The organism is Methanosarcina sp. WH1, assembly GCF_000970005.1.
GTDB lineage: Archaea > Halobacteriota > Methanosarcinia > Methanosarcinales > Methanosarcinaceae > Methanosarcina.
Genome location: NZ_CP009504.1, coordinates 1,383,639 through 1,845,011 on the forward strand (window position 1 = coordinate 1,383,639; position 461,373 = coordinate 1,845,011).

The 461,373-nt window shown below is 42.4% G+C and carries 383 protein-coding genes, 3 tRNA genes and 13 pseudogenes (2 of these 399 running past the window's edge); 205 read left to right on the forward strand and 194 right to left on the reverse strand.

Going from position 1 to position 461,373, the window contains the following annotated elements; genetic code table 11:
- The 4 genes from MSWH1_RS06195 to MSWH1_RS06210 form a co-directional block, all read left to right on the forward strand.
- Positions 1-1,060: the 3' portion of an MBL fold metallo-hydrolase gene (locus tag MSWH1_RS06195; RefSeq protein ID WP_048127013.1), read on the forward strand. It extends 386 nt beyond the left edge of the window; the window shows 1,060 of its 1,446 coding nt (coding positions 387-1,446); the start codon falls outside the window, past its left edge; the stop codon is at positions 1,058-1,060.
- A gap of 403 nt (positions 1,061-1,463) precedes the next feature.
- On the forward strand, positions 1,464-1,871 hold the full coding sequence (locus tag MSWH1_RS06200; protein WP_048127021.1) for a DUF1699 family protein: 408 nt from the start codon (positions 1,464-1,466) through the stop codon (positions 1,869-1,871).
- 535 nt (positions 1,872-2,406) lie between these two features.
- Positions 2,407-3,204: a winged helix-turn-helix domain-containing protein gene (locus MSWH1_RS06205; protein ID WP_048127022.1), complete on the forward strand. Its 798-nt coding sequence runs from the start codon at positions 2,407-2,409 to the stop codon at positions 3,202-3,204.
- Positions 3,205-3,253: 49 nt separating this feature from the next.
- Complete coding sequence (locus tag MSWH1_RS06210) at positions 3,254-3,727, forward strand: hypothetical protein (protein ID WP_048127024.1); 474 nt, start codon at positions 3,254-3,256, stop codon at positions 3,725-3,727.
- A 39-nt stretch (positions 3,728-3,766) separates the two neighbouring features.
- Here MSWH1_RS06210 and MSWH1_RS06215 read toward each other — a convergent pair whose 3' ends face one another.
- Both MSWH1_RS06215 and MSWH1_RS06220 read right to left on the reverse strand, forming a co-directional pair.
- Positions 3,767-4,216, reverse strand: a complete 450-nt coding sequence (locus tag MSWH1_RS06215) for a flavodoxin domain-containing protein (protein WP_048127026.1) — start codon at positions 4,214-4,216, stop codon at positions 3,767-3,769.
- 209 nt (positions 4,217-4,425) lie between these two features.
- Positions 4,426-6,192, reverse strand: a complete 1,767-nt coding sequence (locus MSWH1_RS06220) for a PAS domain-containing protein (RefSeq protein WP_048127028.1) — start codon at positions 6,190-6,192, stop codon at positions 4,426-4,428.
- Between the two features lie 1,623 nt (positions 6,193-7,815).
- Here MSWH1_RS06220 and ilvD point away from each other — a divergent pair.
- Positions 7,816-9,477: a dihydroxy-acid dehydratase gene (ilvD, locus tag MSWH1_RS06230; protein ID WP_048127035.1), complete on the forward strand. Its 1,662-nt coding sequence runs from the start codon at positions 7,816-7,818 to the stop codon at positions 9,475-9,477.
- A 259-nt stretch (positions 9,478-9,736) separates the two neighbouring features.
- On the forward strand, positions 9,737-9,916 hold the full coding sequence (locus MSWH1_RS06235) for a hypothetical protein (RefSeq protein WP_048127037.1): 180 nt from the start codon (positions 9,737-9,739) through the stop codon (positions 9,914-9,916).
- 126 nt (positions 9,917-10,042) lie between these two features.
- On the opposite strand, the gene MSWH1_RS06240 is transcribed toward MSWH1_RS06235, so the two are convergent.
- The 4 genes from MSWH1_RS06240 to mtxX all read right to left on the reverse strand — a co-directional run bounded on the left by MSWH1_RS06240 (position 10,043) and on the right by mtxX (position 13,687).
- A complete protein-coding gene (locus tag MSWH1_RS06240) occupies positions 10,043-10,399 on the reverse strand; it encodes a hypothetical protein (RefSeq protein ID WP_048127039.1) in 357 nt (118 codons plus the stop codon).
- An 858-nt stretch (positions 10,400-11,257) separates the two neighbouring features.
- On the reverse strand, positions 11,258-12,190 hold the full coding sequence (gene mtrH, locus MSWH1_RS06245) for a tetrahydromethanopterin S-methyltransferase subunit H (RefSeq protein ID WP_048130264.1): 933 nt from the start codon (positions 12,188-12,190) through the stop codon (positions 11,258-11,260).
- 49 nt (positions 12,191-12,239) lie between these two features.
- On the reverse strand, positions 12,240-12,833 hold the full coding sequence (locus MSWH1_RS06250) for a tetrahydromethanopterin S-methyltransferase subunit A (RefSeq protein WP_082088044.1): 594 nt from the start codon (positions 12,831-12,833) through the stop codon (positions 12,240-12,242).
- Positions 12,830-13,687: a methanogenesis marker protein Mmp4/MtxX gene (gene mtxX, locus MSWH1_RS06255; RefSeq protein WP_048127043.1), complete on the reverse strand. Its 858-nt coding sequence runs from the start codon at positions 13,685-13,687 to the stop codon at positions 12,830-12,832. The genes MSWH1_RS06250 and mtxX overlap by 4 nt, the downstream gene beginning before the upstream one ends.
- A 487-nt stretch (positions 13,688-14,174) precedes the next feature.
- Between mtxX and MSWH1_RS06260 the strand changes: the two genes are divergently transcribed.
- From MSWH1_RS06260 to MSWH1_RS06310, 11 genes are all read left to right on the forward strand, one after another.
- Positions 14,175-15,965 (forward strand): replication factor C large subunit, encoded by a 1,791-nt coding sequence (locus tag MSWH1_RS06260; RefSeq protein ID WP_048127045.1) that lies wholly within the window; start codon positions 14,175-14,177, stop codon positions 15,963-15,965.
- Positions 15,966-17,841: 1,876 nt separating this feature from the next.
- Positions 17,842-18,135, forward strand: a complete 294-nt coding sequence (locus tag MSWH1_RS20745) for a transposase (RefSeq protein ID WP_048127047.1) — start codon at positions 17,842-17,844, stop codon at positions 18,133-18,135.
- Positions 18,136-19,049: 914 nt separating this feature from the next.
- Positions 19,050-19,123: transfer RNA gene (locus tag MSWH1_RS06270), tRNA-Val, on the forward strand.
- A 287-nt stretch (positions 19,124-19,410) separates the two neighbouring features.
- Entirely contained in the window at positions 19,411-19,638 is a 228-nt protein-coding gene (locus tag MSWH1_RS06275; RefSeq protein WP_048127055.1) for a winged helix-turn-helix domain-containing protein, read from the forward strand.
- A 199-nt stretch (positions 19,639-19,837) separates the two neighbouring features.
- Positions 19,838-20,488, forward strand: coding sequence for a flavodoxin family protein (locus tag MSWH1_RS06280; RefSeq protein ID WP_048127056.1), 651 nt, complete (start codon positions 19,838-19,840; stop codon positions 20,486-20,488).
- Between the two features lie 108 nt (positions 20,489-20,596).
- On the forward strand, positions 20,597-22,891 hold the full coding sequence (locus MSWH1_RS06285; protein WP_048127061.1) for a CDC48 family AAA ATPase: 2,295 nt from the start codon (positions 20,597-20,599) through the stop codon (positions 22,889-22,891).
- Between the two features lie 275 nt (positions 22,892-23,166).
- On the forward strand, positions 23,167-23,730 hold the full coding sequence (locus MSWH1_RS06290; RefSeq protein WP_048127063.1) for a CBS domain-containing protein: 564 nt from the start codon (positions 23,167-23,169) through the stop codon (positions 23,728-23,730).
- Positions 23,731-24,108: 378 nt separating this feature from the next.
- On the forward strand, positions 24,109-25,260 hold the full coding sequence (locus MSWH1_RS06295) for an alanine--glyoxylate aminotransferase family protein (RefSeq protein ID WP_048127064.1): 1,152 nt from the start codon (positions 24,109-24,111) through the stop codon (positions 25,258-25,260).
- 90 nt (positions 25,261-25,350) lie between these two features.
- Positions 25,351-25,815 carry a riboflavin synthase gene (gene ribC / locus MSWH1_RS06300; RefSeq protein WP_048127065.1) on the forward strand — a complete coding sequence of 155 codons (465 nt, stop codon included), beginning with the start codon at positions 25,351-25,353 and terminating at the stop codon, positions 25,813-25,815.
- 40 nt (positions 25,816-25,855) lie between these two features.
- A complete protein-coding gene (gene ribH, locus MSWH1_RS06305) occupies positions 25,856-26,260 on the forward strand; it encodes a 6,7-dimethyl-8-ribityllumazine synthase (RefSeq protein WP_048127066.1) in 405 nt (134 codons plus the stop codon).
- 55 nt (positions 26,261-26,315) lie between these two features.
- Positions 26,316-27,458, forward strand: coding sequence for a pyridoxal phosphate-dependent aminotransferase (locus MSWH1_RS06310; RefSeq protein WP_048127068.1), 1,143 nt, complete (start codon positions 26,316-26,318; stop codon positions 27,456-27,458).
- A 76-nt stretch (positions 27,459-27,534) separates the two neighbouring features.
- Here MSWH1_RS06310 and MSWH1_RS06315 read toward each other — a convergent pair whose 3' ends face one another.
- The gene (locus tag MSWH1_RS06315; protein ID WP_048127069.1) at positions 27,535-27,990 is read right to left on the reverse strand and encodes an adenylyltransferase/cytidyltransferase family protein; all 456 of its coding nucleotides are present in this window, start codon (positions 27,988-27,990) and stop codon (positions 27,535-27,537) included.
- Positions 27,991-28,329: 339 nt separating this feature from the next.
- Here MSWH1_RS06315 and MSWH1_RS06320 point away from each other — a divergent pair, with 339 nt between their 5' ends.
- From MSWH1_RS06320 to MSWH1_RS06330, 3 genes are all read left to right on the forward strand, one after another.
- Positions 28,330-29,832, forward strand: a complete 1,503-nt coding sequence (locus tag MSWH1_RS06320; protein ID WP_048127070.1) for an L-aspartate semialdehyde sulfurtransferase — start codon at positions 28,330-28,332, stop codon at positions 29,830-29,832.
- A 2-nt stretch (positions 29,833-29,834) separates the two neighbouring features.
- Positions 29,835-30,221 carry a 4Fe-4S binding protein gene (locus tag MSWH1_RS06325; RefSeq protein ID WP_048127071.1) on the forward strand — a complete coding sequence of 129 codons (387 nt, stop codon included), beginning with the start codon at positions 29,835-29,837 and terminating at the stop codon, positions 30,219-30,221.
- 993 nt (positions 30,222-31,214) lie between these two features.
- Positions 31,215-32,027, forward strand: a complete 813-nt coding sequence (locus MSWH1_RS06330) for a DUF166 domain-containing protein (protein WP_048127074.1) — start codon at positions 31,215-31,217, stop codon at positions 32,025-32,027.
- Between the two features lie 59 nt (positions 32,028-32,086).
- On the opposite strand, the pseudogene MSWH1_RS06335 reads toward MSWH1_RS06330, so the two are convergent.
- A pseudogene (locus MSWH1_RS06335) lies at positions 32,087-32,794 on the reverse strand (AIM24 family protein).
- A gap of 223 nt (positions 32,795-33,017) precedes the next feature.
- Between MSWH1_RS06335 and MSWH1_RS06340 the strand changes: the two are divergent.
- Together MSWH1_RS06340 and MSWH1_RS06345 are read left to right on the forward strand one after the other, a co-directional pair.
- A complete protein-coding gene (locus tag MSWH1_RS06340; protein WP_048127076.1) occupies positions 33,018-33,380 on the forward strand; it encodes an Mth938-like domain-containing protein in 363 nt (120 codons plus the stop codon).
- A gap of 788 nt (positions 33,381-34,168) precedes the next feature.
- Positions 34,169-35,446 carry a hypothetical protein gene (locus MSWH1_RS06345; RefSeq protein ID WP_048127078.1) on the forward strand — a complete coding sequence of 426 codons (1,278 nt, stop codon included), beginning with the start codon at positions 34,169-34,171 and terminating at the stop codon, positions 35,444-35,446.
- A gap of 11 nt (positions 35,447-35,457) precedes the next feature.
- On the opposite strand, the gene MSWH1_RS06350 is transcribed toward MSWH1_RS06345, so the two are convergent.
- A complete protein-coding gene (locus tag MSWH1_RS06350; protein ID WP_231585621.1) occupies positions 35,458-39,120 on the reverse strand; it encodes a PGF-pre-PGF domain-containing protein in 3,663 nt (1,220 codons plus the stop codon).
- A 489-nt stretch (positions 39,121-39,609) separates the two neighbouring features.
- Here MSWH1_RS06350 and MSWH1_RS06355 point away from each other — a divergent pair, with 489 nt between their 5' ends.
- The 4 genes from MSWH1_RS06355 to MSWH1_RS06370 all read left to right on the forward strand — a co-directional run bounded on the left by MSWH1_RS06355 (position 39,610) and on the right by MSWH1_RS06370 (position 44,895).
- On the forward strand, positions 39,610-40,938 hold the full coding sequence (locus MSWH1_RS06355) for an APC family permease (protein ID WP_048127082.1): 1,329 nt from the start codon (positions 39,610-39,612) through the stop codon (positions 40,936-40,938).
- Between the two features lie 493 nt (positions 40,939-41,431).
- Complete coding sequence (locus tag MSWH1_RS06360) at positions 41,432-41,818, forward strand: SET domain-containing protein (protein ID WP_048127083.1); 387 nt, start codon at positions 41,432-41,434, stop codon at positions 41,816-41,818.
- A 222-nt stretch (positions 41,819-42,040) separates the two neighbouring features.
- Positions 42,041-43,471 (forward strand): IS4 family transposase, encoded by a 1,431-nt coding sequence (locus MSWH1_RS06365; protein ID WP_048130170.1) that lies wholly within the window; start codon positions 42,041-42,043, stop codon positions 43,469-43,471.
- A gap of 380 nt (positions 43,472-43,851) precedes the next feature.
- Positions 43,852-44,895, forward strand: a complete 1,044-nt coding sequence (locus tag MSWH1_RS06370) for a calcium/sodium antiporter (RefSeq protein ID WP_048127084.1) — start codon at positions 43,852-43,854, stop codon at positions 44,893-44,895.
- 852 nt (positions 44,896-45,747) lie between these two features.
- Here MSWH1_RS06370 and MSWH1_RS06380 read toward each other — a convergent pair.
- The 4 genes from MSWH1_RS06380 to alaXM form a co-directional block, all read right to left on the reverse strand.
- Positions 45,748-46,887, reverse strand: coding sequence for a hypothetical protein (locus MSWH1_RS06380; protein ID WP_231591908.1), 1,140 nt, complete (start codon positions 46,885-46,887; stop codon positions 45,748-45,750).
- Positions 46,888-47,479: 592 nt separating this feature from the next.
- The gene (locus MSWH1_RS06385) at positions 47,480-47,854 is read right to left on the reverse strand and encodes a PleD family two-component system response regulator (protein ID WP_048130265.1); all 375 of its coding nucleotides are present in this window, start codon (positions 47,852-47,854) and stop codon (positions 47,480-47,482) included.
- Positions 47,855-47,902: 48 nt separating this feature from the next.
- Positions 47,903-50,860 (reverse strand): PAS domain-containing protein, encoded by a 2,958-nt coding sequence (locus MSWH1_RS17440; RefSeq protein ID WP_052723138.1) that lies wholly within the window; start codon positions 50,858-50,860, stop codon positions 47,903-47,905.
- Positions 50,861-51,551: 691 nt separating this feature from the next.
- Positions 51,552-52,289, reverse strand: a complete 738-nt coding sequence (alaXM, locus tag MSWH1_RS06395; RefSeq protein ID WP_048127089.1) for an alanyl-tRNA editing protein AlaXM — start codon at positions 52,287-52,289, stop codon at positions 51,552-51,554.
- 122 nt (positions 52,290-52,411) lie between these two features.
- Between alaXM and MSWH1_RS18875 the strand changes: the two genes are divergently transcribed.
- The gene (locus tag MSWH1_RS18875; RefSeq protein ID WP_197074622.1) at positions 52,412-52,660 is read left to right on the forward strand and encodes a hypothetical protein; all 249 of its coding nucleotides are present in this window, start codon (positions 52,412-52,414) and stop codon (positions 52,658-52,660) included.
- On the opposite strand, the gene MSWH1_RS06405 is transcribed toward MSWH1_RS18875, so the two are convergent.
- Entirely contained in the window at positions 52,657-53,310 is a 654-nt protein-coding gene (locus tag MSWH1_RS06405) for a hypothetical protein (protein WP_048127090.1), read from the reverse strand. The genes MSWH1_RS18875 and MSWH1_RS06405 overlap by 4 nt on opposite strands.
- A gap of 483 nt (positions 53,311-53,793) precedes the next feature.
- Here MSWH1_RS06405 and MSWH1_RS06410 point away from each other — a divergent pair, with 483 nt between their 5' ends.
- Positions 53,794-54,606 carry a sulfite exporter TauE/SafE family protein gene (locus MSWH1_RS06410; RefSeq protein WP_048130268.1) on the forward strand — a complete coding sequence of 271 codons (813 nt, stop codon included), beginning with the start codon at positions 53,794-53,796 and terminating at the stop codon, positions 54,604-54,606.
- Between the two features lie 120 nt (positions 54,607-54,726).
- Here MSWH1_RS06410 and MSWH1_RS06415 read toward each other — a convergent pair whose 3' ends face one another.
- Positions 54,727-55,896 carry an ABC transporter permease gene (locus MSWH1_RS06415; protein WP_048127092.1) on the reverse strand — a complete coding sequence of 390 codons (1,170 nt, stop codon included), beginning with the start codon at positions 55,894-55,896 and terminating at the stop codon, positions 54,727-54,729.
- Positions 55,897-56,324: 428 nt separating this feature from the next.
- Between MSWH1_RS06415 and MSWH1_RS06420 the strand changes: the two genes are divergently transcribed.
- Together MSWH1_RS06420 and pepD are read left to right on the forward strand one after the other, a co-directional pair.
- On the forward strand, positions 56,325-56,741 hold the full coding sequence (locus MSWH1_RS06420; protein ID WP_082088046.1) for an NUDIX domain-containing protein: 417 nt from the start codon (positions 56,325-56,327) through the stop codon (positions 56,739-56,741).
- Positions 56,742-57,089: 348 nt separating this feature from the next.
- On the forward strand, positions 57,090-58,610 hold the full coding sequence (pepD, locus tag MSWH1_RS06425; RefSeq protein WP_048127094.1) for a beta-Ala-His dipeptidase: 1,521 nt from the start codon (positions 57,090-57,092) through the stop codon (positions 58,608-58,610).
- On the opposite strand, the gene MSWH1_RS06430 is transcribed toward pepD, so the two are convergent.
- The 3 genes from MSWH1_RS06430 to MSWH1_RS06440 all read right to left on the reverse strand — a co-directional run bounded on the left by MSWH1_RS06430 (position 58,601) and on the right by MSWH1_RS06440 (position 60,939).
- On the reverse strand, positions 58,601-59,356 hold the full coding sequence (locus MSWH1_RS06430; RefSeq protein ID WP_048127096.1) for a CPBP family intramembrane glutamic endopeptidase: 756 nt from the start codon (positions 59,354-59,356) through the stop codon (positions 58,601-58,603). The genes pepD and MSWH1_RS06430 overlap by 10 nt on opposite strands.
- A gap of 222 nt (positions 59,357-59,578) precedes the next feature.
- Positions 59,579-59,785: a hypothetical protein gene (locus tag MSWH1_RS06435; RefSeq protein ID WP_052723140.1), complete on the reverse strand. Its 207-nt coding sequence runs from the start codon at positions 59,783-59,785 to the stop codon at positions 59,579-59,581.
- A gap of 230 nt (positions 59,786-60,015) precedes the next feature.
- On the reverse strand, positions 60,016-60,939 hold the full coding sequence (locus MSWH1_RS06440) for an HAD family phosphatase (RefSeq protein WP_082088047.1): 924 nt from the start codon (positions 60,937-60,939) through the stop codon (positions 60,016-60,018).
- A 37-nt stretch (positions 60,940-60,976) separates the two neighbouring features.
- Here MSWH1_RS06440 and MSWH1_RS20485 point away from each other — a divergent pair, with 37 nt between their 5' ends.
- Complete coding sequence (locus tag MSWH1_RS20485; protein ID WP_255350489.1) at positions 60,977-61,105, forward strand: hypothetical protein; 129 nt, start codon at positions 60,977-60,979, stop codon at positions 61,103-61,105.
- Positions 61,106-61,347: 242 nt separating this feature from the next.
- On the opposite strand, the gene MSWH1_RS06445 is transcribed toward MSWH1_RS20485, so the two are convergent.
- Together MSWH1_RS06445 and MSWH1_RS06450 are read right to left on the reverse strand one after the other, a co-directional pair.
- Positions 61,348-62,838: an arylsulfatase gene (locus tag MSWH1_RS06445; protein WP_048127098.1), complete on the reverse strand. Its 1,491-nt coding sequence runs from the start codon at positions 62,836-62,838 to the stop codon at positions 61,348-61,350.
- A gap of 205 nt (positions 62,839-63,043) precedes the next feature.
- The gene (locus tag MSWH1_RS06450; protein WP_048127100.1) at positions 63,044-64,387 is read right to left on the reverse strand and encodes an anaerobic sulfatase maturase; all 1,344 of its coding nucleotides are present in this window, start codon (positions 64,385-64,387) and stop codon (positions 63,044-63,046) included.
- Between the two features lie 121 nt (positions 64,388-64,508).
- Here MSWH1_RS06450 and MSWH1_RS06455 point away from each other — a divergent pair, with 121 nt between their 5' ends.
- Positions 64,509-64,769: a hypothetical protein gene (locus MSWH1_RS06455; protein WP_048127102.1), complete on the forward strand. Its 261-nt coding sequence runs from the start codon at positions 64,509-64,511 to the stop codon at positions 64,767-64,769.
- Positions 64,770-64,840: 71 nt separating this feature from the next.
- Here the strand turns inward: MSWH1_RS06455 and MSWH1_RS06460 are convergent, their stop codons facing one another.
- The 7 genes from MSWH1_RS06460 to MSWH1_RS06490 all read right to left on the reverse strand — a co-directional run bounded on the left by MSWH1_RS06460 (position 64,841) and on the right by MSWH1_RS06490 (position 73,819).
- Complete coding sequence (locus tag MSWH1_RS06460; protein ID WP_048127104.1) at positions 64,841-67,201, reverse strand: arylsulfatase; 2,361 nt, start codon at positions 67,199-67,201, stop codon at positions 64,841-64,843.
- Between the two features lie 4 nt (positions 67,202-67,205).
- On the reverse strand, positions 67,206-67,505 hold the full coding sequence (locus MSWH1_RS06465) for a hypothetical protein (protein WP_048127105.1): 300 nt from the start codon (positions 67,503-67,505) through the stop codon (positions 67,206-67,208).
- Between the two features lie 26 nt (positions 67,506-67,531).
- Positions 67,532-68,020: a DUF1269 domain-containing protein gene (locus tag MSWH1_RS06470; RefSeq protein WP_048127112.1), complete on the reverse strand. Its 489-nt coding sequence runs from the start codon at positions 68,018-68,020 to the stop codon at positions 67,532-67,534.
- A gap of 718 nt (positions 68,021-68,738) precedes the next feature.
- Complete coding sequence (locus tag MSWH1_RS06475; RefSeq protein ID WP_048127118.1) at positions 68,739-69,830, reverse strand: mechanosensitive ion channel family protein; 1,092 nt, start codon at positions 69,828-69,830, stop codon at positions 68,739-68,741.
- A gap of 708 nt (positions 69,831-70,538) precedes the next feature.
- Positions 70,539-70,721, reverse strand: a complete 183-nt coding sequence (locus MSWH1_RS06480; protein WP_048127119.1) for a hypothetical protein — start codon at positions 70,719-70,721, stop codon at positions 70,539-70,541.
- A 40-nt stretch (positions 70,722-70,761) separates the two neighbouring features.
- On the reverse strand, positions 70,762-73,113 hold the full coding sequence (locus MSWH1_RS06485) for an arylsulfatase (RefSeq protein ID WP_048127120.1): 2,352 nt from the start codon (positions 73,111-73,113) through the stop codon (positions 70,762-70,764).
- 193 nt (positions 73,114-73,306) lie between these two features.
- A complete protein-coding gene (locus tag MSWH1_RS06490; RefSeq protein ID WP_197074036.1) occupies positions 73,307-73,819 on the reverse strand; it encodes a DUF1269 domain-containing protein in 513 nt (170 codons plus the stop codon).
- Between the two features lie 660 nt (positions 73,820-74,479).
- Here MSWH1_RS06490 and MSWH1_RS06500 point away from each other — a divergent pair.
- Positions 74,480-75,949, forward strand: a complete 1,470-nt coding sequence (locus tag MSWH1_RS06500; RefSeq protein WP_048127124.1) for a DEAD/DEAH box helicase — start codon at positions 74,480-74,482, stop codon at positions 75,947-75,949.
- Positions 75,942-77,822: a DUF790 family protein gene (locus MSWH1_RS06505; RefSeq protein ID WP_231591909.1), complete on the forward strand. Its 1,881-nt coding sequence runs from the start codon at positions 75,942-75,944 to the stop codon at positions 77,820-77,822. The genes MSWH1_RS06500 and MSWH1_RS06505 overlap by 8 nt, the downstream gene beginning before the upstream one ends.
- A gap of 248 nt (positions 77,823-78,070) precedes the next feature.
- On the opposite strand, the gene MSWH1_RS06510 is transcribed toward MSWH1_RS06505, so the two are convergent.
- Positions 78,071-78,265, reverse strand: a complete 195-nt coding sequence (locus MSWH1_RS06510) for a hypothetical protein (RefSeq protein WP_048127131.1) — start codon at positions 78,263-78,265, stop codon at positions 78,071-78,073.
- Between the two features lie 363 nt (positions 78,266-78,628).
- Positions 78,629-78,820, reverse strand: a complete 192-nt coding sequence (locus MSWH1_RS06515) for a hypothetical protein (protein ID WP_048127132.1) — start codon at positions 78,818-78,820, stop codon at positions 78,629-78,631.
- Positions 78,821-79,948: 1,128 nt separating this feature from the next.
- Here MSWH1_RS06515 and MSWH1_RS06525 point away from each other — a divergent pair.
- The gene (locus MSWH1_RS06525) at positions 79,949-80,248 is read left to right on the forward strand and encodes a hypothetical protein (RefSeq protein ID WP_052722636.1); all 300 of its coding nucleotides are present in this window, start codon (positions 79,949-79,951) and stop codon (positions 80,246-80,248) included.
- A gap of 15 nt (positions 80,249-80,263) precedes the next feature.
- Here MSWH1_RS06525 and MSWH1_RS18010 read toward each other — a convergent pair whose 3' ends face one another.
- Positions 80,264-80,377, reverse strand: a complete 114-nt coding sequence (locus MSWH1_RS18010) for an SMR family transporter (protein ID WP_082088048.1) — start codon at positions 80,375-80,377, stop codon at positions 80,264-80,266.
- A 221-nt stretch (positions 80,378-80,598) separates the two neighbouring features.
- On the opposite strand from MSWH1_RS18010, the gene MSWH1_RS06530 reads away from it, so the two are divergent.
- The 12 genes and pseudogenes from MSWH1_RS06530 (at position 80,599) to MSWH1_RS06590 (ending at position 99,052) form a co-directional block, all read left to right on the forward strand.
- Complete coding sequence (locus tag MSWH1_RS06530) at positions 80,599-81,687, forward strand: radical SAM protein (RefSeq protein WP_048127134.1); 1,089 nt, start codon at positions 80,599-80,601, stop codon at positions 81,685-81,687.
- Positions 81,688-82,243: 556 nt separating this feature from the next.
- Entirely contained in the window at positions 82,244-83,782 is a 1,539-nt protein-coding gene (locus MSWH1_RS06535; RefSeq protein WP_048127135.1) for a class I SAM-dependent DNA methyltransferase, read from the forward strand.
- Positions 83,779-84,981: a restriction endonuclease subunit S gene (locus MSWH1_RS18015; protein WP_082088049.1), complete on the forward strand. Its 1,203-nt coding sequence runs from the start codon at positions 83,779-83,781 to the stop codon at positions 84,979-84,981. Before MSWH1_RS06535 ends, MSWH1_RS18015 begins: the two co-directional genes overlap by 4 nt.
- A gap of 1 nt (position 84,982) precedes the next feature.
- On the forward strand, positions 84,983-85,786 hold the full coding sequence (locus MSWH1_RS06545) for a TIGR02391 family protein (RefSeq protein WP_048127137.1): 804 nt from the start codon (positions 84,983-84,985) through the stop codon (positions 85,784-85,786).
- Between the two features lie 5 nt (positions 85,787-85,791).
- The gene (locus MSWH1_RS06550) at positions 85,792-87,900 is read left to right on the forward strand and encodes a DUF262 domain-containing protein (protein WP_048127139.1); all 2,109 of its coding nucleotides are present in this window, start codon (positions 85,792-85,794) and stop codon (positions 87,898-87,900) included.
- Entirely contained in the window at positions 87,900-91,340 is a 3,441-nt protein-coding gene (locus MSWH1_RS06555; RefSeq protein WP_048127141.1) for a DEAD/DEAH box helicase family protein, read from the forward strand. The genes MSWH1_RS06550 and MSWH1_RS06555 overlap by 1 nt, the downstream gene beginning before the upstream one ends.
- 1,122 nt (positions 91,341-92,462) lie before the next feature.
- Complete coding sequence (locus MSWH1_RS06560; RefSeq protein WP_231591910.1) at positions 92,463-92,951, forward strand: hypothetical protein; 489 nt, start codon at positions 92,463-92,465, stop codon at positions 92,949-92,951.
- A 590-nt stretch (positions 92,952-93,541) separates the two neighbouring features.
- On the forward strand, positions 93,542-93,916 hold the full coding sequence (locus tag MSWH1_RS06565; protein ID WP_231585714.1) for a superoxide dismutase family protein: 375 nt from the start codon (positions 93,542-93,544) through the stop codon (positions 93,914-93,916).
- Positions 93,917-94,019: 103 nt separating this feature from the next.
- Positions 94,020-95,318 carry a hypothetical protein gene (locus MSWH1_RS06570; protein WP_048127143.1) on the forward strand — a complete coding sequence of 433 codons (1,299 nt, stop codon included), beginning with the start codon at positions 94,020-94,022 and terminating at the stop codon, positions 95,316-95,318.
- Positions 95,319-95,584: 266 nt separating this feature from the next.
- Positions 95,585-96,011, forward strand: a pseudogene (locus tag MSWH1_RS06575) (B12-binding domain-containing protein); the annotation flags it as partial.
- Positions 96,012-96,074: 63 nt separating this feature from the next.
- Positions 96,075-97,478 (forward strand): annotated as a pseudogene (gene mtbB / locus MSWH1_RS06580) ([dimethylamine--corrinoid protein] Co-methyltransferase).
- A gap of 41 nt (positions 97,479-97,519) precedes the next feature.
- Positions 97,520-99,052: an APC family permease gene (locus MSWH1_RS06590; RefSeq protein ID WP_231591911.1), complete on the forward strand. Its 1,533-nt coding sequence runs from the start codon at positions 97,520-97,522 to the stop codon at positions 99,050-99,052.
- 1,607 nt (positions 99,053-100,659) lie between these two features.
- Here MSWH1_RS06590 and MSWH1_RS06600 read toward each other — a convergent pair.
- Positions 100,660-101,988 (reverse strand): ATP-binding protein, encoded by a 1,329-nt coding sequence (locus MSWH1_RS06600; RefSeq protein WP_048127147.1) that lies wholly within the window; start codon positions 101,986-101,988, stop codon positions 100,660-100,662.
- A gap of 926 nt (positions 101,989-102,914) precedes the next feature.
- Entirely contained in the window at positions 102,915-103,118 is a 204-nt protein-coding gene (locus tag MSWH1_RS06605; protein WP_231585625.1) for a hypothetical protein, read from the reverse strand.
- Positions 103,119-103,600: 482 nt separating this feature from the next.
- On the opposite strand from MSWH1_RS06605, the gene MSWH1_RS06610 reads away from it, so the two are divergent.
- Complete coding sequence (locus tag MSWH1_RS06610; protein ID WP_052722640.1) at positions 103,601-103,831, forward strand: hypothetical protein; 231 nt, start codon at positions 103,601-103,603, stop codon at positions 103,829-103,831.
- 177 nt (positions 103,832-104,008) lie between these two features.
- On the opposite strand, the gene MSWH1_RS18880 is transcribed toward MSWH1_RS06610, so the two are convergent.
- The 10 genes from MSWH1_RS18880 to MSWH1_RS06640 all read right to left on the reverse strand — a co-directional run bounded on the left by MSWH1_RS18880 (position 104,009) and on the right by MSWH1_RS06640 (position 117,528).
- Complete coding sequence (locus MSWH1_RS18880; RefSeq protein WP_156148088.1) at positions 104,009-104,200, reverse strand: hypothetical protein; 192 nt, start codon at positions 104,198-104,200, stop codon at positions 104,009-104,011.
- Positions 104,201-104,279: 79 nt separating this feature from the next.
- Positions 104,280-104,471: a hypothetical protein gene (locus tag MSWH1_RS18885; RefSeq protein WP_156148088.1), complete on the reverse strand. Its 192-nt coding sequence runs from the start codon at positions 104,469-104,471 to the stop codon at positions 104,280-104,282.
- Between the two features lie 846 nt (positions 104,472-105,317).
- Positions 105,318-105,479 carry a hypothetical protein gene (locus MSWH1_RS18890; protein ID WP_156148089.1) on the reverse strand — a complete coding sequence of 54 codons (162 nt, stop codon included), beginning with the start codon at positions 105,477-105,479 and terminating at the stop codon, positions 105,318-105,320.
- A gap of 211 nt (positions 105,480-105,690) precedes the next feature.
- A complete protein-coding gene (locus MSWH1_RS18895; protein WP_156148090.1) occupies positions 105,691-105,855 on the reverse strand; it encodes a hypothetical protein in 165 nt (54 codons plus the stop codon).
- A 2,442-nt stretch (positions 105,856-108,297) separates the two neighbouring features.
- Positions 108,298-108,948 carry a 6-hydroxymethylpterin diphosphokinase MptE-like protein gene (locus MSWH1_RS06615; RefSeq protein WP_156148091.1) on the reverse strand — a complete coding sequence of 217 codons (651 nt, stop codon included), beginning with the start codon at positions 108,946-108,948 and terminating at the stop codon, positions 108,298-108,300.
- A gap of 58 nt (positions 108,949-109,006) precedes the next feature.
- Positions 109,007-112,195, reverse strand: coding sequence for an isoleucine--tRNA ligase (gene ileS, locus MSWH1_RS06620; RefSeq protein WP_048127150.1), 3,189 nt, complete (start codon positions 112,193-112,195; stop codon positions 109,007-109,009).
- A gap of 1,097 nt (positions 112,196-113,292) precedes the next feature.
- Positions 113,293-113,487, reverse strand: a complete 195-nt coding sequence (locus MSWH1_RS06625) for an MM0924 family protein (protein WP_048127151.1) — start codon at positions 113,485-113,487, stop codon at positions 113,293-113,295.
- A gap of 273 nt (positions 113,488-113,760) precedes the next feature.
- Complete coding sequence (locus MSWH1_RS06630) at positions 113,761-114,951, reverse strand: hypothetical protein (protein ID WP_048127152.1); 1,191 nt, start codon at positions 114,949-114,951, stop codon at positions 113,761-113,763.
- Positions 114,952-115,089: 138 nt separating this feature from the next.
- Entirely contained in the window at positions 115,090-115,986 is an 897-nt protein-coding gene (locus MSWH1_RS06635; RefSeq protein WP_048127153.1) for a F0F1 ATP synthase subunit gamma, read from the reverse strand.
- A gap of 9 nt (positions 115,987-115,995) precedes the next feature.
- Complete coding sequence (locus MSWH1_RS06640; protein WP_231591958.1) at positions 115,996-117,528, reverse strand: alternate F1F0 ATPase, F1 subunit alpha; 1,533 nt, start codon at positions 117,526-117,528, stop codon at positions 115,996-115,998.
- Here MSWH1_RS06640 and MSWH1_RS19935 point away from each other — a divergent pair.
- Positions 117,458-117,607, forward strand: a complete 150-nt coding sequence (locus MSWH1_RS19935) for a hypothetical protein (protein ID WP_231585759.1) — start codon at positions 117,458-117,460, stop codon at positions 117,605-117,607. The genes MSWH1_RS06640 and MSWH1_RS19935 overlap by 71 nt on opposite strands.
- Here the strand turns inward: MSWH1_RS19935 and MSWH1_RS06645 are convergent.
- The 8 genes from MSWH1_RS06645 to MSWH1_RS06680 all read right to left on the reverse strand — a co-directional run bounded on the left by MSWH1_RS06645 (position 117,599) and on the right by MSWH1_RS06680 (position 122,772).
- Positions 117,599-118,531, reverse strand: a complete 933-nt coding sequence (locus tag MSWH1_RS06645) for an ATP synthase subunit B (RefSeq protein ID WP_048127157.1) — start codon at positions 118,529-118,531, stop codon at positions 117,599-117,601. The two genes, MSWH1_RS19935 and MSWH1_RS06645, sit on opposite strands and share 9 nt — an antisense overlap.
- A 20-nt stretch (positions 118,532-118,551) precedes the next feature.
- Entirely contained in the window at positions 118,552-118,827 is a 276-nt protein-coding gene (locus MSWH1_RS06650; RefSeq protein WP_197074038.1) for a F0F1 ATP synthase subunit C, read from the reverse strand.
- A 40-nt stretch (positions 118,828-118,867) separates the two neighbouring features.
- On the reverse strand, positions 118,868-119,554 hold the full coding sequence (locus MSWH1_RS06655) for a F0F1 ATP synthase subunit A (RefSeq protein WP_048127158.1): 687 nt from the start codon (positions 119,552-119,554) through the stop codon (positions 118,868-118,870).
- On the reverse strand, positions 119,544-119,858 hold the full coding sequence (locus MSWH1_RS06660) for an ATP synthase subunit I (RefSeq protein WP_048127160.1): 315 nt from the start codon (positions 119,856-119,858) through the stop codon (positions 119,544-119,546). The genes MSWH1_RS06655 and MSWH1_RS06660 overlap by 11 nt, the downstream gene beginning before the upstream one ends.
- The gene (locus tag MSWH1_RS06665; RefSeq protein ID WP_048127166.1) at positions 119,851-120,189 is read right to left on the reverse strand and encodes an AtpZ/AtpI family protein; all 339 of its coding nucleotides are present in this window, start codon (positions 120,187-120,189) and stop codon (positions 119,851-119,853) included. The genes MSWH1_RS06660 and MSWH1_RS06665 overlap by 8 nt, the downstream gene beginning before the upstream one ends.
- Positions 120,182-120,586, reverse strand: a complete 405-nt coding sequence (locus MSWH1_RS06670) for a F0F1 ATP synthase subunit epsilon (protein ID WP_082088052.1) — start codon at positions 120,584-120,586, stop codon at positions 120,182-120,184. Before MSWH1_RS06670 ends, MSWH1_RS06665 begins: the two co-directional genes overlap by 8 nt.
- Positions 120,583-121,992 (reverse strand): F0F1 ATP synthase subunit beta, encoded by a 1,410-nt coding sequence (gene atpD, locus MSWH1_RS06675; protein ID WP_048130278.1) that lies wholly within the window; start codon positions 121,990-121,992, stop codon positions 120,583-120,585. Before atpD ends, MSWH1_RS06670 begins: the two co-directional genes overlap by 4 nt.
- Positions 121,993-122,678: 686 nt before the next feature.
- Positions 122,679-122,772: transfer RNA gene (locus MSWH1_RS06680), tRNA-Arg, on the reverse strand.
- A gap of 774 nt (positions 122,773-123,546) precedes the next feature.
- Between MSWH1_RS06680 and MSWH1_RS06685 the strand changes: the two genes are divergently transcribed.
- Complete coding sequence (locus tag MSWH1_RS06685) at positions 123,547-124,401, forward strand: response regulator (protein WP_231591912.1); 855 nt, start codon at positions 123,547-123,549, stop codon at positions 124,399-124,401.
- Positions 124,402-124,464: 63 nt separating this feature from the next.
- Here MSWH1_RS06685 and MSWH1_RS06690 read toward each other — a convergent pair whose 3' ends face one another.
- From MSWH1_RS06690 to MSWH1_RS06705, 3 genes are all read right to left on the reverse strand, one after another.
- A complete protein-coding gene (locus MSWH1_RS06690; protein ID WP_048127173.1) occupies positions 124,465-125,142 on the reverse strand; it encodes a TrkA family potassium uptake protein in 678 nt (225 codons plus the stop codon).
- 25 nt (positions 125,143-125,167) lie between these two features.
- Entirely contained in the window at positions 125,168-126,172 is a 1,005-nt protein-coding gene (locus tag MSWH1_RS06695; protein ID WP_231591915.1) for a TrkA family potassium uptake protein, read from the reverse strand.
- Positions 126,173-126,959: 787 nt separating this feature from the next.
- On the reverse strand, positions 126,960-128,780 hold the full coding sequence (locus tag MSWH1_RS06705; RefSeq protein WP_048127177.1) for a site-2 protease family protein: 1,821 nt from the start codon (positions 128,778-128,780) through the stop codon (positions 126,960-126,962).
- Positions 128,781-129,606: 826 nt separating this feature from the next.
- On the opposite strand from MSWH1_RS06705, the gene cutA reads away from it, so the two are divergent.
- The 5 genes and pseudogenes from cutA to MSWH1_RS18900 all read left to right on the forward strand — a co-directional run bounded on the left by cutA (position 129,607) and on the right by MSWH1_RS18900 (position 131,256).
- Positions 129,607-129,924: a divalent-cation tolerance protein CutA gene (cutA, locus tag MSWH1_RS06715; protein ID WP_048127180.1), complete on the forward strand. Its 318-nt coding sequence runs from the start codon at positions 129,607-129,609 to the stop codon at positions 129,922-129,924.
- A gap of 213 nt (positions 129,925-130,137) precedes the next feature.
- A tRNA-Leu gene (locus MSWH1_RS06720) sits at positions 130,138-130,220 on the forward strand.
- A 268-nt stretch (positions 130,221-130,488) separates the two neighbouring features.
- A pseudogene (locus MSWH1_RS20750) lies at positions 130,489-130,742 on the forward strand (DUF4277 domain-containing protein); the annotation flags it as partial.
- A 64-nt stretch (positions 130,743-130,806) separates the two neighbouring features.
- Positions 130,807-131,009, forward strand: a pseudogene (locus tag MSWH1_RS20755) (IS1634 family transposase); the annotation flags it as partial.
- Positions 131,010-131,106: 97 nt separating this feature from the next.
- Positions 131,107-131,256 carry a hypothetical protein gene (locus MSWH1_RS18900; RefSeq protein WP_156148093.1) on the forward strand — a complete coding sequence of 50 codons (150 nt, stop codon included), beginning with the start codon at positions 131,107-131,109 and terminating at the stop codon, positions 131,254-131,256.
- A gap of 1,535 nt (positions 131,257-132,791) precedes the next feature.
- Here MSWH1_RS18900 and MSWH1_RS06725 read toward each other — a convergent pair.
- From MSWH1_RS06725 to MSWH1_RS18915, 3 genes and pseudogenes are all read right to left on the reverse strand, one after another.
- Positions 132,792-133,022, reverse strand: a complete 231-nt coding sequence (locus MSWH1_RS06725; protein ID WP_048127183.1) for a hypothetical protein — start codon at positions 133,020-133,022, stop codon at positions 132,792-132,794.
- A gap of 112 nt (positions 133,023-133,134) precedes the next feature.
- Positions 133,135-133,227 (reverse strand): annotated as a pseudogene (locus MSWH1_RS20760) (transposase); the annotation flags it as partial.
- 34 nt (positions 133,228-133,261) lie between these two features.
- A pseudogene (locus tag MSWH1_RS18915) lies at positions 133,262-133,570 on the reverse strand (DUF6444 domain-containing protein); the annotation flags it as partial.
- Between the two features lie 291 nt (positions 133,571-133,861).
- Between MSWH1_RS18915 and MSWH1_RS06735 the strand changes: the two are divergent.
- Genes MSWH1_RS06735 through MSWH1_RS06755 form a run of 5 tightly spaced genes read left to right on the forward strand, consistent with a single transcriptional unit; the run spans position 133,862 to position 141,028 of the window.
- A complete protein-coding gene (locus MSWH1_RS06735) occupies positions 133,862-134,617 on the forward strand; it encodes a hypothetical protein (RefSeq protein WP_231585629.1) in 756 nt (251 codons plus the stop codon).
- A 17-nt stretch (positions 134,618-134,634) separates the two neighbouring features.
- Positions 134,635-135,636, forward strand: a complete 1,002-nt coding sequence (locus MSWH1_RS06740) for a MoxR family ATPase (protein WP_048127190.1) — start codon at positions 134,635-134,637, stop codon at positions 135,634-135,636.
- Between the two features lie 39 nt (positions 135,637-135,675).
- Positions 135,676-136,557 (forward strand): DUF58 domain-containing protein, encoded by an 882-nt coding sequence (locus MSWH1_RS06745; RefSeq protein ID WP_048127192.1) that lies wholly within the window; start codon positions 135,676-135,678, stop codon positions 136,555-136,557.
- Between the two features lie 8 nt (positions 136,558-136,565).
- Positions 136,566-138,452: a VWA domain-containing protein gene (locus tag MSWH1_RS06750; RefSeq protein WP_048127193.1), complete on the forward strand. Its 1,887-nt coding sequence runs from the start codon at positions 136,566-136,568 to the stop codon at positions 138,450-138,452.
- Entirely contained in the window at positions 138,449-141,028 is a 2,580-nt protein-coding gene (locus tag MSWH1_RS06755; RefSeq protein WP_048127194.1) for a vWA domain-containing protein, read from the forward strand. Before MSWH1_RS06750 ends, MSWH1_RS06755 begins: the two co-directional genes overlap by 4 nt.
- Positions 141,029-141,854: 826 nt before the next feature.
- Here MSWH1_RS06755 and MSWH1_RS06760 read toward each other — a convergent pair.
- The 6 genes from MSWH1_RS06760 to MSWH1_RS06780 form a co-directional block, all read right to left on the reverse strand.
- Complete coding sequence (locus MSWH1_RS06760) at positions 141,855-142,124, reverse strand: hypothetical protein (protein ID WP_156148095.1); 270 nt, start codon at positions 142,122-142,124, stop codon at positions 141,855-141,857.
- Between the two features lie 1,023 nt (positions 142,125-143,147).
- Entirely contained in the window at positions 143,148-143,345 is a 198-nt protein-coding gene (locus MSWH1_RS06765) for a CxxC-x17-CxxC domain-containing protein (protein ID WP_048127199.1), read from the reverse strand.
- 226 nt (positions 143,346-143,571) lie between these two features.
- Positions 143,572-144,780: an AI-2E family transporter gene (locus MSWH1_RS06770; RefSeq protein WP_048127201.1), complete on the reverse strand. Its 1,209-nt coding sequence runs from the start codon at positions 144,778-144,780 to the stop codon at positions 143,572-143,574.
- Between the two features lie 90 nt (positions 144,781-144,870).
- Entirely contained in the window at positions 144,871-145,014 is a 144-nt protein-coding gene (locus MSWH1_RS19590; RefSeq protein WP_197074638.1) for a hypothetical protein, read from the reverse strand.
- Between the two features lie 433 nt (positions 145,015-145,447).
- Positions 145,448-145,771: a hypothetical protein gene (locus tag MSWH1_RS06775; RefSeq protein ID WP_048127203.1), complete on the reverse strand. Its 324-nt coding sequence runs from the start codon at positions 145,769-145,771 to the stop codon at positions 145,448-145,450.
- Positions 145,772-145,846: 75 nt separating this feature from the next.
- Positions 145,847-148,909: a HEAT repeat domain-containing protein gene (locus tag MSWH1_RS06780; protein WP_048127205.1), complete on the reverse strand. Its 3,063-nt coding sequence runs from the start codon at positions 148,907-148,909 to the stop codon at positions 145,847-145,849.
- A gap of 748 nt (positions 148,910-149,657) precedes the next feature.
- Between MSWH1_RS06780 and MSWH1_RS06785 the strand changes: the two genes are divergently transcribed.
- The gene (locus MSWH1_RS06785; RefSeq protein WP_048127207.1) at positions 149,658-150,446 is read left to right on the forward strand and encodes a winged helix-turn-helix domain-containing protein; all 789 of its coding nucleotides are present in this window, start codon (positions 149,658-149,660) and stop codon (positions 150,444-150,446) included.
- Between the two features lie 765 nt (positions 150,447-151,211).
- Here the strand turns inward: MSWH1_RS06785 and MSWH1_RS06800 are convergent.
- The gene (locus MSWH1_RS06800; protein ID WP_048127216.1) at positions 151,212-151,541 is read right to left on the reverse strand and encodes a hypothetical protein; all 330 of its coding nucleotides are present in this window, start codon (positions 151,539-151,541) and stop codon (positions 151,212-151,214) included.
- A gap of 468 nt (positions 151,542-152,009) precedes the next feature.
- Here MSWH1_RS06800 and MSWH1_RS06805 point away from each other — a divergent pair, with 468 nt between their 5' ends.
- Positions 152,010-153,617 carry a BatD family protein gene (locus MSWH1_RS06805; RefSeq protein ID WP_048127218.1) on the forward strand — a complete coding sequence of 536 codons (1,608 nt, stop codon included), beginning with the start codon at positions 152,010-152,012 and terminating at the stop codon, positions 153,615-153,617.
- Positions 153,618-153,874: 257 nt separating this feature from the next.
- Here MSWH1_RS06805 and MSWH1_RS06815 read toward each other — a convergent pair whose 3' ends face one another.
- A complete protein-coding gene (locus tag MSWH1_RS06815; protein ID WP_048127222.1) occupies positions 153,875-154,534 on the reverse strand; it encodes a TatD family nuclease-associated radical SAM protein in 660 nt (219 codons plus the stop codon).
- A 743-nt stretch (positions 154,535-155,277) separates the two neighbouring features.
- On the opposite strand from MSWH1_RS06815, the gene rpl7ae reads away from it, so the two are divergent.
- The 6 genes from rpl7ae (at position 155,278) to MSWH1_RS06845 (ending at position 159,057) form a co-directional block, all read left to right on the forward strand.
- Positions 155,278-155,640 (forward strand): 50S ribosomal protein L7Ae, encoded by a 363-nt coding sequence (gene rpl7ae / locus MSWH1_RS06820; protein WP_048127224.1) that lies wholly within the window; start codon positions 155,278-155,280, stop codon positions 155,638-155,640.
- Between the two features lie 24 nt (positions 155,641-155,664).
- Entirely contained in the window at positions 155,665-155,886 is a 222-nt protein-coding gene (locus MSWH1_RS06825; RefSeq protein WP_048065141.1) for a 30S ribosomal protein S28e, read from the forward strand.
- 21 nt (positions 155,887-155,907) lie between these two features.
- Entirely contained in the window at positions 155,908-156,096 is a 189-nt protein-coding gene (locus MSWH1_RS06830) for a 50S ribosomal protein L24e (RefSeq protein WP_048127226.1), read from the forward strand.
- A 36-nt stretch (positions 156,097-156,132) separates the two neighbouring features.
- A complete protein-coding gene (gene ndk / locus MSWH1_RS06835) occupies positions 156,133-156,582 on the forward strand; it encodes a nucleoside-diphosphate kinase (RefSeq protein WP_048127228.1) in 450 nt (149 codons plus the stop codon).
- Between the two features lie 157 nt (positions 156,583-156,739).
- Positions 156,740-158,515, forward strand: coding sequence for a translation initiation factor IF-2 (gene infB, locus MSWH1_RS06840; RefSeq protein ID WP_048127230.1), 1,776 nt, complete (start codon positions 156,740-156,742; stop codon positions 158,513-158,515).
- Positions 158,516-158,649: 134 nt separating this feature from the next.
- The gene (locus MSWH1_RS06845; protein WP_048127231.1) at positions 158,650-159,057 is read left to right on the forward strand and encodes a 30S ribosomal protein S6e; all 408 of its coding nucleotides are present in this window, start codon (positions 158,650-158,652) and stop codon (positions 159,055-159,057) included.
- A 578-nt stretch (positions 159,058-159,635) separates the two neighbouring features.
- On the opposite strand, the gene MSWH1_RS06850 is transcribed toward MSWH1_RS06845, so the two are convergent.
- The 8 genes from MSWH1_RS06850 to pdxS form a co-directional block, all read right to left on the reverse strand.
- A complete protein-coding gene (locus MSWH1_RS06850) occupies positions 159,636-160,286 on the reverse strand; it encodes a hypothetical protein (RefSeq protein WP_048124894.1) in 651 nt (216 codons plus the stop codon).
- The gene (locus tag MSWH1_RS06855; RefSeq protein WP_048124893.1) at positions 160,283-160,951 is read right to left on the reverse strand and encodes an outer membrane lipoprotein-sorting protein; all 669 of its coding nucleotides are present in this window, start codon (positions 160,949-160,951) and stop codon (positions 160,283-160,285) included. The genes MSWH1_RS06850 and MSWH1_RS06855 overlap by 4 nt, the downstream gene beginning before the upstream one ends.
- 507 nt (positions 160,952-161,458) lie before the next feature.
- Entirely contained in the window at positions 161,459-162,193 is a 735-nt protein-coding gene (locus MSWH1_RS06860; protein WP_231591921.1) for a hypothetical protein, read from the reverse strand.
- Positions 162,194-162,939: 746 nt separating this feature from the next.
- Positions 162,940-163,620, reverse strand: coding sequence for a winged helix-turn-helix transcriptional regulator (locus tag MSWH1_RS06865; protein WP_156148096.1), 681 nt, complete (start codon positions 163,618-163,620; stop codon positions 162,940-162,942).
- Positions 163,621-163,666: 46 nt separating this feature from the next.
- A complete protein-coding gene (locus MSWH1_RS19940; RefSeq protein ID WP_231591923.1) occupies positions 163,667-163,876 on the reverse strand; it encodes a hypothetical protein in 210 nt (69 codons plus the stop codon).
- Between the two features lie 532 nt (positions 163,877-164,408).
- Entirely contained in the window at positions 164,409-164,816 is a 408-nt protein-coding gene (locus tag MSWH1_RS06875) for a pyridoxamine 5'-phosphate oxidase family protein (protein WP_048127234.1), read from the reverse strand.
- 332 nt (positions 164,817-165,148) lie between these two features.
- Entirely contained in the window at positions 165,149-165,748 is a 600-nt protein-coding gene (gene pdxT, locus MSWH1_RS06880; protein WP_048127236.1) for a pyridoxal 5'-phosphate synthase glutaminase subunit PdxT, read from the reverse strand.
- A 257-nt stretch (positions 165,749-166,005) separates the two neighbouring features.
- Positions 166,006-166,902 carry a pyridoxal 5'-phosphate synthase lyase subunit PdxS gene (pdxS, locus tag MSWH1_RS06885; protein ID WP_048127238.1) on the reverse strand — a complete coding sequence of 299 codons (897 nt, stop codon included), beginning with the start codon at positions 166,900-166,902 and terminating at the stop codon, positions 166,006-166,008.
- Positions 166,903-167,688: 786 nt separating this feature from the next.
- On the opposite strand from pdxS, the gene MSWH1_RS06890 reads away from it, so the two are divergent.
- On the forward strand, positions 167,689-169,245 hold the full coding sequence (locus tag MSWH1_RS06890) for an MAST domain-containing protein (RefSeq protein WP_048127240.1): 1,557 nt from the start codon (positions 167,689-167,691) through the stop codon (positions 169,243-169,245).
- A gap of 164 nt (positions 169,246-169,409) precedes the next feature.
- Here MSWH1_RS06890 and anfO read toward each other — a convergent pair whose 3' ends face one another.
- The 8 genes from anfO to MSWH1_RS06925 form a co-directional block, all read right to left on the reverse strand.
- A complete protein-coding gene (gene anfO, locus MSWH1_RS06895; RefSeq protein ID WP_048130279.1) occupies positions 169,410-170,039 on the reverse strand; it encodes a Fe-only nitrogenase accessory protein AnfO in 630 nt (209 codons plus the stop codon).
- A 324-nt stretch (positions 170,040-170,363) separates the two neighbouring features.
- Positions 170,364-170,645 carry a MarR family transcriptional regulator gene (locus tag MSWH1_RS06900; protein WP_048127243.1) on the reverse strand — a complete coding sequence of 94 codons (282 nt, stop codon included), beginning with the start codon at positions 170,643-170,645 and terminating at the stop codon, positions 170,364-170,366.
- A gap of 134 nt (positions 170,646-170,779) precedes the next feature.
- A complete protein-coding gene (locus MSWH1_RS19945) occupies positions 170,780-171,091 on the reverse strand; it encodes a hypothetical protein (protein WP_231585632.1) in 312 nt (103 codons plus the stop codon).
- An 826-nt stretch (positions 171,092-171,917) separates the two neighbouring features.
- Complete coding sequence (locus MSWH1_RS06910) at positions 171,918-174,350, reverse strand: plasma-membrane proton-efflux P-type ATPase (protein ID WP_048127247.1); 2,433 nt, start codon at positions 174,348-174,350, stop codon at positions 171,918-171,920.
- Between the two features lie 208 nt (positions 174,351-174,558).
- A complete protein-coding gene (locus MSWH1_RS06915) occupies positions 174,559-175,554 on the reverse strand; it encodes a glycosidase (protein WP_082088055.1) in 996 nt (331 codons plus the stop codon).
- An 875-nt stretch (positions 175,555-176,429) separates the two neighbouring features.
- The gene (locus MSWH1_RS20490; RefSeq protein WP_255350490.1) at positions 176,430-176,552 is read right to left on the reverse strand and encodes a hypothetical protein; all 123 of its coding nucleotides are present in this window, start codon (positions 176,550-176,552) and stop codon (positions 176,430-176,432) included.
- Between the two features lie 195 nt (positions 176,553-176,747).
- Positions 176,748-178,727: an amylo-alpha-1,6-glucosidase gene (locus MSWH1_RS06920; RefSeq protein ID WP_048127250.1), complete on the reverse strand. Its 1,980-nt coding sequence runs from the start codon at positions 178,725-178,727 to the stop codon at positions 176,748-176,750.
- A gap of 110 nt (positions 178,728-178,837) precedes the next feature.
- Complete coding sequence (locus tag MSWH1_RS06925) at positions 178,838-179,803, reverse strand: alpha/beta hydrolase (RefSeq protein ID WP_048127252.1); 966 nt, start codon at positions 179,801-179,803, stop codon at positions 178,838-178,840.
- A 218-nt stretch (positions 179,804-180,021) separates the two neighbouring features.
- Here MSWH1_RS06925 and MSWH1_RS06930 point away from each other — a divergent pair, with 218 nt between their 5' ends.
- From MSWH1_RS06930 to MSWH1_RS06965, 9 genes are all read left to right on the forward strand, one after another.
- Entirely contained in the window at positions 180,022-180,222 is a 201-nt protein-coding gene (locus MSWH1_RS06930) for a hypothetical protein (protein ID WP_048127254.1), read from the forward strand.
- 240 nt (positions 180,223-180,462) lie between these two features.
- A complete protein-coding gene (locus MSWH1_RS06935) occupies positions 180,463-180,990 on the forward strand; it encodes an LURP-one-related/scramblase family protein (protein WP_048127256.1) in 528 nt (175 codons plus the stop codon).
- Positions 180,991-181,089: 99 nt separating this feature from the next.
- Positions 181,090-181,305 (forward strand): hypothetical protein, encoded by a 216-nt coding sequence (locus MSWH1_RS06940; RefSeq protein ID WP_197074041.1) that lies wholly within the window; start codon positions 181,090-181,092, stop codon positions 181,303-181,305.
- Positions 181,306-181,336: 31 nt separating this feature from the next.
- Positions 181,337-181,759 carry a hypothetical protein gene (locus MSWH1_RS19595; RefSeq protein WP_197074623.1) on the forward strand — a complete coding sequence of 141 codons (423 nt, stop codon included), beginning with the start codon at positions 181,337-181,339 and terminating at the stop codon, positions 181,757-181,759.
- Positions 181,750-182,814 carry an AI-2E family transporter gene (locus MSWH1_RS06950; protein WP_048127262.1) on the forward strand — a complete coding sequence of 355 codons (1,065 nt, stop codon included), beginning with the start codon at positions 181,750-181,752 and terminating at the stop codon, positions 182,812-182,814. The genes MSWH1_RS19595 and MSWH1_RS06950 overlap by 10 nt, the downstream gene beginning before the upstream one ends.
- A 60-nt stretch (positions 182,815-182,874) precedes the next feature.
- Positions 182,875-183,066, forward strand: a complete 192-nt coding sequence (locus tag MSWH1_RS06955; RefSeq protein ID WP_048127264.1) for a hypothetical protein — start codon at positions 182,875-182,877, stop codon at positions 183,064-183,066.
- Positions 183,067-183,218: 152 nt separating this feature from the next.
- Positions 183,219-184,292 carry an AI-2E family transporter gene (locus MSWH1_RS06960; protein ID WP_048127266.1) on the forward strand — a complete coding sequence of 358 codons (1,074 nt, stop codon included), beginning with the start codon at positions 183,219-183,221 and terminating at the stop codon, positions 184,290-184,292.
- Between the two features lie 268 nt (positions 184,293-184,560).
- A complete protein-coding gene (locus MSWH1_RS20495; RefSeq protein ID WP_255350491.1) occupies positions 184,561-184,683 on the forward strand; it encodes a hypothetical protein in 123 nt (40 codons plus the stop codon).
- Complete coding sequence (locus MSWH1_RS06965) at positions 184,680-185,237, forward strand: DUF1269 domain-containing protein (RefSeq protein WP_048127268.1); 558 nt, start codon at positions 184,680-184,682, stop codon at positions 185,235-185,237. Before MSWH1_RS20495 ends, MSWH1_RS06965 begins: the two co-directional genes overlap by 4 nt.
- Before the next feature lie 465 nt (positions 185,238-185,702).
- Here MSWH1_RS06965 and MSWH1_RS06970 read toward each other — a convergent pair whose 3' ends face one another.
- The 3 genes from MSWH1_RS06970 to tnpA (MSWH1_RS19955) all read right to left on the reverse strand — a co-directional run bounded on the left by MSWH1_RS06970 (position 185,703) and on the right by tnpA (MSWH1_RS19955) (position 186,881).
- On the reverse strand, positions 185,703-185,945 hold the full coding sequence (locus MSWH1_RS06970; RefSeq protein WP_048127270.1) for a hypothetical protein: 243 nt from the start codon (positions 185,943-185,945) through the stop codon (positions 185,703-185,705).
- A gap of 622 nt (positions 185,946-186,567) precedes the next feature.
- Positions 186,568-186,669, reverse strand: coding sequence for a transposase (locus MSWH1_RS20765; protein WP_369798582.1), 102 nt, complete (start codon positions 186,667-186,669; stop codon positions 186,568-186,570).
- On the reverse strand, positions 186,636-186,881 hold the full coding sequence (gene tnpA / locus MSWH1_RS19955; protein ID WP_231585633.1) for an IS200/IS605 family transposase: 246 nt from the start codon (positions 186,879-186,881) through the stop codon (positions 186,636-186,638). Before tnpA (MSWH1_RS19955) ends, MSWH1_RS20765 begins: the two co-directional genes overlap by 34 nt.
- A gap of 368 nt (positions 186,882-187,249) precedes the next feature.
- On the opposite strand from tnpA (MSWH1_RS19955), the gene MSWH1_RS06975 reads away from it, so the two are divergent.
- From MSWH1_RS06975 to MSWH1_RS17450, 3 genes are all read left to right on the forward strand, one after another.
- Positions 187,250-188,755 carry a S9 family peptidase gene (locus tag MSWH1_RS06975; RefSeq protein WP_231585634.1) on the forward strand — a complete coding sequence of 502 codons (1,506 nt, stop codon included), beginning with the start codon at positions 187,250-187,252 and terminating at the stop codon, positions 188,753-188,755.
- Positions 188,756-188,910: 155 nt separating this feature from the next.
- Positions 188,911-189,558 (forward strand): metallophosphoesterase, encoded by a 648-nt coding sequence (locus MSWH1_RS06980; protein WP_048127274.1) that lies wholly within the window; start codon positions 188,911-188,913, stop codon positions 189,556-189,558.
- A gap of 1,057 nt (positions 189,559-190,615) precedes the next feature.
- Entirely contained in the window at positions 190,616-192,571 is a 1,956-nt protein-coding gene (locus MSWH1_RS17450) for a beta-propeller fold lactonase family protein (RefSeq protein ID WP_052723141.1), read from the forward strand.
- A 214-nt stretch (positions 192,572-192,785) separates the two neighbouring features.
- On the opposite strand, the gene MSWH1_RS06990 is transcribed toward MSWH1_RS17450, so the two are convergent.
- The 7 genes from MSWH1_RS06990 to MSWH1_RS20500 all read right to left on the reverse strand — a co-directional run bounded on the left by MSWH1_RS06990 (position 192,786) and on the right by MSWH1_RS20500 (position 197,506).
- Positions 192,786-194,006 (reverse strand): cytochrome-c peroxidase, encoded by a 1,221-nt coding sequence (locus MSWH1_RS06990; protein ID WP_231585635.1) that lies wholly within the window; start codon positions 194,004-194,006, stop codon positions 192,786-192,788.
- 322 nt (positions 194,007-194,328) lie between these two features.
- Entirely contained in the window at positions 194,329-195,219 is an 891-nt protein-coding gene (locus tag MSWH1_RS06995) for a nicotianamine synthase family protein (RefSeq protein WP_048127276.1), read from the reverse strand.
- A 90-nt stretch (positions 195,220-195,309) separates the two neighbouring features.
- Positions 195,310-195,603, reverse strand: a complete 294-nt coding sequence (locus MSWH1_RS07000; protein ID WP_048127278.1) for a helix-turn-helix domain-containing protein — start codon at positions 195,601-195,603, stop codon at positions 195,310-195,312.
- 70 nt (positions 195,604-195,673) lie between these two features.
- Positions 195,674-195,880: a hypothetical protein gene (locus tag MSWH1_RS07005; protein ID WP_369798583.1), complete on the reverse strand. Its 207-nt coding sequence runs from the start codon at positions 195,878-195,880 to the stop codon at positions 195,674-195,676.
- Between the two features lie 307 nt (positions 195,881-196,187).
- Positions 196,188-196,664, reverse strand: coding sequence for a hypothetical protein (locus MSWH1_RS07010; protein ID WP_048127282.1), 477 nt, complete (start codon positions 196,662-196,664; stop codon positions 196,188-196,190).
- A 164-nt stretch (positions 196,665-196,828) separates the two neighbouring features.
- Entirely contained in the window at positions 196,829-197,227 is a 399-nt protein-coding gene (locus MSWH1_RS19960) for a hypothetical protein (RefSeq protein WP_231585636.1), read from the reverse strand.
- Between the two features lie 150 nt (positions 197,228-197,377).
- Entirely contained in the window at positions 197,378-197,506 is a 129-nt protein-coding gene (locus tag MSWH1_RS20500; protein ID WP_255350492.1) for a hypothetical protein, read from the reverse strand.
- A 209-nt stretch (positions 197,507-197,715) separates the two neighbouring features.
- On the opposite strand from MSWH1_RS20500, the gene MSWH1_RS07020 reads away from it, so the two are divergent.
- Complete coding sequence (locus MSWH1_RS07020; RefSeq protein ID WP_048127284.1) at positions 197,716-198,531, forward strand: alkaline phosphatase family protein; 816 nt, start codon at positions 197,716-197,718, stop codon at positions 198,529-198,531.
- A gap of 201 nt (positions 198,532-198,732) precedes the next feature.
- Here MSWH1_RS07020 and MSWH1_RS07025 read toward each other — a convergent pair whose 3' ends face one another.
- On the reverse strand, positions 198,733-200,355 hold the full coding sequence (locus MSWH1_RS07025) for a PKD domain-containing protein (protein WP_231585637.1): 1,623 nt from the start codon (positions 200,353-200,355) through the stop codon (positions 198,733-198,735).
- Positions 200,356-201,116: 761 nt separating this feature from the next.
- On the opposite strand from MSWH1_RS07025, the gene MSWH1_RS07030 reads away from it, so the two are divergent.
- The 11 genes from MSWH1_RS07030 (at position 201,117) to MSWH1_RS07080 (ending at position 214,911) form a co-directional block, all read left to right on the forward strand.
- The gene (locus MSWH1_RS07030; RefSeq protein ID WP_048127290.1) at positions 201,117-201,671 is read left to right on the forward strand and encodes a helix-turn-helix domain-containing protein; all 555 of its coding nucleotides are present in this window, start codon (positions 201,117-201,119) and stop codon (positions 201,669-201,671) included.
- Between the two features lie 176 nt (positions 201,672-201,847).
- Positions 201,848-203,521: an AMP-binding protein gene (locus MSWH1_RS07035; RefSeq protein ID WP_048127293.1), complete on the forward strand. Its 1,674-nt coding sequence runs from the start codon at positions 201,848-201,850 to the stop codon at positions 203,519-203,521.
- A 499-nt stretch (positions 203,522-204,020) separates the two neighbouring features.
- Positions 204,021-204,269, forward strand: a complete 249-nt coding sequence (locus MSWH1_RS07040) for a ferredoxin family protein (RefSeq protein WP_048127294.1) — start codon at positions 204,021-204,023, stop codon at positions 204,267-204,269.
- A gap of 22 nt (positions 204,270-204,291) precedes the next feature.
- The gene (locus tag MSWH1_RS07045; protein WP_048127296.1) at positions 204,292-205,347 is read left to right on the forward strand and encodes a 3-methyl-2-oxobutanoate dehydrogenase subunit VorB; all 1,056 of its coding nucleotides are present in this window, start codon (positions 204,292-204,294) and stop codon (positions 205,345-205,347) included.
- Between the two features lie 2 nt (positions 205,348-205,349).
- A complete protein-coding gene (locus MSWH1_RS07050; RefSeq protein WP_048130282.1) occupies positions 205,350-206,795 on the forward strand; it encodes a 2-oxoacid:acceptor oxidoreductase family protein in 1,446 nt (481 codons plus the stop codon).
- Between the two features lie 1,835 nt (positions 206,796-208,630).
- Positions 208,631-209,713: a DUF5305 family protein gene (locus tag MSWH1_RS07055; protein ID WP_048127297.1), complete on the forward strand. Its 1,083-nt coding sequence runs from the start codon at positions 208,631-208,633 to the stop codon at positions 209,711-209,713.
- A 325-nt stretch (positions 209,714-210,038) separates the two neighbouring features.
- A complete protein-coding gene (locus MSWH1_RS07060; protein WP_048127299.1) occupies positions 210,039-210,659 on the forward strand; it encodes a hypothetical protein in 621 nt (206 codons plus the stop codon).
- A gap of 874 nt (positions 210,660-211,533) precedes the next feature.
- Entirely contained in the window at positions 211,534-212,169 is a 636-nt protein-coding gene (locus MSWH1_RS07065; protein WP_048127300.1) for a TasA family protein, read from the forward strand.
- A gap of 533 nt (positions 212,170-212,702) precedes the next feature.
- Positions 212,703-212,969 (forward strand): S24 family peptidase, encoded by a 267-nt coding sequence (locus MSWH1_RS20770; protein ID WP_369798584.1) that lies wholly within the window; start codon positions 212,703-212,705, stop codon positions 212,967-212,969.
- Positions 212,970-213,120: 151 nt separating this feature from the next.
- Positions 213,121-213,735 carry a hypothetical protein gene (locus tag MSWH1_RS07075; RefSeq protein ID WP_048127303.1) on the forward strand — a complete coding sequence of 205 codons (615 nt, stop codon included), beginning with the start codon at positions 213,121-213,123 and terminating at the stop codon, positions 213,733-213,735.
- 108 nt (positions 213,736-213,843) lie between these two features.
- The gene (locus MSWH1_RS07080; RefSeq protein ID WP_048127304.1) at positions 213,844-214,911 is read left to right on the forward strand and encodes a signal peptidase I; all 1,068 of its coding nucleotides are present in this window, start codon (positions 213,844-213,846) and stop codon (positions 214,909-214,911) included.
- A 421-nt stretch (positions 214,912-215,332) separates the two neighbouring features.
- Here the strand turns inward: MSWH1_RS07080 and MSWH1_RS07085 are convergent, their stop codons facing one another.
- Entirely contained in the window at positions 215,333-216,505 is a 1,173-nt protein-coding gene (locus MSWH1_RS07085) for a type III PLP-dependent enzyme (RefSeq protein WP_048127305.1), read from the reverse strand.
- 721 nt (positions 216,506-217,226) lie between these two features.
- Positions 217,227-218,504, reverse strand: a complete 1,278-nt coding sequence (locus tag MSWH1_RS07090) for an APC family permease (RefSeq protein ID WP_048127306.1) — start codon at positions 218,502-218,504, stop codon at positions 217,227-217,229.
- 165 nt (positions 218,505-218,669) lie between these two features.
- On the opposite strand from MSWH1_RS07090, the gene MSWH1_RS07095 reads away from it, so the two are divergent.
- The gene (locus MSWH1_RS07095) at positions 218,670-219,503 is read left to right on the forward strand and encodes a hypothetical protein (RefSeq protein ID WP_048127307.1); all 834 of its coding nucleotides are present in this window, start codon (positions 218,670-218,672) and stop codon (positions 219,501-219,503) included.
- Positions 219,504-219,648: 145 nt separating this feature from the next.
- On the opposite strand, the gene MSWH1_RS07100 is transcribed toward MSWH1_RS07095, so the two are convergent.
- On the reverse strand, positions 219,649-220,830 hold the full coding sequence (locus MSWH1_RS07100) for an FprA family A-type flavoprotein (protein WP_048127308.1): 1,182 nt from the start codon (positions 220,828-220,830) through the stop codon (positions 219,649-219,651).
- A 426-nt stretch (positions 220,831-221,256) separates the two neighbouring features.
- Here MSWH1_RS07100 and MSWH1_RS07105 point away from each other — a divergent pair, with 426 nt between their 5' ends.
- The gene (locus MSWH1_RS07105; protein WP_048127309.1) at positions 221,257-222,777 is read left to right on the forward strand and encodes a glutamine synthetase family protein; all 1,521 of its coding nucleotides are present in this window, start codon (positions 221,257-221,259) and stop codon (positions 222,775-222,777) included.
- Positions 222,778-223,379: 602 nt separating this feature from the next.
- Here the strand turns inward: MSWH1_RS07105 and MSWH1_RS07110 are convergent.
- Both MSWH1_RS07110 and MSWH1_RS07115 read right to left on the reverse strand, forming a co-directional pair.
- Complete coding sequence (locus MSWH1_RS07110) at positions 223,380-223,703, reverse strand: YbjQ family protein (protein WP_048127310.1); 324 nt, start codon at positions 223,701-223,703, stop codon at positions 223,380-223,382.
- 8 nt (positions 223,704-223,711) lie between these two features.
- Positions 223,712-223,933, reverse strand: coding sequence for a hypothetical protein (locus MSWH1_RS07115; RefSeq protein ID WP_048127312.1), 222 nt, complete (start codon positions 223,931-223,933; stop codon positions 223,712-223,714).
- A 332-nt stretch (positions 223,934-224,265) separates the two neighbouring features.
- Here MSWH1_RS07115 and MSWH1_RS07120 point away from each other — a divergent pair, with 332 nt between their 5' ends.
- Positions 224,266-225,105, forward strand: coding sequence for an ion transporter (locus MSWH1_RS07120; protein ID WP_048127313.1), 840 nt, complete (start codon positions 224,266-224,268; stop codon positions 225,103-225,105).
- Positions 225,106-225,382: 277 nt separating this feature from the next.
- On the opposite strand, the gene tnpB (MSWH1_RS07125) is transcribed toward MSWH1_RS07120, so the two are convergent.
- Complete coding sequence (tnpB, locus tag MSWH1_RS07125) at positions 225,383-226,495, reverse strand: IS200/IS605 family element RNA-guided endonuclease TnpB (protein ID WP_048127314.1); 1,113 nt, start codon at positions 226,493-226,495, stop codon at positions 225,383-225,385.
- Between the two features lie 46 nt (positions 226,496-226,541).
- Here tnpB (MSWH1_RS07125) and tnpA (MSWH1_RS07130) point away from each other — a divergent pair.
- The 4 genes and pseudogenes from tnpA (MSWH1_RS07130) to MSWH1_RS07145 all read left to right on the forward strand — a co-directional run bounded on the left by tnpA (MSWH1_RS07130) (position 226,542) and on the right by MSWH1_RS07145 (position 229,947).
- Positions 226,542-226,939: pseudogene (gene tnpA / locus MSWH1_RS07130) on the forward strand (IS200/IS605 family transposase).
- Positions 226,940-228,075: 1,136 nt separating this feature from the next.
- Complete coding sequence (locus MSWH1_RS07135) at positions 228,076-228,969, forward strand: D-aminoacyl-tRNA deacylase (RefSeq protein ID WP_048127315.1); 894 nt, start codon at positions 228,076-228,078, stop codon at positions 228,967-228,969.
- 95 nt (positions 228,970-229,064) lie between these two features.
- On the forward strand, positions 229,065-229,427 hold the full coding sequence (locus MSWH1_RS07140; RefSeq protein ID WP_048127316.1) for a DUF3147 family protein: 363 nt from the start codon (positions 229,065-229,067) through the stop codon (positions 229,425-229,427).
- A gap of 142 nt (positions 229,428-229,569) precedes the next feature.
- Positions 229,570-229,947 carry a DUF3147 family protein gene (locus MSWH1_RS07145; RefSeq protein WP_048130284.1) on the forward strand — a complete coding sequence of 126 codons (378 nt, stop codon included), beginning with the start codon at positions 229,570-229,572 and terminating at the stop codon, positions 229,945-229,947.
- Here the strand turns inward: MSWH1_RS07145 and MSWH1_RS07150 are convergent.
- The 4 genes from MSWH1_RS07150 to MSWH1_RS07165 form a co-directional block, all read right to left on the reverse strand.
- Positions 229,944-231,167, reverse strand: coding sequence for a digeranylgeranylglycerophospholipid reductase (locus MSWH1_RS07150; RefSeq protein ID WP_048127318.1), 1,224 nt, complete (start codon positions 231,165-231,167; stop codon positions 229,944-229,946). The two genes, MSWH1_RS07145 and MSWH1_RS07150, sit on opposite strands and share 4 nt — an antisense overlap.
- A 102-nt stretch (positions 231,168-231,269) precedes the next feature.
- Positions 231,270-231,446 (reverse strand): 4Fe-4S binding protein, encoded by a 177-nt coding sequence (locus MSWH1_RS07155; RefSeq protein WP_048127320.1) that lies wholly within the window; start codon positions 231,444-231,446, stop codon positions 231,270-231,272.
- Positions 231,447-231,536: 90 nt separating this feature from the next.
- The gene (locus MSWH1_RS07160; RefSeq protein WP_048127322.1) at positions 231,537-232,925 is read right to left on the reverse strand and encodes an MATE family efflux transporter; all 1,389 of its coding nucleotides are present in this window, start codon (positions 232,923-232,925) and stop codon (positions 231,537-231,539) included.
- A gap of 3 nt (positions 232,926-232,928) precedes the next feature.
- Positions 232,929-233,516 carry a MarR family winged helix-turn-helix transcriptional regulator gene (locus MSWH1_RS07165; protein WP_082088057.1) on the reverse strand — a complete coding sequence of 196 codons (588 nt, stop codon included), beginning with the start codon at positions 233,514-233,516 and terminating at the stop codon, positions 232,929-232,931.
- Between the two features lie 290 nt (positions 233,517-233,806).
- Between MSWH1_RS07165 and MSWH1_RS07170 the strand changes: the two genes are divergently transcribed.
- The 3 genes from MSWH1_RS07170 (at position 233,807) to MSWH1_RS07180 (ending at position 237,647) form a co-directional block, all read left to right on the forward strand.
- Positions 233,807-233,992: a hypothetical protein gene (locus MSWH1_RS07170; RefSeq protein ID WP_048127324.1), complete on the forward strand. Its 186-nt coding sequence runs from the start codon at positions 233,807-233,809 to the stop codon at positions 233,990-233,992.
- A gap of 354 nt (positions 233,993-234,346) precedes the next feature.
- A complete protein-coding gene (locus MSWH1_RS07175) occupies positions 234,347-234,829 on the forward strand; it encodes a MarR family winged helix-turn-helix transcriptional regulator (RefSeq protein ID WP_048127326.1) in 483 nt (160 codons plus the stop codon).
- Positions 234,830-235,325: 496 nt separating this feature from the next.
- Positions 235,326-237,647 (forward strand): hydrophobe/amphiphile efflux-3 (HAE3) family transporter, encoded by a 2,322-nt coding sequence (locus MSWH1_RS07180; RefSeq protein ID WP_048127328.1) that lies wholly within the window; start codon positions 235,326-235,328, stop codon positions 237,645-237,647.
- Positions 237,648-237,752: 105 nt separating this feature from the next.
- On the opposite strand, the gene MSWH1_RS07185 is transcribed toward MSWH1_RS07180, so the two are convergent.
- A complete protein-coding gene (locus MSWH1_RS07185) occupies positions 237,753-238,889 on the reverse strand; it encodes an aldo/keto reductase (RefSeq protein ID WP_048127331.1) in 1,137 nt (378 codons plus the stop codon).
- A gap of 214 nt (positions 238,890-239,103) precedes the next feature.
- Here MSWH1_RS07185 and MSWH1_RS07190 point away from each other — a divergent pair, with 214 nt between their 5' ends.
- From MSWH1_RS07190 to glgP, 3 genes are all read left to right on the forward strand, one after another.
- Positions 239,104-239,463, forward strand: a complete 360-nt coding sequence (locus MSWH1_RS07190) for a carboxymuconolactone decarboxylase family protein (protein ID WP_048130286.1) — start codon at positions 239,104-239,106, stop codon at positions 239,461-239,463.
- Positions 239,464-239,702: 239 nt separating this feature from the next.
- Complete coding sequence (locus MSWH1_RS07195; RefSeq protein ID WP_052722650.1) at positions 239,703-240,257, forward strand: DUF6141 family protein; 555 nt, start codon at positions 239,703-239,705, stop codon at positions 240,255-240,257.
- A 201-nt stretch (positions 240,258-240,458) separates the two neighbouring features.
- Positions 240,459-242,138 (forward strand): alpha-glucan family phosphorylase, encoded by a 1,680-nt coding sequence (glgP, locus tag MSWH1_RS07200; RefSeq protein WP_048130288.1) that lies wholly within the window; start codon positions 240,459-240,461, stop codon positions 242,136-242,138.
- A gap of 142 nt (positions 242,139-242,280) precedes the next feature.
- Here the strand turns inward: glgP and MSWH1_RS07205 are convergent, their stop codons facing one another.
- Positions 242,281-243,462, reverse strand: coding sequence for a tetratricopeptide repeat protein (locus MSWH1_RS07205; RefSeq protein WP_048127333.1), 1,182 nt, complete (start codon positions 243,460-243,462; stop codon positions 242,281-242,283).
- A gap of 155 nt (positions 243,463-243,617) precedes the next feature.
- Between MSWH1_RS07205 and MSWH1_RS07210 the strand changes: the two genes are divergently transcribed.
- Together MSWH1_RS07210 and MSWH1_RS18930 are read left to right on the forward strand one after the other, a co-directional pair.
- On the forward strand, positions 243,618-243,824 hold the full coding sequence (locus tag MSWH1_RS07210) for a hypothetical protein (protein WP_011021873.1): 207 nt from the start codon (positions 243,618-243,620) through the stop codon (positions 243,822-243,824).
- 122 nt (positions 243,825-243,946) lie between these two features.
- A complete protein-coding gene (locus MSWH1_RS18930) occupies positions 243,947-244,108 on the forward strand; it encodes a hypothetical protein (RefSeq protein WP_156148099.1) in 162 nt (53 codons plus the stop codon).
- A gap of 133 nt (positions 244,109-244,241) precedes the next feature.
- Here the strand turns inward: MSWH1_RS18930 and MSWH1_RS07215 are convergent, their stop codons facing one another.
- The 3 genes from MSWH1_RS07215 to MSWH1_RS18935 all read right to left on the reverse strand — a co-directional run bounded on the left by MSWH1_RS07215 (position 244,242) and on the right by MSWH1_RS18935 (position 246,473).
- A complete protein-coding gene (locus MSWH1_RS07215; protein WP_048127335.1) occupies positions 244,242-244,931 on the reverse strand; it encodes a TIGR00153 family protein in 690 nt (229 codons plus the stop codon).
- Positions 244,928-245,974 (reverse strand): inorganic phosphate transporter, encoded by a 1,047-nt coding sequence (locus MSWH1_RS07220; RefSeq protein WP_048127337.1) that lies wholly within the window; start codon positions 245,972-245,974, stop codon positions 244,928-244,930. The genes MSWH1_RS07215 and MSWH1_RS07220 overlap by 4 nt, the downstream gene beginning before the upstream one ends.
- 343 nt (positions 245,975-246,317) lie before the next feature.
- Positions 246,318-246,473, reverse strand: a complete 156-nt coding sequence (locus MSWH1_RS18935; protein WP_156148100.1) for a hypothetical protein — start codon at positions 246,471-246,473, stop codon at positions 246,318-246,320.
- A gap of 451 nt (positions 246,474-246,924) precedes the next feature.
- On the opposite strand from MSWH1_RS18935, the gene MSWH1_RS18940 reads away from it, so the two are divergent.
- From MSWH1_RS18940 to MSWH1_RS07230, 4 genes are all read left to right on the forward strand, one after another.
- Positions 246,925-247,089, forward strand: a complete 165-nt coding sequence (locus tag MSWH1_RS18940; protein WP_156148101.1) for a hypothetical protein — start codon at positions 246,925-246,927, stop codon at positions 247,087-247,089.
- An 89-nt stretch (positions 247,090-247,178) separates the two neighbouring features.
- Positions 247,179-249,530 (forward strand): DUF3160 domain-containing protein, encoded by a 2,352-nt coding sequence (locus MSWH1_RS07225; protein ID WP_048127339.1) that lies wholly within the window; start codon positions 247,179-247,181, stop codon positions 249,528-249,530.
- A 185-nt stretch (positions 249,531-249,715) separates the two neighbouring features.
- Complete coding sequence (locus MSWH1_RS19605; RefSeq protein ID WP_197074043.1) at positions 249,716-249,868, forward strand: hypothetical protein; 153 nt, start codon at positions 249,716-249,718, stop codon at positions 249,866-249,868.
- Between the two features lie 53 nt (positions 249,869-249,921).
- On the forward strand, positions 249,922-250,407 hold the full coding sequence (locus MSWH1_RS07230) for a hypothetical protein (protein WP_048127341.1): 486 nt from the start codon (positions 249,922-249,924) through the stop codon (positions 250,405-250,407).
- Positions 250,408-251,195: 788 nt separating this feature from the next.
- On the opposite strand, the gene MSWH1_RS07235 is transcribed toward MSWH1_RS07230, so the two are convergent.
- Positions 251,196-251,393, reverse strand: coding sequence for a hypothetical protein (locus MSWH1_RS07235; protein ID WP_048127343.1), 198 nt, complete (start codon positions 251,391-251,393; stop codon positions 251,196-251,198).
- A gap of 338 nt (positions 251,394-251,731) precedes the next feature.
- Between MSWH1_RS07235 and MSWH1_RS07240 the strand changes: the two genes are divergently transcribed.
- Both MSWH1_RS07240 and MSWH1_RS07245 read left to right on the forward strand, forming a co-directional pair.
- On the forward strand, positions 251,732-252,241 hold the full coding sequence (locus MSWH1_RS07240) for a nitroreductase family protein (RefSeq protein WP_048127345.1): 510 nt from the start codon (positions 251,732-251,734) through the stop codon (positions 252,239-252,241).
- Between the two features lie 247 nt (positions 252,242-252,488).
- A complete protein-coding gene (locus MSWH1_RS07245) occupies positions 252,489-253,556 on the forward strand; it encodes a hypothetical protein (protein ID WP_048130289.1) in 1,068 nt (355 codons plus the stop codon).
- An 8-nt stretch (positions 253,557-253,564) separates the two neighbouring features.
- Here MSWH1_RS07245 and MSWH1_RS07250 read toward each other — a convergent pair whose 3' ends face one another.
- The 3 genes and pseudogenes from MSWH1_RS07250 to MSWH1_RS07260 all read right to left on the reverse strand — a co-directional run bounded on the left by MSWH1_RS07250 (position 253,565) and on the right by MSWH1_RS07260 (position 257,544).
- Positions 253,565-254,425, reverse strand: coding sequence for a 4Fe-4S binding protein (locus tag MSWH1_RS07250; RefSeq protein ID WP_048127347.1), 861 nt, complete (start codon positions 254,423-254,425; stop codon positions 253,565-253,567).
- Positions 254,426-254,686: 261 nt separating this feature from the next.
- A pseudogene (locus MSWH1_RS19965) lies at positions 254,687-255,400 on the reverse strand (sensor histidine kinase); the annotation flags it as partial.
- An 899-nt stretch (positions 255,401-256,299) separates the two neighbouring features.
- Positions 256,300-257,544, reverse strand: coding sequence for an IS110 family transposase (locus tag MSWH1_RS07260; RefSeq protein ID WP_048127349.1), 1,245 nt, complete (start codon positions 257,542-257,544; stop codon positions 256,300-256,302).
- A 610-nt stretch (positions 257,545-258,154) separates the two neighbouring features.
- Between MSWH1_RS07260 and MSWH1_RS18040 the strand changes: the two genes are divergently transcribed.
- The 5 genes from MSWH1_RS18040 to MSWH1_RS18950 all read left to right on the forward strand — a co-directional run bounded on the left by MSWH1_RS18040 (position 258,155) and on the right by MSWH1_RS18950 (position 266,385).
- Complete coding sequence (locus MSWH1_RS18040; protein ID WP_082088058.1) at positions 258,155-261,211, forward strand: disaggregatase related repeat-containing protein; 3,057 nt, start codon at positions 258,155-258,157, stop codon at positions 261,209-261,211.
- A 1,651-nt stretch (positions 261,212-262,862) separates the two neighbouring features.
- Positions 262,863-265,283 carry a PAS domain-containing protein gene (locus MSWH1_RS07270; RefSeq protein WP_231591925.1) on the forward strand — a complete coding sequence of 807 codons (2,421 nt, stop codon included), beginning with the start codon at positions 262,863-262,865 and terminating at the stop codon, positions 265,281-265,283.
- Positions 265,280-265,693: a response regulator gene (locus MSWH1_RS07275; protein WP_048127351.1), complete on the forward strand. Its 414-nt coding sequence runs from the start codon at positions 265,280-265,282 to the stop codon at positions 265,691-265,693. Before MSWH1_RS07270 ends, MSWH1_RS07275 begins: the two co-directional genes overlap by 4 nt.
- Positions 265,694-265,977: 284 nt before the next feature.
- A complete protein-coding gene (locus MSWH1_RS19970) occupies positions 265,978-266,148 on the forward strand; it encodes a hypothetical protein (protein ID WP_231591927.1) in 171 nt (56 codons plus the stop codon).
- Positions 266,149-266,166: 18 nt separating this feature from the next.
- Positions 266,167-266,385 (forward strand): hypothetical protein, encoded by a 219-nt coding sequence (locus MSWH1_RS18950; RefSeq protein WP_156148102.1) that lies wholly within the window; start codon positions 266,167-266,169, stop codon positions 266,383-266,385.
- 372 nt (positions 266,386-266,757) lie between these two features.
- On the opposite strand, the gene thiI is transcribed toward MSWH1_RS18950, so the two are convergent.
- Positions 266,758-267,996, reverse strand: coding sequence for a tRNA uracil 4-sulfurtransferase ThiI (gene thiI, locus MSWH1_RS07285; protein ID WP_048130293.1), 1,239 nt, complete (start codon positions 267,994-267,996; stop codon positions 266,758-266,760).
- 411 nt (positions 267,997-268,407) lie between these two features.
- On the opposite strand from thiI, the gene MSWH1_RS07290 reads away from it, so the two are divergent.
- Positions 268,408-268,650: a hypothetical protein gene (locus MSWH1_RS07290; protein WP_197074624.1), complete on the forward strand. Its 243-nt coding sequence runs from the start codon at positions 268,408-268,410 to the stop codon at positions 268,648-268,650.
- 377 nt (positions 268,651-269,027) lie between these two features.
- Here the strand turns inward: MSWH1_RS07290 and MSWH1_RS07300 are convergent, their stop codons facing one another.
- Complete coding sequence (locus tag MSWH1_RS07300; RefSeq protein WP_048127358.1) at positions 269,028-269,474, reverse strand: hypothetical protein; 447 nt, start codon at positions 269,472-269,474, stop codon at positions 269,028-269,030.
- Positions 269,475-269,799: 325 nt separating this feature from the next.
- Between MSWH1_RS07300 and MSWH1_RS17460 the strand changes: the two genes are divergently transcribed.
- Positions 269,800-271,896, forward strand: coding sequence for a histidine kinase dimerization/phosphoacceptor domain -containing protein (locus tag MSWH1_RS17460; RefSeq protein WP_052722767.1), 2,097 nt, complete (start codon positions 269,800-269,802; stop codon positions 271,894-271,896).
- A 182-nt stretch (positions 271,897-272,078) separates the two neighbouring features.
- Entirely contained in the window at positions 272,079-272,519 is a 441-nt protein-coding gene (locus tag MSWH1_RS07310; protein WP_048127359.1) for a universal stress protein, read from the forward strand.
- A gap of 259 nt (positions 272,520-272,778) precedes the next feature.
- Here MSWH1_RS07310 and MSWH1_RS07315 read toward each other — a convergent pair whose 3' ends face one another.
- A complete protein-coding gene (locus MSWH1_RS07315; RefSeq protein WP_048127361.1) occupies positions 272,779-273,057 on the reverse strand; it encodes a hypothetical protein in 279 nt (92 codons plus the stop codon).
- A gap of 2 nt (positions 273,058-273,059) precedes the next feature.
- On the reverse strand, positions 273,060-273,818 hold the full coding sequence (locus MSWH1_RS07320; RefSeq protein ID WP_048127363.1) for a PspA/IM30 family protein: 759 nt from the start codon (positions 273,816-273,818) through the stop codon (positions 273,060-273,062).
- 407 nt (positions 273,819-274,225) lie between these two features.
- Here MSWH1_RS07320 and MSWH1_RS07325 point away from each other — a divergent pair, with 407 nt between their 5' ends.
- A complete protein-coding gene (locus MSWH1_RS07325; RefSeq protein WP_048127365.1) occupies positions 274,226-274,966 on the forward strand; it encodes a V4R domain-containing protein in 741 nt (246 codons plus the stop codon).
- A gap of 34 nt (positions 274,967-275,000) precedes the next feature.
- Here the strand turns inward: MSWH1_RS07325 and MSWH1_RS07330 are convergent, their stop codons facing one another.
- The 7 genes from MSWH1_RS07330 to MSWH1_RS07365 all read right to left on the reverse strand — a co-directional run bounded on the left by MSWH1_RS07330 (position 275,001) and on the right by MSWH1_RS07365 (position 282,032).
- Positions 275,001-275,696: a DUF2110 family protein gene (locus MSWH1_RS07330; RefSeq protein ID WP_048127367.1), complete on the reverse strand. Its 696-nt coding sequence runs from the start codon at positions 275,694-275,696 to the stop codon at positions 275,001-275,003.
- A 44-nt stretch (positions 275,697-275,740) separates the two neighbouring features.
- Positions 275,741-276,412: a hypothetical protein gene (locus MSWH1_RS07335; protein ID WP_048127369.1), complete on the reverse strand. Its 672-nt coding sequence runs from the start codon at positions 276,410-276,412 to the stop codon at positions 275,741-275,743.
- A 124-nt stretch (positions 276,413-276,536) separates the two neighbouring features.
- Positions 276,537-277,703: a tRNA (guanine(10)-N(2))-dimethyltransferase gene (locus MSWH1_RS07340; protein WP_048127371.1), complete on the reverse strand. Its 1,167-nt coding sequence runs from the start codon at positions 277,701-277,703 to the stop codon at positions 276,537-276,539.
- Positions 277,704-277,727: 24 nt separating this feature from the next.
- Complete coding sequence (locus tag MSWH1_RS07345; protein WP_048127377.1) at positions 277,728-278,369, reverse strand: cell surface lipoprotein; 642 nt, start codon at positions 278,367-278,369, stop codon at positions 277,728-277,730.
- A gap of 369 nt (positions 278,370-278,738) precedes the next feature.
- A complete protein-coding gene (locus MSWH1_RS07350; RefSeq protein WP_048127379.1) occupies positions 278,739-279,284 on the reverse strand; it encodes a hypothetical protein in 546 nt (181 codons plus the stop codon).
- 402 nt (positions 279,285-279,686) lie between these two features.
- Positions 279,687-280,928 carry an MgtC/SapB family protein gene (locus tag MSWH1_RS07360; RefSeq protein WP_048127383.1) on the reverse strand — a complete coding sequence of 414 codons (1,242 nt, stop codon included), beginning with the start codon at positions 280,926-280,928 and terminating at the stop codon, positions 279,687-279,689.
- A gap of 447 nt (positions 280,929-281,375) precedes the next feature.
- Positions 281,376-282,032: a metallophosphoesterase gene (locus tag MSWH1_RS07365; protein WP_048127385.1), complete on the reverse strand. Its 657-nt coding sequence runs from the start codon at positions 282,030-282,032 to the stop codon at positions 281,376-281,378.
- A gap of 159 nt (positions 282,033-282,191) precedes the next feature.
- On the opposite strand from MSWH1_RS07365, the gene trmY reads away from it, so the two are divergent.
- From trmY to nudC, 8 genes are all read left to right on the forward strand, one after another.
- Positions 282,192-282,827, forward strand: a complete 636-nt coding sequence (gene trmY, locus MSWH1_RS07370; RefSeq protein WP_048130295.1) for a tRNA (pseudouridine(54)-N(1))-methyltransferase TrmY — start codon at positions 282,192-282,194, stop codon at positions 282,825-282,827.
- 307 nt (positions 282,828-283,134) lie between these two features.
- The gene (locus MSWH1_RS07375) at positions 283,135-284,430 is read left to right on the forward strand and encodes a tRNA pseudouridine(54/55) synthase Pus10 (RefSeq protein ID WP_048127387.1); all 1,296 of its coding nucleotides are present in this window, start codon (positions 283,135-283,137) and stop codon (positions 284,428-284,430) included.
- Between the two features lie 320 nt (positions 284,431-284,750).
- A complete protein-coding gene (locus MSWH1_RS07380) occupies positions 284,751-285,044 on the forward strand; it encodes a 50S ribosomal protein L21e (protein WP_048127389.1) in 294 nt (97 codons plus the stop codon).
- Positions 285,045-285,449: 405 nt separating this feature from the next.
- On the forward strand, positions 285,450-285,803 hold the full coding sequence (locus tag MSWH1_RS07385; protein ID WP_048127391.1) for an RNA polymerase Rpb4 family protein: 354 nt from the start codon (positions 285,450-285,452) through the stop codon (positions 285,801-285,803).
- Positions 285,804-285,996: 193 nt separating this feature from the next.
- Entirely contained in the window at positions 285,997-286,734 is a 738-nt protein-coding gene (locus MSWH1_RS07390) for a DUF655 domain-containing protein (RefSeq protein WP_048127393.1), read from the forward strand.
- A 207-nt stretch (positions 286,735-286,941) separates the two neighbouring features.
- On the forward strand, positions 286,942-287,664 hold the full coding sequence (rsmA, locus tag MSWH1_RS07395; RefSeq protein WP_231585755.1) for a 16S rRNA (adenine(1518)-N(6)/adenine(1519)-N(6))-dimethyltransferase RsmA: 723 nt from the start codon (positions 286,942-286,944) through the stop codon (positions 287,662-287,664).
- A 3-nt stretch (positions 287,665-287,667) separates the two neighbouring features.
- Positions 287,668-288,276: a HemK2/MTQ2 family protein methyltransferase gene (locus tag MSWH1_RS07400; protein WP_048127397.1), complete on the forward strand. Its 609-nt coding sequence runs from the start codon at positions 287,668-287,670 to the stop codon at positions 288,274-288,276.
- A gap of 34 nt (positions 288,277-288,310) precedes the next feature.
- The gene (nudC, locus tag MSWH1_RS07405; protein WP_048127399.1) at positions 288,311-289,168 is read left to right on the forward strand and encodes an NAD(+) diphosphatase; all 858 of its coding nucleotides are present in this window, start codon (positions 288,311-288,313) and stop codon (positions 289,166-289,168) included.
- Between the two features lie 276 nt (positions 289,169-289,444).
- Here nudC and MSWH1_RS07410 read toward each other — a convergent pair whose 3' ends face one another.
- The 5 genes and pseudogenes from MSWH1_RS07410 to MSWH1_RS07430 all read right to left on the reverse strand — a co-directional run bounded on the left by MSWH1_RS07410 (position 289,445) and on the right by MSWH1_RS07430 (position 293,220).
- Complete coding sequence (locus tag MSWH1_RS07410) at positions 289,445-290,170, reverse strand: TetR/AcrR family transcriptional regulator (protein WP_048127401.1); 726 nt, start codon at positions 290,168-290,170, stop codon at positions 289,445-289,447.
- A gap of 151 nt (positions 290,171-290,321) precedes the next feature.
- The gene (locus MSWH1_RS07415) at positions 290,322-291,122 is read right to left on the reverse strand and encodes an EFR1 family ferrodoxin (protein WP_048127403.1); all 801 of its coding nucleotides are present in this window, start codon (positions 291,120-291,122) and stop codon (positions 290,322-290,324) included.
- Between the two features lie 702 nt (positions 291,123-291,824).
- On the reverse strand, positions 291,825-292,430 hold the full coding sequence (locus tag MSWH1_RS07420) for a pentapeptide repeat-containing protein (protein WP_048127405.1): 606 nt from the start codon (positions 292,428-292,430) through the stop codon (positions 291,825-291,827).
- A gap of 124 nt (positions 292,431-292,554) precedes the next feature.
- Positions 292,555-292,686: pseudogene (locus tag MSWH1_RS18955) on the reverse strand (IS630 family transposase); the annotation flags it as partial.
- A 321-nt stretch (positions 292,687-293,007) separates the two neighbouring features.
- Positions 293,008-293,220 (reverse strand): hypothetical protein, encoded by a 213-nt coding sequence (locus tag MSWH1_RS07430; RefSeq protein WP_197074625.1) that lies wholly within the window; start codon positions 293,218-293,220, stop codon positions 293,008-293,010.
- A gap of 71 nt (positions 293,221-293,291) precedes the next feature.
- On the opposite strand from MSWH1_RS07430, the gene rsgA reads away from it, so the two are divergent.
- From rsgA to MSWH1_RS07445, 5 genes and pseudogenes are all read left to right on the forward strand, one after another.
- Positions 293,292-293,558 (forward strand): GTPase RsgA, encoded by a 267-nt coding sequence (rsgA, locus tag MSWH1_RS19975; RefSeq protein ID WP_052722768.1) that lies wholly within the window; start codon positions 293,292-293,294, stop codon positions 293,556-293,558.
- A gap of 71 nt (positions 293,559-293,629) precedes the next feature.
- Positions 293,630-293,704, forward strand: a pseudogene (locus MSWH1_RS20775) (hypothetical protein); the annotation flags it as partial.
- Positions 293,705-293,740: 36 nt separating this feature from the next.
- Entirely contained in the window at positions 293,741-293,929 is a 189-nt protein-coding gene (locus MSWH1_RS19980; RefSeq protein WP_052722769.1) for a hypothetical protein, read from the forward strand.
- Between the two features lie 210 nt (positions 293,930-294,139).
- Positions 294,140-296,641 (forward strand): tetratricopeptide repeat protein, encoded by a 2,502-nt coding sequence (locus tag MSWH1_RS07440; RefSeq protein WP_082088061.1) that lies wholly within the window; start codon positions 294,140-294,142, stop codon positions 296,639-296,641.
- 392 nt (positions 296,642-297,033) lie between these two features.
- Complete coding sequence (locus tag MSWH1_RS07445) at positions 297,034-298,086, forward strand: DUF362 domain-containing protein (RefSeq protein ID WP_255350514.1); 1,053 nt, start codon at positions 297,034-297,036, stop codon at positions 298,084-298,086.
- 95 nt (positions 298,087-298,181) lie between these two features.
- Here MSWH1_RS07445 and MSWH1_RS07450 read toward each other — a convergent pair whose 3' ends face one another.
- The 3 genes from MSWH1_RS07450 to MSWH1_RS20785 form a co-directional block, all read right to left on the reverse strand.
- Complete coding sequence (locus MSWH1_RS07450; protein WP_231585501.1) at positions 298,182-298,724, reverse strand: Mth938-like domain-containing protein; 543 nt, start codon at positions 298,722-298,724, stop codon at positions 298,182-298,184.
- Positions 298,725-298,832: 108 nt separating this feature from the next.
- Entirely contained in the window at positions 298,833-299,180 is a 348-nt protein-coding gene (locus tag MSWH1_RS20780) for a zinc ribbon domain-containing protein (RefSeq protein ID WP_048127415.1), read from the reverse strand.
- Positions 299,177-299,572, reverse strand: a complete 396-nt coding sequence (locus tag MSWH1_RS20785) for a helix-turn-helix domain-containing protein (RefSeq protein WP_048127416.1) — start codon at positions 299,570-299,572, stop codon at positions 299,177-299,179. The genes MSWH1_RS20780 and MSWH1_RS20785 overlap by 4 nt, the downstream gene beginning before the upstream one ends.
- Positions 299,573-299,805: 233 nt before the next feature.
- Between MSWH1_RS20785 and amrS (MSWH1_RS07465) the strand changes: the two genes are divergently transcribed.
- The 9 genes from amrS (MSWH1_RS07465) to MSWH1_RS07505 all read left to right on the forward strand — a co-directional run bounded on the left by amrS (MSWH1_RS07465) (position 299,806) and on the right by MSWH1_RS07505 (position 309,286).
- Complete coding sequence (gene amrS, locus MSWH1_RS07465) at positions 299,806-300,855, forward strand: AmmeMemoRadiSam system radical SAM enzyme (RefSeq protein ID WP_048127417.1); 1,050 nt, start codon at positions 299,806-299,808, stop codon at positions 300,853-300,855.
- A 342-nt stretch (positions 300,856-301,197) separates the two neighbouring features.
- A complete protein-coding gene (locus MSWH1_RS07470; protein ID WP_369798564.1) occupies positions 301,198-301,389 on the forward strand; it encodes a hypothetical protein in 192 nt (63 codons plus the stop codon).
- Positions 301,390-302,033: 644 nt separating this feature from the next.
- Positions 302,034-303,608, forward strand: coding sequence for an ABC transporter substrate-binding protein (locus MSWH1_RS07475; RefSeq protein ID WP_048127419.1), 1,575 nt, complete (start codon positions 302,034-302,036; stop codon positions 303,606-303,608).
- Positions 303,609-303,650: 42 nt separating this feature from the next.
- Entirely contained in the window at positions 303,651-304,592 is a 942-nt protein-coding gene (gene nikB / locus MSWH1_RS07480; RefSeq protein WP_048127421.1) for a nickel ABC transporter permease, read from the forward strand.
- Entirely contained in the window at positions 304,576-305,475 is a 900-nt protein-coding gene (nikC, locus tag MSWH1_RS07485; RefSeq protein ID WP_048127424.1) for a nickel ABC transporter permease subunit NikC, read from the forward strand. The genes nikB and nikC overlap by 17 nt, the downstream gene beginning before the upstream one ends.
- Positions 305,472-306,500: an ABC transporter ATP-binding protein gene (locus tag MSWH1_RS07490; protein WP_048127426.1), complete on the forward strand. Its 1,029-nt coding sequence runs from the start codon at positions 305,472-305,474 to the stop codon at positions 306,498-306,500. The genes nikC and MSWH1_RS07490 overlap by 4 nt, the downstream gene beginning before the upstream one ends.
- Positions 306,488-307,207 carry an ATP-binding cassette domain-containing protein gene (locus tag MSWH1_RS07495; protein WP_231585502.1) on the forward strand — a complete coding sequence of 240 codons (720 nt, stop codon included), beginning with the start codon at positions 306,488-306,490 and terminating at the stop codon, positions 307,205-307,207. The genes MSWH1_RS07490 and MSWH1_RS07495 overlap by 13 nt, the downstream gene beginning before the upstream one ends.
- An 89-nt stretch (positions 307,208-307,296) precedes the next feature.
- The gene (locus MSWH1_RS07500) at positions 307,297-307,518 is read left to right on the forward strand and encodes a hypothetical protein (protein ID WP_197073981.1); all 222 of its coding nucleotides are present in this window, start codon (positions 307,297-307,299) and stop codon (positions 307,516-307,518) included.
- A gap of 571 nt (positions 307,519-308,089) precedes the next feature.
- A complete protein-coding gene (locus MSWH1_RS07505) occupies positions 308,090-309,286 on the forward strand; it encodes a methyltransferase (protein ID WP_048127431.1) in 1,197 nt (398 codons plus the stop codon).
- Positions 309,287-309,427: 141 nt separating this feature from the next.
- Here the strand turns inward: MSWH1_RS07505 and MSWH1_RS07510 are convergent, their stop codons facing one another.
- From MSWH1_RS07510 to MSWH1_RS18060, 7 genes are all read right to left on the reverse strand, one after another.
- On the reverse strand, positions 309,428-309,910 hold the full coding sequence (locus tag MSWH1_RS07510) for a metal-dependent transcriptional regulator (protein WP_048127433.1): 483 nt from the start codon (positions 309,908-309,910) through the stop codon (positions 309,428-309,430).
- Between the two features lie 611 nt (positions 309,911-310,521).
- A complete protein-coding gene (locus MSWH1_RS07515; protein WP_048127436.1) occupies positions 310,522-310,833 on the reverse strand; it encodes a FeoC-like transcriptional regulator in 312 nt (103 codons plus the stop codon).
- Complete coding sequence (locus tag MSWH1_RS07520; RefSeq protein ID WP_048127437.1) at positions 310,827-311,288, reverse strand: hypothetical protein; 462 nt, start codon at positions 311,286-311,288, stop codon at positions 310,827-310,829. The genes MSWH1_RS07515 and MSWH1_RS07520 overlap by 7 nt, the downstream gene beginning before the upstream one ends.
- Before the next feature lie 13 nt (positions 311,289-311,301).
- Positions 311,302-313,299 (reverse strand): ferrous iron transport protein B, encoded by a 1,998-nt coding sequence (feoB, locus tag MSWH1_RS07525; RefSeq protein ID WP_048127439.1) that lies wholly within the window; start codon positions 313,297-313,299, stop codon positions 311,302-311,304.
- Positions 313,292-313,534, reverse strand: a complete 243-nt coding sequence (locus tag MSWH1_RS07530; protein WP_048130298.1) for a ferrous iron transport protein A — start codon at positions 313,532-313,534, stop codon at positions 313,292-313,294. Before MSWH1_RS07530 ends, feoB begins: the two co-directional genes overlap by 8 nt.
- Positions 313,535-313,547: 13 nt before the next feature.
- A complete protein-coding gene (locus MSWH1_RS07535) occupies positions 313,548-313,796 on the reverse strand; it encodes a ferrous iron transport protein A (RefSeq protein ID WP_048127441.1) in 249 nt (82 codons plus the stop codon).
- 252 nt (positions 313,797-314,048) lie between these two features.
- The gene (locus MSWH1_RS18060; RefSeq protein ID WP_082088062.1) at positions 314,049-314,240 is read right to left on the reverse strand and encodes an MASE3 domain-containing protein; all 192 of its coding nucleotides are present in this window, start codon (positions 314,238-314,240) and stop codon (positions 314,049-314,051) included.
- A gap of 112 nt (positions 314,241-314,352) precedes the next feature.
- Between MSWH1_RS18060 and amrS (MSWH1_RS07540) the strand changes: the two genes are divergently transcribed.
- Positions 314,353-315,399 carry an AmmeMemoRadiSam system radical SAM enzyme gene (gene amrS / locus MSWH1_RS07540; RefSeq protein ID WP_231591928.1) on the forward strand — a complete coding sequence of 349 codons (1,047 nt, stop codon included), beginning with the start codon at positions 314,353-314,355 and terminating at the stop codon, positions 315,397-315,399.
- Between the two features lie 394 nt (positions 315,400-315,793).
- On the opposite strand, the gene MSWH1_RS07545 is transcribed toward amrS (MSWH1_RS07540), so the two are convergent.
- The 3 genes from MSWH1_RS07545 to MSWH1_RS07555 all read right to left on the reverse strand — a co-directional run bounded on the left by MSWH1_RS07545 (position 315,794) and on the right by MSWH1_RS07555 (position 317,583).
- Complete coding sequence (locus MSWH1_RS07545; RefSeq protein WP_231585504.1) at positions 315,794-316,315, reverse strand: Nudix hydrolase; 522 nt, start codon at positions 316,313-316,315, stop codon at positions 315,794-315,796.
- 243 nt (positions 316,316-316,558) lie between these two features.
- On the reverse strand, positions 316,559-316,873 hold the full coding sequence (locus tag MSWH1_RS07550; protein WP_231585505.1) for a twin-arginine translocase TatA/TatE family subunit: 315 nt from the start codon (positions 316,871-316,873) through the stop codon (positions 316,559-316,561).
- 359 nt (positions 316,874-317,232) lie between these two features.
- Positions 317,233-317,583 carry a twin-arginine translocase TatA/TatE family subunit gene (locus tag MSWH1_RS07555; RefSeq protein ID WP_048127444.1) on the reverse strand — a complete coding sequence of 117 codons (351 nt, stop codon included), beginning with the start codon at positions 317,581-317,583 and terminating at the stop codon, positions 317,233-317,235.
- Between the two features lie 582 nt (positions 317,584-318,165).
- On the opposite strand from MSWH1_RS07555, the pseudogene MSWH1_RS17475 reads away from it, so the two are divergent.
- The 11 genes and pseudogenes from MSWH1_RS17475 (at position 318,166) to MSWH1_RS07615 (ending at position 331,269) form a co-directional block, all read left to right on the forward strand.
- Positions 318,166-318,654, forward strand: a pseudogene (locus MSWH1_RS17475) (S-layer protein domain-containing protein).
- On the forward strand, positions 318,633-319,805 hold the full coding sequence (locus MSWH1_RS07565) for an ABC transporter substrate-binding protein (protein WP_082088063.1): 1,173 nt from the start codon (positions 318,633-318,635) through the stop codon (positions 319,803-319,805). The pseudogene MSWH1_RS17475 and the gene MSWH1_RS07565 overlap by 22 nt, the downstream one beginning before the upstream one ends.
- An 11-nt stretch (positions 319,806-319,816) precedes the next feature.
- Complete coding sequence (locus MSWH1_RS07570; RefSeq protein WP_048127448.1) at positions 319,817-320,878, forward strand: iron ABC transporter permease; 1,062 nt, start codon at positions 319,817-319,819, stop codon at positions 320,876-320,878.
- Positions 320,875-321,660, forward strand: coding sequence for an ABC transporter ATP-binding protein (locus MSWH1_RS07575; protein WP_048127450.1), 786 nt, complete (start codon positions 320,875-320,877; stop codon positions 321,658-321,660). Before MSWH1_RS07570 ends, MSWH1_RS07575 begins: the two co-directional genes overlap by 4 nt.
- Positions 321,661-322,993: 1,333 nt before the next feature.
- Positions 322,994-324,298, forward strand: coding sequence for an S-layer protein domain-containing protein (locus MSWH1_RS07585; RefSeq protein WP_048127454.1), 1,305 nt, complete (start codon positions 322,994-322,996; stop codon positions 324,296-324,298).
- A 40-nt stretch (positions 324,299-324,338) separates the two neighbouring features.
- The gene (tsaA, locus tag MSWH1_RS07590; RefSeq protein WP_231585506.1) at positions 324,339-324,776 is read left to right on the forward strand and encodes a tRNA (N6-threonylcarbamoyladenosine(37)-N6)-methyltransferase TrmO; all 438 of its coding nucleotides are present in this window, start codon (positions 324,339-324,341) and stop codon (positions 324,774-324,776) included.
- On the forward strand, positions 324,763-326,499 hold the full coding sequence (locus MSWH1_RS07595; RefSeq protein WP_052722772.1) for an ABC transporter substrate-binding protein: 1,737 nt from the start codon (positions 324,763-324,765) through the stop codon (positions 326,497-326,499). The genes tsaA and MSWH1_RS07595 overlap by 14 nt, the downstream gene beginning before the upstream one ends.
- A 131-nt stretch (positions 326,500-326,630) precedes the next feature.
- A complete protein-coding gene (locus tag MSWH1_RS07600; RefSeq protein WP_052722773.1) occupies positions 326,631-327,614 on the forward strand; it encodes an ABC transporter permease in 984 nt (327 codons plus the stop codon).
- A complete protein-coding gene (locus tag MSWH1_RS07605) occupies positions 327,607-328,506 on the forward strand; it encodes an ABC transporter permease (protein ID WP_052722774.1) in 900 nt (299 codons plus the stop codon). Before MSWH1_RS07600 ends, MSWH1_RS07605 begins: the two co-directional genes overlap by 8 nt.
- A 78-nt stretch (positions 328,507-328,584) precedes the next feature.
- A complete protein-coding gene (locus tag MSWH1_RS07610; protein WP_052722775.1) occupies positions 328,585-330,669 on the forward strand; it encodes an ABC transporter ATP-binding protein in 2,085 nt (694 codons plus the stop codon).
- A 228-nt stretch (positions 330,670-330,897) separates the two neighbouring features.
- Positions 330,898-331,269 carry a PadR family transcriptional regulator gene (locus MSWH1_RS07615; RefSeq protein WP_048127460.1) on the forward strand — a complete coding sequence of 124 codons (372 nt, stop codon included), beginning with the start codon at positions 330,898-330,900 and terminating at the stop codon, positions 331,267-331,269.
- Positions 331,270-331,551: 282 nt separating this feature from the next.
- Here MSWH1_RS07615 and tatC (MSWH1_RS07620) read toward each other — a convergent pair whose 3' ends face one another.
- Positions 331,552-332,337, reverse strand: a complete 786-nt coding sequence (tatC, locus tag MSWH1_RS07620) for a twin-arginine translocase subunit TatC (protein ID WP_048127462.1) — start codon at positions 332,335-332,337, stop codon at positions 331,552-331,554.
- Between the two features lie 447 nt (positions 332,338-332,784).
- Between tatC (MSWH1_RS07620) and tatC (MSWH1_RS07625) the strand changes: the two genes are divergently transcribed.
- The 6 genes from tatC (MSWH1_RS07625) to MSWH1_RS07655 all read left to right on the forward strand — a co-directional run bounded on the left by tatC (MSWH1_RS07625) (position 332,785) and on the right by MSWH1_RS07655 (position 345,657).
- Positions 332,785-333,564: a Sec-independent protein translocase TatC gene (gene tatC / locus MSWH1_RS07625; RefSeq protein WP_048127464.1), complete on the forward strand. Its 780-nt coding sequence runs from the start codon at positions 332,785-332,787 to the stop codon at positions 333,562-333,564.
- Positions 333,565-334,006: 442 nt separating this feature from the next.
- A complete protein-coding gene (locus tag MSWH1_RS18070; RefSeq protein WP_082088065.1) occupies positions 334,007-334,888 on the forward strand; it encodes a DMT family transporter in 882 nt (293 codons plus the stop codon).
- 1,197 nt (positions 334,889-336,085) lie between these two features.
- Positions 336,086-341,869: a DUF3320 domain-containing protein gene (locus MSWH1_RS07640; protein WP_048127468.1), complete on the forward strand. Its 5,784-nt coding sequence runs from the start codon at positions 336,086-336,088 to the stop codon at positions 341,867-341,869.
- A 275-nt stretch (positions 341,870-342,144) separates the two neighbouring features.
- Entirely contained in the window at positions 342,145-343,050 is a 906-nt protein-coding gene (locus MSWH1_RS07645) for a DMT family transporter (protein WP_231591930.1), read from the forward strand.
- A 130-nt stretch (positions 343,051-343,180) separates the two neighbouring features.
- Entirely contained in the window at positions 343,181-343,969 is a 789-nt protein-coding gene (locus tag MSWH1_RS07650; protein ID WP_048127471.1) for an HNH endonuclease, read from the forward strand.
- A gap of 527 nt (positions 343,970-344,496) precedes the next feature.
- Positions 344,497-345,657: a tetratricopeptide repeat protein gene (locus MSWH1_RS07655; RefSeq protein ID WP_048130306.1), complete on the forward strand. Its 1,161-nt coding sequence runs from the start codon at positions 344,497-344,499 to the stop codon at positions 345,655-345,657.
- A 352-nt stretch (positions 345,658-346,009) separates the two neighbouring features.
- On the opposite strand, the gene MSWH1_RS07660 is transcribed toward MSWH1_RS07655, so the two are convergent.
- The 3 genes from MSWH1_RS07660 to MSWH1_RS07670 form a co-directional block, all read right to left on the reverse strand.
- Positions 346,010-346,561, reverse strand: a complete 552-nt coding sequence (locus MSWH1_RS07660; RefSeq protein ID WP_048127473.1) for a pyruvoyl-dependent arginine decarboxylase — start codon at positions 346,559-346,561, stop codon at positions 346,010-346,012.
- A 105-nt stretch (positions 346,562-346,666) separates the two neighbouring features.
- Positions 346,667-348,718, reverse strand: coding sequence for a hydantoinase/oxoprolinase N-terminal domain-containing protein (locus tag MSWH1_RS07665; RefSeq protein ID WP_048127475.1), 2,052 nt, complete (start codon positions 348,716-348,718; stop codon positions 346,667-346,669).
- Between the two features lie 462 nt (positions 348,719-349,180).
- The gene (locus tag MSWH1_RS07670; RefSeq protein WP_048127477.1) at positions 349,181-351,103 is read right to left on the reverse strand and encodes a hydantoinase/oxoprolinase N-terminal domain-containing protein; all 1,923 of its coding nucleotides are present in this window, start codon (positions 351,101-351,103) and stop codon (positions 349,181-349,183) included.
- A 443-nt stretch (positions 351,104-351,546) separates the two neighbouring features.
- On the opposite strand from MSWH1_RS07670, the gene MSWH1_RS19610 reads away from it, so the two are divergent.
- Together MSWH1_RS19610 and MSWH1_RS07680 are read left to right on the forward strand one after the other, a co-directional pair.
- Positions 351,547-351,735, forward strand: coding sequence for a hypothetical protein (locus MSWH1_RS19610; protein ID WP_048127479.1), 189 nt, complete (start codon positions 351,547-351,549; stop codon positions 351,733-351,735).
- A gap of 12 nt (positions 351,736-351,747) precedes the next feature.
- Complete coding sequence (locus MSWH1_RS07680) at positions 351,748-352,029, forward strand: type II toxin-antitoxin system RelE/ParE family toxin (RefSeq protein ID WP_048127481.1); 282 nt, start codon at positions 351,748-351,750, stop codon at positions 352,027-352,029.
- Positions 352,030-352,347: 318 nt separating this feature from the next.
- Here MSWH1_RS07680 and MSWH1_RS07685 read toward each other — a convergent pair whose 3' ends face one another.
- Positions 352,348-353,166 (reverse strand): IS5 family transposase, encoded by an 819-nt coding sequence (locus tag MSWH1_RS07685; RefSeq protein ID WP_048127483.1) that lies wholly within the window; start codon positions 353,164-353,166, stop codon positions 352,348-352,350.
- Between the two features lie 245 nt (positions 353,167-353,411).
- Here MSWH1_RS07685 and MSWH1_RS07690 point away from each other — a divergent pair, with 245 nt between their 5' ends.
- Positions 353,412-354,149 (forward strand): M48 family metallopeptidase, encoded by a 738-nt coding sequence (locus MSWH1_RS07690; RefSeq protein ID WP_048127485.1) that lies wholly within the window; start codon positions 353,412-353,414, stop codon positions 354,147-354,149.
- Between the two features lie 829 nt (positions 354,150-354,978).
- Here MSWH1_RS07690 and MSWH1_RS07700 read toward each other — a convergent pair.
- Positions 354,979-358,320, reverse strand: a complete 3,342-nt coding sequence (locus MSWH1_RS07700; protein ID WP_048127489.1) for a tetratricopeptide repeat protein — start codon at positions 358,318-358,320, stop codon at positions 354,979-354,981.
- Between the two features lie 530 nt (positions 358,321-358,850).
- Between MSWH1_RS07700 and MSWH1_RS07705 the strand changes: the two genes are divergently transcribed.
- A complete protein-coding gene (locus MSWH1_RS07705; RefSeq protein WP_048127491.1) occupies positions 358,851-359,654 on the forward strand; it encodes an HD domain-containing protein in 804 nt (267 codons plus the stop codon).
- Positions 359,655-359,685: 31 nt separating this feature from the next.
- Here MSWH1_RS07705 and MSWH1_RS20790 read toward each other — a convergent pair whose 3' ends face one another.
- The gene (locus tag MSWH1_RS20790; RefSeq protein WP_197073898.1) at positions 359,686-359,832 is read right to left on the reverse strand and encodes a pentapeptide repeat-containing protein; all 147 of its coding nucleotides are present in this window, start codon (positions 359,830-359,832) and stop codon (positions 359,686-359,688) included.
- Entirely contained in the window at positions 359,829-360,752 is a 924-nt protein-coding gene (locus MSWH1_RS07710) for a Nif3-like dinuclear metal center hexameric protein (RefSeq protein WP_048127493.1), read from the reverse strand. The genes MSWH1_RS20790 and MSWH1_RS07710 overlap by 4 nt, the downstream gene beginning before the upstream one ends.
- Positions 360,753-361,161: 409 nt before the next feature.
- On the opposite strand from MSWH1_RS07710, the gene MSWH1_RS07715 reads away from it, so the two are divergent.
- The gene (locus MSWH1_RS07715; protein ID WP_048130307.1) at positions 361,162-362,304 is read left to right on the forward strand and encodes a hypothetical protein; all 1,143 of its coding nucleotides are present in this window, start codon (positions 361,162-361,164) and stop codon (positions 362,302-362,304) included.
- A gap of 293 nt (positions 362,305-362,597) precedes the next feature.
- On the opposite strand, the gene MSWH1_RS07720 is transcribed toward MSWH1_RS07715, so the two are convergent.
- Entirely contained in the window at positions 362,598-363,044 is a 447-nt protein-coding gene (locus MSWH1_RS07720; RefSeq protein WP_231585384.1) for an RNA-guided endonuclease TnpB family protein, read from the reverse strand.
- Between the two features lie 292 nt (positions 363,045-363,336).
- On the opposite strand from MSWH1_RS07720, the gene MSWH1_RS18080 reads away from it, so the two are divergent.
- Positions 363,337-363,675 (forward strand): hypothetical protein, encoded by a 339-nt coding sequence (locus MSWH1_RS18080; RefSeq protein WP_048127498.1) that lies wholly within the window; start codon positions 363,337-363,339, stop codon positions 363,673-363,675.
- 159 nt (positions 363,676-363,834) lie between these two features.
- On the opposite strand, the gene MSWH1_RS07730 is transcribed toward MSWH1_RS18080, so the two are convergent.
- Together MSWH1_RS07730 and MSWH1_RS07735 are read right to left on the reverse strand one after the other, a co-directional pair.
- Positions 363,835-364,053, reverse strand: a complete 219-nt coding sequence (locus tag MSWH1_RS07730) for a hypothetical protein (protein ID WP_048127499.1) — start codon at positions 364,051-364,053, stop codon at positions 363,835-363,837.
- 99 nt (positions 364,054-364,152) lie between these two features.
- A complete protein-coding gene (locus tag MSWH1_RS07735; protein ID WP_048127501.1) occupies positions 364,153-365,100 on the reverse strand; it encodes a DUF1214 domain-containing protein in 948 nt (315 codons plus the stop codon).
- A gap of 979 nt (positions 365,101-366,079) precedes the next feature.
- Between MSWH1_RS07735 and MSWH1_RS07745 the strand changes: the two genes are divergently transcribed.
- Positions 366,080-366,406 (forward strand): phasin family protein, encoded by a 327-nt coding sequence (locus MSWH1_RS07745; RefSeq protein ID WP_048127505.1) that lies wholly within the window; start codon positions 366,080-366,082, stop codon positions 366,404-366,406.
- A 129-nt stretch (positions 366,407-366,535) separates the two neighbouring features.
- Here MSWH1_RS07745 and MSWH1_RS07750 read toward each other — a convergent pair whose 3' ends face one another.
- Together MSWH1_RS07750 and MSWH1_RS07755 are read right to left on the reverse strand one after the other, a co-directional pair.
- Complete coding sequence (locus MSWH1_RS07750) at positions 366,536-366,799, reverse strand: hypothetical protein (protein ID WP_048127508.1); 264 nt, start codon at positions 366,797-366,799, stop codon at positions 366,536-366,538.
- Positions 366,800-366,910: 111 nt separating this feature from the next.
- Positions 366,911-367,987, reverse strand: coding sequence for a hypothetical protein (locus MSWH1_RS07755; protein ID WP_052722689.1), 1,077 nt, complete (start codon positions 367,985-367,987; stop codon positions 366,911-366,913).
- 290 nt (positions 367,988-368,277) lie between these two features.
- Here MSWH1_RS07755 and MSWH1_RS07760 point away from each other — a divergent pair, with 290 nt between their 5' ends.
- The 4 genes from MSWH1_RS07760 (at position 368,278) to MSWH1_RS07775 (ending at position 373,352) form a co-directional block, all read left to right on the forward strand.
- Positions 368,278-369,366, forward strand: coding sequence for a winged helix-turn-helix transcriptional regulator (locus tag MSWH1_RS07760; protein WP_231591931.1), 1,089 nt, complete (start codon positions 368,278-368,280; stop codon positions 369,364-369,366).
- A 658-nt stretch (positions 369,367-370,024) separates the two neighbouring features.
- The gene (locus tag MSWH1_RS07765; RefSeq protein WP_048127512.1) at positions 370,025-370,528 is read left to right on the forward strand and encodes an amino acid-binding protein; all 504 of its coding nucleotides are present in this window, start codon (positions 370,025-370,027) and stop codon (positions 370,526-370,528) included.
- Positions 370,529-370,551: 23 nt separating this feature from the next.
- Positions 370,552-371,550 (forward strand): homoserine dehydrogenase, encoded by a 999-nt coding sequence (locus MSWH1_RS07770; protein ID WP_048127515.1) that lies wholly within the window; start codon positions 370,552-370,554, stop codon positions 371,548-371,550.
- Positions 371,551-371,645: 95 nt separating this feature from the next.
- Entirely contained in the window at positions 371,646-373,352 is a 1,707-nt protein-coding gene (locus tag MSWH1_RS07775) for an ATP-dependent DNA ligase (RefSeq protein WP_048127517.1), read from the forward strand.
- A 148-nt stretch (positions 373,353-373,500) separates the two neighbouring features.
- Here the strand turns inward: MSWH1_RS07775 and engB are convergent, their stop codons facing one another.
- Together engB and MSWH1_RS07785 are read right to left on the reverse strand one after the other, a co-directional pair.
- A complete protein-coding gene (gene engB, locus MSWH1_RS07780) occupies positions 373,501-374,130 on the reverse strand; it encodes a GTP-binding protein EngB (RefSeq protein WP_048127519.1) in 630 nt (209 codons plus the stop codon).
- Position 374,131: 1 nt separating this feature from the next.
- Entirely contained in the window at positions 374,132-375,115 is a 984-nt protein-coding gene (locus MSWH1_RS07785; RefSeq protein WP_048127521.1) for a DHH family phosphoesterase, read from the reverse strand.
- A gap of 444 nt (positions 375,116-375,559) precedes the next feature.
- Between MSWH1_RS07785 and MSWH1_RS07790 the strand changes: the two genes are divergently transcribed.
- On the forward strand, positions 375,560-376,321 hold the full coding sequence (locus MSWH1_RS07790; protein ID WP_048127523.1) for a hypothetical protein: 762 nt from the start codon (positions 375,560-375,562) through the stop codon (positions 376,319-376,321).
- A gap of 43 nt (positions 376,322-376,364) precedes the next feature.
- On the opposite strand, the gene MSWH1_RS07795 is transcribed toward MSWH1_RS07790, so the two are convergent.
- The 8 genes from MSWH1_RS07795 to MSWH1_RS07830 all read right to left on the reverse strand — a co-directional run bounded on the left by MSWH1_RS07795 (position 376,365) and on the right by MSWH1_RS07830 (position 383,814).
- Complete coding sequence (locus tag MSWH1_RS07795; protein WP_048127525.1) at positions 376,365-376,967, reverse strand: aminodeoxychorismate/anthranilate synthase component II; 603 nt, start codon at positions 376,965-376,967, stop codon at positions 376,365-376,367.
- A complete protein-coding gene (locus tag MSWH1_RS07800) occupies positions 376,964-377,173 on the reverse strand; it encodes a hypothetical protein (RefSeq protein ID WP_048127527.1) in 210 nt (69 codons plus the stop codon). The genes MSWH1_RS07795 and MSWH1_RS07800 overlap by 4 nt, the downstream gene beginning before the upstream one ends.
- Positions 377,170-378,885, reverse strand: coding sequence for an anthranilate synthase component I (trpE, locus tag MSWH1_RS07805; protein WP_048127529.1), 1,716 nt, complete (start codon positions 378,883-378,885; stop codon positions 377,170-377,172). The genes MSWH1_RS07800 and trpE overlap by 4 nt, the downstream gene beginning before the upstream one ends.
- Entirely contained in the window at positions 378,872-379,576 is a 705-nt protein-coding gene (locus MSWH1_RS07810) for a phosphoribosylanthranilate isomerase (RefSeq protein WP_048127531.1), read from the reverse strand. Before MSWH1_RS07810 ends, trpE begins: the two co-directional genes overlap by 14 nt.
- Positions 379,573-380,685: an anthranilate phosphoribosyltransferase gene (gene trpD / locus MSWH1_RS07815; protein WP_052722800.1), complete on the reverse strand. Its 1,113-nt coding sequence runs from the start codon at positions 380,683-380,685 to the stop codon at positions 379,573-379,575. Before trpD ends, MSWH1_RS07810 begins: the two co-directional genes overlap by 4 nt.
- A gap of 46 nt (positions 380,686-380,731) precedes the next feature.
- Positions 380,732-381,547 carry a tryptophan synthase subunit alpha gene (gene trpA, locus MSWH1_RS07820; protein WP_048130310.1) on the reverse strand — a complete coding sequence of 272 codons (816 nt, stop codon included), beginning with the start codon at positions 381,545-381,547 and terminating at the stop codon, positions 380,732-380,734.
- Between the two features lie 13 nt (positions 381,548-381,560).
- On the reverse strand, positions 381,561-382,772 hold the full coding sequence (gene trpB, locus MSWH1_RS07825; RefSeq protein WP_048127534.1) for a tryptophan synthase subunit beta: 1,212 nt from the start codon (positions 382,770-382,772) through the stop codon (positions 381,561-381,563).
- A gap of 235 nt (positions 382,773-383,007) precedes the next feature.
- Positions 383,008-383,814, reverse strand: coding sequence for an indole-3-glycerol-phosphate synthase (locus MSWH1_RS07830; protein WP_048127537.1), 807 nt, complete (start codon positions 383,812-383,814; stop codon positions 383,008-383,010).
- Between the two features lie 378 nt (positions 383,815-384,192).
- Here MSWH1_RS07830 and MSWH1_RS18960 point away from each other — a divergent pair, with 378 nt between their 5' ends.
- Positions 384,193-384,333 carry a hypothetical protein gene (locus tag MSWH1_RS18960; protein WP_156148104.1) on the forward strand — a complete coding sequence of 47 codons (141 nt, stop codon included), beginning with the start codon at positions 384,193-384,195 and terminating at the stop codon, positions 384,331-384,333.
- Between the two features lie 40 nt (positions 384,334-384,373).
- On the opposite strand, the gene tnpA (MSWH1_RS07835) is transcribed toward MSWH1_RS18960, so the two are convergent.
- The gene (gene tnpA, locus MSWH1_RS07835) at positions 384,374-384,787 is read right to left on the reverse strand and encodes an IS200/IS605 family transposase (RefSeq protein ID WP_156148105.1); all 414 of its coding nucleotides are present in this window, start codon (positions 384,785-384,787) and stop codon (positions 384,374-384,376) included.
- 28 nt (positions 384,788-384,815) lie between these two features.
- On the opposite strand from tnpA (MSWH1_RS07835), the gene tnpB (MSWH1_RS07840) reads away from it, so the two are divergent.
- Positions 384,816-385,928 (forward strand): IS200/IS605 family element RNA-guided endonuclease TnpB, encoded by a 1,113-nt coding sequence (gene tnpB / locus MSWH1_RS07840; RefSeq protein WP_048127540.1) that lies wholly within the window; start codon positions 384,816-384,818, stop codon positions 385,926-385,928.
- A gap of 164 nt (positions 385,929-386,092) precedes the next feature.
- Here the strand turns inward: tnpB (MSWH1_RS07840) and MSWH1_RS07845 are convergent, their stop codons facing one another.
- From MSWH1_RS07845 to MSWH1_RS07870, 6 genes are all read right to left on the reverse strand, one after another.
- Entirely contained in the window at positions 386,093-386,821 is a 729-nt protein-coding gene (locus MSWH1_RS07845) for a M48 family metallopeptidase (protein ID WP_048127542.1), read from the reverse strand.
- 252 nt (positions 386,822-387,073) lie between these two features.
- Positions 387,074-390,160 (reverse strand): type I restriction endonuclease subunit R, encoded by a 3,087-nt coding sequence (locus MSWH1_RS07850; RefSeq protein ID WP_048127544.1) that lies wholly within the window; start codon positions 390,158-390,160, stop codon positions 387,074-387,076.
- A gap of 94 nt (positions 390,161-390,254) precedes the next feature.
- Entirely contained in the window at positions 390,255-391,535 is a 1,281-nt protein-coding gene (locus tag MSWH1_RS07855) for a restriction endonuclease subunit S (RefSeq protein WP_052723142.1), read from the reverse strand.
- Positions 391,525-392,562: a YhcG family protein gene (locus MSWH1_RS07860; protein ID WP_048127546.1), complete on the reverse strand. Its 1,038-nt coding sequence runs from the start codon at positions 392,560-392,562 to the stop codon at positions 391,525-391,527. The genes MSWH1_RS07855 and MSWH1_RS07860 overlap by 11 nt, the downstream gene beginning before the upstream one ends.
- 444 nt (positions 392,563-393,006) lie before the next feature.
- Positions 393,007-394,521, reverse strand: a complete 1,515-nt coding sequence (locus MSWH1_RS07865) for a type I restriction-modification system subunit M (protein WP_048127548.1) — start codon at positions 394,519-394,521, stop codon at positions 393,007-393,009.
- A 492-nt stretch (positions 394,522-395,013) separates the two neighbouring features.
- A complete protein-coding gene (locus tag MSWH1_RS07870; protein ID WP_048127550.1) occupies positions 395,014-395,583 on the reverse strand; it encodes a hypothetical protein in 570 nt (189 codons plus the stop codon).
- 1,215 nt (positions 395,584-396,798) lie between these two features.
- On the opposite strand from MSWH1_RS07870, the gene MSWH1_RS19985 reads away from it, so the two are divergent.
- Both MSWH1_RS19985 and MSWH1_RS07880 read left to right on the forward strand, forming a co-directional pair.
- Positions 396,799-397,038 carry a transposase gene (locus MSWH1_RS19985; protein ID WP_231591933.1) on the forward strand — a complete coding sequence of 80 codons (240 nt, stop codon included), beginning with the start codon at positions 396,799-396,801 and terminating at the stop codon, positions 397,036-397,038.
- 142 nt (positions 397,039-397,180) lie between these two features.
- A complete protein-coding gene (locus MSWH1_RS07880; protein ID WP_048127554.1) occupies positions 397,181-397,648 on the forward strand; it encodes a peptidylprolyl isomerase in 468 nt (155 codons plus the stop codon).
- A 391-nt stretch (positions 397,649-398,039) separates the two neighbouring features.
- Here the strand turns inward: MSWH1_RS07880 and MSWH1_RS07885 are convergent, their stop codons facing one another.
- Positions 398,040-401,390 (reverse strand): NosD domain-containing protein, encoded by a 3,351-nt coding sequence (locus MSWH1_RS07885; RefSeq protein WP_052723143.1) that lies wholly within the window; start codon positions 401,388-401,390, stop codon positions 398,040-398,042.
- A 297-nt stretch (positions 401,391-401,687) separates the two neighbouring features.
- Positions 401,688-402,866 (reverse strand): hypothetical protein, encoded by a 1,179-nt coding sequence (locus MSWH1_RS07890; RefSeq protein WP_231591934.1) that lies wholly within the window; start codon positions 402,864-402,866, stop codon positions 401,688-401,690.
- 337 nt (positions 402,867-403,203) lie between these two features.
- Here MSWH1_RS07890 and MSWH1_RS07895 point away from each other — a divergent pair, with 337 nt between their 5' ends.
- Positions 403,204-404,010: a hypothetical protein gene (locus MSWH1_RS07895; RefSeq protein ID WP_197074626.1), complete on the forward strand. Its 807-nt coding sequence runs from the start codon at positions 403,204-403,206 to the stop codon at positions 404,008-404,010.
- Between the two features lie 142 nt (positions 404,011-404,152).
- The gene (locus tag MSWH1_RS07900) at positions 404,153-404,671 is read left to right on the forward strand and encodes an NUDIX domain-containing protein (protein ID WP_048127556.1); all 519 of its coding nucleotides are present in this window, start codon (positions 404,153-404,155) and stop codon (positions 404,669-404,671) included.
- Positions 404,672-405,308: 637 nt separating this feature from the next.
- On the opposite strand, the gene MSWH1_RS19615 is transcribed toward MSWH1_RS07900, so the two are convergent.
- Both MSWH1_RS19615 and MSWH1_RS07915 read right to left on the reverse strand, forming a co-directional pair.
- Positions 405,309-405,482 carry a hypothetical protein gene (locus tag MSWH1_RS19615; RefSeq protein ID WP_197074627.1) on the reverse strand — a complete coding sequence of 58 codons (174 nt, stop codon included), beginning with the start codon at positions 405,480-405,482 and terminating at the stop codon, positions 405,309-405,311.
- A 603-nt stretch (positions 405,483-406,085) separates the two neighbouring features.
- Positions 406,086-406,904 (reverse strand): nitroreductase family protein, encoded by an 819-nt coding sequence (locus MSWH1_RS07915; protein WP_048127560.1) that lies wholly within the window; start codon positions 406,902-406,904, stop codon positions 406,086-406,088.
- A gap of 556 nt (positions 406,905-407,460) precedes the next feature.
- Here MSWH1_RS07915 and MSWH1_RS20505 point away from each other — a divergent pair.
- Complete coding sequence (locus MSWH1_RS20505; protein ID WP_255350493.1) at positions 407,461-407,592, forward strand: hypothetical protein; 132 nt, start codon at positions 407,461-407,463, stop codon at positions 407,590-407,592.
- Between the two features lie 95 nt (positions 407,593-407,687).
- On the opposite strand, the gene MSWH1_RS07920 is transcribed toward MSWH1_RS20505, so the two are convergent.
- The 4 genes from MSWH1_RS07920 to MSWH1_RS07935 form a co-directional block, all read right to left on the reverse strand.
- The gene (locus tag MSWH1_RS07920; protein ID WP_048127563.1) at positions 407,688-409,880 is read right to left on the reverse strand and encodes a DEAD/DEAH box helicase; all 2,193 of its coding nucleotides are present in this window, start codon (positions 409,878-409,880) and stop codon (positions 407,688-407,690) included.
- A gap of 517 nt (positions 409,881-410,397) precedes the next feature.
- Positions 410,398-412,305, reverse strand: coding sequence for a threonine--tRNA ligase (locus tag MSWH1_RS07925; RefSeq protein ID WP_048127565.1), 1,908 nt, complete (start codon positions 412,303-412,305; stop codon positions 410,398-410,400).
- Positions 412,306-412,581: 276 nt separating this feature from the next.
- Complete coding sequence (locus MSWH1_RS07930; protein WP_048127567.1) at positions 412,582-413,679, reverse strand: AI-2E family transporter; 1,098 nt, start codon at positions 413,677-413,679, stop codon at positions 412,582-412,584.
- Between the two features lie 379 nt (positions 413,680-414,058).
- A complete protein-coding gene (locus MSWH1_RS07935) occupies positions 414,059-416,332 on the reverse strand; it encodes a phosphoadenosine phosphosulfate reductase family protein (RefSeq protein WP_048127569.1) in 2,274 nt (757 codons plus the stop codon).
- Positions 416,333-416,648: 316 nt separating this feature from the next.
- Here MSWH1_RS07935 and MSWH1_RS07940 point away from each other — a divergent pair, with 316 nt between their 5' ends.
- From MSWH1_RS07940 to MSWH1_RS07950, 3 genes are all read left to right on the forward strand, one after another.
- Positions 416,649-417,914 carry an NAD(P)/FAD-dependent oxidoreductase gene (locus MSWH1_RS07940; protein ID WP_048127571.1) on the forward strand — a complete coding sequence of 422 codons (1,266 nt, stop codon included), beginning with the start codon at positions 416,649-416,651 and terminating at the stop codon, positions 417,912-417,914.
- A 273-nt stretch (positions 417,915-418,187) separates the two neighbouring features.
- Positions 418,188-419,438 carry a Glu/Leu/Phe/Val dehydrogenase gene (locus MSWH1_RS19620; RefSeq protein WP_231591936.1) on the forward strand — a complete coding sequence of 417 codons (1,251 nt, stop codon included), beginning with the start codon at positions 418,188-418,190 and terminating at the stop codon, positions 419,436-419,438.
- 95 nt (positions 419,439-419,533) lie between these two features.
- Entirely contained in the window at positions 419,534-419,686 is a 153-nt protein-coding gene (locus MSWH1_RS07950; RefSeq protein WP_048127573.1) for a rubredoxin, read from the forward strand.
- Positions 419,687-419,732: 46 nt separating this feature from the next.
- On the opposite strand, the gene MSWH1_RS07955 is transcribed toward MSWH1_RS07950, so the two are convergent.
- A complete protein-coding gene (locus MSWH1_RS07955) occupies positions 419,733-419,918 on the reverse strand; it encodes a hypothetical protein (RefSeq protein ID WP_048127575.1) in 186 nt (61 codons plus the stop codon).
- Positions 419,919-420,062: 144 nt separating this feature from the next.
- Between MSWH1_RS07955 and MSWH1_RS17485 the strand changes: the two genes are divergently transcribed.
- The 7 genes from MSWH1_RS17485 to MSWH1_RS07985 all read left to right on the forward strand — a co-directional run bounded on the left by MSWH1_RS17485 (position 420,063) and on the right by MSWH1_RS07985 (position 434,260).
- Positions 420,063-420,980 carry a helix-turn-helix domain-containing protein gene (locus MSWH1_RS17485; protein WP_052723144.1) on the forward strand — a complete coding sequence of 306 codons (918 nt, stop codon included), beginning with the start codon at positions 420,063-420,065 and terminating at the stop codon, positions 420,978-420,980.
- An 81-nt stretch (positions 420,981-421,061) separates the two neighbouring features.
- Positions 421,062-421,499: an RNA-guided endonuclease TnpB family protein gene (locus MSWH1_RS17490; RefSeq protein ID WP_052722684.1), complete on the forward strand. Its 438-nt coding sequence runs from the start codon at positions 421,062-421,064 to the stop codon at positions 421,497-421,499.
- 400 nt (positions 421,500-421,899) lie between these two features.
- On the forward strand, positions 421,900-424,584 hold the full coding sequence (locus MSWH1_RS07965; protein ID WP_048127576.1) for a PAS domain S-box protein: 2,685 nt from the start codon (positions 421,900-421,902) through the stop codon (positions 424,582-424,584).
- Positions 424,585-424,809: 225 nt separating this feature from the next.
- A complete protein-coding gene (locus tag MSWH1_RS07970; protein ID WP_048127578.1) occupies positions 424,810-426,516 on the forward strand; it encodes a hydantoinase/oxoprolinase family protein in 1,707 nt (568 codons plus the stop codon).
- A 2-nt stretch (positions 426,517-426,518) separates the two neighbouring features.
- The gene (locus MSWH1_RS07975) at positions 426,519-428,099 is read left to right on the forward strand and encodes a histone deacetylase (RefSeq protein WP_048127580.1); all 1,581 of its coding nucleotides are present in this window, start codon (positions 426,519-426,521) and stop codon (positions 428,097-428,099) included.
- A 698-nt stretch (positions 428,100-428,797) separates the two neighbouring features.
- Entirely contained in the window at positions 428,798-431,791 is a 2,994-nt protein-coding gene (locus MSWH1_RS07980) for a NosD domain-containing protein (RefSeq protein WP_231585377.1), read from the forward strand.
- Between the two features lie 492 nt (positions 431,792-432,283).
- Positions 432,284-434,260 (forward strand): nitrous oxide reductase family maturation protein NosD, encoded by a 1,977-nt coding sequence (locus MSWH1_RS07985; protein ID WP_231585376.1) that lies wholly within the window; start codon positions 432,284-432,286, stop codon positions 434,258-434,260.
- A 265-nt stretch (positions 434,261-434,525) separates the two neighbouring features.
- Here MSWH1_RS07985 and MSWH1_RS07990 read toward each other — a convergent pair whose 3' ends face one another.
- From MSWH1_RS07990 to MSWH1_RS08010, 5 genes are all read right to left on the reverse strand, one after another.
- Entirely contained in the window at positions 434,526-434,810 is a 285-nt protein-coding gene (locus MSWH1_RS07990; protein ID WP_048127587.1) for a hypothetical protein, read from the reverse strand.
- A 178-nt stretch (positions 434,811-434,988) separates the two neighbouring features.
- Positions 434,989-435,387 (reverse strand): molybdopterin dinucleotide binding domain-containing protein, encoded by a 399-nt coding sequence (locus MSWH1_RS07995; RefSeq protein ID WP_048127589.1) that lies wholly within the window; start codon positions 435,385-435,387, stop codon positions 434,989-434,991.
- Positions 435,387-436,631, reverse strand: a complete 1,245-nt coding sequence (locus tag MSWH1_RS08000) for a formylmethanofuran dehydrogenase subunit B (RefSeq protein WP_048130315.1) — start codon at positions 436,629-436,631, stop codon at positions 435,387-435,389. Before MSWH1_RS08000 ends, MSWH1_RS07995 begins: the two co-directional genes overlap by 1 nt.
- Positions 436,632-436,641: 10 nt before the next feature.
- Positions 436,642-437,106 (reverse strand): (Fe-S)-binding protein, encoded by a 465-nt coding sequence (locus MSWH1_RS08005; RefSeq protein ID WP_048127591.1) that lies wholly within the window; start codon positions 437,104-437,106, stop codon positions 436,642-436,644.
- Between the two features lie 775 nt (positions 437,107-437,881).
- Complete coding sequence (locus MSWH1_RS08010; RefSeq protein WP_048127593.1) at positions 437,882-438,163, reverse strand: ferredoxin-thioredoxin reductase catalytic domain-containing protein; 282 nt, start codon at positions 438,161-438,163, stop codon at positions 437,882-437,884.
- Between the two features lie 1,035 nt (positions 438,164-439,198).
- On the opposite strand from MSWH1_RS08010, the gene hdrA2 reads away from it, so the two are divergent.
- Entirely contained in the window at positions 439,199-441,580 is a 2,382-nt protein-coding gene (hdrA2, locus tag MSWH1_RS08015; RefSeq protein ID WP_048127595.1) for a CoB-CoM heterodisulfide reductase HdrA2, read from the forward strand.
- Positions 441,577-443,118, forward strand: coding sequence for a 4Fe-4S binding protein (locus MSWH1_RS08020; protein ID WP_048127597.1), 1,542 nt, complete (start codon positions 441,577-441,579; stop codon positions 443,116-443,118). The genes hdrA2 and MSWH1_RS08020 overlap by 4 nt, the downstream gene beginning before the upstream one ends.
- A gap of 70 nt (positions 443,119-443,188) precedes the next feature.
- Here the strand turns inward: MSWH1_RS08020 and MSWH1_RS08025 are convergent, their stop codons facing one another.
- The gene (locus MSWH1_RS08025) at positions 443,189-443,641 is read right to left on the reverse strand and encodes a universal stress protein (RefSeq protein WP_048127599.1); all 453 of its coding nucleotides are present in this window, start codon (positions 443,639-443,641) and stop codon (positions 443,189-443,191) included.
- 174 nt (positions 443,642-443,815) lie between these two features.
- On the opposite strand from MSWH1_RS08025, the gene MSWH1_RS08030 reads away from it, so the two are divergent.
- Entirely contained in the window at positions 443,816-444,472 is a 657-nt protein-coding gene (locus MSWH1_RS08030; RefSeq protein WP_048127602.1) for a DUF2284 domain-containing protein, read from the forward strand.
- A gap of 300 nt (positions 444,473-444,772) precedes the next feature.
- Here MSWH1_RS08030 and MSWH1_RS08035 read toward each other — a convergent pair whose 3' ends face one another.
- Entirely contained in the window at positions 444,773-445,066 is a 294-nt protein-coding gene (locus tag MSWH1_RS08035) for a nuclear transport factor 2 family protein (RefSeq protein WP_048127604.1), read from the reverse strand.
- Between the two features lie 243 nt (positions 445,067-445,309).
- Between MSWH1_RS08035 and tnpC the strand changes: the two are divergent.
- The 8 genes and pseudogenes from tnpC (at position 445,310) to MSWH1_RS17495 (ending at position 454,402) form a co-directional block, all read left to right on the forward strand.
- Positions 445,310-446,764: pseudogene (gene tnpC / locus MSWH1_RS08045) on the forward strand (IS66 family transposase).
- A 198-nt stretch (positions 446,765-446,962) separates the two neighbouring features.
- Positions 446,963-447,091: a hypothetical protein gene (locus MSWH1_RS20510; RefSeq protein WP_255350494.1), complete on the forward strand. Its 129-nt coding sequence runs from the start codon at positions 446,963-446,965 to the stop codon at positions 447,089-447,091.
- Positions 447,092-447,224: 133 nt separating this feature from the next.
- Positions 447,225-449,126 carry a Glu-tRNA(Gln) amidotransferase subunit GatE gene (gene gatE, locus MSWH1_RS08050; protein WP_048127605.1) on the forward strand — a complete coding sequence of 634 codons (1,902 nt, stop codon included), beginning with the start codon at positions 447,225-447,227 and terminating at the stop codon, positions 449,124-449,126.
- A gap of 603 nt (positions 449,127-449,729) precedes the next feature.
- Complete coding sequence (locus MSWH1_RS19990; RefSeq protein ID WP_231585375.1) at positions 449,730-449,882, forward strand: response regulator; 153 nt, start codon at positions 449,730-449,732, stop codon at positions 449,880-449,882.
- A complete protein-coding gene (locus tag MSWH1_RS08060) occupies positions 449,848-450,105 on the forward strand; it encodes a response regulator (RefSeq protein WP_231585374.1) in 258 nt (85 codons plus the stop codon). The genes MSWH1_RS19990 and MSWH1_RS08060 overlap by 35 nt, the downstream gene beginning before the upstream one ends.
- Positions 450,106-450,648: 543 nt before the next feature.
- Positions 450,649-452,127: an aldehyde dehydrogenase family protein gene (locus MSWH1_RS08065; protein WP_048127610.1), complete on the forward strand. Its 1,479-nt coding sequence runs from the start codon at positions 450,649-450,651 to the stop codon at positions 452,125-452,127.
- Positions 452,128-452,280: 153 nt separating this feature from the next.
- The gene (locus MSWH1_RS08070; protein ID WP_231585731.1) at positions 452,281-453,561 is read left to right on the forward strand and encodes an aminotransferase class III-fold pyridoxal phosphate-dependent enzyme; all 1,281 of its coding nucleotides are present in this window, start codon (positions 452,281-452,283) and stop codon (positions 453,559-453,561) included.
- 637 nt (positions 453,562-454,198) lie between these two features.
- Positions 454,199-454,402, forward strand: a complete 204-nt coding sequence (locus tag MSWH1_RS17495) for a hypothetical protein (protein ID WP_052722683.1) — start codon at positions 454,199-454,201, stop codon at positions 454,400-454,402.
- A 14-nt stretch (positions 454,403-454,416) separates the two neighbouring features.
- On the opposite strand, the gene MSWH1_RS17500 is transcribed toward MSWH1_RS17495, so the two are convergent.
- The 3 genes from MSWH1_RS17500 to MSWH1_RS08080 all read right to left on the reverse strand — a co-directional run bounded on the left by MSWH1_RS17500 (position 454,417) and on the right by MSWH1_RS08080 (position 456,549).
- Complete coding sequence (locus MSWH1_RS17500) at positions 454,417-454,932, reverse strand: phosphatidylserine decarboxylase (RefSeq protein WP_052722682.1); 516 nt, start codon at positions 454,930-454,932, stop codon at positions 454,417-454,419.
- Positions 454,933-455,099: 167 nt separating this feature from the next.
- Positions 455,100-455,243: a hypothetical protein gene (locus MSWH1_RS18990; protein ID WP_156148108.1), complete on the reverse strand. Its 144-nt coding sequence runs from the start codon at positions 455,241-455,243 to the stop codon at positions 455,100-455,102.
- Between the two features lie 793 nt (positions 455,244-456,036).
- Positions 456,037-456,549: a hypothetical protein gene (locus MSWH1_RS08080; RefSeq protein WP_048127614.1), complete on the reverse strand. Its 513-nt coding sequence runs from the start codon at positions 456,547-456,549 to the stop codon at positions 456,037-456,039.
- A gap of 743 nt (positions 456,550-457,292) precedes the next feature.
- Between MSWH1_RS08080 and MSWH1_RS08090 the strand changes: the two genes are divergently transcribed.
- Positions 457,293-457,481, forward strand: coding sequence for a DUF2795 domain-containing protein (locus MSWH1_RS08090; RefSeq protein WP_048127618.1), 189 nt, complete (start codon positions 457,293-457,295; stop codon positions 457,479-457,481).
- Between the two features lie 337 nt (positions 457,482-457,818).
- On the opposite strand, the gene MSWH1_RS08095 is transcribed toward MSWH1_RS08090, so the two are convergent.
- The 6 genes from MSWH1_RS08095 to MSWH1_RS08110 form a co-directional block, all read right to left on the reverse strand.
- Positions 457,819-458,145 (reverse strand): hypothetical protein, encoded by a 327-nt coding sequence (locus MSWH1_RS08095; protein WP_197073891.1) that lies wholly within the window; start codon positions 458,143-458,145, stop codon positions 457,819-457,821.
- A 32-nt stretch (positions 458,146-458,177) separates the two neighbouring features.
- Positions 458,178-458,738 carry a toll/interleukin-1 receptor domain-containing protein gene (locus MSWH1_RS08100; RefSeq protein WP_048127622.1) on the reverse strand — a complete coding sequence of 187 codons (561 nt, stop codon included), beginning with the start codon at positions 458,736-458,738 and terminating at the stop codon, positions 458,178-458,180.
- Positions 458,739-458,759: 21 nt separating this feature from the next.
- Entirely contained in the window at positions 458,760-458,894 is a 135-nt protein-coding gene (locus MSWH1_RS20515; RefSeq protein WP_255350495.1) for a hypothetical protein, read from the reverse strand.
- A gap of 244 nt (positions 458,895-459,138) precedes the next feature.
- Positions 459,139-459,348 carry a molybdopterin-binding protein gene (locus tag MSWH1_RS08105; RefSeq protein WP_048127624.1) on the reverse strand — a complete coding sequence of 70 codons (210 nt, stop codon included), beginning with the start codon at positions 459,346-459,348 and terminating at the stop codon, positions 459,139-459,141.
- A gap of 138 nt (positions 459,349-459,486) precedes the next feature.
- Positions 459,487-459,639 (reverse strand): transposase, encoded by a 153-nt coding sequence (locus tag MSWH1_RS20795; RefSeq protein ID WP_369798569.1) that lies wholly within the window; start codon positions 459,637-459,639, stop codon positions 459,487-459,489.
- A gap of 125 nt (positions 459,640-459,764) precedes the next feature.
- A complete protein-coding gene (locus MSWH1_RS08110; RefSeq protein ID WP_048127626.1) occupies positions 459,765-460,541 on the reverse strand; it encodes an exodeoxyribonuclease III in 777 nt (258 codons plus the stop codon).
- A 489-nt stretch (positions 460,542-461,030) separates the two neighbouring features.
- On the opposite strand from MSWH1_RS08110, the gene MSWH1_RS08115 reads away from it, so the two are divergent.
- Positions 461,031-461,373, forward strand: the start of a protein-coding gene (locus tag MSWH1_RS08115) for a cupin domain-containing protein (protein WP_048127628.1). 710 nt of this gene lie beyond the right edge of the window; only the first 343 of its 1,053 coding nucleotides appear in the window; the start codon lies at positions 461,031-461,033; its stop codon lies beyond the right edge, outside the window.

Here is a 461,373-nt window from a genome sequence, read left to right on the forward strand (position 1 = left end):
TGCTGTTTTTTGCGGGGATGCACTTTTTGTCGGGGATGTGGGTAGACCAGACCTGTTCCCTGGAAAAGCCAGAGAACTGGCTTCCATGCTTTACGACAGCCTGCACAAAAAACTGCTTTCCCTTCCTGATTCTTGCGAGGTCTATCCTGCGCATGGGGAAGGCTCGCTCTGCGGAAGGGCTATGGGAGCTAAACGTTCAAGTACAATCGGATATGAACGCAAATACAACTATGCTCTCCAGATCCCTGATAGGGAAGGGTTTATAGAAAACCTCACAACAAATATGCCTCCTGCACCTGATCATTTTAGCCGTTGCACCGAAATCAATCGGAAAGGTCCCACAAAACTCAAAGAAATTCCGCCACTGAAAGAGATCTCTCCCGAGGAGTTTTTCAAATTTGCCGGAAGGGAGGATACAGCAATTCTTGACAGCCGCCATTACGAAAGTTTCGGAGGAGAGCATGTTCCTGGTTCCTGGTGTATCGACCTTAGGGGTAACTTTGCTACCTATGCAGGCTGGCTCTTGCCTCCGGATAAGCAGATCCTGCTCGTTTCAGATAATGAGGAAGATGCAAGGAAATCTGCGGTTTGGATGCACAGGGTTGGGCTTGACAGTATTGTCGGTTTTCTGGTAGGGGAAATGTTTGCCTGGGTAACAGCTGGATTCAGGGCTTCCCATGTGCCACAGCTATCGATTCCTGAGCTATATGAATGGGTTAGAAGTAAAAAACCTCCTTTAGTTTTAGATGTTAGGGCTTCTTCCGAGTTTGAGAGTTTCCATATAGAACATGCAGTAAATATTCCGGTCCAGGAACTGAGGGAAAGGTACAGGGAACTTGACCCTGAAGCTGAGTATGCAGTAATTTGCAGCACAGGGCACAGGTCAGGTATGGGGTGCAGTATTCTCAAAAAACACGGATTTTTCAGGGTGAATAACGCTGCAGGTGGAATGACCGGATACAACGCAGCGGGTTTTGGACCTGAATGTCCGATGTGCGCTCTTTCCTGGGCTGGAAATGCAGGCAGAAAAGAGGTAGAGATCTTCCAGAAAATGAAATGAAGATATAAATTAAAACATGAGCGTTATTTCCTTTAATTTTTGAGGGCAGGGCAGCTGTTGAACTGTATCGTAAGTTAAAGGGCAAGCTCCTGAAAATAGTAGATTATGGGTTCCAGATTTTACCGAATGGTTTTAATTAATTATCCAATTACATTTTCTCTTATTTTTCTTCTTCGGGGAGGCTCATTAGAAGGGTTGAAGATCCCTTGATTCCGAATACTTCAGTTCTGTTTTAATTACCTTTCCGAGATTTTTCTGTCACTTTTAGGGTTATGAGACTGGACTGAAAATGCAGTAAACTATCTAAAAATTAACGGGCGTGGTAGACAAATATTTATAATAAGTATAAGTAGTTTATAATGAGGTAAAAACGTAAAAGAACTTTAAAGTGGGGGAAGACATAATGAAAATTAGAGTAGTTAGTTCCAGGGAAGAGATTTTTACACTTAACCCTAATGAACGTGTTGTTCACCTGGCCTTCAGGCCTTCGAACAAGGACATCTTTGCACTGGTAGAAACCTGTCCGAAGATTGAGGTCATTCAGTTACCTAAATCTTACAGACGCACGGTCTCAAAGTCCATAGAAATGTTCCTTGAGATGCAGAGAATCCAGCTTATTGAAGGAGATGTCTGGGGCCACAGGAAAGACATTAATGAATATTACAGTATCCCGTCCTCGGTGATTGAGAAGATCAGAGAACTGAAGATGGAGGGTACACCTGCTGAGAGAATCGAAGAAAAGGTTTCAAGGGAAAGCAAGTTGAACCCTGAAATGGTCGCTTATATCCTGACCAAGGAAGCTTCTGCCTGAAAGCTTGTCGGGACAGGATTTTCCTTATATTTTTCAATGCAGATAAGATAATGTTGAAAGATTAAAAATCTTTCAAGAACCCTTATTTGTTATAAAATCTCCAGCTTGAAACTTTAAGTTTAAGGAATCTGGAAGGTACCCTGACTTGAGATGATAATAAACACCTATCTAGCGGAAGCTATCAGGTCAGGGAAATTCCATCAGATTTTTCATGATATTAATTCTCAAAAATCTTTTTTAGTAGTTTTGTATAGTCTCCCATAATCAAGTTTATACTTCTCAAGTTTTGACTTTTTTATACTTCTCAAGTTTTGACTTTTTTATACTTCTCAAGTTTTGACTTTTTTTATACTTCTCAAGTTTAAACTTATTGTCAGGATTTAATCTGGTAATCCGGATTTATTAAAAGGCTCTGCTTTTTCTTCAGGTAAGAATAGAGGGAAAAAGTAATAACTTATATATTTTTAGCGGTTGTAATATTTTCAGTCTTATCTGTAATCTTTTTAGCCTTATAACACTTATAGGAGACTGAAGGGTGAAACTGGAACTTATAGAGCTGATTTTTCTTTCCGATAAACGAAAACAGTTATTGCTTTTTCTGAAAAGCGGGCCCAAAAATATGGATGAAATTACGGAAGCCCTTCAGGTAACTTCAACTTCTATCCTTCCCCAGATTAAAAAATTAAAAGATATGTCCCTTGTCGTTCAGGAGGACAAAACCTATATTCTTTCTCTCATCGGAAAGGTTCTCGTTGAAAAAATGAAGCCCCTTGTCAGCACTATAGAACTTTTTGAAGATAACTTTGAGTATTGGTCGGAAAAGGACCTGCAGGGGGCACCTCCCTCTTTTCGGAAGAGACTGGGAGAACTTAGAAAATGTGAACTGATTCAGCCTGACCTGGACCGCATGTTCGAAGTCGACCCTAAAGTTGTGGAAAACCTTTCAAAGTCCAGCTATGTTCTTGAAGCTATAGCCTACTTTCACCAGCCTCTGATTTCTCTTTGCCAGGAGCTTGCAATAAAGGGAGTTAAATTCTCTTTTCTAATGTCGGAGTCTGTTTTTCAGCGGTACTACCAGGACTATACGAAGGACTTCCGAATTATGATGTCTCTTGATAATGTGAAATTTTTCCGGTATTCAGGCGAACTGAAGATTGCAAATCTTGTCGTTAGTGATAAGTTTTTCCTGGTATCCCTTTTCCCGAAGAATCAGAGGCACTTTGACAGAGAGAGCCTTATAAGCTATGAGCTTTCTGCCCGGCAGCTGGGCACTGAAATATTCAATGAGCTGCTGCTGGATTCAACCCCAGTTACCGAAATTCCTCAGGAATGATTAAACCCGGAATGAAAAAATTGAAAATCCCTCAACAGGAGGTAATGCTATGATAGGCTTTTACGAACAGAAGGCAACCTACAGTAAACAAATAAGATTGCTTATGGTTACAGGTCTGCTGCTGATCCTGGCATTTTACATCTTTTCTCTTACTGAACTTTTTGGCTTTGGGACTGATCCTGAGGAAAGGTACTTTCTGCCTCTTATCCTCCTCATTTACCTTGCTGCAATGTGGAGCTTTTTTGGCATGAAATTCCTGATAACTTCCGATCGCGTGGTTGCAGTTTTTCCACCATTCAGGTACAGCATTCCCTTTTCCGATATCAGCTCGGTAGATATCATGGACGAATTTCCGTGGTATATGGGGTGGGGTGTCAGAATATGGGGCCGCAAACTAATTTTTGTGGGAAAGCACGCAAAAGCTGTGGCAATCAGAAAAGATAAGGGTTTTTTCAGGACTGTTGTCCTGGTTTCCGAAAAACCTGATGAATTCAGGAAACGAGTGGAAATGGCACTGGAATAATCCAGGCCACTCGTTTTAAAACAATCCGGGCTGCTTTTATTACTCTGCCTTTTTGCTTTTATGCTTCAGTTTTTCTGCAATGTCAATGCCGAGCCGCTTGCATTCCTGCAGGTCCTTGTCCGTGGGTTTGTGAAGAATCCGGAGTACGGGGTCCACCACGCTCATTTCCATTTCCCGCATTTTTTCGGCTATCAATATGGGTGCTTCTCCGCTCCACCCGTAAGATCCGAATGCAGCACCTATCTTGCCCTGTGGGTTTGTGGAAATAAGGGTTTCATTCATGAATTTTTCCATGGGCAGCAGCATTTTGTAGTAAAAAGTCGAAGAGCCAACTGCAATTGCTTCTGCTTCATTGAGTTCTTCGGGCTTTACATCATAGAAACTGACAACCTTTACATCCACATTCTTTGACTCGATTCCGTTTCCTATTGCCTCGGCCATAGCCTTTGTATTCCCTGAGGTACTTAGATAGACTACTATTGCTTTCAACCTGTATCCCTCTAGCGATATAATAAAGTATGATTATTCAAACCCCGGAAAAAGGAGAGCAAAAACCGGCAGTTGCATATCTAAAGCTCAGAGCTTGATGGTATAACCCTGGGGCTTTTCTCGCTCCCCAATTCAACATTATTTATAAAAATTATTTTAAATAAGGGTTTCGTCGTCCGGATATAGTTCGAGCTTCAGATTGGCTGTCTTTATAAAAGATCCGCCTCTATACGAATAGGGGCTATATAGTTGACTACCTGGAGGGCAATGCTCTCAAGGAAATCGCGGACGTTCTGGGGAATCCGGTCTACATTACGGGAAGCGAGGTTCAGGCTGCCTACTATCTCTCCTCTATGCTTCATAGGGATTACTGCAACTGCAGTGATCTTTTCTTTACTTAGCAGGTCTTTCATCTCTTCAGCATAAAAATCCAGTTTGTAAATGGGTTTCTCGGTCCAGACCTTCTTTGCTTCCGGGGAGTCCGCCCTGTATGCAGAAACACTTTTCACAAATTCGGAGGAAAGCCCTCTGTGCGCCACCAGGTTAATCTGGTCCAGAAGTTCGTCTTTCAGGTATATGCCCCCAGCATCTATATCTTTTATTTGCAGGCAGGCATCAAGGATATGGGAGAGCATGGTCTGGAGGTTCCAGGTGCCGTTCAGGAACATTCCGAGTTCCCGCTGAATCTCGAGCATTTTCTGTGCTTCTTTTCTTTCGGTAATGTCAATAACTACTCCTTGAAAGTGAGCTGGGGTGCCTTCACGATCTCGCTGGATATACGCCCTTTCTTCAACCCAGCGAATATTGCCATCTCCTGTGGAAATTCGGTATTCCATCTCAAAAGAATCATAACCCTCTCGAATGGAGCGTTTAAGGGTTTCAGAAATCGAATTGATGTCCTTTTTGTGAACTATGTCTCCGTAAAGGATTCTACCCGAAGTGAAGTCAGCTACAGTATATCCAAACTGCGTTATATTTTCTGAAACGAACTCGACAGGCCAGTTTTCCATATTTTTCCACAGGAAAACTACTGCTGAGCTATTATTGATTATCGTTTTCAGCATTTTCTGCATTTTGAGGGATTTTTTCAGGGCTTCTTCAACCTTTTTCCGGGGAGTTATGTCCAGCACTATCCCCTGAAAGCTGGTCACGTTCCCATCTCCTTCTCTCTGGATAAAGGTCCGTTCGTTTACCCAGCGCAGGTCTCCGGCTTTTGTAAAAATCCTGTATTCTGAATTGAAGCTTACTTCTCCTTTCTGAATGCGTCTCTCGAGTACTTCTTCAACCCTTTTCAGGTCATCGGGATGCATTATCTTTCCATACAGGATTTTCTGTGATGTAAAATCGTCAACTGTATATCCAAACTGTACAACATTATCTGAGACAAAAGTTGCAGGCCAGTATTTTTCATCCCTCCAAAGGAAGACCACTGCAGGGCTGTTGTTGATTATTGTGGTCAGTACCTTCTGCATCCTCAGGACTTTTTTCAGTTTTTCTTCACTTCTCTTCCGCTCGGTGATGTCGAGCACCACTCCCTGAAAATGGGTTACCTCTCCTTCCGAATCTCTCTGGATGAAGGTCCTTTCATTTACCCAGTTAATTTTACGGGCTTTTGTAAAAATCCTGTATTCCATATTGAAATCTGGAGTTCCATTCCTTATTCTTTTTTCAAGCTCCTTTTCAACCTTTCCAAGGTCATCAGGGTGTATAATGTCCCCGTAAAGTATCCTGCCTGATATAAAATCTTCTACCGTATATCCAAAGTTCACCACATTTTCGGAAACAAACTCTGCAGGCCATTTTTCTTCGTTTTTCCAGAGGAATACAACTACATGACTGTTATTGATTATAGTTTTCAGGGCTTTTTCCCTTTCCAGAACTGCATGGAGGGCTTTTCCCCTTTTGTTATCCACAGCATCTGCTACTTGAGGAAAAGTGTTTAGTTCGCCTCTGTTTTCTGAAGTCTTACTGTCCATTTTCTTCTAACCACCTGCACAGGGATGTTTCAATAGTCACTTCCGGGATAATCCTTTGGAAACTGTATATATGCCGAATCGCAAATTCTCCTGTGTGTGAATTTACCGGTCTGCATATTTGCCATCAACAGGTTTGCCTGTAATTTTCGGTTCGCTTTGTTTTATATAATTATGTTTTTATTGAATATCAGTTTTTTTGATCCCGGGATCTCTTTTCCCAATAAAGCTGAATTCCGTAGAGCCGAAAACTATTTATTGGTAAATTTTTGGGCTCTCTCATAATGGTCTATACCAGCCGTATTCTTTTTTAAAACTCAATAGATATCTATATATACAATGTAAGAGGTACTAAGATTCCGTACTCCGTATTTGTGATACGGTTCTACCAGTCAGGAGAACTCCATTATCATACCACCAAAAAAATTAGCTGGAGAACACTGTGAACCCGCATGATCTTTCATGAACTCTTCACGAACCCCAACAGAAAAATGGATCTCCAAATCTGGAAGCTAACCGACCAAATCTTAATCTAAAGCGGGTTTCAGGAAACCATGTACAGTACCTTCAAGATTCACAAATACGGAATACATAAAATGGCAAAACTAAATGGCTGAAGTCTAAAATGGCAAAACTAAATGGCTGAAGTCTAAAATGGCAAAACTAAATGGCTGAAGTCTAAAATGGCAAAACTAAATGGCTGAAGTCTAAAATGGCAAAACTAAATGGCAAAAAGCCTGAAAAATGGCAAACATCTAAAAAAGGCTAGAGTGGCAAAATAGTCCAAAAAACATAACACCTCCATTAAAGGATCTGCGGTAAGGCTTTGAGGGAAACTTTACTGCGATTCCTTTGCTTCTCAAACCATTTTGTCCGATTAGCTTACTTATTTCTGTTTTTCTCGAGGCTTCTTCTGAATTCTTTTATTTTTTCAAGTATCCTTTCATTTCCTGTGAGAATATGAATTTGTAAGAAAAAGAATTTGTAAGAAAAAGAATTTGTAAGAAAAAGAATTTGTAAGAAAAAGAATTTGTAAGAAAAAGAATTCGTAAGAAAAAGAATTTGTAAGAAAAAGAATTCGTAAGAAAAAGAATTTGTAAGAAAAAAATTTGGTGAAAGGGACAACCCTGTGATGGTTGAAATTTTTGTGGTGTGTTGCTTGGGTGTGATTTTGTAGATGTAGTCCAGGGTAGGTCCGTTCACTATGCTAAAACCAAAATCCTTGATGGGCTATATAAATATTTGGATATTATTATAATAAATTGCCTTTTTGTGATATTTGATGCTGGTATTAATGGCTCATTCGGATATTTTTTCCGGTTTTTAACCGTTGTTGTCAGAAGGCAGGTGCCATTCTTTCCAGATAATACTTTTACCGATATTTTTGACCTGCCATTTTTTTTGGTCGCTCTATTTTTTTGATCTGTACCTCTCCAGCTGCCTTTTTCTGTATCTTTTCAGCTAACCTTTCGATAAGTTTTTTTAGATTTTCAGTATTTTTCTCTGTGACTTTTTTACAGCTTTTTCTTCCCCAACCTGTTTATACTATGAAGTTTTTTCCTATCTATACATTAATAGCGAATTACACTGATAGTTTTCAATATCGAGATCATAAGGAGATTTGCAATGAGAAGCAACATCATCAAAGAGGGGCCTGAACGTGCCGCCAACCGTTCCCTCCTGAAAGCAACCGGGGTTACGGATTCGGAAATGAAGAAGCCGTTCATAGCAGTTGTCAATTCCTGGAATGACATAATCCCTGGCCATATTCACCTGAATAAACTTGCTGAGGCTGTGAAAGCCGGAATCAGGAACGCTGGGGGAGTTCCTTTTGAGTTCCATACCATAGGGGTTTGTGATGGGATTGCAATGGGGCATGAGGGCATGAAATATTCCCTCCCAAGCAGGGAGGTTATAGAGGACACGATCGAACTGATGGTCAGAGCCCACCAGTTTGATGGTATGGTCCTTATCCCTACATGTGATAAGATTGTACCTGCACACCTTATGGCAGCAGGCAGGCTTGATATCCCTGCCATTGTTGTGACAGGAGGGCCAATGCTTCCAGGCTATGTGGACGATAAATACACTGACCTTATCTCAGTCTTTGAAGGGGTCGGAGCCCACAGGGCAGGCAAAATTTCTGAAACCGAGCTTAAAAGGCTTGAAAATCTTTCCTGTGCAGGAGCAGGGTCATGTGCCGGAATGTTTACTGCAAACACAATGGCATGCATGACTGAAGCCCTCGGGCTGAGCCTTCCTGGCTGTGCAACCGCCCACGCTGTGGATGCAAAAAAGACGCGCATTGCCAAGGAATCCGGAGAGCGCATTGTGGAGCTTGTTAAAGAAAACATCACTCCAAGGCAGATTGTCACTCGCAGGTCCTTTGAGAACGCCATAATGGTCGATATGGCAGTCGGTGGAAGCACAAATACTACCCTGCACCTTCCTGCCCTTGCCCATGAATTCGGGCTTGAGCTGCCCCTTGAAGTCTTCGATGAATTGAGCAGGACAACACCCCATCTGATTTCCCTCAGACCTGGTGGCCCGAATTTTATGCTGCACTTTGATAGGGCAGGCGGAGTTGAGGCAGTTATGCAGAGGCTTGTTTCAAAACTCCACCTTGACCAGCTTACAGTTAATGGCAAAACTATCGGGGAAAACCTGAATGAGTTTGAAATAGTTAACCCGAAACTGAATAAGGAGATCATTGCAACCCTTGAAAAGCCAATCCATGCTGAAGGAGGAATTGCAGTTCTCAAAGGAAGCCTTGCCCCTGATGGCTCAGTTGTAAAGCAGGTTGCGGTTGACCCGAAAATGCGTGTCCATACAGGCCCTGCAAAGGTTTATGACTGTGAAGAAGACGCTATGCAGAGCATTCTTGCAGGAGATGTGAAGCCTGGGGACGTTGTCATTATCCGCTATGAAGGTCCCAAAGGCGGTCCGGGAATGCGTGAAATGCTTGCATCCACAGCTGCAATTGCAGGCATGGGTTTGCTCGAGTCCGTGGCTCTGATAACTGATGGGCGCTTTTCCGGAGGGACCCGCGGACCATGTATAGGACACGTCTCTCCTGAGGCCAGTGAAGGGGGGCCAATAGGCCTCGTAAAGGCTGGGGATATTATAGAAATCAACATTCCTGAAAGGGTCCTGAACCTGAAGGTTTCCGCAGAAGAGCTCCAGAAGCGGAAAGCTGCTTTTGTGCCCCTGAAAAAAGATGTCACAGGTTACCTTGCCAGGTACCAGCGTTCCGTCCATTCCGCAAACACTGGCGGGATAGTGGACTGAAACTGTTTAATACTCTATTTTCAAGGAGGTCTTTTCCTCCTTTTTCTTCTTTTTTTGGATTCGGGTATATTCTTTAAGGATTTCATTGCTTTTCCTGTATCTGACCGGCACTTGCTAGAAGAGACATTCCCGGAGGTATCCAGATACAGATTCCAGGAAATGCTTATAGTGGCACAAAACTATCTTTTATGCAGCTCTATTATTCAAAACCATTTATTCAAAACCATTTTTTATTGGGAATATTCAGGAGACCGAAATTATGGAAGTAGAGGGGTTATGTTCAATCTGCGGGCGCTCGGCTAAACTTCATACCTGTCATTTATGCGGAAAACTAGTATGCAGCCAGTGCATGGACCTTAGAAAAGGTATCTGTATCAGGTGTGCAGGTGGGAGGGAAGGTTCTGCACCCGGCTCAAGAGACTCCGGGACATTTAAGTAAAAAACCAAAAGAAAATCAAAAGTAAACCAAAAGTAAACCAGTCAAAAAACGAAAAAGATTTTAGAAATGATTAGCCTGAAATCTTGAAGTTTTTCCGGCTTACAAGCATACTCATATTATCTTTACTTACCAGCCCTGGATTTCTCCTTCAGGCTCTTCCTCATCATGGTAAAAACGGAATTCTTTTTTTTCGGTATCTTCTATAAACACAAATTTCTCGTCAATTCCTATTTTTGCAAATGTAAGCGCATCATCCCCATCTCTCACAGCCGGTAAGATGTCCAGGTCTACATGATCTCTGATATTGCTCTCTGGAAGAAAAGCCGTTATGATAAACCAGTCAATTCCCCCCGAGTGGTCCTCACTTACATATCGGCTATTGTCTGGCGGAATCTTTGTAGCTTTCTGAGGCATTTCGGACCCATCAGCTCGATAAGCTACAAACCGGATAGTATAGTCAGTTTTATTCTTTATTATAGCCATTTAGCTCATCCCTCTATCTTAATCCACTGGTAATCTCCCATTTCAAGAAATTTTATACCTAAATCTATTTCTGGAGAGTAAATACTTTTGGATTCAAAGTTTCTGAAAGGCTTCATGTGGCTTAAAAACACGCCACTATTTGATCTTGATCGCTGCTTTTATTTGATCTTGACCGCTGCTTTTTAACAATAATGGCTATTTTTTGACATCTGTATTGTGCCTCGCCCGAATTGCGTTTCGGGACCACAGGAATCAAAGATTTTCTTCTGACCTGTACAACCTTATTCGCTGTGCTGTGTCGTTTTTATCACGCTCGACGCAGGAGAACGGCTTTCAGACAAAAAAGAGATCGAAAAAAACCAATAAATAAAAGCCAGAAAGTAAAATTGAACCTGCTTTCGGCAGGTGCGACATTGAAATTTTGACTATTTTCCACGATGCTGTTTTAGAACTTTAGCTAACTATATGTTATATTAAAAACTGGTTAACGTGTGTCTCAACTCCCACGACATATATAATCAATGAACAATTTTTTTGTTAAAATATAATATGAGAGATTCTTTTTGGACCATATGTAAACCTAACAACTATACACAATTAGGGAGTATTATTTCAAAATCACCTTCAATAAAAATAATTAATAATTAAACGTCGACCTGCCGAATGTAATATTGAAGTAAAAGCCTGTGAGAATGAAATCAAAACAAAATTAAATTGTATCTGAAAATACTCCTTTCACATCTGTTTAATAATCTCTGAAGTAGAAACCTATTTTCGGGATCAAGAGAAGAATTTCTTGGGCAAGATGGATATCTTGCTATAGAATTCCTGTTCTCCTAGTAGAAGTATTCAAACAAGTTAAACCAGCAGGTTAATCGGATGTCTGTTTGCAGGTTCGATATCCAGGTCAGCCACGGCTTCGGCAATCATGATGTCGCTCATTGCAGCCATAGGGAAAACATACTGGGCATACTCTATCGGACCATAAAGGATGAAGTCTCCACATGCTGCCTGTTGTAGGCAGGTAGAGCCCACATCGCAGATTTTGTACAGGACCGGGTCTTTTTCCTTTTGCCTGTTCAGCCAGTTCCAGGCTGAGGGAGCATTATGAATTCCCGAGCCTGCAGGATGTCCCCATTTTGCTTTTGCGGTAATGGTCATTCTGAGAGCTATTCCGGCTCCGTTTCCCATAGGGGTGATGCTAGGGTCAATAAGCTTGTTAACTATTCCACACCTGTCTGCAACTGAGAGGAGACCTTCTTCTAACAGCCCTGCCCCCGTTTCGAGCAGTTCCATCCTGCCCTGGAGGGAGGAGTCCGTTGCATTGAACCCAAGGATAATAGAACTGTCAATATCGGACTGTGCAAGAGCCTCGATTTCAGACGCAGTTATGCTCATGTTTATGGAGTTATAGACTGCTCTGTCTGCAAGCCCTATTTCACTCACATATTGTGCTGCATGGGCACGCACGTTCCCTTCGGGAGAATCGATAAGAAACGGAGAATCCGAGATCTCTGCAATAAAATCAATATAATGCGTGATACTCTCGAAGGTTGTACCAAAGATATGTACTATATGGGGATTTCCGGTAGTATCCGAACCCACCTCCTGCAGGTTTACGAGTTTTTCGGCAGCGGCTCTATCAAAAAGTCCTTTTGCTGCGTCTTGTACGATTTCGTGTTTATTGTAAAAAATAGTCCCTGCAAGTACTGTAGGTAGTTCTCCAGGCTGTCCACCTACCTTTACCCCAGCAATGTTAGCAATTTCCTGTTCTTTCTGGAACTTAAACATCTTTACGCCCTCAAAATCCACACTTCTCAAAATTCACTTACTTCGATGATTAATTCGCTTCTGCCAGGTAGATAATTCCTGCCATTGAATCCATTACGAATTCTTCTGAGACTATCACATCCCCTGAAGTGGGGCCTGTAAAAGAGGACTGCCTCTTTTTCGGGGTGCAGACAACCATGGGCTCTTCAGGGTATGCTTCGCCCTTATCTTTATAAGCCTCCACAATCTTCCGGATCTCTTCAGGGTCGTTTAATCCTATTCTGTCCAAGAGTGTAACCTGCTGCTGGAAACGTTCGACTGCATCTCTGGAGATATTTTCTATGAAAGGAATTGCACCCTGAGAACCTGTAATTCTGCCTTTTTCGTCAATCCCATTTGCATGGATTGCAAGCAGGGTATGGCCTGCCAGATGACCCCTTGACTCAGTCCCACAGACCAGGATATAACGGATATTGGAGTTTGAAATTACGTTTACAATTATTTTTTCGACACCCAGGTTTTCAGTCTTTGAACTCCCCCAGATGGCGGCACCAGGGCAGGCGTCAAAGTTGCTTGCAAGGGTTACGACTGCAATCCTGGAGTCCGGTTTTTCTGTGACGTAGTCCCCTTTTACAGGGGGCCAGCTCTCTACAATTGTCTTCAGTGAATCACCTTTTTTCTTTCCTTGTGAAGGTGGGATAGTGCACTTGCAAGCATAATGGCTTTTGTGAAATGCCCACCTACCCTTGATGTGTCCACAAACACATAATCGTCCATTAATACCGGAGCTCCGAGTCCGTCGCCTCCGCCAAGGAAAGCAATGGTCCGGAATATAAGGTTACCCGAGATCCCGTCAGGGGCAACAATGAAGTTCGATTCCTTTATGGCGTCTTCAATAAGAATGGTGTAGTGCCTGGCATTAATCCCGAGTTCCAGAGCTTGTCCGGTTACAAATTCTCCATCCGCAAGGGTTCTGTCCACGCGCCTGTCCCTCCCTATATCTCCTATCCTGCCTCCGGAAAGTACTCCTACTACAGGCTCGACCCCTAACCTCTTTATATGTTCTGCACCAAGGGTAATCATACGTAGCTTATCTTTGATAGTGTTTCCTTCATCTATTCCAACAGGGGCAAGGAAGAACGGTGTTCCATCCGCCGTCAGAAGCAGGGCAAGTCTGCAAACCCTTTTCATTCCAAGGGCTTCTTTCAGATTTGAAATAGCTCCGGATGCCTTTGCAGTGCCTCTTATAACCGCATCCACCTTTCTTGAAACCAGGAGTTCTGAAAGGACTTTTTCGGGGTTATCGGTATCCACAATTTCAAGTGCTGTCCCTATCTCGTCAATTTCTTTTTTGTTCCCTACAAGGACAACATGTGCGTATCCCAGTTCCTGGGCTTTCCATGCACTTTCAAGAGTTTTGGGGTTTGGATCCCTTATTCCCATAGCCACCCTTGCCCTGTTCGACCGGGCTCGTGATTCGATAGCCTCAAGGAGGGCATACATGCCGTTATTTTCCATATCCATCCAGACTTTTATGTAAGATTTGAAGTAGTCCTAAGAAACACAAACACAATCATTAATTAATTTTGCCCCACCCGAGTTGCGCCTCGGGAGTACGCGGTCCTTTTCGCTGCGCTCAAGAGGACTACTTTATAGATTATAGTAGTAAACTTCACTAGCTCAAACAGGCTAATATTATGGGTAATTAACATTGAGCTTATCCCAAAACTCAGAATTTGCTTCTCGAATCTTATATCCCGAATAATCGACCAGGTTTCTGATCTTGAAAATAATTTTAAAAATTGTAAATGAGTATAAGTTAAATGGCTTTTGGGATAGGCTAATTGTTTAGGTAGGAGGACTGAGTTATAGTTATGTTTTATAGTTATGTTTTCTTCTAAAAAGAGGGCTGGGAAAATTGTAGAAGTACAGGCGCTGGACTGTATGAACAAATTGAAACATATAAAGTTAATAATGAGTTCCTTTTTTATTGGTATGGTTTAAGATGATGTCGGCAATCGAATGGGCTGAAAAATACCGACCCCGGACCCTCGGAGATGTCGTGGGGAACAAGAAGGCAGTGCAGGATTTCAGGGTATGGGCTGAGGAATGGCAATCCGGGATTCCTGAGAGAAGGGCAGTGATACTCTATGGGCCTGCTGGGATAGGGAAGACTTCAAGTGCTCATGCGCTTGGCAGGGATCTGGACTGGGAGGTCATTGAACTCAATGCAAGTGACCAGAGGACTGCAGGTGTTATTGAGAAGGTCGCTGGTTCTGCAGCGTCAATGAATACTTTTTTTGGTGGAAAACGTCTTATTATTCTTGATGAGGCGGACAATATCCATGGGACTTCGGATAGGGGTGGAATGAGGGCTATTGCCGGGATCATAAAAGCCACACTCCAGCCTATCGTGCTTATTGCGAATGACATTTATGGGTTAACCCCTACAATCAGGAATCTATGCCTGGAAATAAAGTTCGGGTCTTTGCAGAGCCGTTCCATGGTCCCTGCTTTGAAGAAAGTTTGTGAGGCTGAGGGAGTTTATTGCAGCCAGGAAGCTGTCCTGCAGATCGCGGAAAACGCGGGTGGAGATTTCAGGAGTGCCATGAATGACCTCCAGGCTGCAGCGAACGGGAAGCAAGCGCTCGAAGTTGAGGATATCGGGACTGCAGGCAGGGACGTCAAGGAGAATATCTTTAAGGTGATGCAGAAGATCTTTAAAAGTACTGACTGTAAAAAAGCTCTTGAATCTGCACGCGGGCTTGATGAAAGTCCTGAGGACCTCGTGCACTGGATTGATGAAAATTTGCCTATCCAGTATGCCTGCAAGGACGGGGGCCTCGAAGATATAAGGATGGGTTTTGGTTATCTTTCAAAGGCTGACCTTTATCTGGGGCGTGTAAAAAAACGCCAGAATTACAGGATGTGGAGGTATGCCAGCATGCTTATGGTCTGCGGAGCTGCTCTTTCAAAGACAAGGTCGTATCCGGGCTTTATCAAATACCAGCAGCCTTCACTCTGGAGAAGGCTCGGGCAGACACGTTCGAAGCGGGATATGCGAGACAATATCGCTTCAAAAATCGGGGAGCACAGCTTTGAGTCAATGCATTATTCGAGGAACAACCTTCTAGGGTTTTACTCGCGAATGTTGAAGGATGAGAAATCTGCAGTTGAAGTTACTGCAAACCTCGGGCTTGAGCTTGAAGAGCTAATGTACCTTACAGGAAGTGCAAAGGCAAGTAAAAAGCTGCAGAAAATTTACGACGAGGCGCAGAAACTTCTCGATGAAAGCAAGGATAAGACCGAAGAGCCGAATTTTTTTAAAGTTTCTGCCCCTGCAGTAGACAATAAACAGAGAACTCTCAGCTGCCCTGCAGTAATTCTGGAGGACGAAAAGGGGACTCAAAAGAGGGTCCAGGCCGGTAAATCTGAAGCTTCTGATTCTCAGCCTTCGGAAGCCGGGCAGAAAACCCTTCTTATGGGATTTGACACACCTTCGGAGATTCACGAAAAAAAAGAGACTTCAGGGAATATGCTGCCTGAGGGTCCGAAACCTGCAGAAAATAATTTCTTCTCTTTTTCCACTCCCCTTCCAGAAAAGAAACCTGTTTCTAAATCTGTAGAGAAGAATATCTCTTCTATATCTTCAAAAAAGAAGGCTCTAGCTAACAGTGACCCATCAAAACAAAGGATATCTGATGAAGCTTCAACCTCCGCAGGTATGCAGGATAGCACAGGAAAAGTTTTGAAAAAAGCTGAGCCTAAAAACCAGAAAACACTTTTCGACTTTTAAATATGTCTGGAGTGTTAATAGTTCACTATTTTTTTTCTGGAATCCTCAATCCAGAAAAGTTCTTCTTTATATTCCCTACACTTTTTTTACATTTATATTTCTTCAGATAGCTGGTTTATGCATGCCTCATAAACTTTCAGCAGGAACTCCCCGAATCTTTAGCTCAGGGGTAGTTGACTTTATTACTTTACTCCGGTTCAATTTTAAAAAAAGTTCATTGTCCTGATTTTTAGTGGGCTTGGCATTCCAGACATATTTGAAACCCAAATCATCTTTAACGATAAAAAATCCTAACTGCCGCAAAAAATGACCTGAAGTATTATATGAGCGGAACTGATAAAGTTGATTTTGAATTAATAAAAGTGTTGGGGTGTTTGGGAAATTTGGACTGAAATTTCAGAATGCTTCTATTATTTTGGACTAGAATTTCAGAATGTTTCTATTGTAACTGTACTCCGTACGAGGACATTTTTAATAAGTTATGGCTGTTTGGGATAAGTTAATAGAAGTTAAGAAAAGTTAAGAGGGGTTAAGAGAAGTTAAGAGGGGTTAAGAAGGGTTAAGAGAAGTTAAGAGAAGTTAAGATTAGTTGGAATACTGCAGGTGTAATTGAGATTATATAAGTAAAGTGGCTCTTCGTCATTTTCTATGGATAAGATGATTTTCAATTCAAGATCACGTTGGTTATGATAAAGCTATTCACACAAAACAACGAAGAGCTGGCAAAGTTGAGAATGGTTTGAACAAAGTTACAAAATGTTGAGATAATAATATTATTTTGAAATAAAGTTGAGAAAAAAAAGCCATGAGAATAGTTTGTGAGCGGGTTTGGGGAGTTGGGGGGAATAGTTGGGGAATAGTTGGGGGATATGGGTTTGGGGTTATACTATGGAAAAGAGACCCGCTCACTATGCATGAGTAATATTACATACTATAAATACCTTCCTATATAATTCATCACAATATATAATTACAGTTTTATAGTTACTATATTCTCAAAATGTTCTTAAAAATAATATTTTTCTGGAACACGTGCAGTCAGATAATGGATTAATAACACTGGAATAAGAACGGATAAGAAAGGATGACACTCATTTGAGTATCAGCTAACCTTTGTAGATATATAATAAGTTGTGGGCAATTAACAATGCTTTTTGAATAAGTAGTGCATAGATTCTAATATAAATTCCTAAACTAATTATATTAATCATTCAATAAATTGCCTTATGCCTTGTGTAAGCCGTCGCCCCAAATTATCATTCATTCAAAAAATTTAGATTGTCTTATCAAGCTCAACCATTCTAGAAATCAAGCAGCAAGCATTGTTGAAAGATCTTAAATCATACTTTTAAGCTATCATGGAAAAAACGACACTAAGATATCCAGAAAGTTAAAAGTAGATTACAAAACTGTAAGATAATGGATCAAAGGGGTTTTAAATTTAGGGGTTAAAGAAGGCTTAATAGATAAATCCAGAAGTGGAAGGCCTCAAAACATTAGTCCCAAATCACGGGCTGTTGTAATGTCATTTGCATGTATGAAGCTAATAAATCTTGGTTATCCTAATGAAATCTGGACGTAGAGACTTCTTGCCAAACATATCCTTAAGAACATATCCTTAAGAATTGTATCATAGAAGGACATTCTGATTTATCTTCGATAAATCAGGGGACAATTTCAAAAATTCTCAATGCAAGTAACATAAAACCACATAAGATCAGATTTTATATTGTTAAAGTTGATCCGGAGTTTGATCAAAAAGCAGCCAGGGTATTAGTTACATATAAAAGAAGCTAATGAATTAAGTGATAATATCTAAAAAAAAGAAGTTGAATCAGTGATTATTTCCTACGATGAAAAAAATATCTAAATTTTGATGGATTATCACAAAATACATACATCAATAGAAACTCGAGAATACCTGAAAACTGTTCCTGATAAATTTGAATTTGTATTCACACCCAAATATGCTTCATGGCTAAATATAATTGAAAGTTTTTTCAGTAAAATGACAAGAAGCATATTGAGAGGAATAAAAGTTGACTCAATAAAGGAGTTAGGGGGACGAATTGATCTATATATCGACCATGTTAACGAAAAGCCAGTCATTTTTACATGGAAATATAATATGGAAAAAAGGGCTGAAATGCCTGGTGGAATTATAATTTAAAAGAAAGGGGAATTAAAAAGAAAGAGGGATTAAAAAGAAAGAGAGATTAAAAAGAAAGAGGAATTAATTAGGAATTGATGCAGTAGTAATAAAATTAGTGTGAGATTTTAATAGAATTAGTATGAGCGGGTTGGGGAGTATGAATTGGGGTGTTGGGGTGTTGGGGTTATCTTACAAAAGAGAGGCCCGCTCACACATTAGATCATGTTAATCTCGTATAAATATATTTTGCTTGTATTTATCCTGATTATAATAATTGTGAAAGAATGCCCGCAAATGGCAAGTATTTTCATACTTTTAGAGTAGTAAACTTTCTATTTCTTTTCAGTTGTTTTCAGTTCTCTATCCGAAAGATACAGGTGAAAGTATGTGTTATGTGAACTATCGCTAAACTAAAGATTCAGCGGCTTCCTGAGTCATCTTTCCTTCTTCTGAGGACAAGCCATACAGACTTTACCCCGCATACCACAGGTGAAATGGAATATGCCACAGGTGAAATAGGGTATATGAGCGTGAGGTTACTTGAGATGCTTAGAATTTCCGGTCTTCTCCGGCTTAATGTTCCCGATCTCTTCAGGTATGCGATACTCTGTTATCCAACTTCCTTAGCTTGGTTTTCGCATTTTGGGTTGTGGTGACAGTATCTACTATTAAATTAACTTAATACAAAAAATAGTTTAGCAGAATCAACAATTGAAAAATATATGAAAGCTGACGCTTATATCCCGCGGAACTAAAAACTTTGGGGTTTTACGCTTCTTCCTATAAAAACCATCAGTATCAATAATATTTTAAAAAATTCTCCGAACAAAAGACATATATATAACTAGTGACATGTTGGATTTGCATTTCAAGCAATTGCTTGTAAAACAATTATATGGTAAATATGACTTATATGTGACTAATAACAAACTGGGCTCGTGGTCTAGTCGGTCATGACATCGCCTTTACACGGCGGGGATCCTGAGTTCGAATCTCAGCGGGCCCACTAATCTTTTTTGAGTTTAACCAGCGTTTAAAACTGAGTAGTTTTTTTATCTAGAAGCAATCCATATATGTATTATTGTGTATCATTGTGTATCATTGTGTATCAAGTGCAGGTTAAATTTTCCTTTTAAAACTTAATACTTTATATAATACTGATATTGTTATATAGAAAGGGGAACGATAAAGACTTAGAATCTTTGTTACCTACAAAAAGATACGCTTTAATATATTTTGAAAGCGTTGATCTTACAAAGATTATTTCAATCTACAGTGGGGGAGGAGTAAGTATTGAAAAGAAGAAGCAGGACAGATATAGCAGTAGATATTTTAAGAGTGGCGATGAACGGGGCAAAGAAAACACATATCGTTTATGAGGTAAATCTTAACTTTAACATTGCTCAGAAGTATCTGGAAATGTTGAAAGAGAAAGAGCTTATAAGGCACGAAAACGGTATTTTCATCACGACTGATAAAGGAAAAGTTTTTCAGGAAATGGCTAAAGAACTTAAACTCTAATAATTTTCCTTTTTTCATTTTAGATGTTTCTATTTTGTTTTCATCTACTCTCTTTGCATTTCTCTTTGCATTTTCTATTTTTTCGGGCTTTCCATTTTTTTATTTTCATTAAACTCATAGTGAAATTTAGTTAAGCAATAATCTTTCTGAATATTTATGCGCTCCCGTATATATAACGGTATTTAGAAACATATCTATTATGGCGATAAAGGCTCTTTTTTTGAATTGCACACTGAAAAAATCACCTCAGATATCGAACACCCGGGCTCTTATTGACAAGGCTATGATTATTTTTAGAGACCTTGGTGTTGAGAGTGAGGTCATAAGGGCGGTTGACTACAATATAGCTTTCGGGGTTTCCTCAGATGAAGGGAATGAAGACGAATGGCCCTTTATACTTGAAAAAATAAAAACCTGCGATATCCTGATAATAGCTTCTCCTATCTGGTTCGGCGTCCGCTCTTCGGTGGCCCAGATGGTCCTCGAAAGGCTGGACGGGACGTATATGGAAGGGAATCCCGTAACAGGCCAGTATCCTCTTTATGGGAAGGTAGCAGGGGTTATAGTCACCGGCAATGAAGATGGAGCACACAATGTTGCTGCAACCACGCTCTTCAACCTGACCCATCTCGGATGTACTGTGCCTCCCAATGTTGACTGTTACTGGGTTGGTGATGCAGGTCCGGGACCCAGTTACATCGAAGCCGGAGGGGAAAAGCACCTTTATACGAATCGGACAGTCAGATACATGGCACATAATCTTGTGTACTTCGCAAAGCTTCTCAAAGAAAACCCTATCCCTACAAACTTAAAAAAGCTTGATGGAGAGGCAAAGAGAGTAAGTGAGTAAAGCCAAACAAGCCCGACAAGCCACATATTGCTTTTATTTTTTCAAAAAGCTGTATACTTTTACAGAGGGGACTATTTTACTGATGGAGATGGAGATGGAGGGTGTCATTTGATTGAGGGGGATAAATCGATTGTAAAACTTAAGGTTGCAGAAGCCGATCAACGGGATGTCGGAAAAGGAATTGTCCGAATTGATGAAATATTCAGGGAGAAACTAGGTCTGAAACCCTTTGATGTTGTGGAAATCAAAGGCGGAAAATCAACTTCTGCACTTATAGGACGTCCTTATCCCAGTGATTCCGGGCTTGATATTGTCCGCATGGACGGGCTTATCCGTACCAATGCAAAGACCAGTATAGGGGAATATGTGGAGATCTGGAAAGCCGAATGGAAAGAAGCAAAGCAAGTGACCCTGTCTCCCGTTACAAAGGGCATGCAGATCTATGCTCCCAGTGAGACGCTCAGTGCGGTCTTCATGAACCGTACGGTTTCAAAAGGGGACTTTATCTCCACCACTAGCTTAAGGAAGTCCAGGGAGAGAGACAGTTCTAGCAAGGGGCTCATGTTCGATGACTTTTTCCAGGACTTTTTCGGGCAGGGTTTTGGCCCCTCCTTCGGGCTTGGGGAAATTAAGCTGCAGGTTGTTTCTACCTCCCCGTCGGGGATCGTAAAGATCACGGACATGACCGAAATTGAACTCCTCCCCAAAGCCGTGGAAATTCCTCCGGAACAGACTATTCCTACCGTTATGTACGAAGATCTGGGCGGGCTCAAGGATGCCATTACAAAAGTCAGGGAAATGATAGAACTCCCTCTGAAACACCCTGAACTTTTTGACCGGCTTGGGATTGACGCCCCGAAAGGGGTGCTGCTTCATGGGCCTCCCGGGACAGGCAAGACCATGCTTGCAAAGGCGGTTGCAAATGAGTCTGATGCCTATTTCATTTCCATCAACGGTCCGGAAATTATGTCCAAATACTATGGGGAATCTGAAAAAGCGATCCGTGATATCTTCGATGATGCCGAAAAGAATGCCCCTGCAATCATCTTTCTGGACGAGATCGATTCCATTGCCCCAAAAAGAGCGGAGGTCACAGGAGAAGTAGAGAGAAGGGTGGTCGCCCAGCTCCTTTCCCTTATGGACGGCTTAAAAAGCCGCAAGAACGTGATCGTGATAGGTGCAACAAACCGCCCCGAAGCCCTGGATCTTGCACTGCGCCGCCCGGGCCGATTTGACAGGGAAATAGAACTCCGGGTTCCAGATACAGAAGGAAGGCTTGAGATTTTCCAGATCCATACCAGGGGGATGCCTCTTACCGAGGACGTAAACCTCAGGGACCTTTCCCAGATTACCTATGGGTTTGTGGGGGCTGACATTGCGGCTCTCTGCCGGGAAGCTGCTATGAGTGCTCTTCGGCGTATCCTTCCGAAGCTCAACCTGAAAGAACCCCAGATCCCAGCAGAAATCCTGGATGCCCTGCAGGTTACAAGAGAAGACTTCGAAGAGGCCATGAAAGAAGTCCAGCCCTCAGCCGTCCGGGAAATCCTTATTGAGATCCCCAATGTCAGCTGGGACGATGTGGGCGGTCTGGAAGATGTAAAGTGCCTCCTGAAAGAAACCGTGGAATGGCCGCTTAAAAACCCCGAGTCTTACCGGGACATAGGAGTTGAAGCTCCAAAAGGTGTGCTTCTCTACGGTCCTCCTGGTACTGGAAAGACTCTTCTTGCAAAAGCCATTGCCCATGAATCCGACGCCAACTTCATCACAGCCAAAGGAAGTGACCTCCTCTCCAAGTGGTACGGGGAGTCAGAAAAAAGGATTGCTGAGGTCTTCATGCGGGCAAGGCAGGTTGCTCCTTCCATTGTATTTCTGGATGAACTTGACTCTCTTGCCCCCATCCGTGGGATCTCTGCAGGGGAGCCGCAGGTTACGGCCCGGATCCTTAATCAGCTCCTTTCCGAAATGGACGGACTCGAAGAGCTCCGGGGTGTTGTGGTGATTGGCGCAACTAACCGCCCTGACATCATTGATCCGGCTCTGATACGGCCAGGGCGCTTTGATGAGCTTATTCTGGTGCCTATCCCGGATAAAGGGGCCAGGAGAGAAATCCTCAAGGTCCACATAAAGAAAATGGCTCTTGCGGAGGATGTGAATATTGAGGAACTTGTTGACCTGACTGACCAGTATACAGGTGCAGATCTCGCAGCCATATGCAAAAAGGCAGGGAGGTATGCCCTGCGCGAAGAACTCCATGCAAAAAAGGTCAAACAGAAACATTTTCTTAAAGCGATTGAAGAGACAGGACCTTCAGTTACCCCGGATACCATGAAATATTATGAAGCTATTAAAGGCGAACTGAGGACCAAGAAGTCCAAGGAAATAGAAAACCCCTCTTATATTTAAAACCCCTTTTATATTTAATAATGAAAATATAAATTATTTTTTCTTTTTTTCGTTTTTATTTTTTTTTGTGTTTTTAATTTTTAATTTTTTTGTACTGTATCTGCATTGATCAATGTTTAAAGTTAACTATTTTTAGATTTTATTCTTTGTTGGAAAAATATTTTGCAGGTTATTTCTAATTGGGATTTCGTGTTCTTGAAAGCAATTTATATATCTACCTTTCAAATAATGTTAACCAATGACATTAAATATCATAATTACTATCGGTAATATATATGCAGCTTCCAACACCCGAAGATCTTAAAAAAAGACGGAATGAACTAGGGCTTACCCAGAGCGATCTGGCTAAAAGGGCAGGTGTAAGTCAGCCCCTTATAGCCCGTATCGAATCGGGAGATGTAGACCCCAGACTTTCGACGGTCAGGAAAATCCTTGATGCTTTTGAGGAGGCTGAGAAGGAGCAGCAGATCATCATAAGGGACCTGATGCACTCCCCTGCCATTCATGTTTCTCCTGAAGACTCGGTAGAAGAGGTGGTAAACCTTATGCACATTCATGGTTTTTCACAGATTCCCGTGCTTGATAGGGGCATTCCGGTTGGAAGTGTTTCGGAAGATATGATCGTAAAACTGATGGGTGAGAACAAGAAAAAATCCATATCTCAGTTGAAAGTTTCAGGTATAATGGGGGAGTCGTTCCCAACAGTAGCTCCCGGAATATCAATCTCAGTAGTTTCGCATATACTGGAAGGAAACCCTGCCATACTTGTTGTAGAAAAAGGAACAGTCATAGGCGTTGTAACGAAACATGACGTGATGAAGCTCCTTCAGGACCAATAACCTGAACCTTTTTTCCTTAATGCCGAAATCTGAGACTGAACATGGAAAGCACATGAATTATATACTAGGATTCAATTAAACCTGAATCCTTATTGTAAATCATAGGGTTTACATAAATTACCTTAATAAAAGAAAAAGGAACAGTCATAGACATTGTAACGAAACATGACGTGATGAAACTCCTTCAGGACAAATTACCTGAACCCTTTTTCCTTAAATGTCAAAATCTGAGACTGAACATGGAAAGCACATGAATTATATACTAGGATTCAATTAAACCTGAATCCTTATTGAAAATCATAGGGTTTACATAAATTACCTTAATAAATTAAAATGAAACCGATTAAATCTTTGAAAATGTGTGGAGTATAAACATACATGGATCTGGAAGATACCCTTCTCATGATGCCTGGCCCCGTACCTGTTGCACCCAGAGTCCTCAGAGCAATGTCAAAACCGATGATCAATCACCGGAGTGCTGAATTTGCCGAAATTTATACCGATTGCAGGGGAATTCTTGCAGATGTTTTTCAGACAAAAAATGATATATTTTTGCTCAGCGGTTCTGGGACTGCTGGAATGGAAGCCGCAGTCGGGTCTGTGGCTGGAAGAGGGGATAAAGTTATCTCTATAGAGAACGGAAAGTTCGGAGAGCGCTTCAAAGACCTTGCAACTCTCTATGCTGAAGTGGTGCCCCTGGAGTTTGGATGGGGGCTTCCTGTTGATCTTGAACAGGTAAAAGAAAAGCTCGAGGAAGGAGCAAAAGCCATTACCCTTGTTCACAACGAGACCTCTGCAGGTATCATGAATCCTGCTGCAGAAATTGGCAAACTTGCAAAAAAACACGATGCTCTTTTTATTATGGACGGCGTAACCTCCCTTGGAGGAGATGAAGTCAAAGTCGATGAATGGGGTGTTGACATTGCAATAGTGGGTTCACAAGAATGCCTTGCAGCTCCGCCAGGAATGGCAGCTGTATCCGTAAGCGAAAAAGCCTTTGAGGCCATAAACGGCATGAAGAAGGGGCCTTACTATAATGACCTTAAGGCATATAAAAAGAGCGGGGATAAACCCAGACCGGAAACACCTTACACTCCTGCTATTCCTCTATTTTATGCATTTCAGGAAGCCCTCCACATCGTTAAAGAAGAGGGCATGGATGCAAGGATCAGAAGGCACAGGGTTTTTTCCGAAGCAGTAAGGGCAGCAGCTGGCGCAATGAACATAGAAATTTTCCCTCAGCTTAACGAGTACAGCCAGTATTCCAATACCATAACTGCAATGAAATCTCCTGCAGGGATTGATGGGGAAAACATTAAAAACGATATGAAGAAAAGGAGAGTAATTATAGCTGGCGGGCAGGAACGCCTGAAGAGCAAGATTTTCAGGATTGGAAGTATGGGGAATGTAACTGCAAGAGATGTGTTCTCCACTATCCAGCAGCTGGAAATCGTGCTGAAGAAGCGGGGTTACATTGACAACGTGGGAGCAGGCACGGAAGCTGCAACACGTGTTATTGACAGGTCATGAGGGGATTTCAAAAAATCTTCATAACCAAAGTTTATAAATGTTTCAGGAAAACCAGAAGAATATTAACCTTTAAATTCCGATTGGATTCACATGCCCACAATAGGAATTGCAGATACCACGTTTGCGCGCTATAATATGGGGCGTGCAGCAATCGATGAGATACAGAAAAATGTATCCGTACAGATTAAAAGGATAACCGTGCCCGGGATAAAGGACCTTCCGGTAGCAGCCAAAAAACTGATCGAAGAAGAAGGCTGCGATATCGTAATGGCTCTTGGAATGCCCGGTGCTCAGCAAAAAGACAAAATGTGCGCTCATGAAGCTTCTCAGGGCCTTATCATGGCCCAGCTTATGACCAACACCCATATTATCGAGGTCTTTGTCCACGAGGACGAAGGAAAAGATGAGAAAGAACTTGCTTTTCTCATGGACAGACGGACTCGGGAACACGCCCTAAACGTGATAAAGCTGCTCTTTAAGCCGGAAAAACTGGTTAGGGAAGCCGGTACCGGTCAGAGGCAGGGTTTTGAGGACGCAGGTCCTTTGAGAATGTGAAGTGACTTTAAGTTAAAAACAATACTGGAGACCTTACCAAATGACTATCAGCCTAGGATTTGTTGTAGCTGAATTTAACAGGGATCTGACCTACCAGATGGAGCTGCTTGGAAGAGAGCATGCAGAATTCCTGGGGGCAACAGTTAAAGAGACCATTCTTGTACCCGGGGTCTTTGACATGCCTCTTGCAATCAAGAAGCTTTGCCAGAGAGAAGACATTGATGCAGTGGTAACCATTGGGTCGGTAATCGAAGGTGAGACCGACCACGATCAGGTGGTTATGCAGCATGCCGCAAGGAAGATCATGGATCTTTCCCTTGAGTTCGACAAGCCAGTAGCTCTCGGAATTCCGGGTCCGGGTATGACCAGGATGGCTGCTCATGAACGTGTCGACTATGCTAAAAGAGCAGTCGAAGCTGCAGTAAAGCTGGTGCGGCGGCTGTGAAGCTCCTTGAAGCTTCAATAAGCTAGTAAAAATGTAACAAACCAGGACCATCCCTATGACATCCGCAAGGCTCAAGCGTGTAGAAGAATCTGCAACGATCAGAATCTCTAACATCGCGACCAGAATGATAAAAGAGGGTACGGACGTAATCAATTTCAGCCTTGGCGAACCTGATTTCGACACCCCTAAAAACATCTGCGATGCTGCATCAAAGGCTATGTATGAGGGAAAAACCCACTACGCCCCTTCTGGAGGTGTTCCCGAGCTAAGGGCAGCCATTGCCGAAAAACTGAGGACTGAAAATCGTCTGGATGTGACTGAAAAAGATGTTCTGGTCACCCCGGGCGCAAAGCAGGGGATTTTCGAAATAATGATGGGAGCCCTCGACGACGGGGATCAGGCCCTCCTCTTTGACCCGGCCTGGGTAACTTATGACGCCTGCATCCGTTTTGCAGGAGCAGATACGGTCTGGGTACCCACAGTCCCTGAAAAAGGTTTCCTGCCTGATAATTTCGCCGATTACATAAACGATAAAACAAAGCTCATTGTTGTAAACAGCCCTGGAAATCCGACAGGCGGAGTATTCGGAAAAAAGACTCTACAGTGCATTGCCGACCTCGCAATTGACCACGACCTTCTGGTAGTTTCAGATGAGATCTATGAGAAAATCATCTATGACCGGGAACATATCAGTATTGGCAGTTTTGACGGGATGCAGGAGAGAACCATCACTGTAAATGGTTTTTCCAAGGCATACGCAATGACTGGCTGGAGGCTTGGATACCTTACCGCTCCCCCTGAGATCTTTAAGCTTCTACAGAAAATCCAGTCCCACTCCGTAAGCAGCGCCACCACCTTTGTTCAGTACGGCGGGCTCGAAGCCCTTCAGGGCCCTCAGGATGGGGTTAAGGCAATGGTTGACCGCTTTAAAATGCGCAGAGATATCCTCATCGACGGGTTGAATAAAATAGGGCTTGATTGCAAGAAGCCAGACGGGGCCTTTTATGCCTTTGCCAATGTGAGCGAGTATGGAAACGGGACCAGGGTTGCTGAAAGGCTCCTGAAGGAAGCTCATGTGGCAGTGACCCCGGGAATTGCTTTCGGGTATTCCGGAGAGGACTTTATCAGGATTTCCTATGCAACATCCGTTGATAGAATCCGGGAAGCTCTTGACAGGCTTGAAAAAGTATTTGCATAAAATACTATTCCGAAGCGATCTTTTTAAAAAGAGGTCAAAAAAGTATTTTCTTAATATAAATACGGTAGAGGTGAGTTTACCCATATCGTTTAATGACCTCTTTTATGATTGCGCCGGTACTGCAGAGGGGGCACTCCTTTGAAAATGGAACCCTAACTACTTTTGCAGGGAGCCCTCTTTTAGTAAGTTCTTTTTCCAGAGTCTCAATTTCAAAATACTGATCGTAACCCAGGGCAATGATGTCCGGTTTTATTACTTTAAGGGGTTCGAAAATGTCTATTTCACTGCCAAGAAGGGCTTTGTCTACCGTTCCAAGTGCGTTTACCATTTCAAGCCGCTGCTCCTCGGGAACTATTGGTTTTGGCTTATGAGTCACATTGGAATCCCTGGCAATAATGACGAAGAGCTCATCTCCAAGAGCTCGCGCCTGGGCCAGGAAATAAACATGTCCCGGATGCAGAATGTCAAAAGTTCCGGTAGCAAGTACACGCGTCAATAAATCACCTGGTCTCGGGTAATATCCTGTAAGCATAAGAAACTTACTGAAAAGAACCCCACTCCCTGACTTCTTAAAATTCCATGTGGCAGGACAGTATTCAACCTGTGTATTCTGTTAACAATTATTGCCAACTTAAGAAATAACCTTTGTGGAAACATGCTCTAAATTATCGCAAGTAATATATATGGTTCATAAATATGATTATAGGTCATTGATATGAAGCTCTGACAGCGGAAGTCTTAAAATAAATTATGCAAAGCCAGAAATTTTCCCTCTTCCGGAAGTGGCTGTTAACCTCGGGATTATCACAAGTAATATATAATTCTGGCAAAAATTACCATTTAGATAAATTTATGATAAGAGGAAACCCGCATGATTAAAAAATCGGTTCATGAGATAAATAAAAAAATTGAAGATGGAAGCGTCAATGTAGTCACAGCCGAGGAAATGGTCGGGATTGTTGAAAACCTTGGTGTGGAAGGTGCTGCAAGAGAAGTAGATGTGGTAACTACAGGCACTTTTGGAGCCATGTGCTCTTCAGGTTTGATGCTTAATCTGGGTCATTCGGAACCCCCAATTAAAATTCAAAAATTATGGTTCAATAATGTTGAGGCATACAGCGGGCTTGCTGCTGTTGACGCTTACCTTGGAGCTGCCCAGACATCGGACACAAGGGGGATGCAGTATGGTGGGGCACATGTTATTGAAGACCTGCTGAGAGGAAAAGAAATTAATGTGCATGCAACCTCCTATGGGACAGATTGCTATCCCAGGAAAGTGCTTGATACAGCAATTACCCTTGAAGACTTAAACGAAGCTGTCCTCCTCAACCCCAGAAACGCCTACCAGAAATATGCGGCTGCAACAAACAGTTCAAAAAGGATTCTGAATACTTATATGGGAGAGCTTCTACCCAACTTCGGAAACGTAACCTATTCCGGAGCTGGAGTGTTGTCTCCTCTCTCAAATGATCCTGGCTATGAGACTATAGGGACAGGCACAAGGATTTTTATGGGTGGAGCCCAGGGCTATATTATCGGAAACGGGACCCAGCACTCTCCCTCCAGTGGTTTTGGGACTCTCATGCTTAAAGGGAACCTGAAAGAGATGAACCCCGATTACTTAAGGGCTGCTTCTTTTACGGGCTACGGAACAACCCTTTACATGGGAATTGGAATTCCGATCCCTATTCTTAATGAAAAACTCGCAGCTTCAACTGCAGTGCGTGATGAGGACATTATGACCGATATCCTCGATTATGCGGTGGGCAGTAGGGATAAGCCAGTGATCAAGCAGGTAAACTATGCCGAACTCAAGTCAGGCTCGGTGCAGATTGAAGAAAAGGATGTTCTAACCTCCTCCCTCTCAAGCTTCAAGAACGCAAGGAAGATTGCAAATGAACTTAAGGAATGGGTAAAGCACGGGAAATTCTTTGTCAGCATGCCTGTGGAAAAACTTTGCTGTGAAGGCTCAGCAAAATCCATGAAACAGACTCAGGCAGTACCTCTTGTAAAAGACGTCATGTCTGATTTTATTGTAACAATCAAAAAGGACCAGACGGTTCAGGACGCTGCAAAGAAGATATGGGAGAACTCCTTCAACCACCTTGCTGTGATTTCGGATACAGGTGAACTGTTAGGAATCCTTACCGCTTGGGATATCTCAAAAGCCGTCGCTGAAAACATATTTGACTCCGTTGAAAGCGTCATGACGAAAAAAGTCCTTACCTGTGCCCCAAACGAACCTGTGGATCTTGCAGCTCGCAGGTTGGACCGCTACGGGGTTTCTGCAATGCCCGTTATCGATGCACAGAGACGAGTCCTTGGAATAATCACCAGTGATAACATAAGCAAACTCCTTGCAAGGAGGTACTGAGCATGAAAATAAAGATCAGCATCCCTACAGAAAGGATCCATAATCCCATTATCTCCGAGTCCATTATCGATACAGGAATCATGCTTAATATCATGGTCGCTAATATTGACTCGACTTACGGAGAACTGATCGCAGACGTGAATGATTCCAGGTTCAACGGAATTAAAAAAGCTCTCGAGTCAAGAGGAGCAATAGTTGCAATTCTGGACCGTCCCATTCACAGGGATGAGGAAGAATGTGTTGACTGCGGAGCCTGTATCTCCGTCTGCCCGATGAATGTTTACTCTTTTGATGAGACCTGGAGCCTCTGCGTGGACGAAAAGAAGTGTATCCAGTGCGGCATGTGTATCAAGATGTGCCCGCACGGGGCTTTAAAACTTGGAGAATGAAGGAAAACCGAGCCGCAGATTTTTCTTTCTTTTTCCCTTCTTTTCTCTTCTCTTCTTTTCCTATCTTTTCCCTTTTTACCTTACATTTTCTTTCTTTACATTATATTTCCCCCTTTCCCGGTACTTCAGTGGTTACTGATCAATGATTTGATCTATTTCGGCACCCGGATCTGGAAGTTTTCAGTTCTCTCTTCCTGCACCACACAGGGTCTGAACCCGTCCGCCAGCCAGAAAAAAGCGTCCGACAAAACGACACCGCAATTAAGAGAAACAATACATTGGAGAAATATTCCAGGGCTGAGAGAATTTATCCTTAACATCGAAAACCGGTATTTAATTCACAGGTAAATATAAGCGCCTCCGCCAGCTTGTCTGGCGGCCCTGGAAAAAAAGACCGAAAACAGAAGAAAAAAAAGATTAAAAAACGACATATCAAAGAATCTTTTTCAGATAAAACTTAATTCTGCTCCGTTTGGTATACTTACAGGTTTTTTGTTGCTTTCCTATGCTAGTTTTGTTGATTTTTTTGTTGATCTCTTATAGGCTTCCCCGGTCATTTTTATCTATTAGTTTCTTACAACGTTTTCAGTAGTTTTCACTTTCAGGCTCTTATTTTCTCATCTTATTTTGTCTGAAAGCCGCTCTCCTGCGTCGAGCGTGACAAAAATGGTTCTGTAGAACGGTCATAAGAGAGTATAGGTGTGGATACTGATTTCTACTATGAAACTCCCATTATTTATAGATTGAAACAAATAATTATAATGTATAGTAAGACGATTACAGGTGAAAGTCATCTGCTGTCTGAATTGTATGCTTTCTAAAGCACCTTCTATCAACTGCATTTTAAAAGCATATAAGCAATTCCCGCAAAAACAGATTCTTTCTCTGTATTTTTCATTCGGAGAGGCAAAACAGGCAGGGAAATCATTACAAAGCAAAGAAAATGAATTTGCATAGTGACTTTGGAATCCTTGAAAAAGGAGGAGCAAAAATATGAGAATCCTCGTACTTTATACAGGCGAACTCGGAAAAAAAGTTATCCAGAATCTGATAAATTCATCAAATTTCTGTGTGTCGTGCGGTGAGCTCTGCAATCACTGCCGTCAGGCAAGGAAATCTTATGCAAACCTGATTGTGGGAATTCATGAGTTTCCGGAAGACCTGCCTCCATTTATTGAAGAGCCCTCACAATTCCTGCCTCCAAAGCTGCCAGAATGTGATCTGATCCTTGCTATAGGGATCCACCCAGATCTCCTTGCAGCCATTCCCGAAGTCGTGAAGAACACAGGTGCAAAAGCCGTAATTGCACCCGTTGAAGACTCAAAGAAGACTCCTGCTGGCGTCCTTGAGCAGCTCAGAAAAGAACTCGAAACCACAGGTATTGAATTCGAGGCTCCAAAACCCTTCTGTGCCCTTGAAAAGACTGGAAAGCCAATCATAGATGCTTTCGTGGACCTTGGCTTCGGAAGACCGGTGCTCAGGGTCGAGATGAGCCCTGACGGGAAAATGTTCATAGGAGCAGGTGTAATCCGGGATGCCCCCTGCGGCTCAACCTGGTTTGTCGCAAAGAAGCTCGGCTGGACCGATCTATCGGAATACAAAGAAACCATCTCAGGAGCTCACCATTCCTACCCCTGTACCGGAAGCATGGACAAAGACCCTCAGATTGGGGATACTATCCTGCACAAAGCTGGATATATCATCAGGGAGGCTGTGGAAGACGCAATGGAATGTTCTAAAAAGGAAAAGTCCCGGTTTTCGGTAGCTTCCGGGGATGAAGGCCAGGCAATAACTTCTGAAAATTGAGTTCCTGAAAGAATTACTCCCAAAAAAGGAAGGAAAATCTTCCAAAAAAGGGCTTATTTTCAGGTCTGGGTCTGGAAATAAACCTCTTCATAGGGCTGAATTACTACAAATCCCTCTCCCTTAAAAGCCATCTGGACGGATTCTCCGCTGCTTCTTCCTACGAAGGTTTTGAGGGAAACATCGGTTTTTATCTCCGGTTCCAGGTCTCCTGACCAGGCAACAGTGGCGTTGGGGTCGGTAAAGACCGGATGTCCTGCGGTTACCCGCAGAGTCAGAGGGTCGTAGTGGGTGGTGATTGCTATCATCCCTGTCCCTTCCAGTTTTACGTTAAAAAGCCCTCCGGCCATCATGCCTGCAATTTTTTTCATCATTCTGATATCCCAGCTGATTGAGTCTTCGAATGCAAGGAGGTCGTTGCCATTTACGAAGATGGATTCGTTTTCAAGTTTCAGGACCGAGACCTTCTTGCCATCATCTGCAAGGTACAGTTTTCCCTAGCCTTCGGCTTTTGTCAGGCTTACTCCTTCTCCTGTCAGGGATTTTTTCACGAGCTTTCCAAGTCCGTGTTCCAGGACTCCTTCCCGGATAAACCTTATGTCTCCAGTGTATGCAACCATTGAGCCCCTTTTTGTCCAGACCATGCCGTTAAGATTTACCTCAAGCAAGCGGTCGCGTTCAAGTTCAAAAACCCCCTGTCCAAGGTCTTTTTCTCCTGTGTTTTTTATAAAGTCTTCTATCGAATAAAGTCCAGTTATTTCGCTGTCCATTGTGTCCCATCTCCGGTTATTTTTTTGTATTTAATCTGTTTCAAAGTTTAATTGTTTTCACTGGAATATAAATTAATACTCACATGCTCCTTATTGCCCCATAATTGTGTGGAGTTATGCATTTTCGGGAATTTTCTGTTACTTATATGAAGTATGCGTCACAATTAAAGAATATGAGATATCTTCAGTTATCTGTTTCAGTTTTTATTTCAGGAGGTAGACCATGAAACCAAAGATTGATTCCACAAGTTTTGGTTCTATAACTGTAGAAGGAGAGACTTTTGATTACGATATTCTCATCCGCCTCGACGGCAGGGTAGAAAATCGGGAAAAAATGCTTTCAAAAGAAAAATACGGGACTTCCCACAAAATATCTCTTGAAGAAGCAGAGCATATCTACGAGGAAGGGACTGAAAAAATCATCATCGGTACCGGACAGACCGGTTTTGTGCAACTTTCTGAGGAGGCGGAAGACTATTTCACGGGAAAGAAATGCGGGATCGAGCTTTTCCCGACTCCCTGGGCTGTTGAACGCTGGAATGAAATTGAAGGCAGAGTTTCTGCAATGTTCCATATAACCTGCTAAGAAGCAAAGACAGCTGGTTGACAGACAATTGACAGACAATTGACAGATAATTGACAGACAATTTATGTAAATGGGGCAGAGTTGATGAGGCAGAGCTGTCGGGATTTCTTCTTAAACAGCTCTGCTTTGCGGTTAACTCATGGAACTGTCTTTTTTCTGCATATTATCCATTTTTCTGCATTTTTCTATTTTATCCAGTTTTATTTATTCAAATTCTTTTATTCCAATCCTTTTGCCTTAATTTCCTTTACCTTTGTTTCCTTTATCTCTTGGTACATAAAAGATCAAAAAGGGCAGTGTCACAAATTTGCTGTAAATTCGAAGCCACGTTTTTGTGCAATCCCTTTGGCGGGCAGATTTAATGATGTCTGTCCGGGATTGGTAACCCAGGATTATATTGGTTAAATTGCATTCGGTATAAAATATATTAAATTAATTTTATAAGCAACTTATCGAAGGTAACTTATCGAAGGTAACTTATCGAAGGTAACTTATCGAAGGTAACTTATCGAAGATAGCTTTCTGGCCTGCCTTCTCACTCAGGAAGAGAATTACATAGAACAAACTTTAACATATGCTGAGACTAAAGGAGACTAAAGAAGTATACCTCAAAAAACAAATCAAAGGATTAACTTTACCAAATTATTTATCTTATTAGATTATTAATGGATTTAAGCGTTAAACCTGAAGGGTTAGACTCATAATAAGATTATTAATCTGTAGATTTATTGCCCCTTAGTCCTTTACCACACTATATACAGACCACAACAAATTCAGGAAGTTCTAAATTGAAGTGGATCAAAAAGCTCTTAGGAAAACAGGAAAGTTCCAGCGAGAAAACTGCTTCAAATGAAGTTGGTTTTGAGAAATTGCCCGCATGGTTGGAGGAGAATTCTCAAAAAATATCTTCCGATATAGAAAAGGATGTCTCAGGCTTTTTCAGAGAGCTTGAGGTTGCGATTTCTGAGCTTAAAGAAAGCAATTCCAGGCTTCTGGAAGCAAAAGTTGAGGGAAATTTTGACATAAGGGCTGTAAAACGGGCGAAAAGCAACCGGGAAAATGTAACAAAGCAGGTGGGAGTTTTCATAGATAAAGTCGGAGTTCTTGAGAGTACGGATTTCAGGGCCCTTAAAGTGTATCATGAATCAGCTGTGCAGAATCTGGACACCTGCCTTGAACATATGAGCCAGAGTTTCCGATACACAAGAGCGGTCTTTCCTCAAGAGTCAAAAGATGTAACTGAAAGCCTTGGAAAGTTGGGCAAGGTCCTTAATAAACTAAGGGAAACGATTAGGGGTTATAAACAGGAAATGGATGCTATTGAAGCAATTTCTACAGGTATGAATGGAATACAGGAGCTTTCTGCCTCAATAAAGGCTGAAAACCTGGAATTAGAATCTAAAAAACGAAAAATCCAGGCTTTAAGAGATGAAATTGCCAGAACAGGCCAGGCTCTTGAAGAGTTCAAAAAGGGAGAAGCCTGGCAAAATTTGCAGAACCTTCAGAGAGAAGTAGATATAGCAAGGGACAGGCTCAAAAAAGCCGAAACAGGCCTGAACTACCTTTTCCTTCCTTTATCAGGCAACCTTTCAAAGATAAAAAAACTCCATGAATGCAGTAGGTATACCTTAAAGCCAGAGGTAAAACAGCAGCTTGACACCTGCCTCGAATCCCCTGCAAATCTTGACCCTTCTTTTTTCCCGGCGCTTCAAAAGGTTTTTGAAGACCCTGCCCTTGATATACAGGCTCAGAAGAAAGAAAAAGCCCTGACACAGGTCAGATCTGCGTTTTCGGGCTTTGAAGAGAAGAAAAAAGAATATATCGAAGCTCAAAAGGCATTTGAAGCAAAAAAAGCCGAATTCTCAAGTTCAGATACTGGAAAACTTGCCGAACTTGAACATAAGGAAACAGAACTGCTGGCAAGAGCCCGCCTGCTTGAAGAAGAAGTCGAAAGTTCTGAAAAGAAACTGGCTGCTTTAAACGAAGAGCTAAGAAGTAAAGAAGTCGAACTTCAAGCCAGTGTGGCTGTAATTGACAGCAGTGTAAAAATTAATTTCCTGCCCTGAAATTACAGACTTCACTTCCTTTTAATCCACAGTGTGCCTGCGAGCAAAAGGGCGATACATATCACAAAATCGGGGGCTGGCATATCCCTGTTATCTTCGCTGTCTTCTTCTGTGGAGTTGTGAGGATTTTCGCGCGTGATCCGGATTTCCGGAGCTCCGTCCGGGCCTGTTTCAGGGGAGTTATTCTGCATGGCTGTATTGGAAGAAGACTGTAAAGATTCACTCTGCTGGCCGGCAACTGCAAAAGATTCAAACCCCGGAGTTTCGGATTCAAAATAGAAGAATGTCTCATCTTCTCCTGTAATCCCGGAAGAAAGTTCTGTCCAGTTTGAGGTAGAGTACCTGTAGAGAGAAACTGAAACCGGATCAATTCTATTTTCGGAAAGCCAGTCTTTTTCTACCCTGAAACTGATTTTAGGGCCCTGAATGTTTTCCGGGGATGCAAACCCACTGTTGCCAGCCCAGATATTGAAGTGTCTGTAAACCTCTCCTTCCGGCAGGCCTGAAACCAGAACTGATTGGTTTTTTAGCATTTCTACGGTGACTGTAACTTTTCCGGCGTTTTTCCTGGCATCAAATTCCACAGCTGTTACAGGGGTTGCGTTTCTGGTAAAACCAAACAGAATATGCCTTCCACTGGTAACAAAACTCTGCGCCAGTTCCTTGCTTTCAACATTACTTGCAGGTTCAGGGGAACCGCCAGTACCGCTTCCTCCACTTCCTTTACTTCCACTGTCTTCTGAAATCTTTACGTTCCCTCCCCCCGGACTGCCGCCCATGCTTACATTATTATCTTCATTTATGTCCTCAGGCGTGTCAGTCTCTTCTTCTACAGGATAGGGGTTCAGGTTCCAGCTGTGCTGCAGGGTTGAAGAACCGTTTGCGGCAATAACTGTCAGGGTATATTTGGCCGGGATAGGAGTGGAAGTTTTGCTCTCTGTTATCCTGCCTGCAAGTTCTTCAGTCCCAATTGAAAGAATCGCAGAAGAAGCAGATTCGTTTGTCTGCAACAGGACTCCGTTTAGCAACCAGCTGAAGGTGCAGTTTCTTGTAGATCGAATCCCAAATTCCAGGGTATCCCCGTCAATTGAAACTGAACCCCGGGCAGGAACTACATTCCCTACCTCAAAACCCCTGGAATATGCTGCCAATCTGGAAATAAGGGGCGAGGAGTCACTGCCATAAGGATTGTCTCCTATCCCACTGCCGTCTGTGTCCGGGCCCTTATAATCAGAGTAAAAGTTTCCAAATCGGCTCTCGTAAACCCCGCCATTATACAGGTAGCGTACCTCTGCAGCCGTGTTCCAGGTGTTTGAAAGTCCTGTTTCTCCTGAAGATCTTTCATTGATATTAATACTGTTCTCAAACTCGTTTTCAAGGATCCTGTTCTGGAAAGAGTCTGTTAACCTGAATCCCTCTGCATTATTCGAGATGTTGTTTCTTGTAAAGGTATTGTTAGATGACTCTTCGAGCAGGACTCCCGGACTACAGTTTGATACCTTATTGTTCGTAAGCATGCATGCAGCTGCACTTTCAAGATATACGCCAGTTCCTCCAGAGCCGCTTATGCCAAACCCGCTTATCTTTGCAGCATTTGCAGTTACATGAAAAACAGGTTCCTCGGGATTTTCAGCTTCGAGAACAGTGTCCTCGGGCTTTCCGGAAGCAGAGCTTATATTCAGATCCCAGGGTACATCCACGTTTTCCCTGTACGTTCCCGGATATACAAGAATGGAATCTCCAGGTCTGCTGTTGTTTATGGCATCCGAAATTGAGGCAAAATCCCCGCTTCCGTCTGTTTTCACAGTAAATGTGGAAGGATTTGCTGATGCCTGTTCATGCATTTTGAGGGCGTTTACAAGCCCGTATCCAAAAACAGTATCATATCCGGGTTCTCCGAGGTCGGTTGATGAAGTGTAAAGCAGCCTTCTTATGTCCATAGCCGACTTTTCCGGGGACGCACTCCAGACCAGCGCTGCAATGGCTGCAACATGAGGAGCAGAGGCGCTTGTACCGTAAAACTTTTCTGAAACCCCACCTGTACCTGTGACATTTACACCGTCAATCCCTGAGATATCTGTCTTAGGACGAATTTCCTGCGAAGGATAGTGGAGCGTAACCGGTCCAATGGAAGAGAAGTACTCTATATAATAATCTCCAGATTCCTCTGTCCCAACTGCTCCCACTGTAATCACTTCAGACAGGGCAGGGTGCCCGAAAATAGAGTCTTTGGAAACGATATTTGCAGCCTTGAGTTTTGTCCCTTTTCGGCAATAAATGTAGAGCTCGAGTTCCCTGGATTCCCCGGAGGTTTTTCGGACCTCGATAGAAGCGCTAAGGGCGTTTTTTCCACTATTTGTATACATTATATATTCAAGGGGCAGATTGTCCCCATCCTGATAAACTTTACTGGACGCAAGGGTCTCTAAAGTATTTCTGTCTTTAAGGTAAAGGTCATAGTTATTTCCCGAATGTTCCCACATGTCGTCCCACTGGAGAAAAACCCATACCTCTCCTGAGGGCTGGATCTCAAACTGCAGGTTCTCTACGTCTCCTTTTCCACTGCTGAAATCATGCCATCCACTCCCTTTGTCATAGAAAACCCCCTGGTAATGGCTGTTTCCGGAATTTCCAGCAGAGCTTACGTAAAGGATGTCGTGCTCTTTTACAACCTCTTTTACATGGTCTGCCACTATCCCGTCTTCAAAGAAAGGTTCAGCAAGCCAACCTATATCGTCACAGATAACAGTACACCCTTCGTTAACAAGGGCATCGACAGCCCCGTTGAATTCGAGCCTGTTGTTTCCGCAGTCGTGGAAATATAGTTCTGCCCCGGGAGCAATATCATGGATGATTTCAAGCATATTCGTGCCTTCATTTCCCCCGACCTTATTGCTCAGGACATGCACATCCGAAGAAATATCGCCCGTAGCCTGTGCGTCCTTAAGGCTGTCCACGCCGTCAGATATGATTCCAATTTTTATTCCTGTCCCGTTTATTCCGTAAAGTCCCCTGAGGCTGGAAGCGTTAAGAATCGAATCCCCTTTCGAAACCGTATTTCCCTGCCTGACAAAAGGAGGCAGGACAGTTTGAATATTCTTTACCTCAGAAAGGGCAGCCAGTGTCTCAAGGGATTCGAGCGGAACCCACGCTACTACAATATGATTTTCTTTGTCCCTGTCTTCAACCTCACAGTATCCGGCAAGTATGCTGCTATTTGCAAAAGGCTCAAGATAAACGTACACGTAAACTTTTTCATCCGGATAAGAAGAAGCTTTGCTGGCATTTTCCCCTGAACCCGCAGCAATTTCCGGGTTTTCTCCTGAAGGAACCGCCCTTCTCGAAACAGGCTCTGCCTGGCTCAACTGTCCCAGCTTAACCATACGGGCTCGCAGAGTTTCAGCCGACTCTTTCCCGGAAAGATAGCGCTCGTCACTCAGCTGCAGCAGGTCGCTTGAGAGCTTCTTCTGTGCAGGGCTTAAGGTCTCTCCGGATGAACTATCCTGCCATCCTGCATCTGTGGAAATACTGCTGTTTACACTGTCATTTTCAGCCTGGATGAATTCAACTGCCGAAGTTCTCTGCATGTCTGAAAAGCAGAATATCAGAGCCCCTGACAGAAAAACAGAGACCAGAAAGGCACTAACAAATAAACGCAACAATACTTTGCTCATAATGACCAGCGCATCAATTTTTTAAAATACCCGAAAAGCTCCCAGTAGCTACACAAAAAACACAGGTAGCAGGTAAACTCTCTAAAAAAGCTCCCAGCCCCTGTGAAATTTTGCTCCCCGAATAAAATTAATGAGCCGATAAGTTATAAATTCATAAGATTGACTGATTAGATTGACTGATTAGATTAACTGATAAGATTGACTGATTAGATTAACTGATTAGATTAACTGATTAGATTGACTGATTAGATTGACTGATTAGATTGACTGATTAGATTGACTGATTAGATTGACTGATTAGATTGACTGATAAGATAATCTGTTAAGGTAAACTGTTCGGTAGTCTCCCATAAGTGGTCAACGTTTTAGAAATCTTGCAGTTTAAAATACACAAAGGTTATAGGGTTAAAAGCTTTTTTTATCTCTTCACCTTTACTTTTATGAGTTGTTGGTGACCTTCGATCTGTTGAATTTAAATGGATAAAAATTATGACCGAACTTAAAAAAACAGTTACTCTGGGGCGTGGCGTTGTTCTGGGCATCCTCATGGTTATAGGTTCTGGGCTTCTCGGCCTTCCCGGGTTGGTAGCGGATGTAGGGACAGTGCAGGAAGTGGTTTTCGGCTGGCTTCTGATCATTCTGGCAGCAATTCCTCTTATTCAGATTTGCGCAAGGCTCGGAAAGAAATTCCCCTGTTCAGGAGGTCTTTTCCATTATTCCCGCGAGGCTGTGGGAGAGTGGGGAGGGTACGCAGTAACCGCCCTTGTCTGCGGGTCCTTTATTCTGGGGGAACCTGCGGTTGCCCTCATTGGTGGCGAATATTTGCAGCATCTCTTTGATCTGCCTGATTTTGGGGTTCATTTGCTGGCTATCTTTATCATCACAACCATGACCCTTATAACGGTTGCCGGGGTCAGGCTGGTCTCCTTTTTCAACTACGCAGCCGTGGCTGTATTGCTGATCCTGATTGTAGCTCTTACCTTTTATAACTTCAATTTCTTTTCTTCAGGGCTTGTGTTTTCAATACAGGCTCTTGGGAGCGGTGTATCCGCTATTCTGGGGATGGATTTTGAAGCTTTTGACCCTTATAGTATCTGGAAAATTTCTGCTCTTCTTTTCTGGGCTTTCCTGGGCTGGGAAAATATGTCCTTTGGTCTTGGAGAACTCCAGAATCCGGAAAAAAATGTCAGGAGGGTTTTCTGGCTCAGTTTCGGCCTGGTAATCTTCATTTACCTGATGCTGGCAATCACAAGTATAGGGGCCGATGCAGCTGGAGTTCCTCTCTCCGGGGCGTCCGGTCTTGTGGAACTCGTTAAGTTTACCCCTCCGGGAAATCTGCTCATCTGGCTGATGGCAGTGGTTATTGTGGCTAATGTAACCTGCTGGAACTTTGCTTCAAGCCGCCTTGTCTACTCATCCGGAAAAGAAAAAGTGCTCCCGGCTTACCTGGGGAAACTTTCAAAAAAAGGACAGCCCATTGCAAGCATCCTGAGTATATATACGGTTTTCGTACTGGTGCTCCTGGGGACTTATGTGTTTAAGGTCCCGGTTTCTTCCCTGCTCATGCTCGTAAACCAGAACTTTCTCTTCCTTTACGGTTTTATCCTGCTCTCCTACTGGAAGACCGAAACCGGCTGGAGGCGCTGGGTTTACTCAGGGCTTTCCCTCCTCTCACTCTCCTTTCTGGTTTCAGGGTTCACCTGGAAAATTCTCTATTCCATTGCCCTTATGGGGCTTGGGTATTACGGGTTTGTGAGAAAAACAAGAAAGAACAAGAAAGAGGGAAAAGCAGCTTCTTTGACTCATTCGGAGCTGTAATTTTCAGAGCTGTAATTCTCAGACATTTAATTCAGAGCTGTAATTCTCAGACATTTAATTCAGAGCTGTAATTCTCAGACATTTAATTCAGAGCTGTAATTCTCAGACATTTAATTTTCTGCTGGTCCGGGGAGAAATAACCTGGACAAACTGCTGGCATATAGATAAATATTACAAAATATATCTACTGATTTACTGATCTACTGATCTACTGATCTACTTAAGGGGAAAAATGACCGAACTTGGAAAAACAATTACCCTCAGGCGGGGGCTGGGGCTTGCAGCCTACATGCTCATAGGGACAGGAATCCTGGCACTACCGGGACTGGTACTTGATGTGGGATACTTATGAGGCAGTCCTCGGCTGATTCCTTATAGCCCTGGTCGCAGCCCATAAAAGTTTTCGGACGGAAACTTATAAATTCATTGCCTTCTCAAAATAATGCAATAGTTTTCCAGGCAATTTATAAAATAAATAAAGGAGCCTGATCAAATGTCATTGGTAAGTGTTAAAGACGCACCTGGAAAAGGTAGAGGCGTATTTGCACAGAGAAATTTCAAAAAAGATGAAGTAATAGAAACCTGCCCAGTTATCGTTCTTCCTTCGGAAGAAGTAACTACTCTTGAGCTTACCCAGCTTTATAACTACTACTTCGCATGGGGAACTGATTCAAGAGCAGCAGCGATTGCTCTGGGCTACGGGTCTCTTTACAACCACTCTTATACCCCAAATGCAAAGTACCAGAAAGACTTCGACAACGGTCTTTTAAAATACGTCTGTATAAAAGAGATCCGGAAAAATGAGGAAATCACCATAAACTATAACTGTGACCCTGAAGACAAAACCCCTGTCTGGTTTGATGTTTCGAGCCGGAGCTGATTTTCCAATTTTTAGCTTAGGGAGATAATTTTTTCTTTTTCTATGCCAATTTATTTTTTACTTTTTTTGTCTCTGAATTTGGTCTGCAATTAAAGGTTTTTTTCTTCGGTTTGTGAAACCATTTGTTTCATCCTCTGGTGTTATATAGCCCCTTTTGTTTTATTACCTGACTTTGACAGTTAGATAAAAATAAGTGCTCTTTGTTTTGTGTTATTCGGTCAAATGAACATCACAAAACAGAGAGCATTCCCTACAATTCCTAACAAGAATATATGTGTTCCTATCGGATCGATTCTTGCCGTCCAACTCTTTTATGAAAAGCTTAATTTCTGTGATATTTTTGGCAAACATAAAAACAAGGGTCTTGATCTCAATAGTTTGCTGATCGGTTTGCTAAGCTACAAGCTGACTGAAAATTTTAGTATCAAAGAAGCTGGCAAATGGTTAAATCAGGAAGAAATTCTCGAGATATTGAATCTTGAAAGGTTTCATGAAAGAGTTCTTTACAGAACTCTTGAACTCTTAGGACGTAACAGAGAGGAAATTCTCTCTGATATTCTGGATTCTCTATTTTCTGTATATGGTTTTGAAGAGACGGATATAAACCTGGATTGGACGAGTATAGTCCTTTATGGGACTAAATCCAACCTTGGTAAATACGGGTATAGCAGAGATCACAGGCCTGATAAGCTGCAGATAACTGTTGGAATTAGTGAATTAGCTAACCCCATTAACATACCTATTGGAGTTACAGTGAATAAAGGAAACGTTCTTGATCTTGAGCACTTTTCTGACACTTATAACCAGGTGAAAAGTAGACTTAAAAAAGGCTCTCTTATTGTTTTTGATAAAGGAGCTAATACCAAAGATAATATCGATATTATACAGGATGCTGAGATGGACTATCTCACTTCCATGAAACTGAATACGAGTGACGATAAAATAATTGAGAAATTTGATCTGGAAAGAGCAGAACTGATAGATTCCAAAAAAGGTATATATGGGATAAAAATAGTCAAGCCTAGCAGCATTAAATATTTCTATTTCTCTGAAGCTCTACAGAAAAGGCAATTAGAATCAAAAGCAAGAGCTGTTATGAGGAAATTAAAGGAAGCAAAAGAGATTCAGAAGGCCATCATAAACAACAAAAAGCTTCCTAAGAAATTCAGAGTAAATAATGAGTTGATCGAGATTGATTACTCTTTTAGAACTAAGCTAGAAGAGCTTAGTGACGAGGAAGCTGTAGAACTCCTAAAAGCTTCACTGATTAATGGAAGAGAAGGATTTTTCTGTCTGAAATCAAACAGGCATTTGACACTTGAAGATGCATTGATAACATACAGAAAAAAGGATTCTATTGAGAAAATATTTCATTCATTGAAAAATGAAATTCAGATTAAGCCATTAAGGGTGTGGTCGGAAGATAGCATTTATGGGGCCATTATCCTTGGGTTTATCGCCCAATTATTCATATCGCTGATGCGATATGAAGTTGAAGAGCTAAAACACACGTCTACAAAATTCATTAAAAAAAGCTTGAAGAATTTGACACTTACAATCAAGTTCAAGATAAATGGTGTCAAAAACCATATTTTTGCGAATTTTGACTGGATCAATAGCTTGATAGTAGCAAAAAGGAATGAAATTACATAGAATATATAATAAATTTTTATAAATTTATAGGACTTGTCAAGCCCGATTGAACCAAAAAAGAAGGGAAATATTCAGTACCAATTAGTGGGTACTGTCAAACTGAGGTTATTATTTGCCCGTAGATTTTGATTACGCATACTGGCTTCTTAAGGTTCACTGCCTTACAATGCCGGTGCTGAGCAGTACCAGCGCTGCCTTTACAGCCCCTTTCGGACCTATGTTCTTCTTTGTGTAATCTTTTTGTGTAACCTTCAAAAGGCTGCCTGAATAGCTATCTCTTAATATCCCTTTTTAACTGAAAGCTTTTAATAAAAGTTATTCAGATTACAGCTTGAACCGATAATGATCAAACCGAAAAAAAATAACTTAGATGTGATTTTATGATCACAGTAAATTTTTTTGTTCTTTTACTTGGCCTGGTCTTTCTGGTCAAGGGTTCAGATTACTTCGTAAAGGCTGCCTCAACGATTGCAAAAAAGCTTGGCGTTTCGGAATTTGTTATAGGGCTGACCCTTGTGGCAGTAGGGACATCAATCCCGGAACTTGCTTCTTCTATCGCCGCTTCTATCCAGCAGGCAAGTGGTATAGTTATAGGAAACATTGTAGGCTCAAACATTGTTAACATAGGCCTGATTGTCGGGGTTGCTGCATTTCTTTCCCCTATGAAAACCGAAGTTGAGATGCTTAAAAGAGATGGCTATATCATGCTCTTTTCAGCTGTGCTTTTCTTTGTTTTTGCACTCAACAGGGAACTGTCAATGATTGAGTCAGGTTTTTTTGTATTGCTGTATATCGCTTATGTATTTTTCCTGTTTGAAGAAGCGGAAAAATATGAAGGAAAACTCCATTTCAAAGAGTTTATAACATATTTTTTCAAATTTAAGTATATAAATAGTGCAAGGCAAAAACTCAATGGTGCAAACCGCAACAGAAACTCCGAATCAGGAAATGGAAATGGACGGCTGGATGGAGGCTTTGCAAAAGATATCCTTACCCTCGTGTTAAGCTGTACAGCAATTGTAATAGGGGCAAATTATTTTGTGGAAGAGTCAATCTTCTTTGCAGAACTCTTCGGGGTTCCGGATACCATTATAGGTACGACTCTGGTTGCAGTCGGGACTTCCCTCCCGGAACTTGTGGTAACGGTATCTGCAGCAAGGAAGGGTTATGGAAGTATAGCCCTTGGGAACGTGATAGGTTCGAACATCACAAACATATTTTTGATCCTTGGACTTTCCGGACTTCTCTATCCCATATCCGTTGCAGAAATAAGTCTCTTTTTCACGACCCCTGTCATGATAGTCATAAGCCTGATCCTTTTGATCTTTATCAGCACAGGCTGGGAAATCAAAAGATGGGAAGGAGTAGCGTTGATGGTATTTTATGCAGCTTTTCTTATCCTGCTCTTCTGGATGAATCGATAGCTTTCAGGCGAAAAACTTCCTTAAACGATGCCCAATGGATAAACTTCTAATCTTCCAGGGCTTCCTTACTTATTTTGCTTTTTTGGCTTACTATCATGTGTTTTATTAAACAGTAATACGTAAATCAAAGTAGGCTTAATTAGAGTTCTGTTTTTCCAGGTTTGAACATAATACAAGAGTACATTCTGTACCGGTGTAGAAGCTAACACAATTGTCCGTCATTTCAAGCATATCGACACGCTGGTAATACATCTTATCAGCTAGTTTATACTTATCTGTCCATAGAGTATTCAATAGGAATGTATATACTCCGGCAGGATCCTTATGGTTGACAAAGTAAGCTTGTACTGCATCGAAATATTCTTTTGATTGTATCCTTTGCACTGTTTATCCCTATCTGTCTAAATGTGAACTACCGCTAAACTAAAGATTTAGCGGCTTCCTGAGTCATCCTTCCCTTTACTGAGGACAAGTCATACAGGCTCTACCCCGCATACCACAGGTGAAATGGAATATATAATCGTGAGATTACTTGAGATGCTTAAAGCTTCCGGTTTTCTCCGGTTTAATGTTCCCGATCTCTTCAGGTATGTGATACCCTATTATCCAACTCCCTCATCTTGGTTTTCACATTTTGGGTTGTGGTGACAGTCTCTATTATTAAATAAACTTGATACGAAAAACAGTTTAGCAGAATCAACAATTGGAAAATGTATGAAAGTTGACGCGTATATCCCATGAAATTAAGATTTCATGGGTTTTACGCTTCTTCCTACAAATCATTTATGCAACTTGTTGTTCCGAAAGATTTTTTAAGCTCTTATAATACTTGTTAAGCTCTTATAATACTTGTTAAGCTCTTATAATACTTGTTAAGTCTACAACTGCTATCTTTTTTGAACTTTGAACATCCCATCCCCTGGCAGTTAAATTATTTGCATGTTTCATTCCTACAATTGATGGTGCAGCATTTCCAGTTAAATCTAAAGATCCGCCACTGGTATTATAAGAATCCAGTGTTTGGAGTATACCATCTACTGCTGTTTGATTTAGTGAATTATAACTTGCATTTAAATCAAGTAAACCAGGGTCATTGGAAATATCTAAACTTGTGAGGCTATTATTCCCAATATTCACAGCACATTTTTTTCCAGCAGGGAAACAACCAGAAAAATTAGCAGCATTATAATGATTATTGAATGATAGGACGCTTGTCAAATTTGTTGAAGTTAGGTGTAGAGTACCGCTTTGATTACTGTTCCATACATAATATTCTTTAAGAAGTGGGAACTGATTGACCGGGAACGTGCTGATCATCTGTGGGTTATCCCTAACACATATATGCCATATATGAGTCCCTGTAGTACCCCAATTTATTGTATATGTTGAACTTCTCTGAGATGCTCCACGAAAATCAGCCAGAAAAGGAGCTTCTGATAGATCAAGATAAGAAATCTTGCAACGTTCGAGGCAAAGCCTGTTCAGAGATGGAACGTTTTGGAGTTTGATGGTAGTCAATGATTTACACAAAAAACACTCAATAGTATGCAGTTCCTTGAAGTTACTGAAATCCAGTTCAGTTATTGGATTATAACTTGAAGCCCATACCTGGAGGTATGGTGCAACATTTTCTAAACCAGTAACAGCTACTACATTCTGTTGTTTTAAATGTTCTATTGTACTGGAACCTGGAGTTACTCCACCATCTGAACCATCATAACCTATATTGATTTTAGTTACTGCACTCCATGGTGTTACTACCAGAGTATTTGCTCTTGATCCTTCTGAACCAAAATTTACAGTAGGAGATGCAGAATCAGATGTTGAACCGTCACCAAATACCCATTGAATTTTAGGATCACCTGTAACTGTGATGATTGGTGAAAATGATGAACCAGTAGTAACAAACGTAATATTTGCTTCAGGTGTTGAAGATGTCACCTTTGCATCTGGACTGGAGCTTGAATTATTCTTATCCGAGTCTGAACTCATAAATCCCAGAGTAAAAGCAACTAAAATAATAATGGCTAATAATCTTACATATTTAATCCTAGAACTTCTATTGGGGAACCGCATAACAGATCTCCTGATAGTATTTACTTCGACAGACTGTCTCAAAACCCACTTTCTGCAGATGTATACAAAAATACCATCTCATTGGTCATCGGTTAAGGAATTTTTTGCCCGAAAGCTATTGATTTTGAACCAGAAACCTACCTTCGTTTTGGCCTATTTATATGAAATTGACACCCTGTTCCAGCCTACAATAAAATCAAATATTTGACAACTGTTGTGGAAATGGAAGCAATTTGTCACGATTCTTCACTTAACTGAAGACGCATGAATACTATCTATTTTCTCAATAGGGAAGTAGGTTAAAGCTGAACTCTCATTTAACAGGATAATTGTGGACAAATTGACAAATAAATTCTACATCTGTGTACATCTTCGGAATGTAGGTTCCAATATAGAAGATGCTCTGCTTACTGTTAAACATTATTAAATCGTAATGTCCCACCATATTGGACTTTCATATATATTAAATTTTTGAATGTTTATGTTAATATATAAAATACGTTTTAAATTAAAGCCCCAGCGTTTTCCTGGCAATTTCCAGTTTTGTTTTCAATTTCTGGTTATCAAAAGGTTTCTTGAGGTAATCATCCGCACCTGCCTTAAAGCCTGTCTCAATGTCCTCATTCAGGTCTCTACCGGTTATCAAAATTATATAAGTATGACTTATCCGGGGGTCTTTCCTTACTTTTTCACAGACCTCTATGCCTTTCATTTTTGGCATCTCCCAGTCAAGAATTACAACTTCTGGAGGATCACTTCCTTTCAAAACCTCCCAGGCTTCGCATCCATTGCGTGTGGAAATGATTTTGTAACCCCATCTGGTTAACGTATTTTTAAGCCACAAATTGGAAATCGGTTCATCTTCGGCAATCAGAACTTTCACAAGCCTTCCTCCCGTTGAAAGCCGGAAACTTAAATGCTACCAGCCGAACTAACAGATCTGGCTTTCCAGAAACCTGATAAGAACCGGCTCAAGCTCTTCAAGCCGGATTTTAATTTCTTCAAATTTTTTGTAGGCTAAATCCATTTTGTTTTCTCTTCCTATCTGCTCAAGGTAATAAGCAGCTCTGAAAACCCTTTTTGCCCCTATGCTTCCGGCTGCGCTTTTTAAATTGTGTGCACTTTGTCTGAGTTCTTCAGCCTCTCCTTTTCTTATAGCTTTATTTAGGGAATCCAGTAGCTCCGGCGACATCCCCAGGAAAATTCTAACCATTTCCCTTAAGAGTTCCTCATCCCCCTCTGTCCTTTCAAGCACTTCTTCGAGGTTAAAGATCTGGTCCTCCGGAAAATCAAAAGCCATAGTTTCCTGGTCAGGGGGTGTTGATACTCTTTCCTGAATAATTCCTTCCTGAACAATTCTGTCTTGAATGATTTTTTTCTGAGCAATTCTTTCTTTAGTAGTTTTTTCCGGAGTGTTTTTTCCGGACCTGATATCTTCCAATATATCAAAGAGTTTTTCTCTATTAAGAGGCTTTGATACATAGTAGTTCATACCTGCTTCAATACATTTTTCTTCATCTTCTTTCAGAGCCCGGGCAGTAAAGGCTATTATCGGAATGTTATGCAGCCTCACCCCGGAAGAAGGGTCCCTTATCTTTCGAGTGGCTTCCAGCCCGTCCATGCCAGGCATCTGGACGTCCATCAGCACAGCGTCAAAATTCCTTCTGGAGAGGGCGTCAAGTGCATCTCTCCCGTTAGTAACCAGGGTAAGTTTATGCCCTTTTTTCTCAAGAAGACATAAAATTAGTTTTTGATTTATCAGGTGGTCCTCGACAAGAAGTATATTCAGGCTTTTTCCGGAAGATATCCCGTTTCCATCCTGTTCTTTATTTTCCGGGTATGGTAACAGTTTTTCCTCCGGAAGGCTATTTTTTTGCTCAGAATTTTCCGCATTTGCCCCTCTTTTTACCTTGACCGTAAAATAGAAAGTGCTTCCTTTCCCAACCTCGCTCTCCACCCATATCCTGCCGCCCATAAGCTCGACAAGCTGTGAGGAAATTGCAAGCCCGAGTCCGGTTCCCCCGTACTCCCTTGTGACAGAGGCATCAGCCTGGATGAAGGCATCGAATATTTTACATAGATTTTCCGGAGGGATACCAATTCCCGTATCTTTGACTTTGAAAAGGAGTGTCAATTCTTCATTGAGACCTGACTCGCCTGATTCGCAGATTTCAACGGAAAGGATAATTTCTCCTTCTTTCGTGAACTTTATCGCATTGCCAATGAGGTTAAAAAGAACCTGTTTCAGGCGGATAGGATCGCCGATAAAGGTAGAGGGCAAACCATCTTCCAGAGAAGATACCAATTTTATTCCTCTGGAATTTGCTTTCCCGGACAGCAAATTTATAAAATGGGATATCAGGCTTTTGAGGTCGAATTCGACCTGCTCAACCTCCATTTTATTTTGTTCTATCCTTGAGAAGTCAAGGACATCGTTAATTATGGAAAGCAGGGATTCTGCAGAGATATGAGCCAGCTGGAGGTATTCCCTCTGCTCGTCATTAGGGCTGGTATCCAGCAGGAGTTCCAGCATCCCTAAAACTGCATTCATTGGGGTTCGGATTTCGTGGCTCACATTGGCCAGGAATTCACCCTTTGCCCGGTTTGCAGCTTCTGCTGCTTCTTTAGCACTACGAAACTGTTCTTCCATACGTTTTCTTTTTGTAATATCGAGAGTTGTCCCAAACATCCGGATAGGATTTCCGGCCTTATCGAGGGTAATCTCTCCCTGGTCGTGGAGGCACCGCATCGAGCCATCAGGACGAATAATGCGGTACTCAAGATTGAAGGGACGGTTCTCTTCCCGCATCAAACGTGCGGCCTCAAGGAAAAGATCCAGATCGTCGGGATGAACCCGTGAAATTACCTCTTCAAATGAAGGTTCTTCGTCAGGCCTGCACCCCCAGATAGATTTCAGCTCCTCTGACCAGGAAACCTCCCCAGTCCTGATATTCCAGGAGTAGTTCCCCAGATGTGCAATTGCCTGTGCCCGGGAAAGATTGGACTCACTTTTCCGCAGGGCATCTTCAGCAATTTTTCGATCCGTAACATCCATAGTTGTGCCAATTACACGTACCAGCTTCCCCTCCGGATTCCGGTATGCATGGCCTTTCACTGAAAAATGCCGGACAGTGCCGTCGGGACGAAGGACGTCGTGTTCAAACTCACAATTATCGGTCTTTCCATCCACAACCTGCTGTATTGCTTCCTGCATCTGTTTGTTGTCTTCAGGGGGCAGAATTTTATCGGAAAGTTCGAGTAAGCTCTCATGTGTCTGGAGAAATTCCTCCCTGGATACGCCCACCAGACGAAATAGGTTGTCGTCCCAGGTCATGGTATTTTTGAGGACATCCCAGTCCCAGGTCCCCATCCCTGTAGCCTCAAGCGCCAGGTCGAGACGTTCTTTTGCTAGCAAGAGCTCCTGAGTCCGCTGCTTCAGTTCTTCTTCTACCTGCTTGCAAGGAGTGATGTCAATACAGGAGCCAACAATCCCGAGGGGATGTCCATAATCATCCTTGATCAAATTTAACGAAGCCTGTACATAAAATAGTGTTCCATCCTTTCTTTTAGCCAGTAGTTCCCCGGTCCATTCTCCTTTTTCCCGGCATTCCTTTCCGGCTTGCAGTATCTCTGAAGGAGAATTCCAAAACTCTGAGGCATTCCTTTCCAAAAAGTCTTCAGCTTTTTCGTATCCCCACATCTTGATGCAGGAAGGATTCACATACTTCAACATACCTTTAAAATCCGTAGTAATAAAGCCAATAATTGAAGAATCAGCTGCCCAGTTAAGAATATGCAGTTTTTCCTGCAAATACAGCTTACCCTGAGCTTCAATTATTTTTTCTTCGGTTATTTTCCTTTTAGTGATATCTCCTGGATTTTTTTTCATAGTAACCAATATCGCCTTTTTTTCAAAACAGCATGCAACTTATATATTCAGGAAAGAACACATTTCATGAGAACTTGACTCTGAATTCAAGCTCCATATCATATAACATCCGATTTATAGTTCAGATTGGATATTTTATTTATAACTCAGATTGATAGTTTAGATTGATAGTTTAGATTGATAGTTTAGATTGATAGTTTAGATTGATAGTTTAGATTGATAGTTTAGATTGATAGTTTAGATTGATAGTTTAGATTGATAGTTTAGATTGACAGTTAGAATGATGTACAAAATATATGATTATTTAGTATATATAAAACTGATTTACTAATTATATAGTTTAGGAAATATTATATTTTAAATGTTATTCCTTCGAAAAGCCTGAATTAAAAAACCTACAGGTTATGAAAAGAAAAAAGGAAAGGCTTAAGCTCAAACTTCACGCGTAATTTTAATACTAAGGCGGAAAGTCCCCTTCCTCGGAGCGTAAGCGGCAGGTGGGGATGAAAGCCGTCAACTTCTACAAAACAACAGTAGCATAATTATTTATACTTATAGTTATATCAATATAGTTGTAACTATGCAGTATAAACTGGATCTTAGAATCCATTCTATGTATTCACTCCATTATTATTTCACGAAGGGAGCTCCGTCCTCGTTTTCATCAGAAAGCAGGGCGGGGTAGTTCACGTCAATCCAAAAGTGTAAAGTACATTCTCCTGTTGCTTTTCCCTTTGTTCTGAAGTTTCTCGATCTTTATCCCCTTTATTTCCCCTGTGTTTTTCAGGTGTGACCCACCACAGGCTTCAATCGTCACGCTTTCGATTTCTACAAGGCGGACTTCGCGGATCTCTTCTGAAAACCCTTTGGCAAGCGTGGTAAGCCTGGAAAGTTTTTCTTCGGCTTCTTCGCGGCTGACCAGATAGAAATTGACTGGATGGTTCTGAGCGATCACTTCATTTGCAATTTTCTCGTATTCGGAGAATTTGTCCCTGTCAAAGGCTTCAAGGCTAAAATCCACACGGCTCTGGTCAAACCCGAGCTGGTTCCCTGTGATCTGGGCTCCTGCTTCTTTTTCGATCACATTTGCGATCACGTGGGTTGCCGTATGCATTCGCATGTGCCTGTAGCGCCGGTCCCAGTCAATGACTCCTTTTACCCTGTCCCCGGCTTTCAGGCCTGAAGCTTCGGTTTCGCCTGCCGGGGCGATTTCATGACTTATGTCTCCGTTGAACTTTCCGACATAAACAACCTCAAACTCAACTCCGTCTTCTTCGCGAACAAGCTTCCCCGTATCACTGGGCTGGCCTCCGCTTTCGGGGTAGAAAGCCGTGCGGTCAAGGATGACATACTTATCATCCATCACTTTTTCAACGGTTGCTTCAAATTCTCTCAGGTAACAGTCAAGGAAGTACAGCGCTTCTGTCATTGGCAAACCTCTCATCTTAAAAATATATTATCAGGTAAATGGATATTCCTTTAAAAGAGTTTCCAAATATTGCGTTAAAGGAATTCTTATTCATCGGTTGGTATTATTCGGAATATCCGAAAATGGAACCTTTTGTTTTTCTCTTCTGCGCCGCAGAGGGGTTGGGCAGGCTCGCCATCCAGATAAAAAATAACCAGAAAAAGCAGAAAAAGCAGAAAAAGCAGAAAAAGCAGAAAAAGCAGAAAAAGCAGAAAAAGCAGAAAAAGCAGAAAAAGCAGAAAAAGCAGAAAAAGCAAAAGAAACAGGAGTTATTGGTACCCACAGTCGCTTTTACATGTACATTTGTTACAGGTGTTATGAGTCGTTTTTAACTTTTGGCTTCATCTTTTTCCACGCAGATAAGTTCTTCAGCGTACGGGAGTTCCTTTTTCATCCAGTCGCAGAAATCCCGCCACTCATCAAGCTTGTGGTGGCGGCGCTGGAAGTAGATGTTCCGGAGTTCGGCGTAGTTGGTTATGACCGTCCGTTTCTGCATGTAAGCACTCGGGAGGTCCTGGACAAGTTCCCTGAAAACGGCTTTACGGTATGCATTGTCCTCTTCATTGTCTCCTTCGCGGGATTTGTAGGCTTTGATAAGGTCATTGAGGTGCCGTATCTGGGCGTTCCTGTAGTCCGTCATCGTATCAAAGGAAAAGTCGTGAGGAGCCAGGTCCCTGCTGGTCAGCTTATGCATTGTTGAGGTTGAGTTCTTTTCCGTAAATTTGTAAGTATCAAACTCTTTCCACCAGTAGAGGGGAGCAGAGAGGTCTAAGCAGACCGTAATGAACCGCAGAAATTTACCGTGTTCGTTTCCTGCAAGGGTCAGGCGTCTGGCCAGGTTCAGGTCCTTTTCCCCGATTTTGCAGTTTCCTGCCTGATCAGGCTCGCTGCTGTCTATCAGGTGCCAGGAATTCATGGGATTCCTCATGCCTTTGATTGCGAAGTAGATGTTGTATGTGCCGTGTAACTCGATTTTGATCATGAAAACGCCTCTTTAACCCGGTTTTGGTCAATCGATTCTAAATCCGGTCTGGTGAATAGATTGTAAACCTGCTTCTGGTTAATAAATAATAACTCATTTTAAATATTTGTTGCGCAGCATTTTCACTTTTTAACTTCACAGTTACTCGATGTCTCTCTTGAATATCCAGAAGGTAAGCCTGTGAAATTCAGGCTGAGTTAAAGGAAATCAGAAAGGAAGTAAGCATTATTCTCCGGGGGGAAATTATTTAAGAAAAACCGCCACCCTCTTACACCATGATTTATCCTTTTAAGTATAACCTTTCTGCAAGTTCCGGATTTTTCTATATTACCATCAGTGGCAACCCTGCATATTTTCAGTACGATACTGTTAACTTAAATAAACACGTATTTTCATGCAGAGAACAATCAGGAATATACGTTTAAATACGGAAAAATCCGAAAAAAAAATTCAGGAAAACGAAAACAATATGCTAAAATGGAAATGACTCCTACAGACCCCTTTTATTTTGGTATCCTCGTTCTCACAGGTGCTTTTACGGGCATTATCTCAGGTCTGCTGGGTGTGGGAGGAGGCTTTATTATGTCTCCTATCCAGTACTGGCTTTTACAGGAAACCGGAATAGAGCCAGACCTGGCTATAAGGGCAGCTCTCGGGACAAGCCTCTTCGTGATCCTGATAAACGCCATATTTGTTACCCTAAAGTATCATAGAAAGCAATCAGTTCTCTGGAAACAGGCTACTATTATGGGAGTCTCCGGATTAATTGCCAGTTTCATGGGAGCAGCAGTAGCTTCTTACCTGCCTGCCTCTACTCTGAGCACAATTTTCGGGGTCGTTATCATACTGGGAGCTCTGAAAACTTATACCACGCCGGCTGTAAAGGAAAGGAATGAAATTAGCTCCAATCCGGTATCTTATATTTTTGCCGGTATCCTCATAGGCTTTTTTTCAGGGCTTCTTGGAATCGGGGGAGGAGTAATTGGAATTCCAATTATGCTTGTGTTTCTGCACTTTGATATGAGGAAAGCCGTCGGAACTTCGGCTGCAATAATGATCTTTACCTCTTTTGGAGGGTCAGTCGGATACATAATCAACGGCTGGGGACAAGCCGGGCTTCCTCCATATTCTCTTGGATATATCAATCTCCTTAACTGGATTTTGCTTGTAGTTCCCGGGTTCCTTGCAGCAAGAAAAGGAGCAGATGTTGCCCATCTGGTAAACCCGGAATATTTAAAACATTTTTTCGTATTTCTGATGATCTACGTAGGGTTGGAAATGGTAGGAGTTATTTGAAAACAGAATATTATAAACAGAATTGACCGAAAAAACTGAAATGCTGAAAGGGATTTCAGAACCTGCTAAAAATAAGAATTGTCAAAAATAATTACTATTGAATATAAGGACCCACAAAATTCAGGTGCTTTCAATAGCTGTTACAGGGTCGAGTTTTGCAGCTTTCCTTGCGGGGTAGATTCCCGAGATGATATTGACTATGAAAGCAAAAAAAGCAGCATATACAAAATTAAGGGGCTTTACCTCAAGAGGCAGGGTCTGAAGCCCGAAATACATTTCCTGAGGAACTTCGATTTTATAGCTCTGCAGGGCAACGGTTGCAATGTAACCGAGAACAGTTCCCAGAACCAGACCTATGGCTCCGAGTACCAGGGATTGGAAAAGAAAAACAATCATTATGCTTTTTTGAGAAGCCCCCATCGCTTTCAGAATGCCGATTTCCCTGGTCCTCTGGGCAACGATGGTGATAAGGGTATTTGCGATCCCGAACCCGGCAATCCCGTAGATAAGAATGTAAAAAATATTTACAAAGACCATCTGGGTATCAAGGAGGCCGAGGATTTCGGCATTTGCTTCGCTCCAGCTTACGGCATCAAGCCCGGTTTCTCCTTCAATCGAAGCGGCAATGACGTCTGCCTTGTAGGGGTCTGTAACCCGGACACCGATGGTGCTCACAACTCCGGGTTCGTTAAAAAAGTCCTGCACTGAGTCCAGCCTTGCGTAGGCTGTTACCTCGTCCGCAGCAGTGCCGGTGTGGATCAGCCCCACGACCTTAAAAGAAGTTGTTTTCGAGTCAGGGAAAACGGCATCCACCCTGTCTCCAACATGGACCTCCAGATTTTCCGCAAGCTTATCCCCGAGCAGAATCCCGTACCTTGTGTGTACAAGGGTCATAAGGTCCCCCTCTACAACGTCCTTACTCACTCTCATGACATTTTCTTCAGCCATAGGGTCAACTCCCTGTAGAGAAGCCCCTTCGGCATTGTTCCTGTATTCCAGCGCTGCCTGACCCATGTATTTAGGGGATACGGCTATAACTCCTTCTTTTTCAGCAATTCGGGCCGATGTATACCTGTAAAGATGGATGAACTCTTCCTTTTCATCTTGAGAACTAATAACAATATGGGGATTATTTTCTATGCTTGAGGTTACAAGCTCATCCTGAAAACCCGAAAGCATTGCCATCATTACCGTGATCACGGCGACAGCCAGAGCAACAGCAAGTATGGCAAAATAAGTCTGTTTTTTTCTGGATAATACCTGCCTCAAAGCGATTTTCAGTTCATACATCTGGATAAACTCCTGTACCCGCCCGGAATTTAAGAATATTCAGGCAGCCTAAAACCTTCAAAGTTTCAGGAAAGTTCAACTTGCTCAGCGTTCTAAATCTTTAAGAGATTCGAACTTCAAGGGATAAAAAATATATGGATTTTTTGCAGGGCCCCAGACAGGCTGACGTAAGTGCTTATATCTATGTGAATCGAAAATAGGTTTTCGGTTAGGAGAAGTATTCTCTCGTCTCAGGGTTCATTTCTTCAGTATATTCTCTCAATTGCGATGCTGGTTTGCAGATTATTTTTTCCTACCTGACAGACCGGCTCAGGTCCCAGGCAGCTCAGGGAGAGAAAACTAAAAGGTTTCAGCTCCGAACACCAGAACAGATCAACCATTAATCAGGGCCTACCGATGTTTTAAATAATTTCCAGAAAAATTCTATAATGCAGGAAATATCCGGGGAATATAATCCATTCAAGGGGGTGACACGTATTCCCAGCGCATATGATAATCGAAGAGGTTCGGTAATAGTTGACACTGATAAAGGAGTTTTACTTGTAAGCAGTTCGGGAAGTTACTATCGGCTTCCCGGAGGAAAACCGAAACGAGGGGAAGCAAGTATCCAGGCAGCGATCAGGGAACTGAGGGAAGAAACGGGGCTGCGGGCGTATGAGGTGAAATATTTGTTTAAATTTCACGCGTCCAAGATTTTCTGGATCAAGGCGAAGGGAAAGCCGACACCGGGGAATGAGATCCATCATTTTGCATTTTTCAAGCCGGGCAAGGATATGGAAGTAAAGGTTTCTGACAACACACTAAAAATATTGAAGATTTATTATGAATTGAATTCATTAAGTTGATTTGATCACGAATCTTAATTAATCAATTTTCAGGGGAGCACAACTTTTTAATCTTCTTTCGTGTTTTTATATCTGTTGTCTCTATCGAATGATATATGACTTATAAATGATATCTGACTGATTTATGGTCGATTTACGAATGATTTACGAATGATTTACGAATGATTTACGAATGATTTACGAATGATTTACGAATGATTTACGAATGATTTACGAATGATTTACGAATGATTGAAATTTGACTTCCTGATAAGTGCCTTGATCATTGGCTTGCGGCTGGTTTTAGTGCCGCTAATATCGCCGCTAATATCCCCGCTGATCCTCACAAAAGACCTGAGCTGATTCACCATGCACCCAAAAACCCGGCAAATCCTTGAAATTTTCGAGGAAATCAATAAAATCCCGCGCTGTTCGAAACATGAAGAAAGGCTTGCCCTCTGGCTTCAGGAATGGGCAGGAACCAGCGGCTTTGAGGCAAAAACCGATTCAGTAAACAATGTCCTCATCAAGGTCCCGGCTACTTCCGGGTATGAGAATTCTCCTGTTTTTGTGCTGCAGGGGCACATGGACATGGTCTGCGAGAAGAGTAAGGGCTCCAGCCATGACTTTTCCAGGGACCCTATCAGATGTGTGTATGACGGGGACTGGTTGAGGGGAGATGGGACCTCAATCGGAGCGGACAACGGGATTGCACTTGCAATCGGGCTCGTGCTGGCAGAAGCTGGAAAAAAAGGAGAAATCGGGCACCCACCTCTTGAACTGCTCTTTACGGTTGATGAGGAAACCGGGCTGACAGGAGCAAACGGACTTGAAAAAGGTTTCTTTGAAGGCAGAATTCTGCTGAATCTGGATTCGGAAGATGAAGGAGTATTTATCGTCGGGTGTGCAGGGGGAAAGAATACGCGGGTTACCCTGCCTGTAGATTGGGAGCTTTTTGACTATGGGAAAAAAGGTGGCTTCGGGCTCTTCAGGCTCTCGGTTGAGGGACTTGAAGGAGGACATTCGGGGGTCGAGATACACAGGCAGAGGGCAAATGGAATCCAGTTGCTCGCCAGGTTGCTGGCAGGCTTGAGGGAGAAAATCGGAGCAGAAAACCTCAGGCTTGTCTTTTTAAGTGGTGGCAGTGTCCACAATGCGATTCCAAACCGTGCAGAGGCGTTTATTGCACTGAACAGGAGTAAAGGGTGGCAGGCAGAAGATTTTGTTTCCGGGTTTCTGCAAACACTCAGGGAAGAATATGCAAAATCAGATCCTGAAATTGTCCTTGATCTTAAAGAAGTTGAGAACAGGATTCTCTTTGAGACCTCCGAAGGTAAAGTCACCAGAAAAGAAGTGCCTTCAGATCGGGTCTTTTCGGCAGGGACGGAAGAGAGGCTTCTCGGGCTGCTCCTCGGATTTCCCCACGGGGTCTACAGGCTATCGGACAGGATCCCGGGACTTGTGGAGACTTCAAATAACCTTGCAATCGTGCGGACCGGGGAAACCGGGATAAATATCCTCTCAAGCCAGCGCAGTTCTGTCATGTCCAGGCTGGTTGAAATTTCCGGGAAAGTGGAAGCTGTGGCAAAGCTCGCCGGAGCCAGGGTCGAACACGAAGCCGGGTACCCTGCCTGGGAGCCTGACCTTGAATCAGTGCTGCTTTCGAAATGCAGGCAGGTTTACCTCTGGACCTTCGAAAAAGAGCCTGAGATTGAGGTCGTGCACGCCGGGCTAGAATGTGGGGTAATTGGCTCGAAATGTGAAAGCATGGAGATGATCTCTCTTGGGCCAACTATCAAAGAGCCTCATTCTCCGGCAGAAAGGATCTTTATCCCCTCGATTGAAAAAGTCTGGATTTTTCTGGAAAACCTGCTGAAGAGTTATCGCTGATCAAATTGAAACCGATTCCCCTGCAGGTTGACTTTGCCGTGCCGGTATTTTCGCAATAACCAGAGACCGTAAATGAATAGTACCAGAGCAAGGGAAAAAACAACCCCACCGGACGAGCCTGTCAGAAATATCAGGCAATCCCATAGCCAATGGATGACGATTACAGGAATAATCGTATCGAGGCGGGCCCGCAAAACCGCTGTCCAGACCCCAAACATACCTGCAAAAAGAGCCTGAACTTCGCTCGCTCTGAAGTCTCCGGTGATTAAGCCGTTTAATATATGGACCGAACCGAAAAGAATCGCTGTGATCCACACTGCCCGCCAGGTCCCGAATGATGACGAAGCCCCGTGGAACAATATACCCCGAAACATCAACTCCTCGCTGATGCCTACCATCAGGGTATTGATGATCACAAGCATAAGCATCCGGGTTGGCGGCAGGCCTGTAGATAGAAAAATCAGCAGCAGGATTAGAAGTGCCAGGGCCGGTGGCAACAACAAACGCAAATCCTGTAAATTATCCGGGTTTTTCAACCCGACCTGAGTCCACCATTTCAAATAGGTAATAACCCCGGGCAAAAAGATCACTGCAACCAGCACCCCTAAGTCGATCCGGCTTTTAATCAATTTCTCAAGTTGCGTGGGCTGCCCCTCAACCTGCAACAACCCTACTCCCACTACGATAATCACCCAGATTGTAAATATTACCAGTGAAGTAGGCCAGGGTTTTCGTAATGCGTTCATCTTTGTCTTCTCCAATTCGATTCGACAATAAAAGATCCAGGTTCCTGGGCAGAAAGAACCCTCCTTCTTCTTATAGAAAATCTCTGGATTTTCCGGGGAAATCCGATGAAAAATTCCCGATAATTTAATACAGTATTGAATGGGAAGAGCAAGCAGCAAAGAAGAGAAGTGGGATAATCAATGAATCCAGTTTCAATCTCCCTTTTCGTTTGATAGCCAGCTTTATTTGCTGTTTGTGGAATCCGCTTCGCTATTGTCTTTCAGATTTCCTCTCTGACCATCCTTTACGTATAAACGTACCTTAATAAAGTAAGCAAGGGCTGCGATGGGTAAAGAATAACCTATTCCATAGACAGCCAGGTTTGTTTCCGAGGGTTTAAAGATTACACTCAGGAAGTTAACCCCCGGCACGACAACTGTAAGCCCCACCAGGTTCAGCTCCAGTTCCTCAATGTCATTTATCTCCAGTCAACCAGGTAAAGCACAGTGTAGGAACGATCCGCCAGCAGGGCTTGATCTTAGGGAAGTTTTTAAGGTCCCGCCTGATGTCTGTTACCGCATGCTCAGCCGGTGAATGCATCATTCCGAAAGCTCAGAGGGCTCATTATTTGTTTCCCTTTGGTTTTACTTATATGTCTTCTTGAAGGGCATCCTTCGACTCAGTCCTTGAAGACGGCTTTCCAATCATCCTTCATGCTGACCATGATCCAGCCACGTTCCTTTGCCATCTGCAGCGCCTTCTCGCTTCCCCCGTTGTAGGCGTACTCGCGCTCTGCATCATCATGGCGGAGCAGCAACGATAGAGAGCGATAACCACTTTTCTGTGCCAGCCACAGCATATGCAGATCCCCATCCGAATTGCCGGCGGCCAGGATGGGCTTGCGGCCTATATGCAGCTCGATATTGACCGGCTTGCCTGCTCCGTCGTCGATGGGATCGACCAGACCTCTCCTGCGGAAAACCACTGGCCCTTCATCAGTCATCCGGGTTTCAAATGCAACGTTGCTGCCGATAACCCGCTCCCTGGGGATCTTATAGATCTCCTCCGAGACCGTACGTATAAAACTCATGCCACCGCCGGACGCCAGGAAGACCTTAACGCCGTTATCGCCAAGATAGTGCACAAGCTCAACCATCGGCTTATATGTCAGGTCCCTGTACAGCATGCCAAAACGGGGATGTTTGGCAGTATCAAGGAACTCTTTTGCCATAAGCATGAAATCGTCCTGAGACATGCCGGCGTGAGAATCAAAGACGATCTTCATCAGCTTTTTAACATCGCCGCCAGCATGGGGATCAAGCCTGGAAAAGTAGGTAAAGTCACCCATTGCCGCTGCCTTAAAGTGTGGCTGGCTCAGGAGCGTAGGGTCTGCCTCTGCCATCTGTTTCAGCCGGTCTATGATAAAGAAAACCTGAACATAGACTGGCTTCTCAACCCACATGGTTCCATCGTTGTCTAGGATGGCAATTCGCTCGGTCTCTGGCACAAAATTAGCGCTTTCAGGATTTGTGATGGAGTTTACGTAATCAATGATTGTTTTCTTAGCTGATGTTTCATTCCATAACGTAAGAATTTCGGACATTGTCAATTCCTCTGACTTTACCGTCTGGACGCCTGCGATGCGATTGACTGTCCAGAGTCCTGTACAGGCTCCGCTAATAACTAATTGCATCAATCCACAGGTCCTGCGTCCCATCACCGGGCCGCTGGTCGAGTACCTGCAAAGCAGCAACGTTCCCCTTGACTAATAACCCAGTCCGTCTATGCAGAGACCGGAACAAGGCTCAAATGATGGGGCCTTCCAGGAATTCGGATAGGCACTATCCAGTTTGAATTTCATCCTGAAAATTTGTTTTTGGTTCCATATAAGAACAGTTTACTCATGTTCCATATAAGAACAGTTTACTCATGTTCCATATAAGAACAGTTTACTCATATTACTGAGCATCACCTTGAAGGAGTAGAATATTCCAGACAGAGGACTTCAGCTTCAAGTGCTTCCGATTCCCTGTAAAAGCTTATCCATCACCTGATCGACGGTAAAACTTGCTGCTTTCTGGCGCGGAGGAAACTCTTTAAACGTTGCCAGAAATTCTCCCACTACACCCTGGGCAGGCACCAGCAGGAAGGCGTGGTCCAGCATCCAATCGTAGTAGGTGTTTGAGGTCTGATCAGCCCTTTCATAAGGATCGGTACGCAGGTTGAATATTTTTGGTATGCGTAGAGAGACGAAAGGTTCAGCCCAGACCTGTAATGTACCGATAGCGCGCTGCTCCATAAAGACCATTTTCCAGTTGTCGTACCTTAGAGCTACCAGGTCTCCGTCGTCGGAGAAGTAAAAGAACCCAATCCGGGGGGATTTCTTCTCTTTTCCGGTCAGGTAGGGAAGAAGGTTATAGCCATCAAGCTGCACCTTGAAAGTTTTGTCTCCTGCCTTGTGACTGTTTTTGAGCTTTTCCTTAATATCCGGCTCTCCGGCTGCTGCAAGCAAAGTGGGCAGCCAGTCAAGGTGGCTTACTATTTCGTTAGAAATTGTGCCTGCCGGGATCTCGCCAGGCCAGCGCACTAACTCAGGAACACGGAAAGCTCCTTCCCAGCAGGAGTTTTTCTCGTTGCGGAACGGAGTCATGGCTGCATCGGGCCAGGTATTCATATGGGGGCCGTTGTCCGTGCTGTAGATGACAATTGTGTTTTCTGTAATTCCAAGTTCGTCCAGCAAATTCAGAAGCAATCCCACATGCCGGTCGTGCTCGATCATAGCATCGTGGTACTCCGACTGCCAGCGTCCCGACTGTCCTCTTATCCTGTCAGGAACATGGACTCTGAAGTGCATCCAGGTGGTGTTGAACCAGACGAAGAAAGGCTTGCCGGTCTCATGCTGATGTTTGATAAAATCGGTAGCCGCTTCGAGAAACTCCAGATCTATGGTCTCCATGCGTTTCCTGGTCAGCGGGCCTGTGTCCTCTATGCGGCCGTCGGCGTAGCTGTGAATTACACCCCTTGGACCATAGTTTTTCCGGAAATTGGGAAAGTCCTCTTTCGGTGGATAGTCGCGGTTTTCCGGTTCTTCCTCAGCATTAAGGTGATAGAGGTTGCCGTAGAACTCGTCAAAACCGTGGTTTGTGGGCAGGTGTTCATCCCGGTCGCCAAGATGGTTCTTTCCAAACTGGCCCGTAGCATAACCCAGTGGTTTCAGCAGTTCGGCTATTGTTGGATCCTCTGACCTGATTCCCACCTTAGCCCCAGGCATGCCTACCTTGCTCATCCCGGTTCGGAAGGCGCTCTGCCCCGTGATAAAAGATGCCCTGCCGGCTGTGCAGCTCTGCTCTCCATAAGAGTCTGTAAACCTTATGCCTTCGTTAGCGATCCGGTCAATGTTTGGTGTTCTGTAGCCCATCAAGCCGTCGCTGTAGCAACTGAGGTTGCTAAGGCCAATGTCATCTCCCCAGATGACCAGTATATTCGGTTTCTTTTCTGCCATTCTTAACCCCCTATGGTTATTGCTTGCTTTATTGGTTGTTTTATTGGTTGTTTTATTGCTTGCTTTATTGGTTGTTTTATTGGTTGTTTTATTGGTTGATATTTTGAATTAGCACTTTCAAGCAGCTTTCAGATGCTGGATAAAACAAAATATGGATTTTTCTTCTCTACTCCCCACTTTACTTTTTTCAAAATCGCACAACAGGTCAAGACTTAAGTTGAGCCCTGTGTTTTATCTGCTTCCGGTCCTTCCTTTCAGGTCCGTTTTTCTTGAGACCGTGACAGCGTTTGAACTTGAGCCCGCTGCCGCAGGGACAGGGGTCGTTTCGTCCGGCCCTTGCAAAAGCATCTTCCAGAGCCAGGACCCGCATCACCTCTGGTGCCGGATAGCCCCTGCGTATCAGGCCCGCCATGATCTGCATCGGAAAGTCTATGTGCCGGAAGAAAGCTTTCCAGCCTTCACAGAGGTAGTTCAGTCCCTGTTCCCCGTCTCTGGTTGTCAGGAAGCGGTTTTTAGGGCATTCTCCCTGGCAGGCGAAGAGTACCTCACATTCCCGGCATGCCTGCGGGAGAGTTTCGCGTTTGTCCTGCCCGAACCTGTACTGTTTTTCCGAAGTGGCAAGCTCTACGATCTCTTTTTCCATGATATTGCCCAGAAGGTAGTCCGGCTCCACAAAATGGTCGCATGAGTAGAGGTCCCCATTATGCTCCAGAGCAAGCCCTATGCCGCATGTTTCCTCAAAAACACACATTCCAGAAGGCAGACCCAGCCATCTGCGCGCAGAAGCCTCAAAGGTCTGCACGAATACCCTCCCCACATCATTTCTTACCCACTCGTCGAAAATGCGGCTCAGGAAACTTCCAAACTGTTCTGGTTTCACCGAACGGTCCGAGACCTTGTCTCCCTTCTGGTAAAGGGTATGACCCCCCTCATTGATCCTCTCTACAACCGGAATAAACTGAATCCAGTCTGTCTTTGCTTCATCCCGAAGGAAGTGATAAACTTCCAGCGGATGATCGGCATTGGCCCTGTTTACTGTTGTCAGGACGTTATATTCCACGCCGTGTTTTTGCAGGAGGCGCAGTCCCCCCATTACCCGGTCGAAGCTTCCATTCCCCTTTTTATCCACCCGGTAAGCGTCGTGCAGTTCACGGGGGCCATCGATGCTGATCCCGATGAGAAAGTTGTTTTCCTTAAAGAACCGGCACCATTCATCGTCCAAAAGCGTGCCGTTGGTCTGCATCGTATTTTCAAACGTCATTCCCGGTTTTTTGTACTTTTCCTGCAGTTCGATGGCGCGCCGATAAAAGTCGATTCCCATCAGGGTAGGTTCCCCCCCCTGCCAGGCAACAGTCACCTGCGGGATCCGGTGAGCTTCGATAAGCTGCCGGATGTAGTTCTCCAGCACTTCGTCTGACATGCGAAATCTGCTGCCGGGATAAAGCAGTTCCTTGTCCAAAAAGAAGCAGTAGGAGCAAGCCAGGTTGCAGATTGCCCCGGTAGGCTTGGCCAGCACATGGATTCTGGGAGGTAGATTGTGTTGCGTCATTTAGAAGCTCCTCCCTACTCCGGGATTCTCCGGTTTGGATTTGAGCTCTATGGTTCGGTCTATGATCAGTATTTCGTAAAGTGTGCCAGTATTTTCTGTCATCTGAAATCCTCCTTACAGCATGTCTACCAGTGGCCGAAAGGCAATTCCTATCACTACCCGCAAAGAGCAGCAGGACGGTGATACTTCTCACTGTTGCAATGATGTTGAGGACTGTACTGGCGGCAAGCACGATGCCCAGGAAGAGCCAGCTAACCACACCTGTGCAGCGCAGCCAGTACGGTGCATTTCTGGAAAAGTTGCTTCGAAGTTGTTTGTCCGTAATGGTCCTCCCCCTGGGATAGGACCGGAACATCAGGGATGGATCGCCAGGTTGTCGTAATCAAGCATATTGTCCAGATCCCAACTGAAGCCCAGGAGCCGTGAGGACCTCAGTTCCAGTTGTGCAACAGGTTATTGCCGGGCCATCAGTATCTGCACTTCGGCTTCTTCGTCTTCTATTAATTCTCCGGAAAGGTCTACGGTGACCTGGTGAATCTTACCGGTGAAGGTAAAGGGGGCATGGTACTCGTGGGATACCACTTCACCGAAGTCATAGCCACAGCTCAATCCCTCTATGCCAAACGTAATTGGCACAGTTGTCGGAAACTCGGTATTGCCGACCAGTTTACCATCAATGTAAAGCTGGCCGCGTCCGGGAGCGCCACGCCCGTTACGTAGGTCAGGCTTTCCGGTAGGTTCGAATTCGTAGCGTAGTGTGACCGCTCCATCAGGAACATCTACTGTGGAGCTAACTTTCAGCTCTTCCAGCCCCAGGTAGTTGTGTATGTAGTGGAGTTTCCCACCCTTTAAGTAAAACACAAAGCCTCCAGCGATTCCGCCCTGTGCCAGCAGGACTCCCTCTGCACCGCCTGTGGGAATTTCAACCTCGGCAGTGATGCTGTGCGGCCGGTTGAACAGCATCGGTGTATTCCCAATTGGCACCACCGACAGGTTAGGGTAGAAGGTATAGTGGTTTTGAGTTTTGGAGAGACGTGGTCTTTCTGCGACAAGCCGTTGCATAACGGTGCCGTCAAGCGGCAGGACCTGGTATTTGCCGGCTTCCACATACCAGCGTGCAATCATTTCCTTCAGTTTTGCCGGATACCGGTCGGCCAGGTTATGACATTCGGCAGGGTCTTTTGCAATATGGTATAACTCCCAGCCGCTGGCATCCAGTTCATCCAGAATTTCAGGCGTGATTTCATCGCCGAATTTGTGCCCCTTTTCGGCTCCCTCGGTATAGCTAGGGCCAGGAAAACCGCACACTGCTCGCCAACCGTCGTGGTCAATAGCCCGGCAGGCAAACATTTCAAAGTACTGGGTATAATGATTGGTGGGCGCTTCGGCATCATCAAAGGTGTGGGCAAAACTGACCCCTTCGATGGGCGATTGGGTCACGCCCCGGATACTCTCCGGCGGCTCAATACCCAGTGCGTCCAGAACAGTAGGAAGCATATCTATGGCATGGGCATACTGGAAGCGGTTCTCCCCCCTGGCTTTGATTCCCCTGGGCCAGGAAACAATTAAATTATCAGTGCTTCCACCCCTGTAAACCTCTTTTTTCCAGCGGCGGAAGGGAGTATTGCCGGCCCAGGACCAACCCCATGGATAGTGGTTATAAGACATGGGACCGCCTAATTCCTCCATCCTTGGCAGGATCTCTTCTAGTTTTTCATAATAGTAATTAAAACTGCTCATTTCATTGAAAGCACCATTGACCCCACCCTCAGAGCTGGCTCCGTTATCGGGAATGAGCATAATTAAGGTGTTGTCCAGTTCGCCGATATCTTCCAGTGCCTTCAGGATACGCCCTAATTGATAGTCGCAATGCTCCAGGAACCCGGCAAAGACTTCCATAAAGCGGGAATAGAGCATCTTTTGCTCATCACTCAGGCTGTCCCATTCGGGTACGTCGGGGTCGTGGGGTGATAGTTCTGCGTCGGGAGGAAATATGCCAAGCTCTTTCTGGCGGGCGAAAACGATCTCGCGGTATTTATCCCAGCCCATATCAAATTTACCTTTATACTTATCGCTCCACTCCTTGCTCACCTGATGAGGTGCGTGGGCACAGCCGGGGGCATGGTAGAGAAAAAAGGGCTTTTCCGGCGCGTTAACGTGGGCATCCAGAATAAACTGGATGGCATGGTCGGCCAGGTCTTTATCCAGATGGTAGCCTTCCTCCAGGGACCCGGGCTGGGGTACCGAGTGGTTATCGTAAGTTAAATCAGGGAACCACTGGTTGGTCTCGCCGCCAAGGAAACCGTAAAAACGTTCAAAGCCCCGGCCCAGCGGCCAGCGGTGGAAGGGGCCTGCAGGGGTGCTTTCCTCGGCAGGTGAAAGGTGCCACTTGCCGGTGCAGAAGGTATTGTAACCGTGTGCCAGTAGCATTTCTGGCAGCATGCCGTTTTCAAAGGGCATACGCCCGTCATAACCTGGAAAACCGGTGGCTGTCTCCATAATAGCGGCCACGCCGTTGGAGTGATGGTTTCTGCCGGTCAGGATGCACGAGCGCGTGGGTGAGCACAGTGCCGTGGTGTGCATATTGGTGTAACGCAGGCCGTTTTTGGCCAGTCGTTCTATATTGGGTGTGTTTACCAGCCCGCCAAAGGCCGACATCTGGCCGTAGCCCACGTCGTCCAACACAAAGAAGATAACGTTGGGAGCATCGGCTCTGGCGCGCGTAGGTTCGGGCCAGGATGAGGAGGATTCGGATACTGTCCGGCCAATCACGCCAGGGAACGATGTTCCTGGTTTGTATTCTTTTAATGACATTGTATCACTCTTTTCTGTCTACATATTTTCTTGCTATTTTGTGTTTAGGCAAGTTCGCCTTTCCGTGCATCCTGCAAATTTTTGCAGTCATACCAAGCCATGAAACCATATAGACTGATGTCGTATTCGGTGTCAGCCACAATGCCTTTGAGTCCATAAGGGTTTCGAACAGAAGCGCCGTCGTGTTAGTCGGACCGAACTCGAGAATCCCCTTACGCATCCCATACATCGATGCGATCTGGATACTGTTAAGATAGGCCTGTACCCCGCGCTGGAAATCAAGGTTATCATAGACCTTCTGCACGGTTTCTTGATTTATCCACTGGAGTTTTATTCTTCGCCAAAGGCTTCCCGAAGCTTGTCTTCTTCTTCTTTGGACAGGTTGGTAGCAATGATTTCAAACTTGAACTGTTTCATGGCTTCGATTACCCTATCCTCCACGGCACCACTTGTCATCAAAAAGAGGGCTGATGTACCTTCGGTTACTTTGCTGCGGACCGACTTTATGAAATCTTCATCAATACCCATATGGGTCATGGAACCGGTCAGTGCGCCCAACGTGGCTCCAACAACCATGCCAAATATAGGAACAAAGAAGAGCAGGCCAAATAGCATTCCCCAAAAAGCACCGCTCAACGTACCTGCACCGGTTAAATCAGTCAAATGCTTTGTTTTTGGCTTCTTTTTTCCCTCAGGCCAGGTGACTATGGCTGCATCGTACAGGTTAATCATTTGTTTCTTGCTTAAACCCTCGATCACTTCAAGTACATTTTCTGCACCCTGAGCGGTTTCAAACTTCAGAACTGTCAAAGTTGCCATTACTCAAACTCCTTTTCTACTTTCTGATTTTTTTTTGGTTGATTTATTCTCGGTTGATTTATTCTCGGTTTATCGTACCAGCTCGCCGGTCAAGACAGAACTTTCCTGTAACTAGCATTTTGAAATTTTCAACCGGAAAGCTGTGACAATGCGGAAGGAGCCAAAATAAGTCGCCTCATCAGCTGGCAACACAGATTTTTGCTTACCAAAAATAGCAGCATGGATCCTTGTTTACCAAAAATTTTTGTAGCTATTTTTCAACAGACCATTCTGGAGTATTCTGGAGTAGCGTGCTTCAGATCCGGTATGCTTCAGATCCGGTATGCTTCAGATCCGGTATGCTTCAGATCCGGTATGCTTCAGATCCGGTATGCTTCAGATCCGGTATGCTTCAGATCTAGTGTGCTTCAGATCTAGTGTGTTTCAGATCTAGTGTGCTTCAGGTCCACAGACTTTTTGCGGCAGGTAGCCTGGAGCTAATTTTTTTGTGACTGAAAAATGATATTCCAGGTTTGTACCTGATGATTTTTTATTTATTGGCCCTTCCTATTCCTTATTGAACTGCGATCTCTACCCCCGGAGTTCACAGTCCGATAATTGTAATAATATATTGTTATTTGTTATATATTATATTATACATATTATCCAATTTTATCTGGTTTCTTATATAGAGTTTATAGAGTTCATTGAAGCGGAATTATCTTTCTTGAAACCCTCCTTATCCTCTGGGAAATATTGACTCATTTTCCCGGTCAGCAAAATGAATTACATTATGTAAAGACGGTACCACGATACCTTCATTTGTCAGGGCTTTGTAAATTGCCGTGTTGAGCCGGTCCTCCGAAACTCTGGTTTCTACGAAGTTTTCTATCCAGCATCTGACTTTGAACTTCACCCCGAATTCTGTAAAATCGAATAAGAGTGCCTGTATTGGTTTATCATGCATGATCCAGTCTTCGTGCGCCAGAGACTCAAGAATCAGATCTCGCACATATTCGATATCAGGGCCGTAGGATACAGTGACAAAGGTCTCAATACGAAATATCCTGTCGGGTATGGAATAATTCGTGATGAGTTCCTTTCCGATTACAGAATTGGGAATTGCCACCTCACGGTTATCCCTGGTAAGAATACGAGTTGACCGCCAGCTTATCTCTATCACGTCCCCCCAGGTACCGAGCTTTTCTATTAGTATACGGTCTCCGGCCCTGAAGGGGCGATCTATGGATATTGCAATTCCGGTAATGATGTCAGCAAGCGTATTCTGGGCTGCAAGGCCAATTATAATGCCTCCGATACCGAGAGCAGTAAGTGATTGATGAAACACAGCTGTTGTGATCCCAAACCGATCAAGAAGTATGATTACGGCAAGAAAACTGAAAACCAGTTGAGAAGTATATTGTAAGGAACGAATTGCTCTATAGTCTATTTCTTCCCTATCCTTCAGGGGCACCCTGGATAGGTACCAATCTGAAACGATGGAAATCAAGCTAAGAACAATGTACGTTCCTATACCCCAGTAGAGAAGGAAAAAGAAATTATCTATAAGTTCTGCATAGAAACTGAAATATTTACTGAACAGCCTTACTGCGGCTTGTGTACCCTGCAGAATGATGATGCTCAACAGGATACTTTCTAAAAGGAGGAAAATCTTATCTGCAGTTTTTGTTTCTTTTTTTTTGATTATCGGCCAGATCCAGCGCTTCAAAATTGAGCGGCTGATTATTATGGTCCCGATCATAACTAACAGAATAATGACCAGCCTCAAGAGAACTATGCTTGTTGACAGCGTCCGTTCAATATAGACCACTTATATCCCCCGAGCTTTGGATCTGTCGATTCCACAAAATCATCAGGAATGCCCTTCTTACCTTCCCCTTTATAGACCAAACTCGCCTATCATTCGAAACTATACGGTCAAAAAAACAGTCACTTTGGATAAACCGGTATGAAGACATAAACAGGATTTATCGGCTCTTTCATCTATCCTGCTCCAGAGTACTTTCCTGCCCTTTCAGATAACCATTTTATTCTCTCTGCCTTCAGCTCCTGCACCCATTATCCTGGGAATTATGATAATTAAAGCAAATACAAAAATTACCGGAAGGACGTTCGGTCTATGGGGAATTCTTTTGCACTTGAACCGCCCGGTGATCGGTCCGATACCCGCGATTTCTGAATATTACCACCGGTTTCCATATCCTGTCCATCCGATACATCTAACTATCTGTAAATTGGAAGCATTCCTGTTCATCCCGCAGGAAAATACAAATAAGCCTTCTGAATTTTCTCTATCACCCCAAATAGGCTCACAACTATTCCACATTGGCATTCAACCAGAAAGAGTCTATAGAAGCCGTCCCGGAAAGGGAGTATTTACCCTAAACAAGACCGTTCTTTATTTCGAATCCCTCCAGAATGCTAAAAAATCTAGCCACAGACGACTTTTTACTCAGAGAACCGTTCCACCCCTCCCATTGGCGACGTCGCATACAAAACGGTACGCTCCAGGCCCTGTTCACGGTCCACATGTGCTTTTACGTGCTTCAAGTATCTTTGAGACGTTTTCCACGTAGTGATCGTATGCCCTGGTTCCTTCTTTACCCTTGAATTTTAGCAGGTTCAGCATAACGACTTTGCCCTCATCTGGATTAGATACCAGGGCGCGCAATGCTTCATCATTTGGTAAAATCGAACTCATACAGGACTCCTCAAATCAATACTTCCTCAAATCAATACTTTTACTGCCGTGCCATGACCATACGCACTTCAGCTTCCTTATCCTCGATCAGCTCCCCGCTTACATCTACGGCCACGCGATATAACTTGCCGGTAAACTCAAAAGGCGGCTGGTATTCAGGCACAACTGGCGCTCCATGAGCTGCGCCGCAGCTTAACCCGGTTATCCCCCATGAAAGCGGAGTCGTCACAGGTACCTCAATTTGGCCGACCAGCTTTCCATCTATATAGAGTTGAGCTATTCCCGGTGCACCTTTGCCTTTAGCAGGATCTGGCTTACCTGTCACCTTGAACTCGAAACCGAGTTGATGTCGACCTTCTGGAACATTCTCAACGGACTCTACATGATAGAAAGCCTTGGTCACGTAGTTGTGTACCCAGTGCAGCTTTCCGTCTTTTACATAGAATATATAGCCAGCCTCAATATCACCTTGAGAGAGCAAGACCCCTTCCGCACCTCCTGCAGGGATTTCGACGTCAGCTATGATACTATGCGGGCGGTTGAGAACCCTGACTGCTGCGTTTGCAGGAATCGGCTGAGTTCCAGGATAATAAACGTAGTTAGTCCGATCGGCTGTAATCTGCGGCCTTTCATCGGCAAAGCGCATGACTCCTCGAGAATCTATGGGTAGCACATTATATTTTCCGGCTTCTGCATACCAGGCGGAAATCATCGCTATCAGTATGGATCGATTATCTGCAGCCACATTATAGTTCTCTGCCCAATCCTTCTCTACGTGATAAAGCTCCCAGCCTTTTGCATCCAGCTCGGTCAACACATCTGCCGTGATCGGTGCCCCGAAGAATTTTCCTGATTCTGTGAACGAAGGACCAGGCCACGGACATACGGCACGCCAGCCTTCGTGATACAGGGAGCGGTGCCCCATCATCTCGAAATACTGGGTGCGGTGCCTGGTAGGTGCACTGGCATTGTCCAGAGTATGTGCAAAGCTTACGCCTTCAATAGGTGATTGGGTTACACCTTTGATAGCAGTCGGAGGTTCAATTCCAAGGCAGTCCAGAACCGTAGGAACCATATCGATAATGTGGGCATACTGAGTTCTGATTTCGCCTCTGGCTTTTATTCCTTTGGGCCAGTGGACTATAAATGGGTCGCTGACACCGCCACGGTAGGTTTCACGTTTCCAGCGGCGGAAGGGTGTGTTTCCAGCAAAGGTCCAGCCCCAGGCATAATGGTTGAAAGTCTCAGGACCCCCGAGTTTATCCAGAGCTGCGAGATTTTCCTCCACAGATTCAGACACATTATTGAAAAACCTCATCTCGTTAGTCGATCCCGTAGGCCCGCCTTCTGAGCTTGCTCCGTTATCGGAAATCACCATAATCAACGTGTTTTCAAATTCACCAATATCTTTGAGGAACTGTAACAACCTGCCAATGTGGTAGTCGGTATGCTCCAGGAACCCGGCAAAGACCTCCATCATACGGGAATATACTTTTTTCTCCTCTGGAGAGCACTGGTCCCAGGGCTTGACATCCGGATCATGGCGAGATAGCTCGGTGTCTTTTGGGGAAATGCCCAGTTCTTTCTGTCGGGCTAATGTTTTCTCCCGGTAAACGTCCCAACCGTCATCGAATTTGCCTTTGTATTTGTCTACCCATTCTTTAGGAACATGATGAGGTGCATGCATGGCTCCTGGGCAGAAGTACATGAAAAAGGGCTTGTTGGGTGCTATCTGCTTGGAGTCGGCAATGAACTGGACGGCTCTGTCTACTATATCCTCATTCAAGGTGTAGCCTTCCTCGGGAGTTTTTGGAGGAGCTACTGAATGATTGTCATAGATCAGCTCAGGGTAATACTGGTTTGTGTCGCCTCCTAAAAAGCCATAGAAACGCTCAAAGCCCCGTCCCAGAGGCCAGCGGTCATACGGTCCGGCTGATGATGTCTGTTCTGCAGGTGTCAGGTGCCATTTGCCGATTGCATATGTGCTGTAACCATGCTGCAGAAGTATCTCTGAAAGAAAGCCGTTCTCAAAAGGTATATCACCGCTATAACCCGGATAACCGGTTGAGCCTTCAGTGATGCAGGCCATATTGTTCGAATGGTGATTTCGGCCGGTAATTATACATGAGCGGCTAGGAGAACACAGTGCAGTTGTATGCATGTTGTTGTAAGCAAGTCCTCCCGCAGCCAGGCTATCCAGGTTAGGTGTTTGTATAGGGCTGCCATAACACCCGAGTTGTCCAAATCCTGTGTCGTCAAGTACAATGAAAAGTATATTGGGAGCGCCTTCTTTGGCGCGCACCGGTTCTGGCCAGGCTGGTTCAGACTTGTCAAAAGTGCGCCCGATCACTCCTGGGAACGATGTTCCTAGTTTGTATTCATTTAATGACATTTAACCTCCCCTCAGTGTTGGGATTTTCTGATAAATTCACAAAAATAAAGTGGGGAAAGGAACTTACTTTTCGCTCCTCTCCATCAATTTTTTTATTCAAAAATGGGGGTTCCTGCTTTTCCAGCAATTTCCGGGAATATTTCAATTTCCGGGAATATTTTCATTTTTGGAAAGGCAGTTTTCCAGTAATAATTCAGTGTGCAGGAACTGCTTCTTCTTCGGCGAACATCTCACGCATCTTTTCTTCTTCTTCTTTGGAAAGGTTGGAAGCAATAAGTTCAAACTTCAGTTCCCTAGCAGCTTCTGCTACCTTATCCTGCACGGCACCGCTGGTAAGCAAAAAGAGTGCAGAAGTACCTTCGGTCACTTTACTGCGTATCGACTTGATGAAATCGTCATTTATCCCCACGTCGGCAAAAGAGCCTGACAGCGCACCCGCAGCTGCTCCGACTATCATCCCGAAAATCGGAACCAGGAAAATAAGGCCGAACAGCATGCCCCAGAATGCACCGCTCAGTGCACCTACCCCGGTCATGCTGGCTAATTGTTTCGTTTTTGGCTTCTTTTTTCCCATAGGCCAGGAAACGATTGCTGCGTCCTGCAGGGTGATCAGCTGCTTCTTGCTCAAATCCTCTATCACTTCAAGTGCATGTTCTGCACCGCTAGCAGTGTCAAATTTTAAAACGGTTAGAGTTGCTATAATCATGACCTCCTTTTATGTCACAGTATGTCACAGATTTTGCTGGTTCTTGTGTTTTGATGTCAGTTCACCAGTAGAAGTGAAACCATCATCTCCATTACCGTTTTGCGCCGGGGGTCGAGGTAGTATAGCTTCTGACAGAATCTGACTTCTGACAGGGATATCTACAGTATACTTTTTTTTATCTGAAGGCTTGAGATTCGTCAGGTGTCTTTTATTATTCCTGAAAACCGCTTGCCAGGTATCTACCGTAAATTTTGATGTTGTTAACCCCCATGGAACCTTCGAGACCACTTCCCCCAAGCTCGATGTTCTATTTTCTGCTTTATATAATTCTTCTTTTATACATATTATCCTATGCATGTTGATTTATTTTATCGGGTCTGCTGAAATCTTTAAATACCAGTTTTCAAGGTTAAGAAAAGTATTTTCTCGGTTGGGGGACATTTTTTAAGTGTATTGTCTCTCTCAATTGTGATGGTGGCTTGAAGATTGTTTTTTCTTACATGACAGACCGGCCCAGGTCTCATACGGTGCAGGGAGTGAAAACTGAAAAGTTCCTTCATCGAGCGGAATAGATAAAAAAATTAACTCATGCAATAAACTCCAGCCTGAGCCTGCTGACAACTGAATTATTATATATCATGTCCCGGCTCTTAGTAAACAATGATCAAAATCAGCTTCAAGCAGGGAACTATTCTCATAAAGGGAAATGTAAGGGTCCCGAACTCCATATGGGATGAAAGGAGTGGAAGCTTCAGGGCTCCTGCAATGTATTACAGGGAAATTATCAACTACATGAGAGAGTCCAGAATTGATTTTGAAGATAGCGTCCTTGACTTCCTTCCCTGTCCTGATCTTGCAGCAGCTTATGAGGCATCGGGAAAGAAGTTGGAGTTGAGGGACTATCAGGCTGAAGCTCTTGTTTCCTGGGGTGAGAATGATAAATGGGGAGTTCTGGTCCTGCCTACAGGAAGTGGAAAGACCCTTGTTGGAATCAGGGCAATTGCCGGATGCAATACCCCTGCCCTTGTAGTTGTCCCGACCCTTGACCTGCTTGAACAATGGAAAAAGCAGCTTGAAGAAGCCTTTTCCATGGAAATCGGAAAGCTTGGGGGAGGTGAGAAGAAAATCCTTCCCATAACCGTTTCCACATATGACTCTGCCTATATTCATGCCGAAATCCTGGGTAACAGGTTCGGACTCCTTATTTTTGACGAAGTTCACCATCTACCTGCAGTAGGGTACAGGAGCATTGCCGAATTTTTCGCAGCCCCATGCAGGCTCGGGCTGACTGCCACATACGAAAGGGAAGACGGGCTGCATACGGAACTCAACCGGCTTGCAGGGGGAAAAGTCTACGAGAAAAAGGTCTCGGAACTTGCAGGAGGGCACCTTGCCCCTTATACGATAAAACGGACTTCTGTGACGCTCACTGCTGGGGAGCAGAGAGAATACGACCGGAATTATTCTGTATTCCTTAACTATCTCAAAAAAACCGGGTTGATAATGAGAGGACCGCAGGACTTCCGGAAATTGGTCATGAAAAGCGGCAGAGACCCTGAAGCCAGAAAAGCTCTCCTCGCAAGAAATGCAGCAAGAGACCTTGCCTTCAACAGTGATTCAAAAATTGAAAAACTGAGGGAGATCCTGGAGGAGCACAGAGAGGACAGGGTGTTTATCTTCACGGAACATAACCGGCTTGTGCACCGGATTTCAAATACCTTCTTTATCCCTGCTATCACCTACAGGACCCCTTCAAAAGAAAGGAACTCCATTCTCGAAAAGTTCAGGATAGGCAGCTACAGGGCTGTGGTCACCTCAAAAGTGCTCGATGAGGGAATCGACGTCCCCGAGGCAAACGTAGGGGTCATCGTAAGTGGGACCGGGAGCAAGCGGGCATATGTCCAGCGTCTTGGCAGGATCCTCAGGAAAAAAGAAGGAAAAAAAGCTGTGCTCTACGAAATCATAGCCTCGGAAACCTCGGAGACCGGAACTGCACAAAGGAGAAAAGAAGCCCTGGACAATGCAGGAAGCCAGTTAAAGAGCCAGTCAAAGAGCCAGTCAAAGAGCCAGTCAAAGAGCCGGTCAAAGATTCAATCAAAAGATCAGTCAAAGTCCAGGGGAGGTGAATGACCTGCTAACATCCGATCTCCTTGTAACCCGCATCACCCACGGAAAAATCAAACCCGCATACGCTTCTTTTAATACCGAAAACCTTGAGCTTGCAGGGCTCCTTATTGAAACCTTCGAGCAGCATGTAGGAAAAACCTACGGCGACCTCCTGGCAGAACTTGAAGGATATGAAGAGATGAATTACCGCTTTATCCGGGGGCTTTCCCAGCTCCTTGGCAGGCGGGCTGTGGTTGAAACATCTTCAGCTGTTGACCCTTCTAAAGCCAGAGAAGCGGTTTTTGAAGCCTGTGCCGGAATGGCGCTTTCTCCTGCCGAAAGAAAAGAGGCGCTTCAAAAAGCGGCAAAAAATCTCTCCATTTCAGTCCATGAACTCGAAAAATCTCTCTGGGCTGACCTTGAGGAAAACCAGATCCTTAAAGAATTCAATCCTCTTTCTCCTGCAGAACTCCTCAGGCAATATAATATCTCCCTGACCCAGACCCTCCTTTTCCGCGCTGTTGACCTGGATATCTGGATAGCAGGCGATTTTCAGAAAATCCTCTGGAAGATTCTCAGATCCGGGCTTATGTATTCCCTGGAAGACACTGAAGAGAAATCAGGCGAAAAAGAAGAAACTGAAAGGTTGAAAAGCGTTCACCTCCACCTTGATGGGCCTGCATCCCTTTTCAGGATGTCGGAACGATATGGTAACTCTTTTGCAAAACTTTTCCCTACCCTTCTGAAATCAAAGGGCTGGAGCCTGAAGGCAGGAATTCTCTATAAAAGTTACCAGGGGAAACGCATCCTTGATTTTGCCCTTGACAGCTCGGAAGAGGCTTTCAGGCTCATGCCGGAAGCAGTCGGATATCCTGAAAGAGTACCAGAAAGAGTTTCTCATGACTTGCAGTTTGCGGAAGGACAGGAAGGATACGGAACAGGAATCGAGAATGAGAACAGGCTTAAGGGAGAAAAAGCCGGATTTCAGGAGGCTGGAACTCAGGGGGCTGGAACTCAGGAGGCTGGAACCCAGGAAGCTGGAACTCAGGAAGCTGGAACCCAGGAAGCTAGAACTCAGGAAGCAGAAACAGATACTGAAAGTGAAGCCTATGACAGCACTTATGAACAGCAGTTTGCCAGCTTAAGTTTAGGGGGTTGGAAAGCAAAAAGGGAACCAACGATTCTGAAAGCAGGCAGGTACGCATTTGTTCCGGATTTTTCCCTTCAGAGAGACGGGATGAAAGTGTATGTCGAGGTTGTCGGTTTCTGGACACCTGAATATCTTAAAAAGAAGACCGAGAAACTGAAGGAAGTAAAGGAACCCGTTATTCTCCTGATTAACAGGAAACTCAAGTGCTCAGAAAAAGACTTTCCTGCACAGGACGTGATTTTCTTTGACAGGAAGATTCCGGCAAATGAAGTAACGCAGGTGCTTAGAAAATATGAGAGAAGAAGGCTTGAAAAAGACCTGTCAAAACTACAGGAAACGGAGCTTCCTCTTTCCGGGGAACTGATCAGCCTTGAAGAAATCGCAACTGAGAAGGAAGTAGTGCTTGATGCTTTAAAAAAAGAAATTGCAGGCAGGCTTACAAAATCAGGGGAAACCGAAGAATCCGGAGAATCTGAAGAATCTGAAGAATTCGGAGAATTCGAGAACTACAGAAACTATGTGCTCCTTGAGAATTATGTGCTCCACAGGCAGTTCCTTGAGAGGATCGACCTTGAACTTGAAAAACCAGGAATTGCAGAGACATATGCAGATGCAGTAAAGGTGTTTGAAGGCTTTGGGCTTGACAGCAGCCTCTATTACCCTGTACTCGAACACCTTGGGTATAAGGTTAGCTGGACCGGGCTCAGTGAAGAGAACGCAAAGGTTAAAAAAATGCGCTTTGCCTAAAATATATTTTTGCCAAAAAAATACTTCTATGCCCAGCAAATATTCGTTTTTGGTCGATTTTTCAGGCAAAGCGTTCTGGTAGAAATTTTATAGGAGGATATTGGTTTCTTGTTTCCATCGCTCGGAAGTTCAGACTTAAAATATGCAGTGAAATAACACAGGCAAAATTTAGGAATAATTAAATAACTTTCAATATCAAAATGACTGATTTAGCTTCAAATTAATTATTCTTTGCCGAAGTTATTTCGTTACAAATACTTAGAGTCTGTCCCAAGAGTTTTCGATTCTACATATCTTTTGTAATATCTTTTGTATATGCCCGGATCTGTAATCGTGAGCCCGAGCAGAACTACCCAACCCACAGGAAACATTATTAACAGCAGGCAATAAACTGCGATGGCTGCCATCACAGATTCACCTACAAACTTTTTCATAGTTTTCATTGGTATTCCACCCTCTGATGTGGTTGTCTGGTTTTGCTTGCGTTATTTTTACAATTTGACAATTATACCAGTCTGACCAATGTTTTTGAGATTGTGTATATTACACAATAGCATACAGTATTATGCATTCAATAACTTATATAGCTATTCTGAAAATTCGCTTTGCCTGCAAAAAGATTTTTCTTTAAAATACACTGTGAACCTGAAAAATAAGAGGTATACCTGAAAAATAAGAGGTATACCTGAAAAATCCCTATTATATCCAAAGAATACACATTTGAGCCATAAAATAGGTGCCTATTAAGGTACATATTAATAAAATCAGGAAGGTCATAAACCTTCCATATCTACAATTAAATAACTTTATACTTCAATTCCATCCATTTTTACTACAAAGTTTATCTCAACTTTCGAAACATTAAGGTTAGATTCAAGGTCCTTCTCATATTCTGCAAGTAAATTTTTAATGACTACTTCTAAAGAATGTTTGAAATCAGAAATGGTTTCATCCTTTAATATTGTTTTTTCAGCCTCAGTCAGGTTCGAAAGAATCATTTAGCACCACTCCCCAAAAATATATTTTTTTAGACTTATTTCAACGTTGTCTTAATCTCAACATTATTTTTCAACACAATTCCATAGCTATTTTTGTTTTAATTTAGACCTTATTTTTTATAAATTTGCGAGAATGTTCAAATATTTATTCCAATCATGAACAGGTATGAATTTTTTTGACCCGTTACATGTGTCCTCTTCTTCCCATCCCACCGTATCCAGTACTTGCTTCGAAAGCTGTACTATCAATTGAAGTTTTCTTTCGATTCTAAATGTCATATTACCCCATAATAACCCTTGTTCCATTTTTCCAATGGTATTATATTTTGTCAATAGTATAACCGATATAATTGTATAAATAATTAATCTGTCTAAAAAAGTAATCAAAAGCCATTATTTAAAGAGAATTTGTGGCATATGTTTATATAGTAGTATTTTTTTGATTTTTATAATGTAATAAAAAATATAGATTAGTAAAAAGGATAACTATTTTAAAAAAATATGAATACAAAATATGAATACAAAATATGAATACAAAATATGAATACAAAATATGAATAAAAAATGGAAAATGGTTATCGTGAACTACCCCACCCTGCTTTTTAATGAAAGCGAGGATGGAGCTTCCTTCGAGTGATTATGTCACCTGGATATTTGCATAATGCAAGTATCCATCTGTAATCCTGTTTGTCGAAGATTATCAGAATATTTCTGATAGCCTATCCACAAAGTATTTTGTGATAAGAATCGCTTCATGATGTTGATAGCACTGTTTCTATCTCTATCTTTCTTAAAATAACATTTCCACAATCACATTTCATAATTCTTTCCCAAAGAGGCATGTAGTGTCTTTTTTCATAGCTTTCAGCCCTGCCATGCGCTTCATCAAGACTCTTTTAAGCTGTGACTGTGGGTAAATAACGGTGTAGAGAAAGAAAACCACGAAAAAAAGAAAAGCAATATCTCATAGACTGATTGTTGTGCTGTCAACGGTAGCCAGAAAAACTTCCCCCTTTAACTTCCCGCGGGCACCGTCAAAGATAACCAGAATGTGTGATTTAAACCCCCAGGTTTAATCCCTTTATTGTTTAATCTCTTTATTAGCATTGTTCTGCCAGCTATTAATTGTTGGCTATCCGTACTGCAGAAAAAAGCGATTTTATAAGGAAATTGCAAAAATCCCGAAGAAAAAGGAGACGAAAAAAGGGGAAAGAGAAAGAAAAAGGAGACGAAAAAAGGAGAAAGAGAAAGAGAAAGAGAAAGGAGACGAAAAAAGGGGAAAGAGAAAGAAAAAGAAGACGAAAAAAGGAGAAAGAGAAAGAGAAAGGAGACGAAAAAAGAGAAAGAAAAAGAAAAAGGAGACGAAAAAAGGAGAAAGAAAAAGAAAAAGGAGACGAAAAAAGAGAAAGAAAAAGAGAATGGATTTGAGAACTTTATATGGTTTCATGGAGAATTCAGCTTGAGCCCCGCTATCCCTGAGAAACCTTCCGTATATTTCAGCCCGATTGCCCAGACTGTCTCAAAAAGACCAGCGATGAAAAGAAAGATCCATTCCATTTTTGTTCTACAATCTGCTTATGGAACTTTTATGGGGCTACAGTGAAAATATCAATTGAAAAATATTCTAAAGCCTCTTTCTTCTTATAAGCTTGCCTGAAAGAATCCATGGAAGAGCCTGTTAAATTTCTCAAAGGTAAAATCTCGAATATTTGAATCAGAGATAATAATCGGAAGAAACAAACAATAAGCCTTTAACTCTTGCAGGAGAATATTTCAATATGGCAGCCCCGAAGTATCTGAAACGCTACCTTGATGTGCAGAGAAACGAGATGCCAGCCTTTTTTAAGATAACCGAGAGAATTCCTGCAGGGTTTAAACCAGGAATGGAGCTTGAAGAACTCCGGAAAATCCATTCTGAGAGCATCAAAGAGTACCGAAAACTCCGGGAAGACCTCGAAACCGAAGCCATTAGAGTTCTTGTATATCCTGACGTCTCGGACAAGCTGAAACTGTTTACTGAAAGCTTTCTGGATATTCCAAAAGCCAACCCCTCCCTCCTTGACCTCAAGGTTGCAATTGTGGACAGGATGCTTGAAAACTGCCACTGCTGTGAGCGCCGATGCGGGATCAACCGAAAAGAAGGCGAGGAAGGTTTCTGCAAGCTGACCGATGTCTCACTCTATGCCTCGGAGTTCCTGCACATGGGAGAAGAGCCCGAACTCATCCCTTCCCACACGATCTTTTTTACGGGCTGTGTCTTTGCCTGCGTCTACTGCCAGAACTGGGACATTTCCATCTGCCCGGAATGCGGGACTGAAGTCGACCCCCGGAAACTTGCAAAGCTTGTCGATATCAGAAGGCTCCACGGAGCAAAGAACGTAAATTTCGTAACTCCTACTCCACACCCGCACACCGTTCTGAAAATCGTGCGGGAAATGTCGGCAAATACCCCTGTGGTCTGGAATTCAAACATGTACCATTCAAAAGAAATCGCCGAAATCCTGGAAGGCGTTGTTGACGTCTACCTCGGGGATTTCAAGTACGGAAATAATGAATGTGCCCTCAAGTACTCCAAAGTGGAAAACTACCTGGAAGTCGTCCAGCACAATTTTGAATTTGCTTACGAGACCGCCGAAATCCTCCTCCGTCACCTCGTCCTCCCCGGCCACCTTGAGTGCTGCACAAGGCCGATTGCCGAATGGGTTGCAGAACACACCCCGCAGATCAGGTTCAACCTTATGTTCCAGTACAGGCCCTGCTACCGGGCGATGGAACACCCTGACCTCGACAGGCACCTGACCCTGGAAGAGCAGACGGATGCGATAGATATTGTGAGAGGGGCGGGGATAGAGGACGTGCTGATCTAACTGTGAAGGTAAACGAAAACAGTTTCACTTTGAGAATAGACCAAGATCTCTTTTTTGATTCCATCTGCTGATTTTCCGGCAATCGTTTTGTTTTTTACTTTATAGAAACCGGGGCTTCAACCGGGTGCGAAGCAGCCGGCCTTCCCAAAATGAAAAAGAAAAGGAGTATAGAGACCGAGCCAGAAAGACCGAGCCGTTAAGCTTCAGGTCTCAGAAGATAATCTCCCGGATGCAGCTTAAATTTTAAAAAGCTGTTATTGCCATTTTCGATATTTCACCTCAGAAAGGAAACTGAAAAGAAAAAGATGATTTATGGTAGTGGAATGTATCCTTCAATTTGAAAAAATTGTGAAAAAGAGCAAGAGTTAAAAAGATTCGCGGATATACCTGAACAGAAAATCCTTAAAGAAGAACAATCGAAGCTAATCGAAACCCTTATTATTGATACTAATTGAGAACAGATGTCGGGCTAAAAAATGAATGAAAATAACGTTAATCGAACCGTAATTGATGAGCAGTATACGAGACTGCAAACTGGGATTATAGGGGAATAAAAATGATTAATGGTGAACTGAAAAACAAAATCGATGGCATCTGGAACGTTTTCTGGTCTGGAGGAATCTCTAACCCTCTCGAAGTTATCGAGCAAATTACCTACCTGTTGTTTTTAAGGCGATTGGATGACCTGCACACACTGGAAGAGAACAAATCCGCACGGCTCAAGCGCCCTATGGAACGCCGTGTTTTCCCCGAGGGCAACGACCCTAAAGGCCGCCCCTACGAGGATCTGCGCTGGTCTCACTTCAAACATTTTGCCCCTGCCGAGATGTTCACAGTTGTGGATGAGCACGTATTTCCCTTTCTACGCACCCTGGGAGGCGATGATTCCACCTACGCAAAGCACATGGAAGGTGCCCGTTTCACCATTCCCACGCCTTCGATGCTGTCCAAAGCAGTTGACCTTCTGGACAGCGTGCCCATGGAGAACCGCGATACCAAGGGCGACCTTTACGAATATATGCTTGGCAAGATCGCCAGCGCCGGCCAGAACGGCCAGTTCCGTACTCCGCGCCACATTATCCGCCTGATGGTGGAACTAACTTCCCCACAGCCAACAGACATTATATGCGACCCAGCATGCGGTACTGCAGGATTTCTCGTAGCTGCAGGCGAATACCTGCGAGAGTACCATCCGAACATCCTGCACGATGAGAGGCTGAGACAGCACTTCCATCACGGGATGTTCCACGGTTTTGATTTTGATAACGTCATGCTCCGCATAGGCAGCATGAACATGCTCCTGCACGGCGTGGAAAACCCCGATATCCGCTACCGCGACTCCCTGGCTCAGGAAAACTCCAGTGACGAAGAAGCCTATACTCTGGTGCTGGCTAATCCTCCGTTTGCCGGCTCGCTGGACTACGAAAATACTGCAAAAGACCTGTTGCAGATCGTCAAGACCAAGAAAACCGAGCTGCTCTTCGTAGCCCTTTTTATGCGCCTGTTGAAGCCAGGCGGCCGGGCTGCTGTAATCGTTCCGGACGGCGTTCTCTTCGGCTCCAGCAAAGCCCATAAGAAACTTCGTCGCATGCTTGTTGAGGAACAGAAGCTTGATGCCATTGTTTCCCTTCCAGGCGGCGTTTTCAAGCCCTATGCAGGCGTTTCAACCGCGATCCTCCTTTTCACCAAAACAAATTCAGGAGGCACTGACAACGTCTGGTTCTATGACATGCAGGCCGACGGCTGGAGCCTTGACGACAAGCGCAGCCCGCTCCTGGACGAGGAAAAACTTGGTCCTGTGCCTTCGACCGAGCTTACCGAGGAAGAGCACGCCAAAAACAACCTGCCTGATGTCCTGGCCCGCTGGCAGGAACGCAATAACAGCGAACTTAAACGCCCCCGAACCGAACAGAGCTTCTGCGTGCCAAAAGCCGACATCGCCGCTCAGGGTTACGACCTTTCCCTCAACCGCTACAAGGAAGTCGTGCATGAAGAAGTGGAATACAGAGCCCCGAAAGAGATACTCGAAAGCCTCGCAAAGCTGGAAGCCGAGATTCAGCAGGGGATGAAGGAACTGGAAGGGATGCTGGAATGAATAATGTTCTCCTTGAAACTGTAATTCTTTCATTAGAAAGTGGTGCTCGCCCAAAGGGCGGAGTATCTGCTGATTCAGGTGAAATTCCAAGCATAGGAGGCGAACATCTTACTGACGATGGAAACTTTGATTTTTCCAACATCAAACGCATTCCTACTTCTTTTTTCAAGAAGATGAAGAGCGGCCATGTTTGTCCACTCGATATTCTTATCGTCAAGGACGGTGCAACCACGGGTAAAACAAGCTTTGTTCATCCTGATTTTCCATTCAAAGAGGCTGCAGTAAATGAACATGTCTTTAGTGTCCGTGTTAATCCAGAGAAAGCTGTACCTGCCTATATATGTCATTTTTTACGTTCAGCAGAAGGCAAAAAAGCTATCCTACGAGACTTTCGTGGAGCTACTGTAGGAGGAATTTCGCGTGAGTTTGCTGCAAAGGTAATTCTTCCTCTACCTTCCTTGCCAGAACAGCAAAGAGTTGTAGATATTCTTGACCGTGCGGAGGCTCTCCGAGCCAAACGTCGAGCAGCCCTCGCCCAGCTCGATGAACTCGTTCAGTCAATTTTTATTGAGATGTTTGGAGACTCTGCTATCAATCCGAAGGGGTGGTCTCTGAAACCGGTTGGGGAGTTAGCATCTAAATTTTCTGACGGGCCATTTGGCTCCAACATTAAGAGTTCACACTACACGGAAAATGGAATTCGTGTTGTTCGACTTCAAAACATCGGTGTTGGAGAGTTCTTGGATGACGATAAGGCGTACATCTCTGAGGAACATTTTGCCGAACTTAAGAAACACGAATGTTTGCCAGGGGATGTTCTTGTGGGTACACTAGGTAGTCCTAATCTACGTGCCTGTATCCAGCCTGATTGGTTGAACGTTGCGATAAATAAAGCTGACTGTATCCAATTCCGACCTGATGAACGAATTGTTAATGCTCCTTACATTTGCTCTCTACTCAATCAACCCGCTACAGAGAAGATGGCACAGGATTTGATGCTTGGACAAACGCGCCTCCGCATCAGTATGGGTCGTTTAAGAGGTTTAGAGGTTCCTCTCCCACCTCTTAACCTCCAGCAAGAATTCGCCTGCCGCGTCGTCGCTGTGGAAAAATTGAAAATCATTCACAAAGCCTCACTGGCAGATCTGGATGCTCTCTTTGCCTCTCTCCAGTACCGCGCTTTCAGGGGTGAACTGTAAGATGAGTGCCGTTCCGCCATTCTCAGACGGCCAAATTAAAGCACTGGCACAATTGCTTGGAGAATGCGGAAATGGTAACGATATCTCCCGATTTTTTAGCAGTAAGGACTTGGTGGATGATTCAGGTGAGTCCACAAAATGGAAACGGCTTTATTGGGCATTCCTAAAATGCCAAAAACAACATCAGTGTGCGAATCTGATCATTGACTTTATTCAATCTTTTCTGACCCCCGCTCGTTTCGTTGGACGCAATGACGAGTTCGAAACGAATCGCCAGCAGCTAAACATTATACTTTCTTTCTCAGGTTTGGAATACGGTCAGGACGGAAGATTCCGGCAGTGTAAAACTGCGAAAACTCTCGATGAAGCTGAAAAAAGGGTACGAACTATCCGAGCAAAGTTTCAGGGAAGGCGCATACATCCAGAAGTCTTGAAGTATTGCCGGCCTGAGCTTCTGCAGGATAATTATTTCCATGCTGTATTCGAGGCTTCCAAGGGTCTGGCTCAGCGGATACGTGATTTATCTGGGGTACAGACAGATGGAGCCGCTCTTATCGATAAGGTTTTTTCAATAGAGAAGCCGATCCTGGCGATTAATTCACTGCAAACTGAGACCGAGAGGTCAGAACATAAGGGTTTTGCTTTACTTTTGAAAGGCTGCTTTGCAGCTGTCCGCAATCCGTTAGCTCACGGACCAAAGATACTCTGGCAGGGTGAAGACGATGCAGCGGATTACCTATCCCTAATTTCACTCCTGCATAGAAAACTGGACGAGTGCACCGTGACAGGACTCAGAGGAGACTGATTTTTATGAAAGCTACTGAAGCTAAATTACTGGATTTCCTTAGGAAATCCCCCCAGTTTGTTATTCCGATATACCAGCGCACCTACTCATGGACTGAGAAAGAGTGTTGGCAGTTGTGGGATGATATTCTGCGGACAGGCAGCAACGATGATATCTCAGCTCACTTCGTCGGCTCTATCGTTTACATAGAAAAAGGGATTTATCAGGTATCCAGCCAGTCTCCACTGCTCGTAATCGACGGACAGCAGCGTCTGACCACAGTAACCCTGCTGATAGCTGCCCTTTCCAGAGCACTTGACCAATTAGATGAAGAAAAACGTGAGCCTTTGGATGGTTTTTCTCCCCGCAAGCTGCGTAATTATTATCTGCTTAACCCGGAGGAAGAAGGAGAAAAGTATTACAAGCTTATCCTTTCGCAGACGGATAAGGACTCACTTACTTCTATTGTCGGCAACAGAGAGCAGCCAAAAGAATATTCTCTGCGGGTAATGGAGAATTTCAAACTTTTTGAATCGTGGATTGCTGGGTGTAAAGACAATCTCATGCCTCTGTGTAAAGGGTTGGCCAAACTTATAGTAGTTGATATCGCACTCAACCGCGATCAGGACAACCCTCAGCTCATTTTTGAAAGCATGAACTCAACCGGCAAAGAGCTTAGCCAGGCCGACCTGATTCGCAACTATATCCTGATGGGGTTGGAACCACAGTTACAGACAAGACTCTACGAGCAGTTCTGGCGGCCAATGGAGGTGGATTTCGGGCAGGAAGCCTACAGTGAGCAGTTCGACGGATTCATGCGCCATTATTTGACTGTAAAAACCGGGGAGATTCCCAGAATTGGGGAAGTCTATGATGCGTTTAAGGTTCACGCCAGTTCCCAAAAAACAGCACAGGCAGGAGTAGAAGCACTTGTAGCCGATATCCGGACATATTCTCGATACTTCTGCGCTATGGCACTGGGAACAGAGACAGATCCCGGTCTGAAACTGGCCTTCCATGACTTACGCGAGCTTAGGGTAGATGTGGCCTATCCATTCCTGCTCGAACTGTATCACGACTACGCAACCGGAGTGCTGTCCAGGGAAGATTTTGTTGCAGCAGTTCGGCTGGTGGAAGCCTACGTGTTCCGACGCGCTATCTGCTCTATCCCCACAAATTCAATGAACAAGACCTTTGCAACCTTTTCCAGAGCACTCAAAAAGGATCGTTACCTCAAAAGCATCCAGGTATACCTTCTTCAGTTGCCTTCGTATCGCCGCTTCCCAAATGACGAGGAATTCCGGCGTGAATTGCAAATCCGTGACCTCTACAACTTCCGAAGCCGTAGTTATTGGATAAGACGATTGGAAAACTACGGACATAAAGAACGTGTGCTGGTAGATGAGTACACCATCGAGCATATCATGCCACAGAATGAGAATCTCTCCACAGCCTGGAAAACGGAACTTGGCTTGGAGTGGAAACGAATTCATGAGACATGGCTGCATACTCTTGGAAACCTCACACTCACTGGCTACAACTCTGAGTACAGCGACCGGTCTTTCACTGAGAAATGTGATATGCCGGGCGGCTTCAAGGAAAGTCCGCTCAAACTCAATAAAGGACTTGGTCAGCTCGACCAGTGGAACGAAGACACTATCAAAGAAAGGGCAGGTAGGCTGGCAGAAATAGCTCTTGATGTATGGACAATGCCAAAGCTGGCTACCGATATCATTGAGGCGTACAAGCCAAAGGCTGCCGCATCTGGTTACACAATTGAGAACCATCCACACCTGCTAACTGGAACCATGCATGAGTTGTTCGAGGCCTTCCGTAAGCAAGTGTTAGCTCTCGATCCCTGTGTAACTGAGGAGTTTCTCAAGCTTTATGTCGCCTACAAAGCTGAGACTAACTTTGTGGATGTGGTGCCACAAGCTAAGCGGCTGATCCTGTCACTCAATCTGCCTTTTTCTGGCATAAACGATCCCAAAGGACTCTGCAAGGACGTTTCAGACATCGGGTGTTGGGGCAACGGCGATGTAAAAGTAGGCTTGAGATCGCTGGATGAGCTACCCTATGTGATGGGTCTGGTGCGACAATCTTTTGAGCGGCAGATGGGGAACGGAGGAAATTAATGACCAATTTTGCCTTTCTCGAAGCCGAATGGCCTTCTTTGTATGAGGCAGCCATAAAAGCCTCAAATGCAGTTTATCCTGACCCGCGAACTGCCTGTTTTTATACTCGCAGGGCTCTGGAACTGACTGTGCAGTGGATGTATAAGCACGATTATTCCTTGCTCCTGCCGTATCAGGATAATTTGAGTGCTCTTATTCATGAACCTACATTCAAGAAAGCTGCGGGAGAGGCAATCTTCAACAAAGCAAGGGTTATTATCCGGCTTGGAAATCAGGCTGTGCACAGCAACAGTTCAGTCCTGGTGGATGATTCAATAACAGCAGTGCGTGAACTTTTCCACATCAGCTACTGGCTGGCACGCACCTATGCAAGAGAAGGAAAACCTGAACCGGGACTGAGCTTTAACCCTGAAGATCTGCCAAAAACAACTGTCCCGAAGCAGACGATAGAACAGCTCCAGAACCTGGAAACCAGCCTGCGGGAAAAGGACGAAAAACTCTCGGAACTGCTTGCCGACAAATCCGCGCTGGATGAAGAACTCAAACGCCTGCGGGTTGAGGTTGCAAAGGCAAAAGAAGCTTCAGCTTTACTGCCGGACACCCATGATTATTCCGAAGCTGAAACCCGGGACTACTTCATTGATATGCTACTTAAAGAGGCCGGCTGGGCTCTGGATCAAGCTCGGGACAGGGAATTTGAAGTCTCAGGCATGCCGAACAAAAAAGGCATCGGCTATGTAGATTATGTGCTCTGGGGCGACGACGGAAAACCCCTTGCCCTGGTAGAAGCAAAAAGAACCAAACGCGATCCTCGGGTTGGCCAGCAGCAGGCAAAACTCTATGCTGACTGCCTGGAAAACCAGTTCGGGCAAAGGCCGGTTATCTTCTACTCAAACGGGTATGAAACCTGGATCTGGGACGATTCCAGATATCCTCCAAGGCAGGTGCAGGGCTTCTACAAAAAAGCCGAACTGGAACTCCTCATCCAGCGGCGTAGCAGCCGCAGACCTCTCTCCGAAGCAGAGATTAATTCCGCCATCGTCGACCGCTACTATCAGACCCGGGCCATCCGTCGCATCGGAGAAGCCTTTGAACAGGACAATGACAGAAAAGCTCTGGTTGTAATGGCAACAGGCGCCGGCAAGACCCGCACAGTCATTGCACTCTGTGACCTCCTGATGCGCTGCAACTGGGTCAAACGTGTGCTCTTCCTTGCCGACAGGGTGGCTCTGGTCAACCAGGCGGTAAACGCCTTCAAGCGACACCTTTCAGACTCAGCCCCTGTGAACCTTGTCACGGAAAAATATACAGAAGGGCGAGTGTTCGTTTCGACCTATCCTACGATGATGAAACAGATAGAAGAGATGAGCAATGGACAGCGCCGCTTTGGAGTTGGGCATTTCGACCTTGTAATTATTGACGAGGCGCACCGCTCGGTTTTCAAGAAATACAGAGCTATTTTCGACTACTTTGATTCTCTCCTTGTGGGCCTTACAGCAACGCCCAAAAATGAAATTGAACGCAATACCTACAGCCTCTTTGACCTCGAAACAGGTGTTCCCACCGATGCCTACCATCTGGAAGAAGCTGTAAAAGACGGATTTTTAGTCCCTCCTAAAGCGGTTTCAGTGCCCCTGAAGTTCCAGCGCCAGGGGATCAATTATGACGAGCTCTCAGATGAAGATAAAGAACAGTGGGACACTCTTGAGTGGGACGACGAAGACGGCGAAATCCCTGCCAGGGTAGAAGCCGAAGCCGTCAACAAATGGCTGTTCAATAAGGACACTGTGGACAAAGTGCTCGCACACCTGATGGAGCGGGGCCTGAAAGTCGTTGGTGGGGACCGGTTAGGCAAGACCATCCTTTTTGCCAAAAACCAGGCACATGCTGAATATATCGCCGACCGGTTCAATGCCAATTACCCTCATTTCAAGAGCGAGTTCGCCCGTGTTATCACTTTCAAGACTGAATATGCCCAGAGCCTGATAGATAATTTCTCGATCAAGGAAAAAAACCCTCATATTGCCATCTCGGTGGACATGCTTGACACCGGAATTGATGTGCCAGAGGTCGTGAATCTGGTCTTCTTTAAAATGGTGCGTTCAAAGACAAAGTTTTGGCAGATGGTGGGACGCGGTACCCGGCTGTGTCCGGACCTTTTTGAACCGGGAAAGAACAAACAATTCTTTTATCTTTTTGATTACTGCCAGAACCTGGAGTTCTTCAGCCAGAACCCGGAAACCACCGATGGTTCACTGGGTGATTCGCTTGGCACACGTCTGTTCAAATCCCGGCTTGAATTAATTTCTGAGCTGGACAGGAAACTTGAAGCTGACATCGAATTCGGAGTCGGCGCGGAGACCCTGGAAATCTATGGTGAACCAAAAACAGAAGCTGAAGTTCGCCGCTCGATTGCCAAAATGCTGCACAGTGAAATTGCCTCGATGAATCTGGACAACTTCGTCGTGCGTCCCAGGCGGCGGCTGGTCGAGAAATACTCCAGGCCCGAAACCTGGCTAAAGCTGTCCAGGGAAGACCTCTCCGAACTTTCCCATGAAGTCGCAGGCCTGCCCTCGGAACTGCAACCGGAAGCCGAAGAAGCAAAGCGCTTTGACCTCCTGGTCCTGAACCTGCAGCTGGCTTTACTGCGTGCCGAGCCCGCCTTTGAGCGCCTGCGTAACCAGGTAAGAGATATCGCCGGGCTTCTGGAAGAAAAAACGACTATCCCAATGGTGCGTGACCAGATGAATCTAATTCTGGATGTGCAGACCGAGGAATGGTGGGAAAACGTTACAACTCCCATGCTGGAAACGCTTCGACGGCGTCTCCGTGACCTGGTAAAACTGATAGAAAAACACCGCAGGAAGCCTATTTATACCGACTTTGAAGATGAAATGGGCAGTGAAACCGACGTAGAATTGCCAGGCTTTGCTGCATCCGGAGATTTCGAGAAGTTTCGCGCCAAGACAAGGGCTTTCCTTCTGGAACATCAGGACCAGGCCGTAATTCATAAGCTCAGGATGAATGAGCCACTAACTGCATCTGATCTCGATGAGCTGGAGCGGATACTCTCTGAAAGCGGATTGGGAGGCCCGGAAGAAATTGCCCGTGCCAAAGAGGTATCACATGGGCTTGGCCTCTTTGTACGTTCACTGGTAGGGTTGGATAGGGAGGCTGCAAAACAGGCGCTTGCCACATTCCTCTTAGGCAAGACTTTTAGTGCAAACCAGATCGAATTCATAAACCTGATCATAAACCATCTTGCAAAACACGGTGTGATGGATGCTGCACTGCTTTACGAATCACCATTTACTGACCTTACAACGCAAGGGCCTGACGGACTCTTCACCTCAACCCAGATAGATGAGCTGATATCCGCACTGGAGCAGATCAAGGCAACAGCACTTGCATCTCCGGTTTCGCAACAAACCACAGCTTGAGGGTTTTTGAACTGCTTCGGAGAATTTATAAAGGAATTGTCGCCGCAGTGAGGCGACAATTGAGTTGAACACTCTCAGGTCGTTCATTTGCGAGGAGAAGACTCCAAAAATTATGAAAACTTTGTCTGGCTGAGAGAATTATGCAAGAACTTCTTGCACAAACTCCTGCTTATTGGCCGCGTATGAAAATTGCGAGAAGAAGCTTGAAGGAAAAGGGGTAATACGGGCAGGAAATTGTCGTATCACTGATACAACAATTCGATGAGCTAATTGTCTACGCACTGCGTAGACAATTGATCTAAAAGTTTACCCGATGACGAAAATTGATAGGGAAAACTCAAGGAAAAAAGGTGTAATACAAACAAGAAATTGTCTCCGCACTGCGTAGACAATTGATCCTGATATACTTCCGGAAGCTCATGTGCTAGGAAATAATCAAAAAATCTAGGGTCTTTGGTCGGTTGAGAGAGAATTGTGCAAGAACTTCTTGCACAAACTCCTGTTTGCACCTGCGACGGAGGATCGATTTCTCCGATTTGTTCCCGGAAGAAGAGATTATCGTGACACTGTCACGACAATTAAGTTGGTCCAATTTTTGACTTTCCTCCCCAAAAACATTGTTTACAAACTGATTTTTAATCCGAAGAATAAACTACCACCTACTCAGATTTTCCATCCAAACGCGAAAACTTATATTCTATCCTGAGTTTGACAGTTTGATTTTTATGTTGAAAGATTGTTTTCATATCTGTTGGAATAATAAGTAATATTATTTCAACAAATTTTTGCCCATTTTTTACGATTCAATTTGACAGATGATTCTCTTTCTCTTGATAGCTATTTTCATAATTTTTGATCAAATTTTTGGTATCGAATTTGACAGATAGCATGAATCTCAGATAAAATATAGATACTATCCAAAAAGTCAGGTGCCAAAAGTGCCAAAATAGGACAAAAATCTCTACTAATTTACCTTATAGTGATTGTGTAGCTGGAAAATCAGAGGCAATTTGATGAAATTTATGAATACTGTCAATTGATTTTTGACAAAAAATCGAAGCTTCTCACTAACTTTAATTTATACTGTCAAACTAAGGTTCTATTCGCATATTATTGGAATTAATGCATTTTTCCAGAACCGAACTCCAAACCATCGCAGAACTCGCAAAAGGCAACACCTCAATAAGCACCGTAGCCGAAGCTCTCAATAAAAGCGAAAAGCACGTCTACCGAATTGTGCAAAAACTTGAAGAAAAAGACCTTGCAGCCCTCTCCTCTGGAGAAATTGTTCCCAGGAAAAGCACCTTGATGGTCAGGTTGACCCAGATTCTCGATTCGTACCCGAATTTGATATATGTTCTGGCAGATTCCGGAATCCCTATACTCGTCTCTCTGCTTGAAGCAAAAACTGTGGATGAAATCATTGAAGAGACGGATGTGAAAAAGAGTACTGTCTATGCTTTATTAAAAAAAGCCTTAAAGATAAGCCTGATAAAAAGAGACGGGGAACGTTATGTACTCAATGAAAGGATCTGGAGAGAGGTGCCAGACCTGCTCAGGGAAATAAGGGAGAAAGGTTGCTTGACCCGCGAGTGCCCTATAATTCGGTAATATACTACCGGGACCAGGGTGAGGTCATTTATTCCAGTAAATATGGCAGGGATTCTGGAGAAAAGACTGGGTTTTCGGTCTTTGAAAAGGAGGGGATCAAACTCCTTTTATAATTACCCTGGATATATTTGCTTGAGTCACTAATAAAAAAGTCGTCTTTTTCCAAAATGGTAAAATATTCGCATGATCAGGGATTTTTAGAGTTAATTTAGGCTTCAGAGTATAAATTTTGTATTATAATAACTTTTTTATATTATCTTGCCGTTTATTTGTCCAGGAGTATGTCTGGAACGGGGAGACGGAGCATTTTACTTGACCAGTTGCAGGATGGGAGATTATTATTCATCTCATCCATGGGTTAACAGGCAGACTTCTTTTACATTAAAATTTTTACATTAAAATTGTCACTTTTAAGGGGGAATAAGCTGATGAAAACTGGATTGATATTACTGATGGCTATCTCGACAGTACTGATGTTTTCAACTGTGGGCTCCGCCCAGGAAAACTCTACAGACAGTGCTGCAGCTGTTCTGAAGGACGCGAATGGCAGTACTGTAGGGTTCGCCACCTTTACCGAGGACGCCTTTGGCATGGTTCGAATTCAGGTCTTTGCTAGCAACCTGACACCGGGCCTGCACGGCATCCACATCCACGATAAAGCGAATTGCACAGGACCGTCTTTTGCCTCTGCAGGCGGACACTATAATCCTCTGGGCAAAGAACATGGGCTTGACAATCCGAAAGGTCCCCATGCCGGTGATCTACCCAATTTCTTCGTGGGGCAGGATGGTACGGGATATATGGACGTCACTACTAACCTTGTGACGCTGTCACCCGGAAAGACCACGCTATTTCCGGCCAACGGTACCTCACTGGTCATCCATGCCGATCCTGACGACCAGTTCACTGATCCTTCCGGCAACAGTGGTGCCCGGATTGTCTGTGGAGTCATCGAAAAAAGATAATTTTTTTCCTTAACCTTATTTTTTTTAACACGGGCTGAACGTGAATAATGACTGAACGTGAATAATAATACTTATAATCTCATTGAATGTATCCAGAAGATTGATGGTAGACAATCTGGCTGCAGATAAAAACAATGTGCTTATTGAACGTATTTTCCAGGTTCACGAATCGCCCTTTAAAGTCGTTCTGGCAATAACCGGTGGAGGAGCCGAGATTCTCGGGGAATTGCTCCGCCACGGCAGTGGCTCTGCAACAGTACTCGACGCGGTTGTTCCATACAGTACAGATGCAATGGACCGGTTCCTCGGCAGGAAACCTGAAAAGTACTGCTCAGAGAAAACTGCAAGGTTGATGGCGATGGTTGCTTACCAGCGGGCCCTGAGACTGTCGAAAGGCTCCGGCGGGCCTGCAGACCCGGAAGTAATCGGAATCGGAGCAACCTGCAAGCTTAAGGCTGCAAACGAGCGGGAGGGCAGGAAACACGAGGTCCACGTTGCCATCCAGTCAACCCGTGAAACAGGGGTCTGCACACTTGAACTGGCAGCAGATCGGACAAGGGAAGAGGAAGAAAAGATTGCTGCTCTCCTTATTTTCAATGTACTCGCCCGTCACTGCGGCGTTCCTGAAATCGATTTGCAGGACGGGATCGGGGCCGCGGAAGAGAGAAGGAAAAGGACAGGAAAAGAGGGAGAAGAGGTAATTGAAGAAGTTATTGAAAAATATGATTCCGTTTCCTGGGTGGTAGGAAATCTCCTGAAACAGCAGAGCTGCATCCCGGAGAGTTCCTGCAAAACAGCTGGAATGGCAAGGATCAATCTTAATGAAGTAAAAGCTTCCGAAGAGATAAAGCCCAATGAGACTAAACCCGAAAAACCTGAAGAAATAAAACTCGTATTCTCAGGCTCTTTTGACCCCTGTCACAAGAATCATGTATTTATGGCGATGTGTGCTTCGAAGGAATATAATGCGCCCGTCCACTTCGAAATCTCTTTGACGAACGTTGACAAGCCCCCTATAGATTTTATCTCACTGAGCCAGAGGCTTGATTCATTGAGGAAATACAAAGGTGAAGCCTTTATGGGCGGGGTTTGCCTGACCAACGCACCGCTCTTCCTGCAAAAAGCCGACCTTTTTCCGAACAGCACCTTCATCATCGGGGCAGATACCTTCAACAGACTATTTGACGCAAAATATTATGGCGGCACAGTAGATACACCCGCCATTTTAAAGCACTTTAAAGAAAAGAATGTCCGGTTCATGGTGTTTCACAGGAAATCAATTGAACTGTCCATAAACCCTGAGGTCCTTGATTTTTGCGAAATAATCCCGGTTGACGAATACGAAGACGATGGGACTTCGTCGAGGGAAATCAGAAAGAGACACAGGGGAACACAGAAGTAAAAATGAAATGTGATGTATATAAGGGGCAGCAACCTGCTGCATAAATTCCTTTTTACCATAACCGGATTCCTGTTTTTTTAAAAATTCTCATTCTCTGGAAGAACGAAGGACTACATTACTTTTTTCAAACATTCGTAACATTATAACATTATTACTTTAATCTAGGAAAAAGTTAAATAGATTGAATAGGAAAAAACTTACCGTCTTCCGATAAACTCCGAGAGACCATTCACTGTTATTTTGAGATGAAAAAGGGACCGAATAAAATGGCAGATATTGAAGGATTGCTCCACGAAATTGCCGATGCGGTAATCTCCTGTAAACAAGAAAAAGTTCTCGAAGAGGTTGAAAAAGCAAAGGCTGAGCTCCCACCGGAAGAAATCATTGAAAAAGGGCTTTCAGCAGGCATGAATCAGGTAGGAATTCTCTTTGAGAGAGGGAAACTCTTCCTGCCACATGTGATGATGGCAGCCGATGCAATGACAGCAGGCGTTAAACTGCTCGAAGAGAGCATGCCGACAGGTACCCGGGAAAAGAAGCCCGGAGTAATTGTAAACGGGACTGTTGAAGGCGATGTACACGACATAGGCAAGTCGATCGTCTCAACCATGGCTGCAATCTGCTGGTTTTGAAGTCCACGACATAGGCAGGGATGTTCCTATCCGGAAGTTTGTCCAGAAGGCAAAGGAACTCCTGCTTTGAACCCCTAAATTTCAGTTTAAATTTAACAGGTTTTGTTCAAAAAAGGAGGAAAAAATGGTAATTGAGTATGCTCTGAGGATGGGAGATGGAAAGAGAGTTTTCCTTACCAGAGAAAAAATTTTAAGCGAAATCGAAGCCGGCTCTGGAAACGCTGCAGACCTTGGAGAAATCCCCGATCTTGGTGCTGATGAAATCGACAGGCTTGCAGAAATCCTTATGATGCCCGGAAAAGCCGTCAGCGTTGAACATGGCATGGAAGTGCCTGTAACTCACGATATAGGCACAATAAGGCTTGATGGAGACCAGGGCAACAGTGGAGTTGGAATTCCTTCCAGTCGGCTTGTGGGTTGCATGACGCATGAGAGAGCCTTTGGAGCCGACACAATGGAACTCGGACACATTGATTACAGTTTCAAGCCGGTAAAGCCCGTAGTCGCAAACGAGTGCCAGGCAATGGAAGTCTGCCAGCAGAACATGATCATCCCGCTCTTTTATGGGGCAATGCCAAACATGGGGCTTTATTATACTCCTGACGGGCCCTTCGAAAACCCCGGGGACCTTATGAAAGCCTTCAAGATCGATAAGGCAAAAAATTCCATGGAACATGCAGCCGAACATCTTACAAGGGATACGGTCTGGGTTATGCAGAAGCTCTTTGCCTCAGGGGTAGACGGGGTCAACTTTGATACAACTGCAGCAGCCGGAGATGCGGATATGTACGGCACACTCAATGCAGTTGAAGTCCTGAGGGCTCATTTTCCGGAAATGTATATTGAAATGGGCATGGCAGGTGAAATGGTGCTCGGGATGCACGGGGAACTGGAGTACGATGGAGTTCGCCTTGCCGGACTCTGGCCGCATGAACAGGCACCTCTGGCAGCAACAGCCGGTGCAAACGTCTTTGGTCCCGTGGTCAACACCAACACAAGCAAGACCTCAGCCTGGAACCTGGCACGGGCTGTCACATTCATAAAAGCGGCAGTAGAAGCGTCTTCAATTCCCTGTCACGTGAACATGGGTATGGGTGTAGGCGGAATCCCCATGCTTGAAACTCCCCCGGTAGATGCGGTTACAAGAGCAAGCAAGGCAATGGTTGAGATTGCCGGCGTAGACGGCATATAGATCGGGGTCGGCGACCCGCTGGGGATGCCGATTTCCCACATAATGGCGTCGGGGATGACTGGGATCAGGGCTGCAGGCGACCTCGTTGCAAGGATGGAGTTTTCAAAGAACATGCGCATCGAGGAGGCAAAAGAGTACGTGGCAAAGAAGCTTAACGTTGAAACATTGGACCTCTCAGACGAACATGTCATGAGAGAACTCCGTGAAGAGCTTGACATTGGTGTCATCACCTCCGTGCCAGGAGCTGCAAAGGGCATTGCTGCAAAGATGAACATCGAAAAACTGCTCGATATAAAGATCAACTCCTGCGAAACTTTCAGGGCACAGATTGCCTGAAACGGGTTCTTAAAGAGAAATTTTGAAAACAGGTGATTTTTTTGAAAGATAATACCCCCCAATCTAAATCTCAAATCGACTGGCAGTATGCAGAGGAATGCGACAGAGCAAGCTGTGACTTGAAAGGACTTGAAAGGTCCATTGACTGGAAACAGGGGCTTGCAATTGCCCTCGGCGTCCCTTTACTGATCCTGCCCTCAATAGGCTATTTTACAGGTTACGTCTGGGCTTTTTCAATAGCTGTATGGGGCCTGACCATTTTCCTGGGCTTTTTCCAGAACCTTGCATTCGGAGAGCTTGCAACTGTCTTTCCGAAGGCATCCGGCCTGCCAGGATACACACAGACCGTTTTTGGCTCGAATTCAAACAAACACAATAAAGGAAAGTTTAAGTTAGGGAAATTCATTGGCGGTTTCAGTGCCTGGAGTTACTGGTTCGGCTGGAGCCCGGTGCTTGCAATCTATGCAATCCTTATCGGAAGTTATCTCAAGGGTCTTATCCCTGCCTTTTCAGCCATTCCTGAGACCCTGCTCTCCTTACTGGTCGGAGCTGTGATTTTCGGGTCTCTTGCCGTTATAAACTCAAAAGGGCTCAAGAACGGAGCAAGGGCTGGATACATCCTGGCTGTTGTTTCCCTGATTCCTCTTATCGTTATTACCATCGCCCCGTTTCTTACGGGAGACTTCCACCTTGCTAACATCACAGGCTCCTGGTTCCCAACGGACTGGACCTGGGATCTGAAACACATCCTTATCCTCTTCGGGATTTTCGCAATGGCTGAATGGAGTGCCTGTGCCTGGGAAACCGCAGCAATTTACGGCCCCGAATATAAGAACCCGAATACTGACACTCCAAAAGCGCTGCTGGTCTGCGGAGGAATCTGCCTTGTGCTCTATGTGCTGGTCCAGACCTCGGTTATAGGCACGCTCGGAGTTGAAGGTGTGCTTTCCGAACCCGTATCTCCGATGCTTCCTATTGCCAACCTCACGCTTGGCACACTTGGGGCTTCAATTGCAATTATCATGCTTGTAGGGGCAATGCTCCTTATCATCCAGACTGCATTCCTCTCCTCGGCAAGGTCAATCTACTCGATGTCAGTTGAAGGCAACCTACCCTCATTCCTGAGCAAATTGAACTCCCACGGGCACCCTATGAACGCAATGATTGCCGACGCCCTGTTTAACATGGGCCTTATCCTGCTCGGGACCCCGACCGCAATTCTGGCAGCTTCTGCAATCGGATATATCTGTGCAAATGGGATAAGCCTCTATACCTACGTAAAGGTAAGAAATGACCCGGAACTCTCAAAACTGGACAGGCCCTTTAAAGCCCCGAAAGGCTGGAAAAACATAGCACTGGCAACTGCCATTTTGAATATCCCCTTCTTCCTTGTGGGTATTGTATACCTCAACAGCCTCGAACTTGGCTGGGCTACAACCGGAATCGGTTTTTCAGTACTCTGTCTCTATATTCCGCTCTGGTTCTATTCCCAGAAAGAGACAAAAAAATCAACTGAAGCAAAAGAAACAAAAGCTGCAGAAAAGGAAGCGGTTTTAGCCGAAAGTTCTGCATGAAAACTGAAACTTCAGCATGAGAAGGTCCGGGACCATTCCCTGGAGATTTCGCGATCCCAGGTAGCAGTTTCTGACCGCAAATTCAACCGGAACAGGAATGTTCCGGGTTCTCTTATTTTCAGGTTCTCTTATTTTCAGGTGCTCCCTGATTAATGATGTTCTTTGATTACCTGGTTGATATTATTCAGAATATCCGAAGCTGGAGTCGTTTGTTTTTTCTTATGAGTCTTATAGGACTGAAAACATCTCTTTTGCCCCGGGAGAAAAATAGTAACAGGTTAATTCATGCTGGTATTTAAAGAGAAACGGAATTCAGAAAGTCTTCCAGACCCGAAAAACGCTTCCCAATACCCTGAACGTTATTTAATTCACAGGTAAATATAGGGCGCCTCCGCCAGCTTGTCTGGCGGTCCGTTGAAAAAAAAGAAAGAAGTCGAAGGGAAAAAGAAGTGAACGGGAAGAAGACAGAAGAAACTTGAAAAAGGTTACTTATCATATAGAGTAATTCTGTTTTGTTCATCCTTACTATTTTTCGGGATAATTCATCGACAGGATTTTTCTGCCGCTTTTATTTTGATTTTTCTGGCTCTTCGCTATTTCGAGTGGGTAATTTATATTCATATTCCAGTTTGTGAGCAACACATATTAAATTTAAAAACATTTCTTGTATAAAATCACAGACAAGATCGATGTTTATATTTTTGGAACAGAAACTTTCCAACTATATAGTAATTTTTAACCCATACAAAACAGCGAAGAGCCATTTTTCTTCTTTTTTAACTTCATCGGAATGGCCGCTCTTCGAGCGTGACAGGAACGACCCGATATAGCTAATAACGTTGCACTGGTGAATTATTTGTAATTCAGTCCTCCTGAGCGAATCTCAGCTAAAACCCATCAAATAGTCCTCTTGTGTAAAGCTCACTACTAAAAACCAAAAAGTAGTCCTCTTGAGCGCATTTCATTATTAACATTCACAAACATCCATAATTTAGTCCCCTGAGCAAAGCTCACTGATAAAAACCTATAAAGTAGTCCCCTTGAGCGAAGCGAAAAGGACCTCGTGCTGTTGCACTTGCAGTGCAACTCCCAGAAAATCTTCGATTTTCTGTGATCCCGAAGCGAAACTCGGGCGAATCGCAATTCGGGTGGTAGAGCGAATAATGTTGTACGGGTAAGAGTTCTAAATTTCGAGCCAATGTTTTTTTATTCAAAAACATCGACCTTTTAATGGAGTATAACCTGATTAATTGGTTGGTATTACTTCATAATGGCCGAGAATAGCATCTCTTGTTCTTTCTTTTCACGCGCCGCGCTTCGCTTGAACCTGCCTTCGTACGTAGATATAAACGAACTCAATAGCCGGGATGGGGTTTCTAATACTAGAATATCAACCATGGAGCCGGAGGCAATCTTTCAGCTCCTGCTTTTATTTATTCTATCAGTAATCAGTCCTTAATAACAGAGAATAGAAACTAAAGAAAAATAATAGTAGCAGAAAATAAAGCAGCAGAAAAATAAGAATCGAAGAAAAGTAAGAATCGAAGAAAAGTAAGAATCGAAGAAAAATAAGGAGTGTAAAATCAGGATGAAGAGGGATTGACTGATTATTCCAGCATCCACTTCCATACAGAATTAATAATTATTCTTTTCTTTTCCCCGTCTTTGCCCGAGATCTCCATGACTCCTTCATCGTCCATGGTAAGGATAAGCCCCTCGTTAAGCCCGTATTCTTCCATGGCTGCCATAAGTCCGAGAACCTCCCGTTCTCTTACTGCCGGGCTTCCGAAGTAGACCGAGACCTGAATCGCAGCCTTAACAGCCTGGCTATCTGTTTCGATTATAAGGAAATCACATTCTCTCCTGTCCCGGAAATATGAGACCTGCTTGCCCTGCCTGAGCAGTTCAAGAAACACAAGGTTTTCAAACCTTAATCCCAGGCTGTCCGGATAATTGGGATATACGGTCTTGAAGAAACCCGTATCTCCGGCATAAACTTTGCATGGGACATCTTTTTCTTTCCCGTTTTCAGATAAGTGGTTAAACATGGGAGTCCTGTACAACAAAAAAGCCTCTTCCAGATAGTCAAGGTAGTTGCGGATAGTATCCTCGTTATCTATCCCACTCACTTTTTTCAGTGTGTCAAGTGAGTATTCCGATGCCATGTTTGAGATAAGGAATACTGCAAGTCTTTTCAGTCCTTCTGCGTCCTGAATATTATGCCTGGCAATAACCCCGGTCTGCAGGGTTTCCTCAAAATACTTCCGGGAAAGTGTGGGATTTCTATCTTTTATTACGCCAGGATAGCCGCCATTGTCGAAATAATGCAGGAACAGGCACAGCATTTCATCGCATCTGGAAGGTGTGAGAAAGTTAGGCTTTGGGACCCTGAGCCCTTTTAGAGTCAGGTATTCTTTAAAGGAAAAAGGTAAAAGTTTGAGGATCCTGTTTCTGTCTGCAAAGAGTGAAGTAACCTCCTGACTCAGGATATTTGCGGAAGAAGAGGTTACAAAGACCCTTGCTCCTTTTCTATTAAGCCTGTCAACCCAGCTTTCCCAACCGGGGACATTATGAATTTCATCAAGGAAATAGTAGACAGCTCCTTCTGCATCCGGGGCTTCATAAGGTTCTTTTTCATTTTCATTCGTTTTTGTGTAAACTTCAGTCGCAATTTCCTCAATTTCCTGAAAACATTCAGGTTCTAATTCTTCAAACCTGCTGTCTCCAAAATTAATGTAAACCTTCCCTCCATGCACAAGACTTGCTACATACTTTAAGAAGGAAGTCTTGCCCGAGTGTAGCGGACCATAAATCAAATTGATCTCACGCCCGTCCAGGCAGGGGGATACTGGAATGTTGCGCAGGATTAGATTAGAGGGGCTTTGGAAAAAGATTTTGTGGTCAAGAACCAGGGAAAGAATTTTGAGTCTTTGCATATGATCAAGATAGTTTGGGTGGTAAAACTATATAGTTTTTCTGGCAGAGACTACATGTCCTGAAAAAAGTTGAATGTGTGTGATTCTTAAAAAAGCAAAAATAAAGTAGTATTTCTAATTTAACGGGTGATGAGTGGTGAAGTAATGTGATTTCCTTGACATCTACTGGAGGAAAAATACTTTTTTGGCTGCAAACCAATTTAAATTTCGGCAAATAAAATAAAATTGCCTCATATTTGATAATAACAATGTAGAAGTTTTAAGATTAAAAATAATTTTTTTTAAATAGATTACATAACAGGACAAGGTTGATTGAATGCGATTATACTTGGATAATCTTTTACATATGTCGGTGTGACAAAAATATATAGTTTTATTGATTTTCCGGAACCTATCCGGAACTCTTAATCCTTTTCAGGCTCATATATCGTTTTCTGTCTTCCGTATCTTACACACACAAAATACTTTTTCTTTATATGAAAAAGCATAAAACCCCTAAACGAAAGACTCGGGGGTTTTACGCTGCATTCTATAAAAGGTGTCCGGAAAATTATTTATAATAATAAAAGTCAATCATACTTTGTATTTCTGTGGTAAAGAAATACATGAACAAGTTCTTCGCTATCTTTATGATCATCACTCCATCCTGGCGTTATATGAGCTGGTCGTTTCATAGATGAGCGAAGGACTGCAAGAATATTGGGCAATAGATGATTAGAAAGTGGTAGAGTAAGGCTAAAAGCCTTATATTAGATGCGGTGGAAAGGCAAGACAGGTTTGATGAGGTCGCATCTGTCCAGACTGATGCCTCATAATGTATCGTATGACACGCCTCAATCTTATGCGATACAGGGATACATACATCTGTTTGCCAGCTGTTTTTAGCCTTTCCACTATTTCTGCCGAATTCTGAACTGTTTTTCAGCTTATTTTTGATTTACTACATCCACATAAAATTCGGCATGTCCGCAATCTAAACAAACATGCACTTTAAATTCGCGCATGGGCCCGGTAAAATAACATTCGCTATCAGACTCATAACCTATACGTTCTCCAATTATATGGCCTATATCGAGATTTTCGCTCCCGCATTTTGGACATTTTCCCTTCTTCATTTTGCAACACCCCATGTCATCAAATAATTATATTTGTCATTGAGTAATTATATTTGTCTTCAATTAAATATATTAAATTTGTTGAGGTCCTATTTTATTAGCATTCCCATAAGAGTCTGGGAGCTGAAATGGCTTTTCTCAACCTTATTTATCATTGTTCATTTCTCAAGTCATCTTCTTGACCCTTTAAGAGCTGCTTATTCCTCCAATGGTCAATATGTGACAATAAACAGTTTAAATAAATCTTCAGATTAAATAAGCATAAATATACTATATTATAGAAATAAAAGACGAATGAATAATAAACAGGAAATTAAAAATGAAATATGTCCAAAAAAAAGATAACTAAATCCGGAATATAATACAGGAGGATTTTATGAGAAAACTGAAACTGGGAAATATGTCTGGACTGAGGACCAGGCAGAGTTCACCCTTAACGAAACTGTGCCCCTCATGTAAAGGATGAAGATCCCAAGAAACAGCTTTTCAGCGTATCTGTGGGCTTTCCCGGAGAACACCCTATCGGACACAGGGATGCTGTAATTGAAGAGCTGAAAGCTCAGGGAAAATGGCAGGAAGAAAACCAGACCGAAAATACAGGGATAGCAGAGAAGCAGCCGGTAGATTCAAACTCATCCTCAGATACGAAAAGCATTCCTTTCACAGGCATTTTATGGGCAATTGCAGCAGTAATAGGAATAGTTGTGTATGCTGAAAAGACAAAATAAAAATTATTCTCTTCATTCGGATTATCTGTAATACACCCGGAGTGCTCGAATTAAAAGAAATAAAACTGCATAGCCATCAATTCAAAAAGAGATGATTCCTTGGAAATTGTCTCTTATATTTGAATAGATGACTATAAACTATATTTTTTAAGTTTTAGTTGTTTTTGGACTCAGTAGTTAGCAGCCACTACCGCAGCCACAACCGCATCTTCGTAAGACCATGATCATTATCCGGCTGCGACAGCCGCCGCCATAGCCTCCCCAGCCGCCTCCGCCGCAACCGCAGCCACCACCGTAGCCTGCAAACCAGCCTCCACAGCGACTCCATAAGTTCCTGCCGTATCCAAAGTAGTTATATCCACAACACATTTTAATTACCTCTGTATATTTATCTTAAGATGATTATGAATTCTATTTTTTAAGTTTTAGTTGTTTTCGGATTCAGTAGTTAGCAGCCACTACCGCAGCCACAACCGCATCTTCGTAAGACCATGATCATTATCCGGCTGCGACAGCCGCCGCCATAGCCTCCCCAGCCGCCTCCGCCGCAACCGCAGCCACCACCGTAGCCTGCAAACCAGCCTCCACAGCGACTCCATAAGTTCCTGCCGTATCCAAAGTAGTTATATCCACAACACATTTTAATTACCTCCGTGTATTTTTTTCATCATTTTCATACTCATGCTTGCATATTAAAAATAACAATTTCTTTATAATTTAATTTCTATACTTTCAAAGGTGTATATCTGTCGATTTAAACCCCTTTATCAACCCCCAATAAGTATTGCACTCCTGGCAATTTTTAAAACCTCCCCGTGCTGATTTTCATTTCTGATTTTCATTTGGAGAGTATCAGATTTGATTTTAATTGCCAGAGAGTATATGCAAATAATAATAATACCAATAATAACTACTGATTATATAAAATGACTAGAATAAATTGTTCTAATCATTTGATAGTCTCCGAAAATCTGGACAAATATACGGCTGAAATCCAGTATTTGGAGTAAGGGATTGTTTTTAATTAGTTCAAAAATATAAATAAAGTAAGAACACACAATCAACTGCCGTTGCATCATAACAAAAACAATTAATAACTTCTGTTTCGGCCTGGTCAAGATAATAATCCTCTACAGTGACCATTTTAAAGTAGCCGGTGCGATCATTAAAAATATATACAGTCGGTCATGATTTAAAAATGAGCAAAAATCTTGCAGAGATCGCATTTAAGCTGAAAGTATCGAACACTTCCAGAATGGAACAATGAAAGAAAAGTGAATAAGAAGCTCAAATGGAGTAAGCCGTCTTATACCTATACTGGAATTCCTGAAAACAAAATTTAAAATTTACAACTGCTAAATTTAGAAGAATAAACATACATAGCCATCAATTCAAAAAAGACGATTTCCTGGAAATTGTCTCCTATACTTGAAGAGATGACTATGAATTCTATTTTTTAAGTTTTAGTTGTTTTCTGGCTCAGTAGTTAGCAGCCGCCACAACCACGTCTGTGCCAGCGCCTGCGCCACCAACCACCACAGCCGCAGCCACCACCGTAGCCATAGCCTCCGCCATAGCCGCAGAGGCCGCCAAGCCATCCGAGGTTCCAACTTCTGCCACATCCAAAGTAGTTAAATCCACAACACATTTTACTTACCTCCGTGTATTTACCTTGCATTCCTGAAAACGAAATTTTCAACTACTAAATTTAGAAGAATAAACATACATAGCCATCAATTCAAAAAAGACGATTTCCTGGAAATTGTCTCCTATACTTGAAGAAATTGTTTCCTATACTTGAAGAGATGACTATGAATTCTATTTTTTTAAGGCTTCTTAGTTGTTTTCGGGCTCAGTAGTTAGCAGCCGCCACAACCACGTCTGTGCCAGCGCCTGCGCCACCAACCACCGCCGCAGCCACAGCCACCACCGTAGCCACAGCCTCCGCCATAGCCACCAAGGCCACCAAGCCATCCGAGGTTCCAACCTCTGCCGCATCCAAAGTAGTTAAATCCACAACACATTTTACTTACCTCCGTGTATTTACCTTAATCTTTTCATGTTCATAGTTGCATATTGAAGAAAATAAATTCTTTAAAATTAAATTTATGTACTTTTAATTGTGTGTACCAATTGTGTGTACCTGTCGATAAACCCCCCAAACTCCTTTATCAACCTCCAATATATATCGTACTTCCGGCAATTTTTAAAACCATTCTTCATACTGATTTCATTTGGAGAGGAGCAGATTTGATTTTAATTGCCTGAAAGCCTATAATTTAAATAATAAATAATAAATTATATAAAAAGAATAGAATAAATAGTTCTTAACATTAAATAGTCTTCGAAAATCCTAACAAATACCCGGCTGAAATTGCAGGTTTACTTTTTTATTAATTTAAAATTATAATTCTTAAAAACTCCCTATAACATCAGGGCATTTAGTCTTTAATTAATTATTTAGGCAAGAAATAAAGCTTTAAACGATAAATAATCTATATTTTGTGACTAAATTCATCTAAAATTCCTAAAAATGGCTAATTTTGCTGAAAAAACATAATAACACTTTCAAATATTAAACATTAAAACTTCAGCCTTTTTCTTCAGAAAATATGTTCCTATAGAAGTGAAGGATGGGATAAAAAAGTTTTCGATTCGTTCCATTTCATTTTCCAGCTCTGCTTTTTCATACCTGATTATTTGATTTATGCATGCTTTTAAATAAAATCCAGCAAATTGAAAAAAGAAAAAATTATAATAGTTAAGTATAATACTTCCATTATAAATCTCTAACTAGTAGAAGAAAGACAGAAAAAGAACAGATAAAGAAACAGAACAGATAAAGAAACAGAACAGATAAAGAAACAGAACAGATAAAGAAACAGAACAGATAAAGAAACAGAACAGATAAAGAAACACGAAAAATAAGGGTTTTAACGGCAGTAACTACCAGGATGGTCACACCAGGAACCCTTAAAAAAGAATGTGTAGCTGTCAACTTATAAAAAGTAAGGACCAATAGCCATCAATTCAAGATATAAAGAATCCATAATTATCATTACATTTTGAAAAGATGGCCAGGGAAACAATTTCTTTTCAGTCTAAGTGGCTAATATTGATCTACACCCGGTGTATTTACCACCAGCAGGCTCCAATATAGAGTTTGGTGCACTCATAATAGAAGACTACTCTGCTGTAGTATAAAGTAAAGTATCCCATTATATATTCCTCCAGATTTTAGTATATTCTTTACTCACTTGTTTCATATATTCCTGTACATTTTTATACAGTTATTGTTAACCCACTTTCAGCTTTATTTTTCACCAGCGAGCTCTCATGTAGAGTTTGGTGCGTTCATAAACTACTTTGTAGTTAGAATAGTAGAGAGTAAAATATCCCATTATATATTCCTCCAGATTTTAGTATATTCTTTACTCACTTGTTTCATATATTCCTGTACATTTTTATACAGTTATTGTTAACCCACTTTCAGCTTTATTTTTCACCAGCGAGCTCTCATGTAGAGTTTGGTGCGTTCATAAACTACTTTGTAGTTAGAATAGTAGAGAGTAAAATATCCCATTTATGTTTCCCTCCAGATTTTTGTATATTCTTTTTTTACTTGTTTCATAAATTCCTGTACATTTTTATACAGTTATTGTTAACCCACTTTCAACTTTATTTTTCACCAGCGAGCTCTCATGTAGAGTTTGGTACGTTCATAAACTACTTTGTAGTTAGAATAGTAGAGAGTAAAATATCCCATTATGTTTCCCTCCAGATTTTTGTATATTCTTTTTTTACTTGTCTTCTATTGCAATTGTCTTGTATTATTCCTGTACGTCATTTGAAAAGAATAGAGTTTTGTGAACTTAGAATAATCTTCCAATGGTATAGATTTCTCCAATCAAATTCTCTATCAACCCCCAACACCAGGACTACACTCATGGCAATTATTTTTAGAAACCAGTCTGGCCATTAATCTCCATTTAATGGCTCACAGACTGAATTTTAATTGCCTCAGAGTATAAATAAAAATATATTCGTAACATATATAAAATCAACAGAATTATCAATACTTACCATTAAATAGCCCTTGAAAATCTGAAAGAAATCCGTGGGAATAAAGAGGCCAACTTATATATTTAAATTATAAGTTATAAATTTGGTAGTGTGCCACTAGAATAAAGCTTTTATCCCTCTTTTCTACAAACAAGGGCAAAGTAAGAGAGTTCAGGAAAAATTAAGGGTAAAACGCATATTAAAATTTGATCTAAAGCTCTAAGGCCTACTAATATAACTGAAAAGAAGAAAAACTCTCTCTATTTATAATCGTTGTAACTTACTTATTTTTAGTTATAAGTATGCTTCTCCCCCGGAGAAAAATTTTTGAACAATTATATTAAAAGAAATATTTTAATTTGTCAGTCCCTCTCACCTTACCATCCGTATAGCAGTTTAGCCCTTCAAATCCCCAGCATCCCGATTAATTCTTTAGCCCAATTAAGCTTCTTTTTCTTAATTGGATTCACCAGAGGGTCTTCAAAATCAAATCCAGCCAGCTTGATACTTTTAGCCCCGAATTCCCGGGCTATAAAAACGCAGCGGTCTCCATCACTGAACCCGCCGAAGTTGTATACTCGATCAAAGGGTCTGGCCTGGGTAGTTGCAATAAAACTCGTGAATCGAGGCACGTATTTTTTCAGCTTATCCCTATTATCCCCATGGGCGTGAATAAGGACTATTGAGCCCCTGGAACAGGCGAGAATCTCTTTCTCGATATCCGCTTCAGAATTGCCGTCAAGGTCGGTACAGATGACTTCAGGCACACGTTCCAGTTCCATAAGGATAGCGGCTGCTCCATCAGCTGCAATTATCACAAAAGCAGAAAGGTCGAGCCTCAAAAGCTCGTTTCTGAGTCCTGGAGCATTTCCACAGACAAGAACGGGCTTTCCTGATATCATATCTTTAAGTTCGGAAAGCTCCACAGTGTTTTTCACAGTCAGTTTTTGGGAAAGGAATCTGGCTGCCTCTTCATCACCTGTACGGTCGAACCCGAAGTCCTCTAAAATTCGTTCATAGATAGGCTCCCAGGCAGCAAAATCCGTATGAATCACTCCTTTCCTGTTTTTCGCTTCTGAACTTAGATTTTCTTACTGAGTTTCGTTTCTAAACTTAATTGCGGAGTAATTTCTTCGCAATTCCCATTTTCATGGCAATGCCTTCGACATCCCAGTCCTTTACAAGGGCTCCGGAAACCTCGACACCGCTGCCCAGGTCAAAGACATTTGCTCTAACTTCTTCTCCAATCAGGTCTTTCAGGGTTTCAACGAGCATTAAGACTCTTTCGTCTTCGATCCGGACAGAGGCATGGATGTCTTCATCCACAACAAGGTCGAGTTCCTTCCGCATGTCCTGCAGCCTGCGGATGACTTCCCTTGCGTATCCTTCAGCTTCGAGTTCGGGGGTGAGATTTGCGTCCACATAAACAAGGCCTGCATCGGATTCCGCGACAGCTGTGCCTTCGGGCAGAGTTTCTTTGTAGTTTGCCATTTCAGGGGTAACCATAACAGTGGTTCCATCGGCCAGGGAGAGCTCGAATTCCCCGGTTTCGGCAAAGGCTTTCTTTAAGGCAAAACCCTCGACTTTCTGCAGGGCAGGGATAACCTTTCCGGCATCCTTCTTGAAGACCGGCCCGATCTTGCCCGGGTCAGGGATAACCTCAAGCCCGAGTTCATCCCAGCTCTCACCAACATCAGTAAGCACAATGGCTTTGGAATTGGTCTGGTCCATAAGGACTGAGCGCAGCCTGTCAACTGCCTTTGCTGCATCCTCGCTTTCAGGGGAGATAATAATTCTGGAAATGGGCCACCTGAGTTTTCTTCCTGCCTTCTGGCGGGCGTTTGAGGCGGCTTCCACAATCGAGCGGACAGTGCTCATGGCTGCTTCAAGCTCAGGGTCAAGATAGGCTTCGTTGACCTTCGGCCAGTCGCACATGTGCACGGATTCGGGGGCTTTCGGGTCCACATTCCGGATCAGGTTCTGGTACATCTCCTCAGCCAGGTAAGGCATGAAGGGGGAGATCAGTTTTGTGATGGTTACATAGACCTCGTAAAGCACACAGTAAGCTGCAAGCTTGTCCGGGTCGTCAGCTTCGGTCCAGGTCCTCGGGCGGATAAGCTGGATATACCAGCGTGAGAGGTCTTCGAGGGCAAACTCCAGGATATCACGGACTGCTTTATGCAGCAGGTACCCGCTCATGGCTTCATCTACAGCTTTTACCACGGACAGGGCTCTTGAAAGAATCCACCTGTCTTCTTCCCGCAGAGCATCTTTTACAGAGTCCAGGTTGACCTTCAGCGGGTCAAATTTGTCAAGCGCCATATACGGAAGTGGGAACCTGAAAACGTTCCAGAGGATGTTAATTGAACGGTGGACAGTTTCTATCTCTTCTATGTTGAACTTCAGGTCATCCCAGGGCGCACTTGATGAAAGCACGTAGGCTCTCAGGGTATCTGCTCCGAATCTATCGATGATGTCCAGAGGGGAAATTACATTTCCAAGGCTCTTTGACATCTTCTTTCCGCCTGCGTCAAGAGTAAAGCCGTGCATGAGCACACTCTTATAAGGCGCCCGCCCAAAGCCAACCATACTTGCTCCGAGCTGGGAATAGAACCAGCCACGGGTTTGGTCATGCCCTTCGGTAATAAAGTCAGCAGGCCACCATTCATCAAACTGATCCTGTGTCTGCGGGAACTTCAGGGTTGCCCAGGAAGCAACAGCCGAGTCGAACCAGACATCAAAAACGTCTTCAACCCGCTTTTTCTCTCCTCCGCACTCACACGGAACAGTGACTTTGTCTACGTAGGGGCGGTGCAGTTCGATATCGCTTTCTATTCCGGCTTTTTCCAGCAGTTCGGCTTTTGTCCCTATTACTTCAAGCTTTCCGCATTTCCTGCATTTCCAGACCGGGATTGGAATCCCCCAGTATCTCTGTCTGGAGATGCACCAATCCCTGGCACCTTCAACCCAGGTCCTGAAACGGGCTGAACCTGCCCAATCGGGGTACCAGTCAACGGCATCGATTTCCTCGAGCATTTTTTCTTTAAGATCGGTAATTTTGAGGAACCATTGTTCGGTTGCCAGGTAGATGATAGGAGTCTTACAGCGCCAACAGTGCCCGTAACGGTGGGTCACGGTCCCCTCGGCAAGGAGCCTGTCGCGCTCCAGGAGGTCCTCAATGACAACAGCGTTTGCGTCTCTTATGTTCATGCCCGCATACTTACCGGCTTCCTCGGTATAGGAACCGCTCGGGCCTACGGGGCAGAAAATTGGCAGGCCGTTTTTGACTCCTACATTAAAGTCATCCATACCGTGCCCAGGGGCAATGTGCACACAGCCGGTGTTTTCTGCGGTTACGTATTCGGCTTCGTAGACATTGTGCTTGAATTCAGCCTGGCGCGGGATCAGGTCCGCAAGGGGGCTCTCGTATTCCAGGCCTGCGACGTCTTCCCCGAGCATGGTCTCAAGGATTTTGTAATTCGTGTACCTGCCCTTCCGGAGCACGTTTTCAATGAGGGGTGTGGCTGCGATCAGGATTTCTTCTTTTCCATCCTGGCGGACTGCCCTGAACTTTGCATATTCAAAGGACGGGTGGACCGCAACGGCGATGTTCGAGGGGATGGTCCAGGGGGTTGTGGTCCAGATCACTATGAAGGTATTTTCCTCTCCCTTGACCTTGAACTTGACATAGATGGACGGATCGGTCCTGTCCGAGTACTCAACTTCTGAGTCGGCAATCGCGGTTTCACAGCGGGGACACCAGTTGACTACACGTTTGCCCACATCAAGGAGGTCTTTTTCATTGGCCTGCTTGAGGGTCCACCAGGCAGCTTCAATGTAGTCATCTTTTAGGGTCATATAGGGTTCTTCCCACTGCATCCAAACCCCAAGCTTCTGGAACTGCTCAGTCATTGCCTGTTTCTGCGTGAGGGCAAATTCCTTGCATTTCTCAATGAAATTCTCTACTCCGAAGCTCTCGATATCCTTCTTTGACTTGAAACCAAGCAAGCCTTCGACCCTGACCTCGATAGGCAGACCGTGCATGTCCCAGCCAGGACGCTCAAGGATGTTGCGGTTATTCATGGAGTAATAGCGGAGAATAGAATCTTTAATGATCTTATTCCAGGCAGTCCCCAGATGGATATGGCCTGTAGTGTATGGGGGCCCGTCAACAAAAAAAAGCCTTTTTCCGGTTTTGCGGTGCTCCCGGGTTTTCCGGTAGGCATCGCTGTCTTCCCAGAACTGCGTTACTTTTTTTTCTATTTGTTCTGCATTGTATTTGGCAGTGATTTCCTTTATCATATGGGAGTCTCCCTGATGAAAAATAAACTGAAGTAAAAGTCGTCGATTCAAGCTCTATACTGCGGCTGACCAACAACTCTTGATAAATTGCTATCCAATAAGTGGTGACAATACTAATACTGACAATACTAATACTGACAAGACTAATACTGACTATTTTAATACTAACAAGCTGCTGCTGGCACGGATAACCAGTAAGCGCTGATTTCAGGATAAATTACTGGTCAACATACTATAACAAACCTCTGACCGGCAAGGTACCGAATTTACGGTAAAGTATATATGCCCTTTATCGACCGTTTATATACTGTACTTCAGACAAATATCTTACGTACAAAATATCCTTATCCGGGAAAGCAGATATGCATCTTTCCGACGGATAAAAGGATCTACTGCATGCCAATCAGTTTATTCAGTAATTACTGTACTTAATTTAAGCTTTATTGTAACAGCAGAAAACCAGTCCATTGTTTTCTTAGCAGAGTTGCGCCACCCGAATTGCGCTTTGGGATCTCAGGAAATCGAAGATTTTCTGGGAGTTGCGATGTAATCGCAACAGTACGCGGTCCTTTTCGCTGCGCTCAAGAGGACTACTTGATGGATTTTAGCAGTGAACTTTGCTCAGGGGACTAAATTATGGATATTTATGGATGTTAATACTAAAGACTGCGTTCAAGAGGATGAAATTAGATAGTTCTGACCCGTACAACGTCATTCGCCTTATCATGTTGTTTCTGTCACGTTCGACGCAGGAGAGCGGCTTTCAGACAAAAAATACGAAAAGAGAAAGAGAAGAACGATAAGCGACAGATAAAAGGTAGAAATTAAAAGAGATACAAAAAAATAAACTACTTGAAGATTGAAAAAATGCGGGACAAAAAAGGAGAGGGTTCTTTCCCCTCCTTAAAGGTCTAAATGTAGAAATAAAGCTTAGCCTTAGAGGAGGTAAAAAGACTTACTACCCTTACTGTGAAGTGAATTCTTAGCATACAAAGCAAATTTTAAAGTATCAAATTTTAAAGTATTAAAGTATATTATTTTACTGCGCCTGTTACAATACCATTTTACGACACAGTTTTACCTTAATCTTCTTACTTTTACTTCAGGGTTCTCCACATTGCAGCAATTCTCTCTATATCAATATGTGTGTAGCCTTCCTCTTTTATAGTCCACTTAAGGCTCAGGACTCCGTCATTACATTCTGCAGCAACTCCCCTGTATGTTGTATTCCCTCCAATGTCAATTTCTACTTCTTTGCCCAGATAATACTTTTCAATGAACTCCTGTTTCATACTTATCAACTCCCAGGTTTTTACCATTCCGGATATAGAAAGACCCGCAGGTGTTTACCAGATAGGTGTTTACCAGATTGTAGTTAGTATCTAGTTAGTGTCAGGGAGGTATATTATAACTAGAAAAACAGAGATTCTGAACACAGATCAGGACATCATAAAAAAAGAAATAAGTTGCCAGGTGTACCCGGCACCCTCATTAAAGTAATCTACAATATTAAAAGTCCAGTAAAACTCCAATAAATTCAAAATCCTGCTCCTGAAGCCTTTTTTTTATCTCACAGGCTCAGATTCCTCGGATTCAGATCCATTTGGTTCCAGTTCACCGTATTTAGATTCACCTGGCTCCAATTCACCGGATTCAGATCCAGATGATACCGATTCACTCAATTCTGTCCCGAACCCTATTTCCGGTTCCCCGGAAAGCTTATCGAAGAAAGGAATATTTGCGTCGACAAACCAGGCTTCAAGGAAACTCAGAAGATGGTACTTCAGGAAAACTGCAAGAGGCACGCTCAGCAACATCAGAGTTACGAAGAGCAGCAACAGTTCTACAATGACGAAGGGAATCAGGAGTATCCAGACCAGGGACTCTGATACGAAAGTCGAGAAGAGGAAATAAAGGACCACATCAATAATAAGAAAAACAATTCCTAGCGCCAGCATCAATAATCCAAACAGGATCACTGCAAAGATAGCTATCCCGATTCCCAGCAGGAACCTGATAAGCCAGTAAACCAGGACTTCTTTCCAGCTTTTCCTGAAATTCCTGTAGACAGTACGGAAAGCCGAAAGAATTCCTGATTCTCTGTAAATGGCAAGGGGAATTGCAAGGCTTAAGAAGGAGCTTACGACTGCCCCGAGCAGGGCAAGCATAATAATTACGCCAAAAAACCAGAACACTCCGCCTATGATGGCAGGAAAGGAAAAATCAGGGGACTCTTTGAGGATTATAGGAACAAAAGGAAGCAAAGACAGTCCAAAGAGTACAAGAAAAACGATCCCCAGGGCTAAACGTATCAGCAGGAGGTTGAAACCCTTGCCCAGGAATTTTTTTGAATAAGCCCAGAAGTGAACCTCATTCTTTACCAGGGCTTCTACAAAAACAAACTCCATGACGCTGGAGATGTAGGAAAAAATCAAAGCTAAAAGAAAAATAAAGGCTATTATTGTAGCTATAATTGCCAGGGGTGCTATAGACTGAATATGGTCAAAGCCAATCCAGGATACGCCAGAAAGAAAGTCAGGCATCCTGCCCGGTTCGATGTTTGGGAAATTGTTTCCGAAATCTTCGGAGCTCATCCGATAGTTGGTGCCTGAGCCTCCGTAATTGTACCCGATATTCCCAAGCAAAAAGATGATGATTGCAAGTTTTACCCATTTCCAGAAATCAAAAGGTTCGAAAAGGGCTGTTTTTGTCCTTGAAACAGCTTTATCTATTGCATCTATCCCGTACCAGCTCATAATATAGAGTTTATTTCGGAAGATAAGTAGTTATCCAGAGAGAAAACATAAGACTTCTCAGGTCCGCGTCAAGTTATCAGTTCTGAGTATTTTTCATCTTCTGCGTGGATCAAAATAATGACGCTTGAAATCTTCACTTCAGCCAGGGTTGCGAGATCTGGACAGCGCTTCAAAACCGGCGATGACTTCAAACAGTTCTTCATCGATGCCACTCTGACGCAGGCGATAAAATGATCCTTTGAAATCTTCCAGTAATTCATCGATGTTCTTGTCGGCGCGCTGCATCGCTACCAGACGGCTTGTATTTTCACTTGCAAGGGATTCAGCACATGCCCGGAAAAGTGAAACGAAAAGGTATTCGCGGATTAGTGCTCTCAATGTCTCTGTGCTATTGCCCATCACCTCAGGCAAGTTCCTGGTTGGCCAGGGAAGTTTGGCCAGATCACGCCGCCAGGTTTCGTCCAGTGGCAGCAGCCGCTGACCGACAGGCTCATAAGTAGCTCTGGTTTTGTGGCGGTTGTAAAACAGGTAAAGTTCGGTATTCTCATCCTGGCTTCGGAGCTTTTCGTTTTCCACAAGAATCTGACTTATAAGCGGAGTAATGGCTTTGACGGAATTCGGCACTGTAAAGAGTCCAATTAACGGCAAATCCGCATCTTCCAGGCGCGAATAAACACGCTCACCGACAGCCCAAACCCGAGGTTTACCTGGCAAACCTGCCAGTTTTTTGACCGCATAATCGGCTACAATATCATTAAACTGACCCACAAGTCCCTGATCTGAACCGAACACGACCGCATTAATAGAACCGGCATTTTTCTGCCCTGTCCGCTCTGCAGGAGCGGAGGGTTCAATTTCCCGAAAGCATACTTCCAATCCCATTTCTACTGTGCGATAGTAGTCTGACAACGCACTCGCTGATTTCTCGTATTGCCCTATGCTTGAGGCTGCAAGGGCTTTCATCGTGCGGACGACGGATTGAAGCTCATTTGCTCTATCAATCTTTTTGCGCAGACTTTCTGTGGTTTCGCTCATAACCTCTCCTTATTTTTCCCGCCTGGTTTTGACCTGGGTTTTGGATTCTGGCTTTGACTTATCTTCAGTTTTGGACTCAGGCTGGAAGTGTTCCAGTGTTCTGCGTGCGATCTCGAGAATTATTTCCCGGTCTTTGTCGTTCAATTCTACATCGGCATTGAACCGTTCGCGCACTTCTGCTGGGATATCCGTTACCGCCTCACGCAGGGAATGCTCAGCGTCTGCCATTCGGTCAAGCGGTACACTGTCAAAGAGGTTTGCGTCCAACGCAAGCAGAATGAAGATTTGTTCAAGCATGGGTACAGGAGAGAATTCCGGCTGTTTAAGAATGGAGCGGATTCGCTTTCCATGCTCGATAATCTTGTGGGTGTTTTCGTCCAGCTTGGCGCCAAACCGGGTAAATGCTTCGAGTTCTTCAAACTGTGAGTAGGCGAGCTTCAGGTCCCCAGCCACTCCGCGGTAGGCAGTAAGTTGGGCTTTACCGCCTACACGAGAAACGGATTTGCCAACATCAACTGCAGGCAAAACTCCCAATTCGAAAAGTGAAGGCGAAAGATAGATCTGCCCGTCTGTGATAGAAATCAGGTTAGTTGGAATATAGGCGGAAATGTTCTGGGCTTCGGTTTCGATAATAGGAAGGGCAGTAAGTGAACCACCCCCGAGTTCCTTGAGCAGATGGGTTGCACGCTCCAGTAACCGTGAGTGAATGTAAAAGATATCCCCGGGATATGCTTCGCGCCCCGGAGGACGACGGAGCAGGAGGGAAAGTTCGCGATAGGCACGCGCATGATTGGTTAAATCGTCGTAAACAATCAGCACGTCTCGACCCGATTCCATAAAATTCTCTGCAATGCTGGTTGCGGCGTAAGGAGCAATATAGGTCAGACCGGATGGATCATTACCTTCAGTCACGACTACAACGGTATACTCCATTGCACCCTTTTCTCGCAAGGTTGCTATTGTCCTGGCAACTGCCGATGCGCGCTGGCCTATGGCACAATAAACGCACAGGACATTGTAATCGCGCTGGTTAAGGATGGTATCGATCGCAATTGCAGTTTTGCCAGTCTGGCGGTCTCCCAGAATTAACTCTCGTTGGCCACGCCCAATTGGTATTAACGCATCGATAACTTTTATGCCGGTCTGGAGAGGCACTTTGACTGGAGCCCGATCCATAATGTGCGCGCTGGGGCGTTCGATAGGCAAGCTCTTGCTGGAGACTATAGATCCTTTACCATCGAGTGGCCGACCGAGAGGGTCGATAACACGCCCGAGCAGTCTTTCGCCTACGACGATGTCCATAACCCGGCCAGTGCGTTCGACTTCATCTCCAGCATGCAGATGTGAGTATTCGCCCAGTAAAACGACACCGATTTCTTTTTCATCCACGTTAAACGCGATCCCAAACACCTCGCCGGGAAACTTTACCAGCTCCTCATAACCCACACTGGGAAGTCCGGAGACAGTGGCGATGTCTGTGGAGACTGTCATGATAGTGCCCACCTCCCGCGGAGTGAGCGTTGGAGTGGATGATTCACGCACCTGGCTTATTTCATTAAAAGCGTTGTCAAAAACATCCTTTAGACTTTCAGGTTCCATGTTCATCGGCTCTTTATTTTGACTTTAGTTCGGGATTGAACTCTTTTTTATTCTCAGATCCCTGTTCAGTCGCGGATTCATCAGTTGACTCAGATCTGGCTTTGGCGTCAGGTTCGGTTTTCAACTCAGGTTCGGTTTTCAACTCAGGTTCGGTTTTCAACTCAGGTTCGGTTTTGGCTTCACTTTTGGGTTGCTCTTTCAGGAGCTCATCGATGCTTTTTTCCAGCGATGAGAGATAATCCGCGATGCTCCACGCCACTTTTTGTCCATTTGCGGTTAACTCAATCCCGCTGACCAGGTCTGGCACTGTCTCGAACCTGGCTTGAATCTCGATTCCAAGCGTTTCTTTAATCGTCTTTTTGACCAGGTCACGCTGTGCCTGTGGAAGCTCGAAGGCAGTTCGAACGAGCACCGGGCTTGAAGACACACCAAGCGCAGAGGTCACCTGTTCCTTCTCTGCACCTTCCAGTTCGAGCAGCCTTTGAGCAAACGCATCAACTGTGCGCTCTTCCAGACTCGTTCCAGCCAGATCCTGCAGCGCTTTTCGGGCAATGGCAAAGACTTCCTGTTGAGCCCGGTGGCTGATTGCCTGATTTAAATTCTGTTTGTCATTTCGTAACGTTTCCTGCTGTTTTGATCTTAAATCGGAGGCTTCCTGCCGGGCTTCTTCGAGAAGCCGCTGACGTTCGGCTTTCGCTTCATTTTTTGCCCTGCTCAAGAGCGCAGTATGTTGCTGGTCAAACTCCTCGTTCTTACGCCTGAACTCTTCTTTCTCTTTTTGCGCTTCTGCCTCTTTAGCATCGGCATCTGCAAGTTCATCTGCTACCTTCTTCTCACGCGCATCGATGGCATTGAGAATAGGTTTGTAAAGGAAGCGCTTCAGCAACCAAACCAGTATTAGGAAGTTGAGTACCTGCGCAATGACTGTAAACCAATCGATCAACATAGGTTATTTACCTCTGCAGCTCAGGCAATTGCCTTACTCCAGAACGGGTTGGCGAAGATCAGAATCATCGAAACCACAAAACAATAGATAGACAGGGACTCGATCATAGCCAGGCCCACGAACAGGGTCCGGGTAATGGTCGCGGAAGCGTCGGGTTGCTGTGCTAACGAACTCAGCGCCGTTGCAACAGCCCTCCCTTCCCCAATTGCGGGCCCGATAACTCCAATGCCTATAGTGATGCCAGAGGTGGCAATTGATGCCACCGCGATTGTAGTCGTATAAATATCCAGAGCCATAGTGTTTCCTTCTTTGTTAGAGTTGTTGTTTCAATTCTTATTATCCGGTTTCACTTCTGGACTTGCCGGTTCTCGTGGCGGCAGTAATGTAAACTGTAGCCAGAATACTGAAGATGTAGGCCTGCACCATGCCAATTAGCAGGCCGAGAGCGGTCATAATTATCGGAAAGATGAATGGCGTTATTGTCAGCAGTATGCCGACAATCATAGACCCGCTCATAATGTTCCCGAACAGCCGGATTGCCAGAGCCAGCGTGCGGGATACTTCACTGATAATATTAAACGGCAGCATGATGATCGTCGGCTCCGTGTACGACTTGAGATAGCTCCCAAGCCCCTGCTCTTCTATGCCGAAAATTGGCACGGCCACAAATACACATAACGCGAGCGCAGCCGTGGTTGAGAGAGAGCCGGTTGGGGGCTCATAACCCGGAAAGATGATAGAGAGGTTGGATATGGCGATGAACAGAAAGAGCGTGCCCAGAAAGCCCAGGTACTTCTGCGGTCGATTCAGGCCAACATCTTCAATTTGTTTTAAAATGCCCATGACAACGATTTCCAGAATATTCTGCCAACGGGAACGTTTTAGATCAGTGGAAAGTTTGCTTGTAACGATTTTTGAACCGACTACCATTACCAGCATTAACCCCCAGGTGTACACAATCGTAGCGTTGAGCTTGATAAAACCGTACTGCCAGAAAACCAGCTCATCAGGACTAAGTCGCATGACTTGCCTCCTTTGTCAGTTGATTCGGGTCTTCCTTCGGGAGCCTGGTTAGTCTGAGAACGATACGGCGTATAATGAAAAATCCAAGTAAGCACATGAGCAGCCTCTCCCAATGGCCTCCCGAAGCAAAATAAAATCCAGCCACAGAAGTGCCAGTCCGCAGCAGCAGGCTGCCGAAAAACAAAAGCGCTGGTTGCTTAGACGAAAGCCCTTTCTGAACCGTCCACCAGAGGCCGCCGAAGAAAAAAGCTCCGAGCAAAAAGCCAGCTACCAGCGCCAGGATCAGATTCAAAACTTCATTCATTGTTATCCTCCTGTTCCTCCTGTATTTCCTTATGCTCCCTGGCTACCCAATGCCATGCATTCAAACAGCCGATAAACAGGCCGATAATCAGCATTGTAAGAGTCCAGGAAAAGCTCACTGGATATTGCCTGTCCAGCCAGAGACCAAGTACCGCACCAAGCAGCGTTGGAATTGCCACAGACCAGCCGATAAGCCCCATCATGCCTAAACCAAGCCAGACAGTCCGGTTCACATCCCGTTGCGCTTTGAGTTTGCGTTCAGCTTTTGTCCCAACCTGGTGGGCCAGGGAGGGTTCGTCCTTTGAGTTTTTCTCTGTCGATCTGTCAGTCATTCCGAAACTCCGCTAAGCGACGTATAAGCCCGATTTCCAATTTTGTCATCACTAAACGCATTTTTTGCTCGCTCTCGTCCAGGGTCAAGAATTCTCTTTCCACCGCCTCTCGTAACTGTCGAAGGTCTGTCCCGGCAATGGCGCTGTGCACTGAGACCAGCACATCCTGACCAGCCTTGATCAGTACGCCTTCATCGACAGCCACATAAACCTCGCCTTCTGCTTCGGTTTCATAAATAAAAATCCCGGGTTCCAGAGCTGCAACACAATCGAGCCGGTGTGGCAAAAGTCCAAACGAACCCTCGCGGGTCTCTGCAACTATACGTGATACACTTTTCTTTTCGGCAAAAATCTGGAAAGGCAGAAGAATCTTGAGATTCATATTTGTTGAACTCATAATTGATCCCTGCTTGATTTTCTGGCTATTGCTTCATCAATTGTTCCGATCATGTAGAGATCGCTTTCCGGGTAGTCTTTGAATTCGTCTTGCAGGATACGTTCGCAACCGTCGAGTGCGTCTGAGAGAGCGACGAATTTACCTTTAAAACCGGTAAACTGTTCTGTGGTGAAAAATGGCTGAGTGAGGAAACGCTCCAGACGGCGAGCGCGAACGACAACGTTCCTATCCTCCTGCGAAAGTTGTTCCAGGCCAAGCATAGATATTATATCTTTGAGTTCTGCATATTGAGCGAGTGTATGCTGGATTTCCTGGGCTAGACGATAATGCCTTTCGCCAATGATGCCGGGAGTGGATATTTTTGAATTTGACTGCAAGGGGTCAATAGCCGGATAAAGTCCCTCACTTGCCCTTTTGCGCGAGAGAACAATCGATGCCGAAAGGTGTGAAAATGTATGCACAGCTGAAGGGTCCGTGAAATCATCAGCCGGTACATACACCGCCTGAATTGACATGATGGCTCCTGCATCGGTATTGGATATACGCTCTTCGAGCTCCGATAACTCGGTGCCCATTGTCGGTTGATAGCCGAGGCGCGATGGCATCTGCCCCATCAAGCCGGATACTTCCGAACCAGCCTGGATGAACCGGAAAATGTTATCGATAAGCAGCAGCACATCGCGGTGCTCATCATCCCGGAAATACTCTGCCATTGTAAGTGCTACATGACCCACTCGAAAACGAGCGCCAGGGGGCTCGTTCATCTGGCCGAACACCATGACCGTATTCGGGAGCACACCTGCTTCTTTCATGTCACGATAAAGTTCTTCCCCTTCACGACAACGCTCCCCTATTCCACAAAATATACTCACTCCCTGGTGTTGCTTGACCACATTGTGAATCATCTCGGTTAGCAACACTGTTTTGCCAACACCCGCTCCTCCGAATAGGCCTGATTTGCCTCCGCGTTCAAGGGGTACCAGCACATCTATAGCCTTGATACCGGTCTCGAAGATTTCCGATTTGGTTGACCGACGTATCAATGGTGGTGGAGGTTGATGGATTGTGCGCCACTGGACGTTTGACGGGGGCGCCTTGTGATCGATGGCATTTCCAAATACATCGAACATCCGGGAAAGAATTTCCTTCCCTACAGGTGCCTTCAATGGCCCACCCGTATCTACCACAGTTGTGCCCCGGGCAAGCCCTTCGGTAGGGGTCAGTGCAATCCCACGGACGTGATATGAATCCAGTTGGGTTAAAACCTCAATGACAATTTCTTCATCTTTTCCCGTACGTAGCAATGAATATATGGGAGGCAAATACTTCTCAAATTTTATATCCACGATACTGCCCCGTACCGAGACGACTGAGCCGAGGTTCGAGGAATTGTTTTTATTTTCCATATGACCTTTAACAGCTCCCCTCATGATTGTTTCGCATCCTTTCATTTTTGGAAGTGTCCACTTCTTTTTATACAGGGTGTAACTCGTGAAATCTGAACGGATATGATGGGAATTGACATTCAATTTAGTTCCACAAAAACTACAATAAGCGGGAAACGCTGAAGAGAAAACAGAATGAAATTGTTTTTTAAATAATACTTCTGGTAAAGGAACTACTATACTGCCTTATAGCATTACTTTTCTTATAACATCATTTTTCTAAAGAATTGTTTACTGTTTTGTTTACTCTTCCCCATAAAGGAATGTATCATTTAATTATATTAACTTGACTTTACCATATTTTTCATTTCACAGCTTACAGCAAAGTATAATTTTTATCCTTTTAAGGACGTGATAAATAATGAAAATTTTACTCGGCCCTTAAAGTGGGGAGAAACATTAAGGTAAAAAAATCCCATACCTCAGATCTTTTTTACCATTGAGATATGCTCTATGTTAGGCTCTATGTTAGCTCAAGAAAAGTATCCTTGTAGGCAATAAATCCAAACTGTTCATAAAAGCTTACTACATGGGTTTGGGCGTGAATATAAACCTCTTCTGTTCCCATTTCTACAGCTTTTTCCATCATTAAAAAGTGTCAAAGACAACTTTTTTTAAAAAAAAGGATCGGATAAAAGATAAATGAACGGGCCCGCCGCGATTCGAACACGAGTCAATGGGTATCTTCGTAATAATTTTACTTCGAAGCCCATTAGGATATCCTGGCTACCCTACGAGCCCACGGTGCAGGAGAAGTGATAGTAACTATCCATATTAAAGGTTTCTCTCAAAATTAAGAAAACAGGACAGAAAAGGAGAGCAAGTTCAAAATTATTTCTTTAATGAAAATATTTATCAAGTCTAACAGGATAAATAAAAGATAGCAGATTGGATGAAAAATAGGAAATTTATGGCTCTAAGCCAGGTCGAAATTAATTAAATTATTCCCTATACAAAAAGGAAATATGCCGCATACATAAATATTATATTGCAAAGGTTCTTTTAATATGTAGAAGTAATTTTCGGCATCATATTATTATCAGTATTTGAATGTAGAAATCATAAACGCCGTAATCTGAATTACTAAAATTTATCTGAATTACTAAAATTTATCTGAATTACTAAAATTTATCTGAATTACTAAAATATAATAGATAATCATTTTATTTCAAGCTTTAAAAGAATAGTGAAGATATGTCTTAAGTTAGAAAACTGTTAAGATTATTTTTATATTTTTCTATAATTTACAATACATTGTACAACTAATTCAATGCCTTATGATAGCGAGGAAAGGAAACAGGGCAAAGTACACAAAAGGACGAAGGACTACAAAAATGGAGATGGTTTCTCTACGGTTCTATTCGCCTTCTGGTAAAAGAAAACACCTACCTTGGAAAAATGGAGTGCTACTATGCATATCCAAGATGCGCAGTACCTATATTTCTCCTGATATGTTGATTTTTGAAATAACATCTAAAGGGATCAAGATTCATGAATCTAAGGGAGGAAACCTTGTTGAATGAGATAAACAAACCAAAAGTCCTGATTGTAGACGACATGATGGAAAATGTAGAACTGATGGGAGCTTACCTTGCAGTTGAACCTTATGAGGTTATCTCTGCCTATGGTGGATATGAAGCACTCCAGAGAGTTAAAGAAGAAAAACCGGATATTATCCTTTTGGATGTTATGATGCCTGAAATCAATGGCTATGAAGTCTGCAAAATTCTCAAAGAAGATCCCGAAACCCAGTTCATTCCTGTCCTGATGCTTACTTCCCTTTCTGAACTTGAAGACCGGATAAAAGGGATTGATATCGGAGCTGATGATTTTTTGACAAAACCCATAAACAGACCTGAACTCAAGACCAGAGTGAAATCTCTGCTCAGAGTCAAGTACCTTCACGACAGATTGGTTTCCGACCGTGACAGTCTTGAAGTAAAGAACAGGGTACAGAGTATCCTTACCTCTATAATTCCGATTCTTCTCCAGTCTGTCTCCAATGAGGAAAAAAAGGTTGTAATAAATCAGATGACAGGCATGGTCGAAAAGACACTTTTTGATCTGTACCATTTTGAGGACAGGGAAATGGATCTGGCTTACGCAGGGAATGTCTGTGCCGAGATAATGAACCAGATTGGTGGGACCTTTTCCTCGACTATGGGTGAAAATGAAAAATTCTGGGTAGTCAGGGGAACAAAATGTCCCTGGAAAGGAGAAGAAGCTCGCAAAAACCCCATCCTCTGCACACTGACCAGAAAAATTTTTTCAAACATAACTTTGAAAGTAGATCCGACCTGCAGTCTCGAGGCTCGAAAAACCATAGGAAACAGGAATGACTGCTGTGAATTCATCATAAAAGCAGCATAATATTTTCTATAAGTTCCTTTCAGCCCAATTTCACCCCAGTTCACTCAGTCATTTATTGGTACATTAGTCAAGATATTTCTCCTTAAACTCTGAGATCTGCTTGCTGCTTCCCACAACTGCAATTATGTCTCCTACCCGGAGTACAGTCTGTTTGTTAATATAAGTAGTAACAAGGCCTTCACGCTCAATGCCTATTACAGTGCATCCGATTTTTTTTTCGAGATCCAGCTCTTCTATTGATTTTCTGTCAAAAAAAGAGCCTTTATCAATATGGTACTTTTCGATTTCTATGCCCTCATAAAGCATTATATCTTCATCGATCCTGCAGATTTTTCCAATACAATTTGCGCTCATTTTGGCCAGCATCTGTCCTGCAACTATAGAAAGAGACCCAACATAGTCCGCCCCTGCCTTATATATCTTATCAATAGATTTTACAGAGTTTGCTCTTGCCACAATGGTAGCTTCAGGGTTCAGTCCTCTGGAAATAAGGGTTGCGAAAATAACATTGGTATCATCATTCAGGGCTACAAACACAAAAGATGCAGTCTTTACTCCAGCTGCAATCAGGACATCTTCATCTGCCCCGTTGCCCACAAGATGTTCGAATTCTACATTCTCAAAAACTTTCTCATTGGAATCCACAACTACAAAACGGAACAGTCCTCCAGAGAGTTCACTCACAATGCTTTTTCCAACGTCTCCATACCCGAGTACCACCAGATGCCCTTTTGATTCCATTATCAATCCCTCGAGTTTTTGGTCGTCAATGTGTAAGTTTCTTCAGTTTTGAGAGCTCCTCCGGCGTTCCCACAGCCAGCAGGACAGAGTTGCCCCGGATGATGTCATCCTCTTTAAGGTTAAAAGAGAGAGCCCCGCTTTTCCAGATTCCAACAATTTTTGCATCAGTCAGCCGCTGGCTGGAGACTTCTTTAAGGGTCTTGCCTATAAGCGGGCTCTTTAGGTAGATAGGAAATTCCGTAACGTGCATTCCTTTGAAAATTTCAGTTGTCCCTGTCACCCTGCTTACAAGCCTGTCCATTGCTTTTCTTCCGATAAACTGCCCGAATATCGATTTCGGAGAAACAACGGTATCAGCACCTGCATATTTCAGGTATTTTGAATTGGATTTATCCTCAACGATGGCAATAATATTGAGGTGCTTAAATTCTCTGGCAGTAAGTACGATATTTGCGTTTTTCTCATCGGACTTGTTGGCAATAAGGATCCGGGCTTTTTCAATACCTGCATTCGTAAGTGTCTGCCTATCACTTGGAGCCCCGAAAATGCAGGGGATGTCCCTGTAAACAAGTTCTTTGATTATTTCTTCCTCATCCTCAACTATTATAAACGTTATTTCCTGCTCTGCCAGTTCATCAATCAGGGTTTCCACCAGCTGGTTGTACCCACCGATAATGATATGTTCTTTCATGCTGGAGGGTGCTTTCCTGGGCAGCCTGAACTTGATCACCCTGTCCATCCAGGGAGCGATTACATAAGTTGCAAGAAAACCCGATATCAGAATAATTCCCATTACCTGCACGACTATGGAAAAGATTCTTCCCGGAAGTGAGGTGAAGACCACATCGCCATATCCTACCGTTGCAATGGTAGTTGTAGCCCAGTAGATAGCTGTGACAGCATTTGCATTTTCTGGCTGGTTCTCAAGAATCATAAGATATTTGAAAAGCAGAATATAGATGGTAAGCAGGAGCAAAGCTGCAAGTTTATATACCGTATTAGGCCTTTTGCGCATGATTTTTCGAAACATTGATCTGTGACTGATCTTTTTTCGATGTGAAGAAAACATTTTTAGTGCCCTACCCTGGTTCTTCTGCTTGGCCTGGTTAAAATACTTTATCCATATTAATACATCTCTAAAGGTTCATAGAATCTCGCTTCGGCAGAGTTGCGACTCTGCAGTTCGAGGTCCTTTTTGCTGCGCTCAAGAGGACTTATTTATTGATGCTGGTACTGAACTTCGCTCAAGAGGACTTATTTACGGACGTTGATATCGAACTTTGCTTAAGCGGGATAAATTACAGGTATTCAACTCGTACAACCTTATTCACTATATAGAGTCGTTTTTGTCACAATTGACACAGGAGAGCGGTTTTTCAAAGTAAAAAAAGAGATGAAGGCAATAGTAAAAGCAGTATTTGAAAAAAGACTTGTTTTCTACCTTTTTTTGGAAGGCTTCCAGACAAACTGTCAGAGATGCTTGTGTTTACCTCATAATTAAAAAGTGGTTTCCGGTGTCAGAGAAAGTATTCTTTCAGCCCTGGGGTATTTCTCAAGGTATTTTTTATCTTAATTGCGGTGTTGTTTTGTCGGACGTTTTTTATCTGGGTGACATGTGGGCAAAATCTTTTGCCGTGCAGGGAGAGAAAAACAAAAGATCCAATCTCTGGATATTCTGAATAATAATAACTGATTAATCGGGGACCACCAGAATTAAATAAATTCAAAAAAACGGGAAGAGATTTTAACTTCCCGGCTTTCCAGCAAATTTCCGAATTAATGGAATTAATCTCGATTCTGTTCTCAGTTTTAGCTGTTCATATCCACTGCCCTATGAAAGGCCCGAAGATCATGAAGAGGAATGAGAATAGGATCAACATCGATAGACTTGCTGCAATCGAATTTGAGATCCTTTCCGAAATTGCCTCGTTTCGTGTAAACCGGTATATGAGCGAGTAGCTGTAGTCCTTAAACACATGCCCACCATCAAGAGGCACTGCAGGTAGGCAGTTGAAAAGGCCCACGTAAAAGTTCAGCCAGCCGATCCAGAGCAGGGAGTTTGCAATCCAGAATATTCCGACACCGAGGGGCTCGGCCCAGCCAATCGGATGGTAAAACTGAGTGATTGTGCCTGAAAAGCCGCGGAATCCCTCACCTGCAAATCCGTATATAGGAAGCCCGAAAAGGATTATCCAGCCTACTGGTTCATCAAGCAGGGAAGGGATCTGCTTTAGCGCTTCAAGATAGAATTTTGCCTGGGGCATCCAGATGGAAATTCCGAGCATCTGGCACTCCAGGACTCCGTTATTCCCGTATATCACTCCAAGGAAGCCACTTTCACCATTTGAGGGATTAAGAGCCAGTTTGACATCAAAAATAGCAGTCCCGTTTTCGGTAAGTGCACCCGTATAATTTGCAGAGGGCAGCATCTCTACCTCTATAGTCTGGTTTGCTTTTGTCTTTTCCATGACATCAATGAAACTTGCAATGCTTCGCATTCTTGTGTCGTTAATCCGGAGCATTATCATTCCGGTTTTGATTCCTGCAGCCTCTGCAGGACTTCCTTCTACAATCCCTCCTACAGGCACTCCACTGAAACATTCCTCTGGAGAAGAAGGAACTTTTAATTCATAGACTGAAACGACGCTGTCTTTTGAGGCATGAATGCGCAAAGAGTCTCCAGGTTCAACCGTATCAAGATAGGAGAGAAGATCCATGCCTGTGGTGACGGTTGTGTTGTCAACCTGTGTGATTACCATGTCTTCCTTAAGCCCTGCAAGCTGAGCTGGAGAACTTTCATTTATGCCTATGATCATTGCATCACTGAGAGGGGCAATCGCCCCCAGCACGGGCCCGAAAAAGAGCAGTAAAGCAACAAAAGCAACGCAGAAATTAGCCATAACCCCGGCAGCAAGGATACGGGCTCTCTGGGTTCTTGTGGCAGTTACTGCTGGTTCAGGCTTTGTTTCTTCGGGTCCGGGGAGATCCGTTTCTCTGTTTTGCTTCTCTTTTAGCTTTTTTTCTTCTTTTTCTTTCTGCTCCCACTCTTCGATTTCCTCAATCGACGCCGTTAGCGGAAGCTCTTTGTTTACTTCCTCTTTTTTACCGAAGAGCTGTTCATCATCAGGTTCCGCAAAGCCCCCTATCGGGACAAGGGCTAACAGGATTCCCATGGATTTGACTCTGATGCCTTCAACCCTGCACAGAATCGCATGGGAAAACTCGTGCACTACAAGAGTAACTAAGAGGGCAATCACCCCCCAGGTAAAAGGAATAAACTCGTTTACTCCGGGGATCAAGAGGATATTCCTGGGAGCATTGTACTTTCCCGGCGCTGGCACTGTGTCGTTCAGGAAAGATGTATAGAGTGCAAGGTCCGAAATTGCAATGACCAGGAACATGGCAGCCATGCCTGCAAACATCATCAGGATTCCAATGTTTGCGAAAACTCTCCAGTAACGTTTCGGGCGGGCAAGAATGTCCAGTAGTTTAAGACCCTTTGTTGTCCTGATCATGAGGATAGGAAGAGGCCCGAAAGTGCTTATGTTATACTTTTCCAGAATACCCTTTCTATCAAGAAAGGAGATAAGGAACCAGTACATTAAAAAAATACCCAGTGCAATGCTTGTGCCACTCAAGGAAATTCTCCGAAATAATTAAGCTGAACCAATTATAAGCTTCAGATTGTGAATGTTAATTGCTTAAATATTGATGATTAACTGTCGATGGATTAACTGTTGATAGATTAACTGTCGATGGATTAACTGTCGATGGATTAACTGTTGATAGATTAACTGTCGATGGATTAACTGTCGATGGATTAACTGTCGATGGATTAACTGTCGATGGATTAACTGTCGATGGATTAACTGTTGATAGATTAACTGTCGATGGATTAACTGTCGATGGATTAACTGTCGATGGATTAACTGTCGATGGATTAACTGTCGATGGATTAACTGTCGATGGATTAACTGTTGACCTTTTATAACTGTATATAGAACATGCCTTCAATAAAGAAGTTAGCGCTAGCAACCTTTGAGAGAAGTTTACAAATATCAAGCTATTGTTTTAAACAGTAATCAGGGGAGAGTAGGCATACATTTAATTAATTAATTCTGTTAAACCCGGTTGTTTATCTTATTATAAAAACGTTTTAGTTCGTCTTTACATAGCATGTGATCCGGTTTCTTAATTACATCTTTTTTGAAAATGCCTGTCTCTAAAAAGGTACAAAATAATACCCAATAATTATATAAAAATATATATGGAATTACAGCTTTCGGTTCGTCTGAAAAGCCATTTTAAAGGCTATTTTAAAGGCTATTTTAAAGGCTATTTTAAAGGCTATTTTAAAGTCATATTTTATGTTCAAAGGCAAGATAATAATTACACGAATAATAATATCCAGTATATACCCAGTATATTTGTGGTTATAATAACTTTGTATGAGGTGCATGTTACATGCTTGGGATCGTATACATTACTGCCGGAGATATGAAGAATGCGTCAGAAATCGCAAGAGAGCTGGTTTCAAGAAGGCTTGCAGCCTGCGTGAATATGTTTCCGGTTTCTTCAATCTACAGGTGGAACGAAAAGGTCGAAGAGGACAATGAAGTTGCCATGTTTGTAAAAACCGATTCTTCTCGTCTTGAGGAGATAACAAAAGTCGTGAAATTATTACACACATACGAACTGCCTGCAATAGAATTCTGGGGAATCGAAGGGGAAGAGGACTACCTTGACTGGATTCGTGTAAACAGCTCAGAAAAGGGTGCCTGAAGATACATGAAATCCCATATAAATCCGAAGATCTCATAAAACCCTAACTTTGAAGCCGGAGATTCTGAAGCCAAAATAGAGAAAATTAAGCCAAAAAAGAGAATAAAAATATTGGTAACCATCTCCTGAATTCTAAAAAGGGAAGAATTAGCTTGCTTACAGGATTAGCTTTATATGCTAGTTCTATCTTTACCATATTGGATTTCAATAAATGCGGGAGTAACCAAGCGGTCAACGGTGGCAGACTCAAGATCTGTTCGTGCAGACGTTCAGGGGTTCGAATCCCTTCTCCCGCACTGCCCACTTTTTATCAATTCTTTTTTCGTTTAAGCTCTATTTTCATTTACAGTTCTCATTTTAGCTTAATTTCTCTGATTCTATTTACATTTCTTTTGAGTTGCGGCAAGAAGCCAGATCAAAGGTAATGGGTTTGGGGTCTATTTTCACAGGATTTCTTGCATTCTAATCATACCTCCGACTTTCCGCAGATGTCTTACAAATTCATTCCTTTTTCTCGCTAATATATAAATATCGAAAATGTCGTATCTTGCTCTGGCTTTCATTATGTTTTTTACAACACGTTCTCTTGATCATCACGGAATTGTTCCTGGCATTTATGATGAACTTGAAATTGGAAAAGTGATTGATGAAGTGCTGCCCAAACTGGGCAGCACAAGTTAGCTCATTCTATTGTAGTAAAGGCAATGATTCTCAACTGTCTTGGCTTCACAGGCAGTCGCCTTTATATGTACTCTCAATACTTTGAAACTCTTCCTGTTGAAAGACTACTTGGTTCTGGAATAAGTGCATCTGACCTTACATGTTGTAAATGCAACAGCAGTCAGGAACGAAGAAATTGCACTGAATGAAAAAGAGTATCAAAGAAGGTTTATAATTGCGAGCAATGACCTAAATCTTGATGCGAAAAGATGCTGAATCACTACAAGAACCAGAGCAAGGTAGAAAAAGGGTTCAGGTTCATAAAGGACAAAAGTTTCAGGGTTTCAGAAGTTTATTTAAAAAAACCTCAAAGAATTGAAACTCTATCACTGGTAATGGTCTTAACTTTGATGGTTTATTCGGTAGGATGTTAAGAACCGGAGTTATTTTGAGCAGATGAAGGGGCGGGATACATGGACCCTGGGCTTTGATGACCTTAAATAGGTGATCGAATCGGCTGTTTTGGCTAAGACGCATTTTGTAATTGTGGATGCCGTGGGGGTTGCAAAGGCCATGAAGACCGACAGTTGGCCTCTGGAACTCAAGAGGAATACTTCGTTGAAAGACCTGCTGGCAGCAGTAACTTTTGGCGCTCAGGACGAAGACCTGTAACAAGGCAGAATTTGCAAAAAACTAACTCATTATATTACTGGAAGTAATATAACCGACAGTATTTTATACTATTACTTACATAGTATGTATTGTTCACAAGGAACTAAGCTGTAAAATGAAGCAAATTCAGGACAGTCTGAAAGCTGATCCCGTAATATACTTCATTGACGCGTAGCTATAAGGTGGAGCAAATTCAGGACGGCTTGAAAACCGATCCCGTAATATACTTCATTTATGGCGTAAACTGCGAGATGGAGCAAGTTAAGGACAGTCTGAAAGCTGATCCCGTAATATACTTCATTGACGCATAAGCTTAAAATGAAGCAAATTCAGGACAGAATAAAACCTGATCCCGCAATGAACTTCATTGACGTACGAGCTTAAAATGGAGTGAATTCAGGACAGATTAAAATCTGGTTCCGAAATCTACTTCATTGACGCGTAAGCTTCCAGATGGAGCAAATTCAGGACGGCTTGAAAACCGATCCCGTAACAAACTTCATTGAAGCGTAAACTGCGAGATGGAGCAAATTCAGGACAGATTGAGACCTGATCCCGTAACAAACCCCATTGACACGTAAGCTATAAGGTGAAGCAAATTCAGGACAGATTAAAATCTGATTCCGAAATCTACTTCGTTGACGCGTAAGTTTCCAGATGGAGCAAATTCAGGACGGCTTGAAAACCGATCCCGTAACAAACTTCATTGAAGCGTAAACTGCGAGATGGAGCAAATTCAGGACAGATTGAAACCTTATCCTGTAATAAACTTCATTGTTGCGTGTCAAACCTTGTGAACCCCTTACTAACTCTTTTAATCAACGCTAAAGTGTACAGATGCCGTTTTCTCTTCTTTTACTGCTTTTCTCAGCTTTTCATTCCTGATGTTTGACAAGCAACATCATGATATTTTTTTGAGATAAAGTGAACAGAATACTGGTCACTGATATGCTTACTTATTTTATCAGGTGCCATTATTTTCTTCAACGTACCCATAAAAAATAATGCAGATTGTCAGAATAAATATTTACATTCACAATCCCTATAGTCCCCGTTTAATTTCAATAGGCTTTGTAGAAATGCCCTCCTTAAGAAGTCTTCATTAATTTAAAATGAACGACATAACGTATTTTTGTTCATTTTCAGCCTCTTGAAGCTGTTTTAGATCTATTTTATATATGGCCCACTATAATAAAGAGGGAGATAAGGGGATAGTTTGCGGAGTGGCACGAATTAAACGAAATGGTAACCTCCGTCACTATATCTTACCAGAATTACATTCAGATCATTGTCCAGTATATATTCTGGTTATTTATCGAAACGCAAACATTCATAGAAGTTCCATAAGTACGTTCAAATGAAGTTCTAACGAATGTGTGGTTAGTTAAATTCATCTGTGGAAAATCTTGATAATTTCTGGAATAGTGCTCATAGATACCATTCCTGAGAAATGCTATTTTTTCAATCTGGGGTGTGTTAATCAGTTTCCCTCCATTTTGGTCCAGCTTATTCTATTGGGGGTGTAAGGAGAGGTTTCAAGGAGAAGGTTTCATCACGTTCTCCGAATCTGCCTTATTGAAGAATTCAAATACGTTTCTGTTTAACCACCTGCAAAATAATGGAGCTTCTTCATTATTTAAGTCAAAAATGTCTTCAGAATAAGGCGATGTGCCAAACACCGTTGAGTAATTGAAGCGTTTGGCAACTTTTAATGCTTCAATGCTTTTTTCGAAAGAGGCTGAGGAAAAAGGAGTTTCGTTATACATCAGTAAAAATGATCCATTGTACAGCGAGTTAACCTGAAAAACCACAGGTTAGTTTATAGTTTGTTAGGGAGATAGAGTCGTATTTTCAATATTATTTCCCTCTTTGAGGTTTGAAAGCTACTGCTCCTTCTATGCTTTGGAAAGTTCCCGTAATTTTCTGTTGTAGATTCATCATTTTGATGTCTCTCTCTGCTTGATTGTTATTTCTCTTCAATTCCAGTAAGTTCCCGTTTAAGATAGCAGTCCTGTGAATGGACTACGACATAATCAGGGTTTTCAATCATTTCAAGAGTCTTTTCAGGATGACCTTTTTGGCCACCAACTTTTTTGCCGCTGCTCTTGCGGAGATCCTTAGGTTTAGGTTTTTCATCGCAAAAAACATCAGTAGAAGGAGGTTTACTGTTATTTTGGCTGTTTTGATTTAAACGAGTCTATAAGGTTATTAATCTTTCAGTGAGTTTTTTATTTTGGGATTCAAGATTCTCAATATAAGCAATAACTTCAGGGTTTGAAGCACATAAAGCAAGAATCTCTTCACGTTTCATCAAGGAGAGAATTGATTTATCTTAGATCCAATTTTTCCTTGGAAAAAGGAAAAATTGTGGAGCTCTAATAAGACTATCTGGATAGTTACGAATAATTTGCAAAAACTAATATTAAATATTAGAAAAGTTTTATAAGTAACATTTACAATATAATTACTTTAAATTACAACTGTGGTTTGAGATTATATGCTTGTAGTGCCTCTTCTGGAAAAATATAAAAAATATCTGATGTGGTCCTATCGCACCCTCGGGTTTTTACAAACAGCCGGAAAATTTGCCTTTTTGTTTTTATTAATGATTCTATTTAACCTGTATGAACTAGCTTATTATATTCCCGGAGTGGATAAACTGAGCAAGTCCCAGACATACCTGGGCACTTACTGGTTTAACCTCGGGTTAATGGCTATGGGAGCACTGGCGTTGACTCTCCTTGCCGGTTTAATTTACAGGTTCTTTAACAGAGGAAGTAAATTTAACCTAATAAATCTCCTTGAAACCAGCTTTCCGGAACTGAGGACAAGACTGAGTACGGCATATGATAACAGTCAGAACATCAACGTAGTTACAAAGAAACTGCTTGAGGATGTGCACAGTCAACTTACAGGCATCAAAATAAAAAAAATAGTTCCGAAAAACCGGATTTTCAGGTCTTTCTTAATATTTCTGCTGGCTACAGGAGCTGTTACCTTCTGCATACATGAGGACTTCAGCTTTGATATTTCTCCCAGTCAGCTAATAGATGATCTCCGGGACAATATATATAACCTGAATGTCAGAGCGGCTTACGAGGAAAATGAGGCAGTTGCCCCGGATTCCAGGTATAATATAGAGGCTATTATCATAAAAAATGGAGATAAGGTTGAGATGAAAATCAACCCGAGCCTGGGACTTGGATTCACAAACCAGATAGATGCGGGTACTGAAAAAAACTTCTATGAGAACACAGACAGCTTTAAAGAGGAATTTAGGCAGAGTCAAACCTACTCGGAAAACCTGCCAGAAGAATATGAGCCTTTGATTAAACAATATTTTGAAACACTTTCATCCTGAATTAATGGAGTTTCAATATGAGAGAGCTACAGGAAATCCAGCTTGAAGATTCAGAACTTAACTTAAAACCTACCTATGAAAAAGCCCCCAAAATTTTCGAAATTATCCTTAAAGAAATTGGCAATGCTATCGTCGGCCAGAAAGAAATGATCCGACAGATCCTGATAGCCATGCTGTGTGAAGGGCATGTCCTCGTTGAAAGCAATCCTGGGCTCGGCAAGACACTTACGATTTCCACTATTTCCCAGATAATGAGTATGAAGTTTAGCAGAATACAGTGTACACCTGACCTTATGCCTGCAGATATCACAGGAACTGACATTATCGAAGAAGACGAGAGAGGCTCAAAATGTTTCAGGTTCAAGCAGGGTCCTGTTTTTGCAAACATCGTTCTTGCGGATGAAATTAACCGAGCTTCCCCGAAGACCCAGTCAGCCCTGCTCGAAGCCATGCAGGAAATGCAGGTAACAGTGGCAAATACGACATATACCCTGGACAGGCCTTTCTTTATCCTTGCGACCCAGAACCCGATCGAAATGGAAGGGACCTATACTCTTCCCGAAGCTCAGCTTGACAGGTTTTTAATGAAGATTCGCCTGGGTTACCCTGACCCCGATGAAGAGTTTGAGATTGTAAACCGTTATGCAGAGGCTTTCAGACCCGCGGTACGAAGATGCATGGACAAACAGACGTTTATCGAACTGCAGCAGATAAACCGCAGAATACCTATCTCAAACAAGCTCAAAAAGTATGCAATCGATATTGTAAACCAGACCCGGAATATGCCTGATATGATAGAAGCAGGTGCATCCCCAAGGGCTTCAATTGCACTGATCCTCTGCGCAAAGGCAAACGCGTTTCTCGACGGCAGGGGGTATGTTGATAAAGAGGATATTGATTCCATGGCCCTTCCGGTGCTCCGCCACAGGATAATTCTATCTTTTGATGCTGCGAGGAGCAACATCACGAGCGATAAAATCATAGAAAAAATCCTGGAAGGAAGAAAAACAATTCTCTGATCCGGCCTGTGGTAAAAAGGCTGGAGGCAATGATCAGATATGGTTGGCGCAAAACATACAATCGATACGTCATTCCTGACTCAGCTTGACAGGTATGCAATTCCTCTCAGCAGGAGAGTTACAGCAATTCACACGGGCAGTCACCAATCAACCAGGACAGGAGCAGGGCTTGACCTTATAGACCATAGAAAGTACAATCAGGGTGATTCATTAAAAAAAATCGACTGGAATCTCTATGCCCGTACGGATAAACTCTATATCCGCAGGTTCGAAGAAGACAAAAACCTCAACATGGTCATACTGCTTGACGCCAGTAGCAGCATGCTCTTTCCTGAAAGTACTCCAAATAAGTTCGAATACGCATCAACAATAGCCGCAGGAGTTTCTTACATCGTAATGAAACATAATGATGTGTATACGATTTCAACGTTTGCAGAAGACGTGGAGCACACAAAGGCACATAAAGGAAGGGACGATTTCCTGCGGACAATAGACTCCTTGGCCCGGATTTCAGTCCGCGGAAACACAAAACTTGCAGATTGCGCCGACTCCATATACCCGAGAATAAAAACAAAATCAATGGTGTTTATAGTCTCAGACTTCCTGGACAGTATCGATTCTGTCCACAATGCCGTTAACAGGCTGTCCAGACATGAGCTTGTGCTTGTACACATTTACGATGAGACCGAAATGGACCTGCCTGAAACTGTGGATGGGGCAGTAAAATTCATTGACAGCGAGACAAACGAAGAAATTAGTTTTACGGTGGGCCCGAACTTTAAAAAAGAATATGCTGCCGAATACGCAAAGCATATGGCTGGACTGGAGAAAATCGCCTACGATTTTAAAATCCCCTACTTCCGCGTCAACATAAAAAACCAGCCTTTTGATACCGTTCTTAAAATTATAGGTGAAGGGTGATCCTGTCGATGGACTTTGAATTTTCTCAGGGCTTGGCCGCACTTGCAGGTATAATTCCCCTTACGATAATATACCTGCTTAAGCCCCGCCCAAAAAACGTTATTCTGCCTTCCCTTATGTTCGTTCAAAGAATAAGCCAGAATGTGCTTGATTCCAGGCGAACCATCAGTAAGAAAATAACAGACCCTCTTTTTTTCATACAGCTGCTGGCTCTTATCCTTATATCGACAGCAATTGCAGGCCCTCTCCTGGAAGAGGCAAAAGCAGATTCGGAAAAGGTAGTAATTATAATAGACTCGTCTGCAAGCATGAATGCCCCGGATAGGGCTGATGGAGCAAGGGCAATAGCAATAGACAGCCTAGCCGAAGAAAATACGATTATCACCGCGGAAAGTATTCCTGTGGTGCTTGCAAAAGCGCTGGACGCAGACGATGCAAAAGGAGTGATTGACAACCTGGAGATGAGAAACACTCCAGGTGATATCCCCAAAGCGATTTTGACCGTTATAAACGAGAAAGAAAATGAGAATGGAAAAATAGTAGTCATATCCGATTTTGAAAACTGGGCAGGAAGGGCACCTGAAACATACATAAGGATTGCAAACGCGAGAAATACGGAGCTTGAGTTCAGGCAGGTAGGCAATAAAACTGCTAATTATGCAATTGTGGACGGTTATTTGAAAGACAGAAACGACGGGACGTATGAATATACCTGCATCGTCAAAAACTTCAACAACAGAAGTGCAGATCTTGACATTCAACTGGTGAGTAAGGCCGAATCCTCTTCCAGCACTACGGTAAGTAGCTCGGTACAGCTTGCAAGTTTCGGTGCACAGCAGATACAATTTTCAAATATCCCTCAGGGAACATCAACTGTGGAAATTCTCAATGAAGATGCAATACCCTGCGACAATATTGCTTACATTTCAATTCCTGAAGTCAAACCCAAAAAAATTCTGGCCTTAACAGACCCGGAGGAGGCTGCTGGTAAGTCTCCCCTGATAACAGTGATCTCCCTGCTGCCCGACATTCACCTTGATGTCCGGCAGGACCTTCCTGATAATGTTACGGAATATGATACCATAATTGTAAACTCCAAACATAAATCTCTCCCGGCCCTCGATGTCCTGGAAATCGTGGCTTATGCAAAAAGTGGAAAAGACCTGATAGTCATAGGAAATGAGTGCCTGTACGATTCTTTACAGATGCGCGGGTTTTATTCTATCCTTCCGGTAGACATAATTTCAGTAGAAGACGAAGACAGCCATACCATCGAGGCCGTGGGTAGTGGTAAAAATATTTTTAAAGATATCTCGTTCAGCGAGGTATATCTGCGCAAGTTCCTGGTCACTGTCCCTAAAGAAGGAGCTTCGGTCCTTGCAGAAGTAAAGGGAACAGGGCCTTTAGTCAGCATGCAGAACATAAAAAACGGGACAGTGACCTATGTCGGGTTCAGTGACATCACTGGAAAAGATGCATGGAACAATTTTGCTACTACCCCGACATACCCTGTATTCTGGGTAAAACTGCTCAGGTACACGTGGGGGATCGGAGCCATTAGTGAAACAAACGTGAATACGGGCCAGTACCAGGCATTCGACCAAGATGTCCTGATAAATACTCCGACAGAAACCATTAACAGTAATTTTGTCTATTATGACGAATGCGGGCTGTACAGCCTGAACCAGAAGATCGTTGCTGCCAATCTGTATGATTCCATGGAATCGAATACCTTTACGGAAAAAAGATTAAATCTGACCGGCGAGAACGGAGAAATCAAGAAGCTGGAACTTAGTACAAAATCCCCTGATAAACTCCGAAAATACCTTATTTACGCCTTACTGTTACTCCTCATAATTGAAAATGCAATTATGTTCAGGAGGAGGATCATATGACCTTTAATCTCCCTTATGGTTTTGATTTTTTACACAGTAGCGAATTGTTGCTCCTGGTCCCTCTGGCACTTCTTGTGATTCTAGGGTGCTGGAAAAAGGTCGATCAAAAACATCTGTTTTTCCATGCCCTTGTGGTCTTCCTCCTTATCCTGGCTCTTGCAGCTCCCTATTCTGCAGAAATGAGCGCACCAAAAAGCAGCCAGACCAGAATAACCATAATCTCCGATGAAAGTGCCAGCATGGAACTGCTGAAGAAAGGGGTTTCCGGGGAAATTTCCGATAAACTCGGGACCAGAGTTCCTGTTACAGTCACAACAGTTTCCGGGATACACACCTCTCTTGGGGATTCTATCATTCAACAGGCTTCCCCGGAAAACTATGTGCTTGTGGTCTCGGACGGGCAGAGCAATTCAGGGACCCCGGTTGAGGAAGCACTATCTTATTGTTACAAAAATAATTTTCCTGTAGCAGCCCTTATCCCCCGGACTGAAAAAGAGGACCTCAGCGTGGAGATTGAAGGAGATAATGAGGCTGTAATTGATAACGAGGCGTTTTATAAAGTTAATATTCGAAAGGCAACTGAAGAAAAAATAAGCTACCAGGTAAGGATTACCGTCGACCATCAAAAGGTTATGGAGCGAGAAATCACCCAGACCGGGAGAATAGAAAGCATAGAGTTCAACCACACTTTTGAGACGCTTGGACCTCACACCGTAAAGGCAACCCTGCACCCGGCAAGCATCAGCGTTAAAAACCTGGATTATTTCGAGAACAATAACCAGTACATGAAAAGTATATATGTAACCCCCAAGCCTAAGGTCTTACTTGTTACAAATGAGCCTGATTCTCCTCTTGCAAACACGATGAAAAAGATCTATGATGTCAGGGTAGCCAAATCATTTGGCCCCCTTAACGGTACGGATGCCGTTATAATTGATAATCAGGCTGCATCAACGATCTCGGATGCAGAAACCAGGACCCTCAGGAATTACGTCACTAACGGAGGAGGCCTGGTAGTTGTTGGAGGAGACTCTTCTTTTGATTACCCTGCAGAAGAAACGTACCGGAAAACCGATTTTGAGGAACTCCTCCCTGTCACCTCAGAGCCTTCGAACTGGAGAGGAGGCAGAAACATTGTCCTGATGCTTGATGTTTCACCCAGTACTCTGGAGAAAAATGGGCTAGGAGGAAGGGTACTTGACGATATACTGTCAAACGCTATTGTTCTTCTCGAAAGCGACCTCCTTAAAGATGCAAGAGTCGATGTGATAACCTTCGGAAGCAAGGGACAGGACATTACAGACGGGTTTATAGATATGTCAAAAGAGTCAAACAGGCTCTGGCTCGATGCTGAAATCCGCAAAATAACACCTACGGGGGACTCGACGTCCCTCGAAAGGGGCCTCATGACCGCACGCACAATACTTAACGGGGAGAACAAAAGCTCAGAAGCTGAAATTATAATCATATCTGATGGTGGAATCGGAAACGAGGGTGATACTGATAATAGATTTGAGCGGGCAGTCCAGTGTGCGGAAAACCTTCACGAAGGCAGCGACATAGGAGTCCATTTTGTCCACATACACGCTCCAAAAACCACCCGTCAGGTCACTTCCAAAGGGCAGTACTATGCCGAACTTTTCATGAACAAAATAGGCCTGTCCGAAAACTACAACAGGGTAGAGCCCGGCAAGAGGATAGACGTAAGCTTCTCCGATAATCCTGAGGAGTCCGAAGACCGGGATGATGAATATTCGAGTGGATCAATCGTAGTTTATGACCCGAAGCATTTCATTACCCGGAACATTTCCGACATAAACCACGATATTCTGGGGTACAATGAAGTCACCCCGAAGCCTGAAGCAAACCGCCTGGTTATAACAAGGCTCGGGAAACCGATAATAACGACATGGAGACTTGGGCTCGGGCGTGTTGCTGCGATTACAACCGACAATGGGAACGGAAATGGAGTTCCCTGGGCGGCGTCCCTGTACTCGGGAAATGACAGTTTGATAATTACAAGAACCCTGAACTGGGCAGTTGCAGATATTGAAATGTTCGAAGAGATCCAGCTAAAGGTACCTGACCTAAAAATGAGCCAACCTGGCAGAATCCTGATCACGACCGGAAAAGAAGGTACACCTGAACTCTATTTCGACAAAAAACCAATGGAAATCACATCTATCGGAAATAACATGTACGAATCATACATTACGGCCGACACCTTCGGGCTCCACAAAATCTCCGAAACCCCTGTTGAAGCAAACCTGACCGAGGGGTTAATGTATGAAGTTTCGGGGACTAAGAACGTATCCTGGAGACCTGCTGCCGTAAACCACCCGGATGAATATACATACGTCGGCGAAAATACTCTTTTCAGGATAGCTATACTTGAAAATGGAGGAAAAATCTACACTGCAGAAGATGTCTACTCAAGGATAATAGAGGACGCTTCAACCAGCACAGAGAAGAAAATCCTGACAAAAGTATTCTATACGAAATATTTCCTTGCTCTCGCTTTTCTGATATATCTGCTGTATACCCTGCACCACACGTATAATACACGCATGAAATGACCGTATCCGAAATAAGTAAAATTTCATAACGCCCGGAGACAACCTGCAAATCCAGGAAGTATGATAAACCCTGTAATACAGCTAGAAAGGACAACAAAGAGATGCAATTAACCCACAGCTAGAGATTCTGTGTACGTAGAAACATTATGTAAGATGTGCAACTGTATTAGTTCAACGATATTATGTAAAATATGCAACTTCATTAGTTCAATGATATAATATTATACTGATTAACTAATTTTGTAGTGATGGGTCAACGAATATGGCAATAATATAACATTGCATGCTAAAAATATTATATATTAGAACTGCATAGTATATCTTGCGTTCTCACCTCTGAACACCCCACACTAGCAAACACCTACTCCAAAAATTGCCCCACAATAAAGAGATGAAATTAAACTCTCAACCCACAAATACCTCAAACCTCTTCCCAAACAAAAAAATCTCTTATAACATTCGGAACTTCCAGATCTTTTCAGATGGGAACGCAACCTTCTTTTAAAAACAACTTATTCCTACACCGTTTTTTGAACTTATTCCTACACCGTTTTTTGTTTTGTCTATTTTTGTTTACCTGTTTCTGGAGTGCATACTTTTTGTTTTCTTCAAGAAGCCTGAAAAAACCGTTTTTAGAAATTCATTTAATCTCATCCAGTTTGGTCCTGTTGAAATTGATAACTGATTTTGAGAATAAGTGAGTGTAATTTGAACTCTCTTGGTTTAACACAAAAGTTTTGAAGGCTAGCGATAAATAACATTGAATGGAGTGGACAAAGCCACACGGTTGAAAGAGGGATAAATTGAACAGCAAAGAAAAACGAAATCAGGCTGGCATTATTTCCGTATTGCAGTCATAATAAATAGAATGAAAATTAGAAGGGCAGATCCAGATGATTTCAGCACCCGGGTTCCCGAGAATAATATTTTCGCTGCTGTAATCAAAATACAGGCATTCTTCCTCAAGATCGATTTGTTTGAGAGATTCGTCTGACACCTGTGTCATGCTATCCTCTCCGCAACTTTCATGGATTAATAGAAGAGGGTTTTCTGCGAGATAAGGTCCTGCAGGATACGTAAGTACACCTTCCTTCATTATAGTCCCCTGTGGTATGGCATAAGCCGAATTTGCTGTGATCAGTATCCCAACGACCAGCATCAAAACGATATTGAGTTTTTTTATAGCTCTTCCTCCTCAGGTTTCGGAACGATATTAATACAAAAAAATCACTTAAAATCAATACTGTCTTAGTGAAGAATCAGATTAAGTACTATATATTGTTTTTTAAAAAATCAAATAAATATATTTCTAATGATCTTTTCGGGTAAGAAGGGGGATGCATACGATTTATTTCAGACCCAATACATTGCATCAGTAGTATAACATTATATGTATAAACTAATGGGTATTGGGTTAAAACAATATTATTTGTTGGAAATATTATATACAGTGAGTACATAGTATAATTTGCGTTCTCATCAATAGCCAAACTAGCAAACACCTATTCCAAAAGACCTATTTCAACATCCACTCCGAAAAAACTACCCCACAAGTAAAGAGATAATACAAAAACTCACAGCCTATGAGTCAAGTACCTCAAAACTCTTCCCAAAAGAAAAAGCATCTCTTATAACATTCGGAACTTCTTGGATTAAGGTGGGAACGCAATCTTTTCTTCAAAAAACGATTATTCAGACTTTTTTGATAATGTCACCAAACAAGCTTTTCTGAAATAAGAAGATAGGTTCTAAGAACCTTAGCCTTTGTAAGTTGACAGCAAATCATGCAGGATAAGGGATTGGAGGATACGGTATCTGAAAACCAACCTGTTTCCAGAATTTAGTGGCAACAGGATACCACCAGTTTTTGCAATCCATAACATTTTTTAGTTCCGGATTCAATTCCAGTGCTCTACTTCCGGGTTGAACCCTGAACCATTATAAATCCGCCCAGGGCAACAAGCCCAAGAGACACAAACGACCCTGAATCGCCATTCTGGCTGCTGACATCAAGTAAGGATAATTAAGCTAAAAGAAGTACAAAAAAACGACATATAAAAAAGGAAATTGAATAATTATTAGTGAAGTGTTTATGTAAACTCAGTTACACGGATAACACTTAATAGCGGTTTTCTCTGGGAGTCCTGTGGTTAGGAAGGCAGTCCCTGCAGTAGACCGGTCTTTCTGGGTCAGGTTTGAAAGGCACTTCAGTTTCAACACCGCAATCAGAACAGATTGCTTTGTGCATTTCCCTGGGGCCGCTGTTACCGCGGAAACCTCCGGAATTCCCTCTGAAATTTCTGTCATTAAAAGCCATTTTCGTTTCACCTCCGCTTATAGCGGATAGTCAATAGTTTAAAAATAAGATTGTATAGAACTCTTTGATTAAAAACAAAAATGAGTTTTTAATAACAGATTATACGTCTCTTTATTTTTAATACACCTACCACCCTGATATATTATATAAATGTATCTGCTAAACCTTGAAAATGATTAAAATCTCTTTGAAAGAGATTAAAATTTATCTCTTCCAGAGGTTAAATTTATACCGCTTTTTTCCTATCATGCCATGGGTTGATTTCCGGGCTGAAAACATGATCATTTGAAGCCTCAACTGGCCTTTCAACTGATTTTTCAACCGGTAACTCAACTGATTTATTGACCATTTTTTCGACCGAATCTTCAATTGAGCCTGAACCTAAACTCCCGGTCTGGACAGAAGAAGTCCCCAGTATTTTCTTTGTCCTGAAAGCTGCAAGCAAAAATCCGTATGTAAGAGGGCCTATAATGATCCCTATCGGCCCGAGAACGAAGACCGGGGCTGCAAAGGTTATAAGAGTAATTGCAGGGTGGATTGAAGCCCGGTTTCTGGCAAGCCGTGGCCTTATGACGAAGTCAGGGACAAGGCTCAGAAATATGATTCCCAGGAAAAACAGGGCTCCTGCGGTAAAAAAGTCCTGTATGAGGACATAATAAAGGGCAAGGAGGCCGTAGACCGTGCCTGCTCCGACAACCGGCAGGAGAGCCATTATGAAGGTTATAATTCCCCAGATCAGAGGATATGGTACCCCAAGGACCCAGTAAAGGACCCCCCCGATTATACCGGTTATGAGACAGGTCAGGAAGTAGACTATGAAGAGGCTCTGGTAAATGTAATTGAGTTCCACGAGAAATGCAAGCCCTACTTTCCTGTCCGGAAAGAGATTAGGGAGTTCGGCTGCGATAGTTTCGCTTTCTACAAGAAGATAATATGTCAGGACAACAATTATGATCAGCTCTACAATCAGGATCGAGAGGCCAGTTGAGATCTGGAATATATTATTCTGGATTTCGGGAACATAATCCGTTACCAGGGAATTAAAGTATGCACCAATACTTTCAGTAAGTTTCCCGGGGTGGGTCTGGATAAAAGGCTCAAAAAGCCCGACTATCTGTCTGAGATCCATGTTTGCAAACCCGTTAAGGGTATTGGGAATTTCTAAAATTTTAGAAATTTCATTCATTAAAGCCTTCACTACCATAACACCGGAGGATAATATGAGAAGAAAGATTGCACCAAGCGGGATCAGGGCGCAAGCATGCTTGAGCTTTACGAATCGGAGGCAAAATAAGTACACAGGATGAATAACGTAAGCAAAAAGAGCACTGAGAACAAGAACATAAAAAAAAGCTGATGTTATATATAAGGCATATAAAGAAACCAGTGTGATTATAACTGCATAGGTAGCCTTAACAGGATCATAAGTTTTCATAAAATAAAATACTGAGGAAGTAGATAAATAACTTACTACAGTATAAATAAAAAATAGAAAGTATTTAAAGAGTATTTAAAGAGTATTTAGTTACAGAGATATGGTCTCTGCCTTCTGCCGTTTGAAAATTGCGGTTACTGTTCCTTCGTCATCAATATCGTCCTTAATTAGGATCAGTTCCCAGCCCTCTTCCCCGATTTTTTCAAGATCGCTCATCATTTGTGGCATATGCACACCATGAATCCTGCGAGAATCATACTCCCATAGATGTATAATTTAATATCCCTCCTAACGATTAAGAGAAACTTTGTGATGTAAATTATTGCAATGAAACTATAAATAACCAGAACAAAAATAAAAAAACAATTGGGTTTCTGTATCAAATAAATCTCTTAGAGGCTGTCTTAAAATTCAAACCATTTCTACATTTGGATAGTGGTCATTGTTGACTTTAAATTCAGACTGTAAATTTGTTACATCAGGCTTACTCGCTCGATATATGAAAGCAAATACATTAGACATCATGGTTAAAATTTACATTTTATACATTTAACAGTTAAAGAATTAAATCAAAATCTTAAATAGAGCCGGTTAAATCTTTTTTTAAGATCAATGTTTTTCACATTTACTTTGAGCTATTTTTTTCTCAGATTCACTTCCAGCTGATTCACTTCCAGCTATTATTCCTCGAATCCCGCAGTCTCGGGACTGCAGACCGAAAAAGGGTTCCTTCCTCGTATTTTATCCTGCGGATCCTCTCACGCGCCATGAAATCCAAAACCAGTTCAATATCCTCAGGGTATCCGGTATTGGGATATAAGGGAGTAAGAGGCTGGGAGTTTTGCCCTGAGACATAGAACATATTTTCTCCGAAATAAGCGATGTAGTCAAGCTGATATTTTTCGAATACGAGGTGAATGAATTTTTTGGAAAGAGGAGGCTTTGCAAATTCAAAGTCCTCATCTGTTACTTCAATGCCTGCTTCGTACATAATATCAGGATTTGCAGGATTGGATATAAATTCCGGGGGGAAAGATCTTTCTTTTAAATTCCAGGGAAAAGGCCTTCATTTGCCTGAACCTTTTGGCATCCGGACTCCCGGGATCAGGCCTATTAGTCTGCCTACACGCCTGTAGCGCTCCAGTATGTCCTGTTCCTGCCTGATATCTTCAAGTTTTTCAAAAATGTACAGGTTTTCAGGAACATTGGGAATCTGGGCTCTGAGGAAATTGAGCAGAGAATCAAGTTGCCTATCCAGTTCTTTTCGGTCTTTATCAAGGTTCTGGAAACTCCATTTTCTGACTTTCTGGCTTACCGTGCATATGATGTTTTCCGTGGGAGTCCCCTTTGCCTTCAGGCAGGCAGTCCTTGCTCGGTACCGGATTCCGGAAAGTGCCTCTTTTAGCTTCTGTTCCAGAACTACCTTTCCAATTTTCGGATACTCTTTTTTCAGGGTTTTTTGCGCAAGAATAAAGCCTTCTTCCATAGCCTCCAGAATTCCTGAAGCCCTGTCAAAAGCCATAACACAGTTCTCAAGCAGTTTTTTCTGGGCAGGCAGGTCTCCGGGAGTCAGATTTCCTGCTGCTCGAAGAAGCTCTGTGAGCCCTTCCAGAATTTCTAAAAGCCTCTGATTTTCTTTCAGATCCCTGATCTCATGGGCTACCTTTGAGAGATACCTCTCACTTCCGAGCCTGGCAGCTCTCCCCGGACTGTCGCTGAATAGTATTTGCAGGAGAGTCTCGTAAAATGGAGAGTAGAACTCAGGAATGGATGTTTCAACAAGAGTTTCAGCTGCTTCTTTAAAGTATTTGACAGCTTCCTTGAACCCGAAAAGATAAGCTGCCTCGTTTTCTGCACTTAGCGCCCTCCAGAGGGAAGCTCTTCCAATAGAGCGGAGGGCGTATCTGCGCACATAGACATGGGGGTCATCGATAAGAACCTGCAGGTCTCTCCATGCCCGGGTTTTATCAGGCACGTGGAAAAAGGCAGGCCCAAGTGCTCGGGTTGCAGTCCGTTGCACAAAACTGTCGCTATGAGTTGAAAGTCTTATAAGGTCGCTCCAGGCTCTCTTTTTGTCCGGAACATCTGCAAATCCGGAAGCAAGGGCAAGTACTGCCCCTTTCCGTACTTCCCGATCCTCAACGGAGGTAAGCCTCAACAGATCGTTCCATGCCCTCTGTTTATTATCAGCATACGTAAATGCAACGGGGAGAAGTTCTGCGGCTCTTTTCCGGAGCAGGGCGTCCTGACCTTCAGTGAGTTTGACAAGGTCAAAAAAAACTCCGGATTTTTCTTCAACCGTCGGAAAGACGTGAGAAAGCAGCCCTGTAGCACCCTTTCTAACGCCTGTGTCTCCATCCCCTGACATTTTAAGAAGTTCCCCCCAGATATCCTGCATCCTACCTGTCTTTCGAGAATAAAGAGCCAGTAAAGACTCGATTGCCCCTCTGCGCATTTGCGGGTCCGGGTCCTGGATCAGGTTTAACAGTTCTCCAATCACTTCTTTTTTGTCCTGAAGGTGAGGGTATGCCCTGGCAAAGGACTCAGCTGCATCTTTTCGTACATAGCTGTCCCTGTCCCCAGTCAGCTTCAGGAGGTCAAAAGCAGGTTTTCTATTATCTATTTCCCCGGGCTGTTTTCTTTCCATCTCACCCCTTTCTCTCACCCCTCTTTCATCCTCTGCTCCCCTTTCCTCCCTTTTTCCAGGAAAGACAGCTCCTAAAGAATGGGCTGCATCCCTTCGTACAAAAGCAGCTTTTTCTGATGCCAGCTCATAAAAATCAGCAGATTTACTTTTCTCCTTTCCTTCCAACTCTCCTGCCTTTTTTCCACCATTTTCACCTTTATTCTCCCATTCCTCTTTTTCTTTAATTTCTCCTTCTTTATTTCCCCCTTCTTCCATCCCATTTATCTCATACCCATTACGGAATTGGGAGCAGACGGAAGCAAGAGTCTTGATAACTCTTCTGAGTACATAACTATCCTTCTTTTCAGCCATCTGTATAAGATCCAAATATGCCTGATTTTTGTTGGACACATATGGAAAAACTTTACTGAGGGTATCAGCTGCGACCCTCCGGACATATTCGTCTTCATGCCCTGTGAGTTCGAGAAGTTCTTCCCAGACGGAGTCTTTGTCCTCCAGGCCCGGAAACACAGCTGAAAGCGCATCTGTAGCCGAGTCCCTTACGTACCCGTCCCTTGCCCCGGTAAGCCTCAGGAAATCAGCCCAGACTCTTATGCTGTCTGGCATTGCAGGAAATACAGAAACAAGGGTATCTACTGCCTGCTTTCGCATAGCTCCGTTCTCATCGTCGGTAAGCCTGAAAAGATCCCTCCATGCCACTTTTTTATCCGGCACCGAAGAAAAGACCGAAGGTAGAGCAAGCAAAATTTCCTTTTGCACGGCATGATCTGTGGTTTTTCCTGCCAGTTCCAGTACCTCTTCCCAGGCTTCATCTTTCTTTTCCTCAGGCAGATACAGAAAAACCTTGCCAGTAGATTTTGCAGCCAGTTCCCTTACCTTTGAATCTGTGGATTCACCTGTCAGTTTCAGTAATTCATCCCATGCGTCATTTATCCTTCCTTCCGGCATTTCAGGAAAAACCATGCTTAAAAGAGAAGCTGCCTTTTCCCGCACATAAGAGTCTTCCGAAACAGTCATCTCAAGCAGGTCTTTCCAGGCCTGCTCCTGATTCGGAAGTTCCCGGAGTACATCAGGGAGCCGGCGGACAATCCCTCTGCTTACATCTTCCATGCTTGATTTTGAGTTTACCAGCCCGGCAAGATCTTCCCATGCTCGGGTTTTATCGGGTATAAGAGGAAAAACAGCAATTAGAGCATTTACTGCTTTTTTCATTATCCTCTCTGACGGATAAGCCGTAAGGTTCACAAACCTCTCCCAGGCAAGCTCCTTATCCGGCACATTGGGAAAAACCGTCTGAAGGGCATTGACAGCCTCTTCCCTGACCTCGCTGTCTTTGTCAGAACAAAGCCTTAAAAGGTCTTCAAATGCCTGCTTTCGCTCAGGAAAAACCTCAAAAAGGATTCCCAGCTGTTTTGAGGCCTTTTTCCTCTCATCCGAATCCTGACTGAAAGTCTTGTCATGTATACCGGGCTGATCACTCAAAAATTTCCACCAACTGCTGCTCTAATCCCTTCCTGTTTGTTATATTTGAGTTTAGCAGGTTTGTTTCTTATAAGTATTGATTTAGGATTTTATCCGGAAGAATAAAGTATTGAAGATGAGATAAGAGGAAGAAAAGCAAATTGAATAAGCCTCAGAGGATATATTCACGGGTTGACGCTTTTCAGGTCTGATGCCTGTGTAGTTTTGCTTTTTATGTATAAGAGTGGATGCCTGTGTAGTTTTGCTTTTTATGTATAAGAGTGGATGCCTGTGTAGTTTTGCTTTTTATGTATAAGAGTGTTCGGCAACCACAGATCAGGAAGTATTTTTTAGAACTTTAAATACCCCGGACATCTGGATCAAAACATATAACTTCTTATTCAATTCCAAATATCCTCTATATTATGACATAGAGGCTGTCTTAAAATTCAAACCATTTCTACATTTGGATAGTGGTCATTGATGACTTTAAATTCAAACTGTAAATTTATTACATCAGGCTTACTCGCTCGATGTATGAAAGCAAATACATTAGACATCATGGTAATAATTTACACTTTAGACATTTAACAGTTTAATGACACCGTTTTTCAGTTCAAATGATAATTACTGTCACCATTGTAGAATCAAATTTTATTTTAAGACATGCTCTTAGGTATTCTGCATATTTATACTCAAAGTATGTAGACAGGACCAAAAAAGATGCTAAAATTCAGTAATTAATTCTTGAAAAAGGGGGCGCCTGAAAATGGAAAACTCTTATCTTGACCTGGTTTTATTTTCTGAGAAAAGAAAAAATATCCTTCTGTTATTGAAGGAAGGCCCAAAAAGCCTTGAAGAACTAAAAAATTCCCTCAATGCCAGTCCAACCTCGGTTCAGCCTCAGATCAAACTGCTTAAAGACAGGGACCTCCTGTGCGGAACAAGGAAAAAGTATGAGCTAACCCTTCTGGGAGAAACAATAGCAGACAATATGCAGAGTCTTGTTAATACCATGGAGACCCTTGAAGACAAATATGATTTCTGGGTCAGCCACAAACTCGACGGCATTCCCCTCCGTCTCTTAAAGAGGATAGGTGAACTGAAATGCAGTACTTTTGCCAGGCCCCTTGACGAAAGCTGCATGTTTTCTCCCCACACTGAATTTGTGGAAAACATCGCAAAATCCGAATTCGTAAAAGGCCTCTCTCCCTTTATCCACCCCCTCTACCCAAAAATGTTCCTGAGTTTTGCAGAGAGTGGCATCAATATCTCTCTGACCGTTACTGAACCTGTTTTTGAAAGGATGAGGACCGAATTCAGACCTGAAGTGGAAAAATTCCTTGCCCTTGACAACACTCATCTCTATGTTTATGATAAAGAAATGCTTCTTTCAGGTACAGTAACAAACTGCTTCCTCTCCCTTGGCTTCTTCTACACCAGCGGTGCCTACGACCACGTAAACGATATTGTATGCTTCAGCCCCGAAGCCCTCCGATGGGGAGAAGATCTCTATACTTATTATGAAGAGCTGTCCAGAGAAGTGAAAGAAATTTGAGAAAAAAAAAGGCAGATAGGTTATTTGGGTTTTCATAGAGGTTTTACTGAGCACGAAAGGGTTTCAATCCTCCAAGGTGGCTTCTGGTTGTGTTTTCAGAATCACATAATTATAATGCCAGGGGCATTTCATATAAAGATACAGGACTATATACAATATTTTTGACATTTCTGTCTAATAAATATATTCTCATAAGGTGTGTATATATAGTGTGAGCTATATATATAAATGGCAATCAAAAAGTATAACGTTTTTAATATTTCTGGATTTTTTATTGATTGTAGTACAGAACACTGAAAAATAAAGGCATGATTTAAAGGAGTATTTTATGGAGTTAATGGATTCCGCGATAACTTTTAGGCAAAAAAATATTGTAATAAAGTCTCTTCGGTATATGGAAAGACATAAAAAAATTAGCCAGTATTGCGATGAATATGAAAAGAGCTGGACTGAATTATCCTACGATGAGGCAAGTAACTTAATCAGGTTACTCGATAAAATGTCCTGGCAATAACTATTTTTAGCTTTTATTCTTAGCTTTTTTCCGCTCTTTCTAATTTAGTTTCAAGTTTGTTTTTGCTTCGTACTGTTGCTTTAGACAATTTGAGGCTGGGGGTATGCTAATTGGTTCCAGGATGACGAGTCCAATGCCTTGAGGAGTTAGGGGAGCGGTCACAAACAAATAAAGCCCCAAAAGTTTCCTTTTTTCGCTGTCACTGTGAAATAGGATTTTCTTCATATGTTATTGATACAAAGTAATTTCCTCTACCCTTGTATTCTACCCTTGTATGGATCATCATTGTAGATTTCTATCTGCTTGATTGTTAATAAATCAAAAGTATTTCCAATCTCAAACGATAATGGAATTTCATTTACCTCATGAGAAAAACTGAGTTTCCCACTATTGATTTTGAATCCACTTTGATTGTAAACCAAAGTCATAAAGTATTTTCCACTTCTGAACTTTGTAGGTCTTGCAGACTTGTCACCATTTTTCCAGAGTGAGAATATAGTTATTACTATCTTAATATAACTATATGTATGATTAATTATGCTACCGTTGTTTTGTAGAAGTTGATGGCTTTCATCCCCCACCTGTCGCTTATGCTCCGAGGAAGGGGACTTCCTGCCTTAGAGGTAAAAAACCATCAACAAAAAACCTCTCTACAAAACAAAGAACCCTTCTCAAGGATATAGCTCTTTCAAACAAAATTTGCTAAATAACTAGCAAAAATTAAAATAGAATATATGAAGATATTTCATAGGTATCTTATTTGGATATTTTAAAGAGATAAATATGTCTCTAAAATTCATATTTATAGTATATTTTTGAAAATATGGGTCTAATCAATTGGTTTTTAATAAATTATTCTGGGAGATGTGCAGGGATGAAGACTATGCTGCGCATAAATATAATACGGCTGTTATTATATGTCATATAGAAAATAAATAGTGTATCATACTCAAAATATTGACCAAGCCGTAAGTTTCACAGACGCGCAAAATGTACGTTTCCGTTGCCCGGACCTGCTATAAACAGCATAATAATCAAGGAAGGTAACCATGGCTAAAAGGATTGCACTGATCGTATTACTTGCCGTATTTATCTTTTCCGGCTTCTCAATGGTCGCTTTTGCGGCAGATGAAGTGGAGTGGGTGGAGAAACTGAATGATGCAACACTTAATTGGGGAACTACAAAAACCGTAGAAGGCTATGATATAAAGGCGGAGGATTTTAACAAAGACCAGATGGTTTTTGTTTCGATTTCAAGGGATGGGGAACTATTAAAGACTGCTCCTCTTACGGCAGGGAAGGATTTCGCGTATGATGATGAGATCAAAGTTTATGCCCAGAGTGTGGACCTAAATTATGAAATGATCACCAAAGATGGAAAGGAATTCAAGACCGGAAATTGGAATCCATCTGCTAAACTGGATATTTTTGTAAGAGGTAAGCCGAGTTTTCACATAGATGTTGAAACTGATAAAGATACATACGATTCCAAATCTATAGGGGATAAAAGAATCGATGTAACGATAACAGTTAAAAATAATGGGGAAGCAAAGGCTGAAAACGTTGAACTGATTGTTGATACAGCCGGACTGGAAGTACTTAGTGGAAAAACAAAATACACATACACAAAGGTCCTTAAAGATGAGACGGTTGAGCCCATAACTTTCACACTTAATACGCCCACTCCCTGGGAAGATACAGATTTCAAGATAGCTGCAAAAACTACCTGTGAGGATATTAAGAATAATAAATATGAGCACGAAGGTTCCAAAACCATAAACGTAGAAAAAAAATGGGACCTCATTGTTTCAAAGAGTGCTACAAAAAAGCGTCATATGGGGGAGCCTGTATATGTTTCAGTCACCGTCCGGAATAGAGGGCTCTGCGACATAAACAATATTGTCCTTAAAGATTCGATCGTTTCCAACATGTATTTCCAGCAGGACACAACGCTTGATAATACACTTTCTCTGAAAGCCGGAGAAACAGCTGAGGATGTTTTTAAGTACACCCTCATTCCGGAAAAGCCCGGGGAATTTACCCTCCCGAAAACCGTAGCTACTTTCACTCTTGCAAACGGGGAAAGCGAAGAAGTGACTTCCGATAATTCAGAAAAGATAACAATTTATGGGCCCTACATTGAAATTACGAAAACCGTTGACAAACAGCAGCTAAACCCCGGAGACGAACTGACTGTAAAGGTCACTACAAAGAACACTGGAAATGTTGATGCAAGTGTAACAGTAACCGACGTCGTGCCCTCCGAGGCCAAATTAATAAGGGGAGAAACGAGTTTCAGTCAGGTTCTTGAAAAAGGCGGGGGTTCAAAAACCATCACTTACATCCTGCAGATGAATAAAGAAGGGGAGATCAAAATTCCTGCCTGCGAAGCAAGTTTCCTCGATCTCGATAAATATTCAGGAGAGGTCGAATCAGGAACTCCTGTTGTTTATGTAGAAATACCAATAACCCTTGAAGAAAGCAGCTCACAACCAGAAGGTTCAACCGGTTCCAACCAGGAGAAAAATGGACCTTCGGGTCAGACGAGTACAGGGAACACGGAAGAATATTATGGAGATATTCCGGGATTCAGCTCCATACTTACTATAACAGGGTTTCTGGCGGGAACAGGACTTCTGAGAAAGAGAAGCAACTGAATGACTAAAAAAGTTAAACATTATTCTGGTGCTCCTGGGTTTTTGGGGACATCCTTTTTCGCCCTAACCACTCTACTTGCCAGACTGTACCAGACTGCTGAATTCCAGTATTCACAGTCATTTTTCAGTTCAAATGATAATTACTGTCACTATTGTAGAATCAAATTTAATTTTAAGACATGCTCTGGGAAAATCTGGAAAACGAGGATGACTCCGGAAATGAGGAGTTTCCCCAAAACCCGGATTCTCTTCAGGACTTAATTTTTGTCCCCTATTTCTTTGCTTGCAGCCTCGGACAGTGTCCTGATATGGAATTCCGAACCAAGTTCCTCTGAAAGCTTTCTGCATTTTTCCACATCTATCTCAGGGATTTTAACCACTGTAACCCTGGTAGCGATTCCGGCTTCTCTTGCTCCTTTTACGAAATCGAGCACGGATCTGTAAGCGTTTTTGTGGACCGGTCTGCAGAGCTTGTTATATTTTTCTTCGGATTCTGCGTTCAGGCTGACTGAAATAGAATCCATCCCTGCGTTTTTCAATTCCGAAACTACGTCCAGTTCAGGATTAATCAATGCAGCATGCCCGTTGGTATCAAGTCTTACCCTTAATCCCTGATTTTTAAGCCAGCGAGTAACTGCCAGCACAACATCTAATCTGAGGGTAGGCTCTCCAAGCCCTGTGAACACGATTTCCCTGTACTTTGAAAGGTCCAGCTCTTCAAGGGCTTCGATTATCTCTTTTGTTGATGGTTCTTTTGAAAGCCTCAGGTCGTACCCATAAACACCGTCTGCAAAGTTGCGGATGCAGAAGACGCAGTCTGCACTACAGTGGTTCGTAATGTTAAGGTAAAGATTATTATGGGCCTCATAGTAAATTGTGTTCATACGACTCAAAATTCTTACATTCCTTATAACCATAATGCATTTATTCTTTTTTACTCATCTTTTACTCTGCTTTTTATTCTAACTTTTACCCTACTTTTATTCTGCCTTTTATTCTATCTCTGACCCGATCTGTTACTCGTTTCCTTAGGATTTACGTGTTTGCCTGCTTTGCAGGCAACTTCTTAATTTTTCTCAATTTTTATCCTAAGTATCTCGTCAATCCTCAAGAATGAAAGGATTATGAATAGCTGTACTCGGTCATATGCGACATTTTACTGCTGATGCGACACTAAGGTGTAAATTGGCTTTCTTATAAATTTATTAACAGCATTTCTTGTAATGCTCAACTTTATTTCAAACCATGTAATCCCTGTTTTTATTCTTTGCATTTCAAATCTTAGAAATTCTTATTGCCAGCATGATGTGCGCTCTTTGCATAACGTTTCTTCTTGCCTGACAGCGTTCTACTCCACAAAACTGTTTATTCCTCTATGATACTCTTCAATTTTCCAGGCTTTTTTCCCTCAGGGTTGTTTCAGTTCAATGGTTATTGTCCTTTTTTTTCAAGCAGAAGGTTTATAGGTGAGTATGTACTTTTAAGGTTCATTCTGCAGCATTTAGCTAGCAGTATCTATGTTTCAACTCATTTACTCTCCGCATTGAAGTATCTCAGGTTCTTTTTTGGGAATTTGAATTTTCAATGTTGACAGATATGTGTTAAAAACCTATGATTGATGAAAAATTGCGATATTCGCAATTTCGAAGGAGAAACTTAAATGGCACGATTCGCTAAATTCGATGTTCCTGAAGAACTCACAAATAAAGCACTTGAAGCTCTGGAACTTGCCAGAGACACTGGAAAGATTAAAAAGGGTACAAATGAAGCTACCAAAGCAATCGAAAGAGGCAATGCAAAGCTTGTCCTGATTGCCGAAGATATTGAACCTGCAGAGATTATCGCTCATATTGCCCCTCTTTCCGAGGAGAAGAACGCTCCCTACATCTTTATCCAGAACCAGAAAGAACTTGGTGCAGCCAGTGGACTTGGTGTCTCCTGTGCAACCGTGGCAATTGTGGATGCAGGCAAAGCAGCTGAAATGGTCCAGGACATTGCTCAGAAACTTGAAGCTCTTAAATAATCCTGATAACATGGGGTGCTGATTATGGCTGAAGAAAGCACAATAGGCGGCTTTGCTGCCGAAGTTATTGACGTTATCGGGAACACAGGTATGCATGGTGAAGCCAGTCAGATCCAGTGCAGGGTTCTGGAAGGTAGAGACAAGGGTCGTGTAATCACAAGGAACTGTGTGGGCCCTGTCCGCATCGGTGATATTCTGATGCTTCTGGAAACGTCAAGAGAAGCAAAGAAACTTACTACCAGGTAAAAAGATACACGGTGAAAATAAATGGAACAGAGGAAATGTTATTTTTGCGGACAGATGCTGGAGCCTGGTACCGGTAAGCTCTACATCAAAAAAGACGGCTCCACATATTTCATATGCTCTTCCAAGTGCATGAGCAACTTCGTCCTTGGCAGGCTTCCGCGCCGCACCGAGTGGACTGAGAAAGGCAAAATCCAGTTGAAAAAAGCATAAATGCCGTTATTAGTTCAAATATAGTAAGGTGTGTATATGGAACAGACATACGTTATGGTGAAACCTGATGGAGTCCAGCGCGGTCTGGTTGGAGAGGTTATTTCCAGAATCGAAAAGAGAGGCTTAAAGCTTGTTGCTCTCAGAATGAATGTCATTGCCGAAGCCACTGCAAAAGAGCACTACGGCGAACACGCGGCAAGGCCTTTTTTCCCCTCTCTTATCGAGTTTATTACCTCCGGTCCCTCAGTCTCAATGGTAGTTGCCGGAAAGGATGCAGTTAAGGTAATGAGAGCAATAAACGGGGCTACAAACCCTGTTGATGCGGCTCCAGGAACTATCCGTGGGGACTTTGCTCTGGATGTAGGCAGGAACGTGGTTCATGCCTCCGATTCACCCGAAGCTGCGGCAAGAGAAATTGCAATTCACTTCAAGGACTCCGAAATCGGGAAGTATTCCAGAGTCGATGAGGTCTGTCTGTACGAGTAATGCAGGTGCATCAAAGCCTTTTCGTGTCCTTGAATTTTATTGGGCACGATTTCAAGCCTTTGTTTATCCGGTACCTGCAAAATGGGTCCTTCCGGGGAAACCCGGACCCTTCTGGACCTGCAGCAAATAAGACGCGGGAATGAGAGAGGTTTTGTATATGACCGACAAGAAAAATCTCAGGACTCCTATAGTCTGCGTGATGGGGCACGTCGACCACGGGAAAACCACTCTGCTCGACAAGATCAGGGGTACTGCAATTGTCAGTGGAGAAGCTGGGGCGATTACCCAGCATATCGGAGCTACTGAAGTTCCTATAGACGTGATTGTCGACAAGCTCGGAGATCCAAGATTAAGGGAACGCTTCATGGTTCCGGGGCTGCTTTTTATTGATACTCCGGGACACCATGCCTTTACAACCCTCAGGAGCAGGGGAGGCGCTCTTGCCGATCTTGCAATTGTTGTTGTTGATATAAATGAAGGTTTTAAACCCCAGACCTACGAAAGCCTGCAGATCTTAAAAAGGTTCAAAACTCCTTTTGTTGTCGTTGCCAACAAGATCGACAGGATCGGCGGCTGGGTTCCACAGAAGAACATGCCTTTTGCAGCTACCTTCAAAAAGCAGTCAGGGGATGTCCAGGCACGGCTTGAAACAAAGCTCTACGAGGTAATAGGTGAACTCTATAACCAGGGCTTTGCAGCAGAGCGTTATGACCGGGTTACGAATTTCCAGAACACTCTGGGCGTAGTCCCTGTAAGTGCTTTTACAGGGGAAGGCATTCCTGATGTCCTCATGGTGCTTTTAGGTCTTGCTCAGAGGTTCCTGGAGGCAAACCTTCAGTACAGTGCCAAAGGCCCGGGAGTAGGGACTGTCCTTGAGGTAAAGGAAGAAAAAGGCCTCGGAGCAACCCTCGACGTTATTCTCTACGATGGCACATTAAAGAAAGGAGATACGGTTGTTATTGGAAGCCTGGGCGAGCCTATCCAGACAAAGGTAAGGGCTCTTTTAAAGCCAAGGGAACTTTCCGAAATCCGTTACGAGAGCAAGTTCCAGCAGGTTAAGAAGGTCACTGCTGCAGTCGGTGTGAAGATCTCGGCTCCTGACCTGGAAGGCGCACTTGCAGGCGCTCCCATAAGGGTTGCAACGGAAGAAACCCTTGAAGAGATTGTAGCTCAGGTAAAGTCTGAAATCGATGAGGTCAGGATTGATACGGGTTCAGTTGGGATAATGATTAAAGCAGATACTCTTGGCTCCCTTGAAGCCCTTGTCCACGAGTTCCAGAAAGATGAAGTCCCTATCAGGAAAGCTGAAGTAGGAGACATCTCCCACAGGGACGCGATTGAGGCTTCAACAGTTGAAGACCCCCTTTATTCTGTGCTTATAGGTTTCAATGTAAAGGTTCACCCTGACGCCAGAGATTTCCTGCAGGAAAGCAGTGTAAAGGTATTCACAAATAATGTGATCTACCGCCTGATTGAAGATTATGAGAAATACGTAAAGGAACAGCAGGAACTGGCTGAAAAGAAGATTTTCGAAACGATAATTCGCCCCGGAAAGTTCAAAATTCTTCCCGGATGCGTGTTCCGCCAGAGCAAACCCGCCGTCGTCGGGGTAAGGGTTCTTGGAGGAGTCGTGCGGACAAATGCAGAGGTCATGCTTGAAAACGGGAACGTTGTGGGTAAGATCAAGGGTCTGCAGTCCGATGGAGAAAATATTCCTTCTGCAAGGGTAGGCAAAGAAGTTGCGATGGCTATTGACGGTGCAACCGTAGGCAGGCAGATCAAAGAAGGAGACGTGCTCTATATGAACGTGCCTGAGAGGCATGCCAAAGTCCTTGAGCACGAAATCTACAATTCCCTTTCAACCGATGAAAAGGAAACTTTTGATATTTTCCTTGGACTCAAACGAAAAGATAATCCTTTCTGGGCAAAGTAATGGTTGATATGCAGGGCAGCAGCATATTCCGGATTCAGCAAGGATTCAATTGAAGAGTCAGGTAAAAATTCAGATAACGAAGGCAAGGTAAGGCAAAGGAATTATTACAGATAAATCTGATTGGAGGATTTCACATGGCAAATTTCAAAGTTGTAGTTTCTGACCCAAAAGAAGCGCATGCTTATCAGATCGACATTAAGGACGCTGAAGCAAACGCTTTAATTGGAAAATCAATAGGTGACGTTGTTGACGGTGCCATTTTCGGGCTCGCCGGCTACAAAGTTAAGATCACTGGCGGCTGCGATGGCAGCGGTTTTGTTATGAAACCGGACCTTCCAGGCCCCAGAAGACAGAGAATTCTGCTGGCAGTAGGCGTCGGCTATGTCCCCAAACATCCGGGACAGCGCAGAAGAAAGATGATGCGTGGCAGGGAAATTGCTCCTGACATCGTCCAGATCAACGCCAAAGTCGTTGAATACGGAAGCAAATCCATCAGGGCTCTTCTCGGCCTCGAAACCGCAGAAGAAGCTCCAGCAGAGTGATTTCAAGTTCCGCCTTCGGGCGGGATTTAAAATACTCTTTATTTTTCTTTTGATGTTTACTGTTTTTTGATTTTGTTTTTGTTTTTGTTTTTGTTTTTGTTTTTGATTTTGATTTTGTTTTTGTTTTTGTTTTTGTTTTTGTTTTTGTTTTTGTTTTTGTTTTGACCTTATAGTTATTTTTGTATCATAGCTTAAATCATAATTAAAAGAAACCCCAGTATAGCCATCAAACAGGGTGAAAACCCTGCAAAAAGGCCGAGAGAATAGGTAAATTTAATTTTGTATTTATATACTCATTGTCATGTCTATTTTCCTTTATGTCTTCTACGATATATTCAGTATTGTTTTCCTTTTCCACAAGATATTCATCAATTAACGTTTTTAGATTTTCTTCAGTAATTTCTTCTTTGGGAATTTTTGTCTCATTGTTCAGTATTTTCCGCTTATGGTTTTCAGTTAAACTGCGTAAGTCCTAAACAGCTATTGCGGTTATTGTATGCGAACTGCTTTTCATGAAAATCCCTTTAAGTATAACTTTTTCAGTTCACAAATCTGTGTATGCCAATTATACAGGAAACTTAGTTATCTGAATTCTGTTTACGCTGCGACCATTTTATTCCTAAAACCAAAAATATCAGTAATATTCCAAGAATTATACTTCCTTTCAAAATAGGAAGAATAGGATAGCCAAGAACAAGGTAACGTACAAAAATGAAAGCACATGCGATTACGTAGAAAATCAGCAATCTCATAGGATCTTTTTGATTTGCTTTTCTCTCACCATATATTATTTTAGATAGTGTGCTTCCAGTAAATAGTATAACCAAAAACCAGAATATTTGATCTATATTGTAAACTAAAGAAGCGTAAAGGTAAGCGAGATACAGAAGTATTGTAATAATTAGAAGACCCATATGTTCTCGAATTGACGAGGAAATTTTAGTTTTTTCATCTTTATAGAGCTCTGTGATTTTTTCGTCATGAGACTTTGAGCTCAAAATATGGTTAATTATAAAGGAAATATTATTGTTATCGATTTGTTCCTTTTTTCTATACCAGACCATAAAAGAGAAATGGATAGCTGTAAAAAAGAGGGCCAGAATAAATACCCCTGACATCCGTAGCGGGATATATCCTTCCCTATTTAGTAGCCCGATTATTAAAAAACTAATAAAAAATACTGGAAATGAACGCAATAATTCTTCTTTTACAATATAATCTATATTCATATATTGACCACCTCTGTACCTTCTGGAGGTTTAAATTTAAATTCAGTATCTTTTATGCCTGAATTTATAGAATAATTCTCATATTCTAGTGTCATCAGAAGTTTGTCACCGTTATAACTTTGGATCTTTAGCGGCATCCAGATTTTGGGATCAATCCATAAAAGACGATGCCGGCCTTCAGGTTCGCTTAGTTTACTCGAAATTACTTCGAGCTTATAAGTTTTGACTTCTCCTAAATATTCAATACCTTTGTAGTTTATAGTACAATTATCTGAAATAGAATCAATAAATTCACTATATGTTGGAGTGGAATGTAATGAATTTTGAGAAGAGTTATTCATTAACCATGTTTTGTTTTTAATCGGATCGTATTCCCATGTTAGTATTCCATCTGAACCAATTGTTAAACATATGGAAGAATTTACCCGGTCGACTCTTTTATACATATTAGGCTTTTTGATTAGAAAACTAGATTCGGTGGTTATAGATTCATTTCCTATAAACATAGTCAATTTTTCATCATAAGATATATCATATATATCTTGCTGTTTATTTATTAAGTTTTTAGAGATCGATTCTGAGTTCACTCTTTCTTCAAAACCATAATAAAAAATTGCAAAAATAATTATTGCAAAAGCAAGGAATAAACTCTTTTTTGGTACCATTTTCTCTCCTCATAAAAAATGAGAGGTTTTCACCTCTCATAAACATTAAGTATTTTTTCAGTTCAGACACACAATTGTCTGAATACATAGAAATATTTATTTGTATATAGTTTTTCTTGAACTTAATAGTTAATTGATGTTTTTATATTATTAAATATTCGCAACTATTTAGTTCCAACAAGTAACCCTAATGATTCAACTTTGCCCACTAAATGAAACCAAAATGGAATTAATCTACATATTGAAAAGGGGCTAACAGTAGTAGTTTGAGTGTTTAGTTAGTGAATAGTTACTAGTGTATCGATTCCAAAATGTGAGAATAAACCACGGATAAACACAAATGAACACTGATGGTTGTAATCCGTGTTTATCCGTGTCCATCCATGTCCATCCGTGGTTCTTGTTTGTGAATGTACTTTGAAATCGATGTACTAGTATTCAATTTATATATGCATCAATTAGCAATAAGTTCTAATGTTATTGGATTTGAACCTTGTATATGTCACATTAATAACACTGTGCCATTACAACTGCTATTTCAAGACCCATGCAAAGTGCAGCTGGTGAACAAGTTAGAATCGAAGGCATATAGTAACAAGGCGTAAGCAATGTTAAACAAACGTCACATATTGAGGGTGTTCCAGGAGGACAAACAATACCTAAAACTGAGCAAAGACAGTCATCGATAATCTCATTCCCAACACAGGTCCAGTAACCATCTTTTGTACTAGTGGTAAAGAAGTCTGCATTGGCATCTCCAATTATAGCTCCTTTGCTCACAATTTGTGTATTGAGAATTTCTCCATCGTCACTTACTCTACTTAAAGTTAATTCTTTCAATGTTTTATCTTCAAAAATTTGTGTAGAACTCATTACTTGTGCAGGTTTTTCATCACTCCATATTACAAAAACATTGGATATTTGAACAGAGATATTATCCTCAGCAATAACTTCTACTGGCAATATAACTCCTGTCACATAATCTACAGACCCATCTTCCAGTGTTTTTTCTAGGGAATAAACTTTAGCACCATCTTCAATTTGTTTCAAGTCTGTGGCAGAAGGACTTCCTGAAAGTTTTTGAACATCTTTAAGATTTAGAGCAAAAGCAATATTTTCGTACTTTTCCATTCCTGTTATCTCATTCTTTTCAATCCCACTTGCAGTGAAATCGCAAGGTGTCCCAGCCGGACAAGCCATCGCAGGCGTAACCAGTATCATACCTACAACGAGCATTATCATAAAAAGCCCGCTGATCTTTCGGATTTTGCTATTTAATCTCAATTTATTTCACCTCTTTTATTTTTGTTTAAGAGGCAAGAAACAAACTTTAAAATAGATTTAAAGTCATGTACTTCTTGCCTTCGGGCACGCAGGGTTCAGCATTGCTCTCAAACTCTACTGAATCCTGCAAAACGTTCCCACTTTCCAGAAATCCATAATCCTTTAAAAGTTTTATGTGTAAACTCTCAAACAATCAGGCATAAGAAAATATTACAAACCTGAAATAAGTTAATAAAAAAATAGTTTGAGAGCTCACACAGAAGCTATAAATAATGTTACTCACAACCTATCGATTTGTGCTGTATCTTCGATGTTTGGACATTCCTTTTAGAAAGAATGGTCAATACTTTTTTAAGGCACTATATTCTTCTAGCGGAAATAAAGTAAAACTGAACTCTACAAGGTTTTTCTAGCCCTGCAATATTGTTGCTGACGATTTTTTAGTCATGAAGTGAGAAAAGCCGGCTCCAATCGGGAAAATTGTAAAACAAACAGCATGATCAGTACAAGGGAATTTTGCTTTTATTACTGAAACTGCAAGCAATATTCAACTCCTTATTCCAAAAATAAGGCAGGTTAGGAGTTCAAGAAATCAGGAATTGAAAGAAAAAAATATTCAGACCCAAAAAGAGATTTTAGTGAGATTGCAGTTAACATATTCAAAAGCTTTTTGGTACATTAGTACTATGGAACGGACCGGTACTTTACTTGTATTTCTCTATTAAGTTTTTGTATGAAGTATTTATTTTATATATTACTCCCCTTCCCCTATTTGTTTCCTTTATAAGGCCAATTTCCTTAAGATTCTTCACATACCAGCTAATTGTACCCTTGGAAACTCCAATTTCCCGGGCCAGAGTCAAGTTGGTATTACTCTTACCATTTAGTATTTCTGAAATTATCCTTTGATTAGTAATGTTTTGAAAAGTCACAAGAATTTTTTTTTCCTTTTCGCTATACATGGAGTTGTTCTGGAAATATCTTATTTTCCCGCCATCCTCATAAGTTTCAATTTTGTTTTGGGTTTCCAGGATACTTATGTGATACAGTGCTGTCCCTCTGTTCAATCCTGTGTTTTTCACAATCTCGCTAAAATAAGCTCCAGGTTTAGTTATTATATAAGCATAAATGCAATTCCGGTTAGGGTTGTCAAGTATATTTACACGTTCTGTAATCTTGAATCCGAGTATTACGAAAATAATCCTCCCAGGGTACAGTAATGTATCTATTACCGACAGGATATTCATCGCTGCCAGCCAGAGCAAAAACTGCCAGTAGGGTATTACGGTATCTTCTAATATCTGTACATCCTCTCCGGCTACGGATACTCCAAATTCATCACCTGGTGCTGGGCTTACGATATATTCCGTAGCTCCGGCTGCCATTATTAAAAATAAAGAAAAAAAGAGAAGGAGATAGATTCTCCTGCAATTAATGCTGCGCAACAGTAAACGTGTAATCTTCAGTACCACTAACCGATTCTCCGTAGACTTTGAACATCCATGTTCCCTGTTCCACATATCCCTGTGAGGGATCTATATTAAGGCGTATCCTGCCGTTCACACTTCCGTCATAGTTATCCCGGTAAGGTTCCGATTTTGCTTCCTGATGGGGTGTAAATGCTAAGAGCCAGGGAATCACTCGTATCCCCCCAGTTCAAATCCACTTCAAGATAATCTACTCCTGAGCCTACGTTTACATTGTGAGTTATAGTCTGCCCCTGGATTATGTACTGGGTTGATCGTAGAGAATAAACGGAATTTTCAGTACTAAGAGAATTTTCTACCCAGGGACTAACAATGTACTCTATTCCAGAAAAAGCCGGAACATCTTCCGTGTCAGAATTTTCCGCGTATTCCTCTTCGGCTGAAACCGCAGGAACAGAAATTAATCCTATAATTATGCATAATATTAATATTTTCCATCATTTCATATTATCGTCCAAAAAAAGATTGAAAGTCCGGCTATATATAGCTTCTGTGTAAACTCTCAAACAATCATTGTTACAGTCTTTATGAAAGATTGTTAATAAATTAAAAGGATTGTCAGAAAAAAGACGCTGTAAGACCCTCTATCCGGCATATTTCGTCAAAAAAAGAGATATTGTGAGGATGTATTTTCGTCCTCAACGTCAGAATAAAATCATAAGTATTATAAATTATTCTGAGAGACTTCAAAGAAGCTGCTTTCCGGCTCCTGCTCCGGATTTGCACTCATAAACTTCCGTGATCTTCATGACGGCAAGGGCTTTTGCAGGGAACCTGTCTCCCATGCTCTTGACCATCTTATGCATCTTCTCATAGTCTTCTCCTTCGGTTTTGATCTCAAAGTCTCCTTTTATCTGGTAGCACCCCTTGACCTCGGGCCCCCAGACATAGATTGCACCCCTCGGGTTTTCTTCAAGGTTCTTGCGGGTCTTATAAAAGTAGTTATCTGCAATCCAGATCGTTTCTCTGTCTTCCTGGAGCTTACAAAAGCCGATTGGTATTACGTTGGGATCTCCGTTTCCGGAAGCCGTTGCAAAGGGAAATATTTTCATTTTTGCAAAATCTTCTGTCATTTCGCTGCTTAATTTGACCATTAACTTCACTCCTTCATTGAATCTATTTTATTAATATGGCTACAATGAATATATAACTTTGAAGGTACTAAAAAGAAATAATTGAAATGTTTTTTAAGTCCTGCGTTTAGTCCCCTAAATAAAAAATATTGGAAAATGATAGAAAAAATATTGAAAATTATGGAAAAAAATAGAAAAAGTATGAGAATGTGGAGAAAAGATAGTTAAATGAAGCAAAAGTGAAGAAATGAGATAGGGGAAAAGAAAACAGGATAAAAGTAATGAAGACAAGAGGAAAAGATATAGAGGGTCAGCTTCCGGAAACAAAACCTTAAACCTGACCCATGTGCCTATCAACAGTTTAAAATCTTATCCAGGAAATATTGGTGGATTCGCAAATCATTAGTTAATTCCGGGTGGAATGCCAGAGCCAGCACATTTCCCTGCTCTGCAGCAATAATCATTTCTTCAAGCCTGGAAAGCACCTTCACGCCAGGCCCACAGCTTACGATTCCAGGAGCCCGGATAAACACCCCGGTAAAAGGAGAATCAAGAATATCAACTTCAAGTTCCGCCTCAAAAGAATCTCTCTGTCTCCCAAAAGCGTTCCTGTTAACCCTTGTATCCATAATCCCGAGCAGTTCCTGGCTGGTCTTTGCCACCTGCTCATCCCCTTCCTTTGCAAGCACAATCAGCCCTGCACAGGTCCCGAGAATCGGAATTTCCCTTGCAGCCGCCTCCTTAATCTCCTCTGCAATCCCCTCACGAGCGAGCAGCCTGCAAAGCGTCGTACTCTCCCCGCCAGGAATCACAATTCCGCTGCACTCCGGCACAATTCCCTTATGCTTAATCGCAACTACCTCAGCCTCAACCCCTCTCTCTGCAAGGGCTCTCTTCAAAGCATCAACATGCTCAGAAACCGCTCCCTGAATAGCGATTACACCTATTTTCATTAAAAACACCATTTTCCAGAAATTAATCATTTATTTGTTGAATCAAAAACCCTAAAAAAATAAATTGATTTAATTCTTACAAAACTGCAAGAATAAATATGTTTTTAAAAAATTGAATTATAAGTCCGCTTGAGCGGAGTTCACTGCATAACCCACAAATTAATCCGCTTGAGCGCAGCGAAAAGGACCGCGGGCTCCCGAGTCGCAATTCGGGCAGCGAAACTCGGGTATTTCCGCTCGGGGTTAATTAGTGGATTTCACCAGCCGCGTTCCTGAAGAGCTTCCTCGACAGGGATCGTGTCTACACTGATGCCTTTCATTCCGGCGCCTATGCCTTTTGAAATCTCGGCAAGTTTTGCAGGGTTATCGTAGTTATTTACAGCTTCAACGATTGCTTTTGCCATCTTTTCAGGGTTTTCGGCTTTGAAAATACCTGAGCCTACAAAAACCCCGTCTGCACCAAGGCGCATCATAAGAGCTGCATCTGCAGGGGTTGCAACTCCGCCGGCTGCAAAGTTTACTACAATCAGGCGCTGCATTTTAGCGGTTTCCATAACAAGTTCGATAGGAGCTTCGATTTCCCTGGCAACCATTATAAGTTCTTCTTTGGTCTTGCCTGCAAGGGCACGGATTTCCCCCTGAATCTGCTTCATGTGCTTTACTGCCTGGCTGACGTCACCTGTACCGGCTTCTCCTTTCGTCCGGATCATGGCTGCTCCTTCGTTGATCCTGCGGAGGGCTTCTCCGAGGTTTCTGGCTCCGCAGACAAAGGGCACTGTAAACTGTGTTTTGTCTATGTGATAGAAAGGATCGGCAGGAGTAAGGACTTCGGACTCATCTACCATGTCAACGCCGAGTGCCTCTAAAATTTCGGCTTCGACAAAGTGTCCGATCCTTGCCTTTGCCATTACAGGGATGGTAACCGTATCAATGATCTGCTGGACGATTTCGGGGTCTGCCATACGGGCAACTCCACCTTCTTTTCTAATATCTGCAGGGACAGCCTGAAGGGCCATAACAGCAACTGCTCCGGCTTCTTCTGCGATCCTGGCCTGTTCTGGAGTTGTAACGTCCATGATCACACCCCCCTTCTGCATCCGTGCAAAGCCCCGCTTGATAAGTTCGGTCCCATGTCTCAATTTTTCAAAGTCCATGAATGTCATCCTCTTTGTTTTGATCAGATTTCTAAGATATAATACCGTGGGAAGTATTTCCCACAGGTGAAACGGCCATCAAGCCCTTTCCACCAGTTACAACCAACAGGTTGCGGTTTTCAGTATGCTGTTTCTCCAGTGAATTGTGAATACGCTCAATAGTTAAAAGCATTATTTAAGCTATTCCTTAATTGTAGAGTTCAGTACAAATTAACTTACAATGATTTAAAATTTTTTATATTATATATGGAGAGTTAACATCTTTAATAACTGTCCTGTATCTCAGGTGAGAGTTAACATCTTTAATAACTGTCCTGTACCTCAGGTTATTTATCCCGATGTACTCTGGAGCCTTAATGTAATTCTTTGCAGTACTTCCAAAAATAACTTTTATAAGTTGACTTTTTGGTTTGGGTTAACTATCTTAGTCTTCATATAATTTCAGTCTTCATAATATATCCGGTAGTGTTTGATATGATTCCTGCAATAAAACACAGAAATAAAATCTGAATCTCCAACGCTCAACTCTTTGATATAAAGTTTTTGTAAATTACCGGAGAGATAAGATGTAAAGTTATTTTTAAAGGGGTATATGTTTCTTTAATATATAGAGGTTTTAGACAGATATGCGAGGGAATACATGAAAAAATAATTATAAGATGTGCTGAGTCATCATATACAGATTATTTTTTTCCGGATAGTTTCTGGATTTCAGGTACTTACTAATTTCAGGCAATTACTAATTTCAGGCAATTAATATTTACTTACGTTCGGGGGAACTGGAAAATGAAGATTAAACGTCTGGTTGTATTATTGTTATGTGTTTTTTTGCTTACCGTACTTAGCGTGTTACCGGCACATGCCCAGATGGGGCCGGTAGGCGGTCCAGGTCCGGGAATGGGTTCTGGAATAAGGCAGGGTTACGGTTTTGCGCAGTATGACGGCAGGTTTGATGGTTTTGGGTCAATGACTTTTGAAGAAGCCACAGAGATCTTCGGGGTTCAGGTTGGAGATGCGATCTCTGACCTTGAGCTTCCGGAAGATATGGATATGCAGCTTACCATTCTGGAGATTGAAGAGCTGTATGGGGTCTCAGGGCAGGAAATTGCCAGTTACATGGTAATGAATATGCAGCAGCTGAATACGACCCTTAACCTGAGGGAAAGGCTCTTGATGCGCCAGCAAGTCATTCAGGTAATGAGAGCAGGTAGAGGCAATGGGATGTATTTCATGCGTCAGGGAAATTGTGCCTGTGGAAACTTTACCACTTTCACCTTCAACGAAAGCGGGGCAATAGAACATTTCGCTGTAGGAGGAAGCCTGCTCTTTGATTCGGTTGAGATTTTGGACTTTGAGTACCTTGACGAACAGATTACAGAAACAACAGCCTTTTACCAGGGCGTTGACAGCCAGATCCTGATTCAGGATTCTCCTATGGGGATTTTCCAGGTAAGGGCTTTTGCAGATAAAACAGTTACTTACAACCTTGCAGAGGGAATAACGGCAAGCCTGGAAGAGACTATTTCCAGCGGGTTTGAGAATGCAATTCCCATAAAAATTACCTCCGATAATTTCGAGGGATACCTCCTGTTTTTCAGTAATCCCCTTGCCGAAAATTCTGATGTATCTATTAACGGAACTGAAGCAGAAATCTCAGAAGACAAAATCATAGTCTATCTCGTAGAAGATAGTGTGGTAATGTTCAGGGCAATCCCGATGCTGCCTTCATTGATGCAGACCGGATACAGATACAGTAATAATTATACCTACATGCATCAGGTGCTTAACAGGGAAATAGCAACCGGAAGATTCGGAGCTGAGATAGTTCTCCGTGCAGGTTCGGATTATGTTCCGGTCACGAATTACGCCCCAGTTGACCTGAAAGTGAGGGAAAGGGATCGGGACCGCATTGTACTTGGTGTCGAATCTGAAATGCCAGCTGGAAGAGTCATTTGTATAAATGTAGACAATGAAACCATTAACCTCACCAATCCCGACCGTCTGAGGCTCAGATATGACGGTGCAATAATTGAAGAAGCTGACAGCATTGACGAACTCTTTGCAGGCGGAAACAGCTCCCTTTGCTACAGGTTATACGAAAATGGAACAGCTTCAATTGCAGTATATATCCCGCAGTTTTCGGAACACGAGATTATAATAGATCTTGAGCCCGAAGGAGAGGAAGGTTCAGCAAATCTGGAAACGGTCCTGGATGAAGAGGACCTGGAAACCGAGCCTGTAGCTCAGGATGAAGAAGGGGAAACAGAACCTTCTCCAGCTTTTGAGTTAGGGTTTGCAGTTACAGGTCTGGCAATAGCATACGGGCTGAGACACAGGAAATAAAACCCAGCACATGAGTTCTGTATCAGGAGTCCGGTAATCTTATCCCTCAAAGATTGGGATTTTTATTTCAGATTCCTGATTTATTACCTTAACTCTGCCACATATAGGAATTAACTAATTCCAATGGTCAACGCCTTTGATTGCGTTTTTGAGGTTTTTAGTTTTCACTGAGTTTGTACACGCACTATTCTAACGGTCTTTCTATTCAGCAATTCCTTCACAGTTTCATATTGAAACCCCATGGTCCCTAAATCTGTGACAAACCACTTTGGAGTATGACTGCAAACAACATCCAGCCTGTTGAATTCTCCATTTTTTAGATAGGGGATCAGAATTCTCTTTGAAGTCAAATCCGGATTCTTAAACATGATTTCTTCTATATTAATCGAAAAATCACCTTTATTCACACCGGGTTCCAGAAATTCCATGATGTCAAACTTGCAGGGTTCTTCCTGCCGCTTCTCAATTGCCTCAAGCATCTCTTTTTTGATCGAATCAAGAACATCCAGCACGCCGCTTTCCACAAGGAAGATGTCAAAACCTGCTGCCTGAAAAGTGCCAGAAGCAATTCCCGGGATTTCACTTGCAACCACTACTTTTACATCACCAAGCTGCTTTACGGTATCTGCTACAGCCGTGCGTACAGCAGCCATTCCTTTCGCATTGAAAACTTGATTTTCAAAACGGTTCAGGACCTTCCATTCCCCGCCGTCTTCCTCATATACTGCAATGAACCCAGGTTTGAATATTGAACTCGTTTGCTGGTTATCGTTTTCCACAACTGCAATTTTCAAGGTGCATCCTCCTTTCATAAAAATAACCTGTAAAAGTACAAAGTAATAGCACAGAGTAATGATACATTGTATTTCTGATTCAAGAAAATGAATTTGAAACTATATATTGGCATTCAACTGTTAAAAAAAGCAATAAAAAAGATATCCTGAACCTACAACATGTAAGTCAGATATCTATCTAAAGTCTGGAGTCAACTATCCGCTAAATCTTAAGATTTAACAGATCCCCCTGTTAAGGGTTTATGAAAGATCAGTAAGTCCATCCGATTTTGAATGTCAACTTCCCGCGATCTTACAATTCAGACTTAATCTTATTATTCAGACTTAATTTACTATCTGGTTGATTTTGTTGTAAAACTCCACTATTAACTTTGCTGCTTCGCTGTCCATGTTTAGCTGGAAAGTTCGGATTTGCTTTCCGAGGGGTTTTTCCAGGATAACGCCTGACTCGATCAAAGGTGTGATGACCCTTGATACACTGGAGTGAGACAACCCGGTTGCTTCGGCTATTCCTGAAAGGTAGGTCGGTTCGTTCTGGTTTTCGATCAGGTTTTTAAGGACTGTCATCTGTGCGGTTTTACCAAATATTTTTTCCATTGAATCCATTGATATCATCCCAGAGGTGGCTATTCTTTATATGTGATTCTCAGTTCAATAACTATCTGCGGTTATATACTTATTGCTATATTGGACAGATTAGAGATCTGTACAAAATCATCTCAATATTTGGATGCCCTGTTCTATCGATAATGTGTGATAAATTTATGATGATTTGGGTTACCGTGCAAGGATAAGTTTTTATTTGAATTATCGTCAGGACATTTCAGCAAATTTTTAGCATCGTATTTCCACTCTTCTGGAACTAGTATGCTACTTTTACTTCCGTCACCTCTAGCTTTCCTGCTTAAAAAATCGATACCAAGATCAGCGTCTGGTGATCGGTTGCCGTTTACATCCACCAGAGGAAATATTCTTACTTCCCTTGAAACCCTGCACAATTCTGCCAGCGATACCAGATGAAACTCCAGCAGCTGGCATCCTGAGCCTTTCAAGCTCCTCAACCGAGTTGATTTCCTGCCAGACGAATTTATCCTGGTTCTTCCGCCGGGTGTCAATTACATAACAACAGGTTTCACCGATCCTCTGTTGGATCTGATAAGCACTGAAAGAATAAACAGGATCGATATATGTGATATTCTCGCCTCTTTCCGTAAGCTCTGTGTTGAAGCTTGCCGGACCGTACCCGCACCCAGAATCTTTCGCTTGGATCGGCAGGGGTCAGGCTAAACATCCTTACATACTCGTTGAAAGACTTGCCCCAGGGCTTGATACCCGGATATAATGTTATCATATTGTGTACACCAGGGCTTGATACCCGGATATAAAGTTATCATATTGTGTACACTATAGATTATAAATGTATATATATAAAAACTATCTTAGTCCTCCTCTAGGTCTAAAACTTTAATTGAATAACCCCAACACTCAATTCTATGTTTACTCCCTTTTCGAACCAGTGACCCTTCACCTATTCCCCTCAAAAAGAACCAGTAACCCTTCACCTATTCCCCTCAAAAAGAACCAAACCCTTCATCTATTCCCCTCAAAAAGAACCAGTAACCCTTCACCTATTCCCCTCAAAAAGAACCAAACCCTTCACCTATTCCCCTCGAAAAATATGTAATACTCTAGGACACTGTTCCTCAGGGTACGCACGGATATATTCCAGTACATCGCTCATTTTTGTGCTAAACATGGAGACAGATGTTTCTGCACATCCGTAATAAATTCGGATCTCATCCATCACCGCGATTCATTCGCAAGGAAAAACGACATAGTTGACATCACCACCGTGGGCATAAGCCAATTTTGTAGAAATCATCCTCTGCGATCCATTATCTTATAATACCTCACTTTCATAAAATCGGTGATAACGAAAGCTACAAGTGCATAGATCCAGACAAAACCTGCCAGTTTCCATCCCAGAGCAGACACGTAGATTCCGTATACTGCAACCAGGGTTGCCAGCAGTTTTGTAATTACCGCAGCCCAAAAAAGGAGCTTTCCCGGAGGGGGGGACCAGAAATGTCCCCTGTTGCGGGCAACGAATATCGTCAGGTGCCCGGCTACGGCAAGTTTCAGGAAGATAAAAGACTGCAGTACCCCTGGACTGAGGTAAAGAACCCTGGCTCCAATATAGTATATCAGGAATGAAGCAATCACACCTATAATTCCCAGAAATGTGGACATTTTCAGGACTTCGCGCATGTTCCATTTTTCTGGTTTCTGAGAATAATGCACATTATCATATGCAATAGCCATTATAGGAGCATCATTGAAAATTGCAAGCAAAACAATCATTACAGCGGTTACGGGATAAAAATTAAACACAATTATTGTAGTGGCAATAAAAAAAAGCACCCGGACAGTTTCGGCAATTCTGTAGATGGAATAGCTCTTCATCCTCTGGAATATTTTGCGGCTTTCCTTTATTGCATTAATAATGACCGAGAGACCTGATATTGTAAACACGATATCTGCAGCTGATTTTGCAGCATCTGTAGCCCCCGAAACAGCAATTCCCGCATCAGCCATTTTCAGGGCAGGTACGTCGTTAACTCCATCGCCTGTCATGCCGACGATATGTCCTTCTTTCTGAAGGAGTCCAACGATCCTGTATTTGTGCTCGGGAAAGACCTGGGCAAACCCGTCTGCTTTCTCTACAATTTCCTGGGCTTCAGAATCAGATTTTTCTGTGAAATCGTCAGCTGTAATTATATTCGTGCCAAGGCCTACCTGACTTGCTATCTCCTTAGCAATGGCGATGTGATCCCCGGTTACCATTTTCACGTCCACGTTAAGGGAGTTTGCTGTCTTTATGGTCTCTGCGGAATCTTCATGCGGTGGATCATAAAGTCCCAGAAGCCCTGCAAATCTGTATTTTCCCTCCTTTTCCACACACACTCCCAGGGCACGATATCCTTTTGAAGCCAGAGAATCTACTTTTTCTTTTACTTTTTGCCCTATCTCTTCTTTATCACCTGACATGTCCAGAATAACCTGGGGAGCACCTTTGGCAACTTTTAATTCCCCTTCAGGCCCTTCAACCGTAGCCTCGGTGTGCTTTATGACAGGGTCGAATGGCGTGAACCCTTTAACTTCATAAGAACCTATTTTATCTTTAACGGTTTCTTCAACCTTTGCCTTCAGGAGGATTGCATTATCTATCGGGTCATTGTCCTCCTCCCTTGAAGCAAGCGAGCCGTAGAGCAGAAGGTCGTTTCCCTTAAAGCTTCCGAAAGGCACGAATTCGGATAATTTTAATTTGTTCTGGGTGATTGTGCCGGTTTTGTCTGAACATAGAACATCCATTCCAGCCATTTCCTCTATAGAGACCAGTTTGCTGACAATAGCTCCTTTTTTTGCGAGTTCAGTGGCTCCCACGGCCATTGAAACGGACATTACAGCAGGAAGAGCTGCCGGAATTGCAGCTACGATCAAAACAAGAGCAAACTGAAGGGTTTCCAGAAAAGGAGTGTGCCTGAAAAGCTCTTCTATAACTAAAACAATCGCAACAATAAAGCCTGCAAGGACAATCAGGTAATTTCCGATATTGAGTACCGCTTTTTGAAAGTGACTCCTGGTCCGGATCTCGGCCACCAGTTTGGTTGTCTTTCCAAAATAGGTATTCATGCCCGTAGCAACAACCAGTGCATTCATCTCCCCTTTCTGGATAACGGATCCCGAATAGGCAATATCATCGGATTTTTTTTCTACAGGCAGAGATTCCCCCGTAAGGGCTGATTCATCTACCTGCAGATACTCTCCTTCGAGGAGCTTAAGGTCGGCAGGCACAATATCTCCCGAACGTACGCGGACTACATCTCCGGGGACGAGTTTCTGTGCAGGTATTTGGGCCCATTGCCCTCCTCTAAGTACCCTGGCATTAAGGGCCATTTTTTGCTTAAGGAGTTCAATGGCATTGTCAGCCTTGTTTTCCTGCCAGAACCCCACGACCCCGTTTAAGAGCAGGAGTAAGGAGATTATCACAAAATCTTCCCATCGCTGGATGACCGCTGAAATTCCAGCTGCTATTTCGATCATCCAGGGGATGGGACCCCAGAAATAACTGAAAAATTTTTTAAGAGGGTTTGCCTTCTTTTCTTCAAGTTCATTAAAGCCATACTGATTAAGCCGGTTCTCAGCTTCCGACGAAGAAATTCCCTTGTTACTGGAATCAAGTTTTTTTAGGATTTCACTTGCAGGTAAATCCTTTATTTCGTCAACTTTGAGCTCCACTTTTTCTTTCATAAATACCCCCAAACCATGATTGTCCCCTTAATCAAAAATACCCAATAATGAATATTCTTAACAATGAACCTTAAGTTAGTTTTTCCCCTTCCCCTCAATAATATTCATAAAAAATGTTTGACCAGGTTTGAATTGGCTGAATTTGAATTTGAAAGTCAAATTTCTGCCTGATAATTTTATTAACTGCCCACACAATCTAATGTTAAATTTATCCTCTTTTTGGCTCAATAGACCTTCTAATATTTTCTCCAACTCCCCTGCAATATATTTCGGGATACTGTTCTTCAGGGCATCCACGGATATATTCCAGAATATCGTTTATTTTTGCGCTGGCCATGGAGACAGACACTTCTGCACTTCCGTAATAAATTCGGATCTCATCGCCTACTAAGATCCACCCGCAGGGCAAAACGACATCATTGACATCTCCACTGCGTTCATACAGTTCACGGGGCCCGAAAACCCACCCTTCTGACCTGTGGAGGACTTTCCTCGGGTCTTCAGGGTCAAGGAGGGCAATCCCAAGCCGGTAACTTGTTTTATCTGTTGTCTGGCGTGCGCCATAGTACATAATCAGCCATCCGTCAGGCACACGCATCGGATGCGGAGATAAACCTATCTTATGGGCATCCCACCATCCTCCTTCCCGGGCATACAGGAGAACCTGATGATCACCCCAGTGTCTCATATCCGGAGAAAAGGAGATCCAGATGTTTGTCTTTGTACCTACCATGCCGGATACAGGTCTATGTAAGAGAGCCCATTTGCCGTTAAATCTGACTGGAAAAAGAGCAGCATCTTTATTTTCAGGCGGCATGATAGCTCCTATTCTCTCAAAATTACGAAAATCCTCTGTAAAAGCAAGAGAAGCTAAATAACCTGAATCTGAAAAAGCTGTATATGCTACAGCCCATTTACCCATCTCATCGATGTAGGTTATACGCGGGTCTTCAATGCCGTATATCTCTTCAGGATAGTTTACAGGGTCCGGGATTAAGGTTGGTTCGGGATCAATTCCCCAGCCGTCAATCCCGTTCTTACTCCTGGCTATTGTCAGGTGAGAAAAACCTCTATGGTCTTCAACCCGTACCAGCAAAAGTATTTCACCGTCAACTATGGCAGCCGCAGGGTTAAAAACCGAACTGGTCCGGTACGGCCAATCATCAATCTTAAGGATAGGATTTTTCTTATGTCTTGCAAACAACTCCCCGTGATTTATCCAGGTCGTATTACTCCCTCCTTCCCTTCCAGCTCATATTTTATTTTTTCATTAAAGGCGGTACACACAATATTTTATTTCTTCATTAACGGCAGTGCACACAATTCCTTTTTCAAGGTTTGATCCCGAACACTTCCTCCACATTTTCATAACAAAAGCATCGGTTGCCTTGAGAAGCTTAAGAGCAAGGGATTGGTAAGCCACGAATCAAGAGCAAGAAGATTCTGCCGATTTATTTCCCCTGTATAGAGTTTATCGGCCTGCTCAGAGTAAGAGCAGAAATATCTCCTGTTGAAGCAGCAATAAAAAACGGAAATCCCGGATCCTGCCCCGATGACTGTAGAGGACGCATATCCTACAGGCCCGTTGCCTATAACCTATTCTCTTTTTATTCCCTCTTAATATGTCGAAAGAAATTTTTACCAGGCCTGATCCCACTCACGTATACTTAATTAGAGTTAAATTATTAAATAGCTGTACGTTTGGAAAAAAACGATTATACCCGCAACTATTGACTTGTTTTTGCATACTTATGAAGTCTCATTTTTTACATTTATGAATTCCATGTTCTCCCTTTAAAAACTTAAATTCTGAGGCTTTCAGGTTATTACGGGAAAAGCATGGGGTGGGCATGGGGTGGGCCCGGACGCTTATTGCCAGCCCGAGAGCTTCTATAATTTTATTTATATGTCTGTATGTATTCTTTTATGATTTTTCTATAGGAAATACAATCTCCAGATAACCATTGGTGTTGGGTAAAAAAAATGCTTTTTGAAACCAGAGTAATTGAAGTCATCCAGGACACCTTATGTAAAAAGTGTCAGATTTGAAAAGCCCCAGGGGTTCAGTTACCTTGCAGACTATCCATTCTCAAATACTCTGGCAACCCTGAAAACCGGGGGCTCACCTGCACGATGCTGGCAGCAGATGGTGCCGTTGACTTTCTTCTGGACATTTAGGGGTTCGCTTCCATTAGCCTTCAAGCCGTGGCTGGCAGTGTAGACGAGGTGCGAATATCAGGACCTTGCGGTCAAGACAAAATACACCAGGGTTACCAGCTTTGAGATTGCTTAAAACAGCCTGTCTCATTTATTTTGCTGATCTCAAGCGATTTAGAGCTTTATAATTTGTATTTTATCAGCTGCGTATTATCAGAATTACAATGTACAATTCCTTTTTCAAGGCTTGATCCCGAGTACGTCCTCCACATATGCCCTGAGAATTTCCGCAACACTCCAGGCCTGGGCAATAGCACCACCAGGAGAGTGGGGGTAATCCCCATCAAACACTTCGGAAATTGTGCCTATACCTGCAATTTCAAGATGAGTATCAAAGCTTTCAAGAAGGATTCGCATGTCCTCAAGGCTGCTTTTCGAAGAATTATTGACTTTCAGGTAAGCTTTCACATAGGCGCCAAGGAGCCAGGGCCAGACTGTCCCGTTGTGGTAAGCCTTATCCCGGGTAAGAGCGTCCCCACGATACTGTCCTACATATAATGGGTGATCACTCGATAGAGTTTTGAGCCCGAAGGGAGTCAAAAGATCTTTTTCAACTCTGTCTACAATTGCTTTTTCTTTCTCAGGAGAAAGCATTGTATAAGGAAGCGAAACAGCAAAAATTTGATTTGGGCGAACTGCAGGGTCTTTAACCTGATTTCCGTCCTCATCCGGATATATGAGGTCAAAGAGACAGTTGGTTTCCGGGTTCCAGAATATATTTTCAAAATTCGAAGCTACTCCTGCGGCAAGAGTCTCATATGGGGAAATATCTTCGCCTAGAAGAGTACCCATGTAAGAAGCAGTTTTCAGGGCGTTATACCAGAGAGCATTTATCTCGCAGGCTTTACCTGCTCTTGGGGTCACTGCCCATTCCCCGATTTTGGCATCCATCCAGGTTAGCTGAGGCCCCTGCCGAATAAGATAATCGGAATCCATACCGATTCCAAAATCTGTACCTCCACAATAGTTGTCTATAATATCGCCTACAGTATCCCAGATATCCGAGAGGAAAAGGAAGTCTTTCGTATATTCAAAATAGCGGTTCAGAGCATGAATAAACCAGAGAGAAGCGTCCACTGTATTGTAAACCGGATCTCCTCCGAAAGCCGGGAAAGTATTGGGAATAAGGCCTCTACGACAGTACCGGGAAAAATTTTTGAGAGCAGATTTTGCCTCATCGAAACGATAAGGAATTAAAAGCAGGCCGGGAAGAGAAATCATGGCATCTCTACCCCAGTCCGAGTACCAGTGATATCCTGCAATTACCGTGTTTTCACCTGAAAAACGATTTTTCACTACGAAATGGTCAGTTGTCTTGAGAAGCTTAAGCGCAAAGGGTTCGATGAGCCTCGAATCGAGGGCAAGAAGATTCTGCCGATTTGCTTCCCTTGTATGCAGTTTATCAACCTTCTCAAGAGTAAGAGCAGAAATATCTCCTGTAGAAGCAGCAATAAAAAAACGGTAAGTTCCTACTTCGAGTTTGCTTTCAAAATGGCCCGGACTGAAGATATCTTCCTGAAAATTAAGGCACCGCTTCTTCTCAGCGTCGTACTCTAGGTTATAGTGCCACAGGGGATCGGAGTGATACTGAAGATTGGACGAAAGCGAGAAAGTAAAGCCATTGGAGCTTGCCAGTTCTACTCCCTCAGGACGAGCTTTCTGGAAAAAGGAAAGGTATCCGGAGCGAGCAGTGAGATTAAAGTCCCTTGAGCTAACCAGAGGGCAAATTCTCAGTAAAGCCCCCTCTTTTCTGGAAGTAATATCATAGAGAATGCAGGTTGTGTTACTCCCGTGAACCATGAAGACCTTTTTCTTCACAGTAAAATCCCCGGGCTGGTAAACCCAGAGGGGAAAAGGGCTATGGATGAATTCGGAAAGGTAATTGAAACCCTCAGGACAGATATTGTCCGGATACTTGTGGGTCGCAAGCCGATAGACTTCTTCATCGATGGAGATTTCTTCGTCAAGGGAAGAAAGTAGCAAAAGCCTCCCCGGAGAATTCTCCGGAGCTGCCACAAGCAGCCCGTGGTAAGTCCTTGTTCCTGCTCCAATGACTGTGGACGACGCATATCCTCCAAGCCCGTTGCCTATAACCCATTCTCTTTTTATTCCTTCTTCATACGTTGAAAGAAAATCTGTTCCAAGCCTGATCCCACTCACGTATACTAAATTAGGGTTGAATTCATAAATAGCTGCACGTTTGGAAAATAACAATTATATCCACAACAATTGACTCATTTTTTCATACTTTTGAAGAAGCAACCATAGAATCAGGGTCTGGAAAAGGCATTCCTGAGATTTTCATTCGCCAGGCCGATTGCGCTGCAGGTTGCAGGTGTGCCCACAAGTGCGTTCAGCATCACGAAATCGTGTATAGTCCCCAGGTACCGAACGGTTATGACATCGACCCCAGCCTGCATAAGCTTATGGGCATATGCCTCACCTTCGTCTCGGAGCACATCATTTTCATCGGTGATTATAAGAGCCGGCGGCTGTCCCCTCAACTGGTCGACCGAGGCCTGTAACGGAGACGCGGTTGGCTGCCTGCGCGCTTCTTTGTCGGGCAAATAGTTATCCCAGAACCACTTCATCGCTTCACGAGTAAGCCAGATGTCTGTCGCATACTTCTGATACGATGGGGTATCGAAATTTGCATCAGTCACAGGATAAAAGAGCACCTGATAAACAATTTTTGGGCCGCCCCGCTCCTTTGCCAGGAGTGAAACAGCTGCCGCCATATTCCCACCTACACTGTCGCCGGCAACTGCGAGCCTTGAAGTATCCAGGCTGAGGTCTTTCCCGTTCTCTGCGATATATTTTGTCGCAGCATATGCCTCTTCGATCGGTATCGGGTATTTTGCCTCGGGAGACGGCGTAAAATTAACAAATACAACCGCAGCACTGGTCCCCTTTGCGATTTCCCTGGCTAATCGGTCATGCGTATCTGTGTCCCCGAGCACCCAGCCGCCTCCGTGGAAGTACATCACCACCGGTAAGTTTTCCTTATTTCCTTCCGGTCGGATTATTCTAATCGAGACTTTGTCTTCAGGCCCGGCTGGAATAATGCGATCTTCAATATCTGCAGGTAGTTTTGCTACTTCAGCAGCCTGCAAATCAGAAAGAACCTTCCGAGCGTCTTTCGGAGAAAGCTCGTAGATCGGAGTTCCACCTTGCCTGTTCACTTTTTCTACAAAGGCTCTGGTCGTTGGTTCGAGTAGTTGAATAGTTTGATTCATAGATAATTTCCCCCTGTTGAGAATCTGACAAAAAAACTGATTTATATCTGGTTAATTTTTGTATTATTTTGGCCTTTAATTTTTCTTATTTTCAACTTATAATTTTCATTTTTAATTAATCCCTTTCATTTTTGCCTAATAAATTTAAATTTCGATTGCCCGGGAGTAAATACATAAATTACTGAGAAATATATAAATCAAGTAGAATATACATTTCTTTGAGTTCTTTTTTTATAAAGGAAGATATCCGGAAAATACTTGAAGCCGCAGATAAAGCCATAGATGCCATTAAAAAGATTGCAGCCGATATTGTAATTCCCTCAGGTTTGAAAGAACTCGGAGCCAGGGAAGAAGATCTCGAACTGCTGGCGGAAAAAAGCGAATATGTAGCAGGAAAAAAGGCCATGCATTGGTACTAAAATTATAAATCAATTTGAATATATATTCTACATATTAATGAACTCATAAGGGGAAACAGGTCTGGATAAATTCAAAGGCTCATCAGTATAGACCATAATGGGGAGAAGGTTCGAGTGTTATTATAGTTTCCCGGGCTGGAAGGCTGACCGGGATTATTTTTCCCTGTCCTGTGCCAGGATAAACAGAAGACCCGCGAGGGAAGAGACCTGAAATGCAATAAACAATGGGAGTGATTTTTAATGGGAAGGATTTTGGGCGGCCTCAGGGGCCGCGGAGCAGAAAGCATACAACGCTACAAAATGCACGAAAAACTCGTTTCCATAGGGGATGACTACTGGATCGAAAATGGGGTTGGAGAGAGGGCATTCTATGTTGATGGCAAAGCTCTCCGTATTCGCGACACCCTGATCATAAAAGATGTGCAGGGGCACGAGCTGTACAAACTCAAGGAGAAGCTTCTCAGGATCAGGGATACACTGGATATCCAGGATGGGCAGGGCAAAACGGCTGCGACAATCAAAAAAGCCCTGATCACACCTCTCCGCGACCGCTGGAAAGTTGAAGTCGCAGATGGGTCGGAAATGAATGTGCAGGGCAATATCCTGGACCACGAATACAGGATTGAAGCTGGGAGGGAAAAAATTGCAGAGGTCTCTAAAAAGTGGTTCCGGATAAGAGATACCTATGGAGTGGAGGTTTCTCCCGGACAGGATGCCGCCCTGATCCTGGCAATTACGGTAGCATTTGACCAGATGGTTCATGACTGAGGCCGGAGAAATGAAGGAAAGAATCACCAGAAAGAGATACATAAAACCCGGAAAGGGAAAGGGGACACTGCTTTTGCTGTAGGGTTTATGGTGCTCCTGATGGTGGTAACCATTTTTTACGTCCTGATAGTTCTGCCGCTTCATTTTTCATCGGCTATTTTTCTCGGAGGGTTTGCCGGGTCTATTAAGAGAGTGCTTGCCTTCGAGACATCACAGCGTAACCGTTCGGCAGCCCTGGCAATTTCCGCACTTAATTTTACAGATCCGGAATTGTACCTTCAAGGTGAAGGGGACATGCAAAAAAACAGTTTATAGTTTAAAAAAGTTGGGGCGCAAAAGTGGCCGGATGAATCCGAAAGTAAAAGGAATTTCCATGACATCAGAAATCACAAACTTTGTCATAGCCTTTTCAGTGCTGCTCTTTGCCTTTAGCCTTGTCTCCCGAAAAATCTCGGGCATCGTCGTCACCGCCTCAATGATCTTTGTAGCGGCTGGACTGTTCCTGAGCCTTGCAGTTTTCTTTATCTTCGGGACCACAGCAGCCACAAAGCTTCCAGTTATCGGCTTTTCCGAAGTCGTTTGTGCATTGCTGAGTCTTACTGTCATCTGTATGGTTCCTGTAGCAATCTCCCTGATAGGTGCAAACCTGGTGCAAACCTGCACCGAAAAATCGTCCTCTTCCTGGGCTGGTTCGGCCCAAGAGGCCTGGCATCGTTCGTCCTTCATGGGTTCTAAAAGAACATTGTGGAGATGTCAAACATGGGTATGAATACAAATGCAAATACAAAAAGCTCAACTCCAGCAGGTTCAATGCCAGCCAAGATTTTACTGTACACTACAGCTGTGGTTATCCTGACAATCGGGATGCGGGAAGTTTCATCAATACTTACAACCGTTATATTCTCTATATTTATTGCACTTCTTTTTACCCCTCTGGTTCGCTGGCTAAAACAAAAGGGGGTCCCAGGTTGGTTGAGCATCGCTCTGGCTATTTCTTTATTCACTGTAATTATCCTGGTTCTCGGGGCAATAGTTATCAGAGCGGCATTTCTGTTTGGGAACCAGATACCCATTTATCAAGATCAATTAACTGTGTTAGTGAACGGCTATACAAAATACATTCCTTCATATGAGGGGTTTTCCTTACAGTCAATTGTTCGCGGTATTGTGTCAATAACGATCTCTCTCATGATAAGCATCGTTAACGAGCTTGTTAATGCCTCGGCAACAGTTGGAATTATTATAGTTACGGCGGCATTTATGTTAATAGATGCTACCAGCATGCCTGAAAGAGTAAATCAGGAAACTGAAAATAAATCAGAACTCCAATTGAATCTGGGTAATTTTAGCAGGAAGCTAGTAAAATTCATTGTTATAAGAGCAGAAGTAAACCTTATCACCTCCTTCACAATTGCTCTTCTTCTCTTTATAGGAGACATCGAATATGCTGTTCTGTGGGGGGTTCTTATATTCCTGCTAAGTTATATCCCCTATATTGGTCTGGTTATAGCTTCTATTCCTCCCATAATGCTTGCACTTTTCAAATATGGGCCTTTAGGTGCTCTTGCAGTTATTGTCATTATCGTTGTTGTTGATGCACTTACAGAAAATGTTCTTTTCCCGTCAATGATGGGAAAAGGCTTGCAATTGTCTCCTGCGTTTTTGTTTGTTGCTCTTCTCTACTGGAATTTCGTATTAGGACTCGGAGGCGTGCTGCTTTCCATACCTCTTACATTAGTTTTGAAGATGTTACTTGAGAGTTTTAAGGAAACAAAATGGCTGGCCAGATTAATGGGACCAGCAGAGAACACTGAGGACAGTTAAGAACCAATTAATTGAAGTTTCTTCTTTGCAGCAGAGCAGAATTGTTAATGGGGGAATAAGTTGGACGAAGTAACTTTTGGACCAGTACAAATCTTAGCCATTGTATTCGATAATCTTAATTTCCACGGTCAAATCCGGCGTGAATTTGAATCAATCATGGATTATGGGATCACTGAGGAGGATAATCTGGAGATTACCGAAGCTGTCCCTGAAGGTACTGCTACTGCTATCCTTATTATCGAACACCTCTAGCGATTAAATTTGCAGAGAAAAACCGGGACTCAGAGCAGAATATGCGGTCTGAATGTCTGCCCACTCGAATTCCTATATAATAAGGATTTAAATTTAGTACCGAAAGTTTTGCTTTAAATCATTATAGAAGAAAGTTATCAGCAAGAGAAAGATTGGGGGATGTAAACATAAATGCAAATACTATTTCAATACCAGCCAAAATTCTAATTTACAGCACTGCTGCAGTTCTCCTTACACTTGGTATGAAGGCAATTTCAACTATACTAGTGCCGGTTTTTTTCGCTCTTTTTGCCTTTTTAATCTTTGCCCCTCTGGTTCGCTGGCTTATGAGGAAAAAGGTTCCGGGAACGGTTAGCGTTTTTCTGGTGATCATTTTGTTTATTTTTGTTTTTGTTGGAACTGCAATTCTGTTTGCAAACTCTTTATTCCAGCTCAGTGGACAGATTGCAGACTACGAAAATCAGTCTCAGAGTATTTTGAGCAGTCTTTCAGCTTATTTACCTAGAGTTGGAGTTTCCGTGGAAACGGCCCTGCGCAATATTGCAGCATTCACTTTCAAAGTGTCGGGGCAAATTATTTCAGGGGCCCTGAGTGCCGGGTCAACAATTGTGCTTATTGTTGTCACGACGACGTTTTTACTTCTGGATGCTGCAAGTGTGCCAGATAGAGTGCAAAAAGAAGTTGAAGATCAACAAACCCGTCTTTCGCAGTTTACCGAATTAAGCAGAACCGTCATAAATTACATTCTCCTGAGGACTGAGACCAATTTATTAGGGGGTATTGGAACTGCCATACTTCTCCTTCTTGGGGGTATAGATTTTGCTATTCTCTGGGGTCTCCTGTTCTTCCTTTTCGGATATATCCCATACCTGGGTTTTTATATGGCCGCCATTCCACCTATGCTGCTTGGTCTGTTCAAATACGGACCCATAGGGGCATTGGGTGTACTTGTCGCTATTACTATTGTCAATGCGCTCGTAGAAAATGTCGTATTCCCATCTCTTGCGGGAAAAGGCCTTAAATTATCTCCTGCGATTGTATTTCTTTCTTTATTTTACTGGTCTTATGTGCTTGGAACTGCAGGTGCATTGATCGCCGTACCCCTTACAATAGTTGTGAAGATCGTTCTGGAAAGTTCCGAGGAGACACGCTGGATGGCTAAAATGATGGAATCAAGTGGGAGTAGAAGGCAGGATGAAGAAAATGCGAGCAAGAATGAATCCTGAGATTTTATTTGGTCCGGTTGTAGGCCACAATTAGTGAAATTTCCAGCATTTTTGATCTTATGTGCATAAATATATGTGCACAATTTTATATAAACGGGGTTTTATATATAACATTGCTAATGCTGCTGAAGCTGTTTTTCGGGCACTGAATATCGGATAAGGGGAAAAAGGGAAATAGTCACTGGAAATGTGAAGAGATTCTGCGGCTTATCTGGATAACCTTTGCCCTTTTGATGAGGAACGGGGTAACGGAAAGAAGGTAAACGGAATGCAGGGCAGCAGAGGAAAAAGAAGAGGGAAAAGAAGAGGGAAAAGAAGAGGGAAAAGAAGAGAAAGAAAAAGAAGAGAAAGAAAAAGAAGAGAAAGAACTTTAGAGGGGGAAAACAAATGACCGAAGTAATGTATGGGCCTATGCAGCTCTTAGTGATCGTATTCGATAATCCGAACTTCCACGGCCGGATCCGTCGTGAATTTGAGTCAATCACGGATAAAGGAATGATCAGGCTCATTGACCTGCTGTTCATATGGAAAGATGAGGGTGGTAATATTGCTTCTCTGGAAGCTACACAGCTGGACGAAGAGGAGAGAATGCGTTTCGGGGCCGTTGTAGGAGGAATCATTGGGTATGGAGCTGGCGGCGAAGAAGGGGCCAGGGAAGGTATGGAGGAAGGAGCCCTGGCAGCAGCCAGGGAAAACTATGGAATTACTGAAGAAGATATCCTGGAGGTAACCGATGCAATCCCGGAAGGTACCGCCGCCGCTATCCTTATCATCGAACACCTCTGGGCAAAGAATCTTAAACAGGCGATTAAAGATGCGGGAGGAGTGCTGGTCTCCCAGGGAATGATCACACCTAAGTTACTTGCTTTAGTTGGAGAAGAACTGGCAGAAGCGGTTAAATTTGCAGAGGAAAAGAAACCGGGAATGGTAGCAGCGACACCCTGAAAAGTTACCAAAACTTAAATGCCGGTTTTACGAATGCTTTGGACCTGACACTCTGTCCAGTATCAGTGTAGAAAACTTGGAGGAAACCGGACGATAGGGCTTTCATTTTCGATATTTTAACGGCAGTGGACATGCGAAGGTGCAAAGTTACTTATTTTTTCTTTATATTTCATTATATGGAATGCAGGGGATGAGGCAGTAGTCCAGAGGATTTTGACTTAAATAGATAAGTAAGAAAAAATATACCTGATAATTCTGTTGCAGGGACCAGCCCGGGATCGGGGAAATATATGAGTGGTTGAGATTATACAGGGGCTACCCCTCGGCAAAATCGTCTCGAAGTTGGCCGTTATTCTGGTATTGACAATAGGAGCCATAATAATAAGCCGATTAATCCTGAAGCGATTGTTCTGGCCGGTAATCAAAAAAACAAAAACAAATGCTGCAGATAAGACTTTCCTCCTTTTAGAAAGCATCCTGTTGAGTCTCATCATTCTGTGGGGTACGCAAGCCGCAGTTCAGGACTCTCACATTCATAATTATAATTGCAAGGAGCATTCCTGCAAAGAGCCCGGATGCGACTCCTATGAGATGACTGCCGGAAAATTTAAGGGTTTCAAACCCACCTTCCGGGCGAATCACCAGATAAACACCTGTGATTGCGAGGAAAAGGGCTGCAATACTCTCCTTTCCAAATTTTTCTTTCAAAATAAACCGGTCATCAAGTAGAGAATTCAGCCAAGTAACACTGCCAGATGGGCACTTTTTTCACCTGAAACATAAGACAAGTAAAACTTTGGATTTGCTTAAATAACTTGCTGGAAAAGTCCCTGGAGGTTTTCGAGGATTTTTTTGAAATATATAAAACTCATAATGAAGCGTGAACTACCCCGCCTTGCTTTCTGATGAAAGCGAGGACGGAGCTTCCTTCGAGTAATTACGTCACCTGGATATTTGCATAATGCAAGTATCCATCTGTAACCCTGTTTGTCGAAGATTATCAGAAAACCTCTGATAGCCTGCCCACAAAGCACTTTGTGATAAGAATCGCTTCATGATGTTGATAGCACTATTTTGTTGATAGCACTATTTTGTTGATAGCACTATTTTGTTGATAGCACTATTTTGTTGATAGCACTATTTCTATCTCTATCAATAACGTCTCCACAATCATATTTCATAATTCTTTCCCAAAGAGGCATATCGTGTCTTTTCTTCAGTTGGGTTGATCTTTATCTTCTTCGTCAGATGCATATTTGCCCTGGTTATCCACATATTGCTTCAGTATATCTAAGGTTACTTGCCCTGTTTATGCGATAAAATACGATCTTTACCAGAACGTATCTTTCCATAACATAGTTTTTACTTCAGGGAAGTTTTTACGAATCTCCCTTGAAGTTATTGTCTTGATGGTGTTGATATATTTTGGAATTCAAGCGAAGTTTTTGCTGAAAATAATAAGTGAAAATGGTCTTTGTCACACTTGATATTCAGCACTTCAACATCAAACGTTTCACTTATGGTATGGATTTTAGTTTTTAGAAAATCAACAACTAAAGGGTTCGTTAGAGCTTTTCTCCTATATTTCACACACTGAACGAAATGATAATGGAGTGAATGCACAGAATGGCTCCTACAATTCATTTTATGCTATATTGATATAATTATATTGATGTAACTATAAATATAAATTATTATGCTACTGTTGTTTTGAATAAGTTGACGGCTTTCATCCCCCACTTGTCGCTTACGCTCCGAGGGAGGGGACTTCCCGCCTTAGAGTTAAAAAATGGAACCTCTTTCAAAAATAAAGAGTTTCAATTTATTAAACAGAAAGGAAAAATGAGAAGAAATTAAAATAATGAGAGGGTACAAATTGTAATACTATAAAAACGGAGGACTCAGCTTACACCGCAGCCAAGTTTTATCTGGAAATCAGGTCGCTTTGCACTCATTCTTTTTATAAAACGTATACGAACTAAGTGTAAAAAACAAACAGATGGGGACGTTTAATGAATCGTAATATTGTAATCTTTGTAGTTTTATTGCTTGTAACTGTAGCTGGTCCGGGGTGTATCTCCCAACCCGATAAACCACAATCAGAGGGTTCGCAACAGGATAATATGTCCGATGAAAATGTTCAAGATATAAAAGACATCGAAGGCATCTGGCTGGGAAGTCTGGAGGTTCCGGGAGGTAACGAATTAAGAATTTTATTTAACATCTCTACCGGACCTGAGGGTTTACCGACTGCTACCATGGACAGCCTTGACCAGGAAGCAAATGGCATACCTGTAGAAACAGTTACCTATAAGGATGGGGACCTGCGTCTTGAAGTGAAATCCATCAGAGGAGTTTTTGAAGGGACACTTAAAGAAGACAGAAAAACCATCGAAGGAGAGTGGAAACAGGCAGGGTCAGTTCTTCCACTTGTGCTTTCCCGTATTGATGAAAAACCTGAAATTCGCAGGGAACAGGACCCTGTAAAACCCTATCCATATGATGAAGAAGAAGTCGTTTATGAAAATACCGAAGCAGGAGTAAAGCTTGCAGGTACGTTAACCCTTCCCCGGTCTGAGGGACCTTTTCCAGCAGTAATTCTAATAACCGGTTCCGGTCCGCAAAACCGGGATGAAGGGGTTTTTGGCCACCGCCCCTTCCTTGTACTCTCAGATTATCTGACACGTCAGGGTATCGCCGTGCTCCGGGCCGACGACCGGGGCATTGGAGGGTCGACCGGGAACGTTTCGAATGTCACGTCCGAAGATTTCGCAGGGGATGTGCTTGCCGGAATTGAGTACCTGAAAAGCCGCGAAGAGATAGATCCTACCCGAATCGGCCTGATCGGGCACAGTGAAGGAGGGTTAATTGCCCCAATAGTAGCGGTGCGGTCTCCAGATGTTGCATTCATCGTGTTGATGGCAGGTCCTGGCCTTACCGGGGAAGAAATTATCCTGTTGCAGAGCGACCTGATTTCCAGGGCAGAGGGGGTAGACAATGAGACTATTACCCGGAATAATGTTCTTATGAAAAGCATGTACTCTGTGATAAAAGAGGAACAAAATAATACAATTGCCGAGAAAAAACTTCGCAAACTTATAATGGATGAAATGGCAAACATGAGCGAAGAAGAAAAACAGAATTCCGGCTACTCTGAAGCTACCCTTGACGCTCTGGTTAATGCTCAGGTCCAGACTCTTATATCGCCGTGGATGCGCTTTTTCCTGACATACGACCCCGCCCCTACCTTGATGCAGGTAAAATGCCCGGTCCTTGCGATAAATGGTGAAAAAGACCTCCAGGTGCCACCTGAAGAAAACCTGCAGGCAATTGAGGAAGCCCTTAAAGCTGGAGGCAATAAGGACTATACTGTAAAAGAGGTGCCAGGGCTCAATCATTTATTCCAGACCGCTCAGACAGGGTCTCCTTCTGAGTACACAGCCATTGAAGAGACAATTTCTCCGGCTGCTTTAGAAATGATAGGAAACTGGATTTCGGAACACATCCAGGAAAAGTGAACTGGTTGGAAAAGTGAACTGGTTGGAAAAGTGAACTGGTTGGAAAAGTGAATTGATTGGAAAAATAGATTCAGTTTTCAGGAGGAAATAACGGCACTGTATTGCTATGCAGTGTCATTTTCCTTTCTTTAGATTGAAATCAATGGGGAATTTTAATGAAAATATACTGCGCATCCGACTTTCATATCGGTTACGAAGATGCAAATTATCCGAAAATAAAAGAATTTTTTGAGCTGGTGAAAGTAAATGCAGACGAACTTATCCTCTGCGGGGATGTCCTAGATTTGTGGCGCTGTCCCATTGAAACTATCGAAAGCCAGGAACCTATGAAAAGCACTTACGAAGCGTTACTTAAAGTGGCAGAGGAAGTTCCCACCATAATCATCTGGGGAAACCATGACTATAAGCTGTGGAAAAAAGTAAAAATCCCCGTACAGGTTACTGATAGTTTTGTTTCAAACAACATCTATTATTGTCATGGCTGGCGATTTGATTTACAGCAGATGTTCGGGCACTGGCTGTACGGCTGGCTCGTAGACCAGTTCCCCTACCTGTATCAAAAATTCATTAAATCTCCTTTTGAACTAAAAATTGAGGACAAAAATTATTGCCTGCACATCGAGAAGATCCATGAGAAAGCAAGGGAGTTCATCAACAAAGAAGGGTTGGATTACCTGATTATGGGGCATACCCATGAGCCGGTAGGAGATGATGGTAAACTCTTTGACTGTGGGGACATGATTGACAGCTTCACCTACGTAGTAATTGAAGATGGAAAGCCCAGGCTTGAGCAGATGCCTTGAGGTTACTAAAAAGAGGCTCTGAATGGTGAATTCTGGTTGTAAAGATCAGAGATATTTGTAATTTAGTCCCATTGAACAAATTTCACTACTATAACCCATAAGTTTCTCAGAATCTACTTTAATTCCAGTAAACTGCTTACTATAAAGTTGGGCCTTGAATTTGTACTGGTGATGACGCTGATCGGTGCTGCAAAGAATTTCCTGTAAACAATAACCCTGCTGTTGCATAAGTAATATTGGAAAATAAAACCGGTGGCTGTGAGCAGGATCGCCATAAACACAAGCACTCCGATAAATTTCGAATTTTTTGTGTTATCGGGGACCCTATCAGGGGGTTGAAGCCGGTTACAAAAGGATTTTTGCTTACGCTACCGAAACAACCTGGAACCTTCAGGTTCTTTTGACCTGAGCAGGGAGCTGTACTTAAATGACCCTGCAGAAGTCCCGGAGGAAGAGTTGATGACAGAGGTTCAAATTTAAAAAATGTATAATCAGTATCAAAGTTAAGGAACAGATCCTCTTTATGTTGAGAAAAAGCCTGGCTTCGGCAGAATGTATACAGTTGTATAATTCATAAACCCTCAGCAGGAAACCCGTTAAATCTTTAGATTCAGTGGATAGTTGATTTGTTGATTTGTCTAATCTATTTTATTCAAGTCGATGTGAACTTTCAATTTCCTGTTAATGATAGGACTGATATGTAATATTTAGATTCCTTTTGTGTAAAAAATGAAAGCCGGTGAAATATATTTTTATTTTAGATATGTCTGCGAAAGTCTGATGGTATAATTCAATGTTTTTTGTTTTATATGATTCGTATTTATATTTCTATATATATTATATTTGTTTAAATACTAATGCTTTACTGATACAATTTGAAATCGCTTTCACTGACCATATAAAATAAGTTCAAAATTTTGCCAATAATATCTTTTTTTAGAAACTAATTCAGATGACTTATTGGTAAAATAATATTTACGCAGCGAATCTGTCGAAGAGATGGATCAAAAACCAGATCTAAATTGTATCGAATTGAGCAAGAGTTTGGGGGTATACAATGGGAGAACAAACATCTGGCATAACACAAAAGATATTTTGTATTTTTACATTAATTTTTGTAATCTCAGCAATAGCTGTAGCAGTAAGTGCAGCTAACGGAGAACCACCAGGTGGAAACGCAACAAAATCGGAAGATTACGTAACGGAGCCCGAAAACAATGTAACGGAGCCGGAGCCCGAAAATAAAGTAACAGAACCCGAAACCAATGTAACGGAGCCCGAAACCAATGTAACGGAGCCCGAAAATAAAGTAACAGAACCCGAAACCAATGTAACGGAGCCCGAAAACAATGTAACGGAGCCCGAAACCAATGTAACGGAGCCCGAAAATAAAGTAACAGAACCCGAAACCAATGTAACGGAGCCCGAAACCAATGTAACGGAGCCCGAAACCAATGTAACGGAGCCCGAAACCAATGTAACGGAGCCCGAAAATAAAGTAACGGAGCCCAAAAACAATGTAACGGAGCCCGAAACCAATGTAACGGAGCCCGAAAATAACGTAACAGAACCCGAAAATAACGTAACGGAGCCCGAAAATAACGTAACGGAGCCCGAAACCAATGTAACAGAGCCCGAAACCAATGTAACAGAGCCCGAAAATAACGTAACAGAGCCCAAAAACAATGTAACAGAGCCCGAAAATAACGTAACGGAGCCCGAAACCAATGTAACGGAGCCCGAAACTAACATAACAGAGCCCGAAAATAACGTAACGGAGCCCGAAACTAACATAACAGAACTCGAAGCTAACTTAACGGAAATCGAAGCCAACTTAACGCTATCAGAAATCAACTTAACAGAACCCGGAACTAACGAAACCATACCATTTGCCCTGGTATCACCAACAATCGGGACCGGCAGCGAGGTCTCTGTACTTAATGAATCCACAAACACTACAACCAGGGTGGACGTAGGTCCCGATGCAGGTGGATTTGCGGTAAATCCTGCGGGAACAAATGTGTATGTGACTAACGTTAACAACAACACGGTCTCTGTAATTGATGCAGCTACAAACGATGTTAAAGCCAAAATTGACGTTGGGGATCATCCTTCAGGAATCGCCGTGAACCCGGCTGGGACATATGTATATGTAACGAATATTAACAGCAATACTGTCTCTGTGATTAACGCAGTTACAAACGCCGTTGCAGCCACAGTTGACGTTGGGGACCATCCTTCCGGAATTGCAGTGCACCCTGATGGGACATACGTGTATGTGACGAATATTATCAGCAATACTGTCACCATAATTAACGCAGCTACAAACACTGTTGCAGCCACGGTTGACGTTGGGGATCATCCTTCAGGAATCGCAATGCACCCTGATGGAACATACGTGTATGTGACGAATATTATCAGCAATACTGTCACCATAATTAACGCAGCTACAAACACTGTTGCAGCCACGGTTGATGTTGGGGATTATCCCGCTGGAATCGCAATGCACCCTGATGGAACATACGTGTATGTGACGAATATTATCAGTAATACTGTCACCATAATTAACGTGGCTACAAATACTGTTGTATCCACGGTTGATGTTGGTAAATATCCCGCTGGAATTGAAGTCGTGGGAATATACGTGTATGTGACAAATATCATCAGTAATACTGTCACCATAATTGACACAAGCACAAACATTGTAATAGACACGGTGCCTGTGGGTAGCACCCCTGTCCCAGTTGGGAAATGTGTGTGTCCGCTTCCAATAATTAAACCGCACCCTGTTGCAAACTTCGCCAGCAAAGTCATCTATACTGTGCAGTTCACAGACCGCTCGAGATATGCAGCTAAGTGGTACTGGGACTTTGGAGATGGAACATATTCAACAAAGCAGAACCCATTGCACGTATACGAAAAAGCAGGAAAATACACCGTTAGACTAAAAGTGACCAACAAATTCGGTACAAGTTCAAAAACTTATATAGTCAAGGTCTGTACCGGAAAGTAATGGAACAACACAGAGTAACATAAATAATCCAGCATCCTCAATATCGGATTTCAGAAGGGAAAAACAGGACTATTTCAGGTACAGGTAAAAGAAAGAAGTAAGTAGAAAACAGGAAAGCTGGAAGGGTAATATCCTATCCAGCATTATTTTTTCCCTCAAACCAAAAAATTAATTGCATGCATTTATAATAGGCATTACACTCAAGCTTCGGTTATTAGGGAACCTCAGGAACATAGTAGCCGTCCGAAAGAGTTTTCAGGAATGCAACAATTGCCTTCTCTTCCGTAACGTTCAGTCTCAGATTACCCAGTTCGTCTTCATTAACATTTATAGGGACTTCAGGCTCTGGCCAGCAGCCCATCTTCAGGGCGTTCTTCTCGGTGGTGAAGGGGTCACATTCGCCCGCCAATACATCTCTGGTATTGTAGAAGTGCACAATGCCTTCCAGGCTCTTGAAGTATCCGTTATGCCCGTATGCTTTAGTGAAACCATTTCCGGGCTTCAGGGCCACGTTTCGCAGCGTTGGCACTTTATGTTTACCCATATTCTCAGTGACATTGAAAGTGTCATTCCACTCTTCTCTCGTCTCCAGGAAGCCACCAAGACCTGGATCAACCCAGTCCCTTCCTTCAGTATCATAGACAGGATTATCCGGGTTTCTGGGAATACCCAGGTTATCAAAGGTGAAATCTGTGAATAATGGATGATCGCTATAGGGGCCAGGTTCACTTGGATGGCAGTTACTACACATGGCTTTACCGTTGAACAGCTCAAGACCCCATGCTTCTTCCTCGGTCAATTCGGCTTCTCCTTTCAGGTTGGCGTCATATTTTGAGGAGAACTGGTTGACTTCACTCGAATCCTCATAAGCTGCAATCGATAGACCGACATTACCATAACTCTCATCGATTTCTTCCTGGGTGTCTAAACTCATCGGACCCCAGACAGCTTCCCACAGCCCGACATATTTCGATGAAGCTATCTGTTCCAATACTGCTAACTTGCTAGGATTATTATGCTCTACAGGATTTAAGAACGGGCCCATAGCCTGGTCTGCGGCAGGATTGCCAAGAATTTCTCCTGTGGCTCTACCATCCCAGAAATTACCTCCAATGAACAGATCTTCTTCTTCGTCATAATGGAAAACAGGGCTCAAGGTGGCGTAGGCGGCACTTGGCGGTTTACGGTTTCCAAAGCGCTGAGGCATAGCGCCGCGATATACGGAACCCTTGAGATTAATGCCAGGAATGGGTCCGGTAAATCCGACTTGTGGAGCATGACATTTAGCACATGCCATACTGTCAGGATTTGAAATCTTGTCAAAAAATATTTTTTTTCCAAGCTGTTCCGTTTCATTCAATTCTGCGGAAGCCGATCCAATGAGCACTGTCAGGAGCAGAATCAGCAAAAGCGTCCATAATTTTATTTTAATCAAACAAATCTCCCTCACTATTCTGTACATTCCGGAAAAATCAGATGATGTAAACTATTGGGTACAGAAGTCACCAATCATCACTCCCCGGCAAAGAATTCCACAAGATCCTTTTTTCGGAATTTGTGGAAGATATATGGGTTACAATAATAAAAACATTCCTGTAGTATTCTTTAAAATATATAAAGGGATATATTAAACGCAGAATAAGTAAACACCAGCATCTTCAGGGTATTGCGGGAAAACAAGAGTATAAAAATAAAAATTTGGTGTTATTTTTGACATAGGTTTCAATGCAAAAATTTAAGGAGAAAACAAAAAAAATTTAAGCCTGTGAAGAACACAGGCGGCTGAAACTCTTACCTTTTTTCTCCAGAAACACAACGGTGTTATAGACAGGAGGCTCGGGATATACTCTTCCCAGTTCCTTAAAACCTTCCGGAAGGTCTGACAGGCAGTTCCTGTTCAGCAATTTCATTAACCCTTTTTCGTAAATCCTGCAGGAGATTCTGCTCCCGACGGGCATTACTTTGAAAAGATGATCAAGGATCTCTTTTTTGGGTTCGGCCTGGGCTGCTATCATCAGGGCTTTAATCCCTGTATCCAGATTCAGTGCAAAGCCCTCTCCATTCAGCGAAAAATGGTTTCCGTTGATTATTGTGACAGCTTCGGAAAGCCCGAGTTTTTCCAGCACTCTTTTTGACAGGTTTGCCCTGCTAGAGTCCTGTTCTATCCCCGTGCTTTTCACCCCATGCTGCCTGAAAAAGATTATCAGGGTAAGGGGAAGTGGGCCGCTTCCAAGAAAGAAAACCCTGTCCCTGGGGGAAAGCCTGAGCCCTTCATATTCCGTGCGAACCAGCTTGAGATAATTTCCGTAAAAGGGAAATTTTTCCAGAGCATCCCAGGGGGAGTTACTCTCAAGGATTTCATTTGCATGCTCGGTTTCAATCCTTACGGTGTACAAACTTCTAAACCTGCTCAGATCAGCAAAGACCGGGTCCAATTCCTTCTTTTGCAAAATTTCGAGGGCTGCATCATTTTCAATGTCCATGGTGATCAAATAATCCAGCTGCCGGAACAGTTTTCCACTCTGGTCCAAAGGCCCGTACAGGATTTCATCGTCGGACATTACACTTATATCCCGGTGCAAAGCAAGAATTTCTCCGAGAACAGTCTCAGTTGAAAGCTCCAAGCTTTCGTTAATTTCAATAACCATACAAATTCCTGAAAGAATATTATGATGTCCTGGGATATATGCATGTTGAAGATTGGAAAAAAAAACCTGATATTGAAAAAGTCCTTGCGGTTATTCAAAAATCTTTTTCAGGTCTTCCATAGAGAGGGAGACCTCAAACTCTTTCAACTTAAAAAATTTCTTGGCTCGCATGTCGTCATCTTCGAGCCGCAGGTCACTTTCAACAAATCCTGCTTTTTCCAGGCGCTTCAAATGCAGGTTCACCACCTGCCTTGAGAGGTCCAGATCCTTGGCAAGTTCATACACATACCTCTCCCTTTCAGCCAGCAGGTAGAGAAGCTTTAATCGGAGAGGGTGGGAAAGGGCCTCGCCTATGTTCACAATTTGTTGAAGTGATTTTGTCATCCGGTATACCTTCGCATTTTAGGAGTAAGGACCTGAAACATTCCTTAAACTTCTCTTCCCGTATTAAAGTTTAGATTTCTTCCAGCTTGGACTTTATTTCTTCTACTGTTTTTTTGATACCTTCTATATCCTTTTCGATCTTCACAAGCTTTTCATTACTTGCTGGTGCCTGGTACCCTGACCTGTTCAGAAGCACCATTACTGCACCCACAATGAGAAGGATAATAAGAATGTTCAGGAAGAAGCCCCAGAAAGAGCCATACATGCCGTACCCCATACCGTTCAAAATATTCACCTCGAGAAAACCAGCTTTTTTTGGTTTATCTGTTTGTTATCCGTTTTGATATCTGTTTTGATATCTGTTTTGATATCTGTTTTGATATCTGTTTTGATATCTGTTTCTTCTTATTCTATCTATTCTTCTTCATGTTTCTTCTTATTCTATCTATTCTTCTTCATTATACTGATTTCAACCATAAATATAAAAAATACCCGGTAGAGGAGGTCTAATATAATACTAAAAACCTGAATAATTAACCTGAGAGGTTAAAACAAATAAAAAAAGGATGGTTTATGGTTGGAATTTAGTTGCCATATCCCATGCAGTATCCATGTCTGTGAGCGTATCCGGAACCGCGGGCAAACCTTCCACAGGTCTGAGTTCCTGCAGGACCATCGTATCCGGTAAACACATCACCAGTTACTGTGTCGATTCTTGCCTGTGTGTATACTCCGTCTTCATCCTCATAGGAGACAATCCACCAGCGGTTCATCTGATAGATGTTGTCTTTGGAGACGTCGGCATCAATCTCAGCTTTTGCGATGTCAAAAGCCTCATCTATGGTTTTAACTTTAAGTTCTACGGGTCCATCTGCATTGTAGTAAGGGCAAGTAGCGAAGTTGCCTGCGCCAGAGTCTGTAGATCTGGCAGCCCATCTTTGCATGAACCCGTAGCCGTGTGTTGCTCCTGTATCATCCGAAGCTACTGCACTGACAACTGCTGCTCCGAAAGTACCTATCAGCAGTATGCCCAGAAGAATTGCTGTGATTGTTTTCTTCATTTTTCCACCTTCATTTTATAGTTTTTATGGTTTGGAGATTTTTTCCCTCGTAACACATGGATTGCATATCGAATTCTTGGATACATATGTAGTATTTACACTACATATGTAGTAGATAACCATATATAAAACCTGACTGCAACTGTCACTCATATATAAATGATTCAGCGATACTTCTCATTTAGCCATCCAACAAGCGGCGGGATCCAGCAGAGATTTGCAGCAATTGTCTCAAGGGCGGTATAGGTCTGTGTTGTCGGGCTGAAACCCATAACTCTTGCTCCAAGCAGTCCAATAGGGACAATTATGATTACAAAAAGACTTGCCAGCATGACCGGGTGGTGGACATATCTGGAAAGTCCGGCTTTCCATGACCCTTCGGCCCGCCGCAGGAAAAACATGTCTGATACGTTGGCTCCTATCTGGTCGCTCAGGGCATAGAAGTAGGGGATATAAAAACCCTCGATACTGTAGACGTCTACACCGGCAAGTCGGCTTCCCAGGTCTATTATCCAGGGAATGGCAATCCCAAAAAGTTTACCCCAGCCGTAGGCTTCTGCCATACTCCCTTCAGTCTTCCGAAGGCGCTGGCGGATGGAAAAGATCCCTTCGAAGATACTTTCTCCTTCTCCGGCAAGGGTCCTGACAAGCCACTGCCCTGCAGCGTTCCGCTGGTAACCCTGAAAATCCAGAAAAACTCCTGCAAGGAGACCTTAAACGTAGCCTGGAACTGTATATTTTATAAGTTCGGAGAATTCTTCCTTCTGTCCAGGAAATTCTTCTTTAGCAAGCTCTTCTTCAGCAAGCTCTTCTCCAGCAGGTTCTTCATATTCTTTGCCCAATATTCCTCGTCCTGAAACTGATCTGTCTCCTATTCAGAATAATTTATTCGTGTATCGTTTAAAAAAAGGTTGCAATAACCGGGAGTTGCAACAATTGATGAAAAACTTCCAAAACTATGGAGCAGAAGTTTGAAAAGAAACTGGTCTAAAATAGGCATTACCGGAAACACATATAAACTGCCCTGCCAAATAGATAGGCTGGAGACTCTATGAAAGTTCTTGAATGCAGTACCATTGATATTGCCCCTACGATTTCGAGGTTGTTGAAAATTCCGATGGTTCCACCTTCAGGGAGGGTGATTCCTGAAATAGAAGAATATGCGAAAGAGAGAGGCTGCAAAAGAGCAGTTATTATTGTAGTTGACAGCCTTGGATATTCTCTCTACTGGCACCTCTCCTCGGTAATGAAAAACCTGCATGAGCTTGCCGAAAAAGGGCTCCTGTTAAAGTGCAGGTCTCCGGCAACCATCACATCCCCTGCAATTGCATCCATCTTCACTGGCTACCTGCCCGAGGAGCATAAAATCTACTCAACAGCGGACATCTATGCTGAGACCTCAAAGAACTCTGAAAATCCAAAGCTCAAAAGCATCATGGAATGGGCTTACAGGGCGGGGATGAAAGTTGCTGCTGTGATCGAGACTGAAGGAGCCGAGAGTTTCAGGGGCAGAATAAAGGACTTTTACGGGGTTCCTAATTCCGAAGACATCCTTGATTATGACCGCCAGATAACAGAGTATGCTTTACAATCTCTCAATGAAAAGCCCGATATTCTGGCTGTACATCTTAGAGCTCTTGACCGTTACTCCCACAGGGTAGAGACCTGGAATGAAATGAAAAAAGCAGCAAAAGCCATCGATAAAAATCTTGAAGCGATATTTCGGAATGCCGAAAAAGGGACCATTTTCTTCATCTGCGGGGATCATGCTGTTCACGGTGGAAAAAAGTGGTTAAAAAATGCCACGTGCGAAGAAATCAAAAACCATGAAGAAAACTATGTTGCCCTGATTGTGGGCTGCTGCTGAGAATGCTATCCCATTCTCAGTGATATCTTTTCTCAGTAGATCTCTTTCCTCGGTAGATCTCTTTCCTCGGTAGATCTCTTTCCTCGGTAGATCTCTTTCCTCAGTAGATCTCTTTCCTCAGTAGATCTCTTTCCTCGGTAGATCTCTTTCCTCAGTAGATCTCTTTCCTCGGTAGATCTCTTTCCTCAGTAGATATCACTTTCATCTTTTTTTGCCTCTTTTCATTAAAGAAACAATGAACATTATTCCGGCAAGTCCGAGGAAGGAGGGAATCCAGGGGGTGATTCTTGTCTTCATTTCGGGCAAGGAATCCCCTACAGACTCTGGTAAGGAATCATCTACAAAATCTTCAACGTTTTTCTGAACCTTGAGAGTTTCGTTTTCCAGGGACAGTCCAGTTTCTGTAAGAATCTTTGAGTTGGTAGTGGAGATAACGGAATCTTTTATATCCTCAAGTTCCTCCTCCATGTGGACAATCCTGGCATTCCCTATACCCTTGTCTCCGCTGTCAGACTTTGATTCTGAATTTTCAGTTCCTTCTGAATCAATAATATTATTAGCATCGACAGATTCATCATCATTACAGGTGGCACATTCTGTATTATCAGAGTTACTCCCTGTGTTTAAAGAGTTTTCCGCAACATCTGAACTTCCGATACTGTCAGCAGCCTCAACATTTTCTTCGTTAGCTGGCAGGACAGTTACGACTATAGATGCTGAAGAAGTTCCATTTTCATTTATAGCTGCAAGGGAGACTGTATAACTCCCGGGACCGCAGAAAGTATGTGCAGGCTCCGGACAGCAGGATGTTTTGCCATCCCCGAAGGTCCACGTAACACAATCTGCGTTCTTGGAAATGTCAACGAATTTTATGACAAGAGGGACATGGCCGCTTGTGGTGTTATAAATGAATTGAGCTGTAGGAAGTATGGGACCGGATGGTTCGGAAGCGTTTAAAACATATATAGTTACAGATGCCGAATCACTACCGTTCTCGTTGCTGACAGTAAGAGAAACAACAAAATTTCCCTCACTGGGATAAGTATGCTGAGGATTCTGATAACTTGAGGTGTTACCATCTCCGAAATCCCACAACCACGAGGTGGCATTTTCGGAAAAATCCTTGAATCTGACAGAGAGGGGGATAGAGCCTTCTGTTACATCTGAAGTGAAATGAGCTTTGGGCAGTATCGGAGGTGTTTGAACATACTTCATTAAAGGCATGTAATCCATACTTCCGGCTTTAGGGTTGATGGGGTATGCAGCATCTCCTATACAGTCTCCGTTTTCATCCGTTCCTTCGTAATCACTCCAGTAATTACCTTTACTCTCATTCCAGACATTGAACTTATAATCCCTGGCATTTTCTGCGTTGTCGAAGTAGTTGCCGCGGATTACATTATTTGAAGAAGCCAGAAGTTTGATGCCGCAGTCCAGGTTTGAATATACCATATTGTTGTTTAACAGGTTATTGTCAGATTTGAACAGATAAATACCTGCTTCCTGGTTTGAAATTTTGTTACCATTTATTATGCAGTTTTCAGCATTGTTAAGGAAAACTCCACATCTGCCGTTAGTTATCGAAAAATCGCTGATCTTTACATTATTGGCAACAATTTCAAAAACGTAATTTCCGACTGTTTCCCCCGCAATAAATGTATCATCAGGATTTCCAGAGGCCGACTTTATGGTTAAATTATCCTTGTTAACGTAGACACTCTCTTTAAATTCTCCGGATTCTACGAGGATAATATCTCCAGAATATGCTTCATCTACTGCATTCTGGATGGATTCTCCCGGCCAAACACGAAATTCTGATGCCATTCCAGTCTCCGAGACTGAAATAAAAATTAAAATTGCCAGTAAAAAGCAGGTTCGTCTGAAGGTTTGTGTTTGTGCCATCTAAACCCCTATTATATATTCAAAAAATTACTTAATAAGTTTTTATAAGGAAAGGATATAAAATTGTTGGTTTAAAGAAATATTAGAAAAAAGAGATTAAAATTAAAATCAGTAAAAAATTAGATTGAATATATAATCAAATTGGGAAAAATAATGGCAACGAATAATATGTCCGACCTTCCGCAGAAGTCCACAAAAATGCCACTAATTTTCTCAATATGACCATGGCTTAAAAATCAACTTGCCATAATATTGAGAATATTGGATAAATCAGCAATAAATTGCCTATTTGTGTACATCTGCGGAAAGTGAGATATGTAAAAAAACCCAGTTTTTTTGGCTACAGAGTCGTATATTGACACCTATTGATGTATAGATATCTATTGATGCATATGATTGTACTGGGTTACATAGAGTTGTATATAAGTGTATTTCCCCTTTTTTTTTACATGTTTTTGCCATGGAATTGAATTGTCGAACGACCTGTTTAGCTCAGGGGTAGTTGACGAATGGTAACGATGAATGTTAACGATAGATGGTAATGTATATTTATTATAATTTTCAATGTTTCTGGAAAAACTTTTTTTCTAACAGGTTCAGGTAATCCTGGGTATAGCACAAAGGTTTTTATGTAAATATTAAAGTTAGATTTCTCAAATAAATCAAGCTGGAGAAGATTTATTATGCAGGAAAAAATAAAGGAAATTGCAGCCCGTGTCCGTGAACTGCGGGAACTGTCCGAAATTTCTGTCGAAAAAATGGCAGGGTATCTTCAGGTCTCGGCTGAGACCTATGAGAAATACGAAAACGGAACAGAGGACATTCCAGCAAGCATACTTTTTGAAATTGCACACAGGTTGCAGGTAGACATGGCTACTCTTCTGACAGGAGAAGAGCCTCGCATGAATATTTTTACAGTCACAAGGGATGGAAAAGGGGTAAGTGTTGAAAGGAGAAAACAGTACAGATATCAGAACCTGGCTGAAAAGTTTATCCACAAAAAAGCGGAGTTCTTCATTGTTATAGTCGAACCCAAATCTCAGGGAACAAAACCTGATACTAACTCCCACCCGGGACAGGAATTCAACTATGTGCTTGAGGGAAGCCTGAAAGTCTACATCCATAATAATGAAATTGTCCTTAATGAAGGAGACTCCATTTATTTTGATTCCAACTATGAACATGCCATGGAAGCCCTAGAAGGAAAACCCGCTAAGTTCTTGGCAGTTATTATGTAACTCGAATCAAATGTAAACCGGATTAATGCAGACCTGAATAATTCACGCAAAATCCGCATAAAAAATTCGAAATACAGGAAAAAAAACTCTGGGAGTTTTTGAAACTTAAATCAGCCTCCTGAAGCCTGAAGAACTATAAAATATGTAGAGAAAATCAAATAAAACGGGTGACTAAAATGACTTCCTTGCTGAGCCAATTCGTTTCCAAAACCGATTTTGAATCCTATGGGGATTTCCGGGAAAACTTCAATATCCTTGTCCCTGAAAACTTCAACTTTGCCTATGATGTGGTCGATGCCTATGCAAGAGATTCTCCTGAGAAACTTGCCATGATCTGGTGTGATGACAACGGGGAAGAGAGAAGGTTTACTTTTAAAGACCTGAAGTACTACAGCGATAAGGCTGCAAATTTCTTTGCAAAATATGGCATAGGAAAAGGCGACTATGTAATGCTGACCTTAAAGAGCCGTTACGAATTCTGGTACTGCATCCTGGCTCTCCATAAACTTGGAGCTATTGCTGTTCCTGCAACCCATATGCTGAAAACCCGGGACATCGTGTACAGAATTGAAAAAGCTGAATTAAAGATGATTGTATGCATATCAGAGAACGATGTCCCTGAACAGGTTGATGAAGCCCATTTAGAATGCGGGGATGTCCCTCTCAAAAAAGCCGTGGTGGGAGGGAAAGCCCGGGAAGGCTGGATTGATTTTAGAAAGGAACTTGAGGAAATTTCCTCGATCTTCGAACGCCCTACGGGCGAAGCTGCAACAAAGAACGAAGACATCTGCCTTGCCTACTTCTCTTCCGGGACCGCCGGTTTCCCAAAAATGGTAGAACATGACAACACCTACCCTCTGGGACATATCCTGACCGCAAAATACTGGCAGAATGTGGAGGATGACGGATTGCATTACACCGTTGCAGACAGCGGCTGGGGTAAATGTGTTTGGGGCAAGCTCTATGGGCAGTGGATAGCTGGCTGTGCGGTCTTTGTCTATGACTACGACCGGTTTGAAGCCAAAAACATGCTTGAAAAAGCCTCCAAATATGGCGTTACAACCTTTTGCGCCCCGCCCACGATCTACCGCTTCCTGATTAAAGAAGACCTCACCCATTATAACTTCAGTACTCTGCAGTATGCAGTAGTTGCAGGCGAACCTCTCAACCCTGAAGTCTTTAACCGCTTCCTTGAATTCACCGGAATTAAACTTATGGAAGGGTTCGGGCAGACCGAAACCGTTGTTTCCATTGCGACCTTCCCCTGGATGGAACCAAAACCGGGGTCTATCGGAAAGCCCAGTCCAGGGTTTAAGATTGAACTTATGGACAGGGACGGTAAGATCTGTGATGTTGGAGAAGAAGGGGAAATCGTAATCAACACAAAGGACGGAAAACCTGTCGGGCTCTTTGCCCACTATGGAAAAGATCCCGGAAGGACGGTGGAAACCTGGCACGACGGCTACTACCATACAGGAGATATGGCTTGGATGGACGAAGACGGATACCTGTGGTTTGTGGGACGGGCTGACGATATCATCAAGACATCAGGATACAAGGTCGGGCCCTTTGAAGTGGAAAGTGCCCTTATCCAGCACCCTGCTGTTCTGGAGTGTGCAATCACGGGCGTTCCCGACCCTGTCAGAGGTCAGGTCATCAAGGCAACCATTGTGCTTACAAAGGACTACACGCCGAGCGAAGCTCTTAAGAAAGAGCTGCAGAATCATGTAAAAAATGTCACGGCTCCTTATAAGTATCCCAGGATTGTAGAATTCGTCCCCGAACTTCCAAAGACCATCAGTGGAAAAATCCGCAGGATAGAAATCCGTGATCAGGATCAAAAACAATAATCACCCAAATTGCGCCTCACCCGAATTGCGCTTTGGGATCGCAGGAAATCGGAGATTTTCTGGGAGTTGCGATGTAATCGCAACAGTACGCGGTCCTTTTCGCTGTGCTCAAGAGGACTAATTTGTGGGTTATACTAATTATGGGTTATAGCTGTGCGCTTTGTTCAAGAAGACTAAATAACAAAGCTACAGTTTTTTCGTTTCCTTCCGTGAAAGCGAAGATAAAGTCCTGATTAAATCAGAAAAAGGAAAAGGAAGAAAAGAAATAAGTACCTTAAACTTTTTCTGAAAAGTTTGCTCAATGAATATATAGTTCGGATTTACTCTCAAAAATATACTGTAATTCAAGAGATACTGTAATTCAAGTGATACTATAATTCAAGAATTCGAGAACATATCAGAATTCAGAAAGCCCCTTAAAAATGATTGGCTCTCCTGTCTGCCATACAATATCGGCTGGAGAAAAACAGGGACTGGAAGAATAGCGTGAGGATTCTATATGGCAAAAACTGATATAAAAAAACCGTACCCTGTTATTAATATTCTGGAATGCAAGGCATGTGGGCGCTGCCTTCTTGCCTGCCCGAAGGACGTACTTTTCATGAGTGAGAACCTGAATGCGCGGGGTTACCACTACGTAGAGTATAAAGGAGAAGGCTGCTCAGGTTGTGCGAGCTGCTACTATACCTGCCCTGAACCCCTGGCACTGGAAATCCATATTCCCCTGAAAAAGGAGGAAGCCGAATAAGGCAGGATAAGGAGGAAGAAAGATGGCAACACAACTCATTAAAGGCAACTCTGCAGTAATCGTCGGCGCACTCTACGCTGGCTGTGATTGTTTCTTTGGATACCCTATAACTCCGGCAAGTGAGATACTGCACGATGCTTCCAGTTACTTCCCGAAAATTGGCAGGAAATTTGTTCAGGCCGAATCTGAAGAAGCCGCAATTAACATGGTTTTCGGAGGAGCATCAGCCGGACACAGGGTCATGACATCCTCATCAGGGCCTGGAATCAGCCTGATGCAGGAGGGAGTTTCTTACCTTGCAGGTGCAGAATTGCCCTGTGTACTCGTGGATGTTATGCGGGCAGGACCGGGGCTTGGGAACATCGGGCCTGAGCAGGCAGACTATAATCAGGTCGTAAAAGGTGGAGGGCACGGAAATTATAGGACCATTGTGCTTGCTCCCAATTCTGTGCAGGAAATGTGCGACTTTACTATGAAAGCCTTTGAGCTGGCTTTCAAGTATAGGAATCCTGCAGTCGTGCTTGCTGACGGAGTGCTCGGGCAGATGATCGAGTCCCTGGAGTTCCCAAAAAAAGCTCTTTCCCCGAAAATCGATGCCAACTGGGCAGTCAACGGAACGGCAGAAACCAGACCTAACCTGATAACCTCAATCTTCCTGGACTTCAATGAACTCGGGCAGTTCAATGAGAAGTTGCAGGCAAAGTACGAGGTTATAATGCAGAATGAGGTTGACTACGAGGAATACATGACCGAGGACGCCTCAATTGTGCTTGTCTCTTACGGTATAAGCAGCAGGATCTGCAGGTCAGCCGTAGATCTTGCCAGGCAGGCAGGAATAAAAGTAGGGCTTTTCAGACCCAAAACTCTTTTCCCGTTCCCGGAGGCGCAGTTGAAAGCCCTTGCAGATAAGGGATGTTCCTTCATCTCTGTGGAGATGAGCAACGGGCAGATGATAGACGATATCAGGCTTGCTATTAGATGTTCACAGCCCGTGGAACTGGTAAATCGCATGGGAGGAAACCTGATTACCCTTGACCAGATTATGGACAAAATCAGAAAGGTTGCAGGGGAGGCATGAAAATGGCAGCAGAAATTATTAACGGAGAAAAAGTTATCGGAAGGCCAAAAGCCCTGTACGCGGAATACCCTCGCAAAGGGGGTGCAGCTCCAACAGCCACCCACTATTGCCCTGGTTGCGGACACGGGGTTTTGCACAAGCTCATCGCTGAAGCGATTGATGATCTCGGAATCCAGGACAGGACAGTTATGATCAGTCCTGTGGGCTGTGCAGTCTTTGCCTATTATTACTTTGATGTAGGTAATATTCAGGTTGCACACGGCCGTGCCCCTGCAGTAGGGACAGGTGTTTCAAGGGCTGAAGAAAATGCTGTGGTTATCTCTTATCAGGGCGACGGAGATCTTGCTTCAATTGGCCTGAACGAGACTCTGCAGGCAGCAAACAGGGGCGAAAAGCTTGCAGTCTTTTTCGTAAATAACACCGTATATGGCATGACAGGCGGGCAGATGGCTCCTACGACCCTTATAGGGGAAAAGACCACCACCACCCCCCAAGGCCGTGACCCTCGTTTTGCAGGCTACCCGCTGCACATGTGTGAACTCTTATCCAACCTGAAAGCCCCGGTATTCATTGAAAGGGTTTCGGTCTCGGACATCTCTCATATCAGGAAAGCCAGAAAGGCTATCAGGAAAGCTATGGAGATCCAGCGCGACGGCAAAGGCTATGCTTTTGTGGAAGTCCTTGCAGCCTGCCCGACAAATTTGAGGATGGATGCCAAACAGGCTATAGCATTCATCAATGAAGAAATGGAAAAGGAATTCCCACTTAAGAACTTCAGAGATAACTCCACAGAAGCCGAAATCCTCCACAGGGGCGTAAGCGACTTCACAACGGAATCCCTGGAAAAACTTTACGGGATTGAAGCCGGAGCCGGGGAAAAACCCATCAGAGCAGACTTTGCTCCGATCCAGACGAAGATTGCGGGTTTCGGTGGTCAGGGAGTTCTGAGTATGGGGCTTATCCTTGCACAGGCTGGAGTCAAGGCAAACCTTAACGCCTCCTGGTTCCCTTCCTATGGTCCGGAACAGCGTGGGGGAACCTCAAACTGTTCGGTCGTGATCTCAGGCCAGGCAATAGGTTCTCCTACGGTCTACACCCCAGACATCCTTATAGCCATGAACCGCCCCTCCCTTGAGAAATTTGAAGGGGCAGTAAAAGAAGGAGGCTTTATTCTCTACGATTCGACCATAGGTGAAGCTGAGACTCCTGCAGGCGTAAAAGTCGTTTCAGTCCCGGCAACCGAAAAAGCCAAGGAAGCAGGCGATGAAAGAGCTGCAAACTCCTTTATGATTGGAGTCCTTCTGGGTCTGAACGCAACAGGTCTTGAAGAAGAAGCCTTCAAAGAAGCTCTTGCCGAGAACTTTGCAGGTAAACCAAAGGTTATTGCATTCAACCAGCAGGTGTTCGAGGCCGGGGCAGAGTGGGCAAGAGAAAATGTTAAGGTATAAAGGTAAATATTTCAAAAGGTAAATATTTCAAAAGGTAAATATTTCAAAGGCAAAAAATTTCAGCAACAAGCAGGCGGAGAAATAAGTTAAATCCGTCTGTAATCTTCTTGCCGGTAATGAGGCAAAAGGAAACATAAAAATAGTTGAAAAAAGTCGTAATTTATGTAGAACGGCAAAATCCAACTCATCACCTCTCCAGCTTTATTTTGCCGTTCTTTATATCACCTTCTGTGATATGATGCTCTGTGTCTGTGATATGATGCTCTGTGATATGCTTTTTTGACTTCTCGTAGTAGGGTAGAAGCTCAACAGGAGCTTAGCTGAAATAAAGGACTGTTAGCAAAAGAACTGTTAGCAAAAGAACTGTTAGCAAAAGGACTGTTAGCAAAAGGACTGTTAGCAAAAGGACTGTTAGCAAAAGGACTGTTACCAAAAGGACTTCTAACAGCCGGTAAGCATACTAATTAAAGAAAATCAGAGATTTAGGAACGGTCATAAGGTTTATTTAAAATAAAGACATTGTAAAAAATAGTACGTCATAGTGAAAATTAATTTGCAAGTAAATACAATTTAAGAATTGTGTTTAGAATTAATTGTTATTTTAAAAGTAGATGGTAGGGGTCGAGTCCCTATTCTCGAGGTCCCTACCTGCGATCCAACCCTAGATTGAGAGGAAACCCTATTACTCTCAATCTACTATATTTTATAACGATCCGGTAATATATATCATAACCGATCCAAAAAACCTTTTTTAATTCTAATTTTCAAATTGGCTATACGTTTTCGTTGCAATTGAACTTTTAATGCCATTGAAAATTTCAATGCAATTATAATCCAACTATAAACCAGAATTGTTGGAACAATCATAAGGCTTATTTAAGCCGAAGACATTATGAAAAAGAGACAAATATTTTAAAAAATAATTAGTGAGTAATTATTTTATGTGAAACAGTTGTCAGCTAAATTCAATTACTGTTAAAAGATGATTATTTGTTCAGAAGTAGTTGGTAGGGGCCGAGTCCCTATTCTCGAGATCCCTACCTGCGATCCAACCTTAGATTGAGAAGAAACCCTTTAACACTCAATCTACATTTATTTTATAATCATGTAGACATATATATTATAACCGCTCAAAAAAATCAGCCACTTTATATTTTTTTGATATCATTAAAAATTACTATGATGAACAAATTTTTAATATCCTTAAAATAAGGTGAAACTCTCCTGTTTAACTCTAAGGCGGGATAGTTCACTGCTTTTAAAACGCTCACGATCTTGATACCGTTCTCCATTAGAAGTGTGATACATATACACAGAAAGTAAGATCATATCGAAAATAAATCTAAAAGGGTAGTTCAGAACCTTATACAGTCTAAACGTGAAGTCTCCACCTCTCTGTTTCCATAAGAAATGAGATACACATATAAAATCAGTTTTTTCTTTTTCGTTAATTGTGAAATGAATACCTTCGTTTTAGTTTTCCCGGTATGGAAGGCCTTTCACTTTAAAGTTGGGTGATTGATCGACTGATCTTTCGTCCAGGCTTTTTCATAACTACAAAAGATATGGCTCTTCGCTGTTTTGAGTGGGTAACTTCTATTCATCCCTAAATGTTGAAGTAGAATATCTAAAATTTAGAAACATTTGTTGTTGAAAATCACATTCAAATTTGATGTTTTTTTTGGCCTGACTACTTTCCAACTAAACAATTATTTTCAACTCATCCAAAATAGCGAAGAGCCATAAAAATAACGTGCTAAACTGTATGGGAAAATTTAAGTACTTGGCTGGGTATAACTTACTAAAAAATTACTATATGTTACCTAGGAGATTATATGCTGGAAATATTGTTCCTTAAACTGAAAAATACATTAATAAACAATTCCAGAATATTTATTGTTGTATTAGGGATGGCAATAATATTATCCAGCTCTTGTGTTTATGAAACATATACACAAGATGTGCACGAAGAACAAGAAAAATTGATTTCTTCCTATACACAACACGGAAAATATACATATACAGCCCCTGTAACAGAGATAAATCCACTCTATTCTAAAGGAACCAGACTTGAAATGGGAAAACCAATGTATTTTTTTGCCGTGTCTCCTACTCTTGATGTTTCATTTGCATACAACCTAAATGCTACAGATTCGACCAATCTTCGAGTAGAATGTGAAACTGTTGTTGTTGCAACCAGTAGGGAGAACTCAGGAGAAAGTCAAAAAATAGTATGGGAAAAGGAGTTTCCCGTGGAAGAGATGGGATATGTTAACATTGGAAATAAAGATGTACTTATCCATGAATTTTCCCTTAATGTGTCGGAAATTCAGTCAAAGGTAACAAAAATACAGGACCAGATAAAATATTCATCAGATACAACTATTGAAATTGTTACTCATGTTAATTATAAGGGAGAAATAAACGGAGAAGAAATTAACAATACAACAGATTTTGCTTTACCCTTGGTGATCAATTCTGCATATTATAAGATGCCTGAAAAACTGGAATTTAACGAAAGTACTGATACATATAAAAAATTTCAGGTTAAAAAAGAGCCTTCCGTATCAGCAATTAAACTGCCTCTTTCCTTATTTCTGCTTAGCACAATTCTAATAGGGGCACTTATTCCATGCACAAAAATGACTAAAGTTGATCCCGAATTAATTAAAAAATTAGAAAAAGAACAAAAATATTTACCTTTTATAAAATTTATTAGCAAAGGCAAAGTTCCAGATAACTGGGATTCTCTTATGCAAGTTGAGATATATTCACTCCAGGACCTTGTGGATGCTGCTGTTGATATGAATGAACGTGTAGTCAATGATATTGAATCTGGTGCGTATTTCATAATTCATGATAATGTACTATATATTTTCTTTGATATATCTTTAAAAGAAAGTGAAAATGAAAACTGACGAGAGCCAAGAATAGTTATTGGAGGAAATGAAACTATAGATCAATTCCCAAACTGAAATTTATAAGTTATATTTTTGTCATTCTTAAATGATATTCTTTTGTTTAATATATCACTTTAACTATATATTTGTATAAAAACCAGAAACCGATGAATTGAAGTATCCTCTTCAAATTCTAGGGAGAATTTTACAACCAGGAAAATATGCAATATTTTTGTCATATATTTCGAAATATGGATTGATCTCAATTACTATTAAAGAAGCAAATTAAGACGAGAACTTATCTCCATTCTAAAATTATGGGTATAAGCGCAAGAAGGGCATAATGATGGAAAACAAAAGAATGATTTTGAGTGTATTCATCATCGGTGTAATTTTAGTTATAGTAGGTGTTGAAACAGGGGCATATTTCAGCGATACAGAAATAAGCAAAGATAATAAATTTACCGCAAAAGTTCTGGATATTAATATCAGTCGCAGTTTCAACTTTGATAATGTTCCTCCGGGTCTTGCCAAAAAAGAATCAATATTAATTCACAATAATCCAGATTCTATGGAATCGAATGACGTCTATTTGGAAGTTATCGTTACTAACCGTGAAATTAGTGACGATACAGATGCTGAGCGAGACTCTGAAATTCTGCTTGGGATAACTAATGAAGCTGGAACTAACAGAGGGGAGACTGAAATCAGTAAGTGGATTCAAGTAACTAAAATGAGATATAATAATACTAACATCCTCAATCTTTACACTGATCTTAACGGAAATGACTACGTTGATCTCGATGATCTTAATCAAATTGGTCGAGTTAAAGTCAATGGTAATAATAAATTATCTCCTGATGAAGTTGTTTATATTAATATGACTCTCTTATTCGATCCTGATTCTGGAAATGAACTTCAGGGAGACAGAGCTATAGTAGATGAAGTTATCACAGCTATGTGAATTATTAAAAACATGCCTAATTTATTTTGTTACAGTTACAAAGTCTTTAGTTTCGTGGAATATAAACGTCAACTTTTATATATTTTCAATTGTTGATTTTGCTAAATTATTTTTTGTATTAAGTTAATTTTATAGTAGATTCTGTCACCTCAACCCAAAATGCGAAAATCAAGCTGAGGGAGTTGGATAATAGGATATCGCATACCTGAAGGGATCGGAAAATTAAGCCGGAGAAAACCGGAAGCTTTTAGATTCTGTTTTAAAATTCAAACCGTTTCTACATTTGGATAGTGGTCATTGCTGACTTTAAATTAGACTCTAAATTTATTACATCAGGCTTACTCGTTCGATATATGAAAGCAAATACATGTTCGATATATGAAAGCAAATACATTATACATCATTGTTAAAATTTACACTTTAGACATTTAATAGTTTTATGACATTGTTTTTCAGTTCAAATGGTAATTACTGTTACTATTGTAGAATTAAATTTAATTTTAAGACACTCTCTTAGGTAATTTAATTTGAAATTAAATACCAATCGATACCATTTTTCATTTTTTTTATTAGAGCCTGAAAAACAGATTTATTCCCCCAGATCAATAAAAATTTATTGACAAATTATAAATATTATGGAAGTGTTTTAATAACTGTTTGAAGTGTTTTAGTAATTGTTAAGTGTGCATAGCTTAACAGATGTAAAAACTATGGGGGGTCGGATAAGCACCCCATATATTCCAACAATCGCCATGGTATGAGAAAAAACACTTTAATCTCAATTCCTTCCTTTCTACAACTTTTATAAACAAACACTTTGAGCTTGGAATATTAATAAAAATAATATTTTAATAAATATGAGGAGTATAAACAAATGTTAAACAAAAAAATGCTTTTGAGCGTGCTTATCATTGGCCTGGTCAGTGTTATAACAGGCTCTTCGACATGGGCATATTTCCAGGATACAGAGCGAAGTGATGATAATACTTTTACTGCAGGAACTCTTGACCTTAATTTAACTAATGCTCAATTTACACTTAGTAACAAAGAACCTGGGGATTCCGGCACAGAAACTCAGACAATCCGAAATAATGGATCTCTTGCTGGAGAACTGGATGTCACGTTTTCCGAAATCACAAATACGGAAAGTACAGGAAGTACTGAGTATGAGCAGGATGGTACTCCTGGAGAACTCGGAGCAGAAGCAGAGATGTTAGTATTTATCGACGTAGATGGCTCAGGAACACTTACTGAAAATGACATTGTACTGAGATCAGATGAAACTGTTGTTACAGCACCTGCCTCCCCAGTTGAAGGAAATTATTTCGCTAAAGTAAACTTGTATGGTTCAAATGATTTTGATCAGGCCATAGTATCAATGGATCCTAATGTTCAACGCGATATTATTTTCAAGTGGAGAATTCCAACTGAGGCTGGTAACACGATTCAGGGAGACAGTGTTAGCTTTGATGTTTCGTTCACTCTTGAACAGGCTGACATGGATTATTAAGACGAATAAATAATAATAACAAATATAGAACTTACGCACTTGAACTAGAAAATCATGTGCATGCGGCCTCGTCAACATTATTTAAATTTATACAGTTAAGTATTTCTTGCTCGTGGTATTTAATTCAACTGCTTAAGTCCTAAAATAGTGGGTTTAACCCACTATTTAAATTTAATTACTAGGTAAAAACATTCAAAATATCGTATTACAATTACTTAATTAAACATAGAGGATCTGTCTTGCCAAAGAGCTTTCTTAGATGCAATATAAATTGTAATCTAAATTTTTAAATAAAGTCTGAAGGATAATTTCATAATCCAGATTGTGATTTTGGAGATCCGTTGTTTTGTGTGGGTATTATCATAAAAACCAACGTGATCTTGAGTTAAAAATCATCTTATCCATAGATTATGACGAAAAGCCAAAATTTTAATACTCATTTATGGTACAAACTGTTTCAAAATAATCTGAACACAAGAGATAGACTTTATGTAATTCTGCTGATCATTTTGATAGTCTCTATTATCGACACCATGATTCCAATTGGCTCGCTTTATTTTATAACTGTAACGGGTACAAGCATGGAACCTATGATAACTTCAGATGATATTATTGTTATTAGTTCCAGGGAGACTTCCATTGAATTGGGGACCATCGTAGCATACTATTACCATTTTGAGGATAGCTCCTCTCCATCCATAATCACACACAGAGTAATAAATTTTGCACCTGAAGGTTTAGAACAAAAGGAGATGCATGCGCAAATGCGGACAATTACATTGTGGCAGCTGAAGACGTAATCGGAGTTATGCGCTTTAAAATTCTTTATTTCGGCACTCTTATACATTTTGCCAATACCTTAACAGGACTTTTTATATTTGTTATTGCACCAGCTACTTTCCTGATAATTCAAGAGATAAGGAATTTAATGGGAAATGGGGAGAAATAGGGATGAAGGCTACAAATAAATTCATACTTTTTTGCTTATTGCTTAGTTCCTTTTTATCACTAAATTATATATGTGTCAGCGACGACATCAGCACTTTAGCATATTATTCTGATATTGAATCCTGTGCCGGAAACACAATTATCGCTGGGGTATGGAATTCTAGTCTTTCTTCTGCTGAAAGTAAAGCGATCAACGAAATTGACTTCTTTAACGCTAATGAATCTTTTAATAATAGTGGCTTCTCTGCTAATAGTGAAGCTGACTTGCTTGAATTATTAAATAGCGTCCTTGTGATCCCTTCTGATAAAGAAAAGCAATCTTACTGGAAACTTGACATAAAGGGAACTTCGAATCTAACTATTGATGTAATTCATGTATGTTGGAATAGTTCTCAGATTAATAACAGCAATCTGACAAAGATAACAATAAAAGAAAGCGAATTTTTTAACGGCAGCAAATCGTCAGGAGAACTTATTGATGGCACTAACTATTCTTTTCATTCCAACAGCATGGTAAATCTCAAATCATATTTTGATAGTGATGTTTCATATCTTATTCCATTAACTATCAATATAACTATGGGAGACGGGTCTGTAAAAAATTACACATCAATATAACTAGAAAAAACTGGGCTGTAGAACTTTTATACCGGATATTTAATTATCCCTGCCTTTGATCTATATTGAAGTTTCAGTCAAGAATAGTAGATAAGCTGGTATAAATATATGGAAAAAAAAGAAAGTCTTTGGATAGCGATTGTATTTGTAATTGCGATATTCCTTATCAATGCTTTAATTCCACTCTTAACAGGATCAGAAAAGGCTATGGTAGTGTTAAGTGGAAGTATGACGCCGATAATGCTAGCTGGAGATATGATAGTTGTAAAGTCTGTCAATCCGGACGAACTTACAGTTGGAGATGTCATAGCTTTCCGGGATCCTGGTGGCAAAGATACATTTGTAACACACAGAATTATCAAAATAGAAGTAAAAGATGAAAAACGAATTTTTAGGACAAAAGGGGATGCAAACGAGGAAGAGGATTTCTTTAAAGTCCCAGATTCTGATGTGGTTGGGAAATTAATTTTCGTCATTCCTTTTGCAGGATATTTGCCTGTGGCTTCAAAGAATAAAACAGTTTTTTTACTCGCAGTGATACTTCCTGCAATCATCATACTAGGGGATGAAATCAGGACAATGATAGAATATTCAAATCCGGTTCGTGCCCATAAAATTGAATACGATAAGAAAAAAGATTCCAGACGTGTATATTTTATGATTAAGGGGAAACGGCTAATGGCAATCGTTTTGGTAAGTGGCTTAGTATTTTCAGGAATTGCCACTATTAATTTAGGGGAAACCGGATCTATGTTTCTTCAGGGAGACAATAAGGTAGATAATTCGGGCTTTCTTCCTTCTGTATGCGTGCTTCTGCCGGAAGATTCCAAGAATAGATTTGCTATTGAACCATGGTACGCAGTGATTCCTCCGAATTGTGAAATTCAGGTTATTGCTCCTAAAAACATGCATGTAATGATAAGCTCAGCACCTTATATTCTGCCGGTCTTCTGGATAATATCGCTAGCTGAAATAAATCCTTATCTACCTATGGTTACCGAGATTGTACTTTATACCTCAATTTTTACGTTATTTATGCTTCCCCTGTGGTATCGAAAAATAATACTCGGAAGAAAGGTTAAAAGAATGAGATTTAATCGCTTGCTGATGCTGTCGAAAAGAACTCTTAATTTGAGACTTTTTACTGTTTTGCACGATTTAGAGAGAAAAATCTAAAGACCAGAAAATAATAAAAAGTCTCAAAATTTAGGAATTTAGGGACGGTCATAAGGTTTATTGAAATTAAAAACATTGTATAAAAGAGTGGGTGTTACTGAAAATTAATTTGGAAGGAAATATTGCTTGAGAATTTTGTTTAATATTAATTATTAGTTTAGAAGTCGACAAGTCGATGGTAGGGGTCGGGTCCCTATTTTCGAGATCCTTATCTGCGATCCAACCCCGAATTGAGAGGAAACCCTATTACTCTAGATCTACGATATTTATAAAGGCCCGGTGATCTATATCATCATCGACCCAATAAACTTTTTTAAATTCTAATTTTCAAATTGACCATACATTTTCGTTGCAATTAAACTTTCAATTGTGTTGAAAATTATTATATAAATACAATAAAAAAAGTAAGGGCGTCTGCCCTTTAGATAATGTAGGCTTTGAGAGATGGAAAGCCGTTAAAATTCACGGAACAGTAACTCTGGGTGTAGGCTCCGGTTGTGAAGATATATACACGGTTGCCTTCTCTCATAGTATGGGGGAATGAATACTTATGGTGCTCATAGAGGATGTCCATGCTGTCGCAGGTAGGACCTGCAAGGATGACCTCTTCTGCACATCCTTTTTTATCACATAAAATGGGATATTTGATGCATTCGTCAAGGGTCTCAATAAGGCCGCCGAACTTTCCGATATCAAGATAAACCCATTTGTACTGGTTGAACCTGGCCTTTCGGGATATCATAATGACTTCACTTACGATTATCCCGGCATCGGCAACCAGAGAACGCCCTGGCTCGATAAGGATTTCGGGGAGCTCTTCTCCGAAGTCATCATGCAAAAAGCGGCGGATTTCCATGGCATAAGTCTCAAGGTCGTTGGCCTGAGACTGGTATTTTGCGGGGAAGCCTCCACCGAGATTGATCATTTTAAGCTTAATTCCTTTTTCGGCCACTGCTTCAAAAAGGTATTTGCACTTGGAGATTGCATTGTCCCACTGTCCTATATCTCTTTGCTGGGAACCAACATGGAACGAAAGTCCGTAAGGTTCAAGCCCAAGCTTTTCGGCTTTCATAATCAGTTTGTATATCAGGTCAGGATGCGAGCCGAATTTTCTCGAAAGTGGCCAGTCCGCGCCATCACTTTCTGTAAGGATCCTGAAAAAAACTCTTGAACCGGGAGCTTTTCGGGATAACTTTTTCAAATCACTTTCTGAATCAGTAACAAAGAGCCTTATTCCTTTCTCATAGGCATAACCTATGTCCTTTTCTTTCTTGATCGTGTTTCCATAACTTATCCTCTCAGGCTCTACCCCGAGCTGTAGCAACTGATCAAGTTCGTAAACCGTTGCAACATCAAAGTTGGAACCTTTGTTCTTCAGAGCAAGCACTACTTTATCCATAGGATTGGCCTTTACAGCATAGTGAATTTTTGCAAAAGGCATGTGCTCTACAAGTTTATCATAACTTTGCTCTATTCTCTGAAGATCAATGATCAGAAATGGTGTTTCTTTATCCCGGGAGAACTTTTTAATTTTGTTAAAATCTTCTCTTGGACTGAAATCTTCCAGTGGGAACTCATAAGGCTCTTTTCTCATATCTACTCCCTTTTTATCCGAAATTATTTGTAAGCGGAACTGAAGCTTCATCTTGGTCTGAGTAATAAATCTATTTAGTTATCTCAAATCTGTTTAATTATATTCATACTGTTCTGTGTGTAAATTTTTAGTATATTACAGATCTATTCCATTTTAGAGATTTATAATTAATAATAGAGATAATCCCTGCAATTCCATTTTAGAGATTTATAATTAATAATAGAGATAATCCCTGCAATAAAACGAACTAAATAGGGTTTTATGTATATAAAACTAATTCTTGCTGAATATTAAGAACCAAAAAGAACTAAAATCAAAAAAAATTTGCTATAAATAGTCCTTTATTTAAAAAGAGCTTAATTAAGCTTTTTTAATCAATTAAAACCATCTAAATTCTTTTTTAGCTTATTAAAAGCATTCTGGCCCCATTTCTATTTATAAAACATTCCAGAAAAATTGGTGTATTCCGAAAATATGCAGGTACCGTTTAAACCTGAAAAAGGAACTTAAATGGATAAATAAGATAAAAAATGGTTTTTAGAACGAATAAATGGATATTAAGGCTTTTTTAAGTCCTTTTCTTGATAAATAATTCTTAATTTTGATTTATTTAATTAGCTCAAATACCTCTATCAGATTCAACTGTAAAAATAATATTTATGTCTTTGTGAAATTAACCACAAGAAAACTATAATGAGAAACAAATCAAACAGCCGGAATTTCAAGACTTTTTTCTGGTTTTGAGAAGCACTATCAGTATACTGATTCCTACAAGAACAAGCCCGTAAATTATGATTTCTGCATTTAACTGAGAAAAGAGAAATAAAGAAGAAAGAGCACCAAGAGAAGGAAGCAGGGGAAAGCGGCCTATACTAAAAGGAACTTTAAAAGGACGTTGTCTTTCAGGGTCAGAATAACGGAGTTTTATAAGGGAAAGATTGACCATAAAAAAGACAATAAAAATCATAAAGTTCGAAATATTTGCTACGGTTGCAATGTCTCTGAATAAGACAAACAAAATCGAGAGGGCGGCAACTCCGAAAATGGCGGCCCATGGAGTCTGGTAACGACTGTGTATCCTTGAGAAGCTTCCGGGAAGCGATCCTGCCCGTGCCATGCCGTAAACAATCCTTGACCCCCCTAGCATTACCACAAGCACGGTATTCATTGTAGAAAAAAGGGCGATCCAGGAAAGAAGAACAAAAGCTTTATCCCCAAGAGCAACAGCTGCAACGTCAGCAAGTGGAACGTCTGAATGTCCAAGAACCTGAAAATCAAGCACGCTTACAGCAGATACTGCCACACAAATATAGATGAGAACTGTGAAGGAGATAGCAATAAGCAAAGCTCTGGGGGTGGTTTTCTCTGCATCTTTTGTTTCCTGGGACAATCTCACAATATCTTCAAAACCCAGAAATGCAAAAAAAATCAAAGCAGAAGCCTCAAAGACTCCTGAGAGGTTCGGAGACTCAAAGTAATTTACCGTACCAAGATAAGGGATTCCCACGTAGATAATTATTAAAAGTCCTGAAAGTTCTATCAAAGTTATGATACCAGCGAGTCGCGCAGATTCCTTGATACCATAAACCATGATGAGGCTCAGGACAATAAACAGGCCTACTGCTCCTAGTAAACTTCCGCCCCCGAAAAGGTTGCTGAAATACCTTCCAAAACCGAGGGCAACCGCAGAGCTGGTTAGTATCACAAAATAGACAACGAGCAGTCCCACAAACAGCCCCATACGTTCTCCAAAAGCTCTCTTTGCAAACTCATATTCTGCCCCTGCACGGGGGTACATGGAAGAGAGCTCCATGTAGCTGAGGGCAGAAAGTGAGGCAGCAACTCCTGCAAACAGAAAGGAAAACCAGACCATATTCCCTGCAAGCCCCGCAGCTTTTCCCATAAGCACATAGATCCCGGCTCCGAGAATGTTGCCAATTCCTACCAGAGTAATTTCCAGTAAACTCAGTTCCTTTTTTAGTTCAGATTTTCCTTCCATAAGAAGCCCTCTGAATCTGAAACTTGAAATTCAAGCTTGAAGATCATCTTAAAAATGAACCTCATACCTGCTGAAAAGGTAGGTTTTGGAAAAGACCAGAACCAGACCTATTAAGCGTATTTTAAAAGCACAAAAGTTAATAATGTTAAGCCCGCAAATATAAGAATGAAAGTTGAAAGGCCAAGTTCGCTTATTCGCTCCATAGACCTTGATTATCCTACAAACAGGGTAATTGTGATAATTACCCTGCTTTTCCTCTTTGGAATAACAGGCCTTCAACTTGTTATAGGGAAAGATATTTCTTCTGCTTTGTATTTAGGCTTAAGGGCAGGAACATCTGTATTTTTAACCTGGGCGTTTGCGAGGGAACTGGATCCGGACAATGAACTCTCTGCTTTTTTTGCAGCGTTTTTGGGTTGTGCAGGCTTTCTGTTTTTTCCTTCTCCTTTTTTGCTTGCTCTCTTCTTGGAACTCCTGCTCATTCGTATAGTTAACAGAAGTACCGGGAGGTCTTCAAAAACTTTCGATTCTCTTGCGGTACTTCTGCTTTCGGGCTGGATTTCACTGCAAGGAAACTGGATTTTTGGCTTATTTACTGCACTGGCATTTTTTCTGGACGCTTTCCTTCCTGCACCCAATCGTCAAAACCGTATCTTCGGAGTAGCAGCCTTTACATCAGTACTTTTTTTCTTACCGTCCGCAGGACAGGAGAGCACTTATCTGGATATGCAATCAGTCTTATTCTTGTTTTCAGCAGCTATCCTTTTTATTCCCATTGTCCTTAGATCCCGAAAAATAAAATCCGGAGGAGACATGACAGGAAGTCCTTTAAATCCTCTTCGAGTGCAGGCAGCTCAACTGACAGCTCTGCTAAGTGCAGGCTTGTTAACAGCTCTAAGAGGATGGGCAGGAGCCGAAAGCCTCATGCCTTTGTGGGGAGCAATTTTAGGCGTTTCCCTTTATGGATTACTTACACATACTACTGAAAAGATCACATAAGGCTTCTCAGTCAGATTAACCGCATAAGTCATATAGAGTAGTACTGACGTGGAGTACTGACGTGGTGTAGCCTGACGCGGAGGGCCTGATATGTATGCCTGAGAGGATTCCTCCTGCAGACCTCTTCCTCCTGCGACTCACTGAGTCATACTTTCATTTTTTGAGCCAGTTCTCGGCCGATTTCCTCAACTTTTTTCAAGTCTTCTTTTTTAGCTCTGCCTTTCACCTGATGGGTTCCTACAATCTCCATTTTCAAAGGAGCCAGGATTTCACCTGCTTGCTTCAGTGCCCCTCCACCCCAGCCAAAGGACCCGAGTGCAACTCCATATTTTGCCGGTGGGTTTAGAGCTTTTACCAGGGAAGCTCCATAAAGGGCAATCGGATGCATACCTCCCAGAACGGTCGGGGTTCCAAGGATAATAACTCGGGAATCAACCAGTTCTCTTGCAACATCCCCTATATCCGAAACTGCAAGATCATACATTCTAACATCTACACCTTCTTGTAGCAGAGTTTCTGCAATTGTCCGGACCATCTCCCTGGTAGATCCCCACATACTCACATAGACAATAAGGGCTTTATTCTCTGTTTTTCCTGCAGTCCATTTTTTATATGGATCTATAATTCTCTCGGGATCTTTGTAGATAGGTCCGTGGCTCGGGGCAATAATTTTTATGTCGAGATCCTTTATTTTTTCAAGAGCTTTTGCCCCCATTTTCCCGAAAGGCATCATAATTTCGCCGTAGTAGCGTTTTGCGAAAGGAATGAGATCCTCTATATCTTCATCATAGATACCCTGGGCTGTATGAGCTCCGAAAAAGTCGCATGTAAAAAGAACTTTGTCTTCAGGCAGGTATGTGAACATGGTTTCAGGCCAGTGGAGCCAGGGAGCTTCTATGAAACGAAGGGTCTTTCCCCCCAGATCGAGGCTATCTCCTTCAGCAATGATTTTGATCCTGTCTTCAGGCAGCTCATGGTAGAGCTTTGCCATCTTCACTCCTTTCTCAGTTGTTACAAATAAGGCATTAGGAGCTTTTTCAAGGATAAAGCTAATAGCATTGGAATGATCCGGCTCAGCATGGTTCATTATCAGGTAATCAAGTTTTTCCAGGTCTGAGACCATATTGATTTTTACCTCTAATTCCTCTTCAAAACCCGGATTTACGGTATCTATAAGGGCTGTTTTCTTCTCGCCTTTTACAAGGAAAGAATTGTAGCTGGTGCCCTCTGGCAGAGGAATTAATGAATCGAACATCCTGCAGTTCCAGTCTTTTGACCCGACACTGAAAACATTTCTGGCAATCTCAGGAATATTATAGGTTTCCATACTTTTACTCCATTCTCTTTTTGGAATCATTAGCTTCTATGAAAAACAAAATTCACAGAAGTTTCTGGTTGGTTTATCAATCTCATAACCATATTTGCTATAACTATATTTATAAAAGATCTTTATTGTATTGATTCAATATATTCGGTGGGAGGAACTACTTATTTTCACCTGTCCGTGCGGTTAGAATAAAGAATTGGACAGAACAAGCTCATTTTGGTTTTCGCTGTATAGTATTTTATTAAAAAAATAAAAAAAAGAAAAACTTTATATAGACAGCAGTAAGTTATCTCTTTCCTGTTCAGACATAAATTTTCAAAATCATGATTGATACGGCAATCATTAAGTCTGAAAAATATTCGGTATTGAAATGAGGCTTTGAATACTCGAATATTCCAATATTCCGATCAAAAAAGAGGGATAATTATGAAAACATCATCTGTAGAACTTAATCCGAACAAACTGGTACAGTACCTCAATAAACCAGCAAGTGAATTCACCAAAGAAGACATTATAAAATTCGTCAAGGAAAACGGCATTAAGATGCTCAACTTCCGCTATGTTGGCGGGGACGGAAGACTTAAAGCCCTCACCTTCGTGATCAGAGATGAAGAGCATCTTGATAATTTACTTTCTGCTGGTGAGAGAGTCGATGGATCAAGCCTTTTTACATACATTGAGGCAGATTCAAGCGACCTCTACGTCGTCCCTAAATACAGGACTGCCTTCATAAATCCTTTTGAAGAAATCCCCACTCTGGATATCCTCTGTTCCTACTTCGACAAGGACGGCGCCCCCCTCAAAAGTGCGTCTGAAACCGTCATGAATAAGGCTGTCCAGACTCTTACCGAGAAGACAGGCTACGAGCTCCAGACAATGGGTGAACTCGAATACTACATCATCGCCAACAAAGATGAAGTCAACATGAATTTCCCGGCTGTTGACCAGCAAGGATATCACGAGTCCAATCCTTTTACCAAATTCGATCAGCTCAGGAAGGAAGCAATGATGTACATTTCCGAAGCTGGCGGAAAAATCAAATACGGACACTCGGAAGTCGGGAACTTCACTGACGACAAGTACTATTACGAGCAAAACGAAATCGAATTCGAGACTGATACACCAGAAAACAGTGTCAACAGTCTGCTTATTGCAAAATGGATGCTCAGGATGCTTGCCGACCAGTACGGTGTAATTGTTAGCTTTGCCCCAAAGATCACTGTCGGAAAAGCCGGAAGTGGACTGCACGTCCACATGAAGCTCCTGAAAGATGGAGAGAGTGTCATGGTCGAAAATGGCGATGTCAGTGACACTGCAAAGCGTGCAATAGCTGGTCTTCTTGACATTGCATCAGGAATCACTTCCTTTGGAAACAGGATCCCTACATCCTACCTGCGCCTTGTCCCTCACCAGGAAGCCCCAACTAATATTTGCTGGGGAGACAGGAACCGCTCTGCCCTTGTCCGTGTGCCCCTTGGCTGGTTCGCTGAAGAATCCAGCAGGATGATTGCCACTGCCAATCCAAATTACAGAGATGATTTTAAGAACCACAACTACAAATCTACCTTCGAATTCCGCGCTGCAGATCCCTCGGCTGATCTTTACCTCCTCCTTGCGGCTTTTGCTGTAGGTATTCGCCACGGGTTTGAAATGGACAACGCTCTTGAGGTTGCCGACAAGCTCTATATCAGCGTAAACATCTTCAAGGACGAACATAAAGACAGGCTTGCCCAGCTTGAACACCTTCCTGCTTCCTGTTACGAATCTGCTCAGGCCCTGAAGAAACTGAAGGATGTTTTCATGCAGTACGATGTCTTTACTGAAGGTATGATTAACGACACTGTAAAATACCTTGAAGGCCTTAACGACGATCAGCTCAGTGAGAGGCTCTACGGCAAGAACGAAGAAATCAAGAAACTTGTGGACAGTTACATCCACATCGCTTGAGTTCGATAGAAGTATTTAAAACAAACCGGTATTCTTTTACAGGACCCATGCTTTCCACGGAGCAGGGTCCTGTAAAAAACGACTCTGCAACAACCCAGTTTTTCTTTCTGATTTTTTGAATATTTTTGACGCTGATGGTATTTGATGTCCTTTCCTGGACATCTTAAAGACAGACGGTTTTTTTAACTGAAAGAAAACAGCCGTCGGGTTGAAAATTAAAAAGGTGAGTAGAAAGTAAAAGTGATAGATAAACTGCCATGTTATAGAGATAGATAAACTGCCATGTTACAGAGATAGATAAACTGCCATGTTATAGAGATAGATAAACTGCCATGTTATAGAGATAGATAAACTGCCATGTTATAGAGATAGATAAACTGCCATGTTACTGCTAAAACAGGTACTACTATTTTAAATCTGAGGAACAATAACTCCTTATTCCCTATCCTTATCTTTTAGTCCTTGTCCCTTATCTTTTAGTCCTTGTCCTTTATCTTTTAGTCCTTGTCCCTTATCTTTTAGTCCTTGTCTCTTATCTTTTAGTCCTTGTCCCTTATCTTTTAGTCCTTATCCCTTATCTTTTAGTCTTTGTCCTTTATCTTTTAGTCCTTGTCCCTTATCTTGACAGCTGTCCCGTATGCAAGTATCTCAGCTGCTCCTGCCATCACCATGGAAGTCATGAACCTGACATTTACCACGGCATCAGCCCCCATCTTTTCGGCATCCTCAACCATACGGTTGATTGCTTTCTCCCTTGCCTCTTCAAGCATCTCTGAGTATTCTGTCAGTTCTCCCCCTACGACGCTGCGCAACCCTGACATGATATCCTTGCCAATATGCTTGGCCTGAATGGTATTGCCGCGAGCCATTCCAAGGGTTTGCGTGATCTGCTTTCCTGCTATTGTATCCGTGGTTGCGATTATCATTTTCTCACCTAGTATCTTCTTTTAGTTTCCTTATCCTTAACACTCATTTTTTCCTTTATCAGGGTCAATAAAACCAGCATTATACCTGCTATAATTGCCCCGATAGACACTTTAAGTACCGGGCTGGATTCAAAGGTAAATAAATTATAAAGGCCATATCCCAGCAGTAAGAGAAAGCCAATGACCGCCAGTCCTATTCCAAGATTTTTCGCTGCTGTGTTGCTATTCATAAGAACATCTCTTCAAGCAAAATTGAAAATCACTCCAGAAACCAGATTGTTTGAGATATAGTATATGTGCAGGATACACTATATCACTTTCTTTATATTAATAAACATGTTTTAGCCAGGAAACATTCGAATCGTTCAACATTATAAAAATAGGTCATTATGAAAATATGTCAAAGACTCAATTATTTAACTATTAATGTTGGTTACTCCAAGAAAATACTTATTACTTTGTGAAACATAGGTGAAAGTAACTGCTTTGTAAGATGCTGCACTATAACCGCAGCTTCTAAAATCCGGATTGCATATCAAACTCTTGTTGCGTGGATGTTAATATGGTTGCTTCAGTGAAAAATAACCCGCAAAATAAGCCACCTGAGAATAACTGGCGAAATACGTTATACACAATAATATTTGAAGCAGACACACCCGCTGGAAAACGTTTTGATGAAATCCTGATTCTTAGCATCCTGCTGAGCATTATTGTTGTTATGCTCGATAGCGTAAGTAGCATCTCGGCTTTACATGGCGATTTGTTCTATTCCCTGGAATGGGTTTTTACGATACTGTTTACAGTGGAATATTTTTTGCGCCTGGGCTGTGTTGGTCGCCCCAGCCGATACGCCACAAGTTTCTTTGGCATCATAGACTTGCTGGCAATTCTCCCGACATATCTTAGCCTGATACTGCCGGGCAGCCAATATCTGCTGGTGATCCGGAGTTTACGGTTACTCAGGGTTTTCAGGGTGCTCAAACTTGCCCAGTATATTGGTGAAGCTGATTTATTGATAAGAGCTTTACGCGCAAGCCGGCGAAAAATAACCCTGTTTCTATTTACTGTTTTGACTCTGGTGGTGATATTGGGCTCCCTTATGTATGTTATTGAAGGGGCAGAGAGCGGGTTTACCAGCATACCCCGGAGCATCTACTGGGCAATTATAACCCTTACAACCGTAGGATACGGGGATATAGTCCCTGAGACTAATCTCGGACAGGCACTGGCATCAGTTATCATGATCATAGGCTACAGCATCATAGCGGTTCCGACAGGGATTGTCACATCTGAGATCAGCTATGCAAGCAGAAACATTAAAGGAAGAGTATGCCAGAATTGCAGTTTTGAGGGGCATGACAGCGACGCTAAATTCTGTAAGCGTTGCGGAGCAGAATTATAAGCTTCTTATTGACCGGTTGACCCATTTGTTTTCAGAATCTATTTGACCGGCTGATCCATTTGTTCCCATAATCTTGTTCCATACTTCTTACGAAGAGAAAATAGCTTTTCGAATTAAAAGTCCTGTTCGGGACATCCTCCGTATAGGAGTGTGCCATTTTTCTCTGTAAAATCACAAATGTGAACTACCACTCAGCTAAAGACTGAGTGGCTTCTTGGTTCATTCCTCCCTCTATTGAGGGCAAGTCCCCAAGCTCATCCCCGTAGTCCCTACGGTGTCATAATCCAATTAGATTCTGATCTATGAGAGCGAATTTTTTGATATTGATAGCGGCATTAATGTCTCTATGGTGTTTGGTTTTACAGTCTGGACAAATCCATTCTCTGTCTTTTAGCTGAAGCTCTTTATTGTGGTATCCACACACACTACATAGCTTAGAAGAGGGTTCAAATTGTCCTATTCTCAGGACGGTTTTTCCAAACCATTGAGCCTTATATTCCAACTTTGTTACAAAACTACTCCACGCAGAATCACTTATAGCCTGTGCTAAGTGATGATTCTTAACCATGCCTTTAACATTTAGAGTTTCCAGAGCTACAGCTTGGTTTTCGCTAACAAGTCTAAAAGAGAGTTTGTTCTGGAAGTCATTTCTCTGATTTGTTATTTTGTCATGGAGTACAGCAAGTCTTCGTTTAGCTTTTGCCCTGTTCTTAGAGCCTTTCTGTTTCCTTGAGACTCTTTTCTGTAATACTTTGAGCCTTTTAAGAGAGTTTTTCAAGTACTTTGGATTCTCAACCTTTTCTCCTGTTGAAAGGACAGCAAAGTCTTTGATACCTACATCAATTCCTACTGTTGTTGATTCTGTGAAAGCTTCCTTTACTGGAAGTTCTTTTCCATCTTCAACAAGGATACTGATGTAGTAATGTCCTTTACATGTCCTTGATACCGTAGCCGTTTTAGGCTCTCCTTCAAACTTCCTGTGAAGAACTGCTTTAATTGGTTCTATTTTAGGAAGCTTGATAGTATTAGTTTCAAAGTTTACAGTGTAGTGTTGAGGTACAGGGAAAGACTGTATCGGATTCTTTTTTGATTTGAACTTTGGAAACCCTGTTTTCTCTCTAAAGAATCTAGTGAAAGCGGATTCAACCTGCTTAGTCATCCCCTGTAATGATTGAGAGTTAACTTCTCCTAACCACTCATTAGAAGCCTTTAGAGTAGGAATTAATTTGTTTAAGTCAAATCTGGAAATTGATTCCCCTGCCTGCTCATAAGTTTTAATTTTCTGGTCAAGTGCCCAATTATAGACAAATCTACAGCTACCTATATGCTGATTCAATTGAATAGCTTGTGTAGTTGTAGGATAGAGTCTAAATTTGAACGCTTGCATCATACAAAGGCATTATATGATTTAACAACATATATACTTTTTGGTAAATATGAAGTATGAAACACGGAATCATAGCAAATTTTTGTTAATGTACCATGTTATTTTTGTTTGCAAATACCGCAAAAAGTCATACTTGAACCAATTAGCGAAGAACTCAAACAGATTATGAKTGACATTTCAAAAGAGTCTAACTTTGAAATCYTTGAAATGGAAACTGACAAAGACCATATTCATTTCTTGATCAAGAGTGAGCCGAAAGTTAGCGTTTTGTCAATTGTCAGAAAATTGAAACAAGAATATACTAACAGGTTATGGAAAACTCAAAAAGAATATCTGAAAAAGTATTATTGGGGTGAGAATACGTTATGGAGTGATGGTTATTTTGCGTCTACTATCGGAAATGTTAGTAAAGAGGCGGCAGAATATTACATACGAAATCAGGGTTGAAGTTGACGCTTATATCCCCTGAGCTAAAGACTCAGGGGTTTTACGCTTCTTCATATAAAATATTAATGTATATTTACTGATACCTCACTTTCGGCAGGTCGACATTAGAAATTAGAATATTTTTCTTGATACCGTTTTAGAACCTTAGCTAAATATATGTTATGTTTAAAATTGGTTAACGTGTGACCCAACTCTCACGACCTATATAAGCACTGAACTATTTTCTCATTAAAGTTTAGTATGAGAGATTAATAATTGGTCATATGTAAACCTAACAACTATTCACAATTATGAAGCATCATTTCAAAATCGCCATCAGCAAAAAGTATCAAAAAGTAAATGTCGACCTGCCGAAGGTAAGTGATACTATTAAAATAAGACTATTTTTAATTAGTCCTAAAAATCTAGTTTTTTATCTAAAAATCTAAAAATAGGCATTTTTTAACATTTATTATTTAATAATATAATTTATTTAATTAATATGTTAATAAAATTATTTGATATATTTGTTCATTAATTAATGCAATCAAAAGTTAAAAACTTTTAGCCATTTTATTGCGATATTTTATTTAAAAAATATTAATGTTAGTTATCTCTTAAATTTATATCATTATTTTTAGCTAGATTATTATGTCTAAATATTTTTAGATTTTTTTCAACCCTTAAAATATTAAAGTGGACAAACACTTTCAAAAATATGTCTCTTAGCTTTCGTTACTGATGTTTATATAAGGGCAAAAGTAAACATAGGTACATGACCAGAGACATCCATAAAACGCACATGAAACTCTTCGAATAGCAGGCACAAATAATGAAAGTACTTGAGAGCACTTTCATGCTAAACAAGTAGTTCCCATCATAGTTCTAATCATTATGCTTTTTCAACCTTCCAGGTGCATAAGTTTCCTGTTCGGGTTCTGGGCTGTATGAACAAGAAACCAGCGCATCAGTCTCGGATAAATAGGGACGGTCAAACAGACAAATCAAAAACTTTTTGGTCAGAGCCGGAATTTTGGGGTTGGTTTTATCTATCTTTACGAATTTTAGAGACAATTGTTTTTGAACGAAATTGTTTCTGAACGAAAGTCCAGAACAGATTCAGGATAAATTCAGAAGAAAAGCGGACTGATCCGACAATGACAGATATAGATCCAGAAAATGTGAATAATTCAAAAATCACCATCATCTGTTCTGCCCCTGACCTTGCAAGTCAGAACATAAAGAAGCACCTTCTCGCCCTCAGGGAATGGAAACTCCTGGAACTCCCCGAAAACTCCGGTTTCTCAGCTGCCCGGGAGTCTGCAGATGGGAAGTTCAGGCTTGTGGAAATTGAGGAAATCCATGTTTTCCAGGACGGGCTTGATAAAAAACTGGAAGTTGCGGGGCTTCCTGCCAAATTAATTATTTTTGCCTCCAAGCATAGGAGCAAGGAGGAAGTGAAGTCCCTGACCGTGCACTGTACTGGAAATCCCTCGGACGAAGCCAGGCTCGGGGGGCACCCGAGAGAACTTGCTGTATCCTCTCCACCGGCAATGAAATCCATCCTTATGGAGATGAAAAGGCTTGCTGAAACAAAGGGGCTGGCTTACGACGTAACCCTGGAAGTAACTCACCATGGGCCAACTGAACTAACTGTGCCTTCCATCTATGCCGAAATCGGGAGCACCGAGGGGCAGTGGGAAGAACCGATCCCCGGAGAAATTGTTGCCAGGGCCATCCTTGCAGTCTCTCTGGAAAAAGTGCCAACAGCAGTTGGTTTCGGAGGAGGGCACTATGCCATGCGCCAGACCGGGCTTTTACTTGAAACCGGTATATCTTTCGGGCACAATTTCCCCAAGTATCAGCTGGAATTCGTGGACGAAGCTCTTATCCGACAGGCGGTTGAAAAATCAAATGCCGAATTTGCTTACTTTGATCGGAAATCAATGAAAAGTAAGGACCGAAAACGGATATCTGAAATTCTGGATAAACTGGGGTTAAAAGTCTTAAAAGAATCAGAGATTAGGGAGAAGTACGGAAGGGGAGAATAAAGTTCATTGTATAGATCGTTTCTTGGTATCCATGTGTATCCAAGTATCATAAAGGTCGTCAGTCAGGTCAGTCAGATCTTCGGGGCAGAAACATTATGCTTGAAATCGATCCTTTTTCTTTATTCCTCCGTTTCTTGTTCGGAGGAAGCGCGGTTTTAGCTTCCACTCTGATAGCTAGGTCTTTCGGGGGCAAGCTCGGAGGAATCTTTGCTGCCTTTCCGGCAGTGTACCTGGCAGCAGTCGTGGGTCTTAGCCTTGAATATAAAGGCAGTGAACTGCTGTCCGTGACTGAGCAGCTTTCGAGGGGAGCACTGGTGGGAATGGCAGCAGACATCTGCTGTGCACTCGCTGCCAGTTATTTTATTCTCAGGTACGGGTGGAAAAGAGGTCTTGCTTATGCTCTTCTCCTCTGGGCAGTGCTTGCTCCGTTGATTTATCTCATCTGGTTCGGGTTTTGAAAAGAGGAAATGGTTCGGAAAATAACAGTCAAGGGAAAGCAGTTTAAATCGCAACAATCAAAATAAATATTTTTAGTGATATAAATCAATCGGGGACTAAACCAATGGAAATCAAAACAAGTTCTGAAGCATGAGGCTGCTTATGAAAGTTGATATCTACGACCTGGGCCTGAGGTTCATCTTCGGAGGCCTGGCTGTCGCTGCCTGTTATATTGTACTTCAGCTCGTGCCTTCGAAGTCTTTTGCAGGGATTTTTGCCGCTTTTCCTGCGGTAATGGCTGCAGCTGTTATCATGGCCGGACACTTCGGAAGCTCCGAGCAGGCTGCAGACATCGCGTTTGGAGCCAGCGCCGGGATGATGGGCTGCACGGTCTGCGTCTTTGTAGCCAGCTTCTGCATGCAGCACGTGGGAAAATGGGGACTCTCCCTTGTTATTGCCCTCATGGCCTGGCTCGTCAGTTCTTTCATGTTTATCCAGCTGATGCACTGCTTTCTGGAAAAGCGGGGGCGGCAGGTTTAAAACCTGTTCTTTGCTGCTTCTATGGCTACGTCCTTGAAGAGCACATGGAGGTCCCAGAGCAGTTTCCTGTTGGCTTTGAATAGGGCAAAGAGTAGGTCCAAAAGCCTCATGCTTTCGAATTTCACGTCTTTGACGGAGTGGGCAAGGGAGTTGAGGTCTTCATCGCTCAGGTTGACAAAGCAGTTTTTGACGATAAGGTTCGTGTCGATTTTTTTACCGACACCTGTCTTCCACCGTTTTTCGTAGAGTTCTTCCAGTTTCTCTTCTGAGACGTCCCCTGTGGAAATGGCTTCGTAAGCGGCTTCTCCTGCCATTTTCCCGGCATCCATTCCGTTCAGGATCCCGCCGCCTGTTATTGGGTCGGACTGGCGTGCAGCGTCTCCGATCAGCATGAGCCCGTTTGCGGTGAATTTTTCAATGTTTCCCGAAACCGGGACTCCCCCAAAGACCATTTCCACGATTTTGCCTTCCGGAAAGTGTTTTTCCACAAATTTATTGAGGTAGTCGACAGGTCTGGGCTTGAACTTCCCCCCCTTGCTCCCGAGAATCCCTATTCCGACGTTTGCTTTCCCTTCCCCTTTCGGGAAGACCCAGACGTAGCCTCCGGGAGATATCTCATTTCCAAGATAGAATTCACAGCATTCCTGGTCAATGTCAACTCCTGCTACCAGGTACTGGACACAGGTTTCGATATCTGCGGGCTTCAGGGATGTATCGATTCCTGCCCACCGGCCGACCTTTGACTCTATGCCGTCGGCCCCAATGACGATGTCTGCTCGGACTTCGTACTCTTTTCCGAGGTGCATGAGCCTGGCGCCCTTCACGAACCTGTCTTCAATGATAAGGTCCGTGGCCCGGGTCCTGACCCTTACCTCTGCTCCGGCTTTCGCGGCAAGTTCTGCAAGGGCGAGGTCGAAAACTTTCCTTTCGAGGACGAAACCGACTTCCTTTCCCGAGAGTTTTTCTGTCATCTCTACCTTTGTTCCGTCAGGTGCGTATACACGGGACCCATTGACGTCGGCGCAAACCCATCGTTTGTCGATTTCCACGTGCTTCCTGAGAAACTCCTTGCTCACGCCTTCGGCACAGCGCACCGGAGCTCCTATTTCCTGGCGCTTTTCTATCAAAAGTACATCAAGCCCTTTTTCTGCCGCGGTTTTTGCAGCAATGGAACCTGCAGGTCCGGCTCCGACCACTATAATGTCATACCGCTCCTTCATTTCATTTCCTCATGTTTTACCTGAAATTATTCTGTTTTTTAACTATCTCATTTCCTGTTTCCTTACTATGTTCTGTCTACTTCCTATGCCAGGTTTCCTACTTTATTTCACTAATTCAATTGCTCCCACAGGGCAGATTCGACCGCATATACCACATGATGTGCATGTATTCTCATCTACTTCCACCCAGGTTTCTACGAGTTCGAGGGCTCCGCGAGGGCAGACCCCTACACAGGCACCGCAGTAACCACATTTGTATCTGTTTACATTTATTGTCACAAGTTCACCTGCAAATTTAACGGGAAAATTATGGTCCCTGATTAAAGTTCAATCTTTGTATATAAGTTCGGGTCATGTTTCCAATTCAAATTAACTGGAATTCTCTATTCCTGCATTTTCCAGACCGGAAATTTGCTGGAAAATCCTGTGTTCCCTGAAAAGAAAATAAAGAGTCAGGACAACAGCCATCAGGTCTGCAACCGGAAACGCCACCCAGACCCCATTGAGGTCATAGAGCCGCGGAAGGAGGAGCACCATGGGCAAAAAGAAGAGGATGGGACGGGAGACCGAAAGAATAAAAGAAGGCTTTGCCCGCCCCAGGGCCTGGAACAAAGTTGCCCCAATTATATTAATGCCCACCAGAGGTATCCCTAGAACGAAAATCCTCATTGCGGTTTTTCCAAGGTCCAGAAGTGCCGGGTCGGAACTGAAGATGGAAAGGAGCTTCTGCGGGAAAAGAAACATGACCATAAAACCTATGGTCCCGAAAGAAACTGCTCCCAGAGCAGCAATTTTTACGGCTTTGATCACTCTTTCTGGTTTGCCTGCCCCGTAATTGTAGCCTGCAATCGGCTGGAGGCCAAAGGACAGGCCAATAAGGGGCATAAAGACAAACGAGAAAAGCCGGAAAATAAGCCCGTAAACGGCAATTGCGACATCTCCCCCGTAAATTGCAAGAGCAGCGTTTACAAAAATCATATTAACACTTTGTGAAATGTCCATCACAAAAGGTCCTGCCCCTATAGCTGTGATCTCTTTAAGGATTCCCGGATCGGGTTTCAACATCTCAAAGCCGAAGTGAATGGCACTTTTTCCTGCCAGGAAATAATGCAGAAGCCAGAGGGCACACACACCCTGGGAAAAGACGGTTGCAACTGCAGCCCCCCGGACTCCCATCCCTAATCCGAAGATTAGCAGGGGGTCAAGCACGATATTCAGTCCAGCCCCAAGCAGCATTGCGTTCATGGAAAAACGGGCGTTTCCTTCCGCACGGACGATATTCTGAATGGATATCCCGAGGATGCAGGTAATTGCCCCGGCCAGTATGACCTGTATATATTCAACGGCGTAGGGCATTATTCCTTCCGTTGCTCCGAACGCTTTCAGGACCGGGGAAAAGTCCGAAAAACTGAATACAAAAATCAGCACACCCGTTACAAGCCCGGCAGAATAGACATTTCCAAGGGCTCTTCTCGCCCTTTCAATTTCCTTTGCCCCAAGGGCTCTAGAGATAACAGACGCACTCCCGGTCCCCAGCAGAACGGCAATTCCTATAAGGATCATCTGGATCGGAAAAGCAATCGTAAGCCCACCGATTGCAAGAATGCTCTCCTCTGCCCCGTACGCTTTTGCCACGAAAAAAGTGTCCACAACATTATAGAAAGCCTGGACTATCATTGCAATGATTCCGGGGAGAGAAAGCTTGAAGAGCAGCTTTTTGACATCTTCCTTTCCCAGAATATCACTTTTTTCTTCCATTTTTTACTCCTTTTTGTCCTGATACCTGTTCTGGTCCATGTTCTGGTCCATGTTCTGATCTATGTTCTGGTCCATGTTCTGATCTATGTTCTGGTCCATGTTCTGCTCTTTACCCAGATCTCTATTCTGATCCGCAGTTTCTTCCACCAGTACCGGAGGCTCAAACCCGGGTTCAAGGAGCTTTCTTGAAGCTTTTTGTACCAGCTGCCTGAATATTTCTTTTTCTTCCGGGGTGAAATCCGAAAGGAGAGTATCGACAAAAGAAATCAGCTTTTCAAGGACGACACCTCTTATTTCCTTTCCTTTTCCAGTCAGGTAAACTTTGTAAGCCCGGAGGTCATCTTTGTCCCTCTGCCTGTACACATATCCCTCTCTTTCCAGGCTCTGGATCGCCCTTGTGCTTGTTGCTTTGCTTACTTTCAAACTTCTTGCAAGGTTTTCCTGAGAGATGCCGTCTTTGCGGTATAAAACCATTAAAAAATCAAATTGTCCACTTCCGATCCGGTAAGCTTCCAGTTCCTTTGCCATGTATACCAGGTGGCTCCGGTAGATGTGGGCGATCGGGCCGCAGATTGCTCTTGGGTCTTCCATAATTTTATCCTCCCTTTTATTCACCCTTTTTCCAAAGCTGAGAAGCTTGTTTTGAGATCAAGGCGATTTGGAATATAGTTTCATATGAAACTAATCTGATGCCCTCAAGGTTTCAGATACATATAAGAGTTACGGAGGAATCTGAATAAAATAAGGAATCTGAATAAAATAAGGAATCTGAATAAGATAAGGAATCTGAATAAGAAAAGTATTCAGCTTGTTTTCAAATAAGAAAAGGAATCGGGAGTTTATGTGCCTGAAAAAAAGTATATAGAACATATTGATATAATTTGCATATATTCGATGAAGACCTTATCCTGAAATGGCTGGATGAAGGCACTATTGATAACGCTCAGGCAGAAAAGATGAGGGAAGAACTTGCGGAGTATAAAGGGGAACGAGGGTCAGGAAAACAAATCGTTGTCTTTTCAATCATAGAGGTTATTTTATTGGGATTGGTGTCATCCTGTTTGTAGCCTGATTTTACTCTCAGCCTTGCTTTTTGGAGCCAGCTTATTTTTAACTCTAAGGCGGGGTAGTTCACGAATCATAATACCTTTTGAATATTTTTTTATGCTTTTTATATAATACGATATGTTTAAATATAATCTCATTATTTAGTTGTAATTATCAATTAATTTAATTATTTAGTTGTAATTATCAATTATTTATAATTACATCAGTTGTGGCTGTCAAAAAGTAAGTTTTCATTATATAAAAATAAAGAAAATCCTCAGGCGCGTATAGACCGACGCTGTAATATGGCTATATGGCTATGGCAGCCTTGCATCTATACTCTGCAGTTACATATATGGCGTCCTGGAGGAAACATGTTAGAAGATTATAAAATTAGAGAAATCAGGCTGTTGATGCTTGAAAGGACAGTACTTTTCAACAAATTGTTCGAAAGAAAAGTCTATCAAAAAATATCAAGAACCGGCTTGGACGAACTCGAAAAACTCAGCAAACAACAGCCTCTTGCCATAATAATAATTGGCACAGCAGGAGAAATAATCCCTTCATATCTTGGCCTGTGTATGAATCTGGACAGGAGTAGCCTCTCAAGGATGATAGATTCCCTGGAGAATAAAGATATTGTTAGGAGAAGAATAGACCCAAATGACCGCAGGAGAGTTCCGGTCTCCCTTACTGAAAAAGGGAAAAGGTACTATGAGATCCTTAACAAGAAAATGGGGGAAGTTGACGCTTTTCTTATGGGACATCTTGAGGAACAGGACATCAAAGATTATGAAGAATGCCTTAAAACAGAGGTGCGGATCATGAGAAAAATCGAATCCGTAAAGGAAGCATGAAATTGATCCTTAAAAGAATAAAATCCAAAAGAACGGATTCAAGCATTTGGCCTGATTTGATGGATTCTCCTTATACTATATTTACAGAACTTGATCCTCTGTACCCGGGGATCTGAGAAAGCACTTTTTCAGGGGGTCCTATGAAAAGCATCCTGATCTGATTATTAGAGATTCAATGCTAATCTAAGCTGGAATCTAAGCTGAATTTCCTCAGTAGATTTCACGATACTTGGAAAATTATTTGAATTATTTTCATGGAAAAATCAGTTTTGACTAGCTGTGGCTGTGGATTTTTTTTTCTGAAAAACTGCTAATGATGCTTATGATATTCCAGAATAAAGCCTGAATCCAGAATAAAGCCTGAATCCAGAATAAAACCTGAATTCCACAAAATTAGAGCATTCCAGTGATATCTGAAAACTCATGCAACAAATATCCAAAACAAAGACTGTTCAGAACTAAAAAGAGTTAATGTAGCCTACAAGGGGGTACTGCCATAAAAAACATATTCGAAAAATTAGGGGTTTTTATCCAGAGTAACCGCCCAAGTATAATTGCCATTATGTTCCTTCTGATCTTGCTGTCCGTTGAAGGGGCACAGATGATTGAGATGGCTTCAGGGACGGAAACTTTTGTCTCCAGAGACACCCAACTATATAAGGATTATGATCACCTTTTCAAGAAAAATTTTCAGACCGAGAACATTATAGTAATGGTTGAGGGAGCTGAAGTCAAATCTTCGGCCGTTATGAAAGCTGCAGACAGGCTGGAACATAATATGCTGCCTGTCCCGGGAGTTCTGTCTGTCACAAGTCCTGCTACTCTGATAAAGCAAATCAATTACAAAGTCTCCGGAAGGGCAAAAATTCCGGATTCAGATAGGGAAGTCCTGGATATACTTAATATCCAGCCGGAGGCGTTTGAATCACTCATGCCTGACAATACTCATATGGTCCTTGTGATCAAAGTCGCAGGCAGTTCAACTGACACGCAGAGGGAAGACATCCTTAATGCCCTGGACATTTCCCTGAAAGAAGCCGTTTTTCCCCCCGGCTACGGACTCGTTGTTACTGGTTCCCCTTCCCTGAGACTTGATATTAACAAAGAGATAAGCCAGAGCATGGGCATCTTGCTCGGGATATCTTCACTCTTGATGATTGTCGTGCTCTTCCTGGTCTTCAGGCATGTAAGGTGGGGGCTGCTTCCCCTGCCTATTGTGCTGCTGGGAGTTCTTTTTACTTTTGGGGTTATGGGCTATGCAGGAGTGCCCATGACAATGGTCTCTATGGCAGCTTTTCCTGTTCTAATAGGATTGGGGATTGACTATGCGATCCAGTTCCATAACAGGATGGAAGAAGAAATCCATGCTGGAAAAAGTCCAGAAAAAGCCCTTGTAAACACCATAAAACATACAGGTCCTGCCGTTTTGATAGCCCTGACAATGACTGCTCTTGGCTTTATCCCCCTTTTTACTTCCACCATACCCATGATCCAGGATTTTGGGAAACTGCTGATGATAGGGGTTTTCATGTGTTACATCTCTGCGCTCTTTTTCGGACTGGTAACCCTTTATAGTTTCGACTGGATTTCCAGGAAGAATCCATTTAGGCTGTTTAAGAAGAAAAAAGAAGAAATCCATACCGAAATTGATCCTTCAAATTCTTCTGTGGCAAAGGTTCAGAAAGCCAAAGCCCTTGAAAGAGTTCTTATGAAGGTTGCAAACTTTACCATAAAACATTCAAAGGTTATCCTGGTAATTTCCCTGCTTACATGTTTTGCGGGGATTTATGCAGACCAGTCAGTTCCTATCCAGACCGACACAAATACTTTCATTCCCCAGGATATGCCTTCCCTTGTACATTATAAACAAATGCAAAATTTGATTTCCGGGACGGGCGATCATCTGAATATTATCCTTAAAGTAAAAGATAACAGTGACCCGGAAATTTTGAAGTGGATGGATAAGTTTTGCCAGTATGAAGTTAAAAACCGGGGCCATGTGTACGAGGCTACGAGTATTGTAGACTTTTTAAAGGAAAAAAACGGAGGTAATATACCTGAAACCTCTGAAGAAATTCAGAAAATATATGAGGAAATCCCGGAAAGCCAGAAAAAAGAATACATACAGGGCAACCAGTTGCTGACGATTAACCTTGATATAGGGCAAGCTATGGATAACCTCGAGATAACAGGCATTAAAGAACTAAGAGACATTGTAGATAAAGATATACAATGGCTTCAGCCGCCCCCCGAAGTTAATGTAATTATTACCGGTCAAAGTGTGGCGATGATTGACATCATCAGTGCCCTTACAAGTGGGAGGGTCTTTATGACTATTTTTGGAATAGTGTTGGTGTTACTCGGGTTGCTTGTGGTTTACAGGAACTACATAAAAGCCTTCTCCCCTATTGTCCCCATGTTTATTGTAGTGGGCTGGTCAGGCCTCGTCATGTCCGAGTTGGGTCTTTCATACACACCAATGACCGCGGTGCTTGGAGCCCTTATCCTGGGTGTGGGGTCCGAATATTCTATCCTGATGATGGAACGTTACTTTGAGGAAAAGGAAAACGGCATGACTCCTGTGGAAGCAATTAACCAGGCAATGACAACCACCGGCTCAGCTTTGATAGCTTCGGGAGCTACAACGGTCTTTGGGTTTTCAGCCCTAATTTTCTCCCCTTTCCCCATCCTGAGCAATTTCGGGCTTGTTACTGTCATTGATGTTTGCCTGGCAATCTTTGTCACTTTTGTGGTTTTTCCGCCCATGATTGTGATGATGGACACCCTCCGGGAGAAGAAAAAAGCAGGAATAGCCTGAGAAAGGGATGAAAACCATAGGAGTGGCTTAGGGACCAGATTCCTTTTTTTAAATATTTTTTCTTTTGTGAAAAGAAAGAACATCAAAAAATAGAGGGTCTGCTCTTCACCCCTCCATAAACTCCTTCACTTCCTTCAATATCTCCCTTATCTTAATATTCTGCGGGCAAACCTCCTCACATTCCCCACACTCAACGCAGTTCCTTGCCTTTTCCTCAGGTGACAGAAGGACCCCATACTGGAACCTGGCATTTTCCACATCATCAAGCATATAAATGTCATTCAAATAACTGAGGTTCCGTGGGATATTAACTCCCGAGGGGCAGGGCATGCAGTACCTGCAGCCAGTGCAGTTGACCTTTGTCCGGGCCCTGTAAATCTCCTTAACTTCTGCGATCAGGCTTTTTTCGTCGGCTGAAAGGGAGTTAGGTTGCCCTTCTTCTGCAATTCTCAGGTTTTCTTTCAGGTGCTCCTGTTTCGACATCCCGCTCAGGACAACACTGATTTCGGGATAGTCCCAGAGATAGCGAAAAGCCCATTCTGCAGGGGTTCTTTTGATTTTGGCACGGTCCCATACCTTTTTGGTTTCTTCCGGAACCTTTGAAGCCAAGTTTCCGCCGCGCAGGGGTTCCATGACCACGACTGCAAGCCCCTTTTCAGTTGCGTATTTCAGGCCTTCGATTCCTGCCTGAAAGTCTTCGTCCAGGTAATTTAACTGGATCTGGCAGAGGTTCCAGGGGTAGGCGTCAACGACTTCCTTGAAGGTCTCCAGCTCGTCGTGGAAGGAAAAACCGGTGTATTTGATTTTCCCTGCTGCACGAGCTCTTTCCAGGAACTCTATAACCCCAAATTTCTTCATTTTCTCCCAGTAGCTTTTCTTTACGGCGTGCAGGAGGTAGAAATCGATGTAGTCCGTCCGGAGCTTTTCAAGCTGCTCGTTTAAAAAGTGGTCCATGTCCTCTTTGCAGTTTACGCGTTTGCAGGAGAGCTTGGTTGCAAGGAGGACTTTTTCCCGGTAGCCGTCGGCAAGGGCTTTTCCCAGGAAAACTTCGCCCATCCCGCCGTGATAGGAATAAGCAGCGTCAACGTAATTTACCCCATGGTCAATGGCGTAGCGGAGGAGCTCGGTTGCCTTTTCCTCGTCTATTTTCTCGGGCGCGTCGTCGAGAACTGGAAGCCTCATGCAGCCGTAGCCGAGAATCGAGACCTTTTCGCCCGTGTTTCCTAATTTGCGGTATAACATTTTTTGTCCCTGTGATTGTGTCTATCCAGCAATATAGAAGTAATTGTTTTAAAAAGCAAATCAAGTTTTCGTCATCTATTATTATTTTTCGTTATTTATTATTCATTTTTTATATAAAATATTTCAATGTTTTGTAAGTGAGTGTGGAAACTAATAAGAGATGTGTTAAGAGATACTGTTATATCCGATCCTTGCCTATCACATATTGATTATTATGGGGCAGAATATCCAAGCAATCAAAGAAGTAAAGGGCTTTTTACCCAGATCTGTTGTTTACGCTGAAAAGATAAATGAAGATTTTGGCGAAGGGCTTGCAGGCTTTTATAAAGCCGTCTGGTCTGAGAGAGAAGGCGGGCTTTCCATGAAACAGAAACATTTGATGGTCTTTGCTATCGCCTGTTCCAACAACAACACTGAAAGCGCGGTCAAGATCCTGGAAAGGCTTCATAAATTCGGAGCCACACGAGCTGAAATTTCAGATACTATGATGATGGCTGCCTGGACCGGCGGGATTCAGAATTTCACGGATTTCAGTGCACCTATTTTGAAGGAAATGGAGAAACTTGGGTTTTAAAAACCATTTTTCTCCATTTTTTTAAATCTTTTTAAAAATTTCTTTTTTAGTTCTTACCACTCCTTATTCCAGTTTACTCTTGCTGGACATTTCACTTTTGCTGGATTATACCATACAATTTCTCTAAAAAACTTTTACATAGTTTTCTCATAACTCTTTTTATAATATTTTCGAAAAAATCCTCTAAATTTATATGAAATGATAATAAAGTATTAATTAAATATTCGGAAACCGGAATAATGTACTGCGCAACAGAAGGAATGAGCGGGATACGTAATCCAGTTCTCTTTAGAGAAGTTCAGAAGATGGATCAGGTGTGGGTCCGGCTTGTTGTTGGGGTTCCAGCATTTGTTTCCTGGTACGGCGCTTACCAGCAGCTTTTTCTCAGGAGACCTTTTGGGAATAATCCTGCTCCTGACTGGATGATGCTTGGTTTACTGCTGGTTTTAGGGGTTCTTTTCCCATTTTTTTTCTATTCCCTCAAAATGATCACCGAAGTCAGGAAGGATGGTCTGTATGTCCGATTTTTTCCGCTGCATTTTTCTTTCAGATTCTTTCCTTTAGCGATTATCCAGAGTTACGAAGTCATGACCTACAGTCCGATAAGGGATTACGGAGGTTGGGGCATACGCTACGGGTTAAAAGGGACTGCATATAATGCAAAAGGCAACAGAGGCGTGCTTTTCGAATTTGAGGAGGGGGGCAAGGTAAAAAAACTGATGATTGGTTCTCAGGTTCCTGAAAAACTTTCTGAAGCTATCAACAGGGCAATAAAAAACCAGATGTCCGGGTAATTCTGCCAGCTTTCTTAAGTTTTTATCTAACTTTTTTAGTCAATTCAGTAGGTCAATTTAATATATCACCAGAGACATCTCCGTAAATATAATTTTTAGAGTAAATAATGAGATAGTAATCAAAGACAGTTACTAAAAATGATTACCAGAGATTTTTTTAAATATATCTGTGCTAAAATAAAGACAGAGGGATTTACAGATATGGACGATGGTTTTCAAGGAGTATTGAAAGGTCAAAAAATAGCTTATTTTTCCATGGAGATAGGACTTAGCAATGAAATCTTTACATATGCAGGAGGACTTGGGGTGCTCGCAGGCGATACAATCCGCTCGGCTTCAGACCTTAAAGTTCCGCTTGTTGCAGTTACTCTGGTTAGCAATAAGGGATATTTCAGGCAGTGCCTTGACTTCGTAGGGAACCAGACCGAACAAATCGAAGAGTGGAACCCTTCATGTTTTATGACCAAAATGCCGCAGGAAGTGAGCGTTAAAATTCAGGACAGAGAGGTTAAAATCCAGGCATGGCGCTATAACTGCAAGAGCCAGACAGGGGGCTGCGTACCCATAATTTTCCTCGATACCAATGTAGAAGGAAACTCATGGGAAGACCGCGGGATCACAGATTTTCTTTATGGGGGTGACCATACCTACAGGCTCAAGCAGGAAATAGTGCTCGGGATAGGGGGAGTGCGGATGCTTGAGGCAATGGGTTTTAAAATCCGAAAATACCATATGAATGAAGGACATTCAAGCCTGCTCGCCCTGGAACTTTTAAAGTGCAATGGCAAAGACGCTATGAAAGTAAAAGACCTCTGTATTTTTACCACCCACACTCCTGTAGAAGCCGGGCATGACAAGTTCGATTATGGGCTTGTGGAAGACATGCTCCGGGATAAAAACGATGTGGGCATACTAAGAAGGTTTGGAGGGGCGGACCGTTTTAATACGAGCCTTTTTGCCCTTAACCTGTCCAACTACGTCAATGGAGTCACAAAAAGGCACAGCCGGACCTCAAACGAACTCTTCCCAGGATATTCAATCCAGGCAATAACAAACGGTGTCCACTCCTATACTTGGACATCTCCTTTTTTCAGGCAACTTTTTGACCGATATCTGCCTGGCTGGGCAAATGAACCTGAACTCCTGGTAAGGATCGGAGGAATCCCGGATGACGAGATCTGGGAAGCCCACTGGAGTGCGAAAAAAGCGCTTATAGATGAGGTTAACAAAAGAACAGGGGTAGGTATGGACTATGAGACCCTGACAATAGGTTTTGCACGGCGTATGACGGAATATAAACGCGCAACCTTAATCCTCTCTGACCTCGAAAGGCTCAGAAAGGTGAACAGGAAGGGTAGGATTCAGCTTATCTTTGCAGGCAAAGCCCATCCGCATGATGAGGCTGGAAAGCAGCTTATAAGAGATATTTTCAAAATAATAAAAACGCTCCGGGACGAGATCAAGATCATCTTTCTGGAAAATTATGATATGGATTTGGCCGCAAAAATGGTTTCCGGAGTTGACCTCTGGCTGAACACTCCAACTCGTCCGTATGAAGCTTCGGGCACAAGTGGCATGAAAGCTGCCCATAACGGGGTCGTAAATTTTAGCGTGCTTGACGGCTGGTGGATTGAAGGGTGGATTGAAGGGGTTACTGGCTGGTCCATAGGACCTCAGCCCGAAGAACATTTTTCCGTAGAAGAGGCCAGACTCTCTGAGCTTGATGATCTTTACAACAAACTTTACTACATTATCGTCCCCATGTATTACGACCGTAAAGATGAGTGGTTTAAACTGATTAACAACTCAATAGGTATGGTTGCATATTATTTCAACAGCCACAGGATGATGCGGCGTTATGTCACTCATGCTTATCTGTGAACTTCAGGGAGGCTGCTCTGGTCAATCGGTTGATATTGTTCAGAAACCAGGAAACTTATTGGATAAATTACAAAAAACAAAATGCATAATAAGTAGGAGTTTAAGGAATAAATTCCGTTAAAGGAAAAAAGTCCAGAAAAATTTACGCGTTCCCTGAGCCCAGTCGATTTATTTTTTCACGGGCATCTTCAGCTTTTGCTTTGAGCCCTTTACTTTCCCAGAGGTCAGCTGCAATCTTAAAAGCATTTTCTGCACCTCTCAGATTTTCAAGTTTCAGGAAAACCTTTCCTTTTTCATACCAGGCTTCGGGGTAATCGGGTTTAAGACGGGTTGCTTTCTCAAAAGCGTGCAGAGACTCTTTTTCCGAACCGGCTTTAAAGAGGATTTTTCCCCGGAGCTGCCAAGCTTTGGCATTTTCAGGTTTTATTTCAAGGGCTTTTTTAAAAGACTGCACAGCTTTTTCCTGTTCTCCAAGCCTGAGATGGAGTTTCCCTTTTTCAAACAGGGTATCCGGATCATCAGGATTTATTTCCAGGGTTTTTTCAGATTCAAGGAGTTTTTCTTCACAGAGGTGTATCCGGGCGAGCACTGCATCTTTGCCTTCCCATGCGTGTTTCTGCACAGGGTTCAGGAAAATCGATTTCTCGAAAGCCTCAAGAGCTTCTCGGAAGCGCTCAAGTTTTGTTAGGGCAAACCCCAGGTTAGTCCAGAGCCCTGCATTATCAGAGTTAATTTTCGAGGCTCTTTCGAAGATCTCAAGAGCTTCTTCATAGCGTTTGAGTTTTAACAGGGAATTTCCTTTATGGAACAGGGCTGCAAAATCCAGAGGTTTTGCTTCAAGCACACGGTCAAAAGCTTTGAGCGCGAGCCTCAGCCTTCCCTGTCTGTAAAGAGCCACACCTTCTTCATAGATGTCTTCCGTCTCTCTACTTTCCGGGCTTCCGGCTTTTCTTTCACTTTTGGTCTTGTCTCTTTCTAGCCCGGTTTCTGAGAGGTACCTGAACCCTGCCGAATCTCCCCGGTCAGGCCTAGAATCAAGATGTATAAACTCCTCTTTTGGCACGAAGGATTTGCAGATCCATCTTGGCTCAGTCCGTAGGTTAGTGATTATACAGTACCCGTTTATGTATTTTGAACAGACCCCGCAACAGTAGATGTGCCTCTCCAGACGGTACCGTATCTGGTCAAGCTCTGTAGTAACCAGCCCCTGGTTTAGCCTTGTTTTGAAAGTTTCATAAGGAATATTTTTGATTTTAATATAGACTGTTGAAGGAGCAGGTGGGTCCCATTCAAAGGGTTTTTCGGTTTGCTTTTTGCGGATCATAACTTTCTTTGAGCGTTTTGGTTCGGGCTTACCGGTGTTTTTAATAACTTATTACCTCAAGTTTTAATAATCAAACAAATTAATTAAGGTAACGAATATTTTTAGTTATTAACATTTATTCAGCATATTTGTTATAAATAATGGAGGGTAAATTTATGAGTTACAAAAAAACACACGGCGTTCCAGCACTATTTTCTTTTTTCATTCCCGGCCTGGGCCAGCTTGTAAAAGGGCAAGTATCCAAGGCACTTGGCGTCTGGGCAGCCCTGTTAATCAGCGCATTCATGAGCATTATCGGAATAGGGATTTTAATGGGAATGGTTGTATGGGTCGCACAGATCTATGACGCCTATAATGCCTGAATAAAGAAACAAGTCAAAACTGCAGAAGTTTTGGTCTTATTTCTCTTTCAAATCTGTTTTTCTTTCTTTTTTCGCGGCTCCTTCAGATAAGCTGGCGGAAGCGCCTGTATTTCCCTGTTAATTTGAAAAACAGGCTCCTGGAAGTTAAGGAAAGTATTCTTTCAGCCCTGGGGATTTTTCTTCAGCACTTTCTCTCCCTTAATTGGGGTGTCTTCCTGTCAGGCACTTATTATCTGGATGACTGGCCGGCCCAGGCCCTGCGCGGCGCATGGAAAGATAACTGAAAGCTTCCAGCTCCGGGTACTGAAATAGATATACTATAAATTACAATAGATCTGTAACTATAAATTACAATAGATCTGTAGAGTTTGGAAAAAATTTTAAAATAGAATGGAAGATAAAATTCAAAAAGGAAACTTACCTTCTGACGATCATGGATCTCAGCCGGTCAGCTGCACTTGCGGACTTATCAGCAATGCCTCCTATTCTTTCAACAAGTCCTATAAGATGGCAGACACCAGCCCCTCCAAGAGCCTCTTCGTGTTCGAAGATTTTTTTTAAGAGAGCTGTCTCAAGCACGTCCACATCATGTTCCAGCTTTTCTACCTCAGGGATGATCTGCATTGTTTCTTTTATTTCTTCCTTGCTGAAAGATGTTGCAAGCAGCTTGTAAAGTTCTCCCACAAGCTCGTTATACATCCTGGCGGTTTTCAGGGAGGCTGCCATGAGTTCCAGGAAGCCTTCCTTGATCTCCTCAGGGAGGTCTTTGCAGGAGCGCAGGGTCATCCAATAGGCTGAAGCCTGTGCAAAGTCAGCGATAGAGTCCTGCTGCTTGAGGAAAGAAAGGAGGTCCTTTTTGTTCACCGGCAGCCTGATGGAGGAGGGTATGCTTACTCTTATTTTCTGTTTGATTTTGTCGGCATCATGTTCCAACTTATCGATTTCGTCAGTTCGCTCATTAAGAAGTGCCTGATCTCCTTTGCAATAAGCGTCCATCGCTTCAGCGAGCTTCTCAACTGCAAGCACCCCTTTTTTAGCATGCATTTCGAGGGGGACGAAGGGAGAATCTGCGACCACGTCGAGTACGGAACGGATGTAGTCTTTCATAATAAGATCACCTCTAGCCCCACAAAAATTATTGCCGATGTAAGGGCAGCTATGGGGACTGTTGCTATCCAGGAAGAAATAATCCTCCAGATTACGCCCAGGTCAACGGCTGCAAGCCCTCCTGCAAGCCCTACACCAATAACCGAACCTACAAGGGTATGGGTAGTTGAAATCGGAAGGGAGCTGTAACTGTGTAACAGAACCACCGAGGCAGTTGCAAACTGTGCGGAAAAGCCTCGAGTTGGGGTGAGTTCCGTGATCTTTGACCCTATGGTTTCGACCACTTTATAGCCCCAGGTTGCCATGCCTATTACCATGCCGAGGCCTCCCATTACAAGCACCCAGATCGGGACTTCGGTTCCTGTCCCTGTTACTGTCCCTGTTATTTTCATCACGTTAAGCGCGGCAGAGAGAGGACCTACAGCATTTGCTACATCGTTTGACCCATGCGCAAATGCGATATAACAGGCAGTTATGAGCTGTAAGAATATGAACTTTTTCTCAACGCCAGGCATATCTGAAGCCCTGTGAAGGTAGAGGTTCCTTATAATAGAAAAGATCAGAAACGCAAAAATAGCTCCAAAAACCGGAGATATAAACCAGCTGGCAACGATTTTTAGAAGAGCAGACCAGTGAATGTCAGAAAAAGAGATAATTCCTTTATAGGCTGCAATCAACCCGAAGCCGAGCACAGAACCAACAATTGAATGGCTGGTTGAGACGGGGAGGTTGTAAAAGGTTGCGAGCGTTATCCAGAAACTTGCGGCAAGAATTGCAGCCAGCATCCCCAACACCACGATATCCGGGTGAACGCGGCTGATCATATCAATGGGAACGATCCCTTTTGCAATTGTCGAGGTAACTCGTTTCCCAAAGAATACGGCACCCAGGAATTCAAACACAGCGGCAATGACAATGACCTGCTTGATTGTTAGGGCACCCGTTCCTACTGAAGTCCCCATAGCATTTGCGAGGTCGTTTGCCCCTATGTTCCAGGCCATGTACAAGCCTGCAAGAATAATAGCTATGACAAGTAAATCCATTTTTTTTCCTTACTCCAGAGATTTTTAACTCCAAAATTGCTGTAATTGCTATGATGCATAATTGCTAGATCCATAATTGCTATGATGCCTCAGATTTCTTCCATTTTATTCTTGATTTATGGAGTCTTCACCCGTTTTTCTTAAATCCATGTCTCTTATGGTATTCCAGACCATTTCATTATATTTTATGTTTTCCATATATTTTAGGCTGCTCTATATAATCTATAGATCTATATATGCCTATTTTTAATATATTCTAATTTCTCTTTTCGAGTGCAGAGATCCCTCTATAAGGTGTCTGACGACCATTTAATTTATTTTCGATATGGCACAAGAGTCCGATTCAAACAAATTGGTCTTTCAGGCAGGTCAGCCCAAGCACCGGGCGGCTCAGGGAGAGAAAACTGAAAAATTCTTCTTGGATTCCGGAATAGATCAACCAATTTTTAAACGCAGGCCTTATGGTGATTATCCTGACATCGTCGATATCATCAAGCATAACCTGTTTTTTGTTCTCCTGCCGTGGGCTTCCACGAGGACGTTAATCTCTTTTCCTTTTAACTAATAATTACTTTCTTAAATTTTTATTAATATTCAGTCAGTTATTTTCTATTTTTTTTGCAGGAAATAGTCAACTTTTTTCTCTGAAAATATCTCAACTTTGTTTTTACTTTATAAATAAATATAAACCCTTATCTTTTGGGGTTGGTTTTCCATGGAGACCTCAATAAACAGATGACATTATCATTTTCATCATCATTATACTGTCTGTTTCAAAACATAACTTCAAAATGGTTTTGAATATTAATGAAGAAATAAATTATTTATGGAAAAATAAATAACTAAAGAGAAACAATTAATGATAGGGAATTAGGGTATATTTTAATGTTTTAAACGAATAATTTGAAAACTCAATATACTAAAATGGGAACTAAACGGGGAGAATATTTTTGAACAGAAAACTCCGAATTCTACTGTTTATAGGGGCTTTATTGCTAATTGCAGGAACACTTTTGAATATTACCAGAGACCCACTTCTTTTGAGCTCAGGAGCTGTTGCTACGTTATTTATGATCCTGCTTTTCAGAATTGACCCTCTGAGCCCTCACGAATGACAGAAAAAGAGAGGGTTCGTTTTTTTACGTACTAAATACTTAATATTTTACGTTAATTTATTTTTTACTGGTTTTGCAAGGTATCGAGAATGGATCCGAGAACCAAATTTGTATCAGTCTACCTGATGCTTCTGCTTTTTGTTTTTTTTGCTGGTTGCTCCGGAAAGGATGCAGGACAGGACACATCCGGCTACACCGCAGGTGTGCTCAAAACCGAAGCCGTAATTTACTCGAGGGTTCTGGGGCAGGGGGCTTACCTGCCGATAAATTACAGTCTGGAAGCCCTCGACGTCGAGTTAAAAGCGCCTTCTTATGAGTTGCCCCTGGAAATGGATAAAATCTCCAATTACGCAGCCTTTTCAGGAAGAATCCCTCTGGACGAATCAGCGCTTGAAATGCTGGAAAACAATGGTTTTGTGGTAATAGAAAACCCTTACGACTCCTCAGAAGAAGACATTACTTCGATGTACGTGACCCTCAAGGAAGAGGAAATTCCTGTTTTTATCACCACGGACTCCCTTCTGCACCTCTACCACATCCAGTTTGACGAGACCCTGCGCCAGATCGAGGAAAAGGAATTTTATGATACTCTCTGGGAGACCGACCTTGCTCTGCTGAACAGCTCGGTCGAAGAATATAACAGTGCTTCTAACAATGTTTTTAACAGTTCTTCCGATGAAGAAAAGGAAGCCGCAAGAAGAAATGCAGCCTACTTTGCGGTTGCTTTGAATCTGCTCCAGCCGAAGCCCTCACAGGTACAGGCAGTAGAAGATCCTTACGGCTTTGTTGATGAGGCTCTTTTCCCTACAGGTTCAGCAGAAAAATATCATTTTGAGGTCCCATCGTTTGTAAAAGAAGAGGTTGAAGCCGAACTGGCTCTTATCGAAGCCCACGGAGGTTTTGCGACCTCTCCTATTTTCAAGTACGAAGAAGATTATTCCCAGTACGTGCCAAGAGGCCACTATACCCGCTCCGAGAAGCTGCAAAACTACTTCAGAGCCTTTATGTGGCACGGCCGGATGAGCATGCTCCTGAAGGACAGATTGATAGAGTCCAAGGACCCTGCAAAAGATGCCCGCATCCAGACTATCCAGGGAAGTCGGATTTCTTCTCGGCTCGAAAACTCACCTGAACTTCTTGAAAACTGGGACCGGATCTACGGAGTTACGGCTTTTTACGTGGGATTTTCCGATGACCTCGGACCTTACGAATACATTGAAGCCATGGACCAGGTCTTTGACAATGGAGAGAGGAAGTTTAATGAAACAGCAGTAGAGGAGTTAAAGGCTGTACTTGCCGAAAACCAGGGTCCGCAAATCTACGGAGGCACAGGAAACTGTATCCTGGAACCACCCTTCACCCCGGAGCAGGCTGACGAATGCCTCGAAAATACCACAGGTTTCCGCTTTATGGGGCAGCGTTTCATCCCGGACTCTTACATGTTCTCAAACCTGGTCGGAGCCTACACAGGCGAATATCAGGGGGAGAGGGATGAACCCTTCACTTATGTAATCTCAGGAGCCGGAAGGCCTATCCGCGGCTTCCCGCGCGGGCTTGACGCAATGGCTCTCCTGGGCTCGAAAAGAGCAGTTTACTGGCTCGATGAGCTGAACGATTCAAGCTACGAAAATTACAGTGTCCGGTATGAGGAACTGGATTCGGAGCTTTCGAACTTTAGTACAGCTGAGTGGAACAGGAACCTCTACTGGTCCTGGCTCTATTCCCTTCAGCCCCTCCTGAAGGACCATGGAGAAGGATACCCTACCTTCATGCAGACCGACGCCTGGCAGGACAAGGAACTGAGCACCTCACTGGCTTCCTGGACCGAACTCAGGCATGACACAATTCTCTATGCCAAACAGAGTTACACCATAGTTGAAACATCTATGCCCATGCCTCCTGAAGAAAAACCGGTTGTAGGCTATGTAGAACCAGTCCCTGACTTTTACGCCAGGTTGCTTGCCTTAACGAAGATGACAAACCAGGGCTTGGATGAAATGGGTGTGCTTGATCCGACATCAAAAACAAGGCTTACATACCTTGAAACTATAATTTCCAGGCTTCAGGCAATTTCGGAAAAGGAACTCAAAAACGAAGAACTGACAGAAGAAGACTACGAGTTCATCAAGAATTTCGGGGACCAGCTTGATGGGGTTATAGCTGATGTCGATGAGAAAGCCAGAAAAACTACAGTTGTAGCTGATGTCCATACCGACGGCAACACAGAAAACGTACTCGAAGAAGGGGTTGGATACGTGGACATGCTAGTAGTTGCGTATAAACTTCCGGACGACAGGATCCTTATCGGGGCAGGTCCGGTCTTCAGCTATTACGAGTTCAAACAGCCCATGTCCGACCGCCTGACCGATGAAAAATGGAGAGAAATGCTGGAGGCAAACCCACCGAAAAGGCCTGAGTGGGCCTCTACTTACATTTCTTAATTATTTCTTAATTTTTAATTTTTTTTGAAAAGGATTGCCCTGATGAGGATTGCCCTGATGAGAGAACTGAGGTCAGAAATTGCTTGGGAATAGATATGGAAAGATATTAATTGTATAAATACGAGAAATAATAAGGGGTTATATCATTATAGTAATCCCCTTGATAAAACCATGAGGTAATAAGTATGTGTAGTGTTGGAGACTCTTTTGATATCGATATGGAAGGAAAATTGCCGTTTAAACAGTATGCATGCAAGGACTGTGGAAATAAATTTAAAGGTATTGGCAAAAATGTGAAATGTCCTTCCTGCCAGTCTACAAATGTAGAAGAATCCTAAAATGTAGCAGAATCCTGATGATCAACTGGATTTTTTAAATAATTATTTTTAAAATGGAAAAATCGACCTCTTCTAAAGAAATTTCACTGAAGGAAAGTGAAATGCTTCTCCTGCGCGGAACGGCAGGAACAGTGGCTATTGTGAAAGCAGGTCCGAGTGGGCAGTTCTTTCTGGAAACTGAGAACGAAGAGATTGTACTCGGACTGGAACCCCATGACCTGATTGTTGCTTCTGCGCTTTCGGTGGATGAGAAAACTGAAAAAGGGCTTAAATGCGTTCTCTTCATGATTCGGGAAATCAGGTCCCCATTAATAGTTCTTCCAAAAAAACATCCTGCGTCACCAAGGCTTCCAATCGTAGTCTCGGCTGGTAAAAAGACTGTGCTGAACTGCAATATCACACCTGGCACGCACCCGAATCAGGATGTACTATGCGGTTCAAATGAATTTGATAGTCTGGAAGTAACAGGAACACTGGAGGGTGTCCAAATTAAAAATATGCCGCAGTGTGAGGTATTAAAGGTTAACTTTGATATCTGATCAGCGCATCTCTTTAGTTCTATTGTCCTTACTTCTATTGTCCTTACTTCTATTGTCCTTACTTCTATTGTCCTTACTTCTATTATCCTACTTCTATTGTCCTTACTTCTATTGTTCTTACTTCTATTGTCCTTACTTCTATTGTCCGAGATCTGTTTCCGTTTTAGGTTAAGTCAAAAACAATATTAAACCAACCGCAGGTAGGGATCCTGGATAACACTTAGAAGCAGGTTACGATCTGAAATGATACTTTTTCTTAACCCCGAAACTGTTTTTATATTCAAGTAAAAACGTGTATGAAATTTTCCAAATAACAGGCACAAACAAATGAAAGTACTCACAGCCCTACCTTTTTTATCTCTCAAATTACGTGAAGATGAAGCATCTTCAAGTTCACATTCCGGACTCTGGCTCCAATTTAGAGACTTTTTAATATCTTCTGGGATCATTAAAATTTGTCATTAATTCCGTTAGCTATTGACTGCAACCAATCTAAAACCCAGAAACTAACAAAAAGACTCATATATCACGCTGCAACCTCAAAAGGATAAACTTCCTCCCATCTGCCACCGATAACCGAAATAACACCCCTTCCTTCTACCCTCATCTGCATTGTATCCCCTTCTAATCAAATTGTTATGAGGTTTCCACTTTCGTAATAATCGCATTTTACAGGGGAGGAATCTTTATAGCATAGGAAGGCAATACCGCAGTCATACAAAACTAGATAGTTATTTCCTGATTGGAATTTTCTTTTCATGTAGGGGATCACCAAAATTTAGAATTTTTTATGCTGTATTTTTAAACCCATTCCGGGAGTCATGGGAATTATTTATACTATTTATACTGTTGATTGGGCAGATATTTATTAATTTTTTGTTTTTGTTTTTGTTTTTGTTTTTGTTTTTGTTTTTGTTTTTGTTTTTGTTTTTGTTTTTGTTTTTGTTTTTGTTTTTGTTTTTGTTTTTTTTCGTCCTGCTTTTCACCGGCCGTAGTTTTCTCCGGTCATAGCTACTCAAAACGAGCTGTATCTTAAGAGTCCTCACTGGTAAACCTAAATAAACTAAAACTAAATAAATTTTAAAATATATTTTATTTATTTTTATACATTTATTTGCAAAGTAACTTGCTAGAATTATTATCAATTCTTACTATTTTTGTTTCAATTTCAGAAACCAAGTCTAAAACAGATTCAAAAAAAGCCGTGTTAAATATATATAATTAAATGCAGATATTACTATATATAAAACTAATATATATAAAACTGGTTAACACTAAGGTTTATCCGTTATAATACTACATTAATAAATGGGGAATAATATTTATGGAAACAATGGACGCGATTTTAACCAGAAGAAGCATCCGGAAATACCTGCCAGAACCAGTCAGCAGGGATATGATTGAGAAGATTTTGAAAGCCGGTATGAGTGCACCATCAGCAGGGAATGAACAGCCCTGGCATTTCATTATAATTGACAGGCGTGATCTCCTTGAAAAAATCTCGGAAATGCACCCTTATGCAAATATGTTAAAAGGCGCTCCGGCTGCATTACTGATCTGCGCAGACCGGAATACTCCGAAATTCAAGGATTTCTGGGTTCAGGACTGTTCTGCTGCAAGCGAAAACATGTTACTGGCTGCCCATGCCCTGGGGCTGGGAGCGGTCTGGATAGGAGTTTACCCGGCTGAAAAACTTATCACCGATATCCGGGAATTATTTAAGATCCCAGAGCATGTGACCCCGTTTTCAATAATCTCAATTGGTCATCCGGCAGAAGAAAAACCAGGAGAGCCCAGGTACGAAGCCTCAAGAATTCATGACAATTCCTGGTAAAGCCTCTCTAAATACTGGTTATGAAACAGGTTAGATCACTGATTGGAGGCTTTTTCTCCCTATTTTTAATCTTTAAGTGCCTTTTTATTTTTCGAAGGGCTTTTCATACCTATTTATTGTATTAAATGTGAATATACCAACAAATGGGAATATACCAGCCAGAATATCCTGGTATTCATCGGAGTGGTTAACCGGAAAGACTCGATTAAACCGGAAAGACTCAATGGTACAAAAGAAGGTAATTTTTATGGAAAAGAAGCTGGAATCACTACTTATATTATTTATGATACTTTTTGCCGTACTGCCTTTTTCGGCAGGTGCCGCTGATGAAGAAACCATGCTTAAATATACGAGCTCAGGAAACGTTTTTGGCGGCGGGGATCAACTTAAGATCAATCAGGATATCCCGGGAGACCTGGTACTTGGAGGGTCCAGGCTTGAGATAAACGGAAATGTTATAGATGATTTCACCGGGGCCGGCGGAGAAATAATTGTTAACGGGGACGTTTCAGGCAACATCATGGCAGCCGGAGGCTCGATTCGGGTAAATGGAAATGTTGGTGGAGACCTGGTAGCAGCCGGTGGTCAGATTTATCTCTCAAAGAACAGCGCAGTTGAAGGCGATATCCTGCTGGCCGGAGGAGAAGTAACTCTTAACGGGATCGTCAATGGAAACGGGTCAGCTTCTGCCGGGACACTCAAGACAGGAGAGGACTTTGAGCTTAAAGGGAACCTTAAACTTCAAGCCGAAAATTACCCTTCTGACCTTGAAGATAAGGTAGGGGGAAACCTGAGCATCGTACCCGTAACCAGAGAGCGAAACCAGTATACAGGTGGAGCTGAAGGTTTTGGCATCTTTTCCTTCATTTTGGGGCTGCTGGCAACTCTTGCCCTGGGCTTTATCCTGATCTATACTTTCCCGGGTTTTGTAACCGGACTTGCGGAAATTGTAAGGGGATCAGCGTTGAAAGCCGGACTGCTGGGCTTAACGCTCCTTATTTTCGTTCCGGTCCTCTCCGTAATCCTGTTAATTACAATGTTCGGGTGGAGTCTTTCTATCCTGCTGATGTTGATGCTGGCCCTCGCAGTCCTTATCGCTACAGTACCGGTAAAACTGCTCGCAGGGGAAATGATTTACTCTAAGGTCTTTAAAAAAGAAGCCGGGAAAATGATATATTACCTCACCGGAGCGATTGTATTTGCAATAGTGTATGAAATTCCTTTCCTTGGAGGACTAATAAAGTTTATTGCACTGCTGGCAGGGCTGGGAGCACTTGGGATCTGGATTTCAAAGAAGGCAAAGTCGGAAAATTAACCGGTTGTTTAAGAGGGAAGGACTTCTTTCCTATATTTTTCAATTCCCAGCCTTTCAAGGAGTTCTCCGAATCTCTCCCCATCAAGGCCTTCTCTCCTGTAATACTCAAAGGTTTTTTCAAGGATTGAGAAAAGCTGCTCCTCGTCTGCAAGCTCAAGAAGCTTTGTCCCGTGCCTGGGCTGGCGTCCTGCTTTGCCTCCGACAAAGATCGTGCATCCGGTTTTTTCGGCTCTCAGAGCATCTTTCCGGCAGGCTTCAATACAGGCTCCGCAGAGGATGCACTTTTCGGTATCTATGTGGGCTTTCTCTTCCAGGACTTTTATTGCCCCCACCTTACACGCCTTTTCACAGCGTTTGCAGCCGACACAATTTTCTTCGAGGATTTCAGGTTTTACCGTGCCCATGACCCCAAAGTCATTTTCCTGAGGTCTCATACAGGCTGCAGGACATCCTGTTACTGCAATCTTGAGCTTTTTAGGGACAGCTTCCCCGAAGTATTTTTCATCGATCCGGCATGCCAGGTTCTGGCAGTCGATCAACCCGTTTCTGCAGACCGTATTCCCCTGGCAGGCGACTACAGCTCTTACCTTCTTTCCGGAAGAGCCTCCTGAAATATCCAGTTTTTCAAGCTCATAGCTTGCTTCTTCCGCATCTTCAAGTTTGACAAAAGGAATCTCAATCTGCTGCCTTGAGGTTACGTGGACATATCCATTACCGTATTTCTCGGCTGCATCCGCAATTGCCCGCAGTTTTTCAGCATCCAGATTCCCGCTCACGACTTTCAGCCGCATTGAAAACATATTTTCCTGCCTCTGGGGCAGAAAACCTTTACTTTTGAGTGAAGAAAAGTCAATTTTTTTCTCAGTCATATAAGTCACTTCACTTTAAGAGGCATAATAACTGATGTATATAAGAATTGTGATGATTGGGACTTTTGACCAATCCTGGATTTCTGCCAGGTCTGGAATACGAATAAGTTTTGGAACTGTAGCCAAAAAAAGTAACTGTAGCCGAAAAGATGATCAATCAAGTGGATGAAAGAAGATAACGACTTTGGGGTTTTACGCTTCTTCCTATAAAGCCTGTAGCGAAGCAGGGTTTAGGGCGTGAGCAAAAGTTCCATAATTGGCTCATTTTTCTATACTGCTAAACCGGATAGTGAATTCTGTTCCATGATCTCTTCCAAGATCCATTTCACCGTCTAACTGATCGACAAGGATACTGACAAGCTGCAGACCAAGAGTTTCCGGGTTTCCAAAATCAATGTTTTCGGGAATACCAACTCCATTATCGGAGACTACTAAAGTATACTTTGTATCTTTTCCAGTAAGCTGCTCTTTATTATTTGGCTCATTTCCAACCTCTTCGCTGAAGAGCTCAATGTGGACTTCTCCAGTTTCCCTGCCCGGAAACGCATATTTGAGAGAATTGGAAACCAGTTCATTAACAACTATACCCAATGGGACTGCTGTATCCATGTCAAAGAAAATATCTTCTCCAAGATCCATGTTTAAGTTAATATTGGCACTTCCAAGCCCGTAAATCTGGAAAAGATTCTTAATGAGTCTCTGCAAATACAATGAAAAGTTAAGTGTATCAGCTCCTTCACCTTCATGCAATTCTTCGTGGATCAGGGCAATTGATATTACTCTATCCTGGCTTTCCCTGAAGGCTTTAAGAACTTCTAAATTGTTTATATATTCTTTATTATTGAATTTCTCAGCCTCAAGGTCCAATAGAGAGGAGACAACCTGCAGGTTATTTTTAATGCGGTGATGAATTTCCTTTTGGCGGGCAATTTCAATTTTTTCGAGGGCTTCTTCAGCTTTCTCGCGCTCGATAAGCTGCATCTCAGTTTCTACTCTTGCCTTTTGTATTTCCTCGCGAGTCAGAAATTCCCGCCTGCGCCAGAAGTGAAGCAGCCAGCTGGAAGCAATGGCAACGGCACTCGCAATGAACATGTTGAGAAGCACCGTAAAGGAAGCTTGTGGTGAGATCCACAGACTGGATGCGATAATCAACGTCTCCCCGATGGTGTACACCAGGGACAGAATAAGCTGGTTGGTGAACCTATTTGGAATGGCGAGAACCATGACAAAAATAGTGAGAACTATGGTGATGGTATGGGCGACGAAGTCAGCAGGTCGTGTCGCGTTCAATGTGATGTGGGTGAACGCAAAAATGAGAGCCCAAACGAATTCAGCCCGGTCGTAAGAGTGGTAGTTCGGAAGTCTTCGAAGGTTTTTGAGGAATAGGATAGTGTATGCAACAATAACAAATCTAAGCGCAAAAAGCCCATAGAATATCGGTGAGATACCAAAAAAACCATAGTCATTGGCTGCAAGGGCTATCAGGGGCAGGATGATCAAAAAAATGAAAATCCGAGCCTGGGTGACGTCTGCACCAAAGTTTGTCTTTCGGAAGCGATCCTCCTGCTCTGCGCTTAATCCGAATGTCAGCCATTTCTGGACGTCTCCGGCTGTGTTCATTTATCATCCCCCACGGATTTAATGCAATAGGAAAGCAGCTCGTTGAGCTTGCAGCAGAGTCGTTCGTTCCCTCCCCCAAGTTGTTCGCCACATTTCCCAACCCACTATTGTGCAGTTGAAGCGCGCCAGGAACTTGAATGTTATTCATGTTTTTCTCTGACATAGGGCACAAAGTCAGAAAGCTCTCATCAACGTCTTCACCTACCAAAAATTACAGATCTTATTTAGCATGAAAGTATATGAGGAGATCTTCCTCACGTACTCTCTCTTTCTTCATTTCTCGCAATTACATATATTTCACTCATTATTTTGATCCTTTCATCAACTGAGAATATCTCAGTCTCCACTATCTTTCTCTTTTGAATTTCCCCCTTTTTATATCCAGTTTCATCTTCATACATCTCCTCGTTTGTGATCAGATGCCATATAATTGTTGCAATTTTTCTTGCCAGGGCAATAATTGCCTTTGAATGCCCAATCGACTTCTTTTTTCTGTTGAAAAACTCTTTTAACCTGCTATTTTTTGTTCTTGCTGCTGCCTGAGCAATCTGTGTTAGAATCCACCTTGCTTCCTTAGATCCTCTCTTAGTGATTCTTCCGTTATGGTATTTATCCGCTGATTGGTACACATTCGGAACTATGCCAAGCCATGAAGCAAACTTATCCCCTGAAGAAAAATCTTTGAAATCGCCTATTTCAGCAATAAGAGTTGCCGCTCCAAGTTCTCCTATTCCTGGAACAGACATTAAAATTTCCATTTCTTGCTTATGATTTTTATAAGCATAATTGAATATTTCTTTTTCCAAAATTTTGATTTCATTGTCAAGATGCTTTATGATATCCAGACAGATCTGAAGCCTGAATGCAGCACCTTGAGAGATTTCTCTGTCCAGAGTTTCCCTTATCTGATCACTTTTTTTACGAACATTTGGGGAAAGGCTTGCTATAATCTGGTCAACGCTTTTACCTGAACAAATTCCTGATAGAATTGCTCTACCACTCTTACCAAAAATATCTGTTAGCACATTCTTCAGATTAAACATTTCAGGTGCGAGTATGGCGTGAGCTTCATTTTTTATATCTGTTCTTTTTTGTACAAGGTTATGGCGAAGCCGGATACATGAACGAAATGTTCTATGGTTTTTTGGGAAAACTCTTGATGGTTGAATCATATTATTCAATGCAAGTTGTGCGATGAATTCGGAATCGATCTTATCTGTTTTTTTGTGTGTAAACGCCTTCATATCTCGGGCATTTCCAACTATAACAGGTAGATGTTTTATCAACGCATCATAAATCGGAACCCAAAAGTCACTCGTTGATTCACAGGCAACAACGTCACATTTATCTGATATAACCCAGTTTTTAAAAGCTAAAATTTCGTCAGGGGTTCTAGAGAAATATTGTTGCTGTTTTTCACCAGATCTACTGAGGATTGTAGCAATGAAAAAGAGTTTGTGAATGTCTAAACCACAAGCTTTGTTAATGACTTCAACCAATTTAGATCACCAAATTAGATCACCAAATTAATTTGGGCAGTAGAATTGCCTCAAAGGCCAATTTAGCATCCGTGATCAAAGTCACATTTGAGCCTTCGATGGCAATTCACTGGTTAGTTTTATCACGGCTTCAAAGAACCAAAATAAGTACAACCTTACTGCCCAAGAGAATGATGAGGTTGATAGGTAAAAAAGGTAAGGAAAAAAAAGTACTTTCATTTCTTTGTGCCTGTTATTCGAAGAATTTCATATGCGTTTTAAATAATTTAAGTTCTTTCATTAGAATATTTTTTTGTTGACAGAACACTCACAATGTCTTTTTCTATCTGCCCCCTGGCTACCCTTTTGGGTTGTTTTATACCCATCCCGACGTGCATCGTATTGGGTTTTTTCTTTTCTTCATGACTTATTACAATAATCATATCAGAGAGCCTGGATATCGCTACTATTAAAATAATGTAGTAAAGTTAATATCAGTTAAACAATAATAATAAAGTTAATTCTGGTGGAAGTATAAACTTCTTTAAATTAACTTATTCAAATCGTCTCAGAGCCCTTCAAAAATTGTTATCGTAAGGCTTTGAGTTAAATGTGTCCAGGGGGATCTCTGATGAAAAAATTAAAAACCCTCATAAAAATACTTACTCTTACTCTCTTTTGTTTTTTGTTAAGTAGCCCTGCGGCTTTGGCAGCAAATATCGTAATTGACAAAGAAACTGGACAAGCTGGACCAGGTCTTTTTCATACACCTAATTATGCAAATGATGCAGCTTGCATTCAAGCAGCACTTGATAGTTCAAAAAGTGGGGATACAATAACTATCTGCGCAGGGGACTATTATATCACAAAAGGGATTTATCAAAAAAATAAAAATCTGAACATAATAGGCGAAGGAAATGTAACTCTTTACATTCAAACTCCTGAAAAAGAATATAACGAGCTTTATTTCTGTGGGTCATTAATCACAAGTGGAAAACTATCTGCTGACGCTAATAAGGATTCATTCCAGGTGGTTTTAACTGACGCTTCCCAGGTTCGCCAGAACGACTTGATTAAGATCTGGAAAAATGTTCAGTGGTGTCCTTTAGATTATCCTGACAATTATCCTGATCAAATGACAGGGGAAATATATGCTGTTAAAAGTGTAAATGGAAACATCGTCACTTTAAATCAACCACTTCTTAGAGATTATAGCCTGTCCGAAACCGTACAGTTCGAAGTATATAGACCTGTTGAAATCCATGTAAATAATATAAGGATGGAGGATACAGGTGCAGCAATGTCACATCATGGACTAGTTATGCAATACTGCAAGGATAGCTCTGTCACTAATTCCTGGTTCAATAATAGTGGATTTGGTGCTGTTTGTCTATATTCCTGTTTTAATGTTAATGTTAATAATAATGAGATTTACAATTCACTTCTTCCGGGAAGTGGATATGGTGTAAATGTAGCTAGCGGTACGGCTTTTGTCAATATTGAAAATAATCACATAGAGAATTGCAGGCATGCTATAACAGCCAATTCAGCTGAACGCAAATCTTTAAATCGAGACGTTTTTATCTCCAATAACACTCTGATTGGGGCAAAAATACGTGGTTCCTGGGTTATTGATGCTCATGCTCTAACTATTAATTTTGTCGTAACTGGAAATAAGATATACCCACAACTCCCATATTTTGTAGCATTTTCAGATGGTACACAACAATCTATTTTTTCTGACAATGAAGTTTTTGGCGGATATGGAGGAATATTTAAACGCGGCGCAGTAAGTGACGGAGTACACATTTGCGAAAATAACACGTTTAATGGTATTGCAGGTGAGATGTATAGGGGAGGAAATGGAATCGATGACACGCTTATAATTAGGAATAATTATCAAAACAGCGGAATATACGGAATTCATTTCCCATATCAGGGAAGTTTCAGGAATATAGTGATTACTGGGAACACTTTTAGCAATCTCTTGAATAAAGGAGTATATCAGCAGTTCCTTATAGACGGAGTAAATTTAAAAATCTCTGATAATACTTTTGAAAATATTAGAGAAGAAGGAATATATCTCGACGGAAATTCTTACACAAACAGCGAGGTCAAAATACAAAATAATAACTTAATAAATGTATATTCCTCCAGTCCAGGTTCAGAGATCACAATCAAAAACATCCAGGATGCTTCAGTTAGCGGAAACCAGATATTCGATGCCCAGGTATCCAAAGTTCCGGTTGCTGCTTTTTCTGCGTCTCCAATTTCCGGAAATGCACCCCTTGATGTGACTTTTACTGACAGCAGCACAGGTTCACCCACAGCATGGAACTGGAATTTCGGAGACGGGACAAGTTCAACAGAGAAAAGCCCAACTCATACCTATTCAACAGCAGGAAATTATACAGTGATACTTACAGCAAGTAATGCGGCAGGCAGCAATACCGTAACAGGGATTGTTCATGTAAAACCACCCGAAGATTCTGAGGAACCTGTAATTTCCGAAATAGAAGTATCTGACAACCGTCTACGTGAAAAGTCTCCTGATGTAGTCTATCAGAGTTCACCCTATATTGACGTCGGTGGGATGAACAGTGTCAGATACAGGGATATAATGTGGTTTGACCTGAGTAAATATACCAGCGACTTCCCAGTTGATAATGCGACTCTTTCTCTTTACTGGTATTATCCTGCAGAAAACTCAAGACCTGAAGATACTGTAATTGAGGTTTACAGGCCAGCTTCAGCCTGGAATTCAGATTACGTAAGCTGGAATAAAAAGGACAAAGATGTTTCATGGAAAAATCCCGGAGGAGACTGGTATGATAAAAATGGTGTTTCTCAGGGTAACACCCCATATGCTACAATAACTCTCAAAGGCAGTACCCTTCCTGACAATAATTACTACGAACTGGACGTAACCGAGCTCGTAAAAGAGTATATCAATGGCAAGTATGAAAACACGGGATTTCTGATAAAAGCCCGCACAGAGAGCAATAACTATATTGCATTTTATAGCAGTGACTGCGGAAACGAAGATCAAGAGCCAAAGCTTAGCATAACAAAGAAAGCATCTTCAGTGACTGTACCTGTAGTGACTGTAAATGCAACTGTTACTAGTGCAACGGATAATCGTCTACGTGAAAAGTCTCCTGATGTAGTTTACAAGGTTTCACCTTTTATTGATGCAGGTGGGATGAACAGTGTCAGATACAGGGATATAATGTGGTTAAACCTTAGCGAGTATACCGGTTCTGCCGAAGTTAGTAATGCGGCTCTTTCTCTCTACTGGTATTATCCTGCAGGAAAAACAAGACCTGAAGATACTGTGATTGAGGTTTACAGGCCTGCTTCAGCCTGGAATTCAGATTACGTAAGCTGGAATAAAAAGGACAAAGATGTTTCATGGAAAAATCCCGGAGGAGACTGGTATGATAAAAACGGTGTTTTGCAGGGTAACAGTCCTTATGCCATACTAACCTTTAAGGGAAGTGATATTCCTGACAACAAATATTACGAGCTTAATGTAACCGATCTGGTAAAAGAGTACACCAGTGGAAAGTATGAAAACACGGGATTTCTGATAAAAGCCCGCACAGAGAGCAATAACTATATTGCATTTTATAGCAGTGACTGCGGAAACGAAAATCAGGTGCCAAAACTTCAACTGGTATACAGTTAATGAATTAAAATTATTTTAAGAAGTACTCCGAAATGCTGGCTGCAAGAAATGTAAATTTTTCCAAGGCTTGCTTTTCGGAAAACCTCATTTACTTTTTTTATATACCTTCATACAAGTTCTGTGAACTACCCCTAAGCTAAAAACTTAGCGGCTTCCTGAGTCATCCTTCCCTCTACTGAGGACAAGTCATACAGGCTCTACCCCGCATACCACAGGTGAAATGGAATATATGGTCGTGAGATTACTTGAGATGCTTAGAGCTTCCGGTTTTTTCTGGTTTAATGTTCCCGACCCTTCAGGTATACGATACCCTGTTATCCAACTCCCTCAACTTGGTTTTCACATGCTTGGTTTTCACATGCTTGGTTTTCACATTTTGGGTTGTGGTGACAGTATCTACTATTAAATTAACTTGATACTACTATTAAATTAACTTGATACTACTATTAAATTAACTTGATACGAAAAATATTTTAGCGGAACCAACAATTGAAAAATGTATTAAAGTTGACGATTATATCCCATGAAATTAAGATTTTATGGGTTTTACGCTTCTTCCTATAAAATCCAGAGCCCAGGGTATACTTCCTCAAAGCAGGAACCTGCTTGTTATAGCATCTTTGAATGTAATCACTGTTTTAAAGTATAAAGGTTCACAAACTTCATGGAACTATATTCAAGAGTAGAAACCCGAAAACATCATTTTTGGGTTTCCTGTAATAATATCAAATATCCATTAATTTGTTCAGCTTAGATTTTTAATTTTTTTTCCCGATGACTAAAAAATGTTCTCTTTTTTATAAAGTATGTTGCTTCCTTGATATTGATTGTGATTTGCACTTGGTGGCTAACTGTATGAAAATTGCAAAGAATTATATACAAATAACTCTTTTTAAATATTAGTGTGGTGTTCCACGCTAAAATAACCCCCTCAGATGGCCAGGGAGAGCTGAAGCTCGCCCTGGTCAACTATCAAATTCAATATTTTTTAAGGGAGAAGTTTCCAGTTAAATTTCTTTATTTATGATATTTTACACCCATATTTTTCTTCATACTATTTTCCTGTGCTTTTCCTTCTCGATGCTCATCTCCAGCAGAAGGAGAAACATACAGATAATTACTTATTCAGTTACTCATCCAGTTACTCATCCAGTTACTCATTCAGTTACTCATCCAGTTACTCATCCAGTTACTCATTCAACTACTCATTCAACTACTCATTCAGTTACTCATCCAGTTACTCATCCAGTTACTCATCCAGTTACTCATCCAGTTACTCATCCAGTTACTCATTCAACTACTCATCCAGTTACTCATCCAGTTACTCATCCAGTTACTCATTCAACTACTCATTCAACTACTCATTCTCTGAAAAGCTCGTTTAAGTTTTTGCCAGAAAACGAGATCTGCAAAATACCCGGTTTAATAATATCCATATCTCAACTCTACAAAATCCGGTTACACATCATATGCTTTTTAAATAATGGATACATAACAAATCGCATATATTTTTTACAATAAAATTCCGATGTGCTGGATTGAAGGGATCAAATAGCGGAAAAATGAGAATATCCGCAAAAGGCTATTTTTAACCCTGTTTTTAAGCAAAAATATGATTTTTGCTCTGAGATCTAAGAGACTAAGGCAAAAAGTGAAAAATGGGGGACTGGAAGTTATTAAAAGTAACAGCTTGCCCGAGAAGAAAAAAGAGGCTAGAGAATTAGGACGGGAAAACTCAATGGTGCCGCACGAAAAAATAATAGAGCTCCATCCTTTGGAGAACCCAAACCCTGTCCTAAGGGTAGAAATGACTGGGAAAGTTCTTTTTGCCAATAGAGCAGCCTGCTTTCTTCTTGAGCATTGGGGTATAAAAGAAGGAGAGGAACTTCCTCAATCACTGAAACACAGTATAAGAAAGATTCTTTCACAGAAACAGCCTGAAACCCTTGAAATCAATGTAGGGAAAGTTTTGTGTGCTCTAAAGCTTTATCCTTATTCGGAAGATGGGTATATAGACATTTATGGGTTTGATATAAGTTACAGGAAGTGGGATGAAGAAAAACTCAGATCCTTACATGAGAGACTGGATAAACTTGTTGAGCTAAGGACCCTTGAGTATATAGAAGCAAACGAAAAACTTGCACAGGAAGTAATGGAAAGAAAGAGGATTGAAAAAACCCTTCTGAACAATGTACAATTTCTTGAGACCCTTCTTGACAGCATTCCAAGCCCTGTATTCCAGAAGGACCTGAATGAGATTTATGTAAACTGTAACGAGAGTTTTGCCAGGCAAATCATGGGGCTTCCAAAGGAGATGGTCATAGGGGGCTCATCCTCTGAGTTTAAGAAAAGAATTCCAAATGAGCTAGCTGAGATCTATTTTAAACATGACAGGGAACTTCTCGATAACGGGGGAAGCCATTACTCCGAGACCAGGGTTATCTGTGCTGATGGTGTAATTAGAGACTTCCTGTTCCATAAAGCTACTTACGAGGACATTTCTGGAGAAGTTGCCGGAATTGTGGGCGTAATGCTGGATATTACCTCGCGCAAAGAAGCTGAAAAAATTATCAGGAAAGGTGAGGAGATATACAGGATTGCTGCTGAGCAGACTGGGCAGATAGTGTTTGAACATGACCTCAAGGAAAATGTTGTCAAATGGGCAGGAGCTATTCGGGATGTCACGGGATATACGGTAGAAGAATTTAATAAATTCGGCAATGTTTCGTGGGCTAACCATATTCATCCTGAAGATAGGAAAAGAGCCCTAGGTGAATTCAGGAGATTCCAGAAAACCGAGAATAAGTTCCGTATTGAGTACAGATTCAGGAAGAAAGATGGAAACTATATCCATGTGGAAGACAGCGGAATCTATTTGAGAGATGAAAATGGGAGTGTTCGAAAAGCTTTCGGGGTAATGAAAGATATAACCGGTATTAAACTGGCTTCAGAAAAACTGCACGAAAGTGAAGTGCGCTACAGGTCCTTCATGGAAAACTTCAGAGGAATTGCTTTCCAAATGGGACCTGACTTCACCCTGATTCTCATAGATGGAAATATAGAAGAAATCTCAGGATATAGGAGAGAGGACTTTATTTCCGGAAAAGTTGACTGGTACCAGCTTGTTCATCCTGCAGACCAAGAAAAGCTTTTTGATAATAGAGGGAGGTTGGCAGATGACCCCTCACTCTTTATAGAGCACGAGTACCGGATAAGGCACAGGGATGGAAAATTAAGGTGGGTCCGTGAGATTCTCCAGAACGTTTCCGATCCTGCAGGCAAGAAGATAATTATACAGGGGACGGTCTATGATATTAGCAGACAAAAAGAAGCTGAAGAATCTCTTACAAAAATGGAAGAAATCCGTAAAAAGGAAATACATCACCGGATTAAGAATAACCTGCAGGTAATCTCAAGCCTCCTTGAACTTCAGGCAGAGAAGTTTAGCGACATGGAAGTTCTTGAAGCTTTCCGTGAGAGCCAGAACCGTGTTGCTACAATGGCAATAATTCATGAGGAGCTGTACAGGTCAAGAAATAACGAGGCTCTGGATTTTTCAGCTTACCTTCAGAAACTGACAACGGACCTGTTCCACCCATACACTGTCAGAAAAGGGGATGTCAATATGCAGCTCGATATTGAAGAGATTTTCCTGGGAATGGATACTGCAGTTCCTCTAGGGATTATTATCAATGAGCTTGTATCCAATTCTCTGAAACACGGGTTTCCATCAGGTCGGAAAGGTGAAGTTTGCATAAAACTCTGCAGAACAGATGAAAATAATGAGAATAAAAGTATAAGTAATATCATTAATAATACTGGAGCTAAGAGTTCAGTTGATAATAATATCCAGTACACACTGGTAGTTTCGGACAATGGGTTGGGTTTTCCGGAAAATGTTGATTTCAAGAACACGAGCTCCCTGGGTCTCCAGCTGGTAAATATACTTGTCGAGCAACTGGAGGGCACGATCGAACTTGAAAACAATTCGGGAACTAAGTTCAAGATATGGTTTAAGGAGTCCTGCCAGTCATCTGAAAATGTATCCAGTATCAAAGGGGAGATACAATGAAAAAGGCAAAAATTCTGGTTGTTGAAGACCAGAACATCGTCGCTCTGAACATAAGAAACAAACTCAAAAACCTGGGTTATACTGTACCCGGTACTGCATCTACAGGAGAGGAAGCAATCAGAAAAGCAGAGCTGACGAATGCGGATCTTGTTTTGATGGATATCATGTTGAAAGGAGACATGGATGGAATAGAAGCTGCTCGTGAAATAAAAGCCCGCCTTAAAATTCCGGTCCTGTATCTGACAGCTTATACTGACGATGAATCCCTTGAAAGGGCTAAAATGACAGAACCGGCAGGATATATTTCCAAGCCTTTCAAAGAAGAGGACCTGCATAGCAATATTGAGATGGCGCTCCATAAACACAGAACCAAAAAAAAAGATATTGAGAGTTCCAGTAATGATGGATAAAACTCTTCAATAAATCTTAAATAAAGCCTTTATCCGGTTAAAACGGATACTCGTTTCCCAAAAATTCAATATATTTTCTGATAAGTACACTACTGTTCTTACCCGATAAAAACATGGGGTCAACTGGTTAATTATTCAGAATATATTGGAAAATAAGAAGATAAAAAACAGGGGGAAATAACGTATAAAGCAAAGATTCTGGTCGTTGAAGATCAGAATATAGCGGCTCTGAACATTAGAAACAGGTAAAATAATATGGTTATACTGTTTCCATTATTGCTATTTTGGGAGAAGAGGCAATAAGAATAACAGAACTTACAAATCCTGATCTTGTTTTGATGGATATTATGTTTAACGGAGACATGTTTAACGGAGACATGTTTAACGGAGACATGTTTAACGGAGACTTGGTGGGGATTGAGGCAGCTTGCTTAAATAATTTCAGAGATTTCTAGCGCCTGGAGTTCAGGATAGTGACTATATTAAAAAGGATCCAGATGCCGCAGAAAAACCAGAATACAGGTCCTGCGGTGTTTACAAGAAACTCACCTGTTTCCGGATTATCAGGGAAAATATCGATATACAGTGAACCTGCAGTCATCAGCAGGAAACTTGTGATAGTAAATAAAAGTAAGATTGTCCGTATTCCGGGGGTTTTTGGATCTGAGCGAGAAAAACCATTCATAGAATAGATTAGCAGGAGTAGGAATAAATAATTTTTTAAATTAGTTCGTATTAGAGGAAGTTGTGACTCACTAATAAAAAAGTGTGTAAGTGTGGGCTAATTTATTCCTGTTAAGAAAAAAGGGCGTTAACTACATTCTCAAAATTGTGATTGTGGATTGAACCTGTGGATTGAACTGGAGATTGGATGATGAACTCCATTGGAAGTATAACGCCCAGAATATTAAAAGAAAGAAATCTTATATAAACCATTTCAATTTTATATAATTTGCCATGTATATTATAAAACAGGATACAATTTGAAAGTTTATATACTCATAAATATGAGGGAGTTTTCAGCTATAACGCTAAAATTCCCCATTGTAAAGCCCGGGCTCTAATCAGAGTTTGAGGACTTTTGAAGCTTTCAAAGCATCGCTCACCATAGTCTCGATACCAAGCTTTTTTTCCTCAAGAACTATGAGGTCATAATTTGCCTTTACTTCAGGATGCTCCGGAACTGCAGCGCAACCCCCAGCTGGCCTTGTAGATATATCATAAGTTCCAATTCTACGGGCAATATCCACAATCTCGCTTTTGTCAAAGGCGATTAAAGGGTGATAAACCGGGATAGCAAGCTGATAAATTTCGGCATACATGTTGGCCGCAGTCTGGGAGGCTACCTGTCCGAGGGAAGATCCAGTAATAATCCCACTTGCACCTTCTTTTTTCATAACTTCGTAGGCTTCCCTGTACATCATACGTTTGCAGAGTAGGCATGTGTTTTTTCGGTCACATGTTTCGATAAAAACCCCCAGATTTGGACCGTGAGGAAGTTCATAAGTTGTAAACTGGTGCCCTGGAGCCCATGCCTGGAGCTGGCGGATACAGTCAAAAGCGCGTTCTTTCGCCGCATCTTCTGCGTAAGGAGAGTTATTACAGTAAACAGGGATAATCATTACACCGCGCTTCATCATCAGCCATGCAGCAACAGGAGAATCGATGCCACCTGACATCAGCACTACCATACTGCCCTGCGTGCCGAGGGGAAGCCCTCCCACTCCTTTAACCGTCTCCAGGTAAATATAAGCCAGATTCTGCCTCATCTCGACAAAAATTTCCTTATCAGGAGAGCTCAGGTTAACACTGGGATTTATTCCTTCTTTTTCAAGGGCGTTCCAGACAGCATCTCCACAGTTTCTCCCCAGATCCGCTGAAGAAAAAGAATGGTTTCCACTTCTTCTAGCCCGGATAGCAAAAGACTCTCCTTTCCGAATAAGATCTGTTCCAAGAAGTGCACAGTTCCTGGCTGCACTCTCAAGGTCTGGTTCTGTTATTAATGCAGGTGAAGTTGAAACAACCCCAAAAACGTCTGCTGCCACCCCTGCTGCACGTGGATCTGTTGTCTCAATAAATATCCTTCCCCATTCTCTCCTTATCAGGGAATATGGAATGCTCCTTGAGTCCAGCATTGCAGCAATATTCTTCATGAGAATTTTCTCATACCAGTTCCGAACGCCTGTGCTTTTAAGAGCAAGTTCCCCATATCTAACTATAACAACGTTTGCCCGGTTTTCGAAGCTCTGGTGAGAAGAACCGGAGTCCTTGTTATCCGTACTGTCAGTAAAATTATCTGGCATGTTCTTTCTGTCTCTTTTAGTTTTTTTATCAACATCATATACATTTTTTGATTTGATCTCATCAGAATTGCCTTTCATGGATACTTAACGGTTAGGGCGACATAGCGTTTAAAGGTTTCAGGAAAAATAATTTTTCAGGAAAAAGGATATATGCGGCAACCTGGGGGCCTAATGGAAACATTTAAATATGACGATATTTGGGGGAATATGCTAATTTCAGGTACATATATGAAAGAATATTAAAAAACATGAAAAACTGTCCTTGTGGTCTATCATTGTTAATCGGTAATAAATATATACATACCATAATATTATTTTTGGAAAATCTATATAAATCAGGACTTGTATAATATTGTATGCAATTGTGTATTACGCACAATATCGAAGACATTGGGTAAGACTGGGTAAAAATTGCCCACCTATCGAAACGACGCAAACTATAAAAAAGACAACCACGCCAGGGGTGGAGTACCAATGGAAACTCTGAAAAAGCTTGCCGGAAAATCGATAGTAACAGTGATTGCCGCTTATAGCCTTCTGCTGATACTATTTCCTGTGGGCTGGATCGTTTTGCTCGGAACCGTAATCGGAAGGCCGAGCCCAGAAAAAGGATCTGTCGAAGCGAGAGTCCTTGGGGCAGACCTCGAAGTCTGAAACCCCGAGAAAGAAGGCATGGGTGTTAGAAACCAACAAGGAAGCTCACCAGGGGTTTCTGGAAAACATTCTTGCCGCCCAGCACCGGTGTCGAAACAAACAAGGGAGCTCACAAGGCTTCTGGTCAACATTCACACCACCCTCTTGCAATCTGAAAACTGGTTTCAAGCGGGTGTCGGAAAATAACAAGGGAACAGCGGTTTCAAGAAAGCAATCCAGCTACCTACCATATCAAGAGGCGGATCTGGGAGGACTCGGATGAAAAAGATGGAAACGACCGTTTCTGGCAACATTCAGGCAACCCACTTTTTTTTATTACAATATTGTTTTGTTCTGTTTTGATTAGTTATTACAGTTCTCAAATAGATTCTTTACATTTATGCCTTTATCCCGAACTCAAACTTTCTTCCCGCTCCATTAATGATTGTCTTTTTTCCATCCGCGTAGATATATCTTATTGATATGTTTCCGTCCTCGCCGTACTTTGTCCAGATCGTGGTGTTTTTGTCCTGTGACCACATGTACTCGTATCTGGTGGTGTTTTCATCGCTTCCGGTTTCTATCATGGCTCTGCAAAGGGTTTTGTTTTCAAACTCTTCGGTGCCGGCAATTGTCATATTTAGGGCTTTTCCGGTTGTGGGATTTTTAACCTGGACCTGAGAATCTACAGGGCACCAGTTGCCTTCGGTTTGCTCGGGGAGGTTGATATTTATTTCGGTATCATTGCCCGAAATTGATAGTTTTGTTCCTTCTTCACCCATACAACCTGAAGCGAGAAGGGCGGCTGTGAGAAGTAATAGTATTATTACCTGTTTTTTTGACAAGTTTTATCACCTGAGTTTTATCAAAACCTTATTTTCTATCAAAAATTTATCTTCTGCAAGTTTTCATTTCCAATTAAAGATCAGATACAGCCCATAAAAATAATTCTATTATGCCATTTAAATTTGAGGTATTTGAAGGAAAAAAGAGAGTTTCCAAGTATCCATCCTATTTTCCCACCATGAGACTAAATACTTTTTCTCTTAATACTTTTTCTCTTTTTCGGGAATTGAATTTATCACTTTATTAATAAAAATCTCTTACCTGAAATCTTTTTTATGCAGATTGATCAATATCTATGCACAATAATATGTAAATTTATAGTAAATGGGGGGCGTTGGAATAGTTGTTACTACAGTAAAAAGTGGGAAGAGTGAGCTTCAGTGGATGCGTTATCTCCTTTCTACAAGTCCTTATCCCGCAATGAAGGCTGGAACTGATGGAATTCTACTTTACGCAAACGAAGCCTCAGTCCCTTTACTGAAGATCTGGAGAATCGAAACTGGGCAAAAACTTCCTTTGCAAATTCATTCTCTTGTCCGGAAAGCGATTAGGAAAAAAGAAGCTTTAAACATTGAAGTAAAAGGGGATAAAAAAGAATACTTACTCACTTTTAAACCGGTGGAAAGCGGATATGTGCATATCCATGGAATGGACCTTCCACCCATGATAGCAAGAAAGAAAACACTATTTAAGCAGGAAAAGCAGCAAGAAGCATTTCCTGAAGCTCTGATGGACCGGACTGCAGAAATGGCAGCTTCTGCTCTCAAAGCCGAATTCTGCAGAATTTACAAGTTTTCTCACGACTGCATTGACCTTCCGGAAAATCAGCTTTCTATTCAGGAAATCGGATGTTTTAGACAGCCTGATAAGTTAAATGAGCTTGCTGGTGGAATCAGTGTCTTTATAAGAATGCAGGGAAATATCGGTATAGGTGTAACACTTTACAGAACCATGCCGGATGAGTTTGCCCCTGAAGAGGTACGTTTTTTGAGGTATGTCCTGTCTCTGGTACGTAAAATTCTGAAGTGTAAAAGGATTGATTCCGAACTTCAGGACAGGATACATTTTTTAGAATCCCTGCTTGAGGAGATTCCGAACCCTGCTTATTTTAGAGATGTAAGCCAGACTTTTCAGGACCTCAGTGAGCTTTTAGCCGGGAAAGTTGCCCACTCTCCAGATAGAAATACCTCAGGGTATTCGATGCATGAGCTGGAAGAAGTAATTCCAAAAGAGCTTACCGCCATCTACAAAAGAAAAAAAGGTCCAGGAGTTCCAGAAGAGTTCGGGATGATGCCTTGCATCTGCGGTATGTTCAGGGAAAGCGAAGAAGCATTGAAAATAGCCCTTGAAGTCCAGAAAGCGCTCTGGATTGTCATCAATAACAGTCCTGCAGTCGTATTTTTATGGCGAAACGAGAATAAATGGCCTGCAGATTTCGTGTCTGAAAATGTCTCCCAGTTCGGGTATGAGGTCGAAGACTTCACCTCCGGAAGAATACATTACGGCGATATTGTCTATAAGGAGGATCTAAAAAATGTCCAGGAAGAGCTTGACCGCTGCGTAGAAAACAAATTAGAGAGTTTCAGGATGGAATACCGGATCTGTACAAGAGAAGGGGAATCGCGCTGGGTCGATGAGAGGACTTTCATCCAGAGGGATGCAGAAGGTCACGCCACTCATTTTCAGGGGGTGGTCATTGACATTACTGAAAGGAAGGTTGCAGAAGAAGCTCTTGCAAGGGCTGAGCAGCTCCGGAAAAAAGAGATCAATCACAGGATCAAAAATAACCTGCAAATAGTTTCTTCTCTGCTTGACCTGCAGGCTGAACAGTTCAGTGACAGAAAAGTCATCGAGGCTTTCAAGGAAAGTGAAAGTCGGATTGTTTCAATGTCGCTTATACACGAAGAACTCTATGAATCCGGAAATCTTGACATTCTTGATTTCTCGTCTTATCTCCGCAAATTAATAGCTGATCTCTGCCGTTCATACAGTACCGGGAGTTCAGCTATCAGGGTAAACCTTAATATGAAAAAAGTTTTTCTCGGTGTTGACACTGCAGTTTCTCTGGGCATTATAATCAACGAACTTTTCACCAACGCCATCAAATATGCTTTTCCCCAGGGAAAAGGAGGGGAAATAAATGTTGAACTTTTCGAAGAAGGAACCGGAGACACAGTAAACGAAAAAGCAAGCTCAGGTAAACCCCTTATTCTTAAGATTCCCGATGAAGGTCAGAATTTGCATGAACAATTTACTCTTGTTTTTGCAGATAACGGGAAAGGTTTCCCTGAAGAACTGAATATCAGAAACACGGAATCTCTTGGTTTGCAGCTTGTAAATGCTCTTGTGAACCAGATCGGGGGGAGTATAAGCCTTGAAAGAGAAAAAGGAACAAAATTTACACTTAAATTCAGGGAATAAATCAGGGAAATAACCTGAAATAAGGCACATTTGGATATATCTGAACTTCTAAATCTGAAATCTGAAGAATTTCATATGCGTTTTTTCTCAAAAATTTATTTTTACTGGCTGTTCCATTCAGGATGAAATTTTAATAGTAATACCTGCATATTTTTAACTATAATCTAAAAGGGGTAAATTAAATGAGTGATAATTTTTTCAAAAAAATCCTGATTGCAACGGATGGTTCGGAAAAAGCCGAAAAAGCAGTTGCTTATGGAATAGACATTGCGAAGGCAACAGGGGCTGAAGTATGTGCCCTGTATGTTGTTTCTACCGAGCACGCCGGAACTGCACGGACAGTTATGGGCTGGACCGGGGCATTTGAAGAATATCTTGCAAATAAGGGAGGGGATGCAACTGCCTATGTAGAAAAGCTTGGAAAAGAAGCCGGAGTTAAAGTGGAGCCTATGTACCTGAAAGGCATCCCGGCTGAAAAAATCCTTGAATATGCAGAGGAAAGCAATATTGATTTGATAGTAATGGGCACACAGGGTGCGACCGGAGTCCAGAGATTCCTTATCGGCAGTGTTGCAGAGAATGTTCTCAGGCACTCAAAAGTCCCTGTAATGATTGTCAGGTAATGAAGATCCTCAAAAACTACCAGTTATTTTCACCGATATGATCGCCAATTTGCCAGAACAGCATCCAGTATTCATCGGGATGATCCTGGTGCTGCTCATGATATCCGGTCAACTACTTTTTTGAAGGGTCAGGGATGAGTGTATCTAAGGTTAAAGAAAGGTGCCTGCTCAAAATCAGGCTTCTTGTTGGATAGAAATTCCTGACCCTATTTTTCTGTAACTTGTAGCTTTTTTAAGTTTTTTAGTTCTTTAAAGCTCTTTAATCCTCAAAAATCCCCGAACCTGTAAATACGGATTTTGCTTCTTCAAAGCTCAGGTCTTCCGGGGGTACAATGATATCGGATTCCAGAATTTCTTCCGCGCCAAGTGCTTCAGCTTTCTCCTTAATATCAGAAATTAGTTTCACAAGTTCTTTTCTGAATCCCTCAGCTTTTCCTTCCGCAACAAGGGCTACAATTTTGTTATCTATTTTGTTTAATTCATCGCAGAGGGCTTCAGGCGCCCGGTACTGGCCCTCTCCCATGATCCTGATTATCATTTTCATACCTCCTTTCTTTCTTCCGGGGCTTTGTTTTCTTCCCCTATTTTCGTTTTTTCAGGTTCCTTTCCAGCTTCGGCTTTAAGCTTTGCAAGCTCGGATTCTACACTGCTCTGAGTACTGATTTTTGCAAGTTCACGCTCGATGTCGTCTTTGCCGCTCGTGAGGTCTTCGAGTGCGCCGGCCTCCATAAGCTCGTCAATTGCCTCGGCACGAGCTTTCATTTCATCGGTCTTATTTTCAGCCCTCTCAAGGGCAAGTCCCACATCTGCCATCTCTTCGCTGATCCCTGTGACTGACTCGTTTATCTTCACCTGGGCTTCAGCTGCGGAGTACTGGGCTTTAATGGATTCTTTCTTTGTCCTGAAGATCTCGACCTTTGTAGAAAGTCGCTTTTCCGAAGCTATGAGCTTTTCTTCCTGTTTTTCGAGCTCCATAATTTCCCTGTCAATCCCATCGATCTGCTGCCGGATGGCTGCTTTTCTCTCAAGAGCCATTCTTGCGAGGTCTTCCCGGTCAGCGGCAACTGCCTCTCTTGCCTGCTTCTCAAGCTTCTCATTACTCTGAATCAGTTTTGCCCTCTGAAGCTGAAGGCGCTTTTTAGAGGTTGTTACTTCTGCAACGCCTCTTTTTACATTCTGCAGCAGTTCCAGTTGTTTTTCATAGGAATAATCAAGCGTTTCTCTAGGGTCTTCCATTTTGTTAAGCACTCTGTTCATCTTTGATTTGAATACTGTTTCCATCCTTGCGAATAATCCCATGTGTTTTCCCCGTTGCTTTTTCAAAAATTGTTATGTAATCTAACTGGCATTTTTTTCCTTCTTTTTCTGGAGTAAGTTTTTTGAAAAAATCCTGACATTTTCTTCCAGGTACCTTTTTCTTCCTATTTTCTTCCAGGTACCCTTTTCTTCCTATTTTCTTCCTATGCCTTTTGGTTGGAGTTATATTTTTAGTTTATCTTTACTTTGTTTCACTTTACTTTATCATTTTACTTTGTTTCACTTTACTTTATCATTTTACTTTGTTTCATTTTACTTTGCTTTCGTCTGCCTTCCTCTTCCTCTTTCTTTCGGTTCTTTTTATGTTTGCATTATTATATTTTAAGTTGGATTATTCGTAATCACGCGAACGTTTTATATATTAAAAATACAACTTATCTAAAGATATTATGGCAAAACCTGAGACTAAAACTGAATTCTTTTTTACTGAAAGAGGGCTCATAGCCGTAGACAGCCCTGTTAAACTCCAGATCTTGAATTTGCTCAGGGAAGAGCCAAAAGCGTTTGACGAAATTGTAAAATATACGGCAAAAGCCAAATCAACCATTTCAGTTCATCTTAATAATCTTAGATCATGCAAGCTTGTTGAAGAAATTTCTGACCCTGAAGACCGACGCAAGAAGATTTATTCCCTGAATTCCCAATATCTGGGCTGCTCTCTTGAGCCTTTTATCGGGCATTACAGGAGCCTGCTGGAAAACATTGCTGCAAATGGAAACGACAAGTTCCACTTTATGGAAGCCCTCTTTCATGCGATACTATTTGGTTTTGAAGCATACGGGCTTGATAATGCCCCTGTTGTCAGGATGATTGGAATTGATATCGGGAAGCATCTCTCTGTTAATTTTGAATCAAGTACTTCTGAAGACCTGTTTAATGAGATTGCAGGTTTTATGGAATTTCATGGAGACTGCCGGGTCTCGGTGCTCATGGGGGATTCTCTTGCTCTTCAGGTTGAAGATGACTTCAAGGCCAGGGTCATGCCGGCAATAGGTAAACCCTTCTGTGCCTTCAGAGAAGGCATCCTTGAAGGAATCCTTAAAGAAAAACTGGGTAAAGAGTGCGGCGTCCTGGAAACCGAGTGTTATGGGACCGGGCACATGCGCTGTCTTTTTGAAATTACAATATGAATTATTTTTTTAAATTCACAGTTTTACATAAATATTAACGAGAATCTCCTATTACGACTCCCATTTCGGATTTCAGGCGAGGCCCTATTGCTGACACGATTCCGGGTCCATCTGTTTTTTCGCGGCACACGACTGCATGCTCAAGCAGCCCAAGGCGCTCGATTTCGTAAATATCCCTGCCATGCCCAGTCCTTTTTATTGCGTTTTTAATTTCCGAGCGGGTAGCAGCATTAACGACAACTCTATCAGTGCTTGCTTTTTTCCAGCCCCACCAGAGGTCAAGCTGTTTTTTGGTGAAGCGGGCTTTTATTTTTTTGTTTGCCTCAAATACCTCAACTTCAACTGGCAGATGAGGGATCAGGCCGAATCTTGATGCAAGCTGCTTTGGCTTTCCACTGCCCAGGGCTTTAAGTTCCTCAGTTTCAACGCGCACAGGAATGCCTATGTTAACCATAAAAGCGTCTTCTGTAAAAGCCTGAAGGAAACCCAGGTACACCTTTCCGGGCACGGCTTTTTCTGCAGGGCTTCCGTATCTGGATGTCAGGAGATTTGCTGACACCTCATCATCTTCTCCCTCAAGGGAAAACTCTGCCCAGTTTTCCGGGGTAATAGAAACCTCGACCTTTACCTCGAGGTCTTTCAATTCGTTCTCAACCAGGCCTTTCAGGAGTTCAGTCATTCTTTCCCGGTTTTTTCCATAAATATGCTGGAGGGTTACAACTTTTTTCATTTTCTTCCTGCCACTTTATTCTTTTTCTACCTGTGCCTGCCGTATTAAGTATTTTCCGGTTTCGGGCTCTTCAGGTAAGATTCAAGGAGCTTTTCGGTTTCTTCCAGAGCTGAAACTACTGTTTCGTCAACAGGTGTTTCAGCCATTTCAATCTGGCTATGCAGTTTTTTGACATCCCGGCTGTAAGGGCCAAGTTTTCTAGAAATCATTTCCTTACTCTGCCCTTTCTCAACTGCTTCTCTGTGGATACTCTCTATTTTATTTCTGAGATTCCGGACTTTTTCAAGGATTTCAACACTTAGAAGGTCAAGCTCTTTTTTCATCTCACGTTCGGTTTCTTCTTCCTGTTCTTCGACCTCTTTACCTTCCGTTTCTTCACTGTCTCTGTCTTTTTTCCCTGGCCCATTTTCTCCTGTTTTCAGGCTTCCTTCTCTTGAAGGATACCCATCTGCAATTATATTCCGGAACTCTTTAAGGGCATTTTCTACTTCCTTTCCGTATTCCGTAAGTTCAACAAATTTTATCCGTCCTTCAAATGTGAATCTTATAAGTCCGGACTGTTTCATTTTCGAAAGGATTCTCGTAGTATGGGCAAATGTTGAGTCTATCTCTTTTGAAATAATCGAGGCATAGGTTTTTCCCATCAAACCTATAAATAGCAGTGCAAGAGTGGGTTTTTCCTGCAAAAACAACTTTTCTGCATCTTCGTCGGACATGATATCACATTGAGTTTTTATTGCGGATTATTTCCGAATCTGAGCTCAGGCGTTTATTATTCTTTAATAGTTTATATAATATCTGAACAGTTTTCTACCTCTGGTTTCCATAGGAATATTCTCTTCATCCTGAAAGCGCCAGAATTATTTTCTTTATTTCAGCTACGGGAGCATCTGTTCTGAATGAGGTCCCGCTGAAATGAGTCCTTGAAGCTTCAAACCCGCTGGCTTTAAGGGCCTCTATCAGAATCTCAATACCTGTTGCAGAAGCCCTGAGTTCCTTGCAGATTACGTGCTGGTCATAGAACATGGGAATGTTGATTTCGTCCCTGCAGAATGTAATTATTTTTTTTGCTTTATCTTTCGTGTTTAGGGGACGCGTTTCAAGCTCAGAAATTACCTCATTGCAGAATTCAGGCTCTCTAAAAGGCCCAAGCCACAAAGGTCCTGCAATCTTTATCAGGGCTCCACAGGCAGGGCATTCCCGGTCAATATGGACGGCAAGCCCATATACAGGTCCTCTGAACCCACATCTGGGGCAATGAATACTGAACCCCATGGATTTCAGGGTCCTGTCAACATGTTTAGCCCCGGGAAGAACTTCAAGGTAACTGCGGACATAATGCCGCGTGACATGGGAAAGTAGGGGCAACATCCCTTTTTCATGTTTTGCAAGTTCTCTTGCGCAGGCTCCTAGCAGGACCCTTAAGCCCATCTCGCTGTGATATTCTGTGTTAAGGGGTACGGCTGCATACTTTCTGATTCCCGAGTTCAGGTGAGCTCCACAGAGGGGGGCAGTATCCGTTGCAGTAACTGAAAGCATGCTCTGCGCCGAAGTTGCGGTTGCATCAAGGTAAGGCGCAGGAGTCCCGAATGGGTCAACATCCACGATATGGAATTTCTGCTCATGAAGCAGGACATTTGCGTTCTTGCGTGTAGCCTGAGTTTTTTCCTCAAGCCCGTTAATTTTTATATTTTCCTTTATCAGTTCAAAGGCTTCAGGGCTCCAGTCATTCATAGTCGCATGTATTCCAACCTCCCCTGCGATCCTGAGCCCCCGGATTCCTGATGCAGAAAAGGCATCTACGTAGCGGATCTCCTCTCTCTGTATGTTTTTTCTCGAAAGAAGCCTCTCCACAAATGCTGCAGTTGCTGCAACATTGATATCACGGTTCAGCTCCATCTCCGGGTTATAGAACACCGGCGCAGCCGAGGGAGGGAAATTTGCATCTGGAGGCGGGATCGGAACTGAAATCTTTGTTGTCCCTTCCACTATAGTTCTACAGATCATCTAAAATTGCTATACTTTGTGATATTATTTTACCGTGATGGTCATCTGCATGTTCGGATACCCGTTTGCACTGAAGCTGTAGCTTCCGTTTTCAGTGAATGTGTAGTTCAGGGTATTTCCATATCCGAGTCTTTCATCCTCAAAAAGCCCTTCCTTGCTACTCAGAGTAAAAACACCGGATTCATCGAAATTTCTCCATACAACCGAGTCCCCTACATTTACCTCCAGCTCGGAAGGAATAAAAAGATAATTCTTAAGCCTTACAAGGTACGTTTGTGACTCGTTTTCCGCAGGCTGAATTATTCCGGCTTCTCCCTCTTCGCCAGTCATGTATTCGGTTTGCTCCTCTTCAATTCCGTCCCCTGTACCCGGAGTTAATGTTTCGCCAGGTGTTCTTTCCTCTTCAGCAGCTTCTGTTTCTTGCGGTGTCTCCGCTTCCTCGAATGTTTCCGTTTCCACCAGTGTTTCCATTTCTTCTGACGTTATTGTCTCTTCTGGCGTCTGCACCTCTACAGGCAGCTGTGTTCCTTCTGGAGTGCCGCCGCCTGACCCGCCGGAATCCCTCACAGCTTCTTCTTGCTCCTGATCTCCTCCCCACCAGTTAAGGTAGCCAAACACTAACACTGACAGAACTACAAAGAGCAGAATGAGCTTTTTTATTACCATTACTTCCTCCCTGTGTAAGTTTTATTTTACACCCCAAATTTAATATAAGCCATATTGATAATAACACTTTCTTATAATAAGCTTTATTTTAAAAAATAGTTTGTTTGTAATCGATTTTGTTGTTTTACTCTGAAAAACTAATTTCTGGAAGCACAGTTAATGGCTTATTAGCTGACTTTTGCCTATAAGCCCTGTTTATTCAGGACACGGATGTAGGAAGTAATCAGAAATGGAAACGAGTGGCAAAGTTTAGAATCGAAAAAAAGTAAATTTACTGGAAAGTTTTGCTGCCTTCCAGATAAAGCCGTATATACCTTTTGAGGTATTTTATTCATCAGTTCCTTTTAAATACTTCTTCAAAAAACTTCTTCAGGGCTTGTTCACAGTTATATTGACATCCATTCTGGACTGCCCGATAACGGTGAAGTTGTAAGTCCCGGTTTCATTGAAGGTATAGACAAAGGAACGCCTGTACACAAGGCCTGTGTTCTCAAAGAGACCTTCTTCACTTGTAAGGGTAAAGACTCTCCTCGGGCTGTCCTGATAGTTAATCCAGGCGACTGTTTCTCCTTGTTTGATATCAAGGCTTGAGGGATATGCTCTATAGTTGTCCAGCCTTATAGTATAGGGAGTTTTCCTTATACTGGATGTGTTAATTGCCGGCCCTTCTTCGGTCTCATTTTCTTCCGGCATTACATCTTCTTCCTCTGTCTCCGTTACTACCGGGGTTTCAACTTCTTCCGAAGTTTCCGTCTCTGCCGGTGTTTCCGTCTCTGCCGGAGTTGCAATTTCTTCCGGGGTTACTGTTTCTTCAGGTGTAGCGTTTTCTTCCGGGGAGGGCTGTTCATTTCCAGTGCATCCCGAGAACAAAACTACACTTAAAACTAGAAGCAGAACAAATATTTTTATTTTCATATTATTCCCCACAATCATTTTTGGTTATGGAATTAGAAACTCTGCAGAAATAATTCTAAGTTTCAAATCGTTTTTTGATGCTTTGACTTTAAAATGTCTAAAGTTTACGAATATAATTGTCTGTTCTTGTTCATATAATTGTTAATGTTATTTAATCTTAAGTCCTTACTTTAATGGACTTTTATTCTTTTTTCAAACATTTAATTCATCCTGTATCTTTAAGTACATATAAATATATTTTTGTACTTTTCTTTTATAGTATCTTTTTTCCAAAGTAAAATTCTTAATAAATTTAAGTGCTTTGCTTGCATATAAAGATATTTTAGACTTGTGCAAAAACATGATCCGTATTTTAGATGACTGTGTCTTCATACCCGAAGTATTCTTTCATCTCGCTTTTTTTTACAGGCTGTTCCATAAAATTAAAGCAACAGTTCCGGTTACTGCAATGATTCCGAATGTGTTTTTTGCCAGGGAGAAGAGGCTTGCAGAACCTGAAATTTTTGAAAGCAGAATTTTATTTACAGTACTTACAAGGCTTGCAAGCACTGCAGTATTTGCTGCGACTTCGTAGGAGATATTTCCGCTTACGGCAAGGAGAGTTACAGAGACTATCACTCCGGAGCTGCTGAAAATAGCCCCTAAGGCAGTTATGTATATTCCGGCAGTTCCTGCAATGTCATAGGCAAAGTTTCCTATGATGAGAATCAGGGTAAAAGCAATGCCGAATTTAAACGCCTGATTGAGCGAGAAAGGAGATTGAATCTTAAGCTCGCCCCCGCCTACAGAGCAGAATTTCTTACTGTGCCTGATAACTATTGCTATGGAAACGGCGATAAGTACAAGCTGAGAAGGAAGCATAAACAGAGTTGTTTGGCCTGTAGGGTCAACTATAAAGGCTAATATAAGGTTTCGAATGAGCATGGAAATATTGCAGAGCAGAATTCCTGTAAGTACAGGATCGTCCATCGCCTCTGCTTTTTTTGAGAGCCCTGCAAGTGCTCCTGTAGTAGCTTCACTATTTATAAAGCCCCCGAGAAAGCCTGAATAGCACATGCCGCGTTTTGTCCCGAACTTTCTCAGGAGAACATAGCTTGAAAAACTGATAAGGGAAACAAGAATCACAATCAGAATTGCAGACCTGAGGTTTACAAGCCCGAAGAACTGTTTTTCCGGCATCACCGGATAAAGTATGAAAGCGACAGCCAGAAACTGTATGGCATTGTAAAGCTCTTCTTTTGTCAGGTTTCCTGCAAACTGGTGAAGGGGCTGCTTCTGAATCAGGAGGAAAGATACAACTATTGAAGAGACAATAGCAAACAGGCCGTAGTCATAGCCAACAAGGACACCCATCACGAAAATGAAAAAGAGAGTAATAGGACTTGTAACCCCTATCCGCTTATAGAGAAATATCTTGGAATAGGTAATTATGGAACAGATAGCTGCAAAGAAAAGCGTAGCTACGTAAACGAAGCCTATGCCTGCTGGTCCACTCACAAGAGCAACGAGCATTCCTGTTATGCAGGTTATGCTGTAACTCCTGACACCAGCAAAAATTTCATATTCAAGGCCTCTGTGCTCCCTTTCTACACCTACCATGATCCCTATCAAAAAGGCAATGGCAAGTTTTGTCAGGAAATCCACAAAAACCGGATCGAAACCGAACTCGCTAATTACGTCCGTAGCTCAACCTCTCAGATTTTTCTGGCTGTATTTCCATATACAAGCAAAATAATGTAATTAAAGTGAGTTCTATATGTTGTTAAAGTGAGTTCTATATGTTGTTAAAGTGAGTTCTATATGTTGTTAAAGTGAGTTCTATATGTTGTTAAAGTGAGTTCTTATATGTTGTTAAAGTGAGTTCTTATTTGTTAAAGACACAATATGAAGATGTAAAACAAAATATATTTTTATAGTAAGGATGTTCTTGCTGACGAATATACTCCTTAAAAAGGAAAAAGGTTAAGAGTCCACGGAAATCTCTTTAAATCTCTTTATATATGTATACTGATGACTCCGAAAACCTGAACGAACCTGGTTAATTGAGATCTGGTTTATTAAAATCTGGCTAAAACTTACTTAAAACTTACTTTATACTTCTACGAATTCAACCTCAATGGGTTTGTTTCCGGTCTCTTCAATATTTATAAGAGCGCAGGAACCTTTACAGGCTTCCCCGGGATTTACAACAACGGTTTTTCCAACCTTTTCAGTGCCTTTTGCTTCATGGATGTGCCCGCAGACAATCAGGTCAACCCTGTCCAGGAACTTCTGGATGGCTTTACTGCCCACATGTCCGAAGGGTAGCTCGTCCCTTGCTCCATGTGGAGGTGCGTGAGTCAGGAGTACTATTGTCCCGCATTCACCTGAGTTTTCGGCGGAGCAGACCATTCCTTCAAGGGCATTTTCGATTTCTTCTTCGGAAAGCTCAAAAGGGGTGTTAAAAGGAGTGGGGTTCGAGCCTCCAAGCCCGATAAACCGGATTTTTCCAATCTGCTCGGCTTTTCCGTGCAGGTTTATGGCTTTTGACTTCTCAAGGGCTTTCAGGATACTCTTCTGGTCGCAGTTCCCGGGAATTGCAAGCACGGGCTTATCAAACATTTCAGCCAGCTCTTCTGCCTTCTCATCGGGCCCGAAATTGGTAATGTCTCCGACTACCACGACAAGGTCGAATTCCCCGGCTTTTTCGATGATCTTTTTTATCTTTGAATAGTCCCCATGGGGGTCGGAAATCGCGAGTATCTTCATCCATATCCTGTCCTTATCATGCTCTTTTTTCTATGATCTGAATTATGGTTTTTAATTCTAGTTTGAATTATTGGATACAATTTCTTATACGCTTTATGTTATGTGTTTTTCTGTGAACATGCACACATCTTTTATATCCCTTACGTAATATACTGCCCCATGCGAGATATCATTATTATAGGGCATAAAGCAATGACAAGCGGCGAGTTCTCTTTAAATGACCTCCCCGGGTCTGCAGGAAGAATGGATATACTCTGCCGCTGCGTAAGCTCTGCCCTTTTCCTCTCTTTTGGAATGCGCAGGGATGTAAACGTGCACCTGCTTCTTCTGGGGGAGCCTGAACCCGGAAAAATTATCAGGTTTGAAGGGCTCCACCTGAGATACCTGAACCCGGACGAAAGAAGCAGTGGTTCGCTTATCAATAAGGCCCTTTTGAAAAATGCAACTGAACTGGATACCCGATCCACACCTGGTGTCTGGATACGTAAGGGAGACTTAAAGTCCCTGCTGGCTTCTTTTGAAGGGAGGGACTTGGTATATCTTAGAGAAGACGGCAAGGATATCAGAGAACTTGCCGGTGAAATCCGGGACCCTGTTTTTATTCTGGGAGATCACACCGGTGTTACCGAAGAAGAGGAAAAACAGCTTCTTGAAGCAGGAGCAAAAATTATTTCGGTTGGTCCAATTTCCCTTCACTCCAACCACTGCATAACTCTTATCCATAACGAACTGGACAGAGTTGAAGCAGAAAGAGGGGAAATTCCAGGAGGGGCAAACTCCAGGGCTGAGAACTGAGCTGCGATTTTTGGATCAGGTTTTAATCCAAAAAGTTATATTCCACTTCCCTGTATCAGAATAGAAACTTATCCTGATGCATCTTTTAGGGCACATGCTTCTAATTTGCGCATCACATTCATATCATCTTCCAATAATAATCTTTCAATACCATCTTTCAATACCATCTTTCAATACCATCTTTCAATACCATCTTTCAATACCATCTTTCAATATAATTTATCAATATAATCTTCCAATCCCAACCTTCAATTATCCCCTCCCGGGTCTATTTCCCGAACAAAGAGCTTAGAGAATGTGAAACCAAATGGATGTACTTGAAATTTCAAAAAAGATTCTGCACGAAGGTCCTGTCTGTGACCACTGCATGGGCCGTCAGTTTGCAAAATTATCCACAGGCCTCAGCAACAGAGAGCGCGGGCAGGCAATGAAACTCGCCCTTGTCCTTGAAGGGGACCGCATTTACAAAAGTGAAAATGATGATTCTCTCTTAAAGGAACTTGTTCCCTGCAGTGCCCTTGCAAGGAAAACTCTCAGAATCGAGGGTGAAGACGAGCAGTGCTGGGTCTGCCTTGACCAGTTCAAAAAACTGGATGAATGGGCAGATAAAGCTGCAAAAGCCCTCGAAGGGCTTGAGTACTCCACCTTCCTGGTGGGGACAAAGGTCAGCGGGCTCCTGAGTGAAAACGAAGAGATGTTATGGGCTGAGGCAGGGACTGCCTATGCCGAGCAGTTAAAGACCGAACTTAACCGGGAAGTAGGCAAGCGGATTGCAGAAAAGGTTGACAAAGAAGTGGATTTTGAAAACCCGGATATTGTGATCACCCTTGACCTTGCAACAACCAACTTCGAACTTCAGGTCCGTTCAGTATATGTTTACGGACGCTACCTCAAAAAAGTTCGCGGAATCCCGCAGACCCGCTGGCCCTGCAGGAAATGTAAGGGTAGAGGCTGTGAGAGCTGCGGGTTTACCGGCAAACAATATCCAGAATCCGTAGATGAGCTTATCAAAGGTCCCGTCATCGAAACATTTGAGGCTGTTGATACGGCTTTTCACGGTTCGGGAAGGGAAGATATAGATGCCCTGATGCTCGGAAACGGCAGACCCTTTGTGGTAGAAGCAAAATCCCCTGTAAAGCGCATGGCTGACCTTGAAATGCTTACTGCCTTAATTAATGAGAATGCTGCAGGAAAAGTTGAGGTAAGGGATCTTCGCTTTGTAGAAAAAAGCATGATTGAGATCCTGAAGAGCTCAAAGGCGGATAAAACTTATAAGCTTAAAGTTACATTTAAAGAGCCTGTTTCAGAGGAAAAGCTTAAATCCTGCCTTGAGTCTTTGAGTGGTACGGAGATCGCTCAGCAGACTCCAAAGCGTGTGGTTCACAGGCGGGCAGATCTTGTCCGGAAAAGGCACGTGCACAGCATTACGCTTGACGAGCTGACAGATAACGGTCATGCCCACATAACCGTAAACTGTGAAGGTGGGCTGTACGTCAAAGAGCTGATTTCCGGGGACGAGGGCAGGACAAACCCGAGCCTGACAGGGCTTTTAGGAGTCCCGGCGCTTGTGGAAGATCTTGATGTAGTTAACGTCGAAATTTAAGCTCCAGGCATCTGAATCTGCTTTAAATAAACGAAATCAATCCAAATAGTTTGAATCAATCCAAATAGTTTGAATCAATCCAAATAGTTTGAATCAATCCAAATAGTTTGAATCAATCCAAACAATTTGACTCGATCTAATCTAAATCAATCTGGATTTCAATCTGAATCAGTTTCATTAGCCGGTCGGGCCACAGGGAAAGAGTGGCTTAATGAACGGTTCATTTAAATAACATCCATCTTATTTAGAGGAAAATCAATTATTAAAGAGAAACTTTATTAGAGAGAAACTAATCGAGCATTCTAACGGAGGAACATGCGATGACAAATTCCCACGGTGAAAAACGCTGCACAAGGTACAAATTACAGAAGACGGTTCGTGAAAGAGGAATTTCCCCTATAAGCAGGGCAATTCAGGAATTCAAAGAAGGGCAGATGGTCCACATTGACATCGACCCAAGCATCCAGAAAGGTATGCCAAATCCAAAGTTTCAGGGTTCTACCGGGAAGGTTATCGGGCAGCGCGGTCGCTCATATGTGCTGGCAGTCCGCAACGGAAACGCAATGAAGGAAGTATTTTCCCTTCCCCAGCACCTGAAACCTCAGAAGTACTGATTCCTAGCAAGGCAGTTAGGTTTTTACAACCTAATCTTCCTTTTTACTCTGGGATTTAAGGTCTGCAGGCTTCTAACCGGAGGTTTAAAATTCTACCAGAAATTCCGGCAAATAACAACCTTATTTACGGCCCTTTTAAAAATTAGTCTATTATCCTGGAAAAGGAACATCTATAATTATGGAACATCTATAATTATATATCATTTGTATTACATATAGCTGAGATAGTTCAGGATAACGTTATTCATTATTCAATAACAGTTCCGGCTTATCGGGCGCATGTCGGGTACTGAAAGGCATAAAATGCCAACTGCAGGAATCAGAGCTCACAATGAAGCAGTAGAAAAGATTGCTCTGTAAGGAAATACAACTACCTGAAATTTTAATTCAAAAGAGTGTATTCCAATGATAGTTAAGGAAGTCATCAACGAAGAGTTATTGACATTGGCCGAGGTCAAGGATATACTTTCCGGGATCGCTGACGAGCGCAGAGAGCAGGGGCTCGAGGTTGCATACAGTTTCAGAAAAGCCCTGCATCATGCGGAACAGTTCTCTAAAATTAATGGGGAGAAAGCAAGAGAACTTGTTAATAAGTTACTTGAGCTTGAAAAAATGAAGCCCGTTATTGCGATAAGGATAGCAGACATTCTGCCTCAATCCAGAGATGAACTCAGGTCAATCTATGCGAAAGAAAAGTACACCCTGAGCAATGAAGAGCTGGATCAAATTCTGGACTATGTATTCGTGGCTATGGAATAATTAAAAAGTAAAGAGAATAAGCTATATAACAGTTTATCTTGTTATTCATGAGGGAATTATCCGAAATCTGGTTAGAGTACTTTTAAGTATCAAGGGAGTACCCTGACCTGAAAAATTTAGCAGCAGAGGATTCCCCGGTTCTCTAAGATCAGATCTTAATGGGGTTTCATATTTATCGATAGGATGGGTGCTGATGGTAGTAGAGAAGTCGCAATCAGGTAGACCGTATACTGGCAGGTCGTCTGCCGAAAGACCTTCTTCTGGCAGCAGACGGCCGGCAGGCAAACCGCAATATGAAAGGCAGTCAGAAAGAGCTCCGCGCTCATCCGGAAAAACCATGGAGAATTCACAGGACAGGGAGGAATATGTATGGGTCCTCGATTATCTTCCCTATGGAAAATCCGTTGACGGCACGTCAACGTTCCAGAAAAAACCTCTTGTGCAGGCTGTAGGGGATAAAAAATTTACTCTTATGGAACTGGTCCCAAAATCCGGTGTAATTCCTGAAATCCAGTCAAGAGTCTACATCGGGCCTGGAGACAGGAATGAAATAGACCACGTAAAACAGAGGATAGGGTATTCTGACCTTACTACCGGAGCAAACCTCGAATTGCCCTTTATCCTTGAAGCCTGTGTCAGGCACAAAGAAGAGAGGTTCGTAAAGTTCTTCAACGAAGCCCATTCCATTACAACCCGCTTGCATATGCTTGAACTCCTTCCCGGGATAGGAAAAAAACTCATGTGGTCTATCATTGATGAACATAAGAAAGGGGACTTTAAGAGCTTTCAGGATATCCGCGAGAGAATCCCGAGTCTTCATGACCCTGTTAAAGTCATTTCCCACAGGATTATAGAAGAACTCAAGGATGATTTCATTAAGTACAGGCTTTTCACCGTCCCTCCTCGCCGCCAGGGCTCGAGCGATCGGTGAAATATTTCCTTTCTTTTTTTAACCCCTTTTCTGGTATAGGACTTCTGAAGGTTCAGTTTTTGAGAATTTATCCAAATATTATCTATTAAAAACACTTAATCTACTCAGGAGGTTTCAGCCCTGGTTCGTTCCATTCTCAAAAAGTACAACATAAAAGGAGGCACCTTTGACCAGCACTTCCTTATTGATATCGGTTACCTGGACCGAATAGTTGCTGCTGCTGAACTAAGCCCGCAGGATACGGTTCTTGAAATCGGGGCAGGAATAGGAAACCTTACCGAACGGCTTGCAAGGCGAGCAAAAAAGGTAATTGCAGTCGAGCTTGACCCTGCCCTTGTTTCAGTCCTGCATGACCGTTTCGATAAAGCAGAAAATGTGGAGATTATCGCAGGTGATGCCCTGAAAGTCGAGTTTCCAGAGTTTGACAGGGTTGTTTCAAACCTCCCCTATTCCATCTCCTCGGAAATCACCTTCAAGCTCCTGCGCCGCAAATTCAAACTTGGGATTCTTATGTACCAGTACGAGTTCGCAGCCCGCATGGTCTCTCCTCCGGACTGCAAGGACTACTCCCGCCTTACGGTCGATACATATTACTTTGCCGATGCTTCCATCCTCATGAAAGTTCCAAAAGGCGTCTTTCAGCCAGCACCTGAAGTAGATTCTGCAGTTGTCAAGCTGATTCCCCGCCCGGCTCCATTCGAAGTCCGCGACGAAGCTTTCTTTCTTGAATTTGTGGCTGCAGTCTTCAGCCAGCGCCGAAAAAAATTGAGGAATTCGATCCTGAACACAAATCATGTGCTCAAAATCCCGGAAGTCAAAGAGGTTGTAAGCCAGCTCCCTGAAAATTTCATGAACAAAAGGGCTGAAAACCTTACTCCTGAAGAGCTTGCAAGCATTGCAAACATGATTTTTGACCTCAAATCCAGATAATCCATGGTTGAAATACAATACAAAAACACCCGGGTCAAACTCGGAGCCACAGACCTTGTCTACGAGCCTGCAGAAGACTCCTTCCTGCTTGCTGACGCGGTCCTTGATGAAGCAGAGCCAGGTATGCGTATCCTGGAAATCGGGGCAGGCTCGGGTTTTGTATCTGCCGTGCTAAGGGCAAATGTGACGGGTGTCCGCGTATTTGCAACCGAGATCAACCCGCATGCTGCCCGCTGTGCAAAAGTAAATGGGGTTGAGGTCATCCTCACAGACCTTTTCAGAGGCCTGAAGCCGGAAAGCCAGAAAACCTCTTTTGACCTCATCATCTTTAACCCGCCCTACCTCCCTACTTCCAAAGAAGAAAAAATCCCAGGCTGGTTAAATTATGCTTTTGACGGCGGAGCCAGCGGGCGGGAAACCCTTGACCGTTTTTTAGATGAAGTCAGGAACTACCTGAAACCCCGAGGAAAAATTCTGGTGTTGATCTCTTCGATTACCGGGATGGAAGCAGTGAAGGAGAAGATGGGGAAACTGGGGTTTGAGGTCGATGTTGTGGGGAGAAAAAAGGTTTCTTTTGAGGAATTGATGGTAGTCAGAGGGAAACTCCTGTAATCATATATAGAACAAAACCCAATAGATGAGCATTATGACCCCTACAAACAGGGAAAATCCCACTTACCCGAAATTCATCTTAGGCGTAGAACCACCAGCCGGAAGGACCGAAAAGGCTCTCTGGTTCATTTTCCGGGGCCGTGACATTCTTCTGAAAGTCAGAAAAAACCCCGGAGCTATTCCAAAGCTCCTGGACTTTGGGGAGTTCGGGCTTCCTGCAGTAAGGGAACAGTACCTTGGTATGCTTGAGGGGACACACTGCTACTCTGTGGAGCTGCCTGCAGATGCGAAGGCTCCGGAGGGGATGGAATTTGTCGACCTCAGAAAGGCACATTCGGAGATCAGTGAAGGGTGCTTTGAACTTGTGAATAAGGCAGTGCAGGTAGTGGAATGGGACCGGACAAACCAGTTCTGCAGCCGCTGCGGAACAAAGACCGTGCAGAAACCCGGAGAAAGAGGAAAAGAATGCCCCTCCTGCGGAGAACTTTTCTATCCCAGGATTTCGCCTGCTATAATCGTGCTTATCAGAAAGGGTCATGAGGTTTTGCTTGCAAGGTCCCCGAATTTCCCTCCCGGTGTGTACAGCCTGATAGCCGGTTTTGTCGAGCCCGGAGAAACGGCCGAGACGGCAGTTGCAAGAGAAGTCTGGGAGGAAGTCGGGCTCAAAGTAAAAAACATAACTTACTTCGGAACGCAGGCCTGGCCTTTTCCGAACTCCCTCATGATCGGCTTTACCGCAGAATATGATTCCGGGGACATCCGGCCTGACGGGTTTGAAATTGAGGATGCAAAATGGTTTTCGGTAGAAGATTTGCCTGCTCTGCCCGGAAAGATCAGTATTTCAAGGAAACTGATTGACCATTTCCTTAAAGAAGAAGGGTTGGAAGTTTAAGACGGGTTCATATTTGATTCAGAGTTTTCTTCATCCTGCTGTGACCTTTTTCTATTCTTCTTTCTTTTTTGTTTAGGAGGCATTTGTAGAGAGAACCGCTCCACCTCCGGATAATTTTATTGGTATACTTTTATTGGTATACTTTTATTGGTATACTTTTATTGGTATACTTTTATGATCTCGGGCTGAATTCGCCTGTCTCGTATGGAACAGGTGGGAATCAAGAATATAAAATGTTACAGAGGTGAAAAAATTCAACCTCGAATTCTAAAAAATTTAAGATTTTTCTCTCTTTTTCTTCTCAGGTGCCACAGGCTCGGTTAAAAAGAATCCAAATGATGCGAAATCTTTGACATCCATTTTGTGAGATTCCTCCCCGGAAGAGATAGCAGGAGTAATGAACCGGAAAAACTCACTGGCAAACTGTTCGTAGCTGAATCCTTCCGCCTCGATCACCAGTTTCCATTTATTTTCCATTGACAGGATACCCATGAAGGAGATCATAAGGTACATCGAGGTCAGGAACGGATCGAGATCGGCCCGGATTGTACCGTCATCGATACCCTCCCGGATCGCATCCCGCAGGATCAGACGGCAGGTACCATATCCCTTTCCAATCTCTGCGGTACACGGGTTCTCTCTGGAAAAACGCTCAGAACCGTAAAAATGGATAATTCGGAGATAATCGGGGTATTCCTGTGAAAACTGGTAATAAACCTGGCCCATCAGGGCTACCTTGACAATACCTGGAACCTGTTTCTCCATGCATTCCGTGTATTTTTTTTTAAGGATCTGGATACCACGGAGTACAATAGTTGCGAAAAGTGTCTCCTTATTTTTAAAATATAGATAAATGGTAGCCTTATTCAGTTCGACCTCGCGGGCGATGTCTTCCATGGAAACATCTTCATAACTTCGAGTAAAAAAGAGACGTTCGGCTGCCTCGATGATCTCGATCTTTCGCTGTTCTTTTTCTCGTTGTCTTCTATCGGCGATTCCCATAGTTCCACTCCACCTGATCCATATTCACAAGCCCACATTTACATTATGATTGTTAGTTATGTGATTCAAGAAATGAATGTATTCCAATTTTCCACTTTTACCAATCGGGATATATTCTGGATATATTCGGGATCTATTTGGGATATATTCATTAAATAAAACATTCAGGCTCCTTTCTTTGGCTATAGAGCGTATGGAGACGCACTGATGCGTCTTTGACCAGCCCGGGTTTCATCGATCTGGCGTTTTGAGGACAGTTCTTGATACATGCACAACACGTGATGCATTTTCCCGTATCAATCAAATTGCTATTTTCTGGATCGATAGCCCCAGTAGGACACAGCTCCGCACAGGTCCCACACTGTGTACACTCATCATTGACTGCGATAAAATCAACAATCCATAGTTTTGCATCTCTTCTATAAGGGTAAGTGCCAGGCACCTGCACATCAGAGATCTGAGAAATTGCTGAAACAGATTGCAGTTTTTCACGTATTTTCCGTCCAAATTCTTCTGCATGGAGTAAATCATCCTCATCGGGACGTCCCTCGGCTGTTGGCATCTCGGAATTTGAGAATGAGTGTTCCCCGATATATCCTGCACAGGCAATGGGAATACACCCACATTTCGTTACAATATTTTTTAGTTCGAGTAATGCATCGTCATATTCCCTATTGCCATAAACCACAACACAAACCGTCGGTGTATTATGAGCTTGAATTGAATTCAGCCATTCATTTAATAATGCCGGCACTCTCCCCATATAAACGGGAACTCCAAGTACAAGCAGTTCATTTTCCGAGGTCATTAACGGTTGTTTTCTTGCATCCGGTCTGGTAATGTCAATTAATTCCGTGGTGCCTGGATTAATACCATGTGCAATGCCCTGAACAACCGTTTTTGTTGTTCCGGTTGGTGAAAAATAAACTAATTTTACAGATTCCATTTTCATTTTATTTACTCCATTTATTGTGTACTCTAAGTTCATTTGTAACTATTGGTGATTAAATAACCACTGGTTAATTTATAACTATTGGTTAGTTTATAACTATTGGTTAGTTTATAACTATTGGTTAGTTTATAACTATTGATTGGTTTATAATTATTGGTTAATTTATAACTATTAGTTAGTTTCCAAGTAGTTCTCAGGAAAAAAATATGAACCTATCCGAAAAGTCAGTAATGCATGTTGAAAAGTCACAATAAGCCTATAATATCAGAGTATCCATTTCGATTATAATATCAGAGTATCCATTTCGATTATAATATCAGAGTATCCATTTCGATTATAATATCAGAGTATCCATTTCGATTATAATATCAGAGTATCCATTTCGATTATAATATCAGAGTATCCATTTCGATTATAATATCAGAGTATCCATTTCGATTTTACATATTGCATATTGTAAAAGTTACAGTAGGTGACCACTTTTCAGATAGGTGCTAAGATAACAGAACTATTTTCGATAGTAAATGTTCCCATGCAGAGCACAATCAAGAAGTTTGTACAACTGGCAACCGTAACGGTAGAAAATCAAAAAGAACCTTTTATGGGACCTGTTAAAACGATATATAAAAGCATTGCTTTCCCTGGCAGACATTGGAAAGATCCATTCATTTCTCCTCTGATTTATGTGAGCGAGTCAATGCTTTACACAATTCTGATTCCCAGAATCCGCGCAGCAAGTTCTATTGCTTGCCCGGCATTGACTATAGCCCCTCTGAGTTCATTGCGTGTATCGGATACTGTTATTCCATCAATGATACAATCCGATATGTCGATGTCTTCGAGTAAGGTTTTAAAAAAATCAGCTCCTGTGAAATTTACCGCTTTCAGTGTGGGCTTCTTTAACCGAATCTCGGATAAGAAGGCTTCCGTAAAATTGCAGTCACGAATGGTGCAGTTCTCCAATACGGAACTTGAAAAATCTGCATATCGAAAGGAACCGTCCTCTAAAGAAGTTTCTTTTATTTGGCTCTTGCTGAAGTTACTGCCATCACCCTTGCACGTTAAAATTTTGGAGCCTTTCCAGTAGCTTTCCATAAAAATGCAATTCGCAAAATTACAATTCTCAAACACCGAATTGTAAAAGCTGGCTTTTGAAAAATCACATTTGCTGAACTGACATTGTATAAACTGTATCGATTCAAATTCTATCCTTACGATATCGATGTCCGAAAGTATCTCGCCTTCAAAGCGCGTCCTTTCTACATAATTGTCATCAGAGTGTGCGGCTATAATTCTGCTTTCCAACATGTTTCTATCTCCACATACTGATGTTTCCAACTGATTATACTGGTGTCATGGCAACTTAATTAGGGTGCATTGATATTTAGACATTTTCTCATCAGTAATTTTTCTCGTATATTTCCAGTTGATCTTTGGTTACCTGAGTCACCCTTTTTCCTGCTTTGAATTCCACCGCCATGAATACATTTGCTGTTCCATTCCTAATATATCCATAATCATATTTTTCGGGACTTCCAGATTTCATCGGAATGGCTTTCCTCTTTAATAAAAAAAGCACCATTATCTGTGTTTGAATTGAAGAAAAATGGATTAGTGGTGTTGAATTAGCGCTATTTTGACTCCATTTGGGTCTTCTAAGAAAGTAATGGTCCCAACTGTTATTGGTATGGGTTTCATAGTGATTTTGGCACCTTTAGATTTAAGTTCTTTAATTGTGGCGTTGCGTATTTAACTTTCATATTATCACCATATGAATACTGTTTATCATTATTTATTAATGTTGAATTTGGATTGTTCCTTTCAAAACAGGATTCAAGGAAGTAGTTTTTGAGTTTTGGGATCAGTTTGGCATGAAATTACATTACTATTTATTTTTCACGTCCTCTTTCCTTTCTTTTTTCCCAAAAGCTACCCCTAAAACTATTCCAAGTGCAGGTCCGAGAGCAATTCCCAGGCCTATATTGTCTATCAGAATGCCAATTATCACACCAAATAACATGCCAAATGCGATCCCGGAGCCTATTGGATCTTCTTTTTCGTTTTCTTTATTATTCTCATTCATTCTTACTCTTTCCAATACTTCTCTTTATTTCTATAAAAAGGGTTTGAAATAGAGGCAAGCAGCCGGTTGTAGGGGATTTTGTCGTTTTGTTTGACCAGCCTGAGACTGGTTCACGCATGGTTGTGAATATCCTGCCCCGAAGAACCTGCCTTTCAAGAGGTGCAGCAGGAGGCGGGGGCGGGGAGCAGGTAATTGCTGCAAATCTCGATACCATCTTTATCGTTACTTCTGTGGGGAAGGACCTCAACCTTCGAAGGCTAGAAAGGTATCTTGCTATTGTATATTCTTCCGGGGCAAGCTCTGTGATTTTACTTAACAAAATTGACCTTGAAGATAACCCAACCGGTTGGTAGAAATAATTTTGGTCATTGCAGGGAACGTGTCGATAATTCCCTTAAGTGCTCTCTAAAAAATAGGGCTTGATATCCTCAGCCCATATCTTAATCCTGGGGGAACGGTTGTACTCGTAGGTTCTTCAAGGATCGGAAAATCCACAATTATCAACGCTTTTCTTGGGGAAGTCGTTCAGAAGACAGTGAATATCCGAAAAGACGATGAGAAAGAACCGGGTTGTGCTGTCCTGAAGGCTGTAAGGGATGGGTTTATTCCTGAAGAGCGGCTGGAGAGCTATCACAGGTTAACTAACAAACTTGCATTCCAGTCAAAAAAGACAGAAATAGGGCTGAAACGGCTTGAAATGGAAAGATTCAGAGAAATTTTTTAAATTTTCATAGCTTCGGCGTGCTGCATGAAAACTTACCGAAATTACAAAATTGCTCACGTAAATCAAATTAGAAAGAAGCATTTACAGAAGTTCTAACCTTAACTTTAGGCGGGAAATCTCCCTTCCTCGACCCCAATAGAAGCAGGGGGTAGTTTACATTGAAACTTCCCGGACCTACAATTATTATATGAAAAAACCTATGCTATTTCTATGTCAAGGAAGCTACATGATTCTGCTTTTCGCTTATTGAAGAAAGCAGCCGACGAAATCGATAAAGAGCGATATAAAAAGGCCTTTGAAAGCCTTGATAAGGCCGAAAAAATCGCAGAAGAAGTAAAGGATCCAGAGATCTCATACAACCTCCTGTTTTTTAAAGGTTTTGCAAAATACAGAATTGATGAACTCGAAGAGTCGCTTGTACTTTTAGGAAAGGCACTGGAGATTAGCTGGGAGCTTTTTTCGAAAGAGCCGGAAAGGGAAGATTACCGGTCTTTTATAGGAGAAACTATTGGAAGCATTGGAGATGTCCTTTCGGCGCTTGAAGATCCCGAAAAATCAAAAGAATACATCTCTCAAATGAAAGGGATATTTGAAAAAGCGGTCCTGGGCTTTGAGAATTTATTGGAATCCGATCCCGAAAATCCAGGGTACCTGGAAAAGTTCCTGGAAACGATCGAACACATAGGGCTCTGTTTTGAAGTAGGAGAATTAATCGAAGACGCAGCACCACTTTTTGATAAAAAATTCGATGTCATTGAGAAACTTATCAAAAGTGAAACTGAAATGTTCGAACACCTCAGCAGCCTTGATGATTCGCTTATGAACTTTGGAAGTCTCTGCGAGGAAAAGGGATATTTAGAAGAGGCGAAGCATGTTTATGACCGGGCAATAGAGATTTACGGAAAAGTCCTCAAAAAAGACCCTGAAAATACTGAAACCAAAGTTTACCTGAGCTACGCATACCGTTATCTTGCCGATATGTATTCGGACCTGGAAAATCTCGAAAAGGCAGAGGAGTGCTATAAAAAAGCATTGGGCCTGCTGGAAAGCGAGATAGAAAATAAGCCTGAAAATATCCCGGTTTCTGAAAATATTGAAGTTTCTGAAAACACTCCATTTTCCAAAAACATTCCGTTTTTTATGGTTCTTGCAGATATGTACAAGGATTCAGGCTTAATATTTTCAGACACGGAATATACCACAAAATCCAGGGACTACTATACGAAAGCAAGGGAAATTTTCCGGGGACTGATGGATAAATACCCGGACCTGTTTGGAGACGATAAAAACCTTGCCAGTTCTTTAGAGGAACTTGCAGAGCTGTTTTCGGATATTGGAGACCTTGAAAGTGCAGAAACCTGCTATAAGGACGAATTACAGGTCTATGAAAACCTGCTGCAAAAAGAACCTGAAAACCCTGAATATTCCCTGAAGCTTTCCGATGTCTACCGGGAGCTTGGGGACCTTTTTGCGGAAGAAGAGGGACTTGAAAAGGCAAAGGCTTATTATGAGAAGGAAATCGAAATCTACGAAAACCTTCACCCCACGGATGCCGATAAACTCATGTTAGAAGCTAATAAGGCTGATACCTGGAACCAGATAGGAAATCTCTATGCAGAAGAGGAACCTGAAACTGCAGTTCAGTACCATGAAAGGGCTCTCCCTGTATTTCAAGAAGCCTTTGAATCAGATCCTGAAAACGAGTTTTTCCATGAGGGACTGCTCGAATCACTGACCACTCTAGGACTGCTGTTCAAAAACAATCGAGAATTCGGAAAAGCACTCAGGGTGTATGAAAGGGTCCTGGAAGTCCAGAAACAGCTCCTTGAACTGATGCCTCCGGAAAGCAGCCATGAGATGGAACATGATCATGACCATGATTACGATCTGGAACATGATCACGATCTGGAGCATGATCACGATCTGGAGCATGATCACGATCTGGAACATGAACATGAACTTTATCTGGATATGGAAACTACATACTTTGAACTTGGAGTGCTGCATTCCGAACTTGGGGACGAGGAAAAAGCAGTGGAATATCACAGGCAGGCACTTGAAAGATTTGATCAAATAATTGCTGAACAGTTTGAGGACCCGGAACTCACAATCCTTACATCAGGGAAAGCATTCTTATTAGGAATGTCCCTCCTTGAAAAACTGGAGTCCGAAGAGAAAGACTCAAGCGTTGCCAGAAAATACTATGAACTTGCCCTCAAAACCGTTGAAAAATTATATGAAACCTATCCGATGAACCTGGGGCTTCAAAAGATGCTTGCCAGTTTTGCCGAACAAATCGGGGACATATATAGGGATGTCGATAAACTGGAAGAAACAATTCCGGAATACGAATATGCATACAAAAACCTCAAAATCCTGTCTGAAAAAGATCCTGAAAACTCTTTGTACCTCCATCATATGTTTGGAGCTCTGAATAATCTCGGGATCGGATATTCGGTTATGGATCAACAGGAAAAAGGAAAAGAGTGCTTTGAAAAAGCCTTTGACCTTAACGAACGCTTGGCAAAATCCACTCCTGAAGACCTTGGTTCCCTGAAAAGGAGTTTTATGCTTTTCAACAACTACGCAAATCTCCTTGAAGGAATGGATGACTCCGAAACTGCAGAAGAATACCGTAAAAAAGTTGAAGAGATCAACGCAAAACTGGCTGAAGAAGACCCGGAGTGGGATTCCTCGCTCGAAGAGCTCTAATCTCGAAAGCATAGAAATCTGCGGGCACTCGCTGCCCATTCTCTTTTTTTAATCAGCCTCTGAAAATATCGGAAATTTACGGGAAAGCCGTAAGATAAAGTATATTTTGAAACTTATTTTTAAAGCAGGCAAGATTCATCAGGAATCTGAGAACTCAATTGATAGCCACCTTATTTTCCTGATTTTTGGTTGGGGGATAGAATGTTAAACAGAAGAGCAGCATTTTTTCTTTTTCACCTGACAGCGCAATGCCTAAAAGCAAAAACCCCTTTCTTAATTATACTTTTGCGGACAAAGGAATGCTAATTCAATTCATTTTCATGGGAGGTATTTAAACGGTAAGCAAAGTCTATTTCGCAAACCTGAGGGCAAAGAACCCGCAGGAAAACACGATAAGCAAGATCCAGAATCTTTTTGACGAGGCAGGTTTTGTAGAACTTTTAGGGGTAGACGACCTGACGGCAATCAAGGTTCATTTCGGAGAATACGGAAACGATGGTTACATCAACCCGGTCTTTGTCCGGCAGGTGGCAGAAAAGATCCGGGGAGCCGGAGCAAAACCTTTTGTTACGGACACAAATACCCTTTATTCCGGGAGCCGGCATAATGCAGTCGACCACCTGACAACAGCCATTGAACACGGGTTTGATTACTCGGTAGTCCGGGCTCCGCTCATAATCTCGGATGGGCTCAGGAGCCAGAATATCGCAGAGGTCGAGATCAGGCAGAAGCACTTCAAGACCGTGAAAATAGGGTCCGACATCGTTGCAGCCGACTCCATGATTGTGATGTCTCATTTCAAGGGGCATATCATGGCAGGCTTTGGAGGTGCGATTAAGAACCTGGCAATGGGTTGTGCGCCCGCGGCAGGCAAAAAGGACCAGCACTACCCGACAAGCCCGTACGTTGTCGAAGCAAAGTGCATCGGCTGCGGGAGATGCGTGGAAATCTGCCCTGTGGGAGCAGCATCCCTCGAAGGGGATGTTTCCAGGATCGACCCCGGTGTCTGCATCAGCTGCGGGCAGTGTATGGAGGTCTGTCCGGAAAATGCTATCGACCTTAACTGGGAAGAAGGCATTCCCGAGTTCCTGGAGTGCCTGACCGAATATGCATACGGCGCCGTAAAAGAAAAAGAGGGAAGGGTAGGCTATATCAATTTCCTGCTCAAAATCACCCCGGATTGCGACTGTGTGCCATGGAGCGACGCCCCAATCGTGCCTGATATAGGCATCCTTGCATCAACTGACCCCGTTGCCCTGGACCAGGCAAGTTACGACCTTGTGAACAGGCAAAAAGGACTTGTGGGCTCTTCTCTGCATTGCAACCACGAAGCTGGGGCTGATAAGTTCAAAGGAGCCTGGCCTAAAATTGACGGCACCCACCAGCTTGAATATGCTGAAAAAATCGGGCTTGGAAGCAGGAATTACGATATTGTCGAGATTTGAGTAAATGATGTTTGAGTAAATGATGTTTGAGTTTGTTTGATTACTCATTCTCATTATTTTTTTAATTTTTTGTGCTTTTATGAGGGGAGAATAACTCAGCAGGTCACATGAAACATTGCAATTACCCTGCCTTTGTCTTTGTTCCAGAGTTTGATTGCTTTAGGGGTTGGAAGGAGTTTTACCTTGCAGTCTTTTTTCCTGAAATATTTCTTTGCTTTTTTCGAAAGCTCCACATACCCGGTCTGTCCAGTCCCCATGATAAACTTCTCTGCCCCCTTTTCGTAGATGTATTTCGCTTCGGCAAGCGAGATTTTATGGGACGTCCCGTAGAGTTTTTTCGAGAGCTTTTTCCTGCGCTTTTCGACTTTTCCGTCAAGGCGAATGAGGATGTCGTACCCGAATGTATTTCTTTTGACCGTAATCGAACCGAAACTTGTGGAATTGATCTCTGGTTTCATGATATCTCCTTTCAAAACAAAAAGATCTGTTCCGGATACAGTAACAAGGGCTTCTGCAGGAACAAAATCCTCTGCAGGAAGAGAAGACTGCAGGCAATATTGTTTATGAGACCACAGGCTTATTACCCTGCAGGAAACAAATGCACAGCACAAACAGGATACAATATTGCTATCACTCATTTCCGTGAACTATCCCTCCCTAAAACTTTTGCTTAATAGTTCAAGTTTTTGAGGGAGGAGCTTCCTGCTTCATACCTGGCGGTTGCCGTTTTTTTCAAGTCCACAGGCTCAAACTGTAGTCCCTACAGCAATTTTCTTAATATTGATAGCGGCATTAATGTCTCTATCATGCGTATTTTTGCAATCAGGGCATTGCCACTCTCTAATATCTAAACTTAATTCTTTAAGTTTGTAACCACAAACGTTACAGGTTTTAGAGGAAGGTTCAAACATACCTATCTTTAGTATTGTTTTTCCTACCCATTCAGCTTTGTACGTTAATTTCAGTACGAAAGAATACCATGCTGAATCACTGATAATCTGAGCTAATTTTTCTGGAAGTTTTTCTCCATCATTAGTTAGAAAACTTATGTAGTATTTTCCTGTTGGTGTTCTGGATATAGTTATAGTTTTCAAATTTCCTTTGCTAATTTCCCTATGCATCTTAACCTTAATCCAACCAAACTTAGGCAACAAAACTTTGGAAACAAAACTTTGGAAATAGATGTATCAAGACTATAGTGTTGAGGAATCTGAAAGGAAAAATGGTGATCTTTTTTCTTTTTCTTTTGAGGATACCCAAATCCAAAATTAAAGAAGTTTGTAAAAGCTTTATTCAGATTTCTACTTGCTTGTTGCAATGCTCCTGCATTAACTTCTTTCAACCAGGGATACACTTCTTTCAAAATTAAGAGGTGATTATTAAGGTTAAACTCCGAGAGACTTATTCTGAATTTTTTATACATTAACGATTTGATTTCAAGGAGTTTATTATAGACAAAACGACAGCTACCGAAGTGTTTTTCCATAAGGGCTTTTTGCTCCTTATTAGGGTGAATTCGGTATCTGTTACCTCGAAGCATCTTTATAATATACTCTTTGTAACTATATGGAGATATATGAAATTATTATCTTCGGATTGTGGGGAAGTTTACGCTCTCATCTCCCACCTGTCCAATCTGGTTTTACCGGATTGTCCGAGGAAGGAGTCTTCTCGCTTCGGGAGATAAATCCCATAGTCCGGAACAGGGGGTTACGTATAATGATTCAAGAAGCCATGTTTTACGAAAAGCTTGCCGAAAATAAAGTCCGCTGCAACCTTTGTGCCCACCACTGCAAGATCAACCCCGGAAAGCGGGGAATCTGCGGAGTAAGGGAAAACTGTGAAGGCACACTCTTTTCCCTGGTCTACGGGGCTGTTGCAAGCGAGTCAGTTGCACACATCGAACAAAAACCCCTTTATCACTATTATCCGGGGTCCACTGCGTACTCCGTCGGGACCATAGGCTGCAACTTCAGGTGCAGGCACTGCCAGAACTGGACGCTTTCCCGGGCTTCTCCGGAAGATACTGACCTGGGGATGCTCAGCCCCCCCCAGCTTATTCGGCAGGTTAAAATGGCAGGGTGCCAGTCGGTTTCCTGGACCTACAACGAGCCCACCGTCTGGTATGAGTATACTTACGACGGGGCAAAACTTGCAAAGGAGGCAGGACTTGGGACAAGCTATGTGACAAACGGGTACATCACCCCTGAAGCCCTTGAACAGATCGCCCCTTACCTGGACGCTTTCAGTGTGGACGTAAAGGCTTTTTCCGAAGAATTTTACCGGGAAATCTGCGGGGCAAAACTGGCTCCTGTGCTCGAAGCTGCCCTGCTTGCAAAACAGCTTGGAATCCATGTAGAGGTCGTAAACCTGATAATCCCCACCCACAACGATTCTTCTGAAGAAATCAGGGAACTTTCCCGCTGGGTTTACGAAAAGCTGGGAAAGGATACCCCTCTTCACTTCAACCGCTTCTTCCCTTACTACGAGATGGAGGACCTCCCTCCAACGCCAGTGGATACGCTGGATAGGGCACGCTCGATTGCAATTGAGGAAGGGATGCGTTTTGTGTATGTGGGCAATGTACCCGGCCATCCCCATGAGAATACTTACTGTCCCGAATGCGGGGCTTTGCTGATTGCAAGGGGGTTTTTTGAGGTACAGGAATACAACCTTACCCTCGAGAAGACCTGCCCGAAATGTGGAGAAAAGATTCCTATTGTGGGGGAGTATGCCGGAAACAGTAATCATATTCCGGACGCAGGATAAAGAAACTATTTCCAGATGCAGAATAAATAAACCATTTCCAGATGCAGAATAAATAAACCATTTCCAGATGTAGAATAAATAAACCATTTCCAGATGTAGAATAAATAAACCATTTCCAGATGTAGAATAAATAAACCATTTCCAGATGTAGAATAAATAAACCATTTCCGGATACATAAAATAGGAACCATATTCCGGATGCAGAAACCAGGTGAACTAATAATCTCCTTTTGAGATCAAGTTTAGTTGATTTATGCTCAAATCTATTTTTTAAAAAGATACATATAGAAGATTCCTCCAGTTAATATATAGTATAAAAATATCCAATTTTACTGGAGATGAATGTTAGTGACCATCTGGGAATACGATGTTAAAGAGATTAGGTTCAGTGAGTGGTCAAAGGCAAAAGAAGACCTTAACAACCTGGGTGTTGAAGGCTGGGAACTGATCAAGTGTTCAAATGAGATCGATGAAAATGGCATGATTACAGCTGTTTTCAAAAGGTCGGTTGATTACGTTGATGCAGCCTTCTAAAACTATTTTTTCTTCCTTATCAAAAATTCTGAAGATTTACTCTTTTACTCTTTCTTATCCGTTTCCGGTTTTCCGTAAAAGTCTCAATTACCTTCTAACTCAGGTAATTGTAGTATGTTAGCCAGAATTTGATTTTCAGCATATAGTTATTTATTTTAAGATTATTTTTCCGATTATTTTTCCGATTATTTTAAGATTATTTTTCCGATTATTTTTCAGGCAGTTTTTCAGGTTTTTGTGTTTTACTGCCGTTAAATTTCCTTCTAACGCATGATCCCCTGAGAGTAACACCTCCCGTTAACGGCGTTTACTTGTGGTGGTATAAGAAAACTCTTTTATCATATTAAATATTACAATATTTTAGAAAAATAATAATTGCGGGGGCAAATATATCGGGGGTTCTTTAAAGGCTTGAAATTCTTCGGTTTTTTATTCCCTGCATTAATTCTTTTAATATAGATGAAATGACGGCAGGTTCCAGATAATCTGAACTGTTAACCCATCTCTATCAAACGATTTCCCATAAAAAATCTCCAACTAAACTGCCATTCCATTGGCCTGAATTCTATCAAACAACAGTACGTTAAATAATCTCCTATAAAAAATTAAGAATTGGCTTTGAATCGGAGTTATTGAGGATTATCATGAATAGGAGTTTCAAGTTCATTTTGATCATTTGTATGCTGTTTGCCGTGATCGGAGCAAGTGCTTGCATAGGTGAAGAAAAAGATGGGACTGCAAAAGATGCAGGTTCCAGAGAAAATTCCCAGGAGCTTGTTGTGGGCATAAGTACGGATGTCAGCAACTGGTACCTTAACATGTTTGCAGCGGGAGATTCACGTTTTGTCTGGTCCCAGGTCTATGAAACCCTTGTGAGGCTTGATTCAGACCTGAACATTATCCCCGGGCTTGCGGAATCCTGGGAAACCCCTGATGAAGGAAAAACCTGGATATTCCACCTGCGTGAAAATGTGACTTTTCATGACGGGACTCCCTTTGATGCGAATTCGGTTGTTTTCTCTTATTCCAATCATTCCTATGTAAGGCAGGCTGTATTAAAACCGGTGCAGAGCGTGGAAGCTCTCGACGCTCATACTGTAAAATTCGTACTGGAAAAACCCATGCCTCTGCCGTTCTACCTGACTCACATAGCCTGGCCCGTAATGGGGCCTGGTTGTCTTGATGAAGCAGGGAATTTCATTAAACCGATAGGAACCGGACCGTTTAAATTTGAAACTCAGGCAAAGGACCAGGAAATAGTGCTCACAAAAAATGAAGCCTACTGGGGAGAAAAGCCGCTGCTTGAGAAGGTTACTTTCAAGGTAATTCCGGAGGCGACGACAAGGGTGATTGCCCTTGAGACCGGGGAAGTGGACATGATCGTCAAGGTCCCGGAATACGATGTCCTAAGGCTCGACGCCGAAGAGGGTATCCAGGTCCACAGGAAACTTTCGACCTTTACGGATTTCCTGCAGTTCAACTGCGACAAATCTCCCTTCGATGATACGAGGGTGCGCCAGAGTGTTGCTTATACAATCGATACCGAGACTCTCGTAAACGAAGTGCTTGAAGGCGTCGGGGTGCCGGCAGGCGGAAGACCCTATTCCCCTGTAATGATGTACTCAGACCCTGATCTTGAGACATATACCCCGGATCTTGATAAGGCAAAAGCTCTCCTTGAAGAAGCCGGGTGGAAAGATGCTGATGGAGACGGGATTGCAGTAAAAGACGGAAAACCCCTGCATGTGACCCTGATAGTGAGTAAGGGAGTCTGGGCAGCCAGGCATAACCCTATAGCTCAGGTTGTGCAGGGTGTCCTTCGAGAAGTCGGAATGGATGTAGAAATCAAGGTGCTTGACGAAGGAGCCATAAGCAAACTCGAAAGCACAGGGGACTTTGATATGATACTCAGAAGCGGTTATTTTGTCTGGGGACCCTACCCGAAGCACTTCTTTGTGCACCACTCTGCAAGCCCTTATTCGCATTATCACAATGAGAACTATGACCAGCTCGTCAATGAAGCCGATATGACTGTTGATTCACAGAAGCAGGAAGAGCTCTACCATTCCCTGCAGACCTTTGTAATAGAAGAAGTTCCGGCTTTTTACCTTGTGCATGAGGAAAAAGTTGTTGCAACCGGCTCTTCGGTAAAAGGCTATACTATAAGCTCTGAAGACCCCTGGCTGAACCTTTCTGGGGTCTACCTGGAAAGGAAGTGAAGCATAAAGTTCAGAAATGTGTAAAAAGTTTGGAAGATACTCATGTGGAAGTACATAGCAAAACGCCTGGCAATGGTTTCCGTCGTACTCATGGGAGTTACGCTTGTAGCTTTTTCTGCAATGTACCTTGCTCCTGGGGACCCTGCAGAGGTTATAGCCCTTGCAAGGTACGGGGAAGACCTGAGCGTCAGTCAGGTCGAAACCCTGAGGGAAGCGGAAGGGCTTGACGCTCCCGTGCATGTTCAGTACCTTATATGGCTTAGCCACCTGCTTCGGCTGGACCTTGGAAAATCGCTTGTGACTTCCGAAGATGTCCTTGCCGAAATCCGTCAGAAACTGCCTGCAACCGCAGAACTTGCAGTTGCCAGCCTGCTGATTTCCCTTCTAATCGCCTTGCCTGCGGGGATCCTTGGCGCACTCCGGAAAAACACCCTGCTTGACAAAAGTTGCATGTTTGTTTCTCTGGTAGGGGTTTCCATTCCGAATTTCTGGCTCGGGCTTCTTTTGATCTGGCTTTTTGCCCTGACCCTCCACCTCTTCCCAAGTTTTGGGTACGGAAGCCTGAAACACTTAGTTCTGCCTGCCCTTACCCTTGGCACCTCAATGGCGGCGGTTACTGCAAGGCTTACCCGCGCAAGCCTTCTGGAGGTGATGGGACAGGAATATATTTTGGCTGCACGCGCCAGGGGATTTGACGAAAATACAATCCTTTTCCGGCACGCTCTTAAAAATGCTTTTCTTCCTGTTGTCACATTTGCAGGAATGCAGTTTGGTTACCTTCTTGGAGGGGCAGTGATTGTGGAAACCATCTTTTCCTGGCCTGGCATTGGAAAACTTCTTGTTGACTCGATTTTTGCGAGGGACTTTTCCATGGTCCAGGGCTGTGTCCTTTTTATTGCAGTGCTCTTTTCCCTCTCCAGCCTTGCCGTTGATATCCTTTATGCAGTGCTTGACCCGAGGATAAGATATGACAGACGTGATTGAAAAAATAGAGATGACTGAAAAGATATGCCTGGCTAAAAAAAGGCTGTGTTTAGGGGAATTAGGAAAGAACAGGCTTGCGGTCTCAGGTATCCTGCTTATCGCCGGCCTTTGCGTTCTGGCCCTGTTTGCTCCCGAGATCGCTCCGCACGATCCCCTTGCCCAGAGGCTTGACAGCAGGCTTCTTTTCCCTTCTTCTGAATATCCTTTCGGAACCGATGAGCTTGGGCGCTGCATTTTTTCAAGGGTTATCTATGGCACACGCATTTCTCTGAGTATCGGACTCCTTGTAGTTGCAGTAACGTCCATTGCAGGCACATCTCTGGGGCTGCTTTCAGGGTACATGGGAGGCGTGCTGGATGAAGCCATAATGAGAGGAATAGACATCGTGATGGCCTTTCCCAATATCATCCTTGCCCTTGTGATTGCAGGGCTGCTGGGTCCGGGCTTTTCAAGTGTTGTCCTTGCCCTTACTTTTACCCAGTGGCCTGCTTATGCCAGGCTTGTACGCGGGCAAGTGCTGTCTCTCAGGAAGAGGGCTTTTGTGGAGGCTGCAAGGGCTCTGAGGCCCTCAAGTTTCTACATTATGCGAAAACATATCCTTCCGAACTGCATGGAGCCTGTAATCGTGCTTGGAACCCTTGAGATTGCACACGTTATAATCTTTGCTGCAGCCCTGAGTTTTCTCGGACTAGGGATCCAGCCCCCTGATCCGGAATGGGGCTCCATGCTCAAAGCCGGGATCCCATACCTCCGCACAGCTCCCCATCTCACCTTTTTCCCGGGCCTTATGATCATATTCACAGTCTTTGCGTTTAATTTTGCAGGAGACGGTTTGAGGGAAAGCCTTGGTCAGCCTGCAGATCAGGAGGTGCTGGCAAGGTGAACTCCCTCCTTCTCTCAATTGAAGATCTGAACGTCTCTTTCAAAACCTCAAAAGGCATTGTAAGAGCCAATGAGGGAATTTCCCTTGAAATAAGGGAAGGAGAAATTCTGGGGCTTATAGGAGAAACAGGCTGTGGAAAAACCACCCTTGGAAAAGCCATTTTGAGGCTGCTCTCAGGTAAAGCAAAACTTGAAGGAAAAATAGTGTACAGGGATACGGATCTCCTCACCCTGCCCGAGAAAGAAATGAGGCTTCTCAGGGGAAAAGAAATAGGAATTATGCTCCAGAACCCTTCAGCCTGCCTCAACCCTGTTCTTTCTGTAGGAAGGCAGATTTCGGAAATCTACCGTTACCACGAAGGTACAGGAAAAAAAGAAGCTGAAAAGAAAGCTGGAGAGATGCTTGAGCTTGTGGGGATCAGCTCTTCTCGGGGGTGTGACTATCCCCACCAGTTCAGTGGGGGGATGCTGCAGAGGGTCATGGTTGCAATAGGGCTTGCTCTCAGGCCCGGGCTCCTGATCGCAGATGAGCCTACAAAAGGGCTTGATTCGGATACAAAATTGCAGATCGTGGAACTGATTACCGGGCTTGTCCGCAAGGAAAATTCTTCCATGCTTCTGATCACGCACGACCTGGAACTTGCCGGCAGGCTCGCGGACAGAATTGCAGTTATGTACGCCGGAGAAATCATTGAAATCGGAAAGGCGGCTGAGATTATTTCTAACCCGAAACATCCTTATACCCTTGATCTGCTGCACTCGCTCCCCGGAAAGGGATTCAGGACCGTTCCAGGGCAACCCCCAAGCCTTGTTTCCCCTCCTTCCGGCTGCAGGTACCATCCGCGTTGCGGTTTCCGGCTTGAGGCCTGTTCAAAGGTCCATCCGGCACTTCTGGGATCTGAGGGGGGGCACCTTACCCGTTGCCTTCTCTTTGAAAAGAGCAGGAGAATGGAAACTTCAGCGCAGCCCTTCCTTAATGCACAGGTTGCTTTCAGGTGTGCAGAGGAGGATACATGGCACTGTTGAAGGAAGATATGGTACTGTTGAAAGTAGAGGGCCTGAAAAAGTACTATTATTCGGGGTTGTTCAAAAAAGAGGTCCACAGGGCGGTTGACGGAATCAGTTTTGAGATAGGGAGAGGGAAAACTCTGGGACTTGTTGGAAAAAGCGGCTGTGGAAAATCCACACTTGGGAGAACGATTTTGGGGCTGCTGGAGCCCACCGGGGGAAGGGTCCTTTTTGATGGGCAGGATATCTCAGGCTTCAAAGGTAGTGATTTGAAAAGACTGGGGACAAAAATGCAGATTATTTTCCAGAATCCGGAATCATGTTTGAACCCGAGGATGAAGGTCTATGATGCCGTTGCAGAACCCCTGAGGCTTCACAGGCTCTGTGAAAAAGGTGAAGAACGATTACGGGTACAGGAACTTCTCGAAGCTGTTTCTCTGAGTGAAGAACTGCTCTTTCGCTATCCCGGAGAATTGAGTGGAGGACAGCTTCAGAGGGTTGCAATAGCCAGAGTTCTTGGCATGAGGCCGGAGTTCATAGTTGCGGATGAGCCCACATCCATGCTCGATCCACTTGTCCAGGCCCAGATCCTTTTCCTGCTAAAAAATCTCCAGGAAGACTACGGGATCAGTTTCCTGTTTATCTCGCATGACATGGAGGTCGTAAAGTGGATGAGCGATGAGATCGCAGTTATGGAAGAGGGAAGAATAATTGATTTCAGGTGATTTCCAATTGATTCTTTCATATTTAGCAGTTACATGCTTGTAATTACATTCAATGCAAAATGAATAAAAAGTGTAAAACAAGATTGAACATGAAAGTAGAGAACAAACTAATGGAAACCCCTGCTGTAGGTGCTGACCGTCTCATCAAGACCGTGGAAAACTCGACCAGGGGGCTGAAAGAGTACAGGTTGATCGTTACGGCTCTTGAACTTGAGGCGTTTAAAGCTCTGAAAACCCCCCTTCAGGCAGGTGAACTTGCCGAAAGACAGGTAAAAATTAACTGGGGAGCTTTTCTAATACCTGATTTCTAACAGATGATCCTGAAGTATGATTTCCTTAGTGTAGCACCTTCCGTTAACAGCGTTTACCTGTCTTGCTATAAGAAAAATTTTTTATCTTATCAAATGTTATAATATTTTAGCAAAATAATAATTGTAAGGGTAAATGCATCGGGAATAGCGTTTTGTAATAAACGATCTACAAGATTTGGCTTGAACACATTTAACCGGAGCATCTGGAATCCCTGTGGCGGTTTGAAATTATCTGGTTGTTAATTTCTCTCATTAATTCCTTTAATAAATATTGGCTGATGGGAGGTTTCAGCTAATTTGTACTGTTAAACCGTTTCCATCAAACTGTCTTCATCAAACTGTCTCATCAAACTGTCTCATCAAACTGTCTTCATCAAACTGTCTCATCAAACTGTCTTCATCAAACTGTCTCCATCAAACTGTCTCCATCAAACTGTCTTCAGCTTTACGAATTCATTTTACCGGGTTTATTTTTACTTCAGTATAATATGTGAAGCATTTCCTGTTGGATCAAAGAGATAGGTAAAAGAAATAATGAATAGAAGAAATATATGGGAATAGGAGAAATGGTATGGAAAATAAAGCTCAAAATCAAACTGGAACATCTATTGACTTAATGCAAAAGCCTGAGGTAGATGCCGACCGATTTTTCAAGCTTGTTGATTCTTCTGTCCGGGGTCTGAGGGAATGCAGGCTCATTGCTGCGGCCTTTGAGCTTGGAGTGTTTGAAGCTCTTAAAGTCCCCTTATCAGCAAGAGTTCTGGCTGATAAGCTCGGATGCGACCCTGTGCTTATGCCCCACTTCTGCGAGGCTCTCCACAGCCTTGGTTTCCTCGATAGGTTTGAGGAAGGGGCACATGAGGACTGGGCACATGAGGAAGAGATAAATGCGCAGATGCAGGAAAAAGGCGAAGGCGAATCCGAAGGCAGATCTGAAGGCAAACCATCTGATCACGGAGTAAACCCTGACCACGAAGTAAAAAATCATGGGGCAGTGTACCTGGTATCGGAACTCAGTGCAACGTACCTTCTGGAAGGCTCTCCATTTTCTCAGCGGCATTACCTTGCCGAAAGGCTAAGGAATGTTGAACTCTGGGTCCGGCTTCCGCAGATTCTGAAGAGAGGGCCTGAGATTGTCGAAAAAGGGCCTTTTTTCGGGGAGGTAGTCCAATGTATGGCTGAAAACGCGCGCTGTGGACTGCTTCAAGAAACTGTCAAAGTTGTCCGGGAAAATGTGGATTTTACAAAGGTCAAAAAGCTGCTTGACCTCGGGGGAGGACACGGGCTCTATGCAATCGCTTTTGCAAAATTGAATGAAAACCTTCAGGCTTTTGTTTTCGACCTTCCGCCTGTCACGCAAAAAGCAAAAGATTTCATAGAAAAGTATGGAGCTTCAAGAGTGGATATAATTCCGGGAGACTTTTTTAATGATGAAATCGGAAGTGGATACGATGTTATCTTTTCTTCCTTTAATCCAGGAGGAAAAGTGCCTTCCCTTATCCCGAAGATTTCCAAAGCCCTGACTCCTGGAGGCGTTTTTGTAACCAGGCAGATCCCTGAAGAAAAAATGAAATCCAGCCCTCTTCTCAGCCTCGACTGGAACCTCTGGACTTTTGAAGATGTGAAAAAAGGAGGAACGGGATACAGTTTTGAAAACAGCGTCCCCTTTTCCGAATATATAGAGATGCTGGAAAGCCACGGGCTTGAAGTTTTCCGTGTCCTTGACATGAAGGACGGATCAAGGATCGTGTTTGCCTGGAAAGTATGAGGGAATTTTTACAGAGGACAGGGTACGGGAATAGAAATCCTGAATTGAAAGGGATATTGCAGTTCCTTCTAACAGGAACTGTTTTCTAACAGGAACCGTTTGATTATATTTGTGAAGAGTTGAGTTCCAGACCGAAATCACTTAGTTTCCTTTACTGTGAACAGGACACTTATCCCTGTTTTCAGGGGAGCAGCTTATATATTCCCCGGTCTGGACAAAATACCTGAAATGCTCTATCCAGATTCTTGATTCATCTTCTTTATCCGTAAATTCTATGAATTTTTTTAATGCCTGCGCCGTTTTTGGGTTCAGGATATGCTCAATTTTGCATGCATCTTCTTCTGCGATCTTTTCATCAATCCCCAGATGCATGAGAAAATCTTTTAACATGTTGTATTTTTCCCTCATTTTTCTGGCGATTTCCTTTCCTTTCGTGGTAAGAGTTACTCCACCATACTTTTCATAATTAATGTAACCTTCTTTATCAAGTTTTTTGAACATACCTGTAACGGTTGAAGGTCCGAGTTCCAGCTCTTTTGCTACATCTTTAACTTTAGCATACCCTTTTTCTTCTACAATTGAGGCAATAATTTTCAGGTAGTCTTCATCTCTTTCCGTTGTCATAAAACTCGAACCTTTTTTTGTATACCGAATATTATTCGATTATTATATTCGTTTATGCAGGAAAGACATATAAGCATAGCTATATTCATATTTTATAAAAAGGCCGAAAAAACATCATAACAAAAAAAATCAAGATAAAGGTCAAGGAAATTTTCATTTTTTCTGCATTATTCTTCTCCCATTTCTTTTCTGAATTCCATGTAATCTCTTTCGACTTCTTCGAGCTCGTGTTCCATGTTCATACCGCCATTTTAGAAATTTACAGTAATTGAAATCGGTTTCCTTTGATGTGTAAACACTGGTATATTTTTGGAGAGGAAGGCAGGATATCATTTTCCGGGAGTTTTTCCGGGTTGGGAGGCGTCTCTGTCCTGTCTTCCTTTCCGTTGAGCCGAAAGATTTCCAAAGCCATGGTTGCCTTGTAACCTGTAGCCTTAAAGCTTTAAATCTGTCTTTGATTTTCGTTTTTTTTTTCGGTCTTGTACTGATCCTGTATGGTTGTTCGCTTTCTGGTCTGTCTATGCAGCTTTAAGTTCAGGAAGGACTTGCTCTCAGGCTTTTGAAATCTCCGGTTTCTGTTCATCATGATTTTTTACAAAGGTTTTTCGGGTTCAGCCCGTCCGGCTGTGACAAACCCTTCGCCCCTTTTCAGTCAACCTGTAAATTGTACCGCTTGATACGGTGATTTTTCCGGAACAGCCGCAAAGCCCACAATTTTTGCAGGAGCCGGAGCAGGAAGAAGACCAGTCAGAATTTTTTTCCATAACTTTTTCAACATGTCCCAGTCCTTCCATAATCTCGAGTAAGCCTTTAAGCTGCTGTGTACTCATTTTCAAACGTCCTGAGATGTCATTGAATGATATACTGCCTTTCTTTTCCGCTTCTGCTACTTGTTTTAGTACATACATGTATCCGATTACCATTGTCTTTGTTTCCCCCTTTCCTGGAGTTTGAATTTATTTTCCCAGCTTGTATATATTGCAAGGGAAAGCAGGCCAAGGTAAAGTGCAGGCTTGAAATCTACAAGTGGAGTCCATTCCTCAAATCCCTCCGCAAACAAAACCCACGCATTAATAAGGTCGGCAATAAAGTTCAGGGAATATAGAGCTCCGAAAAGCATGGAGAGTACGATCCCTACATATGCATAGGCTCTTCCTTCTGAGGGATTTTTTGAAAGTTCAACAGTTCCGTGTAGGTAAACCGCCCCTACGACTGCAAGTACCAGCCCACCGGCAATTTCCGGGGGAAGCAGGTTGGAAGCTATAAAGTTTTCAGGCAAAAGCCCGGCTCCTTTCAGGACCTGCAAGCTCCCGATTGCAAGGTAGGTTATCCCCCAGAGGAGGGTAAAATAGGTCAGAGCTTTGTTCTTATTTTCCATTTATATCTCTCCTTCATGCGAATATGATGTTTCCTATTTTTACCGTCGCAAAGGCCATTAGCCACGCTATTGATGTCGAATAAGCTGCTGCAAAAAGCATCCATTTCCAGGAACCTGACTCTTTTTTGATTACTGCAATTGCTCCTATGCAGGGTACGTAAAGCAGGGTAAATACCATTAGCCCGAGTGCAATCGCAGGCGTGAATGTAGAGTCCGCTACAAGAGCCGAAGAGAGTATTCCCTCGTCTGTCCCGGTGCCGTAGAGGGTTCCGAGAGAACCGATGACAATCTCTTTGGCAAGGAACCCGAAGATCAGGGATATTGCAATTTTCCAGTCAAACCCTATTGGAGCTACGAGAGGCTCGAGCAGTTTTCCCAGGCTGCCTATGTAACTTTCCGCACTTCCGTATTCGACTCCCTGCGGGAAGTATGCAAGTAGCCATATTATTACCACTCCCCCTGCGATCACAGTACCTACCCGTTTCAGGTAAAGGGAGCCCTGGTTCCACATATGTTTCAGGGAATTGCCGACTGAAGGCACGTGGTAGGGAGGAAGTTCCATTATAAAGGAAGAAGGTTTGCCCTTAAAAATGACACTCCGGAAAAGCTTGGCAGACAGGATTGCCACAATTATGCCGAGCACATAGAGCCCGAAAATAACTGATCCGGCCTGTTTTCCGAAAAACGTCCCTGCAAGCAGCACGTAAACAGGCATCCTGGCCCCGCAGGACATGAAAGGCGTAACCATCATCGTAATAAGGCGGTCTTTTTCATCTTCAAGGGTGCGGGTTGCCATAATGGCCGGGACCGAGCATCCGAAGCCCATAAGCATCGGGATAAAGGATTTTCCCTGGAGCCCCATCGAGTACATCAACCTGTCCATAATAAAGGCGGCTCTTGCAAGATATCCGCTGTCTTCCAGCAAAGCGAGGAGGAAAAACAGGATGAAAATATTGGGTACAAAAAGTATAACTGATCCCACTCCTGCAATTATCCCGTCTCCGAGCAAGGATGCAAGCCAGGAAGAATCAATGTTTGCAGCAACAGTTTCGGCAAGCGAACCGAAAAACATGTCTATGAGTTCCATGAAGGGAGAGGCGAAGGTAAAGGTAAGTTCGAACATGCCCCACATCAGGGTAAGGAATATGGGTATTCCAAGATACCTGTTTGTAAGTACCCTATCGACCATGTCGGACGGTGACATATTTTCAACACAGGTCGTACATGCCTGAGACAGTATGCTGCTTATGAACTCATACCGCTTATCGGCTATTTCAGCTTCGTATTCCTCCGGATCCAGGCCGGAAAGAAATTTTTCAACTTCAGGTTCTACACTTGACCGAGAAAGTTTTGAGCGAACATTTTCGTCTCCTTCGAGTAGTTTTATGCTCAACCATCTGGAAGGGTATCTGCTCAGAAGGGGCATGTCTTTAATGAGAATATTTTCCAGATGCCGAATCTTCTCTTCAACATCTTTTCCGTATCCTATCTCATGAGGCAAGTGTGCTTTGGAATCGGCTTTTGTGATTATTGCGTCAAGAAGGGTATTGATACCCCTGCCTTCGTTTGCCGTTGTCCTTATCAAAGTGGTTCCAAGTAATTTTTCAAACCTGAGGATATCCAACTCGTCTCCTCGGCTTTCCGAAAGGTCGGACATATTCAGAGCAAAGACAAGTTTTGTCCCCATTTCCAGCAGCTGGGTGCTCAGGTACAGGTTGCGTTCCAGGTTTGTCGAGTCAAGTACCTGGACTACAACATCCGGTTTTTCCTCAAGGATATAATCTCTGGAAACAACTTCGTCTGCCGAATAGGCTGTGAGGCTGTAGGTTCCGGGAAGGTCTACAATTTCGAGAACATGTCCGGCATATTCTTTTGTACCTACTTTTTTCTCAACCGTTACCCCGGGCCAGTTTCCTACTTTTTGCCTGGCTCCGGTAATAGCATTGAAAACGGTTGTTTTGCCCACATTGGGGTTTCCTGTAAGTGCAACCCTGATTTTAGTCTCAACCAAGTTCTACACCTTCACACGGATCCGGTTCTACCATAATTTTCATCGCCATACCCTTTCCAAGGGCATAACGTGCTCCATTCACATTGACAAGCAGATTCCCTCTTTCGCATCCTATAAGCCGGACAGAGGACGAAGGCGTAAAACCCATTTCTGTCAGTCTTCTTTTGAGGCCCAAACCTGCCCGAATTTCTTTGATCCTGCAGTCTTTTCCTTCCGAAAGCATGGTAAGAGGCATCCGTGCGGTCAAATTAATCCTCCAGTACTTCAACAACAACTGCCTCTGCCTCAGCCTTCCTGAGAGAGAGATTGTATCCTTTTAACTTGAAATCCACAGGGTCTCCCAATGGGGCTTTTTTGGTGACGCTCAGAACTGTCCCGGGAACCATTCCCATATCAAGGAGCCGCTTACGGAAACTCCCTCCACCTCTTACCTGGATTACACGGGCTTTTTGGCCCGTTTCCAGCATATTCAGGGTTTTATCTATTGTTTCTATCATTTTTGTATTACCCTCACATTTTCGGATAACCTAATTATTTTCCTAGTTTTTAAATGTACTAATGAATATTTAAAATTTTCGGATATACGAATATATTATGGATAAGCGAATTATTATTTATATATAATATATTCTTTGGAATAATCTGGAAATCTTGTACAACCGGTTGGATCTGTTTACTTTCAGCCCGATATTTGCAAATCCATTCCCTGAACCATGAATTTCTGCAGGTCAAGGAAAAAAGGAGATACTTCACATGTATGGTATAGCCATCCAGAGCTGGGCAGAGAGGTTTGCCCTATACCCAGGAAACACGCCTATTTTTTCATAAGAAAATGCGCGCAAAAAACCGATGCATGCTATGAAAAAAAGTGCTGTCCCAATAAATGTAAGGTATCGGTTTTCCGATATGATTTTTGATTTCCATACTATGATGAAAAACATGTAAGCAATTTTTAAAACATGTAAGCGATTTTTTTTGAATATTATAATTTAATATAAATCTATAACAGCAACCGTTATTATCCTTAAAAACAATCACTCTATGGGGATTGTTGTGATAAAAGAAGCCATGTTCTACGAAAAACTCGAAGCTGACAAAGTACAGTGCGGGCTCTGTGCCCATAGGTGCAAAATCGCCCCTGGAAAGAGGGGTTTTTGCAAGGTGCGGGAAAACAGAGGAGGGAATCTTTATTCTCTTATTTACGGTACTGTTTCCAGCGAAGCTGTAGATCCTATAGAAAAAAAACCGCTTTATCACTTTTATCCGGGTTCCTATGTATACTCAGTAGGGACTGTCGGATGCAACTTCCGCTGCAAACACTGCCAGAACTGGACCATTTCCCAGGTCGACGTGGAAGATTCCTATGTCAGGGACATCCTCCCCGAAGACCTGGTGGAAAAAGCGCTTATCTCGGGTTCGAGATCAATTGCCTGGACCTATAACGAGCCCACGATCTGGCACGAATATACATACGAAAGCGCAAAGCTGGCAAAGGATGCGGGTCTGGCTACCGTCTATGTGACCAATGGCTACATGACTCCGGAAGCTCTCAGGCATATTGCTCCCAGGTTGGACGCTGCGAATATCGACATCAAGGCTTTCACTGAAAAATTCTACCATGACGTTGCCAGCGCAAAACTGGCTCCGGTGCTTGAGGCTTCTGCCCTTGCAAAAGAGCTCGGGATCCATGTAGAGATCACCAACCTCATCATCCCAAAACAAAACGACTCTCTTGACGAGCTCCGGGAACTTTCAAAATGGGTCTACAAAAACCTAGGGCCTGACACTCCCCTCCACTTCACGCGCTTTCACCCCCAGTACCAGATGCAGGACCTCTCTCCTACTCCGATAAAAACAATGGAAGATGCCTGTAAAATCGCAAAGGAAGAGGGGATGAAGTATGTATATATGGGTAATGTTCCGGGATGCAACTTCAACAATACCATCTGTCCTAACTGCGGTAAAATACTTATCATTCGAGGGTTTTTTGATATAGAAAAGTACGAAATAACTCCTGAAAAGACCTGTCCTGTGTGCGGAGAGAATATCCCTATCATTGGAGAGTATGCGGGTTCAAAACAGGTATTGAATGAAGATTAAGATTGAAAGCAGATCCTTATTAACTGATTTATCTATTCCGGAATCCCAGGAAGAAATCTTTTGGTTTTTTTCCTCCTGCGCCGCACGGGGGTAGGGATGGCCTGGCCTGCCCACAAGATAAAAAGCTACCTAAAAAAAGGCACCACAATTATGAAGAACTACTGACGAAATGGCCCCCGAGCTGAGAGGATGTTTTCCTTAACTTCCAAAAATCGATTTTGATTTACAAGGTAAATATAAGTGCCTCCGCCTGTTTGTCTTGCGACTCGTCAAAGAAATAGGTGAAAAACAGATTTGAAAGAAGACTTAAACCGAAATTTGTACAGATTTGAGCTGTCGGATTTTCATTCTAACTCAAAAGAGTCTTCAACTGCTTTTATATCTCTCTTAAATGTCAGAAAAGGTATTTTCCACACCCTTCTTCAAAGATTTTTATTATCCCTGCTCTCAGGGAAGGCGTATAGTTACCAGGTACGGTTTTAACAGCCCTGTTCAGTTCTTCAAGTTCTACCCACTCAACTGAAACGGCTTCTTCGGGGTCGTGCCGGATAAGGCCTGCAGTTTCTTTCGAACACCTGCCTGAAAATACCGTATGATAGGCTCCTTTGTTTTCTAAGATGCAGGGGATTTTGAACAATTTCCTGAAAGGGACTGAGATTCCTATTTCTTCGAGCATCTCCCGAGCAATGCAGGTCTCGTAGGATTCATTTGCGACAGTGCCGCTTACGGAATAGGTATAGCGGTTGGGATACCAGTATTTTTCAGGTGCCCGCTTCTGCAGAAGCATTCGGTTTTCCGGGTCCAGAAGGATGAGATGGGAAGCCCTGTGGATGTGATTTTCCGAGTAAAAGTCTTCCCTCGGGCGCAGCCCGAGAAAGTTATCATCTCTGTCAACTTCAATGATCAACTCTGTCACAGGAAACCTCCGGATTACTTTTGATCTTTAAGACTGCCTTTTGAGATTTCAAACGGATACCACAGAATTAGAAAGAACGACAATAATCAATATTTAATAAGTAATATTTAATAAGCATCATTTAATAACCAATGTTTAATAAATATTATTCAATAAATATCGTTTAATAAATAACATTAAGTGAAATAAAATTAGATGAAATGATTTAAAAAAATTTGTTTTTAGGACATTTTTAGGGCGTTTTCAGGGCTCTGAGACCTCTTTTGGTTTCTCTGCGGACCTCTGGATTTCTTCAAGCAACTGGTCGTCGGTCTTGCCTCTGATGTCGATCCCGAGCTTTACAGCAGTCTCCTGCACCTTGGTCTTTGGAGTGATCGGTTCCTTTAGGGATTTCTCAAAATCCTTCAGGTTTTGTTCGGATTCTTTCTGGGCTTTTTTGAATTCTCCCACCGAACTTCCCATGGACCGTGCAAGTTCCGGGAGTTTGCTTGCTCCAAACAGGAGCATAACGACTGCTAATATAAGTATCAGTTCTGTGGGACCTGGCATGCCAACCATATCTATACCTCGAATTTTACCTTTTTCTGATATTTTTAAGTTTATCAGTGGATTATTTACCAGTGGATTATTTACCAGTGGATTATTTACCAGTGGATTATTTACCAGTGGATTATTTACCAGTAGATTATTTACCAGTAGATTATAATACTTTTAGCAGAACAAAAATTATTCTGAAAAACTGATGTTTAGTAGAGAATGAGGATTTACTTCTACTATATAAATCTTTTATTTATTGTTTATTATTTGTTATGTTTTTATATATTTATTCTTATATTATGTCTTGTTTACTCTTAATAACTTATACTATTTTTGCTTTTAATCAGTAACTGAGGCTTTGAACCCATATACAGTAAACTTTAGTTTTCCGGATTATTTCCATTGGCACCGGAAGTTTCGAGATTTTCTTTCTCTGGAATGGAAGATCTGGCTTCCAGTGGATTTTTAAGGCTCTGGTCTACCCCGGTTTTAGTGTTCAGGTATTCAGTTTCTTTTTTCTTTTCTTCTTCTTTTACCCCGGATGCGGCCCCAGATCCGGTTTTCCTGGTATATGAATCAAAGGTCGTAAGCTCCAGTTCAGCAGCTCTCTGTGCTTTCTTGAACTCTCCTAACGCACTTCCAAGAGAGCGTGCAAGTTCCGGGAGCTTACTGGGTCCAAAGAGAAAAAGCGCAGCGATCAGGATTGCAAACACTTCAGTGGAACCTATCATTATCGGCTATTATCATCCAGCAAATATAAAAATCCTTGCAAAAGGAACGAATTTCGGTTTTAAGGTGGGCTGCACCTTTTAAGCCGTATCTTCTGAAATTCAGGTGGCCCCTGATTATTCTGTTGATGTCATTCCAAGATCCCCGGGAATTGTATTTTCCTGTTTTTCACAATCTCAAAAAATACCTATATGGTAAGAGAATATTTAACTAGCCTCAAAAAGCTCGCGTATTTTTATTTATAAATCCCTAATTTTTCTTTATAAAGGAGTATTTTTTTGAAAAACTTAGTTTTTGGAAGCTTTAAGTGGCTACATTATTTGTAAATAGGTCATAAAAAGTTCCAGGAAATAATTTAAAGTTTAATAAATAATTCCCCATGTTTTAAAGTCTAGTTTGAATCTTGTTATCTTTTGTAGTAATAATTGTTACTCGGATAAATACTTCTATTAATCAGATTCATGATAAACAATTCACTATGTGTATATTGCATATAAGTGCAATCATCATCTTTATGAAAATTACATCTGTATGGACATTTCATCTTTCAGGTTTTTCCTGTACCTTTTGACACTAATGAAACTATGGATGATGAATTTTCCTGGGATGCTACGACTTTTGGAGCTTTTTGCTACCCGGTGAACAAGCACAACAATTTTGTGACCAAAGGCTGGGGTGAACATCTCTACTACGAAGAAAAAGCAGGAAGTAACAGCGGTCCTCTGGGAAGTTCGTATCCCGGAAACAACGTAATTGACGACAAGGAACTAATTCACAAAACCGTCCCGTTTGCCTGCAAATATGAGCTTGTTTCCGAGCTCGGACTTAGTAAGGATACAACTCCTGAGAAACTTGGCGGAATGTTCTATTACATGCTCCCCTGGTTTGGGAAACCCTATGTTGCGGTTGAAAACGATGCAACATAGCTTGCAGCAATCATCTGCAAACAAGTCGGAAACGACAAAAAAACTTTAAAAGCCGGAGAAATCTGGGAGTTTAAGAACGGTTACAGTCTCACCGTTTACCATGTCGATGTGGAAAGTGACAAAGTATGGTTACAAAAGGAGTCCTAAATATGAGTGGAAATAAAAAAATATTAGTGACGTTTTTAATTATGTTGACCATTGTTTCAACGTTAGTCTCAGGGTGTATGGAAAGTTCATCTACATCACAGAGCCTCCCGGCCCAAGACGAATCAGCAACAATAACAATAACCGATATGGTTGGCAGGACAGTCGTTGTGCCAGAAAATGTAGAAAGAGTTGTTGCTGTTGGTGCCGGTGCACTCAGACAGATAGCATACCTGGATGCACTGGATAAGGTTGTTGGAGTAGAGTCTAATGAGAAAGATGATACAGACACAATCACGGCAGTATATACGCTGGTCAATTTTGATAAAATGGCAGACCTTCCGGAAATAGGACCTTCTCATGGAGGAGATATTGAGCTTATAGCCGCTGCAGAACCACAGGTTATATTCTTTAGTAGAATATCCGGTGATGTTTCAGATGCTGAGGATTACCAGACAAAAACAGGAATTCCTGTAATATATATAGACGTTGGTGATATGGCTGGCGAATCCAGGAACACAACATATCAATGCTGGCAGCTCTGTGGAAAAGTATTAGGAAAAACAGAAAGGGCAAATGAGTTACAGGAATATACAGAACAATTGATAGCAGACCTTAATGCAAGAACAGAAAATATACCTGATGAGGAAAAACCTCTTGCATACCCCTGTGGCCTTTCCTACAAAGCATCAAAAGGAATCCTCTCAACCCAGTATCCCTTTGCAAGTCTTGAATTCATAAATGTCAGGCATGCTCTTGATGAAGATGAAATAGACGATGAGGAAATACCAACATATGCGTTCTCCGTGGATCAGGAAAATCTGTTCGCATGGGATCCTGATGTAATATTCGTCGATCTTTCGAACCTTGAACTTGTAACTGATGATGTGGAACGAAGCCCATCCTATAAAGACCTCAAGGCTTTTAATGAGGACAACGTTCACGGTTTCCTGCCTGTTTCAGCCTATCATCGCAATTACGGAAGTGTTTTAGTAAATTCATATTACATGGGCAGTGTGCTCTATCCTGATGAATTTGCTGACGTAGATGTCGATGAAAAAGCAGATGAAATATACGAAATGTTCCTTGGAGAACCTGCCTACGATGCGGTAAAAGATGAGCTGGGTGGCGGCGCTAGAAAGCTTTCATTCTAAGAGGCGGAATAATGTTCCAAAATGTTATTTTGGATGAATATAAAGAGGATCTGAGACGTAAGTCTTTATTTGGATTATCAGCATTCATACTGCTGATTCTCTTTATTATTTTTGCTACATTGAATGGACCTGTAAAATTAACCTATGCAGAGATGTATTCGGTGTTGGCAGGACAAATTACAAGCGGTACTGCGTACAACATCGTATGGAATATCAGGCTTCCTCATATACTGACAGCAGTTGTTGGAGGGGCAGGTCTGGCAATCTCGGGAAGCGCTATGCAGAGTGTTCTTAAAAACCCACTGGCTTCTCCTTACACACTGGGGATATCACATGCAGCAGCATTTGGTGCAGCTTTTTCAATCGTTTTCCTGGGAACCGGAACAGCTGATGGTACAGGAAATTACATTATTAATAATCCTTACGTAACTACAATCTCTGCCTTTCTTTGTTCACTTCTGTCTACATCTGTAATCCTGGCGCTGGCAAAATTCAAGAGGTCAATCTCGGAAACAATGATACTGGCAGGAATAGCCCTGGGTTCCTTATTCACAGCTGGTACAAGTGCAATACAGTATTTTGCTGAAGATACTCAAATTGCTGCAGTGATCTTCTGGCAGTTCGGGGATGTAACTAAAACTACATGGAACGAATTGGGAATAATGACAATGCTGGTGGTTCCGGTGTCCATATGGTTCACATATAACAGCTGGAACTATAATGCCTTGAATTCTGGAGATGATACGGCTAAAAGTTTAGGAGTGGATGTTGACAATCTAAGGATCAGAGCCATGGTCGGCGCATCATTAGTATCAGCTCTCATTGTATCTTTAGTGGGAATCATAGGGTTTGTAGGCCTGGTAGTCCCACATATAGTACGTAGAGTTATAGGCGGGAATGAAATGTTATTGCTTCCTTTCTCATGCATACTTGGTGGTTTACTTTTGCTTGCATCAGATACCTTTGCAAGGAATATACTTACACCAGAAGTTTTGCCTGTTGGCATTGTCACTTCTTTTCTTGGTGCTCCGCTATTCATATACTTGATTATAAAAGGTAGGGAATACTGGTGAAAATAAACATAGAAGGACTTGAATTCAGCTACAACGGCAAACCAACGTTGAAGAACATGAATTTAAAGGTCAACAAGGGAGAATTTCTTTCAATAATCGGACCAAATGGTTCTGGAAAAACCACATTTCTGAAATGCATGAACAGAATATTGAATCCAAAAAAAGGATCTATATTTATCGATAAGTATGATCTGAATAAGCTTCACAGGGAAGATATTGCAAAGCATATCGGCTACATCCCACAGGCTGAAAGAGGAGCTTTTCCTATATCCGTTTTTGATACTGTGCTCATGGGCAGAAGGCCCCATATGAAGTGGGTTCCCAAAGTAAATGACCTGGAGATAGTTTCTGATGTTATTAAAGTGATGGACTTAAGTGAATTCTCTATGAAAAACGTCAATGAACTGAGTGGCGGACAAAGGCAGAAAGTAATAATTGCAAGAGCTCTTGCACAACAGCCAAGTATACTTTTGCTGGATGAACCCACAAGCAGTCTCGACCTGAAACACCAGCTTGAAGTGCTTGACATAACCAGAAAGCAGGCAGATAATGATGTTACTGTGATAATGTCGGTCCATGATCTCAATCTTGCAGCAAGGTATAGTGATAAGATACTTATGATGAAAGATGGCGAGATATTTCATGGAGGTGGAATTGACATTCTGACTCCAGAAAATATTGAATCTGTATATGGGGTCAGTGTAGATGTAAGACATGAATCAGATCAGATGTGGATTCTACCAAAAAAAGTAATCAAAAAAAGCAAAATGCAAATAACATAATTCAGTATATAAAAATGAAAATTGAATGAATAGGAAGGTAAAAGGTTCTTTCAGAGAACCTGCAGCACCCGACGAGATGCGTAAGTCAAACAGTATAATAGTGTCGCTTAATGCCGTAACAGCAATTTCCGTTTTGGAACAAAACGTATTCTAAAGACGGTTAAATTTTTTAATATTTCATAATCGTTTTATTACACTGTCCGCAATTACAGAATGAGAATCATGAGGCATGTTTTGAATATTGACTGCAAAGAATGAAAGGAATTAAAACACAAAATTTTTTTAAAAAATTATTTAACAGATGAAAGGAATTCACAGAACAATCTCATTATTTTATCTTCTCAATCCAGAAGGTTTGAAATTATAAGGCAAGTATTTGTTGGTTTTTCTTGTAAGTGAGAGTGTCGGAATGGTCTGGGGTTTATAGCTAACCTCTAACAGTCATCGAACTCAATTCCACAAATTAGCATCACATAATATTATTAAATTTATTAACGATGATAAAAAGAGTCAAAATTTGGATAATCATGCACTTTTCCGACGTTCCTTGAATAGAAGAAATCAGTCTAAATAAAATGATTACAAAATATTAAAATATTATACTTTTGCTTGCAGACGTTTATTGCAAAAATGGGAATATCTGATTGTTTAATAGATATGATACGGACTTTAATATTTGTCTTTTGATCATCCAATTTTCTGCCAAAAGGTTCTTCATATTCTTTTCGGCCTTTAATACTCTTGAGACTTATAACAATAGTGCGTGCAAACCCTAGAAAATCGTCTAGTTGGGTCAATAAATAATTATACCCTTTTGCAACAATTTTTATCATAGATTATAGCTTTTTTATGCTCGATTGTTTGTTTGATGACATAATATTAATTTAATTAGGCACAATCCTTTATATATATCTTTAAATTGTAATTAAAGTATTTTAAAGGGATTTATTAAAGGAATAACTATTTTTATGATTCTTTATCCCAAAATAAGGAACATTATCTAAAATGGTATAAGCTCAGGTCATAAAAAGTTCCAGGAAATAATTTTAAGTTTAATAAATAATTCCCCATGTTTTAAAGTTCAGTTTGAATCTTGTTAGTTTTTGTAGTAATACTTGTTACTCGGATACATACTTCTATTAATCAGATTCATAATAAATAATTCACTATGTGTATGTTGCATATAAGTGTAATCAACATCTTTATGAAAATTACACCTGTATGGACATTTCATCTTTCAGGTTTTTCCTGTAATTCTACTGTGACTTATTTGTAACCCGTATTAATTTTGTTAAATATTCTTAGAAGATGTCCGATTTTGTGTGGTGAATTTATGAATAATGTGGTTTTAAAAACTTTTAGCTGGATACCTGTGGTCCTTGTAATTTTCCTGTTGTTCAGCTCTCCAGCACTGGCAGCTACTTCAGTTCGAGGGCTTCCTTTTGACACTAATGAAACTATGGATGATGAATTTTCCTGGGATGCTACGACTTTCGGAGCTTTTTGCTACCCGGTGAACAAGCACAACAATTTTGTGACCAAAGGCTGGGGTGAGCATCTCTACTACGAAGAAAAAGCAGGAAGTAACAGTGGTCCTCTGGGAAGTTCGTATCCCGGAAACAACGTAATCGACGACGAGGAATTAATTTACAAAACCGTCCCGTTTTCCAGCAAATATGAGCTTGTTTCCAAACTCGGACTTAGCGAGGACACAACTCCTGAGAAACTTGGCGGAATGTTCTATTACATGCTTCCCTGGTTTGGGAAACCCTATATTGCGGTTGAAAACGATGCAACACAGCTTGCAGCAATCGTCTGCAAGCAAGTCGGAAACGATAAAAAGACATTAAAAGCCGGAGAAAGCTGGGAGTTTAAGAAAGGATACAGTCTCACCGTTCACCAGGTCGATGTGGAGGGTGACAAAGTCTGGTTTTCCCTTTACAGGGACGGTGAGGAGCTTGAGTCAGCGGTTGTTAACGCCGACGGCACGGTTGAAAACCATACCTTCACAGCAACCGCAGACTTTGGGGATGCGGATGATCAGCTTTATTTCCTGACCTATGTTGATTCTGTTTTTATGGGTACGGTCGATTCTTTTGCAACCTTCAAATACACCTGGCTTATCGACAAAGATGATGTGATGCTTATTGAAGCTGACGATGAGTACCAGGGCTTTGAAGTTGAAACTGCAGACCCTTCAGGGATCACCCTCTCAAACAAGGATCCCATAAAGCTCAACCTTGATAAGGATAAAAAGACCTATTTCACGGATTCCTGGTACTTCCAGACCTCGGATGAAGGAAAGGGTAGCAGTTCGATACAGGGCTATGTTCTCTATCCGGCAATGGACGTTACTATCAAAGATGATACTGCCTCAGGATCCGAGAACTCTGAACTCGAGAAGCAGGAAAATGAAAATGAAAATATTGAGCCGGTTTCCAATTCGGAAAACCCAGGAAGCTCTTCTTCTGAAAGCAAATCAGTCTCTTCAGATATGGAATCAAAAGAATCGGCAAAGATGGAAGATGAAGCTTCCCAAAACCCCGAAGAAGAAAACTCGGAAACAAAAGCTCCTGGATTTGAGATCTTGCTTGCCGTTTCAGGAATTTTTTCAGTTTTCCTGTTGAAAAAGAAATGATATTTTCCTTTTTCCTTTAATTTTTCCTTTTTGAGGCAAAATGATGAATGAAAATATTTTGGATAAAAATAGTCTGGACTTAAAAATTGAGATGTTTCCGATAGGCTACGTTGAAAACGATTATCTGGAGCCTGTTTATGATGAAAACATTTACCGGAAGATTTCGAAGCTCATACTGAATGAAGAATTTGTAGAGGGGCTTCAACGGATAGAAGATTTTGAAAAACTTCAAATCCTTTTCTATTTCAGCAAATCGGAAGATTACGAACTTGTTAGGCGTCGCCGCATCGACGGAGAACTTTCAGGTGTTTTTGCTTCCCGAACTCCCCACCGTCCGAACGGGATCGGGCTGACTCTTGTAGACCTCCTGAAAGTTGAAGGTAACGTCCTTTACGTAAAAGGTCTTGACGCCATCAATGGAACGCCTGTTATTGATATTAAACCTTATACAGAGAGGTTTGACAATGATTCTGATTAAAAATCCGGGTACATTAATTCTTTTCACAGTGCTTATCTGCTCTCTTTCTCTTCCCGCGGGAGCAAATTCAGACGCCTTAAATTCAGATGCCTTAAAAATCGCAGATTCAACCGGAGACTGGGGTTATCCCAATCCTTTCGGGCACTATCCGAGAGGTCCCGGTTATCTCAGGATGAACCTGATTTTCGAAACCCTGGTCTGGAAAGATGAAAATGGTTTCATCCCTAACCTCGCCAGTGAATGGGTTTACGATGAAGCCGAAACAGCCTATATTTTCACCCTGAATAAAAACGCCACGTGGACTGACGGCACTGATTTTTCAGCTGATGACGTTAAATTTACTTTTGACTACTACAAAGAACATCCATATAAATGGGGAGATGTTTCCGTTGTGGAAAGCTGCGAGGTCCTGGACGCAGACATGGTAAAAATAAAACTTGTCGAGCCTTTTGCACCTTTCATTCATGAAATGGCGGGGGTTATTCCGATTATCCCCAAACATATCTGGGAAAATGTAAGCGATCCCGTAAGTTTTGTAGGAGATGAAGCCCTGATCGGGACCGGGCCTTACATTCTTGAAGATTATAACAGGGAACAGGGCAGTTACCTTTACAGGGCAAACTCGGATTATTATCTTGGAACTCCTGCTTTTGAAAAGCTGATGTACTTAAAGGTAAGTGACGGGCAAACAGCCCTTCAAAACGGAGATGTGGACCTTGCGCAGATCGAGCCGGAAGCTGTTTCTGTTCTTGAAGCAGGTGGTTTTGAGACTTACAGTTCATCAGGCCTCTTCAACTATAAGCTTTTGATTAACCATGAAATTGAACCTTTTTCCTCAAAAAAGTTTAGACAGGCCCTGGCTTATGCCATAGACCGCCAGGAAGTCCTGGATAAAGCTGCAAGAGGTTACGGGACTCCCGGAAACCTTGGCCTTCTTTCCTCAAGCAATGAATGGTACTCTCTTGATCAGGCTGCCTATGAATATTCCCCGGAAAAAGCCAGGGAACTCCTTGAAGGGCTTGGTTATGCACGTGAAGATAGGATGTATGTAAAGGACGGGAAAATTCTGGAAGTTGAAATCCTGACTACCCCTACAGAATCCCGGACCGCTGAAATTGTAGGGGCTCAGCTCGAAAAACTGGGGATTAAAGTTACAATCACTTCGCTTGATAAGACGGCCAAGGATGCAAGGACTAAAAGCAGGGATTTTGAACTGAGCATAAATGGGCATGGAGGTGTTGGGAGGGATCCTGAGATTCTTTATGAAATGTATACTGAAAATTTGAGTGTCAACAGTGCGCAATACACTGAAAACGAAGAACTGAACGAAAAGCTTCTTGCTCAACTCCATGAGATGGATTATGATACAAGGCTTGAACTCACTGCCGAATGCCAGAAACTCATTTCAGAGGATGTCCCCTCAATAACCCTCTACTATCCCAATTATTACTACGGTTCCAGCGGGAAAGCAGACTGGTTTATAACCAGAGGTGGCATAGCTGGTGGATTTTCCAATATGGATAACAAGATGTGTTTGCTTTCCAGGGAAGGTGAAGGGATATCCAATTCAAAAACAGGATCTCTCGGAGCTGAAACGGATACATCTCCAGCAGGCTCCAAAGCAGGACCTGACAGTTCCGAATCCGTACCTTTTTTGTCTCTTTCCCTATCAATTGCAGTACTGGGAATTGCGGGAATAATCTTCAGACAGAGGAAGAACTGAGGCTTTGATGGTATAAATGAATGAACAGAAAACCAAAATAAAATTTAAGGTATTAATAAGTTTAAAAAGTATGTAGCTGGTAGTAAAAAGTTTTGACGGTAAAAATATGGAATCAATAAAGTGGTAATTTCATGACAACCCTGATTGTAAAAAGTTTAAAAGCTAAGTTTATGCAGTACTTCGGGGCTTTTTTGGTCCTGCTGATCCTGAACTTTTTATTGCCAAGGATGCTCCCCGGAGATCCCATTGATGCTATTTACGGGGACTCGGTTGTAGTTATAACTCCTGAAATAAGGGCTCACCTGGTGGAACAACACCACCTTAATGATCCCCTTCGGGCTCAATTTTTCCACTACCTGTATTCCTGTATTACTCTTGATTTCGGTTATTCTTATTCCTACAATGCTCCGGTAAGGGAAATAATCGAAGGGGCTTTGCCCTGGACTCTTCTTCTCGCGGGGACTTCTCTTTTTCTAGCCGTTCTTATAGCCCTTTTTCTGGGGATAGAGTCTGGATGGAGGAGAGGTGGGCTTATGGACCGTTTTTTATTCAGTTTCTTTGCGGTATTGAACGGAATTCCGGGTTATTTTGTAGGAATGCTCCTGATTATTTTTCTGGCACTCAAATTTCAACTCTTTCCGATTGGTGGGGCAAAGACCCCTTATGCAGGATATGAGGGTCTGGGATATCTGCTTGATGTGGGAAAGCATCTGGTTTTGCCGATGCTTGCACTTAGCGTTACAGAACTTTCCTGGATTTATCTCCTTATGAGGGGCAGTATGCTCGGAGTTATCAATGAACCATTTATCGTTACCGGGAGGCTTAAAGGTCTGAAGGAAAGGGTTATTAAATACCGCTATGCCGCCCGAAACGCCCTTTTGCCTGTGGTTACCAGGCTGGGGATCCAGGTGGGGCAGATCGTTACCGGAGTCCTGCTTATAGAGATTGTTTTTTCCTATCCCGGGGTGGGGTTGATTATGTACAATGCCTTAATGTCCAGGGACCTGCCCCTTCTCCAGGGGCTTCTCTTCGTTCTTACTATCTGTATCCTGGGATGCAACTTCACAGTTGACCTGCTCTATCCAAAAATTGATCCGAGGGTTAATTATGCCTGAAACAGGTGTTTCAAATTTTGAAAGACTTTTATCGGGGTTATGCGGGCTTTCAAAAACCTTTTCCCGGATTAAGAGTCCAGGTTTGTCTGGTTTTGGAACTGTTGGGATTCTGATTTTGGGTTTTGTGATTTTTCTCGGGCTCTTTGCTCCCTATATTTCTCCTTTTGACCCCTGGGACTATTCTGCAATTCCTCTTGAAAAACCTTCTGATGTACATCCTCTGGGCACCAATGATATTGGGCAGGATATTTTGAGTGAACTCCTTTACGGAGCCCGAACTTCCCTGTTATTCGGTTTTTTTGTGGCTCTTATGGCGACGGTTTTCAGTGTGCTCGTGGGAGTATGCGCCGGACTCTCCGAAGGGTTTGCGGGAAAATTTTTGATGCTGCTAACTGACATATTCATTGCCATCCCTTCAATTCTCCTGATCCTGCTTCTTGCTGCTTACATTAAGCCGGATTTTCTGTCCCTTATCCTGATCCTCTCGTTTTTCTCCTGGCAGTATGGGGCAAGGGTACTTTATTCCCAGAGCCTTTCCTTAAAGGAAAGACCTTACATTTATGCAGCAAAGAATTTCGGGGCTAAAAAACTCTACCTTATTTCCCGACACCTTGTCCCGGACCTATTCCCCCTCCTTTTAAGTGGTTTCATACAGCGGATGAGGTATGCCGTTTTCATGGAAGCCGGGCTCGCTTTCATGGGCATTTCGGACCTCTCTACAAAAAGCTGGGGTCTGATGATGAATAGAGCTATGGAATTTGTATACATAGGGACCTGGAAATGGTGGCTCCTGCCCACGGGGTTTTTACTCTCCCTGACTATTCTGGGTTTTTCTTTGCTAGGTTATTTTTTGGAAGAGCATGTAGATAAAAGGCATAGAAAAATCAAATAAAATCTTAAATAAAAATCTTAGATCCTGAACCAATTTCATTGAAAAAATAAAAAATAATGAAATATGGGAGGTTGAAGTTTGCTCGAAATTAAGGACCTGACTGTTAATTATCCGGCTGAAAACGGTACTGTAAAGGCTCTGGATAGACTTTCTCTTTTTCTTTCCAGCAAGGAAAGCCTGGGAATTATAGGGGAGTCAGGTTCAGGCAAAACGACTCTCGGAAAGGCCATTATGGGTATCTGTGAGGGCAGTGTGGAAGGCATAATCAATTTTAAAGGCCAGAATTTGCTGTTTCTTTCCGGTGAAGAAATGCGGGATTTGCGCTGGAATGAGATTTCCATGGTAAGGCAAAATACCGGGACTGTGCTTAACCCTGCATATACCGTGGAACAGCAGATAATAGAACCAATACTCGAACACACAGATGCACTTCCCGAAGCCGCTCGCAAAAAAGCCTCTTTGCTGATTGAAAAAGTGGGGCTTCCAGCTGAAAAATTAAAGGCTTTTCCCAACGAACTATCAGGAGGAGAAAAACAGAGGGTAATGATTGCCATGGCCCTTTCAAATGATCCTTCACTGGTTATTCTGGACGAGCCCACGGCTTCCCTTGATGCGGTTACACGCAGGCAGATTATTGACCTGTTTTTTATTATAAAGAAAGAGTGTTCCTTAATTGTTATCTCTCATGACGTAAACACGGTTATGGGCCTGGATAAACTTGCCATCCTCTACTCAAGCAGGCTCATGGAATATGGGGCTACCGACCTCATCCTGAAATCTCCGAGACATCCCTATTCCAGGGCTCTCCTGAAATCCCATCCCTTCATGCACAGCACAAAAGACCTGCAAGGTATCAGGGGCCAGGTCCTTTATTCCTTCGAAAAATCCACAGGATGTCGTTTCAGTTCCCGTTGCATCCAGAAAACCGAAATCTGTGACAGGGAAATGCCGGAACTCAAAGAATGGGGAGACCGAATGCTTGCCTGTCACAAGGGTGGTGTGCATTCCCTTTTGAAAGTAAGCGGGCTCAACACCAATTACACTTCCAGGCACGGTGGAAAAACATTTCACGTACTGAAAGATGTTTCCTTTGAGATGAACACGGGGGACATCGTCTCTCTGGTGGGCCAGACGGGGTGCGGAAAGTCCACTCTGGCCAGGTGCCTTTCCAGAATTTTTAAGTACAATTCAGGAGAGGTCGTATTCGATGGTGTAAAAATAAACGAAATCAGGCCCATTGACTATCACAGGAAGGTTCAATTGATATTCCAGGATCCTCTGGAGGCTACAAGTCCCAGGTTAAATGTTTTAAGAATTGTAAAAGAACCCCTTGATCTTCAAGGGGTCCTGGATGAAGCCGGGAAAGTTGAAAAAGTAAAAAAGACCCTGGAGGAAGTGAGTCTTCCTTCCTCTGAAATTTTCCTCAAAAAATACCCTCACCAGTTGAGTGGAGGAGAACTCCAGAGGGTAACAATTGCCCGAGCTCTTGTAAACGATCCCTTTCTATTAATTGCCGATGAACCCACCTCTTTTCTGGATGTCAGCATTCAGGCAAAGATATTAAAACTTCTCATGGAACTCCAGAACCAGAGAGGTTTGACTCTTCTTTTTATAACTCACGATATCGCACTTGCAAGGAAAGTTAGCGACCGGATTCTCGTAATGAAAGAAGGGAGAATAATCGAAGAAGGTTCCGGGGCTAATCTTATTGCATATCCCAGACACCCCTACACTAAAAACCTTATCAAAAAAAGCTTTTCAAGATTAGGCTTACTTGAGAAAAATAATATAAAAAATGTGGAAGGTGGGGATGAATTTGAAAGAGTAACGGAAAGAGGAGATGAGTTTGAAAGAGAAGATGAGTTTGAAAGAGAAGATGAGTTTGAAAGAGAAGATGAGTTTGAAAGAGAAGATGAGTTTGAAAGAGAAGATGAATACAGGAATTCTGAAATTCCCTGTATCACCACCAGCGTAAAAAATCATGATCCTATGAAGGATTCAATACCAGTTTCATGCCAGATACCTGCAAATCCGAATACTCAGAGATTGGATGATTTGGGTGCTGTTGAGTTTGACAGCCGGAAATCCTGGGGCAAAAAAGATGTCAATAAATGGAAAAGTATCCTTAATTGTTGGATTTCAAAGATAAAGCGTTTGACGTAAAACGCATAAAAGCGGCCTTATTTATATTTGGCGTATCAAATTAAAATTACATGTTTCACGTGCCCCATTTAACAAAACCTGCTGTTGTAAAGCTTAAATATTATGGTTTTTTAATATATAACCTTAAAAGGTGTTTTGTCCTGTGATAGATGTATTGTCTTATTATTACATTTTTAGCTCACGATAAATTGAGCGTTAACTTATAATTTTCAAAAAGAAGAGTCATTTATGTCTGGTTTAAAAAATAAATCTGGTCGTCACGCACCTGCATTCATACTGATATTCTTAATGCAGGGGCCTGCCTACGGTTCTCTCATTTTTAAAAAAATGGAAGAACAAATTCCTTTCAAGCTCTTTGATAGTCCTACTCTCTATAGAACTCTTGATAAACTTGAGAAGAAAGGTATTGTAAACTCATGGTGGGACACATCGGAAAAAGGGCCTGCTAAAAAATGGTACCAGATTACGGATAAAGGCATTGAGATGTTAGGTGAATACAGGGAAGATATCATAATGAGAATTAAAGACATGGAATTTTTCCTTGAAGAATATGAAAAATACTTGGGCAAAAAAGAAACGGAACAAGACGATTTCTTTTGAACTGGAATGCCAAGGATTTCCGGTGTTTTTGCTACTTATATAATGGGCTTATTTCAGGATGTTTTTTAAATATAAAAAAAGGAAGTTAGTTATTCATAACTCCTTTTTGTAAAAGCTGGCCGCCTTTGGCGTCCGGGACAAGAATAACAGGGAGTGAACAGTTCCGGTTGTATGGGGTATAATTAAGGATTCGGAGCAGTAAAGCTCCTCTTTTTTGCTTAAAAGTGTTAGCTGGATAATACAGGGTAGCCGGGGCTTAAAAAAGAAAGGTTTTTCTGGCTTTCAAAAGAACCGGACAAGGAGCAGGCTGAACTCAAAAAGGATTACCAGTAATAGGGCTACCAGGAACTGTGCAATGAAGGTCGGGTCCGGGGAGAGAAAGAGGGAAAGGGCAAAAATCGCACTGTAGACCAGAAGCCTCTGTTTTTTTAGGGTTTCGTACTTTACAAGCCCCATTTTTACGGCAAATATCACAAGAAGGGGAGCCTGGAACACTATTCCAAAGCCTGCAAGTATTGTGGTCACGGCTGAGAGAGTATTTTGAACGGAAAGTTGGGCTGAAGCCGTGTCCCCTGAATAGAAGATAACATACCTGAACATCACAGGCAGTACAATGAAGTAGCCCAGGGCAGCTCCCAGGATAAACAGGAGGAAAGATAAAGGAACGATTTTCAGGAAAAAGCGCTTCTCATGCGGATAAAGCCCTTTGCCTGCAAACCTGTAGAGCTGATAGAATAACTGTGGGATTGAAACTGCAAGTGCAAAGATCAGGCAGAGCTTGAGGCGGGCAAATATCCATTCAAGTGGTGAATATACTGCCATATCCAATTCCGGGCTTATGAATTCTTTCCAGACAAGTAGCATCCCTTTTTCAGAGAAGGGATATGCAACCAGCATAGCCAGAAAGAGCCAGACAAAGACTACAGCAAGCCGGTTCCTGAGCTCATACAGGTGAACCGTAAGGGGTTCTTCGATATCCCCTGGAACCCCGGAAGAATAAACGTTAGTGTTTCCATTAATTTTGTTTCCTGTATCAGGGAGCTGGTTTCCGGTATTATGGGAGTTCATGGTTTTTATCTGATTTTCTATTGGTTTTTATCTGATTTTTCTATTGGTTTTTATCTGATTTTTCTATTGGTTTTTATCTGATTTTTCAGTCTAACACTGCATTTAAATAAATATATTAATATCGAAACATCTTATTACACTTATACCCCGGACTTCAATGATATTCCGAATACTCTGGGTGTGCCGGATATGCCGAATGCTCCGAATATTCTGGAGCAGAGATACTCTAAAACCATATATCCATGATATATATTTGCCGTCCTTATATTTACAGTATTTATTCGGGTATCCCCATTATCCGTCGCTGTGTTCAATAATCTTGCATTTGTTATACCCAAGCATAACAAAACATATAACAGAATAGTCAAATGGAATAATCAGTTTCTGAAGAACAATCAGTTTCTGAAGAACAATCAGTTCTTTTTATTTGCCGGATAGGTACTCCATATGTCTGAAGCAATTGAAAACTTAAGTGTAATCCTGCTAACCCTGCGAAAGAAATTGATTGTAGTTGCTGCAGTCCTGTTTGCAGGCGTTGCTCTTTCTTTCCAGTTTACGGGTCCACTTATTGAAAGGATGAAAGAGGACCTCCTGCCTGAGGGTGCAAAACTGGTTTACGTATCCCCTCTCGAAGTAATGATGTTGAAGCTCAAGCTCTCATTTATAATAGGGCTGCTCTTTGCTATTCCTGTTATTGCATTCTATGCTTATCGGGCTGTATCAAGGCGTATTTCTTTCAGAAATCCTATACAAGTTAGAAAGAGCCAGTTTTTACTCCTTAGCGTGGCTGCTCTTGTAATGTTTGCCCTGGGGGCTTCGTATGCTTACTTCTTCATGCTGCCCCTATTTCTTGATTACCTTTACCTGAACGCAGCAGGTTCAGGGGTAACTGCTACCTATTCGATCTTCAAGTTCATTTCGTTTGCAGCTGCAGGTACAGCTCTTTTCGGGCTGATATTCGAACTTCCTATAGTACTCACCTTCCTGACCCGGAACGGTTTTGTACAGTACAGTACCCTTGTGGCATACCGCAAGCATATTTATATTGTCTTCCTGGTGGTGGGGGCTGGCATCACCCCTCCGGATGTCCTCAGCCAGATCATGGTTGCAGTACCCATGATACTCTTTTTTGAGATAAGCATGGTTTTTGTGAGGATACTTGGAGTAAAGAATAAGGTCTCTCAGCCTGATTCTTCATCAGCACCCAGAGCTTCGGGAAGAAGCTAAGCATCCAAGAAGGAAAGACAAAAGACAATTGGAAACAGGAAGCAAGCAAGAAAAGAAGTAGATAATTGTTATGCCGGATGAAGGTGTGCGGATCAAAGGGGATAGGCGTGTTTGGGGGTGATGTGATGATGGTTGGGAAACTAACCCAAACACGCCTCTATTTCTCTTTTTCCGCACTCGCCTATCCATTAATATTTTTGTTTTGACATTATTTAATGTTATCTAATCTATCTTATAATAATGACTTTTTACTTTTCAGAGCATGAATCGCGTACCTGAAGACTGGTGGTTTATGCCAATTCATAATGAAGATTTAATATATTTTGTAGAAATTTTTGTATTTTATACTAAAATTTCCCTTTACATCTCCAGGAGTGTCCCGGAATACTTTCAACCCGTTCGGGAAAGCCTTATTTAAACTAACCCCTTATTTGCAGGGGTCATGGAGCCCAGATACATAAGAGCAAATGCCCAGGTTATTGCCGCATCGGTAATCTATGGGTTTGCAGGCATCTTTTTCCTGTACATAAAAAACATGGCTGCAGGACCTGTTGTTTTTTGCCAGCTTCTCCTCGGTTTTCTGGTTCTTGCAGCTTACCTCGCAGCTACCGGGAAACTCTCAGGGATCCGGCTTCGAGGAAAAAGAAAAGCCATGTTGCTGCTAGGGGTATGGCAAGCTGGAGTCATGCTTTCCTATTACACGGCTGTGAATTTTACGAACGTTTCAATGTCTGTGCTTTTGCTTTATACGGCTCCTCTTTATGTCCTGCTGATTGCCCCTGTCATCCTTAAAGAAAAAATCAGCACAAAAAACCTTGCAGCTCTTACACTCTCCCTTACAGGTGTGGTAGTTGTTGTGGGTCCCACAAGTCTTGTTTCCGCCACGGCAGGCGCAGGATATCTCTACGGTGTACTGATGGGGCTTTTTTCAGGTTTTTTCTATGCCTGCATAATTATGACCTCCCGTTACCTGAGAGATGAGTACTCAGGCATGGAACAGCTTTTCCTTTCAACAGGCGTGACCCTTGTGATCCTTTTTCCCTTTATGCTGCAGATATCTTCCGCAGCCCTGCTTGAGAACCTGCCTGTCCTTCTCTTTCTTGGGGTAATGATAACTTCTCTTGGTTCCATTCTCTATTTCACAGGGCTTGAGCATGTAAAAGCCCAGAATGCAAGCATAATATCCCTGCTTGAACCCGTAAGTGCCATCTTTTTTGCCTATCTAATCTTAAACGATCCCGTATCCCGGGCAACCCTGCTCGGATGTTTACTTATTCTTGCAAGCTCTCTCCTTATGAGCCTGGAAAACGAAAGCAAAACCTGAAGGTGTAAACAAAACTGAATAAATATCGAATTAAAAAGTGACTGGTGGGATTAAGAGAGTATTTTTCGGGCCAGGTAGATATTTGTCTATGGATTTATTTTCTCTAAATAGGGGCATTGGTGGTTCTTTTGTTATTTTCTTGCTTGATGGCAAGCCGGTTTCATCCTGCAAGGTGCAAAAGGGAAAAACAAAAGATTTTCTCTTCAATTCCAGATGCATCACCCGATTAATCAGGGAATATCAACAAATTCTAATAACAGGTAAATAATTTTAGATGTATTTTTCGGTGTATATGTATTTTTCAAATAGGTAATATACAACCACTTACACAAATACAATCACTTACACAAATACAATCACTTACGCAAATACAACCACTTACACAAATACAACCACTTACACAAATACAACCACTTACTAAATCCTTTCTCAAAGAAAATGATCGAGCTTTAAGAGTGAAGACTGACTAAACTTTGTAAAATCAAGAACAAACTCAGTTTGCCAAACAATATCAGAAGGTACGTTGAAACCCATTTGCAATATATGTTGTGGAAGTGGTCTAAGGATTGGTTAAAGAACCGTGTTCAGAATGAGGTTTTTCCTGAAAAACATTCAGTAAAACATTCAGTAAAACATTCAGTAAAACATTTAGCAAAACATTTAGCAAAACATTTAGCAAAACATTTAGTAAAACATTTAGCAAAACATTTAGCAAAACATTTAGTAAAACATTTAGTAAAACATTTAGTAAAACATTTAGTAAAACATTTAGTAAAACATTCAGTAAAACATTTAGTAAAACATTTAGTAAAACATTTAGTAAAACATTCAGTAAAACATTTAGTAAAACATTTAGTAAAACATTTAGTAAAACATTTAGCAAAACATTTAGTAAAACATTCAGTAAAACATTTAGTAAAATCTCTAATAAAAATTTTTATACTCTTACACCAATATTATACAGTTATATATTTACAGAATCACATTCTTTCAGAGTCTGAATATCATTTCAGAGGAGTACGTTCTCCTTTCAGCATAATTTATTTCCTGTTTGAAGTTTAATTTTCCGACAAAACATGACGAAATTTATTAGAAATTTATTAGTAAATATCCTGTATTCTTATCTGTATCATAATATATTCTATTGATTATTTGAAAATATATTTCATTGATTATTTGAAAAGGGCCTGGTATTTTATGGTAGACATAGTTAAGGAACTGGAAACACTAAGGCAGAATTTACTTGATCTATCCCTTCGGAATAACCTTCTCAATTACCGCCCTTCCCCGAGAAGGACGATCTCAATTACGGGCCGAACCCCGGAGGAGGTCTTTGACCTTTTTGTCCTCCAGGAAAAATCAATGAAATTCAGAGCAGCAAAAACCAGGCCCAAAAAAGGCAGGAAGGCCAAAAATGGAGAGGAAGGGGAAGACGACGGTGTAAAAAATGAAAGTAAGCTTCTGAAAACAATAGGAAAAATCCTTGTTTCAGAAGAAAGGAATAAACCCCAGACCTCCCGTTTTGAACCGTTTCTTGAAACTCCTGATGACAGCGAGACTCTTGATCGAAAACTTTTTTACGTCTACAACCAGGCAAATTCTATTTTTGAAGAGCAGGGTTATCCTGTCCTCTATCTTGCAATGGGCTTTCTGCAGTGGAGTGAGATTAAATCTTCAGTAAAGAACCCCAGGGCTCCCCTTGTCCTGGTCCCGGTTGAACTCAAGAGGATGGGAAAAGGCAGAAACTTCAGCATCCAGTGGACCGGGGATGAGATTTTCACCTCAATTACCCTTCAGGCGAAGATGAAAGAGTTCGGGATCGAGGTCCCTGAGTTTGAAATGCCTGAGGACGCTTCCGGGATACAGGAATACTTCAGGACAGTGCTTGGGGCAATCCGGGATAAAACGGATTGGAAGATCATTCCGGAAGTCTGCCTTGACCTTTTCAATTTCAGGAAATTTGTCATGTACAAAGACCTAGACCCTGCAACCTGGCCTGAGGATATGTCTCCTGCAGAACACCCCCTGATCCAGAAGGTCTTCAACCCTGAAGAGCCTGAGTGCGAGATTCAGGGTTTTCGGGAAGAGGAGGTTGATCTGAAGCTTTCGGCAAAAGATACCTACCATATAATGGATGCCGACTCCTCGCAGATTGCAGTTGTTGAGGATGTGAAAGCCGGAAAGAATCTTGTTGTGGAAGGGCCTCCTGGCACAGGCAAGTCCCAGACGATTGCAAACACAATTGCAGAACTGCTCGCCCAGGGCAAAAGCGTGCTCTTTGTGAGCGAAAAAATGGCTGCCCTTCAGGTTGTAAAGAGCAGGCTTGATAATGCGGGCTTAGGAGAGCTCTGCCTCGAAGTGCACAGCCACCAGACCAGGAAAAAAGCCGTGCTTGAGGAACTGGAAAAAGCCCTTAACCGTGCTGCTCCTCCTGCTATCAGCGCTGAAAGAGATCTTAACGAACTTGAAAAGCTTAAAAAGGAGCTCAATGGGTATGCAGAGACCCTCAGGGAACCTGCAGGAAAGATCTACCCAAGCCTCTATGCCCTTTACGGGGTAAAGGAAAAGACCCGGATTTACTTTGAGTCAAAGGGCCTGAAAATGCCCCATTTTAAGTTTCAGGGCCCTGATACATGGGAACCCGGAGCCTGGATGGAAACTGAGTCTGTTCTGGAAAAAATGGGGCAGGTACTTCCTGCTCTTGGGCCTGTCAGGAAGAATCCCTGGTACGGCTGCGAGCCCGGGCTTGTGCTGCCTTCTGATCTGGGGGAAATCGGGTCTGTTGCAGATGAATGCGCTTCTGATTTCGAAAACCTTGAGAAGACAATAAAAACCCTTAATGACCTCTCTGCAACCTCAAAGCCCCAGACACTTAAAGATATTGCAAACATAACCGAAGCTGCAAAACTTATAGGTAAATCAAAACCCCTGCCTGAAAAACTGCTTAAGAACCCGGTGTGGGACTCCGAAGCTTCAATATCCGATGCTGAAGCCCTGGTCTCAAAAATAAGGCAGTATCGGGAACTGAAAACCTTTGTGGACAGGACTTTTCACCTATCGGTTTTTGACTTAGACCCCTCCGAGTTTAAGAGTGTATCCGGCAAGTTTTTTGGCATTTTAAGTTCCAGGTACAGGAAACTAAAAAAGGAGATTTCAGCCTGCTATAACTCAGCTGTTCCCTCAAAAGACAGCCAGATCCTGCTCGACCTTGCCTGCGTTTCCGAGTTAAAGGCACGCATGCAGGAGCTTGAAGGCGCTGAGATGCCTGGCAAAAAGTTTTTTGGAGAGTACTGGAAGGGCCTTGAAAGCGATCCTGTCCTGCTGGAAGAGTACTGCAGGTGGATGGCTCCTTTCCGCAGGTACGTCAGGGAAGGTACTCTAACCGAAAGATCAGTAAGGCTGGTCGGAGGCGGGGTTGACGCAACAGCCCTTGAGTCTGCTATAAACGAAGTCCTGACAGCAAAACAGGTTTTTCTTTCTTCTCTCGAAAATTTCGGGCCTCTTATAGGGGCAGATTTCGGGAAAATGTTCGGAAGCGACCTGGAGGCCGTAAAGCTCAACCAGTTAAAGTCCCGTGTGAACAGATGGAAAGATGAGACTTCTTCCCTTGTTTTCTGGAGCCAGTACCTGGGATACAGGCAGGCTTGTCTTGAAACGCTTGCTTCCCCTATGATGGAGGATCTGGAAGCCGGGAAAATAGAGCCTGAAAACTTGGTCCCGACTTTTGAAGGAAACTATGCTGAAAGCATGCTGCATCGGGCTTTTAGAGAAAGGCCGGAACTCTCTGCTTTTATCCGGGAACTTCATGAAAGCAAGATCAGCAAGTTCACCGAGCTTGACAAAAAAGTCCTGCTTGAGAACAGAAAGAGAATTGTCAGTTCTGCTTATGAGGAAGCCCCCAAACTGACCTCGGGAGCGTCAAGAGCTTCCGAAGTCGGAATTCTGCTCAACGAATTCAACCGCAAACGCGGGCACATGCCCATACGTACCCTGATGAAAAAGGCGGGCAGCCTTGTACAGAAAATAAAGCCCTGCTTTTTGATGAGCCCACTTTCCATTGCCCAGTACCTGGATCCGAGGAATACAAGGTTTGATGTGATTATCTTTGATGAGGCAAGCCAGGTCAGGCCTGAAGACGCTGTAGGCGCACTCCTGCGCGGAAAACAGGTAGTTGTGATGGGAGACTCAAAACAGCTTCCTCCTACCGACTTTTTCGATACTGTTGTCGATTCTCCTGAAAGTGAGCCTGATGACTATGCTTCCGCAGGGGACATGGAAAGCATCCTGAATGTCTGCAAACGCAGCTTCCCGGTAAAGACCCTGCGCTGGCACTACAGGAGCAGGCATGAGTCCTTGATTGCGATTTCAAACCAGGAGTTTTACGACAACCGTCTCTATGTTTACCCCTCTCCCATGCAAAAAGATGAAAGCCTGGGGTTAAAGTTCGTCCACCTTCCTGATGCGGCTTATGACAGGGGCAAGAGCGGAGTCAACAGGATTGAGGCGAGAGCCGTTGCCAGAGCTGTATTCGAACATTTCCAGAACTATCCCGGAAAAAGCCTTGGGATCGGCACTTTCAACATTAAACAGCAGGAAGCTATCCTGGATGAGATCGAAGCCCTCCAGAAAGCAAACCCGGGCGTTGACCTTAACTCCGGAAATGACAGAGGGGAACACTTCTTCGTAAAGAACCTCGAAACCATTCAGGGAGACGAAAGGGACGTCATTCTGCTGAGTGTGGGCTTCGGTTTTGATAATAACGGACGGCTTTCCCTGAATTTCGGCCCCCTCAACAGAGAAGGAGGGGAAAGGCGTCTGAATGTGCTTATCACAAGGGCAAGGGAAAAATGCGTTGTCTTTGCTAACTTTACTTCAAGAGACCTGTCCCTTGACGAAAACTCCTCTTTCGGGCTCAGAGCCCTCAAAGTCTTCCTTGAGTTTGCCGAGAGCGGCACGCTTCCGGCTCCGTCATGCGGCAGGCAGGAGCTTGATTCTCCTTTCGAAGAAGCGGTCGCCGATTTTCTGACGGAAAACGGATGTGAGGTACATCGGCAGATCGGATGTGCCGGCTACAGACTCGACCTTGCAATCCCTGACCCCCGCCACGCAGGTAGGTACGTTCTGGGAATTGAGTGCGATGGGGCAAGCTACCATTCTTCTCCTGTTGCAAGGGACCGTGACCGCCTGCGCCAGCAGGTCCTCGAAGGGCTGGGCTGGAAAATCTACAGGGTCTGGTCTACGGACTGGTACCTCCATCCGAAAGATTGCAGGGAAAAACTGCTTGAAACCGTAAAGGCAGCTGTTAAACAGGCAAAATTGCAGGCAAAATCCGAACCTGAACCCGAAGTTGTGATAATAAACGAACCTTCTGCCTGGGCAAAATCCGCCGGAGCTTATGAAATTGCCCGACCTGCTGAGGTAAATGCCGTTCCTGCGGCAAGCCTGCTCTCCCCTCTGGAAAACAAAGCCTTTAACGCGCCTGACTTAAATTCTTTTGAAGCGGCGTCCCCTGAAAAAGTTCCCAGTCAGGTAGAATTCCTGTCGGAAAATTCCCCTGAAAAAGGTTTCCTTATAGAGGACACTTCCGGAAAGGTTAATCTTGAAACGGATACCCCTGAAACGGATACCCCTGAAACGGATACCCCTGAAACGGATACCTCTGAAACGGATACCCCTGAAATGAAATCTTCCTCATCGATTTTTTATGATACGGAATTTGCAGAGGAAATCAAAAGAGTATCTGAAGAAGCAGATAGAGGGAAACTTGAAACCGAAGATGAACTGGATGATGAACAGGGCGATGAACCGGACGTTGAAGTGGAATATGAAAATGATACTGAAGCTGAAGATTCTTTTACGGATGCCTTCTCCTCGCTGGGAGACGGGCTTTTCCCCAATTCAGGTCCGGATTTAATTCCTGAGATGACTTCAAAAGTTCGGTATCTGGCTACACTCGCTAACGAAAACTCCAGAAAGAAACCTGTCCGAAGATCAAGAAAATCGACTCTCCTTAAATTCAGTGTTGATCCACATTCGGATTTCGAAACGGATACGAAAGAAGAAGCTGATCTCATCCCCGAACCCGAACCTGAGAAGGTAAATTTCTTCCAGGCTTACCCCGAGATTGATTTCAGTGCAGGTCCGGAAAAGAAGAAAAAAAGCAGAAAAATTAATGAATTTGCTTACATCTACGGCTCAGGTGGCTTCTATGAACCTGAAGACCCCGATGAAGCTGATTTCTCTGATTCAGAGAGGGATTACGGACCTGAAATTAAATCTGAAACCGTTTCCGTTGTCAACTCCGAAGAAAAAGTCGAATCTTATCACAGTTCAGGGCTTGAGAATGAAGATTTCAAAAATATCGAAATTTCTGCTCCCAAGACTCTGAAAGCCGAGACTGAAAAACTGTCTGAGAAAGGGGATTCCCTTGAGGCTCTTGTGCCCTCCTACCAAATTTGTACCTCCTCAGGCCTCCCGAAGTCAGCAGACCTTTCTGAAATTTCTGATGAGCAGCTCGAAGAAGCCATTATAAGAATCGTGGAATTCGAAGGGCCTGTTCACGCAGAGGAAATAATCCAGAGGGTAAAGGCCCATACGGGAATCCCCCGCATGTTCAGCAAAATCAAGCATAGAATCCTGGACTCCCTGGAAGAGGCTGATAGCTCGGGAAAAATCCTGGCAAGAGGCGAATTCTACTGGCCGCTTTTGGGACCTGCAGAACTCCTGCGCAAGCGGGATACTGAATCATATGCAAAGATCGAATGGATCTGCGATGAGGAGATAAAAGAGGCTGTCCGTTTTGTCCTTAACAACCAGTATTCGACCCCCCTGGAAGACCTTATCATCCAGGCTTCGAGGGTTCTGGGCATAAAAACTACCCGCAAAAATACCTGGGACAGGATAGAGAAACTTATTCTATCGGAGATAGAAAGTAACGAACTTACACGCACTCCCAATGAAATGATTTATTTTGTGGAGTAAACGAAGACACGGGTTAATTTATTCAATCTGTTAAAAATATTTTTAATTTTTTAATATTCTTTTCTTTCTTCTTTGTTCTACTTTTTAATTTATCCATTGATTTGCTTGCTGTAATCCTCTTTTAACTGTTATATTTTTAATGATCTGTAATTATTAATAATATTCAAATAGTTTTATATCCTGGATCTGTTATCTCTCCTGCAATCATGCCCTTAACAATTAAAGAAAATAACAAACCATTTACATCAGTTATCACGTCCTGTATCCTGTTTGGGATGGTAGGTATACTTGTAAAAGGAATAAAAGACATGGATGCAGGTTCTATCCTGTTTTACCGGCTATTTTTCGGATTTGCAGTTATTTTAGGGTATCTTGTGGTATCTGGAGAGATAAAAAAAGTTAAAATAAAAAAGAAAAAATTCTATATGTTTTTCCTTGGAATTCTTAACACAGTAACGATGTTTACGTACTTTTCCTCAATCAAATATACTGGCATTCCTGTAGCTGTGCTTCTCCTGTACACAGCACCAATATATGTTACCCTGCTTTCTCCTTTACTCCTTAAAGAGCAAGTAACTTTTAGGGATATGCTTGCACTTATCCTGTCTATCTCAGGTATACTGCTTGCTGTCAATCCTTCAACTCTTTACGGGAGCACAGGTTCCGAAAATGGAAACTACATCATAGGAATCCTTTTTGGGCTTCTTTCCGGGCTTTCTTACGGCTGTTCGATCATGACCATTAACTACCTGAAGGAACCCTATTCGGCTGTCGAGCAGCTGTTCTGGTCAACAGCAATCAGCCTCGTACTGCTCCTGCCTTTCGGGGCCTCCGTATCGGTACCGATCTTGCTCGAAAACTTGAACCTGCTAATACCTTTAGGTGTTATAACTACGGCTCTTGCCTCCCTTCTATATCTGAGAGGTGTGGTACATGTAAAAGCACAGACTGCAGCCGTACTCTCCCTGCTTGAGCCGGTGAGCAGCATCTGTTTCTGCTGCCTGCTCTTTGGAGAGCCTGTGCAGCCAAACACAATTGGAAGTTGTCTCTTCATTCTCGCAGGTGCCGCACTTATTGGTTACAATGCCCCGATCCGGCCAGGAGCTTCAGAAAAATATTTTCGGAATGTGTGGGCAAGGTTTTTCCAGCCTTACATGCCTCTGAGACCGGGGAAGCTTTGATTATCTTCCCCTTTCCTTTTTAAAATCAGCTTATGTGAGCACATCAGAAGCTCTTTAATCAAAAAAGATAATGTTTCTAAAGTGATTGTATCTCCTTGGTTTATTATTCCAATTTAAAGGTGAATTACTGATGGAACAGCGATACTTGAGGTATTCTGACGGTCGATATGAAGCAGACATTGATATCACTGTGGAAGAATGGAAATCAATGCTTCAAAATGAGAAAATTTTTTATAAAGAAGCTTTAGATATGGTTTTGAAATGGTATAATGAAGTCGACCATCAAGCAACATCAAAAGCAATAATGGTTAAGTATTCTCCTGAGTTGAAAGGCACTCCGTATAATGGAATTGTTGTTGGTTTAACTAACCGAATTTTAAAATATCTAAATCGGTTTGAAGTAATAGGTACTGAAGGCAATAAATCAAGATTCATCGTGCCGTTTGAAGGATGGCATGAAGACTACAATTCGTCTAAACATTTTGTTTGGAAATTGAGAGATGAATTAGTCCAAGCCTTAGAAGAGCTCGGTAAGGTAGATTATCAAACTTTTCCATCTGAAAAGGATGAGCTTACAAGTTCCATTGTAGAAAGTACGCCTGAAGGTAAAAAGATACTATGTTATACTACTCGATATGAACGAAATGCACAAAATAGACGTAATGCTATTGCAATACATGGTACTGTATGCCAGGGATGCGGTTTTGATTTTGAAAAGACATATGGTGAAATCGGAAGAGATTATATTGAAGTTCATCATGTAAAACCTCTCTGTGAAGAAGAAGGTTCTGTTCCAATAAATGCGGAAACAGATTTAATATGTGTTTGTGCTAATTGTCATCGTATGATTCACAGAAGAAAAGATTCAGTCCTTTCTCTAAAAGAATTGCAAGAATTACTGCTAGCAAACAAAAGTTGAATATTTTTTCATCCTTTCAGGCCGAATCTGTCTCGTTTGTAACGCAAAAAGAACAGAAGAACTCATATCTTGACCTGGGGGACCTTATTAAAATTCACAGATAAGTATAAGCGCCTCCACCAGCCTGTCTGGCGGTCCTTCACAAAAAGCAGAAAAAGAAGCAGAAAAAGAAGCAGAAAAAGAAGCAGAAATTAAAGAGAAATAAGACCAAAATTTATGCCTTTTGACCTACTGTTCTCTTTTTCACACACAAACGTCTCAGAAGCTTTTAATTGCTGGCATGTTGTTTTTATTCTTATTTACGTGCTCTTTTTCTTTGTTTTGTCTTTTGCGATTACATCACAATTCCCAGAAAATCTCCGATTTCCTGCGATCTCGAGGCGCAATTCGGGTGGGACAACTTTTTTGAAACTCTTTCCCTGAATTCGAATTATATAATAAAATATTTATCATCTGAAAACAGTGGTTAAATAAGGAGAAAGCTAAAGCTTTTTCTCAGGGAATTATTTTTGAGGGAATTGATTTTTATGGACATGGACATGATCGATAAACTTGTTTTTGGTGTTGTGGAATCGGTCAGGAAAAATGAGGACGAAACCGGTGCAGGGGTTGAGTTTGCAATCCAGTTTTCAAGGAAAAATGGGATTTCTCCGGATTTTCTCCTGAACATCGCAAAGATATGCGACTCAAAGGGGATGTTCAGGGAAGAATATGTGTTCATGAAAGCCTGCGCCCTCCTGGGAGAAGGGGAACAGCAGGTTGAGGCTTATTTCCTTTCGGGAGTTCTTGCTTATTTCATAGGGAGGAAAGAAACCGCTCTTCAGGAATTCGATGAAGCCCTGAAGCTTGATCCAGGACACGTAAATTCCCTCTGCAACCAGGGAATTGTCCTTGCCGAGCTTGGGAGGAAACTTGAAGCCGAGAGCCGGTACAGACAGGCTCTTGAACTTAAGCCAGGACATGTCAGCACCCACTGCAACTACGGAAACCTCTTTTTTGAGCTTGGTAAACTGCAGGAAGCGGAACACGAGTTCAGGACAGTGCTTGAACTGGACCCTGGAAATGCAAACACCCGCTGCAACTATGCCAGCCTACTTGCCGAGCTGGGGCGGAAAGAGGAAGCTGAAGAACAGTTCGTACAGGTGCTTGAACAGGTGCCGGAGCATGTATCAGCCAACTATAACTATGCCAATTTCCTTAAGGAAGAAGGAAAGTTTGAGGAAGCTGAAGTTCATTATAAAGAGGTTTTGAAGGTAAGCCCTGGTCACATAAGTGCTCTTTGCAATTATGGCAACTTGCTCTCGGAATCCGGCCGGACCGAGGAGGCGGCAGTGCAATACAAGTTCATCCTGAGGCTGAAACCCGGGGATGCGGATACCAGAGCTAATTACGGACAGCTCCTTTTTGAGCTTGGGCGGTATCATGAAGCTGAAATCCAGTACAAAAAGATCCTTGAAATAGACCCATGCCACGTTCCTACGCTCTGCAAATATGGCAATCTGTTGAAACGGCTAGGAATGTTCCGGCGGGCTGAAGCCATGTACCGGGAAGCCCTGGAACTGGACCCCAAAGACACTAACACCCGCTACAGTTACAGCCTATTTCTCTTCAAGCTTGAGCGCTTTGATGAAGCAAAGAAACAATATATTAAAGCTGTGTCCTCGGATTCTTCACCGATTCTCTTTTAATCCGGGGACTTCCGTGAACTTTCTTTTTTTAATTCTTTTTTAACCCTTTTTTAACCCTTTTTTAATTCTTTTTTAACTCTTTTTTAACCCTTTTTTAACCCTTTTTTAATTCTTTTTTAACTCTTTTTTAACCCTTTTTTAACCCTTTTTTAATTCTTTTTTAACTCTTTTGTATCTTACTAACCAGTATTCAGTCAGTATCCGGGCAACAGAGTGCCAGAAAATCCCTGAGTATTTGGCTCAGGATTAGTTGACTCAATAGTAGATTACACTATTTATGGGGTGTAAAAATATTAGAAAATGAAAAACCGCTGTTGAAAAGCAAGAGTAAAAGGATAAGGGGATTAGCCCCTCAACATTTACTCGTAACAAAGACCATGGCAGCAACTACCGTAGTCCACTTTCCGTTCTTGTCGCCTGCTGCAGTCTGGCAGATATGGAATGTGTCAAAAATATGTCCACTTGCCTTATACACCTGTTCGCGCTCATGCCAGGCCATTTCCGCATTAAACTCAATTCCGAGAGTTGTTGCGAGCATCGTTGCGGCCAGGTCTTCAGCATATTCTCCGGCAATTGCTTCTTCTTCTCCGAAAGAATGGTGTTCTGAAATGTAGCCGTAATTATCCTCATTTACAGGTACAGCAGTCCCTATGGCTGCTGCCATCAGGCGGTGCGGCTCATTAGTATCGTTTCTCGCAAGAACACAATGGACAATGGCACCTGGCTTCAATTCTGAGAGACCTTCTTCTCTAGGTACGAGTTTGCAGTTGGGAGGCAGAATACTTGATACGCTCACAAGGTTGTATTTCTCTATTTTTGCATCTCTAAGTGCGAGTTCAAAGGATGCCAATCTGTCCTTATGGACCCCGGAACCTTTTGTCAAAAATGCTTTTCTAGGGATCATGTTAACTCCTTTAATTGTTTTTCTACAGTATAAGGCAAATTATCAGGCGTGTAACCAATATTTCATACTCCAAATGCACAGGAGAGTTATGAATTTTACCCTTTTTCACTCCCAATTTTCAGCTATGGAAGTCTCTTCTGCAGATTTACAGTCCCGGGATAGTGTCTGTCCCTCAAGTACATCAAAACTTTTAGAAGATTCTTTATGCTCTGATACTGCTTTCTCGTAAACATCTGAATTTGAGCTCCCTTCGAAGATGAATCTGGTCTCAAGGGGAATATCGCCTGTATGAACCTTTATGTCCTTCTTTTCTACATTGATAGTAACCTGGTCAGGAGAAAGCCCAGATTCGGCCATGTAATTAAGGATGAGTTCTCTTCCGAATTCTTCAGCGAACTCGAGAGCTTCATCTCTTACTACAAAGTGCCGCCTCCCGACAGGAGTGTAGACAAAAATCCCTTTTGTCTTCAGGTCATACTTTGACTCGCTGTAAGTTGTACGGACTGTTATTTCAACGCGTTTTGTCCCTTTTCCCACAAGGGCTCCCACGGCATTTCCTACATTGGAGTATTCCGGGACAATTATTTCGGCATCCACCAGGTTTTTCAGGGAATCCACATACGCTCTGACCGGCCCTCCCAGAAGTACTACAGGAATATCTACCTTAAAGCGGGAGAAAAATTTGCCTTCGAGCATTTTCTCAATCTCATTCCTATCAACTCCTTCCATAAGGAATGCAAGAAGGTCTCTTGCCATGTTCTTTGCAAAAAGCCGCTTTACGTTTATACAGAATTCCCGTTTGCCGGTTCCTATGAAGTTTGCAAGCAGTGTAGCCCCTATCTCCGAGGCTTCGGAATTCCATTCAGCATATTCCCCCAGGACATGCAGGGCATCAGTTGGGGTAAAGCCAATAGCCTGAACAAGCCGCTTCTGGATCAGGGAATCCATTACTTTTTTAGAAGGAAGGATATTTTTGTCCCAGTAGACGTCTTTAAGGGAGAGCGGTTCATTTCCTATAAGGGCAAGGAGCTTCTCTTCTTCCTGGCTCAGGTCAACAGCTATCTGTTTTGTCCTTACAAAGAATTTTGTTGCCTGGATATGTTCGTTCATTTTCAGCCTGTCAGGGATCCAGCGCTTTTTCAGGGTATTCATGAACGAGGGGTAGAGGACAGCAGCCCTGCAGAGCGGAATAACCCTTCGGGGTCCAATGTTTGTCCTGCTGCCCTGGACCCAGATATGGCTGTCCCCTCCCATTGCCGATGTCTCCATCCTGAGTGCCCTTACTTTTGTCTGCCAGCCTCCTACAACAGCTCCGGTTTCACTGAGATAAGGAAGTCCTTTATGGATAAGGGAGACATCCGTGCTTGTCCCTCCAACATCGATAACAGCACAGGTGTCATTCCCTGATAGGTAGGAAGCCCCAAGAAGGCTTGCAGCAGGCCCGGAAAAGACTGATTCTATGGGCTTTTTCATGGCTTCGTGCATGCTTACGACAGACCCATCGCAACGGAGCATTGCAATTCTGGATTCAAGTCCTCTCCTTTCGATCTCGCCTACGACGGTCTTCAGGAAACCCTCTGCTACTGGCAGGAGCTGAGCATTCAGGTAAGCTGTAACCCCTCTCTCATAGGCTCCCAGGGACTGGGCAAGTTCATGCCCACACACAACAGGAAGCCCTGTCAACTCCTGGATAAGGGCTTTTACACGAAGTTCATGTTCAGGGTTGCGGACACTGAAATATGAAGAGACTGCAAAAGCCGAGATCCTGTCCTTTAACCTCATTACAAAGTTTTCAACTGTGGAAATATCGAGGTCTGCAACCTCATCTCCATAGCTATTGTGTCCTCCCTGCACCATTATGCAGTTTTCAATCTCAGAATCCGCAGGGATTTCATAATCTCCTACAAGAACCAGCCCTACGGGATATCCCGTTTTTTCCAGGATGGTATTGGTTGCAAGGGTTGTGGAAACCGAAACCATGGTTACAAGCTTTAGCTTTTCCTGGTCAAGCCCATCAATAGAATTCGTTATTCCTTCAAGAAGGTCGGGATATGTTGTGAGTGCCTTGTTTGAACCAACAACCATTCCATCCGAGTTCCTGAGTAATATGGAATCGGTATATGTTCCACCGGCATCGATGCCCAGACTGTATGCCATTTTTTAACTCCCTATTTATATTTTTTAATATTTACGGATCATTTATAAGTTGCCATTTTATGATCACGTTTACGATTCAATCTCTAAATTAATTCATAAGGCATTTTTTTCCATTCGGACTTCTTTTTCTGTTCCATTCCATAGCTTCCTGCTCAAATCAAGGAAAATACCTTAAATCCAGTTAGATTCCTCCTGAAATCTATCTATTACTCAGAAACAGGAATCTGGAAACAAACGGATGGCTAGAGAATAAATTTCGAGCTCAAGAGCAGATCTCGAGATTAAAAACAAATCTCAAACTCAGAATTTCAATCTCAAACTCAGAATTTCAATCTCAAAGTCAGAATTTCAATCTTAAATTCAGATTTTCCTATTTGTTTTTACTTTAGAATCATTGTAGTCCGAAATTTAATATCTGCATTATTGCGGGAAAATATAAATGTTCCGGAGGTTCTCCGGAACTCAGACTTTAGGCATCCCAACTCCGACAAAAACAAGTTTTGATTCTATGGGTGTTGAGCCTGCCTCACTCAGGGAAATATCTTTTCTACTCATCTCGATCTGGATCTGACCTTTGTTAAGCCCAGCTTCGGTCATGTATTCCATTACAAGTTTTCTTCCGAGGGATTCTGCATGTTCCAGGGCTTCCGGATAGCTGCCGAAGGTTTCCCTGCCCTGAGGGGAAAAGAGAAGGACAAGCCTTTTCCGATCTTTTGAATAGGTGCTCTGGATCAGGATTTCAATCCTTTTTATGCCCTTTCCGACAACAGCACCGACGGCGTTTCCTACTTCCGAGTACTGAGGAACTATAATGTCAGCATCAAGAATCTGTTTTAGTTCCTCTGTATAGGCGACTACGGGCCCTCCTATGAGTACGACAGGTATCTTCATTCTGAACTGTGCAAACCTATCGGACAGAATAATTCTTTCAATTTCCTGGGAGGAGACTTCTTTTAAGACAAAAGACATCAGGTTTACTGCCATATTTTTTGCAACATCCCTTTTTATACGCTTGCAGAGTTCAATATAGTCTATCTGCATGTAGCGCTCGAGAAGTTTTGCCCCAGCAATTGAGGCTTCTACATTCCAGCCCCGATACTCTCCGAGCACATGCAGGGCATCAGTTGGGGTAAAGCCAATTGCCTGGATAAGGCGCTTTCTTATAAGGGAATCAAGCAGGCCAGGGGACAGAGTTTTTTTTGTTTCCCAGAAGATGTCATTAAGGGAAGTTGGGGTATCTACTATCCTGTCAAGTAATTCCTGCTCGTAACTTCCAAGATTTGAAGCCTCCACCCCTGTCCTTATGAAAAACTTTGTGGGCTGCACATTCTCTTCAAGGCGCATGGTTCCGGGAATTCTTCCTTTTTTCAGGATTTCAAGAAAACCAGGGTATTTGACGGCCGCAACGCAGAGTGGAATTACTCTCCTTGGGCCGATGTTGATTTTCATACTCTTTACCCAGACATGGCTGTCCCCTCCCATTGCCGAGGTCTCCATACGAATAGCCTTGACCTTGGTCTGCCAGCCTCCAACCACAGCCCCTTCTGAGCAGAGTTCGGGAAGCCCATTTTCAAGCATGGAAACATCCGTACTCGTCCCACCCACATCTATTACTGCACAGGTCCCGAGCCCTGACAGGTGAGATGCTCCTACAAGGCTTGCAGCAGGGCCTGAAAAGATCGATTCTATGGGCTTTTCAAGGGCTTCGTTGATGCCCACTACAGAACCGTCGCATTTGAGCATGAGCAGCCTGGAGTTCATTCCCCTGCGTTTGATCTCTTCCCTGATCGAAAGGATAAACTGGCTTGCAATAGGGATCAGTTGAGCGTTTAAGTAGGCTGTAACTCCTCTTTCGTATGCCCCGAGATCAAGGGAAAGCTCGTGCCCGCACACAACAGGAAATCCCGTAAGTTCCTTAATGCGGGTTTTAATTGCCAGCTCATGCACAGGGTTCCGGATACTAAAGTAAGAAGAAATTGCAAAAGCCGAGACACGGTCTTTTACCTTTCCAACAAAAGCCTCAACTGCTTCCATATCAAGAGGAACTAGTTCAGCTCCGTGGTGGTCGTGCCCTCCTTTTACCACGGTATAAAATTCAACATCCATATTCTCCGGGATCTCGTAATCCCCTACAAGGATTAAACCTACAGGGTAGCCATTTTTTTCAAGAATTGTGTTTGTAGCAAGAGTTGTTGAGACGGACACCATTTTCACGTCTTGTAAATATTTTTTATCCAGTCCATCAATGGAATTTTTAATTCCTGACAGAAGGTCTGGATAGGTCGTAAGCGCTTTGTTCGAGTCCATCACCTTGCCATCGGAATCCCGGATGATGATCGAATCAGTATACGTCCCTCCTGCGTCAATGCCCATGCTGTACTGCATTCGAATGTCTCCTGTTGATTTTTTTCGTGAATGGAGTTCATGAAATCGTTCATGAGATTAAATTTGCCAGATATTAATAATATTCAAAAATATATAGTAGTTGGTTATAAAATAAAGGCATTACCTGTTTTGAAAAAAAAGATTCAGGAACTTTGTCATAAGCAGTCCTCAAACTTAAGTTTCAGTTCGGATTTCCTTATTTAAAGCCTAACATTTATATAATTGCTCATATTAAACCTCTCCTTTAATCACCTATTTAATAACCTATTTAATAACCTGTTCAGAAACACCTGTTCAGAAACACCTGTTTAGAAACACCTGTTCAGAAACACCTTAAAAAATAGCATTTAGCCTTAAATAAGCCCTTTAGAATCCCATATTTAGAATCCCATATTTAGAATCCCATATTTAGAATCCCATATAAACTGATTGAGATGGTAGGTATGTCATTTTCAGATATTTTCAACCAGTTAAAAGAACTTGAAAAAAGATTCAATGAGATAAGATATCCGCCTGAAGCTACTTTTCAACCTTCTTTTTCCTTTAAAGTCCGAAAAGCGGAACAGGACTCTTTACAGAACCATTTGCCTGATTTTGATATCGATGAATTTTTTAATAGAGTAGAACAGTGACAAGGTAGAACAATGACATATAGAGTGGCAGTTCACCCTTCCGTCCACAAAAACCTGACAAAACTGTACCGGCTCGATAGGTCGGCATATGATCATGTAAACAAGCGCCTCCGTCTCCTGGCTTACAGGCCTGAAATGGGGAATCCCCTTGAGGCTGAGTTCGAGGGGAAATGGAGGATTCATATAGGAGTCTTTGTGCTGATTTACACATTTGATAAGACCAGCAATACCCTTACTCTCCTGACTTTTGAGCATTATACACGGGCTTATGACACGGATATTGCTTATTCTTGAAGACACTAATACTATGCGTCTAAGATGATTCATCTTTTAGTATCAGTACCGTGTTTTGTAGTGTTTTTCGTTGAGCGTGACAGAAAAGACACGATGTAGCTAATTACGGTTGTACAGGTCAGAACGATCTCATTTCCAGAACGATCTCATTTCGTCCTCTTAAGTGCAGCGAACAGGACCTCGTGCTGTTGCGCTTGCAGTGCAACTCCCAGAAAATCTCCTATTTTCTGTGATCCCGAAGCGAAACTCGGATGTGACAAAAACGACATGATAAGGCTAATAAGGTTGTATGGATCAAATAAGTCTATAATTTAGAACCTATCCGAAAAGTCCCGCTGCTCTGAATGTTATCCATGCGCATGCGAAATGAAGCATCGCAAAGTAATTCTCAATTTTCTTTTCCCATCTAATAAGCATTCTTCTGAATCTGTTTATCCAAGAATGTGTCCTTTCCACAACCCATCTTCTTGCCCTAAAACCTGGTATCTCTATTCTTATGTTTTCCTCTCCACGGCTTTTGATATGGGCAGTATAACCATATTCTTTAACTAATTCTCTGATATCAGGAAAATCATATCCTTTATCCATACATATATTCTGAATAACATCATCTTGAGACGGTCTTTCAAAAATAATGGCATCTAAAGTCTCTTTTACAAGCTTTTTATCGTGACGATTTGCTCCATCAACAGTAACCGATAGTGGTATACCTTTACCATCTGTTAACAGACTCCTTTTTGTACCTTTTTTGCCACGATCAGTTGGATTAGCTCCGGTCCCAGCTCCACCTAGTGGAGCTTTTGTCATAGCACCGTCAATTGCTTGCCACTCCCACTCTAATCCGTTTTGATTATCATACTCCACTAGACCAGCTTTCCACATATTCTCAAATAACCCTGATCTTTGCCATTCCTGAAACCGATCATGGACAGTGCTTGGAGCTCCATAAAAGCGTGGCAACGCCTTCCATTGGCAACCAGTACGAAGAAGATAAAAAATACCACTCAGTATTCTCTTATCATCTTTTCGAGGTCGTCCAGGCTTCTTTTTGGGTTTAGGGAAAGGTAATAATGGTTTGATTTTAGTCCAGAATTCATCAGAAATCTCGTAGTCATGTCCGTTTTTTCGTGTTACCACTAATCAACATTACCCTAAAATATAGTTATTCTACTTTTCGGATAGGCTCTTAGTCCTTCTTGAGCGAAACTAACTGTTATAGCCCATCAATTAGTTCCCTTGAGCAAAGTTCACTGCTAAAATCCATCAAGTAGTCTTCTTGAGCGCAGCGATAAGGACCGCGTACTGTTGCGATTACATCGTAACTCCCAGAAAATCTCCGATTTCCTGCGATCACGAGGCGTAATTCGGGTGAGGAAACAGCTATGAGAAAAAACGATAGCATCAAAGCGTGCGGCAGGACAATTGACTACGAAATTGTCTACAGCAGAAAGAGGAGAAAAGCAGCGATAGTAGTCCGCCCTGACCTTAAGGTGGAGTTCCGAGCCCCACATGGGCTTAGCCGTGAGGCTATCAGGGATATGGTACAGAAGAAAGCTGGCTGGGTATGGGAAAAGCTTGACTGGTTTGAAGCAAACAGGCTGCCCAACCAGGAAAAACGGTATATTGACGGTGAAAAATATCTTTATCTAGGCAGAGAATATCCCCTGAAAATCCTGCCTGTGGACGGAATCAAAAAATCCCTTGCTTCCTTCAATGGGTCTGAACTTACTGTCTTTATTCCTAGAACTGTTCCTGAGGAACTGAAGTCGGTACTTGTAAAAATGGCTATCTGGAATTTTTACCAGGTTTGTGCCGAGTCTGATGTTGAAAGGCTCCTGAAAGCTTATTCGGAAAAACTGAATATAGCCCCTCCAGATTTTAAGGTAAAACATCAGAAAAGGCGCTGGGGAAGCTGCTCTGCAGACAACGTTCTCAGAATTAATTTCCAGCTTATGATGGCTCCACCTGAACAGCTTGAGTATGTGGTTGTGCATGAACTCTGCCATGTTAAGGAGAAAAACCATTCTGTCAGGTTCTGGAAACTGGTAGGTGAACTCATGCCTGGCTATGAAGTACACAGGAAGAGCCTGAAAAAAGACGGCTGGAGATATGTACTTTAATTCGAAGGCTTGTATTGAGGTGTGGGGTGACAGGTTCTGGTAAAAAAATTCTTTTCTGCTTAAACCGGCTCTTCATGATCAGCCAGCATGAGCGTCAAGGTTAATTATTTCTTCATTTTCACTTATATCCTTATGACCACATTGAGTACATTTATAAAATCTTCTGGTTATTCTCTTATTTCCAAGCTCTTTTATATTAGGTTTCTTGAATTCTACAACTGTGCCTGTCTTGTAACTGTTAATGTGTAGTCTCCTACTAAATTACTTTTTTCCTTCATAATTGGCTCACCTATTTTTTCACAGGCAAGCTTATTCCCACCCTTTCTGCAAAAAGTGTCCTTATGATATTCCGGCACATTTTGTATGCATAAAGGGATAATGAATGGAAACAGAGATGCCATTAATTGTTAAGAAAATTGCGATTTTAATTGGTGATAGTCCACTGCATACTTTTTTATACAATACCCATTATTTAGCTCTGTTCCTGCAAGCGTACTCAAAAATGAAAAAAAATTCTTCACCTGTGAGGAATACTATACTAAGAGCCTATCCGAAAAGTCAGTAATGCATGTTGAAAAGTCACAATAAGCCTATAATATCAGAGTATCTATTTCGATTTTACATATTGCATATTGTAATAGTTACTAATAGTTACGGTAGGTGACCACTTTTCGGATAGGCGCTAAGACCACGCAGGTTTTAGAAAGGCGCAGAATAATCTGCTGGGAGGAATAATTTTTATCAGATTTCTTTAGAAAAGTTTGCCGGTATGCCTGTAAAACTTAACGCATACCGGAATAATTCTTTCTTTCAGCTTATTTGAAACCCTTTAAACCTCATCGGGCTCCGGAACATACCAGTCACTGTGATCTTCATTTCCCTGATCTTCATCAGGTTCAGGAATATACCAGTACCTGGAGTCTTCATTAGTTTCACCAGTATTTTCAAATTCCTTACCGGAAGTGGTGTTTAACTGCTGATCAATTTCAGTCATGTTTAAGCTGACGTTTTCAGAAACGTTTTCTTCTACACCATACCATCTTGAAGGCAGTGAATAGTTAAGGTCGCTTTTGTATGTTTCGGGGATAAAGATGCGGGTTCCTCTATCCTGAAGGGCTTCCATAAAGCCAGGGTCAACAACATCAAGTCTTTCCTTGCACACCGAAGCCTCATTGTATTCCTTTAGGCGGTAGTGGGCAAAACGCTTGTTATAAAGGACAGAAGGTGCATTGGGGTTGATTGTAAGAGCCCCTTCATAAGAATTGATTGACTCATTAACGTCTCCCATCACATTGGATAGATATCCCTTATTGTACCATGCTGTTATGCAGTTTGGTTTTAACTGCACCACTTTATCAAAGCATTCAAGGGCAGCATTGTTACTGCTTATTGCGAAATAAGCGCATCCTTTGAAATACCAAGCTGCAGCATTTTCTGGAGCATACTCAAGGGTTTTGTCATAGCTGGCAATTGCTTCCTGATATCTCTCCATTTTAGCATAAGCAAAACCCCTGTTATTAATCGCATCAACGTTTTTCGGATCCAGTGTAAGAATCCGGTCATAACAGGCGATTGCTGCTTCGAAATCTCCCATAGATTCCAGAGCCTTGCCCTGCCGGTACATTATCTCTCTGTTCTCAGGCGTAATCTGGAGAATTTCCCCATAGGTTGAAATAGCTTCCTCATACCTGCCAATTTCTTCATACAAAGAGGCTTTTTCAGCCATCACCTTTGAATTGGCAGGGTCAAGCTTCATGATTCTGTCGTAATCCTCCAGAGCCTTTTCCTGTTTCCCTGATTTGGCTAAAGCAAAAGCTCGTCCCTCCAGAGCCTCTATGTTTTCCGGTTCAAGTTCAAGAAGAGGGTCGAAACAGGAAACTGCTTCCTCATATCTTCCAAGGTTTACAAGGGCCTGAGATTTTCCCTGAAGAGCTTCAGGATCACTGGGATTAACAGTAAGTAACTGATCATAGTAAGTAACTGCCTCTTCCGATCTTCCAAGGGTGTTCGAGGTAGAAGCTATTCCATACCAGGCATTGCTCGACTGAGGATCAAGATCAAGGGCTTTTTTGTAACACCACAAAGCTTCCTCGCTTCTTCCGAATTTGTCGAGGGCAGAGCCTTTCTCATACCAGGCTTCGGTGAGTAGGGGGTTAATTGAAAGAGCCATATCGTAAGAATAGAGGGCATCTTCGTACATCTCAAGTTTACTGTATGTTGAAGCTTTGCCGTACCATGCCGCATCGTAACTGAATTCCGGACTCAGGTCGTCAAAGTTCTCTGAAAAGTCCGAGCGTTCTTCAACATTTGCATACTTATAGCCTAGAAGGTAAGACCAGAAGCCTCCTGAAATTACCCTATGTGGGCTGAGATCAGGACTTTTACCTTCAGACAAATTGGAAGCCGAGTTTTCAGACAACACTTCCATATCCTTGTTCAATCTGAAACGGGCAATCGAATATCCTGAATTTATCTGGAGAGCTTGATTGTAGCAGTCTGCAGCTTCCTGATATCTTTCGAGCTGATCAAGGAGAAGACCTTTGTTGTACCAGATTTCAGCACTGTCAGGAGCAACGGCAAGAACTCTTTCATAGCACACAAGAGCTTCTTCATAGTCTCCTGTTTTTACCAGGGCAAAAGCTTTGCCGTACCATGCAAGTGTGTAGTTTTCATCAAGATTTGTAGCTTTATCAAAGCTTTTTGCGGCATCTTTGTACTGCCCAAGTTTTGAAGAATCGTAGCCTTTTCTATACCAGACTTTCGCATATCCGGAGTCCAGCTTAAGGGCTTTATCATAGCAGTCAGCAGCTTCTTCATACCTGTTAAGTTTGTCCAGGTCATTGCCTTTCATGTACCAAACTATTGCATGTCCGGATTCGGTCTCAAGGGTCCTATCATAACACTCAAGAGCAGACTCATAGTTCTCAAGTTTATCAAAAGCCAACCCTTTATCGTACCAGATTTTAGCTGCAGAAGTTTTAAACTCGGGCACTTCAGAATAACTGGGAAGTGAAGAGTCGTAAACACTAAGCTCTTCGAGAAGACTATCTCCAGCCTTTTCCACCTCAATTCCGGTATCTGGATTAAGTGCTCTATTATAGCAGACTATTGCAGCGTCATAATCTCCCATCGCATTAAGCACGGAACCTTTGCTGTACCATGCATCAGCATTATCAGGAGTGTAAATAAGGATCTCTTCATAGCACTGCAATGCCTCTTCGTTTCGACCAAGCTGTTCGAGACAGTAACCTTTTTTCTGCAGGGCGCTGAGGTTTTCTGGCTCTGAAAGGAGGACAAATTCATAGCAGTTCAGAGCATCCTGATACATCCCCATCTTCTCAAGGATTACGCCTTTATTATACCAGGCATCTACAAGGTCAGGATTGAGGGAGATAGCCTGGTCATAACACTGTATTGCAGATTCATTATCCCCGGAAATATCATACATTATTCCTTTCTGAGTCCAGAGTTCAAAATCGTAAGGAGTAACATTAAGCGCTCTGTCAAAACAGCTCATTGCTTCTTCGTATTTTTCAAGCTCGGCATAAACTTTTCCTTGCATTTGTAAATTTTTTGAAGATTCATTGCCGAGCTCAATCGAATTCTCATAAGAGGTCAATGCTTCCTGTTCAAGGCCGAGTTTCTCTGAAGCAAGGGCTTTCTGGAACCAGACTCTGGAAAGATAGTTATCCGTAGCGAGACTTTTCTCGTAACAGTTAATAGCCTCGACATAATTTTGTGTCTGAAGATACGCATTGCCTTTTTCATGCCAGCTGCCGGAAGAAGCCGGGAAGGTTTCAAGAGCTCTGTCGTAGCAGTCAATTGCTTCTTCGTATTTCTCCAACGATGTCAGAGAACAACCTTTTCCATACCATGCCATTGAAGAGTTCGAATCTATTTCAAGTGCATCTTCAAAGCATCCTATGGAAAGCTCATATTTTTTAAGAGAATAGAGATCATTGCCTTTATTTAACAGGCCTTCTACAGAAACCGGGCGCTGCGCAAGTACTTTTTCAAGAGAAAGGGGAGTGACAGCCCCTTCATCTTCTACAACATTCTTCTGGCTTTCAGCTGCTTCTGCTGCAGATAAAAAACCTGAGGTAAAAGATGAAATAAAGGCCAGAAGAATGAAAGAACAAAAGACCAAATAAATTTTTTTAATTGAGCTCATTAAATACCCCTATTCATAAATACTCAACAAGAAACCCGTTAAATCTTCAGATTTACGGGTAGTTGACTTAAGGTCACTTTGATATGTAATTTCCTAAATGGTATAAACAAGAACATCCAGAGATAAATATAACTATATGAATTCCTTTTACTCCCCCCAATGATAATTTATTTAGTTTAAGCTGAATCTCTTCCTCTAATTTCCCAGTAAGCACTCATTTAATTTGAGGAGTTCCTTCCATATATAATTTATGCAGTTTAAAACGGGAATTACTGGATTAATATGAGAATAATCAGGTTTTTACTCTTAAAAACCTCCTATAATTGGTATCTTTTTTAGGATTTATGGTGTTTACAGATAATTGTTAGGTTCCGGTAAATCTCAAGGTTTTTAGCTTAAAGGGGGATTTTAATTCTCCACTATTGTCCGGAGTATAGTAATATTATTACTTGAAACGCAAAAACCTTTTCAGTACAAAATCTTCAAGATATGCATAAAGTATATACTTCAACATTTCTTATTGCAGAAGCATGCAGAAGAAAGATCTGGATTATTTTAGGAGATGGTTTTTCGAGTATGTTAACAGATTCTTTTCTCCCGACTCTTTCACTCAGGAAAATATTGAGCTAAAGATCGAACACACTGGAAGGGTTTGTGAAAATATTCTTTTACTTGCAAAATCTGAGAAGATAGGCGAAAATGAATGCATGCTTGCTGAAACAATAGCCCTTTTTCATGACCTGGGTCGTTTTGAGCAGTTTTTTAAATATAAAACGTTCAAAGACTCAGAATCGGAAAATCATGCGGTTCTGGGTGTGAAAATTCTGAATAAAGAAAGAGTTCTCTCCTGTCTTTCCGAAGAGGAAGAAAACCTCATCCTGAAAACTGTAGAATATCACAACCTGATGGAGATTCCAGGAAATATAGATCTCTTCAGTAAACTTCATTTTTTCATCAGGCTAATAAGGGATGCAGATAAGATTGACATTCTGAGACTTGCCAGTGAAGAGTATGCAGAAGAAGAAAAATGCCGGAATCCGGCGCTTGAACTATATTTGCCAGATACCCATGGGTATTCGGAGCCTATGGTGTCAGAGATCCTGAATAACAGAATGGCAAAAATTGAAGATATGAATAACAGAAACGACGTAAAACTTCTTCGCCTGAGCTGGATTTTTGACATAAATTTTCCTGCAACTTTTACCCTCCTTAAAAAGTACGGATATCTGGAGGCAATCATGTACTCCCTGCCTGAAATAAAAGAAACGGACCTTTTAAGAAGGCATATTGAAAATTATTTAAATGCAATAGAATCAAAACCCAGAAAAATTTGATATCCCATACAGGTATCCCTGTTGAAATATATTATTTAAACATATCCGGGATATCTTGGTTGAAGCAGCATTGGTTGAAGTAGCATTGGTTGAAGTAGCATTGGTTGAAGTAGCATTGGTTGAAGTAGCATTGGTTGAAGTAGCATTGGTTGAAGTAGCATTGGTTAAAGCAGTTCACTCGAGGTATCTTCTGCGATTTTCATTGCCAAGGCTGCGCCGGTAATCTGAACGTATCTGGTTTCTGGACTGTTCTTCAAGCATGAACTCAAGAGAACCCTTTCCAGGTTCTTTCTGTTTACAGGCATCCTCTCCTTCTTTCATATCGAGTGCAACCTTCTTTTTATCAACTCTACAGTTAACTGCCCTGAGTCCGGAAGGCTGGTCAATGAATTTCACCTCTATTCCAGGAAGCCTGCGCAGCCTAGAACACAGGGCCTCCATACCCGGGTTCTCCGTTGCATAATGGGTTGCGTCAATCAGGCAGAGGTCTTCATGTGTTCGGAGAATGTCATGTTTAAGTTCGGATGATATAAATGCATCAACTCCGTTTTCCCTGGCGATTTCAAGATACTCGTTTCGAAAGCAGCTGCCTCCTATAACCATTACCTTACGGATTTCTTCCTTTTCTCCGGCGTACATAACAGGGGTCTGCAGGCGATCCGAAACATGGGCTGCCAGTTCAGCTGAGGAACATGGTTCGATTTCCCCTATCCTGCCAATTTCGGAAGCCCTTATATTTTTGAGCCCCAGACGGGCGGCAAGAACATCATTAATTCCTCCTTCAGCTTTATCGTAATTAGTGTGCATGCTGTACAGAGAGATCCCGTTTTCAAGGGCGATCCTGAGGGAAGCAGCCAGAGACTTTGAAATAATGTTTACCGGATGAAAGATAAGGGTGTGATGGGTAATCAGCATGTCTGCTTTCATTTCTGCGGCTTTTTTAAGAACGTAAGAGTTTGCATCCAGGGCAACTGCTATCCTGCTCACATCATCATCCTCGAGCCCAAGGATCAAACCAATTCTACCTTTATCAAAGTCATCAGCAAGCTCAGGTGGAGCTATTTCTTCAAGAGTTTGCACAATTTCTGTAAGTTTCATAGAAAATCCCTTCGGAAACCGAAAAATTTAATAGTACTGGTTTTCGCCAGTCAGAATTCTAATTGCCAGAATTCAGATTAAGTGTTTATGGCATTTAATCCCAGCCCTGAATTAAATACAAAAAGCAGAAACAAGCTTTTTTGAAATTTTTCAGGTTATTTTTTGAATACCGGAGTTCTCAATAGCTTCTAAATACACTGGAAAATGTGTGAACGGTCTGTAATTATAGTCAATTATTTAAATTCATTGGCTATAGACAGATCACATTGAGCTTTCTAAAGCTTCCAACGAAGTATTTATCTGTTATTATAGTAATTCCAGAACAGGTATTACATTTACTGATATCACTTTATTTAGAAACTAACCAAACAGAGAAGAACATAACATTTCGTAAATGAAGGATGAAAAAATGAGGCAACAGGATGTAATTCTCAGGCAACTGGCACAAAAAGTAACAGATCTTATCGAACCTGTAACTCCCTATCTGGTCATTGGCTCTAAAAAAGCGGCTGAAGAAGCTCGCAAAAAAGCAGGGCCTGAGGTCTGGGCGGTTAAGAAAAAGCTGTGGGAGAAACTGTGCTCGAAAGAACGGCCTGAGTTGAAAGAAGCCGCAGGAGATATGGTTATTGCACCCTCTGATCCGGAAGTAAAACAGATCCTTTTTAGAGAGATCCTGAAATCGTTTGAAAAGGACCCATATCTGGAAAAAGAAATTTCATCTTTTATTGAAACCGAGGCAATAAAGAAGCTGGTAACTGAAGAGCGTCCGGACGGGACTTCCGTACAAAACTCAAATGATAAAGCCAGAGTGTTTGAAGAATTTAACGAGCTACTTGAAAAATTGATAGTAATAAAGAGTTGTGTAAGTTCCATCAGTGCTGGCAGTGCTATCAATGCTGATAGTAATACCCGGAATTCAGAGCCGTCAGAATGTGGTCAGGAAAAAGAAGAAATTCTGGAAAAAGCCCTTGACTTCGCCTGCCAGATTCAATACGGAGACTTAAGGTCTCAGGCCCTTTCCCTGGTTGTGCCGTATCTGGAAGGATCAAAAAAAGGAGAGTATATAAAAAAAGTCCTTTATTCTGCCTCAAATATTCATGATGACGCTGAAAGAGCCAGGGTCTTTGCTTCGCTTGCCCCTCACCTGAAGGGCCCGGGAAAAGGAGAACTCATTGAAGATATCTTTGACTTCTCTCCCCATATTCAATATGATGATGCAAAATTCCAGATCTTTTCCTCGATTGTTCCGCACCTTGGAAACATCGTAAACGAAGTTCTCCTGGTAAAAGCCCTTGAAATGGCAGCTGGAATTCAATCCGAGTTCCTGAGGGTTCAGGCTTTTTCGATGCTTATTCCCTGCCTGAAAGGGCAAAGAAAAAAGGAAATCATAGAAGGGGCCCTTCAGTTAGCTTCCAGCCTTAAAGATAAAAACGTGAGGCCACAAGCCCTTTTATTTATTGTCCCTCATGTGGGGGAAGCAAGAAAAAAAGAGATCCTGGGAAAATCCTTTGAGATTGCGTCCGGGATTAAGTCTGAATATCGACGGTCATAGGCTCTTTCCTTACTTGTTCCTTATCTTGAAGGCCCAGAAAAAGAAGTAGTCATGGGAAAAATCCTTAGCTCAGAGTTTGTAGCAAAATAACTTTCTCAATTCTCAGCAGCAGGATTGAAAAATATCGAGTAACATGTCTGAATTCGGATGCAATAAGAATTGATTTTTTCAAAGTATTTGTTAACTCTGAAAACCGGAGTGAACTACTCCGCCCTGCTTTCTGATTAAAGCGAGGGCGGAGCTTCCTTCGAGTGATTACGTCACCTGGATATTTGCAGTGATTCAAGTATGATTCAAGTATCCATCTGTAATCCTGTTTGTCGAAGATTATCAGAAAATTTCTGATAGCCTGTCCACAAAGCATTCTGTGATAAGAATCGCTTCATGATGTTGATAGCACTATTTCTATCTCTATCAATAACGTTTCCGCAATCACATTTCATAATTCTTTCCCAAAGAGGCATGTCGTGTCTTTTTCCGCAAACACAGCACTCTTTTGAGGTATAAGCTTCATCAATTCTTATTACTCTTTTATTTGTAAGCTCTGCTTTGTAGGTCAAGAATTCGATGAAACGAGAAAGATATCCTTGATTCTGAGTTGATCTATTCTGAGAACGTTTTCTTTTTTCAGTTACTTTCTTTGATTGAGCCATATTTTTTACATTAAGATCACCAACAATTATTGTATTGGCTCTGGTGTTTTCAATCATGGTTTTGGTGTAGAAGTTGACGGCTTTCATCCCCCACCTGTCTCTTTCGTTCCGAGGAAGGGGACTTCCCACTTTAGAGTTAAATTTCATACTTCAGACTAAAAAATTTCATACTTCAGACTAAATCCCATAATTAATAGAGATTAACTATTTATAAATCGGTCATAGTATTACACGAATAATATTAAATTAATATATATTCAATTCCATATACTAATTCCATATACTAATTTAAACTTCTTTATTAATTTATTTTTCATTTAATTGCTTCTGTATATTCAGTCAAATTGAATGGCTGAATTCTCACTTGGGGGGTTGAAGAATGAAAATGAAATCGATAGTTTCTCTGCTATTAATCTGTTTAGTTTTTTCTCTTGGATTAGCTCAAGCACAGAATGAGAAGAATAGTTGTAAATCCATAACGTTTCTTAACGCTACACCTGATTCTTTTGAGTGCATGAAGAATAAGCTTCAGGACTACGGCATCGATGTCCCGCCGGGAAATGAAGGAGAACTTTCAGGAAAAGGGGTTACCGGGAGTTTCGAATGGGATGGAAAATCCATTCTTACCATCACAATTGAGAAAAAACCTTTTGGCGTCAGCTGTGAGACTGTAGATAAGATGCTAATACGATTCGTAGACGAATGTAACGGCGTGTGAGAAAAACGTGAAATGAGGGAGAAGGTTTTCCTGATTTTTCCCGGAAAACGAAACAAAGAAAAAGGAGATTGGGATCAAAAAGTCTCAGGCAAAAGTCTCAGGCTATTCTCTTATCCGTCTCAGGCTATTCTCTTATCCCTTTCTTTACTTTCTCTGCTTTTACTTCTCAAGCAAAACCTCCGCTGTCTCATAACCCCTGCCTTCTCTTCTTGCAATCTCAGCCTTCGTCTCAGCAAGTTCCCTGGAAACAGCCTTTGCAAGAATGGACTGCCTTAGTGTTTCTGTTTTTTCTCTTGCCGCTGCAACTTTTGCTTCAATCGAGTAGGCAAAGGCAAAAAGGGCATCAACACGCCGACTGTTTTTTGCAAATCGGTACATGCTTTACGTTAGCAGTTTCACTTTCTTACGTGCCGACAGGCCCGTCACATTATTCCCTCATTCCACCAGCTCTTGCCCGGAGTCTGGATCCAGTTGGAATCATTCCACCGGCTGCGGCTCGGGAAATGTCCACGTGCCATTCAGGATCTCTTCTCGTGGCTGATATAAGCGCACCACATAGTTCCAACCGTCCATGACATACAGAAAATTTTCCTTTCCATCGTTGCTCGTGCCGAAGTTTACAATGACAGATCCATCCGTATTCGGCTTGGCTGTCAGGTTGTTTATGCTGTATGAATTGAACTTGTTCTGCTCGAAATAGCCATCTTTGTTGTAGATGCTGATCGACCAGAAACCATCGACAGGGACGTCTCTTACGGTAAGTTGGAATTCACCAGCCTTGTGAAGATCGCCTTTACTTATGTAGAAGGCTTCGTAGACAGGCAAGCCGCCCCAACCGAAGGCTGTGCCCAGCAGATGGCGTGTTTCAGTGACTTCTTCTTTCTTGCCGAACATGTGCTTTGCGTCTGGAATGCCCTTGCTCAACTCCAGCAGTGGTTTGTAGGTTGCCTCGTAGCTCTCCTGGTCATAATCCGGATGGCTGTAGGGCGTAGCAGAGTTGGCCTTGATTATCATCTGATCCTGCAAGGCGTTCGCTGCCTTGATATCCTCAGGATCAAAGGGATTCGCCAGGGTGCGCCCAGCGAGGATGACATAAGGCGTGTCAAACTCTTTTATGGTCAACTCGTAGGTTCCACTTTTGTGAAAAATCTTTTTGATGTAGTGGTCCTCGTTGACTACCATTACGGACATATAGCGTTTACCGGAGTCCGGAAGCATGAGGGTAGCGCCTTTACTGATATCGACGATAGCGAAACTGTAAAGGGTATCGCGGTTCATGCGGATGATGTTCTGCTTGTCAAGCGGGGTGGGTTGGCGGTTGTGGCCCCACCTGTTCACACCTCCGGTCATCTTCAGGGTTCGATCGATTTGAGCAGCCGTTTCTGCGCGCACATAGTTGTCGACGTTAACCTTGACTGTTTCCATGGTGTCTTCTCCTTTTACATGTTGTCTCTTCGCTGTTTTGTGTGGATATCTTCATAAAAACCAACGTAGTCTTGAATTGAAAATCATCTTATCCATGAAGAATGACGAAGAGCCCTTATCATAAACCTTCAGCAGGAACCCCCTGAGTCTTTAGCTCAGGGGAGGAATGTGTCAACTTTCCTATCCTACTCTGTTGAATTAGTGTTGTTGTCCTTGCCAAAATTCCAGCCGGATTTCCGGATTTGGGATTTTAGAATCCTGATTTCAGTTGCATATTTTGTTGCTCTCTTCCGAGGGTGATTCGTGGTGCCAATCACCCTGGAGAGATCTTCGATCTCAACTACTTGACCAGCTCCACATCCTGCAGCTTGAAGGTCTTGTTGTAGAAAGCGTCCTCCGGACCATAGAAGCGAACATGAGGTAAGGGATCTTTGGGGATCCAGTTGTTTTCATATCTCTTCGGCGTTTTCAGATCGACATAGAGGGTGAAGCTACTGTCTGCTTTTTTGTTGACAGGCACATCTTTCAAAACTGTCAGTGAATAGGCCTTCCATGCCCCCCAACAGATAGTCTCCCTGGTTTTTGCGCCCGGATTGAACTATTTGCCCGATGGATGCGGGCAGTCTCAAGATATAATTCCCCATTAATTCCCCATTCGTTTAGAGGTCTGAACACGTAGTCCAGACATTACTATTTATCAAATCCATTTAATAAAAAGAACGTAATAATATATATCTTGAATACATGTTTACTTTCTGTGAATGTTGTTTTTGCTTTGAAAGCCGTGTCTTCTTTTGAATAAAATGGAAATTTTAAAAAGTGCGTTTCGTGTTGTAATGAGAATTTTTACATAAGGGTACTCTTTTAATCAATAGTATTTTTAATACATCATCACCTTTAATATATTGTCAGTTTGTAGTAAAGTATCATCATTCAAGATTAGTTATCTTCAGCTTAATAATGCAGGGAGTGTTTATACATGAAAGAATCTGTTCGAAAACTTGGGCTCATAGGGGCCGGCCTGTGGGCAATGACCGAAGAAAGAGTAAATGAGATCGTAAAAGACCTGGTCGACACGGGAGATATCAGCAGGGAAGAAGGCAAAAAAGTTGTTCAGGACCTGGTTGAAGAAAGCAGGAAACAGAGGGTAGACCTCGAAAAGAAAATATCTGACAAGATTCAGGATGCCACCTCAAAGGCAGATTTCTTTACCAGAAAAGATATGCATGAGCTCGAATCAAGGTTAGAGATTCTGGAGGATGAAATTCAGAAAATGAAAAATAAAGAAAAGATGTTCTTCAAATGAGAGCATTTTTTTCTGGTTAATATTCACTGTATTTTTTCCTGCTTTTAATTGAAGTTGGACCACGGAAAACACGGAGTAAAGTTTATGTGGGCACAGACTTTCCGTGCTTTCAGTGTTTTTACTTTGGACTTACAATTCTTCTATTTCTATTTCTATTTCTTCCTCAAGGCTTGCATTTGCGAGCATGCTATCGAGTTCAGCCATATCAGTGTCAAGTTTCTGAATGTTAGCCGGAGTGAGTGCCATATCTGAATTATCTGTATTCCCCGCCTCGGCAAAGTTTTGAGTAACTTCTTCATTTTTCACATCAGAGGAATCATTTCCGACGCAACCGGACCCTGCAATCCAGATAATTAAAAATGACAGTACGAGCAGGTGAGCGAATTTGACCATTTTCAACCTCCTTAATTCCCAATCTATCCTCAGAGAAGTTTTCGATTCCGTTCTTAAGCTACTATTTGCTACTCCTTTTTGTCCCGTTTACAGGAGTGTCATTTATACAGATTAATTATTATTAGTATTGTTTATACTTATGGTATTATTATGTTCGGTTTCGGTGCTATTTTTGACTCCAGTTTCGTTAACTTCTTCGAGATTATACTCCTTCAGGTCGTCGAAAATTACTCTGAGTATCTGGTTTGCCCTGTTGACATTATTGAGAGATTCACGCAGGTAATTGTTTGCCACTCCAAGGTTTTCCCGGGTAGCGTTTTTGTCTTCATAAATAGAATCTGCAGCTTCTTTTTTCTCCTGAGCAGCTTTTAAATATAATTTATAACTGGTAAGTCTTGTCTCAAGATCAGCTGTATTAACCCCGGTCTCATTCAGGTTTTCAATCTCAGTCTCGAGTTTTTCGGAGAGGTCCCTGGATTTGTCAAGGAATTCTCCAATTCTCCCGCTAACTGTCTGCCCTGCGCCTGTCAGGCTGGCCTTCTGCGAATTATTCCATATTCCACGCACAGATTGGGCCTTAACTACAAATTCCTGCTGACTGGAAGTGTTTCCAAGTTCTGCCTGTTCAGCCTCAAGCAGTTTTATGTTCTCGTCTATGGCAATGATTCTTTCTTCTGTTCCATTGCCATTTGAGTGCTGAATATTTGTTTTAACGTTTTCCAGGTAGACTATCATATAACTAATACTTGAGTTAAGGTAGAGTCTTGTGGCATTTACGGCTTCTTCAGAATTGGGATTAAGCTTTCCTGTTCGGATTTGATTTCTTATCTCAAGAAAATCTTCTTTTGCTTCCCGGTATTCATCCTTCTGTAGTTGAAGCTCTTCTTGTATCTGTATTCTTTCAAGTTTATACGAAGAAATCCTGTCTTTAACCTGTGTTTGGACTTTTTCCTGGTCCAGCTCCTTTTCAGGATAGGAGTTATCAGTGCCACTAACATCATCTGGATTGTTTTTTTCGTTATTTCCTAAACTTGTTTCTGGACCTGTAGTACTCTCGCCTGTATACTGGATCCCACTTCCATGCTCTGATGAGTCCTTAGCAGCAAGTGATCCTCCAGGCAGTACATAGAATAATATTAATATAAATGTAACATAAGCCAGATATTGAAGAATTCTTGATTTTTTCATCTGACTGCCTCCTTTGGCAAGTTAAGATACTGTCATATTGAGATAGGGACATATAAGTATACTTTTCGGAATAAGACTGATTAATGATAATATCTGGGCTTCCAAGCTTGATAGGATCTTTGTTTTCTTGATAAAACTTTAATTTGCCTTCAGTATTTCTGAACTTATGGGAAGGAAAAGTAAAAGATTTATGCTAAAAAACCATTTAAGGCTTCGTGAATTTTAGAAAGCTCTGCAAGATCGCCTGTGTATTCATTTTCCTAATGTGTGTTCAGGGGAACGCACTTGCGGTGACTATTCACGGAACCGTGTATGAGTGGTACAGCTTCAAACCCCTGGAAAACTCAATAGTTGAGATCAACTCTACCCCAGAGCAGTCCTTTGTTGCAACAGATGCTAAATATTCTTTTAATCTTACTCCGGGAACATACCTGATAACTGCCAATTATTTTGAAGAAGATACTATAGTTTATACGGCTAAAGAAGAGTTTATAGTTTCCGACACCGATGAAGGGGAATACGTCCGCGACCTTCTGCTTTTCCCTGCTTATCAGGAAGATCTTCTTAACCAGGGAGAGGATTTTGAAAATGTTGACCTGAATTTTGAGCAAGTAGCTCCCCAATTTCAAACAGAGCACCAATCTCAAGCAAGCTCACAAAATACTGTTTTAGCTTTTGCTTTACTTTCACTCTGTATCCTGCTAATAGCTGGTTATTTCTTAAAAAAGGGAAAACGAAAACCACCTGAAAAGGCAGCCGGTTCCCAGGGTAAAACAGAAACTATAAACGAATCAGAACCTGAAAATTTCACAATAGCGGTAGAAACCCCAGGAAGCGCAGAACCCGGAAAAGCCGGTTCTATTGAAGCTTCAGAGACCGACTATGAGCATCCTGCATCTCTTAAAGTTGAAGAACAGACCGGAAACATATCTGAGACAGAGATTCCTGTGCAGCAAAATGTAAAGCTGCCGGAAGATTCAACGGTATCTATTAATCCCTTGTCTGAAGATATTAATCCCTTGTCTGAAGATATTAATCCCTTGTCTGAAGATATTAATCCCTCGGAAGAGGAATTTGAATTTGACTCGTTGAGTCCCAACGATCTGGAAAGCCCTGAAACAAATCTCCCCGATGATCTGAAAGAGATTCTAAATCTGATCCGAGGTAATGGAAATCGAATTACTCAGAGAGAACTCCGTAAAAAGTCCCCGTATTCGGAATCCAAAGTAAGCCTTATGCTTTCGGATCTTGAAGAACGCGGATTGGTTGAAAAATTCAAAAGGGGTAGAGGAAACATAATCCGAATTCCCGATGGAGAGGTTATCAAACAGGCTGGGTCCCAGAGCAAGAAGGAGCAAGGAGAAAATAGCACTTTGTAAAAAAATAATATTTTACTTTACGTCTTTTGAAAACACGTAAATAGCAACACCGTAAATAGCAAACTATATAATGGAATTCATCTACTAAGCAGCAGGAAAGATTAATAAAGGTTTGAAAGATCTGGGACATAATATTTCTTGATACCCTTTTTGCTTCTTTTATATATGATTACCTTCTATATTCCAGAGAATGCCATGAATGTAAACTGTATTATTATGGTAAAAATCAGGGTAAATATCTCTAAGGTATGGCTGACGGAGATTTTGTGTCAGGATTAAGATCTTAATCAAAATAAAGAATTACAGGACAGAAGTAACAACTTGAATAATAAAATCATAACAGGAATTAAATTTATAATACAGGATTCACCAGCAGACAAGTTAGTAATAAAGTTATGAAATAAAGTTATGAAATCAGCTTTAAACAGTATAAATTGGATCTGTGTCAATTGGATCTGTGTCAATTGGATCTGTGTCAATTGGATCTGTGTCCATACGTTGATATCTAATTATAACCTTGAAAGTAAGCTGACTGAACAAGATTACTAAATATTAAATTTGATACATTTATTAAATTAATACATTGATACATTTATTAAATTGATACATTATTACTTAGACTTTATATTGGATTATTATAAATTGCATGAGGGACAGTATGCGAGTTTCCATGGACATTGAATTAAAAGATGTGCCCGGGCAGATGCTTTTAGCCCTCCAGCCTCTTTCGGAATTCAAGGCTAACCTGATAACTGTTTTACACCACCACCAGAAGCGGACCCCCAGAAAAACAGTGCCTGTACAGCTTGTACTTGAGATTAAGCCTGAAAATATCGGAGCAATAAAAGCAAAACTTGAGGAAAACGGGATAAAAGTTGTAAGGGTTGGAGAACACCGTTTCAGAGAAAGCATAAATGTAGTCCTTATAGGGCATGTGGTTCATACAGGGATCCAGGATACGATTGATGAGATTGATAAGACCGGGTTTGCGGAAGTAGTTGACCTCTCGCTAACCATGCCAGGTATTAATCTGCTTTCTTCAGCTCTGATCAGGATCGATGCTGTGGGTAAAGAGGATCTGCAAAAGGCACTTGACATCCTTAAAAAAGTCTCGGTAAGAAAAGACCTGCTTATGGTTCTTCCAATAGACATCCATGCCTGAAAAAACTTAGGAGATTTGAAAACATGAAAACAGTGCGCTGCTCTATTCTAGGATTTGGTGCAATTGGACAGGGTGTAGCCGAGGTACTCCTTATGAAAAAAGAGTACCTGGAAAGTATAGGGCTGGAAGTTCTGGTGGTTGCAGTTGTTGATTCTAAAGGGGCTACTGTTAACCCTGAAGGAGTGGATCTGGCCGACTGCCTTGCCCGCAAGAGAACGATGGGCACGGTTGCTATAGAAAAGCTCACCGGCGTTGAGGTTATAAAGTCCGTAGACCATGAGCTGGTAATAGAAACAACCCCTACAAATATAGTCACTGGTGGAGCAGGTCTTCAGAACATGCTTACAGCCTTTGAGATCGGTAAAGATGTTATTACCTCCAATAAAGGACCTCTTACCCTGAAGTACACAGAACTGATGGAGGCTGCAAAAGCATCTGGGTCAAACTTCAGGTTCGAAGCCACAGTCGGCGGCTCTATGCCAATTATTAACCTGGCAAATGAAGTCCTTGCAGGAAATAGGCTCAGAAGCATCAAAGGAATTCTTAACGGGACATGTAACTATATCCTCACCAGAATGCTCGAGGAAAGGGCAACTTATAAGGACATTCTTGCCGAGTCCATGGAACTCGGAATTGCCGAAACCGACCCGAAATATGATGTAGAAGGAATTGATACAGCCTGCAAACTGGTAATTCTTGCCAATGCAATTTTCGGACTTGATGCAACATATAAGGACGCCGAGGTTACAGGAATCACGAAGATAACGCCTGAAGCCTTGGAAATGGCTTATGAAAAAGGGCATGTGATCAAGCTTATAGGAGAAGTCAGCAGGGAAAGAATACATGTTGCTCCAAGGCTTGTGCCTATCAACCATCCCCTCGCTGTAAGAGGCACCCTTAATGTAGCTTCTATAAACACTGAGCTTGCAGGAGAAATTACGGTTACAGGCAAAGGTGCAGGCCCGATCGAAACAGCAAGCGCAGTTCTCAGCGACCTGGTTGCAATTTACGGAAATCAGTAATTACTGAAAATATCGGTCTTCAGAGACTACTGAAAATATCGGTTTTCAGAGACCAGAATCTGAAAAAAATATAAAACGAAAAAGCTGCGTGGACCATGACAAGCTTCAGGGAATTTGCAGAAACCTGCCAGGCGATTGAAAAGATATCGAGCACTATAGAAACTACAAATAAGGTTGCTGACCTTCTCAAAAAGGTTGATGTCGAAGAGCTTCCTCTTGCAACTCACTTTATCATGAGTGAGGTTTTTCCTGCCTGGAGTGGAGAGCAGCTCGGGATTGGGACAAGTTTGCTTTATGTTTCCCTTTCCAAAGCCTCAGGCATGTCTATACAAAGTATAGAATCTCTTATACGGACCACTGGAGACATCGGGGATACAGCACTCCTTATTTTAAAGGAAAAAAGAAAAAATCAGGTGACATTTTCTTCTTTCCTCGAAGAGCAGCCAGAGCTTTCAATAACTGAGGTTTACCAGCGTTTCAAGACGGCTTCAGAAGCTTCGGGAAAAGGATCACAGGAAGTTAAGGTCAGAAACCTTCAGTTTCTATTTACTTCATCAACCCCGAGGGAGGCAAAATACATTTCCAGGCTTGCTCTTGAAGAACTCCGCATAGGCGTAGGAGAGGGAGTTGTCAGGGATGCCATTGCTAAAGCTTTTTCCGTCCCTGCAGAGGTGGTGGAACATTCCTTCATGGTTACAAATGATCTCGGGATAGTGGCGGCAGCTGCCAAGAAAGGCGGGATAGAATCCCTCAAGAGTCTCGGGATAGAAATTAACCGCCCCATAAAAATGATGCTTTCGCAGATCAGCCCTGATATAGATGCCGATATCAGGGATATGAAAGAAGCTGCAATTGAGTGGAAATTCGACGGGGCAAGAGTCCAGATCCACAAGAGCGGAAATTCTGTCACTCTTTTTTCACGCAAGCTTGAAAACGTCACAAATTCCCTCCCTGACCTTGTCGAAATAGTCCGGAAACATGTAAAGGCTGAGTCCGCAATCCTTGACGGAGAAGCCGTTGCAGTAGACGAAAATGGAAGGCCAAAAGCCTTTCAGGAGATCCTTAAGCGTTTCCGGCGCAAGTACGATGTTGAAGAAAAAATGCTCGGAATTCCTATCCAGCTCAACCTCTTTGACATCATGTACCTGAACGGCAAAACCCTGATTGATTTTCCTCTTGTTGAGCGGCGAAAAGCGCTTGAGTCCTGTGTGGAGAGCTCAGTTGAGAACTCAAAATCCATTTGCGTGGACGAGCAGGTGATAACCGGAGACCTCGAGGTTGTGGAGAAGATCTACAGGGAAGCCTTAAGAGCCGGGCACGAAGGCGTCATGGTCAAAAATCCTAACTCGTTATATTCCCCCGGCAAGCGGGGTAAAAACTGGCTGAAGAAAAAACCCCTTATGGAAACCCTTGACCTTGTGGTCGTGGGGGCAGAATGGGGTTTTGGGCGCAGGGCAAACCTGATAGGCTCGTATTCAGTTGCCTGCTATGACCCCGAAACCTCTCGCTTCATGCAGGTCGGCAAGGTTGGTACAGGGCTTACTGATGAGCAGTTAAAAGAACTCACAGAGATGCTCTCCGGGTTAATGGAAGGAGGGGAAACCGGAGGAGTATTTGCCATAAGACCGAAAGTTGTTCTGGAAATTGCCTTTGAGGAAATCCAGAAAAGCCCCAACTACGACTCAGGCTTTGCACTGCGTTTTCCCCGCTTCATCCGCATCCGGGACGATAAAGACCCCGAAGAAGCAGATACAATCCAGCGAATCAGGCGCGTCTACAGCCAGCAGCTGAAAAGGCTTTAAAAGGCTTATCTCTACCATAAAGGTTTATTCAGAAAGCCATGCTTCCGCTAAATGTTTAAAGATGAGTTCGAGGAGCAAAAATTGCTGAGTTAAAAAACTGATAAAAAGGGTAAAAAAAGTAAAAATGATGTACCTGTTTAAGGATGGATTAAATATACTTGAACAGGTCGTCTCTTTTCATTTCGTGCAGCCTATCCCGGAGAAGTCCCTTTAAGGCCTTCAAATCATCTTTTTTTGCACTTATTGGAGCAATGATATGCTTCCAGTTCTGCCATGGAGGCTCAAGTCCGAGGCGAACTGAAACCTCGTCAAGGAGAGGGGCATACTCGGCTGCTTTTACTTTGTCCATCTTGTTTGCAGCAACGATTGTGTCAATACCGATTTCCCTCATGAAATCAAACATTTCAACGTCTATAGGAATTTGATTCCTTGAATCCCAGCGGTCGACTACTTCAGGGAAAGTCGGGGCGTCTATTACAAGGACCCCGAGTTTGATCCGTTCTGCATTCTTTTCGAGATAGCGTACTGTCTGGTCTTTTACAATATCCTGCTTCCGGTCTTTCACTCCGCTCATGAAGCCGAAGCCTGGCATATCCGTGACAAGAAGGTCCGATTCCTGGGCGTGTCTGGGACGCAGGGTAACACCCGGGCGTCTTCCAACCCTTACTTTTGCCCCGAAGAGTTCCCTGAGAAGAGAGGACTTGCCCACGTTTGAGCGCCCTACAAAGATAATCTCAATATTTATGCCGCATTCAGCTGCAGTCTTGCTGGTTTCCATTTTATTTTACCTCACTTGCTTCCCCGAGTCTGGCATCAAAAGCCCGGAGGAAACCCGCCAGCGAATCTTCGGGGATACGCGCTCCTGCTGCAACAGGGTGCCCGCCGCCGCTTCCTCCAAACTTAGGTGCAATCGAGCGCAGGATACGATTTATATCCACCTTTCCACGGGAACGTATGCTAAGATCGTATACGCCTTTTCTCTCACGGTACTCGGCTGCAATTCCCACATCTCTATGTCCGTAGGAAGCTGCATAGATCGCTGCTTTTGAAATGGAGTTATTCGTATTTACAATATACGCGCTGTTTTTCAGGACTTCCACATGTTCTTTCACAAAAAGCCGGATTTTCTCTTCATTAATTGCAGCTTCCCTGGCAAGCTCGAGTAGACCAGGGATATTTGAAGGAATAACATCATTTGATAGGGGTTCAAGCAGGGTTCTTTTAAAATCGTATTCTTTTCCTTTCTGGAGTATTGCCTGGATCAGGGTTCCAGCCTGGAAATAGAGGCTTCTTTTGTCCCAGTCTCTGACCCAGCTCTTTACACAGGGTGTATTGTCACAGAAATCACCTATAGCCCCGTAGATTGCTACCCTCCGCATTTCCTGGTTCAGGAGATTTTCAAAGACCCTGTAGGTCAGCTCGGAGGCACATACACTCGTATCGTGATAAAACCAGGCTTCTTTTTTCCACTTTTCCGGAAGAGGATGGTGGTCTATGTAATAGAGGTTACATTCCTCCGCGAATTTCTCAAGTGTTGAGTGGAGTTCAGAGTAGTGCCTTTCCTCGATTGCCATATCGCAGATTATAATATTCTCAACTTCCTCAATGAAATCTAACTTATCGAGAAGGCTGACCGGACTTGTAAAGTAAACATATGCTTCCGGGTAGGCACTTTTTGCAATTGCTCCCGAACATATCCCATCAGAGTCTCCATGGGTCAGGATCAGGGTTTTTGCTTTAAGGTGGTTCTGGAGTTCTTTCATAAATCCTCAGCAGGAAACCCGTTAAATCTTTGGATTTAGCGGGTAGTTGACGTTTTGATTTCATTCTTTTCCGTTTAAAGGTATCCTTTCATTTTGATCTTTTTGAAAGGTACCCGATTTTCTCATTTCGTTCCAGGGTTTTATAGAAGTTCTGTGTTCTAATTGTTAATTTTATCTTTTTTTAAAATTCTCGGCTATTTTTACCTGCTCAGTTTGTAGGGGTTGTATTTTTATTCTCAGTTTGTAGGGGTTGTATTTTTATTATAACTTTATAATATATTTTGTTTTATTTTTGGGTTACATATCTCTCTTTTTTTAACAAAAGCCTGAAAACTCCCTAGAAATTTCCACAAATATAGGAAGACTAATATCAGAGTATTCCTATATAAATAATAAATTCTCAAAACCAGTATTTTTTACAGGATTTGATAACGGGGTTTAAACATGTTCTCAGTGAACCAACAAAAAGCTATTGAACTTGGAGAATCTGGAGAAAAGGCATTAAGGGAACAGAACGAATACGATGCGCTCCAATATATTGAATACCTCCGAGAACTCGGGGAAGAACTTCTCAACATAGAGTTGCCTGATTCAAATTTTGAGGCAGATTTAAAGAGGGTTGCGATTTCCCTCCGGAATATCGGCAATAAAGCTGTTCAGAAACGGATTGAAAGTGTTGCATCCAATGCAGTAGATGTTATTGGCACTCTTGTGGAACCTTCCATAGAAAAGGATTTCTCTAACGCCCTCTGGTCTTTCTCAAAGGCTGTGCAGGAAATCGGAAAAGGAGCCGCTCAGGCGGAGATGCTTGAAACTTCAGGAAGTGCTGTTAAGACCCTTGAAATGATTGGGAAAGGTGCCGTTGCAAAAAAGATGGAGGTTGTAACTCTCTGGACAACCATGTCTCTGGAAGAAATTGGCTACCTTGCAGACAAAAAACAACTCCAAGATCTGAGCAATGCAGCAAAAACTGCCAGGGAGGGAATTATAAAAGCTTCTGAAGATAATGGGTTCGTTACCAGGGAGCAGGTTGTAATGTACCCTAAACTTATTTCCCAGACACTAAGCGAATTTTCAGACATGCAGAATCTTCAGCCAGCAGGCTATGAGGACAACAGGCCCAATGAGGAATTCACAGAAGAGGAATTCTTCGAAGAAGAGGCTGAAGAAGAGCCTGAAACCGGGACTTCAGAAAAAGAAAAATAATAATCCATGCTGCCTGAAAAGCAGAATAAAGTTTCTGGCTGTTTTAAACAGCCGGCTGTCTTTTTTTAAAGTTTCTCGAAATTTCCAGAAATCTTTCTATTATTTTTAATCCTTCTGGAGTAAGCACGGACTCGGGGTGGAATTGCAGGCCATAGATAGGGTATTCTGCGTGCTCGACTGCCATGATGGTTCCGTCTTCTGCTCGTGCAGTTATTTTTATTCCGGGAGCCGGTTCCCCAATCTCCAGGGAGTGGTAGCGTCCGGCTTCGAACTGCTCTTTAAGCGTTGTAAAGAGCGGAGATTCCGTATGCTGGATCCTGGAACTTTTTCCGTGTACCGGTCCCACTTTACATCTCCTGACAGGCCCTCCGAAGGCTACATTGATTGCCTGGTGCCCCAGACAGACTCCCATAAGAGGGATTTCCCTGCCCATTTCCCTGATGATCTCCAGGCAGTTTCCAATGTCTTTCGGGTCAGACGGATTTCCGGGTCCGGGTGAAATTACAAGTGCATCAGGCTTTATTTCCCTTAACTCTTCCAGAGTAACCGTGTTGGGAAGGACCTGGGTATCTTTTTCAAAGTATGAAATATAGTCCACAAGGTTCCATACAAAGGAATCCTTATTGTTTATGAAAATGATTTTCATCTGAAAGCACCTCTTGCGACCGTTTCTTCCGGATTCATCTTTCTACTTATTTTTTCTCCCGAAAGCCTTTTCTCTAAATCTATTTTTCCCGAATTAGTTTGTTTTAAATTTTTTTCCACAGGTCTCATCCCCATAGTAATCTTCCATTCATTCGTTGATTCCCGTTTCCTTAGGTTTTTATCTGATTTTCTATTCTCAGGATTCATTTTTCAACCCGGATTTCTCCGCCAATAGCCACGAGCATTGCTGCCATTTTCCGCTCGGTTTCCCTGAACTCATATGCAGGATCGGAATCCGCAACAATCCCTGCCCCTGCCTGCACTGAAGCCTTTTTTCCCTGTATAAGCAGGGTCCGGATCACAATTGCAAAATCAGCGTCTCCGTTCCAGCTGTAGTACCCTACCCCGCCGCCGTAGATTCCTCTCGGAGCTGTTTCAAGTTCGGAAATAATTTCCATTGCCCGGATTTTCGGAGCCCCTGAAAGGGTCCCGGCTGGAAAAACCGCCCTGAAGGCATCGAACTGGTCGCATTCGGGCCTGAGAGTTCCTGAAACCGTGCTTTCTATGTGCTGGACATGAGAATATTTCAGGACTTTCATGAAGCCGGAAACCTTTACTGAGCCGCTTTCCGAAACCATCCGGACATCGTTTCGCCCGAGGTCAACGAGCATTACATGTTCCGCCCTTTCCTTTTCGTCGTTGAGCATATGTGAAGCCAGGGCTTCGTCTTCAGCTCCGGACTTTCCCCTCGGGCAGGTGCCTGCAATGGGGTTTATTATAACAGTGCGTTTGTGTACGGTAAGCAGGGTTTCAGGGCTTGCCCCTACAATTGCCAGGTCCCCGAACTCGAATATATACATGTAAGGGCTCGGGTTTATTGCTCGGAGCTGCATATAAAGTTTGAAAGGAGACTGGTCCATTATGAACTCACATTTTCTGGAAAGGACTATCTGGAAAACATCCCCTGCAAAAATATGCTCCTTTGCCTGGAGTACGGATTCCTCAAATCCCGACCTGTCAACACTACAGACCTGTATATTTGAACCTGATGTTGTAGACGGGCTCGAAACTGCTGCTCCTGATACAATTGCTCCTTCTGCTGATGCCTTTACTGCATCTACTGCATCTTCCGATAGGTCAACTTTCTGAATTATAGAGTAGAGTTTTTCTGCCTCTGAAAATGCTTCATCGTATATTTTTCCTGCATCCGAACCCGGGATTACGAAGGGGGTGATAACTATGTAGACCACTTCAGTCAGGTGGTCGAAGACAAAACTTTTCGAAACGAGAAGGTATTGAAGGTCGGGGATGTCTGACTCAAAATTTTTTTTGACCCCTAACCAGCTGTCATAGATCGCATCGTATGCTGTATAGCCGATAGCCCCACCCAGGAAAGTCTGCCTATCAAAACGTCTGGAATTGAGAAGTTCTATCCCGTTTGCCGGAAGAAAAGCCAGGCGAAGGGCATCAAAAACATCTTTTCCCTCTGGAATTGCAGCCGTTAATTTTTCCGAACATTTATTTTTCTTAGAACCTTCATTTATCTTAGATTCATTTTCCTTTTCTACGGTTTCCGGGCCGCAGACTTCCTTCATCTTTGCACAGATTGCTTCAAAAAGAGGAGAAGCTTTTTGGTTCAGGAGTTCAAGGGAAACTTTTCGGTCACTTATTTTCAGCACGGCATCGGGGTCGTTTCCAACAAAGGAGTATCTTGCCCTGCTTTCCTGCTTTTCTACGGACTCCAACAGGAAGGAGTAGCCTGTTGTCCCTGAATCTCTCAGGGCCCTGTAAAGTTTGAGGGGAGAGAAGGCAGAGGAACCTCCAGCTTCAACTTTTGCAAAGAGCTGGACAAGACCCGGCTTTTCAAGCCCGGAGACAAGCTCCAGAAATTCTTTTTTTCCAAGATCAAAGGAAAGCATCGGCACACCTCACTTCTTCAATAAACGTCCTGATTTTCACAGCATCTTTTTTTCCATAGGTCTCTACCCCTGAAGCCGTGTCCACAGCATAGGGGGAAACTGCCCTGATGGCTTCCTGCACATTTTCGGGTTTAAGCCCACCGGCAAGGATCAGGGGAAATTCTGTTTCTTCTGCAATTCTCCGGCTGAGGTCCCAATCATGTATACAGCCTGTACCGCCGGTTTTTCCGGCAACCCCTGAGTCCAGAAGCACACTGTCCACAGCTCCGCTTTCTTCCAGCTCGTGGACCTCTTCAAGAAGCCGTTTTACAAAATTCTGGAGTTTGGAAGCTCCCCTTCCGGCAGGCACGGAAAGGGTTTTTATTATAGGGATGTCTGCTTTTTCCCTTATGACTTCAAGTTCGATAAGGGGAAGATTGGAGTGGATCTGTACTATATCCGGCCTTACTTTCTCGATAAGCTCCAGGGCGCAGGCAGAGGTTTCAGGCATTATGACCATTACCGAGTCAAGGTATTTCGGGACTTTTGCGATAAGGGCGGCAGCGGTATCTGAATCGAGTTTTCTAGGGCTTTCCACAGGGACTTCCGTGATAAAACCAACGGCATCGGCTCCGTAGAGACCTGCAAGTTCCATATCTTCGGGGCTGTGGATCCCGCATATTTTCACCCTGGTTTTTGGCCTTGTTTTCATGCCTTTTCCCCGGAAGCCGGGCTTAACAAGGATGTATTGGAAGAGGCAAGAAACGTTCCTTCCGAGCAAGAGCCCTCTTTTTCGTCCTGCCTGGAAAGTTCGACAGTGAAATTCCGGAACTGGTTGAACTTAACCATAACTTTCCCGCTGTCAATCGCATCTTCGGCAATGGGAATTGCCTGCCGGATTGAGCTCACTATCCCGCTTACATACAGGGCTGCAGCTGCGTTTAAGATAACAAGGTCCCTTTTTGGCCCTTTCTGGCCCTTAAAGATACAGAGGAGGTCACAGGCATTTTCTTTCGGAGTGCCTCCTTTTATGTCTTCGGGTTTTGCCCGCAGCATGCCCATAGACTCCGGAGTTATAGTGTATGTGGAAACTTTTCCATCCTTTAATTCAGCAACATAGGTTTCGCTCACATTTGAGATTTCATCCATCCCGTCCCCGTTAACCACAAGCGCATGTTCGATCCCGAGCTCAGCAAGAGCATAAGCTATTGGCTCACAGAGGCTTTTATCAAAGACCCCTACGACCTGCCCTTTCGCTCCTGCCGGGTTGGTCAGGGGCCCGAGGATATTGAAAACCGTCCTTACCCCGAGCTTTTTCCTGACCCCTGCAACTCGCTTCATGGCAGGGTGAAAAACCGGGGCAAACATGAACCCTATGCCTATATCTTCTATTACCCTCCTAACCATTTCAGGGGCAAGATCCACTTTGATCCCCAGGGCTTCAAGCACGTCAGAACTCCCGGTCATTGAGGTGGCGGCCCTGTTTCCATGTTTGGCTACAGGGACTCCGGCTGCTGCAGTAACAATTGCAGCTGCTGTTGAAACATTGATTGTGTTAAGCCCGTCTCCTCCTGTCCCAACGACATCCACAAGCCTGAAAGGAACGTCCGGCTGGATCATATTGGCGACTTTCTTCATTCCTTTTACAAAGCCTGTGATTTCTTCGGGTTTTTCTCCTTTTGCCTTGAGGGCAAGCAGAAATGCCCCTATCTCCCCATCTCCGGCTGTGCTCAGAATCTCGCCCAGTGCGGCTTCGGCTTCTTCCGAACTTAGATCACAGCCTTCTCCCAGTTTTTTAATATATTCTTTCATTCCTTGCATTCCTTTTATTCCCTGCATTCTTTTATCCCCTCTGAAATTTCCTGTTTTAATTTGCTTCAAGTATGCCGAATTTGAGTTCCCTTGCAAGGGCTTCCAGCTTTTCGTTTACGGCATTTCCTTCTTCGATAATCCGTACAAAAGCCGAGCCGACAATTACAGCATCTGCTCCGGCTTTTATGACTTCTGCAGCCTGCTTTCCAGATGATATCCCGAACCCCACGGCTTTCGGAATGTCGGTTTTTACCCTGGCAAGCAGTTCTTTTGTGGAACCTGAAACATCCGCTCTGGTTCCCGTAACCCCGAGCCTTGAAACCAGGTAGATGAAGCCCGAACCTCTCTCCAGGATCTTCCGGATTCTTGTGTCGGTCGTTGTAGGTGCGACCAGAAAGATCAGGTCAAGCCCCTGTTTCTCACAGCTGTTCTTCAGGTCAGCTGCTTCTTCTACCGGGATATCGGGGATTATCAGTCCGTTTATTCCGGCTTCTGCGGCATGCTCTACGAATTTTTCCACTCCGTACCTGAAAACCGGGTTGTAATAGGTCATGCACACAAGAGGGACTTCAACCTCAAGGGCTCTGACAAGCTCGAAGTAACGTTCAATATCCATTCCGGCTGCAAGTGCCCTCTGTCCTGCTGCCTGGATAGTTGGCCCGTCAGCCACAGGGTCTGAAAACGGAAAACCGAGTTCAATTATATCTGCACCCCCGTTTGTCAGGGCTTTTACAACGCCTGATGTTGCCTCTGCAGAGGGGTCTCCTGCCATCACATAGCCGATCAGGGCACCTTCTTTTTTCTCCCTGAGTTCGCCGAATTTTTCTGAAATTTTTTGTCTTCTGAGTTCGGCTCTCGTTTCTGTTTTCATTTCAGTTCTCATTTCAGATCCCCCTCTTCAGGCTCAGGACGGTTTCCAGATCTTTGTCCCCTCTTCCTGAGAGGTTTAGAACCACAAACTCTCCAAGTTCCCCGGATTCGGCAGCTTTTTTAAGGTAAGCAAGAGCATGGGAGGATTCAAGGGCAGGAATGATTCCTTCAAGCCGGCTCAGTTCATTAAAAGCTTCAAGCGCCTCGTCATCTGTTACATAGCGGGCTGTAACCCTGCCGTTCTCCGAAAGGTAAGCCAGTTCCGGGCCTACTCCTGAGTAGTCAAGCCCTGCAGAAATGGATTCGGACTCAAGGATCTGCCCGTTTTTGTCCTGCAGCACCTTTGTCCGGGCTCCGTGCAGGATTCCTTCTTCTCCGGCGCAGAGGGAAGCTGAGTGAAGGGCTGTTTTTTCCGTACACTTCAGGGCTTTTCCCCCGGCTTCTACGGCAATCAGCTTTACCTCCCTGTCTTCGATAAAGGGATGGAAACTCCCCATAGCATTGCTCCCGCCGCCTGCACAGGCGATGATAGAATCAGGCAGCCTGCCTTCTTTTTCCATCGCTTGCTCCTTTATCTCGCGCCCGATCACGTTCTGGAAGTCCCTTACGATCATAGGGTAGGGATGAGGCCCGACCACCGACCCGATCAAATAGTGAGTGTTTCCTATGTTGGTGACCCAGTCTCGCATTGCCTCGTTGATTGCGTCTTTGAGGGTCTTTGAGCCAGTCTCCACGGCTTTTACCTCCGTCCCCATGAGTTCCATTCTGTATGCGTTCATCTGCTGGCGTTTAATGTCTTTTGCCCCCATGTAGACGATAGTCTCAAACCCGAGAGTCGCTCCCACCATGGCCGTTGCAGTCCCATGCTGCCCGGCACCGGTTTCAGCTATCAGCCTGGTCTTTCCCATAAACTTTGCAAGCAGGGCCTGCCCGATAGCGTTGTTGAGCTTGTGGGCACCCCCGTGCACCAGGTCTTCTCGCTTGAGGTAGATCTTTGTTCCGTATTTCTTGCTCAGGTTCCGGGCAAGGTAAAGAGGAGTCTCCCTGCCCCCAAAGTCCCTGAGGTAGTGGTCAAGCTCTGAAAGGAACTTGGGGTCGTTTCTGTACTTCTCATACCCTGCCTCCAGCTCTTCCAGAGCCGGCATGAGGACTTCGGGTACGTACTGCCCTCCGAATTTTCCGTACTTTCCTTTTAGCTGAAATTCTGAAACTTTAGTTCCTGTCAATTTGATTACTCCCTTGTATCGTGATTTCTGATTTTGTTATTCCTGATTTCTTAATTCCTGATTTCTTAATTCCTGATTTTTTAATTCCTGATTTCTTAATTCCTGATTTTGTAATTCCTGATCTCGTGATCTGTGATGTTATGAAACCGAATTATAGTCTTAGTTTTGAAATGAAAGCGGATTTTTCAACCTTATTTCCACAGGCTAAAAGTTCCGATAAGTCAAAGAAAAGCAGTTATTCACGCCAGCAAACGCTCTGGACGAATTCTTTAGTTTTCTCAAAAACGGAGTCACTTTCCATAAGTGCAGACCCTATCAGCACAGCATCTGCCCCGGCTTGCATCACGCGCCTGATATCTCCAGGACGGTTCATCCCGCTTTCGCTTATGATGATATGGCTGGTCCCGTGGTCCAGGTCGTATTCCCTGATGAGGGGTAAAAGCTCTTCTGTGGTAGCCAGGTCAATTTTAAGTGTATCAAAGTTCCGGTTATTAATCCCGATGAGCTTTGTGTCGGTTTCCAGCGCAAGTTCAAGCTCTTCCCTGTTGTGAATTTCAACCAGTGGCTCAAAGCCCTTCTCAAGAGCAAGATCAACAAAGCCGTCGAGCTCCTGTCCCAGGATGCCTGCGATCAGGAGTATAAGGTCGCTTCTCGCTTCTTCAAGCTGCAACCTGTCAATAATGAAGTCCTTCCTCAGAACCGGTAAACAGACTGTTCTCCTGACCGCGTTCAGATTTTCAAGTGAACCCCGGAAAATCCCTGGCTCAGTAAGGACGGAAATTGCAACAGCTCCGGCTTCTTCCATCTCCCATGCAAGCTCAGCAGCCGCTGACGGGGATATATCCCTGAAACACTTTCCAGGAGATGCAGGCTTGACTTCCGCGATTACCGGCATCCGGCCATCTGCCTTTACAGCTGCTACAGCGGCAATAAAGTCCCTTTTCAGGAATTGTGGCTGCGGGTCTTCGTTATGGACGTCGGCTCCAAGATCCTGGACCCTGGTTTTTGTTGTGTTGAGGATGTGAAGGATTGAATCGTGCATATGGTATCACTGGTGTATATTTATGTACAACAATGATTAATACCATACTTGTTATAAAAAGGTTTTGGATGATGACGAGAGTTAAAAGAGTGGACTAATTTCAAGGACCGGATGAAGCTTTCTGGTGGGCTGCGAGTCAGTCTGTTATTTTTGCAGGGAGCCGGACTGAAGAATTAACTGCTGACAATTCATTTCCGCGCAGAGCGGCTGACCCTGCCCTGCAGTTTAAACAAAAAGGACGTTACTATGCCGAAGGTTTGCAAGTATCGGAACACTTCTTTTGGTCCCGAAAACCGTTTTTCAAATCAAAGGTAATTATGGCTCTTTGTCATTCTCTATGGATAAGACGATTTTCACTTCAAGACCGCGTTGGTTTTTATGAGAAATAGCCACACAAAACAACGAAGAGCCGTAATGTGTCCTCCCCAGCTTGGCTGGCGGCTCTTCAAAATCACGCTTTTTGTAAGACCATTCTCCTGCGTCGAGCGTGACAGGAACGATTTATATGAAGAAGCGTAAAACCCCTGAGTCTTTAGCTCAGGGGATATAAGCGTCAACTTCAACCCTGATTCCGTATGTAATATTCTGCCGCCTCTTTACTCACATTTCCGATAGTAGACGCAAAATAACCATCACTCCATAACGTATTCTCACCCCAATAATACTTTTTCATATATTCTTTTTGAGTTTTCCATAACCTGTTAGTATATTCTTGTTTCAATTTTCTGACAATTGACAAAACGCTAACTTTCGGCTCACTCTTGATCAAGAAATGAATATGGTCTTTGTCAGTTTCCATTTCAAGGATTTCAAAGTTAGACTCTTTTGAAATGTCAATCCTAATCTGTTTGAGTTCTTCGCTAATTGGTTCAAGTATGACTTTTCGGTATTTGCAAACAAAAATAACATGATACATTAACAAAAATTTGCTATGATTCCGTGTTTCATACTTCGTATTTACCAAAATATGTATATGTTGTTAAAGCATATTATGCCTTTGTATGATGCAAGCGTTCAAATTTAGACTCTATCCTACAACTACACAAGCTATTCAATTGAATCAGCATATAGGTAGCTGTAGATTTGTCTATAATTGGGCACTTGACCAGAAAATTAAAACTTATGAGCAGACAGGGGAATCAATTTCCAGATTTGACTTAAACAAATTAATTCCTACTCTAAAGGCTTCTAATGAGTGGTTAGGAGAAGTTAACTCTCAATCATTACAGGGGATGACTAAGCAGGTTGAATCCGCTTTCACTAGATTCTTTAGAGAGAAAACAGGGTTTCCAAAGTTCAAATCAAAAAAGAATCCGATACAGTCTTTCCCTGTACCTCAACACTACACTGTAAACTTTGAAAATAATACTATCAAGCTTCCAAAAATAGAACCAATTAAAGCAGTTCTTCACAGGAAGTTTGAAGGAGAGCCTAAAACGGCTACGGTATCAAGGACATGTAAAGGACATTACTACATCAGTATCCTTGTTGAAGATGGAAAAGAACTTCCAGTAAAGGAAGCTTTCACAGAATCAACAACAGTAGGAATTGATGTAGGTATCAAAGACTTTGCTGTCCTTTCAACAGGAGAAAAGGTTGAGAATCCAAAGTACTTGAAAAACTCTCTTAAAAGGCTCAAAGTATTACAGAAAAGAGTCTCAAGGAAACAGAAAGGCTCTAAGAACAGGGCAAAAGCTAAACGAAGACTTGCTGTACTCCATGACAAAATAACAAATCAGAGAAATGACTTCCAGAACAAACTCTCTTTTAGACTTGTTAGCGAAAACCAAGCTGTAGCTCTGGAAACTTTAAATGTTAAAGGCATGGTTAAGAATCATCACTTAGCACAGGCTATAAGTGATTCTGCGTGGAGTAGTTTTGTAACAAAGTTGGAATATAAGGCTCAATGGTTTGGAAAAACCGTCCTGAGAATAGGACAATTTGAACCCTCTTCTAAGCTATGTAGTGTGTGTGGATACCACAATAAAGAGCTTCAGCTAAAAGACAGAGAATGGATTTGTCCAGACTGTAAAACCAAACACGATAGAGACATTAATGCCGCTATCAATATCAAAAAATTCGCTCTCATAGATCAGAATCTAATTGGATTATGACACCGTAGGGACTACGGGGATGAGCTTGGGGACTTGCCCTCAATAGAGGGAGGAATGAACCAAGAAGCCACTCAGTCTTTAACTGAGTGGTAGTTCACAACAGCGAATGATGTTGTAAAGATCAGAATGCTAAAATTCAGATCTATAACGAGATGACCCGAGATTTATATCTTCAGCAAATCTCCATGAACCCTCAACCACTCTTTCCTTTCCTCATAGTCCGGCAGGATTTTCTGCACCTCATTCCAGAAAGCTTTTGAATGGTCTTTATATTTCGTGTGGCAGAGCTCGTGGACGACCACATAGTCGATAATTGACATTTTAGCCATAACAACCCTCCAGTTGAACCTCAACTGGTTTGTCTTTGAACAGTTTCCCCACTTGTTTTTCAAGGCCTGGATCTTTATCAGGGAAGGCTTTTCTTCAAAATACAGCAGATACTTTCTGGCCCTCTGGTTGAGAACTTTTTCTGCTTTTTCGTGATAAAAACTGATGAATAAAGGCTGTATAATGCGGGGATAGTCAAATTCAGGAACATTTACTGGCACATGGGCTATGAATTTGCTGTGGGTAAAGGTCAGGGATGGGATTATTTCTTCATTTATCTGCACTACTTTTAACCTGTAGTGCTTGCCTTTGTACGGAAATTTTTCTCCGCTTACAAATTCTTTCCGGGTCTCATTTCTTATAACCTCGTTCATTTTGTCGAGGTTGGTTATGATCCAGCTGGCTTTCCGTCGAAGATTTGCAGCAACCTCTTCTTTAGTCATGTTTCCCGGAGCTTTGACTGTAAACCCGGATTCCAGATCAATTACCAGCTCAATGGTTTTCTGCCGGGAAGAATAGGTTATAAGGTAATCAACAAGAGTGTTTCCGATTTTTATTTGCTCCATTGTCAGTCCCGTTGTCTGTTTATATCGGTCTGTTATCGGTCCCTGTTATCTGTGCTATTTACAGCAAGTTTCCGATTTACAACAAGGTTATAATTTACAGTAAGTTTCGGGAAAGGTTGAGAATATTATCTTTCAATTTCAGCCATTTTTATCCAAAATTTACTTTTATATAATTCATTTTGGCCATTTTATGTATTATATTTCTCTTTGCTCCCTTATCATCTGTAGTCATTTTTTTATTCAATTTTCTATTTACAGCAGGTTCCTGGCAAGGTTGAGAATATTATGGCTCTCCCTTTCAGCCGTTTCGATGTCAAAATCAATTTTATACAATTCCCTTTTGATCGTTTTAAGCATTATTTTTTGCTGTTCGGGTTTTTGCCTCCAGTCGATTACCGCAAGCCCGTTCAAGGATGAAAACAGTGAGAGGGAAACGCCTGCGAGCTTTTTCTCGTCCTCTTCTGTAAGGTGAACGGAAGGGTTCACGGAAGCTTTTTCGGCTCCGGCCTGAAGCTGGATATAAGCAGCCCTGACCATCTGGAAAACTGCAAACTCTTCCCTGCTCATTCCGTGTTTTCTTGCAACAACTTCGACATCAAGCCCGGCTTTGATTTTGTCAAGGTCAGCCAGGAAGGCTGTGGTGGAAATAAGCTCCTGTTCATGCTCTGCAATCAGTTTTTCGAGCTTTTCTCTGAGGGAGGTGTAGTAAATAGGATTTGTGTTAAGAAGGTTACTGATCGTGGTCCTTACCTTGTGCTGGATCAGGCTTGCTTTTGCTTCCTGTGAGGTCTTTTTGTTGACGATGTCATTGAACTCGGAGGAGTAAATGGAAACAGGGTCATGGAAGACTTTGATGCCGTTTGATTCGAGGTATTCGTGGATCAGCGCTTTAGCCTTGGGGACAGCTTCGAGCACACTCGGGGCTTTTATGCTGTAGTTTGTCCGCATCGCGTTGTAGATCCTGCCGTAGAGGTAGACGTCCTGCCTGAAGCGGTTTGCTTCGGGATTGGGGATGATGTTGTTTACAAGGGCGACAAATTCCTTGAAAGCCCTTTCAAACCTGATCCGCGTATCTTCGGCGCTCAGGACATCAAGCACGCACCTGTCCACGTATTCGGCGGAATCGTAAGTTGTAGGCACGTCTTTGAAGAACCTTTTTACCTTGTTTGCCGCCTGCTCGGCTTTCGGGACATCGTCCATAAGGTGTTCGAGATAGCCTGCAATATCCCCTTCGTTGAAAATGTCAAGGGCTTCTTTGAGCCGCTTGGAAATCCCGCAGTAATCGATAATTAAGCCGTGAGTTTTGTTTTCGGTGTAGGGGCGGTTTACCCTTGCAACTGCCTGCATGAGGTTGTGTTCCCGGAGCGGCTTGTCAAGGTACATGACCTGCTCGATTGGCGCATCAAAGCCGGTCAGGAGCATGTCGCAGACGATCAGGAAAGCCAGTTTGTTTTCTTCATCAAACGGTTTCCTGAACTTTTTAATTATCTGCCTCTGCCGGGCTTTTGTCCTGTAGTACTTCCGGATTTCGGCGTGCGGTTCGTCTTTTGGGCTTGAGGAGATGATGATTTCCGATTCAGGAGCCTCTAGTTCGTCCAGAACCCATTTGTAGGTAACGGCTGCATCCCTTGAAGGGGTTACGATCTGCGCCTTGAAGCCTTCGGGCCTGACAGCGGTTGTGTAGTGTTCGAGGATATCTTTGCAGATGACCCTTATCCGGTCCTCGTCTTCGGCAATCGTCCTGTACTTGCCAGCTTTTTCCTTGATGGCTTCCTGTTCAAGGTCGGTGTAATCAGCAAATTCGGAATCAAAAGCAACGTCAAGCTCGCTTCCCAGGATATGGACTTTCGGAAGCCTTGCCTGATATTTGATCTGGACGGTTGCCCCGTCGGCTATGGACTGTTTCGGCAGGTATCTGTCAATATAATCTCCAAATTCCCTGCGCGTGGATTTGTCGTTTTTATCAATCGGAGTGCCGGTAAAGCCGATGAATAAGGCATTCGGGATTGCTGTCCTCATATTCAGAGCCCAGCCCAGGCTGGTGTTTACCTTCTCATCCTCTTTGTTTTCCTTCGCAGCCGTTTTCCCGTATCCCGCTTTCCCGTACTGGCTCCTGTGGGCTTCGTCAGCAAAAACAATGATGTTTTCCGAGCTGGACAGTTCGGGGTAAGTTTCGCCGTTTTTCGAGGTAAATTTCTGGATCGTGGTAAAAAGAGTCTTTCCAGTGGGGGTTTTCAGCTCGTCTTTTAGCTGCTCCACACTTTCCACAGGTACGGGATTCGGGAAGCTGCAATTCTTAAACGTGCCTGAAATCTGAGAATCAAGGTCATTCCTGTCCGTTACAATCAGGATGCAGGGATTTTCAAGCGAGGTCCCGGGCACTTTTTCAATCCTGCGGATTTTCAGAGCCGTATAGGTCATGGTGAGCGATTTTCCGCTCCCCTGCGTATGCCAGATTACCCCACCTTTGCCCTCTGCCATCCGTTCAAGAATTTTGTTGCTTGCAATGTACTGGTTGTACCTGCAAAGTTTTTTATTCACACCGTTGTTTTCGGTCTCAAAAACAATGTAACTCCTGAGAATGTCCAGAAAATTCTCCTTTGAAAAAAGCGAGTATAGCAGAATATCCTGAGCAGGCAGTTCCTTCCCTTCTTTTCCAAGAAGAGAAACAAGTTCCCTCTCGTTCAGAGGATACGGCTTTTTCCACTCAAGGAAATATTTTGCAGGCGAAAAAGTGGAAGCATAAGTCGCCCTGTACCGCGCAAGTGCAACAAGGATCTGGTTCGGGTAAAAAAACTGCTCGTTCTTCTCCCTGTACCCGAAAAGCTGGGAAATTGCCTCGTCAATCGGCTCCTGCAAATTCGGGCTTTTGCACTCAAGCACAGCCAGCGGAATCCCATTTACAAAAACCACAAGGTCAGGAATGATCGTAAAATCATTATTCTTAACATAAAACTGGTTGACAACCGTAAACTCGTTCTTCTCAGGCTCATCAAAATCAATAAACTTAACAGTTTGCGACTTCTTCCCAAACCCCAGGTCCTGCTTGAAGCTGGTATAGTTGACCAGCTTGTAATACAGCAGCTCATTAGCTTCAACTAAAGACGCCGCCTGTACAACCGTGATCTCCCTGACCGCCTTATTCAGCCCGACCTCATCAAGCCAGGGATTTATCTCCTGAATCTTCCGTTTCAGGATGTCCAGCAAAAAGAACTGCTGCGGCTCTTTTTTCAGCTTTTTCCCGTCAAGGTAGTTGTACCCCAGCTTATCAAATAAATCAAGAGCCGGTTTTTCCACAAGGGTGTATTCATCAATCTGGAGCTGGGATTCGTCTGCCATTATACGCACACTCTTACTTTTCCTGCCCGAATTGCGCGTCGGGAGCACGCGTCCTTCTCGCTGCGCTCGAGAGGACCAAAATTTAAATTTGCCATTATACGCACACTCTTACATTTCCTGTAAGAAGATCCTGCATAAGTCCTTTTTTAAGTTCTTGAAGTTTGTGTAAATAGCTCTGGTTGTCCTGAATCTGGGAATCAACTTTTGAGAGGATGGAGGCGATTTTTTGTTGTTCGGGGAGAGGAGGAAGAGGAAAACTGAATTTTGTAAAATCTTTTTGATATAAATGTGAAATTGTTGAACCTGCTTTTAGGACTGAAATAAACAATTCAAAGTAAAAAGAATTCAATATATTGTATAAATATTCTGGATAACACCCGTTATTTAATGATCTCAATACAAATATTCCACTATTCAACGTAGCAAGATTTTCTAATTTGTCTACATATGCAATTTTTCCAATGGTTCCATCTTTAGTAACTAATATATCTCCATCTTTCAATTGGATATTCGAATCCTGTAAATATCTTTCTTCAGAAACATATACACAAGTATCCCAATTGATTCTACCTCTCTCAAAATCAGTTCCTGTAACCAAACAGTAATTTCCTTCGTTTAAATATTCTTTAGTAGTAAGACCCTGCCATCCGATTCTTCCTTTTAATAAAAATGTTGATTCAATATTCCTTACTTCCCAAGTAATAGGAATATTATAATATTTTGTCCCAATTTTAATTTCTTTAAATGTTGTGTGCTCTATCCCTTTTGTAAGCAGTTTCTGCATCAGACCTTTTTTTAATATTTCAGTTTTCTCAATAATCTGCTCTGTCTGTTCGATTTGTTCATCGACTTTTGAGAGGATGGAGGCGATTTTTTGTTGCTCTGAAAAAGGTGGTAATGGAACTTTATATTTTGATATTGACTGCCATGACGTTCGTGGGAGGTTGCTTCCTGCTGTAGTCCCATTTATATAGTCCAAAAATTGTTTAGAGTGCAGGATGTATATGACAAACTCTTTTATCGAACTATCTTTACATTCAATTACGATAATATCAGTGGAACAAATTCCCTCTTTATCTGTTAAAACTGCTTTATCTAGATAAGGACGTAATTTACCGTATAATATGTTATTTTTCGTAAACTTGAATTTTAAGCTTTTTACAGAATCAGATCTACCATAATTGGTTAGCTTTGTTTCTCCAGAGCTGATATGTTCCAATCCCACGTAAATTGTTTTACCTGTGCTCTCGGGTAGTACAGATTCTTTTACTTGTTTAATGCAAGTCCCTAATTCTCCAACTTCCCATTCTTCCGGAATCACTCCCAATTCCGTTTTCTTATAACCATTCGGCACTTTAACGTTTTTATTCTCCATTTGCAAGCCTCTTTTCCTGTTCTATCAATTCTCTTTCTCTGGTCAGTTCCTTCTTCAGTTCTTCTTCACTTGGCAGGTAAAGTTTGTATTTTGAGGCAAAGAGATTCTTGCTTTCGTTAAGCAGAGTGTACTTTACCATTGCTTCGTTTTTGTTTGAGCAGAGGATCAGGCCGATGGTCGGGTTGTCTCCGGGCTGTTTTTCTTCTTTTTCGAAGTACCGGACGTAGAAGTCGATCTGGCCGATGTCCTGATGGGTGAGTTTGCCAAGTTTGAGGTCTATTAAAACGAAGCATTTGAGAATGTAGTTGTAGAAAACGAGATCGATGTAATAATGATCTCCGTCAACGGTTATCCTTTTCTGGCGGTCCACAAAAGCAAAGCCTGCTCCCAGTTCAAGGAGAAATTCCTGAAGGCGGCTGATGAGGAGATCTTCAAGGTCTTTTTCAAGAAAGTTTTGCTGTTGTTTTATTCCCAGGAATTCAAGAATATAAGGGTCTTTGATCAGGTCTTTAGAGGTTTTTATTAGCTGGCCCTGGGTTGAGAGTTTCTTTACTTCAGCGGGATCTTTACTTAAAGCGAGCCTTTCGTAGAGCAAGGAATCCATCTGTCTTTCCAGTTCTCTTGTGCTCCATTTGTTTTTGGCGGTTTCAACAAGATAAAAACTTCTCGCATCTTCTTTTCCTACTTTGAGGAGCAGTCTGTAATGCGTCCAGGACAATTCATCACGCAGTGCGTGATGAATTGGGAAAGCAAAGTAAAACTGCCTCATGTACCTTAAATTAGTAAGAGTGAAACCCCTCCCAAACTCGTCTGTCAATCTTTCTGCCAGTAGTTTGAGTAGATACGTGCCGTATTCTGCCCTGTTACTCCCTTTCTGCTCCTCTTCAACAATTATCTTGCCTATGTTCCAGTAGGCAAGCACCATATTGAAATTGATATTTCTGTAAATGCTGTCCCTTGCATTTTCAATTACATGCCTTACTTCGCTGTATATGGATTCAAAATCTCTGGAGAGTATTTCGTCCATTAAACCCAAACTCCTTCTAGAAAATTAGTATAAAATGTATTACATGAACACGATTTTTTCATTTTATCCAATTCATCACGCACTGCGTGATGAATTTAAAAACTTGCAAAGTTGGATGCCATTCCCTTTTAATTTAGCAATCGGTCGTTAACTTCTAAATTGTTAATTTTTTGATACTTTTCTTCTACAGGGTATCTGATATTTGCGTTTTTATTTGCTCGAAGTCATTATGTTCCAGCCGCGCTGAGGCGCGGGACAAGAACGGTCGAAAGAAGCTACTCAGTTGCCCCGAAATAGTTATTCCTCTTGAATTTGTCAAGCAGTGCTTGGTGAATTTATAATTTTAAAGTGTCCGTGCGTTCTCCTCTCAATTGGCCACGCAGTGAGTGACCAATTTAATATTTCCCAAAGTGAGCCCAAAATTAAGAGATTTCTCATTCCTCTTCATTCCTCGTACCCGAGGTCCTTCAAATAAGCCTGCATTTCACTGTAGGACTCGTCTCTCTGCCTGATAAGCTCTTTTAACTCTTCGTTGACCGCTGCTACATCAATTTCAGGTTCAGCTTCTGAGGTGTCCACATAAAGGGAAACGTTCAGGTTGTAATCATTTTCGACAATGCTCTCTTTCCCGACAACGGCACAGAACTTTTCAATATCTGCAAAGCCGTCAAAAGCCGAGACGATCTTCTCAACATTGATGTCCCGCAGGAAATTCTGGGCTTTTCCTTCTTCATATTCGGAAGAGGCGTCGATGAAGAGGATTTTGCCTTTTCTTTCCGGGCGCTTGTTTTTGTTGAAGATTAAAATCGTGCCTGGACTACCTGTGTTATAGAAAAGGTTCTGGGGGAGGGCGAGGACAGCTTCGATCTGGTCATCGTCAACATAACCCTGGCGGGAGGCTTTTTCCTGCCCGCCGCGGAAGAGAACGCCGTTGTCAAGCACAATTCCAAGCACGCCCGACGAGTTCAGGGTTGCAGTCATGTGCTGAATCCACATCCAGTCGGCAGAAGAGGCGGACGGGAGCGCGTATTTAACACGGGAATAAGGGTCGCCTTTGGCGAGCCAGTCTCTTGACCACTCTTTCTGGTTCCACATCGGGTTAGCTAAAACTCGGTCGAAAACCATCAGTTCGCCGTTGTCCAGCAGCTTGGGGTCGGCCATCGTGTCGCCTTTCTCGATCCTGGCATCGAGGATGTCGTGCAGGAGCATATTCATCTTGCAGATGGCCCAGGTGTTGAGGTTCTTTTCCTGCCCGAAAAGGGAGATTTTGTTCTGGTTTTTGCCGTGTTTCTGCAAATAGTGGATGCATTCGATAAGCATGCCGCCTGAGCCGCATGTGGGATCGCAGATGCGCATATCCTCAGCGGGCTTGACCAGCTTTACAAGGAGCCGGACCACTTCTTCAGGGGTGTAGAATTCCCCGCCTTTCTTTCCGGCATCGTCTGCGAAGTGTTTGATCAGATATTCGTAGGACCTGCCCAGCATGTCTTTATTTTCAAGGGAATGGTTTGCCAGGTTGTATCTCCCAAAATGAGTGATAAGCTTCTGGAGAACGGCATCGGATATGCGTCCCTTGTCGTTAAAATCAATCGCGATCAGCACGCCTTCAAGAGAAGAATTTTCGTGTTCCAGGACTTCAAAGGCTTTGTTTATAGCCTCTCCGATGTCAGAAGACTTCTTTTCAAGTTCGGACCAGCGGGCGCGAGGAGGGACGAAAAAGCTGCCTCCGTGCTCGTCTTTGTCAGTTAAAGCAATCTCTTTTGCTTTGGCATCAGGCATGCCTTCTTTTACGAGTTCTTCCGTAACCCGGATGATATTTTCATCAAACTGGTCAGAGAGCCTTTTCAGGAAAAGCATCCCGAAAATGTAGTGCTTGTATTCGGAACTATCAATTGAGCCCCGCAGGATGTCTGCGGCTTTGAAAAGGTGAGTGTTGAGTTCATTGAGGGTTAAAGGCATGTTTTTTGGTCCTGTTCTGATGAGAATGGAAATTGTGGTTTAAAATTCTGCATATGGAATGAAGGGGTTGGAATTGAATATTGGTTGGAATCGAATTATATGACTATCTCTTATTAATATTCCAGTAAAAAGCTTGTGATTCTGATTTATTCGTTGAGGATCAAATATATTTTTTGGATTATGTTCTGACGATTATAATCAACTGTGTTTTAAAATTCTGCATATGAAATAAAGAGGTTAAAACCGAAAAATACGATATTCTCTCGTAATCCAGTAAGAAGCTTGCGAGGAAGTGGGCTGAACTTATAACTTTTTTGATAAAAACCGTCGGGCTCAAGCCGCGTCTGATCGCTGAAAAAAAAGCGGGTGGATACCATTTAGGTTCCTGATATAGTATCTCCCAATTACTGAGTTTCCCCGAACCTTATAAGTAAAATAAACTGGGACCTGATAGCAAAAATCCTTAAAATTTCACAGGTCCCCTCTACCCGGTTAGTTCTCAATGTGGTCATAAATCATGACCATTGCCTTTGTTATTTTGTACATGTCTTCAAGGATCGGTGTTGTGCCTTCAGGCTGCCCGAGGGTTGCGTTTGCAGCATCGAGCATGTCCTGCGGATATACGAGGCTCGCGTTCAGATCCGCAATCGAACTGTCGAAAGTATTCATAGCTGATTTTGCGCTACTCATGTTTGAGGGATCTTTCACATAAACAATCGTTGAGTCCACCGTGTCTATACCTGTAGATGTTCCCTCTATTGTGGACTGCAGGAAAGGATATTCTCCAGAGTGGTCGTTGAGGGTCTTGTTTATAAGGTTCAGGTTGAGGTCAAGCAGGCGAAGCATGGACTCGAGAAAACGGAAGCCTAGGCCCACCTCCTCTTCAACAACTTCAGTTTTGTTATATGAAGTCGTTGAGTATCCTGTTAAATTTATTTCCCCGTTTTCATTTTCAAGAACTGTCCCGGCTTCATAAGTTGTTTTTGCTGAAGCTGGAAGTACAGATAGAATGATGAAGAGTCCTGCGGCTATCCACAGGCAAAAGACCTGGAATCTGTCCATAACAATTTTCCCCACTATTGTTTATCAGAACTTTAAGAAATTTAATGGAACCTAACGGAACCTAACGGAACCTAACGGAACCTAACGGAACTTAACAGAACTTAACGTATTTTCTTCCCTGTTAAAAAATAAACAATGCTGCCTATAAATACGTAATGATTTATGTAAAATAATTGTATAAGTTGAATACCTTCAAAAGGACAATATAATGAAAAGTTTGTACAGATTTTTTTTCATGTTTTTTTTCATGTTTGATAATATTTAAACTACTGTGTACTGAATGTTTAGAAAATAAAGTATCAAGTTGCGCTATAAGATAAGAAAAATCCCAATTTCTCTCAAAAACTTTATATTTACAAACTTCAAAATTATAATATTGGAATTATTTTTCAAAAACTTTAACAGTCTTGATCTGGCTTTAAAACTCTCCTTCTCAATAGCCTTCTTCAAATACACTATCAATGAAGTTCGCGGGCATCTAAAATCATGAACAATAATCAGGAATTAAGACACTGCATCTCACTGATTTTTGCCTCCTGAAATGCCCGAAGTTCCGGACACTTTTCCCCCTGAGAAAAGCGAAAAAGACTGTAAACTGTTTAATTCACAGTGCAACTAAGAGAAAAAAAGCTGTAGCCTCTTAATTAGTCCCCTGAGAAAAGTTCACAACTCTAATCATAAATTATACATCTTAAGCGACGTTCAGATCAGCGTCCATAAATAAGTCCTCTTGAAAGTCCTCTTGAGCGCAGCGAAAAGTAACCGTTACTTGTCCATAAATAAGTCCTCTTGAAAGTCCTCTTGAGCGCAGCGAAAAGTAACCGTTACTTGTCCATAAATAAGTCCTCTTGAAAGTCCTCTTGAGCGCAGCGAAAAGGACCGCGTACTCCCGAGGCGCAATTCGGGTGGCGAAGGATTTACATGTAAGGCGAGCATACAATGCACAAAAAGCCGACAGAAAGACAGGCACACATAATAATAAGTTTAACTCTAAGGCGGGAAGTCCCCTTCCTCGGAGCGTAAGCGACAGGTGGGGGATGAAAGCCGTCAACTTCTACACCAAAACTATGATTGAGAACACCAGAGCCAATACAATAATTGTTGGTGATCTTAATGTAAAAAATATGACTTAATCAGAAAGTAACTGGAAAAAGAAAACGTTCTCAGAATAGATCAACTCAGAATCAAGGATATCTTTCTCGTTTCATCGAATTCTTGACCTACAAAGCAAAGCTTACAGGTAAAAAAGTAATAAGAATTGATGAAACTTATACATCAAAGGAGTGCTGTGTCTGTGGAAAAAGACACGACATGCCTCTTTGGGAAAGAATTATGAAATGTGATTGCGGAAACGTTATTGATAGAGATAGAAATAGTGCTATCAACATCATTAAGCGATTCTTATCACAGAATGCTTTGTGGACAGGCTATCAGAAATTTTCTGATAATCTTTGACAAACAGGATTACAGATGGATACTTGCATAACTGCAAATATCCAGGTGACGTAATCACTCGACGGAAGCTCCGTCCTCACTTTCATCAGAAAGCAGGGTGGGGTAGTTCACATAAGACTAAAAGATCGGTAGAGGAACTGAAATGGCTGTATGGAAGGGTAAGAAAGTGGTTTTGCACACCACTATGGGTGACATCACTCTTGAACTGTTTGAAGACATGCCGATTACGGCAGGAAACTTTGCAAAACTTGTGGAAAAGGGCTTCTATGACGGCGTGATTTTCCACAGGATAATTGACAAATTCATGATCCAGGGCGGAGACCCGACAGGAACGGGCATGGGAGGACCCGGTTATGAGATCCCGGATGAATTCACGAAACACAACCGGAACGACAAGGGCACGATTTCAATGGCAAATGCAGGCCCGAACACAGGTGGGAGTCAGTTCTTTATTAACCTTGTAAATAACACTCACCTTGATAAAAACCACCCTGTTTTCGGAAAGGTCGTAGAAGGTATGGAAGTTGTCGAAGCCATGGGGAAGGTAAAGACCGATCGCCAGGACCGCCCGAAAACTGAAATAAAAATCACAAAGGCTGAGCTGGTCTGAGGAAAAGTTATGTTGCTGTCGAGCTTTAACTTCTATTTCATCAGGATTTAACTTTTACAGGAAAGAAGGTCAACTACCCGCTAAATCTAAAGATTTAACGGGTTTCCTGTTTTATTCCCGAAACCTCAATCATTTTTATTACTTTCTTAAATTTATGTTTGTTTTTTCTCTTCTCCTTTTTCGCGGGTTTCAGGATTTGATTTTCTGGTTTCGGGAACATACTCCTTATTAGGACAAGCACTCACAAAATAATCGTTCTCATTTTGGATGAGCCTGCAAAAATGAAGGGTTGAGAAGAAAAAGAAAACAAAAACAGCTCAAAAATAAAAGTTCAAAGGCAAAATAAGAAAATCAGGGAATATAAAGTAACATCCCCTATTTTTCAAATTGTTTATTTCAGGATTCTTTTCTTTGCAAAGAATACCAAAGCAAGGATTCCGAAAAACGCAAAGGAACTCTCGAACCCAGGTGTGCTCTTTTCAACGTCACCTGTTTGCTCTTTGCCGGTGACTGTCCTGGTTTCTTCCTCTTCAGCCGGAGTGATCACTATAGCCCCGAGTTTGTCTCCTGTAATCGCATAAAGGGAGAAGCCCGGAGTTGCTGCCTTGAAATAGTAGTATTCTTTGTCTTCATATGTCATTTCTGTGAGAAGCGAATTCCATTCTTCATCGTGGAACCTGTCCATTGTTATGGTAGAGACATCAATATTGTTTTCTTCTACCCAGCTTTTGGATACCCTGAAGTTAATATCCGCTCCATTGATGTTGTTTCCACTTTCGAATCGTTCGTTTCCGACCAGGATGTTCATCCACTGGTAGACTTCTCCGTCGGGTTTTTCTCCGGAACTTCCGTCTCCAAGAACCTCAATCCTTATGATGACATTTCCAGAATACTGCTGTGAAGTGAAACTCAGGCCCAGTACGCCGGAAACAGGATTATTAAAGATAAAGGTGGTTTCGGACCCAGCAACAACTCTTTTCTGTGAGCTGTCAATGCCTGTAACACCTGTGCTTCCTTCACTCGAAGGAATGTAATTAGCAGAGCTTTTGTGCCTTGTTGTCGTAGAGGGAATAATCGTAAGGGGCAGATAGTCAAAGGTCCCGTTTACGAATTCATAGGAGGAGTCTGCAATTCCGTCCTTGTCAGCATCCGTACAGTTTTCAGAAAAGCCTGTCCCGTTGGGATTTGCCCAGTAGTTGCCTCCAAGATACAGACCTCCGACTATACTTTCCCCTGAAGTTTTGCTGATGTTCCAGGTGTTGTTAGCCTCGCTGTAAATGAGGGTGTTGTTTACGTTGTTGAAATAGTTGTTGTAAATCGTGTTATTTCCACTTTCCGGACCTTCAGTATCCCCTACAAGCCCGATGCGGGACATAATTTCAGTCTGGTCCAGATCAAGGGCAAGTCCTGCCAGGCTGTTCTCGACCACGGTGTTGTCGTAGATAAGGCTGTTATTTACATCATAGAGCACGATTCCGTAAGAATTGCCGGACAAAGTATTCCCGGCAAGGATGCTTTCTCCTGTTAACAGAAGCCCGATTTCACTTTCATCTACCGTGCATCCTGTCACTGTATATTCAGCCCCTGTGCCTTCCTGGAGATTTTGAATCAGGATTCCTCCGGAACTACAGTTAGTTACGGAGCAGTCACTTATGCTGCAATTGTCACCATCGTAGGATACTAGTCCAATCTTACAGCTTTCAAGAGTATTGCTTTCAAGGGTTGCGTTCAAAGGTTCATAGAGATAAATGCCCCAGACCTGATAAGAGTCCTCAACAGTGTTGCCCTCAAGCCTGAGATCCTCTAAAGAATCTAAACCGATTCCATATCCTGTGGGTTCCAGACTTCCGCTGACAAGGGGAGAATTCCCAGCTCTAAGCAGTGCATACTCACCTGTTACATTCTGAACCGTATTGTCCAGAAATTCTACATTGGAAGAATCTTCCGCATAAATTCCCATATACCCGATATCCCGTACCGAGTTTCTCACAAGCCCGATATTCTGGCAATCCTCAATAAAAATTCCTGTGAGGCCTGCCTGGTCAACGACATTGTTTTCGAGCCTGATATCCTGGCAATATATAGAATAGATCCCAAAGCCATAGGCTTCCTGGGACTGCACAAGGTCCGTGTTTACAAGGATATTTTCTCTTATGAGGGTGTTTTCCCTTGAGAGGGTGTTTTCCCTTGAGAGGGTGTTTTCCCTTGAGAGGGTATTTTCCTCGCTTCTTACAAGCTTTGAATTTACAGAGCTATAGTATGAGTACTCTTCTGAGGCATTCTGAACAGAATTGCCCGTAAGTGAACAGTTCTCGGAATCAAAGGTGACAATCCCATATATAGAGTTCTGAACTGTATTCTCAGTAAGAGTGATATTCATATCCTCTTCAAACACAATCCCAGCCCATGAGTTTTCAATCCTGTTGTCCGAGAGCCTGACGTCCTGAGAAGATAAAACTGTGACTCCAAAGAAAGTGTTGTTTATAGTGTTGTTTTGCATTTCCGAACTCGTATTATACAGAAAAACCGCATATGAGTTGTTCTGTAGCACAAGGTCCTTAATTTCGGCATTTCCACAGTTTATGCAGTAGATAACCCCTGCATCACTTCCAATTGAAGGATTTGGCTCCCCTTCAAGGTAATAAACCGCTTTTCCGTCTACAAGATTGCTGGTATCAATTATATTCCCGGTTGCGTTATCAAAGTCATAGATCTCGTAGATATCGAGATCAAAATTGTACCAGTTTCCAGACATGTTATTGCCTGTAAATGTACAGTTCTGGATATCCCAGAGGCTAATTCCATATATTCCCGAAATTGCAGTGTTGTTTCTCAGGACACATTCATCGGAATAATCCAGGCTGATGCCGTAATATGAGTTTGAAACTGTATTGTCGGTAAGATTACAGCTGCCGGAATAATACAGATAAATGCCATAATCATAAGCATCTGAGACTGTGTTGCCGGAAAGATTACAGCCTCTGCAAGAGTACAGATCGATGCCATCTTCAGTGTTTGAGATTGTGTTACCGGTCAGGACACAGCTTCCGGAATTATTCAGGTAAATGCCATCATAACCAGTATCCGAGACTGTATTACCGGTCAGGATGCAACTGCCGGAATTAGACAGATAGATGCCTTGATACTCAGTATTTGAAATTGTGTTGTTGGCAAGAAGACAGTTGATGGAAGAGCTGAGATGGAAGCCGTAACTGGTAGAACCGGAAACCGTATTGTTGATCAGGTTGCAGCCGCTGGAACTCTCCATCTGAATAGCGCAGTCGTTCCCCGAAAACTTGTTATTGATTATATTAACCCCTGAAACCCTGGTTATGAAAACTCCCGTATAGTATCCTTCCCCGGTAATGTTGAATCCACTGATGGTTACGTTATTGGCAATTACTTTGAAATTGTGGCTAGGGGAAAACGTTCTTACAATCGTATCGTCGGGATTTCCGGAAAGGGAACGAATGGTGAGGTTTGCTACATTAACATCTACAACCTCTGTATACGTTCCCGGATAGACAATGATCGTATCTCCGGAGCTTGCATTGTCTACCGCAGCCTGGATGGTTGTATAATTACCGCTGCCCCCAGCATCTACGTATAGGGTTGAAAATGCAGGTGGAGAAGGTGGAACCAGTCCAATGGGTGTAGAAGCTGCTGTTCCACTGGAAAGAAGAAAGATTAAACATGCAATTGTTAAAAATTGAAAATTATTTTTTCTATACAGTAATCCCATTTTTTCAGATCTCCTCATATTCGTATTAATCATCAATGGACTAAATTTCATTTTATTTCAGATGAAATATCTATTAAATTTTTATATATTGTATTTTATTAGTATGAGTAATAGTATAAATAATTTAATCCTGTAGGGGACGGATTGTTAATAGATTGCTAATAAATGGACATTGCTGTGCAAAAACGGTCTTGTAAAAAATCAGAATAAATCAGAAAAAATCGGAAAAACAGGCACAAAGCGATGAAAGTACTTTTCAAATCAAGTACTTTCATACCAAAGTGAAGAAAAACCCACTTATTTAAGTGGTTTAACGGGAAAAACCCATGGAAAAATATTATAGATGTTATTTTTTATCAAGCTGACGTTGCAGTTTGCCATTTCCTTATGTTCAACACCTTCCCCATTCCCATAGTCAACACCTCCTCTATCACCTGCCAGCTTAACCAGCCAGGCATTCCCATTTTTAACACCTGTGGCTATGTACCCGTCGTCTGAAGTCTGCTGGCCGGAATAGAGCGTGCAATTTGGAAATATTTTTATCCACTCCTGATTACCTTCACTGTCCGTTTTTAGTATGAAAGCAGAACCATCTATAACATGGGAAAAAGAATCATTATACCTTCCGGTCAGCACATAACCATTGTCTGAAGTAATCGAAATCGAGATTGCAGCATCATCCTTCGGGCTGCCGAAGGTTTTATTCCACTGCTCCTGACCATATTCATCGGTTTTTACAAGCCAGATATCGTCACTGTTTGAGTCCTTTGATCTGGTTGTGCTGGCAATTGCATATCCACCGCCAGGGGTCTGCTTAACAGAATCAGAACTTAATGTTTCAAGACTCTGGTTTTTGCCAAAGGTACTATTCCATTGTTGATTGCCGTTTATGTCGTATTTAGTTATCCGGATATCATAATCGACCAGAAGTGCAGCGAAATAACTTCCAATCTCATACTCAACCATATCCCCTACTATGTATCCCCCATCCGAGGTACGTTCAGCCTTATATTTGAGATAATCCTCGTGAGTGATTTCATCAGATACCCTGTTCCATATCTCATTTCCATTACTGTCGGTCCTGACCAGCCAGGGTTCAGCATAGCCGGAAGGAAATGTATAGCCTGATAACACATAACCGCCATCCGAGGTCTGGCTGGCAAAGTATCCCTCATCAAAATACGTCCCTCCGAAAGTTTTATTCCACTGCGGATTCCCCCTTTCATCAACCTTGATAAGCCAGGCATCCGGATAGCCTTTCGTACCTTTGCCGTATGAGGAGCTTATTCCTGCAACGATATATCCATCGTCTGAAGTCTGTCGAATACACCAGGAGCTATCTTCACCATCTCCGCCAAAAGACCTGTTCCATTGTTCTGCAGGTGCTGCTGCAACGGCTACATTCGAAAACTGCGAAAACAGAATTAAAATAAGAAAAATCTGGAACATTCTATACCCTGCATTTTTCTGAAACATTCTATTTCCTGCATTTTTAACCATTCTTTCACTCCAAAAATATATACGCTTCCGGGTTATATCCGACGATCTTGATTGAGGCTCTCCGTCTTTATCAGCAGTAAAGTCGATTTCTTGAACTCTTTAAACTCCTTTTTATTAATTCCTTATAAGTTTTCTGACCATAATCTCTAACAATCAAAGAAAGGGAGACTTATATAGTTGAAAAGGAGATTAAAAAAGCTAATTTGTGAACCTGGCCAGAAAAAGCCTATAACTATTTATCAATAAGTCATTAATTTCTGTTAAATGTATTAAGTCAAACCTGATTTTAACTTCATAAATCGGAGGCAAAACCGTGAGAAAAATTATAAAATATGGAATTTTTCTGGTTTGGGTTCTTTCTTTGCTGACATTAAATGCTTTAGCTTTGTCAGATCCTTCAAACGATAATCTCAAACTGGAAAACAATAACAGTGAATCCATTGGTATTGATATATGTATCGACTTCATATGGTATACCCATGAGGAGTTAAGAGACCACTCCGATACGATTGTAATAGGTACAGTTAAGGAAATACTTACACCCAGATGGAATACAGCAGACGGAAAACAACCGCATAAATTACTTTCTAAATTTGAATATCCTGACGACGTCATTTACACTGACATCGTTATAAGTGTTGATGAATACCTGAAAAATCCGTCACCGTCCGGAGAACTTATTGTAAGAGTCACCGGTGGGACGGTTGGGGATTTTAGCATGGCTACAGATGCAGATCCAAGTTTCAACACCGGTGAAAAGGTTTTGCTCTTTCTGAGAATAGACACTAACCCGAATACAAAGGATATTGGTCCTGAACACTTCATAGTTACAGATTTTTACCGTGGTAAATATACATTAACCGAGGATGGAAAAGCTACAACGCCTGATGAACATACTACTCTGGATGTACTGTTGAGTTCAATTAATCAAACTAATAATAACACAAGTGATACCGAAGTATCAGATAATAAAGAAACAGCAGATAAGCAAGAAGGATCAGGTTCTACTATTCAATCAAAAAGAATTCCTTTCATAAGCTTTTTCTGGACGCTTGGAGCAGTGCTCGGAGCAGTTCTGATTGTAAGACACAGTGTAAGACACAGTGTAAGACACAGATAAAAATAAGGTTTTTTCTGATAGACACAGGTAAAAATAAGGTTTTTTCTGATCTCATTTAATGGCTACTCTGCTTTATTAAGGAGGTATCACGAATTTATTATGGAGCAGGAAGATCAAAGCATTTTGGAGAGGGGGAAGAATAGTGAGTACTTATAGCAATGGCATTCTCTTATTCAGGTTCAGGAATGAGATACTCGAAATAATGCTGGTTCATCCGGGTGGGCCAATCTGGGCAAAAAAAGACTATGGAGTGTGGTCAATACCTAAAGGGCTACCCGAAGAGCATGAAACTCCTCTGGACACAGCAAAAAGAGAATTTAAAGAAGAAACAGGGTTTGAGGTTGACGGCGAGTTTATTGATCTGGGAGAGTTAAATCAACCTAACAGAAAAATAGTGCATGTATGGGCTCTTGAAAAAGACCTGGATATAACAGGTGTTGTAAGTAATACATTTACGCTTGAGTGGCCAAAAAACTCCGGAAAAGTACATGAGTATCCCGAGGTCGACAAAGCAGGCTGGTTTGATATTGAGCTAGCTAAGAAAAAAATACGAAAAGGACAGATCGGCTTTCTTGATAGACTCATGGATGTTATAAATTACTCCCCGAAGGAAGAGCACTCAGACAAAGGAAAAAGATACAGACAAACTACACTATTTTAAACAATGACAAAGTTTGATGATCTGGAGAGAAAACTTATAAGACTATAATTATCGTAGACGTTTCCAGAATCTTTAATAACTTCCAAAATACTGCGTGAATTAGGGAGAATAATAGAAACAGCGACTTTCTTATCGATTTCGTTCATGTCAACCACAGCAATAACTGAGGGGATTTTGACCTCTAAATATATTATACTTTGAGAAGTTCAGATTTTTTGGAATTCAATCCTTATTTAGTGGATCTTGCCCTTGAATATATAATAGACAATCTGTCAATACGATCCCATACAATATCATATACAAATCTAGCATAAGAGAAAGGATAATTCACCCAAAAAACCAGTTTATTGAAGCGCGATAGATCCCTATAACCCTCTACCCACATTGATTCACTTAAAAATCCCTTCCAGATATGAGATTTTTGCATATGTTTCCATCGCCTGAACATATGGGTTATTATGAGTAAGAAGGTACAAACGACCCCTAATTGTTTTTTTGTCATTTTTTCACCCTCACCGACTAATAAACTTAATAATAATAGGTTAACAGGAAAATGCATTAAAAGCAACATATTTCTTACAGATTATATCTTAACCGATTATATCTTAACCGAATACAGATGAATATCTTTTCAAAATTATACTTTCTTTCTTCCCATTTTCTTTCGTACATACCGTAAAACCCCATAAGAACAACCCAACAGAAGCATAATCTTAACTGGTTTCTCACCTGCTTTGAGGAGTTCTTCGATTTTTTCATGGTCGAATTTTGGTTTCTGACCTTTCCTTTTTGGAGGAGATTGGCGACTCATTAAGATTTCACCTCTTCATACAATTTACTGTGCTTTCAAGTCCAAGAGGGTTGGTCATTTTATAGGTTCAACTGTAGCTGAAAAATTCTTTAGCTTCCATAGGCCTGACAGAACCTCAAGAAGTTGGAAAAACCACTTAGAAATCCCATATTATCCTTCCCCACAATACAACATATTATAATAAAAATATAAAAGCCTTTCATATTAATTATTAATTTAAACTATTAATATTTCTTGTATCATCCTCTCCTTTTCATCAGAGGCCCGAACCAGATACAGACAGGTGATTGGCAGCATGTAAAACAAGACAACTACCCACTGGTCTTCTCTCCGGAAGCTGTGAGAATTGGGTGACGTGGAAATAGTGGAGGACCGAATTGTGCGGGACGGAAATATCTGGACCTCGGCAGGCACTTCTGTCGGTATCGGTCTGGCGCTTGTATTTGTCGAATACATGGCATATGAAAAGACGGCGGGTAAAATTTAGCTTGGTGCCGAGTACTATCCGGCAGGCAGGTCATATGGTATGATGCGCAAAATTCCACAGGCTCCTGAATATTTGAGGAAAAGGGACTGAAACGTCCACCAACCCTTTAAAAAACTTCACTTCCATGTTACTTCAAGGGGCTTCCTGCGAGGGATTCCATAAACTTTGTACTGCGGGTTGCCAAACATCATTGCATAGGCAGATTTTCTGCCAGCAGGCAGGTCGAGTTCCTTCTGAAGAGGTTCGTAGAACATGGCAGCAGCCGCAACAAAGCCAGCCCAGCAGGTACCAATACCGAATGCCGGTGCAGCGAGATCAAAATGGGTGAGGGCGATTGTGGCATCAACAGATGCAATTGGGTTATCTTCAGGGATATGGGCGAAAAGCAGGTGCGGAGCGTCCCGGCAAATGATGTCGTATCCCTGATCCCATGCCGAAATAAGCGCAGGTACGTAGTCGCTCATCGGGTGGGGGGTGTTCACCAGACTCTTCATCCATTCGATGGTGAGCCCGGCAATCTTTCTTACTTTCTCCGGATCATGGACAACGAGCCACTGCACTGGCTGACCGTTGGTTCCGGATGCGGCGTAGTGGGCAATATCGAGGACTTCGAGGATTTTCTCCTTTGGCACAGGCTCTCTGGTAAAATGCCGAATAGACCTGCGTTTCTTGAGATAGAACGCTATGTCCTCAGAAGAGATGTTGCCAGTATCTGCAGGCAGGGGAACTTTCTCATCAGGGCGAAGGTTCAGGACGAGAGCCTCAGACGGGCAGAAAGCTTCGCAGTGCCCGCAATAGAGGCAGCGTAAAATGTTTTCGTCTTTCACTTGCGGAAGATGAACCTCATCAACTGAATCGATAATACCTGAAAGGCATACCTTTACGCAAATGCCGCACCGTGTGCAGCGATTCTTATCAACAATAAGGTGGGTCATAAGTATCAAATCCTGTTAAAGGCAAATTCTGTCAAGGGCAGATATATTAACCGGTCGGCATTACTAACCAGTCAGTGTTTGTTACTTTTCTTTGTTTCTTTGTCTGTAAAGATTCACTTACTATTAAGTTCCATAAACCTTTTGCAGGAAGCCTCTGAGTCTTTAGCTCAGGGGTAATTGACTTATTCCTGAATAGCCCGAGTTTCGCTTCGGGATCACAGGAAATCGGAGATTTTCTGGGAGTTGCACTGCAAGTGCAACAGCATGAGATCCTTTTCGCTGCGCCCAAGAGATCTATTTATAAATATTAGGACTTACGCAGTTGAATTTAACACCACGAGCGAGAAAGACTTAACTGTATAAACTTAAATAATGTTGATGAGTCCGCATGTGCATGATTTTTCATTTCAAGTGCGTAAGTCCTAAAATATTTATTGTCCGTATAATGTCATTCGCCTTCGCTAAAGAGGACTACTTAATAATATTTATGACCAGTACAACGTCATTCGCTTTATCATTTCGTTTTTGTCACGCTCGACACAGGAGAGCGGCTTTCATGCTAAAAAATAAGACAAAAGACCCGAAAGAAAAGCCGGAAAGTAAAAATGGAGTAAAAAGTTGGGAGTTGCAGTCAGAACCTGATAAAAATATATCTGAAAATACTCTTTTCCACATCTGTTTTTATTGATTTTTACTGGTAATTTCAACCTTTTGTTTCTTTCTACTCTTTTTGCAGGGCCGCCAGACAAGCTGGCGGAGGAGCCTATTGTTCCGTGGATTAGATTATTTTTGCCGGATAATATTCTTGACCCGCCGGTCCCATTCCGTGGACTCGAAAAGCTCCCTGATTTCTGGAGAATCATCAATAAAGCAGAAACCCCAGTAGACTGCAGGCAAAAACTCCCTTTTCCACTGTTCTTTTTTCTTTTTATCAAGGAACTGGTAGGTTTCAGAAGATGAGAGGCGGCTTACGAACCCAAGAACCTTGACAAGGTCGGGAATAGTTTTCTGGGCAGAACCTATTTTCAGACATTTAAGTCTGTAGCTGTCTATCTTCCTTAAATCGGGCTCAAATCCCAGGGTCCTTAAAATTTTATTTTTCTCAGGCATCGAAATGCGTGCACCGTCATACTTCAGGGAATTTAAGGCCTGAAGTTTAAGGAGCCATTCAACCTCCCCGAAGACCTTGGGCTTGTGCTGCCTTGAAACATCCCCTAACCTGCGGTCTTCGTAGGCTTCCCTCTTGAGCCTGTTTATCTGGTCGGAAAGGTTCGCGATCTCTTCTGCGTCTCTAAGTTCCCTAACCCTGAACCTCAAGGCTCCCCGCATAAGTTCCCGCTTTTCCCGTTCAAAGGCTCCGATATCTTTTTCCTCGGTGATGGCAAGAAGGCGTGAGAAATATTTTGCCCGAAGAGCAGTTGGAGGAAGCCTTACAGGGACCTCTTTTGCCTGTATGCCCTTTCTTTTTCCCTTGCCTTTCCTGAAGTTTCTGAAGTCTACCTTGCAGATTTCTATTTTTCCTTCCTCAATTGCCCGAGCCGCATCTCCTTCGGAGAACAGCTCTTCAAGACGGATTTCAGGCTGGAGCATCTGGACCTGGTCAACCTTTTCCCCGTTGAAAACCCCTTCTCCGAAATGCTGATAGAGGGAACCGATGCTGTCCGCAATCTCAAAGATGTTTCCCCTATACTTCCCGGAAACAGGTGAAAGCCTTGTAACCCTTCCTACCTGCTGTTCAAAGAGCCGCATACTAAGGGTTGGCCGCAGAAGGATAAGGGTTTCAAGTCCCGGGAAATCAAAACCTTCGATCAGCATGCCGACCGTGCAAAGGACATAGGGAGGCTTTCCTGCTTCCCTGAAAGCTGCAAGAAGAGCATTCTGTTCTTCCTTAGGCAGCTCAGAGGTTATAAAAGCGGCATATGTGAATTCCCCTTCAGGAGTATAATTCTTAAAATCAAGAGGTAAGACGGGATCAGAGTCCTTTTCCAGCTCTGGGATAGATATTTCCCCGTTGAAAACCGAGGCGGTGAGTTTTGCATGGAACGCGTTGATTTCCTTTCCGTCTGCTCCGGCTCCATAGACCCGCTTCCGGACAGGGGCGCAGAATACAAGGGTTTTTGCATATCTCTGCTTTACCATAGAATCATATACATCTTTTGCGAGCTGAGTTCTACGGATAACTTTTTTCAATTTATCAACAGTGCTGCAGTCAAGGTAAAGGTCCTGTTTATCAAGTTCATCCAGCCCTTTTTCAAAGTCAAAGATCTCAAATATATCTTCCGAACTTTCAGCAATCGTATACTTAAGGGGTGCAAGTTCTTCGTCAAGAATACATTCTGGAAGAGTCTTTGCATAGACCTCCCTCATATCCCCGGCAATTTCGTCCACGAATTTAACATTTCCGACCACACCCTGAAAAGGAGTTGCAGTCATCCCCAGGATTCTGGTCCGTTCTCCGAACTCATTGAGAAAATCGTTTCCCCTGTTATTGATGAAGTTGTGGATCTCATCCACGATTGCAAGGTCGGTATACTCGAGAAGCAGTTCTTTGATTTCGGATGCCTGTTTTCCGAGTACTGTTTGCAGAGAAGCAAAGAGCACAAAGCCTTCACCTTTTTCCTGCCCGGATTTTTTAAGGGCTTCTGCAATCTCTTTTCTAGATACCTTATGTTTGGAAGAGAGGAGCGCACTATTGGGAAAGAGGGGCCTGTTTTTTTTCCTATCGTAGTAAGTCTGGCTCAGGAGAGGGTTATTTTTAGAAATAAGGAAAAGTACAAGTTTTCCTTCCTCGTAATATTTTTTCATTATATGTTTTGAAAGAAAAGTCTTTCCCCAACCAGTAGGAACTTTGATATAGCCTCTCTGATGGGTTTCAAAATATTCCAGAATATCCTTAAAGATTTTCTTCTTATCTTCCCTCAAGGGCTCGAGCTCGACTGTTTCCATGCCAGCTGAGGCTTCATTTGAAATTGTCATCAGTAAGCTGTCCTCACTCTTTTCACTCTATGAAATTTTCAGTATATGCTAAAACCAGAAAGTTATCTTTCAAAGAATTATCCGGGAAATTGCATGTCCCACGCACAGGAAATCGTCCATGCAACTGGAAATCGTCCATGCAACTGGAAATCTTCGAAGAATTAACTCCCCTAATAACTACAAAATAACGGATAAAAAACTTCAGTCCAGAAAACCTGGGCCATCTCCTTTCGTTCTGAAATCGAAAAGAGCATGTTTGAACTGCTTTTAGTTAAAAGAAATCCTTTACCAATAATAAGAACTACCGTGATATAAGAATTACGGAGGTATAAGAATTACTATAATATAAAGTTGTGGAATATATACTATGGATATATAAAGAGCCATTATTGTACTGAAATGTAAGACTGCAGAAATCATGAACTGCAACAATTTCTGTACGGAAAAGTCAAGGGAAAAGGTTCGTTTTAGAGGTTCCTTATCCTTTGAGATCTTCCGTAAAAGGAAATTTGAAAGTTTAGAAGAACTTTGGTCTTGCAGAAAGATACTTTGCAAGAGGCAGTTTCCTGTAAGGCTTGCCAGCAGTTTCTTCTTTTATGCAGGAATTAAGTTCTTCCGGGGTCATCTGAACTTTTTTAGGCTTATTCTGTTGGGACTCTGCCCGGACGGTTACGTTAAGCGTGCCTTCCTCTATTTCCTGATCTCCAATAACCACAACATACGGCACCCATTCCCTGCCCGCTTCCCTTACCTTCTTTCCTATGGACAGGTCGCGGTCATCAATATCAACCCTGCAGTCCAGTTTCTTTGAAATCTCTTCGGCAAAAGTGAGGTGTTTCTCGGAAATCGGCACAATCCTTACCTGAGTGGGAGAAAGCCATAAAGGTAGTATCGGGACTTTCCCTTCTTCGGTTTCCATTGCAGCTTTTTCAAGGAGAGCATAGATACAGCGTTCGATTGCCCCGCTAGGAGAGCAGTGGAGAACGGTCGGCCTTTCCAGTTTACCGTCAGCGCTCACATAAGAGATATCGTACCTTTCAGCATTTTCCACATCGATCTGGACAGTGGAAAGGGCGCTTGCCTTAGCAAGGGCATCTACGAAGTTAAATTCGAACTTGAGCACGAAGTAGAAGAAACGGGTATCCCACATTTCCACAAGCACGGGCTTGTCGACGGTCTTTGCCATGCTTACTACCAGGTCTTTATTAGACTCATAGAAATCCTTTGTGAAGCGGATGGCAACCTCGTAATCGTCAACATGAATTCCCATATTTTCAAGCACGTCGATACAGAGGTCATACTGTTGCTTGAACTGGTTTACAGCCTGTCCCATGTCCTCACAAAGGGTGTGCATATCCGGCATGGTAAAAGCCCGAAGTCTTCTTAAGCCCACAAGTTCCCCGCGCTGTTCTTTTCTGAAACTGTAGCGGGTCATTTCGATCATCCTTAAAGGCAGGTTTTTGTAGGAGATCGTCATGTCGTGGTTCATAAGGAACTGCCCGAAACAGGCTGCAAAGCGCAGGAACATTTGCCGCTTGTCCGACTCGATGGAATACTGCCTTGCAGGGAACCTGTCCAGGTATTTCTTAAGAGTCGGGTGGTTCATGTCATACATCAGAGGAGTTTCGACTTCCATCGCCCCGAAATCGGTTGCGACATCAAGCACATAGTTTTCCAGGAGGGACTTGATAAGCCTTCCCTTGGGGTAATAGCGCATGTTTCCCGAGTCTGACCCTGGCTCGTAGTCTGCAAGCTCAAGTCTCCGCATTAGTTCAACATGGGGGGGAGCACGCTCAACTGCCCTGCTTTTGGAAATTTCATAATTCATAAACTTCTGAAGTTTCGGGTAAGGAGCAAGGTCAAAGCCCTCGACTTCATGGAGCTCACCGTCCGGAGTAAGGATGCGCCAGTAAGACCTTGCAGTACCCTCAGCCTTCAGAGCCTCGGAAACTACCTCTTCTTTTTCCTCGACTGCTACGGTTTTGCATACTGCCTTTGCTGTTCCCTCGGGACGGATGCTCCTGGAAAGTTCGGAGAGAGGATGCCCCTTACAGCTTACAGTAAAGGATTTGTACCATCCAAAAGGAGCCCTTTTTACCTCATATTTTCCTGAGAGGGCTTTTTCAATTCCTTTTAAGACCGCTACTGCAACTTTCGGGGAAGAAAGGTCAGAGCTCAGGTGGGCATATGGATAAAGCATTATACGGTCGGTTTTTACCTGGGCTGCCACCTTTTTTATTTCAGAAACAGCTTTTTCTATGGCTTCTTCCGGATTGGCTTCATCCACGCTTTCCACAGCCGTAAAAGCAGCGAGAGCTTCCTCAAGTCTGCCTGACTTTAAGGAATCTTCTATTTTTTCAGCAACTGGAGTTTGTTTTTTGGTTTGGTATTCAATATAATCAGAGTGAATGAGCAATAACTGCATTCTATCACCTGTGTTTTCTAAGCCGAATATATGTTCCGATTGATTTCGGTTCTGGATCAAACAGAGGGTCAAACAGTATCTGACTTAGTATTACGATTTAATATCAGGACCCTTAGTATTACGATTTAATACCAGGACCTGATTTCAGGACTGTTTGAGGTCTGTACACGTCAGTAGATCTTGATTAAAGGGAGTAAAGAAGAATATATGACAGTCCTAACATCCTGCAATGATATAAAACAATCCCTTTCGCTTCATTGAGAGCTATTTTCTCAATCAGTCCTGGCAGAATTTTTTCAGGTTTTTGAGGTAGAGATCAGCCTGTGCTGCAAGTTCAGGATGTATCTGCTCCTGATAAACTCTGTAAGCTGCAACGAGTGCTCCCAGAAGAATAGGGGCTGCAAAAAAACCTGCAATTCCTCCAACAAAAGCCCCTCCTAAGAAAGCAAGCATGAGCAGCATCGGATGGATCTTTGATTTCATGCCGGTCAGGAAAGGTCTGAGGATCAGTTCGGGAGGGCCGTAAATTACAAGGGAAGAAACCACAAAAAAAAGAAATGCACTTTCAAACCCCTGTTCTAAATAACGTATTAAAGACAGGGGCACAAGCACCATATACCCGGCAAAAAGAGGGATAACCGAAGCTATGAAGATAAGGGTTGCAAGTGCCAGAACGTGGCGATATCCAAACGTGTAAAAAACGACAACAGAAGTCACACTTACTATGAGGGCAGAGTAAGCATTGCCTATGAAAACTCCCTTAAGGATAAGGTCCAGATGAGCCGCATAACGGTTTACGATGCCCCGGTAATCACCAGGTATCACGCCAAGAAAAGCGCAATAAAGCCTGTCCCCATCGGCAAGCAGGAAATAACAGAAAAAAATCGAAACTATGAAATTAATAACAAAGAGACCGATGCTCTGGGCATATGAGATTAAACCTACGCTGCCGACTGCAGGGAGCAGGGAGGTAAAGAGGTTCCATATAGCATTATTTATCCTTTCAACATATGTTTCCGGAATTTCCAGAGCATTTATAAAATCTAAAATTCCGCTCATGACCGAAGTCTGGTGTTCAAGAATCCAGGAGATCTGGTTAAGGATCTCAACAACTCCGGCTCCTACAATGAATACTATAGGGATGAAAATGAAAAGGCTGGCTATCAGAGCCCCGATTTTTCGGTACTTCCCAAATTTCACCTGGACAGGCCTGGCAATATAAGCAAAGACTATCCCGAGTACAATTCCGTCTGCCAGGGGCAGCAGGATCAGGAAAGCGAAGAACAAAAGCACAGCTAATGCAAGGGCTACTCCTATTTTCCAACGGCTGGCAATAATCTGGCTGACTCCGTCAGGCGGGTAATTAAATCGCATTTTTCAGTTCCATTATGATAATAGATTGTAGTAATTAAATCAATTAATTAGAGGTAAAGATTATCAAATTCGTGAACCGGAAACAGAGGTATCAAATTAGTCTGAATGTAAATATTGTTAAACTCAAAGTTAGATGCAAATACTATTGTATGAAATACTATTGTATGCATTGTTTGAACGTTTAGTTAGTATGTGGGGGGCTATGTCAGGCAAATAACAGATTATCTGATATTGCCGGGAAGTTTTGAAGGTATGTGGCCTGAAAGGGCACGGTGAGATTACAGGTATAATATGAAAATATAATTAGGAACTATTTAAAAATATCATATAATTACGAACAGAACAGCAAATTCAGACCTCAGGATTCATTTTTTCCCGTTCAAACTTTTAGTTTTTCATCCAGCCCGGGCACAAGTTTGTTGAAATATCTCGTTACCACGCAGGACTCCATGCATTTTCCACACCTTATACAGGTTTCACTTACATGAGGTTTTCCTTCTTTAATTGAAATCGCCCCTACAGGACAGGCTTTTTCACATATACCGCACCCCGTACAGCGGGAAAGCCTGACAAACTGTTTTGCAGCCTCTTTAAAAAGGCAGACAGCTTTTTCCTTTGTTTCCGAGCTTACGAGCAGGTTTCCATTAGAGAAAAATTTCACAGTTCCGGTTCCGGTTTTGACCAGCAGCATGCCCAGTTCTTCTGCATAAACAGTTTTCCCAAGCACATTGATAAAATCTGCAGCTTCTTTTTCCCTGATGCCCTTAACTCCTGCCTCTACAGAAAAGCCTCCTGCTTTGCAGGGGGAAATTCCTCCCACCACCTCAATTTCAAAGGCTTCAGCTTTTTCCTCCGCAAGGACAGAGATTCCAAGCTCCTCTGCCAGCCTTAGCATTTTCGGAGGCAACTCCTTCCAGCGCCAGAACCCATGTTCGACGAACTTTTCCGAAAGCCCGTGCTTTTTTGCCCATTCAAGCAGGAAGGCGTTCCACCTGGTGTGCATCTCAGGATGCAGCTCTTTTACCCTGGCATACTCGGCAGCAAGGGCAGATGGGCAGAGCCAGCACCCAACCCTCTCAAAACCCTGATCGTAAAGGGGGTTGTAGGAAAGCCCCCTCCAGTAGATATAGAGCCAGACATCAAGCGCACGCCAATCTCTGATTGGGAAAATATTGAGCTGCGCAGGGACGAAGGGGTTTGTCTCACTCGCCGCAATTCTTGCCCTGGAAAAGGATTCATGCTTCCGCTTGCCGTCTATTGTCAGGTAGGCAACTGCGTTTGCAGCTTCCTTTCCTGAAAGGGAACAGGTTCCTTTTTCTGTTTCCAGGTCTCCTGCCGAAGCCAGTTTGCAGACTTTGCAGCACCAGCGGAAGTCCTTTGCGGGAGGCCCGAACTTTTCTACCTGCTCCCAGAAAGAGGAGCCTGCACTCATTTCTTCAAGCGGGACTTTCATTTCGCGGCATAAATCCCGTGCAAACTCCACAGTTTCAGGGAATTCGATTCCTGTGTTCAGGAAAAAAGCCTTAAACTCCCTTTGCTTGAGAGCAGACTTTGCCAGGTCCATCACCACAAGACTGTCTTTTCCCCCGCTGAATGAAACATACACAGGCAGGTTCCTATACTCGTTTCTGGAAATAATCCCGCGGATGGTGTTGATGGCATTTTTCCCCAGGACCTGCAGGTGTTTTTTGTTAGCTTCTATGCAGACACTTAAATCCGGAGTCTTGGGGTGCAGGAATGCTTCGCTGCTGTCAACCTTTCTGACCCTGAGAACTTTTGTTTCGGTCTCAGATGGGGAGTTGGTTTCGTACTCGGGTAGGGCTCTGACTTTAGATGGGGCTCTGACTTCAGGTTGAACGCCGGTCCCGGATAGAGCTTTGGGCTTTGCTAGGTTCTCCTGGGCTGCAAAATCTGCACCGTCAATGTAAGAAACTCCATATCCGCTAAGGTTTCCCGCGGTCAAAAGGACAAAATCCCCTGCTTTAATGTTTGCAGCAAAAGACTCTATAAGCCCTGACGCCACGTTTTTTCCATTAAGGTGCCTGTTTGTTTTCTTAAGTTCGACGTTTCTGCCTTCAGCAGACTTGAGGAGAATTTTTGCTCCCTGAAGGGAAGGCTCAAAGCTATAGTCCATTTTTGAAAGTTCGAAACGGAGTACTCCGAAAATAAATCCGTCTATGAGAACCTCGTCAGTTTTGTCTTCTCCGGGTATTTTGTTCAGGAGAATAAGTCGGTCTCCCAGAGGATCGCAACCGAAGGTTGAAATTAGCTGCTTTTCAATGACTTCGCGCTCATAAGGGGAGCAAAACCTTACGTCGGCAGGCTGGGAAAGATGGAGTATCTCACCCTTACTGCCGCAGATCCCGCACTCTTCCCCTATGAGAGGCAGGTTGCATTTTCTGCACCAGAAAATGTAGTCATCTTCATATTCAAAACGAGGAGAGCGAGGAGAAGATTTTTTTTTTGAAAAAACCAGGTCCAGATGCTTTTCAGAGCCAGAGCTCTTTCTGGCAGAGGATTGTTCTTTAAAATCACGGGACCTGTTTTCTGCCCTCTTTTCGCGGGTTTGAGGTCTTTTCCTGCCTGAACTTGAACTGTTTCTTTGTTGTTTTTGTGAGCTTGAAGTCTGGTATTTATCTTTTTTCTGCTGCATGGAAGCCCTGACCGGTGGTTCGAAGAAATGGTTAAGTATCTTATCGTTCAGTTTTCAGTAAGGATGCGTTTATCGATATATCAATATTTTGAGGGAAAGGGAAGGTACAATAAAAGAAAACCTGATAATATCTTCAAAAACCATAAAGGTATAACTTAATTTTTAAATATTTCTACAATCATATATTAAAACTGTTATTTTTATTAAGAATAGGAAGTAAGGATATATTAAACTTACTGAGAATGCATTAAAGTTTCCCTGGAAGGCATTAAAGCTTTCCTCAAAAGATAAGCTTGTTATTCAAACGTGATACCGTATGAAGTATGATGTTGTTGTGGTAGGAGCAGGTCCAGTGGGCTCTACTGCTGCCCGTTATGCAGCCCTGAATGGGGCAAAGGTTCTCCTGCTCGAAGAGCACTCCTCAATAGGTTCTCCTGTCGGCTGTACAGGGCTGCTGAGCACAAGAGCAGTTGCAGAGTGCGAACTCAGGCCTTCGGACGAATTTGTGTTTAACTCTGTGCGTGGGGCTTTTGTGCATGCTCCTGATGGGCAGTGCCTGCCAATTGATGGAAAGCAGACAAAGGCGTATGTTGTCTCCCGGAAAAACTTTGATCGTACCCTTGCGGTAATGGCTGTGGAAGAAGGCGTTGAACTCTTCCTGAAAACAAGGGCGATAGGATTTGAAAAAGAGAGCTCTGAAGCCGGGGCCGGGACAGAAAAAAATAGGAAAAAAAAGGGCTCACCTGTAAAGCTCAAAATACTTAGAAACGGAAAGCCCGAAACCATATTCACCTCCGTAGTTATCGGGGCAGATGGGGTAAAAAGCCAGATAGCCAGTTATGCAGGTCTTGGAAAACCTGCACGCATACTCCCCGGCATTCAGATCGAAGCTCCCTACACCTCGGATGACAGCGATTTTGTTGAACTGTTCCCAGGCTCTTCAGCCCCCGGTTTCTTTGCCTGGACCGTTCCCCTTGATGAAAAGGTGTCAAGAATCGGGCTTGCAGTTGAGCCAGGGCTTGCCTGCAAAAGCGGTATTGGAGATAAATCTCCGCTTTTTTATCTCAAAAAATTCCTTTACTCAAACCCCCACATAAAAGCAAAGTATTCAGGGGGCATGCTTGATTTTGTGGTTGGGGGAATTCCAATCGGCCCCCCGGAAAAAACATTTTCTGACGGTATCCTGCTCGCAGGGGATGCAGCAGGGCAGGCTAAACCTACATCAGGGGGAGGAGTCTATACAGGAGCTTTTGCAGCAAAAATCGCAGGAAAAATTGCAGCTGAAGCTGCCCTTGAAGGAAATACCTCTGCACTCAGGCTTTCCGAATACGACCGGCTCTGGCGAAAAGGCCTGGCAAAAGAACTCGAAATAGGCATGAGAATCCATGATTACATGGGAAAGCTGGAAAATAATCAATTGAACGAATTCATAGGCTCGTTAAACACCCCTTCCATCCTGAATACAATCACGGAGTATGGAGATATGGATCACCCATCTGTCCTTATGAGGAAACTTATGTTTTCAGGAAACTCCCTGAGGCTCATGAAAGCTTTCGGGACATTTGTAAAGACGCTTTTTTAAAGGTATCAGCTTTTGAGACCAGCTTTTGAGATATGAAGTGGGAAGTGGTTTTAGATGTAAGATAAGTAAGTCTCAGGATAAGTAAATCTCAGGATAAGTAAGTCTCAGGATAAGTAAGTCTCAGGATAAGTAAGTCTCAGGATAAGTAAGTCTCAGGATAAGTAAGTCTCAGGATAAGTAAGTCTCAGGATAAGTAAGTGTTTTTTAGTTATTATTTTCCTGACCACTGTGAGGACTATAAATTTCGGAAACATTATATTAAAGGGGATACATGTGAGTTCTGATTATAAACTTCTTGATGATGTAAAACAGCATTTATGCACCTGTTCTGCAGGTCTCAAGCTCACCTCTGACATGGAAGCGTTCCTGAAAATGCCCATGCGAGAGCTCTACGTTTCCCTGCCGATCCACATGGATGACGGGTCCATAAAGGTTTTTAAAGGCTTCAGGGTTCAGTACAACGAAGCTCTGGGACCTACTAAAGGAGGTATCCGTTTTCATCCTGAGGAAACGATGGAAACAATTAGAGCTCTTGCAGCCCTGATGACCTGGAAATGCGCTCTCCATAAACTGCCTCTGGGTGGAGCAAAAGGAGGAATTGTCTGCTCTCCAAAAGAGCTCTCACATAGGGAGCTGGAACGCCTGAGCAGAGCATACATTCGTGGGATTTACCAGATCATAGGCCCTGATAGGGATATACCTGCTCCTGACATGTATACAAATCCGCAAATTATGGCCTGGATGATGGACGAGTACTCGAAACTGGCAGGAAAAAACGTCTTTGGCGCTATTACAGGCAAACCCACAAGTCTCGGGGGTTCTGCAGGCAGGTTCGATGCAACAGCTAAAGGCGGCCTGTATACTATACGGGAAGCTGCAAAAGAACACGGAATGGACCTTAAAGCCTCGAAGGTCGCTGTCCAGGGATTCGGGAACGTTGGATACCATGCTGCTTTCCTTGCAAAGAAACTCTTCGGCTGCAAAGTCGTGGCTGTAAGCGACAGTAAAGGGGCTATCTACTCAGAAAGTGGGCTTGACCCTGAAGATGTTTCCGGATACAAGCACTCCACAGGTTCCTTACTGGACTATCCGGGAGCAAAAAATATCACCAACAAAGAATTGCTGGAACTCAAGGTAGATATCTTTATCCCGGCTGCCCTTGAAAACGTAATAACTGAAGAGAATGCAGAAAGGGTTAGACCAAAAATTCTTGCCGAAATGGCTAACGGACCCACGACCAGAGAAGCAGAAGAGATCCTTCGTTCAAACGGAGTCCATATAATTCCCGATATCCTTTGCAATGGAGGTGGGGTCATTGTTTCGTACTTTGAAATGGTACAGAATGAGTCCGGCATACAATGGGATGAAGGGGAAATTGAGAGTCGTCTGGAGAAAAAAATGAAAGAAGCATATCATTCAGTGCACGACTTTGCGGCAAAGAACAAGACTGGCATGCGACAGGCTGCCTATACGCTTGCTGTTGGCAGGGTTGTCGAAGCCATGCAGCTCAGAGGCTGGATCTGATACCCGAAAAAAAGGTATGAAGAAGTAAAAACAAAGGAAAAAATTAACGTTAAGGAAGTAACGAATACAGGTAGTTAAACAGGTAAGTGATTAGAATGTACAGATGCAGCAACTGCGGATACCTTTACAACCCGGACCTCGGTGATTCTTCACAATCCATAGCTCCGAACACGCAGTTTGAAGAGCTACCAAAATCCTGGAAATGCCCCAGATGTGGAGCTTCCAGGGAAAAGGTTAAAAAAGTGTGAAGGAGGTTAAAAAATGTGATTATGTGTGACTATGAAAATGTGAACTTTACTTGTCAGCCGTTTCCAGTTCATTCAGCAGGTTTCTTTCGAAGTTCAGGATTTTCCTGATTACTATCTTTTTGGAGCCGAGTGTAAGTTCCTCGTTTTCAGGATATTTTTCTTTTATATACTCATAAAGTTCCATAACACTCATATCGTCAAGTTTCCTTTTGAGCTGGTTAAAGTCTTCCATGAAATATACCCTCTATCACAAATCGCGAAATTATATTTATGTTTTCATGTAGCAGTAAGCGCATTCCCATACGTATTCCGGAGATCAGTTGCGGATGCCTGCCAGTATCACATACCTTTAATGACAGGCTTTTAATATATATTCATGTCCAGCTACAAAGTTGTGAATAATATCACGCCACATCTCCACTTGTTTTATTTTTTAGCACAATTTCCAAAAATTAACTTTGGGAGTGCGGAAGCACAGCGGGAAGTCCCCTTCCTCGAAGGCATCAGCCGGCAGGTGGGGGATGAAAGCGCAGCCTCGCAGTTAAGCAAATGTAAAGTTTCTTTATATTTAGTAACCTTTTCTAACTATGAAGATGTATTTAAGGATATAGTTACATATATATTGATAATTATGCAATTAGCGAAGAAAATACGAATCTATCCTACTGAAGAACAGGTTAATGTTCTTTGGGAGTTATCAGGTAAATGTCGGGTAGTGTATAACTTCGCTCTTGCAGACCGAAAGGATGCTTATAATAAGGAAAAACGTTCTGTAAAATATACAGAACAACAAAATAAGCTTCCTGACTTCAAAATACGTAATCCTGAGTACAATATTGTTTATTCTAAAACACTTCAAGGAATCTTGAAAAAACTTGATAGTAGCTACCATTCATTTTTTACCCATATTAAAAATGGTGACAAGAAAGCAAGACCTTCTAATTTCAAAGGTAGAAATTATCTAATGACAATTCCATATAACCAGAGTGGTTTCAAAATTGAAGATGGTATCATCGCATTTTCACATAAAGTAAATAATGTGCCTTTATCCTTTGAAATAGGTAACTTAGCTGAAGATCTCAATGTAAAACAGGTTGAAATAGTTAATGATAATCCCTATAAAGCAAGAGGTAAATTTTTTCTATGTATTGTTTATGATGTAGAGATTGAAGATACTTATTTTGATAAGGGGATTTATCAGGCTATTGATCTGGGCATTACAAAAATAGTTGCTGCTATCAACACCGAAGGTAAATTCTTTGAGGTAAAAACCCCTAGACTGGATAATTACTAGAATCAAAAAATTGATGCAGCTAAATCCAGAAGGGATCATTGCATTGGTGTTTAAAAAGGTTCTGTAAAAAGCAGGAGATTTTTGAGAATAGCCAGAGCAGTTACAAAAATGAGTAAAAAGAAAGCAAATCAAGTTAAGGATTTCCAGCACAAACTATCTAAAACAATGGTTGAGAATACCAGAGCTAATACTATAATTGTTGGGGATTTAGATGTAAAACAAATGGCTCAACCTAAAGTTAAAGATGGTAAAAAACAAAAAAAGACCAAACAAAAGAAAGGTCAAAATCGTTCTACTCAGGGTTTAGGAAATTTAAGCAGATTTGTTCAATTCTTGACCTATAAAGCAGAAATTATAGGTAAACGTATAATAAGAATTGATGAAAAAAACACGTCTAAGAAGTGTTGTTATTGTGGAAAAAAACATGATATGCTTACCTGGGAACGTGTTATGTTATGTGATTGTGGTAACAACATAGATAGAGATAGAAATTCTGCTATCAATATCATGATGTGGTAACAACATAGATAGAGATAAAAATTCTGCTATCAATATCATGATACGTTACCTATTGCAAAATGCCTTGTGGACAGGCTATCAACAATTTGTTGATAATCTTCGACAGTACAGGCTTCCCGATGGAATTGAGGTTCATACCGAAGCTAAATGACGGAAGTACTCGAAGGAAACCCCTTCCTCGCCATCAGGCAGGGAGGGGTAGTTCACTAAGTCAATAACTTTATTATACATGTGACTGCGGAATAGGATTTTCATAAAAACGAATTCAGGAAACCCAAATTTTTTGGCAAGAAAACTCAAAATCCGGAAAAAAAGCTAAGAAAAAGAGGAGCAGGCAGTTAAAGGTGGGGACGATAGCATAGACATTGATGACAGAAAAAATGAGGCAGAAGAAAACTGGATGGAAGAATTCCTTTTAAACAGCCCCAACCCTGTCCTTAGAATCGAAAAAGAAGGATTAATTCTCTATGCTAATAAAGCAGGAAAGTTATTGCTTGAAGCATGGGGAAGCGGAATTGGAGAAAAAGTCCCCGTAAATATCTGGCAAACTGTGCAGAAAGCGACCCTTAAGAATAAGCCAGAATACCTGGAACTTGAAGCAGGCGAAAAAACATATTCAGTTACCTTCATACCTTCTGCTGACGGCAAATATACTATTCTCCAGGCATCACTCCAGGCATCAGATGCCACTTTTTCTGAACAGGCCAAAAAACTATCTTCCTTAAAAATACCTTTAGTAGATAGGCATCAAGAAGCCCTTTCCCATATTGCCGAACAGGCTCTCAAAACCCCGGACATCCGGACCCTGCTGGACGAATCCTTAACTTTGATTGCTTCTACGCTTGACGTAGAATATTGTAAAATTTTGAAACTTTTGCCTGATGGAAACTTTTTGTTTGAAACAGGAATCGGATGGGATATCGAAGATATAGGCAAGGTTATTAAAAGAGACACGGCTTCGACTGCCGAGTACACAGTGCTTTCAAAAAAACCTCTCCAGATAGAAAAATTAAGCAGAAGGGGCTCAATTGATGAAATGGGGTTCAAAGGATATCAGGAAATTAAGAGTGGAATAAGTGTCCTGATCGGAAGTGTTGAAAAGCCCTATGGAGTGCTGACAATTCACAACACAAAGAAAAAGAAATTTACAAAAGAAGATACTTCTTTTTTGAATGGTGTTGCGTCTCTGATCTCGTTAGCCATTGAACGATATGAAGTAGAGAGTACCCTCCGCGAAAAGATACATTTTCTTGAAACTTTGCTTGATACTATTCCGGCTCCCGTGTATTATAAAGACAAAGAAGGGGTCTACCGCGGTTGCAATGAACTCTTTGCGAGGATGATTCTTGGGAGCTCAAAGGAATCAGTAACAAGATGCTCTGTTAATGAACTTTCCGAATCTATTCCACCCAAACTAGGGGACATTTTCAAAAGAGTGGACCGGCACCTGCTCCAGAGAGGAGGAAGCCAGGTTTATGAGTCCAGAGTCATGTGCTCTGACGGGATAATCCGACAGTTCCTTTTCAACAAAGCCGTATACAGGAACCTTAATGGGACTGTGGAAGGGCTTGTAGGAACAATGCTTGATATAACCGGGCTCAAACGTACCGAAGAGAACCTGTTAAAGAGTGAAGAAAGATATCGGCTGGCTACCGAACAGACCGGGCAGCTGATATACGAATTTGACCTGCAAAACGGACATGTTGAGTGGGCAGGAGCAGTCACGGAACTTACGGGCTACAGCTACAACGAGATACAGGATTTTACTTACTATGATTGGCTTGATCACATTCACCCCGAAGAGCGCAGAAGAGTGCAGCAGGAATTTAAGAAGTGCTGGAACACAGGGGAAAAATTCAATGAAGAATTCAGGTTCCGGCGGAAAGATGGAAGCTATTTTTTCGTAGAAAACAAAGGCGTCTATCTGAGGGATGAAGAAGGCTGTGTATGCAAAGCCCTTGGGGTGATGAAAGATATTACAGAAATCAAACTTTCCTCGGAAAAACTGAAAGAAAGTGAAGAGCTCTACCGTTCATTCTTACAGAATTTTAAAGGGATCGCATTTAAGGTAGACAGGGATTTTACCCCTCTCTTTCTGGAAGGGGCTGTTGAGGAAATAACCGGGTACACCAAAGAAGACTTCCTCTCCGGCAGAATAAATTTGACTGATATCATTTATCCGGAAGACAGGCAATTATTCTATATAACCCGGAAAAAAATGAGATTTTCCCCTAATTCCATTATGGAATATGATTACAGGCTAAGTCGAAAAGATGGAGCTGTAAGGTGGGTTCATGAGTTAATCCACAACATCTGTACCATCTCTGGAGATACCGAATTTGTCCAGGGTTATACTTATGATATTACTCAGAAGAAAAAAGCCGAGGAAACCCTTGCAAAAGCTGAAGCTATCAGTATGAGGGAAATTCATCACCGGATCAAGAATAACCTTCAGGTAGTTTCGTCCCTGCTCAGCCTTCAGGCTGATAAGTTCAAAGATAAAGATGTCATTGAAGCCTTCAGAGAAAGCGAAAACCGCGTCATTTCCATGTCCATAATCCATGAGGAGCTTCATAAATCAGAAGATACGACAAGCATAGATTTTGCAGCCTATCTCAGGAAACTGACTTCTGATCTTCTTTACTCTTACAGGGTAGGAAAAGAGAATGTCCGACTTTTCCTTGATATAGGTCATATATTCCTCGGAATCGACACGGCAGTTCCCCTCGGAATAATAATTAATGAACTTTTCTCAAATTCTCTGAAATATGCATTTTCTAAAGGTGCCGAGGGAGAAATAAGAATTTCACTTTGCAGAAAATCTGAGACTCTGGGATCCGGGAGTGCAGTCGATAGAGGCACCGCTATAACAGACTCAGGGATGTACCCCGGATTTACACTGGTTTATTCGGATAATGGAGGACGTTTTCCTGAAAATATCGATTTTAAAAACCCCGAAACCCTTGGTTTGCAACTTGTGAATGCTTTGGTCGACCAGATAGATGGGACAATTGAACTTGAGAAAGGAGAAAAAACAAAATTTACTATCAGGTTCGAGGATAAGAGGCTTCTGAGGAGGAGTTGAAAAAGGCTGATTAAAATGAGGGCACATCAAAAAGATGATTGCCTTTTTAATCTCTTTTTTATGGGAAAGACATTATACGGATCTGTATTGTATCGAAACAAAGCACACACTTATTTCTATATCGAAATCATTTGAAACTGGATAAATTAAATCCAGTTATAAAATACAGAATAAGTACGAAAATAGAAAGATTAATTCATTCAGGTGAGGATAGGCGAATTGTGAATGTTTATAGGAATTGATGTAGGGGGCACCACCACGGATGCGGTGCTTATCCGAAACGGAAATGTATACAGTACGACCAAGGTTTCAACTGAGCGAGGGAATCTTCTTAAGTCTCTGCTCAATGCCCTTGATGAGGTCAGCAGAGGAGTTCCTCCGGAACAACTCGAAAGGGTGGTTTTCAGTACAACCGTAATAACAAATCTTATTGCAGAGGGTAAAACTGATCGTGTGGCTCTGCTGCTCATTCCGGGCCCGGGCGTTAACCCTGAAAGTTATGTTTTTCCAGACAGTTTCTACCTTAAAGGAGCTATGGATTTCAGGGGAAGGGAGATCCAGCCCCTCGATGAAGCTGAGGTTCGGGAAACGGTGAGCCATATTAAGGAGCAAGGTTTTTCCAGAGCTGCCGTAGTAAGCAAATTCGGACAGAGGAACCCTTCCCACGAACTCAGGATAGAAGAAATCCTCAGGGAAATGTATCCGGACTGCAAAGTAGATCTCGGGCATAAGGTTTCGGGAAAACTGAATTTCCCGAGAAGAATCGCAACCTCTATGCTGGCCTCTGCAACAGGGGAACGTTATCAGGAGTTCGTCGCAGAGATCAAAAAAGCCCTTGGAGAAAGGAACATCAGGGCTCCCGTATACATCCTTAAAGCCGACGGGGGGACTCTGCCGATTGAAAAATCCGTAGCTTTCCCTGTGGAAACTATTTTTTCGGGGCCTGCAGCAAGCACGATAGGAGCTCTCGCCCTTACCCCTGAGGGACAAACATCTGTTGTAGTGGACATAGGTGGAACCACTACCGACCTCGCTCTTATCCTTTCCGGAAAGCCGCTTATTGCCTCCAAAGGTGCAAAACTTGAAAACTTCCTTACCCATGTCCGGGCTTTTGCCGTCCGCTCTATGGCGGTAGGAGGAGACAGCATTGTAAGGGTTAGGGAAACCGACGATGGGGTCAGGCTGGTAACCATAGGCCCAGAAAGGGCAGGTCCTGCTTACTGCATGGGTGGGGAAGAACCAACCCCTACGGATGCCCTGAGAGTGCTCGGGCTTGTCGAGGTTGGGGATCTCGAACGTGCAAAAGAGGCAGTTGCATCCGTAGCCTCCAGTCTCGGGAGATCCGAAACAGAAATCGCTTCCCTTATAGTGGACACAACTGCAGGGATTATTGAAAAAGCTGTCAGGGAAATGTTTCTTGAATGGGAACAGGAACCTGCTTACAGGATATGGGAAGTCCTGCAGAGGAAAAAAGAAAAGCCTGAAAATGTGGTCGGAATTGGGGGTGGAGCAAGAGGCCTGATTTCAGTAGTCGCAAAAAAACTGAACGCCAAACCAATTATTCCCGAATATTCGGAAGTAGGAAATGCCATAGGGGCAGCTGTTGCAAGGCCTACTCTTACCCTTAACCTGCGTATCGATACTCAGCAGAAGGTTTATTCGGTAGCTGAGGAAGGAGAGATTGTAAGCCTTAACTCAACGGATATCGGGAATTTCAATAAGATGCGCCCAGAGGAAGCCGAAGCTCTTGCAACAAAACTCCTCAGGGAACGCGCAAAAAGGTTTGGGATTTCCGAGTATGCAGACGAAGCCGAGATTACTAACAGTGAGGTCTTTAACGTGGTTATGGGCTGGTCTACGGTAGGAAGGCTTTTTGATGTGAGTATGCAGATCCCGGCAGGCCTGATTCCCGAATGGAAGAGGAGGGAATAAGCATGAAACTCGGGTTTGGGAAAATTAGGGATGCTCTCAAAAGCGGAGCCGAAAAAAATACCGGGGAAGAGAAAAAAGAACGGAAAGAAGAGGAACTAGAGCCTGATAGAATTGGGGAAGTTACAATGAAAACAAAAACTTCAGAGCAGAAATCTGAAGATGCATCCAAAACTGAATCGAAAAATGAACCTGAAAATGAACCTGAAAAAGAACCCATGATTCCGGCAGACAGAACAGGAGCAACAAAGACAGGCCTTATTTTCTTCCCGGCTTTTGACTGGGCAATTTCTCCAACTCACCCGGAAAGAGAGGAACGCCTCCTTTATACGCGGGACCAGATCTTTGAAGAAGGGCTGATGGACCTTCCGCAAATCGCAGAGTATAAGCCCCGTCTTGCGGATTTCAAGGATATTGCCAGAGTCCATTTCTGTATCCCCGATATAGAAGCCCAGGCTACAACCCCTCACCGGATTTCAGTAGGCAGCTGCCTGGTCCTTGCTGATGCACTCATGCGAGGAGAGGTTAAAAACGCTTTTGCCCTTGTCCGCCCGCCGGGCCATCATGCCATGACAGTAGCTCACGGAAACCGCGGTTTTTGCAATATCAATAATGAAGCAATCCTTGTTGAGTACCTGAGAAAAAAGTATGGGATCCGCAGGATTGCAATTGTGGATACTGATGTCCATCACGGGGATGGGACACAGGAGATTTTTTACAACGATCCTGATGTGCTTTTTATCTCCTTTCATCAGGATGGAAGGACGATATTTCCGGGATCTGGATTCGTTAACGAGCTTGGAGGTCCGAAAGCCCTTGCCAGGACAATCAACATTCCTCTGCCGCCCGGGACTCCGGATAAGGGTATCCTTTACGTGCTCGATACACTGGTGCTGCCCATTCTGGAGGACTTCAAACCCGAACTTGTCCTCAATTCCGCAGGGCAGGACAACCATTTTTCTGACCCGCTTGCAAACATGCGCTTTTCCGCGCAGGGATATGCAAAACTGAACGAGAAACTTGCCCCTGATATGGCAGTGCTTGAAGGAGGCTATGCTATCCAGAGTGCGCTGCCTTATGTAAATACAGGAATAATCCTTGCCATGGCCGGGCTTGACTATTCCTGCGTAAAGGAGCCTGATTTTAGGCATGGGATGTTTGTCCAGGCTGCAAGGGACAGGCAGGTCCTTGAGGAAATTGTTGCTACCCAGCTTGAAAACTGGAAAAACCGGGACAGGCTTGTAGAGGCAGAGGTTGCAAAACACGGAGACTTTTACCGCCGGAAAAAACAGATTTTCTATGATACCGATATGATCCAGGAATTCCAGGAGGAAACAATCAGGATGTGCCCTGACTGCCAGGGTTACGTAACCATAGACTCCCAAGCCCACAGGAGCATAAACGATACCAGGATTTTCGGGGTTTCGGTGCCAATCTATGCCTGTGACCGTTGCCAGGCTGAAGCCAGAGAAGAGTACGAAAAAAGGCTCACTTATCCAGAATACGAATACGTGTACCTTCAGGATAAAAAAGCGGATGAATATAGAGAATACAATAGAAGGACAAAACAGGAAACATCATATTGAAACCTAGAAAAATACCTATTGGGAAAAGGAACCAGTTTACTATCTGGGTATTGAGAATCTTTGCAGGTTCCGACTCACCTCCTGATAAACCTTGATGAATCAGTAGAGGCTGGAGCTTTTCACTTATTTTAATTTTTATATTTTTTTTTCTCCAGTCTCGCCACTTTTAAGAATCTTTTTCCATCCCAGTGAATTTTTTTTATGTTTTATTTTTTACATTTTTCTTTTCAGGAGTATACACACTATGCTAAGAGAACAATTTAGAGAAGAGGCCGCTTTTTTCAGGATAAACACTGTAAATATATTAACTTTTCTCTTAACTATTAAAATAATTATGTTAACCATGAAAATAGATTTAACAGTTTGAAATAATTTTACTTATTCAGCTGGATAATTTCAGCATAAAATGAAATGACTCTTGGATGTCTAAAATAAATATAGCTCTTTTAATCCTGATTTTTCTGAAAACATTACTTTAGAAAATTATTAAATAGAACCAGTACGTTTATATTATACATGTAGTTAATTCCTAATTAATTGTGGAGAGTATCATAATAAATTTCTTCTATTTTTAGGGAGGGATTAAAATAAAGATATTAAAAATATTACTATTAACCATTCTCATATTCACACTAAGCTCCTGTGCGGGGGCAGCGGCTGAAATTCATGCTAATTCTACTAATCCGATACAGACCGCAGTGGACAGTGCAAATCCAGGCGATGTAATTCTCGTAGCACCCGGAACTTATACAGAGAATATCATCATAAACAAAAATGACCTGGTAATAAAGTCAGAATACGGGAACCCTGCAAACACGATAATTGCAGCTAGCAACTCAGGTGCAAATGTAATCACCATCCAGAACAGAAATAATGTAACAATTAAAGGGTTTAAGATTACTGGAGCAGGAAATGACAACTCAGGAATCTATTTGACCGGAAGTACTTACTGTACCATTGAGGACAACATATTACACAACGATGCTCTTGGAGTATATCTTAAGACTTCCCATAATAATATTATTCGCAATAACACCGCCAGTAAAGACCTCAATGTAGGCACGGGAAGAGGGATCAACATTGAACAATCCGATTACACCAATGTTTTGAGCAATACGGTTTCAAACCAGAGGTACGGGATTTATGTATCCGGCTCAAAGGATAACATCCTCTCAGGAAACGCCGTGAGTCAGAGTGCTGACCACGGAATAGTTCTGGAAAACACAATCGACAGTACTCTCGAAAACAACGTTGCAAACTCAAACCAGGACTATGGGATTTATCTGTCAAGTTCAGAGAGCAACATCCTTAGAAGCAACACAGTGTTCAACAATACTAACGGCATTAACCTGGTATCTTCCTCCGGGAACACAATCTCGGATAACACGGTATCAGATGATGCTCTGGTTTCTCTCACGCATGGTATCTTCATGAATACTTCTCATAATAATAACCTGCAAAGCAATACAGTTTCAAATGTTGACTATGGAATCGCCATGCGGTATTCCAACAACAACAGCCTTGTCAACAATGATGCACATAACAATAACAGAGGTATTTACCTTACCTTAACTTCCAGTATAAACACGCTTTCAGGAAATCTGGCAAATTCAAACTTAATGAACGGCATAGTTCTGGATAAAGCCGGCAACAACAATCTTATCAACAATATCGCCAGGTTGAACAGTGCTGATGGCATCGTTCTCGGGAATTCAAACAACAATAACCTGACCAATAACAACGCATCTGAAAATAACAGAGGAATACATTTACTCACGGTATCCAGTGGAAACACACTTTCAGGCAATATAGTAAACTCGAATACTGGCCATGGTATTCTTCTCGAAAACGTGGGCAACAACAACAACCTCTCTGGAAACACTGCAGCTTCAAACAGTATTTATGGAATCTACCTGGTGAATTCCAGCAATAATTACCTGCTCAGCAATATAGCCCCACGCAATTCTAAAGGGATCTACATAATGAATTCTAGTGGGAATACGATTTCTAACAATACTCTCTCGGATAATATCGACGATGGGATAATGCTTTCACTTTCCAACAGCAACACTCTTTCAGGAAATAGGGCTTCTAACAACAACTTTGGAATTTCTTTGGACTCTTCCGGAAGCAACAGTATCTCAAGCAACATTATAACTTCGAGCAGGAACTTCGGTATTTTCATGTGCTCCAGAAGTTCTAATAACCAGGTTGTAAACAATTACTTTAGTAACACCGCGAATACAAATGTCAGAAACACTTCAAACGTCTGGAACACGGATAAAACTGAAGGTAAAAGTATCGCTGGTGGACCATACCTTGGCGGAAATTTCTGGGGAAAACCTGATGGACAGGGACACTCTCAACTCAACAACGATACAGATGGAGACGGCATTACTGAGGTAATATTCACAACAACCAACGTTATAGACTATCTCCCGCTTGTAGCTGTCGCTGCACCGGTACGTCCAGATGCAAACTTCAGTACCAACGTTAGCAGCGGATATGCTCCTCTAACTGTTCAGTTTACTGATCTTTCAGAGAATTCAACTTCTGTAAGCTGGGACTTTGACAATAACGGAGTTATTGATTCCACAGTAAATAATCCAGTTTATGAGTTCACTGTTCCAGGAATTTATACCGTTAATCTGACGGCAAGCAACCCGAACGGCACGGACTCAAAAACTTCTGATATAAACGTGCTTGAAGAAGGAGAAGAAGAAAATGAAACTAAAATTCTTCCCGTAGCAGACTTTACAGTAAATAAGACCAGTGGCTATTACCCCCTCACAGTTCTGTTTACTGACACATCACAGAATGCAACCTCGAGGAGCTGGGATGTTAACAATGATGGAATTGAGGATTCAAACGAAACAAGTTTTGTTTATGTGTACCCTTCTGCAGGGACTTACACCGCTAAACTGACTGTGATCAACGCAAACGACACTGATACAAAAACTATTCAGATAGCTGTAAATAGGAAAAGCAGTGGTGGAAGCCGCAGTGGTGGTGGCGGTGGTGGCGGTTCTCCTGAATCTTCAAGAAACATTGAAGTAAAGGAACTTTCCCAGGTCTTCATTACAAACGGAAAAGCTGTACAGTTTGACTTCACGAAAAAAGCAACCTGTGTTGTGTATGTGAGTTTCGATTCAAAGAAGACCGTGGGCAAAACCACAACCATTGTTGAACAGTTAAAAAATAAATCTACCCTTGTTTCGGAGTTACCTTCGGATGAAGTCTATAAGTTCTTTAACATATGGGTTGGCAACAGCGGGTTTGCAACCTCAAAGAACATCGAAAACCCTGTAATTGGCTTCAAGGTTGAAAAGGCCTGGGCCCAGGATGAAAAGATAGACCAAGCTTCGATTACCCTGAACAGATTCAGCAACAAAACATGGGAGCAGTTGCCAGTCAGCCTGTCAGATGAAGATGAAGAATACCTGTACTTCACAGCTGAAACCCCGGGCTTTTCTTCCTTCGCAATAACAGGGAAGGCAGATAACTCTCAGGAAGAAACTGCAACTGAAATCCAGCCTGGAGATGAGTTTGACAACTCTGAAGAGAACACGGAGGATACAGGATCGGAAGCTGATCAGGAATCCGAACAGGGAGAAAGTACAGGTATGCCGGGCTTTGAGCTGGTTTACGGTGTGGCTGGTCTGCTTGCAGTACTCTTGTATAAGAGGAAATAAATAGCTAAACTAAATAAGCTAAATTAAATAAGCTAAATTAAATAAGCTAAACTAAATAAGCTAAATTAAATAAGCTAAATTAAATAAGCTAAATTAAATATAAATAATATATTTAAATGTAGAAAAAAGAATGATGGAGGTTTGATATCTTCATCCTGTTTTTATTTTTTTTCCTTTTTCTTTCAAAAAGTGAAGAAAGATATCGGCTCTATCTTATTCTTTTTTTTATACTATTTTCACCTTACTTTTGAACTCATGTTCTTGAGTCTGGTTCAACAGATTGTTCTACAGATTGGTTCAACAGACTGGTTCAACAAATTGGTACTGATCTGCTCTTTTTCGCTTACTTTTTGGGTTATTATTCTGATATTATTTTCTAATAGATTTATATTATCCCATGTTTATATATTGTTGGTAAATATAAAGAAGAATTATTAATAATATCTGAAGTGGGGGATTCATATACACAGGTTTATTGCTATATTTTTAACCTTGCTTGTCTTTACGATAAGCTCGGGTATCGGAACTGCAACTGAGATTATTGTCCAGCCAGGGGAATCAATACAAAATGCAGTTAATAAAACTGTTCCGGGGGATGAGGTTGTCGTAAGTCCCGGAAGCTATACTGAAAATCTCAGAATAATGACAGATGATCTGGTTATAAGGTCAGCCTCAGGGAACCCAGAAGATACGATAGTTACGGCGAACAATAAAGCTGAGGATGTATTTTATGTCGAAGCAAATAACGTAGTAATTACGGGGTTCAGCATTAATGGTGCCGGAACTGACCGCGCAGGAGTTTACCTGATAAGGTCCAGTAACTGTACCATCGAAAATAACAGGTTAGCAAACAACACACTGGGAATATACCTTAAACAGTCAACTCACAACCTTATCCTCAACAACACAGCAGTAGATGGTAAGAGGGCAATTAATATCGAAAGATCAAAATATAACATGGCTTCGGGAAACACAATTTCGAATCAGAGGTTCGGAATATATTTGCTTATCTCCGAAGGTAATATGCTCTCAGATAATAAGGTAAGTATGAGCATTGATCATGGTATTGTCCTGGAAAGTTGCAGTAACACCAGCCTTGAAAACAACACTGCAATTTCAAACGAAGATTACGGAATCTATCTTTCAAGTTCAAGTAACAGCAACCTGAAAGGTAATACGGTAGATTCCAACACAATCTACGGCATCTATCTCAGAGATTCAAGTGGTAACAACTTGACAAATAACACAGCATTGAACAACAGCAGAGGCATTTACCTGTTAAGGACAGGTGAAAGCATGCTCTCGGGTAATGTAGTCTCAAATAACGGAAATGGTATCCGGATCACATCTTCAGGAAACAACAATGTTCTGGAGAATTCAGCTTCGGATAACGTCTTATCTGGAATATCTATCTTAAACTCTACTAACTGTAATATAAATGAAAACATACTGTCGAACAACACAATTGGTATATACCTGGCTTTTTCCAGTAACAGTACTGTCCTTAATAACAGTATGCAGAATGGGGGAAGAGGACTTTACCTGCAGGATTCCAATTACAATACGCTCTTAAACAACACAGCTTTGAAAAACAGGTATGGAGTTTACCTGCTGCGCTCAGGATGGAACGTACTCTCTAACAGCAATGCAAGCGAAGGTAATGACCACGGTATTGTCCTGGAAAATTCAAGCAACTATAACGACCTGACCGGCAACATAGCAAATTCTAACCGTGCTTACGGTATATACCTCAAAGGTTCAGGTAATAATAACTTAAACAGCAACGAAGCTTCCGGCAATAATAGAGGAGTTTACCTCACAACCTCGAACAAGAACACGTTTTCAAAAAATACTATTTCGGACAACAGCGAATATGCAATCCTGCTGGCTTATTCCTTAGAAAACAATATCTCAGGAAACGAAGTTTCCAACAGCAACCGGGGCATCCACCTGATAACTTCCAGCGATAATAAGATTTCAGGCAATGAAATAGTTTCAAACGGTGTTTCAGGTCTTTATATGACTTCCACAAGCAACAACAATACCGTGTTTAATAACTACCTGAATAACAACGTTAACGCAGATATTAAGCCGGGAAGCTTTGGGAACGTCTGGAACACAACAAAAATCGCAGGCACAAATATTGCAGGCGGACCGTACATAGGAGGAAACCTCTGGGCAAAACCTGATGGTACTGGCTTTTCCCAGACTGCAACGGATACAGATGGAGACGGCATTGCTGATGGAGTGTTCAGTATCTCAACCAGCGGCTATACGGATTACCTCCCGCTTGTAGTTGTTTCTGAACCAGAACAATCTACAACTCCAGTAGATTTAACAGATGGCCAGACGGAGACACCTACAAATGATCAAACAGAAATATCTGCAGATAATCAAACGGAAACATCTCCAGATGAAACATGGATATCTCCAGATGAAACATGGGTACCTCCAGACGAATCTGAGTGATCTCCAGACTAACCAGAGACAGCTACAAACTAAACAAATACAATTACTTACGAAAATAGAAACTTATGAAGTTGAAACCACTTATGAAAATTGAACCATGATCAACAAAAAGGGGCTAACATAAGCCTGGTTTCACAGAGATAGTAATTTACTAACTCAACCAACAAGAAATGAGGTCGGGAGAAGGAATGACCCTTCATCCTGATTATTTCTTTATCTTACTTTTTTCCCTTATGTATAAAAAAAATTTGTTCATAATACTCAATTATTCAAACTTACTTTGTATTTCGCTTAACCGTTTTTTCCCTATCTCAATAAGGTTCATCAGTTTCATATACTCATTTTCCGGGACAACACTGCCTGGAAACAGAGATTTCACAACACTCCCGTCAGAGTAAAGCAAAATTCCGTTCCAGGCTGCAAAATGAGTGGTGGACAGGTACTCACAGGGAAGTTCCCATCTTGATTTTACATTATTAAAACCTTCAAAATGGTAGAAAACGGTTCCGTTTTTCAAGACCCTGGTAAATTTCAGGAGCGCGTCAGCCATACTCTCACCCGGTTGTTGTTATGAAAAAACTGAAAAGGGAGAAAAATAAAGACATAAGAAGTAAATTTCCGTTTTTAAGGCTCTTTTTGAAAGCTGTCTTATTAAGAGGCTACCTTTTTAAGGCTTCTTTTTTAAGGCTTCTCATGAGCCTGTCAAAGGGCAGTTAAAACCCGGGTAGTTAAAACCCGAGGTCAGTTACTTTTTCTCCTTTTGCACTGGTAACGGTTACGGAAATGTCTTTAAATTTGGGGACTCCTGTACCGCCTGTTTCATCCGAAACCAGCATATTGGACCAGGGACTGTTAGGCATATATGCGATGCCTCGGTGAGAGGGCTCGTATCCGGATTCCTCAGCCCTGACCACAATTGTTCCGAAAGAGTTTTTCAGGGTTACTGTGTCGCCTTTTTTCACGCTCAATTGCTTGAAGTCGGTAGGATCCAGTTTTATTACGGCCGAGCGGTCCCTGTATTCTTCCCCAAAACGGTTTTCAATCATCGCTTTGTCCTGAAAGATGTCCCTGTAGGTTATGATCCTGACCTTTATTTCAGGGGTTTTAAGAAAAGATCCGAAATCCATCAGAGAGCCTCCATTATTTTTTTGAGAACTGCTTCATCCGAGAGCCGTGTTGTTTCAACAACAGGTTTAAAGTCTACCTTTACCCCATCCATACGCGTGGCACTTCCTCCTGATTCCACCCCGCTGATTGCAGTGTTGATATAGACCTTTGCACTTCTGGAGGTAAGGGTTTCGCAGGGGTCAAGTGAAATGACTGGAATTTCAAGCAGATTCTTTGCAATAGACCTGGGAAGGCTTGAAAGAGGGTCAGAACCGACGATAAGGGCTGCGTCCACGGTTTTTGCTTTAAGGGATTCAACGATCGAATATTCGGGTCCATGCTTCACAGTGCCATCTTCGAACTTTACACTGTTCACATGCCCTGTTTCCTCAAAGAGGTTTTCATTAAAGCCCCGCATGTTGTAATGTCCTACCATAGGTATCAGGTGGAAATTTGCTTTTTCGTTCAGGGTGTCCATAAGCCGGAAAAGGGGTTCAAGGTTTTCCAGGGAGTAGACCAAGCCAAGCCCTACAAAGACTACCCCGAATTTTGCCCCTTTCAGGATATTCGCCAGTTCAAGAATCCTTTTAGGGGGGAAGTTGTAGGACGTTTTTGGAAGCTTTCCGGAAAGCCCTGCAATAAGGGCGTCGATGAACTCGGCATCTCCTCCTGGCGGGATCTGGAAGAAATTATTCCCGCAGATCTTTGCGGTATGGGATTTCCGAACATCTATTGCAATTGCAGTCCTCTCTTCTTCCCATCCCCGCTGCTTTTCTGCGCCCCTTGGGAAATAGGAATGTTTTGAAAGGTGGCGGGGGTGAGAATCCGAGGGGTCTGCTCCCCAGAAAATGGTAACATCGGCTTTATTTCTCACATCGTCAAGGGTACATGTCTTGAACCTGTTTTGAAGGAGGGATTCAACCACACGCCCCAGGCAGAATGAAGAAGTATCATCAAGGGTTGCACTGGTTTTTTTTGCAAGCTCTATTGCAAGTTTCTGAGTCTCGTTGGTAGAAGTCCCAAGCCCGAAAATCAGGGGGTTTTTTGCATTCTTCAGGATAGCTGCAGCCTCACTGATGGCAGTTGCTTCATCAACAGGCTTGTTGTCAACCCGGAAAACTGCATTATCCCTTCCTTCTTTCATGTGGGCTACCCCAACCCTGCAGGCGGTATAGACTTTGTTTACTATGTTCTTTTCAGACTCGACCTCGATATCGTCGCAGAGCATCCCACAGCCTGTGCATACATTATAATTTTTTTCCATCCTCTTTACCTCACACAAACTCGATTGCCTCTACAGGGCAGGTCACTATACAGCCGTTACAGAGGATCTTGTTCTTCCCGAATCTACGGCATTCCTCTACATTCTGGGCTTTGACAACTCCGTCTTCTACGACCAGGACCAGCTTCTTAGCATTCCTGGGGGCATTTCCCGAGCCTACTCCATAGGGATCGTTTGCTACATTAGGAGGGCAGGCAACCACACAGTTTCCACAACCAAAACAGAGTTCTTCATGCACTATGAGTCCGGTTGAAGTTGCTCCTTCTGACGCCTTGAAGAGGCTGCTGATCTTTTCGTAGTTTTCTTTGTATTTAGGTTCCTCTTTAAGGGGCGGGCAGTCATCAGCTGTTAGCTCGCGAGCCATAAGGGCAACTGCAAACGCCATACAGGAGTTTTTTCCACATTTTTTGCAGTTCGTTTTTGGAAGCATCTGATAAAGTTCCATTGCATTTGTCATTCCAGATCACCCTTGAGTCAAATTTATTTTATAGTTTATTAAAGATATGGCAGTTAAAAAGATGGCAGGTCAATACCACACCAGGTAACTACATCAGGTAAATAGTGTTTGTACATTCTATTGTGTGAATGTATATGCCAGTGTGAACCGGAAATATTTTATTAAAGAATATCCGGTTTGAAGGAAATGCTATCTAAAAATATTGAGTACCTAAGAGCATTGAAGTACAATGTTAATAGATTCAATAAAGAAATGAATGTAATCCACCTTAAACTATTGCTTTTTAGTTCTCAATGTTAATATTAATTAGCAGTGTTAACAGTCTTCAGAGACTTCAAACTCCCAAATAAGGTTCTTGCGTATCCTCTTCAAATTTGAGGAAGGATCTTCCACCTGCAAGATAGAGATCAATTTTATCACACAGTTAGATCAATTTTATCATACAGTTAGATCAATTTTATCACACAGTTAGATCAATTTTATCACACAGTTGTTTCGCTTTATATGCTTCATGAGCATGTTTTTCAGACTCAGGTATATTTTTAGATATTCAACAAATATGTGAAATTTACTTTTCCCTATACATTTTGAAGAGAACACTGTTTTGCCTTTTTGCAGGCTGAAAGAAAGGTATTTCAACTTAAGTGAAAAGATTAGAGTGGCTGGAAGTGGGCAAAAAGTATTTATATCAATTGTCCTTTCCCACTTTCGCTAATAGTATTTAATTAGTATTTAATGCCTGCTTTTGGAGCAGGTCTGGCAGAACAAAGTCAGATCAGGTAGACTTAAAGAAAAGTTCACAGTGGCAGTTTCCGTCTTTTTCAATTTCATCTTTATGATAAATACAGGGACAAACTATTTTTTTATCCTCATTCTCGTCCCCGGTTACTATCCTGCAAGGGCAATAACGCTTCCCAAACTTTTCAACCCTTGAAGCAAGCCCGTCAAGAACATAATCAAGAGCTTCTTTATCCGGGTTAAGCCTGTAGCCTGCTTTGCTTGCGTATTTTTCTGTCCATTCATACATTTTGTCTTTTACTTCATCGTGTTCACTCATGTAGAGTTCCCTCCTGTTTTTGTAAGAGTGATACTGTTATTCGGGAGAAGGTCATACACGGAAATATTATTGGAGAATCAGAAGCATTCCTGTTCTTGCACAATTGCCGTAGATGTGTTCCCCTTTCAGGTTTCTTAAGAATTTTTTTAAACTTCCGTTCACAGGAAATTCCCGCATACATATAAATTATTAAGCAACAATTCGGCACTGACCGATCGATTACGAATTAAGCTTTCAAACTATAAAATCAATTGGTGAGCATCGTAATCTTCGATCAGCCATTCTGAGATTACCCGATTAAATAACCAGATTTTTCCCGGGAATTTAAACACGGGCTTTAACAGGAATCCGAAAGTTAATATACATGCAAGTATTATATTGATATATAAATATCAGACGCAGTATATAAATAATGTGGTATATGCCTCTTTAAAATAACGGATTAAACAGATTGTACATAGCTTAAATAGTTCATCATACATTATTATATGAGGCAGTGTAAAATTATTCTGCCTATTTGGCCTATCAGGGAGCAGAACCGGGGTTACCTTATGATGAAATTACAGTTGCTTTAAAATATTTCTGCTCATGCCTGCAATGAAGCTGAAGGAAGGCAAACCTGGAAAGCCACCGGGAAATAACACTAAAAAGGCTGATGATTCTGAATTTTTTATTATAGGGTTGCCGGTCAGAGGCTCAAAAAACTTTTACAAAATAAAGGTTTTGATTTTGTACAAAACGGCTACCTTTTTATCCTGTTTGAGGGAAAATTTATATTGAGATTTATAAAACACAAATTCCACAAATGCCCGGTAAACTTAAAGAAAAGCCTTTCCAGAGTTGTGATAAAAACACACTGAACCAGGGCTACACAGGACCTTCTTTTTTCTGCACTGGCAGAAATCATGCGCAGGAAAACGTTCCTGAATTATAATTCTGAAATTTTAACTTATAAATGATATAAATAAAAAGAATCAAAAGATATATCAGAATTCGATCTCTAAAAATATTCATAAATATAAGGAGTCAACAAACATGCGAATCGGAGTCTACGTTTGCCATTGCGGACTGAACATTGCAGGAGTAATTGATGTTTCAGCCCTTGAAGAAATGGCGAGTAAACTGGAAGATGTGGTGCTTTCCCGGGATGTACAGTTTCTGTGTTCCGATTCCGGACAGGAAGGCATCATTAAGGATATAAAGGATAACAAAATCGACAGGGTTGTGGTAGCTGCCTGTTCCCCCAGGTTGCACGAAAAGACCTTCAGGCATGTCATGGAAAAAGCCGACCTTAACCCTTACCTTCTGGAAATGGTAAACATAAGGGAGCAGTGCTCCTGGGTGCATGCAGACGACCCGCAGATGGCGACCCAGAAAGCTTTTGACCTTATCCGGATGGGGGTTGCAAAGGCCAAATTCCTCAAAGAGCTGAGTGCAACAAACTCAAAAGCCAGCAGAAATGTCCTTGTCATAGGTGGAGGGGTTGCAGGAATTGAAGCCGCTTTAAACCTTGCAGAAGCCGGTTTTCCCGTAACCATGGTAGAGAGGGAGTCTACAATCGGAGGTAAAATGGCCCTGATGAATGAAGTATTCCCAACAAACGACTGCTCTATCTGTGTGCTTGCCCCCAAAATGACGGATGTGCAGAACCACCCGAACATCACTCTTTACACCTACTCAGAAATTACCGATATTTCAGGATCCGTCGGAAAATTCCATGTAAAAGTCAGGCGCAAACCTAGGTTCGTGCTCGAGGACAAATGTAAGGGATGTGTGGACCTCTGTGCCGGGGTGTGTCCCGTGGAAATAGAAAACCCCATGAACTACGGAATTGGAAAGACCCGGGCTATCTACATGCCAATCCCCCAGTCCGTCCCCCAGGTGGTTCTCATCGATCCTGACCACTGCGTGGGCTGCGGACTCTGCCAGCAGGCGTGTCCTGCAGAAGCTGTAGATTACGAACAGAAGCCTGAGGAAATTGAATTTGAAGCAGGAGCTGTAATCGTTTCTACGGGCTATCAGCTCTTTGATGCTTCCAGGAAAAAAGAATATGGTTTTGGGAAATACCCGGATGTCATCACGAACATGCAGCTTGAGCGGATGTTGAACTCTGCAGGGCCCACCGGAGGGAGGGTCCTCAAGCCCTCTGACGAAAAACCCCCTAAAAGCGTTGCATTCATCCAGTGTGTGGGATCCAGGGACAAAACCGTGGGTAACGAATACTGTTCTCGCGTCTGCTGTATGGCCGCGCTCAAGAACTCTCAGATGATTAAGGAGCGTTACCCGGACACGGAAGTCACCATCCACTACATCGACATCCGGGCAGCCGGAGAGATGTACGAGGAATACTATATCAGGACCCAGGGAATGGGCGTGGACTTCATCCGCGGGAAGGTAGCGGAAATCTATCAGGGTGATGACGGCAGGCCAGTTCTCCGCTATGAAAACACTCTGGAATGCCGTCCCGAGGAGGAAGCCTATGACATGGTGGTTCTCTCTACAGGTTACGAACCCGCCAAAGCTGCAGAAGGGATATGCAGGATGCTGAACCTTGCCCGGAGGCCGGACAGATTTTTCGCCCCCGCCCACCCTAAGATGCGTCCTGTAGACGCCCCGGTGAGTGGTGTTTTCCTGGCAGGCTGCGCCTCAGGCCCCAAGGAAATCCAGGTTTCGATCGCTCAGGGAAGTGCCTGCGCTTCAAAAGCAATGCAGCTTCTAGGGACCGGGGAGCTTGAAGCCGACCCAATGGGAGCGCATGTTGATCCCGAAAAGTGTATTGGGTGCAGGACATGTGTGGATGTCTGCAAGTTTGGAAAGATCAGTATTGTCGACAAAAAAGCTGTTGTGGACGAGGTTTCGTGTTACGGCTGCGGAGACTGCAGTGCAGCATGTCCTGTAGGGGCAATTCAGATGCGGAACTTTGAAAACGAGCAGATCCTTGCGCAGGTAAGAGAGGCAACTGCCCATAAGTCCCAGTGTCCTTTTATTGTAGCTTTCCTCTGCAACTGGTGCAGTTATGCCTGTGCAGACCTGACAGGAATGTCAAGGATCCATTACCCGACAAACATCAGGGTCATCCGTACCATGTGTTCTGCAAGAGTAAACCCGGAATTCGTGCTTGAAGCCTTAAAAGGCGGAGCTGACGGGGTGCTTGTTGCAGGCTGCAGGATGGACGAATGCCACTACATTCACGGAAACTTTGATGCAGAAAAGCGAATGGATGTCTTAAAAGAAATCATAAAGGAAATAGGGCTTGATCCTAAAAGGCTCAGGACCCTCTGGATCTCGGCTGCCGAAGGAGAACGTTTCTCGAACACAATCACCGAGTTTGTAAAAGAACTCGAAGAAATAGGACCCATAGGAACCGAACTTAAGCAGGAATGTACGGGAACCGGACCGGAGGAGGTGGCACAGTGAGCGAGAAACATTCTGAAGAGTGTCCCGAAGAGTGCCCAGAGCAGGAAACTCATGTATGTGGCGGGTGCTGCTGCGGAGCTGGAGAAAATGAAAAGCCTGAAACCGGAGAAAAAGACGCAGAGAGATGCGAATCTGATGAATCCGGATCAGGGAAATTTGAATCTGAAGAATCCGGATCTGAGGAGTTCGAGTTCGAAGAACCGGTAGAAGCAGGGGCTGAAGAAGTCGAAGGTGAAAATCAGGAAAAAATCACAGTTACAACCAGCATGGACCTGCAGGGGACACATTTTCTCTATACGCAGGCAACTGAGAAGTCCCTCAAGACCCTTGATTACGACTATAAGCGCTGCAACGGTTGCGGGATCTGTGTGGAGATCTGCCCCACAAAAGCCCTTGAACTGGGACCCATACATGAGATTGCAACCGGGCTTGATGCTCCTCCTGTTATGATGGACCTTGATAAATGCACCTTCTGCAGGATGTGTGCAAACCTCTGCCCTGTGCATGCCATTTCCTTCGAAGCTGTGGGAGAGGTCCCTGATGAAAATCAGTACCCAAAATACGATACTTATGTACATATCAACGAGAAATGTCTTCCCTGTCTCCTCTGTGAGGGAGCCTGCCCGCAGGACGCGATAGAGGTCGAGTTCACCTTTCCTAAAAAAGAAGAGATTGCTCCCTTTAAGGAAGGGATAAAGGGTGAAATCGAAATCGACACTGAAAAATGTAACTTCTGCGGGATATGTGCCCGGTTCTGTGATGCCTTTCTCCTGCTTGAGCGCGAGCCTACCCCTGAGAACCCTGTACCTTTTGAGCAGCTTCTTGTAGACGAGGATAAATGTGACTACTGTGTACTCTGCCAGGATATCTGTCCGGAAGAGGCAATAAAGGTTAAAGGGGAGCGCCCCTGTGAAGCCCCGAAAGTGGAAGGCAATGTGAAGGTTGACGAGCTGAAATGTACGCAGTGCGCCCGTTGCCAGGCTGTCTGCCCCTATGAAGCTGTTGACCTGCAAAAGCCCATGGAAGGGGAATTGAGCCTTATTGATGTAAACCTCAAAGAGTGCGACCCCCAGGGCTGCCGCGGTTGCTTCAATGTCTGCCCCTCGAATCTCTGGTACGTCCCCACAGATCCCGAAGACCCTCGAAAGATAGCTTTTGCCGAGGATTACTGCACTTACTGTGGAGCCTGCGTGAAAGCCTGCCACCTTGGAGCTATAAAAGTAGAGAGATCTGATGTCCACCACACAGAGATTCCGGATACACCCTGGGCTACCCAGTGGAGGGATGCAATCGAATCCCTGAAGACCGGAGTCAGGAAAGGGGTTGACCACGCCGTCTTTAGAGAGACTGAAACCCTCAAAGCGCAGAAGTTTATGGGCATAGAGCCCCCATGCACCGATGAGGAAACGCTTGCAGTCGTGCAGGCAAAGATAGATTCTCTCATGCCTGTCCTTAAGAGTGCAAGAGTCAGGAAACTCTGGGAAACCGATTCTTCGGAAAAAACCACAGAAGCTGTGAAAAAGAAGATGGAAAGCTGAAGAAAAACCGATTGATGCAGATGCAGAAGATCAAAACCTGAGGTTGAATGTGATTTTTCGATTCTTTGCCTCAGGTTCTGCACTTTTCACTTACAATCATTACCGGCACCTTGCAGTGCCGGACAGTTTTTTCTGCCACGCTGCCGAGCAGCAGCCTGTCCAGTCCTGTCCTGCCGAGAGTCCCCATAACAACAATATTCATCTTATTCTCTTCGGCATAACGGATCAGTTCGTCTGCCGGATGTCCTTCAAGCAGGATGAGTTTCACATCGACTCCTTCCATTTCTCCTGCCCTTTTGACATAACTAACGGCTGAGTGTCCTTCTTTTTTCAGGGCTTCATTCATCCTTTTCCAGTCAAAATCGACAGCCATCGAAGAGAAATAATCCGTGGACACCACATATACCGCATAAACAGTTCCTCCACTCAAGCGGGCAAGCTCTATCGCATTGTTAGCAGCCATCCTGGAACAGACCGAACCGTCGGTTGCGATCATTATTTTCTTGAAATTAACGACTCCCATAAAACAACACCCAATTACACTATGTGCCTGTAAGAAATATAATTGCATCGGGGTTCAGGGAGTGAAAAGATAAAAGGATGATTTCGTTTTGGGGGTGAAAAGGTCAGGTAACTAAACAAAGGTCATCTCAATGCAGCAAAAGTATTATTGTCCCTATTTATAATAATACAATATATGAAAATAAGCGACGAAAACTATAGGCTCTTGGAAAAGAAAGCAAAAGAACTGGGTGCAAAAAGCGTCAGGCTTTTTCCCGCAGAAAATATTGTGGTTGAAGACCGAACTATTCTGAAGTGCATATTTGGCTGCAACGGCTACGGAAGCCGGGTCTGCCCACCTTATATCCCAACCGTGGGCGAATTCAAAAAGATGCTTGCTAACTACGACTGGGCCCTCCTCGTTGAATGGAAATCCAAAAACGTTTTTCCCCGTGAAGTAAGTGAAAACTTCATAAAATTCAGTGTCGAACCCCCCGAAAACGAAGAAACGAAAAACCAGTTTTTTGATAATTTAAAGACCGTAATGAAAGACCGAAAAGAAACAATCCAGCCTGGAGTCCTCGAAATTGAAAAACTCGCCTGGACTCTTGGCTACAACACCGCCCTTGCCACCTTCCCCGGCATGTGTACCTGGTGCGCCACAAGCGACTATTCTGATGTGAAATGTGCCGGCGACAAAGGTCCCTGCCACCACCCAACCCTCCGCAGGCCCTGCCTTATGGGGCTTGGGGTGAGGATGGACAAGACGCTTGAAAAACTGGGGACTCAGCTTCAGAAGTTTCCGATGGATGATACGAGCCCATCGCCATATACGCTGGTTTTGCTGGATTGAAAAAGGGGAAACTAGGTTTTAAGATATTCTGCTTATTTTTTCCAGGGTGTCGGTTCAATACCATGCCCTTGAATTCCATCTTTTTCACTGAAGTAACTCCAAAGCTATACTTCTATATATGGGAGGAAATTATAATATAATTTATGGAAGACTCCCCCAAAAATTCCCCCACCGCCTGGATACAAAAGGTTCTATTTTTGAATGATCGCAAAGTAAATACTGATGTATTGGTTGGAGCATTGATGCATTTATTCCTCATTCTTTGCCTGATCATTTTACTATACATGTTAGGTAAACAGTTCATGTTAATATAATAAATAAAACTGTGCCGGCACAGCTCCTTACCCAGGCAACATTACCAGCCGCTGAGATAGAAATCCATTTGTATTCAAGAGCTGGCTCCTCGATTTGAGTCCAATCACGCTCAAACTGCGCTTTGATTTCTTCCGGACCTAGACGTTTTTCGTCTGCACCGGTACCGTAAATTACAACATCTGCGTCCGGCGCAATAAGGGACATTGCACTATTCAGGTCGCGTCTGGCGTAACTCTCTGCAAATTTATCAAGGACAGCTTTGACTGCTTTTTCAATCACACTATTTGCTTTTATACTCTCTTCCCCAAAATAATTTATTAGTTTGGAAAATAGATTGGAATTAATTCATATAAAATATTTGATAGTTTGACAAAGGTCCCGATTTGCAGGAAAAAATGGGAGATTATTCCTGTTTCACACATAAAAAAACGTAACAATTCAGGTAGCCTTTGAAAGGCTACAATTTTTCCTCTTTTCGAGGAAAAATTGCATATAAATTGAATCCTATTTTGTTTCGTTATTATGCTTACACGTGAAGAGATCCTCGTTATCTATGAAGCTGGTCCTGAAGCTGTAATTTCTGTAATCCAGAGACTTGAAACTATCATAGAAGAACAAGCTATTCGAATTGCTGAACTAGAAGAACGTGTAAGGATTTTAGAATCTCGCTTAAATCAAAATAGCAGAAACAGCAGTAAACCTCCTTCTACTGACTTTTTAGTCAAAGAAAAACCTAATCCCAAGAGTCTCCGGAAAAAGAGTGGGAAGAAACCTGGAGGTCAAGAAGGTCATCCAGGCACAACTCTTGATATGGTTAATGATCCTGATTAGGTAATTGAACATTCTTTGACCTGCTGCAAAGAATGTGGACATACTCTTGAGGATGTTGAAGTTGAAGCTTATGAGAGAAGACAAATTTTTGATATTCCTCCTGTAAATCTAATTGTTACGGAACATCGAAGTCAGATTAAGACCTGTACTCACTGTGGAAAATCAAATAAAGCTTCTTTTCCAGAATCTGTGAAATATCCCGTCCAGTATGGTCCTAATATTTTAGCTTCAGCAATTTACTGTAAAAACTACCAGTTTATTCCCTATAAAAGGATTTTAGAGTTTTTTGATGACGTTATGGGGATAAAAATCTGTTCTGCTACGATAATCAGAGCAGAAAAAGAATGCTTCCGGAATTTAGAGGAGTTTGAAAATGTGAGTCAGGAGAGGTTAATAACTTCTCCTGTAATCCATTGTGATGAAACTGGGATGAAAATTGAAGGAAAAAGGCATTGGCTTCATGTAGCTTCTAATGACAAATACACCTGTTATTTTGCTCACTCAAAAAGAGGATCAGAAGCAATTAATGCCATGGGAATTCTTCCAGAGTTTAAAGGAATAGCAGTTCATGACGGATGGAAACCCTATAACAGTTATGAATGTGATCATGCTCTTTGCAATGCTCATCTCCAGAGAGAACTTACTGGAATTGAGGAGAACTATAAACAGCAATGGGCTAAAGAGATGAATGAACTGTTAACAGAAATGAAAAAGTATACTGATGAGTGTAAAGAGCAGGTCAAAGATCTGGACTTTGAGCAAATTAAAGTGTTAGAAGAAAGGTTCGATGCTGTAGTCATGAAAGGGATTGAAGAAAATCCACCTTCTCTAAACCCTGAAAAACAAGGAAAACGTGGTAAAAATCCAAAAACAAAAGCAAGGAACCTACTTGACAGGTTTATAGAAAACAAAAAACAGATCCTGAGATTCCTCAATGACTTGAGAGTTCCGTTTGAGAATAACCAAGCAGAAAGAGACATAAGGATGATGAAATTACAGCAGAAAATATCAGGAACTTTCAGAACTATACAAGGAGCGGAAGCTTTCTGCAGAATTAGAGCTTATATCTCAACCATTAAAAAGAACGATTTACCTGTTATAGACGGTATTCTCGCGGCGCTCAAAGGAGCGCCGCTATTATTCTGAGAATTTCAGCATTTTGCTGAAAAAACATACTTTTTTATCAGTGGCTGAATAGTTACAAAAAAACAAAAGTTAAAAGTTCAATACCTTCTACTATTCCTTTTTCTGTCTTTTTACTGGATTTCCGGAATAGATACCTTTATACATTCTACCACACCTTTTACATTCAGTTTCTTACACATAAATAACCGATAACTGCTAATGCAGCACCTAAAAGAGCTAAGAGAGGAAACAAGCGCAGAAAGAGTGTTTAAAAAGGAAAAGGAAAATAGCGAGCCGATGGACTTAAAAGTGAAGGGAGAGCAAAAAGAGCTGGATTTGAAGGATTAATTAAAGAAAAGCTAAAGGAAAACTAAAGAAAAACTAAAGAAAAACTAAAGAAAAACTAAGGGGAAGACTAAAGTAAAAATCAGAGAGATTTAATATGGATTAAGGCGCCTCCTGCTTAGATTCGGGTGAAAATATGGAAAAATACGATTACAGTGAACTTGGGCTGAAAGCCGGGCTTGAAATTCACCAGCAGCTGGACTCAAAAGAGAAACTGTTCTGCAGGTGTCCTACCCTGATAAGGGACATTGGGGATTCGGACTTTGAGTTTTTCAGGTATCTCAGGGCTACGGAAAGCGAGATGGGAGAAAAGGACAGGGCTGCGGTGGAGCAGACCAAGATCAGGAGAAAATATGTCTACAAGGCTTACGATACGACCTGCCTTATAGAAAATGATGAAGAGCCTCCAAGAGAACTCAATATGGAAGCTCTGGATATTTCCCTCGGGGTTGCAAAGCTCTTCAACATGAAACCTGTTGACCAGATGCATGTAATGAGAAAGATCGTTGTGGACGGGTCAAATACCAGCGGCTTTCAGAGGACTGCATTTCTTGCAAGCGATGGGTATATTGAAACTTCGGAAGGATACTGCGGGATTGACAGCCTCTGCGTTGAAGAAGAAGCTGCCCAGAAAATCGAAGAAATAGGAGATTCAATAGTCTATTCCCTGGACAGGCTCGGGATCCCGCTTGTAGAAATTGCAACCGCGCCTGATATCAAATCTCCGAGGCAAGCCCGTGAGGTTGCGGAGTATATAGGGATGCTCCTTAGGTCTACGGGAAAAGTAAAGAGAGGGCTTGGCACGATCAGGCAGGACGTTAACATCTCAATTGCCAGAGGCGCAAGAGTCGAAATAAAAGGAGTCCAGGCCCTTGACCTCATAGAAGACATCGTCCGCAGGGAAGTTGAAAGGCAATTGAACCTGCTTTTTATCAGGCAGGAACTCCTTGAAAGAAAAGCCTTTGTTTGTGAGGAGATCTATGATATTACAGGGCTTTTCATGGATACGAAGTCCAAGGTCCTGCAAAAAGGTGTAAAGAAAGGAGCAATACTTGCTGCCCACCTGAAGAAATTCAACGGGCTTGTAGGCAAGGAAGTACAGCCAGGTAGGAGGCTCGGGACTGAGTTTTCGGATAGGGCAAAGACTGCAGGTGTGGGAGGAATTTTCCACACGGACGAACTTCCGAACTACGGAATAACTGAAAAGGAAGTACAGGCTGTCAGGGACGCTATTGGTGCAGGTCCTGAGGATGCTGTTGTCATGGTCGCAGATGAACCTGAAAAATCCAGGCTTGCAATTGAGGCAGTAATTAAAAGGGCAAAAGAAGCCTTTGAGGGGATCCCTGAAGAGACTCGAAAAGCCCTGCCGGAAGGAAATTCTGCTTATATGCGCCCTCTTCCCGGTGCGGCAAGGATGTATCCTGAAACCGATGTTCCCCAGATCGAGATATCACAGGAATATTTTGATTCCATAGAACCTCCGGAACTCCTGACAGAAAGGGCAAAGCGGTTTGCTTCCGAAAGCGGCCTGAATAAAGAGCTTGCCGAAAAAGTGGCTTATTCAAGGTATTTGCCTCTCTTCGAGGCTCTCCTGGAAACTTACAGGAAGGATGCAAATGTTAACTCAACCCTGATTGCCAGAACCCTTGTGGGAATCGTCCCTGAGATAAGGAGAAACGGGGTTGAGACGGACAACCTCACAGATGAACACTTCAATGGACTTTTTGCAGCTATTTCAAACCAGGAAATTGCAAAAGAAGCCAGTCAGGATCTCCTGGCAGCCCTTGCAAAAGAGCCTGAACTTACAACTCAGCAAGCGATTTCAAAGCTTGGTCTGAGCGCCTTTGACCCCGAAGAAATCGAAAACTTCATTAAAAAGATGGTCAGGGAAAGAGGAGATTTCATCAAAGACAAAGGTCCAGCTGCTCTTGGCCCTCTCATGGGTGTTGTCATGAAGGAGTACAGAGGTACGGTTGACGGAAAGGTCCTGAACAATATGCTGAAAAAAGAAATAGATAACTTTATCAATCAGGGATAAAACCCTGACCTTTTTTCTGCATTTGCTATTAAATTTTCTGTTATTTCTTTTCTTTTCCTTCCAGATTTTCCTTCCAGATTTTCCTTCCAGATTTTCCTTCCAGATTTTCCTTCCAGATTTTCCTTCCAGATTTTCCTTCCAGATTTTCCTTTCAGATTTGCCTTTCAGATTTTTCTTTTTGATATTATTTCTTTCACATCTTTCAGAACTTTTTCAAAAACAAAAAAACACTCTTTGCAGAAAACAGCTAAAATTATTCTAAAATCCAGGCAGCTTGTGAGAAAATTTCTTTATGTAAAATAACTTTTTATATTAACTAAAATATTTTCTTACTTACAACATAAAAAATCAGTTGAAAAGTATGCTCTAATGGTATTTCAAAACCATACGATATCAGATGACTTAATTCCTGTCTGCCGGGGTTGAGCTTGCAAAAAGGGGATAGAAGTATGAAAATATACCTTAGTTTAGCATATAATGGTTTCATATAGAAGCTACCAAAAATGCAACTGAACTGCAAAACCTCTTAATGGGAAATGAGGAATTCGATGTTCCTTTGATATTGCAAATCATAACGTTGCGGAGAACCCCCCCTCCATGAAAGTGCTGCTTGTCGACGACGACCCTGTATTCCTGGAGCTATCAAAGACGTTCTTGGAAGTGATCCACGACATAAACTCCGATACGGTGGAACCTGCAGGACAGGCTCTTGGGAAGTTAGATGAACTCTCCTATGATTGTAGTTTCGGATTATGATATGCCTTATATGGATGGCATTTCATTTCTGAGAACTATCCGTGATAAGAGAATTAATATCCCTTTCATCCTGTTTACAGGAATGGGCAAAGAAGAAGTTATAAGCCGAACTATCGAAAACGGTGCAGATTCCTTTGTTCAGAATATAGGAGATCTTAAAGCTCAGTACTCCGAACTTTCACAGAGGATCTGGCAGACTGTTAGCAGTAGGTCAGAATACTGAAGATCATGAAGAAAGAACCTGAATCTATGAAAGAAGCAACTTTAGCTTCTGTCAGGTACAGGCATGATACCCATATTTAATCCAGCACTTTTGGTAACCAATTTTTGGTAACCAATTTTTGGTAACCAATTTTTGGTAACCAATTTTTGGTAACCAATTTTTGGTAACCAATTTTTAGTAACCAATTTTTAGTTAACCGTTTTTAGGTAACCGTTTTTAGGTAACCATTTTTAGTTAACCTTTTTTAATTAACTATTTTTTAATAATCATCATTCAAGCAATGCTTACCCTCTCTTTTTTATAGTAATCTTAATAACCTTTTTATCTGCCTCATCTTTTTATCTACCCGCTGAGACTTCCGGCGACAAAAAAATCAACCATATAAAGGTAGAAGGTCAGTCTTTCTTTTCATTCATTTCTGCTATTGCTGCGAGAAAGTTTTAAGAAATCACAGTAGAAAGCCCTGAATATATTTAGGTTTAGCCGAAAACGTTTTCCGGATATATTTATGTGGTATTATACTCATTGTTTCAGGGGGATTTTGTGGTTCTTGAGTACAAATTGATTATAGGGGGAGAGTCGAGAGACTCATCAACCGGAGAAGCTTTTGATGATATCAATCCGGCTACTCTTGAAAACCTTGGCACGGTACAGGTAGCCGGAAAAGAAGACGTGGACAGGGCAGTTGAGGCTGCTGAGGGAGGGTTCAGAGTATGGAGCGAGGTTCCGGCTCCCAGGAGGGCTGAAGTGCTCTTCAGGGCGGCTCACATTTTACAGGAGAGAAAGGAAGATCTTGCCTTACTCATGACAGAAGAGATGGGAAAGGTGCTGCCCGAAACAAGGGGAGATGTACAGGAAGCAATAGACATTACCAATTATGCCGCAGGGGAAGGCAGGCGAATGTTTGGGGAGACAACGACTTCCGAACTTAAGGACAAGTTCTGCATGACCGTGCTCAGGCCGATAGGAGTTGTGGGCATGATAACGCCCTGGAACTTTCCTATTGCCATTCCCAGCTGGAAGATCATGCCAGCCCTTATAGCAGGAAATGCAATTGTTTTCAAGCCTGCAAGTGACACGCCTCTGCTTGCAATTAAACTCGTCGAAATCCTGATGGAAGCAGGCCTGCCTCCGGGAGTGGTAAACATTGTGTTTGGACCCGGAGGAAGTGTTGGAAAAGCCATAGTCCAGCATCCTGGAATAAAAGCAATTTCATTTACAGGAAGCTTTGAAACCGGGAAATGGATCATGGAAGAATGCGCAAAAACCATAAAGAGAGTCTCTCTGGAACTGGGAGGCAAAAACCCGGTAATTGTCATGGATGATGCCGACCTTGAACTTGCTCTTGAAGGCGTGCTCTGGGGGGCTTTCGGGACAACAGGCCAGCGCTGCACGGCTACGAGCAGGCTGATCCTGCACGAGAAAATAAAGGACGAGTTTACAACAAGGCTGCTTGCAAAAACAAAACTTCTCAGGGTAGGAAACGGGCTTCTGCCTGAAACGGACATCGGGCCTGTAATTAATAAAGCCCAGCTTGAGAAAATAGAAAGGTACGTCAGGATAGGAAAAGAAGAAGATGCAACTCTCCTGCTCGGAGGAAATGTCATAGATCCCGGGCTTCCTGGCTATTTTTTTGAGCCGACTATCTTTACGGATGTCAGGCCGGATATGAGGATTGTACAGGAAGAGATCTTCGGGCCTGTGCTCAGCATCATTACGGTTTCAGGTCTTGATGAAGCAATTGAAGTTGCTAATAACACCAGATATGGGCTTTCTTCGTCAATTTATACTGAAAGTGTCGGAAAAGCCTTCAGGGCGATTAAAAAGATAGAATCAGGAATCACATATGTCAATGCCCCTACAATAGGTGCCGAAGTTCACCTTCCCTTTGGAGGCGTAAAAGGAACCGGAAACGGTTTCAGGGAAGCTGGGACAGAAGCAATCAAAGAATTTACAGAGATAAAAGCCGTGTACATAGACTACAGCGGCAGGCTGCAGAAAGCCCAGATAGATACGAAATGAAATGTAGGAAGAGGGTGAAGCATTCTGGATTACGATAAACCGGAAACTCTTGACAAATGGAGAAATTTAGAAAAAACAGAAAGATCAGAGGATTTAATAAAGAAACTGGAAACAGAACTTGACTTTTTCGAACAGGAAATCGGGTTGCTTGATGTGGTTGGCCCAAAAGCCAGGGAGATCATAGGACAGGACTGCAATGTAATGTCTGCATGTGTATCCCGTCCCTATCCTCTGGTTGTTGATAGGGCAAAAGGTTCCATAGTCAAAGACATAGACGGGAAAGAGTACATCGATTTCATTGCAGGGATTGCTGTCATGAATGCAGGCTACTCAAACCCCGAGGTTAAAGAAGCAATCTCAGCCCAGCTGGAGAAAATGGTCCACTGCGGATACGGGGACTTTTTTGCTGAGCCTCCATTAAAGCTTGCAAAAAAACTAAGGGAGCTATCAGGTTATTCAAAGGTCTTTTACTGCAACAGTGGGACCGAAGCTGTAGAAGCTGCAATGAAACTTGCTTTATGGAAGACAAAGCGCCAGAACTTTATCGCCTTTTATAACTCCTTCCATGGCCGGACCCTGGGCGCTCTTTCTCTGACCTGCTCAAAAATCCGTCAAAAGGAGCATTTCCCTGCCGTCCGTACAGTGCACACTCACTATGCTTACTGCTACCGATGCCCCATGAACCTTGAGTACCCCTCCTGTGGGATCGAATGCGCAAAGCAGATTGAAAACCTGATTTTCCGAAAAGAACTGAGCCCCGAAGACACTGCTGCCGTTTTCACTGAGCCAGTACAGGGAGAAGGTGGGTACATAGTCCCTCCCCAGGAATTTCACAAGGAAGTAAGAAAAATCTGCACGGATAATGATGTCCTTCTCGTAGCTGATGAAGTCCAGACAGGCTGTTTCAGGACAGGCCCCTTCCTAGCCATGGAAAACTTTGAGGTAAGGCCTGATATTACCTGCCTTGCAAAAGCCCTTGGTTCAGGCCTGCCTATAGGCGCAATGATTGCGGACAGAACCCTTATGGACTGGCCTCCTGGTGTCCACTCTAACACCTTCGGCGGAAATCTCCTTTCTTCAGCGGCAGCTCTTGCTTCCCTTGAATTTCTGGAAAAGGAAAATACCGAGAACCATGTAAGGGAAATGGGAGCTCACATCCGGCAGCGCCTCAGGGAGCTGCAGGAAAATTTCCCCTGCATAGGAGACGTTCGCGGGCTTGGCCTTATGATAGGGGCAGAAATCGTAAAGTCCGACAAAACCATAGACCCTATCCGAAGGGATAGGATTGTCAGGGAAGCGTTTAAAGAAGGAGTCCTGCTCCTCCCCTGCGGAGACTCTGTAATCCGTTTCTCTCCACCCCTCGTCATGACCGATGAAGAGGCCGACCTCGGACTCGATAAATTCGAGAAGGCGTTGAGAAGAGCGGTGAATTAAATCAGATAAAAAGAGGTATTTTGCCTTAGTCTTTACTGCCTGGAAAACTTTTATATAATCCTTATAGAGAAGTGGCATAGAACTAAGAAGAGATCAGAAAGGGGGCCAGAGAAAACTGAATATCTTCGCGGCCATCTCAGTCCCAATTCACGGTACGAGCCTTGTAGAGAGCCGGGAAATTTCGCAGACATACCGTAAAAGGACGGGTATTTTTCTCTAAAAGGCAAAGTATATCAATTTCAAACGGCTGTTGGCAACCAGCTAGTGCATCGATTCCGAAATTAGCGAATAAACCACGGATAACACAGATGACCCAAATCCCTGTATGTCCGTGTCCATCCGTGGTTCTTTAAGTTTACATGCAGGTTTATTTCAAGTCCTGATTTCTGGCTATATTTTGGAATTTCAGTGCTGGTATCGTACAAATCGACAAATGAATTCTACAACCGGGGACACTTTACGAGATAAAAGGAAAGTTGCTGGAGTATAAAAAAGAAAGTGAACTCACTACTGCTAATCCTGAATCATTTTATGTTACTGGTAACAGACCAAAAAACCCCCCGGCTTCAAGGATTTTTCTTAAGGAACTTTTCTGAATGTGGCTACTTTGTGACCTTTAAGAGGCATCTATAGAAAGATGGAAGCAAAGAAGTCTAATCAGATAAAAGATTTTCAACATAAGCTTTTCAAAACTATGATTGAAAACACCAGAGCCAATGCAATAATTGTTGGTGATCTTAATGTAAAAAATATGGCTCAATCAAAGAAAGTAACTGGAAAAAGAAAACGTTCTATCACAGACCCGATGGTGTTAAGTCCGATAGGAATCGTGGTTACATAACCGTATTTTTTGGTTTAGATGATTATGTAACCTCTTCTGAAGTGTTCAAACACACTATAATCATAACCGTAACCGACATTTCCACCATTGATTTGTTTTGGAAAATCGGCAATTCCAAAATAATTTCCGGCAACATCTTCATCGGATTCTACCATTGTACCTGATACGGGAGCATGGTAGCGGTGATACACATTTGGCAGTAAGATACAGGAGACGGCTATTCCTCCTTCAAAATGCACTGCCAGCTTGGATTGGTTCAGCAACTGGCGAACATTCAGTTTCTGGGTTACGTCTATTGGAGTGTCAATTGGCAGGTTATCATCGATCATATTGATCACTGCATCTGCCGGAGACACCACAACAGAATCACCATCAACACCGCTGATTGGTCTTTTTCCGTCCTTCAATTCCCGGGTAAAAAATTGGTTAAACGATACATAGTCTCCTTCGGGGATAATGTAATCATTCATTTTACTGCCCAGTTCATTCATCCATTTTGCCACCAGTTCTTTTGAAGCAGGCGAATCCATTTTTTGCCTGTCTAATTCCACATAATAAAAGTCATCAAATTGCCCGGGTCAGTAGAAACAAACTCCAATCCTTCTTCATTTTTATAATACAACCAGCTAAATTTTTTAATATATTCCAGACCGGTGGTTAAATCCGAATTCCATACATACCAGGCCTGAAAAAAATTTCATAAATCTTCAATCGTAGCATCTTTCCAGTAATGTATTACATCCGGGTCCGCGTCTGGAAGCATGGGCTGAACATTTTTTACTGCAGCATTGTATTTGTCTGCAAATCCATGATAATTTTCTTCGTACCATGCAGCTATCAATTCGGTAAACCGATGACGTATGAGTTAATTTCTAATTTTTCTTGATTCATAATACCACCAATGTTTAAACTCTTAAATAAATCAAAAATAAAAAAAGGGAACCTGTTCATCACGCGCATAGTGTAAAATTTTTTACTGTATTCTGGTGTTTCAGCGTGTATATTAGGGGCTCTGAAGAATAAGAATTAAAAATACTATTATAATAAATATAATACATGTCCAAGTGAATTTTGCGGCAATTAAAGATAAAACAAAGGCTAATGATTGCTATTTTTAAAAAACCAGCTTCCCCAAACTAACGAAATTTTTTTAAACATCGCCACCTATTTAGTAGTATGAAGTATGAGGGTAATAATCGGGTGGAAAACAATAGTTCAGCTTTGCTTGTTTTTATAATTGTAATTGCAGTGGCTGTCAGCCTTTTGGGGATAATGGTAGCTATGAAGTAACCCATTTTATGAAGTGACCTATTTTATAGGAAGAAGCGTAAAACCCATGAAATCTTAATTTCATGGGATATAAGCGTCAGCTTCCTCATCTTCTTATTTTCTGCTGCAATATGTAATGATAGTTATTTTTCATTTAAGAGATTAATCGTAATTTAGGAAATCTTCCTTCCAGGCTCAACAGAAAAGATCAGACTTGGAAGATACATGAAACTAGCCCTGGTTTTCGATTCTGTATTTTCCCGAAATTACGGAATATTAAAAGAAAAGAGCAGTTTTACTACCCTAATGGAAGTCACTAACGATTTTTGCTTCCTTGCTTCCTTGCTTCCTTGCTTCCTGCTCTTTCACTTCTCCTTCGTTTCCATATCAGCCGGCCTGAGAGTAAGCAGCCTGCTCTCTATAAATCCCATGGGCAGGTCTGCCCCCAGGGTAAGTGAGCCGACCTTATTTCCTGCAAGAGTTCTTCCAGGCAGGTCAGGCATAATCTCAAGCCCTCTTCCTACAGGCTTTTCAGAGGTTTCGGTTTTGAGCCCGGAAAGAGGGCCGGGAAGAGTTCCGGATACAAGTCCGAGGGCAGCGTCGGAAGCAAGCCTTGGGAGGGCTTCGGAACTCAGGCGGGAATGCCCGAGGGGAGAAAGCCCCAGGTCTCGAGTCGGAGAGAGCCGGTTGTTAAAGTCTGGTAAAAGTCCCCTGAGCTGGTCAAGGTCAGGGCTTGAAAAAGTAGAAGACTCATAAATACAAGTGGACTGCCAGGCTGGTGGTTTTTCACTATTTTCACGGGCTGCATGGTCAGAAATGTGAGAAGGTAAAACGGAATCTTCGGATTTGCTGCTATTCATAGCTGTAAGGATTGTCACAATGGTATATCAATTATACGAGGACTTTTATTGGAGGTCTTTTCCTGCCCTTTTCAGCCATATTTTTTCAGATTCGACCACATATTCCTTTTTTTCGTTTATGATCTCTGAGACTCAGTGTCTTTCAGAATACTTTTTTTTTATATGTGAGTAATTTATTTCCTGATGGAGTGTTTTTCCCACTCGAACCTCTTTGAAGAACCTTCTTCTTTTTTATATATCCGGCTTCAAACAAAGCTCTACTCAGGTCTTAAACATGAATTGGAGTCAGATATTGATATTTTGAATCTCCAGCATTACCAGCCGGTCATATCAACAAAAAATAAAAAACTCCAGACCAGAATAGTTATCTTCTAACAAACGTTTGAGTTGAATTCTTTTTTATATAATATATCGCATAATACAGAATGGAGAGTGGGCAACTTTAAGGGGAAAAGTAAAGACTACCCTAATCCTGCAAGGGAACTTTTCAAAAGGAATCCAGGCCAGGTTGAGGAGTTTTTTACAGGCAGTTTATCCGGCTAAAAGAGATAAACCTGTAGATACTAGGGAGAAATCCAGTAAAGATCCAGAAGGTGTCCGAAGACGTCAATTGTCCTGCAACAGGATTTTCCGGTTAAAGTGCCAGGCACATTTCCAGCAGTGAGGTTATATACGTTCTAAAAAACCTTTTCGACAAGGAGCATCTCAAGACTGCTCATGTCAATAATTGTTTTGAGAATAATACCACATGGGGGAATTTTATGCAAACGAGTCCTATCGAAGTCCAGAAAGCTTTAAAGAATATGGATTATCCTGCAGAGAAGAAGAAACTTATCGAGCACGCTAAAAAACACAAAGCCAACAGTAAGGTAATGGAGGTTCTCGAAGAACTTCCGGAAAAGGAGTACACCAACGCTGCCGATGTCAGTAAGGCGTTCTCAGGAAAGTAACTTTGCTCAGAGTGAACCCCCCTCAGGTGGGAGGCAGCTTAAAATATGAATTCTGTTGAGCTTCAGGGATTTTGGGAGCTTTAAACTATCTGGTAACTCCACACAAAAGATAACCTGATAGGCGTGCCAAATGGGAAAAGATTCAGATTCAATAAATTTATTGTATTACTTATGGCGTTAAGATACTCCCTTGAACAAATCCCCAGCTTCCCATTTGTGGCAAGAAAAGATTCAGGAGGTTTTTAGCCCCCGTTTTTCAAGTCGTTTTTTTAGATTTATTAGCTTGTATAATTAGCCTTATCATTCCACATTTGACGCAAATAAATGAATTAAATAATTACTCCAGTTCTCTTTCTAACTTTGTTATATCGAACCATACCCTGAAAAGTTCACCTTTTCCTGTATCCCTTATGTCAATTTCTACGGGTTGAGCCAGTGTAGCTTTAATTGTTCTCCATTCTTCCCTGTGGGCGTCAATAATTTCCCAGGGTCCGGCAGAACGGTCTTTTGCTCTGTCCCTGGAAAGCTGTAAAAGCAAGTGTTTCTTTTCTGTAGGAGTAAGCTCTTCAATACCCTTGATTTCAACCTCGCTTACGGTGGATTTCCCCGTTCTGGACTGATCAACCATCGGTTCTCTGGATTCGTCTTTGCCTCTTTTTTCCATGAATTCACCTCCCCTTCCTGCATAAAAAATATTCATGGTGTAGGTCTGAAGGTTCGCGGGTCAAGGTAAATATTTCTCTGGCAGTAGCTGCAGATCGTCTCGAGGTGTTTTCCTGCAAGAAGAGCTCTCTCTACATTTTCTTCAGGAGAGATATACTGGGTCATTTCCTCTCCACAATAAGGGCATTTTATCTTCAGCCAGTCCAGTTTCGTGAGCTGCCTGATATTCTGTATGAGTTTTCCCAGAGCATCCTCATAGGCTTCAGGGTAAAAACTAATCGGTTGGAGATGGCGTATAAGGATGGGCAGTTCAATTCCTGCCTCTACCAGTGGAATTATTAACTGGTCGGTTCCTACAGCCAGCCCGATCTCCTGATTTACCTCAGGGGATACTATTCCCTCCTGCGTGATGATCGGGATGACGCAGTCTGACTGGCGGATGCCAAAACGTATTCTTTCAGCTAGGGAAAGAATTCGAGCTTTCCGGTACAGGGACGAAAAACTCTCCAGTTCAACTGTCCAGAGAGCTCGCGCCAGTTCCTGGGCAAGCGGTTCGTCCTGCTCGCAATGAGAAATGTAAATCTTTGTGATCATACCTGCTGTACTTGGTCCGTGTTATTTTGTTTTTCCGGACTTATGTTCGGTCTCCGGTTCAGGTTCAGGTATCGGTTCGGGTGAAGGAACCGGCTGCGGCTCCGGATCAGGTATCGGCTCAGGCTGAAAAGATGGTTTTCTGTCTTCTTTTCCCAAAAATAACTCCCCCTCTTTCAAGGACACTACTTTCTACAAAATTGCTCTACTGTCGGTCTGCTTTGTTATATTTGCTTTGTTATGAATTCAAGCTGCTAAATTTGTTCTGTTAAGATTAAATCCTTGAAAACGAATTTCAAATTGGCAATAACATGCTTTGCTAAGTGCCTTCTATTATGCAGTACCAGAATTATGCGTACCAGAACTGTGCAGCACCAGAATTATTCAGTGCCAGAAAAATGCGTCAATCAGAAGCTAACATCACGCTTGTGGCTTTAATTACTGCGTAGACTTCGCTCCCTTCTTTTAAACCCATATATTCAGCCGAGTTTTTTGTGATAATGGAAGTAATCTCCGCACCGCCCGGAAGTTCGACTACGATTTCCGAATTAACCATTCCGTGAGCTATTTTTTTGACTTTACCTTTCAGAACATTGCGTGCGCTTATCTTCATACCTATCCCCAATTCAGGTTTTTATTTGTTAATCAATAAAGGTTAGTCTTGTGAATTAAAGAAGCATAGGAACCTAGCTTTCTGAACTTAGTTACTTAACTTGTAACTATTCAGCCACTGATAAAAAAGTATGTTTTCTCAGTAAAATGCTTCAAAATAGTTACTTTTAATTTTAAGAAAATCAACAACTAAAGGGTTCGTTAGAGCTTTTCTCCTATATTTCACACACTGAACGAAATGATAATGGAGTGAATACACAGAATGGCCTCTACGATCAAGTTTATATTGCATAGTTTTTACTATATTGGTATAACTATAAGTGTAAATAATTATGTTATTGTTGTTTTGTAGAAGTTAACGGCTTTCATCCTCCACCTGTCGCTAACGCTCCGAGAAGGTGACTTCCCGCCTTAGAGTTAAAATTCAAGCTCCAGTCCCACAGGGCAGTGGTCTGAACCCATGACTTCGGAGTAAATCGGGGCAGCCTTTACATTTTCCCTGAGGTTTTCACTGACGAAGAAGTAATCTAGGCGCCAGCCAACGTTTCTTTCGCGAGCTCGGGTCCTCATTGACCACCAGGAATAGTTTTCTCCCTCTTTGTTGAACATGCGGAAGGTATCAAGATATCCGGCTGCAAGGAACCTATCCATCCAGGCTCTTTCTTTGGGGAGAAAACCTGAAACTGTCTCGTTTTCTCTGGGCCGGGCAAGGTCGATTTCTCTGTGGGCTGTATTGACATCTCCACAGATGACAAGCTTTTTGCCTTCGGCTTTAAGGGTGTTTGCGTAGTCTAAAAAAGCGTCGTAAAAAGCCATTTTATATTCCAGGCGTTCCTGGGAGGCTTTGCCGTTTGGGAAATATATGTTCATTAAAATGAAATCTTCGTAATCAATCCTGAGAAAACGGCCTTCTCTGTCAAACTCCTCAATTTCCATTCCGGTTTCGACATTCAGGGGTTTTTCCTTTGAAAATGTCCCGACCCCACTGTAGCCACTTCGTTCCGCAGAGACGAAGTAATTGTAGTAGCCTGGAATGTTCTTTGCTTCCCTCGGAAGCTTGTCCGGAGAGGCTTTGGTTTCCTGGATGCAGATGACATCGAATTTCTGCTCCAGCAACAAATCCAGAAAACCCTTCTTCATTGCAGCTCTGAGGCCGTTTACATTCCAGGAAATAAGGCTATAATGTTCCGGCATTTTTTACCTCTGTGTTTTTTCAGATCAAATCGATATAAAGTTATTCAGGACTGAACATAAGGTCATAAAGCCATAAAGAATTTATTGATTCACACGTCACACAGCCATAGGATCAACTGATTTACTATGAAATATCTGATTTACTATGAAATATCTGATTTACTATGAAATATCTGATTTACTATGAAATATCTGATTTACTATGAAATATCTGATTTACTATGAAATATCTGATTTACTATGAAATATCTGATTTACTATGAAATATCTGATTTACTATGAAATATCTGATTTACTATGAAATATCTGATTTACTATGAAATTATCTGGAGTTTCAGTAAATAAAAGCTTCTTTAAACAGCTTCCGGTATAAACTGAGTGAAAAAATAAAATAATACTTCTGATAATTATTATAAGTATACATTTAAGCATATTCTGAAGACAGCTTCAAAAGCGTCGAATTATAAGCCAAAAAAATAAGGAAGTCTTATGGATTTAATACGGATTATATGCGTAATGCTTGCAGTTGCACTTTTTCTGGGCATTCTTACCTGTGGTACTCAGGACGAACCGGCAGCAGTTGCGGAGGAACTCGATAACAAAACCGTGGACGACTCTCCCTCAGGAATGACCGAAAAATCTCTGGCTTCAGGAGAAAACACAACAAAAGAACAGGCTGTTCTGGGACCTGCACCTCCAGATTCTCTTATTCTTGCAAAAGGGAAGAGTAAAATGGCAACTGAAAGGAGAGAAATCGAATATAAAGTCAGGGCCACAGTCAGACTTATTGAGGGACAGGGAGAAATTGAGGGACAGGGAGAAATTGAGGGAC

Bases quoted from the DNA above. Each gene is read 5' to 3' on its own strand.
- MSWH1_RS06200 (WP_048127021.1), top strand. From the start codon at position 1,464: ATGAAAATTAGAGTAGTTAGTTCCAGGGAAGAGATTTTTACACTTAAC.
- MSWH1_RS06210 (WP_048127024.1), top strand. From the start codon at position 3,254: ATGATAGGCTTTTACGAACAGAAGGCAACCTACAGTAAACAAATAAGA.
- MSWH1_RS06220 (WP_048127028.1), bottom strand. From the start codon at position 6,192: ATGGACAGTAAGACTTCAGAAAACAGAGGCGAACTAAACACTTTTCCT.
- ilvD (WP_048127035.1), top strand. From the start codon at position 7,816: ATGAGAAGCAACATCATCAAAGAGGGGCCTGAACGTGCCGCCAACCGT.
- MSWH1_RS06235 (WP_048127037.1), top strand. From the start codon at position 9,737: ATGGAAGTAGAGGGGTTATGTTCAATCTGCGGGCGCTCGGCTAAACTT.
- MSWH1_RS06240 (WP_048127039.1), bottom strand. From the start codon at position 10,399: ATGGCTATAATAAAGAATAAAACTGACTATACTATCCGGTTTGTAGCT.
- mtrH (WP_048130264.1), bottom strand. From the start codon at position 12,190: ATGTTTAAGTTCCAGAAAGAACAGGAAATTGCTAACATTGCTGGGGTA.
- mtxX (WP_048127043.1), bottom strand. From the start codon at position 13,687: ATGGAAAATAACGGCATGTATGCCCTCCTTGAGGCTATCGAATCACGA.
- MSWH1_RS06260 (WP_048127045.1), top strand. From the start codon at position 14,175: ATGATGTCGGCAATCGAATGGGCTGAAAAATACCGACCCCGGACCCTC.
- MSWH1_RS20745 (WP_048127047.1), top strand. From the start codon at position 17,842: ATGGATTATCACAAAATACATACATCAATAGAAACTCGAGAATACCTG.
- MSWH1_RS06280 (WP_048127056.1), top strand. From the start codon at position 19,838: ATGGCGATAAAGGCTCTTTTTTTGAATTGCACACTGAAAAAATCACCT.
- MSWH1_RS06290 (WP_048127063.1), top strand. From the start codon at position 23,167: ATGCAGCTTCCAACACCCGAAGATCTTAAAAAAAGACGGAATGAACTA.
- MSWH1_RS06295 (WP_048127064.1), top strand. From the start codon at position 24,109: ATGGATCTGGAAGATACCCTTCTCATGATGCCTGGCCCCGTACCTGTT.
- ribC (WP_048127065.1), top strand. From the start codon at position 25,351: ATGCCCACAATAGGAATTGCAGATACCACGTTTGCGCGCTATAATATG.
- ribH (WP_048127066.1), top strand. From the start codon at position 25,856: ATGACTATCAGCCTAGGATTTGTTGTAGCTGAATTTAACAGGGATCTG.
- MSWH1_RS06310 (WP_048127068.1), top strand. From the start codon at position 26,316: ATGACATCCGCAAGGCTCAAGCGTGTAGAAGAATCTGCAACGATCAGA.
- MSWH1_RS06315 (WP_048127069.1), bottom strand. From the start codon at position 27,990: ATGCTTACAGGATATTACCCGAGACCAGGTGATTTATTGACGCGTGTA.
- MSWH1_RS06320 (WP_048127070.1), top strand. From the start codon at position 28,330: ATGATTAAAAAATCGGTTCATGAGATAAATAAAAAAATTGAAGATGGA.
- MSWH1_RS06325 (WP_048127071.1), top strand. From the start codon at position 29,835: ATGAAAATAAAGATCAGCATCCCTACAGAAAGGATCCATAATCCCATT.
- MSWH1_RS06330 (WP_048127074.1), top strand. From the start codon at position 31,215: ATGAGAATCCTCGTACTTTATACAGGCGAACTCGGAAAAAAAGTTATC.
- MSWH1_RS06340 (WP_048127076.1), top strand. From the start codon at position 33,018: ATGAAACCAAAGATTGATTCCACAAGTTTTGGTTCTATAACTGTAGAA.
- MSWH1_RS06350 (WP_231585621.1), bottom strand. From the start codon at position 39,120: ATGAGCAAAGTATTGTTGCGTTTATTTGTTAGTGCCTTTCTGGTCTCT.
- MSWH1_RS06355 (WP_048127082.1), top strand. From the start codon at position 39,610: ATGACCGAACTTAAAAAAACAGTTACTCTGGGGCGTGGCGTTGTTCTG.
- MSWH1_RS06360 (WP_048127083.1), top strand. From the start codon at position 41,432: ATGTCATTGGTAAGTGTTAAAGACGCACCTGGAAAAGGTAGAGGCGTA.
- MSWH1_RS06365 (WP_048130170.1), top strand. From the start codon at position 42,041: ATGAACATCACAAAACAGAGAGCATTCCCTACAATTCCTAACAAGAAT.
- MSWH1_RS06370 (WP_048127084.1), top strand. From the start codon at position 43,852: ATGATCACAGTAAATTTTTTTGTTCTTTTACTTGGCCTGGTCTTTCTG.
- MSWH1_RS06380 (WP_231591908.1), bottom strand. From the start codon at position 46,887: ATGAGTTCAGACTCGGATAAGAATAATTCAAGCTCCAGTCCAGATGCA.
- MSWH1_RS17440 (WP_052723138.1), bottom strand. From the start codon at position 50,860: ATGAAAAAAAATCCAGGAGATATCACTAAAAGGAAAATAACCGAAGAA.
- alaXM (WP_048127089.1), bottom strand. From the start codon at position 52,289: ATGACAGAAGCGCTGTACTTCCTTGACTGTTACCTGAGAGAATTTGAA.
- MSWH1_RS18875 (WP_197074622.1), top strand. From the start codon at position 52,412: ATGGAACCTTTTGTTTTTCTCTTCTGCGCCGCAGAGGGGTTGGGCAGG.
- MSWH1_RS06405 (WP_048127090.1), bottom strand. From the start codon at position 53,310: ATGATCAAAATCGAGTTACACGGCACATACAACATCTACTTCGCAATC.
- MSWH1_RS06410 (WP_048130268.1), top strand. From the start codon at position 53,794: ATGACTCCTACAGACCCCTTTTATTTTGGTATCCTCGTTCTCACAGGT.
- MSWH1_RS06415 (WP_048127092.1), bottom strand. From the start codon at position 55,896: ATGTATGAACTGAAAATCGCTTTGAGGCAGGTATTATCCAGAAAAAAA.
- MSWH1_RS06420 (WP_082088046.1), top strand. From the start codon at position 56,325: ATGCAGGAAATATCCGGGGAATATAATCCATTCAAGGGGGTGACACGT.
- pepD (WP_048127094.1), top strand. From the start codon at position 57,090: ATGCACCCAAAAACCCGGCAAATCCTTGAAATTTTCGAGGAAATCAAT.
- MSWH1_RS06430 (WP_048127096.1), bottom strand. From the start codon at position 59,356: ATGAACGCATTACGAAAACCCTGGCCTACTTCACTGGTAATATTTACA.
- MSWH1_RS06440 (WP_082088047.1), bottom strand. From the start codon at position 60,939: ATGTCCGAAATTCTTACGTTATGGAATGAAACATCAGCTAAGAAAACA.
- MSWH1_RS20485 (WP_255350489.1), top strand. From the start codon at position 60,977: ATGCGATTGACTGTCCAGAGTCCTGTACAGGCTCCGCTAATAACTAAT.
- MSWH1_RS06445 (WP_048127098.1), bottom strand. From the start codon at position 62,838: ATGGCAGAAAAGAAACCGAATATACTGGTCATCTGGGGAGATGACATT.
- MSWH1_RS06450 (WP_048127100.1), bottom strand. From the start codon at position 64,387: ATGACGCAACACAATCTACCTCCCAGAATCCATGTGCTGGCCAAGCCT.
- MSWH1_RS06455 (WP_048127102.1), top strand. From the start codon at position 64,509: ATGTCTACCAGTGGCCGAAAGGCAATTCCTATCACTACCCGCAAAGAG.
- MSWH1_RS06460 (WP_048127104.1), bottom strand. From the start codon at position 67,201: ATGTCATTAAAAGAATACAAACCAGGAACATCGTTCCCTGGCGTGATT.
- MSWH1_RS06470 (WP_048127112.1), bottom strand. From the start codon at position 68,020: ATGGCAACTTTGACAGTTCTGAAGTTTGAAACCGCTCAGGGTGCAGAA.
- MSWH1_RS06480 (WP_048127119.1), bottom strand. From the start codon at position 70,721: ATGAGTTCGATTTTACCAAATGATGAAGCATTGCGCGCCCTGGTATCT.
- MSWH1_RS06485 (WP_048127120.1), bottom strand. From the start codon at position 73,113: ATGTCATTAAATGAATACAAACTAGGAACATCGTTCCCAGGAGTGATC.
- MSWH1_RS06490 (WP_197074036.1), bottom strand. From the start codon at position 73,819: ATGATTATAGCAACTCTAACCGTTTTAAAATTTGACACTGCTAGCGGT.
- MSWH1_RS06500 (WP_048127124.1), top strand. From the start codon at position 74,480: ATGATCAAAATCAGCTTCAAGCAGGGAACTATTCTCATAAAGGGAAAT.
- MSWH1_RS06510 (WP_048127131.1), bottom strand. From the start codon at position 78,265: ATGAAAACTATGAAAAAGTTTGTAGGTGAATCTGTGATGGCAGCCATC.
- MSWH1_RS06515 (WP_048127132.1), bottom strand. From the start codon at position 78,820: ATGATTCTTTCGAACCTGACTGAGGCTGAAAAAACAATATTAAAGGAT.
- MSWH1_RS18010 (WP_082088048.1), bottom strand. From the start codon at position 80,377: ATGGAATGGATCTTTCTTTTCATCGCTGGTCTTTTTGAGACAGTCTGG.
- MSWH1_RS06530 (WP_048127134.1), top strand. From the start codon at position 80,599: ATGGCAGCCCCGAAGTATCTGAAACGCTACCTTGATGTGCAGAGAAAC.
- MSWH1_RS06535 (WP_048127135.1), top strand. From the start codon at position 82,244: ATGATTAATGGTGAACTGAAAAACAAAATCGATGGCATCTGGAACGTT.
- MSWH1_RS18015 (WP_082088049.1), top strand. From the start codon at position 83,779: ATGAATAATGTTCTCCTTGAAACTGTAATTCTTTCATTAGAAAGTGGT.
- MSWH1_RS06545 (WP_048127137.1), top strand. From the start codon at position 84,983: ATGAGTGCCGTTCCGCCATTCTCAGACGGCCAAATTAAAGCACTGGCA.
- MSWH1_RS06550 (WP_048127139.1), top strand. From the start codon at position 85,792: ATGAAAGCTACTGAAGCTAAATTACTGGATTTCCTTAGGAAATCCCCC.
- MSWH1_RS06555 (WP_048127141.1), top strand. From the start codon at position 87,900: ATGACCAATTTTGCCTTTCTCGAAGCCGAATGGCCTTCTTTGTATGAG.
- MSWH1_RS06560 (WP_231591910.1), top strand. From the start codon at position 92,463: ATGCATTTTTCCAGAACCGAACTCCAAACCATCGCAGAACTCGCAAAA.
- MSWH1_RS06565 (WP_231585714.1), top strand. From the start codon at position 93,542: ATGGTTCGAATTCAGGTCTTTGCTAGCAACCTGACACCGGGCCTGCAC.
- MSWH1_RS06570 (WP_048127143.1), top strand. From the start codon at position 94,020: ATGGTAGACAATCTGGCTGCAGATAAAAACAATGTGCTTATTGAACGT.
- MSWH1_RS06600 (WP_048127147.1), bottom strand. From the start codon at position 101,988: ATGCAAAGACTCAAAATTCTTTCCCTGGTTCTTGACCACAAAATCTTT.
- MSWH1_RS06605 (WP_231585625.1), bottom strand. From the start codon at position 103,118: ATGGGGTGTTGCAAAATGAAGAAGGGAAAATGTCCAAAATGCGGGAGC.
- MSWH1_RS18880 (WP_156148088.1), bottom strand. From the start codon at position 104,200: ATGTGTTGTGGATATAACTACTTTGGATACGGCAGGAACTTATGGAGT.
- MSWH1_RS18885 (WP_156148088.1), bottom strand. From the start codon at position 104,471: ATGTGTTGTGGATATAACTACTTTGGATACGGCAGGAACTTATGGAGT.
- MSWH1_RS18890 (WP_156148089.1), bottom strand. From the start codon at position 105,479: ATGTGTTGTGGATTTAACTACTTTGGATGTGGCAGAAGTTGGAACCTC.
- MSWH1_RS18895 (WP_156148090.1), bottom strand. From the start codon at position 105,855: ATGTGTTGTGGATTTAACTACTTTGGATGCGGCAGAGGTTGGAACCTC.
- ileS (WP_048127150.1), bottom strand. From the start codon at position 112,195: ATGATAAAGGAAATCACTGCCAAATACAATGCAGAACAAATAGAAAAA.
- MSWH1_RS06625 (WP_048127151.1), bottom strand. From the start codon at position 113,487: ATGAAACAGGAGTTCATTGAAAAGTATTATCTGGGCAAAGAAGTAGAA.
- MSWH1_RS06630 (WP_048127152.1), bottom strand. From the start codon at position 114,951: ATGAGCTGGTACGGGATAGATGCAATAGATAAAGCTGTTTCAAGGACA.
- MSWH1_RS06635 (WP_048127153.1), bottom strand. From the start codon at position 115,986: ATGAGCGAAACCACAGAAAGTCTGCGCAAAAAGATTGATAGAGCAAAT.
- MSWH1_RS19935 (WP_231585759.1), top strand. From the start codon at position 117,458: ATGTCTGTGGAGACTGTCATGATAGTGCCCACCTCCCGCGGAGTGAGC.
- MSWH1_RS06645 (WP_048127157.1), bottom strand. From the start codon at position 118,531: ATGTTGATCGATTGGTTTACAGTCATTGCGCAGGTACTCAACTTCCTA.
- MSWH1_RS06650 (WP_197074038.1), bottom strand. From the start codon at position 118,827: ATGGCTCTGGATATTTATACGACTACAATCGCGGTGGCATCAATTGCC.
- MSWH1_RS06655 (WP_048127158.1), bottom strand. From the start codon at position 119,554: ATGCGACTTAGTCCTGATGAGCTGGTTTTCTGGCAGTACGGTTTTATC.
- MSWH1_RS06660 (WP_048127160.1), bottom strand. From the start codon at position 119,858: ATGAATGAAGTTTTGAATCTGATCCTGGCGCTGGTAGCTGGCTTTTTG.
- MSWH1_RS06665 (WP_048127166.1), bottom strand. From the start codon at position 120,189: ATGACTGACAGATCGACAGAGAAAAACTCAAAGGACGAACCCTCCCTG.
- MSWH1_RS06670 (WP_082088052.1), bottom strand. From the start codon at position 120,586: ATGAGTTCAACAAATATGAATCTCAAGATTCTTCTGCCTTTCCAGATT.
- atpD (WP_048130278.1), bottom strand. From the start codon at position 121,992: ATGGAAAATAAAAACAATTCCTCGAACCTCGGCTCAGTCGTCTCGGTA.
- MSWH1_RS06690 (WP_048127173.1), bottom strand. From the start codon at position 125,142: ATGGAATCAAAAGGGCATCTGGTGGTACTCGGGTATGGAGACGTTGGA.
- MSWH1_RS06695 (WP_231591915.1), bottom strand. From the start codon at position 126,172: ATGTTTCGAAAAATCATGCGCAAAAGGCCTAATACGGTATATAAACTT.
- cutA (WP_048127180.1), top strand. From the start codon at position 129,607: ATGCTTGGGATCGTATACATTACTGCCGGAGATATGAAGAATGCGTCA.
- MSWH1_RS06725 (WP_048127183.1), bottom strand. From the start codon at position 133,022: ATGTATAACGAAACTCCTTTTTCCTCAGCCTCTTTCGAAAAAAGCATT.
- MSWH1_RS06735 (WP_231585629.1), top strand. From the start codon at position 133,862: ATGATTCTATTTAACCTGTATGAACTAGCTTATTATATTCCCGGAGTG.
- MSWH1_RS06740 (WP_048127190.1), top strand. From the start codon at position 134,635: ATGAGAGAGCTACAGGAAATCCAGCTTGAAGATTCAGAACTTAACTTA.
- MSWH1_RS06745 (WP_048127192.1), top strand. From the start codon at position 135,676: ATGGTTGGCGCAAAACATACAATCGATACGTCATTCCTGACTCAGCTT.
- MSWH1_RS06750 (WP_048127193.1), top strand. From the start codon at position 136,566: ATGGACTTTGAATTTTCTCAGGGCTTGGCCGCACTTGCAGGTATAATT.
- MSWH1_RS06755 (WP_048127194.1), top strand. From the start codon at position 138,449: ATGACCTTTAATCTCCCTTATGGTTTTGATTTTTTACACAGTAGCGAA.
- MSWH1_RS06760 (WP_156148095.1), bottom strand. From the start codon at position 142,124: ATGAAGGAAGGTGTACTTACGTATCCTGCAGGACCTTATCTCGCAGAA.
- MSWH1_RS06765 (WP_048127199.1), bottom strand. From the start codon at position 143,345: ATGGCTTTTAATGACAGAAATTTCAGAGGGAATTCCGGAGGTTTCCGC.
- MSWH1_RS06770 (WP_048127201.1), bottom strand. From the start codon at position 144,780: ATGAAAACTTATGATCCTGTTAAGGCTACCTATGCAGTTATAATCACA.
- MSWH1_RS06775 (WP_048127203.1), bottom strand. From the start codon at position 145,771: ATGTACGAAGCAGGCATTGAAGTAACAGATGAGGACTTTGAATTTGCA.
- MSWH1_RS06785 (WP_048127207.1), top strand. From the start codon at position 149,658: ATGGAAAACTCTTATCTTGACCTGGTTTTATTTTCTGAGAAAAGAAAA.
- MSWH1_RS06805 (WP_048127218.1), top strand. From the start codon at position 152,010: ATGGCTAAAAGGATTGCACTGATCGTATTACTTGCCGTATTTATCTTT.
- MSWH1_RS06815 (WP_048127222.1), bottom strand. From the start codon at position 154,534: ATGGTTATAAGGAATGTAAGAATTTTGAGTCGTATGAACACAATTTAC.
- rpl7ae (WP_048127224.1), top strand. From the start codon at position 155,278: ATGGCACGATTCGCTAAATTCGATGTTCCTGAAGAACTCACAAATAAA.
- MSWH1_RS06825 (WP_048065141.1), top strand. From the start codon at position 155,665: ATGGCTGAAGAAAGCACAATAGGCGGCTTTGCTGCCGAAGTTATTGAC.
- MSWH1_RS06830 (WP_048127226.1), top strand. From the start codon at position 155,908: ATGGAACAGAGGAAATGTTATTTTTGCGGACAGATGCTGGAGCCTGGT.
- ndk (WP_048127228.1), top strand. From the start codon at position 156,133: ATGGAACAGACATACGTTATGGTGAAACCTGATGGAGTCCAGCGCGGT.
- infB (WP_048127230.1), top strand. From the start codon at position 156,740: ATGACCGACAAGAAAAATCTCAGGACTCCTATAGTCTGCGTGATGGGG.
- MSWH1_RS06845 (WP_048127231.1), top strand. From the start codon at position 158,650: ATGGCAAATTTCAAAGTTGTAGTTTCTGACCCAAAAGAAGCGCATGCT.
- MSWH1_RS06850 (WP_048124894.1), bottom strand. From the start codon at position 160,286: ATGAATATAGATTATATTGTAAAAGAAGAATTATTGCGTTCATTTCCA.
- MSWH1_RS06855 (WP_048124893.1), bottom strand. From the start codon at position 160,951: ATGGTACCAAAAAAGAGTTTATTCCTTGCTTTTGCAATAATTATTTTT.
- MSWH1_RS06860 (WP_231591921.1), bottom strand. From the start codon at position 162,193: ATGATAATGCTCGTTGTAGGTATGATACTGGTTACGCCTGCGATGGCT.
- MSWH1_RS06865 (WP_156148096.1), bottom strand. From the start codon at position 163,620: ATGGCAGCCGGAGCTACGGAATATATCGTAAGCCCAGCACCAGGTGAT.
- MSWH1_RS06875 (WP_048127234.1), bottom strand. From the start codon at position 164,816: ATGGTCAAATTAAGCAGCGAAATGACAGAAGATTTTGCAAAAATGAAA.
- pdxT (WP_048127236.1), bottom strand. From the start codon at position 165,748: ATGAAAATAGGTGTAATCGCTATTCAGGGAGCGGTTTCTGAGCATGTT.
- pdxS (WP_048127238.1), bottom strand. From the start codon at position 166,902: ATGGACTTTGAAAAATTGAGACATGGGACCGAACTTATCAAGCGGGGC.
- MSWH1_RS06890 (WP_048127240.1), top strand. From the start codon at position 167,689: ATGAAGATTAAACGTCTGGTTGTATTATTGTTATGTGTTTTTTTGCTT.
- MSWH1_RS06900 (WP_048127243.1), bottom strand. From the start codon at position 170,645: ATGGATTCAATGGAAAAAATATTTGGTAAAACCGCACAGATGACAGTC.
- MSWH1_RS06910 (WP_048127247.1), bottom strand. From the start codon at position 174,350: ATGAAAGAAAAAGTGGAGCTCAAAGTTGACGAAATAAAGGATTTACCT.
- MSWH1_RS06925 (WP_048127252.1), bottom strand. From the start codon at position 179,803: ATGAATCAAACTATTCAACTACTCGAACCAACGACCAGAGCCTTTGTA.
- MSWH1_RS06935 (WP_048127256.1), top strand. From the start codon at position 180,463: ATGGGAAGGATTTTGGGCGGCCTCAGGGGCCGCGGAGCAGAAAGCATA.
- MSWH1_RS06940 (WP_197074041.1), top strand. From the start codon at position 181,090: ATGGTGGTAACCATTTTTTACGTCCTGATAGTTCTGCCGCTTCATTTT.
- MSWH1_RS19595 (WP_197074623.1), top strand. From the start codon at position 181,337: ATGAATCCGAAAGTAAAAGGAATTTCCATGACATCAGAAATCACAAAC.
- MSWH1_RS06950 (WP_048127262.1), top strand. From the start codon at position 181,750: ATGGGTATGAATACAAATGCAAATACAAAAAGCTCAACTCCAGCAGGT.
- MSWH1_RS20495 (WP_255350491.1), top strand. From the start codon at position 184,561: ATGCAGGGCAGCAGAGGAAAAAGAAGAGGGAAAAGAAGAGGGAAAAGA.
- MSWH1_RS06965 (WP_048127268.1), top strand. From the start codon at position 184,680: ATGACCGAAGTAATGTATGGGCCTATGCAGCTCTTAGTGATCGTATTC.
- tnpA (WP_231585633.1), bottom strand. From the start codon at position 186,881: ATGAATTGTAGGAGCCATTCTGTGCATTCACTCCATTATCATTTCGTT.
- MSWH1_RS06975 (WP_231585634.1), top strand. From the start codon at position 187,250: ATGAATCGTAATATTGTAATCTTTGTAGTTTTATTGCTTGTAACTGTA.
- MSWH1_RS06980 (WP_048127274.1), top strand. From the start codon at position 188,911: ATGAAAATATACTGCGCATCCGACTTTCATATCGGTTACGAAGATGCA.
- MSWH1_RS17450 (WP_052723141.1), top strand. From the start codon at position 190,616: ATGGGAGAACAAACATCTGGCATAACACAAAAGATATTTTGTATTTTT.
- MSWH1_RS06995 (WP_048127276.1), bottom strand. From the start codon at position 195,219: ATGGTTATTGAAATTAACGAAAGCTTGGAGCTTTCAACTGAGACTGTT.
- MSWH1_RS07000 (WP_048127278.1), bottom strand. From the start codon at position 195,603: ATGACAAAATCACTTCAACAAATTGTGAACATAGGCGAGGCCCTTTCC.
- MSWH1_RS07005 (WP_369798583.1), bottom strand. From the start codon at position 195,880: ATGGGGTACGGCATGTATGGCTCTTTCTGGGGCTTCTTCCTGAACATT.
- MSWH1_RS07010 (WP_048127282.1), bottom strand. From the start codon at position 196,664: ATGAAGAAAACAATCACAGCAATTCTTCTGGGCATACTGCTGATAGGT.
- MSWH1_RS19960 (WP_231585636.1), bottom strand. From the start codon at position 197,227: ATGGCAGAAGCCTACGGCTGGGGTAAACTTTTTGGGATTGCCATTCCC.
- MSWH1_RS07020 (WP_048127284.1), top strand. From the start codon at position 197,716: ATGAAAGTTCTTGAATGCAGTACCATTGATATTGCCCCTACGATTTCG.
- MSWH1_RS07025 (WP_231585637.1), bottom strand. From the start codon at position 200,355: ATGGCATCAGAATTTCGTGTTTGGCCGGGAGAATCCATCCAGAATGCA.
- MSWH1_RS07030 (WP_048127290.1), top strand. From the start codon at position 201,117: ATGCAGGAAAAAATAAAGGAAATTGCAGCCCGTGTCCGTGAACTGCGG.
- MSWH1_RS07035 (WP_048127293.1), top strand. From the start codon at position 201,848: ATGACTTCCTTGCTGAGCCAATTCGTTTCCAAAACCGATTTTGAATCC.
- MSWH1_RS07040 (WP_048127294.1), top strand. From the start codon at position 204,021: ATGGCAAAAACTGATATAAAAAAACCGTACCCTGTTATTAATATTCTG.
- MSWH1_RS07045 (WP_048127296.1), top strand. From the start codon at position 204,292: ATGGCAACACAACTCATTAAAGGCAACTCTGCAGTAATCGTCGGCGCA.
- MSWH1_RS07050 (WP_048130282.1), top strand. From the start codon at position 205,350: ATGGCAGCAGAAATTATTAACGGAGAAAAAGTTATCGGAAGGCCAAAA.
- MSWH1_RS07055 (WP_048127297.1), top strand. From the start codon at position 208,631: ATGCTGGAAATATTGTTCCTTAAACTGAAAAATACATTAATAAACAAT.
- MSWH1_RS07060 (WP_048127299.1), top strand. From the start codon at position 210,039: ATGATGGAAAACAAAAGAATGATTTTGAGTGTATTCATCATCGGTGTA.
- MSWH1_RS07065 (WP_048127300.1), top strand. From the start codon at position 211,534: ATGTTAAACAAAAAAATGCTTTTGAGCGTGCTTATCATTGGCCTGGTC.
- MSWH1_RS20770 (WP_369798584.1), top strand. From the start codon at position 212,703: ATGATTCCAATTGGCTCGCTTTATTTTATAACTGTAACGGGTACAAGC.
- MSWH1_RS07075 (WP_048127303.1), top strand. From the start codon at position 213,121: ATGAAGGCTACAAATAAATTCATACTTTTTTGCTTATTGCTTAGTTCC.
- MSWH1_RS07080 (WP_048127304.1), top strand. From the start codon at position 213,844: ATGGAAAAAAAAGAAAGTCTTTGGATAGCGATTGTATTTGTAATTGCG.
- MSWH1_RS07085 (WP_048127305.1), bottom strand. From the start codon at position 216,505: ATGAGAAAAGAGCCTTATGAGTTCCCACTGGAAGATTTCAGTCCAAGA.
- MSWH1_RS07090 (WP_048127306.1), bottom strand. From the start codon at position 218,504: ATGGAAGGAAAATCTGAACTAAAAAAGGAACTGAGTTTACTGGAAATT.
- MSWH1_RS07095 (WP_048127307.1), top strand. From the start codon at position 218,670: ATGAAAGTTGAAAGGCCAAGTTCGCTTATTCGCTCCATAGACCTTGAT.
- MSWH1_RS07100 (WP_048127308.1), bottom strand. From the start codon at position 220,830: ATGGAAACCTATAATATTCCTGAGATTGCCAGAAATGTTTTCAGTGTC.
- MSWH1_RS07105 (WP_048127309.1), top strand. From the start codon at position 221,257: ATGAAAACATCATCTGTAGAACTTAATCCGAACAAACTGGTACAGTAC.
- MSWH1_RS07110 (WP_048127310.1), bottom strand. From the start codon at position 223,703: ATGATAATCGCAACCACGGATACAATAGCAGGAAAGCAGATCACGCAA.
- MSWH1_RS07115 (WP_048127312.1), bottom strand. From the start codon at position 223,933: ATGAATAGCAACACAGCAGCGAAAAATCTTGGAATAGGACTGGCGGTC.
- MSWH1_RS07120 (WP_048127313.1), top strand. From the start codon at position 224,266: ATGGTTGCTTCAGTGAAAAATAACCCGCAAAATAAGCCACCTGAGAAT.
- tnpB (WP_048127314.1), bottom strand. From the start codon at position 226,495: ATGATGCAAGCGTTCAAATTTAGACTCTATCCTACAACTACACAAGCT.
- MSWH1_RS07135 (WP_048127315.1), top strand. From the start codon at position 228,076: ATGACAGATATAGATCCAGAAAATGTGAATAATTCAAAAATCACCATC.
- MSWH1_RS07140 (WP_048127316.1), top strand. From the start codon at position 229,065: ATGCTTGAAATCGATCCTTTTTCTTTATTCCTCCGTTTCTTGTTCGGA.
- MSWH1_RS07145 (WP_048130284.1), top strand. From the start codon at position 229,570: ATGAAAGTTGATATCTACGACCTGGGCCTGAGGTTCATCTTCGGAGGC.
- MSWH1_RS07150 (WP_048127318.1), bottom strand. From the start codon at position 231,167: ATGAAGGAGCGGTATGACATTATAGTGGTCGGAGCCGGACCTGCAGGT.
- MSWH1_RS07160 (WP_048127322.1), bottom strand. From the start codon at position 232,925: ATGGAAGAAAAAAGTGATATTCTGGGAAAGGAAGATGTCAAAAAGCTG.
- MSWH1_RS07165 (WP_082088057.1), bottom strand. From the start codon at position 233,516: ATGGAAGACCCAAGAGCAATCTGCGGCCCGATCGCCCACATCTACCGG.
- MSWH1_RS07175 (WP_048127326.1), top strand. From the start codon at position 234,347: ATGTTAGAAGATTATAAAATTAGAGAAATCAGGCTGTTGATGCTTGAA.
- MSWH1_RS07185 (WP_048127331.1), bottom strand. From the start codon at position 238,889: ATGTTATACCGCAAATTAGGAAACACGGGCGAAAAGGTCTCGATTCTC.
- MSWH1_RS07190 (WP_048130286.1), top strand. From the start codon at position 239,104: ATGGGGCAGAATATCCAAGCAATCAAAGAAGTAAAGGGCTTTTTACCC.
- MSWH1_RS07195 (WP_052722650.1), top strand. From the start codon at position 239,703: ATGTACTGCGCAACAGAAGGAATGAGCGGGATACGTAATCCAGTTCTC.
- glgP (WP_048130288.1), top strand. From the start codon at position 240,459: ATGGACGATGGTTTTCAAGGAGTATTGAAAGGTCAAAAAATAGCTTAT.
- MSWH1_RS07205 (WP_048127333.1), bottom strand. From the start codon at position 243,462: ATGATCCGCAAAAAGCAAACCGAAAAACCCTTTGAATGGGACCCACCT.
- MSWH1_RS07210 (WP_011021873.1), top strand. From the start codon at position 243,618: ATGAGTTACAAAAAAACACACGGCGTTCCAGCACTATTTTCTTTTTTC.
- MSWH1_RS07215 (WP_048127335.1), bottom strand. From the start codon at position 244,931: ATGAAAGACTACATCCGTTCCGTACTCGACGTGGTCGCAGATTCTCCC.
- MSWH1_RS07220 (WP_048127337.1), bottom strand. From the start codon at position 245,974: ATGGATTTACTTGTCATAGCTATTATTCTTGCAGGCTTGTACATGGCC.
- MSWH1_RS18935 (WP_156148100.1), bottom strand. From the start codon at position 246,473: ATGCTTGATGATATCGACGATGTCAGGATAATCACCATAAGGCCTGCG.
- MSWH1_RS07225 (WP_048127339.1), top strand. From the start codon at position 247,179: ATGGATCCGAGAACCAAATTTGTATCAGTCTACCTGATGCTTCTGCTT.
- MSWH1_RS19605 (WP_197074043.1), top strand. From the start codon at position 249,716: ATGTGTAGTGTTGGAGACTCTTTTGATATCGATATGGAAGGAAAATTG.
- MSWH1_RS07230 (WP_048127341.1), top strand. From the start codon at position 249,922: ATGGAAAAATCGACCTCTTCTAAAGAAATTTCACTGAAGGAAAGTGAA.
- MSWH1_RS07240 (WP_048127345.1), top strand. From the start codon at position 251,732: ATGGAAACAATGGACGCGATTTTAACCAGAAGAAGCATCCGGAAATAC.
- MSWH1_RS07245 (WP_048130289.1), top strand. From the start codon at position 252,489: ATGGAAAAGAAGCTGGAATCACTACTTATATTATTTATGATACTTTTT.
- MSWH1_RS07250 (WP_048127347.1), bottom strand. From the start codon at position 254,425: ATGACTGAGAAAAAAATTGACTTTTCTTCACTCAAAAGTAAAGGTTTT.
- MSWH1_RS18040 (WP_082088058.1), top strand. From the start codon at position 258,155: ATGAAAAAATTAAAAACCCTCATAAAAATACTTACTCTTACTCTCTTT.
- MSWH1_RS07275 (WP_048127351.1), top strand. From the start codon at position 265,280: ATGAAAAAGGCAAAAATTCTGGTTGTTGAAGACCAGAACATCGTCGCT.
- thiI (WP_048130293.1), bottom strand. From the start codon at position 267,996: ATGCCAGATAATTTTACTGACAGTACGGATAACAAGGACTCCGGTTCT.
- MSWH1_RS17460 (WP_052722767.1), top strand. From the start codon at position 269,800: ATGGGGGGCGTTGGAATAGTTGTTACTACAGTAAAAAGTGGGAAGAGT.
- MSWH1_RS07310 (WP_048127359.1), top strand. From the start codon at position 272,079: ATGAGTGATAATTTTTTCAAAAAAATCCTGATTGCAACGGATGGTTCG.
- MSWH1_RS07315 (WP_048127361.1), bottom strand. From the start codon at position 273,057: ATGATAATCAGGATCATGGGAGAGGGCCAGTACCGGGCGCCTGAAGCC.
- MSWH1_RS07320 (WP_048127363.1), bottom strand. From the start codon at position 273,818: ATGGGATTATTCGCAAGGATGGAAACAGTATTCAAATCAAAGATGAAC.
- MSWH1_RS07325 (WP_048127365.1), top strand. From the start codon at position 274,226: ATGGCAAAACCTGAGACTAAAACTGAATTCTTTTTTACTGAAAGAGGG.
- MSWH1_RS07330 (WP_048127367.1), bottom strand. From the start codon at position 275,696: ATGAAAAAAGTTGTAACCCTCCAGCATATTTATGGAAAAAACCGGGAA.
- MSWH1_RS07335 (WP_048127369.1), bottom strand. From the start codon at position 276,412: ATGTCCGACGAAGATGCAGAAAAGTTGTTTTTGCAGGAAAAACCCACT.
- MSWH1_RS07340 (WP_048127371.1), bottom strand. From the start codon at position 277,703: ATGATCTGTAGAACTATAGTGGAAGGGACAACAAAGATTTCAGTTCCG.
- MSWH1_RS07345 (WP_048127377.1), bottom strand. From the start codon at position 278,369: ATGGTAATAAAAAAGCTCATTCTGCTCTTTGTAGTTCTGTCAGTGTTA.
- MSWH1_RS07350 (WP_048127379.1), bottom strand. From the start codon at position 279,284: ATGAAAATAAAAATATTTGTTCTGCTTCTAGTTTTAAGTGTAGTTTTG.
- MSWH1_RS07365 (WP_048127385.1), bottom strand. From the start codon at position 282,032: ATGAAGATACTCGCGATTTCCGACCCCCATGGGGACTATTCAAAGATA.
- trmY (WP_048130295.1), top strand. From the start codon at position 282,192: ATGCGAGATATCATTATTATAGGGCATAAAGCAATGACAAGCGGCGAG.
- MSWH1_RS07375 (WP_048127387.1), top strand. From the start codon at position 283,135: ATGGATGTACTTGAAATTTCAAAAAAGATTCTGCACGAAGGTCCTGTC.
- MSWH1_RS07380 (WP_048127389.1), top strand. From the start codon at position 284,751: ATGACAAATTCCCACGGTGAAAAACGCTGCACAAGGTACAAATTACAG.
- MSWH1_RS07385 (WP_048127391.1), top strand. From the start codon at position 285,450: ATGATAGTTAAGGAAGTCATCAACGAAGAGTTATTGACATTGGCCGAG.
- MSWH1_RS07390 (WP_048127393.1), top strand. From the start codon at position 285,997: ATGGTAGTAGAGAAGTCGCAATCAGGTAGACCGTATACTGGCAGGTCG.
- MSWH1_RS07400 (WP_048127397.1), top strand. From the start codon at position 287,668: ATGGTTGAAATACAATACAAAAACACCCGGGTCAAACTCGGAGCCACA.
- nudC (WP_048127399.1), top strand. From the start codon at position 288,311: ATGACCCCTACAAACAGGGAAAATCCCACTTACCCGAAATTCATCTTA.
- MSWH1_RS07410 (WP_048127401.1), bottom strand. From the start codon at position 290,170: ATGGGAATCGCCGATAGAAGACAACGAGAAAAAGAACAGCGAAAGATC.
- MSWH1_RS07415 (WP_048127403.1), bottom strand. From the start codon at position 291,122: ATGAAAATGGAATCTGTAAAATTAGTTTATTTTTCACCAACCGGAACA.
- MSWH1_RS07420 (WP_048127405.1), bottom strand. From the start codon at position 292,430: ATGTTGGAAAGCAGAATTATAGCCGCACACTCTGATGACAATTATGTA.
- MSWH1_RS07440 (WP_082088061.1), top strand. From the start codon at position 294,140: ATGTCAAGGAAGCTACATGATTCTGCTTTTCGCTTATTGAAGAAAGCA.
- MSWH1_RS07450 (WP_231585501.1), bottom strand. From the start codon at position 298,724: ATGAGTGATAGCAATATTGTATCCTGTTTGTGCTGTGCATTTGTTTCC.
- MSWH1_RS20785 (WP_048127416.1), bottom strand. From the start codon at position 299,572: ATGGAAAAACACTTCGGTAGCTGTCGTTTTGTCTATAATAAACTCCTT.
- amrS (WP_048127417.1), top strand. From the start codon at position 299,806: ATGATTCAAGAAGCCATGTTTTACGAAAAGCTTGCCGAAAATAAAGTC.
- MSWH1_RS07470 (WP_369798564.1), top strand. From the start codon at position 301,198: ATGTTAGTGACCATCTGGGAATACGATGTTAAAGAGATTAGGTTCAGT.
- MSWH1_RS07475 (WP_048127419.1), top strand. From the start codon at position 302,034: ATGAATAGGAGTTTCAAGTTCATTTTGATCATTTGTATGCTGTTTGCC.
- nikB (WP_048127421.1), top strand. From the start codon at position 303,651: ATGTGGAAGTACATAGCAAAACGCCTGGCAATGGTTTCCGTCGTACTC.
- nikC (WP_048127424.1), top strand. From the start codon at position 304,576: ATGACAGACGTGATTGAAAAAATAGAGATGACTGAAAAGATATGCCTG.
- MSWH1_RS07495 (WP_231585502.1), top strand. From the start codon at position 306,488: ATGGCACTGTTGAAGGAAGATATGGTACTGTTGAAAGTAGAGGGCCTG.
- MSWH1_RS07500 (WP_197073981.1), top strand. From the start codon at position 307,297: ATGAAAGTAGAGAACAAACTAATGGAAACCCCTGCTGTAGGTGCTGAC.
- MSWH1_RS07505 (WP_048127431.1), top strand. From the start codon at position 308,090: ATGGAAAATAAAGCTCAAAATCAAACTGGAACATCTATTGACTTAATG.
- MSWH1_RS07510 (WP_048127433.1), bottom strand. From the start codon at position 309,910: ATGACAACGGAAAGAGATGAAGACTACCTGAAAATTATTGCCTCAATT.
- MSWH1_RS07515 (WP_048127436.1), bottom strand. From the start codon at position 310,833: ATGGTAATCGGATACATGTATGTACTAAAACAAGTAGCAGAAGCGGAA.
- MSWH1_RS07520 (WP_048127437.1), bottom strand. From the start codon at position 311,288: ATGGAAAATAAGAACAAAGCTCTGACCTATTTTACCCTCCTCTGGGGG.
- MSWH1_RS07530 (WP_048130298.1), bottom strand. From the start codon at position 313,534: ATGCCTCTTACCATGCTTTCGGAAGGAAAAGACTGCAGGATCAAAGAA.
- MSWH1_RS07535 (WP_048127441.1), bottom strand. From the start codon at position 313,796: ATGATAGAAACAATAGATAAAACCCTGAATATGCTGGAAACGGGCCAA.
- MSWH1_RS18060 (WP_082088062.1), bottom strand. From the start codon at position 314,240: ATGTTTTTCATCATAGTATGGAAATCAAAAATCATATCGGAAAACCGA.
- MSWH1_RS07550 (WP_231585505.1), bottom strand. From the start codon at position 316,873: ATGGTTGGCATGCCAGGTCCCACAGAACTGATACTTATATTAGCAGTC.
- MSWH1_RS07555 (WP_048127444.1), bottom strand. From the start codon at position 317,583: ATGATAGGTTCCACTGAAGTGTTTGCAATCCTGATCGCTGCGCTTTTT.
- MSWH1_RS07565 (WP_082088063.1), top strand. From the start codon at position 318,633: ATGGTTACAAAAGGAGTCCTAAATATGAGTGGAAATAAAAAAATATTA.
- MSWH1_RS07570 (WP_048127448.1), top strand. From the start codon at position 319,817: ATGTTCCAAAATGTTATTTTGGATGAATATAAAGAGGATCTGAGACGT.
- MSWH1_RS07585 (WP_048127454.1), top strand. From the start codon at position 322,994: ATGAATAATGTGGTTTTAAAAACTTTTAGCTGGATACCTGTGGTCCTT.
- tsaA (WP_231585506.1), top strand. From the start codon at position 324,339: ATGATGAATGAAAATATTTTGGATAAAAATAGTCTGGACTTAAAAATT.
- MSWH1_RS07595 (WP_052722772.1), top strand. From the start codon at position 324,763: ATGATTCTGATTAAAAATCCGGGTACATTAATTCTTTTCACAGTGCTT.
- MSWH1_RS07600 (WP_052722773.1), top strand. From the start codon at position 326,631: ATGACAACCCTGATTGTAAAAAGTTTAAAAGCTAAGTTTATGCAGTAC.
- MSWH1_RS07605 (WP_052722774.1), top strand. From the start codon at position 327,607: ATGCCTGAAACAGGTGTTTCAAATTTTGAAAGACTTTTATCGGGGTTA.
- MSWH1_RS07615 (WP_048127460.1), top strand. From the start codon at position 330,898: ATGTCTGGTTTAAAAAATAAATCTGGTCGTCACGCACCTGCATTCATA.
- tatC (WP_048127462.1), bottom strand. From the start codon at position 332,337: ATGAACTCCCATAATACCGGAAACCAGCTCCCTGATACAGGAAACAAA.
- tatC (WP_048127464.1), top strand. From the start codon at position 332,785: ATGTCTGAAGCAATTGAAAACTTAAGTGTAATCCTGCTAACCCTGCGA.
- MSWH1_RS18070 (WP_082088065.1), top strand. From the start codon at position 334,007: ATGGAGCCCAGATACATAAGAGCAAATGCCCAGGTTATTGCCGCATCG.
- MSWH1_RS07640 (WP_048127468.1), top strand. From the start codon at position 336,086: ATGGTAGACATAGTTAAGGAACTGGAAACACTAAGGCAGAATTTACTT.
- MSWH1_RS07645 (WP_231591930.1), top strand. From the start codon at position 342,145: ATGGTAGGTATACTTGTAAAAGGAATAAAAGACATGGATGCAGGTTCT.
- MSWH1_RS07650 (WP_048127471.1), top strand. From the start codon at position 343,181: ATGGAACAGCGATACTTGAGGTATTCTGACGGTCGATATGAAGCAGAC.
- MSWH1_RS07655 (WP_048130306.1), top strand. From the start codon at position 344,497: ATGGACATGGACATGATCGATAAACTTGTTTTTGGTGTTGTGGAATCG.
- MSWH1_RS07660 (WP_048127473.1), bottom strand. From the start codon at position 346,561: ATGATCCCTAGAAAAGCATTTTTGACAAAAGGTTCCGGGGTCCATAAG.
- MSWH1_RS07665 (WP_048127475.1), bottom strand. From the start codon at position 348,718: ATGGCATACAGTCTGGGCATCGATGCCGGTGGAACATATACCGATTCC.
- MSWH1_RS07670 (WP_048127477.1), bottom strand. From the start codon at position 351,103: ATGCAGTACAGCATGGGCATTGACGCAGGAGGGACGTATACTGATTCG.
- MSWH1_RS19610 (WP_048127479.1), top strand. From the start codon at position 351,547: ATGTCATTTTCAGATATTTTCAACCAGTTAAAAGAACTTGAAAAAAGA.
- MSWH1_RS07680 (WP_048127481.1), top strand. From the start codon at position 351,748: ATGACATATAGAGTGGCAGTTCACCCTTCCGTCCACAAAAACCTGACA.
- MSWH1_RS07690 (WP_048127485.1), top strand. From the start codon at position 353,412: ATGAGAAAAAACGATAGCATCAAAGCGTGCGGCAGGACAATTGACTAC.
- MSWH1_RS07700 (WP_048127489.1), bottom strand. From the start codon at position 358,320: ATGAGCTCAATTAAAAAAATTTATTTGGTCTTTTGTTCTTTCATTCTT.
- MSWH1_RS07705 (WP_048127491.1), top strand. From the start codon at position 358,851: ATGCAGAAGAAAGATCTGGATTATTTTAGGAGATGGTTTTTCGAGTAT.
- MSWH1_RS07710 (WP_048127493.1), bottom strand. From the start codon at position 360,752: ATGAAACTTACAGAAATTGTGCAAACTCTTGAAGAAATAGCTCCACCT.
- MSWH1_RS07715 (WP_048130307.1), top strand. From the start codon at position 361,162: ATGAGGCAACAGGATGTAATTCTCAGGCAACTGGCACAAAAAGTAACA.
- MSWH1_RS07720 (WP_231585384.1), bottom strand. From the start codon at position 363,044: ATGAAAGCCGTCAACTTCTACACCAAAACCATGATTGAAAACACCAGA.
- MSWH1_RS18080 (WP_048127498.1), top strand. From the start codon at position 363,337: ATGAAAATGAAATCGATAGTTTCTCTGCTATTAATCTGTTTAGTTTTT.
- MSWH1_RS07730 (WP_048127499.1), bottom strand. From the start codon at position 364,053: ATGTACCGATTTGCAAAAAACAGTCGGCGTGTTGATGCCCTTTTTGCC.
- MSWH1_RS07735 (WP_048127501.1), bottom strand. From the start codon at position 365,100: ATGGAAACAGTCAAGGTTAACGTCGACAACTATGTGCGCGCAGAAACG.
- MSWH1_RS07745 (WP_048127505.1), top strand. From the start codon at position 366,080: ATGAAAGAATCTGTTCGAAAACTTGGGCTCATAGGGGCCGGCCTGTGG.
- MSWH1_RS07750 (WP_048127508.1), bottom strand. From the start codon at position 366,799: ATGGTCAAATTCGCTCACCTGCTCGTACTGTCATTTTTAATTATCTGG.
- MSWH1_RS07755 (WP_052722689.1), bottom strand. From the start codon at position 367,987: ATGAAAAAATCAAGAATTCTTCAATATCTGGCTTATGTTACATTTATA.
- MSWH1_RS07765 (WP_048127512.1), top strand. From the start codon at position 370,025: ATGCGAGTTTCCATGGACATTGAATTAAAAGATGTGCCCGGGCAGATG.
- MSWH1_RS07770 (WP_048127515.1), top strand. From the start codon at position 370,552: ATGAAAACAGTGCGCTGCTCTATTCTAGGATTTGGTGCAATTGGACAG.
- MSWH1_RS07775 (WP_048127517.1), top strand. From the start codon at position 371,646: ATGACAAGCTTCAGGGAATTTGCAGAAACCTGCCAGGCGATTGAAAAG.
- engB (WP_048127519.1), bottom strand. From the start codon at position 374,130: ATGGAAACCAGCAAGACTGCAGCTGAATGCGGCATAAATATTGAGATT.
- MSWH1_RS07785 (WP_048127521.1), bottom strand. From the start codon at position 375,115: ATGAAAGAACTCCAGAACCACCTTAAAGCAAAAACCCTGATCCTGACC.
- MSWH1_RS07790 (WP_048127523.1), top strand. From the start codon at position 375,560: ATGTTCTCAGTGAACCAACAAAAAGCTATTGAACTTGGAGAATCTGGA.
- MSWH1_RS07795 (WP_048127525.1), bottom strand. From the start codon at position 376,967: ATGAAAATCATTTTCATAAACAATAAGGATTCCTTTGTATGGAACCTT.
- MSWH1_RS07800 (WP_048127527.1), bottom strand. From the start codon at position 377,173: ATGAATCCTGAGAATAGAAAATCAGATAAAAACCTAAGGAAACGGGAA.
- trpE (WP_048127529.1), bottom strand. From the start codon at position 378,885: ATGCTTTCCTTTGATCTTGGAAAAAAAGAATTTCTGGAGCTTGTCTCC.
- MSWH1_RS07810 (WP_048127531.1), bottom strand. From the start codon at position 379,576: ATGAAAACAAGGCCAAAAACCAGGGTGAAAATATGCGGGATCCACAGC.
- trpD (WP_052722800.1), bottom strand. From the start codon at position 380,685: ATGCAAGGAATGAAAGAATATATTAAAAAACTGGGAGAAGGCTGTGAT.
- trpA (WP_048130310.1), bottom strand. From the start codon at position 381,547: ATGAAAACAGAAACGAGAGCCGAACTCAGAAGACAAAAAATTTCAGAA.
- MSWH1_RS07830 (WP_048127537.1), bottom strand. From the start codon at position 383,814: ATGCACGATTCAATCCTTCACATCCTCAACACAACAAAAACCAGGGTC.
- MSWH1_RS18960 (WP_156148104.1), top strand. From the start codon at position 384,193: ATGAGAAATAGCCACACAAAACAACGAAGAGCCGTAATGTGTCCTCCC.
- tnpB (WP_048127540.1), top strand. From the start codon at position 384,816: ATGATGCAAGCGTTCAAATTTAGACTCTATCCTACAACTACACAAGCT.
- MSWH1_RS07845 (WP_048127542.1), bottom strand. From the start codon at position 386,821: ATGGAGCAAATAAAAATCGGAAACACTCTTGTTGATTACCTTATAACC.
- MSWH1_RS07850 (WP_048127544.1), bottom strand. From the start codon at position 390,160: ATGGCAGACGAATCCCAGCTCCAGATTGATGAATACACCCTTGTGGAA.
- MSWH1_RS07855 (WP_052723142.1), bottom strand. From the start codon at position 391,535: ATGGAGAATAAAAACGTTAAAGTGCCGAATGGTTATAAGAAAACGGAA.
- MSWH1_RS07860 (WP_048127546.1), bottom strand. From the start codon at position 392,562: ATGGACGAAATACTCTCCAGAGATTTTGAATCCATATACAGCGAAGTA.
- MSWH1_RS07865 (WP_048127548.1), bottom strand. From the start codon at position 394,521: ATGCCTTTAACCCTCAATGAACTCAACACTCACCTTTTCAAAGCCGCA.
- MSWH1_RS07870 (WP_048127550.1), bottom strand. From the start codon at position 395,583: ATGGACAGATTCCAGGTCTTTTGCCTGTGGATAGCCGCAGGACTCTTC.
- MSWH1_RS07880 (WP_048127554.1), top strand. From the start codon at position 397,181: ATGGCTGTATGGAAGGGTAAGAAAGTGGTTTTGCACACCACTATGGGT.
- MSWH1_RS07885 (WP_052723143.1), bottom strand. From the start codon at position 401,390: ATGGGATTACTGTATAGAAAAAATAATTTTCAATTTTTAACAATTGCA.
- MSWH1_RS07890 (WP_231591934.1), bottom strand. From the start codon at position 402,866: ATGTTTCAGAAAAATGCAGGGTATAGAATGTTCCAGATTTTTCTTATT.
- MSWH1_RS19615 (WP_197074627.1), bottom strand. From the start codon at position 405,482: ATGAGTCGCCAATCTCCTCCAAAAAGGAAAGGTCAGAAACCAAAATTC.
- MSWH1_RS07915 (WP_048127560.1), bottom strand. From the start codon at position 406,904: ATGACCCACCTTATTGTTGATAAGAATCGCTGCACACGGTGCGGCATT.
- MSWH1_RS20505 (WP_255350493.1), top strand. From the start codon at position 407,461: ATGCTAAAAAATAAGACAAAAGACCCGAAAGAAAAGCCGGAAAGTAAA.
- MSWH1_RS07920 (WP_048127563.1), bottom strand. From the start codon at position 409,880: ATGACAATTTCAAATGAAGCCTCAGCTGGCATGGAAACAGTCGAGCTC.
- MSWH1_RS07925 (WP_048127565.1), bottom strand. From the start codon at position 412,305: ATGCAGTTATTGCTCATTCACTCTGATTATATTGAATACCAAACCAAA.
- MSWH1_RS07930 (WP_048127567.1), bottom strand. From the start codon at position 413,679: ATGCGATTTAATTACCCGCCTGACGGAGTCAGCCAGATTATTGCCAGC.
- MSWH1_RS07935 (WP_048127569.1), bottom strand. From the start codon at position 416,332: ATGCAGCAGAAAAAAGATAAATACCAGACTTCAAGCTCACAAAAACAA.
- MSWH1_RS07940 (WP_048127571.1), top strand. From the start codon at position 416,649: ATGAAGTATGATGTTGTTGTGGTAGGAGCAGGTCCAGTGGGCTCTACT.
- MSWH1_RS07950 (WP_048127573.1), top strand. From the start codon at position 419,534: ATGTACAGATGCAGCAACTGCGGATACCTTTACAACCCGGACCTCGGT.
- MSWH1_RS07955 (WP_048127575.1), bottom strand. From the start codon at position 419,918: ATGGAAGACTTTAACCAGCTCAAAAGGAAACTTGACGATATGAGTGTT.
- MSWH1_RS17485 (WP_052723144.1), top strand. From the start codon at position 420,063: ATGTCCAGCTACAAAGTTGTGAATAATATCACGCCACATCTCCACTTG.
- MSWH1_RS07965 (WP_048127576.1), top strand. From the start codon at position 421,900: ATGGAAGAATTCCTTTTAAACAGCCCCAACCCTGTCCTTAGAATCGAA.
- MSWH1_RS07970 (WP_048127578.1), top strand. From the start codon at position 424,810: ATGTTTATAGGAATTGATGTAGGGGGCACCACCACGGATGCGGTGCTT.
- MSWH1_RS07975 (WP_048127580.1), top strand. From the start codon at position 426,519: ATGAAACTCGGGTTTGGGAAAATTAGGGATGCTCTCAAAAGCGGAGCC.
- MSWH1_RS07990 (WP_048127587.1), bottom strand. From the start codon at position 434,810: ATGGCTGACGCGCTCCTGAAATTTACCAGGGTCTTGAAAAACGGAACC.
- MSWH1_RS07995 (WP_048127589.1), bottom strand. From the start codon at position 435,387: ATGGATTTCGGATCTTTTCTTAAAACCCCTGAAATAAAGGTCAGGATC.
- MSWH1_RS08000 (WP_048130315.1), bottom strand. From the start codon at position 436,631: ATGGAAAAAAATTATAATGTATGCACAGGCTGTGGGATGCTCTGCGAC.
- MSWH1_RS08005 (WP_048127591.1), bottom strand. From the start codon at position 437,106: ATGACAAATGCAATGGAACTTTATCAGATGCTTCCAAAAACGAACTGC.
- MSWH1_RS08010 (WP_048127593.1), bottom strand. From the start codon at position 438,163: ATGAGTGAACACGATGAAGTAAAAGACAAAATGTATGAATGGACAGAA.
- hdrA2 (WP_048127595.1), top strand. From the start codon at position 439,199: ATGCGAATCGGAGTCTACGTTTGCCATTGCGGACTGAACATTGCAGGA.
- MSWH1_RS08025 (WP_048127599.1), bottom strand. From the start codon at position 443,641: ATGGGAGTCGTTAATTTCAAGAAAATAATGATCGCAACCGACGGTTCG.
- MSWH1_RS08030 (WP_048127602.1), top strand. From the start codon at position 443,816: ATGAAAATAAGCGACGAAAACTATAGGCTCTTGGAAAAGAAAGCAAAA.
- MSWH1_RS20510 (WP_255350494.1), top strand. From the start codon at position 446,963: ATGCAGCACCTAAAAGAGCTAAGAGAGGAAACAAGCGCAGAAAGAGTG.
- gatE (WP_048127605.1), top strand. From the start codon at position 447,225: ATGGAAAAATACGATTACAGTGAACTTGGGCTGAAAGCCGGGCTTGAA.
- MSWH1_RS08060 (WP_231585374.1), top strand. From the start codon at position 449,848: ATGAACTCTCCTATGATTGTAGTTTCGGATTATGATATGCCTTATATG.
- MSWH1_RS17495 (WP_052722683.1), top strand. From the start codon at position 454,199: ATGGAAGCAAAGAAGTCTAATCAGATAAAAGATTTTCAACATAAGCTT.
- MSWH1_RS17500 (WP_052722682.1), bottom strand. From the start codon at position 454,932: ATGGATTCGCCTGCTTCAAAAGAACTGGTGGCAAAATGGATGAATGAA.
- MSWH1_RS08090 (WP_048127618.1), top strand. From the start codon at position 457,293: ATGCAAACGAGTCCTATCGAAGTCCAGAAAGCTTTAAAGAATATGGAT.
- MSWH1_RS08095 (WP_197073891.1), bottom strand. From the start codon at position 458,145: ATGGAAAAAAGAGGCAAAGACGAATCCAGAGAACCGATGGTTGATCAG.
- MSWH1_RS08100 (WP_048127622.1), bottom strand. From the start codon at position 458,738: ATGATCACAAAGATTTACATTTCTCATTGCGAGCAGGACGAACCGCTT.
- MSWH1_RS08105 (WP_048127624.1), bottom strand. From the start codon at position 459,348: ATGAAGATAAGCGCACGCAATGTTCTGAAAGGTAAAGTCAAAAAAATA.
- MSWH1_RS20795 (WP_369798569.1), bottom strand. From the start codon at position 459,639: ATGCAATATAAACTTGATCGTAGAGGCCATTCTGTGTATTCACTCCAT.
- MSWH1_RS08110 (WP_048127626.1), bottom strand. From the start codon at position 460,541: ATGCCGGAACATTATAGCCTTATTTCCTGGAATGTAAACGGCCTCAGA.